Raw genomic sequence first — 448,999 nt, forward strand, 5'->3', positions numbered from 1 at the left:
AACCGAAGCGGTGTACTCACCAAAGCGCAAGACTGGTCGATGTCTATTCCACCCGGCCCTCTCGGGCCGGCGCAAGGACACCGCCGCCTACGCTTCTCTTTCCTTCTCAACAATGTCAAAGAGCAAACGTCCCACAAGAGACAAAACATAGCCCCCGCAGAACAAGTCCCGGTCCTAACCGAAGTCAGGCCCATAAGCCCAGGTTCTGTGGAAGAGCACATCGCCAGCCGCATCAGCAGCGGCGATGGGCGCTATATAGGCCGAACCCTTCCGGCCTGTCAACGGCCTTGTGAAAGTTTTTTGACACCCCGAGGCGGCGTCCGACTCGACCGAATTTTGGCCTTTCGCCTCACTGCGGACACAGTGCGGATCGAAGCAGGGCCGCGGCAGGTGCCCTCCCGCCCGCAAGGGGGCTCGGCGCCCAAGCTTATCTATGGCCTGTGCGGTTGCTGTCCCTTATGCTAGATGGCCTCTGGTGTCTGTGACAGCAACCCACCCACTCCGACACTTCCAAAGAGACCATGAGTCACCTTCCTCCTGATGACAGCCATGCGAAAGGCGCCCGTCGCGCAACGGCCCGCCTGTCATCGGGCATCGATCTCGGCCACGAGCCGCCCCTCAACACCAGCGGCAGCGCGGCTCCGGAGGTCGACAAGTGGGAGGTGAACCTGCGCTGGCTCGGCGCCAGCATCCTGACCGGCGTCACGGGCGCCGCGCTGATCGGCGCCTCCATCTACATCGCGCTCGAGGGCGCGGCCACGTCGGCCCTGCCCCCGGAGCGTGCGACGGTCGGCACCCGCACGGCCGCGTCCGGCGGGGAGGACCGGGCCGCCGCCGTGGCCCGCAAGGCCGACCGGCTCAACCGGACGGAACAGACGAGCGCCGCACGGCAGAACTTCAAGGCGCCCATGACGATCCGCAGCGGCGAGCGCGAGGCCATCAAGGTTCGCCACTTCGTGCGGGTGGCCACCAACCTTTCCCTGTCCGCCGGCACCTATGCCTCGGACATCCCGCCCTTCAATCCCCTGCGGCTCTTCGCGGAGGACACGCCGGAGCGCACCGAGCCGACGCCCGAGATCACGGATGCCGATGTTTCGGTGCTGCGGCGCGACCTCGCCGCCATCGCCATTGCGGCCAGCGCCCCCTCCCTGACCGACAGCGACGTGCTGGCCATGCTGGAGGAGGAGCGCCGGGTCTTCAACGAGGCCGGCCGGCGGACGTCCGTTCCCATTCCCGCCCAGCAGATGCTGTCGCGGACCCTGCGTCAGCCGGAGGCGCTCGGCGAGGCTTTGGGCTATGCCCGCGTGATCGATGCCCCCTTCAGCGCCATCGAGGTCCGCGTCGTTCCCGAGAACGTCACGGAACTCCGGAAGGCCGAGCAGAAGGCCATGCCTCCCCTCATCGAGGAGCGCGACGTCGTTCTCCGCAAGGGAGAGACCCTCGAGACCGCCCTGCGCAGCTATGGCGCCACGCCGGAGCAGATCGCCGCGATCTCCTCCGCCCTGGCCGCACGCATCAGGGTCGAGAGCATGACGGAGGGCCAGCGGCTGCGCATCCTCATCGCGCCGGGGCCCCGTCTCGGCGATCCCCGGCAGATCGTGCGGGTGATCGCCTTCGGGGAGCGGGGGGTGGAGGGCATCGCGGCCGCGAACGATCGCGGCGTCTTCGTCTCCGCTCCGATCCCCACGGACGACTCGAACAGCCAGGCGGCCCAGGCTCCCGAGGAGGATGAGGAGGATGAAGGCCGCGGCGGCGTGCGGCTCTACGAGAGCCTCTACGAGACCGCGCTCAAGAACGACCTGCCGCGCCAGACCGTGGACGAGCTGGTCCGGATCTTCGGCTACGACGTGGATTTCCAGCGCCGGGTCAGCCAGGGCGATTCCTTCGAGGTCCTCTTCGGCTCCGACGACGAGAACGGCACGCCGGAGATCCTCTTCGCCTCCCTCACCGTGGGCGGCGAGCAGCGGCGCGTCTATCGCTACCAGGGCGAGGACGGCGCCGTCGACTTCTTCGACGAATCCGGACGCTCGCTCAAGAAGTTCCTGATCCGCAAGCCCATCGCCGACGGCATCCTGCGCTCGGGCTTCGGGTCCCGCTTCCATCCGATCCTGGGCTATTCGCGCCCCCATACCGGCGTGGACTGGGCGCACAAGGTCGGCACCCCCATCATCGCCGCCGGCAACGGAACGGTGATCAAGGCCGAGTGGGATTCCGGCTATGGCCGCCGGGTCGAGATCCAGCACACCAACGGATACGTGACCGCCTATTCGCACATGTCGAGCTTCGCCAAGGGCATCGCGCCGGGCAGACGCGTGCAGCAGGGGCAGGTCATCGGCTATGTGGGCAATTCGGGTCTCTCGACAGGCCCGCACCTCCACTACGAGGTGATCATCAACGGCAGCTTCGTCGATCCGCTGAAGATCCGCCTGCCCCGCGGGCGGGAGCTCGAGGGTCGCGGCCTGGTGGAGTTCAAGCGCCAGCGTGAGCAGATCGACGAGCTGATGAGCCACAACGTGGCCTCTGCGAGCCTCTCCCAGCGCGCCGAGCTGCGATAGGGCCGATGCTCGACCTGCTTGCGATCGTCCTGCCGGTCTTCGGCCTGATCGGCATCGGCTACATCGCGCGCTGGGCGGGATTCGTCTCGGAGCGCGTCGGCGAGGGGCTCTCCGAATTCGTCTTCACCCTCTCCCTCCCCTGCCTGATCTTCCGCACCCTCGTCCGCGCCGAGATCCCGGCCGTCCAGCCCTGGGGCTACTGGATCTCGTACTTCGCCGGCGTGGCCGTGGTCTGGCTCTTGGCGACCGCCCTCGGCCGGCACTTCTTCGGCATCAAAGGCGTCTCCGGGGTCGTGGCCGGGTTCGCGGCCGGCCAGGCGAACACCGTCTTCGTCGGCATCCCGATGATCCTCAAGGCCTATGGCGACGCGGGCGCGGTCCCGCTCTTCCTTCTGATCGCCGTGCATCTTCCCGTCACCATGACGCTCGCGACGATCCTGGCCGAGGGACGACAGGCCTCGCCCCTTCTCATCCTGCGCCGCCTCCTGACCCATCCCATCGTGGTCGGCATCCTGGCCGGGTCCGCCTGCCGCCCGATCGCCGCCTATGTGCCGGCGCCGGCCTGGCAGGTCATGGACCTGCTCGCGAGCGCGGCGGTGCCCTGCGCCCTGATCTCCATGGGGATCGCCCTGCGCCGCTACGGGCTGCAGACCGGCTGGAAGCTGCCGACACTCATCTCGTTCCTCAAGCTCGTGGTGCACCCCCTCGTGGTGCTGCTGCTCGCCACCCAGGTCTTCCAGATGCCGCCGGTCTGGGCGGGCGTGGCGGTGCTCTTCGCCTCCTGCCCCTCCGGCATCAACGCCTATCTCTTCGCCGAGCGCTACGGCGAGGGCGTAGCGCTCGCGTCCAGTGCCGTCACGCTCTCGACCTTCCTGGCCCTGGGGAGCACCCTCGCCTGGCTCTACGTGCTGGGGGTGGGGTGAGCCTCGAACCCGAGGCGCCGGCGCACATCCTGAGGGGTGACGCCGGCCGACCGCAGCTCCGCCAGGGATTGCGACTGGCGGCTCTTGGCGAGCTTGTCGCCCTCCGGGTCGAGAACGAGCCCATGGTGATGGTAGAGAGGGCCCGGAAGCTCAAGCAGGGCCTGGAGCAGGACATGGAGATCGGTGGCGGCTTCGAGATCCCGGCCCCGGACCACATGGGTGACGCCCTGAAGGGCGTCGTCCACCACGACCGAGAGATGATAGCTCGTCGGGGTGTCCTTGCGGACGATCACCGCATCGCCCCAGCGCCAGGGATCGGCGGCCACCGCCTCCTCGCGGCCGTCGCGCTCGAACCGGCGATAGCCGTGCGGCCCCGGCAGGAGGTTCCGCAGCACCGCCATGTCGAGCCGCCAGGCATGAGCCTCCCCCGCGGCGATCCGGCGGTCGGCCTCGCGGGGCGTCAGGCTGCGGCAGGTGCCGGGATAAAGCGGAGCGCCGTCCGGGTCGCGCGGCCAGGTCCGGCCGGTCTCCGCCTCCCGGCAGGCGACCGCCGCCGCAATGTCCTTGCGGGAGCAGAAGCAGGGATAGACCAGCCCCCTGCCCTGCAGCCGTCGGAAGGCGGCTCGATAGTCGTCGAAATGCTGCGACTGGCGCCGGACGGGCTCTTCCCAGGCGAGACCGAGCCAGGAGAGATCCTCGTAGATGGCCGCCTCGAACTCGGGACGGCAGCGTGTGGTATCGATATCCTCGATGCGCAGGAGGAAGCGTCCGCCGAAACGGCGGGCGAGTTCGGCGTTGAGCAGTGCCGAATAGGCATGGCCCAGGTGAAGCCGCCCGTTGGGGCTGGGAGCGAATCGGAATACGGGCTTCGTCACGGGAGCCTGCGAGAACCAAGGAACGCGAAGGAATGGCCACCCTCCTCGAAACGGATGCGGTTCTCAAGAGGGGCCTTGCCGCGCTGGCACAGGCCGATCCCGTGATGGCGCGGCTTGCTGCCGAAGGGGTGATGCCGCAACTGCGCAAGCGCCCGCCCGGGTTCGAGGGCTTGGCGTGGATCGTGGTGGGCCAGCAGGTCTCCACCGCCAGCGCCACGGCGATCTGGGGGCGCCTGCGCGCGATCCTCGAGCCTCCGACGCCGCAGGCCTTCCTGGCCCTGTCCGACGAGAGCCTGCGGGCGGCGGGCCTCTCCGCGGGGAAGGTCCGCACCCTGCGAGCCGTCGCCACGGAGATCCTGGAAGGACGGCTGCCCCTCGACGGCCTGCACGACCTCCAGGCAGAAGAGGCCCATGCCCTGCTGACGCGAGTCAGGGGCATCGGCCCGTGGACCGCGGACGTCTACCTGCTCTTCTGCCTGGGGCACCCGGACGCCTTTCCGAGCGGGGATCTGGCCGTGCAGGAGGCCGCCCGGCTCGCCTATGGCCTCGACCGGCGGCCCGATGCGAAGGCGCTCACGATGCTCGCCGAGCGCTGGCGCCCCTGGCGGGGCGTGGCGGCCAAGGTGCTCTGGGCCTATTACCGCACGGTCAAGGCGCGGGAGGGAGCGCCCGCCTGACGGGCATTCCGGCCCCCTCCTGCTCGAAGGCCTAGGCGGCCTATGCGCGGGCCGCCGCAAGGGCAGCCTGGGCTCCGGCTCTGAGCATGCCCATGTCGCTGCCGACGGCGATCAGGTGGAAGCCCTTGGCCGAAAGCTCCGCCGCCCGGGCGCCGGAGACCGCATAGACGGCGGCGATCTTGCCGGCGGCTTTCGCGCGGGCCAGGGCATGGTCCAGCGCCTTGTCCACCTCTGCGCCGGCCGGGTCGAGCCCCTTGCCGCCCGAGAGCGCGATCGAGAGGTCGGAGGGGCCGATGAAGATCCCGTCGATGCCGGGCACCGCCAGGATGTCGTCGACGATGGCGAGCGCCTCCCGGGTCTCCACCATGGCGAAGGTGACGGTGAGATCGTTGGCCTGCTTCAGGTACTGCGCCGGCTCGAGCCCCGTGAGGGCGAGCGCCGCATGGGGTCCCCAGCTGCGCTCTCCGAGGGGCGGGAACTTGGTGAAGGCGGCGAGGCGCCGGGCGTCCTCCGCCGTGTTGATCATGGGCGCGATGATGCCCGAGGCCCCCGCGTCGAGGTAGCGCGAGGCGGAGGCGAACTCCCCCACCGGGATGCGCACCAGGGCCGGCTTTCCCGCCGCGGCGATCAGGGGAACGGCCTGAACCGCGGCGGCGAAGTCGATGGCGCCATGCTGGGTGTCCAGCACCACCGCATCGAACGCCTCGCGGGCGAGGATCCCCGCTACGGAGGGGTGCGGCAGGCCGCACCAGGCGGTCAGGAGGGGAGCACCGCCGCTGAGGCGCTCGGCGAGGGAAGGATGGGCTGGCATGGCGCCCCTTTCGAGGGTTGCAGGGGTGAGTCGCAGGTGCGGCGCGGGCCGTCAGCGGCCCTCTTTCACGTCCTTGATCGCGCGTTCGGTCAGCTCGCTCAGCTTGGCCTGGAGCTCGGAATCCCCGACCGTCTTGCCGGCGCCCTCGAGGTCCCGGCGGACCTTGCGCAGCACGTCCGCGTCGCCCGCCTCCTCGAAATCAGCCAGCACGACGCTCCTGGCATAGGCCTCGGCCTCCTCGCCGGATTTGCCCAGGCGCTCGGCGACCCAGAGACCGAAGAGCTTGTTGCGCCGCGCCGTCGCCTTGAAGCGCAGCTCCTCGTCATGGGCAAACTGCTTCTCGAAGGCGTCTCTCCGGTCGTCGAATGCGGTCATCGTGTTCGTCTCCTCAAGCTTGGGGCCTCATGCGATATAAGGGCGCACTCGCGCAGGCGCCAGACGCCCCCCATCTAAAGGATCGATGCTTTTCCCGGGCTGCCCGCCGGCGGCCCTTCCCCGCGTTGTGCTTGTCCCAGGGATCGGATAGGTTGCCCCTGAAGCGGAGCGCCGGTGTTCAGCCGCGCCACGCCAGCCGCGGATCTTATAAAAAATGACCATCCCCAGGAGCCACGGCAAATGGATTTTCTCAAACCACGGTACACGCCTATGAATCGTCGCCGTCGCATCTATGAGGGCAAGGCGAAGGTCCTCTATGAGGGCCCGGAACCCGGCACGCTCATCCAGCACTTCAAGGATGACGCGACCGCCTTCAACGCCAAGAAGCATGAGGTGATCGACGGCAAGGGCGTGCTCAACAACCGGATCTCCGAGTACATCTTCCAGCATCTCAACGACATCGGCGTTCCCACCCACTTCATCCGCCGCCTGAACATGCGCGAGCAGCTGATTCGCGAGGTGGAGATCATCCCGCTCGAAGTCGTCGTGCGGAACGTGGCGGCGGGCTCGCTGGCCACCCGCCTCGGGATCGAGGAGGGCACCCAGCTGCCCCGCTCGATCATCGAATTCTATTACAAGAACGACGCGCTCAACGACCCGCTGGTCTCCGAGGAGCACATCACCGCCTTCGGCTGGGCCTCGCCTCAGGAGATCGACGACATCATGGCGCTCGCCATCCGGGTCAACGACTTCCTCTCCGGCCTCTTCCTGGGCGTCGGCATCCGTCTCGTCGACTTCAAGATGGAGACGGGCCGGCTCTGGGAGGGCGACCTGATGCGCATCGTGGTGGCCGACGAGATCTCCCCGGATTCCTGCCGCCTGTGGGACATCAAGTCCAAGGACAAGCTCGACAAGGACCGCTTCCGCAGGGACATGGGCGGGCTGGTCGAGGCCTATTCCGAGGTCGCCCGCCGGCTCGGCATCCTGGCCGAGAACGAGAACCCGGTCACCGGCGGCCCCCGCCTGGTGCAGTGAGCTCTCTGCCCGATCGCGCAAAGCCCGGCCCTGCGCTGGCTCACCTCTCCCTGAGGGAGAGGTCGCGCCTTCAGGCGCGGGTGAGGGGTTAGTGTCCTCTCCGGAGACCGCTCTCCCCCTCGCGTTCGCTCGACCTCTCCCCGCCGGGGAGAGGTGAACCTGCGTCACGCTGGTCCAGTTCAGCGCTCACACCCCCACCCTAGCCCTCCCCGCAAGGGGATGGAAATACCGCGCTCCATCCTGCACGCGATCCCGGATCGGCTTCGCCGTCCGGGATGACGCAGGTGGTGAGTCTCTCAAAGATCCAGCGCCTTCGGGCCCGCAGCGTGAGCTGCGAGCCGTCGGGTTTGCTCGAGGGTGGCGCTTGGGGCAGCCCGGCTCGATGGGTGGTGGTGTGGATGGAAGAGCTGGACGGCCTCTTCGCGCACGGTTCTTTTCAGGCGGACCTGGAGCAGGCCAGGATCGGCCTCCCGCGACCACAGGATTGCGAGCCCTGCGGCGGGACCGTGCCTGCTCCCACACTGCGACGCCTCGCGAGCGCGCCCCTCACAGGAGCAGATCTACACAACGATATAGCCGAGCTTGCAGCACCTGTCAAGAACAAAGTAAGAACATTGCACAGGCCTCACCTGCCCGCACCCTCGCCCTCTCCCCGCTGCGGGAGAGGGTGGCCTGCGCAGCAGGCCGGGAGAGGGGCCGTGTTCACCCGGTACTCCCCCTCTCCCGGCTCGCTCCGCTCGCCACCCTCCCCCGCACAGGAGGGAGGGAAAAGTGCCACGTCCTAAACCCGATCCGGATGGGAGGGCCAGGGTGCGGGCGCCTTTCCGGCCAAGCACCGAGGAGGCTCGCAGGAATCGGGTGTCGCCGCTCCGCCGGGCCCGCTAGGATGAACGGCAATAGAGGATCGTTCCCATGCTCAACACCTTGCGCAACATCACCATCGAGCCGGCAGCGCTGACCGTGCAGGATGAGCCTCAATCGGATTACGAGCGCGTGCGCCGGATCATCGCCTTCATCTCGGAGCGCTGGCGCGAGCAGCCGTCGCTCGAGGCGATCGCCGACCATGTGGGGCTCTCCACCACCCATGTGCATCACCTGTTCCGGCGCTGGGCGGGCCTGAGCCCAAAAGCCTTCCTGCAGGCGATCACGCTCGACAACGCCAAGGCGCTGCTGGCGGATTCCGCGAGCGTGCTCGACGCCACCTACGAGGTCGGCCTGTCGGGCCCCGCCCGGCTGCACGACCTCTTCGTCACCCACGAGGCCATGACGCCGGGCGACTACAAGGCGGGCGGAGCGGGGCTCACCATGCGCTTCGGCTTTCACCCCTCCCCCTTCGGCGAGGCGCTGCTGATCGTCACCGACAGGGGACTCGCCGGCCTCGGCTTCGTGGACGACGGCGACCGGCCCGCGGCGCTCGCCGACATGACCCGGCGCTGGCCGAAGGCCGAATATGTGGAGGATCCGGCCGCCACGGCGTCGGTGGCCAAGCGCATCTTCAACCCCACCCAGTGGCAGGCCGAGCAGCCGCTCCGGGTGGTCCTCATCGGCACCGATTTCGAGGTGCGGGTCTGGCAGACCCTGCTGCGCATCCCCCGCGACCGGGCCACCACCTATTCCGACATCGCCCGCCACATCGGCAAGCCCGCCGCCTGCCGGGCGGTGGGTGCGGCGGTCGGCAAGAACCCGGTCTCCTTCGTGGTCCCCTGCCACCGGGTTCTCGGCCGCTCGGGAGCGCTCACCGGCTACCATTGGGGGCTCACCCGCAAGCAGGCGATCCTGGGGTGGGAGGCTGGGCGGAGCCTGGGCGGGAGCGAGTCTTAGAATCAGAAGCGGCAGGGGCAGTTTCACGCATTCCCGTCCTGCCGCAGGTGCAGGTAGAGCGGGTCGAAATCGCCCGCTTCTCTCAATCTCTCCCAGTCCAGGATCTGCACCTGCGTTCCCTTGCTGCGGATGAGCCCGTCGCCCCGAAGCTCCTGCAGGACCCGGTTGACGTGGACCGCGCTGGCGCCGATGGCGTCGGCGAGTTCGTTCTGGGTGAGGGGCAGATCGAAGGTCTCGTCCTCCACCAGGCCCACGGCCTTCAGGCGCAACAGCAGCTCGCACAGGAGATGGGCCATCCGGTTGTAGGCCTCGCGCCGCCCGATGCCGGTCATCCATTCCCGGAAGATCGAGCCGTCGACGAGGGTCTCGCGCCAGAAGGCGGCGGTGATCCGGGGAAATCGGTTGCAGATGTCGTGCAGGGCCTCGTGCGGGATGAAGCCGAGGGTGCACGGGCTCACCGTCGCGACGCTGTTGTCCATCACCTTCAGGTGCAGGCTCTGCAGGTCGGGGATGTCCCCCGGGACGTGGAAGGCCACGATCTGGCGCTTGCCCTCGGCGGTGATCTTGTAGACGCAGGTGAATCCCTCCAGCAGCAGGCAGGACTGGAACGGACGGTCGCCGATGCGCACGATGTCCCGGTCGGGCTTGAGGCGCGTGACGTGGATCGGGAGATCGGCGAGGGTCTGCTTCTCCTCGTCCGAAAGCGGGAAGATGCTCTCCAGCTTGCGGATCATCAGAGTATTGGGAGCTTTCCCGTTGCTTGTCATGGCGAGCTTCCCTATGGACAAGGCAGGACGAGCCGTCAGCCGCAGCAACCCTGTACGGCCTTCACGATACAGGAGAGCAGAAAGCGAGACCAGAAAGCAATCGGCCGCCCTCCAGCCCATTGGAAAACAGAGCCTTTTCGAGACGGCCCGGAAGAACCACGAACTAATTGCCGGGTTTCGGGGTTTAGCAAACGCCCTCACAAGGACATGCCAGTGCCGCGCTACTTCTTCGATACCTTCGATGGGGATCGCCTCATCGCCGATTCCGAAGGGATCGAGCTGCCGGACCTGGAACAGGTGAAGGCCGAGGCCCAGAGGGCCCTGCCCGACCTGGCACGGGATGGCCTCCCCGACGGCGACCAGAAAACCTTCATCGTCAGCGTCAGGGACGAGACCGGGCAGGTGGTCTTAAGGGCGGCGCTCAGCCTGATCGTCGAAACCGCCCCCGAAAGCCGCTCTGCCTGAACGTGCCCCAGGGCTGCGGCCCGTATTGCAGCCGTGCAACAGCCCCCGGCTCCGGCGACATCCGGCAAAACAAGACCGCAGCTTCGTCTTGCAGCCCCCAAAACCCCTTCTTATATCAGCGCCAGAACAGGGCGTGGCTCGGCTTGAGGCGGCCCTGTCCGAATTTTGTCAACAACATGAAAGCCATGGGCCGGGCTGCTTTCAGGGCTCGGCGGTCTGCTTGAAAGTGAGGGATCCCGCCATGGGTAAGGTCATCGGTATCGACCTCGGCACCACCAATTCCTGCGTCGCTGTCATGGAAGGCACGACGCCCAAAGTCATCGAGAACGCGGAAGGCGCCCGGACGACCCCGTCCATCGTGGCCTTCACGGACGAAGGCGAGCGCCTCGTCGGCCAGCCGGCCAAGCGCCAGGCGGTCACGAACCCGTCGCGCACCTTCTTCGCCATCAAGCGCCTGATCGGCCGCACCTTCGAAGACCCCATGACCAAGAAGGACATGGGCCTCGTTCCCTATCACATCATCAAGGGTCCGAACGGCGATGCCTGGGTCGAGGCCGACGGCAAGCAGTATTCGCCGTCGCAGATCTCCGCCTTCACCCTTCAGAAGATGAAGGAGACGGCCGAAGCCTATCTCGGGCAGCCGGTGACGCAGGCCGTCATCACGGTTCCGGCCTACTTCAACGACGCCCAGCGCCAAGCCACCAAGGACGCGGGCAAGATCGCCGGCCTCGAGGTCCTGCGCATCATCAACGAGCCGACCGCGGCGGCCCTGGCCTACGGCCTGGACAAGAAGCAGTCCGGCATGATCGCGGTCTACGACCTCGGCGGCGGCACCTTCGACGTGTCGGTGCTCGAGATCGGCGACGGCGTGTTCGAGGTGAAGTCCACCAACGGCGACACCTTCCTCGGCGGCGAGGACTTCGACATGCGCCTCGTCGAGTACCTGGCTTCCGAGTTCAAGAAGGAGCAGGGCATCGACCTCACGAAGGACAAGCTCGCCCTGCAGCGCCTGAAGGAAGCGGCCGAGAAGGCCAAGATCGAGCTCTCCTCCGCTTCCCAGACCGAGATCAACCTGCCCTACATCACGGCGGATGCCTCCGGTCCGAAGCACCTGGCCCTCAAGCTTTCGCGCGCCAAGTTCGAGCAGCTCGTGGACGACCTGGTGCAGAAGACCATCGAGCCCTGCCGCAAGGCCCTCAAGGATGCGGGCATCTCGCCCGGCGACATCGACGAGGTGGTCCTGGTCGGCGGCATGACCCGCATGCCGAAGATCCAGGAGGTCGTGAAGCAGTTCTTCGGCAAGGAGCCCCACAAGGGCGTCAACCCGGATGAGGTCGTGGCCATCGGCGCCGCCATCCAGGCGGGCGTGCTCCAGGGCGACGTGAAGGACGTCCTGCTCCTCGACGTGACCCCGCTCTCGCTCGGCATCGAGACGCTGGGCGGCGTGTTCACCCGCCTGATCGACCGCAACACGACGATCCCGACGAAGAAGAGCCAGGTGTTCTCCACCGCGGAGGACAACCAGAACGCGGTGACGATCCGGGTCTTCCAGGGCGAGCGCGAGATGGCGGCGGACAACAAGCTGCTCGGCCAGTTCGACCTCGTGGGCATCCCGCCGGCGCCCCGCGGCGTGCCGCAGATCGAGGTGACCTTCGACATCGACGCGAACGGCATCGTGAACGTCACGGCGAAGGACAAGGCGACCGGCAAGGAGCACCAGATCCGCATCCAGGCTTCCGGCGGCCTCTCCGAGGCCGACATCGAGAAGATGGTCAAGGACGCCGAGGCTCACGCCGAGGAGGACAAGAAGCGCCGTGCGCTCGTCGAGGCGAAGAACCAGGGCGAGAGCCTGATCCACGCCACGGAGAAGTCGCTCACCGAGTACGGCGACAAGGTGTCGGAGGCCGACAAGCAGGGCATCACCACCGCCATCGACGCGCTCAAGCAGGCGCTCGCCGGCGACGATGCCGAGGTCATCAAGGCCCGCACCACGGACCTGATGCAGGCCTCCATGAAGCTCGGCGAAGCCATGTACGCGGCGGCTCAGGCCGGCGGCGAGGGCGGCGAGCAGCCTGAAGGCGGCGACAACGCGAGCAAGGACGACGTCATCGACGCCGACTTCCAGGAAGTCGACGAAGGCGACAAGAAGAAGCGCGCCTAAAGCGATGACCGCTTCCTGAAGAATCCGGCACCCGGTTTCATGACCGGGTGCCGTTTTCGTGAAAAGGCTTTAGATCCAGAATGACCGATCGACCCACCGCTTCCCGCGATGCTCTGGCAAAGGCTTCCCGAGCCTTTTCCTGTGCAGCGCAGGCCGAATCGGGGTTGACCACGATGGAGCGTCCGACCGCTCCCAGGGGCGCCTGACATGTCCAAGCGCGATTACTACGAGGTTCTCGGCGTCTCGCGGACCGCAACCGAGGCGGAGATGAAATCCGCCTTCCGCAAGCTCGCCATGCAGTACCACCCGGACCGCAACCCGGGCGACCACGAGGCCGAGGTCAAGTTCAAGGAAATCAACGAGGCCTACCAGACCCTCTCCGATGCCCAGAAGCGCGCCGCCTACGACCGCTACGGCCATGCGGCCTTCGCCAATGGCGGACCTGGCGGCGGGCCGGGCTTCAACGGCGACTTCTCCGACTTCATGTCGGACATCTTCGAAAACTTCTTCGGCGACGCCGGCCGCGGGCGCGGCGGGCGCGGCGGCACCGCCCGCGAGCGCGGCGCCGACATGCGCTACAACCTCGAGATCACCCTCGACGAGGCCTTCCACGGCAAGACCGCCGAGATCAAGATCCCGACCGCCGTCACCTGCGAGGCCTGCTCGGGCTCGGGGGCAAAGCCCGGCTCGAAGCCCAGGGCCTGCCCCACCTGCGGCGGCGTCGGCCGGGTACGGGCGACGCAGGGCTTCTTCTCCATCGAGCGCACCTGCCCCAACTGCCACGGGCGCGGCGAGGTCATCGACGACCCTTGCGCCTCCTGCGGCGGCGCGGGCCGCGTCACCCGCGAGCGCACGCTCTCGGTCAACATTCCGGCGGGCGTCGAGGACGGCACGCGCATTCGCCTCGCGGGCGAGGGCGAGGCCGGCCTGCGCGGCGGGCCTCCGGGCGATCTCTACATCTTCCTCTCGCTGAAAGCGCATCCGTTCTTCCAGCGCGACGGCGCGGACCTGTTCTGCCGCGTGCCGATCTCCATGGTGACGGCCGCGCTCGGCGGCGAGTTCAGCGTGCCAACCTTGGGCGGCACCGAGGCGCTCGTGAAGGTGCCCGAGGGCACCCAGACCGGCAAGCAGTTCCGCCTGCGCGGCAAGGGCATGCCGGTGCTGCGCTCGCGGGACGTGGGCGACCTCTACATCCAGGTTGTTGTGGAAACCCCGCAGAAGCTCACCAAGCGCCAGCGCGAACTGCTGATGGAGTTCGACAAGGAGTGCTCCAAGGAGAATCACCCGGAGAGCTCGGGATTTTTCTCGCGATTCCGCGAGTTTCTCGACGGCCTGGGTGGATCGACTTAACTTGACGGTCGTTTTCTTTGGGCTCTAAACAGCCAACACGATCCGCCCGATCAAGGGGTCTGACTCAGTGCTTCAGTCGTTTCAACGGACAACGGCCCGGAAATTACCCCTCAAGAAGGATCGCTTCGAGGACGAGGCCCGCTTCCTGAGGTCCTGGCTCGAGCGCCCCCTCGTCATGGGAGCGGTCACCCCCTCCGGCAAGATCCTGGCGCGGACCATGGCCTCCTACGTGGATCCGCGCATCCCCGGCCCCGTGATCGAGCTCGGACCCGGCACGGGTCCGGTGACCGATGCCCTGATCCGGCGCGGCGTGGCGCAGGAGCGCCTCGTCCTCATCGAGTACAATCCCGAGTTCTGCCAGCTCCTGAAACGCCGCTTCCCGAAAGCGACGATCATCCAGGGCGACGCCTACGACCTGAAGGAAACCCTCTCGGGCCTTCTGAGCGAGCCGGCGGCCGCCACCGTCTCGAGCCTGCCGCTCTTCACCAAGCCCATGGACCAGCGCCTGGAGCTTCTGGAGACCGCCCAGGAGCTGATGCACCCGAACGCACCCTTCATCCAGTTCACCTATGCGGTGGTGCCGCCGATCCCGGCGCGCTCGCAACGCTACAAGGCCAGGGCCTCCAACCGGATCTGGCGCAACCTGCCCCCGGCCCGCGTCTGGGTCTACAACAAGGTCATGAACCCATGAGCGCCGCGATGTCTCTTCCGACGAATCCCGTTCCCGCAGGAGACATCCGCGACAGGCTCATCATCGGGCTCGACGTTCCGTCCGTGGACGAGGCACGCGCTCTGGTTCAGCGCATCGGGGACGCCGGCACCTTCTACAAGATCGGCTACCAGCTCGCCTATGCCGGCGGGTTGGAGTTTGCCCGCGAGCTGATCGATGCGGGCAAGAAGGTCTTTCTCGATCTCAAGCTGCACGACATCGGCAACACGGTGGAGGAGGGCGTGCGCTCCGTGGCGCGGCTCGGCGCCACGTTCCTGACCGTCCATGCCTATCCGCAGACCATGCGCGCCGCCATGGCCGGCAAGGCGGGATCTTCCTTGAAGATCCTCGCCGTGACCGTGCTGACCTCCTACGACGACGCCGATCTCGTCGAGGCGGGCTATGCCCCCGTTCCGGCCGCGGAACTCGTCGCCCGCCGTGCAGGACAGGCCCGCGACCTCGGCGTCGACGGCATCGTCTGCGCGGCGCCGGAAGCGGCGCGCGTGCGCTCCATCGTCGGCTCCGACCGCCTCATCGTGACACCCGGCATCCGCCCGGCCGGCGCGGATGCGGGCGACCAGAAGCGCATCGTCACGCCGGCGGAGGGCATCCGGCTCGGCGCCAATCACCTCGTGGTGGCCCGCCCCATCGTGAAAGCCGCTGATCCGCGCGCTGCGGCGGAAGCCATCGTTCGCGATATCGCCGCCGCATGAGCCCGATCTTCAAAGTCCAATTCATAAAGGCTGGACTTTGTGTTTCCCTCCCCCTTGCGGGGAGGGATGAAGGGTGGGGGTCGCAAAGTCGGAGTGCCCATCAACCTCGTTAGAGTGCAGCAGTTAATACAGCGCCATATTCGGCTGACGCTCGCCCGGTCTGACCACCCCCACCCCTACCCCTCCCCGCAAGGGGGAGGGAAACCCGCGCCATATACTGATGATCCCGATCCTCAGGAGCATTTCGATGCACGCCGTGCGACTGGCCCTTCTGTTTGGTATTCTGCTCGTCAGCGGACAGGTTCTCGCCGATACCTGCACCCTTGTCACCGAGCTCGAGACCGGCCGCATCCTGAAGCGCGAGGGCGATTGCGAGCGCCGCAACAGCCCGGCCTCCACCTTCAAGGTGCCCCTGAGCCTGATGGGCTACGATGCGGGCATCTTGAAGACCGAGGACGAGCCGGCCTGGCCCTACAAGCCTGAATACAAGGCTTGGAACGAGGCGTGGCGGAAGACCATCACGCCGCGCCCGTGGCTGCGCGACTCCGTCGTCTGGTACTCGCAGGCGCTGACCCGCGAGATGGGCATGGAGCGTTTCCGGCGCTATGTGGATGCGTTCCAATACGGCAACCGCGACGTCAGCGGCGACAAGGGCAAGGCCAACGGCCTCACCCATGCCTGGCTGAGTTCCTCGCTGCAGATCTCGCCCGTCGAGCAGATCGGTTTCCTGAGGAAGCTTCTCAAGCGCGAGCTGCCGGTCTCACGCAGAGCCCACGACATGACGCTCGCGATCATGCCGACATTCCCGCTGCCCGACGGCTGGATTGCCTATGGCAAGACCGGTTCGGGCTTCCAGCCATCGGCGAACGGCAGTCCCGACCGCGAGCGCCAGTTCGGCTGGTTCGTCGGGTGGGCGCAGAAGGGAGAGCGCAGGATCCTGTTCGCCCGCCTGATCCGCGACGAGCGCAAGGAGACCTCCGTGGCAAGCTTCCGCGCCCGCGACAGCCTGCTGGCGGAGCTGCCCGCCCTGATTGCCGACTGATCTTCTCAGAGGGTTGATTATAAGAGGTGGATGAGACATTCCCCATTCGTCATGGCCGGGCTTGTCCCGGCCATCCACGTCTTGAGCAACTGCAAACCTCATCCTGAGGAGCAGACGCAGTCTGCGTCTCGAAGGAGGATCCAGAGAGCACTGGATCCTCCTTCGAGACGGTCGCTGGCGCGACCTCCTCAGGATGAGGGTGGAGGGTTTAAAAGCGAGATCACCGGCACAAGGCCGGTGATGGCGAGAAGGATAAGGGTTGACGATCAGCCGCCTCTCGCGTTCGCTGCGTCACCCGAAATCTCAAAGGAGCGCCCGATGCCCAAAGGCTATGTGATTGCCCGCGTCACCGTCACGAATCCCGAGGCTTACGCGGAATACGCCAAGGGCGCGACGGCGGCGATCAAGCAATATGGCGGTCGTCCGCTGGTCCGCGGCGGCGCCTACGAAGCGCTTGAGGGCGAGGCGCGCCCGCGCAACGTGGTGATCGAGTTCGACTCGGTGGAGCAGGCCAGGACTTATTATCACTCGCCCGAGTACCAGGCGGCCAAGGCCAAGCGCGAGGGCGCCTGCATCGCCGAATTCGTGCTCGTCGAGGGAGCCGAGTGATGAAGGGCTACTGGATCGGCCGCGTCGACGTCTCCAACCCCGACGCCTATCAGAACTATGTGAAGGCGAATGCGGTGCCCTTCGCCAAATACGGCGCCCGCTTTCTCGTGCGCGGCGGCGCGTATCGGATCGCCGAGGGCGATGCACGCGCCCGCAACGTGGTGATCGAGTTCCCCACCTACGAGGCGGCGCTCGCCTGCTGGGATTCGCCCGAGTATCAGGCGGCCAAGGCCGAGCGCGACGGCCACGCGGTCGCCGACATCATCATCATCGAAGGCTACGAGGGGCCGCAGCCGGGTTAGCGCGGCGCTATTAGCCCTCTCCCCTGCGCGGGAGAGGGTGGCGAACGATAGTGAGCCGGGAGAGGGGACGTCAGGGCAAGCACAGCCCCTCTCCCACCCTGCTTCGCAGGGCACCCTCTCCCGCGCAGGGGAGAGGGAGGTTTGCAGCGCTTCTCAGCCGCCCCCCGAGCCGCTATATCCGGGCCCGACATCAGAGGAGAACGGCCATGAGCGAGATGCGACTTGTCGTGGTGGGGGCCGCCGGGCGCATGGGGCGCATGCTCATCAAGGCCGTGGCCGAGACGGAAGGCTGCACCCTCGTCGGCGCCATCGAGCGGAAGGGATCCCCCGCCCTCGGACAGGATGCCGGGCTTCTCGCCGGAACGGGCCCGCTCGGCGTGACCGTGACCGACGATCCCCTGCCCGTCTTCGCCCGGGCCGACGGCGTGCTCGACTTCACGGCGCCCGCCGCCACCACGGCCTTCGCGGCGCTGGCCGCCCAGGCGCGCATCGTCCACGTGATCGGCACGACGGGCTTGGCAGAAGCCGACTTCGCCAAGCTGGAGGCGGCCGCGCGGCATGCGCGCATCATCCAGTCCGGCAACATGTCGCTCGGGGTCAACCTGCTCGCGGCCCTCGTGCGCAAGGCAGCGGCAATCCTGGGTGAAGACTTCGACATCGAGATCCTCGAAATGCACCACCGCATGAAGGTGGACGCGCCATCCGGCACCGCCCTGCTGCTGGGCGAGGCGGCGGCCGAGGGACGGAAGGTGTCGCTGAAGGAGCGCTCCGTGCGCAGCCGCGACGGGCATACGGGCGCGCGCAATCCGGGCGACATCGGCTTCGCGACCCTGCGCGGCGGCACCGTGGTCGGCGAGCATTCGGTGATCTTCGCAGGCGCCGGCGAGCGCCTGGAGCTGTCGCACCGGGCCGAGGACCGCGCCCTCTTCGCCCGGGGCGCGGTGAAGGCCGCGCTCTGGGGCTTTGACAAGAAGCCGGGCTATTACACCATGGCCGATGTTCTCGGCCTCGATCGGCTCTAGCGCTTCTTCCCTCCCCACCCATCTCGGGCTTGCCCGAGATGGGTATCTTCTTGCACAAGTCGGGAACACCCGACTTGTGTCGGGGAGGGACCAAGGGTGGGGGTCGGAAAGTCAAAGCTGAAGGCTGAATTGTTTGGGCAACTAGACCAGTACAGCATCTCGTCTATCTGATCTCTCACCCGGTCGAACCACCCCCACCCCTACCCCTCCCCGCAAGGGGGAGGGGATCACATCGGAGAACTCTCAGCATGGATCGCCTTCTTGTGCTTGCCCGCCACGGCCAGAGCGAATGGAACCTCAAGAACCTGTTCACCGGCTGGAAGGATCCGGGGCTCACCGATCTCGGCATCCAGGAGGCGAGAACGGCCGGCCAGCGGCTGAGGGAGATGGGCGTCCAGTTCGACATCGCCTTCACCTCCAACCTTTCCCGGGCGCAGCGGACCTGCAAGCTGATCCTGGAAGAGATCGGCCAGCCCGACCTCAGGACCATTGCGGACCAGGCACTGAACGAGCGCGACTACGGCGACCTCTCCGGCCTCAACAAGGACGATGCCCGCGCCCGCTGGGGCGAGGAGCAGGTCCATCTCTGGCGCCGCTCCTACGACGTGCCGCCGCCCGGGGGCGAGAGCCTGAAGGACACGGTGGCCCGCGTGCTGCCCTACTACATCCGCGAGATCCTGCCCCGCGTGATGCGCGGCGAGCGCGTGCTGGTCGCCGCGCACGGCAACTCGCTGCGCGCCCTCGTGATGGTGCTCGACGGCCTGACCTCCGAGACGATCCCGGGCCTCGAGCTCGCGACCGGGATCCCGCTGGTCTACAGGCTCAACGAGGATACGACGGTGGCCGACAAGAAGGTGCTGGAGGGATAAGGCGTACGCTTCGCATCCCCTCGCATGTCATGGCCGGGCTTGTCCCGGCCATCTCTCTTCTGAGAAGGAAGCGCAGCGCTCCGAACAATCGGGATCACCGGCACAGGGCCGGTGATGACGTGCTGCGGTGAACGTGCAAAATAAATTCATGCCCTCCATCACCCTCGCTCCCGGCCTCGTCTACCATCCCGACTATCTCGACCGCCCGGCGCAGGAGCGGCTGCTCCAGGCGCTGCGCGCCATCACGAAGGCTGCGCCTCTCTTCACCCCGCGCATGCCGCGCACGGGCAAGCCGTTTTCCGTGCGCATGACCAATTGCGGGCGGCTGGGCTGGGTGTCGGACGTGCAGGGCTACCGCTACCAGCCTACCCATCCCGAGACGGGCGAGCCCTGGCCCGCCATGCCCGATCAGGTGCTGCGCGCCTGGGAGGAGCTGAGCTCCTACCCGCACCCGCCCGATGCCTGCCTGATCAATTTCTACGAACAGAGCGCCCGCATGGGGATGCACCAGGACAAGGACGAGGAGGAGTTCGAGGCGCCCGTCGTGTCCCTGTCGCTCGGCGACACGGCGCTGTTCCGCTACGGCGGCCTGGACCGGAAGGATCCGACGAAATCGGTCAAGCTCCGCTCCGGCGATGCCATCGTGTTCGGCGGCCCGGCGCGGCTGATCCATCACGGCATCGACCGGCTCCTGCCCGGAAGCTCCGACCTGCTGCCCCAGGGCGGGCGGCTCAATCTCACCTTGCGCAAGGTGGAAAAGCCGCTTTAGCTTCACCCGAGATGATGTTGCCGTCCCGGAGGGGCATTCATGAAAGCATTGGCATTCGCCGCCCTCGGCCTCCTGTTGTCCTTTCAAGCCGCCCTGGCGGCGGAGCCCGTCTTTCCGCCCGCTTCGCGGCTCGGCCTCGTGCCGCCGAAGGACATGACCGTGTCGCGCCGGTTCAGCGGCTTCGAGAACGAGGAGAAGGCGGCCGCCATCACCCTGGTGGAAATGCCGGCCGCCGCCTACGAGCAGCTGGTCGGCGGCTTCACGAAGGAGGCCCTGAAGCGTCAGGGCTTGGACGAGACCTCCCGCGAGCCCGTCAAGCTCGGCGGCATGGAAGGCATGCTCATCGGCGGCACCATGCTGGGACCCGTGCAGGGCCGCAAATGGCTGCTCGCGATCAAGGGCGCGGACATGGCCGGCCTGGTCGTGGCCCAGGTTCGCGGCGGCGAGGACGGCTACAGCGAGGCGCAGATCCGCGAGGCCCTGAAGAGCGTGGCCCTGCGCGGCCCGGTCTCCCTGGAGGAGCAGATCGCGGCCCTGCCCTTCCGGCTCGGCGACACGGCGGGCTTTCGCCCGGTGCGCGTGATGACGGGCAACTCCGCCCTGTTCACCGACGGCCCCAAGGATACGATCAAGGGTGTGGAGCAGCCGGTGCTGATCGTCGCCTCCTCCCTCGCCCCTCCGCCCCCGGCGGGCGAGCGGCGCAACCAATTCGCCCGGGCGGCGCTCAACTCCAACCAGATCCTGCAGGACATCAAGATCGAACGCTCGGAATCCTTCCGCTTCAGGGGGCAGGACTGGCACGAGATCGTCGCCAAGGCGGTGGAGGCGGAATCCGGCCAGCCGGTGATCGTGATGCAGACCATCCGCTTCGAATCGGGCCGCTACGTGCGCATGGTGGGCATGACCCGGGTCGAGCAGCGGGACCAGCACCTGCCGCGGTTCCGGGCCGTGATCGACGGCGTCGAGATGAACCCCTAGAGCTGTTTCATTGGCATGGAATCATCTCTTTTCTTGGTTTGCCGCATCTTTTGACGGCGAACCGGATCCGCTTCGCCGAAAAATGATCTAGTCCCGCGCCGGAAAGGCCGGCAGCGACCAGCCGCGCAGAATGGCGAGCGCCCGCAAGCCGAAGGCCGCGACGAAGCCGGCGGCGGCGCTGACGAACGGATCGAGCCCGACGGCCTGCAGCGCCACCATGACGGCGGCCCCGAGCGCGGCCGCCGTGACGTAGATCTCCTGACGCAGGACGAGGGGGAGCGTCCCGGCGAAGATGTCGCGAATGATGCCGCCGAAGGTGGCGGTGATGGTGCCCAGCGCCACCGCCGAAAGGGCGGGCACGCCGGCGGCGAGCGCCTTGCCGGTCCCGGAGACGGCAAAGAGGGCAAGTCCCAGGGCGTCCGCCCAGATCAGGACGCGTCCCTGCCTGCCGCCCTCGATCCAGGCCACCCGCCTGGGGCCGAGCGCGAAGACCAGCTCCGCCACGATCAGGCAGACCAGCACGTCGCTCGGGTCGCCCACCCAGAAGACGGGCCTTGCCCCGATGAGCAGATCCCGCACGGTGCCGCCGCCGACCCCCGTGAGGGTGGCCAGCAGCGCGAAGCCGAACGGGTCCATGCCCTTGCGGGCCGCCATCAAGGCGCCGGAGAGCGCGAAAACGGCAACGCCGATGGCCTCGAAGGGGAGGTTTTGGAGGAAAGACACCGAGAAGCCGACCTTGCCCGTTGGAGCCGTGAGACGCTCCCGTATTGATCATGCAGGTCCGTTTCAGGCAACTGCCGCTCGCTCACGGGCTGCGCAACCGGCCCTCTCCCCCACAAGGGGAGAGGGGACACACGCGCAATCTGGAATAGCGGCTTCGTTACGACGCCGATGAATTATCCGCCGTCTCGGCCCCGGCGCCGTTGGCGGCCGCCTTCGGGCCGCCCTTGGAAACTCCCACGAGGGCCGGGCGCAGCACGCGCTCGCCGATGACGTAGCCGGACTGGACCACCTGCAGGACCGTGCCGTTGGGAACCTCGGCGTTGGGAATCTCGAACATGGCCTGGTGCAGGTTCGGGTCGAATTTCTGGCCCTGCGGGTCGAGCCTCTTCACCCCGTGCCGCTCAAGGGTCTTGAGCATGTCGCGCTCGGTGAGGTCGATGCCCTCGATCAGGCCCTTGAAGGCGCCCTCGGCGGTCTTGCTCGCCTCCTCCGGCACGCTTTCGATGGCGCGGCGGATGTTGTCGGCCACGTTGAGCATGTCGCGGGCGAAGTTGGCCACCGCATAGGTGCGGGCATCGGCGATCTCGCGCTCGGTGCGGCGGCGCAGGTTCTCCATGTCGGCCATCAGGCGCAGGAGCTTGTCCTTCAGATCCGCCTTCTCGGCCTCAAGAACGGCGATCGGGTCGGCCTCGGGCGCGGAAGCCGCCTCGGGAGCCGCATCGTTGGCGGGCTCGGCCTGCGGGGCCGCGTTCTGGTTTTCCGTGTCGTTCGGATTCATGATCGATCAACTGAAGATGGGAAGAGAAGGGTTCGGGGCACATATCAGGTCGAAGGCGCCACAAATCAAGCGCTGCGCTTCTGGGGCGCCTCGGTTTCCTCCGTCCTGAACACATCGAGCAGGGCCCGCTGGATGGTGGCCTGACGGCCCGCATGGGTGATCTTCGTGCCGGTCAGGTCCGTCACGTAGAACACGTCCACGGCCTTCTCGCCGAAGGTCACGATATGGGCCGAGGCGATGTTGAGGTTGAGCTTGCCCAGGGCCGTGGTGAGATCGTAGAGCAGGCCCGGCCGGTCGAGGCCCGAGACCTCGATCACCGTCTGGCGGCTCGACAGGGAATTGTCGATGGTCACCTCCGGCGGCACGTGGAAGGCCCTCGAGCGCTCCTTCGCCGGCCTTCTGCCGCCCACGAGGTCGGCGATCCTCACCTCGCCCTTCAGCGCCCTCTCGATGGCCGTGGCCACCCGTCCGGCCCGGCGCAGTTCGTCCTCGTCCCGGTCGAAGGCGCGGGAGAGCACGATGGTGTCGAGCGCGATGCCGTCGGTGGTGGTGAAGATCTGCGCGTCGACGATGTTGCCGCCGGACGCCGCGCAGGCGCCGGTGATGATCGCGAGCAGGCGCGGATGGTCCGGGGAGAGGATGGTGAGCTCGGTCACGCCCCGGAACTGGTCCGTCTCGTAGGCCGTGGTGACGGTCTGTCCGTCCTTCTCCGATTCCCTCAGGAGCCGGGCCTGCTTCGCCCGCCGTGTCTCGTCGGTCTTGATCCAATAGCCCGGCGTATGGCGGGCGGCGTAGGATTCGAATTCCGCATCGGACCAGTCGGGCAGCTCGGCCCTCAGCTGCTCCTGAGCGAGGCGCACGCGCTCGGAGCGGGCGATGTCCACGGCGCCGCCGCCGAGGATCACCTCCGTCTCGTGGTAGAGGTTGCGCAGGAGCTGGCCCTTCCAGCCGGTCCATGTGCCGGGCCCGACGGCCCGGATGTCGGCGATGGTGAGCACGAGCAGGAGCTTCAGGCGCTCCATGGTCTGCACCACCTCGGCAAAGCTCTTGATGGTGGCGGGATCGGACAGGTCGCGGCTCTGCGCCGTGTTCGACATCAGCAGATGGTGCTCGACGAGCCAGGCGACCGTGTCGGTCTCCGCATCGCTGAGGCCGAAGCGCGGCCCGAGCTTGCGGGCGATGGCCGCTCCGGCCACCGAGTGATCCTCCGGCCGCCCCTTGGCGATGTCGTGCAGGAAGACCGCGGCATAGAGCGCGCGCCGGTTGCGGATGGTGGGGAAGATCCGGTCGGCGAGCGGATGCTCCTTGCCGAGATGACCCGCCTCGATCTCGCGCAGCACGCCGACCGAGCGGATAAGATGCTCGTCCACCGTATAGTGGTGATACATGTTGAACTGCATCATCGCGACGATGCGCCCGAAATCCGGCACGAAGCGGCCGAGAACGCCGGCCTCGTTCATGAGACGCAGCACCACCTCCGGTGCGTTCTTCGAGGTGATGATGTCGAGAAAAAGCTTGTTGGCCTCCGGATCGTTGCGCAAGCCCGGGCCGATGAGCTTGAGCGAGCGGGTGGCAAGGCGCGTCGCATCGGGATGGATGGCGAGATTGTGCCGGTCGGCGAGCCAGAAGAGCCGGATCAGGTTCACCGGATCGCGCCCGAACACCCCTTCGTTCTCGACGTTGAGGCGGTTGTTGTCGATGATGAAGCCGTCGCTCACCAGCGCGCCGCCGCGGCGGCGGAAGCGGCCGAAAACACGGTCGAGCATGGGACGGCGTTTGGTCTGGCGCGCCTCGAGCTCGGCGCAGACGATGGCCGTCAGATCACCCACATCCTTGGCGATCAGGAAGTAGGCTTTCATAAACCGCTCGACCGCCGACAATCCGCCCCGGGGAGCAAAGCCGATGCGCTCGGCGATGGTGCGCTGCAGGTCGAAGGTCAGGCGCTCTTCGGCGCGTCCGGTGGCGAAATGCATGTGGCAGCGCACCCGCCACAGGAACTCCTCGCAGCGGGCGAACAGGTTGAACTCGTCCCGCGTGAAGAGGCCTGCGGTCACCAGCTCCTCGGGCTCCTTCACCCGATAGACGTATTTCGCGATCCAGAAGAGCGTGTTGAGGTCGCGCAAGCCTCCCTTGCCGTCCTTCACGTTGGGCTCGACGAGGTAGCGGGAGGCGCCGGCCTTGGCGACGCGCGCATCGCGCTCCTTGAGCTTCGCATCGACGAAGGCCGGCGCGGAAGTGGCGACGATTTCCTTGTCGAACCGCCTGGCCAAGTCGTTGAAGAGGTCGTGATCGCCGAACAGGAATCGCGCCTCGAGCAGGGAGGTGCGGATCGTCATGTCGGCTTGGGCCTCGCGCAGGCACTCCTCCACGGAGCGGGTGGCGTGCCCCACCTTCAGCTTGAGGTCCCACAGCACGTAGAGCATCGCCTCGACCACGCTCTCGCTCCAGGCGGTCTGCTTGTAGGGCAGGAGGAACAGGAGATCGACGTCGGAGCCCGGCGCCAGGGTGCCGCGGCCGTAGCCGCCGGTTGCGACGACCGCAAGACGCTCGCCGGCAGACGGATTGGCGGCAGGATAGAGATGCTCGACCACAGCGTCGTGGGCGATCTCCACCAGCCGGTCCATCCGCTCGCAGAGATAACGGGCGCAGGCGAGGCCGTCCTGGCTTTCCAGCAGCCTCGCCTCCGCCTCGGTTCTGCCCTCGTCGAGGAAGGCCTTGAGGACGGGAACGAGCCTGCCGCGCAGGTCGGCGGCGTCCCGGACAGGCTGGCTGCCGAGGCTGTGCAGAAGGTTTTGAGAACTCTCGGACGACATGGAGCAACCGTATACGAGGCGCCGTTGGCCGACCACCCGAACATGACTTCGTCCAAGGACGAACTGGATCTATCCGGCAAACCGGATAAGATGTTCTTTATAAGAAATATCGTTTGACGCAACAAACGGGCTGTTCTATAAAAAGGATACGCGCCGATTTGAGCATGCAGATTGCGGGCGCGAAACAAGTGCAGCTAAAGCGCCGGGCGCCTCACGCGGCTCCCATGCGCCCAACATGGGACCACTCCGATGAGCCTGACCCGTCGCCTCCTCCTTGCCGCCTCCGTCGCCGCCGGCCTGACGGCGCTCGCCACCGGCGCCATCGCGCAGCCCAAAGAAATCCGCATCGACTTCGCCACCTACAATCCGGTCAGCCTCGTGCTCAAGGACAAGGGCTTCTTGGAGAAGGAGCTGGAGAAGGACGGCATCAAGGTGCGCTGGGTACAGTCGCTCGGCTCCAACAAGGCCCTCGAATTCCTCAACGCGGGCTCCATCGATTTCGGCTCCACCGCCGGCGCCGCCGCCCTCATCGGCAAGGTCAATGGCAACCCGATCAAGTCGATCTATGTCTATTCCCGCCCGGAATGGACGGCCCTCGTGACCCGCAAGGACACGGGCATCGCCAAGGTCGAGGACCTGAAGGGCAAGCGCGTCGCCGTGACCCGCGGCACCGATCCGCACATCTTCCTGGTGCGCGCCCTGCAGGAAGCCAAGCTCACCGAGAAGGACGTGAAGCTCGTCCTCCTTCAGCATCCCGACGGCCGCACGGCGCTCGAGCGCGGCGATGTTGATGCCTGGGCCGGCCTCGACCCTCTCATGGCTGCCGCCGAAATCGAAAGCGGCGCTCAGCTCTTCTACCGCAACGCCGGCGCCAACACCTGGGGCGTGCTCAATGTCTCGGAGGCTTTCGCCAAGGAGAACCCGGCCCTCGTGGAGCGCGTGCTCAAGGCCTATGAGGAGGCGCGCAAATACGCGCTGGCCAACAAGGACGAGCTGAAGAAGTCCCTGATCGCCTACACCAAGCTGCCCGATCCGGTGATCGAGCGCCAGCTCGAGCGCACGGAGCTGACCCATTCCTCCATCGGTCAGGCGCAGGTGGACACGATCCTCGCCGCGGGCCTCGCCCTGCAGCAGGCCGGCGTCATTACGCCTGAGACCAACGTGCGTGCCGCCGTCGATGCCCTGATCGACCGCCGCTTCGCCACCGCGTCGCGCTGATGATTTCATCACGGGAGAGCGCCGTGACAGGCCCAGCCACGAGCCAAGCCTGGTCCTCCCATGAGGGTGCCGCCGCTCTCGCGGCCCCTGCCCTTGCCGAGAAGCGACGCGCCTTCGACGGGCGCATCCTTCTCGGCTTTTTATTACCCATCGCCGTTGCGCTTCTCTGGGAGGCTGCGGTCTCCTTCGGCCTCGCCGAAGGCCGCCTCGTGCCGCCGCCGAGCCGCATTGTCGCAACGCTCTGGGCACTCGCCCAGACCGGCGAATTGTGGACCCACGCCTGGATGACGCTCTGGCGCGTCCTCGTGGGCTTCGTCATCGGCGCAGCCGCCGGCATCGTGCTCGGCGCCCTGTCCGGTTCCAGCAAGACCGTCCGGCACCTGCTCGATCCGACCCTGCAGGCCCTGCGCGCGATCCCCTCCATCGCCTGGGTGCCGCTGTTCATTCTCTGGCTCGGCATCTTCGAGGCTTCGAAGGTGGCGCTCATCGCGGTGGGCGTGTTCTTCCCGGTCTATCTCGGCATCGCGGGCGCGATCCTCTCCGTCGACCGCAAGCTCGTGGAGGTCGGCCACGTGTTCCGCCTCTCGCGCCTCCAGCTCGCCCGGCGCATCCTGCTGCCCGCCGTTCTGCCGGAAGCCGTGATCGCCCTGCGCTCGGGCCTGGGCCTCGGCTTCATGTTCGTGGTCGCGGCCGAGTTCATGGGAGCGTCGGAAGGCCTCGGCTATCTCCTCGTCGACGGGCAGCAGATGGGCAAGCCCGACCAGATCCTCGCCGCCATCATCGCCTTCGCGCTGCTGGGCAAGATCGCAGACAGCCTATTGGTTGCCGCCACGAAGCCGCTCGTGCGCTGGCAGGACACCGTGCGGGAGAGGCTGTGATGCTCAGTCTCGAACATCTCTCCAAGACCTATGCCGACGGCACGCGGGCGCTCTCCGACATCAATCTCACCGTGCACGAGGGCGAGATCGTTTCTCTGATCGGCGGCTCGGGCTGCGGCAAGACCACGCTGCTGCGCCTCATCGCCGGGCTCGATCGCGAAAGCGCCGGGCAGATCCGCCTCGACGGCGAGCGGCTCTCCGGTCCGCATCCGGCCGTCGGCATCGTGTTCCAGGAGCCGCGCCTGCTGCCTTGGCTGTCGGTCTTCGACAACATTGCCTTCGGTCTCGCCGGCGTGAGCGCCGCCGAGAAGAAGGCCCGCGTCGAGCATGCGCTGGAAAAGATCGGCCTCGCCGAGCATGCCAGGCGCTGGCCGCGCGATCTTTCGGGCGGACAGCAGCAGCGCGTGTCGATTGCGCGCGCGTTTGTCACCAACCCGAAGGTGCTGCTCCTCGACGAGCCGTTCTCGGCGCTCGACGCCTTCACCCGCGCGAGCCTGCACGAGCACCTGCTCGGCCTGTGGGAGGAGACGCGCCCGACCGTGGTGCTCGTCACACACGACGTGCAGGAGGCGGTGACGCTCGCCGACCGCGCCGTCGTGATGCAGCCCAAGCCCGGCCGGATCTTCGACGAGTTGCCGCTCACGCTCTCGCGTCCGCGCGACAGGACGGGGCTTCCCTTCGAGACCTCCGTGCGCCGCGTCTTGACGGCCCTGGACCATTCCCTCAAAGCTCCTCAAGCACAGCCCCAGCGCGAACGCGACCGACAGGCCGCGGCGCTATGGTGGTAACAGATTCAAGGACATCATCATGGATGCGACCACCCTTCGCGCCCTCCAGGCGCCGCTGAAGGATCAGTACCGCAGCGATCCGAACGCCGCCGTCATCACCTTGAAGGCGCAAGGCACCCTCGACGAGCAGCACATCGCGTGCAAGGTCGAGACCGGCCGCGCGCTCGCCGTCGCGGGCCTCCACCCGGCCACCGGCGGCTCGGGTGCGGAGCTGTGCTCCGGCGACATGCTGCTCGAGGCGCTCGTCGCCTGCGCCGGCGTGACGCTGAAGGCCGTTGCCACAGCCCTCGAGATCGATCTGCGCCACGGCGCCGTGAAGGCGGAGGGCGACCTCGACTTCCGCGGCACGCTCGGCGTCGACAAGACCGCGCCCGTGGGCTTCAAGAACATCCGCCTCTCCTTCGAGGTCGACACGGATGCGCCGCAGGAGAAGATCGATCAGCTGCTCAAGCTCACCGAGCGCTACTGCGTCGTCTTCCAGACCCTCAACAACAAGCCAGACTTAAGCGCGACGCTGACGCGCAAGTAACTTTTCCAAACTCTCTGTCCTCATTCTGAAGAGGTCGCGGAGCGACCGTCTCGAAGGAGACTCTAGAGAGCACTGAATCCTCCTTCGAGAGGCAGCCTCACGGCTGCTCCTCAGGATGAGGTTGAGTTGTTCTGGAGATGGCTTTAGTTCCCCGTCACCAACGTCCGCGGCGCACCGCTGATCGCGACGGCCGCCCCGCCCCGGATCTCCTGCACCGTCAAGGCGCGGCTGTTGGTGCCGTCGGGGTTGAAGCGGAACACGCCGTCGGCGCCGGCGAAGCCCGCAGGATTGGTGAGCGTGGCGTCGCTGAAGCCCTGCACGCCCTGCATGCGCGCCAGCGCCGCCGCGAGCGTCACCGCATCGTAGGAGAGCGTCGCGAGCCGGATCGGATCGCTGTTGAAGCGCGCCCGGTAGCGCTCGGCGAAAGCATCGAAGCCGCGATTGTCGGGCGCGGCGAACCAGCCGCCCTGAAGAGCCGGCAGCGCCAGCACCCGCGGCTCGTTCCAGATGCCGGTGCCGAGCGGCTTGACCCGCAGGCGATCGTAGCCCGCCATCGGCAGAGCCTGGGCCACGGCAGGCAGCCCATCGCCGCTGTCGGGGATGAACAGCGCGTCGGCCTGGGGCGCGGAGCCGCCGATGACCGGGGCCAGACGCTGCACGGCCGCCTGAGGCTGTCCGGGCTGATAGCGCTCGATCGCAGCGATGCGGATGCCCTGCCGGGCTGCAATCTGGTGCAGCCGCACCTCGGCCACGCGGCCATATTGCGTTTCAGGGATCAGCGCCGCGATGGAGCGGCGGCCTTGGGCCGCCGCGAAGGAGACAATGCGGTCGACCTCCTCCTGCACCAGGAAGCTCAGGAGATAGACGCCGCGGGTGGCGACGCTCGCATCGGTCGAGAACCCGATGACCGGCCTGCCCCTCTCCCGCGCCACCTGCCCGGCCGCCTGGACCGAGCCCGCGAAGAGCGGGCCGATGACGAGCTCGGCCCCCTCCGCAAGAGCCTGCTGGGCGGCGGCCTGCGCCCCCTCCGGCGTGCCGCGGTCGTCCTTGACCAGGAGGGTGATGTCCGACCCCTGGAACTCGCCCAAGGCCAGCTCGGCGGCGTTGCGCATGCTCTGCGCCACCATCGCCCCCTGACCCGGTGCGGTCATGGGCAGGATCAGGGCCACCTTGACGGGGCCGCTGCCGATGGTGGTGCTCCCTCCCGGAGAGCCGGATGGAGCCTCCGCCACCCCGGCGCCGGCGGCATAGGCCGGCTCGACGGGGACGGCGGGCCGAGGCTGGCTCGTCTTGCGCGGCGGCAACAGGCTGCCGGAGCCGATGCAGCCGGACAGGGCCAGCGAGCCGGCCAATACGATGGCCCAAGCAGCCCGGCCTGCGAGCGCCCCGGCTGCCGCAAACGATACGCGCGCCATCTCCACCCCCTTGGGAAACAGCTTTCGTCACCTCGAGGAAGCGTGACAGCAAAAAGTAAACATTGTTTCTCAAACCGAGACCGCAGGCTCACCCGCCGCTTCCGCAAGGCGGCTCCTTCATGCAAAAGTGCCGGACAATGACGCAGAGAATCGACAACCGGACCAAGCGACGCGAGATCCCTGAGCGGATCGCCACCTTCACCGCCTTCGGCCTCGCCGCCGAGGCCAAGCCCCTCTCGCCCGGCCTCTATGTGGTCGCGACCCCCATCGGCAACCTGCAGGACGTGTCCTTTCGCGCGCTCAGCGTGCTCGCGGCCGCCGATGCGATCCTGGCCGAGGATACGCGGGTGACGAAGACGCTGCTGGCTCATTACGGCATCACCACGCCGCTCGTGGCCTATCACGAGCATTCCAACGATGCCGTGCGCGAGCGCATGATCCACCGCATCCGCGAGGGGCAGGCCCTGGCCCTCGTATCCGATGCCGGCACGCCTCTGGTCTCGGACCCAGGCTACAAGCTCGTCCAGGCCGCCATCGAGGAAGGGTTGTCCGTCACGCCGATCCCGGGCCCTTCCGCGGTGCTCACCGCCCTCGTGGCTTCGGGCCTCCCCACGGATCGCTTCTTCTTCGAGGGCTTCCTGCCGCCCAAGAGCGCCGCGCGCCGGGCAAGGCTCGCCACGATCGGCTCGATCCCCGGCACGCTGATGCTCTTCGAAGGACCGCACCGCCTGCCCGAGATGCTCGCCGACGCCGCCGAGGTTCTGGGCGAGCGTCAGGCCGTGGTGGCGCGCGAGCTGACCAAGATGTTCGAGACCATCCGGCGCGGCACCTTGCCCGAACTCGCGCGGCAGTTCGCCGAGGAGGGGCCGCCGAAGGGCGAGATCGTGGTGCTGATCGGCGAGGCGACGAAGGAGATGCACGCGGCGGAAGCCGATGCGGCGCTCGACGGCAGGCTGGAGGCGGCGCTGAAGAACCACTCGATCAAGGATGCGGCGGCGCTCGTGGCGGCGGAACTCGATCTGCCCAAACGTGAGGTCTATGCCCGCGCCCTGACGCTCGCGAAGAAGGGCGAATGAGGAGCGCGCTCAAGCATTTCCCCGCAAAGCTGTATGCGGTCTTGCGCAGGGAGATGCGACAGAGCGAGAAAGCGTTGGCACGCCGCGAAGCGACCTTTCTGCGCGGCCACCGCGCCGAGTGGATCGCGCTGCTGCTGCTCCTGATGAAGGGCTACCGCCCGCTCGCGCGCCGCTATGCGGCCTCCGGCGGGGAGATCGACCTGATCGTCATGCGCGGCAGCACCATCGCCTTCGTCGAGGTGAAGGCACGCGGATCCATGGAGGATGCGCGCTTCGCCATCACCGCCAGGAAGCGCCAGCGCTTCTCCCGCGCGGCACGCGCGTGGCTCTCGCGCAATGCGTGGGCCGCGGGCAAGACCTGGCGCGCGGATGCGGTGTTCGTCGCGCCGGGTCAATGGCCGCAGCATATCGCCTCGGCCTTCGAGCTGGAGATGCCCTGAACCTGCGGGCATCAGCGCAAGTCTCAACCCTTCGCCGTCTTCGGCGCCAGCACCGTCACCGCCGCAGGCCGGATGGAGAAATGCGCGGGCGTCTGCGTGACGATCTCGCCGTCCGCATTGACGGGCTTGGGCTTGCGGGTGCGGATGTCGAACTCCTTGGCGCGCACGGCGCGCACCTCGTTCCAGGCCCCGTGCCGCCCATGCCGGAACGAGCGCGCCATCAGGGCGAGCTTCCAGGCCCGCTCCAGTTCCAAGCTGTAGAGATCGAGGTGGTGGTCGTCGATCGCCGCATCCTGCTCGACCGCATTGCCTCCCCCGTAGAAGCGTCCGTTGCCGACGGCGATCTGCAGGGTCCGCACGCGGGCAACCTCGTTCTCGCTGTAGATCGTCGCCCGGAAGGGCTTGGCGTGGAGCAGCACGTTCAGGGCCACCATGGCATAGCCCAAGCGGCCCCAGCGGCGCTTGATGTCCCGCGTCAGCTTCTGCGCCAGTTCCGCCGAGAGCCCGAGGCTCGCCACGTTGAAGAAGGGCTCGCCGTTGACGATGCCGAGATCGATCTTGCGGGTGTGTCCGTCGGCGATGACCTGGGCGGCCCCATCGAGATCGAAAGGGATCTCCAGGGTGCGCGCAAGGTCGTTGGCCGTGCCGAGCGGCAGGATGCCCAGCGGCAGCCCGGCCTCGATCACGCCGAAGGCTGCCGCATTCAGCGTGCCGTCGCCGCCGCCGACCACGGCGCAATCCACGTCCCTGGCATGCTGGACGATGAGCGGCGACAGGTCCTCGCGGCGGGCGCATTCCACGTGAACGGGCTCGATTCCGTGGTCCCGCAGGCGCTCGATGGCGATGTCGCGCTGGGCGGCGCCGCTGCGGCTCTTGGCATTGACGATGAGAAGGGCGCGGCGGGGCATGGCTATCACATGGACAAGCGGGAGAGGATCTGCAAGAGGCTTGCTGAAGCGGGGCTGTTGGATAACCCACCTCTCCCGTTTTCGTTCACAGGGCCTGCGGCCGGGAGTTGCCTTCCCGGTTTTTCAGGCCAATAACCCTCCTTCGCGAGGAGACCCGACCCATGAGCCTTACCGTTGCGTTCCAGATGGATCACATCCGCAGCATCAAGATTGCGGGCGATACCGGCTTTGCGCTCCTTCTCGAAGCCCAGCGGCGGGGGCATCGGGTTCTCCACTACACGCCCGACCGCCTCTCCCTGCGCGACGGCGCGGTGATCGCCATGGCCGAGCCCATCGAGGTGCGGGACGTGGAAGGCGATCACTTCACCCTGGGAGCGCCCGAGCGGGTCGATCTGTCGAGCGTGGACACGGTGCTCATGCGACAGGACCCGCCCTTCGACCTGGCCTACATCACCGCCACCCATTTCCTGGAGCGCATCCACCCGAAGACGCTCGTGGTCAACGATCCGACCCATGTGCGCAACGCGCCGGAAAAGATCTTCGTCACCCATTTTCCCCACCTCATGCCGCCGACGCTGATCTCCCGCGACAGGCAAGAGATCGAGGAGTTCCGCCGCGAGCATGGCGACGTGGTGATGAAGCCGCTCTACGGCCATGGCGGCGCGAGCGTGTTCAAGGTCGGGCGTGAGGATCCGAATTTCGGCTCGCTCTACGACCTGTTCTCTAACCTGTTCCGCGAGCCCTGGGTGATCCAGCGCTTCCTGCCGAAGATCACGGAAGGCGACAAGCGCATCATCCTCATCGATGGCGAGGCGGCAGGCGCCATCAACCGGGTGCCGGTGGCGAACGACATCCGCTCCAACATGGTGCGCGGCGGTGCGGCGAAGCCCACGGACCTGACGCCGCGCGAGCGCGAGATCTGCGAGACCATCGGCCCGGACCTGAAGCGCATGGGTCTGATTCTGGTGGGCATCGACGTGATCGACGGCAACCTCACGGAGATCAACGTGACCGCCCCCACAGGCCTGCGCGCCATCAAGCGCCTCGGCGGCCCGGATCTCGCCGTGAGGGTCTGGGACGTGATCGAAAGCAAGGTGAAGGGTTAGGTCAGGCCGGCCGACGCGCGAGCGCAAGAAGGGCGCCGAGGCCGCACATGACCGTCCCCGAAGCCTGACGGACGCGCCGGATGACATGAGGCCGGCGGGCGAGGCCGTCTCGGGCCCGGGATGCCATGAGGGTGACAAGAACAGCCCCAAGCGTGTTCAGGGCGATCGAGACCAGTCCAAGCATAACGAACTGAAGCGCGACGCCGCCCTGATCCAGGCGGACGAATTGCGGAATGAAGGCGAGGAAGAAGGCTGCGGTCTTGGGATTCAGAGCCTCGACCAGAACGCCGTCACGGAAGGCTCGCCATGGCCCCGAGGCCGAGACGTCCGTAAGCGCCTCGGCCTTCGCTTCCCGGATCGTCTTGAACCCGAGCCAGACCAGATAAGCGGCGCCGAAAAGCTTGAGAAGCGTGAATGCCTCGGCGCTCGCCATCACCAGGGCCGAGACCCCGAATGCCCCGGCAAGCACATGGACGAGGCCGCCGATGGCGGTGCCGCAGGAGGAAGCGATCCCTTCCCTGCGTCCGCCGGCCAGAGTTCGAGCGGTCACATAGAACAGTCCCGGGCCAGGCGTGATCGCGATGAGCAGAGCCGCGGCAAAGAAGAGGACAAAGCTTTCAGGTGATGGCATGAACCCGCTCCTGACAGCCCTTCAATGGGCTGCTCAAGACACGACGCTCGGCCTAGGCTGCGAGTTCCGCGATGACCGCATTAAGGACCGGGAACCCCTTCGGCGTCACCGCCAGGCGTGAGCCGTCGTGGCGGATCAGGCCCTCCTCCTCGAGAATGCGCAAGCCGCGCTGGTTGAGCGTCTTGCCCGTGAACGCTTCGTAGCGCCGCGGATCGACACCTTCCTTCAACCGCAGGCCCATGAGCAGGAACTCGTCGCCCTCGGCCTCGGAGGTCAGCACCTCCTCGTCGATGACGCCATGGCCTTCGCGCTCGACCAGCTCCAGCCACGTCTCCGGGTGCTTCTCCGTCGCGGTGGCAAGCCGTGCATTGCCGGTGACCAGGCGGCCATGGGCGCCGGGGCCGATGCCGGCATATTCGCCGTAGCGCCAGTAGAGCAGGTTGTGCTGCGATTCCGCGCCGGGCCTCGCATGATTCGAAATCTCGTAGGCCGGAAGGCCGTGCTTCTCGCACACCTCCTGCGTGATGTCGTAGAGCGCGCGGCCGGTCTCCTCGTCCGGCACGGTGATCTTGCCGGCGTCGTAGAGGCGCTGGAACCAGGTACCGGGCTCGATGGTGAGCTGGTAGAGCGACAGGTGCTCCACCGCATGGGAAATCGCCTCCTCCAGCTCCGCGCCCCAGGCCTGAGGTGTCTGGCCCGGACGGGCATAGATCAGGTCGAAGGAGTAGCGCTCGAAGATGGAAGCGGCGATCTTCACCGCGCCCAGGGCCTCATCGACCGAATGCATCCGGCCGAGGCGTCTCAGATCGGCATCGTTGAGCGCCTGGACACCGAGGGAGATCCGGTTGATGCCGGCATGGCGGTAGCCGCGGAAGCGCTCCGCCTCGACGCTGGTGGGATTGGCCTCCAGGGTCACCTCGGCCTTCGGATCGATGGCCCAGGCGCCGGCGATGGCATCGAGGATGGCACCCACGGTCTCAGGCTTCATGAGCGAAGGCGTGCCGCCGCCGAAGAACACGCTCGTGACCGTCCTGCCCGGAATGCGCGCCGCCGTGTGGGCGATCTCGCGCCGGAAGGCCGCAAGGAACCGCTCCTGGTCCACCGGCTGGTGGCGCACATGGCTGTTGAAGTCGCAATAAGGGCATTTGGAGGCGCAGAAGGGCCAATGGACATAGACGCCAAAGCCCACATCGCGCGTCGGATGATCGATCATGGGCCGTATATGGCAGGTCGAAGGCCGAACGTCACGGGTGCCGGTGTCGCGTTGATTTCATCGACGTTCAGTCGTCCCGGACGGAGCGTAGCGGAGATCCGGGATCGTTGGACGAGAATGGTGCCTGATTCTGCCGGCGATCCCGGCTCTCGCTTTGCTCGGCCGGGATGACGCCCTTTGACCTCTCTTGAGAGAAACTTTTCTGAACCTCTTCGCTCACAACGATGTTCACTCTATGAGCTTTTCCATCCTGGCTTCCACCGCACCGGGGGCCTAAGATGGCAGGCAGAGAGTAGGAACCCATCATGCGGCATTGGCGCGGCCCGTTCGACCGGCAGGGCTATCACCACGGCAATCTGAAGGAGGCGCTGATCGAGGCGGCGCAGCGCTTCATTGCCGAGCGCGGCATCGGCGGGTTCACCCTGGCCGACGCGGCCAAGCTCGTGGGCGTGACCCCGGCCGCGCTCTACCGCCACTTCCGGGGCCGGGATGCGCTGGTGGCCGAGGTGGCCTTCCGGGGCTACGACGAGCTGGCCAAGCGCCTCGGCCGGGCCCTGCAGGGCGAGGGCACGGCGCTGGAGCGGTTCACCCGCATGGGCGAGGCCTATCTCGCCTTCGCCGAGCAGGAGCCCGGCTTCTATACGGCCATGTTTTCGGCCAAGCCCGCCGAGGGCGAGGCCTGTGCGCCGTTCTGGGCCAAGGCTGTGGACAGCGGGGACAAACCCGCCGGCAACGCCTTCGACTTCCTGGTTCAGGCCCTCTCCAACACCTTCCCGGAGGGGTTCCAGGGTGTCGACGTGCGCTTCATCGCGATCGAGGTCTGGGCCCTGTCCCACGGAATCGCCACCCTCGATGCTGCCGGCCAGCTGCCGAAAGGCCCCGGCCTGCCGGACAAGTACGAACTCCTGCGCGCCGGCGTCCTCGCCCTCGTCCACGGGGCCCTGAAAGGCCGAGCATAGACCCCAAGTCGAATTTTTGACGTCAGTCCCTTGAAAGCGCCAAGATCGATGGGCATGTTAATGTTGTTAGCATTAACATAGGACCCCTTCGATGTCAGATTCTGCCTCCGCCGCCTGGAACGCGGGCCCGCATGTGGGGCCGTGGGAAAACCGGACCGACTGCCGCCGCGGGCGCAAGCCCGGCCGCGGTCTGGAGATCGCCGGCATCATTCTGGGCTTCATCTTCGTCTGGCCGCTCGCGCTGGCCTACCTGGTGTGGAAAATGTGTGGATATCCGAAATACGACGAGGCCAAGGCTTTCCTGAACGAGACCTTCGGTCGTGCCAAGGACGACCTCTTCCGCTCCCGCGGCCCTGCCGGCTTCGGCGGCTTCGCCAGCACCGGCAACGCGGCCTTCGACGAGTACCGCCGCAGCGAGCTTGAGCGCCTCGAGGAAGAGCGCCGCAGGCTCGACGAGGAGGCCCGCGACTTCCGCAACTTCGTCGAGGAGCTGAAGCGGGCCAAGGACCGCGAGGAGTTCGACGCCTACATGGCCAAGCGCCGGGGCAACGGTCCGACGAACGTTTGACGCCGAGACAAGAGAAGCGCCCCGAGGGGCGCTTCTTCGTTGTAGGGCACATACTACCTCATGGCCGGGTTCGTCCCGGCCATCTCGATTGGAAGCGTGCTGCGCTCATAGGATCGGGATCACCGGCACAAGGCCGGTGATGACGTGGAGGGTTCACCCCCTCTGCAAACACCCCTTGGCCAGCTTCACGAAGGCCCGGGCCCGGTGGGACAACCCTGAGGGCTCCGGCTTGGACCAGTCGATGCCGTGCTTCTCCTCCGAGGAGATCTCGCCGAAGGTCTCAGCAAAGCCGTCCGGCTGGAACATGGGATCGTACCCGAAACCCTTGGTCCCGCGCGGCGGCCAGACCACCTGGCCGAAGACGCGGCCCTCGAACAGCTCCTCGTGCCCGTCGGGCCAGGCAATGACGAGGGCGGAGACGAAATGCGCCCGATGGTCCGTCGCTTCGCGCTTGTCGAGCTCGCGCTTCACCCGCTCCATGGCGGCATAAAAATCCTTCTTCGGCCCGGCCCAGTCCGCCGTGAACAGCCCCGGCGCGCCGTCGAGGGCATGGACGCAGAGGCCGGAATCGTCCGAGAGGGCCGGCAGGCCCGTGGCCCTGGCGGCCGCATGGGCCTTGATGGCGGCGTTCTCGGCGAACATGTGGCCGGTCTCGTCGGGCACGGGCAGGCCGAGCTCGCCCGCCGACACCGCCTCGATGCCGAAGGGAGCGAGCAGCTCCTGCATCTCGCGCAGCTTGCCCGCATTGTGGGTGGCGATGACCACCTTGCCGGTCAGGGGGCGGCGCTCCTTCATGCCACGGCCTTCTTCTGCAGGTCCACGAGCTGCGCCACCCCGGCCTTGGCGAGGCGCAGCAGGTTCAGGAACTCCTCCTCCGAGAAGGGCTTGCCCTCGGCCGTGCCCTGGACCTCGACGATGCCGCCGGAGCCCGTGATCACGAAATTGGCGTCCGTCTCGGCGGTGGAATCCTCGGCGTAGTCGAGGTCGAGCACCGGGGTGCCCTTGTAGATGCCGCAGGAAATGGCGGCGACGGGCTCGCGCAGGGGGTTGATCGAGATGATCGAGCGGCTCTGCATCCAGGCGAAGCAATCGTGCAGGGCCACCCAGGCGCCGGTGATGGAGGCGGTCCGGGTGCCGCCGTCGGCCTGGATCACGTCGCAATCGACCACGATCTGCCGCTCGCCGATGGCGGGCAGGTTGACCACGGCGCGCAAGGAACGGCCGATGAGGCGCTGGATCTCCTGGGTGCGCCCGGAAGGCTTGCCGGAATTGACCTCCCGCTTGGTGCGCTCGTGCGTGGCCCGCGGCAGCATGGAATATTCCGCCGTCACCCAGCCGCGGCCCGTGCCGCGCAGCCACGGCGCCCCCTTCTCCTCCAGCGAGGCCGTGCAGATCACCCGGGTGTTGCCGAAGGAGACGAGGCAGGAGCCCTCCGCATAGCGCGCGACGCCCCGCTCCAGGGTGACGGGACGCAGTTCATCGGGGGCGCGGTTGGACGGGCGCATGGCGGGATTCTCCTCTAAACTCGCGATTCACGCCTGTTTGGAGCGCCAGGCCGCTTTGCGCAAGGGCGAAGCCTTGCCTAAAAGCTCCCGGACCCGCACATAATGCGGACCTCAAGGGTGGATTGTCAGAAGGCGTAGAACCCATCGGATGCACGCAACCGGCCCCTTTTCCCATCTGTCGGAGCCCCGCGCCATCGCGGAGCTGAACGATCGCTCGCGCGAAATTTTCCGCCAGATCGTCGAGAGCTACCTGATGACCGGCGAGCCTGTCGGCTCGCGCCACCTCTCGCGCATCCTGCCGATGACGCTCTCCCCCGCCTCGATCCGCAACGTGATGGCCGATCTGGAAGCGGCGGGTCTGATCTATGCACCCCATACGAGCGCCGGGCGCCTTCCCACGGAAACGGGCCTGCGCTTCTTCGTCGATGCCATGATGGAGATCGGCGACGTGACCTCGGAGGAGCGGGCGCGGATCGAGGCGCAGATGCGCGCCGCCGCCTCCGGCCACACCCTGGAAACGGCGCTGGCCGAGGCTTCGGCGCTGCTCTCCGGCGTCTCCCGCGGCGCGGGAGTGGTGGTGACCTCCAAGTCCAATGCGCGCCTGAAGCATATCGAGTTCGTGCGGCTCGATCCGACCCGCGCCCTGGTGGTGCTGGTCTCCGAGGACGGCTCGGTGGAGAACCGTCTCCTCGACCTGCCCGCGGGCCTGCCGGCCGGCGCCCTGGTGGAAGCCGGCAACTTCCTCAACGCCCGCATCCAGGGCAAGACGCTGGGCGACATCAAGCGTGAGATCCAGTCCCGTCGCGAGGAGATGGAGCGCGAGCTCGATGCGCTTACCGCAAAGCTCGTGGAAGCGGGGCTCGCCACCACCGTGGGACCGGCGGAATCGCGCCAGCTCATCGTGCGCGGCCAGGCGAATCTTCTCGATGACCTGAAGGCGGCCGAGGATCTGGAGCGCATCCGCCTGCTCTTCTCGGACCTGGAAACCCAGACCGACGTGATCGACCTCCTGAGCCGGGCCGAGGGCGGCGAAGGGGTCCGCATCTTCATCGGCTCGGAGAACAAGCTCTTCTCGCTCTCCGGCTCCTCCATGATCGCCGCGCCCTTCCGGGACGGCAGCCAGAAGATCGTCGGGGTTCTGGGCGTTATCGGTCCGACCCGGCTCAACTATGCCCGCATCGTCCCGATGGTGGACTACACGGCCAAGGTGATCTCGCGCATCCTGGAGAAGGGCCGCTAGGCCTCTGTGCCTCGTCAGGACGGAGCCTCCGCCAGCCCCATAGGAAATAATCTTCCCTGTCGGCGTTAAACCTCCGGTCCGTGGAAACGGCCCTGTTCCCCACAGAGGAGGTTTTGATGAAGATCCTGACGATCGTGGCCAGCACCGGCCTCGCACTGATCGGTACGCTTGGCGTGGCTCAAGCCCAAACGAGCGGCACTCCGGGCTCGCCCTTCCCGCATGCCGCCCCGCACGAGATCCAGACCATCAACGGCGTGCCATGCCGCACCGTTCTCGACCGCGCCAACAATCAGCGCATCCCGGTGCAGTGCGCCACCTCGGCCGGCATGGTCGGCATGGACCCGACGACAACCGGCAGCATCCTCGTCGGCCCGGCTTCCGGGGCGCCGACGGCCGGGGCGGCGGTCTCCGGCACGCCGAACTCGGCCTTCCCAACGGCCGCGCCGCACGAGATCCGCGTCATCAACGGCGTTCCGTGCCGCACCGTCCTGGTTCCGGGCACCGAGCAGCGCGTTCCCGTCGAGTGCGCCCGTTAAGCGGGGCCGTCCTGGACAAGCGCGGACTTCCACGTCCGCGCTTGTTCACTCATACAATCGGGCAAGCCTGTCAGTTGGCGCCCCGCGCCTTCCGCTCCAGCATCAGGCCCATGGCAGTCCGGCTGGCAAAGCCCTTCCAGTATGTGTGCTCGGGCTTGGGCTTGCCGTCCTTTTCGACCGCATAGACCGCCTCGCTCGCCCGTTCGACCGGCACGTCGAGATGACTGCCGAGTTCGGCATCGTTCTTCACGTAGCGGCCCAGGAAGGCGGTGACGAAATGCTGCGCGATGTTGTTCATGCGCACGCTGTCCCAAACCGGATCGGCATAGTGGTTGAAGGGGGATGAGGCCGCGCCCTCCCCGGCCTTCCAGCTTTCGACGGGCGCCGGGATCGGCGCCGCGGCGTTGTGGTTGGCGTTCTCGAAGGTCAGGAGGTAGCGGTCGGCGTTGACCGTGCCGGCGTAGAGGGCGCGGACGCCCTTCTCGTAGCCCGAGACGTCGTCCTTGCTGCCGGCCACGTAGAGGATGGGAGTCGTGATCGCGCTCAGGCCCTCCCCGTTCCAGAAGCCGCGCTGCATCCCCCAGGGCGCGATGGCCACGACGGCCTTGATGCGCTCGTCACGAAGCTTCCTGTGCGTCTCGGATCCGGCCAGGTGCACGGAGAGCATTCCCGCCGGCACGCCCGAATCGTAGGCTACGGCCTCCTTGGTCACGCCCGCGCCGGCCGTGATCACCGCACCGTAGCCGCCCATGGAATAGCCGATCAGCCCGGTGCGCGAGGCATCGACCAGCCCGCTGAGGAAATGGCCCGGCTGCTTCGACAGCCGGTCCATCTCGTTGAGGACGAAGAGCTGGTCGAGCGGCCGGTTGATCAGGGTCGAGCCGAACTTGCCCTGGTCGTTATAGGTCGAGTCCGCATGGTCGATGGCGGCCACGACATAGCCCTTCGTCGCCAGATTTTCGGCCAGGTGGCTGAGCAGGAAGCGGTTGCCCGGATAACCGTGACTGATGATCGCCAGCGGGTAGCCGCCGGCGGCCGGCTTGGGCGCGGCGTCCCTGGCCGCCCGGCCGTGGAGCGTCACCTGGGTCTTGCCGTCGCGCAGGAACACACCGGAATAGGCGCCCGGTTGTCCATTGCCCGCATCGGCGGGGTACCAGACCTCCAGGGTGAGCTTGCGGTCGTAGCGGGGCGGCTCCTGGCCGGCCGCGGCCTTCAGCACGTCGATCTGGTTCGGATTGGTCACTTCGATCGTGCGGACCCCGATCGCGTGCTCGCCATGCCTTGCGAGAGCCGGCGCATCGGGCCGCACGAGGTCGATCCGGTTGGCGTGATGGGTGTTCTGCGCGAGGGATGGAAAGGTCGTCGCCAACAGGATCAAGGCTCCCAATGCTGCACGTCTCACGGCGTTTCTCCTTCTTGGTCTTTCGCTGACCGTAGAACCGGACATAGCGTCCGGAGCCCACTTACGAAGTGGCCGATGACAGCTTGACGACCGTCAGGCAGGCGCGGCCGGCAGCGCAAAGGCATCGTCCTGGGCTGCAATCAGGGCCAGCAGCCCCGCCTTGGAACCATCCACACAAGACCATTCCCGCAGAGCAGCCAGGCGCGAGGCTGGACCGAGCCGCACTTCCGCAAGGCGGCATTGAAGATCGCTCAGGCTGTTGAATCCCATGTCCAGCGCCCGCTCCTCGGCGCTGCGCGGCAACCCCCGTACCGGCTCCGGTGCGGGCGGATGGGACGCAAAATCCCGCCCCAGGCTGTCCAGCACGCGAAACAGCGGGTTTTGGGTCACCGGATAGATCACGGAATCATCCCTGCAGGCTTTGTTCGCCAGCAATCCTATCGGATGCAGGAGCGGCCCTGTCCTGCCGTTAAGGAAGAATTAACAGGTAAGTGACCGGCCCGGAGCGGCTCAGGCTCGGAGTCTGCGCATGGGCCGGGGTTGCGGCGAGGAGAAAGGCCAGGCTCTGCGAAGGCGCGTCGTGTTCCTCGACTCCAGTGGGCCCGCTCAGCGTTCGCCAACCGCCTCCTGGTGCCCCTCGACAACCCGGGCGATGGCCATCTGCTGCACCGAGGGCTGGAACGTGATGGCGAACTCCGTTTCCCCGGCCATGCTGGCAGCCTCAAGATGGCCGCCGATCTGCGCTACGGTCGATCTGACCATCCGCATGCCAAAACCCTTCGTCATGGTGAGGTCATAGTTGGGGGGGAGCTCGCCACGGTTCCGCACCGCGAGCCGGCACCCCTCGCTGGAGCGTCCGAGCTTGATCGTGATGGAGGGCTCCATGCCTCCGTGCTTGATGGCGTTGGTCACCAGTTCGTTCACGACGAGGGCCAGGGGCATTGCCTGGTCGGGGCTCAGCAGGATCGGATCGGCCTCGACCACGATGGGATTGCCGGCCGAAAGCATCGATGCCTGGAGTTCCGCGCACAGCTCCCGGATGAAGGTGGCGAACTCGACGACCTCCACGCCTCTGGCGGCATGCAGGCGGCGATAGGCCAGAGCGACGGAATTGATGCGGGACGCGGCCTGGTCGAAGAGGCCGCGCGACTCCGCATCCTTCATGGCCTTGGCCTGCATGATGAACAGCGACCCGATGGTCTGCAGGCTGTTCATCACGCGATGGCTCAGCTCGCGCAGGAGCAGATCCTTGTACTGAAGCGATTTCTCCAGATCCGCCGCCATGGCGTTGAAGGCTTCCGCGAGGCGGCCGAGTTCCGAGCGAGGATTGCCGACGTCGACGCGGGCCTCAAGGTCGCCCTTGCGCAGGCGCTCCGCCGCCCCGAGCAGCTTGGAGACCGGCTGAATGACGAAGGCGCGCCCGGCAAGATGGGCGGCGAACAGCGCCAGAAAGGCCGTTAGCGTGACAAGGAGAAGATTGCGAAGCCTCGCCTCTTCCAGACCGGCGAAGATCACATCCAAGGGAATGCCGACGGAGACACCGATGCCGCGCGGCCGCTCCTCCACGGCGGTGTAGCCGAGCAGGCGGGCCACTCCGTCGGCCGTGTTCTCGGCCGTGGACCTGAGGGTTCCGCTCTGTTGGGCCGTGAGAAGCTGGGGGTAGCGCGCCAGCTTGGTGCCCTCCCGCTCGCGATTCGGGATGCGGACAAGAATGGTCCCGGCCCGGTCGATGACCGTGATCGAACTGCGGGATGGAAAGTCGCCGCTTCTCTCGGCCAGGTATTGCCCCAGCCAGTCGAGGCGCAGCGTCGTGACAATGACGCCGATCACCTGTCCTTCCCTCTTGATCCGCATGGCGAAAGGGAGCACCGGCAGCCCCGAGGTCTTGCCGACGACGTATTCGCCGACGATGAATTCATCGGATTGCAGGGCCTGTCTGAAATACGGACGATCGGTGATGTTCACCAGGTCGACGGCGCTGCACCGGCGATCCCCGTTCACGTCGTAGACGGACACGGAGGTGGTGGCGGCATTGGTGGATTCGAGGCGCCTCAGATAGCGGCCGCATTCCGGGTCCTGGAAACCCTGCACGACAGGAGCCTCGGCGACTGCGCTGAGCTGGGCTCGCACACCTTCGAAGAGGCGGTCCATCTCGCTCGAGACGAGGCGAGCATACCGGAGCGCATCGGCTTCGGCCTGGATCTCCCTGTGCTTTCGGTCGCTCCAGTCATTGTAGAACAAGAGAGCGATGGCCGGGGCGAGAGCCAAGAACACGAGAAGGTAGAGCCGCGTGCGCAGGGTCATGGAAGCCCCTTCGCGCCGGTCGGCCCGCCCGACAAATCCCGAGTTGCCGACCAGAGATCCATAGCTGCCTTATGAGAGTTGCCGGAATGCCGGCTCGAGCCGAGCTCCACAGTTGTAGACTGCCGAGCCTTCAGATCAAGGACAATCCAAGGCGGGATCCGTCCCTCCCTCGGCCGCCCGTCAGGTCTCCAGGTTCCCCATCGTCGCCTCGGAGCGCGGGGACGACCCGCGGACCTATCGGGCGGACGGCTTTGCGCTTATGAGGGGATGATCCCGACACTTGTAAAGCACGTGCGCAGATCATGCCCTCTCCGGCCCCTGCCCATCTCCCTGCCCCCGTCCTCCAGACCCTGACAATGGTGGCGGATGCATTGACGGGAGCGGAGGATCCCTGGTGGCTGATCGGCGGAGCCGCGGCTGGGTTGCAAGGGATCGCGTCACCTGCAATCCCCGATGTCGATGTGGTCATGAGCGCCCGGGACGCCCGGCAGGTGTTGCCGGGGCTGAACATTCCACCAGGAGAAGACGGCGGGACCGATCTGTTCCGGTCGGAGGTTTTCGGGCGATGGACGATCCCGCCCCTTCCCGTCGAGATCATGGGCGGCTTTCGGATTCGGACCCAGGGAGGCTGGCAACCCATGGAGCCGGCCAGCCGCGAGGCTTTCCTCATCGATGGGAGGCCTGTCTATGCCCCCTCCCGGTCTGAGCTGATCGCAATCTGCCGGTTGTTCGGACGCCCGAAGGACCTCGCCCGGGCCGAGGCTCTCTCGCGGCTGGAATAGCCCGGATTCCAGAGCCCTATGGCGAATAGCCCCTCCCCCGGGCCATCGACTTCCCTTGGCTTTGGGGGCCTGCCCTGCTATTGCGGCCCGATCCTTCTTATATTTGCAAGATTATGACCGCACGCACCTTCGACAACATCCGCAACTTCTCCATCGTGGCTCATATCGACCACGGCAAGTCGACCCTGGCCGACCGCCTGATCCAGACCACGGGGGCGCTCTCGGCCCGCGAGATGACGGAGCAGGTGCTCGACAGCATGGACATCGAGCGCGAGCGCGGCATTACCATCAAGGCGCAGACCGTGCGCCTGGAATACAAGGCGCAGGACGGCAAGACCTATATCCTGAACCTGATGGACACCCCCGGCCACGTGGACTTCGCCTACGAGGTCTCGCGCTCGCTTGCTGCCTGCGAGGGCTCCCTGCTGGTGGTGGACGCCTCCCAGGGCGTGGAGGCGCAGACGCTGGCCAACGTCTACCAGGCCATCGACGCCAACCACGAGATCGTGCCCGTCCTCAACAAGATCGACCTGCCCGCCGCCGATCCGGACCGGATCAAGGAGCAGATCGAGGAGGTGATCGGCATCGATGCCTCGGAGGCGGTGCCGATCTCCGCCAAGACCGGCATCAACATCGAGGGCGTGCTGGAGGCCATCGTCCGCAAGCTGCCGCCGCCGAAGGGCGACAAGGAAGCGCCGCTGAAGGCGATGCTGGTCGATTCCTGGTACGACGCCTATCTCGGCGTGGTCGTGCTCGTGCGCATCATCGACGGCACCCTCAGGAAGGGCCAAACCATCAAGATGATGGGCACCGGCGCCACCTACGGCGTCGACAAGGTCGGCGTGTTCCGGCCCAAGATGACGGATGTGGATGTGCTCGGCCCGGGCGAGGTCGGCTTCCTCACGGCCTCCATCAAGGAGGTGGCCGATACCCGCGTCGGCGACACCATCACCGACGAGCGCAAGCCCACGGCGGAGGCGCTTCCCGGCTTCAAGCCCGTGCAGCCGGTGGTGTTCTGCGGCCTCTTCCCCGTCGATGCGGCCGATTTCGAGAACCTGCGTGCCGCCATGGGCAAGCTGCGCCTGAACGACGCGAGCTTCACCTACGAGATGGAGACTTCCGCGGCGCTCGGCTTCGGCTTCCGCTGCGGCTTCCTCGGCCTGCTCCATCTCGAGATCATCCAGGAGCGCCTGGAGCGCGAGTTCAACCTCGACCTGATCTCCACCGCGCCCAGCGTCGTCTATAACCTGCGCATGACCGACGGCACCGTGAAGGAGTTGCACAACCCGGCCGACATGCCGGACGTGATGAAGATCGACGCCATCGAGGAACCGTGGATCCGCGCCACGATCCTCACTCCGGACGATTATCTCGGCTCCGTGCTCAAGCTCTGCCAGGACCGGCGCGGCGTGCAGATCGACCTGAACTATGTCGGCAAGCGCGCCATGGTGGTCTACGACCTGCCGCTCAACGAGGTGGTGTTCGACTTCTATGATCGCCTGAAGTCCGTCTCGAAGGGCTACGCCTCGTTCGACTACCACATCTCCGACTACCGCGAGGGTGACCTGGTGAAGATGTCGGTGCTGGTCAACGGCGAGCCGGTGGACGCGCTCTCCATGCTCGTGCACCGCACCCGTGCGGAAGGCCGGGGCCGCGCCATGTGCGAGAAGCTGAAAGAGCTGATCCCGCCCCACATGTTCCAGATCCCGGTGCAGGCGGCCATCGGCGGCAAGATCATCGCCCGCGAGACCATCCGGGCGCTGCGCAAGGACGTGACGGCCAAATGCTACGGCGGCGACGCCTCGCGCAAGCGCAAGCTGCTCGACAAGCAGAAGGAAGGCAAGAAGCGGATGCGCCAGTACGGCAAGGTCGACATCCCGCAGGAGGCCTTCATCGCGGCGCTGAAGATGGATACCTGAGGCGCATCCTGCACCGTTCTAAAGCCTGAGGGCCCAGCCACCTGTGAGCTGGGCCTTTTCTTTCGCGGCGCCCCTGGACACCGAACACCGGAACATCCCCTCCCCCGTAGAGTTCACCCAAGGCACGGGGCTCGGTGTTCCCACTGTCATTCGCCGGTGAACGGGGTCACGCGACCCCGGGCTTCGGCACGCCCATCGGTGAGGCCAAGCTCCCGCAACCGCACATCCGAGCCACAGGATCTCGCTTCACAGGAGAGCCCATGACTTCGTCTCTGCGGACCACCCTGCCGACCCTCTTTGCCCTCCTTCTCGGCTACGCTCTCATGCAGACCGGCAACACCCTGCTGGGCACGCTGCTCAGCGTGCGCGGGAGCATCGAGCAGTTCACGCCCACCGAGATCGGCGCCGTGGGCGCGGCCTTCTGGGTCGGCATCGTGCTCGGCTCCCTCTGGGCCGGTCGGGTGATCCATCAGGTGGGGCATACCCGCGCCTTCTCGGCGCTGGCGGCGGTGGCGGCGTCGACCGCGCTCCTGCATCTTCTCGTGATCAGCCCGGCGGTGTGGATCGCCGCGCGGTGCGTGACCGGTTTCTGCTTTGCAGGCCTGTTCATCGTCGTGGAGAGCTGGCTCAACGCCTCGGTGACGGCCGAGACCCGCGGGCAGATCCTGAGCCTCTACGGCATGACGGGTCTCGTCGCCGGCATCGGCGGGCAGATGCTCCTGCCATCAGGCGATCCTCATGGATTCCGGCTGTTCTGCTTCGTGGCCATTCTGATCTCGCTTGCTCTCGTGCCCACCGCCCTGTCGCGGGCGACGGCCCCGGCCCATGCGGTGAGCGACACGAAGATCAATCTGGTGCAGCTCTACCGGCAATCGCCCTTCGGCGTGGTGGCGGCGGTTCTGTGCGGCATCACCACCAGCTCGTTCTTCGCGCTCGGACCGATCTGGGCGCAGGAGCGGGGCCTGGACACGACGGAGATCGCGCTCTTCATGACCTGCGGCACCTTGGGCGGATTTCTCACCACATGGCCCCTCGGGTGGCTGTCGGACCGCATGGACCGCCGCCACGTGATCATGGGAACGGCCGCCATGGCGGCCTCGATCCTGCTCGCGCTCATCCACTTCGTGCCGGCCACCGTGCCGACGTGGCTGCTCTTCGTCTATGTCGCCATCTTCGGCGGCAGCGTGATCCCCACCTACAGCATCGTCACGGCCCATGTGAACGACATGGTGCGGCCCGGCGAGTTCGTAGCTGCGGCCGGAGGGCTCCTGATCCTGCTGGGCGCCGGCGCCGCTGTCGGACCCGTGATCGCAGGTGCGGCCATGACGGAGTTCGGGCGCCTCGGACTCGTCTATGTCTTCGTCACCGCCCAGTTGCTCATGGCGATCTGGGGCGCCTACCGCAGCATCCAGCGCGCCGCACCGCCCACGGGGTCGAAGGAGGCCTTCGTGCCGGAACCCACCGTCCCCGTGGGAACGCGGCTGGAGGCGCACTAGCGTCCCCACGCCACGTGTCTACACCAGCAGCGACTGAGCCCCGTCGATCCAGACCGGCGTTCCCGTGATGTGGCGCGCGCGGTCGGAGGCCAGGAAGTGCACGAGCTCCGCCACCTCCTCGCTCGTGCCGGGCTCCTCGCCCGTGAGCGGAATCGGTCCGGCGGGAAACTCGCTGGGGACTTCCGCCTCCTCCGTGTTGCGCTTCTGCGTGTTCTCCATGATCTCCGTGCCGATCTTGCCGGGGCAGACCACGTTCACGCGGATCTTGTGCTTGGCCAGCTCCACCGCCAGCATCTGCGCCATCGCCACCTGCGCGGCCTTGGTGGCGGAATAGGCCGTGGCTCCTGCCGTCGTGAAGGTGCGGGTGCCGTTGATCGAGGCCGTGATGATGATGGAGCCGCCCGCCGTCTTCAGGTGCGGCACCGCATAATGGATGGTGAGATAGGTGCCGCGCAGATTCGTGTTGATGGTGCGGTCCCATTCCGCCGGCTGCAGTTCGTCGATGGGGGCCCAGACGCCGTTGATGCCCGCATTGGCGAAGACGATGTCGAGCCGCCCGTGAGCCTGGACCAGATCGGCCACGGCCTTCCTCATCTGACCCTCGTCCGCCACGTCGGCCACGAGCGGCATGGCCCTGCCGCCGGCCCCCTCGATCTCCTGCGCGGTCTTTCGGATCTCGTCTTCGGTGTGGCTCAGCACCCCGACGATGGCTCCCTCCCGCGCCAGGCGCAGGGCCGCCGCCTTGCCGATGCCGGATCCTGCGCCCGTGACGAGCGCGACCTTGCCTTGAAGCTCCATTGCCTGTTCTCCGGGGACGGGGTCGTCCCATCCCTGAACCGGATCGGCCTCGGCTTGTTCCCGGGCGCCTCAGGCGAGGCCGACGCGCCGTCCCGAGGCGTCGACCACCGGCTCGCCGTCCTCCTTGACGAATTCCCCCTGCTGCGGCGGCAGGATGTCGATGACCGTTTCCGATGGGCGGCAGAGCCTGACGCCGAGCGGAGTCACCACGATGGGCCGGTTGATCAGGATCGGATGCGCCATCATGGCATCGAGAAGCTGGTCGTCGCTCAGGGAAGAATCCTCGAGCCCGAGTTCATGGTATGGCGTTCCCTTCTCGCGGACCACGTCGCGCACGGAGAGCCCCATGCGCTCGATGAGCTGGCGCAGGAGCAGGCGCGTCGGCGGGCACTTCAGGTATTCGATGATATGGGGCTCGATCCCCGCATTGCGGATCAGCCCCAGGGTATTGCGCGAGGTTCCGCATTGCGGGTTGTGGTAGATGATGACGTCCATGATCTGCTCCGACCCTCCACCGTTTCACGCCACGGGCGAGGCATGGAGGAAAAGGCGCGCAATGTCCATCGGGGCCTTACGGCTGGCACGATGCCTTGCCCTGCACCCGCAGCCGGGACAGGAGCTGCTGCGCGAGGGCATCGTAGGCCTGCCGGGTATGAAGGCCCGACAGGGACAGTTCGAGCACCCATTCGCTTGACAGCGGGACGATGAGGGCCTCCACCGTCATCGATCGGGAAGCCGTCGGCAGATTGGCGTCTGTCCAGGTTGCCGACCATCGGGCTGCACCCGTACCGGCGGAGAGGGAGACCGATTGCGCGGGACGCCCGAGCAGCTCCTCGTAGTCCCGCTGCAGCACGGCGGCGTCGCGACTCGCAAGATCGGGGTGCGGCAGGTCGCGGAGCTCCTGAGCGGAGCGAAGGCTCACCGCGAGTTCACCCTCCGAGGCAACGGCATCCAAGCCCTGCGCGGTGGTGCGCCATTCATCGGGAAGAACGAAGGAGAAGCAAAGGCCGGGTGCCGCCATTCCGGTGGCGACCGTCTGCCGCGTGACGGAATCGAAACGGGCGTGGAGGGTCTGCGTGGCCAACACGTCCCCGATCGGCCCATTGGCAGCCCGCGCCCACGGGGCGCCGGTGAGCAGCGCCAGTACGAGAGCCCCTATGGCCCATGCCCTCCGATGTTCGACGCCGTGCACCCCTGTCCTCCTGGCTTCGCCCCGGTCCTTCTGGAAACGCGCTCGATGCGCGGCGGTTGCCTGCCAAGGTCGCGGGCTTGAGTTGCCGGGGTGGGACCCTACCTCGCTCTGGAACGGAACGAATCTGGAGAGACCTCATGCAGGCTTTCATGCGCGCCTCCCTTCTTGCAGCCACCCTTCTTGCCGCAACCCAAGCGACGGCAGCGACCTGCCGCGATCCGGCAGGCTTCGAGAAATGGCTGGACGACATTGCGGAGGAGGCCGTGGCGCAGGGCATTTCGCCTCAAGCGGTTCGGCAGGGTCTGGCAGGCGTCACCCTCGACCCATCCGTCATCAAGAAGGATCGCGGCCAGGGCGTGTTCAAGCAGAGCTTCGAGCAATTCGCCGGCCGCATGGTCTCGCCCGCCCGCCTCAAGGGCGGCGCCAACATGCTGAAGCGGCACGCAGCGACCCTCGAGCGCATCGAGCAGCGCTTCGGCGTCCCGGCTCCCGTGCTCGTGGCGATCTGGGGGCTGGAGACCGATTTCGGCGCCGTGAGAGGCAACCTGCCCGTCATCCGCTCGGTCGCGACGCTGGCCTACGATTGCCGTCGCTCCGACTTCTTCAAGGCCCACCTCTTCGACGCCCTGCGCATCGTCGAGAGGGGCGACCTGACCCCGGCCGAAATGCGCGGGGCCTGGGCCGGCGAGATGGGGCAGACCCAGTTCATGCCGTCGTCCTATGTCAAGTACGCGGTCGATTTCGACGGCGACAGGCGGGCCGATCTCCTGCACAGCCCGGCGGACGTGCTGGCCTCGACGGCCAACTACCTCAAGGGCCACGGCTGGGTGAAGGGAGCCGACTGGGAGCCGGGCACGCCGAACTTCGAGGCGATCCGGGCCTGGAACAAGTCCCAAGTCTACGCGAAGACCATCGCCTATTATGCAAAGAAGCTCGCGGGCGAGGACACCTCGGCCTTCGCGAGCCAGTGACGGGCGGAAACAGGCGGGCTCCGGGCCCGCCTTTTTCATTCATGCGTGAGTGGCATGACTTAGAAGATGAGCTCGCCGGCTCCCCAGGCCAGCAGAATCAGCAGGATGAAGCCCAGCAGGAACATGACGAACAGGATCTTGGCGATCGTTCGGGCGCCGGACGCGATTCCCGTAAAGCCGAGCGCTCCCGCCACGAGGGAGACCACGAGGAAGATCAGAGCCCATCTCAGCATGCCGGCACCCCTGTCGCTCACCGTCCAACCTGGAGCATAAGCGCTCGAGCTTGATCGGGTTCCCGTTCGACGGACGCCTCGTTTCAGATCACCACCGTGACCGTCTCGGCAGCCCGCGTCAGGGCCGTGTAGAGCCAGCGGCTGCGATGCTCGCGGAAGGCATAGGACTCGTCGAACAGCACGACATCGTCCCATTGCGAGCCCTGGGCCTTGTGCACGGTGAGAGCATACCCATAGGTAAACTCATCCGATTCCTTGCGCAGCACGAACGGCACCTCCTCCTCGGTGCCCTCGAAGAACGCCTTGTGCACGGCCACCTCCACGGAACGACGGCGCGCATCGTCGTCGGGCAGCACGTCCATGCGGATGAAGTCGTTGCGGATGCCGCGCAGGGCCTGGATGCTCCAGGTGCCGCCATTGAGGAGGCCCTTGGTCTTGTCGTTGCGCAGGCAGACGAGCTTCTCGCCCGCTGCGGGCATGGGATCGCGGTATCCGTTCAGCTCGCGCAGTCGCGTGTTGTAGAGGCGCCGGGTCTTGTTGAGGCCGACCAGCACCTGATCGGCCGCCATGACGGCCGCCGCATCGATCTCGCGCCGGCGGATGATGCGGCTCTTTCCATAGGTGCCGGGCTCGAGACGGCCTCCCTCGCGCACCTTCATCGAGAGATGGATGATCGGGTTGTCCTTGGCCTGGCGGTGCACCTCGGTAAGCATTACGTCGGGCTCCCCCTCCGTGAAGAAGCCTCCGCCCTTCACGGGAGGCAGCTGCGCCGGATCGCCGAGCACGAGCACGGGCCGGCCGAAGGAGAGGAGGTCGCGTCCCAGCTCCTCGTCGACCATGGAGCACTCGTCGATGATGATGAGGTCGGCCTTGGAAGCCGGGCTCTGCCGGTTGAGGACGAATTGCGGCCCGTTCTCGTCGGATTCCCGCGAGCGGTAGATCATGGAATGGATCGTGGAGGCCTCCCGGCAGCCCTTGGTGCGCAGCACGAGCGCCGCCTTGCCGGTATAGGCTCCGAACGCCACCTCCCCGTCGACATGTTCGGCGATGTGCCTGGCCAGCGTCGTCTTGCCGGTGCCTGCATACCCGAACAGGCGGAACACGGGACGATCGCCGCGGCGCAGCCACTCGGCGACGGCTTTCAGGGCGGCATCCTGCTGCGGCGACCAGCTCATGCGGATCGCGCCTCGCGATGCAGGGAATAGAGCAGGCCGACGATGATGCAGCCGCTCCCGAGGAAGACGAAGGGGTCGAGCGCCTCGCCGTAGAACTGCCAGCCGACCAGGGCGATCAGCGGGATGCGCATGAAGTCGAGCGGCACCACCATGGTGGCGTCGCCCTGACGGTAGGCGTTGGTCAGGCAGTAATGGGCGAGAAGCCCGCCGACGGAGATGCCGACGAGAGGCAGTGCGTGGCTCGGCTGGACATGAAGCCAGAAGGCGCGGCTCACGCCCAGGAGGTTCATGGGCAGCTGCAGCAGGTTCATGAAGTACAGGATCGAGAACGTGGTCTCCGTCATGGTGAGCCGCTTGGTCATGATCGCCACGAGGGCGAAGCTCAGGGCGACGCCCAGCATGAGCAAACTGGCCGGCTGCAAGGTTTCCAGCCCCGGCCGCAGGATCACGAGGATGCCGACGAAGCCCAGGATCACGGCCACGAGACGGCCTCGCGTCATCGTCTCCTTCAGCAGCGGAATCGCAAGCAGAGCCACCCAGGCCGGCGTGGTGAATTCGAGCGCGAAGACGGTGGCGAGCGGCAGGAGCGTGAGCCCGTAAGCCCAGCCGTCAGTGCCGGCGAAGTGCAGGACGTTGCGCATCAGGTGGAGCCTGAAGCGCCGCGGCTTCAGGCCCGGCCTCAACTCGGGCTTGAGCAGCGCGAGGGCGAGCAGGATCAGGACCCCGGCGGCGTTGCGCACCGCGAGCATCTCGAAGATCGAGAAGGCCGGCGCAAGCGCGCGCACCGCAATCGCCGTTGCGGAGAAGGAGAGGAGCGCGCCGCTCATCCAGAGGACGACGGCAAGGATGCTGCGATGGGGCACGACGAACCGACGGTGGGAATCCTCCCCCCTCGATTACCCTGCTCCTTCCCCGCCGTGAAGCCTTCCCGGCCTCGCCATCCGCAGCGACCTAGGAGCGCATGAGCAAGGCTCCGCGAACAGGCGCGGGCTTCCTGCTCGCGTCGACGATTCACGATCCTGATTCTGAGACAGCCGCGCATCCTTTCACTCGATGCCGACTCTCCGGACGAAAATTCCTGCATGCGCGTCGGACGATCGCGCGACGGTGCGAGAGGCACCCTCATCCCTCTCCAAGTGGAGGGAATTTGCGATGGTATGTTGAACGCAGACGAACACATCCGAATACTCGCAGAGCGCGCAAAATCATCTTATCTGACTGCGCAAGCCTTTGATATAAAATGAATTTCCAGATCGCCGGGGATGCGCTGCCGATCTGTTTGCGACCAGCAGACAGGCTCATGCGGAGTCCCTAAGCTCCTCAGCGCACACCCGAACTTGAGTCTTTCACCTGCAAGTGCTGAGAGATGGCGCCGACAAAATATCCACAGAAAAAGTGCGCATTCTACTGTCTACACTTTCCGGTATTCGGAACCGCGTTGGTATAACGACGTTGCCTTGCAAGCGTGACGGTTGCACGCGAAGGCCCTTGAAGGAGGCGGCAATGCCGACAGATACCAAGAACCCGCTGACGATGCTGTTCACGGGTGACACCGGTGCGACCAGCACCAAGAAGACCGCGAAGAAGAGCAGCTCGCGCAGCAGCTCCTCCAGCGCCAAGAAGTCCGGCTCGAAGAGCTCGGGCGCCAAGAAGAGCTCGGGCACGAAGAAGACCGCAGCGAAGTCGACCTCGAAGTCGGCCTCGAAGTCTTCGGCGAAGTCCGGCGCGAAGAAGACCACTGCCAAGAAGACGGCCGCCAAGAAGACCTCGACCAAATCGGCCTCGAAGTCCTCGGCGAAGTCCGGCAGCAAGTCGACTGCGAAGAAGTCCGCAGCCAAGAAGACCACCGCCAAGAGGACCTCCGCGAAGTCGACCGGTTCGACCGCCCGGAAGTCCTCGTCGCGTTCGTCTTCGTCGCGCTCCGGCGCATCCCGCTCCGCGTCCAAGAGCTCTGCGTCCCGCAGCTCCAGCCGCGGCGGAGCCAAGTCCTCGGCTTCGAAGTCGCGCAGCGCGTCCAAGTCGGCTCCGAAGCGCGCGGCCGCCGCGACCAGCCGGACCTCTTCCACGAAGAAGTCCGGCACCGTTGCGAAGCGGTCCTCCGGCTCCCGCTCGTCGAGCTCCCGCAAGAGCCCCTCGAAGTCGAAGCGCTGAGCCAACCATGCCGCCCGCACCGGGACAGGCTCCGCCTGGCGCCCGGTGTGTGCGCATAAAAAATCGCCCGGTGGAAGCCGGGCGATTTTTTATTGGGGGGAGCCGGCCTAGCGGCCGGTGCTCATCGGATCGCTGGCGCCCCAATAGGGGGTGGCATTGTAGTAGCGATGGACATGCTCCTCCCACTCGCGGTCGTAGGAGGCATCATGCCCTTCCGCGCTGCGGCGGGGAGCGCCGCGGAGCTGATCCTCCGACAGGTTCAGCTCATAGGCGTCGAGCTCGGTGTTGTACTTCAGCACGCCCCAGGGAAGGGTGTAGTACTCCTCGCCCAGGCCCATGAAGCCGCCGAAGCTCATCACCGCATAGGCCACCTTGCCGGACCGCTTCTCGATCATCACGCGCTCGATGGTCCCGATCTTCTCGCCATCCGAGCGGCGCACCGGCGTACCCTCGACCTTGTCGCTGGCGATCAAGCTCTGGGTCTCGCGAACGTCGCCACTTTGTGCCGTCGTCTGCATCATGTCGCTCCTTCATCCGTGGGATCCTAAGGCAACGCTCGGGTTGAAAGCCCGGTTCCGGCTCGAAGCCCCCTCCTCCAGCGTTTCCAAGGCTTTGCCCCCCTGCAGCAAGCGCTGCCTTAGGAACCCGCCTCCCGGCCTCACGTTGATCCACGTTCGTGAAACCTTGAGGATAGGGAGGAGATTGCCATGGCGTTTCGCCAGAAGCCGGTCGAGGAGCAGGTGGTCGTCATCACCGGCGCGTCCAGCGGCATCGGACTTGCGACGGCGCACCTGTTCGCCGAGCGCGGCGCCAGGGGGCTCGTTCTCGTGGCACGCAACGAGGAGGCCCTGCGCCGGATTGCCGGCGAACTCAGCCAGGGCAACACCCGCGCCGTAGCAGTCGCGGCCGACGTGAGCCGCCGGGAGGATCTCGAGCGGGTCGCGCGCACGGCGATCGACACGTTCGGCGGGTTCGACACCTGGGTGAACGATGCGGCGGTCGCCGTCTACGGCAGCCTGACCGAAGTGCCGCTGGAGGATCAGCGGCACCTCTTCGAGGTGAACTACTGGGGCGTGGTCAACGGCTCGCTGATCGCGGCGGAGCACATGCGTCGGCGTGGCGGCACGATCATCAATGTCGGCAGCGTGCTGTCCGAGAGAACCATGATCCTGCAGGCCCAGTATTCGGCCTCCAAGCATGCCGTCAAAGCCTTCACCGACGGCTTGCGCATGGAGCTTGAGAACCAGGGCGCGCCGATTGCGATCACCCTCATCAAGCCTTCGTCCATCGACACGCCTTACGTCGAGCATGCCCGCAACTATCTCGACCGGGAGAATGCCGTTCCGCCGCCGGCCTACGATCCCCATCTCGTGGCCAAGGCCATCGTGTTCTCAGCCGAGCACCAGCGGCGCGAGATCACCGTCGGGTTCGGCGGCTGGGTCATCGGCGCGATGGGCAAGGTGGCACCCCGCCTCGTGGACAAGGCCATGGAATGGACGGGCTACGGTTCGCAGACCACGGACCAGCCGGAACGCCCCGCCATGCGCGACAACCTCTACGAAGCCCGCGAGGACGAAGACATCTACTCGTCACTTCCCGGGGAACCGCGCAAGACCAGCCTGCTGCTCGAGGCGCAGCTTCACCCCTTCGTCACGGCGGCGGTGCTGGCCGGCGTTGCGGCAGGCATTGCGGCCCTGTTCATGCGACCCGCGGCATCCTCCCGTCGAAGCCGCCCCGTCAAGCGCCCGACGCCACGCTACCAGCCCACCATGCGCCGCACCGGCAACGGGCACGACAAGCGTACGCTCGGGCCGGGCCATGTGAGCCAGCGCGGGCCCTATGAGGGCCGCCCGCAGCCCAGGCACTGAGGCATGAAGGGCCGGAGCATCCCTCCGGCCCTTCGTCCGAAGAGCGACAAGATGGCCTCGTCCGCTACGTTCCTCGCTCGCGCAATGCGGGTTAGCCTTCCCGCATGAACGCGATTCGACTCCTCGCCATGATCCTCGCCCTCGCTGCCGGCGGCACCGCCGTCGCCCAGGACAAGGGCACCCTCGATCCCAAGCCCCTGCCGCCGCTCGCCAACCCGGGTGATCCGAACCTCGCCGCCAAGGAGCTGTTCGGGCGCCGCGCCACGCCCGCCGATCTGCGCTCCCGCTCCATCGGCAGCTATGCCAAAGGCTGCGTGGCGGGCGCTGCGGCGATCCCGTTCGACGGGGAGACCTGGCAGGTCATGCGCCTCTCCCGCAACCGCAACTGGGGGCATCCGGAGCTGATCGGCTTCCTGCAGCGCTTCGCCGCGAAGGTGCCCTCGATCAACGGCTGGCCAGGACTGCTCGTCGGCGACATCTCGCAGCCCCGCGGCGGGCCCATGCTCACGGGCCACGCCTCGCACCAGATCGGTCTCGATGCGGATGTCTGGCTCACGCCGATGCCCACCCGGCGCCTGTCGCGGGCGGAGCGGGAGGAGATGTCGGCCACCAACGTGGTTCGCGAGGACTGGCTCGACGTGGACCCTGCCCGATGGACGCCGCAGCACACGGCGCTCATCCGCGCTGCGGCCCAGGAGCGGGGCGTGGCGCGCATCTTCGTGAACCCGGCGATCAAGAAGGCGCTCTGCCGGGAAGCGGGTCCAGACCGCGGCTGGCTGTCAAAGGTGCGGCCCATGTGGGGCCACAACTATCACTTCCATATCCGTCTCGCCTGCCCGGCCGGCGAGACCGGCTGCTCGGACCAGGACCCGCCCCCGGGCGGCGACGGGTGCGGTGCCGAGCTCGCCGCCTGGTTCACCCCTCAAATGCTGAACCCGAAGCCGGGCAAGCCCCGCCCGCCCCTGACGATGGCGCAGCTGCCCACCGAGTGCCGCCGGGTTCTGGAAGCGCCCTGACGCAACACGAAAGGGCCGCGCCCTCAGGACGCGGCTCCTCCTTCAAGCCTTCCCATGCTTGGGCGCAGACCTACTCGGCCGCGACGCCCACGCCGATGGGGCAGGAGACGCCGGTACCCCCCAGGCCGCAATAGCCGTTGGGGTTCTTCGCCAGGTACTGCTGGTGGTAATCCTCGGCGAAGTAGAACGGGCCTGCCTCCAGGATCTCCGTGGTGATCGGTCCATAGCCCTTGGCCGCGAGCGCCTTCGCATAGGCCGCTCGGGAGGCCTCGGCGGCCCTGCGCTGGCTCTCGTCGAACACGTAGATCCCGGAGCGGTACTGGGTGCCGACGTCGTTGCCCTGGCGCATGCCCTGGGTCGGGTCGTGGCTCTCCCAGAAGGTCTTGAGCAGGGCCTCGTATGACACCTGTCGGGGGTCGAAGACCACCAGCACCACCTCGTTATGCCCTGTGAGGCCGGAGCAGACCTCCTCGTAGGTCGGGTTCGGCGTGATGCCGGCCGCATAACCCACCGCGGTGATCCAGATTCCGTCGCCCATCTGCCAGAACTTGCGCTCGGCACCCCAGAAGCAGCCGAGGCCGAACACGGCCTTCTGCATGCCCTCCGGATAGGGCGGCTGCAGCGGGCGCCCGTTGACGAAGTGGCGGTCGGCCGTCGGAAGGGGGCTGGACCGGCCCGGCAAGGCCTCGGCGGCGGTCGGCAGGTCGGCTCGTTTGCGGAAGCTGAACATGGAAGTCCCTCGCGTGATCCCGCTTATGTAGTCACGGCGCTCCGCGAGGGGGAGTGGCGGCGCTCGTCACCTTGCCGTGAAAGGCTCTCAGCGGCCCGCCAGGTAGCCGATCGGCTCCAGCGGCTTCTGGCCCAGCCAGAGCAGCAGGGCACCGAGAAGGAAGCCGGTCACGGAGGCCGGCATCTGGAGGAGGCTGGTCGCGATCGGGTCCCACAGCCACGGATAGCCCCGCTGAGCGATGCTTCCCTCAAGCCCCGACAGGCTGTTCGGGAACAGGGTGCCGGCCACCCGCCCGAGCGGCGCGAACGATACAGCATTGTTGACGATGGAGCGTGTTCCATCGATCACCAGGCCGACGAATCCGGCGGCGATCAGCAAAAGGCCAAGGCTACGCGCGAGGAACTTCACCGGAGGATACCTCTATGAACAGAGAGGTCATTATCTAGAGCCTTTTGTCGCAATAGCAAAGGCGATTCAGGATAGCTTGCCCCAAGTTCGGTCTTGCATTCCTCCCCCATTTAGCGATACACGAGCGCTCCGCACGCAGAGCGGAAAACCTCTGCCGGCTCGAAGCCGGCACGGGAGGTTCCTGAGCCTGCCGGCTCATGCTGGAGGGGTGGCCGAGTGGTTGAAGGCGCACGCCTGGAAAGTGTGTATACGGGAAACCGTATCGCGGGTTCGAATCCCGCTCCCTCCGCCACTGTCTCGGCACCCGAAAAAGCCTCTTTCGCCTAAGATCCCCTATTCCCAAGTGCTTGGTTGCTGGTGTTAGGTTCAGGCCTGCCACTCCGACGGCGGGCTCTGGATGCCGAGGGGAGTCCTCGGGACACCGCCGCCTTTCTCATCCGTACCTTGGGGACCCGGAGGCCACGGACTTAGTAAGCCGGACCTCCGGGAACAATCCGGCCCTGCAGGGCGAGGCTGCCCGACCTCTGTCTCCGTCGGGAAGCCGATGGCACCCTAATGCGCGGTCAATGCCTTGGCTTCGTCCTGGGAAGCCGGATCGCTCGGCATCGGCATCCTCTCCTCGGTCTGCCCGGGGGTTGGACGCATGGTCAGCGTGGGCTCGAACGCTTGCGCGGAGAAGCGGGGGCGGTTGCGCAGATCCATCAGGGCGCGCAGCTCGGTGGCGGGCAGGTCCATCGGTTTCGCGTCCCGCCAGCGCCTGCGCAGCTTCCTGCGCGAGAAGAGCCCCCATGCGCTCTCCACTTCTTCCTCGACCTGCAAAATGATCCGTCCGGAAAGGGATTTCCGGAGATTGAACCGCCCCGTCAAAGCCATTGTTCTGTCCTTATGAATCGGGCCCTTCGTCCCGATACTTTATTACCAGACAGAGGTCGCCAAAGCTTTAAGACATAAGGTAAATGGAGAGCGGATGAGGGGTGATGCGATCCCCAGCCTCGACAGCGCGCGGATCTCCCCTTGGCTCGGTGCCAGGTATCGCAGGGTCATGCGGCGCTGTCCGGAGAGCCGCCATCATTCCTTGCAGGCCCGTGCCAGGAGCACCGGCACAATCTGTTGCGCGATCAGCATGGCCTGCTCGACGTGCCGCTCGTCATAGGCGCCCTCGCGGTCGAGGAGGTTGACGGTTCCGAGCACCGCCCCATTGAAGAGGACCGGCAGGTTCATGACGCTTCCCAGCCCGAGGCTCACAATCGTCTCGTGATCGGGAAAGAGCGGGGCGAACTCTGCGGGAGTCCTGGCAAGGAACGGCTTCATCTCGCCGCAGATGCGCTGAGTGTAGGCATTGGGCAGGATGGGCTTGCGACCGCCGACGGAATAGACGTCGGCATTCGTCGTGTAGATGCGCTCGACCTCCAGCCCGCCGCTCAGCATCTGCGTCACGGTGTAGAGGCGGTATCCCACGGTTTTCGCGAAGGCCTCACCGGCAGCCTCCAAGGTCGCGCCGGGCTGGTTTCCTGCAGCCCAGGCGCGCTGCACGCTCACTACTGCCTGATGAACATCGAGCATCGAGTCGTCCTGTCGTCTCTCGAGGGCGGGCTCATCCTTGCAGCCGCCCGCCCGGTGGCCAGCCATAGGAGAGCCCGTTCGTCCCGCGAATGCAAGGAGGGGCCGCTTGGCTCCCCGCCCGTGACGATGCCCTAGAGCGGCAGGCCGCGCAGGGCCGAGACGGCCTTCATCACGCCGCGCAGCTCGGCAAGGCCCCGCAGGCGCCCGATGGCCGGGTAGCCGGGATGGGTGGGCTTGCCCACATCGTCGAGAAGCTCATGTCCATGGTCCGGGCGCATCGGAATGCGCCAATGCGACTCTCCGGCGCTCTTGCGGCGCCCCTGCTCCTCCAGGAGTACGGTGATGAGGGACACCATGTCCGTATCGCCGCCGAGATGATCGGCCTCCATGAAGGAGCCGTCCGGCTCCTTCGCCACGTTGCGCAGATGGGCGAACCAGATGCGGTTCGCGAAGCGCCGCGCGATGGCCGGAACATCGTTGGCCGGATTGGCTCCCAGGGAGCCGCTGCAGAGGGTGAGGCCGTTCGCGGGCGAATCCACCGCATCGAGGATGAAGGCCAGATCGCTCTCCTTCGACACGATGCGCGGCAGACCCATGAGCGGGCGCGGCGGGTCGTCGGGATGAATGCACATCCGGATGCCCACCTCCTCCGCCGTTGGAATCACCTCCCGCAGGAAGCGGGCGAGATTTCCGCGCAGGGCATCGGCATCGATGTGGCGGTAGCGCTCGAGCATCACGCGCAGGCCCGGAATGTCGTAGCGGTCGAAGGCGCCCGGCAAGCCCGCCATGATGCTGGAGAGAAGCTTGCGCCGGTCGGACTCGGACGAGCGGTCGTGCCATTCCTTCGCGCGACGCAACACCTCCGGGGCGTAATCCGCCTCCGCGCCGGGGCGCTGCAGCATGTAGCAGTCGAAGGCAGCGAATTCATGCAGGTTGAAGCGCAGGGCCGTGCCGCCGCCCGGGAGGGGGTAGGCAAGCTCCGTGCGGGTCCAGTCCACCACGGGCATGAAGTTGTAGCAGACCGTTGTGATGCCGCACCGGGCGAGGTTGCGCAAGGACTCGCGGTAGTTCTCGAACAGGGGCGTCAGATCGCCTTCGCCGATCTTGATGCTTTCGTGAACCGGCAGACTTTCCACGACGCTCCAGCGCAGGCCGAGCGAGGGATCGGCTGCGATCTCGCCCTTGCGCTTCTCGATCTCCTCCACGCTCCACACGACACCATAGGGGATGTGATGCAGGGCGGTGACGATTCCGGTCGCCCCCGTCTGGCAGATATGGGGAAGTCGGACCGCATCCTCAGGTCCGAACCAGCGCCAGGTCTGTTCCATGATGATAACCTCGTAGCAGCCGGGCTCGCCTGCCGGCATGGGTTGGGGCCGGCTCTACCGTCCCGGCTCGATCCAGTCTGACACCGTGCGCCTGGCGCCCTGCGCGAAGAGCCGCGCCAGCGCTTCCGTGACCGTGCCGGTGAAGCGCGGGTCGCGGGGCAGATCATCCCCGAAGACCTCGCGCACCGCGAACAACTCGCCTGCAAGGCTCTCGGCCGATCCCGCGGCCCGATCCGCCAGCGCGCGTAGGCGTGCCGCCATGGGATCGCGCACGTCGATGGCAGCGCCCTTCTCGTCGATGCCCGTCACGTAGCGCATCCAGGCCGCAACGCCGAGCGCAAGCCGCCTGATCGGGGCATCGGCCTGCAGCCGATCCCGAACGGTGCCGAGAAGGCGCTGCGGCAGCTTCTGCGAGCCGTCCATGGCGATCTGCCAGGTGCGGTGCTTCAGAGCCGGGTTTCTGAACCGCGTGACGAGGGCGCTCCTGTAAGCTTCCAGGTCGGCACCCGGCGGCATGTGGAGCGTGGGCGTGACCTCCTCGTCCATGAGGCCGCGGATCAGCCGGACGAAGGCCTCGTCCGCCATGGCATCGGCGACGGTCTCGTAGCCAGAAAGATAGCCGAGATAGGCAAGCGTCGAATGGCTGCCGTTGAGAAGCCGGAGCTTCATGTGCTCATAGGGCTCTACGTCGCTCACGAACTCGACACCAGCTTTCTCCCAGCCGGGTCGTCCCTGCGGGAAGCGATCCTCGATCACCCACTGCGTGAAGGGTTCGGTGACTACAGGCCAGGCATCCGCCACGCCGAGCGATTGGGCAATCCGCTCCCGATCCTGGTCGCTCGTCGCGGGAACGATGCGATCGACCATGGTGGACGGGCAGGAGACCTCCTCCGCGACGAACCGGCCGAGCTCCGGATCTACCAGCTCGGCAAAGCGCGTGAGAACCCGCTTCACCGTGCGCCCGTTGGCGGGAAGGTTGTCGCAGGTCAGAACCGTGAAGGGCGGCACGCCGTTCATGCGGCGGCGGCGCAGGGCCTCGACGATGAAGCCAGGTGCAGACTTCGGCGTTCTCAGATAGGCCAGATCGTGCACGATGTCCGGATGCGCCTCATTCAGAGCGCCAGTGGCGGGATCGTGGCAATAGCCCTTTTCCGTCACCGTGAGGGTGACGATGCGCGTCTGCGGATCGGTCATCACCTCAAGCAGGCTCTCGATCTCCCGCGGCGCGACGATCACGCGGCGGATCGATCCGATCACCCGCAGCGCTTCCCCCTCCTGGGAGCGCACGGACAGGGTATAGAGCCCGTCCTGCGGCTGCAGCGCATCGTAGGTGTCGGGGCTGCGCAGGCTCGCGGCCACGATGCCCCAACGCGGATCCTGCGCCAGCACATCGTCCGTATAGACGGCCTGGTGCGCCCGGTGGAACGCCCCCACGCCGAGATGGACGATGCCTGTTCCGATGGCTCTGCGATCATAGGCGGGGCGGCGGACATCCGCCGGCAGATCGGGGAGCATGTCGTCGTTCAGACGGTCTGACATCGGATCCTCAATGCGCCGGCTGCTGCTTCGCGCGGGTGACGATCTGCGTCGGGTTGACGAAGCGCAGGGCGATGATGAGCCATACGAGGGTCGTGACCATATAGATCACCGCCATGGCGTCGATGGACTGCACCGCGCGCACGCCGGCCGCGAAGACGGCGTAGTAGAGTGCCACCACGAGGGTCTGGCTGGTGGGGCCTGCCACGAGAAAGGTCAGTTCGAACGTGGCGATGGTGCGCACCAGAACCAGCAGCAGCGCCGCCAGGATGCCGGGCAGGAGCAGGGGGAGCAGCACATAGATGAACAGCTTGAAGGTGTTGGCCCCGAACACACGGGCGGCCGCCTCCACTTTAGGATCGATCTGCTCGATGAACGGAATCATGACAAGGATCACGAAGGGCACCGTCGGCACGAGATTGGCCGCCACCACGCCCCAGAACGTGCCCGCAAGGCCGGTCTGGTAGAGCACGGTCGCGAGCGGGATGCCGAAGGTCATCGGCGGGATCAGGAGCGGCAGCAGGAAGAGCAGCACGAGGAGGCGCTTGCCCGGGAAGTCCCGGCGGGCGAGGGCATAGGCCGCGGTCACGCCCAGTGCCCCGGAGATGAAGACGACGGCCGCGATGACCTGGAATGTGACGACGAGCACATCCCAGAGCTGGAACTCGCTCCAGGCGGAGGTGTACCAGCGCGTGGTCCAGCCGGCCGGCAGCCAGGTGCCGAGCCAGCGGGTGGCAAAGGAGCTCGTCACCACGGTCGCAATCATCGCGATCAGGTTCAGGACGAAAAAGCCTATGGTCGCCCAGACGGCCGCGGCCCAGAGCTTGGCGCCGATGGTGGTGTCGCGGATCATCGGCTTATCCTTTCGCGCCGGAGGCAGGGCCGCGGTAGAACAGCCCGCGCGAGGCGAGCACCGCAACGACGATGGCCAGCTGGACGAAGCCCATGATCATCGCGATCGCAGAGCCCATGGAATAGTCGTATTCCTCGAACGCCGCCTGTGCGGCGGCAATCGAGATGACGCGGGTCGACCCCGCCGGCTCGCCGAGGAGCACGGCCGAGGGAAACACCGAGAAGGCCTGCACGAAGGAGAGGCAGAAGGTGATGGCGAGGCCCGGCATCAGCAGCGGCAGATAGACGTGGCGGAAGCGCTGCCACGCGCTGGCCCCGAGGGTCGCAGCCGCCTGCTCCAGCGCGGGATCGATGCCGGTCACATAGGACAGGGTCAGAAGAAAGGTGAATGGAAAGCCCGTGATCACGAGGGATGCGAAGACGCCCCAGTAGTTGTGGACGAGCTTCAGCGGCTGGGAGATCAGGCCGAAAGTCATCAGGGTCCGGTTGAACCAGCCCTGGGGCCCGAGATAGTTCAGCAGGCCCTCCGCCACCAGCACCGTGCCGAGGGTGATCGGCAGAACGAGGATCGTCGTCAGCAGGCGCTGATTGCGCATGAGGCGGACGCGGAAGGCAATCGGAATGGCCAGCAGCAGATTGACGAGGGTGACCGGAATCGCGAGCCAGAGCGTATTGGCGATCGTGTCGTAGAGAAACGCGTCCGAGAAGAAGCGCCTGTAATTGGCGAGCCAGTCGCCTCCGGCCTTCGGCTCGAAAGACAGGACGAAGCCGAACGCGAAGGGATAGACGAACAGGAGCAGGCTGAAGATGGCGGCGGGGACGACGAGCAGGGTCACCGCATCGAAACCGCGGGCCGCCAGCCGCTGGCCCAGGCTGGGGCCGTGTTCCACGGGAGATGCGTGAGCAAGGGTGTCCATCACTGCCTCCCCTGAACGGGCTCCGCGAAGACGAGGATGCGCTCGTCCTCCGTCCGCAGATGAACCCTGGCCCCCAGCTCCACCGGCACGTGGGAGCGGAACACGAAATCGAGTCCGCCGGCTGAATGCGCGGTGCCGACGAATTCGCGGCCGCGGTACTCGATGGTGTCGACGGTCGCAGCAATGGCGTTCGGCCCGGCCTCACCGACCTCGAGATCGTCGGATCGAATGGCAGCATAGGCCGTCGAGCCGACGGAAACCCGCTCACGGGCGACGCCGCTGATCCTGGCGCCCTCCACGTCGAGGATGGCCCGGTTGCCCTCGATGCCGACGACCTTCCCTTTCAGCTTGTTGCGGAAGCCCATGAAGTCGGCCACGTCGAAATGAGCGGGCGCCTCGTAGAGCTCCTTCGGCGAACCGACCTGCCGCACCACGCCGTCGCGCAGCACGACGATCCGGTCCGCCAGCGACAGGGCCTCGTCCTGGTCATGGGTCACGTAGATGGTCGTCGCCCCGAGCTCGTTGTGGATGCGGCGGATCTCCGCGCGCATCTCGAGGCGCAGCTTGGCGTCGAGGTTGGACAGCGGCTCGTCCATCAGCACCAGGGGCGGCTCGATGACGATGGCGCGGGCGATCGCCACGCGCTGCTGCTGGCCGCCCGAGAGCTGGCCCGGCAGCTTGTTCTCCTGCCCCTGCAGGCGGACGAGGCTCAGGGCCTCGTCGACCTTGCGGTCGATCTCGGCCTTTGGCCGCCCGCGCATCTTCAGACCGAAACCGATGTTCTGGCGGACGTTGAGATGGGGGAAGAGCGCATAGTTCTGGAACACCATGCCGAACCCGCGCTCCTCGGGGCGAAGCGTGTCGACCCGGTTCTTGTCGAGCCAGATCGCTCCGCCCGTCACAGGAAGAAGACCCGCGATGCAGTTCAACGTTGTCGACTTCCCGCATCCCGAGGGTCCGAGCAGGGCGATGAACTCGCCCCGCCGGATCGAGAGGGAGACATCGCGCAAGGCGTTGAGCGCCCCGAAATCGCGGCTCACACGATCGAGCCGCACTTCATCGAATTGAGAGAGGGCGATGGTCATCGCGGGTCCCTTTTGCTTACTTGCGCTTGCCGGCGGCGACCTGCTCGTCCCACATGCGGAAGGCGACCACCATCTGCTCGGGCTGGAGCGGCAGCTCGATCGGATTCTCGGCGATCCACTTCTCGTATTCGGGACGGCCGAATTCCTTGATGGCGGCCTGGCTCTCAGGCGGCGCCATGTCGAGGGTCACGCCCTTCACGGCCGGACCCGGATAGAAGTAACCCTCGTCGTAGGTATAGGCCTGCTGCTCCTTGGTGAGCAGAAAGCTCATCAGGTCGAGGAGCACCGCAACCTTCTCGTTCGCCAGCCCCTTGGGCACGCACATGTAGTGAGCGTCCGCCACCCAGTGGAAGCCCTTGAGTGCCGCCACCTTGGCTTCCTTCGGCACGACGCCGAGCACGCGCGGGTTGATGTCCCAGCCCGTGGTCGAGACGGTCATGTCGCGGGAACCTTCGCCCAGCTCCTTCATCACCGCGCCGGTGCCGGACGGGTAGTACTCGATGTTCTGCCCAAGCTCCTTCAGGTAGGCCCAGGTCTTGTCCCAGCCCTTGGCCGGATCCTGCGGGTTGCTGTCGCCGAGGATGTAGGGCAGGCCCATGATGAAGGTGCGGCCCGGACCGGAATTGGCAGGGCGCGCATAGATGAAGCGGCCCGGATTCGCCTTGGTGTAGGCGAGCAGCTCCTCGGCCGTGGTCGGCACGGTCTTGACCTTGTCGGGCATGTACTCGAGCAGCGGGCCGGAGGGATAGTAGGTCACGACGACGCCCTGTCCCTTGGCGAGCCCCTGCATCTTGGCGGCAGCCGGAAGATAGATGTCGTCGAGCTTCGGCAGCGCGTTGGCATGGGTGGGGATCAACTCGACCCAGAGCTTCTGCTCGATGCCGGCGGAGAGCGCGTCGGTGCCGGTGAGCACGAGGTCGATGTCGACCCGGCCCGCATCCTGCTGCGCTTTGATCTTGCCGGCGAGCTCGGGCGCGGTCGCCTTGGTGAAGGTGATGCGCGAGACGAGGTTCGGCTTCGCCTTGCGATAGTTCTCGATGGATTTCTGCGTCAGCGCGAGATTGCCGGCCACGTCGATGATGTTGAGGGTCACAGGGCTCGTCGGCAGATTGGCTTGAGCGAAGCTCGTACCGCCGAGAGCGGCAACGCCTGCAGCGCCGGCAACACCGCCGACGAAGGTCCGCCTGGTGATCAGGTTCGTCATTCTCTTCCTCCCGTTCTGTGCGACATGGCTCATTGCGGCCATGTCCCGTCTCACAGCTTGTAGGCCTCCTTTGCGAGGCGATAGGCAAGGTCGTAGGCCACCTCATGCGCCTCGTCCTCATCGAGGCGATGCGTCACCACGAGACCTGCGAGGTAGGCGCAGTCGACCCGGCGGGCCACATCGTGACGCGCCGGGATGGACAAATAGGCTCGCGTGTCGTCGTTGAAGCCGACCGTGTTGTAGAAGCCTGCCGTCTCCGTCGTGAGCTCGCGGAAGCGGCGCATGCCCTCCGGCGCATCGAAGAACCACCAGGCGGGACCGAGCTTGAGGGCCGGATAATGGCCGGCAAGCGGCGCCAGTTCGCGGGAATAGCTCGTCTCGTCCAGGGTGAAGACGATCACCGTCAGGTTCGGTTCGTTGCCGAATCGGCCGAGAAGCGGCTTGAGCGCGCGAACGTAATCGGTCTGCGAGGGAATGTCGGCGCCCATGTCGCGCCCGAAGCGGCGGAACAGGGCTTCGTTGTGATTGCGCAAGGAGCCGGGATGGATCTGCATGACCATCCCATCCTCGACGCTCATGGCCGCCATCTCGGTGAGCATCTGAGCCCGAAACAGCTCCGCATGCTCAGGGCCGGCATCTCCGGTCGACACGCGACGGAACAGCGCCTCGGCATCTGCCTGCGAAAGATTGGCCGTCCGTGCCGTCGGGTGCCCGTGGTCGGTCGACGTCGCACCATAGGTGCGGAAGAAGGCGCGCCGGACCCGATGCGCCTCCAGGTACCCGTTCCATGTGGAGGTGTCGCAGCCCGTGATCTCGCCGAAGCGCACCAGGTTCTGCCGGAAGCCCTCGAATTCAGGATCCACAACCGGATCGGGGCGATAGGCCGTCACCACCCTCCCCTTCCAGCCCGATTGCCGGATGGTCTCATGATGCTTCAGCGGATCGAGCGGGCTTTCCGTCGTGGCGATCGCCTCGATTCCGAAGCGCTCGAAAAGCGCGCGGGGGCGGAATTCCGGCGTGCGCAGGGCGGCGTCGATCCGGTCGTAATAGGCATCCGCATTGGCAGCCGAGAGCCGCTCGGTGAACCCGAAGAGTGTCGCGAAGGCATGATCGAGCCAAGCGCGCGTGGGTGTGCCGCGGAAGAGGTGATAATGGGCTGCAAACCGGCGCCAGATTTGGCGCGGATCGCGTTCGACCGCGCTGCCGTCCTTGGTGGGGATCCCCAAATCCTCCAGGCGGACGCCCTGGCTGTAGAGCATGCGGAAAATGTAGTGGTCCGGAATGACGAACAGTGCAGCCGGGTCCGGAAACGGCTCGTCCTCCGCATACCAGCGGGGATCCGTGTGGCCGTGCGGCGAGATGATCGGCAGGTCCCGAACCCTGTCATACAGCCTTCGCGCCACGTCGCGCACCGAGGGCTCGGCAGGAAAGAGCCGGTCCGGATGAATCAGCATAGCACCTCCCTCGACGCTTCCGCCCAGCCTGTCCCCGGCCGGTTGTCGGTATGTCTTATGGTCACCTTAGGCCGCCCCGCCCCTCATTGCAATAGTCTACTAGTATGCTAGTATGCTTCTTATGTCCTATGGAACCCTCGCCAAGCTGCAGCCCGACAGAGAGCCGATCGCACGCCAGATCACCCGGGCGCTCCGTCAGGCCATCGTGACGATGCAGCTCTCACCAGGAGAAATGATTTCCGAGCAGGACCTCGCCCGCCGCTTCGGCGTGAGCCGTTCGCCCGTTCGCGAAGCCCTGATCAAGCTCAGCGAGGCCGGACTCGTAAGGGTTCTGCCGCAGCGCGGCACGCAGGTGGTCAAGATCTCCCGCTCCAGCGTCGAGGACGCCCGCTTCATCCGAGAGGCTGTCGAGACCGCAGTGGTGCGGGAAGCTGCCTTGAAGGCGCGCCCCGCCATGAAGGCGGAACTGTCCGCCAACCTGACCCGACAGCGCCGCGCCCAGCGCTCCTCTTCCACGGAGGCGTTTCTCGAACTCGACGAGGAATTCCACCGGCTTCTTGCCGAAGCGGCGGAGCGCCCTTCCGCATGGCAGATGATCGAGGACATCAAGCCCCAGATGGACCGGGTCAGGTTTCTCGACATGACCAAGGCCGTGCCGCGCAACGCCATCATCGCACAACACGCCCTCATCGTGGATGCGATCAAGGCGGGCGACCCGGCTGCGGCGGAAACGGCAATGCGGGTCCATCTGAGCGAAATCCTGCGCTCGCTCCCCGAACTTGCGGCCGAGTACCCGGATCTGTTCGAGCCGGAAGTTCAGACGGCGGCAAGGGCCCGGAGCGCCTGATCCTCCCACCAGCCGATCTGCCATGGCTCGGGCACGAGCCACCATTCGACGCCGGATGAGGGTGAGCCTGCAGGCGCTGGACAGGCGGAACTCGCTTCGCGGATTCGTGTTCCGCCCCTGGGACCGAAGGCCGGAATGCACATGTCCAAGAAGCACGACATCCCAATTGAGGTGGAGCTGAAGCTCGAGGTCGAGCCCGGCAAACTCGACACGGTGCTCGCGCATCCGGGGCTGAAGGCCTATGCACGCAATGCGGCAAGGCAGGATCTCCACTCCACCTATTTCGACACTCCGTCGCACGACCTGAAGCAGGCCGGAATCTCCTTCAGGATTCGGCGCAACGGCACGCGTCGGGTCCAGACGATCAAAGCTGCCCGCATCTCCCACGATGTCGCCTTGGCACGCAATGAGTGGGAGCACGAGGTCGACAGCGACGATCCGGATTTCGCGTCGGCAAAGGGCACCGCCCTCGAACCGTTCCTCAACCTGCAGGACAGGATCCAGCCCGTCTTCACCGTTACGGCCGATCGGACGCTCCTCATGGTGAGGCATGGCCAGTCGATCATCGAGGTGGCTGCGGATCGCGGCCGTGCCGAAGGCGCGGATCGTGATCTGACTTTCGGCGAGCTCGAGCTCGAACTCAAGGAAGGCACAGTCGCCGATCTCTTCGCGCTGGCCATGACCCTATCCGAGGCCGCGCCCCTCCGCCTGAGCTACCGGACCAAGGCCCAGCGCGGCTATGAAGCCGCATCCGACGAGAAGCCGACGAAGGTCAAGTCTGGATTGGTAAAGCTCAAGCGTCGGATGACGAGCGCAGAGGCCTTTCAGATCATCGGCGCCTCCTGCCTCAAGCATCTGATGGCCAACGAGACGATCGTCAGGGAGCGTCTTGAGGGCGATGCCATCCACCAGATGCGCGTAGCGCTGAGGCGGCTGAGGGCTGCGATCACCCTTTTCAAATCCATCGTCGCAGACGAGGAGCGGGACGAGATCAGGTCGGAGCTCAAATGGATGGCCAATCGCTTGGGCGAGGCCAGGGACCTGGACGTCTATATTGCAAAGGTCCTCAAGCCAGCCCTCATCGGCCGGGATGAGGATGCCGGCTTGAACGCCCTTCTGCAGGAGGCGCAGGAGCGTCGTGCCCAGGCTTATGGGAAGGTACGGGAGTTTATGGCCTCATCCCGCTTCGTGAACGGGGTCCTGAAGACAGCCGCTTGGATCCAGGCGGGCGCGTGGGCGGAGGATGAAAGCAAGCCTGCCCGCAAGCGCCGGGCCCTGCGCATATCCGTCCTGGCGGAAGAGGAGCTGGACCGGCGCTGGAAACGCATCCTGAAGCGCGGCAAGCGACTGGCCGACCTGGACCCCGAAGATCGGCACCAGGTACGCATCGAGATCAAGAAGCTGCGCTACGCCGCCGAATTCTTCGAGAGCCTGTTCAAGGGTCAGGGCACAAAAGCCCGGAAGCAGGCCGCGCTCGCAACGCTTGAGGCACTTCAGGAGACGCTCGGAGACCTCAACGACATCGCCGTCGGAGCGCAACTGCATGGTTCGGCCGCAGCCGAGGCCCTGCACGAGGAGCAACTCGCCCATGTTGACGACCTGCTTGCGAAGGCCATGGCGCAATACCGGGAACTAGCCTCGCTGGAGCCCTTTTGGAAGGGCTGAACCCCTCTCATTCGCTGGCCTGGCGCCTGCCCCCGAAGAGCCGGATTGGCTCGACGCCCCCTGGCGATTGCCCTGCGCGGATGCCCCCGCGCTGCCGGCGCCCGTGATGTAGCGCTGCATCACCCGCGCCGTGCGCTGCCCGTCGCCAGGGATCTGGGTGTCACCGGCATAGGGCGGCCAGGGGTCTGCGGTATGAACCACCGCATTCCAGTTCTTCGCATCGCCTGCACCCAGCGTCACCCCATCGTGCCGCTTCAGGTAATCGATGCAACCGCCCAGGCCGAGCGCCGGGACCAGGCAAAGGAGGATGATGAGCCGGTTAGTATTTCCTGCTGATCTTCTTACCGACATTCCGCTTTTCCGGCTGCAGTTCCACAATGTGCCCATAGGGTCCGACGACCCCAGCCCCCTCGGCAAAGCGCTTCTGCATGCCGCTGTCCACCTCGAGCGAACCCATGAGGAAGAACTCGACATCGTTGCTGGGCTTGGTTCCATCCAAGGGCGTGCGGAGAGGCTGGCCGGGCTTGGCGGGCTTCACCAGACGCGGAGTGACGATGATCACGAGATCCGTTTCCTGCTCCTGAAACCCGGACGAGCGGAAGAGCGCACCGATGATCGGCAGCTGGCCGATCCACGGGATCTGCTCCTGGTTCTTGGTGTGGCTGGTCTGAAGCAGGCCGGCGATCGCAAAGCTCTGACCATCGCGGATCTCGATGGACGTGCTCGCCCGGCGGGTGATGAAGGAGGGGATGGAGATCGCCCCGAGATCCAGGCGAACCGAAGGATCAACCTGGCTGACTTCCGGTTCGAGCTTGAGATTGATGAGGCCGTTCTCCAGCACCACCGGGGTGAAGTTCAGCCGTACGCCATATTCCTTGTACTCGACGGTGATCTTGTCGTCATAAGCCACCGGGATCGGCACCTCGCCGCCGGCAAGGAAGCTCGCCTTCTCGCCGGAGAGCGCGATGAGATTGGGCTCCGCGAGGCGTCGCGCGAGCCCCTTCTCCTCGAGCGCCTGCACCAGCACGTCGGCGCTGACGCCCCCACCCAGGAAGTTGGCGATCAGGGTACCGAACGGGGAGTTGCCGCTGGGAAGCAGGGGATTGAAGCGGATCACGCCGTCTTGGTTTTCTTGATCCCCGCGCGGCAGCCACCCTCCGGTTCGCCCGTCGCGGCCCGGGGGCTGGCTCAAGCGCCGGCCGTACCAGCTGACGCCCAGCTCGCGCCCGGCATTCCGGTTGGCCTCGATGAAGCGCACCTCGAGCATGACCTGCTGGCCGCCCGTGACGCGAAGGGCGTTGATCACGCCCTCGGAGCCATACTGCTCGGCCATTTCCAGAGTTTTGCGCAGGGCGACGCCATCCGGCACGGTGCCGCTCAGGCGCAGCTTCCCGTTGATCGTCTCGACCCGAACATTGGCCTGCGGGATGACCTCGCGGATGGAATCCGCAAGGTCGGGGGTGTCGGCACCGACTTCCACATTGACGGTGCCGAGCAGTTCATCGCCGGCATCGTAGACGGCGACGTTGGTCCTGCCTTCAGCCTTTCCGAGCACGTAGAATGTCTGACTGGTCATGGGAACGGCATTCGCAACCTCCGGGTTGCCGACGACCACGCGGCCGATATTGGCCGCGGTCTTGGCCGTCATGAACTGTCCCTTGGCCACATTGATCTCGCCGACCGCGCGTCCCTTGTTGAAGCGCAGGAAACGCTCCTGAGCCAGGGTCGGCGATGCGGCGACAAGCCATCCACACACCGCCGCGACGAGCATGGCGACGCAAGCTCGAACGCCTCTTGATGCGGCATGTCCGCATGCCCTGTTGTTCTTGGTGTCCATGCTGCGAGATCCGCCTTTGCCCCTTTTCTTTTCTAGGTTGCGGCGGAAGACGGAGTCCATTCGGCCTAACGGTCTAGGCTCCTTCTGAGGAGATCTGCAGGGCGGTAAGCGGGCCGTCGCGTTCGAAAAGCATAAGCCGGATGGCCTATTCCAGGGCACCTCGTTTACCCTGTGCAACGGAAGGTGAGACATTTGACAGCACCCCGGGCCTGGAAGGCTTGCCGTCTGGGGAGATACATTGATACATCACCGCATGGCCCAGCCGAATGTGCTTTCGAGAAGAGCGGTGGGCCTCGTGGTCAAACGAACACCTGGGAAAACCAGGCAGAGGAAGACGGGGATCGATCCATGATGCGGCCATCGAAGCGCCCTTTGGCGGCCTGCCTGGTTATCGGCTCCCTGCTGCTTCTGACGGCCTGCAGTGCCGGCGCAGGGCTGTCGAGCTTCGGCGACGGCCTGAACGCCATCGAACTCCCTGCATCGGTGGAAACCTACCCCGACAGGGAGGTGCTGCAGGTGGCCAAGGCTCAATTCGCGGAAGGCAATTACGGCCATGCCGTCCGGTACTACGAGCGGGCTGTCGAGGTCGCTCCGAAGAATCCGGAGGCCTGGCTTGGCCTGGCGGCGTCCTATGACCGCGTCCGCCGCTTCGATCTTGCCGACCGCGCCTACCGCGAGGCCGGTCTCCTGATCGGCGACCGGGCCGAATACTACAACAATGTGGGCTATTCCTACCTTCTGCGCGGCGACGCCGCCAAGGCGCGAGCCAACTTCCTGAAGGCCTACGAGATCGACCCCACCAGCGTCACGGTCAACAACAACCTGGAAATGCTGCGGGACAATCTTTCGAAAAGTGGGAAGAGCTGACGGCTGCCCCTCCCATGTTCGGGAAGCCCGATCTTTAGACTGTTCAGTCGAGAATTCCGCCGGACGTCCTAGGCCGTCAAGCTGAATGGACCGGCGCCTCAAGATGCTCCTTGATGGACGCAACACAGCCACGAGCGGTTGTGGGGGCTGCATCGACGATGTGGCAGGTCTTCAGGTTTATGTCGAGGAGTGAAACCATGACGTCTCTCGTAACACGCTTCATCAAGGACGAATCCGGCGCGACTGCCATCGAATATGGCCTCATCGCCGCCGGACTGGCCATTGTCGTTCTGGCTATTTTCGGTCAGGGGGGACAGGTCAATGACTTTCTGGACGCCGTCTTCGCGCGTCTCATGCAAAGCATTCCGCAGTAGGTTCGATGTTTCCGAGCGGGGAGCGAATGCTCCCTGCTCAACTCCTCAGCATTTACGTCTCTCTTCTCTCATCCATATGGAAAAGGCAGACCCGATGATTTCTGCCGTCGCAGCCCTTTCAGCCAGCCTGTGCTTTGCCGCAGCGATCCTTTGGGCTGCGTTCATGGATCTGACCACGATGAAGATCCGGAACGAGATCATCGTCTTTCTCTTCGCAGTTTATGCGGCCTTGGCCCCGCTTGCCGGCTTCAGCGCCGTCCACATCGGCTTGAGTGCCGCTGCGGCATTCGCCGTTCTGGCAGGGATGTTCCTCTTTTTCGCTCTCGGCTGGATCGGCGGGGGCGACGCCAAGCTCGCTTCGGCAGTTGCCCTTTGGCTCGGCGCTGACCAAGCCCCTGCCTTCATCCTTTATACTGCCCTGTTCGGAGGCCTGATAACGCTTGCCCTCCTCCAGTTCAGGACCATGCCGCTTCCTGCCACATGCCAGCGGATGCCATGGGTCGTGAAGTTGCATCAATCCGGAGTGGGCGTTCCCTATGGAATTGCCATCGCATTGGCGGGTCTGCTGACCTTCACGAAGACGCCTTGGGTCCTGGTCCTGTCATAAGATGAATACCTCCAAGCACCGAGGCCCCTGCCCATGCTGCGCATCGTACTCCTGATTGTCGCTCTCGGCGCCGGAATCTTGGCCGGGTGGCTTGCCCTCTCTTTGAGGCCGAGCGCTGCCGTGGCCACCGTCGAGCCCCCGCGGCCCCAGGTCAAGATGACGGAAATTCTTGTGGCGGCGGCTGACTTGCCGTTAGGGCAACCTTTGGACGAGAAGGCCTTTCGCTGGCAGGCCTGGCCTGCCGACGCCATAGGTGCCGGCTTCATCACCCGTGCCGCCCAGCCGGACGCCGTAAAGGCCCTGAACGGCTTGTTGGTGCGCAATCCCTTCATCTCGGGCGAACCGATCCGGGAAGAGAAGCTGTCGCGCAGTTCCAACCTCCTTGCCTCGCTGCTCACCCCCGGCAAGCGGGCGGTTGCCATCCGCATCTCGGCGGAGAGCACGGCCGGCGGGTTCATTCTTCCGAACGACCGGGTGGACGTGATCCATACGGGAAGCCGAACGGCTGAAGGGCAGAAGGACAACGTCAGCCGAACCCTGTTGAGCAATATTCGCGTCCTGGCGGTGGACCAGAACATGGTCGAGGCCAAGGGCAAGGGCGTAGCCGTGGGAAAGACGGCCACTCTCGAGCTCAGCCCAGCGGAGGCCGAGGTCATCGCCACCGCGCAAGCCTCAGGCAGCCTGTCCCTCGCCCTCCGCTCCGTTGCCGACATTCGCGACGAGACCTTGCCGAAGACCCCGACAAACCCTTCCGTGCGCGTCCTTCGGGCCGGGCAGAGCGAATTCGTGAAGTTCTAGACATGGCAGCGCTGAAGCCGGTTTGCACGGTTCAAGGCGGAGGATTCTCCCAATGACGGACATGGCATTCGAGGCCGCCGGCGGCATCAACGGGGGGAAACCCGCCGAGCCGTCGAACGGCCTGCATGGATCCAAAACTATCGGATCGTTCCTGTCCTCTGATATTGGAGCCACCTCGGCGAACCGGGACGCCTCAGGCCCGAGGGAGAAGCTGAGAATCCCGCGGATCGCGATCGACGCCTTCTGCGACAGCTCAGATTTCGCCGCTTCCGTTCAGGAGATGGCCGCCGACCGCCTCATGGCGCGAACCCGCCTGACCGCTTACCAGGGCGGCATTACGGCAGCCATCCGTCACTACGAGCAGGCCCCTACTCCGAACCTCGTCATCGTGGAAAGCCGCTCCTCCGGCTCCGCCTTTCTCGCCGAGCTGGACCGGCTGGCGGAGGTCTGCGATGCCGGCACCAAGGTGATGGCAGTCGGCCATACGAATGATATCGCCCTGTACCGGGAGCTCCTGAAGCGCGGTGTCAGCGAATACATGCTTGCGCCCGCCGATCCTATGGCCTTGATCGCAGCCGTCTCCCGCATCTACGATGGGGTGAATGCCGACCGGCTGGGGCAGGTCTATGCCTTCATCGGCACCCGCGGCGGCACCGGATCCTCCACCATCGCCCACAACGTGGCCTGGACCCTGGCGCGGCGCCTCAAGTCGGACGTCGTTCTGGCGGATCTGGACCTTCCCTTCGGAACCGCGAGCCTCGATTTCAACGTCGATCCGAGCCAGGGGGTGGCGGAGGCGATCAGGGATGTGGGACGCCTGGACGAGGTTCTGTTCGATCGGTTGCTGACGAAATGCGGCGACAACCTCAGCCTGCTGTCGGCCCCTGGGGAACTCGGTGCAAGCTACGATCTGGATGGGGGGGCCATCGAGCGGCTCCTTGAGGTTGCGCAGTCGAGCGTGCCTTTCACGATCCTCGACCTGCCGCATGCCTGGACCTCTTGGAGCAGGAGCACGTTGGCGGCGGCCGACGAGATCGTCATCACGGCGACGCCGGACCTTGCCAGCCTGAGAAATGCCAAGAACCTGGTCGCCGCGCTCAGGCAGGCTCGCCCTCACGACCCCCCTCCGAAGCTGGTGCTCAACCAGGTCGGGATGCCCAAGCGCCCGGAAATCAAGCCTGCCGAATTCGTCAAGGCCGTGCAGCTGGAGCCTGTCGCTTCCATCCCCTTCGAAGCGAGCCTGTTCGGAGCCGCCGCCAACAACGGAAAGATGATCGCGGAGGTCTCCTCGAAAGGCTCGGCAGCGAAGGCCTTTGGTGTCATCGCAGACGCGATGACCGGACGTCGCGAACAGACAAAAGGACGCAATCGCTTCTTCGATCTCGGCTCCTTCTTCAGGAACGCAAAGAGCAAGCCCGGCCCCTCGTCAGGCAAGAGGTAGCGTCTATTTGCCGGTGACCGTCGGAACGAGCCTGCATGTTTCCGAGCAGGAGAAGATCTGCTGCTCGGTCCCTTGATAGACCGTCGTCACCTGGTTGCTGTTGGCAAAGACATTGACAGCCAGGTTGGCGATCTCCTGCCCAGCCTCTCCGAACACGATCATGTTCGTCGTCCCAACGGCTTTGCCGGTGAGCACGATGGTATATTCGTCGCTGAGCGTGCCATCGACGATTGCGGGATTGCCGATCACCACCGTGCGCGCTGGATGGGCGAAAGAAAGAATCCTGGCGAAGTCCAGGGTCACGCCGATGGAGCTGGAGGCTTTCCCCGCCATGAGGTCGGAGCTCAAGATCCGGCTTGCGCGAAGCTGCGGCTCGTCTGCCGCCGCTCCGCCGGCGAGGGATACAGCGCCTATGAGGCCGGCGAGGCAGATCCGGACAGGGCTCTTCATGCAATGAATCCAAACAATGCTTTCGCTACAAAGATCATTCCTTCCATATTGCAGCAATTAGGCCATATGGCTGATCGCTCTGGCACCGCTCTAGGCCAGCAAGCCGAGTGGACCCACCTCCCGGCAAGCCTTTTAAATGGAGCCTCGAAAGATGGGCTCGATCACCTCATGACCAGGTCTTCGAGCATGATGTGAAGGCGGGGCGTTAACTGACATGTTCGGCAAGAGAAGTCTCTCCGATGACCAGGTGTCCCGGTCTCCGGCACCCCTCCCCGCGGGGAAGGCCGAACCGGAGCTTCTGTCAGCCCCCTCTCCGGCGGCGAGAAGCGACGCGAAACCGCAATCGGCGCCGGCTCATGCCAAGCCCAGTCCGGAGGACGCGGCTGCCGCTCCGTCGGTGTCCATCCGCAAGTCCGATCAATATTACGAACTCAAGAACCAGATCTTCAGCGCCCTGATCGAGGCCATTGACGTGGCGCAGCTGTCCAGAATGGAAAGCGCGCGGGCAAGGGAAGAGATCGGGGAGATCGTCAACGACATCATCACGGCCAAGCGGATCGTGATGTCGATTGCCGAACAGAATGACCTTCTGCAGGACATCTGCAACGATGTCCTGGGCTATGGCCCCCTGGAGCCGCTCCTTGCCCGTGACGACATTGCCGATATCATGGTCAACGGCGCCGACTGCGTCTACATCGAGGTCGGCGGCAAGGTTCAGAAGACCGACATCCACTTTCGTGACAACGCGCAGCTTCTTCATATCTGCCAGCGGATCGTCAGCCAGGTCGGTCGTAGGGTCGACGAGTCGAGCCCGATCTGCGACGCGCGCCTTGCAGACGGGTCGCGCGTCAACGTCATCGCGCCGCCTCTTGCCATCGACGGACCGAGCCTGACGATCCGCAAGTTCAAGAAGGACAAGCTTACCCTCGATCAGCTCGTCAAGTTCGGCTCCATCACGGCGGAAGGTGCGGAGATCCTCCAGATCATCGGACGGGTGCGGTGCAACGTCCTGGTCTCGGGCGGCACCGGATCGGGCAAGACGACCCTCCTCAACTGCCTGACCCGCTACATCGAGCCTGGAGAGCGTGTGGTCACCTGCGAGGATGCGGCAGAGCTGCAGCTGCAACAACCTCATGTGGTTCGTCTTGAAACTCGCCCGCCGAACATCGAAGGCGAGGGCCAGATCACCATGAGGGATCTGGTCAAGAACTGCCTGCGCATGCGGCCCGAGCGCATCATCGTAGGCGAGGTCCGCGGCCCAGAGGCGTTCGATCTCCTGCAGGCGATGAACACCGGCCATGACGGGTCCATGGGAACCCTGCACGCCAACTCGCCGCGGGAGGCGCTCTCGCGACTTGAGTCCATGATCACCATGGGCGGATACTCCCTGCCATCGAAGACCATCCGGGAGATGATCGTCTCTTCGGTGGACGTCATCATCCAAGCGGCCCGCCTGCGGGATGGCTCCCGCCGCATCACCCACATTACGGAAGTTTTGGGCCTTGAAGGAGATGTGATCACCACCCAGGATCTCTTCGTGTATGAGATGCTCGGAGAAGATGCGAAAGGGAACATCGTCGGGCGGCATCGTTCCACGGGCATCGGACGTCCACGCTTCTGGGATCGCGCCCGGTACTATGGCGAGGAAAAACGGCTTGCTGCAGCCCTCGACGCGGCGGAGAAGTCCAATGCTTGAACACCCTGTGACGGGTACTTGACCCATGCTGCCAGAGCATCTCGCCCCGCTTGCTGTTGTCCTGCTTGCGTTCTGTTGTGCGGCAGGAGTGGTGATCGCTCTGCTGTATCCGGTGATCGCCCGACGCTCCGAGAGCCAGAAGCGACTCGCTGCCATCATCGTCCCCCACAGCGTTGGAGGGCAGCTCATCAGTTCCGAGGATATCAGACGCAAAAAGGCTGTAGAGATTACGTTGCGTGAGCAGGAGGAGCAGCAGAAAGCTAAGAAAGGCACGAAGCTTACCCTTACCGGTCGCTTGCGTCAGGCCGGATTGGGATGGAGCAAGAGCAACTACTATGCCTTGTGCGGAGTGTCCGCGGTCGTCGTCTTCCTGGTGGCTCTCGCACTCTTTGGCCTAGGCCCGGCTCCCGCTGCCGCCTTTGGGCTCACAGGAGGTCTTCTTCTCCCCCATCTGTATGTAGCGGCAGTGCTCAGCCGCCGCCTCAGGACGTTCTCCGAAGAGTTCCCGAACGCCGTCGACATCATCGTCCGCGGCGTTAGGTCAGGCCTTCCTCTTACCGACTGTCTGCGGATCATTTCGCTCGAGTCGCAAGAGCCTGTGCGCGGGGAATTCAAGGTGATCCTCGAAGATCAGACCATGGGCGTACCTATGGATCAGGCCGTCCAGCGGCTGCCGGAGCGGATCCCTTTACCCGAAGCCAATTTCTTCGCAATCGTCATTGCCATGCAGAGCCGCACCGGCGGCAGCCTATCTGAAGCGCTTGGGAATCTGTCGAAAGTGCTGCGCGAGCGCAGAAAAATGCAGGGCAAGATCAAGGCTGCAAGTTCGGAAGCAAAAGCTTCTGCCGCCATCATCGGCAGCCTGCCCATCCTTGTGACCTTCATTCTCTACATAACCAAGCCCGACTATATCTCTCTCTTGTTTACAACCTTCATCGGCAACCTCGTTCTAGGGGTATGCGCCTTCTGGATGCTTGTTGGCACTCTGGTTATGCGCAAGATGATCAACTTCGACTTTTGAGGCGGCGATGGGGCTGGATTTCATTCTCCTCAATGCCGACTTGCTCATCATGGTTTCGGCAGCAACCTCTACCTTTACGGCAACTATTGTCGTCTTATGGCCCTACCTGGTCCGAGACCATCTCGGCAAGCGTATGGCACAGGTCGCCAGCGAGCGGGAGCGGATTAGGCTGAGGGAGCGCGCACGGCTTGCCTCGCAGAACCGCCAAGCATCCTTGAGGACCGAGCCGAAAAGATTATTCAAGGCCATCGTGGATCGTTTCGACCTTGCGAAGCAGGCTGAAAACGGCAACCTCGTGCAGCTTCTCCGCATGGCAGGCTTTCGCGGCCCCGGACCAATCATAACTTACCTCGCCGCTCGTGTTCTGGCTCCGCTGGGCGCTCTTATTCTCGCTTTCGTTTACGTGTTCTTCATCTTGAATCTTGAGCACCCTCTTTTCGTCAAGCTCGGCCTTGTGATTGGCGCGGCTTGGTTTGGGAACTACGCACCGCTGCTTTATGTCAAGAATCGCATTACCAAGCGGCAACAAGCCATCCGCCGCTCGTGGCCTGATGCTCTCGATCTGCTTCTGATCTGCATCGAGTGCGGCATGGGGGTAGAGAGCGCCTTACGTAAGGTAGCCGATGAGATAGGATCCCAGTGTCCTGAGCTCGCGGAGGAGCTGAGCCTCACGAATGCCGAACTCGCCTATCTGCAAGACAGGCGCAAGGCATATGAAAATCTCGGTGAACGCACCGGGCTTGATGGAGTCAAGAGCGTGGTTACAAGCCTGATCCAGTCGGAAAGGTACGGCACTCCCCTTGCTCACTCCCTTCGCGTTCTGGCTCAGGAGAACCGCGACATGCGCATGAACGAGGCTGAGAAAAAGGCTGCGGCTCTCCCGCCCAAGCTCACAGTCCCCATGATCCTTTTCTTTCTCCCTGTTCTCTTCGCAGTCATCATCACTCCAGCCGTCATTCAGATCACCAGCATCAAGTGATTGGTAGATCCTAATTGATCACACCAGATGACATTACCATAGGTCAGCAAACCTCTCCGAGGAGCGGTCTAGGTCATTTAGCTGAATACCTCGCTATACCAGTCTCTTATATGATGACCTTCAGCTCAAATGCTCTGGCTGTATGCGTGGCGGTCCTTGGAAATGCGCCTCCGTTCTCGATCTGCATGGAACAGACTCCTCCGGAACATGGGAGAAGAGGAAGGATCCATCGCCGTTGAGTTCGCCTTCGTCGCTCCGGCCCTCATTATTCTCATAGCTGCTGTCTTTGAAGGAAGCCTGCTCTTGTACACCTGGGGCAACATGGAACATATCGGTCGCCAAGCGGCACGAGGAGCAGCAATCGGCGAATTCACTCTCGAGCAGGCTGAGGCATTCATCGTCAGTCAAATGGAAGGATCGATCGGCTCTCCAAGCGTCAATGCGGATGTGCGATTTGAGACTGGCACCGAGCCTATCGACAACCAGGTGATAGTCAACATCAGCCTTCCAGCCACTGAGCTTTCGAATCTCCAGCCATTCGGACTTTTCCGCATCATGATCCTGTCAACCACGGTTACTATGCATCGGGAGGTGAGCTCATGAAGAGCCTCCGTAAACTAGGTCGTGCATTCAAGAAGAACGAAAATGGCACGGCTGCAATCATCGTCGTTCCGGCACTCATCTCTTTGGTGGGTGTTACTGCTATCTCCGTGGATTCGATGCATGCCTTTACTGCAAAGGAGCACCTGCTAACCACCGCTCAGGCCGCGGCGTCGGCAGCGGCCAGTGCCATGCCGGACCAGAACAGGGCCGTGGAGGCGGCGCTGGCCTATGCGGAGGCGAACCTCAAGGGCGCACCTGAAGGCACGGTGGTCACGCCCCAAGACATCCAGTTCGGCCTCTGGGATCAGCAGAGCAAGACCTTCACGCCAAGAGGCTATGGCGAAACGGCCAATGCAGTCCGGGTGACGGCGAGCCGAACGGCAGCCAAGGGCAATGCCGTTCCCACCATCTTCGGCCGCGTGATCGGCGTCGACACCTTGGGCGACATGGCGATGAGTTCGACGGTCGTCCGCTACGACGGTCATGCCTGCCTCCATGCCCTGGCTGAGGACGGGACTGGCCTGCAGGTGGGCGCCAAGGCCAAAATCGACATGGAAAACTGCCCGGTCCATGTTCATTCGAGCTCCAGCGAGGCTCTGAAAACCGACTCCAGCGCGGAGATCAAAGCGAAGGAAGTCTGCATCAACGGCAGCTATGTCAGAGGCGACAGCAGCACGATCGAGCCGGATCCGGGTCTCGGATGCACCTCCGTCAGGCCGGACCCCTTTGCCACGCTCCCTCCTCCGCCCACATCAGGCGATGGCTGCCTCTTCACCAATAAGCACCCGATCATCGGCGAAGTGCTGGGCCTGATCCAGAACGCCGTCTATTGCGGCGGCCTCTACATCTCGGGTGGATCGACAGTCGTTCTTCCGCCGGGCGTCTACACCATGCGAGGCGGCAAGCTGACCGTCGAGGGAGGCTCGACCCTCAAGGGCGACGGGGTGACCATCTATCTCACCGACAATGCCGTGATCGACTTCAAGGGTGGTGCCAAGATCGACCTCACAGCCCCTACGAGCGGATCCCACGCCGGCATTCTGTTCTTCCAAGACCGGAACTTCGGCGGGCAGCATACGATCAGCGCGAATGTGAATGCTTCCCTGAATGGCGCGATCTACATGCCGAAAGGAACGCTGAGCATTGGAGGGAGCAGCGTTCTGAACGCGGATCCCTCCTGCCTCCTGATCGTCGCTAACCGGATCAACATCGATGCCGCGAGCGGCAGCGAGTCGACCAGTTCTGTGACGGCTCCGGACTCCTCCCTCTGCCCCCTGCCATCCTACACGCAGCGCTCTCGCGTGGTGATGTAGCGGCTAAGCTCAGGTGCCCGAGCAATTGTTCCATTGACGATTGTCGAGAAAGCTGCATGGGATGCCCTCCGGGGCATCCCATGCAGCTTGATTGCATCTCTTTGCTATCGGCTCGAGACGTGACGGACTGAGATCCCCTCAAAGCCCCCTGAGTTGGAACTTCTCCGTCGGCCTTTCTCATGGACCTGTTTTGGCATCCCGCAAACCACGGCATGGCCTCACAGGCGCCCGAGACTCCATCGCCCGCGGTTTCACGGGTTTGCAGGAGGGTCTTATGGGTTCACCAGAGGTATTGGTTTCCAAGCGCAAAGCTGAGAAGGATCCTATGCGGAAGCGAGCCCCCTGATAGCAGCAATTCTGTCGCAGGCGTTCTGAGCTGCCCTGCATGCCCTCTCCAGAGGAACGGCAATATCGCCTCCCTGAATGCAGGCTTGCTCCAAGGTTGTGCAGAGCTCGGCCAATTCGGAAAAGCCCAGGAGAGCGGCCTGGGAGATCACAGCATGCGCTTCCTTGCCGATCCGGTCACGCTCCATGGCGGTCGGATCGTCGCCTGCGAACGTCTGCCTGAGCTGGCGCTCGAGCCTGTCCAGCCACTGATCGGTGCGTTCCCGTCCGAACAGGGAGATGAAGCTTCCGAAATCCGTTTCGTCGAACCTCGCCGGCCCATCTGCGACCGGCTCCTGCGTCTTACTCTCCTGCATGGGCAGCCACTGCGCCAGCTTTGCAAGGAGATCCGCCCGTCGGAGCGGCTTGCCAATATGGTCATCGAACCCAGCCTCCCTGAAGCTCCTGACCTGCTGCGGCAGGACGTTGGCGGTCATGGCGACGATGAAGACATCAGCGGGTTGAGTTCCCAAGGCCCGGATGATCCGGGTCGCTGTGACTCCGTCCATACCCGGCATCTGGATGTCCATGAGGACGATGTCGTAGCTCTTGGCCTGCACTGCCTCGACAGCTTCCGCACCATTGGACACGATATCGACCTGATGGCCTGCTGCCTCGAGCAGCGTTCGGACAAGCTCCTGATTGATCTCGATGTCCTCAGCCAGGAGAATGCGTCCAGGACGGCACGCAGCCGGAATTTCGATGTCGCGCGAAGGGTCTGACGATTCATCGGCCTGAGGCATGGCCAGTTCGATCCAGAAGGTGGATCCTTTGCCCTCCTCGCTCTCCATACCGATTTGGCCGCCCATGAGTTCCATAAGGTGCTTGGAAATGGCGAGGCCCAGCCCCGTGCCGCCGAATTCTCTCCGAATGGACGGATCGACCTGTGAGAAGCGCTTGAACAGCCGGTTCCGCTTGTCGGACGGGATTCCGATCCCCGTGTCGCTGATGGAGATGCGTACAATTTCACCCCTCTCTGAGCGACCCTTGCGCTCGACGCGAGCGACGATCTGCCCCTGGTGCGTGAATTTCACGGCGTTGTTGAGCAGATTGAGCAGAATCTGTCGCAGGCGCGCCTCGTCTCCAAGGAAACGCCCAGGCAAGCCTCGATCCAGCTCGACCAGGATCGGGATTCCCTTTGCCTGCGCGCCGCTGCTGACGATCGAGACGGTGTTGTCGACGAGAGCGACAAGGGAAAAAGGCTCAGCCTGCAGCTTGATCTGGCCTGCCTCAATGCTGGAGAAGTCGAGGATGTCGTTCGCAACCGTCAGGAGAGCCGAGGCCGATACCTGGATCAGTTCGGCATAACGGTGCTGTCTCGGATGGAGAGGCTCGTCAAGCAGGCGCTCGGTGTAGCCGATGATGCCGTTGAGAGGCGTTCGGATCTCGTGGCTCATGGAGGCCAGGAAGTCGGTCTTGGCCTGATTGGCAATGTTGGCGCGACCCAGCGCCCCCTCCGCCGTTTCCTTAGCCGCTGTCAGTTCGCCCTCCCGCTCAGCGATCGCATCCGCCATTCTGTTGAGAGCTCGCGCCAGAATCCTGATTTCTCCTGCGCCCCGGCGGGGGGCACGGGTGCCGAGTTCCCCATATTCGAACGCCTCAGCCGTACGGACGAGGCTGCGCACGGGCCGGAAGATGAAGCTCTCGACCCCGAGCATCCCGAGCATAAGAGACCCACCGGCAATCAGCGTGATCATCACCAGCCGATAGCGAAGCGCCTCATCGACGGAGGCGATGGCGGCATCCCGATGCAGGCCCAGGGCGAGAACGGTTCCGGTGCCCGGCAGATCCTGGAAGATGAAGAGGCGCGGAACGCCCTGCAGATCGGGATACTCGAAAAATCCCTGCGGCGCCCGCGCTGCCGCTTGCACGACCCTATGCGCATCCGTCGCGACTCCTGCCGCTCCCCCAAGAGGCGGGTGATGGGCAGCCAGCGTTCCCTTACGGTCCACGACGAACATCGTGACATCGAGGTCGGGAGCAAGCCGAGCCGGGGAACGCTCGCCAAAGAGCTGCGGATCGATCCTGGCAGAGATGACGCCGAGCGTTTGTCCCTCCCTCACGACGGGGAGGGCCGCCGTCATGCGCAATGTACCGGCAGTCGAAGCGCTGCTGAGTTCACCAAGAGAGAAAGCGCCTTCCTGCAGAGCTTTTCGAATGGCGGTAAGGGATCCTGCATCGGCGACGTTGTCGTTCTTACCGATGCTGCAGATTTCACTTCCGCTCACGTCCGAATACTGGAGAGCGCTCACCCAGGGGTGAAGCCGCATGTGACGGTTCAGGAAAGCGCGGCAGCCCGGTTGGCCGGAACGCAGTTCTTCGGCCTCCGCAAGAAAGGCTAGGAAGGCCCTCGCCTCGTCGACCAAGTGGTTGTGACTCTGGACCGCATGGAAGGCGAGCATTTCCGCGCGCTTGCGCGTGGCTTCGATGGCCCTGGCACGCTCCTCGCCGGCCAGTTGCACAAGTGCGCCGACCAGGGGCATCAGAACCGCAATGCCGATCAGGATGAAGCGCCAGAACAGGCTGCTGTGGTGCAGCCGTCGAAGCTTCGTGACCCGGCGCTTCATGGCCCGGACGGGAGAGGTTGCGAGCGATGGGGGCCAGACAGCTGCAACATGGCTCCTTGGCTCCCGCGGCCGGTCAGAAAGCCCGGCGGCCCGGATAGGGGCGCGCGCCCGCAACGGCCGCGGCCGCCCGGTTGTTCACGCCGAAATAGCGGAAGATTGCAGCCATGTGGATCTTGACGGTGCCCTCGCCGAGGCCAAGGGCATTGGCGATCTCCTTGTTGGTCTTGCCTTGGACCAGGAGGTCGAGCACGTCCTGCTGCCGGGGGGTCAGTTGCCCCGGCATGTCGCCGTGGTCCGAGGAGGGAGACGCCTCCCTCGCCGGCTCGCCGATTTCCGCAGAGATGTCGGCCAGGGAGGGCGGCACGTAGATGCCACCGTTGAAGATCGTCTCGAGAGCGGTTGTGAGTTCCGTGATGCTCAAGCTCTTGTTCACATAGCCATGGACGCCGGCTTCAAGGGCAAGCAGCATGTCACGTCGTGAATTCGAGCCGGAAATCACCGCCACGCGCGTTTGCGGGAAACATTCCCTTACGGCACGCAAATTCATGGGCGTCCGCAAACCAGGCATGGAGAGATCGAAGAGAGCCACGTCGATGTCGGCTTCCCCGCTGAGACGCTCCAGCGCCTCGTCGAGGGATCCCGCCTCGATCACATCCGAGAAATCGAAGCGGCGCGTCAGAATAGCGCTAACCGCCATCCGAAAGTAAGCGTCGTCATCAGCAATAAGACCAATTCGCGCCGACACCTCAACCCCCACCTACTCACTAAATTAGCCCGTATTATTAAATTTTTGGGCTTAGATAACTATACTCTGCCTCGACTTAAAACCGGCTTTGTCGCTTCTATATTGCTGTAGTGCGCATGCATTGCATTTTGGACTATTGTTTGACTGTAAAGATTGCCGCACGTTTCCTCAAATACACGCTGAACTACAAAACATATCATGTAATAACATTTCGTAATATCAATCCAGAATGTTGCAAGTGCAATTTGCATTCAAGCATATTCGGACGCGAACGCGCCTCGCTGAAAGGCTCTGCTCGCAAACATCCTCGACCTATAGGATGTCGAACGAGAGTTTGCGAGCTGACCCCTCACACTGCTGTACGCTCCAGATCATAGGCTCTCAACCCGGACGAACTCTTCACCTTCTACTGGGTGCCCGGCGGGGGCAGATAGGGGATGTCATCTGGTGCCGGACCTTTGTGATCCGCCGGAGAGCCATCTTCAGGGACAGGATCGAGTTCCGGCAGTTCTGGCAGAGGGCTTGGCACCTCGCGCTCCTCGCGAGGAACTTCGGGCTTGGCTGTGCCTGACATTGCGCGCTCCATGCATGGACCTTTCCCGGGCAAGTCACAACCGGAGCCGAGGTTCCCTCTCGGGCAGGAGCCGCCTCTCCACAGCCCTGTCGACCGACGAGCGCGCACTTCCTTACCAATCGTCGTCGAATTGGTTGCTGCCGGTCAAAGAAGGGCGAGGGTTCCGCGGCTACACCGCTTCCTGCAGCGTAACGCCAAGCAGGAACCTGCGCCGTGCAATCCAGCCGAGACCTTGCCAGAATAGCGCTTCAGCTCCTCGCGGTCCTGTCGCTCGTTCTGAACGGTTTGATCCCCGGATCCGCCTCTACGGCGCTGGGAGGGCTAGGGGCGGGAACGCCAGCATCCAATGCGCAGCTCCACTGTCCGGAGCACGATCCCGTCTCGGCACCGGAGGACCATCGCCGAAGCCGGCACGATGCATGCTCCTGCTACGTGCCGTGCGGCAATCCTGGCGTTGCCGTCAACGCTGCAGCATCCTCTCCACCGCTCGCATCTCCAATCCCGTCCGTTCTGATAGCGACCTTCCACAAGGGTCGTCTTCCTGTGACCGGAAGCGGATCGACTCTGCCCGTCGGAGCCCGTGCGCCACCGCTTCTCGGCTGATCCCTCACTCCTCCTGATCAACCCGAAACAAGCGGAATTTCATCATGTCTCTCATCCATCGCCTCGGCGCGCTCGGCGCTGCCTTCTCGCTATCCCTCCTTGCCTCTGCAGCCCTCGCTCATTCGACCCTTGAGGTGCAGGAGGCACCGGTGGGCTCAACCTACAAGGGCGTGGTGCGCGTCGGCCACGGCTGTGACGGCGCCGCAACCCTGAAGGTGCGCGTGCGCATTCCAGAAGGCGTCATCGCTGCAAAGCCGATGCCGAAGCCGGACTGGACCGTCGACGTTCTCGAGGGTTCCTATGCAAAGGCGTACGTCAACCATGGCACGCCCGTGACGGCGGGCGTTCAGGAAATCGTCTGGAGCGGGAAGCTGCTCGACCGGCACTATGACGAGTTCGTCTTTCGCGCCACCCTCACCGACAGCCTTCAGCCCGGCACCACCCTCTACTTCCCGGTGGTGCAGGAATGCGAGGACGGAAAGACCGAGCGCTGGATCGAGATCCCGGCACCGGGCAGGAGCGCTCACGACTACAAGAGCCCCGCTCCCGGACTGAGGCTGCTCCAGCCGAAGGCCACACATTGACGCCTCCTTGCAGGAGCGCTCCTTGCGCTCCTGCACCTCCCTCGGAGGAGCCGCTTCGAACTGCCCCTTTGCCGGTTCAGGAACGGAGCCTGGCCAACTCCTCCCGCGTGTCGATATCCTGAACCACCGCAGGATCGGAGGTCGGCCATTCGACGACGTCCTCCCTCCCCCGGAGCACCGGGCCGGCCCCGGCATCTCCGGACAGCCGGTGGATCAGGGGCTCAAGCGCACGCGCGATCAGAACAGGGTTGCCGCGCTGCCCCTCGAAGATGGGAACGATGGCCGCTGGCTTACCCCTGTCATGCCAGGCCGACACAAGCCCGTCGATGAGCTCGGCCGTGACGGAAGGCATGTCGCCCAAGAGGACGAGCGCGGCCTCTGCCTCTGGCGGGAGAGCCGAGAAGCCGGCCTTCACGGATGTCGAAAGCCCGTCGGCATAGCGGGCATTGTGGACGATAGCGACAGGCAGCCCCTGCAGCGCAGCCGCCACGTCCTCGGAATGGTGGCCGGTCACCACGATCACCGGATCGGCCGCGGATACGGCAGCCGCTTCCGCGACGCGGCGCACGAGGGGCTTGCCGCCGATGGAAGCCAGCAGCTTCGGCTCCTCGCCGAACCGGGTGCCGCGACCCGCCGCCAGAATGATTGCCGCGACACCGTTCACTCCTCGCCTTCGCTTTCTCCGCCCTCGCGCGGCTGCGGTCGCGAGACGATCTCCATGAGAAGCCCTCCGACTCCGAGCGCCATGATGTCGGCGCGCGTGACCGGAACATCCGCCAGAAAACGGTGCAGGATCCAGTCGAACCCGTTTTCCTTCGGCGACCGGGCACATCCCGGGGCGCCGATCACCGGCTTGCTGCCGACGGAGCCGACGAGGAGGAGGTTTCCGGGATCGACAGGCATGCCGAAATGCTCGACCCTGCCGCCTGCCATCTCGATGGCAGCGGGAATGACATCCCGACGGTCCGCAATGGCCGAGGCCCCGAACACGACGATGAGCTGCGCAGCGCCTGAAGCCTGAGCCTCCAGCTCCCGCGCCAGCGCCGCCGTTTCGTGAGGCACGCGCCTGTCCTGAGCGATGCCGGCGCCGGTCGGTTCCAGCCGCTTGGCCAAAACGGCAAGCGTCTTGTCGACGATGCTCGGCTTCAGCCCTGGGAGAACGGTCGAGACCACCGACACCGCGCGACGGGTGTAGGGAGCAATGCGCAAGGCACGGGAGCCGGCCCTGGAAATGCCCTGCCGCAGGAGGGATCCGGGTATGGCATAGGGAATGATCTTGACGGTCCCTACCATCTCTCCTGCGACCACAGGCTTGTACGCCGGCAGGGTAGCGGCCGTCATGGCCTCGTCCACGGCGTTGAGGCCGTTGATCGCATCCACGTCCACCAGGAGAACGCCTGCGGTTCCGGCATGGAGGTTCGAGCGTCCGGTGAAGGGCGCCTCGACGACGATGTTTTCGCCCGCTAGCGCTCGCGCGAGCTGCCATGCCGCCTCGTCCTCGCCCATGTCGCCGGGTTCGAACCGCGCAGCGATGATCGCCTCGATGCCGGCCTGCTTGAGCCTTGCGGCGACCTCTTCGGACACCAGGCTTCCTTTCTTCACCACCGTTCCGCCAGCCCGCACGCTGTGGGCGGCCAGGGCGCCGACGGCTTCCTCGACGAGAACAAGGCCGAACTTCACGCCGCCCGCCTCCGCTCCTGGCGCAGGGTCGCGACGATCTCGGCCAGGATGGAGACCGCGATCTCCGCAGGCGAAACCGCCCCGATGTCGAGCCCGATGGGTGCATGGATGCGCCCGATGTCAGCCTCCGTGAAACCGGCGGCCGACAAGCGCTGGACCCGGCGCTCATGGGTTTTGCGCGATCCCAACGCGCCCACATAGAAGCACTCCGACCGCAGGGCTGCGGCAAGGGCGGGGTCGTCGATCTTCGGGTCGTGGGTCAGCGCCACGACGGCCGTGTAGCGGTCGATGCGGAGCTCCGGCAGCACAGCATCAGGCCATTCAGCCAGCACACGCACATCCGGGAAGCGCTCAAGGGTGGCGAAGGCCGTGCGCGGATCGACGATGGTGACGTCAAGATCGAGCCCCCTCGCCATGGGGGCCAATGCCTGGCTGATATGAACCGCGCCGACGACGACCACCCTTATCGGCGGAGCCTGCACGGTCAGGAAGAATTGGCGTCCGTCCCGTTCGACGAGGCCGCTCCTTCCCTGGCGCAGCCGTTCGCGCAGTTCCTCCGCCAGCACGTCGCCTTCAAGCTCCGGCTCCCGCACGAGGCGCTGCTCGCCCGAAACGGTGTCGGTCACGAGAACGGCCGCGCGCCGGGCGGCGCGCTCTGCGTTGAGCTGGGAGAGGAGGCTCAGCCTCATGCCGTTGTCCTAGTCCACCCGTTCCACATAGATCCGGATCCGTCCGCCGCACGAGAGGCCGACCTGCCACGCGGTCTCGTCGGCGACACCGAACTCGAGCATGCGCGGCTTGCCGTCGGCGATCACATCGAGGGCCTCGGTGATCACCGCGCCCTCCACGCAGCCGCCGGACACGGATCCGAGGAAGTTCGTATCCCCGTCGATCACGAGGTGGCTGCCGACAGGGCGTGGCGCCGAGCCCCAGGTCTCCACGACCGTTGCGATGGCAACGCCCCTGCCCTCGCGCTTCCAGGATTCAGCCGTCTTCAGAATGTCCGTATCGGTCGTGAGCATGAAACCTCCGCGAAGGAGCGGCGTGCCGCTCGATACTGCCACCACCGGCCCTCGCACGGCAACCGGCCTGGCAAGCCGCAATCCACCGTGCAGCCGGCAGGCTCTCCTGTGCAGTGCAGCAACGCTTGGTACGTGACGCGCCGCATGATTTGCCCATACTCTGACCCTGGGCTGGTTGACAGGAGGAGAACACAGCATGGCAATGACGATGCAGGGCGAGGTCACGCTTCCCGCCGACCGGGCGACGGTGTGGGCGGCCCTCAACGACCCGGAGGTTCTGAAGGCCTCCATCCCCGGCTGCCAGGACCTGGAGAAAATCAGCGATACGGAGTTCCAGGCGACAGCCAAAGTATCGGTCGGCCCCGTCAAGGCCACGTTCAAGGGAGGCGTCACCCTCACCGATCTCGATCCGCCCAACGGCTATACCATCAGCGGCGAGGGTCAGGGAGGAGTCGCCGGATGGGCGAAGGGGGGCGCGAAGGTTCGCCTCGAGGAGATCGAGGGTGGCACACGACTCGTTTATGACGTGGAGGCCAATGTCGGCGGCAAGATCGCCCAGCTCGGCGGCCGCCTCATCAACGGCGTCGCCAAGAAATACGCCGACGAATTCTTTGCGAATTTCGCCAAGATCCTCACGCCTGCGGAAACTCCCGCATAAGTGACCTGCCTGGGCCGCCCTGCAGGCCCGGCCGATACTTGACCGCTCATACGGGGCGGTCCACACTGACCTCGATGAGCCGCATCCGTGCGGTCGTCCAACAAGAATACCTGTCGGTGCCTGAGACCACCTGAAGGTTGGCCGGGCTGCCGGCCCCTGAGGAGGATATCACGCATGACCACCGTCTCCCTGACGGTGAACGGTCAATCCGTCACCGCAGACGTCGATCCCCGCACCCTGCTCGTTCAATTCCTGCGCGACAACTTGAGGCTCACCGGAACCCATGTGGGCTGCGATACCAGCCAATGCGGCGCCTGCGTGGTCCACCTGAACGGCCACGCTGTGAAGTCCTGCACGGTTCTCGCCGTCCAGGCGGATTCGAGCGTCGTCACCACCATCGAGGGCATCGCTGAAGGAGGCGAACTGCACCCGATGCAGGCGGCCTTCCGCGAGCATCACGGCCTGCAATGCGGCTATTGCACGCCGGGCATGATCATGTCCGCGATCGATATCGTGAACCGCAAGGGGCATGCTCTCGACGAGCAGACCATCCGGGCCGAGCTGGAAGGCAATCTGTGCCGCTGCACGGGCTATCACAACATCGTCAAGGCCGTCGCCGCCGGCGCTCAGGGAATGGCGCAGTCGCTCCTGCGGCAGGCGGCCGAGTAGACCGACGCGCCCTCACGCAATGGCGCAGGCTGCCGGCGCTCCGCGCAGACGTCCTTCCGGACGCTCTTGCCGAAGCCCCGCCTCCGCCTCCCGATGAGGGCAGACACAGACCAGGGAGGATAGCATGACCGCAACAGGGATCGGCGCACCCGTCCGCCGCAAAGAGGACCAGCGTTTCGTCACCGGCCAAGGACGCTACGTCGACGACTTCAACCGGCCCGGCCAAGCCTATGCCTATTTCCTCCGCTCGCCGCACGCTCATGCGATCATCCGGTCCATCGATACGGGACCGGCCATGATCATGCCGGGGGTGATCGCCGTCTTCACCGGCGACGATCTCGCCGCCGACAAGATCGGCGGCCTCATCTGCGGCTGGATGATCCATTCCAAGGATGGCTCGCCGATGAAGGCGGGCCCTCACCCGGCGCTGGCGCAGGGCAAGGTGCGCTACGTGGGCGACCATGTCGCCGTCGTCATCGCCGAGACGCTGGCGCAGGCGAAGGACGCCGCCGAAGCCATCGTCGTCGATTACGATGTCCTGCCCGCGGTGGTGGATCCTGCACAGGCCACGAAAGCCTCCGCGCAGGTGCATGACGTATCGCCCGACAACACGGTGTTCAACTGGCATCTCGGCAACAAGGACGAGGCGGAAGCCGCCTTCGCGCGGGCCAAGCACATCACGACGATCGACCTCGTCAACAACCGGCTGGTGCCGAACCCGATCGAGCCCCGCGCGGCGGTGGGCGAGTACGATCCAGGGACCGACAACTACACGCTCTACACCACGAGCCAGAACCCGCACGTGGCCCGCCTCGTGCTGTCGGCCTTCATCGGCGTCGCGCCCGAGCACAAGCTGCGCGTCATCGCACCCGACGTCGGAGGCGGCTTCGGCTCCAAGATCTTCATCTATGCCGAGGAGACGGTCTGCGTCTGGGCGGCGAAGAAGGTGAAGCGCCCGGTGAAGTGGACCTCCGATCGTACCGAAGCCTTCCTCTCCGACGCGCATGGCCGCGACCACGTCACCCATGCGGAGATGGCAACCGACGAGAACGGCAGGATCATCGGCCTGAGGGTGCACACCGTGGCCAATCTCGGTGCCTATCTCTCCACCTTCTCCTCCTCCGTGCCGACCTATCTCTACGCCCCGCTCCTGTCGGGCCAGTACGACATTCCGGCGATCTACTGCGAGGTGGACGCTGTCTATACGAACACGGCGCCGGTGGATGCCTATCGCGGCGCGGGACGGCCAGAGGCGACCTATGTGCTCGAGCGCCTCGTCGAGAAGACCGCGCGTGAACTTGGCCAGGATCCGGCGGAGTTCCGGCGGAAGAACTACATCACGCAGTTCCCGCACGCGACGCCGGTCATCATGACCTACGACACGGGCGATTATGCCGCCTCCCTCGACAAGGCGCTGGAGCTTGCCGACTACAAGAACTTCCAGCAGCGCAAGCAGGAGAGCGCCCGCCGCGGCAAGCTGCGGGGCATCGGCTTCTCGAGCTATATCGAGGCCTGCGGCATCGCTCCCTCGCAGGCGGTCGGCTCCCTCGGCGCCGGAGTAGGCCTGTGGGAATCGGCGGAAGTGCGCGTCAACCCGACCGGTTCCGTCGAGGTGCTCACCGGCTCGCACAGCCACGGCCAGGGCCACGAGACCACCTTCGCCCAGCTCGTCTCGGATCGGCTCGGCATTCCCATCGATCAGGTCAGCATCGTTCACGGCGATACGGACAAGGTGCAGTTCGGCATGGGCACCTACGGTTCGCGCTCCGGTGCGGTGGGCATGTCGGCCATCGCCAAGGCCCTCGACAAGGTGATCGCCAAGGGCAAGAAGGTGGCGGCCCATGTGCTCGAAGCGTCGGAAGGCGACATCGAGTTCAAGGACGGCCGGTTCGGCGTCGCGGGCACCGACCGTTCGATGGCCTTCGGCGAAATCGCTCTTCAGGCCTATATCGCCCACAAGTTCTCGGGCCAGGATCTGGAGCCCGGCCTGAAGGAGGGGGCGTTCTACGACCCCACCAACTTCACCTTCCCGGCCGGCGTGCATATCTGCGAGGTCGAGATCGATCCCGACACCGGCGTGACCAAGATCGAGCGCTGGACGGCGGTGGACGATTTCGGGGTGATCATCAACCCCATGATCGTCGAAGGCCAGGTTCATGGCGGCATCGCGCAGGGCGTCGGTCAGGCGCTTCTCGAAGGCGCGGTCTACGACCAGAGCGGGCAGCTCATCACGGCAAGCTTCAACGATTATTGCATGCCGCGCGCCATCGACCTGCCGTCCTTCCAGGTCGGCATGACGGTGACCCCCTGCCCGTCGAACCCGCTCGGGATCAAGGGCTGCGGCGAGGCCGGCGCCATCGCGGCTCCGCCGGCCGTCATCAATGCGATCACCGATGCCCTCGGCCATGAGGACATTGCCATGCCGGCGACACCGCAGGCGGTGTGGCGGGCGGCGCAAAAGGCACGCATGCCCATGGCGGCGGAATAAGGGAGGACGGTAATGTACGCTTTCGAATATCACCGCCCGACGAGCGTCAAGGAAGCCGCTAGCCTCGCCGGCGGAGCGGAGGACGCCAAGTTCCTCGCCGGCGGCCACACGCTCCTGCCGACCATGAAGCTGCGGCTAGCAGGTCCCGCGAACCTGATCGATCTTGGCCAGATCGCCGAGCTGCGCGGCATTGAGCGCTCCGGTAGCGCGGTCACGATCGGCGCCATGATGAAGCATGCGGAGGTGGCCACCTCGGCCGAGGTGAAGGAGGCGATTCCGGCTCTTGCCGAGATGGCCGAACTCATCGGCGATCCGCATGTGCGCAACCGCGGCACCATCGGCGGATCCATCGCCAACAACGACCCCTCCGCCGATTATCCGGCCGCCTGTCTTGCCCTGAACGCGACCATCGTCACCAACCAGCGGAAGGTCGCGGCGGATGACTTCTTCCAGGGCATCTTCACGACCGCTCTTGAGGAGGGCGAGATCATCACCCGGGTCTCGTTCCCGATCCCATCCCAGGCGGCCTATGCCAAGTTCCGCAACCCGGCCTCCCGCTACGCCCTCGTCGGCGTATTCGTGGCCAAGCATGCGGACGGCGTGCGCGTCGCCGTGACGGGCGCGGGCTCGAACGGCGTGTTTCGGGTGCCGGAGATGGAGAAGGCGCTGAGCGGAAGCTTCACTCCCGACGCCCTGAACGGCATCGCCGTGCCTCAGGACAGGATGAACAGCGACATTCATGCGGATGCCGCCTATCGGGCTCACCTCGTCGGCGTCATGGCACGGCGCGCCGTGCAGGCGGCTGCCGCGCGAGGCTGAATGGCCCCATCGGAGAGACGTTGACTCGATGCCCGGGCGAAGGTCCGGGCATCGTGCCCTTGAGGAGCAGCAAGCCCGTGGCCGAGAAACCCGGTTCCATCGACGACACTCTGGCGCTTCTGAAGGGTGCAGGCTATGTGGCCGACCGTCCGCTCGCGACGGTTCTCTTTCTCTCCCTGAGGCTCGGGCGGCCGCTCTTTCTCGAAGGGGAGGCCGGGGTCGGCAAGACGGAGATCGCGAAGGTGCTCTCGTCGGCGCTCGGGCGGCGCCTGATCCGCCTGCAATGCTACGAGGGGCTCGATATCGCCTCGGCGGTCTACGAGTGGAACTATGCCGGGCAGATGATGGCGATCCGCCTGGCCGAGGCCGGCGGAGCGGTGGACCGTGACGCCCTCGAAGGCGACCTGTTCTCGGAGCGCTATCTGGTCAAGCGCCCGCTCCTGCAGGCCCTCGAGCCCGACAAAGCCGGCGCGCCCGTTCTCCTCATCGACGAGCTCGACCGCACGGACGAAGCCTTCGAGGCCTTCCTTCTTGAGGTCCTGTCCGATTTCCAGGTCACCATACCGGAACTCGGCACGGTGAGGGCAGCGCACCCGCCCATCGTCATCATCACCTCGAACCGCACCCGCGAGATTCACGACGCGCTCAAGCGCCGCTGCCTCTATCACTGGGTCGATTATCCGGATGCGGAGCGGGAGCTCGCCATTCTCGCAAGCCGCGTTCCCGACGCGCCGGAGCGCCTGTCGCAGGAGATCGTCGCCTTCGTGCAGGCGATCCGCAGGGAGGACCTGTTCAAGGCACCCGGCGTCGCCGAAACCCTCGACTGGGCCTCGGCCCTCGTCGAGCTCGACGCGGTGGCGCTCGATCCGGCACTGGTCTCGGACACCCTCGGTGTTCTGCTGAAATACCAGGACGACATCCAGAAGATGCAGGGCAGCCGGGCCAAGGAGATGCTCGACCGGGTTCAGGATGCATTGAGGGCCTCGGGGTGATCGAGCCCCATCCTTCGCGCGGCGAAGGCCGGCTTGCAGACAACATCGCCTATTTCGCGCGCGCCCTGCGGACCGCAGGCCTGCCGGTCGGTCCCGGCGCGGTTCTCGATGCCATCGCGGCGGTCGAGGCGGCGCGGATCGGGACGCGCGGGGATTTCTATTGGACGCTCCATGCCGTCTTCGTGAAGCGGCACGAGCACAGCATCCTTTTCGATCAGGCCTTCAGAGTCTTCTGGCGGCGGCGCGCGCTGATCGAGAAGCTGATCGCCCAGATGTCGCCCATCGCCCCCGGCGGAGCCAAGGAGGAGAAGAAGCCGCAGGCCGGCGCCCTGCGCGTGGCCGAGGCCCTCGCGACGCCCCGGCAGGAGAAGCCCGAGCCGGTCGGGAAGACGGAATTCTCCGCCCGCCTCACCGTCTCGGACCGCGAGGTCCTGAAGGCCAGGGATTTTGCGCAGATGTCGGCTGCCGAGATTGCGCTGGCCAAGCGCCTCATCGCCGAGATGTCCCTGCCGGACGATGAAGTGATCACCCGCCGCTTCCTGCCGGATGCAAGGGGCCGGCGGATCGATCCGCGCCGCACCTTCCGACGTTCCCTGCGGGGCGGCGGGGCCGCCATCGACCTGGCCTATCGCTCTCCTGCCGTAAGACACGCGCCAGTGGTGGCGCTCATGGACATCTCGGGCTCCATGGCCGACTATTCCCGGCTCTTCCTGCATTTCCTGCATGCCGTCGCCGAGAAGAGGCGCCGGGTCCATTCCTTCGTCTTCGCCACGCGGCTGACCAATGTCAGCCGCGAGCTGACGAGCCGCGACCCGGACGAGGCCCTCGCCCGCGCTGCCAAGCGCGTGCAGGACTGGGAGGGCGGCACCCGCATTGCCCATGCGCTCCACGACTTCAATCGCCTCTGGTCTCGCCGGGTGCTCGGACAGGGCGCCGTCGTCCTGCTCTTCACCGACGGGCTCGAGCGCGAGGTGACGAAGGAGCTGACCTTCGAGATGGACCGCCTCAGGCGCTCCTGCCGCCGCTTGATCTGGCTGAACCCTCTTCTGCGCTTCGAGGCTTTCGAGGCCCGCGCCTCCGGCATCCGTGCCATGCTGCCGCATGTGGACGAGTTCCGGCCGATCCACAACCTTGCTTCGATGGCGGAACTCTGCCGGGCTCTCTCCGGCGCGCCAGGCGAACGCAGCAAGCCGCGCCGGTGGCTCCAGGCCTCGTGAAGCCGGAACCTGCCGTCAAACCCGATCCGGCATTGGCAGAAAGCCGGAGCCGAGGGGATGTTTCCGTAGCGGAAAGGTTGCTATGGGGAAGCTTGACCTTACGATAAGTAGATCCATGCGCCTCCTGATCGCATCAGCCCTTCCGTTGAGCCTCCTCCTGACGCCGGCTCTCGCTCAGCCCTTCTACGGTGAGGGTGCATGCCCGGCGAAGCTGCGGCCGAACGGCTCCTTCTGCGTGATGAACATCCCGAACTCCATCCGCAACCCTGGGATCTGCCCCCCGGAATACGTGAGCACCGCCGACGGCACCTATTGCGTGCTCGCACCCCGGAACCAGTGGGTTTTGACGCGGGCGAACTGCCCGAACGGAACCAAGCCCAGCAAGGGCGGGGAGTATTGCGCTGGCGCCCAGGCGGCCGAGAGCCCGGCTGCAACCCCATAGCCGTCTCAGTGCGACGGATCAGCCGGCAGGAATTGCCTGGCCTCCGCTGCGCGGCACCGGATGGCAATCCAGTTCGAACCGCTCGCTCGGCACATTGGTCTGTGCCACGCGGTAGCGGATGGACTCGATCCGCTGACGGCAGGAATCGAGACTTCCGAAACGCTCGTTCACGCTGACCGCCGCAACCCGGCTCCAGGCATCGGGGCGCGGGAGATTGCGCAGGGGCTGCCCCGCCACCGGAGCCGCGGTCATTGCGGTCAGCATGTAATAGACGAGGATGTAGTCGTACATGGGGACGGGGGCTTACGTATGGTTAAGATTCCGTAAACTCCTAGCACCGGGAGCCTTGCCCTCGCAAACCCGCATTCTCCCGCTCGGATCGTCCTGAGCGGGAGATGGCAGCATCTTCCTGGATGATGTCACAACCCTGAGAGGGCGACGTACTTGATCTCGAGGAAGCCCTCGATGCCGTACTTCGAGCCCTCCCGGCCGAGGCCCGACTGCTTCACGCCGCCGAAAGGCGCCATCTCGTTGGCGAGCGCGGGCGTGTTCACCCCCACCATCCCGCTCTGCAGCGCCTCCGCCACCCGGAACACCCGCGCCATGTCGCGCGCATAGAAGTAGGAGGCCAGCCCGTACTCCGTGTCGTTTGCCATCCCGATCACCTCCGCCTCGTCCCGGAACGCGATGATCGGCGCCAGAGGTGCGAAGGTCTCCTCCCGGGTCACCTTCATGCCCTGCCGGATCCCCGTCATGACGGTCGGCTCGAAGAAGGTGCCGCCCAAGCTCGACCTCTTGCCTCCGACCAGCACCTGAGCTCCCCCGGCAAGCGCATCGGCCACATGCTCCTCCATCTTCGCCACCGCCCGGTCGTCGATCAGCGGCCCCATGGCGACCCCGGCTTCGGTGCCCCGCCCGAGCTTCAGGCCCGCCGCCTTCTCGGCGAGCTTCGCGGCGAAGGTCTCCACGATGCCCTCCTGAACGTAGATGCGGTTGGCGCAGACGCAGGTCTGGCCGGCATTGCGGAACTTGGAGGCGAGCGCCCCTTCCACAGCCGCATCGAGATCGGCATCGTCGAACACGATGAAAGGTGCGTTGCCCCCCAGCTCCAGCGACAGGCGCTTGATGCCGCCCGCCGCCTCGCGCATGAGCCAGCGGCCCACATTGGTGGAGCCGGTGAAGGTGATCTTGGCCACCTTCGGGTTGCGGCAGAACTCTTCGCCGATGGGCTGGGCCTGCGTGGCGGTGATCACCGAGAAGGCTCCCTTCGGCACGCCCGCCCGCTCGGCCAGCACGGCCAATGCGAGCGCCGAGAGCGGGGTCTGGGCGGCAGGCTTGAGCACCATGGTGCAGCCGGCCGCCAGCGCCGGACCGACCTTGCGGGTGATCATGCCATTGGGAAAGTTCCAGGGGGTGATGGCCGCGCATACCCCGACCGGCTGCTTGAGCACCAGGATGCGCTGGGAGGGCGTCGCGCCGGGAATGACGTCGCCGTCGATGCGCTTGGCCTCTTCCGCGAACCACTCGATATAGGCGGCGTTGGAGACCACCTCGGCCTTGGCTTCGGCGAGCGGCTTGCCCTGCTCGGTGGTGAGGATCAGCGCCAGGTCGTCGGCATGCTCGATGATGAGATCGTACCAGCGGCGCAGGATGCGGCTGCGCTCCTTCGCGGTTCGCCGCGCCCATTCGGGCTGCACGGCGTGCGCCATGTCGATGGCCCGGCGGGCCTCCTCCGCCCCGAGATCGGGCACATGGCCGATGAGCGAGCCGTCAACCGGGTCGGTGACCGCAAAACGCCGGCCTTCCCGAGCCTCGATCCACTCGCCCGCCACGGGCGCGCGAAACTCCAGGAGCGAGGGATCCCGGAGACCGAGGGAATGGGTACCGGCAGAGCGCAGGGCTGTGGTCATGGAGAAACTCCCAAAAGTCGGAAAACGGCAGGCGCCGCAAGCGATACGCCTGACAGGAAGAGAAGGACGAAAACGATGCGCCGCATGGTCGGCGCCGGAACCGGAGGCGGCCAGCGGCGCGCCGCATAGGTGGCGCCCATGACCGAGGGAATGGCGAGAAGACCGGTCAAGGTCGAGGCAGGCGGAAGGTTGCCCGAAACAACAACCAGGCCGATTCGGAACACCGCATTGAGTGCAAACACCGTCACCAGGGTCTCGCGGATCTTCACCAGGGTCATGGGCTGACGGTAGAAATGATAGACGAGCGGCGGTCCTGCCGTCGAGAACATGCCGCCCATGACCCCGGCGACGGCTCCGAAGAACACGAACGATCCGTCGCCCGACGGCCTTGCCAGAGGTTCGGGTTTGCGCGCCAATTGCAGGCTCGACACCACGATGGCTACGCCGAGGAGCAGGCGCAGGAGATCGGCTTGGGTGTCGGCAAGCCATTCCAGGAGCCAGTATCCGACGAAGAGCATGGGGATGCTGGCGGCCATGACGAAGGCGAATTCACGCCAGGCCACATCCCGCCAGCCCTTGAGCAGCATCTGCGTGGCGTTCACCAGGGTGAGGACGCTCACGATCATGGCGGCGTCCGGCAGCGACAGCAGGCCGGTCAGCCCCACGCCCCCCATGGTGATGAGCCCGAAGGCGAAGCCCGTCAGGGTCTGCGCGTAGGCAGCGGCGCCCGCCAGCGCAAGAAAGCCGATGAGCGCCGCAAGCGACATGGTTCAGGCATTCCTCAGATCTGCGAACAGGCTCGCGAAGGTCGACCCGGCCCGGTAGAACACCGGCGGCTCGCCCAATGGTGCAGGCACCGTCACCTCCTGTCCACCTGCAAATGTCTGAGCCGACCACACATGGATCCAGTCGGCCCCTGCAGGCAGATAGGTGGACCATTCGGCCTTGCCGGCCTGCCAGACGGGAGCCACGAGCAGATCGGGACCGTAGAGATAGGCCTCCTGGACGGCATAGGTGCGGGCATCGTCCTCGAAATGCAGGAAGAGGGGACGCTGGACCGGAAGACCACGGCTGGAAGCTTCCGCCACCAGGGATTTCAGATAAGGCGCGAGATGCACGTAGATCCGCGTCATGCGGGCGAAGTGGGACAGCACCTCAGGATCCTGGTCGATCTGCAGGTTGTCGCGCGGGCGGTTGCCCTCATGGGTGCGCATGACCGGCGTGAAGGCTCCCATCTCGGCCCAGCGCATGATCAGCTCCGGGGTGCGCACGTTCCCGAAGAGGCTGGTGTAGCCGCCGATATCCGAGTGGTGATAGGCGTTGCCCAGGAGCCCCGACGAGAGCGCGCCGGAAATGACGGTCACGAGACCGTCGTGGCGGGTGAAGTCCACCGACTGGTCTCCCGCCCAGAGCAGGGGGCAGTGCCGCTGCACGCCGGTGAAGCCAGCGCGCATGAAGAACAGGATCTCGCCGCGCTTGCCGCGGCTCTCCACGGCGCGGGCATTCACCTCGGCCCAAAGGGTCGGCCAGGCATTGTGCATGATCCTGGCATCGATCCCGTTGGCAAGCTTCACGTCGATGGGCAGGTACTCGCCGAAATCGGCCATCCAGCCGGAGAGCCCGTAATCGATCATGTTCTGGCCGATCACGCGTTCGGCGAACCAGGAGGCGGCCTCCGGGTTCGTGAAATCGACGACGCCGCAATCGAACTCGCCGAAATCCACGAGAGCCGTCTTGCCGCTCTCGTCCTTCGCGAAATAGCCCGCAGCCTCCGCCTCCGGGAACAGGGACCCGTCGACGGCGATATAGGGATTGACATAGCCGAGGAAGCGGATGCCGCGATCTTCCAGCTCGGCGATGCGCTGGCGCAGCCCCGGATAGCGATCCTCGTTCGCCTTCCAGTCCCAGAACAGGCGCGCCCCGAAGGAGGTGTGGCGCAGGCCCACCCAATCCTCGCACCAGAGGCCCGACACCTTCGTGCCGGCCGCGACGATGCGCTCCAGCCTGTCGAAGGAACCGGCCCCGTCCTTCAGCCCGATGATCGCACCGCCATAGACCCATTCCGGCAGGGGCGGCTGACGCCCGAAGCGCTCGGCCATGGCCTCGACCAGGGCGATGAAGGTCGGCCGCGCGGTGAGCTCGATGCGCTCGGGCACGGCCCAGATCTCGATCTCATGGAAGTCGGGGCGCCGGAAGTCGAAGGCGGAATAAGCCGTGGTCTCCACATGCAGCGCGTAGCGGCGCGAGGAGAGATAGGTCGGCTGCGGGTAGTTGGTGTTCCAGTAATCGCCGCCGGCCTTGCCCATGACATCCGCCCTGAAGGTGATCTCCGTCGTCTTGTCACGGCCGACGCCGGGCTCCGATGTCCACAGGGGAAAGCGGCGCCCGCGCAGGTCGAAATAGGACATCTGCTCGCCGCCGCCCCAGACATGCTCCCCCTGCTCCGCATGCACGCGAAGCCAGATGCGGTTGATGGAGCTGTCATCCGTCCTCACGTGGAGAGCGCCGTTTCGCCCGTCGCCCGACACCTGAAGCACCAGGCGGGCTGGCTGGCCAGGGGCCGCGGAGAAGGCGATCTCGGAACCTGACACTGCCGCATGCACCAGGGGCGTGCGCTCGATGAAGTAATCCTCGATGTCGAAATTGCCGCGGTACATGTCCATCCGCGCGTCGCCCCGACCGACGAAGAGGCAGGGCGCTTCGCTCCGGTGGCGCAGGATCGGCCTGCCGTCGAGGATGAGGTCGAAGCCGGTGGAGGTGGTCTGGATCTGCATGGATCGTCTCAATTCTGCGTCAGGCCGGCATCGACGATGAAGTTGGCGCCGGTGCAGCCGCCGCTTTCGTCGGATCCGAGGAAGAGGGCCATTCTGGCGACATGGCTGGCATCGAGCCGGAACTTCAGCGCTTGGAGATCGAGGAACTGCTGGTTCAGCTCCGGCGTGAGCCAGAGCTGCTTCTGGCGCTCCGTCAGGATCGCACCCGGCACGATGCAGTTCACCCTGATACCGGCGGGCCCCAGCTCGCGGGCGAGAGTGCGGGTCATGCCGTTGATCGCCGCCTTCGCGGTGGTGTAGCCGACCATGCCCGGGCGGCCGCGCATCCACGAGATGGAGCCGAGCATGATGACCGAGCCCGCGCCGCGCGCTGCCATGCCCTTCGACACGGCCTGGGTGGCGAAGAACTGGTGGTCGAGGTTGAGCGCCAGCGCGCGGCGCCAGTAATCCGGCTCCACCTCGGCCATGTCGTGGCGGTCGTCCCTGCCTGCATTGTTGACGAGAACGTCCACACCGCCAGCATCGCCTTCGATCCGCGCCAGAACCTCGCGCAGGGCGGGAATGTCGGCGACGTCGCAGGCATGGAAGGCCGCTCCCGTCTCGCCGGCGAGCGCCGCCCCAGCTTCGCGGGCAATATCGATGAAGGAGACGCGGGCGCCCTGCGCCACGAAGGCTCTCACCATCTCCTCGCCGATCCCCGATGCTCCTCCGGTGATGACGACGGACTTGGCTTCAAGGGAGCGGTATTGAACCGTGCTGTAATCGAAGGACATCGCAAAACGGCCTTAAACGGACGGATCGAAACGGGATTCGGGCAGGCCCGGCACATCGACCGGCATGGCAAACAGGCTGCCGGAATGGGGAAAGGTCTTAAGCTCGTCCTCCGACCGGCCGGTGCGGGCGGAGGTCACATAGAGCGTTCTCAGATCGGGCCCGCCGAAGCACACCATCGTGGGACAACGGGCCGGAACGGCGTATTCCGCCAACAGGGCTCCATCGGGAGCATAGCGTTGAACGCGCCCGCCCTCGAACAGGGCAGTCCAGTAGCAGCCTTCCGCATCCACGGCCGCGCCGTCGGGGCGCCCCCGGTCGTCTTCGGTGGGCTGAAGGCGCACGAACAGGGTCTTGTCCCTCGCCTCGCCGTTTGCAGGATCGTAGGCATAGCGCCACACCGTGAAGGTCGGCGTGTCGGAGTGGTAGAGGGTGCGGCCGTCCGGCGAGAAGGCGACGCCGTTCGAGGTCAGCAATCCTCCCGCCAGCGTCGCGAGCCCGCGCTGGTCGTAGCGGTAGAGATGCGCCTTGCCGCCCTCCTTCGGCTCGTCGATGGTGCCGGCGAGGAAGCGTCCTGCCGGATCGACACGGCCATCGTTGAAGCGGCTGGTGCTCTGGTTCTCCGGATTATCGGCGAGCTTCCTCTCGCGCCGGCCTCGGGAATCGAGGAGCCACAAGCCGGAGCGGAAGCCTGCGATGAAGCCGCCGCCCTTCCTGAACCCGATGCAGCCGATCTCCTCGGGCATGGGTGTGACGTCGTGCGCTCCGCTCGCGGGTTTGTAGCGATGGAGCGCGCAACCTTTGATGTCGACGAAGTACAGCGCCTGCTCCTCGGCGGACCAAATCGGGCACTCGCCCAGTTGGGCTCGGAGGTCGAGCTCGACCGTCAGGGGCATCGCCTCGATCCTCAATAAGCCGCAGCCGGAGCGCTTGCCGGGGCAGGCTGGTCCCGCAGGGAACCGAGCCATTCGGAGGCGCGGCCCGTCATCATGGCAATGTCGGAGGCAACCGCCACGTAGCTGTAGCCGTAGCCGATGAATCGCCGCACCATGTCGGGATTGGGGCCAACGATGCCGACAGGCTTCCCGGCGTTCTGCGCCATCGCGGCAGCCCTCTCGATCAGCGCCTGGACCTCGGGATGGGCGATGTTGCCGATATGCCCCATGGATGCGGCGAGATCGCCCGGTCCGACGAACAAGGCATCGATTCCGGAAACGGACGCGATCTCCGGCAGCCGCTCGATGGCCTCCGGCGTCTCGAGCTGCACGATGACCGCCACGTGATCGTTGGCGCGCTTGAGGTAGTCCGTGGCGCGGCCAAAGCGCGAGCCGCGATGCACGGCGGCGACGCCGCGTACGCCTTCCGGCGGATATTTCGCGAAGGAGACGGCTTGGCGCGCCTCCTCGGCCGTCTGCACGAAGGGCAGCATGACCGTTCGGGCGCCCGCATCGAGCACGCGCTTGACGAGCACCTGATCGTTCCAGGCGAGCCTCACCACGGGTTCGGCCGGCGTGCAGCCGATGGCGCGCAGGATATGCGCCAGATCCGACACCTCGATCGGCACATGCTCCATATCGACCACGAGGAAGTCGAAGCCGCTATAGCCCATCGCCTCGGCGGTGGCAGGGGCCGCTGCCATGAGCCAGGTGCCGAGCGGCGGCTTCGGTCCCTCGCCCTTCAGCCAGCCCTTGAAACGGTTTTCGATGTCGGCCATGGCAATTCTTTCAGAAGATGGAGGGCTCGGCCACGAGACTGCGGGTGGCCAGGAAGTCGAAATCACAGCCTTCGTCGGCCTGGGAAACGTGGCGCTGGTAGAGAGCGGCGAAGGAGCGCTCGTAGCGCAAGGCTGCGGGCTTCCATTCAGCGCGGCGACGCTCCAGTTCCTTCTCGTCGACCCGCATGTCGAGGCGACCGGCCTCCACGTCGAGTTCCACGAGGTCTCCCGTCCTGAGAAGACCGAGGGGGCCGCCCACGGCCGCCTCCGGCGCCACGTGCAGGATGCAGGTGCCGTAATGGGTGCCGCTCATGCGCCCGTCGCAGATGCGCACCATATCGCGCACGCCTTGTTTCAAGAGCTTCTTCGGGATCGGCAGGTTGCCCCATTCCGGCATGCCGGGCGCACCGACGGGTCCCGCATTGCGCAGCACGATGACCGTATCCTCGGTAATATCGAGATCCGGATCGTCGATGGTGCGGTTCATCTCGGCGGGGCTGTCGAAGACGAGCGCCGGCCCCACATGCTTGAGGAATTTCGGGTTGGCCGCGGAGGATTTCATGACGGCGCCATTGGGAGCGAGATTGCCGCGCAGCACGGCCAGCGTCTTGCCGCGCGAGAGCGGCACGACCGGATTGTCCTCTCCGCGGATGACCTCGTCGTTCCAGCATTCGGCTCCGGCGATGTTCTCGCCCAGCGTCCTGCCGTTCACGGTCGCAGCGTCGGGCTCGAGATGCCGCTCGAGCTTCTTGAGCAGCGCCGGCAGCCCGCCTGCGAAATAGAAATCCTCCATCAGGTACTCGCCCGAGGGAAAGAGGTTGGCGCAGACCGGCACACGCCCCGCCATGTCGGACATGTCGTCCAAGGTGAGATCGATGCCGGCGCGGCGCGCCATGGCGATGAGATGGACGGCGGCATTGGTGGAGCCGCCCAGCGCCATGTAGGTCACAAGTCCGTTGCGGAAGCTTCTGGCATCGAGGAAGCGGGACGGTTTCAGGTCTTCCCAAATCATCTCCACGATGCGCTCGCCGCAGGCCGAGGCCATGCGCGGGTGGCCGCTGTCTGCCGCGGGAATGGAGGAGGCGCCCGGCAGCGTAAAGCCCATGGCGTCCACGATGGACGTCATCGTGGACGCCGTCCCCATGGTGTTGCAGGTGCCGATGGAGCGGGTCATCCGGCTCTCCAGATCGACCCAATCGGCCTGTGTGATGTTGCCGGCGCGAAGCTCGTCCCAATACTTCTTCGTATGGGTGCCGGCTCCCGTCTTCTGCCCGCGCCACTGCCCGTTCGACATGGGTCCTGCCGGACAGTAGATCACCGGGATGTCCATGCTGATCGCGCCCATGAGCAGGCCCGGCGTGGACTTGTCGCAGCCGCCGAGCAGCACGGCGCCATCGATGGGATGGGAGCGCAGGAGCTCCTCCACCTCCATGGCCAGGAAGTTGCGGTAGAGCATGGTGGTGGGCTTCACCATCACCTCTCCGACCGAAAGCGCCGGGAGTTCCACCGGATAGCCGCCGGCCTGCCAGACGCCGCGCTTCACGGCCTCCGCGCGGTCGCGCAGGTGGGAATGGCAGGGGCTGAGGTCGCTCCAGGTGTTGACGATGGCGACGACGGGCTTTCCGAGGAACTCCTCCCGCCGCATGCCCATCTGCTGCGTGCGCTGGCGGTGCGCGAAGCCGCGCATGTCGTCGGAGGCGAACCAGCGCTGACTCCGCAGCTCCCCGATCGTTCGGCGTGTCATGGCAAATGTCCTTATCCCTTGATGCCGCCGGAGGTGAGGCCGGACACGACGCGCTCCTGGAAGATCACGATCAGGACCGCGACGGGCACGATGCCGACGACGAGCGCCGCCGAGATCACCGGCCATGGGAAGGCGAACTCGCCCTGGTAGAGCGTGATGCCGACGGGCAGCGTGCGCAGCATGGGGTTGGAATTGAACGAAAGCGCGAGCAGGAACTCGTCCCAGGCATTGACGAAGGCGAGGATGCCCGCCGTGAAGACGCCCGGAGCCGAAAGCGGCACCACCACCTTGAACAGGGCGCCGATGCGGGTGCAGCCGTCGATCATGGCCGAGTTCTCGAGATCACGGGGGATCCCTTCGAAGAACGAGACCAGGATCAGGGTGCAGACCGGCAGGCTCAGCACCGTATAGGGCAGGATCAGGGCCACCCAGGTGTTGAGCAGGCCGAGCGCCCGCATGATCTCGAAGAGCGGCACCAGCAGCGTGACGAGCGGGAAGGTCGACACGGCGATGATGGCCGACAGGATGAGGTCGCGCCCGCGGATCTGGAGCCGGGCGAGCGCATAGGCGGCGAGCACGGATATGAAGAGCGTCAGCGCGGTGGAGAGGATCGCCACCATGAAGCTGTTGAACAGGAACAGCAGCAGGGGCTGGTCCGTGAAGGCGCGCAGATAGTTCGCGATCGTCGGCGCATGCGGCAGCCAGGTGATCGGCTTCACGGTCAGCTCGGCTTCGGTCTTGAGCGACGTGAACAGGATCCACAGGGCCGGGAACATGCCGTTCACGACCAGGATGAAGCCGATCAGGATGCGCAGCGGCTTGCCGGAGAGGATCGACTGGTTGGCAGGCGTATCGTGGCTCATGGCGTCACCCCTTGGCCCGGATCATGCGCAGGTAGACGGCCGTCACACCCATGGAGAGGGCGAACATGACCACGGCCAGCGCCGAGCCGTAGCCGAGATCGAGGAAGTCGACCGTGTTCTGGTGGATGTACATGGCAAGCGTCGCCGTGGATGTGCCGGGGCCGCCCCGCGTCATGGTGTAGGGAATGTCGAAGGTCTGCAACGCGGTGATGGTGCGGAAGATCAGCGCCACGACGATGGAGGGCTTCAGGAGCGGAAGCGTGATCTCGAAGAACTGCCTGAACCGCCCTGCCCCGTCCACCTCCGCCGCCTCGTAGAGCGAGCGCGGGATCGTCTGAAGCCCGGCCAGGATGATGAGCGCCATGAAGGAGGAGGTTTTCCAGATGATCGTCAGGCAGATCGCCGCGAAGGCCCAGTTGGCCGAGTTGAACCAGATCACCCCCTCGATGCCGAGACGGCGAAGCACGTCGTTCACCACGCCGTACTCGGAATGGAAGAACCAGGCGAAGATCAGGCCGGCGAAGGAGAGCGGGAGCGCCCACGGAATGAGCAGCGACAGGCGAACGGGCCACTTCACGTTGAACGGCAGGTTCGCCATGAGAGCAAGCCCCAGGCCCACGAGCAGCGCCCCGGGAACGGTGATGAGCGTGATGAGAACCGTGTTCCAGGTGGTCTCCCAGAACACCGGGTCTTCCAGCATGAGGGCGTAGTTCTCGAGCCCCGCGAAGCTCGCGGGCACGCCGGAGGTCAGGGATAGATTCTGGAAGCTCGTCCAGATCAGACGGCAGACGGGATAGACGATGATGAGCGTCAGCAGAAGCGCCGCAGGCATGAGCAACAGCACCGCAAGGGTCCGCTCGCTCGGATCGAGGAAACGCGTCCACCATTTCGTGCCGCTCTCGCTGGGCGCCCTTACCAGGGTCGTTTCGCTGGCTGTTGCCATGGTCCTCATCCTGCCGGGTCGGAGGTGGAGGACGGACGCCCGCGGGCGTCCGTCGAAGGTCTTGGGTTTTCGAGCCTCAGCGCAGCACGCGGCGCAGGCGGCCTTCCATCTGCGTGGCGCCTTCCTCAGGCGTCTGCTGGCCGGCGAGAACCGCGTTGACGGTGGTGCGAATGATCTCGCTCACCTCGTTGTAGCGCGGCGTCACCGGACGCGCCTTGGCGGTCTCGACCACCGGGCGGGCACTGGCGAACCACGGCACCGCCTTGGTCACGTCGGCATCCGTGTAGACCTCCGGGAACTGCGGCAGCAGGGCGGCATTGATCGCCATGAACTCCGAAACCTCCGGGCTCGACAGGAACTGCACGAATTTCTGGGCCTCGGTCTTGTTGTTGGAATAGGCCGACACGCCCCATTCCCAGCCGCCGAGGCAGGAGGCCGACTGCCCACCCTGCACGGCCGGCAGCTTCACCACGCCGACCTTGTCCTTCACGGCGGACTCGGCGCCCTGGAACTGCCCCCAGGCATAGGACCAGTTCACCGCAAAGACCACGTTGCCGGCCTGGAACTCCTTGCGGGTGTCGTCGGTCGCCACCTCTGCGATGTTCTTCTTGGCGACGCCCTGGTCGACAAAGTCCTTCCACAGCTTCAGCGACTTCACCGCAGTTTCCTTGTCGAAGGAAAGCTTGCCGTCGGATACGAGCTGCTTGCCCATGCTCCAGTAGGGCAGGAGGAAGGTGCAGACCGCGCCCTCGATCGCCCTGCCCTGGAAGGAGAGGCCCTGCAGGTTCGGGTCCTTCTCGGCCTCGGTGATCTTCTTGGCGGCGGCGGCGAGCTGATCCCAGGTCTGCGGCGGCTGGATGCCGTGCTTTTCCAGCAGATCCTTGCGATAGTAGAGGAACATGGCGTCGGCGAAAGCCGGCAGGGCCACGATCTTGCCATCGACGGTGTTCGCCTCCGCATAGGCCGGGAGGTAGCGCTTCATGTAGTTGGCGGCATCGTTGCCGAGCACCTCGTTGAAAGGCACGGTCCAGCCGGCAGCGGCATATTGCGCCGGGCGGATCACGTCCAGAATCATGACGTCGAGGGAGGTATCCTTCGCGGTCATGACGGTGTTGAGGTACTGCGCCTGCTGCTCCGAAGTGTTGCCGCCGGTCTCGATGGTGACCTTCACGTTCGCGTTCTTGGCCTCGTACATGTCGAAGGCCTTGCGCCACACGTCGGGGCGGTGCTGGCTGGAGACGAAGACGCGCAGGTTGGTCTGGGCCGTGGCGGCGGAGGCCGTCAGCCCGAACGCCGCGCCGGCAAGCAGCAGCGTCGTGGTTGTCTTGAAGTTCATGTGTTCCTCCATGGAAGGTGACTGCGATCGGCTCACATCGCCTTCTTCTTGTTGCTGCGATACGCTCTCCTAGGCGAGCGACCGCTCCGTTGCCGCATCGAACAGATGAATCCGGGATGGATCGACACCGATGGACAAGGTCTCGCCGGGATGCGGCCGCAGCTCCGGCGCGACGCGCGCCGTCAGGGTGGCCGATCCAAAAGCGAAATGGATGAGCGTGTCGGAGCCCAAGGGCTCGACGACCTGCACGCGACCCGAGAGGCCATGCCCCTCGCCGGCCGGAACGAAGTGTTCGGGGCGGATACCGACGACGACCTCCCGCCCCTCGAGACCCTGGGCCTTGCCTGCAGCCTTTGCGGTCAGCGGGATGTGGGAACCGCCGTCGAACGCCACCCGTCCGCCGCGGATCGTGCCCTTGGCGAAGTTCATGGCGGGCGAGCCGATGAAGCCGCCGACGAAGACGCTGGCCGGGTTGTTGTAGACCTCGTCGGGCGTGCCGACCTGCTCGATCTCTCCGCCCTTGAGGATCACGATTCGGTCGGCGAGCGTCATCGCCTCCACCTGGTCGTGCGTGACGTAGATGATGGTGGTGCCGATGGCCTGGTGAAGCCGCTTGATCTCGGTGCGCACCTGGCCGCGCAGCTTCGCGTCGAGGTTGGAGAGCGGTTCGTCGAAGAGGAAGACCTGGGGCCGGCGCACGATGGCGCGGCCCATGGCCACGCGCTGACGCTGGCCGCCGGAGAGCTGTGAGGGTTTGCGGTCGAGAAGCTGGGAGATGCCGAGCATTTCCGCCGCCTGAGCGATCCGGGGCTTGATCTCGGCCGCCGGGATGCCGCGCACCTTCAGGCTGAAAGCCATGTTCTCGTAGACCGTCTTATGGGGATAGAGCGCGTAATCCTGGAACACCATGGCGATGTCGCGCTCGCGGGGCGGCAGCTTGTTCACCACCCTCTCGCCGATCCGGATCTCGCCGCCGCTGATGCTTTCGAGGCCGGCCAGCATGCGCAGCGTCGTCGACTTGCCGCAGCCGGAGGGGCCGACCAGCACGACGAACTCGCGATCTTCGATCTCCAGGTCGATGCCCTTCACGATCCGGAGGGCACCGTAACTCTTCTCAAGCTTGCGGAAGCTGACCGACGACATGCTCCCTCCCTGTTGTTCTGCTGCGCAAAGAGCACCTTGCCTGCGCTCCTGCCCCTGCCGCCGGCATCCGGCGAAGTGGTTTATTGAGTCTATCATAGCGCTACGATCCAGGTTGCGCAAGCTGGCAGTTGAGGTCAGCAGCCGGGCGCTCTTTTACGTAAAAGAGCACAAGTTTGGTTCTATATAGCGAGTTTTGGCTTCAATACCGGGCAAAGACACCCTATAGTACAGCAGCCTCTTTCATCGGAGCGCTACGAGAGGGAAGCGGATGGACGCTCACAGCAGCAGCTTGCGAGATCGAACGCCTCGGAGACGGCGCAAGATGCAGCGCGTCACGATGATGGATGTGGCCAAGCTGGCCCAGGTCTCCCCATCCACCGTCTCGCTCTATCTTCGCAAGCCTGCGGCCGTTTCCCCTGCGGCAGGCCAGGAGATTGCCCGGGCCATCGCGGCCCTGGGCTATGTTCCCAATCTCGTGGCCGGAGGCCTGGCGGCGGCATCCTCCAAGGTCGTCAGCGTCATCGTGCCCTCGATTCGCAATGCCTTCTTCGCCGAAACCGTCTCGAGCCTTCAGTCCGCGCTCGTCGCGGAGGGGTTCCAGGTGCTCCTCGGCCACAGCGAGTATGGCGAGGAGCAGGAGGAGGCCCTGGTGCGCACGGCGTTGTCCTGGGCGCCGGCCGCCGTGGTCCTGACCGGGCTCTCCCACAGCGCCGGAACCCGAAAGCTGCTGCAGGCCAGCGGTGTTCCCGTCGTCGAAATGTGGGAACTCGGAGCGGATCCGATCGACATGGCGGTGGGGTTCTCGCATCCGCAGGTCGGAGCGACCGCTGCACGCCACCTGCTCTCCAAGGGGCGCCGCACCCTGGCCTTCCTCGGCGCCCGCATGCAGGAGGATCACCGGGCGGCGAAGCGGGCCAGCGGGTTCGTGGAGGAGGCAAGACAAGGCGAGCCGCGAACCTGCGAGATCATCAATCATCCGGGCGCCGCCACGGTGGAAGCCGGATCCCTCCTGCTGAACCGGGCCCTGCAGCAGATCCCTGACCTGGACGGCATCGCCTGCTCGAACGACCTGATCGCTCTCGGCGCTCTTTTCGAATGTCAGCGCCGGGGCATCGCCGTTCCGGAGAGCATCGCCATACTGGGCTTCGGCGACCTCGATTTCAGCGCTTCGTGCATTCCCTCCCTGACCACCATCCGCCCCTCAGGGGATCTGATCGGAAGGGAGGCGGCCCGTCTGATCCTCAGCAGCATCCACGGGGAGCCCCCTGACGGATCTGCGCGCATTGTGGACACGGGCCATGTGCTGGTCGAACGGCGAAGCACCTGACCGCATCCGGGCAGGGCCGGGAGGCAAGGCAGAGGCGTCCGGATTCAAGACGGCCAGCGGGCTGTCGTGACGGCGCACTCGGCCACATCGACGGCGGGACCCTGCTCGACGCTGGCATTGAGCTCATCCAGGAACTCTGCCTGATCGACGTTGTGCTCGCGGCATGCGTCGCTGACCGTATGGAAGCACGTGATCGGGCAACCGACGCAATGCATGCGATACTTCAGGAAAACACGGATCGTCGCAGGCCAGCGCCGCATGACGTCGTCGACGAGCTGGGTGGCTTCAACGGGCATGGAGGCCTCGCTTGAGAGGGTGAATGACAGCATGGGGTCATTGTCCCCGATTTCAGCCGCCCGTCTTTGCGCGGCATCAACAAAACCGGGCGGGTGCAAGGATCGGCAATTTCCTTGCGGTGGAGCAAAGAAGATCCGGGGCGCATCGGCGAGGGATCTGGCGTTCGAAGGAAGAGCCGCTCCCCGCGCGGCAGTCCCTCAGGAGATCGTCCGATGTGCAGCTGCAACGCGCCCCAAACCCTCATCGACGTCCGCCAGATCATGCCGCGGATGCGTCACCCTCTGGTCTTCAGCACCTTCGACCGGCTTCGCGAGGGCGAAGGGTTCGTGCTCGTGAACGATCACGACCCGAGACCCCTTCTGTACCAGTTCAACGTGAACTACCCTGGCGCCTTCGAATGGGACTATGAGGAGGCAGGGCCGGAGCTCTGGCGCGTGCGCATCAGCCGTGCGGCTGCCTGATCGTTGCCGGAACCGGTGATCACGTCGGAAGACAGCCGCTCCTGGGGCATGCTCTCGGATCTGCCGGGGCACCCCATGATGTGGGTTCTGATCCTGACGGAAATCGTGACCTTCGGCTTGCTCTTTATCACGTTTGCAGTCACGGGCGCCGTTCATCCGGAGGTCTTCGCGGCAGGCCGGGCGCAGCTCGATCCCACCCTGGGCGGCATGAACACGATCATCCTGATCACCAGCGGATGGCTCGCCGCCTTGGCCGTCGAAGCCTGCGCCGCTGAGCGCCGGCGCAGAACGCGGCTTCTCGTTGCTGGCGCGATCCTCCTGGGCTGTGCGTTCGCCGCCGTCAAGATCGCCGAATATGCCGCGAAGAGAAGGATGGGAATCGGGCTTGAGACCGACATGTTCTTCACGCTCTACTTTCTCCTCACGGGCTTCCATCTTATGCACGTCGTGCTGGGGATCGTCATCCTTGCCGCCGTGGCCCTGGACGCCAGCCTGGAGAGCCTGAAGACCGGCACCGCGTTCTGGCACATGGTCGACCTTGTGTGGGTCGTGATGTTCCCTCTGGTCTATCTGGTCGGGTGACGCCGCGATGAGAATCGTCGGCGACGCCACCCGCACCTGGGCTCTTCTCGTTCTTCTCACGCTTCTGAGCATGGTGACCGGGCATGCCGGCTTCCATGGCCTTGCCGGGAGCGGCATCGTGCTCGCTGCCTGCGTCGTCAAGGGACGATCCATGCTGATGGATTTCCTCAAGCTCCGGGACGGGCCCGCAGGCTGGCGCGCCCTGTTCGCAGGGTGGCTCGTTCTGATTGCGGCCTCGGCCTGGATTGCCCCTGCTCTCTCCGTCCTCCGCAACTGATTTCTCTTGAGGAATACGCCGAGAACATCCTGCCTCGGGCACGGCCTGAGGCAGGATGCATGCTGCTCCCTCCCTGATCTTCGCAAGATCCTGCACCCGCTCCGAAATGAGTGCGCGCGAGGGAGATCATCCGCGTTTTATTTGCGTTGCAACAAACAGGTGTTCGGGATGCGGGAGTAGAAAAGCTTCATTCCGACGACGGACCTCAGAACGATCCGCCAGGCGGTCCCACACAGGAGACACTCATGACCCTTTGCATGTTCTCGGGACGCCGGCCGCTGCTTGCGACCGCTGCCGCTCTTGCCCTTGCTACCACGGCCGGGCTCTCCCTGCCGGCCTTCGCCGGCGACAAGCTTGCCGCCGCGACTCCCCACCTGCACGGCTCCGCCTCGACCGCAAGCGCCGCCCCTGTGAGCGTGGTGCGCCTGCCCTCCGACCTGCCCGGCCCCCTCGGCAAGCGCGGACCGCAGCGCGTCAAGGTCGACCTGGAGACCGTCGAGGTCACCGGCGAGTTGGCGGACGGCACCAGCTACCACTACTGGACCTTCAACAGGAAGGTGCCTGGACCCTTCGTTAGGGTACGCGTGGGCGACACGGTCGAAGTCAAGATGAAGAACGCCGACGACAGCGTCATGATGCATAACGTCGACTTCCATGCGGTCACAGGCCCCGGCGGCGGTGCCAAGGCCACGGAGGCTGCTCCCGGCGAGACCCGCGGCTTCGAGTTCAAGGCGCTCAATCCGGGCCTGTACGTCTACCATTGCGCCACGCCCACGGTGGCCTCGCACATTGCCAACGGCATGTACGGGCTGATCCTGGTGGAGCCGGAGGAGGGCCTGCCCAAGGTGGACCACGAGTACTACGTGATGCAGGGCGAGCTCTACACCGAGCAGGCCTATGGCACCAAAGGCCTCCTGGAGGAGAGCATCGACAAGCTTCTGAGCGAGCGGCCGGAATACTTCGTCTTCAACGGCTCGACCGATGCGCTCAAGAAGAACCCGCTGAAAGCCAAGGTGGGCGAGACGGTGCGGATCTACTTCGGGGTGGGCGGCCCGAACTACACCTCGTCCTTCCACGTGATCGGGGAGATCTTCGACAAGGCCTATCCGATGGCCTCCTTGAGCTCGCCCATGAAGGACGTGCAGACGATCACCACGCCTCCGGGCGGGGCGAGCGTGGTGGACTTCAAGGTGGAGGTGCCCGGCAACTACATCCTGGTGGACCATGCCTTGAGCCGGGTGGAGCGTGGCCTGGCGGGCATTCTGCAGGTGGAGGGGCCCGACAACCCGGCCGTGTTCAAGGACTACAACCCGCAGAAATCGGCCCAGTCCACCTCTGGACACTAAACCGAACACGAACAAAACAAACAACGCCCGGGGACAACTCCCCGGGCTTTTTCGTTGTCCGAGCGGTCCGATGCGCCGTGCGCGAAAGCCGGGAGCTGACGATCCGTGCCGGACCGGGGCTTGACCTGAGGGCCTGCAGGATTCTTCTCTGGCCTGCCCGCGGCATCCTATGCCGCCTCACTGGTTAGGGATCCGCCTTGGACTGGGACAAGATCAGGCTGTTCTACGAAGTGGTCAGCGCCGGAAACTTCACCCGCGCCGGCGAAAAGCTGGGCGTCAACCAATCCTCGGTGAGCCGGCAGATCAGCGCCCTCGAACACGACCTGAAGGTTCCGCTCTTTCACCGGCACCCGCGCGGGCTCGTGCTGACGGAGCACGGAGACGTGCTGTACCGGGCCGCGCAGGACATCCGCCTTCGCCTGGAGGAGACGCGCCAGCGCCTGACGGAGACGAGCGAGCGGCCGGCCGGGGATCTGCGGGTCACGGCCACCGTGGGCATCGGCGGGATCTGGCTCGCGCGGCGCATCACGGAGTTTCTCGATCTTTACCCCGACGTGCGCATCCAGCTGATCCTCACCAACGATGAGCTCGATCTCGCCATGCGCCAGGCCGACATCGCCATCCGCCTGCGCCGCCCGGCCCAGCCCGACCTGATCCAGCGCCGCCTCTTCACCGTCCAGTATCATGCCTATGCGGCGCACGCCTATATCGAGCGCTTCGGTGAGCCTGAAACCATTACGGATCTCGACAGGCATGCGATCGTCTGCCTGGGAGGCGATCAGCCCGCCTTCATCCTGGACCTGCACAGCCTGACGCATCTTGGCCGCGATCCGAAGGATCCGCGGGCCAGCCGGCTGGTGGTCAACGACAGCCTCGCCCTCAGGCAGGCCATCGAGAACGGCGCCGGAATCGGGATGGCTCCCGACTATGCCATGAGCACCAATCCGAGGGTGAAGCAGGTGCTGCGCGATGTGGAGATGCCGTCGCTCGACAGCTACCTGGTCTATCCCGAGGAGATGCGCTCCGTCGCGCGGGTCCAGGTCTTCCGCGACTTTCTCGTCTCCAAGGCTCAGCGCTGGGATTTCTAGAGCAGCCTTGAGCTGCATCGGCGCTTTTGCGGCAGCGAGGCAAAGGCTCGAAAGGGTCGCAAGCTCGACCCTAATTTCTCCACGATTCGAAGCCTACTAAGAAGCTTTCAAACCGTGAGGATTGCTTCGATGACCCGGTCTTTCCTTGCCGTTATGGCCATTGCCCTCGGCCTGCCCTTTTTGCTTCTGCTGGCCATCGTCTCCTCGGCGTCCGGGGTAAGCGCCAGCGTCCTCACCAATGCTCTCGGGCTGGTTGTGATGTCGATCGTCCTGATGCTGGCCGTCTATGAAATCAAGCGCATCGCGGACCTGCCGCCGGACGCGCACTGAACCGATCCGATCAAGCAGGCGCGTCCGTGCGAAGGGGATCGCGCCGTGAGCGGCCGATCCCCTCATCACACCGATAAGTGAGCAGTTCAGGCTGCGGCTCTCGCCCGCTCGGGATTCTCGGCAGCCGTCGCGCGCTGCAGAGCCATGATCAGAATGCCAATATCCTCGTGAAGAAGGTTGATGGCGTTGCGAGCATATTCGCGGAACTCATCCCTGACGACTTCCGACTCGCCGTCCCACGAATAGTCTTCATGCTCAGCATCGTAAAACGCGCGAGCCACGAGTTCGACTTGATAATCCATGATGCGCCCCATGCACCCTTCAGGTGCCTTGTTGTCGTATGAGCCTGAGGCGCAATCTACGCTCTTACTTAGTCATTATCCGGCTCGCCATCAGGGTGAAATCAGGCTTACAGCCGCTCTCGACTGATCCGCAACTCGCCACATGGGCTACTCCGATAGGGGTAGACCTCCTCCATGGGCGAGCAGGGATCAGCCGGGCGGCTGTTTCAGCTTGGCGATCAAAGTTTTAGCTGGCTTCACCCTCAACGCGAGGGCTGAAACTTCTATTCGCCGGGGATCAGCGTCCTGCCTCCCTGTGCGGAATTGAGGTAGCCCGCCGCCCACATCGCGGCCTGCGTCCTGTTGGCGGCCTTCACCTTGCGCAGGATCGCCTTGATGTGAACCTTGACGGTGGCTTCTGCAACCCCCAGCTCGCGGGCGATGAGCTTGTTCGAGGCGCCTTGCGTCAGGCACCGCAGGATCTGCGCCTCGCGCTCCGACAGCTTTCCAATCAGGGCGGAGGGGTCGTCGGTCGGTGGGAACGGGGCGGAGCGCCCCAGTTCGATAGCGCGGTCCTGCCGCGCCTGATCCAGCAGGGCGAGGCCCAGGGATGCCGGAATGAACGTTTCGCCGAGCATCACCAGCTCCAGGGCCTTCACCAGGGCGTGTCGGTCCATGCTCGTGGGGCAGAACCCGTCGAGTCCCGCCCGGCACAGCTGGATGATCGTCTGCGGCTCGGCGAGGTCAGCAACCACGACGACGCGCGCCGAGGGGCACTTCGCTTTGAGATCCTCCACGATGGAGCGATACTCCTCCGGCGAGCGGCTCTCGCAGATCAGGAAGAGCATCGGCACCTTGTCGGCGAAGACCGGCAGGCCGGCCGGGTCCTCGAGCGGTTCGTCCGTCAGAATGAAGCGAGTCTCCGCCAGGATATGGCTGATGCCCGTGCGAAGGAGAGTGTTGTTGCAGACCAGAACAGTCGTGACATTCTGGAACGGATCTTGAGCGATGGGAAGGATCTGTTCTTTGTAGACGACATCGTGGCCCATTGGCTGCGCAGCCCCCTTGTGTTGTACCGCAACGTTCAAACGAGGAACATGTCCCCATCCACCCGAGCCAAAGCAGGCAAAATGCCCTAGGAGAATGAAACCATGTCCAGGAATGTGATCCAAAATTGGATCGAGCGTGGCGATAACAACTGCAGAAAGGTTTAGTTCCTCTGGGGAACGTGCCCCGGAAGGGGTAACTCTCCCTCTCCGAAGCTTCACAATACTGTCGTTAAGGCGCTTACTCCTGTTCCGATACAACAGCTACGCCTCGACAGGTGCGCCGAGTGGCACCATTGACCGTGCAGGCTTGGCTCCGGCCGTTTCCGTGATCGGCAACTGAGACAGCATCTGCGTCAGCTTCTCTGCCGAGACGGCCTTCGAGAACAGGAAACCCTGCATCTCGTTGCAGCCTGCGGTATGGAGAAAATTCTTCTGGGTATCCGTTTCCACACCCTCCGCCGTCACCGTCAGGGACATGGCCCGCCCAAGCGCCACGATCGCGTGGACGACGGCAGCGGCCTTGCTGCCCTGGCCCAGGCTCTGGGTGAACGAACGGTCGATCTTGATCTTGTCGACCTCGAACCGGTGAAGGTATCCCAGGCTCGAATATCCCGTGCCGAAGTCGTCCAGCGCGATGCGGAATCCCGCATGCCGCAATCTGCGGAGGGCCGCGATGGTTCCGCTGTTCTCATCCAGCAGCACGCTCTCCGTGACCTCGAGTTCGACCCTGCGCGGATCGCAGCCGGTCTCCTGGACGATGGCGACGACCCGGTCGACGAAGCTGGCAACCCTGAACTGCACAGGCGAGAGATTGACGGACACGTAGAGATCGGGCCAACGACGGGATGCGGAGCAAGCCTGCCGCAGCACCCACTCGCCGAACGGGACGATGAGGCCCGTCTGCTCCGCGACGGGAATGAACTGGCTCGGTGGAATATGACCATGGGTAGGGTGCTGCCAACGGGCCAGGGCCTCGACGCCGACGACGGCGCCAGCCGATCCGATCTGAGGCTGATAAACGACCTCAAGTCCCTCACCCGTTGCAAGCGCATGGCGAAGGTCCTCCTCGATCATGCGATGCACGGCGATGGTTTCGTCCATCTCCGGCGTAAAGCAGCAATAGCAGTTACGACCGCCGGCCTTGGCCCGGTAGAGTGCAATGTCGGCCTTCCGGAGCAGATCGATGCGCTCCACGCCGTCCTCGGGCGAGAGGACGAGCCCGATGCTGACGCCGACGAAGACCTGGCTGCCCAGAACATCGTAGGGTTCCTGCGCTGCGGCGATGATCCTTTCGCACAGGCGTTTCGCCTCCTCGGCTCCGGTGCGGACCTGGACGATGGCGAACTCGTCTCCGCCCAGTCGCGTGACGGTATCGTCGGCCCCGACGAGATCTGACAGGCGTGCGCCGAACTCGCGGATGAGGCTGTCGCCCGCATGATGCCCGAGCGTATCGTTGACGTGCTTGAACCGGTCGAGATCCAGCATCATCAGGGCAACCTGCTCGCCCCGCTGCACCCGCGCCAGAGCATGATTGAGCCGGTCTTCGAACAGGGTGCGGTTGGGCAGCCCGGTGAGCACATCGTGGAATGCCAGATGATGCGCCTGCGCCTCGCTTGCCTTCAGTTCGAGAACCGTTCTCTCGAGAGCGGAGGTGGAGTGCTTCAACCGCCGCACGAGCATGCCGAGCAGGGCGAGAATGGCCATGGCGGCCAGGCTCATGGCGGGGCCGACCGAACTCAGGACCCGATCGCCGGGCAGTTCGGGCTTCCAGATGAAATAACCGATGAGATCGCCGATATCAGAGCGGAACGGGACCGAGACTTCATTCGAAGCCGGGTTGTCGACGAGGGAAAAGCGAAGCCCGTCGATCAGGTTTCGCTCCGACAGCTGCTTGATGAAGCTGCCGTCCAGGTAGCGGATGCTCACCAGCAGGAACTCGCGTCCGGACTTGTAGGACACGTCGTCCGATTCCGGCACGATCTTCATGATGCTCACCGCCGCCGGGCTCCCGAGGAGCTCCAGCAGGTGCGCGTCGTGAACGGCCTTCCCGGTGGTCAGGTAGGCGGCATTGGCACGCTCCGCGACATGCTCCCGATGCGGCGAGTCGGGCATCCCGCGGATTCCAGCAATGAGATCGGCGATCTTTCCCTTGATGCGGTCGAACTCCCGAACGGATACACGTGCGGCATCGATCGTTGCATCGATGGGCTCGTCATGGCCGTTCAGGATATAGACCTCGTCCTGGCCGAACGTCTTGCTGAGCCAGATGCCGAGATTGGCGTCGAACCATTTGAGGTCGAACTGATCCTTGTTCAGCTCCTCGACCGCATCATCCCAGACGGCGACCATTTCCTGCTGCTGGGCGAGTTCCTGAACGATGGCCTGAATGCTGCGATGCGTCGTGCGCAACTGGCGCTCGGCGGAAACGTCGTTGCTCTTCTGCACAGCCCATAGGATCGAGACCGACGCCAGGCAAAGGATCGCCATCGCCACCAGCAGGACAGGCAGCACGACTCCACGGAAAAACGGCTGTCCTGGACGTCCAGCGGAAGGAAAAGACTTCAACACGTCGGCACCGCAGCACTTCCTGATGTCGGTCTCGCAAGGAGCCGAATCGACGAAAGTTCGAATGGGGAGACTTGGGGAGTTCAGACCTGCCGGATTCCCACCGGCCTGGCAGAGCGGCATCATGCCTTTGAGCTGCATAAGAAAACGGCGAGCAGCTCAACCTGCCACAGATATCGTGCTGATGGGACAGGATTGGCCAATCGCCCGCCAAAAGCAACCGATGGGCGGTGCCCCGTGCATGCTTTGGCGGTTCAGAGTTAAAAATTCCTTGAGTTCAACGCGGGAAGCGTCATGCGGGGCCGCCGGCTGCATCGGACATGCCGGCAAAAAACGCCTGGATGAATTCACGCGGCGTCCGCTTATTCGGGCTCCGCGTGCTCCTCGAGGGCCTTGATGAGCTCGAGGCACTTCTCGGCAACGGTCGCCGGCACTCTCGGGTCCCCGTGGTGATGGCGCATCGCCACGGCGCTGGCCTGCTCGAAGAGGTCGGTCAGGTTGCCCGAGATGAACGGCCGCGAGCTCGGGAACTCGAAGCCCGCCGGAGCCGGGCGTGACTTCTTGCTGGAGGCAGGCCTGGGCTCGAAAAGGGACAGCACCTCGCACCGGTCGGCAATCTTCTTGAGATCCTTGAAGGCGATGATCTCGGCCATCGGCAACTCCTACGCAACAATCGGCCCGCTTTATACCGTTCCGGGGCGGCGGTCATGGGCTATAAGATAAAAATGTGAAGCTGCCGACCAACGTTCCAGGCTCTGGCTGCAGCCGCAATCCTCACCCCCAACTCTTTCGAGGTAGAGCCGGCCCGCAGGGGCCGAAAGGACTAATTCACAGCACGCTCACGCTAAATTGAGGTCCCTTCCGGCGGATATGGGGTCCTCCGGCCTTGCCGGCCTCCCGATTCCTGTCAGCTTTGCCCTTGGTGGAAGGGAGACAGCTATGAACCGAGGGCTTCTTGGCATCGCCGCAGCATGGATGGCCCTGGGGGCATGGCTCTTCCCTCACGATGCCAGGGCAGAGACGGAGGTCGATGTCGCCCTCGTCCTGGCCGTGGACGTCTCGCGCTCCATGGATCCGGAGGAGCAGGAGCTCCAGCGCGAAGGTTTCATGGAGGCGTTCCGCTCGCCCCAGGTGCACGACGCCATTCGCAACGGCATGATCGGCCGGATCATCGTCACCTATGTGGAATGGTCCGGCGTGGAGTATCAGCAGATCATCGTTCCCTGGACCATCATCGACGGCCTCGAGAGCGCGATGAGGTTTGCAGACGGCCTGAGCAGCACCCCCATCGGCCGCGTCCGGCGCACCTCCATTTCCGGAGCCATCGATTTCGGGGTGAAGCTTCTGGAGCAGACGGGCGTTCAGGCCATGCGACGGGTTATCGATATTTCCGGCGACGGGCCCAACAGCAGCGGGCGCAGCGTCATGGCGGCCCGCGACGAGGCCGTTGCCAAGGGGATCACCATCAACGGGCTGCCGATCATGCTCAAGCGGCCGAGCGGCTTCGGCGACATGGAGCATCTCGATCTCTACTACAGGGATTGCGTCATCGGGGGCGAAGGGGCCTTCACCATTCCCGTGCGGGAGCGCCAGCATTTCGCCAACGCCATCCGCACCAAGATCATTCGCGAGATTGCGGCCCTGCCGACCGATTCGCTGATCCAGATGGCGCAGGCCACCTCGCCCGCGAGCTGCCCCGAAGGCGACAGGGGCCCCTACCGGTGGGATCGGAACTGACTCGGCCGCATCACTCCAGGGTGATCCCGGCCGTTCGGATGACCTTCTCCCACTTTGAGCCCTCCTCCCGCATGTAGGCTGCCATCTCCGCAGGAGAGCTCTGGAGCACGTCGACGCCGGCCCCCGTCAGCTTGTCGCGGATCTCCTGCTGAGCAACGACGCTCCTGTAGCTGTCGTTCAGCTTGGAGACGATCTCCGCAGGCGTTCCCGCCGGCGCGACGAAACCCTGCCAGGCCCAGGCCTCGAAGCCCGGATAGTCTGCCGCGACCGTGGGCACGCCCGGGAGACCCGAAAACTCCTTCGGCGAGGCTACCGCTATGGCGCGGATGGGGCCGGAGAGCTGGGAGCGCGCAGTGGCGAAGTCGATGAACATCATGTCCACCTGCCCGGCCACGAGGTCCTGCACGGCGGGAGCCGCGCCGCGATAGGGTACATGGGTGAGCTTGACGCCGGCTCCCTGGGAAAGCAGCTCCGTCGCCAGGTGGAACGGGCTGCCGAGGCCCGGCGTCGCATAGTTGATCTTGCCGGGGTTCCTTTTGGCCTCGGCCACGAGTTCCCGAACGGAGTTCACCGGCAGCTTGTTCGCGTTGACGAGCAGCACGAGGGCGAAGCGGCCCGTCAGCGAGACGGGGCTGAAGTCCTTGTAGGGGTCGAAGGCGAGCTTCGTGTAGAGGGTACGGTTCGTCGCGAAGGTCGCGGTGTCGCCCAGAAGAAGCGTGTACCCGTCGGGCTCCGCCCGCGCCACGGCCTCGGCGCCGATATTGGTGCCCGCGCCCGGACGATTCTCGATGACGAATTGCTGACCCAGCTGCTGCCCCATGGCGGCGAAGACGAGGCGGGCGAAGAAGTCGGTTCCTCCACCGGCCGCGTAGGGGACGATCACGCGGACCGGCCTGCTCGGGTAAGGGGACTGGGCGAGGGCCCGCCACGGCGACGAAGCCGCGGCGGACAAGACGGCCAATCCTGTGAGAAGGCTGCGACGGGTCTGTTTCATGGCGTTCTCCCGCATAGGCTCCGTTGGTTCCGGTCTCGGGTGGCACATAGAGGAGGCTCATGCGAGGGCCAGAGCGGGACCCGGCAGAACGGTCGCTCCTTCAGCGATCCGGGATTATTTATCGCCACGCCTGAACATGCGGGCAGCCCCTGCATTCCCCCTGCGAGGGCTTAGCCCTCCGAACAGGGAGACGATTCATGGGCGTGAAGAAGGAAGAGGACGATCTGGTCGATGCCGGCTCGGAATACTCCTTCCCGGCGAGCGATCCGCCATCGTACATGGGCGGTTCGGCCGTTGCGGGTCCCCCACCGCAGAAGGAGCCGGCGCGCGAGCCCGTCACCCAGGCCGTGAGCGACCCTGACGAGGTGAAGCCGGCATGCGACCCGCCCCAGGGCACCGATCCAGCGCAGTCCGGCGAATCGCCCAAGAAGCATTCCGGCGGCAACAATCCTTAAGCAGCGAGCCGGTCCCTCTTAGCGGCCGGCTCGCTCCCGCCACGCAGGCCCGTCAGGTCGAAACCTGCACCTCGATGCGATGGCTCTTCTGGACATCAGGCACTTCGGCGGGGCGGCGCTTGGCCAAATCGAAGGCATCGCCGGAACTCAGCACGTGCATGCGGATGTCGTACATGGACAAGGAGCGCTCCGGCTCGGCCTCGGCGATGTTGGAATGGGTGACGCCCGCTCCATCGACCACATAGACGCAGCCGCTGCCGATGACCTCGAAGCGCTCGTCCTCCAGAACCAGCGCGGTATCCTCGTCGATGCCGATTCCAAGCTCGCGCGGGTTGTGGGCCACAGCTCCGAACAGGCGCCCGAACCGCCCTCGCTCGGCGAAATGCTGATCGATGATCACGTTGCGCACGAGGCCAAGCCCCGGCGCCATGTGCAGATCTCCGATTTTGTAGGATTCCCCGCTCGTTCCTTTCACCAGCATCGTTTCGCTCATCACGGACGCGCCGGCAGAGGTGCCGGCGAGCAGCCCGCCCCGGTCATGGATCTCGCGCACCCGCTGCTCGATGGGGGTGTCGCCGATCTGGCTCGAGATCCGCAGTTGATCACCGCCTGAAAAGAACACGCCGGCAGCTCCCTCGAAGAGGCTTAGCTTGTCCGGATTGAGGGTCTCGGACCGGTCTTTGACGTAGATCTCGACGAGATCCGTCACGCCAAGGTCGGCGAAGGCCCTCTGATAGGCTTCGAAATAGCCCTCGGGCTCGTGGGAGGCGACGGTCGCAATGACGAGCCTGCCGCCGTTCAGATGCCTGGCGACCTCTTGCAGGATGACGCGCTCGCCCTCCTTGTCCTCGCCACCGCCGATGATGATCAGGGGACCTTTCGACTTCTTCCTCGTGCGTTCCTGCATGTCCGAACGGGTCTCCATTGCAGCAGCGACCAGCCCTGGAGGACGGAGGGGGCAGGTCACTGCAAAGCTTCACGAAACGGGTCAGGCGCTCCTGCGCCAGACACCGGGCGTCTCTTCCCGGTCGATCTCCACATCCAGGGATGTGGAAGGAGCTGCCCGGAAGTCGAGCACCTGCTGCCACATGGCTTCCACATCGGTGGGCGTGAGCACGACGAGATCGCCCGGCCGCGCCTTGCGCAAGCACAGATCGGCAGCCTCGTCCTCCTCCAGGATGCGGCAGATCCGTTCCTCTGGATAACCCGTCGCCAGCGCGCCCTCGGCCAGCAGGCCGACGATCTCGCCGGGCCTGCGCCCGCGGCGGGCGGGATCCTCCCGGAAGATGATCTCGTCGAAATAGCGCGTCGCAAGCGCCCCCATCTCCCGCATGTCCTCGTCGCGCCGGTCGCCGGGGATGTTGATCATCCCGATGACGCGGCGGTGGCGCGGGCGCATCTTCAGGATCAGATCGCCTAAGGCCTTCAAGCCCGCCGGATTGTGGGCGTAGTCGAGGATGACCCGGAAGCCATGACCGTCGAAGACGTTGAGCCTGCCTGGGCTCTGCTCGAAGGAGGTGGTGAAGGTGGACAGGGCGTTGCGGATGACGTTGGCCGGCACACCTTGCGCATAGGCCATGGCGACGGCGCCCAGGGCATTCTGCACGTTGAACTCGGCCAGACCGTCGAGGGTTGCCGGGATCTCGGCGGCCCGCATCAGGTGGATGCTGTCGCCGTCGTCGTGAATCACGATCTCGCCGCCGTCGATAGCCCCCGGCTCGCGGACCACGGCAAAGCCGCCGTCCTCGATGTGCTCGCGCAGGAAGTCAGGCATGTCGGCTCCGCCGCGAAGCGAGAAGTAGCCGAGCCTGCCGCCGGCGCGGCGGCGCATGCCGACGCACATGGGATCGTCCGCATTGAGGATGCTCGTTCCATAGCGGTGCACCGCCTCGACCACGACCGACTTGACCCAGGCGAGATCCTCGATGGTGTCGATGCCCTTCAGCCCGAGATGATCCGGCTGGATGTTGGTGACGAGACCAATGTCGCATTCCATAAACCCCAAGCCCTCCCGCAGGATGCCGCCGCGGGCGGTCTCGAGCACGGCCACATCCACAGTCGGCTCCTTGAGCACCACACGTGCGCTCCACGGACCGGAGGCATCCGCATCCACCACCCGCCGGCCATTCATGTAGATGCCCGTCGTGGAGGCCAGGCCGACGCACAGGCCCTGGGCCCGCAGGATATGGCCCACCATGCGGGAGGTGGTGGATTTGCCGTTTGTCCCAGTGATCGCAAGGATCGGGATTCGCGTCGGCGCGCCGCGCGGGAACAGCATGTCCATGACAGGCCGCGCCACGTTGCGGGCACGCCCTTCCGAAGGCTGGAGGTGCATGCGGAACCCGGGGGCGGCGTTGACCTCGATGATACCGCCACCGGTCTCGTGAACCGAGCGCGAGATGTCCGGCGCGATGAAGTCGATCCCGGCGACGTCCAGGCCGATGGCGCGGGCGGCGCGGCGGGCGATCAATGCGTTATCGGGGTGAACGTCGTCCGTGCGGTCGATCGCCGTACCGCCGGTCGAGAGGTTTGCCGTGTCGCACAGATAGACGACCTGACCGAGTGCGGGAACGCTCTCCGGGCTCAGGCCCGACTTGGCCAGCACCGCCCGGGCATGGTCCCCGATGGAGATACGGGTCATCACGCTCTCATGGCCCTCGCCGCGACGCGGATCCTTGTTCACCTCCTCGACGAGGGCTGCGATGCTGCGCTCACCGTCACCCACCACATGGGCCGGCACGCGCTCGGCCACGGCCACCACCTCTCCGTTCACCACGAGGATGCGGTGGTCACGGCCCTTGAAGTAGTTTTCGACGATGACACGCCGGCTGTGCTGGCTCGCCTCGGCAAAGGCGTGAGCGACCTCGTCGGCGTTGGAAAGATCGATGCTGACGCCGCGTCCATGATTGCCGTCGAGGGGTTTGATCACAACGGGATAGCCGATCCTCTCGGCTGCACGCACGGCGTCCTCGACGTTGCGCACGACATCGCCCCGCGGAACCGGCAGGCCCGCATCGGCAAGAAGCTTCTTCGTGAGATCCTTGTCGCTGGCTGCATCGGTGGCGATCGACGACGTCAAGCTCGTGATGCTGGCACGAATGCGCTTCTGATAGCGTCCGGTGCCCAGTTGCACGAGGCTCTGGTCGTCGAGGCGCAGGACAGGGATGCCGCGCCGCTCGGCCTCATGCACGAGCGACTGCGTCGTCGGCCCCAGCGCGGTGCGGCGGTGCACGTATCGGAGCGCCTTGAGCGCTGAATCGAGATCGAAGGGACTCCGGAACGCAGGCTCGTCCTCATCCCTGTAGATGCGATCAAGCCCTTTGATGCCCTGCAGGTCGAGCGGCAGCAGGGAATCGACGAGCTGGAGCGCCAGGCGCCCGGCGACCAGGCCGACATCCGCATCACGGTATGCATACATCACGTTGTAGACGCCGTGCTCTCCCTTTACGGATCGGGTCTTGCCGCGGGTGCCCCGGGAGCCGATCAGCGTCTGAAGTTCCAGGGCAACGTGCTCGGCCACATGGCCGAGCCAGGTGCCCTCCTCCAGGCGTCGCACGAAGCCGCCCCTCTCGTGGAAGCTGCAGCCATGCTCGTGCAGGCCCGGCAGGAGGGCCAGAAGGCGCTCGGTGAACCCCGGCAGGCGATTGGACGGCCATTCCTCCAAGGCGCCAAGATCAAGCTTGATCCTGACCATGGGGGTGAGGCTGTAGAGGTGAGGCCCGCGATAGACGCCGCGTTCGATCACGCGCATGGGGCCTGCTGCCGGTTGCGTTGCAGATCCAGTGGCAGCTGTGAGGTCGTTCTTCTGATCCGGGCTAGGGTTGAAGGCTGTTCCAAAACCTGCCTGCATTTGGCGATCGTCGCCCATTCTGGGGAACTCCTGACAGCAGCAGACAGGGCAGTTCCGTCACTCTGAGGATCGTTTCGGTCCACGCCGCTGCTGATGATCAAATTGATGAAAGAGCGTGCAGAATGCACTCAAGTGCAGACCAATTCCCGCGCAGCGATCTTTGTTCCAGTTGAAGAGACCAACCGGGCAATAAATTACATGCTTAACATATGTTAAGAACAGTCGATACTTCAGAATCACTCGAAAGCTTTTAACACGCGAAGCAAAAACGTCATGTCCTAGGACGGGATACGCTGGGCATACTGCTCATTCCGCGTCTGAAGATAGCTTACAAGGAGCGGCAGAGGAGAAACCAAGGTCCTTCATCATAGCTTCATCTCGGCAGTGGCATCTGCCTCGAACAACCCTAGAATGGTCGCGGGTCGCCTCCGCGACCCGCCCAGAGCCAATGCAAGGAAGTGATCAGCACCGATGGTGACCACCCGCATTCCGACGACCCCGTTTTCCGACCAGCGTCCCGGCACATCCGGCCTTCGCAAGAAGGTCAGCGTCTTCCAGCAGCCGCGTTATGTGGAGAACTTCATCCAGTCGATCTTCGACAATGTGAAGGGTGCTGAAGGGGCCACTTTGGTGATCGGCGGAGATGGACGCTTCTTCAACGACTCGGTGGTTCAAACCGCGATCAAGATGGCGGCGGCCAACGGCTTCGGCCGCGTTCTCGTCGGGCAGAGGGGCCTTCTTTCCACTCCGGCAGCCTCCTGCGTGATCCGCAAGCACAAGGCCATCGGCGGGCTCGTTCTCTCCGCCAGCCACAACCCGGGCGGGCCGGATGGCGACTTCGGCATCAAGTTCAACATGTCCCATGGCGGGCCGGCGCCGGAATCCTTCACCGAATCCGTGTTCAAGCGGGCAAGCGCCATCACCGAATACAAGATCGTGGAGGGGCCCGATCTCGATCTGAACCGCATCGGCCCAGCGAGGGCTGGCAACATGGTTGTCGAAGTCATCGATCCGGTGGCCGATTATGCGGAGCTGATGGAGCAGTTGATCGACTTCGAGAAGATCGCCGACCTGTTCCGTTCGGGCTTCCGCATGCGCTTCGACGCGCTCAGCGCCATCACAGGTCCCTATGCGAAGGCCATCCTCGAGGGTCGTCTCGGCGCGCCGGAAGGCACGGTGGTGAACGGCGAGCCCAAGCCCGATTTCGGCGGCCACCATCCCGATCCGAACCCGGTTCATGCCCACGACCTCATGGAGCTGATGCTCGGCCCCGACGCGCCCGATTTCGGCGCAGCCTCCGACGGCGACGGCGACCGGAACATGATCGTGGCCCGAGGGCTCTTCGTGACGCCGAGCGACAGCCTTGCCATCCTCGCGAGCCATGCGCATCTGGCCCCCGGCTATGCCAAGGGTCTGGCCGGCGTGGCACGCTCCATGCCGACGAGCCGCGCCGCAGACCGCGTGGCCCGAAAGCTCGGCATCAACTTCTTCGAAACGCCTACGGGCTGGAAGTTCTTCGCCAACCTCCTCGATGCAGGCCTCATCACCCTCTGCGGCGAGGAAAGCGCCGGCACCGGCTCGAACCATATCCGGGAGAAGGACGGCCTCTGGGCCGTGCTGCTGTGGCTCAACATCCTCGCCGTCACCAGAAAGCCGGCGGACCAGATCGTGCGCGAGCATTGGGCTGCCTTCGGTCGCGACTACTACACGCGTCACGATTACGAGGACCTCGAGACGGCCCCCGCCAACGACCTGATGAACGCCCTGCGGGAGAAGCTGCCCACCCTGCCCGGCCGGCGCTTCGGCGGCCTCACCGTGCAATCCTGCGACGACTTCGCCTATCACGATCCGGTCGATGGATCCGTTACGCCGAAGCAGGGCATCCGCATCCACTTCGCGGAGGATGCCCGCGCCGTGTTCCGCCTGTCGGGCACCGGCACCTCCGGCGCCACCTTGCGCGTCTATCTGGAACGCTTCGAGCCGAGCATCGACCGGCACGACCTGCCGACGGCGGAGGTTCTCGCACCCGTCGTGCAGGCGGCGAACGAGATCGCCGAGATCGAGGCCCGCACGGGTCGCAGCGCGCCGAGCGTGGTGACCTGATCGACGGTTTCTAATACGTCTCCCAGAGCCCGGGCGTCGCCAGTTCCAGCAGGTGGCCGTCCGGGTCTCTGAAGTAAAGGCTCGTTCCCCCGCGGGGCCGGGTGGTCCTGCCCTCGATGGCGATGCCGCTCTCCTGAAGCCGCCGCTCCCAGGCGGGCAGGTCATCGGCCGAGATGGCAAAGCCCACGTGCAGCGGCCCCTGGCCGTCATGTCCGGGAATTGCGCCTCCAGGCGTAGTCATTGCCTCGGCCGACCCGCCGCGCAGGAACAGCAGGAGCACGTTCCTGCCACCCACATCGAAGGCGCACATGCGCTAGTTGCCGAAGAGAGGCCTCAGGCCGAGGCTGCTCTCGTAGAAGGAGCGGGCGCGGAGGAGATCGTCCACATAGAGCGCGGTCTCAATCACGGCATTCAGCTTTGGCATCATGAGCCGACCTTGTCCCTGGCGGCTCCACTTTGTGCCCACCGCGCCGCGTCTGTCCAGGATATCCGAAGGCCGGCCGGGGAGCGCCGAAAAATTGGGCAACGATGCTGACCTTTTGACCTTGAAACCCGTCCCTGCCCCGCTTAATTATTGCACTGCAACACGGCGATTGGCGTCGCAGCGTTGCTGCCCTTCTTGGGCGTTTCCTCCCTAAACTTCGGGCCGTCGGCAACGACGGCCTTTTTTCTTGCCTGCACGGGAGTTTTCCATGCCATCGCGCACCGGATCAGGCTGAGAGCCAGCTCAGGAACCTCGTGCGGCGCGAACGGTTCTCCCCGCAGAGCCCGGGAGAGTTTCCATGTCCACCCGTTCAGACGATCCGAATCACGCCGACATTCCGCGCACGCACACCATCAAGCCGATGGATGAGCCGCCCATGACCAAAGGCTCGACCACGGCGCAGCTGAAAGGCGACATCAACAGCGGGCGCACCGGGGACAAGAACGAGGTGTTCGATCCGGGATTGTCCCCGCTGGGAACCGACGAGGAGGCGGGCGGATCGCCCCTGAAGCCCGAGCAGGTCGACCTGGCACGGCGCCAGGAAAGCACCGACCGCTGGCAGAACGGCAACGACAAGGACAGCTACGCCCACCAGCATTCCCGCAAGGCCCTCTACGGCTACGTCGGCTTCATCGGTCTCGTGCTGGTGCTGTTCGTCGGCGCCTTCTCGATGTTCTAGTTCGTCCGAGGCGGCGCGACGCTGGCCCGGACCACGAGCTCCGTCTCCAGCCGGATCCGTTTGGGTGTCGGGCGGCCCTGGAGCAGATCGATCAGAGCCGCCGCTGCCGCCTGCCCCAGCTCGCGCCGGGGCTGATGGATCGTTGTCAGCGCCGGCTCGGCCACGGCTGCGAACTCGATATCGTCGAACCCGGCGACGGATACATCCTCAGGCACCCTGAGTCCGGCCGAGAGAAGCGTCCGCATCAAGCCGATCGCCATCTCGTCGCTGGTGCAGAAAACGGCCGTGGGACGTACGGCACGAGCCACCAGGTTCTGCCCGGCGGCCATTCCCGACTCGATGGTGAAGTCGCCCGGGATCACGAGCTCCGGATCGAACGGCAGGCCGATCTTCTCCAGACCGTCCTTGAACCCCTGGAAGCGCTCGCGCTCCAGGATGTTGCCGGCAGGGCCGCTCACATAGGCGATGCGGCGGTGCCCCTGGGCGGCAAGGTGCTGCACCATGTGGGCCGCCGCCGCACGGTTGTCGATCTCGATCTGGGGAATGTCGGCCCCGGGAATCGCCTCGCAGAGGGCGACCAGGGGAATCCCGATCCGGGCCGCAGACCCTTCCCCGTCCCGGCTCTGCCCGATGAGGTGGCCGTTCAGCAGAATGGCTCCGTCCACGCGGCCGGCGGCGGTGAAGGCGGCGAAATGCGCCTCCTTCTCCGGCGATCCGTCGAGGTCGCTGATGATCATGCCGTAGCCGGCCTCGAACAGGGTTTCCTCGATCCCGCGCAGGATCTTCGAGAAGAAGGTGTTGGCCAGATCCGGCAGCACGACCAGAACCATGTAGGTCTTCTGCGAGCGCAGGGTGCGGGCGGCGGGATTCGGCACGTAGCCGGTCTTGGCGATGGCCTCCATGACCCGGGCTCTCGCCTCCGCCGAGACCCGCTCCGGGGTGGCGAGGACGCGGCTCACCGTGGCGGTGGAGACCTCGGCCAGCCTGGCGACATCCTGGATCCGTGCGACGCGAACCGGAGGTGTGTCCGGATCCCGTCTTTCTGCCTGTCCCGCCTCGTCCATCGGTCACCCCTGCCCTAGTTCTGTTTGACAGATGCCGTTCTTTCGGTAAAGTTGTATGTAATCGATTACATCAAGCGTCTGCGGAGGGGCTCGGCCTCTCTCGCCCGCAAAAGTCCCGCAAGAGGACGAATCGACAAGCAGGAGGAAGCCGATGCCCGCCCGCATACCATCCAGCTGATCGTTCCGGTCTTGCCTTCGTTTTCGCCGCCTTCGCCTCCGCGCAGGCGAACGCTGCCGCTCATCCGGAACAGCTCATGGATTCCGTTCTTCGCGCCGAGAACATCTCCAAGTCCTTCGGGCCGATCGAGGTCCTGAGCGGCATTTCGCTCGACCTGAGACCCGGCGAGGTTCATGCGGTGATCGGCGAGAACGGGGCGGGCAAGTCCACCCTGATGCGCATCCTCTCCGGGCATCTGCCGCCCACCAAGGGCGCGCTGCATCTCGACGGGCGGCCGATCACCTTCTCCGGTCCCGTTGACGCCGAGGCGCACGGGATCGTTCTGGTCCACCAAGAAATCCTGCTCGCGCCGGACCTCACAGTGGCGCAAAACCTCTTCCTCGGCCGCGAGATCAGGCGCTTCGGCTTCGTCGACGACAGGGCGATGCGCCGCCGGGCACGGGAGATCCTGCACGAACTCGGCACGGGGATCGATCCCGACCGACAGGTGGGCCTCCTGTCCATTGCCGACCGTCAGCTCGTGCAGATCGCGCGGGCCCTTCTCGTGCCGCACAAGATCGTCGCCTTCGACGAGCCGACGGCCGTTCTCACGCCCATCGAGGCGGAGAGCCTCTTCGCGATCATCCGCAGGCTCCGGTCGCAGGGCGTGGCCGTGCTCTACATTTCCCACCGGCTCAACGAGGTGAAGGCGGTCGCAGACCGGGTCACGGTGCTGCGCGACGGCCGTCATGTCGCCACCCGCGACATCGAGGGGCTTGAGCCGCTCGAGATGGCCCGCCTGATGGTGGGCCGCGACATGTCGAAGCTCTACCCCGCAAAACCCGCGACCGCCTCGGATCATGCGCTTCTGACGGTTCGCGACATGGTGGTTCCCGGCTATGTGGAGAATGCCTCCTTCACCCTTCGTCGCGGCGAGATCCTCGGCTTTGGCGGGCTGATTGGCGCCGGGCGCACGGAACTCTTCGAGGGGCTGGTCGGCCTTCGCCCGAGCCAGGGCACGGTCGTTCTGGACGGCAAGTCCGTTCACTTCCGCGATGCGCGGGAGGCGATGGCTGCAGGCATCGTCTATCTGTCGGAAGACCGCAAGGGCAAAGGCCTGCTCCTGCAGCAGAACCTTCGCATCAACCTGTCCCTCGCCGCCCTGGACAAGTTCAGCCGCGGCTCCTTCATCGACGCCGCCGCCGAGGAGAGGGCGCTCGATCAGGCGATCAAGGATTTCGACATCCGCACCCGGCGCCGCGACCTGCTGGCAGGGCAGCTCTCCGGCGGCAACCAGCAGAAGCTGCTGCTCGCCAAGATGATGCTGCTGGAGCCGCGCATCGTCATCATCGACGAGCCGACGCGCGGCGTCGACATCGGCACCAAGGAGCAGATCTACCGCTTCATTGCCTCTCTCGCGGATGAAGGCAAAGCGGTCGTGGTCATCTCATCCGAGATGCAGGAATTGATCGGCCTGTGCCACCGGGTCACGGTGATGCGCAACGGGCGCGTCGCGGGCGAGGTGACGCAGGCCGATCTGTCGGAAGACGCAATCGTTTATCTCGCCACAGGCGTTCATGAGGAAAGGGCGGCGGAGATCGCTGCAGGCCACGCATGACCGAAACCGTGCTTCGCACCGGCGCCGAGAAGCGCCGCTTCACTCTCGACATGCGGGCCCTGTCGCCCTTCGTTGCCTTGATCGCGCTCGTGATCGCAGGAGCGCTGATCAATCCCGACTTTCTGACGGCCTCCAACCTGCTCAACGTGGTCACGCGCTCGGCCTTCATCGCCATCATCGCGGTAGGCGCCACCTTCGTGATCGCGGGCGGCGGCCTCGATCTTTCGGTCGGCTCCATGGCCGCGCTGACGGCCGGCGTGATGATCCTGACGCTCAACAATCTCGGCGGCGGCGACATGGGCACGCTGGCGCTGGGCATGCTCGCTGCCATCGCCCTGAGTGCCGCCTGCGGCCTGGCGAACGGTCTCGTCGTCACCTTCGGGCGCATCGAGCCGTTCATCGTGACGCTCGGCACCATGGGCATCTTCCGCTCGCTCGTGATCTGGCTTGCTGCGGGCGGCACCATCACGATGCGCAATTTCGAGCTGCGCGAGCTCTACCGCCCGGTCTATTTCGGAAGCGTCTTCGGCATCCCAGTTCCGATCATCGCCTTCCTCGTCGTGGCTGCCATCGGGGCGCTGATCCTCTACCGCACCTCCTTCGGCCGGCATGTGGTGGCGCTGGGCTCCAACGAGGATGTGGCCCGCTATTCCGGCGTGCCGATCTGGCGCGTGCGCACCCTCACCTACATCATTCAAGGGATCTGCGTCGGTATCGCCGTGCTGGTCTATGTGCCGCGCCTGGGATCCGCCACCCCGACCACGGGCCTCCTGTGGGAGCTGCAGGCGATCACCGCGGTGGTGATCGGCGGCACGGCCCTGAAGGGCGGAATCGGCCGCATCTGGGGCACCGTCGTCGGTGCGGTGATCCTCGAACTCGTCGCCAACATCATGGTGCTGTCAAACTTCGTCTCCGAGTTCCTCGTGGGCGCGGTTCAGGGTGCCATCATCATTGTCGCCATGCTCTTGCAGCGGTCTGTCCACCGCGGGCGATGAAACCGGGGCAAAGCCCACCGGGCACAAGGACAAAGGGCTTGAAACCACCTCCAGGGAGGAATGAGATGAAAGCAACGGTACTGAAGATCGCGATGGCGGCAGGCCTCATGGCGGGCGTTGCCACCGGCGCAATGGCCCAGCAGAAGAACGTGACGATCGGCGTGTCGATCCCGGCTGCCACCCATGGCTGGACCGGCGGCGTCGTCTACCATGCGCAGGAAACTGCCAAGCAGCTCGAGAAGGGCTACCCGGGCCTCAAGGTCATCGTGAAGACCTCTCCCGACGGCGCCGCCCAGGCGAACGCCCTCGACGACCTCACCTCTCAGAAGATCGACGCCCTTGTGGTTCTGCCCTTCAACTCCGACGAGCTGACGAACCCCGTTCGCGAGGTCAAGAGACGGGGCACCTTCATCACCGTCGTCGACCGCGGCCTGAAGGATCCGTCGATCCAGGACATCTATGTGGCCGGCAACAACCCCGAGTTCGGCCGCGTCGCCGGCAAGTACTTCGTCGACAACCTGAAGCAGGGCAACGTCGTCGTCTTCCGCGGCATCCCGACCGTGATCGACGAGGAGCGCGTGACGAACTTCGAGAAAGCCCTCGAGGGCTCGGGCGTGAAGGTGATCGACAAGCAATATGCCAACTGGAACCGGGACGATGCCTTCAAGGTGATGCAGGACTTCCTGTCGAAGCACCCGAAGATCGACGCGGTCTGGGCCTCCGACGACGACATGGCGCTCGGCGTCATGGAGGCGATCCGCCAGGCCAAGCGCGAGGACATCAAGTTCGTTCTCGGCGGCGCCGGCATGAAGGACATGATCAAGAAGGTGATGGACGGGGACAAGATGATCCCGGCGAACGTATCCTACCCGCCGTCGATGATCTCGACCGCCATGGGCGTCACGGCTGCGCATTTCTACACCAATGCGCCGATGCGCGGCACTTACACGCTGAACGCCCAGCTGATCACCAAGGACAACGCCAAGGAACACTACTTCCCGAACTCCCCGTTCTAAGCAGCGCGCCTCTTTCCTCCCCGCTCATCTCAGGCCTGCCTGAGATGAGCTTGACAAGACGCAGATCGGGAACACCCGATTTGCGGCGGGGAGGGATTCAGGGTGCGGGTGTGAGCGCCATGTTTCCGATGTGGCGCTCACACCCCCACCTCCAACTCCTCTCCGCAGGGGGAGGAGAGCATCGGGAGTTCACCCATGAAGACCATGAAGGGCCCTGGCCTTTTCCTTGCGCAGTTCGCAGGCGACGAGGCTCCGTTCAACGCGCTCGACTCCATCTGCCGCTGGGCGGCCTCCCTTGGCTACAAGGGCATTCAGATCCCGACCTGGGACGCCCGCCTTTTCGATCTGAAGAAGGCGGCGGAGTCGGAGGCCTATTGCGACGAGGTGCTGGGCATCGTGCGTTCGCACGGCATGACGATCACGGAGCTCTCTACCCATCTGCAGGGGCAGCTGGTGGCGGTGCATCCGGCCTTCGATGAAGCCTTCGACGGCTTCGCTGCGCCCGAGGTCAGGGGCAACCCGAAGGCCCGGCAGGAATGGGCCGTCAACCAGATGCTGATGGCGGCCAAAGCTTCCAAGCGCCTGGGCCTGAATGTCAGCGTGTCGTTCTCCGGCGCTCTGGCCTGGCCCTTCGTGTATCCGTGGCCGCAGCGCCCGGCCGGCCTCGTCGAGACTGCTTTCGAGGAATTGGGACGGCGCTGGCGGCCGATTCTCGACGCCTATGAGGATGCAGGCTGCGATGTGGCCTATGAGATCCATCCGGGCGAGGACATTCACGACGGCGCCACCTTCGAGCGCTTCGTCGATGCGGTGGGCGGACACAGGCGCGCCTGCATCAACTACGATCCGAGCCACTTCCTGCTGCAGCAGCTCGACTATCTCGCCTTCATCGATCTCTACCACGAGCGCATCAAGGCCTTCCACGTCAAGGATGCGGAGTTCAACCCGTCCGGCCGCATCGGCGTCTATGGCGGCTACGAGAGCTGGATCAACCGGGCCGGGCGCTTCCGCTCGCTTGGCGACGGGCAGGTGGATTTCGGCGCGATCTTTTCCAAGCTCGCCCAGTACGACTACGATTCCTGGGCGGTGCTGGAATGGGAATGCGCCCTCAAGCATCCGGAAGACGGAGCCCGGGAAGGCGCCGAGTTCATCAAGGCGCATATCATCCGCGTCACGGAAAAAGCCTTCGACGATTTCGCCGCCGGCGGAACGGACGAGGCGGCCAACCGCCGGATGCTCGGCATCGGCGCAGCATAAGCTTGGAGGGGGCACAACATGACGATTGCAGGGTCTGCGGACCAGAAGCTCACTCGGCGGCTGCGGCTTGGCATGGTCGGCGGCGGTCGCGGCGCCTTCATCGGAGCGGTGCACCGCATTGCCGCCCGAATCGACGACCGCTGGGAACTGGTGGCGGGCGCGCTCTCCTCCGATCCGGAGCGGGCGAAGGCCTCCGGCGAGGATCTTCTTCTGAAGCCCGACCGCATCTATGGCGACTTCAACGAGATGGCGCGCCGCGAGCGGCGGCTGAAGGATGGGATCGATGCGGTTGCGATCGTCACGCCCAACCACGCCCATGCCGCCGCCGCCCGCGCCTTCCTGAAGGCCGGCATCCACGTGATCTGCGACAAGCCGCTCACCACCACGCGCCGCGAGGCCGATCAACTCGCCAAGCTCGCGCGTGACTCCGGCCTCATCTTCGCAGTCACCCATAACTATACCGGCTACCCGCTCGTGCGGCAGGCCCGCGCCATGGTGCAGGCAGGAGAACTCGGCGCAATCCGCGTCGTGCAGGTGGAATACGCGCAGGACTGGCTCGCCACCCGCGCGGAGGAGACCGGCAGCAAGCAGGCCGAATGGCGCACGGATCCGGCACGCTCAGGCCCCGCCGGCGCGGTTGGCGATATCGGCACCCATGCCTTCAACCTCGCCGAGTTCATCGTGGGCGACGAGGTGGCATCCCTCTCGGCCGAGTTGCACACCTTCGTGGAGGGCCGCCGGCTCGACGATAACGCCCATATGATGCTGCGCTTTGCGTCCGGGGCGAAGGGCATGCTCTGGTGCAGCCAGGTGGCGGCCGGCCTCGAGAACGGCCTTCGCATCCGCGTTTATGGCGAGAAGGCCGGGCTCGAATGGCACCAGGAGAACCCGAACTATCTCACCTTCTCGCCCCTCGGGGAGCCGCCCCGACTCATCCGCCGCAACGGCTATGGCGCCGACGAGGTGTCGCGCGCCGCATCCCGTATTCCGGGCGGGCATCCGGAAGGGTATCTCGAGGGCTTCGCCCAACTTTATACGGACGTTGCCGAGCAGATTGCGGCGCGGATCGAGAAGCGCGAGCCCAACCCCTTCTCGCTTCAGGTGCCGACCGTCGAGCATGGCGTTCGCGGCGTTCGCTTCATCGAGGCGGCGGTGAAATCCTCCCAACGCAAGGCAGCCTGGGTCGATCTCTGACGCGCCTGCCTTGAGGCCTCGCCCTACGCGGGCGGGGCCTGCCATGGGCTCTCTTGAAATCGCATCTGCAATCATGACGTATAGGGGACGCAGATCAGCGGATTTTACGATTTCACATGGCGCCGTCGCATCACCATCATGGCCTCGAGGACTTGAACGACACCCAGAGGCGGGTTCACCGGATTTTATGCGCGGCCCAGAATCCCCTCTCCGCCTATGAGGTCCTCGACAAGATGCGTGCCAAGGGCGCGGTAACGCCCCCGACCGTGTACAGGTGTCTGGACAAGCTGATCGAGAAGGGCTTGGCCCATAGGCTCGAGAGCCTCAACGCCTACGTTGCCTGCAAGCATCCCCATCATGAGCACGACATGGCGGCCTTCGCCATCTGCGAGAGCTGCGGCCTCGTGAGGGAGTTCACGGACCCCCATATCGGCGAGCGCCTGGCCCATTGGAGCGACGACCACGCCTTCTCAGCCAAGAAGGTCACGGTGGAAATCAGGGGCCTTTGCGGCGCCTGCACCAAGAGCGGATAACCTGCGGAACATCTCCGGATTTGAAACGTTACTTCGTGTCGTCTGGGCTCTGGCTGCTCCGATTATGCCAATTAGCCAAATTACCTAGAGGAATATGCATAGGTGCAAGCGCATTCCGCAATGATAGCACGTTGTCAGGTCCGTAATTTCCCTATATGAATATATAGGTTTCGTAATAACAGGAGTGTGGACCATGAGCACCAAGGCCCTGAAGAAGGAAGAAGAAGAGAACCTTCTGCGTCGCGCCGACGACCTCTGCCGCCAAAACAACCTGAGGCTGACCCCCATCCGTGAGCGCGTCTACCGCGAGCTGGTTCAGAGCGGCGGCCCGGTCGGAGCCTACGACCTCGTCGACCGGCTCAGCAGCGAGAAGAAGCGCCTGGCACCGGTGACCATCTACCGCGCCCTCGACTTCCTGCGGGATGCAGGTCTCGTGCACCGTCTGGCCACCCAGAACTCCTACGTCATCTCCCATGGCCAGCCGGACATGAACGCGATGAAGATCATGTTCGTCGATTCCAAGACCGGCGAGACCGTCGAGGTCCACTCGACCGAAGTCGCGGAAGCCGTCCGCAAGGCCGCCGAGCAGGCCGGCTTCAAGTCGGTTTCCCCCTTCATGGAAGTGGAAGGCGAGATCGCGCACTGATGCGACAGGGCAGAGGCGCGGCGCCCCTGCCCCAGATAAGTGCCCCGGAGGGCTCAAGGAAAAGGCCGGGTATTGCCCGGCCTTTTCCTTATTCCGCCGCCAGCGCCTGGCGGTGGGGATGCTTTTCCTCCGCCCGGCCGGCCCGCACCGTCTCGCGGGCGATGAAGGTGTAGAACATCGGCACCACGAAGAGCGTGAAGATCGTGCCGATCGACATGCCCGAGGCGATGACGAGCCCCATAGAGAAGCGTGCGGCGGCGCCGGCGCCGGAGGCATAGAGCAGCGGCGCCACACCGAGCACCATGGCAGCGGTGGTCATGAGGATCGGGCGCAGGCGGACGCGGGCCGCCTCCTCGATGGCCTGCCGCTTGCTGACCCCGTGCTTCGCCTTCTGCTCGTTGGCGAACTCTACCATCAGGATGCCGTGCTTGGTGATCAGACCCACGAGGGTGATCAGCCCCACCTGGGTGTAGATGTTGAGCGTCGCCAAGCCCACGTTCAGGAAGATCATGGCCCCGAAGATGGAGAGCGGCACGGACATCATGATGATGAACGGATCGCGGAAGCTCTCGAACTGCGCCGCCAGCACGAGATAGATCACGATGACGGCGAGCCCAAAGGCCAGCAGGATCGAGTTGCCCTCCTGGATTTCCAGGCGCGACTGACCGGCATAGTCTTCGTAAAAGCCCTGCGGCATGACCTCCCGGGCGATCGAGCGCAGGGTCGCCAGGCCTTCCGACGTGGTCACGCCAGGAAGAGGCAGGGCCGAAAGCGTTGCCGAATTGAGCTGGTTGAACTGCTCGATGACCGCCGGCGCCGCATCGGTCTTGATGCTGATGAGAGCAGACAACGGAACCATGGAGCCGTCGGACGCGCGAACGTAGTACTCGGCAAGCCGCTCCGGGTTGAGACGATCCTCCTGCCGGACCTGGCTGACGACGTCATAGCTCCGGTTATCCCGGTCGAACTTCGAAATCGGCGCACCGCCGACGAGGGCTCCGAGGGTGTTGCCGATCTCGGATACGGGCACGCCCAGAGCGGCGGCCCGATCACGATCGACCGTGATGCGCGCGCGCGGCGTCTCGTAGGAGATGGAGTTCTGGACGATGATGAACTTGCCCGATTTCATCGCCCGCTTGCGGATTTCATCCGCGGTTTCATAGGCCTGTGAGGAATCGCCGATGGTGCGCAATACGTACTGGATCGGCAGACCGTCACCGGCTCCGGGCAGGGACGGAGGCGCAAAGGCGAAGGCCTGGACGCCGGCATTCTCATTCAGAAGGTTCTGAATGTCCTGCTTGGTCTCTGCCCCCTTCTTCTCGCGCTCGCTCCATTCCTTCAGCTTGAAGCCGAAGAAGCCGCCGCCGCCGCCATCGATTCCGACGATCAGGAAGCTGTCATCGATCTCCTTGATCTTCTCCGCCGCGTTGGTGAACTGCTTGGAGAAGGCCTGGGTATATTCGGCAGTCGCATATTTCGGCGCGTTGAGAATGCCGAGATAGGCGCCCTGATCCTCTTCCGGCGCAAGCTCGGAGGAGGTCTTGGTGAACATGAAGGCCGTGGTGCCGAGCAGGACGGCCACGATGACCAAGGTCACGCCACGATAGTCGAGCGAGCCCTTCAGGCGCCGGGCGTACCAGTTCTCGAGCCGGGTGAAGACGCGATCGACGAAAGCGGCAAAGCGCCCTTGACCGCCGTGACCCTTCAGCAGCCTGGAGGACATCATGGGCGAAAGCGTCACGGCGACGATGCCCGAGATGATCACGGCTCCGGCTAGGGTGAAGGCGAATTCGCGGAAGAGCGAGCCCGTCAGGCCCTGCGTGAAGCCGATCGGGGCATAGACTGCCGCCAGGGTGATCGTCATGGAGACGATCGGCAGGAAGATCTCCTTCATGCCCACGATGGCCGCATCGACCGGCTTCAAGCCCTCCTCGATGTGGCGGTGGATGTTCTCCAGCACCACGATGGCGTCATCGACCACGAGGCCGATGGCGAGCACCATCGCCAGCAGGGTGAGCAGGTTGATCGAGTAGCCCAGCGCGTAGAGGAAGAAGCACACGCCCACGAGCGAGAGCGGGATGGTCACGATCGGGATCAGCACCGAGCGGAAGGAGCCCAGGAAGAGCAGGATCACCACCACCACGATGAGCGCCGCCTCTCCGATGGTCTTGAACACCTCCTCGATCGAGGCCGAGATGAAGTTCGACGCATCGTAGACGATCTCGACCGTCATGCCTTTGGGCAGAGTCGAGCGAATTCCCTCGATCTCCTTCGTCACCTCTGCGGCAACGGTCAGAGGGTTGGCGGAGGGCGTGGGCGTAATGCCGATAAAGGTGCCCTGACTGCCGTTGAAGCTGACGATTGTATCGGTGCTCTCGGGCCCGAGTTCCACATCCGCCACATCGCGCAGGCGCACCACCTGATCGCCGCTCGAGCGGATCGGCAAGGTGCCGAAGGTCTCGGGCGTCTGGAGGGTGGTCTGCATGTCGAGCCTGTAGGCCACGTACTCGCTCTGGGTCTTACCGGGTGCCGCGAGGAAGTTGTTGGTCCTGATCGCCGCCACCACATCGCCGGCCGTCACGCCGCGGGCGGCAAGGCGCACGGGATCGATCCAGACGCGCATGGAGAAGTCGCGCCCGCCGAGGATTTCGGCGTTGCCGACGCCCTCAAGCGTGGCAAAGCGCGGCTGGACCACGCGGGTGAGGAATTCGGAGACCTGCTCCGGGTTCATCTCCGTGCTGCCGAAGGTGATGTACATGAGGGCGAAGCTCTGGCCCGTGCCCTTCATGATCACCGGATCCTCAGCCTCGGAGGGAAGCTGCGCGCGGATCTGCTGCACCTTGGAGGTGACTTCGGTGAGCGCGGCGTTCGGATCCGTGTTGAGGCGCATGCGCACGGACACCGTGCTGACGCCGAGACGGCTTTGCGTCGTCACGTAGTCGACGCCTTCGGCGCTCGACACCGATTTGGCGATGGGGGTGCTGATGAAGCCCTGAATCAGGTCGGCGCTCGCGCCCGTATAGACCGTCGTGATCGTGATGGTGGTTTCCTCGACCTCGGGATACTGGCGCACCTGGAGGTTCATCAGACCCTGCGCACCGAGCAGCAGGATCAGGAGGCTGACCACCATCGATAGGACGGGACGGCGGATGAAAAGTTCGGTGAAACTCATGGCTTGAGCCTATTGCCCGTTCGCGAGCTTGGTCGTGTCGAGCTTGGTCACATCGATGGAGTTGTCGATCTTGACGGTCGAACCGGCCTGCAGCTTGTTCTGCCCCGAGGCGACCACCTGCTGACCGGGATTGAGGCCGGACAGGATCTCAAGAGAGCCGCCGCGGCGACGGCCGGTCTTCACGAAAACCTGCTTGACGACCTGAACCTGCTGGCCCGCCCGCTCTTCCTGCTCGATCGTGTAGACGTAATCCCCGTAGAGGCTGGTGATAACCGCCGTCTGTGGCAGCGTCACGACGTTCGGCTGCTCAGGCAGGATCACCTCGACATGCAGGAACTGGCCCGGAAGGATGCTTCCGTCCTTGTTGTCCTCAATGAGAGCCTGAACGGAAACGAGCCGGGTCTTGGGATCGACCTTGGGATCCTTGCCGATGACGCGGCCCTTGAAGGGAAGGTCCGCCTCCGTCACCCCGGCGCGAAGCTCCTGCCCGAGCCTGATGTCGCCCGCCCGCTGCTCAGGAACCGTGAAGTCCACCTTCATGGAGGAGAGGTCCTGGAAGCTCGCCACCACCGTGCCGGGCTGGACATATTGCCCGATATCGATGCGCGGAATGCCGGCGACGCCGCTGAACGGCGCTTTGAGGGCCTTCTGCTCGATGACGGCCCGAACGCGGGCCTCCTGGGCGCGAGCCGTCGCGAGGGAAGCCTCGTTCTGCTCGAAGGTCGCCTCGGCCGTGATGCCGCGCGAAGCCAGGGCGCGGGAGCGGGCGAAGTTGGCTTCGGCCAGCTTTACCTGGGCCTGAACGTTGGCAAGGTCCGCCCGGTCCACCGCGTCGTCGAGCTGGACCAGCACCTTGCCCGCGGCCACGCGGTCATTGGGCTTGAAGTTGATCTCCTTGACGACGCCGCCGACCTGGACGGCCAGCTCGACGCCGTTGGCCGCCTTGGCCGTGCCGATGGCGCCGATGCTCGGCGTCCAGGCCATCGCCTCAACCTTGGCAGCCGAGACCGTTTGCGGCGGCGGCTGCATGGTGGCGAAGAACTGCGCGATCATTTTGTCCCGGAAAAAGTTGAACCAGATCAGGCCGCCGCACAATCCGACGGCAAGCAGGAACACGAGAGCAACTACGAGGCGCCGTTTCATGGGCATCTTCCGAGATTCCGAGCCTTATCAATGGGCTCGCATAAGACTAAGGAGGTGCGGCACTAACGCAGCTTTCCCTTGACGCCAATGCCGTGCAGGCATTTATGTACCGTCTGGACGGTTTAGTTGCAAGTGCCGTAGCGCACAAAACAAGAGCGATAAATGCTGTTTCCCTGTACCAGAGGCCGTAAGAGTTCGCGGGAAAAAATTCTCGATGCGGCCGCAGAACTCGTCGGCGAGATCGGCGCCGGGCGGCTGACCCTCGAGGCGGTCGCCGAGAAGGCGGGGCTCAGCAAGGGCGGGCTTCTCTATAACTTTCCCACCAAGGAAGCTCTGCTGCAGGGCATGATCCAGCGCATGATCGACCAGGTTGCGTCGGAGCGGGAGGCTCTGCGGGAAAGGGCCGCCCCCGGCCCCAACCTTGAGGCCCGGATCTTGACCAAGGCCCTGCTCAACATGTGCTGCGGGGGCAAGATGCAGGAGGTGGCAACCGGGCTGCTGGCCGCCACGGCCGAGAATCCGCGCCTTCTCGATCCTCTCCGTCAGGTGATCGGAGCCACCCTGGAGCAACTGAAGTCGACCTCCGAGGATCTCGACGCCGCCTTGCTGGCATGGCTGGCCACGGAAGGCTTGAGCAATCTCGAGATGCACAGCCTCAGCCCGTTCTCGGAAGAAGACCGCGATCGGATCGTGAAGGCGATCGATCGCCTCGTAACCAAGGGCATCGCCGAGTAAGCCCGTTCCGCCTCAGGCCATCCAGGACGGATCGCTCAACACCTCGTCCGTATGCTCGCCCAGGCGCGGCGAAGGGCGCTCCGCTGCCATGGGCTGCCCGTTCATCACGATGGGCGAGCGCACGGAGGGGATGGCTCCGCCCTTCGCCGCCTGCGAGGGAAGGTCGATCCGCATGCCGCGGGCGACGACCTGCGGGTCGGCGAAGACGTCGGCGACCGTGTTGATGGGGCCTGCGGGAACGCCCTGCTGTTCGAGCGCCGAGAGCAGCGCCTCTCGTGTCGTCCTGAGGGTCAGCTCGGTCAGGATCGGCACGAGTTCGGCGCGACGGCCGACCCGTCCCGCATTGGTGCGGAAGCGCTCGTCCTGCGCCAGCTCGGGCCGGCCCAGCACGGAGACGAAGCGGGCGAACTGCCCGTCGTTGCCCACCGCCACGATCACGTGGCCGTCCGACACCGGAAAGACCTGATACGGCACGATGTTGGGATGGGCATTGCCCATGCGCCGGGGCGACCGGCCGGAGGCCAAGTAGTTCATGGCCTGATTGGCGAGCACGCTCGTCTGCACGTCGAGGAGCGCCATGTCGAGATGCGCCCCCTCCCCCGTAGCGTCGCGCCGGCGAAGGGCGGCCAGGATGCCGACGACTGAATAGACGCCGGTGAAGATGTCCACATAGGCCACGCCGATCTTCTGCGGCTCGCCGTTCGGATCGCCGGTCAGGTCCATGATCCCGCCCATGCCCTGGATCATGAAGTCGTAGCCGGCGCGGGCGGCATAGGGCCCGTTCTGGCCGAAGCCCGTGATCGAGCAATAGACGAGACGCGGATTGACCGCTTTCAGGCTCTCGTAGTCGAGGCCGTACTTCTTGAGTCCGCCGACCTTGAAGTTCTCGATCACCACATCGGCATGGGCGGCGAGCGTTCGTACGAGCTCCTGCCCCTCGGGCGTCTCGAAATCCGCGGCGATGGAGCGCTTGCCCCGGTTGCAGGAGTGGAAGTAGGCCGCCGAGAGATCGCCGCCGTCCGCCGCCTCCACGAAGGGCGGTCCCCAGCCGCGGGTATCGTCGCCTGCACCCGGCCGTTCCACCTTGACCACATCGGCGCCGAGATCGGCGAGCATCTGGCCGACCCAGGGACCGGCGAGAATGCGCGCGAGTTCGAGGACTTTGAGGCCTTCGAGCGGTTTCATGCGGATCAATCCATGATGGTGTCGAGCCCGCGCCGCAGGCCCGTGAAGGAGCCGACCCGGCGGGCGGCCAGCAGGGTGCCGGCGACATAGGGCGCCGCCGACGAGCCGGCATCATGGCGGATCGCGAGCCGCTCGTTGTCGGCGCCGAACACCGCCTCGCAGGAGAGCACGAAGGACGGCATGCGCAGGGAATGAACCTGCACCGGCTCCTTGGCGCCGAGCGCACCGCCGCGGGTCTCGCGAATGCCGGTCAGCTCGTCCACGGGCTTCGAGGTGGCGGGCTGGCGCGCCTCGCTCAGAAGCTCGGCCAGCTCGCGGGCGGTGCCCGAGGGCGTATCGACCTTCTTGGCGGAGGCGTAATCGATGATCTCCACATCCGGCACGTAGCGGGCCGCTTCCAGCGCAAAGCGGCGCAGAAGCGTCGCCGTGATCGAGAAATTGCCGGCGGCGAGCACCCCGCGACCCGCCTTCTGCGCCTGGACATCGATCTCAGCGTAGTCCTCGGCGCTCAACCCGGATGTGCCGACGACCACGTGCCGGCCATGAGCCAGAGCCGTGAGGGCATGAGCCTTCACGGCATTGGGCTTGGTGTAGTCGATCAGCACGTCGGAGGGCTCGCGCAGCGCCTCCTCCAGGGTTGCGCTGATCGCAATGCCCAAGTGGGGCAGCCCTGCCGCCGCACCCGCATCCTGTCCCGCCGCGCTGCGGCTGACGGCGCCTGCGAGCACGAGGTCTTCCGAGGCGGCGATCGCCGCCACGAGGGCCTTGCCGACCCAGCCGGTCGATCCCGCCAGGGTGATCCGCACGGGCATGGTCTCACCCTATCCTTAGAAGAACGCCTGCAGGCCCGTCTGGGCGCGACCGAGAATGAGGGCGTGCACGTCATGGGTGCCCTCGTAGGTGTTCACGGTCTCCAGGTTCTGCGCATGGCGCATCACGTGGTATTCCTCCTGGATGCCGTTGCCGCCATGCATGTCGCGGGCTTGCCGAGCGATCTCCAGGGCCTTGCCGCAATTGTTGCGCTTGACGAGCGAGATCATCTCCGGCGCCATGCGGCGCTCGTCGAAGAGGCGGCCGACGCGCAACGAGGCATGGAGGCCGAGGGTGATCTCGGTCAGCATGTCGGCGAGCTTCTTCTGCACGAGCTGCGTGGCCGCGAGCGGACGGCCGAACTGCTTGCGGTCGAGGGTGTACTGGCGCGCCCGGTGCCAGCAATCCTCCGCCGCGCCCATGGCACCCCAGGAGATGCCGTAGCGGGCGCGGTTGAGGCAGCCGAAGGGCCCCTTGAGGCCCGACACGTTCGGCAGCAGCGCGTCCTCGCCCACCTCGACATTGTCCATGACGATCTCGCCCGTGATCGAGGCGCGCAGGCTGAGCTTGCCGCCGATCTTCGGCGCGGAGAGGCCCTTCATGCCCTTTTCCAGCACGAAGCCGCGGATCTGGTTGTCGTGCGCCTCGGACTTCGCCCAGACCACGAACACGTCCGCGATGGGGGAGTTGGAGATCCACATCTTGGAGCCGATCAGGCGATAGCCGCCATCGGTCTTCACCGCGCGGGTCTTCATGCCGGCGGGATCCGATCCCGCATCCGGCTCGGTGAGGCCGAAGCAGCCCACATATTCGCCGGAGGCGAGCTTGGGCAGGTACTTCCGGCGCTGCTCCTCGGAGCCATAGGCATAGATCGGGTACATGACGAGGGAGGACTGCACGCTCATCATGGAGCGGTAGCCGGAATCGACCCGCTCCACCTCGCGGGCCACGAGGCCATAGGCCACGTAGGAGGCGCCCGCGCAGCCGTACTCCTGGGGGATCGTCACGCCGAGAAGGCCGAGCTCGCCCATCTCGTTGAAGATGGCGCGGTCCGTCTTCTCCTCGCGATAGGCCTCGATCACCCGCGGCAGAAGCTTCTCCTGGGCGTAGGACCGGGCCGTGTCGCGGATCATCCGTTCGTCGTCGGTGAGAAGCTCGTCGAGGAGGAGCGGATCCTCCCAGGTGAATTTCGCGAGTTCCTGTTGAGCACCGGCCATGACGGTCATCCTTCTCGTGCAAGAGTGCGGGCGCCGGCCTCGGGCCAGGCAAGCCCATTGAATTTGACCGGCAAAATCGCGCTGGACAGGCGAAATGTAAATCGACATCTTCGCAGCAGGTTATTCTCAAGTGGAATGAACGTGTGTTCCGCCGCGGCTTCCTGCCCAATGTGGGCAATCTCCTTGCCTTCGAGGCCACGGCCCGCCACGGCAGCGTTTCCCGCGCCGCGGAGGAGCTGAACCTCACGCAGAGCGCCGTCTCCCGGCAGATCCAGCAGCTCGAGGAATCGCTCGGCGTTTCGCTCTTCAGCCGGTCCCGCCAGCGGGTGGTGCTCACCGACGTGGGGCGCCTCTATGCCTCGCAGGTGCGCAGCACCCTGTCCGAACTCTCGGACGCCACCCACCAGGCCATTGCGCTCGCGGGCACGACCGGCGTGCTCAACCTCGCGACTCTTCCGACCTTCGGTACTCGCTGGCTCATCCCGCGGATTCCGGATTTCTTCGCCCGCCATCCGGGCGTGACCGTGAATTTCGGCGTGCGCCTCGTTCCCTTCGACTTCGCCGCCGAGCCCTTCGACGCAGCCATCCATTTCGGCGAGCCGCACTGGCCGGGCGCGGTGTGCGAACTGCTGCGCACGGAGGAGGTCGTGCCCGTGTGCAGCCCGGCCTACCGGGAGCGCGAGAACCTGCGTTCGCCGCAGGACCTGACCTGCGCCACCCTGCTGCAGCAGAGCACGCGGCCCACCGCCTGGGCGGAATGGTTCGCCAGCGTCGGCGTGGAGGCTAGCAACCCCTTGCGCGGCCCGCGTTTCGAGCAGTTCGCCATGGTGGCCCAGGCTGCGGCCGCGGGCCTGGGCGCGGCGCTGATCCCGCATTTTCTGATCGCGGACGAGCTGGCCTCGGGGCGTCTCGATATCCTGTTCCCGGAAAGCCTCGTCAGCGGGGGCGCCTATTATCTCGTTTACCCGGAGCACAAGGCGGAAACGCCGCTCCTGCGCTCCTTCCGCGACTGGATCCTGGACCAGACCCGTCAGGGATAGACCCGCTTCGGCCCCATCGTACGCAAGCTCAGCGTCAGGGCGACGAGAGCGCAGAAGAAGATGGCGCTTACCATGGACAGGGACGTGCCGTTGTAGAGCGCGCTGACGAGAACGATGATCGCGGCGCCCGTGCCGAGCTGAAGCGTTCCCATCAGGGCCGAAGCCGTGCCGGCAACGGAACCATGCTCCTCCAGCGCGAGCACCGCCGTCGAGGGAATGACGAAGCCGAGGCAGCCGAAGGACACGAACAGAAGGCCCCAGAGGACGAAGGCGCTGTCGACGCCGAGCACCGTGAGCAGGAAGAGCATCGTCACCAGGGCGGCAAAGCAGGAAATCGCCGTGCGCACCACCCGCTCGGCGCCGAAGCGGCGCATGAGGGTGCTGTTGAACTGGGCGCTGCCGATGAAGGCGATGGCGTTCGACGCGAAGATCATGCTGTAGGTCGAGGGCGCCATGCCGAAATGCTCGATGAAGATGACGGAAGAGCCGGCGAGATAGGCGAAGAAGCTCGCCTGGCTGAAGCCGCCGATGAAGGCGAGGCCGAGGAAGCGCCGGTCCTTGAGCAGGTGCCCATAGGTCCTGAACGCCTCGGCGACGCCTCCCCTGTTCCGGTCCGGTTTGTGGGTCTCCGGCAGGAGGAAAAGCACGACGGCAAGGCCGCCGAGGCCGATCACGGCAATGGCCCAGAAGATGGCGCGCCAGCTGAAGAAGGCGGTCAGGGCGCTCCCGGCCAGGGGCGCCAGGATCGGGGAGACGCTGAACACCAGCATGCTGGTCGCCATCAGGCGGGCCGCCTCGTGCCCGGTATGCAGGTCGCGGATGATGGCTCTTGGAATGACCATCGCGGCGCAGGAGCCCACGCCCTGCAGGAAGCGGAGCGCAATGAGGGTCTCGGCATTGGGCGCGAAGCTGCAACCCACTCCTGCCAGCACGAACAGACTCAGCCCCGCATAGAGGGGCGGCTTGCGCCCGAATCGGTCGGAGAGCGGTCCATAGATGCTCTGGCAGAGCGCCACCGCCAGGAAGAAGCTCATCAGGCTCATCTGCACGGCGCTGACATCGACCTGAAACTCCCTCGCCATCGCCGGGAAGGCGGGCAGGTACATGTCGATGGCAAAGGGCCCCACGGCGGAGAGCATGCCGAGAACGAGCGCGTTGCGCATGAAGGCGGACTTCATCGGGGACAGCTTTCTTGAGCCCGGCCACGCGCCGGCACGACGCCCGAACACCGGGATGAACAGACGGAGAATGCAGGGAACCATCGGACGATCCCGCAGGATCGCAGGCACCAAAGCGCGCCTGGGCCGTTTGTATGCCCTCTGGCGGACGGGTCAAGACAACCGGCCGCGCACGAGCGGATTATAGTCCGGGCAGCGGGCGCTGGTTACCCTTCGTTAACCATGCCTGGTCATAGATGGTTAAACATCCAGCCGAACGGGCCGATCCGCCATGGGGCGCTTTCCCACGGGCGAGGCCGTCCCTCGCCGGCCTACCTGGCCCCCAGAGCGTCACGGTCTCCATGCTTGCTTCGCTGCCACAGAACCGGATCAGCTTCGGCCGAAAGGCGACCGAAGCCTGCACCGCTTTGGGCTGGCGGCAAGGAAGCGGCCTCCGAAGAGCGCTCAATCTGGTCGCCGCAACCGTGGTTCTGATGGGCGCCTCGGCCTGCGCGGGCCCGTCGAGCCTGGACTATGCCACCCTGATGGCCGAGGTCCCGGCTACCCGGGCCATCATCGTGCCGCCTCCGGGCGGGCCGTCGGTCGTTGCCGTGCTGCAGCAGACCTACCAGAACGGGATCTCCCAGGAGATCGCCCTGTCCACGGCCTCCCTGACGACGGGGCAGAACGCCTTTTACGTGAGCCTGCTCAACAACGCCGCGAGCAACCCGGAAATCCCCGAGACCCTGTCGTTGCCCCCGCTCACCCCCGACAGGATCGAAAGGGAGATGGAGGAGCGCCTTCCCGGGGTCGAGATGCGCACCTCCCTCGTCTATGCGCAGAACAAGTTCGGCCCCTTCGGCTTTGCCACGGGACGCTCGGCGACGGGCGACCTGTGTCTCTACGCCTGGCAGCAGATCGAGCCCGGCGAACCGGCCCTGCTGGTGCCGGGCGGCGCCATCTCGGTTCGCCTGCGCCTGTGCGATGCGGATGCCACGGTCAATCAGCTGCTGCGGGTCTTCTACGGCTACACGATCGCAGCCTATTACCGCCAGGAGACCTGGAACCCCTACGGCAGGCCTCCCTCGCCGCCGCCCCAATTCGGCGAGATCGACGCGCCCATGTATCCGCTGGGCCTCGACGGCAATGGAACCGTGGTGCGCCGGCAGACCGTCATCACGCAGCCACGCAGGGCCACTCCCTCGGAGGAGGCTCCGCGCCGTCCGATCGACAAGGATACCGTTCTGCCGGGGGTTCCGGCACCTTCGGCCCCCGAGGCTGCTCCACCCAGCGGCTATCCTACGGTGCCGGCGCCACCAACCCAGTAATGGCCAAGTTTAAGCCCATTTCTGTTACTTAGTTTCATAGCATTGCATTTACTAATGTGACATTAGGCCTAAGCAACACTATCGATATATTAATAGACCTCGGCTAACCCTTGCACTAAAGCGGGCCGTATTCCGCAAAACCTTGAAGCCGAGAGCCAGGACAGATGCGAGCAGGTCTTATCGTGGCCTTTTGGGCTGTGGCGGCGATCCTGATCGTCTCGCTGGTCGCTCTGCCCATCAGCCTCCAGGCTCACCTCGTGGCAGGCCTCACCGTCGTGGCCTGCATGATCATCCTCAAGTTCTTCCGCGCCCGGGGCGTCTGGCGGCTGATCGCCCTGGCGCTCGGCACCGCCATCGTCCTGCGCTACGTCTTCTGGCGAACCACCAGCACCATCCCGCCGATCACCGAGGTCGCCAACTTCATCCCGGGCTTTCTGCTGTACCTCGCCGAGATGTACAGCGTCATGATGCTGTTCCTGAGCCTGTTCGTGGTGTCGAGCCCCCTGGGCTCGCGGAAGGCGCCCCAGGTGGACCCGCACAACCTACCGACCGTCGACGTCTTCGTGCCGAGCTACAACGAGAGCGCCGAGCTCCTGGCCACCACGCTGGCAGCCGCGAAGGCCATGACCTATCCGGCGGACAGGCTGACGGTCTGGCTTCTGGACGACGGCGGCACGGACGAGAAGTGCAACTCCCTCAACCCCATCACGGCCCAGCAGGCGCGCGAACGGCGCGCGGAGTTGCAGGCGCTGTGCGCCTCCCTCGAGGTCCGCTACCTGACCCGCGCCCGCAACCTTCACGCCAAGGCGGGCAACCTGAACAACGGCCTCGAGCATTCGACCGGCGACCTCGTCGCCGTCTTCGACGCGGATCACGCGCCGGCCCGGAACTTCCTCGCCGAGACGGTCGGGTACTTCATCACGGACAAGAACCTGTTTCTGGTCCAGACGCCTCACTTCTTCATCAACCCCGATCCCCTCGAGCGCAATCTCGGCACGTTCCACACCATGCCGTCGGAGAACGAGATGTTCTACGGCGTCATCCAGCGCGGCCTCGACAAGTGGAACGCAGCCTTCTTCTGCGGCTCGGCGGCCGTGCTCCGGCGCGAAGCCCTGCAGGAAACCAACGGCTTCAGCGGCATCAGCATCACCGAGGACTGCGAAACCGCCCTGGAGCTGCATTCGCGCGGCTGGACGAGCGTCTACGTGGACAAGCCCCTGATCGCCGGTCTGCAGCCCGACAGCTTTGCCAGCTTCATCGGCCAGCGCTCCCGCTGGGCGCAAGGAATGATGCAGATCCTGCGCTACAAGTTTCCGCCCCTGAAGCGGGGCCTGAAGCTGTCGCAGCGCCTGTGCTACATGTCCAGCACCCTGTTCTGGCTGTTCCCGTTCTCGCGGTTCTGCTTCCTCGTTTCGCCGCTGTGCTACCTGTTCTTCTCGCTGGAAATCTTCACTGCATCGGGAGGCGAGTTCCTCGCCTATACCTTCACCTACATGATGGTGAACTTCATGATGCAGAACTACCTGTTCGGCCGCTACCGCTGGCCGTGGATCTCGGATCTCTACGAGTACATCCAGACCCTCTACCTGCTGCCCGCGATCCTGTCCGTGATCGCCAACCCGAGCAAGCCGACCTTCAGGGTCACGTCGAAGAACGAGACGATGGACCAGAGCCGGGTCTCGGAACTCGGCAAGCCTTACTTCATCATCTTCGGCATCCTGGTCCTCGGCGTCATCGCCACGGGCGTGCGCGTGTGGGCGGAGCCCTACAAGGCCGATCTCACCCTGGTCACCGGCGCCTGGAACATCCTCAACCTCATCATCGCGGGCTGCGCCCTGGGCGTGGTGTCCGAGCGCGCCACGCGGCGCCAGAGCCACCGGGTCCGCGTCGAGCGCCCCTGCCAGTTCCGTGTCGGCGACGAGGTCGTCGAAGCGGTGCTCAGGGACGTGTCGGTGGGCGGCGCAAGGCTGCACGTGCCGCCCTCGGCCGAACCGGGTCTGAAGAAGGGGGCTGCGGGCACCCTTTCCTTCCAGCCTTTCGCGAACCTTCCCATCCAGCACCTGCCGGTGGAGATCCGGAAGGTGGGCATGGACGACGAGGGCCTGCTGCTCGGCTGCCGCTTCATGATCGAGAATCCCGAGCACCGGAAGATGATCGCGGATCTGGTCTTCGCCAATGCGGACCAGTGGAGCGAATTCCAGAGGAACCGCCACTACGATATCGGCGTCCTGCGCGGGACGATCTGGTTCTTCATGGTCGCCTTCTACCAGACCGGACGCGGGCTCTCCTACTTCTTCGGGCTGCAGCGGATCGGCAGTTCCCTGTCCCCGGCGCCCCCCGCCGCCGCGTCCGTCAAGTAGAGGTGCATCGTGCGTCGGGCTTCGATCCCCCTGCTGCTCGCCCTTGGCGCCCTGCATGCCCAGAGCGCCTTCGCCCAGGTCGCTCCCTTCAGCATGTCCCCGAGCGGGACGAGTGCGCCGACGACGCGAGCCTCGCCGACGACGGAGCCGCCGAAGCCGCCTTCGGCTCCGGCCGCGCCCCTCGATCTGCGTCAGCCCGGCACAGCACCTTCCCCCTCCGGCGCACCGCAATCCGCAGCACCGGGCGGCCCCTCCATGCCCTTCAGCATGGGCGCCCCGAAGCCGACTTCGGCCGCGCCCGCGGCTCCGTCGGGAGCCCCGGCATCGGCCAAGCCCTCAGGACCGGCCACGGCCGCGGCCGTGCGGAGCAATGTTCGGATCGAACGCCCGATCCTGCCTTTCGAGTCGGTCCGGCTGGAGGGCGAGACGGATGCGCGGTCCTGGACCTTCCACCTCACACAGGACGAGGCCTCGAGCGGCGCCACCCTGTCGGTCGGTTACAAGAACGCGGTGGTGGTCATGCCCGAGGGCTCGCGCCTGAGGATCGCCATCAACGGCGAATCCATCATCGACACGCCCATCTCCTCGCCCGGCGACATCAAGCGCGTGACGGCCTCTGTACGCCCCGGCCTCCTGCGTCCCGGGCAGAACATCATCCGCATGGAAGCCTTCCAGCGCCATCGGACCGACTGCACGATCAACGCCACCTACGAGCTCTGGACCGATGTGGATTCGGCCTCCACGAGGCTCACCTTCGCCGAGGGAGCGACCAAGACCCTGCGCAGCCTGGACGATCTCCCGGCGGTGGGCATCGACCATGCGGGCATGACCACGATCCGCGTGGTGGCGCCCAAGATCTACCGCCCCGAGATCCGTGACCGCCTGCTGCGCCTCGTCCAGCTCGTCGCCCTGCGCGGGCGCTACGCGCATCCGGTGATCCAGGTGATGGAGTCCGATCCCGGCCCCTCCCCCGTCGGGACGATCAAGGTGGCGATGGGGCTGACCGGAGAGTTGCGCGGCCTGGTGCCGGGCGTGCCCGATGCGGCGTCACAGCAGCCCCTGACCATGATGATGCAGGAGCCGGGCTCGACCCTGCTGGTGACCGGACCGACCTGGCAGGACCTCGACACGGCCATCGGCATCGTGGGGGCCCATGCCGTCAACTCCCTCAACGTCGAGCGCGGGCTCATCGACACCGCTTCCTGGCATTGGCCGGAGGTTCCGACCGCCTTCGGGCGCCAGTCGTTCCGTCTGGCCGACCTCGGCGTCGCAACGCAGGAGTTCTCCGGGCGCCGCCTGAAGGCCGGTTTCGCCATCAACCTCCCACCGGACTTCTATGCCACGGAATACGGCGAGGCGGTTCTTCACCTCGATGCGGCCTATACCGCCGCCGTCCGGCCGGGCAGCCATGTCAACGTCTTCGTCAACGGCATGATCAGCACGCGGATGACGATCACCGCCCAGGGCGACATCGTGCGCCGGCATACGATCAGGGTGCCGCTCAAGAACTTCAAGGCAGGGATCAACCGCATCACCCTTGAGGCTGCGCTGCTCACGGATGCGGATGAGCGCTGCGCGCCCGGCGAGACCCTCTCGGAGGCGAACCGCTTTGTGCTGTTCGACACCAGCACCCTCGAGTTCCCCGCCTACGGGCGGATCGGCCGCCTGCCGGATCTGGCCGTGCTCAGCGCCGGGCGCTTCCCCGACGACGAGATCCCGACGACCTTCGTCGTCGCGCGGCCCGACTCCCTGAACTACTCCGCCGCGGGCACGCTTCTCGCCCGCATGGCGCGCACCGCCGGCACCCCCGTGCGGGCGCAGTTCGCCAACGCGGCCTCCGCGAACGACGAGTCCGTTCTCTTCATCGGCGCGGTCGACCAGATCCCCGCGGGGATGCTCAACCGGGTGAGGGTGTCCGAGCACCTGCGCATGATCTGGCCCTCGACACCCGTCGCGGGGGACAAGGGCGCGCAGCAGGTCGCCAACGCCGCCTTCAGCCTTCCCTTGGCCCAGGCGGCTCCGGATCGGATGGCCGCCGCCTCGACCGACGAGGTGCGCAAGCGCTGGGCCGACACGTTCCAGCGGCAGGGGCTTCTGCAGCAGATCGCGGGGGCCGTGCAGGATTGGATGGAAAAAACCTTCAGCCTCTCGCTGTCATCCCTGTCGCTGGAGGAGCGTGTCGACGCGCCGTACGAGCCGCCGCAGCGCTCCTCCCTGCTCATGGCGCAGAGCCGGACGGAGACCTCCGGCGCCTGGACTCTGGTGACGGCCCGCACGGACCGGGCTCTTGCCGAAGAGATGGCCCGCCTCGCCGATCCGCTCCTGTGGTCCCAGGTGGCCGGACGCGCCATCGCGCTCGATCCGCGCGAGACGAAGCTGCAGATCGAGCCGATCAACGACTACCGCTTCGTCCAGACCCAGCCTTTCTCCCTGGGCAACTGGCGCCTGGTGGCCGCCAACTGGATGTCGGCCAACATCCTGCAATATGCCCTTGTGATGCTCGCGTGCTGCGCGTTCCTCGGCGTGGCGACCTATCTTCTCCTGAGCCGGCTGGGACGCCGGTCATGAGGGCCCGCCTGCCGCAATCCGCACGGTTCCTGCCATGGCTCGTCTCGGCCCTCCTGCTGTGGACCGGATCGATGGCGGCATCCCAAACCCTCTCGGTGCAGCCGCTCAGAGTCATCGGGAGCCTCCCCGCGACCGATTGGGAAGCCTATCGCTTCCGCTTCGTGGAGGACAACGGGCGGGTGGTCGACACGGCCAACGGCCAGATCAGCCACAGCGAGGGGCAGGGCTACGGACTGCTTCTCGCCCTCGCCGCGGCGGACCGGCGCTCCTTCGAGCAGATCTGGAACTTCACCTTCACCGAGCTTCTCATCCGCGACGATGGTCTTGCCGCATGGAAATGGGATCCGAACGGCAAGCCGCGGGTCACCGACCGCAACAACGCCACCGACGGCGACATCCTGATCGCCTATGCCCTGGCAAAGGCGGGCAGCGCCTGGCAGGAACCGCGCTACACGAAAGCCGCACAGAACCTCGCCCGGGCGATCGGGAAGAGCACCTTCGCCCGCAGCGGACGCTCCCTCGTCCTGCTGCCGGGCGCGCAGGGCTTCGGCTCCGGCGAACGCCCGGACGGCCCGGTCGTCAACCTGTCCTACTGGGTTTTCGAAGCCTTCCCCGTGCTCGCGGCTCTCGCGCCCGAGTACGAATGGGACCGGGTCTGGCGCGACGGCGTGCTGCTGCTCCAGCAGGCCACCTCGGGCCGCATCCGCCTTCCGGCCGATTGGATCTCCCTCGAGAACGGGCTGCAGCCCAAGCCAGCCGACGGCTTCCCTCCGGAGTTCGGTTACAACTCCTTAAGGATACCTCTTTACCTGTTGAGGGCAGGAATGACGGATCTGGAGTGGCTGAGAGCCCTCAAGCAGCGCTGGTCTGCCGAAAGCGAAGGGGTAGCCGTGGTCAACGTGGTCACCGGACAGGTTCGGGAGCGGCTGAACGACCGAGGCTACGGCATCCTGCCTGCGGCCCTGGCCTGTGCCCTCGAGGGAACGCCGGTTCCCGCGCCGCTGAGGGCCTTCGAGCCTGGCCACTACTATCCGTCCACGCTGCATCTCCTGGCGAAATCCTTGTTGGGTGAAAAATATCCGCAATGCGTCTAGTCGGCAGCGCCATCACGATTGCAGTCCTGATCCTGGGCTTTGCGGCGATTGCGCAGCAGACCGGCCCGGGAGGCACCCGGACGCCTGCCGAAACCCCGCCTCCGCCGACTCCCGGCTCGCCGCCGGCCGCTGGATCCCAACCTCAGGTCGATGAATCGGCCCTGCGCTATTTCGCATCCCAAGGCGACACCCGCCGCGTGAATGCCGAGATCGCGCGCCTGCGAGCGCTCTACCCGAACTGGACCCCTCCCAGCGACCTTTCCCAGCTCTCCGCCGGTGCAGCCGCGGCTCCCGACCCGATCGTCGAGCGGCTCTGGAACCTCTACCGGGAGGACCGGATCGCCGAGGTGCGGGCCGCCATCGCCGAGCGCCAGGCCTCCGACCCGAACTGGAAGCCGCCGGAGGAACTGGTGACGGCGCTTGAGACGGTCGAGGCCCGCCGCCGGCTGATCAACGCCTCCGACACCGGCCAGTGGCGGACGGTGCTCTCCGTGGCGACGGAATCCCCCAACCTCCTCACCTGCATGAACGTGGACGTGCTCTGGCGCGTCGCGGAAGCCTTCGCGCGCACGGACCAGCCGACCCGCACCCGGGACGTCTACACCTACATCCTGACGAACTGCTCCAACCCGGGCGAGCGGCTGGCGACCCTGCAGAAGGCCCTCACCCTCCTGCCGGAGCCGCAGGTGGCGGACCTGCTCCAGTTCGAGCGCAAGACCGGCGAGACGCCGGACGATTTCGGCTCGATCCGGGACGAGCTCGCCCGCCGCCGCGTCGAGCGCGCCTCCCTCGACAGCAAGACCATCGCTTCGGCCGAGGACCTCGCCGTGGTCGAGCGGCTGATCCGGAACACGAACGAGGCCGGCCCCGTCCTGATCCTCGGCTGGTACAACTTCCATCACGGGAACCCGGCCCGCGCCCTCGAGCTGTTCAAGACCGCCATCGACCGCAATGGCGGAACGAAGGCTGCGGAAGGCTACGCCATGTCCCTGCGGGCCCTGAACCGGCTCGCAGAGGCCGAGGCTTTCGCCTATGAGTGGCGCGAGCGTGCCCCCGAGAACATGAAGATCTATCTCGACGTGGCAACGGCCCTGCTGAGCCAGGATCCGCCGCCGCGCCTCGAGCCCCAGGTGGTGGCGCGAATCGTTCCGGTCGTGATGGCGCAGCGCTTCTCCGACGGGGCGCAGGCGCTCGGCTGGTACGCCTACAACACGGAGCAGATCCGCACCGCCCGGGACTGGTTCAGAACCGCCCTTACATGGAAGGCCGACGACGAGCCCTCCGCCTACGGCCTCGCCCTTTCCACGCAGCGCCTCAACGAGCGGGCCGCCTTCAACGCCGTCGTGGCCCAATGGCGCAACCGTTCGCAGCGCATTGCAGATTTGGCGGATGGGGTCGTCCCTGCCACCGCGAGGCAGCCCCTTGCGCCGCGCACCCTGGCGAGCACACCGGTCGAGACGGCCCCGACCCTGGTGCAGCCCCGCTCCACGCCCCGGCCGATGGCCGTCGAGCGCGTGGAGGTGGAGCAGCCCCTGCCCCGCACCGAACAGGCCGTGCGACGCCGGCAATCCGAGGCCCGCTCCGCTCTGGGGCGCAGCTGCGCCATGACGCAGAATCCGAACCGTCTGTCGGGTGACAGCGCCCTGACCCGCGGCTGGTGCCTCATGGAGATCAACCGTCCCTTGGAAGCCGTCGCCGCCTTCGACCAGGCGATGGCCACGGGCAGCAGCCGCGTCCGCGAGGAGGCGGCCTATGGCAAGTCCCTGGCCTATCTGCGCAAGAACCTGACGTCCCAGGCCGCCATTGCGGCGGCCGAAGCGCCGCAGACCCGTGCGCGCCAGGTGGAGCTGGGCGCCTCGATCCTGACCCAGCGGGCGCTGGCGGCCTATCGCGACAAACGCTACGTCGAGACCCTGCTCGCCTTGAGCGAACGGGCCCGCCTCGTTCCCGAGCAGAACGACCTGCTCCTGATCCGGGGCTGGTCCTACTACAATCTCGGCCAGTATGCCGACGCGGAGAAGGTCTTCCGCGCCGTTCAGCGGACGGGCTATTCCGAGGAGGCCAGCGCCGGGCTGAACGCCATCCGCGAGGCCGTCAGCCCGGTGAACTGATGGGCCGTTCGCGTCCGGCCGTTGCCGGATCGTCCCCATCTCCTATTTAAGTCCGGATGGGCGTCAGCCCCCTTCCCTCGTCCCCTCCCGCGACCGACGCCATGGCAAGCCTCGAGATCATCGTGTTCGACGTGTGCGGCATCGCCTGTGCCCTGCACCGGAGCGCCGTGCGCGAACTCCTGCCCCTGCCCCGGCTCTGGCGCCCCCCTGGCCTGCCGCGTCCCGTGGCGGGATTCCTCAATCTCGGGGGACAGGCGGTTCCGGTTCTCAGCCTCGCCGTTCTCTTCGGCCTCGAGGAGCGGCCGAGCGCAGGCGAGGCCGATCTCTACCGCCACCTGGTCGTCCTGCAGGGCCGGGCAGCGCCGGGGGTGCATGCCCTGCTGGTGGACCGGGTGCTGGACGTGACGGCGGTGGACGCCTCCCGGCTCTCCGCCGTCGCGCAGGCGGAAACCCTGAACGGCTGCGTCGAAGCCGAGGCCGCATGGGGCGGACGCCTCGTGCATCTGCTCTCGGCCGAGCGGATCCTGATGGCCGAGGAGCAGCAGGCTCTCGCCGAACTCGGGCGGCACGCCCAGAGCCGCCTCGGCGAGTGGGCGGTTCCGGCTTGATGGCCGCAGCCCCTCGGCCGGTTCCGTTGCTCGATGCAGGCTTTCCCCAGCTGAAAAGCCGCATCATCGAGCGCACGGGCCATTTCTACTACCAGGACAAGGACGACCTCCTGTGGGAGCGCGTGCGCAAGCGCCTGCGTGCCACGGGCCTGTCGGATTCCGGCGCGTATCTGAGCCGCCTGGAGGATCCGATCTCGGGCCCGGCGGAATGGAGCAGGCTGGAAGCCGAAATCACCATCGGCGAGACCTTCTTCTTCCGCTATGCCGAGCAGTTCTCGGCGCTGCGCGAGACGATCCTGCCCGAGATCATCGAAAGAAAGAGCGCGGTGCGGCGGCTGCGCATCTGGAGCGCCGGCTGCTCCACGGGCGCGGAGCCCTACTCGCTGGCCATCCTTGTAAGGGAACTGCTCGGCGAGAGCCTCGACGGCTGGCGCGTGAGCATTCTCGGCACCGACATCAACGACGGCTTTCTCAAGGCCGCCCGGCAGGCGCGCTTCGGGCCATGGGCGCTCCGGTCGATGCCGGACGCGGAGCGGCAGCGCTACTTCCTCGAGGCGGGCAAGGAGCAGTGGCAGGTGCGGCCGGAGTTTCGGGGACTGGTGCGCTTCGAGCGGCACAACCTGCTGAGCCTGCTCGATGGATCCTCGCCTCTCGAGCTCACCGAGTTCGATCTCATCCTGTGCCGCAACGTGCTGATCTACTTCCATCCCGACACGGTGGTGCAGATCGTGGGCGCCCTGCGCGACCGCCTCGTGCAGGACGGCTGGCTGCTCCTGGGCCATGCGGAGCCGAACCCGACCTTCTCGGCCATGATGCAGACGCTGAGCCTGCCCGGCACGGTGGCCTACCGCCGTGGGGACGCCGGCGCTGCCGCGGCTTCACCGGCGGCGGAGCCGCACCCTGCCGGGAGCGAGTGGAAGCCGCTGCTGCCCCCGGCCCGCCCGGAGCGGCCGGCGCGGAATCCGGCGCCACCGCGCTCCGCCAGGGCTGCACCGAAACCGCCGGCCCTTCCCGCTGCCCGGGAGCCGGGGGATTGGGTGGATGCGATCAGGCAACGGGCCAATGCGGGCGACTACGCCGCCGCTGCCGATCTCTGCCGGCGAGCATTGGCGGGCAACGCCCTGAACGCCGCCCTTCACTTCTACCACGGGCTCGTCCTGCAGGGCCTCGGGCAGATGGAGGAGGCTGAGAGGAGCTTTCTCAAGAGCATCTACCTCGATAAAAGCTTCGCCATGGCTCATTACCACCTTGGACTTCTGCTGCTCGCCGAGGGGCGATCCGGTCCCGGGCGGCGCGCGCTCACCAACGCGGCACAGATCGCCGCGGCCATGCCCGAGGAGCATGTTCTCGAGGAGGGCGACGGCGCCACGGCAGGGGACCTGCGCCGGCTCGTCCGCCTCCATCTCGAAACCGCGGCAAGATCCGGACGTGGAGGATGATCGTGACGAGGTCGACGCGCCGCAGGCTGAGGCAGATCGAGCAGATCAAGGTCCGTTCCGCCGAGGAGCGGATCCGGAGCATCCTCGACGAGCGAACGGAGCGCCTCGCGGCGCGGCAGAACGAGGCGGAACAGGCCGTCTCCCTGCCGCGGGCTCTGATCTGCGGCGCCGGCCACGAGCGCTTCGGCCTGCCGGTCGAGGCCGTCGCCGAGGTTCTGCCGGCCCAGAAATGCATGCCCGTGCCCGACGGGCCGCCGGCGCTGGTCGGCCTGTTCGGCCGCAAGGGACGACTGGTGAGCGTGATCGACCTCGCCCACGCCCTGGGCCTCGAGGCTGCGGCGGAGGACGAGAGCCAGCATTTCGTTCTGCTGCGGCGCGACCGACCGCAGGTGGCGCTGCGCGTCGAGCGCGCCCATGCCGTGGCCGACATCCTGCTCCTGACGAGCGGGGAGACGTCGGGCTTCCGATCCGATGCGGTGACTGGCTATGCCAGGACGCGGACCGGCAGCCCCGACGGGGAGCAAACCCTGTCCCTTCTCGATCTCGAGCGCCTCCTGCACCCTCTCCTGACTTCTTCCTCTGTTCCCGGAGTCTGACGTGACGATCTCGATCGCCAACCGCATTCTTCTCGGCTTCGCCCTCATGGTCGCGCTGATGGTGGCGCTGGGCGCCTATTCGATCAAGAAGCTCGACGAGGTCCGCCAGACCACGGAGCGCATCGTTTCGCGCGACATCGCCCTCATGCGCCAGCTCGAGTCGATCAACGATCAGCAGGCCGGCATGCGCAGCCTGCGCGAGGAGATCATGGCCCGCTACCTGCTGCGAAACCTGGGCCAGCAGGTCTCGTTCGACGAGCTGGTGCGGGAATGGAGCAGGCAATCCCTCGCCACCGAATCCTCCATCACCCAGACCGCAGCGATGGCCAGCGGCTTCGCGGCAAACTCGATCTCTCCGGAGCGGGCGGAGGCTTGGCGCCGGATTGCCGAACTGTTGAACCAAGCCAACGATGGCCTGCGCCAGTTGAGAGCGGCGAGCGAGCGGCAGTTCTCCGAATTGCAATCCGCCGATCTCGCGACTGCGCTCAGGACGCAGAGCGCTTTGAGCGCCAGCCGGGCCGAATGGGTGCGAACCCTGAACGAGGCGCGCAACACCTTGGCGAGCGCCAATGCCACCGGGCAGCGCCAGGCCACGGAGATTTACGAGGAGAGCCGCACCTCCATCATCGTGGCCCTTGCAGGAGCGGCCCTGCTCAGCCTCATCATCAGCTATCTCCTGCGCTCCTCCATCGTCACGCCGCTGAACGCCTTCATGGGCTTCGTCGCGCGCGTCGGGCGCGGCGAGCTGGGGAGCCAGATGACCGTCACGAGCAAGGATGAGATCGGGCAGCTCGGCACCACGCTCAACTCCATGGTGGAGGGCCTGCGGCAGCTCGCCCGGCAGAGCCGCGAGGCCACGGAGAACCTGAACGCCGCGGCGGCCGAAATCCGCGCTTCGACCCAGGAGCAGGCGGCCTCCGTGGAGGAGCAGCTCGCCGCCGTGCAGGAAACCGCCGCCACCGTCGACGAGATCACCCATTCCGGCACGCAGATCGGCAAGCGGGCCCAGGAGGTCATCGCCTCGGCCCAGGCGGCCGCCCAGACCAGCATGGCCGGCCTGCAGGCGGTCGACGACACGGCCCAGGCGATGGACGCCATCCGCGAGCAGGCCGAGGCGGTGGCCGAGAACATCGTGGCGCTCAGCGAAAAGACCCAGGCCGTGGGCGAGATCATCGCATCGGTCAACGACATCTCAGAGCGCACGCATCTGCTCGCCCTGAACGCCGCCATCGAGGCGGCGGCGGCCGGCGAGAACGGCCGCAGCTTCGCGGTGGTGGCCTCGGAGATGAAGACTCTCGCCGACCAGGCGAAGGATGCCACCATGCAGGTACGCTCGATCCTCGGCGACATCCAGCGCGGCATCAACGCCTCCGTGATGCTCACGGAGGAGGCGGTGAAGCGCGTGGCCGCCGGCAAGGAGCGCACGGACATCACCCAGCAGACGATCACCGGCATCTCGAGCCAGATCCAGGAGAGCGTGCAGACCTTCCAGCAGATCGTGGCTTCCACGAACCAGCAGCAGCTCGGCATCGAACAGGTGATGGGCGCGCTTCAGAACATCCGGCAGGCGAGCCAGCAGACCGCCGCCGGCACCCGTCAGCTCGATACGGCGGCGGCCAACCTGTCCTCCCTGGCGCAGCAGCTTCTCGGCCTCGCCGAGCGCTATCGCCTGTAAGCCGAGGACGGGACGCGCCCATCGTGACGGATATCCGCAAACAGCTGCTGGCGGCCTTCGAGGCGGAGCACCGGGAGCATCTCGATGCGATCCGGGCAGCACTGGATCATGCCGACCGGGGCGGGATCGACCTGACGGATGTCTTCCGCCGCGCCCACAGCCTCAAGGGGGCGGCGCGCGCCGTCGACCTGCCGGCGGTGGAGGAGGTTGCCCACCACCTCGAGGCGCTCTTCTCCCAGATCCTCGAGGGGAGGCAATCCCTGGACGGGCCCACGGCCGCAAGGGTGCGCCGGGACCTCGACGCCATCGAAGATCTCGTGGCCGAGGTTCTGAGACCGGCGGCAGCCCCGGCCCAGCCCTCCTCGTCCCCGGCGCAGGCGCCGCGCGAGCCGGAAGCGGAGGCTCCTCCTCCCCCACCGGCTGCCGAGACCGGCGCCTATCTGCGGGTGGCGGCCGACCAGATGGAAAATCTCTCCGCCTCCATGCACCAGCTTCTGGCGGAGCTTCAGGCCTCCGGCGGCATCGACGAGGTCCTCCGGCAGATCGAGGTGGAGATCCGCAGCCTGAGGCGGAGCTGGGACGGGCTTCATGCGCAGGTGAATGCAGGCGCCCTGGCCGTGCGGCCCGGTTCGTCATCCCGTACCGCGTCTTTCGCTTCCCGCCTACGTGCCTTCGACCAGGACCTGAAGGCGCTGTTTCGCAGGCTGTCCGCCCTATCCCGCGACCGCCGGCAGTCAAGCTGGTCCATCGAGCAGGCCGCGCGCCAGCTTCGCGACAACATCGACCGGGTTTCCCTCGTCTCCGCGGAGACCGTGTTCGGCGGCTTCGGCCACATGGTGCGCGAGATCGCCCGCAACGCAGGCCGGGACGTGCAGGTGCGCAGCATCGGCCTCGACATCCAGGTGGACCGGCAGGTGCTCCAGGCGCTCAAGGACCCCGTGATGCATCTCCTGCGCAATGCGGTGAGCCACGGCGCCGAGCCGCCCGAGGAGCGCGCCGCCCAGGGCAAGCCGGAACGGGCCGAGGTGGTTCTGGAGCTCGCCTCCCGCGGCGGGCGCCTCATCATCAGCATCCGCGACGACGGGCGCGGCCCGGATCTCGCCCGCATCGAGCAGGTCGCCGTGGAGCGCGGCCTGATTCAGCCGCGGGGCGCCGGCCATCCGGCGCCGATGATGGACCAGCTTCTCTCCCTGGTCTTCATGCCGGGCTTCTCGACGGCGGGCGAGGTCGACCGGCTGGCGGGCCGCGGCATAGGGCTGTCCGTCGTGGCGGAGGCCGTCCGCAGGCTTCAGGGCTCGGTGCTGCTGCGGCCGCGCTATCCCCACGGCACGGAGGTTCTGCTGAACGTGCCCTTCACGGCAGCCCGCCAGCCGCTGCTGCTGGTGGAGGCGGAGGGCCGCATGTTCGGACTGCCCTCGCATGCGGTGGACCGCCTCCTCCGGCTGCACACGGATTCCCTGGAAAGCGTGGAGGGCCGCCCGGCCGCGCGGATCGCAATCGGGGGTCAGGACGTTGTCGTCCCGGTCGTTCCCCTCGCCGCCCTGACAGGATCCCCGAATGCCCCCCTCCCGACCGAGGCCGGACACGTGAAGGCCGCTCTCGTCCGCCACGGTTCCCGCACCTGCGCGCTCGCCGTCGACGCGTTCCACGACGTGCGGACGATGCTCGTCAGCGACGTGCAGGCGATCGGCCTGAGCGAGCCCGTCTCCGGCACCGTCCTTCTCGAGGACGAGATGCCGGCCCTCGTGCTCAGCCCCGACAAGCTGATCGATCACTGGGTCAGGAACGAGGGCCGGCTGGCGGCCGGAGGGCTGGGCCTGGCTCAACAGGCGCCGGAGCAGGAACGGCAGGCCAGGACCATCCTCGTGGTGGACGACTCCATCACCACCCGGACCCTCGAGAAGAGCATCCTCGAGGCGCAGGGCTACCAGGTGCTGCTCAGCGTCGACGGGATCGATGCCCTCAACGTCCTGCGCGCGGGCGAGGCCATCGTCGATCTCGTGATCGCCGACGTGGAGATGCCGCGCATGGACGGCTTCGGCCTGTTGCAGGCGATCAAGAACGACCCGCGGCTCTCCGCCCTTCCCGTGATCCTGATGACCTCGCGTGCGGATCCCGAGGATGTGCGCAAGGGTCTCGATCTCGGCGCGAGCGCCTATATCACCAAGCAGAAGTTCGATCAGCGCGAGCTGCTCGCCACGATCGGACAGGTATTGTGAGCAGCGCGGGATGAGTATGGCGCCTCAGTCGCGGGTCCGTGTCATGGTCGTCGAGGATTCCCTCGTCGTCCGGCAGCTGCTCGTCCATATCATCTCCGGCGACCCCCGGCTCATGGTGGCCGCCGCCGTCGGTTCGGCCGAGGAGGCGCTCCAGGAGATCGGCCGCGTGCGGCCGGACGTGGTCTCCATGGACATCAGGCTCCCCGGGATGGACGGGCTTGAGGCGACGCGGCGGATCATGGCCGAGCATCCGACCCCGATCGTCGTCATCGCCAGCAGCATCGAGGATACCTCCCTCAACATTTCCATGAACGCCCTCAAGGCCGGCGCGCTCACCGTGGTGGAGAAGCCCGTCGGCCTCTCCAGCGACGGCTACGCGGGCATCGCCAGCACCATCTGCACCCAGCTCTACATCATGAGCCAGGTGCCGGTCGTCCGGCAGCGCTCGTTCGCCCCCTGGCGCGAGGGCCGCATGCCCGCGTCGCCCAGGCGCGAGCCGGAGCAGGGCTCCGCGCATCCGAGCATCATGGGCATCGCCGCATCGACGGGAGGGCCGCCGGCGCTGGCGAAGGTTCTGGGAGCCCTGCCCCGGGATTTTCCGCTGCCGATCCTGCTTGTGCAGCATATGGGCGCCCCCTTCATGGAGGGTTTCGCCTCCTGGCTGGACGGGCTCGTGCCCCTCGAGGTGCGCCTCGCCCAGGACCAGGAGATCCCGACCCCGGGGCGGGTCTATGTCGCCCCTGGGGACCGGCACCTGCTTCTCTCCGGTGCGGGCACCCTGAAGCTGAGCGCCGAACCGCCCCTGGGCAACCAGCGGCCCTCCGCGACCCTGCTGTTCCGGTCGATGGCCCAGGTGGCCGGCCGCAGGAGCCTCGGGGTCATCCTCACCGGCATGGGCGAGGACGGGGCGCAGGGCCTCGTCGAGCTGCGGCAAGCCGGGGGGTTCACGATGGCGGAGGACGAGAGCACGGCCGTCGTCTATGGCATGCCGGCCGCGGCCGCCCGGCTCGGGGGCGTGAATGTCAGCCTGCCCCTCGATCTCATCGCCCCGCGTCTCCTGCGGCTCGCCCGGGGAGAAGGCGCATGAGCGCCGGCTCCATGTCCCAGGGGGCGGAGATCCTCCTGGTCGAGGATTCCGAGACCCAGGCGCTGCAGCTGCGGCACATGCTGGAGACGAACGGCTTTCAGGTCTCCTGGCGCGGGACGGCCGAAGCCGCCCTCGACAGCCTCAACGCAAAGCTGCCGGACCTCGTCATCGCCGACTTTCATCTCCCCGGCATGAACGGGGACGAGCTGACGCGGCAGATGCGCCTGAACGTGCGCACCCGCGCCATCCCGGTCATCATGCTGACGGAAGCCCGGGAGCGAGCCGTCGAGCGGCAGGGACTGGAGAGCGGCGCTGATGCCTATATCTCGAAATCCGCCGAGCAGGAGCTCGTCATCCTGCGCATCAAGGCCCTGCTGCGCCGGCGCTCGTCCCCTCTGGGCAACCTGCGGGAGGAGCGGCAATCGCCCAGCTTCGGCACCTTCCGGCGGGCGTGCATCCTGATCGTGGACGACAGCCCCACCCGGCGCACCTATCTCCAGAACATGCTGGCTCACGAGGGCTACGAGGTCACCCCCTCCGCCGGCCCCGACGAGGCCCTGCGGCTGGTGCGCTCGCCGGAGGTCACCTGGGATTGCGTGCTGGTCAACCTGCTCAGTCCGAGCTTCGACGGCATCGAGCTGTGCCGGCGCCTGAATCTCTATCGCGGCCTCGCGCCTCTGCCGGGCACGGATGCCCCGAGCTTCGCCATCGTGGGCCTGAGCAACGAGGAGGGCGGGGACCTGCTCGCCCGGGCCTTCGCCGCCGGCGTGGACGACATCGTGCCCTCCACGATCGAGGCCGACGTGCTGCGGGTGCGCATCCGTGCCCTCGTCCGGCGCAAGCTCATGCAGGACGAGAACTGGCGCATTGAGGCAGAGCTGCGCGAGCGGGAGCTGGCCCTGGCCCGCGCCAGGGCGGAGGCGGCCTCCGCCGAGGCGCTTGCCAGGGCGAACCGCGAGCTGGAGGAGGCGAACGCCCTTCTCAAGGGCACCCAGGCCCAGCTCGTCCAGGCAGCCAAGATGGCCTCCCTCGGCGAGTTGGTGGCCGGCATCGCACACGAGATCAACAATCCCCTCGCCTTCATTCAGGCCCATCAGGGAACCGTCGAGCGGCTTCTCGGCGAGATCGCCGCCAAGCTGCCCCCGGAGACGGGGCTGGAGCGACAGGTTCAGAAATCCCGCGACCGCGTTGCCGCCATGAAGCTCGGGCTCGGCCGGATCCAGGAGCTCGTTCTGAACCTCCGGCGCTTCTCGCGCCTGGACGAAGGCGACTTCCAGACCGTCAACGTGCCCGAATCCATCGAAACCGTCCTGGCCCTTCTGGGGCACAAGCTCGGCACCCGCATCGACGTGCGCCGCCGCTACGACGCGGTTCCGGACCTCTACTGCTCGCCGGCGCTTCTCAACCAGGTGGTCATGAACATCGTCGGCAACGCCGCCGACGCCATCAAGGGAACAGGCGGCATAGACATTGAAACCGAGAGCGACGAGACAACCTATAGGATCAGGATCAGCGACACGGGACCCGGCATCCCACCGGAACTGCGGGAGCGCATCTTCGAGCCTTTCTTCACGACCAAGCCCGTCGGGTCCGGAACTGGACTTGGCCTGGCCATCGCTTATAGCGTCGTCCAGGCCCACAAGGGATCGATCGCGGTGGATTCGGGCAGCCTCGGAGGTGCCCGCTTCACCATCACGATCCCGAGGCAGATTGTTTCATGACCTTGACCAGCGAGATGACTTCCAACCCTGGCACGATCCTGGTCGTCGATGACGAGCCGGACATCCTGATTGCGCTCGAGGACCTGTTCGAGAACGACTACCGGGTGATCACGGCCACATCCCCGACCCAGGCCCTCGACATCCTCCAGCATGAGCCGGAGATCGCCATCATCATCTCGGACCAGCGCATGCCCGAGATGCAGGGCGACGAGTTCCTGGCGAAGGCGAGAAACGTCACGGACGCGGAGGCGATTCTCCTCACCGGCTATGCCGACCTCAAGGCCGTCATCGGAGCCGTCAACAAGGGCCGGATCATGGCCTATGTGCCCAAGCCCTGGGATCCAGCTGCCCTTACGAACATGGTGGCCGCCGCCTACCAGCGCCGCATGCTGGCCCGGGAGCTCGACACCGAACGCGCCCTCCTGCACGGCCTCATGGAGAGCACAGGCGACCTGATCTCGTTCAAGGATTTGGAAGGCCGCTTCGTGCGCCTGAACGCCGGCAAGGCGCAAAGCCTCGGATGCGCCGCCGGCGACTGCCTGGGCCATCGGGAAAGGGACTTTCTCTCCCCGGAACGCGCCGCGATGATCGAGGAGGCCGAGCGGCGGGCCATCGCGGCCCGTCAGCCGGCCGAGATCATCGAGGAGCGGACCTCTCCCAACGGAACGACCCAGTGGTTCCTCGTCAACCACATCCCGATCCTCGACGAGTCCGGAGCCGTCACGAACCTCGCCACCATCGAGCGCGACATCACGGAACGCAAGCTGATGGAGATGCGCCTGCGCCAGGCCGACAAGATGCAGGCGCTCGGCACCCTCGCCGGCGGCGTGGCCCACGACTTCAACAACCTGCTCATGGCGGTGCTCGGCAGCCTGGATCTCGCCTCCCGCCGGGCTCCCGACGACCCGCGGCTCACGCGCCTGCTGCAGAACGCCACTTACGCGGCGGAGCGGGGTGCCTCCCTGACCCAGAGGCTCCTGAGCTTCAGCCGCCAGCGGGACCTGCGGCTGCAGGCGGTGGACGTCAACGAGGTCATCCTCGGCATGAGCGACCTGCTGACGCGCACCCTCGGCGGCGTCATCCGGATCGAGCGGCAGCTCTCCGACGGCCTCTGGACCGCCATGGTCGATCCCGACCAGCTGGAGCTCGCCATCCTCAATCTGTGCATCAACGCCCGCGATGCCATGGCCGAGAGCGGAACCCTGACCCTCTCCACCCGCAACGAGGCGGTGACGGAGGGCCGGATCACGGACCTGAATGCCGGGGAATACGTGGTGATTTCCGTTGCGGATACGGGCACGGGCATCCCGCCGGAAGTGCTCTCGCGCGTGCTGGAGCCCTTCTTCACCACCAAGGAGGTGGGCAAGGGCACTGGCCTCGGCCTGCCGATGGTCTATGGCCTCGCCCAGCAGTCCGGCGGAACCGTCACGATCCACAGCACCGTCGGCGTCGGAACGAGGGTCGAGCTCTACCTCTCCCGGGCGGCAGCCGAGAAGGTGGACGGCGCCCGCGAGGAGGAGGTGGTGGCTCCCGACGCACCCAAGGTCCGCGTTCTTCTCGTGGACGACGATGCGGAAGTCAGGACGGTGACGGCCGCCTACCTGACCGAGATGGGGCACCGGGTGGTGGAGGCGGCGGATGGAGCCTCGGCCCTCGACATCCTGAAGGCCGACGATCAGCTCGACATCCTGATCGCCGACTTCGCCATGCCGGGCATGACGGGCACGGACCTGGCCGACAGGGCGCGGGAGATCCGGCCCGCGCTCGGGGTCATGCTCGTGACGGGATATGCCGACCCGAAGCGGATGCCGGACGGCTACCTGATGCTGCACAAGCCCTTCACCCGAGCCGACCTGGCGGCGAAGGTCACCGAGGCCGCTCGCCGCCCGCAGGAGTGATCCCTGCCGCCTGCCGGATCGCGCAGGTTCCTGCGGGCAGGAACACTCCTCGCGTCATCGTTGCGGGATCGGGCGGGAATCGCGGAAATTTGACCCGGAAAGGAACCGATTCAGGCTGCCGCAGGGGCAGAAAATGGTAAATTTCCTTCAAAAGTTATCCATTGTTGCATGGACAGATTGACAATATCGGGGCTTCGCACCTTAACTCCGTCACGGAACGGCCACACGTAGAGCCGTCTCAGAGGACCAAGGTAATGAAAAAATCAGCCCTTTTCGCAGCCATCTGCGTTCCGGCCTTCCTGGCCGCCGCTCCGCTGGCCGCTAAGACCCTCGTCTACTGCTCCGAGGGCAGCCCGGAGAACTTCTATCCCGGCGTGAACACCACCGGCACCTCCTTCGACGCCAGCGAGCAGATCTACAACCGCTTGGTCGAGTTCGAGCGCGGCGGCACCAAGGTCGTTCCCAGCCTGGCAGAGAAGTGGGAGGTCTCCGCTGACGGCACGGTGTACACCTTCACCCTGCGCAAGGGCGTGAAGTGGCACTCCAACAAGAATTTCAAGCCGACCCGCGACATGAACGCCGACGACATCGTGTTCATGTTCGAGCGGCAGTGGAAGGAGGACAATCCCTTCTTCAAGGTGACGAGCCCGAACCACTCCTACTTCAACGACATGGGCATGCCCAAGCTGCTGAAGTCGGTGGAGAAGGTGAACGACAGCACGGTTCGCATCACGCTCAACCAGCCCGAGGCTCCCTTCCTCGCCAACCTCGCCATGATGTGGTCGAGCGTGCAGTCGAAGGAATATGCCGATGCCATGCTGAAGGCCGGCACGCCCGAGAAGATCGACCAAGAGCCGATCGGCACCGGCCCGTTCTATCTGGTGCAGTACCAGAAGGACGCCATCATCCGCTACAAGGCCTTCCCCGAGTACTGGGCCGGCAAGGCGAAGATCGACGACCTCGTCTTCTCGATCACCCCGGACGCTTCCGTGCGCTGGGCGAAGCTCCAGAAGGGCGAATGCCACGTCATGCCGTATCCGAACCCGGCTGACCTCGAGGCCATGAAGAAGGATCCGAACGTCCAGATCCTCGAACAGGCCGGCCTGAACGTGGGCTATCTCGCCTATCAGACCACGAAGAAGCCCTTCGACGACGTGCGCGTCCGCAAGGCCTTCAACATGGCCATGAACAAGAAGGCGATCGTCGACGCCGTGTTCCTCGGCTCGGGCATTCCGGCCAAGAACCCGATCCCGCCGTCTATGTGGTCGTACAACGACTCCGTCAAGGACGACGAGTACAACCCCGAAGCGGCCAAGAAGCTGCTCGCGGAGGCTGGCTACCCGAACGGTCTCGAGACCGATCTCTGGGCCATGCCGGTGCAGCGTCCGTACAACCCGAACGCCCGCCGCATCGCCGAGCTCATGCAGGCCGACCTCGCCAAGATCGGCGTGAAGGCCGAGATCAAGAGCTTCGAGTGGGGCGAGTACCGCAAGCGGGCCCAGGCCGGCGAGCACCAGATGGCCCAGCTCGGCTGGACGGGCGACAACGGCGACCCGGACAACTTCCTGCACACCCTGCTCGGCTGCGCCTCGGCGCAGAGCGCTTCCGGCTCGAACATCGCCAAGTGGTGCCACAAGCCCTTCGACGATCTCGTGACGAAGGCGAAGGTCACCACGAACCAGGCCGAGCGCACCAAGCTCTACGAGGAAGCTCAGAAGATCTTCAAGGAGCAGGCTCCCTGGTTCACGGTGGCCCACGCCGTGCAGCTGAAGCCGGTCCGCAAGGAAGTGGTTGACTTCAAGCTCTCGCCGTTCGGTCGCCACACCTTCTACGGCGTGGACATCAACAGCAAGTAAGCTTACGTCCCTTCAACCCACGGCGGAGCGGCTTCTATGGCCGCTCCGCCTTTTTACGTTCAGCCGATGCTCCGCTTCATCCTCACCCGCGTCAGCCTGATCATCCCGACATTCCTGGGGATCACGTTGCTGGCCTTCTTCCTGATCCGCCTCGTGCCAGGCGATCCGATCGAAACACTTGCCGGCGAACGCGGGATCGACCCCGCGCGCCATGAGCAGCTCCGCAAGGAATACGGCTTCGACCAGCCGATCCTCGTCCAGTACGGGATCTATCTGTCCCGCGTCCTGCAGGGCGATCTCGGCAAGTCGATGATCACCCAGGAGCCCGTGATCACCGAGTTCGCGGCCCTGTTCCCGGCGACCATCGAGCTGGCGCTGTGCGCCATTCTCTTCGCTCTCATCCTCGGCCTTCCGGCCGGCATCATCGCCGCGATCAAGCGGAACTCGATCTTCGATCATGGCGTGATGGGCATCTCGCTTGCCGGCTATTCCATGCCGATCTTCTGGTGGGGCCTCATCCTCATCCTGCTGTTCTCGGTGCAGTTCGATCTGACGCCCGTCTCCGGCCGCATCGACGTGCTGTACTACATCGAGCCGATCACCGGCTTCCTGCTGATCGACACGCTCCTGTCCGACGAGCCGGAAGCCTTCTGGTCGGCAGTGAGACACCTGATCCTGCCCACCATCGTGCTCGGCACCGTGCCGCTGGCGGTGATCGCCCGCATGACGCGCTCGGCGATGCTGGAGGTTCTCGGCGAGGATTACATCCGCACCGCCAAGGCCAAGGGCCTCTCCCGGTTCCGGATCGTCGCCCTGCACGCCCTTCGCAACGCGCTCATTCCCGTCGTGACGGTGATCGGCCTGCAGATCGGCGTGCTGTTCACGGGCGCGATCCTGACCGAGACGATCTTCTCCTGGCCGGGCGTCGGCAAGTGGCTCATCGACGCCATCTTCCGCCGCGACTATCCCGTCCTGCAGGGCGGCGCGCTGCTGCTCGGCGTGGTGGTCATGAGCGTGAACCTTCTCGTCGACCTCGCCTACGGCCTCATCAATCCCCGCATCAGGCATACGCGATGACCACAGAAACCATGGAAGCTCCGGCTGTCGCGGCGCCGACGGCCACCCCTCCTCATCCCCTGCGCGAGTTCTGGGGCTATTTCAGCGCCAATCACGGCGCCGTCGCCGGCCTCGTGATCATCGTCGCCGTCGTGCTGGTCGCGCTGCTGGCCGACGTGATCGCTCCCCATGATCCGAACGCTACCGACACGGCGCTCGCCCTGAAGCCGCCGTTCTGGCAGGAGGGCGGCTCCATCGCCTATCCGCTCGGCACGGATCCCATCGGCCGCGATATCCTGTCCCGCCTCATCCACGGCGCGCGGCTTTCGCTGCTCATCGGCATCGCGGTCGTGGCGCTCTCCATCATCATCGGCACGGTTCTCGGCCTCGTGGCGGGTTTCTTCCGCGGCCTGACCGAGATCTTCATCATGCGCCTGATGGACATCATCCTCACGCTGCCGAGCCTCCTGCTCGCCATCGTGATTGTGGCGGTGCTGGGTCCGGGCCTCATGAACGCCATGCTGGCGGTCGCCCTCGTGATCCTGCCGCATTACGTGCGCCTCGCCCGCGCGGCGGTGATCACCGAAACCTCCAAGGACTACGTGACGGCGGCCCGCGTCAGCGGCGCCGGCACGACGCGCCTGATGTTCAGGGAGGTGCTGCCCAACTGCACCGCTCCTCTGATCGTGCAGGCCTCGCTCGGCATCTCGACCGCGATCCTGGACGCTGCGGCCCTGGGCTTCCTCGGGCTCGGCGCGCAGCCCCCCTCTCCCGAATGGGGCACCATGCTGGCCGATGCCCGCGAGTTCGTGCTCCGCGCCTGGTGGGTGGTGACCTTCCCCGGTCTTGCCATCCTCATCACGGTGCTTGCTTTCAATCTTCTGGGCGACGGATTGCGTGACGCCCTCGATCCCAAACTGAAGCGCTGACCATGGCCCTCGTTGAAATCGAAAACCTGTCGGTCGAATTCCCGACCCAAGGCGGCATCATGCGCGCCGTGGACGGCGTGAGCCTCAAGCTCGAAGAGGGCGAGGTTCTCGGCGTCGTGGGCGAATCCGGCTCCGGCAAGAGCGTGACGATGCTGGCCCTCATGGGCCTCATTCCCTTCCCCGGCCGCGTGAAGGCGGACAAGCTCACCTTCAACGGCCGCGACCTCCTGACGATCTCCGACAAGGAGCGGCGCCAGCTCACGGGCAAGGACGTCGCGATGATCTTCCAGGAGCCGATGACGAGCCTGAACCCGTCCTTCACGATCGGGTTCCAGCTCACGGAGACCCTGCGCCTGCACGAGGGCATGGACCGCAAGGCGGCGCGCCGCCGGGCCATCGAGCTTCTCGAGCAGGTGGGAATCCCCTCGCCGGAGAGCCGTCTCTCCGCCTTTCCGCACCAGCTCTCGGGCGGCATGAACCAGCGCGTGATGATCGCGATGGCCATCGCCTGCAACCCGAAGCTGCTCATCGCCGACGAGCCCACGACCGCGCTCGACGTGACGATCCAGGCGCAGATCCTGGATCTGCTCATGACTCTCCAGAAGGAGCGCAACATGGGCCTCGTCATGATCACCCACAACATGGGCGTGGTGGCCGACACCGCGCAGCGCGTGATGGTGATGTATGCGGGCCAGATCATGGAGGAGCGCGCGGCGACGGACCTGTTCGCCTCGCCGCAGCATCCCTATACGGCGGCGCTGCTGGCGGCGCTGCCCGAGCGCAGCGAAGGCGGGCGCCTCGCGACGATTCCCGGCGTGGTGCCCGGCCTCTACGACCGGCCGAAAGGCTGCCTGTTCAGCCCGCGCTGCGCCTATGCCACGGAGCATTCGCGCAATGTGCGCCCTGATCTGCGCCCCTGGGCCGGCGGCCATATCCGCTGCCACTATCCGCTTGGCGATCCGAACCGGAACGCCGAAATTCAGCACGATCATCCCGTTGGAACGGAGGCTGCGTCGTGAAGGCTCCCGTCGTTGAAGCCAAAGGCCTGAAGCAGGTCTATAAAATCAAGCGCGGCCTGTTCAAGGAACCGGCCCAGCTGCAGGCCGTCGGCGGCATCTCCTTCGCCATCGAGCCCGGCAAGACCCTTGCGGTCGTGGGCGAATCCGGCTGCGGCAAGTCCACCCTCGCCCGCATGGTGACGCTCATCGAGAAGCCCACCGAGGGGCAGCTCTCCCTCGACGGCATCGATGCGGTGAACCCGCCGGCGAACTACGCCAAGGACCTGCGCCGCATGGTGCAGCTGGTGTTCCAGAACCCCTACGGCTCACTCAACCCGCGCAAGAAGGTGGGCACGATCCTGGAGGAGCCGCTGGCCATCAACACCAAGCTGTCGGGGCCCGAGCGCACCGAGCGCGCCCGGGCGATGATGGCGAAGGTGGGACTGCGCCCCGAGCACTACGGCCGCTACCCCCACATGTTCTCCGGCGGCCAGCGCCAGCGCATCGCCATTGCCCGCGCGCTGATGCTCTCGCCGAAGCTCGTGGTGGCGGACGAGCCGGTCTCGGCCCTCGACGTGTCGATCCAGGCGCAGGTGCTCAACCTGCTCGCCGATCTGCAGGAGGAGATGGGGCTCGCCTATCTCTTCATCTCGCACGATCTCGGCGTCGTCCGGCACATCGCGCATGACGTGCTCGTCATGTATCTGGGTCATGCGGTCGAGCAGGGGCCGAAGGAGAAGATCTACGCGCGCCCGCTGCATCCCTACACGCAGGCGCTGCTCTCCTCCACGCCCGGCATCACCGGCGTGAAGCGCAAGCGCATCGTGCTGAAAGGCGAGCTCCCCTCGCCGCTCAACCCGCCGAAGGGCTGCGTGTTCTCGACCCGCTGCCCCTATGTGACCGAGCGCTGCAAGATCGAGCGGCCGGCCCTGCGGGAGCTCGACGGCCGCAAGGTCGCCTGCCACTATGCCGAGAACTTCCTGAAGGAAGCGGCCTGACGGATCATGCGGGCAGCGGCAGCCGCTTGGCCGCCGCTGCTTCCCCGGAGGCCGATGACTTGGCAGGCTCCGGCAGCGCCTCCTCTCCCGTGGCCACCTTCAGGCACTGCACCACCGCATCGCGCAGGGACGAGACGTAGTAGTCGGCGCCCAGGGTGGCGCGCATGGTCTCGCTTTTGAGCACGGCATCCTCCGCAGGCCAGAGGCCGACCAGGGCCGGCACCTTCGCCTTCTGCTTGAGGCGGCGCAGCAGATAGCGCAGATGCGCCGGCGTGCCGCTGATCTCCAGATAGCTGATGCACACCATCTGCACGCCGGTCATGTCCAGGCTCAGGATCTGCCGCCGTGAGGCGGCCTCGTGCGGCACCACGCGGGTGCCGATCCCATGCTTGTTCAGGAGCTGGGAGAGCATCTCGGAGGCGGCCTCGTCGAGCGGCCCGCGGCCCGCGATGCACAGCACCGCACCGGGCGCTCTCCAAGCTTCGGGGACGCTGCTTTCCTCCGGCATGGGAGCAGGCACCGCCGGCTCCTTGTTGGCAGGCTTCTCGCTTGCGGGCGCCGCCACCGGTTCGTCCTTGGTCTCCTGGGGCTTCGGCTCCACGTCCTCATGCACGCCCAGGTCCTGGACGAGGGCGCGGATCACCTCTTTCACCTGATCGAGCTGGCGATAGGTGAGGACGCCGCGCGTCGCATCGTTGGCGGCGAGCTGAAGCCCTTTCAGCGCCACCTCGTCATAATAGGAGGTGAGCGAGCGCTCCTTCAGAAGAAGTTCCGCCGATTCCAGCGCCTCGTCGGGATCGCCCGCGAGCATGCGCTGGTAGAGATTTTCTGCAGGCGTCAGGGCGGGCCTGTCGCCGAGGATCACATCGAGAAATTCCAGACGCTCCACATGCCGCCCGAGCACCACGAGGCAGAGGGTCAGGGGCGTTGCGATGAGCAAGCCCACCGGGCCCCAGATCCAGGTCCAGAAGATGGCGGAGATCACGACCGCGAAAGGCGAAAGCCCGGTGCTCTGCCCGTAGACGATGGGCTCGATCACATGGCCCATCATGGGCTCGCCGATGGCATAGAGCGCCAGCGTCATGAGGGCCATGGACCAGCCGGGATCGACGGCGGCGGCGAGCAGGATCGGCGGCAGCGCCGCCAGGAACGAGCCGATATAGGGCACGAAGCGCATGAGCGCCGCGAAGACGCCCCACAGGATGGGGCTCGGCACGCCGATCAGCCACAGGCCGACGGCCGCCACGACGCCGAAGGAAGCGTTGAGCGCCAGCTGGGTGAGGAAGTACCGGCTGAGGCGCCGCGCGGCGTCGTCCATGGCTGCGGTGGTGCGATGGAGGTCGCTCGACCCGAACAGGCGGATCATGCGATCGCGCAGGTCCTCGCGCTGCATCAGGATGAAGACCAGCACCACGAACACGATGCCCATGGTGGCGAGCGGCTCGAGCAGGGGGAGCAGCACGTTCCTGGCCACCTGGATCGGCGTGGGATCCGGCTCGTGCACCTCCACGGGCAGGGGATTCGGCTCCTCCGGCGCCGGAGGAGCCGCCGGGTTCGAGGAGGCGGGGGCCTGCTCCGGCGGTGGCTCGGCCACGGCCTTGTCGAACTGGCGGCCAAAATCCTTCAGGAGCTGCGGCAGCTTGCCGAGCGCCCCTTCCCGCAGGTGGCCGAGCTTGGTCTCGATGGTGCTCTGGTAGCGCGGCAGGTCGGAGGCGAGGCCCGCCACCTGGAAGCCGATGACGGTTGCCAGGGACACGATGATCCCGAGGGCGACGAGCACGGCAATGATGACGGAGGGCACCCGGCCCAGGCGCCACCGGCGCAGCCACTCGACGAAAGGGGCGAGGACGAAGGCGAGGAGGATGGCGAGAACGACGGGGAGGAACACTTCGCGCCCGACATAGAGCGCCGCCAGCACCACGACCCCCACGGCGAGGGTCAGCAGGCCCGAGAGGCCTGGGACGCCGGGAGGCTCGATTTCCGTCTCCGGAGGGGGCACGGGGGCGGGGCGCATGCGGTCGATCTCTAAGAAGCCGCGAGACGATCCCGCCGGCCTTCGAAACAACGTGCTCAAGCCTGAAACGATCCTTGAGCGTGGCCGAAAGCTTGTCCTTAAGCAAAGGATGGGACCTTTTGCCGTCTGGTGACGCGACAATCCCCACCCATCTCAAGGATATCCAATGTCCCCCAGGCCCTCATGTCGATCACCAGACGCAACCTCCTGATCGGGGCGGCCCTCGCCGCCTCCCCCACCGCCCACGCCCAGCAGAACACATCCGCCCTCATGCCCGTCACCGCACACCGCAACAGCTTCAAGAGCGGCGGCAAGTCCATTGCCGTCGAGACCTTTCACAGCCCCGGCGCCTCCCCCCGCCCCGCGATCCTCATGCTGCACGGCGCGGACGGGCTGGGCGGCAACGCCCAGTATCGCCAAGGCGCCCGCGCGGTCGCCGCGGCGGGCTTCCAGGTGCATCTCGTCCATTATCTCGACCGCACCGGTGAGAGGCGGGCTTCCTTCAGCACCCTCTTCCAGAACTTCATGCCCTGGATGAGCACGGTTCAGGATGCGCTCGCCTTCGCAGCGGCCCATCCGGGCGCCGATGGGAGCCGCATCGGCATCGTCGGCATCTCGCTCGGCGCGGCCCTGGGGCTCGCCGTCGCCAGCACGGACCCGCGGGTGAAGGCCCTGGTGAACTATTTCGGTCCTCTGCCCCAGGGGGCCGTCGCCACCACCTCGCGCCTGCCCCCTACCCTGGTGCTGCACGGATCGGCAGATCCCATCGTGCCGGTGGCGAACGCCTACGCGGTCGAGGCGCTGCTGCGCCAGCAGAACGTGCCGCACGAGGTCAAGGTCTATCCCGGCCAGGGCCACGGATTCCGGGGCGCAGCGGAAGAGGATGCGACGCGCCGGTCCCTGGCCTTCCTGCAGCGCCATCTTGCCGGCTCGCATGCCGCGACGGGCTCGGGCCCTCTTCCCGTCGACGGCTGACCTCTTTAAGACTGTCCTTCTTCCGATCAGCAGGAGCGATCATGACGGCTTCAGACGCGGCTCTCGCAGGCAATCCCCTTCTCACGCCATGGACCACCCCGTTCGGTCTGCCGCCCTTCGAGAGCATCGCGCCGGACCATTTCAGGCCCGCCTTCCACCAGGCCCTGGCCGAGCAGCAGGCGCAGATCGCCGCCATTGCGGAGAGCGCCGAGGAACCCACCTTCGCCAACACCATCGAGGCGCTGGAGAGGAGCGGCCAGGCGCTCAAGAGGGTGGGCGGCGTGTTCTTCAACCTTGCAGGCTCGCACACCAACGATGCGATCCAGGCGGTGGAGCGCGAGATGGCGCCGATCCTCGCCAAGCACCGCAACAGCATCTTCATGAACGAGGCGCTCTACCGGCGCGTGGCGGCGCTCCACGAGAGGCGCGAGAGCCTGGGCCTCACCCCCGAGCAGATGCGCGTTCTCGACCGCTACCACACCATCTTCGTGCGGGCCGGCGCGAAGCTCGGACCGGAGGAGAAGAAGCGGCTCGCCGCCATCACCGAGCGGCTCGCGAGTCTCGGCACGCAGTTCTCGCAGAACGTGCTGGCGGACGAGAAATCCTACCAGCTCGTGCTCGACGGGGAAGCGGATCTCGAAGGTCTGCCGTCCTTCCTGCGCGAAGCCGCGGCGCAGGCGGCGGAGGAGCGTGGGCTCAAGGGCAAATACGTCATCACCCTCTCCCGCTCCAGCATCGAGCCCTTCCTGCAATTCTCCAAGCGCCGCGACCTGCGCGAGCAGGCCTTCAGGGCCTGGGCCGCGCGCGGCGACAACGGCAATGCCACCGACAACAAGGCGATCATCGCCGAGACCGCAGCCCTGCGGGCCGAGCGGGCGAAGCTCTTGGGCTACGAGACCTTCGCCGACTTCAAGCTCGCCGATACGATGGCGAAGAATCCGGACAACGTGATGAAGCTCCTCAACGACGTCTGGGCGCCCGCCCGCACCCGGGCGGAGGAGGAGCGCGACGATCTGCAGGCCCAGGCGCAGGCTCTCGGCGACAACATCGTCATCGAGCCGTGGGACTGGCGCTACTATGCCGATCAGGTTCGCATGGCGCGGCACGATCTCGATGAGGCCGTCATCAAGCCTTACTTCCAGCTCGACCGCATCATCGAAGCCTCCTTCGAGACGGCGCACCGGCTCTTCGGCCTGAGCTTCCAGGAGCTGAAGGACTTTCCGCGCTATCATCCCGACATCCGGGCCTGGCAGGTCGTGGATGCGGATGGCCAGCATGTGGGCACCTTCATCGGCGACTACTTTGCGCGCCCGTCGAAGCGCAGCGGCGCGTGGATGAGCGCTTTCCGCTCGCAGGAAAAGCTCACCGGCGACGTCCGGCCGATCATCGTCAACGTGATGAACTTCGCGAAGGGCGGCGCGGGGGAGCCGTCGCTCCTGAGCTTCGACGATGCCCGCACCCTGTTCCATGAATTCGGCCATGCCCTGCACGGCCTTCTCTCGAACGTCACCTATCCTTTGCTGGCAGGCACGTCCGTGTCGACGGATTTCGTGGAGCTGCCCTCGCAGCTCTACGAGCACTGGCTCTCGCAGCCGGAGATCCTGCGCCGCTACGCAACCCATTACAGGACCGGCGAGCCGATCCCGGAGGAGCTGCTCGAACGCCTCATGGCGGCACGCAACTTCAATCAGGGCTTTGCCACGGTCGAGTACCTGGCATCGGCCTTCGTGGATCTCGAGCTCCACCGCCGCAGGGACCTGAGCGATCTCGACGTTTCGCTCTTCGAGAAGGAGACCCTGGAGAAGATCGGCATGCCGCGCGAGATCATCATGCGCCACCGCACGCCGCACTTCACCCATGTGTTTTCCGGCGACGGCTACTCCTCGGGCTATTACAGCTATCTCTGGTCGGAGGTGCTGGACGCGGATGCCTTCATGGCCTTCGAGGAGACGGGCAACGTCTTCGATCCTGAGACGGCGGAGAGGCTCAAGCGCTTCATCTACGCCGCGGGCAACCTGCGCGATCCGGCCGAGGCCTACACCGCCTTCCGCGGGCGCCTGCCGACCGCAGACGCGCTTCTGGCCAAACGGGGTCTCCTGGCTGCTTGAAGATCGTATTCTAAGGGCGGACCCGGGTCGGGCCCGTCACACGGTGCCGGCAGCGAGTTCTCGCGTCCGCCGCGGAATGTGAAAACGGATGCGGACAATTCGGGGGCACTCCTTTGGAGGTACCTCCGATGAACAGGTCTGACGCAGAACGCTCTTGAGGAAAGCCGCTCCCTTGGGATCGATCTCCAGGGCTTTCACGTCGAGCACCGGCATGGGCGCTTGTCCCTTCTGGTTCGTGTTTGTTCGGAAACGCAACGCCTGCAAGGGAGAACGGCCACGCTCGCGCAAAGTTCCTTCGGTCAGCGCGAGAACCGCAGCTCGCTGACTTGGCGAGAGACCTGCCCCGGCACCAGGATAGACGACGGGAAATGGGCTTTATTGGGGCTGTCGGGAAAGCGCTGCGGCTCCAGGCATAAGCCCCCGTGCCGGCCGTACTTCGCTCCTTCCAGGCCTTGAACCGGCATGGTGAGCAGATGCCCGTCATAGAACTGGATTCCCGGCTCCGTCGTCCAAAGCTCCATGGACACCCCGCTCTTGAGCGAGGCCAGGGTCGCCGCGTGGCGCAGCTCTCCGTAAGGTCCGTGCAGGACATAGTTGATGTCGTAGAGGATGCGCTCCTGCATGAATTCGGCCGCACCGATGGGCCGCAGCGTGGTGAAGTCGTAGCCGGTATTCGCCACGCGCCGGATCTCGCCGGTCGGGATGAGGTCGGGACGGGTGGGCGTGGTGTAGTCGGCCGCAATCATCAGGTGATGCGCGAGAATATCCGGGCTGCCGTCGAGATTGAAATAGCCGTGGGTGGTGAGGTTGACCGGCGTGGGCCGGTCGCAGGTGGCCTCGAGCACGATCCGCAGGCTGCAGGACGGCAGGAGCGTGTAGGTGCAGGTGGCCACGAGCCGGCCCGGATAGCCCATGTCGCCATCCTCCGACACGAGGCTCAAGGTGGCGCTGGAGGCGGTGTGATCGACAAGGCTCCAGAGCCGCGTGCCGAAACCCATCGAGCCGCCATGAAGCTGGTTGCGCCCCTCGTTGGCGTCGAGACGGAAGGTCTCCCCGTTCAGGGTGAAGCACGCGCCTCCGATGCGGTTGGCATGGCGCCCGACGATGGCGCCGAAATACGGGGAATGGGCGACGTAGTCCTCGATGGAGTTGAGCCCGAGCACCACACGCTGGGAACCTGCAGCGGAGGGCACGACGAGGTCGCGCACCACCGCGCCCCAGGTCAGGACCTTCATCTCCATGCCGTCGGGACCCTGCAGCGAGACCTGCAGCACATCCTGCCCGTTGAGGGAGCCGAAGCGTTCGATGGTCATGGCGCTACCCTTCGAAGATGTTGGTCTTCAGGCCACGGATGCCGCCGGTCTCGACCTTGAAGAGGTGGCCCGCCATCACGTCGATCTGCGGATCGCGGCCGATGGCGGCGGTGGTGATGTAGAGGGTGGTCAGATCGGGGCCGCCGAAGGCGCATTTCGTCACCTGTGCGGTGGGAACCGACACAGTGCGCTCCACCGTGCCGTCGGGGGCAAAGCGGGTGATCCGCGAGCCGCCCCAGTGGCAGACCCATACATGGCCCTCCGCGTCCACCGCCATGCCATCCGGATAACCCCAGCCTTCCTCGAAGCGGGCGAAGGGCCGCGGCCCGCCGATGGCGCCGCCGCCGGCATCGAGAGCGAAGATCGTCCGCCCCATGGTATCGGTCGCGTAGATCCTTTGCCCGTCATGGCTGAAGGCCGGGCCGTTGGTGACCACGATGCCGGAATGGAGCTGCGTCAGCTCCTTGCCGTCCCAGCGCCAGAAGGCGCCGGAGGGATTTGCCTCCTCGTCGTCCATGGTGCCGAAATAGATCGCCCCGTCCGGGCCCACATGGCCGTCGTTGATGCGGTTGCTCGGCCTGTCCTTGTCGGGGGAGACGATGGGCTGCACCGCCCCCGTCCTGAGGTTGAAGCGGGCAAGCCCTGACTTGAACCCGGCGATGACCTCGTCCTCATCCGGGGTCAGGGCGATGAAGCCCACCCGCTCCGGCGCATCTATCCGGAAATGCTCCTTCGTCTGCGCACGATAGCGCCACACCCCCGGATTCTTGATGTCCACCCAGAACAGGGTGTTCGAGCGGTGGTCCCACACCGGCCCCTCCCCCAGCACGCAGGCGCTGGCCACCGCCACGTGAGGCGTTTCCGGGTGAACGGCTGGATGTGTCATGGCTCCCCTCTGTAGCTGATGGTTTGCTCGTTGCTCTGCCGGTAACTCCGGGCGCGGGCGATGGGTCCGCACGATGCGCTAGGCGCTCTCCGCGATCCGGCGCGCCAGTGTCACGAGGCTCAGGTCGGATCCGGCCGGTCCCATGAGCGACAGGCCCAGCGGCGCGCCGGAGCGGGAGGCGAGCGGGATCGAGACCTGCGGCAGGCCGGACAGCACCGACAGGCAGAGCAGGTTCAAGGCGTTGTTGCGGTAGTCGTTCAGGGCCTCGTCGCTCTCCGAGAGGAGCGGCGCGATGTCGGGCATGGTGGGCAGGATCAGCACGGCGCCGTCGAGAAGGGCGCCGAAGCGCTTGCGGAACGCGGCCCGAATCACCCGCGCCTCCGCCACCTGGGCATCGGTCACCGCCTTCGAGAAGGCGAAGCGGTCGGCGACGCCGGGGCCGAGGGGCAGGCGGTAGCGCTCGATCAGCGGCCCGTCCACGGTCCAGGCCTCCCGGCTCTGGATGTAGCGCATGGCCCAGTAGAGGGTGGTGAAGCCCTCCGTCGCCACCTCGACCTCCCGGGCCTCGCCCAGCACGGCCTGGGTCCGGCGCAGGGCCGGTGCGAGCGCCTCGCGCACCTCCGCCTGCAGCAGACCGAACGCATCCCGCGCGAGCAGCACGCGAGGAGCCTGCGGCAGGGGCGTCGCGTCGTCGCCCAGGAGCACCCTGCCCACCCGCTCGAAGGTGGCGCCGTCGCGGGTGAAGTAGCCGCAGGTGTCGAAGGACGGGGCAAGGTCATGGCAGAGTTCGAGGCTGACCCGGCCGTGGGTCGGCCGGATGCCGAAGAGGCCGCAATGGTTGGCGGGCGCACGCACCGACCCGCCCGTATCGGTGCCGAGGGCGAAATCGCACAGGCCGTTCGAGACGGCGGCAGCCGAGCCCGAGGACGAGCCGCCGGGAATGCGGTCCGGCGCGCCGCCGTTCACCGGCGTGCCGAAATGGGCATTCTTGCCGCTCATGGAGAAGGCGAGTTCGTCCGTGATCGTCTTGCCCACGAGACGCGCGCCGGCATCGAGCAGCCTCTGGACGGTGGGCGCCGTCCGGGTCTTGATGCCCGACAGGGCGAGCAGGTGGGGCGATCCCGCGCTGGTCGGATAGCCCGCCACGTCGAACAGGTCCTTGGCGGCAAAGGTCAGGCCGGACAGGGGGCCTGTCGGCGCATGGGGAACCGGAACGGCCGGATAGGGCATGAAGGCATAGGCGGGGTCGTGGTCGAGAAGCATGGCTCTGCTGCGCTTGAGGGAACGGAGGGCAGGCGAATGTGTCATCCTCTCCCGGGCGGGAGCAAGGCAGGATTTCGCGAACCTTGACAGTTTGTGCCTTTCTTCTCGACCCGATTGGCCCTAAATCCTCGCACATTCTCGACTGAAGGGATGCCGCAATGGCGAAACTATCGACGCTCCGCTGGCTGGCTCTTGGAGGGGCGCTCGCCCTCGCAGCCCCGGCGGCTCAGGCGCAGCAGCCTCCGATCAAGCTCGGCGAGCTGAACTCCTATGCCCAGTGGGCGGCCTTCACCGTGCCCTACCGCAACGGCTGGCAGATGGCCCTCGAGGAGATCAATGCCAAGGGCGGGGTGCTCGGCCGGAAGATCGAGATCGTCTCCCGCGACGACGGGGCGACCACCGGCAGCGCCACCCGCGTGGCGGACGAGCTCGTGAGCCGCGAAGGCGTCTCGCTGCTCTTCGGCTCCTTCCTGTCGAATGTCGGCGTCGCCATGGCCGACTTCGCCAACCAGAAGAAGATCGTCTACATCGCCGCCGAGCCGCTCACCGACGCCGTCACCATGGCGCAGGGCAACCGCTATACCTTCCGCATCCGGCCCAACAACTTCATGCAGGTCAGCATGCTGGTGGACCAGGCCAAGGTCTCGGGCGCCAAGCGCTGGGCCATCGTGGCGCCGAACTACGAATACGGCCAGTCGGCCGCCGCCGTGTTCAAGCGCCTGATCCAGGAGCGGGTGCCGGGCGCCCAGATCGTCGCCGAGCAGTACCCGGCGCTCGGCAAGATCGAGGCGGGGCCCACCGCGTCGGCCATCGAGCAGGCCAAGCCCGACGGCATCTTCAACGTGCTCTTCGGCCCCGATCTGACCCAGTTCGTGCGCGAGGGCAACACCCGCGGCCTCTTCGAGGGCGCGACGGTTCTCTCCCTGCTGACCGGCGAGCCCGAATGGCTCCTGCCGCTCAAGGACGAGGTGCCCGAGGGCTGGACCGTGACCGGCTATCCCTGGGACGAGATCAAGGAGCCGAAGCACAAGGCCTTCATCGATGCCTACCGCGCCAAGTACAACGAGACGCCGCGCCTCGGCTCGCTTCTCGGCTACATGGTGGTCACCATGATCCGCGACGCCATCGAGCGCGCCGGCTCCACCGAGACGGAAGCCGTCATCAAGGCGCTGGAGGATGCCAAGTTCGACACGGTCATCGGCCCCGTCACCATGCGCGGCATCGACAATCAGTCCACGATGGGCGCCTGGGTCGGCAAGCTCGTGCTGAAGGGAGCAACCGGGGGCATGACGGACTGGACCTACAAGGACGGCGCCTCGTTCATGCCCACCGAGGCCGAGGTGAAGGCGGTTCGGAAGGATTGACGTGCTTTCACCCTCCCCTTGAGGGGGAGGGTCGGCGCGCAAGCGCCGGGGTGGGGTGGCACCGCAACAGAAAACCGGTCATGTCGAACATCAACCGCTTCAGACGTGAGAGAGCAGGACAGCTTCGCTCGAGCGCTACCGAGCCGGAGCAGGTTCTCTGGCGCGCCCTGAAGCGCATCCCCGTCTATGGCAGCCACTTCCGCCGCCAGGTTCCCACCGGCCCTTACATCGCGGACTTCGCCTGCCTGAAGGCCCGCCTTCTCATCGAGCTCGATGGCGGCCACCATTCCCAGCAGAACATTGCCATCAAGGACGAAGCCCGGACCCGCTGGCTCGAAAGCGAGGGCTATCGGGTCGTCCGCTTCTGGAACACCGAGCTGACCGGGAATATGCCAGGCGTCCTCGACACCATTTACGCGGCCTTGTATGGCTCGCCTCAATCGGAGGCGCTTGCGCTTCCCACCCCACCCCGGCCTGATGGCCGACCCTCCCCCTCAAGGGGAGGGTAAATCGTGGACCCCGCCTTCCTCGCCGTTCAAGCCCTCAGCGGCCTGTCCAGCGCCTCATCGCTCTTCATCACCGCCTGCGGCCTCACGATCGTTTTCGGCGTCACGCGGATCGTGAACTTCGCGCACGGTTCGCTCTACATGATCGGCGCCTACACGGCCGCGACCCTGATCCCGCGCCTGCTCGAACTCTCCTTCGGCCCCGTCACCTTCTGGGCCGGCATTCTCGCATCGGCCCTTGTGGTCGGGGTGATCGGCGTCATCATCGAGGTCCTGCTCCTGCGCCGCATCTACGGCGCGCCGGAGCTGTTCCAGCTGCTGGCCACCTTCGGCGTCGTGCTGGTGGTGCAGGACCTCGTCGTCCAGGTCTTCGGCCCCGAGGACATCTTAGGTCCCCGCGCGCCGGGCCTGCGCGCGCCAGTCGAGATCCTGGGGCGGCGCTTTCCCTCCTACGAGCTCGTGCTGATCGCCGCCGGGCCCATCGTGCTGGCCCTCGTCTGGCTTCTCCTGCGCAGGACGCGCTTCGGCGTTCTGGTGCGCGCGGCGACGCAGGACCGGGACATGGTGGCCTCGCTCGGCGTGAACCAGGCCATGCTGTTCACCGGCACGCTGTTTCTCGGCGCCTTTCTCGCAGGTCTCGGCGGCGCGCTGCAGATCCCGCGCGTCTCGGCCAATACCGGCATGGACCTGTCCATCATCGCGGAGGCCTTCGTCGTCACCGTGGTGGGCGGCATGGGCAGCGTGCCGGGAGCCTTTCTCGCGGCGCTCATCATCGGGCAGCTGCAGGCCTTCGGGATCCTGATCTTTCCCAAGAGCACCCTCGTGGTGGTGTTCCTGCTCATGGCCGTGGTGCTGGCGATCCGGCCCTATGGACTTTTCGGCCGGGCCGAGATCGTCGGCGGAACGCATGCGGTCGGCATCGCCAGCCGCGAGCCCCTGCCCGGCCGCGCCTTCATCCTGCTCGTCGTCATTGCGGCTCTGGCCTGTTTCCCGCTTGTGGCCGATGCCTATCTCCTGAAGGTGGCGACCGAGATCCTGATCTTCGCGCTCTTCGCCTTCAGCCTGCAGCTCCTCATCGGCGTCGGCGGACTCGTGAGCTTCGGCCACGCAGCCTTTTTCGGCCTCGGGGCCTATGGGGCGGCGCTCGCGGTCAAATGGTACGGGGCTTCGATGGAGGCGGCGCTGCCGCTCGGGCTTGCGCTGGCGGCGCTCGGCGCCGGACTGGTCGGCGCCTTCGTGGTGCGCCTGTCCGGAATCTACCTCGCCATGATGACGCTTGCGGCCGCTCAGATCCTCTACGCCGTCGCGTTCCAATGGGTGGAGGTGACCGGCGGCGACAACGGCATCGTCGGCGTCTGGCCCTCACCCTGGGCGAGCGGGCCCATCCCCTATTATCTCCTGACCGCAGCGCTGGTCCTGGTGACGGTGCTGCTTCTCAAACGCATCATCGATGCACCCTTCGGTTATGCGCTGCGCGCCGCCCGCGACTCCGAGGCCCGTGCGGAGGCCATCGGCCTCAAGATCCGCCAGCACCGCTGGCTCGCCTTCATGATCGCCGGCGCGGGTGCGGGCCTGGCCGGCGGGATCTATGCGTTTTCCCGCGGCTCCGTCGATCCGAGCCTGCTCGGCATCGCGGCTTCCGTGGACGCGCTCACCATGCTGCTGCTCGGCGGCATTCAGACCGTGATCGGCCCTCTCGTGGGAGCCGCGGCCCTGCATGGCCTGCGCGACTGGATCATGCCGCTCACGCCGCTGTGGCGGCTGTTCCTCGGGATCAGCATCATCGCCATGGTGCTCGTCTTCCCACGCGGCCTTGTGGGAACCGTTCGCGACGGGTGGGAGGCGCGAACATGACGCTTCTTGCGGTGACCGGCCTGCACAAATCCTTCGGCGGCGTGGTGGCGGCCCGCGACGTGGCCTTCACCGTCGAGCGCGGCGAGATGCTGGCGATCATCGGCCCCAACGGCGCCGGCAAATCCACCGTGTTCAACATGGTCGGCGGCCAGCTCACGCCCGATCGCGGCCGGGTTATGCTCGACGGACAGGACATCACCCACGCCTCGCCGCAGAAACGCTTTCGCCGCGGTGTGGGGCGCACCTTCCAGGTGGCGCAGACCTTTCTGTCCATGAGCGCGGCCGAAAACGTGCAGATGGCGCTCATCAGCTGCTTCCGGCAGAGCAACGGCCTCTGGAGAGCGGCCCGGGAACGTCACCGCGATAGGGCCGTCGAGCTGCTCTCGCAGGTCGGTATGGCGGAGGCGGCGGACACTCCCTGCTCGGCGCTCGCCTATGGCGACGTGAAGCGGGTGGAGCTTGCCATCGCGCTTGCCGGCCAGCCCAAGCTGCTCCTCATGGACGAGCCCACCGCCGGCATGGCGCCGCGCGAGCGGGCGGCGCTCATGGAGCTCACCGCCTCCATCGCCGAATCCCGGGGGATCGGCGTCCTCTTCACCGAGCACGACATGGATGTGGTCTTCGGCCATGCGCAACGGGTGCTGGTGCTGCTGCGCGGCCAGATCATCGCCTCCGGCACCCCGGACGAGATCCGCCAGGACCCGCAGGTCCGGCGCGCCTATCTCGGCGACGAGCATGCCCTGGAGCGGCCGAAACGGATGAGCCCTGCATGACCCGAGAGCCGCTCCTCGACATTCGCAACCTCAACGCCTTCTACGGTCGGGCCCAGGTGCTGTTCGGCCTGTCGCTCTACCTCTATCCGGGCGAGGTGGTGGCTCTCGTCGGGCGCAACGGCGCGGGCAAGACCACGACCCTCAAGGCCATCATGGGCTTGATTGCGGCGAGCGCCACCCATGCCACCTTCAAGGGCCATTCCCTCGGCCGCCTCCCCACCTACAGGATTGCCCGGCTGGGCCTCGGCTACGTGCCCGAGGACCGGCGCATCTTCACCGACCTCACCGTCGACGAGAATCTGGAGACCGGCCGCAGGCCCGCCGGCGCCGGGCGCTCGCCCTGGACGCCGGAGCGGCTCTTCCGCCTCTTCCCGAACCTCGCCGAGATGCGGGGGCGGCGCGGCAGCCAGATGTCCGGCGGCGAGCAGCAGATGCTCGCCATCGCCCGCACCCTCATGGGCAATCCGGATGCGATCCTGCTCGACGAGCCCTCCGAGGGCATCGCGCCGGTGATCGTGCAGATGATGGCCGAGGCGATCCGGGCCATGAAGGCGGAGGGGGTGGCGGTGCTGCTCTCCGAGCAGAACTGGGCCTTCGCCGCCGGCATCAGCGACCGCGCTCTCGTGATCGAGCGCGGCGAGATCCGCTTCCAGGGCTCCATGGACGAACTCATGGCGAACGAGGCGCTGAGAGCCGACACGCTGGGGGTGTAGCGTCCCCGGCCGGGAGCGTTGACGAAGGAGGCACCCGATCCGATATGCAGGCTATCCGCACCCTCGCGCGAGATTGGCCTTAAGGGACGTTGGCCCGTCCCGCCAAGTCATCCTGCCGCCTTGCCAAAGCCGGGGAGATCATGTTTTCCGGGTGGTCTCTCGAAGGAGCCTGTTCATGACCGACCAGATCGAAACGGATGTCGTCATCATCGGCGCCGGGCCCGTGGGCCTGTTCGCCGTGTTCGAGCTGGGTCTCCTCGACATCAAATGCCACCTGATCGACATCCTGCCGAAGGTCGGCGGCCAGTGCGCCGAGCTGTATCCTGAGAAGCCGATCTACGACATTCCGGGCTTCCCGATGGTGACCGGCCAGGGCCTCGTCGACAACCTCATGGCGCAGATCGAGCCCTTCCGCCCGACCTTCCATCTCGGCGAGATGGTGGAGAGCGTGGAGGCCCTCGGCACGGCCGAGGCGCCGCTGTTTCGGGTCAGGACCTCGGAGAACGGCACCACCTTCCTCTGCAAGGCGGTGATCATCGCGGCCGGCGGCGGCTCCTTCCAGCCCAAGAAACCCCCCATCGACAACATCGAGGCCTACGAGGGCACGGGCGTGTTCTATGCGGTGCGCAAGATGGAGATGTTCCGGGGCAAGAAGGTGCTGATCGTCGGCGGCGGCGATTCCGCCCTCGACTGGACCGTGAATCTTCAGCCCATCGCCAAGCGACTGACCCTGCTCCACCGCCGCGACGCCTTCCGCGCGGCGCCGCACACGGTGGAGAAGATGCGCTCCCTCGTGGCCGCCGGCGAGATGGATCTGCAGCTCGGCCAGGTCACCGCGCTCAAGGGCGAGGCGCCGGTGCTCGAGGGCGCAGTGATCCGCAAGGACGACGGCTCGGAGTCCCTGGTGGAATGCGACGTGATGCTGCCCTTCTTCGGGCTCACCATGAAGCTCGGGCCCATCGCCGATTGGGGCCTGAACCTGCACGAGAACCTGATTCCCGTCGATACGGAGAAGTTCGAGACCAGCGTGCCGGGCATCTTCGCCATCGGCGACATCAACACCTATCCGGGCAAGCTGAAGCTCATCCTCTCCGGCTTCCACGAGGGGGCGCTCGCCGCGCAGAAGGTGCACCGCTACGTCTACCCCGACAAGCGGCTCACGTTCCAATACACGACCTCGTCCACGAGCCTGCAGAAGAAGCTCGGCGTCGCGGCGTAGGGGGAGACGCACCCGAAGGCCGGGCTGCCCCTTGCGAAGCGGCCCGGTTCCTGAAACTCTCGGGCGCATGACGCACCACACGGATCTCACCCTCGGCCGCCGCGTGATGGCGATGATCGAGGATCTCGCCCGGCACACCGACGAGCCCGGCCGCCTCACGCGCCTCTATCTGTCCGATGCGCACCGCAGGGCCGCGGAGGACACGCTGCGCCTGATGCGCGAAGCGGGTATGAGCGCGCAGATCGACGCGCTCGGCTCCGTCGTCGGCCGCATCGAGGGCACCGACCCGGACGCGCCCGCCCTCCTCATCGGCTCCCACATCGATACGGTGGTCGATGCCGGCCGCTACGACGGCACCCTCGGCGTGGTGCTCGGCATCGCGGTGGTCGAGGCCCTGCGGCAGCAGGGCGTCGCACCCGCCTGCCCCATCGAGGTCGTCGCCTTCGGGGACGAGGAGAACGTGCGCTTCCCCACCAATCTCTCCACCTCCTCCGCCCTCGCCGGCCGCTTCGACCCCGCCTGGCTCGACGGGCGGGATCAGGACGGCATCTCCCTGCGCGACGCCCTGATCCGCTTCGGCGGCGATCCGGACGGCGCTGCGGCGCTCGCCCGCGATCCGGCGCGCTACCGTGGCTATCTCGAGGTGCATATCGAGCAGGGGCCGCTGCTCGAATCGAAGAACCTGCCCGTGGGCATCGTCTCCGCCATCAACGGCATCACCCGTGCCCGGGCTCATGTGACCGGCGAGGCGGGCCATGCGGGCACCGTGCCGATGGCGATGCGCCGGGACGCGCTCGCGGCGGTGGCGGAGATGATCGGCATCGTGGAGCGCGCAGGCGCCACCCGCACCGACACGGTGGCGACGGTGGGCGTGGCGCAGGTGCAGCCCGGCGCGATCAACGTCATTCCTGCCCGCGTCGACTTCACCCTCGACGCCAGGGCGCCCGACGATGCAGTGCGCCAGGCCATGGTGCAGGACATCGTGGCCGGCTGCGAGGCCGCCGCCCAGAGACGCGGCGTGAAATTCGCTATCGAGCCCTTCATGGACTCCCCTGCAACAGCCATGGACGGGAGCCTGATCGGGCATCTCGAGCGAGCCGTCAGGAGCGTCGGCTTCGAGCCGCTTCACCTGCCTTCGGGCGCAGGACACGATGCGACCGCGATGGCCAATCTCTGCCCCTCCGCCATGCTCTTCGTGCGCTGCAAGGACGGCATCAGCCACAACCCGGCCGAATCGATCACCGTGGAGGACGCGGACATCGCCGCACGGGTTCTTCTCGAAGCGGTGAAGCGGATCGCCGGATAGGAGCGCGGCGCGTCAGCCGCCGCGCCACTCCTCCGCGAGCACGGCCCAGCGCTCGTGATCGCGCCAATCGCCGTTGATCTTCAGGTAGCGGGGCGAGAACCCTTCCAGGCGGAAGCCGAGCCTCTTCACGAGGGCGCGGGAGGGTGCGTTGCCGGGCTGGATATTCGCCTCCAGCCGATGCAGGCCGAGCTCGCGGAAGGCATGCGTCACCACGAGGCTCACCGCCTCGCTCATCAGCCCGCGCCCGCTCATGCCGGCCATGCCGTAATAGCCCATATACGCGCTCTGGAAGAAGCCGCGCACGATCTCGTTCACGTTCACGACGCCGACGATCCGGCCGCTCTCCCGCTCCCGGGCGATGAAGCCGAACGAGCGCTCGCCGTCGCACCGCGCGAGGTAGCCGAGAAAGCTCGGATGGTCGCGGCAGGGCGACACCCAGGGCTCGTGCAGGTCGATGCTCGCCAGGTTGGCGGCTATCAGTTCGGCGGCATCGGAGGCTTGGACGGGGCGAATCGTAACGCGTGGCAACATGGAATTCATTCCGGCTTCAGGAACCATGGCATAGACCTGCCGTTGTCGTCAGCCCCTTCTCTAGCCACAAGGAATGGACCATGCGAGCCATAATTCTCCCCGCTTTCGCCCTCGCTCTCGGCACCGGCATCCTCGCGGCTCCGCAGGAGGCTCATGCGCGGTTCAGCCCTGAGCGGATTCAGGCGCCTTCGCTCGTGGAGGATGTGGCCTGCGTGACCCGCCACGTTCGCACCGTGCGACCCAACGGCCGCGTCGTCTACCGCACCGTGCGCCGTTGCGGTGTTCCCGCCTGGCAGCGTCGGGTGGAGCGCTGCCGCATCGAGCGCGTGCGCGTTGTCCGCCCGTTCGGCGGCGTGACCTATCGAACCGTTCGCCGCTGCCGCTGATCGGCGCCGCGTTCAACGCGTCAGGGCCCGGGGCTTCCGGGCCCGTTTGCTTATTCCAGCTCGCCGATGGCGCTCTCCACCGCCTCGACGACGGCACCCGACCGCACGAGCTCGAGTGCCTGGCGCATCTCGGTGGCGTACCAGCGGTCGCCCTCGAGGGCCGGCGGAATGACGGCGCGAATCGCCTCCATCGCGGCGCGCGAGCCCCTGCCCAGCGGGTAATCGCCGGCAAGCGGCTCCACGAGGGTCAGCGCCTGCGCCGCCATCAGCAGCTCGCCCGCCACGATCTGCTCCACGTTCTCGACGATCGTGCGCGCCTTGCGGCCGCACCAGGTGGAGTTGGAGATGTGATCCTCCGCGTTGGACTTGCCGGGGATCGAGTCGACGGAGCCCGGTGTCGCCAATCCGCGATTTTCCATGACCAGCGCCGATAGGGAGCACTGCACCGTGGCGAAGCCCGTGTTGAGGCCGCGCTTGCCGGCGAGCAGGTTGCGCGGCAACCCGTAGGACATGGTGGGATCGATGAGGCGCGCAAGGCGCCGCTCGGAAATCGTGCCGAGATCCGCCATGGCGATGGCGAGGAAGTCCATGGCCTGCGCCATGTACTGCCCGTGGAAGTGCCCGCCCGAAATCGACACGTAGCCGCCCTGCCCGTCATCGAAGATGAGCGGGTTGTCGGTGGCGGAGTTCATCTCGGTGCCGACGATGCGCTCCACGTATTCCACCGCCTCGATCACGGGCCCGTGGACCTGGGGCGTGCAGCGCAGGGAATAGACGTCCTGCACGCGGGGAGAGGCGGGCTGGCCCGGCTGGCGCGGCTCGTCGGGGAAGACGATGTCGCGCGCGGCTTGCGAGCAGCGCTTCGTGCCGTCCAGGATGCGCAGGAGATTGCGGGCGACCCTGGCCTGGCCGGGATGCGGACGCGCCCTGTGCACGCGCGGATCGAAGGCGGCGAGCTCGCCGCGCATCGCTTCGAGCGACAGGCACATGGCGATGTCGGCATGCTTCAGGATGCGCCGCGCATCATGGGTGGCGAGGGCGGCCAGCGCGAGGGAGGTGGTCGAGCCGTTGATGAGCGCGGAGGCATCCTTGGCGCCGAGCTCGAAATCGGGATCGAAGCCTGCCATGCGGATGGCCTCGCGGGCCGGCATGACGCGGCCCCGGTAGATCATCTCGGCCTCCTCGAAGCCGCACACGGCTCCCGCCATGTGCGCGAGCGGCGCGAGATCGCCCGAGGCGCCGACCGAGCCCTTCTGCGGGATCACCGGGTGCAGGCCGGCATTGAGGAAGGCGAGGAGCCGCTCGACGAGTTCGACCCGCGGACCGGAATAGTTCGACGCGAAGGCATTGGCGCGCAGGAGCATCATCGCCCGCGTCACGTCCTCGGCGAAAGGCTCACCGACGCCGGTGGCATGGGCATAGACGGTCTTGCGCTGGTAGGCGGCCATGTCGGCGATCAGCACGCGCTGGTCCTTGAACAGGCCGACACCGGTGTTGAAGGCATACATGAGCGGCGCGTCGTCATGCATCCAGGTGCGGTCGATATAGTCCCGCGTCGCCGCGATCCGCTCGCGCGCCTCGGGAGCGAGGGCGGCCTGCGCGAAGGCCCCTTGCGCATCCCGGCGCGCCACGCGCACCACGTCCTGAATGCCGAGTGTGGCTCCGTCGAGCTTGACCGTCATCGCTGTTCCTCACGTTGGAGAAGAAGGGATACCGGGGCTTCCTCCGCGGTGCAACCGCCGCCGAGGACGCGCCTGTCCCAGATCCAGCGCCTTCGGGCCCGCAGCGTGAGCTGCGAGCCGTCGGGTTTGCTCGAGGGTGGCGCTTGGGGCAGCCCGGCTCGATGGGTGGTGGTGTGGATGGAAGAGCCGGACGGCCTCTTCGCGCACGGTTCTTTTCAGGCGGACCTGGAACAGGCCAGGGTCGGCCTCCCGCGACCACAGGGGTGCGAGCCCTGCGGCGGGACCGTGCCTGCTCCCACACTGCGACGCCTCGCGAGCGCGCCCCTCGACAGGAGCAGATCTAAGACAACGATATAGCCGAGCTTGCAGCACCTGTCAAGAACAAAGTAAGAACATTGCACAGGCCCACGCCTCGCCCGCACCCGCCACCCTCTCCCGCACAGGGGAGGGCATACCGCCACATCCTGCACCCGATCCCGGATCGGCTGCGCCGTCCGCGGTGACACCCTCAGGTCGTGGCAGGGGCGTCATGCGCGTTGACGCGGCGGACCCTGGGCAGTACCGATTGTTCGAAAGAACGAACATTTCCGTTGAAAGCATGCAATCCGCTTCCCTGTCCTCCGAACCGCGAAGCCAGGCCGACGATCCGTCGAGCCTGGTGATGCGCTTTGGCGCGGACGAGCCCCTGATGATGGATTCCGGCGTGGCGCTGGCTCCCTGGCAGATCGCCTACCAGACCTACGGCACCCTCAATGCGGAGAAGTCGAACGCGGTGCTGATCTGCCATGCGCTCACCGGCGACCAGCACGTGGCGAACGACAACCCGGTGACGGGCAAGCCCGGCTGGTGGCTGACCATGGTCGGGCCGGGACGGCCGGTGGACACCGACCGCTTCTTCGTGATCTGCGCCAACGTGATCGGCGGCTGCATGGGCACCACGGGCCCGGCCTCCACCGATCCCGCCACGGGGCGGCCCTATGCCCTCGACTTTCCCGTGGTCACCATCCGCGACATGGTGCGGGCGCAGGCCGCCCTCGTCGACCGGCTCGGCATCGAAAAGCTCTTTTGCGTCGTGGGCGGCTCCATGGGCGGCATGCAGGTGCTGCAATGGGCAGCGAGCTATCCGGACCGGGTCTTTTCGGCGCTTCCCATCGCCACCGCAGCCCGCCACTCGGCCCAGAACATCGCCTTCCACGAGGTCGGCCGCCAAGCGGTGATGGCCGATCCCGAGTGGCGCGGCGGACGCTACCTCACGGAGGGCACGCGCCCCTCCAAGGGCCTCGCCGTCGCCCGCATGGGCGCGCACATCACCTATCTCTCGGAGGTGGCCCTGCACCGGAAGTTCGGGCGCAACTTCCAGGACCGGGCGGCTCCCACCTTCTCCTTCGACGCGGATTTCCAGATCGAGAGCTACCTGCGCTACCAGGGCATCTCCTTCGTGGAGCGCTTCGACGCCAACTCCTATCTCTACGTCACCCGGGCGATGGATTATTTCGACCTCGCGGCGGAGCATGGCGGCTCGCTGGCCAAGGCCTTCAAGGGCACGCCCACCCGCTTCTGCGTGATCTCCTTCACCTCCGACTGGCTCTTCCCCACCTCGGATTCGCGCGCCATCGTCCATGCGCTCAACGCCGCGGCGGCCTCCGTGGCCTTCGTGGAGGTGGAGAGCGACAAGGGCCACGACGCCTTCCTGCTCGACGAGCCGGAGATGTTCGCCGCCGCGCGGGGCTTCATCGACGCGGCGGCGCGGGTGCGGGGGATCGCATGAGCCTGCCGACCGCCCTGCCCCTGACCGACACGGCAAACGGCCACCGCCTCGATTTCCTCCTCGTCGCCGACATGGTGGAGCCGGGCTCCCGCGTGCTCGACGTCGGTTGCGGCGACGGATCGCTGCTCAGTCTGCTTCGCGACCGGAGGGGCGTCGACGGACGCGGAATCGAGATCTCGCGGGAGGGCGTGAACGCCTGCCTTGCCAAGGGGCTGCCGGTGATCCAGGGGGATGCGGACACGGACCTCGCCGACTATCCGGACGATGCCTTCGACTACGTGATCCTGTCCCAGACCATCCAGGCGACGCGCCAGCCGCGCGTGGTGCTGGAGCATCTGCTGCGCATCGGCCGCCGGGCCATCGTGTCCTTCCCCAATTTCGGCCATTGGCGCGTGCGCACGGACCTGGCGCTGAAGGGCCGGATGCCGGTGACGGAGAACCTGCCCTATTCCTGGTACGACACCCCCAACATCCATTTCTGCACCATCCGCGACTTCGTGGAGCTGTGCCGGGAGGTGGGCGCGCAGATGGAGAAGGCCGTGGCGCTCAACGCCGGCGGCCAGCCCATGCGGGTGACCCTGCCCTGGTGGGTGTGGAACCTGCTCGGCGAGCAGGGCGTGTTTTTGCTGAAGCGGCGGTAGGCCACCCGGTGTCATTCCCGGCCGGAGCGAAGGGGAAGGGGATGACACGGAAGCGCTACCCCTCCCCCTCCGCCAGCGGATGCAGGTCGCGCACCATGCTCTTCAGGCGCTCGTCCAGCACATGGGTGTAGATCTGCGTGGTCGAGATGTCGGAATGACCCAGCAATTCCTGCACCACCCGCAGGTCCGCCCCGTTCTGGAGCAGGTGGCTGGCGAAGGCGTGGCGCAGCACGTGGGGGCTGACCCTGTCGGCCCGGATGCCGGCCGCGCCCGCCGCGGCCTTGAGATCGCGGGCGAAGGCTTGGCGGGTGAGATGGCCGCTCTCGCTGTCGGCCGGGAAGAGCCAGGGGCCCACGGCCTTCTTCTGCTCCTCCAGCAGGGCGAGATAGGCGCGCGCCGCGTCGCGAGCCGCGTCGGTGAGGGGCACCAGCCGCTCCTTGGCACCCTTGCCGCGCACCACGAGGAACCGATCGCGGGTCCTGGCGGCGCTGCGGGGAAGGGCCACGAGCTCGGAGACGCGCAGGCCCGTGGCGTAGAGGAGCTCGAGCAGGCAGGCCATGCGGGCGGCCCGCAGGCGCTCGCCCGGCGAGGCCTCGGGGTTCTGCCCGCCCTCGTAGGCCACCTGCAGCAGGCGGTCCACCTCGGCGACGGAGAGCACCTTGGGCAGCGCCCTGGCCCGCTTCGGCGCGGAAACGGCGGCGGTCGGGTCGGCCGGCGCATAGCCTTCCACGTAGAGGAACTTGTGGAACTGGCGCACGGCCGAGAGCCGTCGGGCGGCGGAGGAGGCCTTCAGGCCCCGCTCCTCCAGGCTCGCCATGAAGCCCCGGAGCGTGGCCGAGGTGGCGCTGTCGGGCTGGGATCCCACCTCCTTCAGATAGGCGAGATAGTCCTCGAGGTCGCGGCGGTAGGCGTCGAGCGTGTTCTTGGAGGCGCCGCGCTCGGCGGCGAGCATGTCGAGGAAGAGGCTGGCGTGGCGCGCGCCGCTCATGAAGAGGAAGGCTGGCGCTGGGTGGGCACCGGCACCGTGATCTCGCGCGGATCGGGATCGACGAGGGTCGCCAGGGCGAACATGGCGGCAAAGCCAAGGCCCGCCAGAACGGCGACGACGAGGAGAAACCGGAAGAGAGTGGGCACCTGAGCCTCTTGATGCGTTGACCCGCTAGAACCATGCCACGGCCCCGAAGGCAAGTCCCTCTCACCGGTTAAGTTTTCGAGGGATTGGGGAATAACGGCCTTGTGACAGGGCGCCGCGCCCCGCCGGCGCCCGGTGCGGGGCGTGCGGCTCCGGCTCTCGCCGAGGCGGCCCAGCGGGCCCGGGGATGCGCCTTGAGGATGGGCGCCGGATGATCCCAAAAGTGCATTCCACTTTCGGGCCCGATGCTCTACGACATGGGACATGAACACAATCAGCCGCTTCAATCCGCTCGGTGAAGCAGGCGGGCAAGACCAGGCAAGCCAGCGCGGCCACCCCATCAGCCGCCAGCTCGGCACGCGATCGCTCGTGCTCGTCGGGCTCATGGGCGCCGGCAAGAGCACGGTGGGCCGCCGGCTCGCGCAGATGCTCAAGCTTCCCTTCCGCGATGCCGACCACGAGATCGAGGCTGCGGCCGGCATGTCGATCCCCGAGATCTTCGCGGTTCACGGCGAGGAGCACTTTCGCGACGGCGAGCGCCGCGTGATCGCCCGCCTGCTGCAGGAGGGCCCCATCGTGCTCGCCACCGGCGGCGGCGCCTTCATGAACGAGGAGACCCGGAGCCGCATCGCCGAGCGCGGAGTCTCGATCTGGCTCAAGGCCGACCTCGACATCCTCATGCGCCGCGTCCGCAAGCGCTCGACCCGCCCGCTGCTGCAGAACCCCGACCCGGAGGGAACCATGCGCCGCCTCATGGAGCAGCGCTACCCGGTCTACGCCACGGCGGACATCACCGTCGATTCCCACGAGGCCCCCCACGACCGGGTGGTGGCCGAGATCATCGAGACCCTCGGTCAATGGTTCGCCCGCGAAAGGCAGGGGAAAGCGGGAGCATGACGGACCGGCAGCGCCTCATCACGGTTCCGGTGCCGCTCGGCGAGCGCGCCTACGACATCCTGGTCGGACGCGGCCTGATCGGGTCCGCAGGCGCGCGCATCGCGGCCCTCGGGGCGCGGGCCGCGGCCATCGTCACCGACGAGCATGTGGGCCCGCTCTATGCCTCGGCCCTGACCGGCGCCCTCGAGGCCCAGGGGCTTCGCACCACCCTCGTCGTGCTGCCTCCCGGCGAGGCCACAAAGTCCTATGCCAGCCTGGAGCGGGTCTGCGATGCGGTGCTCGAGGCCAGGATCGAGCGCGGAGACCTGGTGGTGGCGCTGGGCGGCGGCGTGATCGGGGACCTTGCGGGCTTCGCGGCGGCCGTCGTGCGGCGGGGCGTGCGCTTCGTCCAGGTGCCCACCACCCTGCTCTCGCAGGTGGATTCCTCGGTGGGCGGCAAGACCGGCATCAACTCGCGCCACGGCAAGAACCTCGTCGGCGCCTTCCACCAGCCGAGCCTGGTGCTCGCCGACACGGCCCTTCTCGACACGCTTCCCGCCCGCGAGATGCGCGCGGGCTATGCGGAGGTGGCGAAATACGGCCTCATCGACGACGCCCGCTTCTTCGCCTGGTGCGAGGCCAACTGGCAGGGCATCTTCGCCGGCGGCCCGGAGCGCGACGAGGCCGTGGCGCAGAGCTGCCGCGCCAAGGCGGCCGTGGTGGTGCGCGACGAGCACGAGACCGGCGACCGGGCGCTCCTCAATCTCGGCCACACCTTCGGCCATGCGCTCGAAAAGATCACGGCCTACGATTCCGCGCGCCTCGTCCACGGCGAGGGGGTCGCCATCGGCCTGGCGTTGGCCTTCCGCTTCTCCGCCTTCCTGGGGCTCTGCCCGCCGGGCGATGCCGAGCGCGTCGAGGCGCACCTGACGGCCGCGGGCCTTCCCACGCGTCTGTCCCAGGTTCCGGGCGGCTGCGGCACGGTCGACGAGCTGCTCGCGGCCATGGCCCAGGACAAGAAGGTGAAGGGCGGCGCCCTCACCTTCATCCTCGCCCGCGGCATCGGGAGAAGCTTCATCGCGCCCGGCATCGAGGCCGGCAAGGTGCGCGCCTTCCTGGACAGCGAGATCGGCACGTCACGGACATGATCGAAGACTCCTCCGGCGATCTCTGGTTTGCGGCGGGCGTCGTCGTCCTGTGCCTCCTCCTCTCGGCCTTCTTCTCGGCGGGGGAGACGGCATTTACCGGCGCCTCGCGCTCCCGCATGCTGGTGCTGGAAAAGGGCGGCGACCGGCGCGCCAGGCTGGTGAACCGCCTGCTCGAGATGCGAGAGCGCTTCATCGGCACGGTGCTGATCGGCAACAACATCGTCAATATCGGGGTCTCCGCCTTCGCCACCAGCGTGCTGGTGGCGATCTTCGGCGACGAGGGCGCGATCTACGCCACGATCATCATGTCGGTGCTCGTGATCGTCTTCGCCGAGGTGCTGCCGAAGACGCTCGCGATCTCCTCGCCGGAATCCGTCACCCTCTTCCTCTCGCGGCCCATGTCCTGGGCGGTGGCGCTTCTGGGTCCGCTCGCCATCGCCATCGAGCGCATGGTGCGCCTCATGCTGCGGCCCTTCGGCATCAGGATCGGGGAGAACACGCCGATCCTCTCGGCATCGGAAGAGATCCGCGGCCAGGTGGCCCTGCTGCACAAGGAGGGCGGCGTCGCGAAGGCCGACCGCGACATGCTGGGCGGCCTGCTCGACCTCAAGGACCTGAGCGTCTCGGAGGTGATGGTCCACCGCACCAAGATGCGCACCATCAACGCGGATCTCTCCTCGGAGGAGATCGTGCGAGAGGTGCTCTCCTCCCCCTACACGCGCCTGCCGCTCTGGCGCGGCAGCCAGGAGAACATCGTCGGCGTGCTGCACGCCAAGGACCTGCTGCGGGCCCTCGACGCGGTCGGCGGCGACGCGAGCAAGCTCAAGGTCGAGGCGATCGCGCTGGAGACGTGGTTCGTGCCCGACACCACTTCCCTGCGCGACCAGCTCAAGGCCTTTCTCGCCCGCAAGACCCACTTCGCCCTCGTGGTCGACGAATACGGCGAGGTGATGGGACTCGTGACCCTGGAGGACATCCTCGAGGAGATCGTCGGCGACATCAAGGACGAGCACGACCTGTCCGTGCAGGGCGTGCGGCCCCAGCCCAACGGCTCGGTGAACGTGGACGGCTCTGTGCCGATCCGCGACCTCAACCGCGCCATGGACTGGAACCTGCCGGACCAGGAGGCCACCACCATCGCCGGCCTCGTGATCCACGAGGCGCAGACCATTCCCGACACGGGCCAGATCTTCACCTTCCACGGCTTCCGCTTCCAGGTTCTGCGCAAGTCGCGCAACCGGATCATGGCGCTCAAGATCACGCCGCTCGCGCCGGTTCGTGCGAAGGCGGGATGATCCTTTCCCTCCCCCTTGCGGGGAGGGCGGGCGCGTCAGCGCTCGGGTGGGGGTGGTCAGACCGGGTGAGCGTCAGCCGAGTATGGCGCTGTATTAACTGCTGCACTCTAACGAGGTTGATGGGCGCTCCGACTTTGCGACCCCCACCCTTCATCCCTCCCCGCAACGGGGAGGGAAACACGCTGCGCCTCTTATCTCACGTCAAGCCTTCAAAAACGCCACCAGAGCCGTGCTCACAGTCTCAGGCTCCTCGTGCTGCACCCAATGGGTGGCGTTCTCGATCCAGCGGATGCTGCCTTTCTCGCACAGGGCGAGGCTTGCCTCCGCCAGTCCCTTCTCCAGAAAACGGTCTTGGCTGCCCCAGATCACGAGGGTCGGGGGGCGGACAGTCGCGTCCTTCATGTCGGGCTTGAACGGCAGGGCGCGATACCAGTTCAGCATGGCGGTGAGCGCACCCGGCTGCGACCATGTTTTTTCGTAAGCGGCAATATCCTCGTCCGAGAACGTTCCGGGTCGGCTCGTGCGCCGGAGCGCATCCTTGAGGCTGCGATGGCCGTTTGCGGAGAGCATCGTCTCGGGCACGAACGGGAGCTGGAAGAAGCCCACATAGAGGCTTCGCAGCATCTGGCTCGGATGCGAGCGCATATAGGCGCCGGCGACCTGGGGATGAGGCGCGTTGAGGACGACGAGCCTTTCCACGCGCCCGGGGTGGCGCGACGCCGTCCACCAGGCGGCCAGCCCGCCCCAATCGTGGCCCACGAGGCTGAAGGTCCTGCGACCCAGCGCATCGGCAAGACCGACGATGTCGGCGGCGAGCGTGTCGAGGTCGTAGGCGCGCCGGCCCTCCGGCTTGGCGCTCAGGTTGTAGCCGCGCTGATCGGGCGCAACGACGCGGAAGCCCGCATCCGCGAGCGGCCCGATCTGGTAGCGCCAGCCCCACCAGTATTCCGGAAAGCCGTGCAGGAGGATCACGAGAGGCCCGCCCTCGGGGCCGGCTTCGATGCCATGAAGCGTGATGCCGTTGGTGCGGCGGCGGATGCCGGGAGTGGTTGGATCGAAGGCCTGGCTCATGCGTGCGCCGACACTTTCGCCCGCGGCCTCGGCGGCTCCTCGGCGGCCATGAACTGCGCCTTGGCGAGTTCGGCGAAGCGGCCGCCTTTCGCCACGAGCTCATCGAAGGTGCCGCTCTCGATGACGCGCCCCTGGTCGAAAACGAGGATGCGGTTGGCGTTGCGGATGGTGGCGAGGCGATGGGCGATGACGAAGGTGGTACGTCCCTTCATGACTTCCTCCAGCGCCATCTGGAGCTTGCGCTCGGTGGCGGCATCAAGCGCGCTCGTCGCCTCGTCGAGAATCAGGATCGGCGGGTTTTTCAGGAGCGCGCGGGCAATGGACAGGCGCTGGCGCTCGCCGCCGGAAAGGGAGCGCCCGCGCTCGCCGATCACCGTGTCGAGTCCCTCCGCCTGCCGGGAGATGAACTCGATGGCCTGCGCCCGCTCCAGCGCCTCGATCATCTCCGCATCCGTGGCGTCGGGCCGCCCCACCTGCAGGTTCTCGCGGATCGTGCGGGCAAAGAGCATGGGCTCCTGGAACACCACGCCGATGTTGCGGCGAAGCGACGACAGGGTCACGTCGCGGATGTCGAGCCCGTCGATGCGGATGCAGCCCGATTGCGGATCGAAGGCGCGGTGCAGGAGGCCCAGCGTGGTCGACTTGCCCGAACCGGTGGCGCCCACCAGCGCGATGGTCTCGCCGGCCTGCACGGTGAAGGAGACGTCCTGCACGGCGGAGCGCTTGCCGTCGTAGGAGAAGCTCACGTTGTCGAAGACCACGTCGCCCCTGTAGCGCTCCACGTTCCTGGCATTGGGACGGTCGTGCACGACGGGCGCCGTGTCGAGGATCTCGAAGAATTCCTGCAGCTTCGGCGCCTGCATGAAGAGCTGGTTCACGAAGCTCACCGCCTGCTCCAGCCGCCCGATCAGCATCGTCGCCATGCTCATGAAGGTGACGATCTCGCCGATGGTGGCGAGCCCGTTCAGATGCAGCCAGGTGCCGAGCAGGAAGATCGCCGTGACCGTGATCGTGGCCGCGGCGCGCGAGGCCACGGAGGCGAGCGCCCACCAGGACAGTACCGGGTTCTGCGCCTGGAGCAATTGATGAATGATGGTGCGCAGCGAGCGCGCCTCCGCTTCGATCCGGGTGAAGGACTGAATCACCGGCACGTTGCCGAGCGCGTCGGAGGCATGCTCGGCGAGGCTCGAGTGGTAGCGCTCCACCGAGCCCTGCAGGGTTTCCGTCTTGCGCAGCACGACTGCCGTGAGCACGGCGAAGATGGCGACGAGCGCGACGAGCAGGAGACCGAGGCGCCAGTTCAGGAAAACCGTGAGCGGCAGGAGCACGACGAGCGCGATCAGGGCGGACATGTGCTCGCGGAAGAAGCCGAGCCAGAGCCAGGACATGCTGCCCGAGCCCTCCAGCATCACCTTCAGCACGCGCCCGGAATGGGTGGAGGTGTGGAAGGCGAGCGGCAGTTCGAGGACATGCTCGAAGTAATTGGCCACGACGGCAAGCCGCCGCCGGTGCGCCAGCCGGTCCGCATGCAGGGCCACGAGGGCGCCGGCGCCGATGGAGAAGAGGCCGAAGGCCACCCAGGCGAGAATGAGCGGCGTCAGCACGCCGAAGGTCACGGGAGCCGTGCCCGGCACCTGGCCGCGGGTGAGCACGTCGATGATGCGGCCGAACAGGATCGGCTCGGCGAAGGCCGAGATCGCCAGGGCCACGTTGGCGAGCGCGAGCAGGGCGCCGACCCTGAGATCGGAGCCGAGTTCGCCGAGAACCCGGATGTAGAGCCTGATCAGGCGCATGCGGAACATCCTGCGAATGGATGGAGGACGTGACGGAAACTCCGTTCGCAATAGAGAGTTGCGCCTTCCGCCCCGCCTGAAAAGCCCTTTGGCCGCATGGACTCATCCCTCCTGGGGATAGGAGGGGCGCAGCTTGCGGCGGAACCGGCCGATCCACCTCGGCCCCAGCTTCGGTTTCTGGACGACTGCATGGCGGGCCGGCCGCGCAAGCAGGATCGCGCCCTCGCTCGTCTTGCGGATGTGCAGGGTGCGGGTGTGAAACTCCTCGAGGCCGGGCCGATGCCCGATGGAGAGGACGCCGGCACCCTTCAGCTCGTTCTCGAAGAGCGCCAGCATGGAGGCCTGGTTCTCCTCGTCGAGGGCCGAAGTCGCCTCGTCCATGAAGACCCATCGCGGCTTGTGCAGCAGCACGCGGGCGAAGGCCACCCGCTGCTGCTGGCCGAGGGACAGGCTGCGGTCCCAACGCTCGTCCTTGTCGAGCATGTCCACGAACTCGCCGAGCCCGCAGCGCTCCAGGGCGGCGCGAACGTCCTCGTCGCCGAAGGTGTCGGGCGCGGCGGGGTAGCTGAGGGCGGCCCTCAGGGTGCCCAGGGGCAGGTAGGGACGCTGCGGCAGGAACATCATCTCGTTGCCGGGGGGGACGCGGATGGTGCCGGAGCCCCACGGCCAGAGGCCGGAGATGGCGCGGAAGAGCGTGCTCTTGCCGGCTCCGGACTCGCCCATGATCAGCACCCGCTCGCCGGGCTTGATCTCCGCCGTCGCGTCCTCGATGAGGATGCTCCCGTCGTTGAGGGCGACGGAAAGCCCCTCGAAGCTGAGCCAGCCCTGAGGATGGGGCTCCACATCGATCTGACCGTTCTCGGCATTGGCATGATCGAGGTCGATGGCAGCCTGCCGGAAGGTGGCGACGCGCAGGACGGCCGAGCGCCAATCGGCGATCTTCGGGAAGTTGTCGACGAAGTAGCGCAGGGCCGACTGCACCTGGTTGAAGGCGCCGACCACCATCATCATCTCGCCGAAGGAGAGGCGCCCGCTGAACAGGCCGGGCGCCGCTGCCAGAATCGGCACCACGATGGCGAACCATCCGTAGCCCGATGTGATCCAGGTGAGGCGGGCCAGGGCGCCGGAGAGCCGGCGCGTGGCGCCGAGCACCGCTTCCACGAACTGGTCCAGGCTGCGCCGCTCGTCGTCCTCGCCGTTGTAGAGGGCGACGCTCTCGGCGCTCTCGTTCACGCGCACCAGCGCAAAGCGCAGGTCGGCCTCGCGGGCGTAGCGCTCCGTGTTGAGGCGGATCAGGGGGCGCCCCACGAGCCAGGTGAGTCCCGAACCCAGGCCCGCATAGCCGATGGCGACCCACACCATGTAGCCGTAGATCGTGATTTCGCGGCCGAATGCGGTGAAGGTGGTGATGCCCGAGAGCGTCCACAGCACGCCGATGAAGCTGACGAGCAGGAGCAGGGCCTGCAGCATGCCGACCCCGAGTTCGGTGGAGAGCTCCGAGAAGAGGCGGCAATCCTCCTGCATGCGCTGATCCGGCTGCCGTCCCGATTCGCCCATGAAACCGAGCTGGTAGGCCCGGTTGGGCTTGAGCCACAGGTCGAGCAGCACCTGGGTCAGGCGCTTGCGCAGGCTGATCTTGAGCCGCTCCTGCAGCCAGGTCTGTGCCACCACGAGGGCGAGGAGCACGGCGATGATGACGACGAAGACGAGAAGCTGGTGGAAGAAGGAGGCACTGTCGCGTTTTTCCACTGCATCGAAGAAGGCGCCGTTCCATTCGTTGAGCCGCACCTGGCCGAACATGTTGGCCACGAGCACGACCAGGATGGCCGCGGACAGCCGCAGCATGGGCCAGCCCATCCCGTTCCGGAACATGTCGCGGAAGAGCGCGGAGAGCTCGCGCCCGATGCTCGGTGATGTCACGGAGGGTGTCGCCTCGCCGCCCTTCTGCGGCTCCGGCTGGTGGGAGGCGGCAGCCCGTGCCTCCTTCGCCAGGGTGCTGCCCTGACCCGGCCCGGCCTCTCCGTCCCTCCCCGTCGCCGGAGGCGGGGGCACCTGCTTGCCCATTTTGGGATCGAAGTCCGGCATGTCCTGAAACGCACGATTGTCAACTTGAGGAACTCTCAAGCTAAAGTGCGTTAACATGGGTTATGTTCCGGAGCTGCCGCCCCGATCCGGGATGTTGCTGTCGGTCAGCGCCTGTCGGCCGCGACAGCCAGGGCCCAGTAGACCTTGTACTTGGAATTCGGCGCATAGGCGGTGGCGATGCCGATCCGCGTTGCCGCGGGGTTGAGCAGCACCCGGTTGTGCGGCGGGCTCTCGCGCCAGCCGGAAAAGGCCTCGGCCAGGGTGTGATAGCCGGCGGAGAGGTTTGCGGCCGGCTGTGCGAAGCCGGTCGAGGCCAGCCGCGCCTTGAAGGCCTCCGCCGAGCTTGGGCGATCGGCCCTGGCCATCGCCTCCGCCTCCGCCTGCGCGGCGGCCTGGAGATCCGGATCGAGGGTCAGCGGGCGCAGACCGTTGTTGCCGCGATAGGCGCTGATCATGTCGCGGGCCATCGCCGCATCCACCTCCGCATCGGCATCGGCCAGGGAGACGTAGAAGCTCGGGGTCTGGACCCGCGTGACGGGCTTCTCGCTCTGGCAGGCGGCAAGGGCGAGAACGGAGAGGCTGAAAAGGACGAGACGCTTCATGCGGGCGTCTTATCCTTGAGAAGGGTTAAGGTTTCGTCCTCCTTCTCCTCGGCCTTGGCCGGTTTCGGCTCCTCCTCGTGCTCCGGGGCCGGCGCCGGCGCGGGAACCCCGACGCCGGCCTTCCTCAGGCCGCGGAAGATCTCGAAATAGAGGTCGCTCGACACGCGGCCCGCCGCGTCGATGTCGTCGACGAAGCAGATGAGGTCGAAGTCGATGGTGTTCTCCGTCACCTTCTTGAACAGCACGCGCGGGGACGGCTCGCTCATCACCTCGCGGTGGGCGAGCGCGGCCTTGCGCATGATGTCCGCCACCAGGTCGGGATCGGAGGCGCGGGGCACCGGAACCGAGACGAGGACGCGGCCGACGCGGTCGTTGCGCACGCGGTTGCGCACGATGCCGGAGATCAGGTTCGAGTTCGGCACGATCAGCATCGAGCGGTCGAAGGCCTGGATCTCGGTGGAGCGCACGTTGATCCGGCGCACGTAGCCCTCGCCGTCGCCCACCACCACGAGGTCGCCCACGCGGATCGGGCGCTCCCAGAGCAGGATGAGGCCGGAGATGAAGTTGTTGACGATGGATTGCAGGCCGAAGCCGATGCCGACCGACAACGCGCCGGCCACGATGGTGAGCCGCTCCAGGCTCAGGCCCAGATAGGTGAAGGCCACCACGCCCGCGGTGATGATGCCCACATAGCCCGCCGCGGTGCGGATCGAGTTTCGCAGGCCCGCGTCGAGATCGGTGGCCGGCAGGAAGGTGTTGTCGAGCCAGCGCTGGATGATCCGGGTGATGGTGAACCCGCCCGCGAAGAGCAGCGCCGCGATGAGGATCGACGACAGGGAGATGGTGACGTCGCCGACGCTGAAGCCGAAGAACAGGGCCCGGAGCGAGCCCATCACGTCCGTCGACTCGATGCCCCAGGGCAGCAGCACGAGCAGGATGGCGATGATGATGAGCGCGAGCCGCGCGACGCCGCTCGCCAGGATGCCGATCTGCTCGAGGGAGCGCCGCCGCAGGCCCGTATTGGCCTGCAGGGTCGTCGCGATCCGGCTCGGCCCGCGCAGGGAGCCGCCGATGAACTCGTCCGCGAAGGCGATGCCCAGGATCAGCATGGCGATGATGATGGAGATCCCCACCGCCTGATCGATCAGGAAGGAGGCGAGCGCCACGTATCCGCTCACCACGCTGCCGATGACGAGGGCGACCACGAACCAGCCGAGGCTGCGCAGGGGGCCGCCGATGTCGACCTCCTGCGGCACGTAGGGGCCGAGGCAGGCCTCGTCCTGCGTCTCCCGGGCCGCGAAGCGCCGCAGGAGCTCGGCGAAGATCAGCGCCGCCGCGAGCGCGAAGACCGCACGGGTGATCACCGTGATCGGAAGCGCCGCCGCGATGGCCTTGTTGAAGGCCTCGATCACCTTGCCCACCACCATGACCGTGGCGAGCATCACGGAGAAGCTCATGATGCGGGCGGCGGACGCGTCCCGCACCGGGATCAGCCGCCAGGACGTGTGGTCCGGCGCCAGCACGGCATCGATGAGGGCGCGCACGAAGGCGATGAAGGCGAGGCCGCCGAGGATGGACTTGACCACCTGTTCCAGGCGGGTGGGCACCACGTCGACGGAGTCGAACACCACCCAGACGATCCAGCTGCCGGCCACGGCCGGCGCGGCCCCGAGGATCAGGACGCCCAGCGCGGCCAGCAGGCGGCTGCGGCGGGAAGGGTCGTTGACGGCGGGATCGCGCCGCACGAGGCGCGGGGCGATGGAGCGCCGGCCGACATAGAGCGCGATGGCGGCGCCGACGGCGATGCCCAGGAGGAGCAGGACGCCGAACGACGTGTTGCGCCGCAACTGCTCCAGGGCATCGCCCCCGACGATCCCGAGCGCCCGCAGCTCCCGCGGAACCGCCTGGACCACGTTCATCCAGAGGCCGGGGCTGAAGAGGCCGTCGCTGCGCTCGAACAGGGCGCGGGTGAAGCCGGCGCGCCTCAGGTCGCCGATCTGGGTGCTCAGCTGCTCGGCCTGCACCAGCAGGGCGCGGCCGAGGCGCTGGGTCTCGTCGAGCTCCGCCACCGCGGCCTCGCGCTCGGCGCGGTCGCGGGCGACGTCGGCGCTCTCCTCCGGCTGGCCCTTCTCCGGCTTGGGGCCGAGCTGGCTGAGGCGCTGCTTGCTGGCCTCGAGCTTCGGGGTCTGCTCGTCGATGACGGCCCTGATGTCCGCGATGATCGGCTCGATCTGCTGGCGGATGGCCTGCAGGTCCGCGTCCGACATGGTCCGGCCCTGGATGGCCGCTTCCTTCTGGTCGAGATCGGCCTTGTAGCCGTCGAGCTTGGCGCGGGCCGCCTTGGTTTCGGCGGAGATCGTGGCCGGCGCGGGGGTGGGCGCAGCCTGAGCCGGAGGATTGGGAGCGGTCTGTGCCGGCTGCGCGAGGGACGTGCCGCCGGCGGCCAGGCTCAACACGACTACCGCGGCCGACAAGAGCCGCTTGAGGCCAATACCCGTCATTCCGTCTACCCTATCGCATTCCCCCTGCACCGGTCCGGTGCCTGAGCGGGGCGGTTCTTTGCGAATCATTACGGCGAAAACTCGCCGCCGGGCAGGCCAAGCGCAACAAAAAAGCCGGGAGGGCGTCGAGCCTCTCCCGGCTGCCGTTGGGGAAGAAAGCCTACCGCTGCGGCGGCTGGTTCGCCGAGGGCTGCGCGCCGGGGGCCGGATAGGCCGGGTTCGCCGGCGTGATCCGGTTGGTGGGATTGGCGTTGGACGAGCCGCTCGTGGAGCCCGTCACGTTGGCGCGGGCCGCATCCGTGCCCGGATCGTCGGGCGAGGTCGATCCCACCCAGATCATGTAGCCGCCGACGGCGACGGCCAGGAGCAGGAGCGACCCGATCAGCACGCCCAGAACCGGCCGGCCGGAGCCTCCCTGGCGGGTGCGATCGTCGGGAATCAATTGAGCCATGGTGAGCCTCTTCGAGAAGGGTGGTGTGGCGGGCGAGCGGCAAGGCTCGGCGTTGTCAGGGCAACGCCAGATGGCAGAGGCGGTTCCTGCCCGCGTCGAATCGTGGCCGTTCGATGGCGCCCGCGCGCTTGTCGGCGGGATCCATTGAAGCACTTTCCCGTTGTTCGAGACGGGCCGGTAACGCTGTCAGGGACGAGGGGCCGATGGTTCGAACGGGCTTTGGTGACACGAGGTGTCGCAGGATGGAGAACAGCCTCCGCCTTGCGGCGCCAAGCCATGTTTTCGCCGTTTTCGAGCCCCTTGGGTAATCCCTGATTCAAGGAGAGATCATGCAGGACAATCGCATCAGTCTGGATGGGGCTTGGGAATTTTTGCATGTGGCCGACGACCGCCTGTCCGGCCCGGCGGAAATTCGCCAGATCACGGTGCCGAGTCCTTGGCAGGCCCAGTTTTCGGATCTGCGCATGCGCGCCGGCATCGGCATCTACCGCAAGACGGTGGTGATCGACGAGGCCTGGCTCCACGACAGCATCTGGATCCGCTTCGGCGCGGTCTTCCACAACACCAAGGTCTTCGTGAACGGCGAGGCCGTCGGGCACAACGAGGGCGGCTTCCTGCCCTTCTCCTTCGACGTGACCGCCTACCTGAAGCCCGGTCCGAACGAGATCAAGGTCCGCGTCGACAGCCCCACGGACAACCCGGCCGAATTCCCGGACTCGCCCTTCGCCGAGATCCCCTTCGGCAAGCAGAGCTGGTACGGCCCCCTCTCCGGCATCTGGCAGTCGGTCTACCTGGAGCGCCGCATCGCGGATCACATGACCCGGGTGCGCCTCGTGCCGAACCTGGCCACCGGCCGCGTGACCTCCGGCGTGTTCTTCGCGCGCCCGCTCACCGACGCCACGCAGATCCGCATCCAGGTGGCGGACCCGGCGGGCGAGGTCGTGCTCGAGGAGATGCACGAGACGCAGGTCGGCGTCACCTCCATGCCGTTCGAGTTCACCCTCGCCGACGTGCAGGCCTGGTCGCCCGACCGTCCCAACCTCTACCGCATCCGCCTCGCGCTCATCCGCAGCGGCGAGGTGAAGGATGAGATCGCCGACACCTTCGGCTTCCGCACCATCGAGACCCGCAACGGCAAGTTCTACCTGAACGGGGAGCCGCTCTATCTTCGCGCAGCCCTCGACCAGGACTACTACCCGGACACGATCTGCACCGTGCCGTCGGTGGAGTTCCTGGAGGATCAGTTCCGCAAGGCGAAGGAGCTCGGTCTCAACTGCCTGCGCTGCCACATCAAGGCGGCGGATCCGCGCTACTACGAGGTGGCGGACCGGATGGGCATGCTCATCTGGACGGAGCTGCCGAACGGCGGCATGGCCACCGACCGCTCGCGCGGGCGCAAGGAGAAGCTGCTGAAGGGCATCGTCGACCGCGATGCGAACCATCCCTCGATCATCATCTGGACGATCATCAACGAGAACTGGGGCGTCGACCTCGTCAACGACGCGGATCACCGCGACTGGCTCAAGCGCACCTTCGCCTGGCTCAAGGCCTACGATCCCACGCGCCTCGTGGTCGACAACTCGCCGCTGGCGCCGAGCTTCCACGTGGAATCCGACATCGCGGATTATCACTTCTACGCGGCCTATCCCGACCACCGGGATCAGTGGGACCAGTTCGTGGACGAATTGTCGAGCCGCGCCTCCTGGCTGTACTCGCCGCATGGCGATGCGGTGATCACCGGCCGCGAGCCCCTCATGTGCTCCGAGTTCGGCAACTGGGGCCTGCCCTATCCGAAGGACCTGCGCGACGAGAAGGGCGAGGAGCCCTGGTGGTTCGAGACGGGTCACGACTGGGGCGAGGGCGTGATGTACGCCCACGGGGTCGAGAACCGCTTTTCGGACTGGAGCCTGGACCGCGTGTTCGGCGACCTGCGCCGCTTCGTGATCGCGGCGCAGTGGCAGCAGTTCCGCGCCCTCAAGTACGAGATCGAGGCGATGCGGCGCAAGCCGAGCCTCGCCGGCTACGTCATCACCGAGCTGCACGACTGCCATTGGGAATCGAACGGCCTCCTCGACATGCGCCGCAACACGCGCGTGTTCCACGAGCTGTTCCACATCGTGAACTCGGACACGGTGATCGTGCCGAAATGGGAGCGCGCCTCCTACTGGTCCGGCGAGACTGTCGCTCTGGGGTTGGCGGTGGCGCATGGGGCAGGCTCTGTTCTGGAGGATTGCCGGCTGGAGGTCACCGTCGCCGGCGAGAGCCAGACCCTGACTCTCCCTCGCATCGAGGCTCCGGACGTGCTCGATCTGGGTCGCGTCGAGATCAAGCTGCCCACCATGGACGAGCCGGAACTGCGGCGGATCAACCTCGATCTGCGCGCCTCCGACGGCCGCCTGATCGCGCACAACCACCACGACATCGCGATCCATCCCAAGCGCGGCAGGCCGCTCCACGCCCGCGAGCTGGTGTGGTCGCCGGACGAGGACATCCGCGAGCGCTTCCGGGCGCTCGGCTACACCCTCGCCCGCGCCTTCGAGGAATCGACGCTCGTGGTCTCCCGCACGCACAGCAAGCCGATCGCGGACCACGTGCGCGCCGGCGCCAAGCTGCTGCTGCTGCCGGAGAGCGACATGAGTCTCTACCCGTTCTTCCCGCACTGGCAGGCGGTGAAGGTGCAGGCGCGCCACGGCACGCTCTGGTCGGGCGACTGGGCGTCCTCCTTCGGATGGCTGCGGCGCTCGGGCCATTTCGCCCGCTTCCCCTCCGGTCCGCTCCTCGACGAGACCATGGACCGGGTGCTGCCGGACTACGTGATCTCGGGCTGCAACCTGCTCGACTTCCAGGCCCGCGTCTTCGCAGGCCTCGTGGTCGGCTGGATCCACAAGCCCGTGGCGCTGGGCGTCGAACGTTCCTACGGCCGCGGCCGCCTGGTCGCCTCGACCCTGCGCCTGATGCGGGATGCGCCGCTCGCCGACCCGACGGCGACGATGCTCACCGACGCCCTGGTGGAGCTCGCGGTCGAGTCCCGGGCAGCGCGTCTCGAAGAGGCGGTCCGGGCGGCGGAAGCCGCCGCGTAGGCGAGCCTTTCCGAACCCATGCAAAAGGGCGGTGCAGAGATCATCTGCACCGCCCTTCTCTTTCGATCGAATGGAAACGATGCCTGAGGGACCGAGGCCTACTCGGCTGCGACCTTCATGGCCTCCTCGGACCAATCCACCTCGCTGTCGATGAAGAAGCGGTCGAGGGCGCTCTCGAGACGCGGCATGAGGATGCCGCGTTCCGTGGACAGGGTCGTGTCCAGCACCGGCCGGTCGCCAGCATCCGTGACGAGGCCCGGATCGAAGCCTGCACGCTCTGCCGCCATGGCGGCGAGATCGCGCCAGGAGGCCGTGCCCACATTGGCCATGTGCCAGATGCCCGTGCCGCCGTCGATCAGGAGGTCGAGGGAGGTGTTCACGAGGTCGGGCACGTAGGTCGGCGACACCACGTCGAGGCTTGCCTTCACCCCCTCTCCCCGGCTCAGGGTGTTGAGGATCGACCAGACGAAGTTGTAGCGGTCCCAGGGGCCGAAGAAGGCGCTGGTGCGCAGGATGAGCGCCTTGTCGTGCGCCTTCAGGACCCGGCGCTCGGCCTCGGCCTTGCTCTCGCCGTAGACCGTGGCGGGGCAGACCTCGTCGCTCTCCACGTAGGGGCGTCCGAGAGTGCCGTCGAACACGAGGTCGGAGGAGAAGGTGACGAGGGGAATGCCGAGATCGGCGCAGGCTTTCGCCAGCACCTCGGCTCCCGTGGCATTCTCGCGGAAGCAGGCCTGCCGATCATGCTCCGCCTCGGACACGCGCACATAGCCGGCCGTGTTGATCACCGCCCAGGGCTTGTGGCAGTCGAGCGCCCGCGCGACACTTTTGTGATCGGCGATGTCCATGTCCTGGCGCGAGAGCAGCACATGATTGAGGCCGCGGAACTCGCACAGGCGCGAGTAGGCGCGGCCCAGGGTTCCGGTGGCGCCGGTGATCAGAAGCTGGCGCGGCTCGTCGGCCAGCCAGCACGCCTTCGAGCGCCGCGCCGGCGCCTTGTAGAAGCGGATGTCGCGCCGCCACCAGCCGGCCCGGTCGAGAACCGGGTGGTCGTAGGTGCCGGTCTTGGCGAGGGACTCGGCGGCATGGGCGAGCACCGTCCTGCGGGGCTCGGGCGCGCGCACGTCGAAAGGCCCCGGCTCGTAGAAGCCGTTGCGCTGCGTGAGCAGGCTGTTCCAGTCCACGGTGCCGAACAGAGACCATACGGTGACGGCCCGGATGTCGGCACCCTCGTCGCGGAGCGCATGAACATCGTTCCATACCTGCATCAGCCAGCGCAGCTGCTCGTCGCGGGTGCTGCCGTGATGGGCTTCCGTGACGGCGATGGGCCGGCGGTAGCGCTCCCACACCTCCCGCAGCCGGGCGGCGGGGCCGAGATCGCCCACCGGCAGCGGCATGCGCACAGCCTCCGCATCGGCGTATTCGTGCCGGCCGTTGCCGCCCCAATGGTGCTCGGGATAGCGGTTCTTGCGTTCGTCGAGGTAGCGCTCGCTGGTGAGGTAATGATTGATGCCGATGATGTCGGGCGCGGCATCGGCCTCGAGCAGGAGCTCGAGATCCTCCTGAGGAACCCCGTTCTGCAGGAAGATGTCCCACCAGGGATGATTCCGGTCGACCATGCCGCACAGGAGGTCGAAGCTCAGGAAGCGGCGCTGGTTCTCGTGCTCGGCCTGATAGGCGAGGGTCGGCGTCGAGAAGGTCTTGCCCATGTCGTCCGTCTGCACGAGCTGCGCATCGGGACGAACCTTGCGGATGGCGCGCATGGCGAGCACCGTCGCCTTGCACTCGTTGACGAGGATCCTCAGGAACGCCTCGTAGCCGGTTCCATGGGGATACCAATGGCCGTAGAGGCCGGAGAAGCGGGCCGTGGTGAGCGGCTCGTTGACCGGCGTATAGAGATCCAGATGCGGATAGCGCTCGGCCACGTTCGCCGCGTGGCGCGCGAGAAGCTCGGGCCAGGCGGGATCGAGCATGTGGGTGTAGCGAGGGCCGCTGCCGTGGTGGCACAGGCCCGCGATGGCACGGATGCCGAGTTCCTGCAGGCGCTTCAGGCGCACGTCGTGCCAGGAGAAGTCCGCCTTGTCCGGGCTCTCGGGAGAGATCGTCTCCCAGAGCACCGGATGACGCAGGGTGCGGATCCCGAGCTCGGCGATGCGGTCGAGATCCTCGATACGATCCTGATGACCCGTCTCCAGGCTTTGATCGCGGTAGTCGTCACCAACTCTTGCGACAGTACATTCCAGACCGCCCCAAAGCTCCAGTGGTCGATTCATCGTACAACTCCGAGCTATTTCACTAAGCGTTCGACAACAATTCTTAGCGCGGAATGTTCGATATGATCTTTCATCAGGAAACCAGGCCAGCCGACGACATGACCTTGACCGTCGACGTGTCCGCGCCGATCGGCAGGGATTCGTTGATGCGCCGGAAGGTGGCGAGCGCCTGGCCGACGATCTGGTCCATGTTGTAGTAGCGATAGGTCGCAAGGCGGCCCACGAACCACACGTCGGGCGTCGCCAGCGCAAGGCGCTCGTATTTCTTGAAGAGCTCCTGGTTCTCCGCCTTCGGGATGGGATAGTAGGGGTCGCCTTCAGCGGAGGGGTACTCGTAGGTGAGCGCCGTCTTGGCGTGCTCCTGGCCGGTCAGGTGCTTGTACTCCGTGACGCGGGTGTAGTCGTTGGTCTGCGGGTAATTGACCACGCCCACGGGCTGGTGCCAGGCCTTGTCGAGCGTCACATGCTCGAAGCGCAGCGAGCGGTAGGGCAGCTTGCCGAACTGGAAGTTGAAGTACTCGTCGATGGGGCCGGTATAGATGACGCGGCGATGGGGGACGACGTTCTTGACGTCCTCGTAGTCGGTCTGCGTCATGACGTGGATGTTCGGATGGCTCACCATCTTCTCGAACATCCGGGTATAGCCGTGCTTCGGCATGAACTGGAACTCGTCCGTGAAGTAGCGGTCGTCCCGGTTGGTGCGGGTCGGCACGCGCGAGGTCACGGACTTGTCGAGTTCGGAGGGATCGAGCCCCCATTGCTTGCGCGTGTAGCCGCGGAAGAACTTTTCATACAGCTCCCGGCCGACCACCGAGACCACCACATCCTCCGACGTCTTGATCTCGCCGATCTTCTCGGCGCGCTCCGCGAACCAGTCCTGCAGCTGCTCGGAGGTGAGGTTGAGGCCATAAAGCTTGTTGACGGTATCGAGGTTGATCGGGATCGGCACGAGCATGCCGTCCACCTCCGCCAGCACCCGGTGCTCGTAGAAGCGCCACTCCGTGAAGCGGGAGAGATAGTCGAAGATCTGCTTCGAGTTAGTGTGGAAGATGTGAGGTCCGTACTGGTGAATGAGCAGGCCGTCCTCGTCGTAGCGGTCATAGGCGTTGCCGCCGATATGGTTGCGCCGATCGATCAGAAGGACGCGCTCGTTGCGCTCGCTCGCAAGACGCTCCGCCAGAACGCTTCCCGCGAAGCCTGCGCCGACAATCAACCAATCGTACATTCAGATCACTCCGCAGGCGTGGTGGCATAGATGGGAAGGGAGGAGGCAGGACGGTTCGCGGCGGCATCGCCGGTGACGTCCAGCATGAGCTTGTGCATGGAGGCCCAGGTCTTGTCCCAGGAACCGGCGGCGAGATGCCGGTCCACCTTGGCGAGCCAGGGCTCCTTCGGCCGGGCCAGGACGGTTTCCACCTTGGCGACCACCTCCTCCGCGGTGCGGGCGATCTCCACGAGGCCCTTCTCGCCGTAGGGGCGCACCACGTCCGTGATCGGGGTCGACACGACGGGCACGCCGGCCGCGAGGAACTCGGGCGTCTTCGTGGGGCTGATGAACTTCGTCGCCTCGTTGAGGGCGAAGTTCATGAAGCCGACGTCCCAGCCGGAGAGATAGTGCGGCAGCTCGTCATAGGACTTGCCGCCGAGCCAGTGGATGTTCGGGCGCTGCGGCAGGGTTGCCGGATCGATCTTCACCACCGGGCCGATCATGACGAAGTTCCAATCCGGGCGAAGGTCCGCGACCTGCGCCAGAAGATCGATATCCATGCGCTCGTCGACGACGCCGAAGAAGCCGAGGCGGACATGGGGAATATGCGCCTGATCCTCCGGATCCTGACGGATCGAGCGGGCCTGGGAGAAATGGTTGAAATCGATGGAGGACGGGAAGCCGTGCACGCTGCGGTGACGGCTCTTCTTGGCTTCGTACAGGCTCATACCGCCCGTGAAGACGAGATCGCAACGGGCGAAGAGCGCGCTCTCCAGATCGAGCAGCTCCTGCGAGGCGCCGCGGAAGAGCGACAGCTCATCCATGTTGTCGTAGATGCACAGGTCGCATTCGAGATCGCTGGTGAAGGCCATCGCCATCGGCGTGTAGTACCAGAACACGCGCGGACCCGAGGCCTCCCGGCCGATCAGGTCCTCGATCAGATCGTGCTGCTCGGCGATGACGTCCTCGTGCGACAGGCCTTCGGGGAGGATCGGAACGGCCACGGTGACGCCCTGCGGGCGGTCGCTCACATCCATGTGCGGCTTGGCGCCCGCCTTGAACATGGGCTCTTCGATGAACAGGACGTCGTAGTGCTTGGCGGCTCGGCTCAGAAGGTGTTGGGGGCGCTGCCAGACGAAGTTCCAGCGAAGGTGCGAGAAGCAGACGAGAAGAGGTTTCTTGGAACCGGCTTTGACAGGCGAACCAAAGGCATAGGACTGCGTCACCAAACGCTCTTGCATAGCGCCATCCCCAAATACAGATGTGTTGTCACGATCGGACAGAAGAATGCGTCCGGGGTGAATAAAGCGATGTCTTAAGTGAAGCGCACCGGCGAAGGGTCGCGGTCGCAATCGGTTATCTAACGCAGACGAAGCAGTTTGGTTCCAGCTGTGTTCATCTTTGTGAATGGCTATTCATGGGAATAGCTCACGTCACTTCTTTTCCAGCATGAGTGTTCCTTGCTTTTGGATGAAGGTCTTTGCCTTCTCTGCAACCATCGCAAGGATCCAGGGCAGCTGCACTTCCACCCGCACCTGGTCCGGCATGACCTCCAGGTGTCCCTGAACGTTCTGGCCCATGGCGCCGACGCGGAAATCCATCCGGTTCCCGGTCCAGGTCTCTTGGATGGAGGCCACCTTGTCGCCGAACTGCGACTTCACGCTCGACATGCCGCCCTGCAGCCGCCGCATGGCCTCGGCCTGACCGAGATTGTGGGGAATGGACACGATGAGGGGCTTGCTCATGACGATACTCCGCTTTGCAACGACAAGCGAAGCAGTGCCAATCGGTTCCGCGCTACAGCATTTCCACGCGAATCGCGCGCACGACGATGGTTTCCTGGTCGAAGCGGCGCTCGAGCTCCGCGCGGTAGCGCTCCCACCATCCATGGTCGATCTCGCGCGTCATGACCTCGAACACGACGATATCGTCATGGGCGGTATGGCCGCCCTCCTTCCAGACGCCTTCCGCCGGCGCGCGGGTGAAGCTCGTGATGCCGCCGAACCGCTCGGCAAGCTCGCCGCGCACGCGCCCGTAGACTGCCTTGTCGAAGCGGCGGCCCGCATTGTCGGCCACCGGCAGGAGGATTTGAACCAGATGCATCGCCATCCCCTTTGAGCGCTACGGAGAAGGCGCAGGAAAATAGTTCAGGCGGCCGAAAAGGCGAGGCCTCAGGCCTGCAGGGCGGCAAACAGCTCCCGATCCGTCTCGGGAGCATCGACCAGGCTGTAGCGGCCGGAGGGCTTCGACACATGCCACGGACGGGCTGTCGAGGCGTGGATGGCCTCGGAGGGGCGCAGCCGGCGCAACGTCCCGTCGGCCCGCAGTTCGTCGATCACCACGAAGCCGGAGATGGTGAGCCGGGCGGCCATGGCCTTGGTGGCGCGATCGCCCGCGTCGATGGGCAGGGAGCCTGCCGCGTAGACGGCATCCATGAGGCTCTTCTGGTCGCGGCGGGGATTGGCCGCCATGCGCGCGCCCGGAAAGCGGATGACGTTCGTCGGCTGAGGCGATCTCGATTCCATGTAAGCAACCCTTGGTCCCGAATCGGGGCCAGAATCGCCGCAAGGAATTAAGAAGCGCCTAATTGAGCCGGTGCAGGGACACGTAGCCGGTGCCGGAGGACGTGAGCCCGAGGGCCTGGGCCGGCCCCTTGGCGAGGTCGATGATCCGGCGGTGGGTGAAGGGACCGCGATCGTTCACCCGCACGATGACGGAGCGGCCGTTGGATTCGTTCACCACCCTGAGCCGCGTGCCGAAGGGCAGGTAACGGTGGGCTGCCGTCATGTCGTAGGAGTTGAACCGTTCGCCGCTGGCGGTCTTGCGGCCATGAAAGCCGGGCCCGTACCAGGAGGCGGTGCCCCGCTGAAGGAGCCGGCCGGATTCGATGCTGGCCTGCGAGATGGATCCTGTGGTATCGGGATCGTTGGATGCCGTTGTATTGCAGGCGGCGGCGAAAAGAAGTGGCACCAGTGCAGATGCGCGGGCGAGGATATTCTTCAAGGACAGTCTCCCCTTCCGTTTTGTTGGGAAGTGAAGCTCAACTTTAAAAAGGCAAGAATAAGGCGACTATTTTTTTTGAAGACCCAATCATACTTCAGAGGGATGCTGTGGTAGCCGAAATCTAGCCTGATCCTGGTTTTCGAAGGTATTTTATAGCCTGAATAACGTTGCCAATAAGCGCGCGGGATTTTTCACCTTTGCGTGATCTCTGGATCGCGGCTCTACCCTCATTGCCCCGTTGTTCTAGCTTAGGCTTTCTGCCGCTCCATGCTGTCGAGGGTCCCTCGCCCGATGCCGAACCCTGCCCCATCGCCGCAAGTCGCCATTGTCGGCGCAGGTCCGGGAGGACTGGCATCCGCCATGCTGCTGGCCCGGGAGGGGATTCCGGTCACGATCTTCGAGCGGGAGCCGGCGGTCGGCGGGCGAACCCGCACGATCCACGCCCCTGGGGGCTACAAGTTCGACATCGGCCCCACCTTCTTCCTGTACCCGCGGGTGCTGAAGGATATCTTCGAGGCCTGCGGCGAGCGGCTGGAAGACCATGTCGAGCTGAGGCGCCTCGATCCGCAATACCACCTCGTCTTCGAAGGCGGCGGCTCCATCCGCGCCACTTACGACTTGGATCGCCTCGAACGAGAGATCGCCCGGCTCGCTCCGGCCGATGCCCGCAACGTGCGGCGATTCCTCGACGACAACCGGGATAAGCTCGAAGCCTTCAGGCCCGTGCTCGAACAGGCTTTCTCGAGCCCGGCGGATCTGTTCTCGCCGGCGATGCTCGCGGCGCTGCCGAAGCTCAGGCCGTTCTCGAGCGTCGACGGCGACCTCAAGCGCTATTTCGCCGACCCGCGCGTGCGCCTCGCCTTCTCGTTCCAGACGAAGTATCTCGGCATGTCGCCGTTCCAGTGCCCGAGCCTGTTCACGATCCTCTCGTTCCTCGAATACGAGCACGGCGTGTTCCATCCCATGGGCGGCTGCGGCGCGGTGTCCGAGGCCATGGCGAACGTGGCGCGCAGGATGGGCGTCGACATCCGCCTGAACACGCCGGTGGACCGCATTCTCTACGAAAACGGCGAAGCGGTCGGCGTCGAGGCCGGCGGCGAGCGCTTTGCGGCGGGCTCGGTGGTGGTGAACGGCGATTTCGGACATGCCATGCGGCGCTTGGTGCCGGAGGCGATGCGTCCGCGCTGGAAAGACAAGAAGCTCGATCGCGCCAAGATCTCCTGCTCCACCTTCATGCTCTATCTCGGCATCGAAGGCGATCTCGGCGACCTTGCCCATCACACGATCCTTCTGTCGAAGGAATACGAGCGCAACATTCACGAGATCACGAACGGCATTCTCCCCGAGGAGCCGTCGATCTACGTGCACCATGCCGGCGTCACCGATCCGTCGCTGGCGCCGAAAGGACATGCGAGCCTCTATGTGCTGGTGCCGGTGCCGAATCTGCGCTGCGGCATCGACTGGGCGCGCGAGGCGCCGCGCTACCGCGCCGTCGCGCTGGAGCGCCTCAAGCTCCTCGGCCTTCGCGACATCGAAAGCCGCATCCGCTTCGAGCGCGTGGTGACGCCGCGAGGCTGGCAGGACGAGTTCGCCGTGTTCGAGGGCGCCACCTTCAACCTCGCGCACAACCTCACGCAGATGCTCTACTTCCGGCCGCACAACCGCTTCGGCCGCAACGTGTATCTCGTGGGCGGCGGCACCCATCCCGGCAGCGGCCTGCCGGTGATCTACGAGGGCGCCCGCATCACGACGCGCCTGCTGCTCGAAGACCGGGAGAGGCGCCGCGCGGGTCAGGACCGGGCGAAGCCCGCAGCCGCGCCCGTGGGCGAGGCCGCCGTATAAGGGAGCATGACATGAGCCGCATCGGATTGCTTGCCATCCTCTTCCTCGCTCCGGCGCCCAAGCCGCCGGCCCCATGGCCGAGGAAGGCCCGGTGACGGTCGCAGATCAGGCCCGGTAGAACCGCCATGCTGTGGCGCGCCTATGCCCTTCTGTCCCACGGAGGAGACCGGATCGGTCTCGGCTCCTTCGGCCTCGGCGGATGGCGCCTTCCCGCCGGCATCCCCTCCTTCCGCAGGCCCGATGACGCCTTCAGGGCGCTCGAGGAGATCGACACCGCGATCTGGTCGGCCAGCGCCCTGTCCGCCTGCGCCGAGAGCGGCCTGCTCACGCGCCTCGGGCAGCCCCGGACTCCCGCCGAACTCGGCGCGGCCCTGACCCTACCGCCGACGATCGTGAGAAGCCTTCTCGACGTGCTCGCGGGCTTCGGTTTCGTCACCTGGAGCGATGGGAGGGCGCAGGCCACCCCGGCTCTGATGCCCTTCACCTCGCCCGACGGCGCCGAGACCTTCAAGGCCGCCCTGCGCGCCCCGCTGCTGCAGGCGGAGGACTTCCGCCGCAGGCTCGAAGCGCGCACGCTCACCCTCGAGGGCTGGTCGCACACGGATGCGGCCATCATCGAAGCCCAGGGCGCCCTAACCCGCCACTGGACGACCCAGGCCGTGCCGAAGCTGAAATTCCTTCCCGGCCTCGTGCCTCGGCTCGAGCGGCCCGGGGCGGCGCTTCTCGACGTGGGGGCGGGCGCCGCCGGCCTGTCGATCGCCCTCTGCCGCCACTTCCCGCGGCTGTGCGCCGTTGCGCTCGAGCCCGCCTCTCATCCGGCCGCGCTCGGAGAGCGGCATGTGCAGGAGGAAGGTCTTGCCGATCGCATTGCGATCCGCAGGCAGCGCGTGGAGCACCTGGACGACGAGGGGGCTTTCGACCTGGCCTTCCTGCCCCAGATGTTCCTGCCGGACGAGATCGTGGAGGAAGCCGTCAGGCGCGTGTTCCGCGCCCTGCGGCCGGGCGGCTGGCTCCTGGTCGCGGCCCTCTCCCAGGAGGGCGGGAGCACCGCATCCGCCGTCAACCGGCTCAAGAACCTGCTCTGGGGCGGCAACACGCGGGGCGTGGCCCAGATCAAGCCGCTCCTGGAATCCGCCGGTTTCGATCCGGTGATCCGATCCCCCGGCCGGCAGGCGCTGCGCATGGTCTGCGCCCGCCGCCCAAACCTTCGTGATTTGCCTTGAACTGGATTATCGCATTCCTAGAACCAACACATCTGGACACGTGCCTCGGCGAGACCGGGCGCGTGCTCCGCGGGAGGACATCGTGAGCGCTCGAGGAACTTCGGTTGCAGTGATCGGCGGAGGACTGGGCGGCTTGGCGGCGGCCTGCGTCGCGGCCGCTCGGGGCCATAAGGTTACGCTCTACGACAAGAATCCCTGGATCGGCGGCAAGGCTGCCGTGCTGCACGAGGCCAGCTTCCGGTTCGACATGGGGCCGACCATCCTCACCGTGCCGCGGGTGCTGGAGCGCATCTTCGCGGAGGCCGGGCGCAACCTCTCCGACTATCTCGACCTCGTGCGGCTCGATCCGCAATGGCGCTGCTTCTTCGACGACGGCACGCGGATCGACCTGCAGGAGAACATCGATTCCATGGCGCAGGCCATGGACCGCTTTGCTCCGGGCAAGGGCGCGGGCGACGGATACAAGCGCTTTCAGGAGATCTCGGCCCATCTCCACGACATCTCCAACCGCTTCTTCTTCTGGAAGCCGGTGGAGGATCTCTTCGACACCATCAACATCCGCGCCAACATGAACCCTTCCACCCTGCGCGATGTGCTGTCGCTGCGCATGGGCTCGTCGGTGGCCGGCACGATCCGCTCCAAGGTGAAGGACGAACGCCTGGCGCAGATGCTCGACCATTTCACGCAATACGTGGGCTCCTCGCCCTATGGCTCGCCCGCCGTGCTCTGCGCCATCGCGCATATGCAGGCGGCGGACGGCGTCTGGTATCCCATGGGCGGCACCCGCGCGGTCGCGGAGGCGCTGGCGAAGCTCGCAACCGAGCTCGGCGCCGTCATCAGAACCGACAGCGACGTGGCCTCGCTCAAGATCGAGAACGGCACGGTCACGGGCCTCGTGCTCGCAGGCGGCGAGGTGGCGCATTACGACAACGTCATCTCCAACATGGATTCGATCCGCACGTACCGAGAACTCGTCGGCGGCGAGGTGGGCGAGCACTACGCGCGCAAGGATTTCGAGCCGGCCTGCTCCGGCGTGGTGCTCTATCTCGGGCTCAACAGGCGCTACGATCACATCCTCCACCACGATTTCGTGTTCTCGCGCGATCCGGAGGAGGAGTTCGACTCCATCTACCGCAAGGGCGAACCCGCGCCCGATCCCACCTGCTATCTCGCGGCTCCCGCCGCGACGGATCCGACGGTAGCGCCGGAAGGCGGCGAGGCGCTCTACGTGCTCGTCCACACGCCCTACCTTCGCCCGCACCATGACTGGTCGCAGATGTTCCCAGCCTATCGCCAGGTGATCCTCGACAAGCTCAAGCGGACGGCCGGCATGGAAGACATCGAGGAGCGCATCGTCGTCGAGCGCCACCTCACGCCGCAGGACATCCACGACCGCTACAAGGTGCTCAACGGCGCCATCTACGGATTGGCGAGCCACGGCAAGTTCATGGGCGCGTTCAAGCCGGGCAACCGCAGCCGGCAGGTGCGCGGACTCTACCTCGCCGGCGGCGCGGCCCATCCGGGACCGGGCATGCCGATGGTGATGATGTCGGGCTGGATCGCCGCCGATGCGCTCGACACGGATTGCAAGGCGGCGAATCTACGGAACGTGTCTTGAGGCAGGATGCGAGCAGCGCCGCGAGGAACGATGCACCGCGTCACGGCGCGGACCGGTCCCCCGTGGCGCTGCGCTCGCCCCTGCTCCACCGCTTCATGGTCTCCACCTTCCGCCGCTACTTCACGCGGCACATGAACGCGCTGCGGATCGCGGCATGGAGCAGTCCCGCCGGTCTGCAGCCGGGCCCGGTGATCGTCTATTCCAACCATCCGGCCTGGTGGGACGCGGCGGTCTACATCCTCGCCGCCGACCGTTTCTTCCCCTCCTTCGAGAGCTATGCTCCCATCGATGCCGCGATGCTCAAGCAATACGGCGTCTTCGGCCGCATCGGCGCCTTCGGCGTGGATCTCGACAGCCCGCGCGGCGCCGCGCATTTCCTGAAGACGAGCGCCGAGATTCTCTCGTCGCCGAACCGTGCGCTCTGGATCACCGCGCAGGGGCGATTCGGCGACGCGCGCGAACGCCCGCTCGCTCTCAAGCCCGGCGTGGCGCGCCTCGTGGAGCTTGCTCCCGGCTGCACGGTGCTGCCGCTCGCCATCGAATACGGCTTCTGGCTTGAGCGCGGAGCGGAGGCGTTCATGGCCTTCGGCCAGCCGATGCGCGGGGCCGATCTCCTCGCGCTGTCGCGCACCGAGCGCCTGCAGCATCTCGAATCAGCCCTCACGGCCACCCTCGACCGCCTGAGCGCCGACGTGCAGAGCCGCGATCCGGCGCGCTTTCGCGCCGTGCTCGAAGGGCGTGCCGGCGTGGGCGGCGTCTATGACGGCTGGCGGCGGCTGACGGCAATCCTCCGCGGGCGCCGCTTCGACCCCTCGCACCAGGGGCGCGCGCCATGACGGTGCTCGGCCTGATCCTTCTCGCGCTCGCCGCCCTGCCCTTCGCGCTCGTGCTCATGAATCTCGCGACCTTGCGCGCCACGCCCCGCCGCGCCCCGCAGGGCGACGTGCTGGTCTCGATCCTCATTCCCGCCCGCAACGAGGCGACGAACATCGGCGCCGCCCTCGCTGCGGCGCAGGGGAGCGTCGGCGTGCCTGTGGAGATCCTTGTCATGGACGACGGCTCGACCGACGGCACGGCCGAGATCGTGCGCGCCCATGCCGCCCGCGATGCGCGGGTGCGCCTGCTCACCGCCCCGCCCCTGGAGGAGGGATGGACCGGCAAGGTCCATGCCTGCCACCACCTCGCCAAGGCGGCGAAGGGCACGCATCTTCTGTTCGTCGACGCCGACGTGCGCCTGAGCCCGCACGCCGCGGCGCAGCTCGCAGGCCACGCGCAGGACGCGCAGGCGGGCCTCGTGAGCGCCGTGCCGCGCCAGGTGACGCGATCCGTCGGGGAGCTGCTCACCGTGCCGACGATCAACCTGCTGCTGCTCGGCTACCTGCCCATGGGCTTCATGCGCCTCTCGCGCGACCCGGGCCTCGGCGCGGCCTGCGGCCAGCTCATGCTCGCGGAGCGCGAGGCCTATCGCCTGAGCGGCGGCCACGCGGCGATCCGCTCGCGCATCCATGACGGCATCCAGCTCGCGCGGCTCTTCCGGCGCAGGGGCTTCATGACCGATCTCGTGCCGGGCGAGGATCTCGCCTCCTGCCGCATGTACACGCGGTTCGGCGAGGCCTGGAACGGCTTTGCCAAGAATGCGCACGAAGGCATGGCCACGCCCGTCGCGCTGCCGGTCTGGACGGTGCTGCTGCTTGGCGGTCATGTGCTGCCCTTCGTCCTTCTTCCCTTCGTGCCGACGCTGCCGGTTCTCGCCGCGGCGCTCCTGTCGCTGGCCGCCCGCACGGCGGTGACGGTGGCCACGCGGGAGAACCCCTGGTCCATCCCGCTGCATCCCTTCACCATCCTGGTGGGTCTCGCCATCCAATGGAGCGTGCTGCTGCGGATCGGCACCGCGCGCCGGGCCGGCTGGAAGGGGCGGCTCTATCCCGTGGAGGCGAAACCATGAGCGCCGCCGCAGCTCGGAACCCCAAGCGCCCCCGCGACGAGAACTTTCCCGTCGCCTCCCGCGTGCTCTCGCCCGAGCACCGGGACGCGGTGCTCGCCTTCTACGCCTTCGCGCGCATGGCCGACGACATCGCGGATGCGCCCGATCTCGGAGCGGCGGAAAAGCTCGCGCGGCTCGATGCGCTGGAGCAGGCGCTTGTGGCAGGCGATCCCGCCGTGCCGCAGGCCGCGCGGCTCCACGCGGCGGACAGGCGGCACGGGGCCGGCCTCGTGCAGGCGCGCGACCTGCTTCGCGCCTTCAGGCAGGACGCGGTCAAGGCGCGCTACAACGACTGGGCGGAGCTCATCGCCTATTGCCGCGTCTCGGCGAACCCCGTCGGGCGCTTCCTGCTGGCGCTGCACCGGGAGCCTGCCTCCGCGAAGGCGCCGGCGGATGCCTTGTGCACGGCGCTCCAGATCCTCAACCACCTCCAGGATTGCGGCGACGATCACGAGCGCCTCGGGCGCATCTACATCCCCCTGCGGTGGATGATGGGAGCAGGGTCGGAGCATGCCTTCTTCGAGCCGGGCCGCACGGCCCTGCGCCGCAGCGTGCTCGATGCCATGCTCGACCGCACCGACATGCTGATCGATCAGGCGTGCTGCCTGCCCGAACACCTGCAGAACCGGCGCCTGCGCGCCCAGAGCATCGCCACCCTCGCGCTCGCCCGCGCCCTGAGCCGGCGCCTGCGCCGGGGCGATCCGGTTCTGGAGCGCGTGCAGGTGAGCCGCACCGATATGGGCCTTGCATTCCTGCGGGGGCTTGGCGGCACCCTGCGCCCGCCGGCCGGCAGCGATGCCGCCGTGACGGCCGCAATGGTGCGCCGCTCGGGCTCCTCCTTCCGGCTCGGCATGCAGAGCCTCACCCATGAGCGCCGCCGGGCCATGCACGCGGTGTATGCCTTCTGCCGCGCTGCGGACGACATCGCCGACGGCGGCGCGCCGGCTTCCGAGAAGCGCGCCTTCCTGCAGGAATGGCGGCGCGAGCTCGACCGGCTGCACCGCGCGCCCGAGACGCCCATCGGCCGGGAGCTCGCCCGCGCCTCGATCCTGTTCAAGCTGCCGGTGGAGGAGTGCCATGCGCTTCTCGACGGCATGGAGATGGACTGCGCCGACCGGGTGCGGATTGCGAGCGACCATGAGCTCAGCCTCTACGGGCGCCGCGTGGCGGGCTCGGTCGGAGCCCTGTCGATCCGCATCTTCGGCGCGCCGGCGGCGCACGACTTCGCCCTCGGCCTCGGGCGCACCCTGCAGCTCGTGAACATCCTGCGCGACGTGGACGAGGATGCGGCCTGCGAGCGCGTCTACGTGCCTCTTGCGCGCCTCGCCCAGCTCGGCCTCCAGGACGCGCCGGCCGCAACCCTCGTGGCCGATCCCCGCTTCGCGCGCGTCTGCGAAGCCCTTGCCGAGGAGGCGCGTGCGGGCTTTAACGCGGCGGATGCCGCCCTGGCGCGGCTCGACCGCGCCGCGTTGAAGCCCGCGATCCTGATGATGGAGAACTACCGCCGCGTGCTCGACCGGCTGCAGGCGCGCGGCTGGGGCATGCGCCAGGGCCGCTTGCGCCTGAGCGCCGCCGACCGCCTCCACCTCCTCACCCGCGCCATGAGGCCTGCATGACGAGCCGGCGCACCCATATCGTCGGAGCGGGAATCGCGGGCCTGAGCGCGGCCCTTGCGGTGACGGAGGACGGCGGCGAGGCCGTTCTCTACGAGGCCGCTCCGCACGCGGGCGGGCGCTGCCGCACGCTCCAGCCCGCCGGAGGCTTCGCCCACGACAACGGCACCCATGTGCTGTTCACGGCCAACGGGCGCGCCCTCAGCCTGCTGAAGACGGTCGGCGCACGCGAGCGCTGGTTCGAGCCCGAGCCCCAGGGCCTTCCCCTCTACGATGCGCGCGCCGGACAGATGCGCCGGGTCGGCCTGTCGCCCTGGTCCTGGCTTCTGCCGTCGCGCCGGCCGCAGGGCCTCGCCCTCGCCGATCTCGCGCGCATCCTGCGCCTCGTCTTCGCGTCGAAGGAATGTCCCGTCGCCTCCATCATCGGCAAGCGCCCGATCATGGACAGCCTGATCGAGCCGCTGACGGTGGCGGTGCTCAACACGCCGCCCTCGCAGGCTTCCGCGCAGCGGCTCGCCTGCGCCCTGCGGCAGCTCATCCGTCCGGGCGCCGGGCACCTGCTGGTGGCGCGCAACGGCCTGAGCGAGGACCTGATCGAGCCGGCCGTGGCCACCCTCCGGGCCAGGGGAGCCGCCGTTCTCACCGGCCAGCGCCTGCGCATGCTCCTGGTCGCCAACGGGCGCGTCATCGGGCTCGCGCTCTCCGACCGCACCGTGATGCTGGGCCCCGACGACCGGGTGATCCTGGCGCTGCCGCCCTACGAGGTGGAGCGGCTCCTGCCGGACCTTTCCGTGCCGACGCGGTTCGAGCCCATCGTCAACGTGCATTACCGCATGCGGGGCCTGGAGCGTCCGCGCTTCGTCGGCTTCACCGGAGCGCTGGCCCAATGGGCGCTGATCAGGCGGGACCACGTGAGCGTGACCGTCTCCGCCGCGGATGCGGTGGTCGATCAGGACAGTGCCGCCGTGGCTGCCCGGATCTGGCGCGAGATCGCGCCCGCCCTGCGCGCGGTCGGGCTCGAGGCCTCCCCCGACCGGCAGCCCGAAACGCGCGTGGTGAAGGAAAAGCGCGCCACCATCCGGCAGGCCGCCGAGGCCCTGCCCCAGCCGCCCGTGCGGCCGCTCGCGAACCTGGCTCTGGCGGGCGACTGGATCGGCTCCCTTCCCGCGACCATCGAAAGCGCCGTGATGGCCGGCGAGCACGCCGCCTCTGTCCTGCACCATGCCCGGGGCACAAGGGCCACCCTCTCGAAAGACCGAGCCTTGAAGACGGAGGATGCAGCATGATCGACGAGCATCCGCCGCTGACCGTGCTCCTTGCAGCCCCGCGCGGCTTCTGCGCCGGCGTCGAGCGCGCGATCCGCGCCGTCGAGGACGCGCTCGCCCGGACGGGCAGGCCCGTCTACGTGCGCCATGAGATCGTGCACAACAACCGCGTGGTGGACAATCTCAGGCGCAAGGGCGCGGTCTTCGTCGACGACATCGCGCAGATCCCGGACGGAGCGGTGGCGATCTTCAGCGCCCACGGGGTGTCTCGGGCGGTCGAGAACGAGGCGGCAAGCCGCGGGCTCTCCGTGCTGGACGCCACCTGCCCGCTCGTGCGCCGCGTTCATCTCGAAGGGCAGCGCCATGCACGGGCCGGCCGCGAAGTGATCGTCATCGGCCATCGCGGCCATGTGGAGATCGAGGGCACGACGGGCCAGATCGACGGCACGGTGCACGTGATCGAAAGCGTCGCGGAGGCGCTCGCCCTGCCGGTCTCGAACCCGGAGCGCATCGCCTACATCACCCAGACCACGCTCTCGGTCGACGACACGCGCGAGATCATCGCGGCGCTGAAGAGCCGCTTTCCTTCAATCCAGGGGCCCGACGTCAAGACGATCTGCTATGCCACGCAGAACCGGCAGATGGCCGTGCGCGTCATCGCCCGGCGCGCGGAGCGGATCATCGTGTGCGGGGCGCGCAACTCCTCCAACACCAACCGCCTGTGCGAGGTCGCGGCGAACGAGGGGCGTCCGTCCCTGCTGATGCAGGACCTGAAGGACCTGACGCTCTCCTTCATCGACGGCGCCGCCGTGATCGGCCTCACCGCCGGAGCTTCCGCTCCGGAGGATCTGGTGCAGGAAGCCCTGGCACAGCTGGCGCGCTGGCGCCGGCTCACGGTCGAGGAGGTGCGCGTAACCCATGAGGATGCGCAGTTCGCTCCCGTGGACCTCTCGCGCCTCGTCGATCAGCTGGCGAACGCCTCCTGAACGTCCTGCGGGGTGGCCGTGACCAGCCCCAGCCGGTCGCGGCGCAGCCAGCGCCACAGCATCAGCGAGGCCACGACGGCCAGGCCGCTGGCAAGCCCGATCCAGATGCCGATGCCCCGGAGCGGCGTCCCGAAGGCGAGGACGATGCCGAGCGGCAGGCCGACGCCCCAGTAGCCCAGCGCCGCATAGATCATGGGGATGCGGGTGTCCTGCAGCCCGCGCAGCATGCCGGCGCCCACGGCCTGCGCGCCGTCCACGAGCTGGAAGATGGCGGCCACCACCAGAAACGAGCGCGCCAGGCCGATCACGAGCGCATTCTTGGGATCGCTCATGTCGAGGAAGGCGCCGAGGAGCAGATGGGGGGCGAACATCATGAGCGAGGCTGTGATCACCATGAACCCCGTGCCAAGGGCGAACGAGGTCCAGCCGGCGCGGGTGACGCCGTCCGCGTCCTGCGCGCCATAGGCGCGGCCCACGCGCACCGTCACGGCCTGCCCGATGCCGAGGGGAACGGAGAAGCAGAAGGAGGCGATCTGCAGCGCCACCGCATGGGCGGCGAGCTCGTTCTCGCCGATCCGGCCCATGAGCATCGCCGCCGCATTGAAGATCGTGACCTCGAACATCAGCGTCAGGCCGATGGGAACACCGATTCGCCATAAGGTGCGGTAGCGCGGCCAGTCGGCGCGCCAGAAGCGGCCGAAGACGTGATAGCGCCGGAGCTTCGGATCGAGGACGATCACGAGGGCGAGCCCGAGGAACATGAAGGTGCTCGAGATCACCGTGCCGAGACCCACCCCGATCAGCCCGAGGGCGGGCAGGCCGAGGGAGCCCACCATCAGCGCATAGGCCGCGCCGAAATTCACCGGAATGGCCAGCAGCCCGATGAAGAGAGCCCAGCCGGGCCGCTCCAGCGCCGACAGGAACGAGCGCAGCACCAGGAAGAACAGGAACGGCAGCAGGCTCCACTGGAGCGCGCGGATGTACTGGCCCGCATTGTGGGCGAGGCGGGGCTCCTGTCCGATGGCGAGGAGGATCGCCTCTCCGTTCCAGGCCACGATCCAGATCGGGACCGCGACCGTCACGCAGGCCCACAGGCCCTGGCGCACGGTGCGCCGCACCTCGCGCACGGAATGGCGCTTGCGGCCCAGCTCCTCGGCGATGATCGGCGAAGTGGCGTTGACGAGGCCGATGCCGAAGATGAGGAAGGCGAAATAGAGGTTCGTGCCCAGGGCCCCCGCCGCCAGAGCCTCGGACCCCATCCAGCCCATCAGGATGACGTCGGAGGTCATGAGGGCGTTCTGCGCCAGGGTCGCGAGGACAAGGGGCCAGCCGAGGGCCAGGGTCGCGCGCAGTTCCGCCAGCCAGGCGGCGCGCTCCGTCGGAAAGGGGCGATGGGTCATGATGGCGGGCTTGTACCCAAACCCCTGCCGGAAAGCCACACCGGAAGTCGATGCGGCCTTCCGGGCGGGAAGGAACCTGGGCTCAAGCGTTCCCGTTCCCCCCATCGCTCACGTTTTCGTGTTGAATCCCCGGAGTTCCCGATGGCGCAGCCGGCGCTCTCCACCACCATCGATTTCGCCTTGCCGCCGATCCTGCACAACGCGCAGGGCCAGGTCCGCACGGTCGGCGTGGAGATCGAGTTCGTGGGCCCCTCCGCCGAGAAGACCGTGCAGGCGTTGCAGGAGGCGCTCGGCGGGCGCCTGGTCGAGGAGGACCCCCACGCCTTCGCGCTGAAGGAATCGGCCATCGGCGACCTGACGGTGGAGCTCGACAGCCGCATCCTGCATCCCGGCAAGCAGGCCGGAACGCAGCGCGGGGTCCTGCCCAAGATCGCGGCCCTCTTCGGCTTTGCCGCGAGCTACCTCGTGCCCTGCGAGCTCGTGACCGCGCCCACGCCCATCGACCGGCTCCAGGATCTCGGCCGGATCCTCACCATCCTGCGGAACCTGGGCGCCAGAGGCACGCAGGACGCGCCCTTCTATGCGTTCGGCCTGCACTTCAACCCGGAGATCCCGCGCCAGGATGCGGCCACCGTCGCAGCCTTCATGAAGAGCTTTGCGCTCCTCAACCCCTGGCTCCGGCGCGAGGCCTCGCCGGATGCGACCCGCAGCTTTCTCGGCTTCGCCGACCCCTTTCCGGTCAAGTACGTCCGCAGGATCGCCGCGCCGGATTACTGGCCCGAGATCCCCGCCTTCATCGACGACTATCTCGCCTTCAACCCGACGCGAAACCGCGACCTCGACCTTCTGCCGCTCCTGCATCACTTCGATGCGGAGCGCGTGCGCGCCGTGCTGCCGAACGAGAAGATCAACGGCCGCCCGACCTTCCACTATCGGCTGCCGGACGCGCGGGTGAGCGATCCCGGCTGGAGCATCGCGCCGGACTGGAACCGCTGGGTCTGCGTGGAGCGGCTCGCCGCCGACAGGGAGAGGCTCGATGCGGTCGGCGCAGCCTTCCTGTCCTTCGAGGGCGAGGACAAGAGCTGGGCCGACGTGATGGAGCAGATCGTACGCTCATGACGAGACCCCTGATCGGCGTCACCACGTCACGACACGGCGGATGGCGCAGCTACCTCATGCATCGCCTGGCGCTGCAGCGCGCAGGCGCGCGCTCCGTCCGGCTCGTGTCGGGCGACCCGATGCCGCGGGAGCCGCTGCAGGGTCTCGTCATCGGCGGCGGCGACGACATCGGCGCGGAGATCTACGGCGGCAGGGTTCTGCCCGACGTGCGCATCGATCCCGAACGCGACGCGATGGAGCTCTCCCTCCTGAAGGCGGCGATTCCGGCGGGCCTGCCCGTGCTCGGCATCTGCCGCGGCTCGCAGATGATCAACGTGGCTCTCGGGGGCACGCTGCACACGGACATCTACGAGGTCTATGTGCAGGCGCCGAAGATGCGCACCGTGCTTCCCCGCAAGACCGTGTCCATCGAGCCCGGATCGCGGCTCGACCGGATCCTGCGCTGCAATCCCTGCCAGGTGAACGCCCTGCATCATCAGTCCGTGGACCGGCTCGGGCAGGGGCTCACCATCGCCGCCCGCGACGAGAGCGGCATCGTGCAGGCCGTCGAGAGCGTGAACGCTCCGTTCCTGCTCGGCGTGCAATGGCACCCGGAGCTGCTGGTCTGGAAGAAGCCGCATCAGCGCCTGTTCGCGGCGCTGGCCGAAGCGGCCCAGGACGCGACGGTTCCTCTCTCCGCCGCGGCCGCGCTCGCCGGCTGAGCGTCAGCGGGCGCGCCTGGAGGTGCGCGGGAAGAGCGGGATGATGTTGTCGCCCTCCGGCGGCGCGAGGTGCCGCTGGATCGCCGCATGCAGGTCGCGGCTGACGATGGGCTTCTGGAGCAGAGGGAACTCGCTGTGCTCGCCGGCCATGAGGGGGCTGCCGGTGATCAGCACCACCGGCAGGTTCGGGAAGACCTGCCGCACCTCCCGCGCCAGCATCACGCCGTTCATCGTGCCGGGCATGGTCACGTCGGCAAGAACCAGGGCAGGCCGGCGCGCGCTCAGGGACCTCACGGCCTGCGCGGCATCGGTGGCGATGCTGGTCACGTAGCCGAACTCCTCCAGGGTGGCCTGCAGGGCGAGCGCCACCTCGAGCTCGTCGTCCACCACCAGGATCTCCGTGTGGTTCGACACGCTCTCCTCGGGCGTCTCCTCGTCCGCCGCGGTGCCGGCCGGCAGCAGGGTGGCCGCATCCGCCCGGGGCAGGTAGAGGCTGATGGAGGTTCCCAGCGCGTCGGAGCGCACCTCAGAGGCGCCGCCGATTTCCTGCAGGAAGTGCAGGCTCTGGCGCAGGGAGAGCCATGAGGAGAGATCAAGGTCGCGCAGGACGAGCGTGTGCTCCAGATCGGCTTCCGGAGCCTGGCGCCCCTCCTCCGGTCCTGTGCTGCGGATGACGAGCTGCACGAAGTCGCCCTCGCGGGTCAGGTCCGGGAGCGATCCCTTCTCCACATGGACGTTCCTGGCCTCGAGCGTGATGGTGCCGCCCTGCGGCAGGGCCTCCCGCACATGGGCGCTCAGCGTCACGATCGCGGTCTGGATGTCTTCGGGATTGGCCTCGATGGACCACAGGTCCTCCGCAAGCGACAGGCGCAGCTCCACCGCGTCGCGCAGGAGAGAGCGGCTCAGCAGGTCCGCGACCGAGCCCACCTGCTCCGCAAGGTTCAGGTACTGAACCGTCGATTCCCCCTGCCGGGCGAAGGCGCTCGACTGCGCGATGAGCTTGGCGGCCTGATCGGCGGCCACGAGAGCCGAGAGAAGCTTGCGCTGCAGGATCGGCTGATCCTTCAGATGGCGGGCCGCCGAGTCGATATTGGCGCTGATCACCATCAACCGGTTGTTGAGGTCGTGGGTGATCCCGTCGCGCAGGCGCTCGACGGCCTCCGCCTTCTGCAGGCGGCGCAGGGACTCGTCCGTTTCGGGTGCTTGGGGTTCCTCGAATAGGTCGACGACGGCCGGCAAGGCTTCCACCCGCTCGGGCGTGACCTGCTCGAACACCAGAGCGTCCTCGGGCGATTCCTCCTCCTGCTCCGCAAGGGCACGCCGGATCTCGCGCCCGATCAGCAGGGGCGCTCCGGCAGCCAGGAGCAGGAAGAACCCCGCAGCGGCGGCGATCAGGGCGTGGTCCCTCGTGAAGGCGGCGCCGGCCAGCGCGGAACCCGACATGATCAGGGCGCAGGACAGAAGCAGGAGGGACAGCTTCAACGAGACAGGCAGCAAAGGCACTCCGCTTCCAAAAAATATGAATTGACCTGACGCCCCCCAGACGCCACTTGCAACGCCTATCTTGTGTAGCACGGCGCCGCGGCAAGCGGAGATGCTCTCGCGATAAGGCGTTGCGGCCCATTAAGGAGATGATTGTGCGGCTTTCTGATGTCCATGGCGGGGCGCGTCTGGCGCTGGCGCTTGTGCTGACCGCGGCCTGCCTGTCGCAGGCGCGGGCCCAGGAGACGAACGAGCAATCCATCGAACGCCGCGTCGACGCGCTGCTCCGGCAGATGACCCTGGAGGAGAAGGTCGGCCAGCTCAACCTCGTCTCCCACGGCCCGCCGCTGCGCTGGGAGGACATCTCGGAAGGCAGGGCCGGCGCCCTGCTCAACTTCAACAGCGCCCAGGACGTGGCCCGGGCCCAGGAGCTGGTGCGTCAGAGCCGCCTCAAGATCCCGCCGCTCTTCGGCCTCGACGTGCTGCACGGCTTCCGCACGCAGTTTCCGCTTCCCTTGGGCGAAGCGGCGGCCTTCAGCCCGCGGGTCTCGCGGCTCGCCTCCGAATGGGCCGCGAAGGAAGCGGCTTATGTAGGCGTGAACTGGACCTTCGCGCCCATGGCGGACCTGTCCCGCGACAGCCGCTGGGGCCGCATCGTCGAGGGATTCGGAGAGGATCCCTATCTGGGCTCGGTCCTGACCGCAGCCCGCGTGGAGGGCTTCCGCAAGGGTGGCGTCGCCGCCGCGACCAAGCATTTCGCAGGCTACGGCGCCCCGCAGGGCGGGCGCGACTACGACACCACCTACATCCCGCGCGCGGAGATGTACGACACCTACCTGCCGCCGTTCCGGGCTGCGGTGGAGGCAGGCTCGGCGAGCTTCATGGCCGCCTTCAACGCACTCAACGGCGAGCCCTCGACCGCCAATCCCTGGCTGCTCACCGACGTGCTGCGCAAGCAATGGGGCTTTACCGGCTTCGTCACCTCGGACTGGGTGGGCATCGGCGAGCTCATCAACCACGGCATCGCAGCGGACGGGGCGGAGGCCGCGCGCAAGGCGATCCTCGCCGGCGTCGACATGGACATGATGGGCCAGCTCTACATCAAGCACCTGCCCGACGAGGTGCGCGCCGGCCGGGTGCCGGAGAGCGTGATCGACGAGTCGGTGCGCCGCGTGCTGCGCACGAAGTTCCGCATGGGCCTGTTCGACCGCCCCAGCATCGATCCGACGCGGACGGATGCGGCCTTCCCGACGACGGAATCGCGCCAGGTGGCCCGCGAGGTCGCCCGCGAGACCTTCGTGCTGCTGCAGAACCGCGGCGACGTGCTGCCGCTCCCGGCGGGCATCCGCTCGATTGCGGTCGTCGGCCCGCTCGCCGACGCGCCGCACGACCAGATGGGCCCGCATGCCGCCCGCGGCCACAAGGAGGACAGCGTCACGATCCTCGAGGGCATCCGCCGCCGGGCGCAGGGTGCCGGCATCGCCGTGCGCCACGCGCCGGCCTGCGACCTGTTCTGCCGCAACACGGAAGGGCTGCCCGCCGCCCTCGACGCGGTCCGGCAGTCGGATGTGGCGATCGCCGTCTTCGGCGAGCCGCAGGAGCTTTCCGGCGAGGCAGCCTCCCGCGCCCATCTCGAACTCAACGGCCGTCAGATCGAGGTGCTGGAGGAGCTCGCGAAAACCGGCAAGCCCATCGCCCTCGTCCTGATGGGCGGCCGGCCGCAGGTGCTGGGGCCGGTGGCCGAGCGTATCCCCGCGATCCTCATGGCCTGGTATCCGGGCACCGAGGGCGGGCCTGCCGTCGCCGACGTGCTGTTCGGCGACGTGAGCCCGAGCGGCAAGCTGCCGCTCACCTGGCCGCGCGCCACGGGACAGCTGCCGCTCTACTACAACCGTCTCCCCACCGGGCGCCCGACGAAGCCGGACAACCGCTTCACCCTGCAATACATCGACGAGGCGATCACGCCGCTCTATCCCTTCGGCTGGGGCCTGAGCTACACGCAGTTCGCCTATGCCGATGCCGCGATCGCGCGAAGGCAGCTCGACCAGGGCCAGGCGCTGGAGGTGTCGGTCAGCGTGAAGAACGTCGGATCGCGGGAGGGCCAGGAGGTGGTGCAGCTCTACACCCGCGATCCCGTGGCAAGCCGCAGCCGGCCCTTGCGCGAGCTGAAGGCCTTCGAGAAGATCGCCCTCAAGCCCGGCGAGACGAAGCGCGTGACCCTGCGCGTGCCGGTGGAGTCGCTGGGCTTCCATCTCGATGACGGCACCTATCTCGTCGAGGCGGGCGCCATCCAGGTCTTCGTCGGCGGCTCCTCGCTGGCCGAACAGGTCGGCGAGGCGGAGATCGTCAGGACCTTCCGCATCCCGCCCATGGAACGCCGCGCCGCCGCCTCGACGAGCGTGGCGCAGTAGCGGAGTGCTGCTTGCCTCCTTCGTGGGCGGCGTGCCGGGTGGGCAGGCGGCGCGATTCCCGAACGCGCAGGAAACCCGGCCACGCGGAACATCGGCCGAGGCTTGGCGGTTCATCTTCCACACAACCGGAGGACGTTCCATGCCGCATATCAGCCGTCGCCCCGTGGAGACCATGGCCCGGTTCGGCTATGGCGCGCGAGGGGTGGTGTACGGCCTCGTCGGCGGCCTGGCGCTCCTGGCCGCCATCGGCTCGGGCGGCCAGACCGGCGGCAGCCGCAACGCCCTTCAGACCCTGCTGACGCAGCCCTTCGGCAAGGTGTGGCTCGTCCTCATCGCCCTCGGCCTGTTCGGCTTCTGCGCCTGGCGCATCCTGGAGGCGCTCACCGACGCCGACAACCGCGGATCCGACATGAAGGGATGGGCTATCCGCGGGGCGCATCTCGTGAGCGGATTCATCTATGCGGGCTTGGCCCTCTTCGCCCTCAACCTCGCCCTCGGACGCAGTTCCGGAGGCGGCGGCGAGGACCAGGCCGCCCGGGACTGGACGGCCTGGCTCATGAGCCAGCCCTTCGGCCAGTGGCTGGTGGGCCTGGTGGGCCTCGCCGTCGCCGGCACGGGCCTGGCCTTCATCGTGAAGGCGTGGCGCGGGCGGGTGGCCGACCGTCTCTCCCTGCCGGCCGAAAAGAGGCACTGGATCTGCACCATCGGCCGCATGGGCTTTGCCGCCCGCGGCGTCGTGTTCCTGATGATCGGCGGGTTCGTGGGGCTTGCCGCCCTGCACGCCTCCTCCTCGGAGGTTCGCGGCCTCGGCGGAGCGATGGAAGCCCTCCAGCGGCAGCCCTATGGCTGGGTGCTCCTGGCGCTCACGGCGCTGGGCCTCTTCGCCTTCGGCCTCTTCGGCCTCATCCAGGCCCGCTACCGTCGCATCGACGCGCCCGACCTCGACGATGCGAAAGCGGCCGTAGCGCAGATGGGACGGTAGGCGGATTGCTGGAAAACTGGCGATCCCGGGAAGACTCGAACTTCCGACCTTCGGTTTAGGAAACCGCTGCTCTGTCCTGCTGAGCTACGGGACCGCTGGAGAGGTGGGATTTAGCACGGTCCCCGGGGTCATTCCAGAGGGTTGCGGCACTGGGCGGCACATAAGCGAGGGGCTGAGGAGTTCTGCCGAACACCGTCAAGGAACTCCCCGTGGCTCGGCCGGTTGGTGATGGCAACCGGAGGCATATCATGGCGCTGACCCTGGGCGATTTCCTGAAACAGGTCGAGAACCTTCCGCGCGACACCCTGCTCTGCGTGGCCGAGGTGGACGAGGCGTTTGCCGCCCATGTGGAGGAGGTCGAGATCGTCGAGGATGCAAGGCTCCAGAACCGCAAGGCGGAGGGCACGGAAGCCGTCGAACTCGGCAATGGCAGCCAGCGCGTCGTGGTGATCCGCTGGTAGGGCTGGGGGCCCACGCTTTTCCTGCCGATCTTGGCCGCAACGATTTGAGCCCCGTCCGATTGACTTGCCGGAGCGGCGTTCCTGGCCAAGCGTTTTTCGCAGGCCGAGCCGGCGCTCATCCGCGGCCCGAAAAACCAGTCAGGATCTCACCATGACGAAAAACATCCCAGGCTCCCGCACCAATCCGGAAGGCATCCCGCAGGAGGGCCATGGCGGCTCGAACCAGCGCGGCACTCAAGCCAAACAGGGCAAGGACGGCAACGGCGCCCAGAAGCGGCAGCAGGAGAAGAAATCATGAGCAGCACCGGCAACCGCAGCAACCCGAACGAGACCCGCGTCTCCGGCCACCGGAAGCACGAGGAGGCTCATGGAAAGGCCGGCGGCCGGCCCGAGACCGGCAGGCAGGGCGGGGCGACCCACCAGGAGAGCCGCGACCACAACAAGCACAACAACCCAGGCCAGAGCGGGCACAAGCCGCAGCAGCACAGCCCCTCCCAGGAAAAGCATTGACCCCCGCGATCCGAGCGTAGCCGTTTCGCCTAAAGCCGGTATGATCCCGTCTCATGACGGGATCAGCCCTCCGCATCATCGGCGCCTGCGGCCTCGGACTGGCCCTGGCGCTTTCCTGGCCGCCTGCCAGGGCCGCCTGCCAGGCAGAAGCCCAGGGCGACCGGCTGCAGGGCCTCAGCCCCGAGGGCGACCTGATCCTGGCCTCGGGTCGGGCAGCCCGGCTGGCGGGCCTCCGGCTGCCGGAGGCCCCGCCTTTCCGCGATGAAGCCATGGCCTGGCTGCGGGCCCAATCCGACAAGCCTGTGCAGGTGCAGGTCATTGGCCGTCCCGACCGTTGGGACAGGCTGCCCGTCCGCATTCTTCCAGCCGACGGCGGAACGGTGCCGCCCGACTGGGCCGGCCATCTGGTCCAGGCGGGGCTCGCCATGGTCGATGCCGGCCCTGACGACGTGTTCTGCCGTCCCGACCTGCTCCCTCTGGAGGCCTTGGCCCGCGAACGACGCCTTGGTCTTTGGACCGAGGACCGCTATAAGCCCCTCGATGTGAATCAATCCGAGCGCCTGCAGGAGCGGACCGGCACCTTCGTGCTGGTCGAGGGCCGGGTCAGGAGCATCGGCGAGCGCAAGCAGCGCACCTACTTGAACTTCGGGGGGCACTGGGCAGAAGACTTCACGATCATCATCCCGAGGAAAGCCTGGAGGCAGATGCTGGACCGCGGCTGGAGCGCCGGAGCGCTCAAGGGCCGGCGGATCAGGGCCCGAGGCATTTTGCAGTCTTGGCAGGGAACAGCTTTCTCCGTTGTCATACCGGATATGATCGAGCGTCTTGAGGACGACCGTCTGCCACGATGAACGCGCATGAGCACAGCTTTTTGCAGAGGTAGCGTCAGGATCTTCGGCGGCGTCATGCTCGCAGCCTTCCTTGCGGGCTGCTCCGGCTTCGGCGGAGACCTGTCGCTGCCGGCCGACGCGCCGCGGGTGATCGGCCCCGACCGGGACCGGGATCATGTGCGCCTGGTGCGGGCCTTCGGCGGCGAGGGGCGCGCGCCCCAGCTCCAGCAGCTCCTCACCGAGGTGACGAACCGGCTCGTCATGGCCACCGACCGGCCGGACGAGGCCTTCCAGGTCACGATCCTCAACTCCCCGGTCATCAACGCCTTCGCCCTGCCGAACGGACGCCTCTATGTCACCCGCGGGCTGCTGGCGCTGGCCAACGACACCTCCGAGGTGGCCGCCGTGCTCTCGCACGAGATCGCGCACGTCACCCTGCGCCATGCCTCCCAGCGCAGCGAGCTGCAGGCGCGCTCGAACCTGATCGAGCGCGTGGCCGAGAACGTGCTCAACGATGCCGAGGAGGCGGCGATGGCCCAGAACCAGGCGCGCTCGGCCCTGGCGAGTTTCTCGCGCGCCCAGGAACTCGAGGCCGACCAGATGGGCGTCAAGGTTCTGGCCCGCGCCGGTTTCGATCCTTTCGGCGCTCCCCGCTTCCTGACTGCCCTGGGACGCTCCGGCACGAGCCCGGACACCTCCACGGCCGACCGGGATGCCTCCCACCCGCGCACCAACGACCGGGTGGCCCGGGCCCTGCAGGCGGCCCGGCGCACGGAGATCGCCGGCACGGGCGAGACCGGCCGGCTGGCCTACCTGACGGCCCTCGACGGGCTCGCCTATGGCGACGATCCTGCCGACGGTGTGGTGAAGGGGCGTCGCTTCATCCATTCCCGCCTCGGGGTCGCCTTCGAAGCGCCCGAGGGCTTCGCCCTCGAGAACACCTCCCAGGCCGTGCTGGGGTCCTCGGCGGATGGCGAACGGCGCCTGCTCTTCGATGCCGCCGACACGCCGGACGGGCAGAGCCTGGAGGACGTGCTGCGCTCCACCTGGACGGACACCATCGAGCCCGGAACCCTCGCCACCGGCACGGTGAACGGCCTTCCCGTGGTGACCGCCCTGTCCAACGGCAAGGAATGGACCTTCCGCCTCTCGGCCATCCGGATCGGCAGCACCACCTACCGACTCATCATGGCGACCCGCGGCAACAGGGGCGACCTGGAATCCATCTTCCAGCAGACCCTGAACAGCGTCCGTCAGGTCCAGCCCGAGGAGGCGCGGCGGATCAGGCCCCTGAAGCTGCAGATCGTCACCGCGCAGCGGGGCGACACGCCCCAGAGCCTGGCGGCGCGCATGCCGGTCGACCGGCCGCTGGAGCGTTTCCTGCTCCTCAACGGCCTCGACCGCAATGCAGCCCTGAAGGTCGGCGAGCGCTACAAGATCGTCGTGGAATAGGCGCGGCCCTTCCCGCCGTCAAAAGCGGATCGACGAGACGGTGGCCGCCTCGCCGATGTCGTACTTGCCTGTGGATGCGAAACCGGGACGACTTACACGAAGGCCCCGGTCGCCTGCGGATATCGCTCCACGAGAGCGCGCTTGAGCTTCTCCAGGGCGCGGTTCTCGATCTGGCGGACGCGCTCCTTGGAGATGCCGAGCCGGTCGCCGAGGAATTCGAGCGTTACCTGCTCGTCGTCGAGGCGGCGGGCCCGCAGGATGCGAAGCTCACGCTCGTTGAGAACCTCGAGGGCCTGCTGCAGCCAGCGCACCCGGCGCTCGGTGTCGATGGTGTCGGTGACGCTCTCGTCGGGCAGCGGGCTCGAATCCACCAGGAATTCCACGCGCTCGGCGGAGTTCGACGGGTCGGCGTCGAGAACCGGCGCGTTGAGGGAAGTGTCGGGTGCGGACAGGCGGGCATCCATGAGCGCCACGTCGGCCTTGGAGACGCCGATCGCCTCGGCGATCTTCTCATGCACCTCGGCCGAGATGCGGTCCTCGCCGCCGCGGGTGAGGCGGGCGCGCAGGCGCCGCAGATTGAAGAAAAGGGCCTTCTGGGCGGAACTCGTGCCACCGCGGACGATTGACCAGTTGCGAAGGATGTAGTCCTGCACGGAAGCGCGGATCCACCAGGTCGCATAGGTCGAGAACCGAACCTCGCGCTCGGGCTCGAAGCGGGCCGCGGCCTCGAGGAGGCCCACATGGCCTTCCTGAACGAGATCGGCCATCGGCAGGCCGTAATGACGGAAGCGGGCTGCCAGCGCGATGACAAGGCGCATATGGGCAGCGGTCAACTGATGAAGCGCAGCCTCGTCCCGATGCTCCTTCCAGCGCAAAGCAAGCTGGTGCTCCTCTTCTCTTTCGAGAAAAGGTGCATTCATGGCAGCTCGGACGAACCGGCGGCGAACCCCTGAGATCTCTCCCATTGTGTGCTCTCCCTTGGCAGAGACACAACGAGCGAGGCCGCAAAAAGTTCACGGGGAACAGCCAAGTTCTGCAAAATAGATTCCGGCCGGGGGAAAACAAGGCGTCGGGCAACAAAAAAGCCCGGCGCAGGGCCGGGCTCTTGTAGGGCGCGACCGAAGGGACGCGATCAGGCGGCTTCTTCCTGGAGATCGTCGCCCTCGGCGTCGCCGTCCGCGTTCTTGGCGCGGCGCGGGGACTTCGCAAGGCTCTGCTCGATCAGCTTCAGGGCCTCCGTGTCGGTGATCTTGTTCACCGCCGAGATCTCGCGCACGACCCGGTCGAGGGCGGATTCATAAAGCTGGCGCTCGCTGTAGGACTGCTCGGGCTGGGCCTCGGAGCGGTAGAGGTCGCGCACGACTTCCGCAACGGCGATCAGGTCGCCGGAATTGATCTTGGCCTCGTATTCCTGGGCGCGGCGCGACCACATGGTGCGCTTCACGCGGGCACGACCCGTCAGAACATCCAAAGCCTTCTGGACCAGAGCCGGTTCGGCGAGCTTGCGCATGCCCACGCTGGCAGCTTTCGCGGTCGGTACCCGCAGGACCATCTTGTCCTTGTCGAAGGAGACGACGTACAGCTCCAGTTTGAACCCCGCGATTTCCTGCTCCTCGATAGCCGTGATGCGGCCGACACCGTGAGCGGGATAAACGATCGCTTCACCGGACTTGAACCCAAGACGCTGGGCGGACTTCTTGGCGGTTGTCATGCGAGAGAGGCCTCCTTGCATGGTCCTCGCCTGGCGGCGAGGGAGCTGTGGTTATCCTGGGCAGGGTCCCAGGAGAACGAGGATCGATGTGAGCGCCACGGAACTTGACTATTCCGCTCGTCTCCCTGATGTAAGCCAGCAGCTGAACACGCTCATGCCCTTGACTTAAGGGGGCGAGGCTCCCTTAAGTCAAAGGACGCGAATCTTTGCTTCATTATGTGAACCGCCGATCTGCGGAGACGGTGCACGGCTTGAGCGCAAGCGACGGCATTCACGGACCCTATCACAGTCCGGCCGAAAAAGCAAAAATATTTCAAGGCAAAGCGTAAAGGGGCGGCGTACGCCACCCTCGGCTTCAGTCGCCCTCGCCGGGATTGGGCGAGAAATAGGTCTCGTACTTGCCCGCCACGCCGTCGAACTCCTTGGCGTCCGAGGGCGGCTCCTTCTTGACGGTGATGTTGGGCCAGCTCTTGGCCATGTCGGCGTTGAGCTTCAGCCACATCTCGAGCCCCGGTTCCGCATCCGGCTTGATCGCCTCGGCCGGGCATTCCGGCTCGCAGACGCCGCAATCGATGCACTCGTCCGGGTGGATCACGAGCATGTTCTCGCCCTCGTAGAAGCAGTCGACCGGGCACACCTCCACGCAGTCCATGTATTTGCACTTGATGCAATTTTCAGTGACGACGTAGGTCATGAACGGTCCTTCGAGGGTCTGTTCGGGAACGTGGACTATGCCGCCGCTCTAGCCGTTGTCGAGGTCGCTGACAAGCGGTCCGTTATCCTGGTTGAGATGGGCGTAGAGCAGCCTTGCTTCCGTTGCAGGGCCGCGGCGCTCGCCGAGCCCCTCGATCCGGACCACGAGGGTGGTCCGGGGCAGCGCCACGGTCACCACGTCGCCGACGGCCACGGACTTGGCGGCATTGTCGGTGCGCAGGCCGTTGAGCCGGACATAACCGCCGGTGACCAGCTTGGCGGCGAGCGTCCGGGTCTTCGCGAAACGCGCGAACCACAGCCACTTGTCGAGTCGCTGCCGGTCCTCGCGCATCCGCTTCAATCCCTCACTTCTTGCCGTCCTCAAGCTGAGCCTTGAGGGCCATGAGCTTGGCGAAGGGCGAGTTGGGGTCCGGCTGCTTCTCACGCCGCTCGTGGCCGCCGCCATGGCGGTTGTCGGCGCGCTTGTCGGGACGGGGCCCGCGGCGATCCTCCCCGCGGCGGCCATCCCCATGATTGGGGCCGCGCGGCGGGCGGTTCTGCGGCCGCCCTCCCTCCCCTTGCGCCTCGCGGCGCTCCGGGCGCGGACGGCGTTCGCCGGCCTGACCCTCCTGGGCTTCGCCCTGGCGGGGGCGCCGGTCGCCCCGGTTCGGCCGCTCGCCGCGCTCGTGACGGCCGCCCCGGGCCTCGCGGCCGTGGCGGGCCTGGCCGCCCTCGTGATGGCGGCGGCCCTGGCGCCAGACCTCGATGGTCTCGGGCTCGGCCGGAGCGGTCTCGGCAGAGGCTTCGGCCGGAGCCTCCGCCGGTGCCAGAGCCTGGCCCTCCGGGGAAGCCACCGCCTCGGCGGCGCTGGCCTCGATCTCCTGCGCAGGGAGGGAAGCCTCGGGAGCCTCGGCGGCAACGGCACCAGTTTCCTCGGAGCCCAAGGCGGCCTCGGCCGGCTCGGCAGCCGGGGCTTCCTCGGACGGAGCCGCCCCCTCGCCTTCCGCGGGCGCGGCTTGCGGCGCGACAGCCTGCGGGGCCTGAACGAGCGGCACGGTGATGGCCGGGCCCGGCCGGCGCTCCATGACGTAGCCAAGCGATTTCAGGATCGTGGCGAAATCCTCGCCCGCGCAGCCGACGAGGGACGTCATGGCGACGGTGGGGACGAAGCCCTCGCCATCGGCCGCGCCCGGAGGCGGCTCGCCCGGCGTGATGCCGGGGCGATAGGCGATGGCGGGACGGATCAGGTCGGCCAGACGCTCGAGGATGTCGACGCGCACGGCGCGGCCGCCCAGAACCCGGAAGCCCGCGGCGCGGTAGAGCCCGTGGGCGATCTCGGGATCGACCGGAATCGAGGTACGGCCTGATTGGGCGAGATGGGCGATCTCGTCGATGCCCTTCTGGTCGAGGCCGCCGTTCTGCAGGGCCCAGAGCTGGGTGGCGAGCACCCGGGGCGCCGGCTTCAGCAAGGCCGGCAGGTAGAGGTGATAGGCCCCGAAGCGCACGCCGGCCTTGCGCAGAGCCGCGCGGGCCTCCTGATCGAGGCTGCGGACCTCGTTGAGGACCTTGGCGCGCTCCAGCACGCCGAGCGCCTCTCCGATCTGGAAGCCGATGCCGCGGGCAAGGCCCTGCAGCTCCTGGCTGTCCTCGAGCTGCAGGAGGGGGCCGAGCAGGCGCACCACATAGGCCTTGAGCCAGGCGCGCAGGCGGTTGTCCACCTTGTCGCGGGCGGGGCCCGTCAGATGCTCGTCCGAGAGGATGCGCAGGCGCGGCTCGAACAGCTTGTCGCCCGGCTCGAGCTTCGCCACCGGGTCGCCCATCCACCGGACGGTGCCGTCGTTGGACAGCACGAGCATGGCGTCGGGGGTCTCGGCGAACCGGTCCGCCCGCGCCTCGATCTCGCCGGCCAGCGCCTTGCTGGCGGCGTTGCGCAGGGTCTTGGCCTCCGTGGTGTCGGCCTGGGGATCGGGCACGAAATGGAAGCCGTGCAGGTGACCGATATGCTGCCCCTCGACGGTGACGTCGCCGGTGGTCGTAATTTCCGCTTCGAGCATCTTGTTCTCTCTCAAGCGCCGCATGAGAACGCTCGTCCGCCGGTCGATGAACCTTTGGGCGAGGCGTTCATGGAGCGCATCCGATAGCTTGTCCTCTACCTGACGCGCAACATCCTGCCAATGCTCCGGATCCTTCAGCCAGTCGGGACGGTTGGCGACGAAGGACCAGGTGCGGACCTGGGCGATGCGGTTGGAGAGGGTGTCGATATCCCCGTCGGTCCGGTCCATGGCGGACAAGTGGCGGGCGAACCAGTCGGCGGGAATGGCCCCGTCCTTCATGAGGAAACGGTAGAGCTGGCCCACGAGATCCGCATGGGTCTGAGGCGAAACCTTGCGGTAGTCCGGCACCTGGCACATCTGCCAGAGCCGCTCCACCGCAAAGGGGGAGCGGGCCATCCCCTGGATGTCGTCCTCCCGCGCCAGAACCTCCAGGGCCGCGACGTCCTCGCCCGTGGGTGCCCGCACCAGGCCGTGCTCCCGCGGCTGGATTCCCAGCGAATCGCGCAGGCGCGCCAGGGTGGAGAAGTCGAGGTCCGGGTTGCGCCACTGCAGGATGCGCACCGGGTCGAAGACGTGGTTTTCCAGCGCCTCGACGGTTTCGGCATCGAAGGGCGGGCAGCGGCCCGTGGAGCCGAAGGTGCCGTCACGCATGTAGCGGCCGGCGCGGCCGGCGATCTGGGCGAGTTCCGGGTTGTTGAGCTTGCGGAACTGGAACCCGTCGAACTTCTTGTCGGACGCGAAGGCCACATGGTCCACGTCGAGGTTGAGGCCCATGCCGATGGCATCGGTGGCGATCAGGTAATCCACGTCGCCGTTCTGGAAGAGCTCGACCTGGGCGTTGCGGGTCCGGGGCGACAGCGCCCCGAGCACCACCGCCGCGCCGCCGCTCTGGCGGCGGATGAGCTCGGCGATGCCGTAGACCTCCTCCGCCGAGAAGGCGACGATGGCCGAGCGGCGGGGCAGGCGCGAGACCTTCTTCTCGCCGGCGAAGGAGAGCTTCGACAGGCGCGGGCGGGTGACCACATGGACGCCGGGGATGAGCGCCTCGACCAGCGGGCGCATGGTGGCCGAGCCGATCAGCAGGGTCTCCTCGCGTCCGCGCTGGTTGAGCACCCGGTCGGTGAACACATGGCCCCGGTCGAGGTCGGCGGCGAGCTGGATCTCGTCCACGGCCACGAAGGCGAGGTCGAGGTCCCGCGGCATCGCCTCGACGGTGGAGATCCAGTAGCGCGGCCGGTCCGGCTTGATCTTCTCCTCGCCGGTGATGAGGGCGACGTTGTGGGGACCTGCCTTCTCCACCACGCGGTTGTAGACCTCGCGGGCGAGCAGGCGCAGGGGCAGGCCGATCATCCCGCTGTCGTGGCCGAGCATGCGCTCGATGGCGAGGTGGGTCTTGCCGGTATTGGTGGGGCCGAGCACGGCGGTGACGCCGCGCGCACGCGCCTGCGGGGGAAGGGAACGACGGGCCATGCCTGGATGTCGGGTAATCGGTGAACGTCCCGGAAAAACGAGAGGCTTGACGGGCCGGATGCCGGAGCCGGGAGCCTTCTTGACAAGGCAGCCTGGCCCTCGCGGTCGGCTGCGGGCTATCCCCTTATATGGAGGCGAGTGCCGCTTTCGCTACCCGTAGCGGACGCTTTCGCCCAGCATTTTCAGGGCTTATCGGAGGGCGCCGGCCTTGATGGCCTCGTCCGCCCGCACAGCCCGGCGCATCGGCGCGGACGCCTTCCCGTCCCCTTCCAGCGACCAGAGCGAAGCCTGCATCTCGCCCACACCGATCATGGTGCGCACCGAAACCTTCAGGGGGAAGAGCAGCCGCGGCCCCTCGACGGGGGCGAGCCAGACGGACATGTCCCGGTTCTCCTGCATGAACTTGGTGGCCGGGCGCTCGGTCCGGTGACCCGAGATCGGCACGTAGCGGGCGTTGCAGACGAGGACCGGGCCGGAATAGCCGGGCACCTCCACGCTCTTCGTCTCCCCATAGGTGAGCACCACGTTCATCCGGGAGGCGCCGTCGAAGACCGGGATGGTGCGGTTGCAGTTAACCGGATCGGTCAGGGGCTTAGCCTCGAGCGCCGGCATGATGAGCGCGCTCATGGGATCGACCACGCCCTTCTTGTCGGCCGGCTTGACCGGAACCCGGTCGGGCTTGGGCTCGAGAGGCGGATCGATCTCCACCTCGGCCACTTGGCCGCCCTTCAGGCCCATGCGGACGCTGCGCTGGTTCTCGGATGTTTTCGACAGGACGGCGAACCTCGTCGAGCGCGGCGCCGCTCCCGCGAGGGTGCCGGATGCGCTCGCCTCGCCCCTGCCCCCGGTGAGGATCATGGCGAGGCCCGTCAGCTTCGCATGCCCCTGCATCTCGTAGCGGGAGCCCTTGAAGGACGACACGAGGTCGGCCTTCCCGAGGGGCAGGCCGGCCAGGGAGAGGTCATAGCTCACCTTGAGGGTCTGGGCCTGCGCAAGCGAGGCCGTTCCGGCAAAGGCCAAGGTGACGAGAGCTGAGGCGATGAAGCGCATAGGGCTGTCCCGATAGTCTATTCCGTTGCATCGCACGAGATTCAGAATAAATCATGACCATGGGCTTGCAAAAAAACGTGATGCGGCGGCGGGCTATTCTTGACGCACGCCCCCTTTTCGGCCTATAGGCTCGCACCTTCCAAGGACTTCTGGTGTCCGGCCGCGCGGGATCTGCGATCCGCAAACCCGCGAACTTGGGTCGCGACCCTCATTAGACGATAGGATTGAACCCATGTCGCGCCGTTGCGAACTGACCGGCAAGGCCGTGCTGAGTGGCCACCTGGTGAGCCACTCGAACCGCAAGACGAAGCGGAAGTTCCTGCCGAACCTCTGCAACGTCACGCTCCAGTCTGACACCCTGCAGCGCTCGATCCGCATGCGCATCTCCGCCAACGCCCTGCGTTCGGTCGAGCACCGCGGCGGCCTCGACGCCTTCCTGGCCAAGGCCAAGGCTGAGGAGCTCTCCACCACCGCCCTGGCGGTGAAGCGCGAGATCGAGAAGAAGCTCGCCGCTGCGAGCTGATCTCGTCTGCTTTCGAGAACCGGCTTTGCGGGCGGCCCTGGTGCCGCCCGTTTTGCGTCGTGTATGAAGCTTGAGACTTGCCCGACGAGGCTGCCCATGACCCAGATCGACCGCCGCGACTTCCTCCTTGCGCTCACAGCGATGACGCTGGTGGTGCTCTCGTCGAACATCCTGGTCCAGCATCCCTTTGCCTATTGGGGCATGGGGGACTACCTGACCTGGGGCGCCTTCAGCTATCCCGTCTCCTTCCTGATCACCGACCTGTCGAACCGCCGCTTCGGCCCCAAGGGAGCGCGCCGGGTGGTCTATGCGGGCTTCGTGCTGGCTGTGGCGCTGTCCGTCGTGCTGGCGACGCCGCGCATCGCCATCGCGTCGGGCGCGGCTTTCCTGACGGCTCAGCTTCTGGACATCGGCATCTTCTCCCGCCTGCGCAACCGGGCCTGGTGGATGCCGCCCTTCATCTCCTCGGTGATCTCGTCCGGCCTCGACACGGCGATCTTCTTCTCCTTCGCCTTCTATTGCGGCGCGGTGCCGGGCCTCGGCCTCACGATCAGCGAGATGCTGGGCCAGACCGGAATCGCGGACGAGTGCATCGCCCTGCCCTGGGTGAACCTCGCGGTGGCGGACTACCTGGTGAAGCTGGCGCTCGCCGTCATCGCCATTGCCCCCTATGGCGCCATCCTGGCGCTGATGCGCCCGAGGCTGCAGCGGGCCGCCTGATCAGGCGGCCAGCGCGAATTCGAGCAGCAGGGTTCGCTGCAGCGCGCTGAAATTGTTGTCGGAGATCAGGGAGAGAACCGTCTCGCCGCCCTCGCGGTGGACGGCGAGCCCCTCCATGTTGTCGACCTGGTGCGAGGCCTCGCTTTCGTAGAGCACCTCGCCCTCGACCCGCGCATCCGGCCTGATCGTGCCTGCCGCGATGCGGCGCAGGCGGCAGCCGAAGCCCCCGAAAAGCGAGAAACGCCGCTCCAGGATGACGGCATCCCCATCGGGCAGGAAGGCCATGTCGGTGACGTCGTAGCCGCCGGAGAGAACCACCTGGAACGCGCCCAGCCGGGATCCCGTGAGGATGAAGCCGCTGCCTCCCTCGGCTATGCCGATGAGGGCGCCGCTCAGGGGCGAACGCTGCGGCGCGACGGCGATCGCCTCCAGGCCGCCATTGCTCGGCAGATCCCTCAGCGCCTTCGGGGTGGGGATGGGAACGCCCCGGATGATGCTCCCTGCGGCACTCCGCTCGAAGCGGATCACCGCGTGGTTGCGCTCGACGCCGACGAAGGCCGCGCCGCCGGCTACGGCGAAGCTCTCGGTGTCGTAATAGCGCGAGCGCCGCATCGGAACGCCGTTGCCCAGGATCAGGGGGGAGAGCACCGGGTTGGACAAGCCCGAGAGCCGCCCGTCCGAGGTCTCGATGCGGGCTTTCAGCACCTGCGCATTGTCGGCAAGGGCGATCAACTCCTCCCCGGTGCCCGAGCGCCAGAGCCCTGAGAAGCCGCCGAAGGCCTCGATGGGGGAACGCAGGTCGATGCCGGCGCGGAAGACCAGGGCGCCGAAGCGGCTGCGGTCCGGATCGGTCGTGGAGAGCCGGGCGATCGGCCGGGCATTCACCGCAATCGGGGTCGCTCCCCGGAAGGCCTGCGGGCGCTGCGCCAGGGCGACGCCCGTGCCCACGAGAGTCGCGGCGGCTGCGCCGCCGCCGAGCAGGAACCGGCGCCGGGTGAGCCTCAAGCGACGGCCCTGCGGCGGGGGGCGCCGCGGGCGGGCGGGCCGGCATTCTCCTCGAACAGCTCCGCCAGCTTCTCCGTCATCACCCCGCCGAGCTCCTCCGCATCCACGATGGTCACGGCGCGGCGATAATAGCGCGTCACGTCGTGGCCGATGCCGATGGCGATGAGTTCCACCGGCGAGCGGGTCTCGATCTCCTCGATGACGTAGCGCAGGTGGCGCTCGAGGTAGTTGCCGGGGTTCACCGACAGGGTCGAATCGTCCACGGGCGCACCGTCGGAGATCACCATCAGGATGCGCCGCTGCTCGGGCCGGCCGAGCAGGCGCTTGTGCGCCCAGTCGAGGGCCTCGCCGTCGATGTTCTCCTTGAGCAGGCCCTCGCGCATCATCAGGCCCAGGTTCTTGCGGGCGCGTCGCCAGGGGGCGTCCGCCGACTTGTAGATGATGTGGCGCAGGTCGTTGAGGCGGCCGGGATTGGCCGGCTTGCCGGCCTGCAGCCACGTCTCGCGCGCCTGGCCGCCCTTCCAGGCGCGGGTGGTGAAGCCGAGGATCTCGACCTTCACGCCGCAGCGCTCGAGCGTTCGGGCCAGGATGTCGGCGCAGGTGGCCGCCACGGTGATCGGACGCCCGCGCATGGAGCCGGAATTGTCGAGGAGCAGCGTCACCACCGTGTCGCGGAAGTTCGTGTCCTGCTCCTGCTTGAAGGAAAGCGGCTGGAACGGATCCATGACGATGCGCGGCAGGCGCGCCGGGTCGAGGGCGCCCTCCTCCAGGTCGAACTCCCAGGCCCGGTTCTGCTGCGCCATGAGGCGGCGCTGCAGGCGGTTGGCGAGACGGCCGACCACGCCCTGGAGATGGGCGAGCTGCTTGTCGAGATAGGCGCGCAGCCGCGTGAGCTCGTCTGCATCGCAGAGATCCTCCGCATGGATGATCTCGTCGAATTTCTGGGTATAGGCCTTGTAATCGGGCCCGCGCGCCTCGTTGGACCGGGTCGGCGGACGCCAGGACTCGCCGGCATCCTCCGAATCCGCCTCCTCGGATTCCTCGGGCAGCTCGCCGGAGGGTCCGTCGGCCTCCTCGGCGGCGCCGTCCTCCATCTCGTCGCTGGAATCCTCGCTGACCTCCACCTCGGCGCGGTCGCCCTGGCTCTCCTGCTCGGATTCGCCTTCGCCCTGCTGCTCCTGCTGCTCGGACTCGTTATCCTCTTCGTTCTCCTCGTCCTCCGGGTCGAGGGCCGCGTCGTCGGCCATGTCCAGGGAGGAGAGCAGGTCGCGCACGCTGCGGGCGAAGCTGCGCTGGTTCTCGATGTTCTTGAGCAGGCCGTCGAGGTCGCGGCCGGCGCGCTCCTCGATGAAGTCGCGCCAGAGATCGACGATCTTGGCGGCGGAGGCCGGCGGCTTCTCGCCGGTCAGGCGCTCGCGCACCATGAGGGCGAGCGCATCCTCGAGGGGCGCATCGGCGCGGTCCGTGATGTCCTCGTACTTGCCGCCGCGATGGTAGCGGTCCTCCAGCATCGCGGAGATGTTGGAGGAGATGCCGGCCATGCGCCGGGAGCCGATGGATTCCACGCGCGCCTGCTCGACCGCGTCGAACACGGCGCGGGCCGCCTGGCCCTCGGGGGCGAGCTTGCGGTGGAGCGTGGTGTCGTGGCAGGCCAGCCGCAGGGCCATGGCGTCCGCATTGCCGCGCAGGATCGCCACATCCTGGGCGGTCAACCGCCGGGGCGGCTCCGGCAGGCGGGCCTTGTCCTGGCCCATGAGCACCGGGCGGTCGGAGGCATAGGCGACCTCAAGATCCGGCTTGCGGGCGATCGCCTTCATGGTGCCGGCAATGGAGCGCTTCAGCGGCTCCGCCGGCGCTTCCTTCTTGTCACCTGGCTTGCGGTTCGAGATGGACATCTCACCTCCCTGACGCTTCGTCTTGTGTCATCCCCGCGAAGGCGGGGATCCATAACCACGACAGGATGAGGATGGTTGCCGCGTATCCACCTGATCCTGAAACGTCAGCGCTTATGGATTCCGGGCTCGGCTGCGCCGCCCCGGAATGACAGGGTCGTTTTACGACAGCACCATGTTCACGGCGCTCTCCGGCAGTTCCTTGCCGAAGGAGCGCTGATAGAACTCGGCCACGAGGGCGCGCTCCAGCTCGTCGCACTTGTTGAGGAAGGTGACGCGGAAGGCGAAGCCCGTGTCGCCGAAGATCTCGGCGTTTTCGGCCCAGGTGATCACCGTGCGCGGGCTCATGACGGTCGAGAGATCGCCGTTCATGAAGGCCGAGCGGGTGAGATCCGCCACGCGCACCATCTTGTTGACGATGTCCCGGCCCGCCGGATCCTCCTGGTAGTGCTTCGCCTTGGAGAGGACGATGTCCACCTCCTTGTCGTGCGGCAGGTAGTTGAGGGTGGTGACGATGGACCAGCGGTCCATCTGGCCCTGGTTGATCTGCTGCGTGCCGTGATAGAGGCCGGACGTGTCGCCGAGGCCCACCGTGTTGGCGGTGGCGAACAGCCGGAAGGCCGGGTGAGGCCGGATCACGCGCTTCTGGTCGAGGAGCGTGAGCTTGCCCGACTGCTCCAGCACGCGCTGGATCACGAACATCACGTCGGGACGGCCGGCATCGTACTCGTCGAAGACCAGCGCAACATTGTTCTGCAGCGCCCAGGGCAGGATGCCGTCCTGGAAGGCCGTGACCTGCTTGCCCTCCTGGAGCACGATGGCATCCTTGCCGACGAGGTCGATGCGGGAGACGTGGCTGTCCAGGTTCACGCGCACGCAGGGCCAGTTGAGGCGGGCGGCCACCTGCTCGATATGGGTGGACTTGCCGGTGCCGTGATAGCCGGTGATCATCACGCGGCGGTTGCGGGCGAAGCCCGCCAGGATGGCCAGCGTCGTGTCCCGGTCGAAAAGATAGTCGGGGTCGAGGTCGGGCACGTGCTGCTCGGCCTGGGAGAAGGCCGGAACCTCCAGATCCGAGTCGATGCCGAAGACCTGTCGCACGGACACCTTCATATCGGGCAGAAGGGTCGCTGGCTCGGTATATGCGGTCATAGGGGCCTCTCGGTCAGGTTCAGGTCGGTGTCTTGAAAGCGTCATGGCTTCTTAACCCCCACGAGGGGGCGGTGCAATTTCCTAATAAGCCTATCGGCGCTGCATGAAAGGATGTGATGTCAGCAGAGCCCGGCGGTTTTGAGGGTGTCATGCGCCTTGATGATGTCGCGCAGGCGTTCCTCGAAGGAGCGGTCGCCGCCATTGGCGTCCGGATGGAAGCGCTTCACCAGGGACTTGTACTGGGCCTTGATGGCCGGAGCATCGGCGGTCTCGTCGAGCCCGAGGACATCCAGGGCGCGGCGCACGGCGCCCGTATGGCGCGGCCGCTTCGGCTCGGGGCTGGCCCGCCGGGTCCGTGCCTGCGTGAAATCCTCCCCGCGCAGGATGCCGAGGGGATCGAAATAGCCCCAGTCGCGCGGTTCGGCCTTCGCCGCCTGCCCCTCGCCGGCGCCGGAAGCGTTCACGCCCATGGCCCAGGTGGGCCGGTGGCCGATGACGGAGTCCTTCTGGAAGGCCGCGACGGCGGTATCCGACATGCCCGCGAAGTAGTTGTAGGAGGCGTTGTACTCGCGCACGTGCTGCAGGCAGAAGCGGAAGTACTGCCCCTCCCGGTCCCGGCCCTTGGGCGCGCGGTATTCGCCCGCCGCCTTGCAGGAGGGATGCTCGCAGACAGGCCCCTTGGCCTCCTGCGGCTCCTCGCAGGAAGGCTTGATCCGGATGCGGTCGAAAAGAGGCGAGTTGAGATCCATGGTTCAATGATTATGAGTGGCTTCAGGCCCCGCGCCAAGGCCTGAACGCTTTTGGCCGCAGACCCGTTCAAAAAGGCTTTAACAATCAGCATGACCCTCGCCCGCTGGATCACACAGACTTTGCAGGAGAACCTGCAGCCGACCGAACTGACCGTCACCGACGAATCAGAGAAGCATCACGGCCATGCAGGATGGCGGGAGGGCGGTGAAACTCACTTCCGTATTCATATCGTGTCGGAAGCCTTCTCCGGCAAGAGCCGGATCGAGCGTCACCGCCTCGTCAACGACACCCTGAAAGGCGCCTTCGACCGGGGGCTGCACGCCCTGGCCATCCAGGCCAAGGCGCCGGGGGAATGAGGCCGCGGGGCCTCGTCACTTAATCCGCTCGAGCACGCTCACATAATTCGCCACCGCGGCGCCGCCCATGTTGAAGATGCCGCCGAGCACCGGGTTCCTGACCTGGATGCCGCCGGCGTCCTCGCAGAGCTGCATGGCGGAGAGCGCGTGCATGGAGACGCCCGTGGCGCCGATGGGGTGACCCTTGGCCTTGAGGCCGCCGGAGGGGTTCACCGGCAGCTTGCCGTCGCGGTTGGTCCAGCCCTCCTTGATCGCGATCGCCCCCTGGCCCGGAGGGGTCAGGCCCATGGCCTCGTACTCGATGAGCTCGGCGATGGTGAAGCAGTCGTGGGTCTCGACGAAGGAGAGGTCCGAGAGCTGAATGCCCGCCTGATCGAGCGCCCGCCGCCAGGCTTCCGCGCAGCCCTCGAACTGAACGATGTCGCGCTTGGACATGGGCAGGAAATCCTGCGCATGGGCCGTGGCGCGGAAGGCCACCGCCCGCTTCATGCGAAGCGCCGTTTCCGTATCGGCGATGACGAGCGCCGCCGCACCGTCCGAGACCAGGGAACAGTCGGTGCGCTTGAGGGGGCCTGCGACGTAAGGATTCTTGTCGCTCTCGGCGCGGCAGAACTCGAAGCCCAGATCCTTGCGCATCTGGGCATAGGGGTTGTCGACTCCGTTCTTGTGGTTCTTGGCGGCGATCATCGCGAGCGCATCCGACTGGTCGCCGTAGCGCTGGAAATAGGTGCCTGCGATCTTGCCGAACACGCCCGCGAAGCCGCCCGGCGTCTCGCCGTCCTCCGGCACGTAGGAACAGCGCAGCAGGATGTTGCCGATCTCAGGGCCGGGCGTGCGGGTCATCTGCTCGACGCCCACCACGAGCACGGTCCTGGCACGCTTGGCCTCGATGGTCTTGATCGCCTGGTGCACGGCGGCGGAACCCGTGGCGCAGGCGTTCTCGACCCGGGTTGCCGGCTTGAACCGGAAGCGGTCACTGGCCTGGAACACGAGGGAAGCCGTGAAGTCCTGCGGGGAGAAGCCGCCGTTGAAATGACCGAGAACCACCTCGTCCACATCCTCGGGCCCAATGCCGGCATGCTCCAGCGCCTCGCTGGCCGCGCGGACGATCAGGCTCTCGACGGTCTCGGCGTCGAGCTTGCCGAAGGGGGTATGGGCCCAGCCGACGATGCAGGCTGTCATGGAAGTCTCCTCAAGGATCGTGTCGTTGGGGACAAGGTGGCGATCTTTGCGCCTTTCAGCAAGTCGGAGATGCGCCTGCCCGTCCTGCCTCTTGAGCATGGGCGCGTCCTGTCGTTCATCGAGGGGACGGCACGAATCACGAGGAGATCTCCATGCGCCTGTGCGTCTTCTGCGGCTCCAGTGCCGGGCAGGATCCCGTCTACCTCGACACGGCGCGGGCGCTGGGGGAGAGCCTGGCCGCCAGGGGCATCAGCCTCGTCTATGGCGGGGCCTCCGTCGGCCTCATGGGCGCGGTGGCCGACGCGGTTCTGGCCAAGGGCGGCCATGTAATCGGTGTCATGCCGCAGGCCCTGGTGGACAAGGAGATCGCGCACCGGTCCTTGAGCGACCTGCGGGTGGTGGGCTCCATGCACGAGCGCAAGGCGCTCATGGCGGAACTCGCCGACGGCTTCATCGCCCTGCCCGGCGGCCTCGGCACCTTCGAGGAGCTGTTCGAGGTCTGGACCTGGGCGCAGCTCGGCTACCACCGCAAGCCCTGCGCCCTGCTCAATGCCGGCGGCTTCTACGACAAGCTCACGGACTTCCTGGACGACGTGGTCGCGCGCGGCTTCGTCAAGCCGATCCACCGCGCCATGCTGATCGTCGAGAACGAACCCGCGGCGCTGATCGAGGCGATCCAGGCCTACGAGCCGCCGAAGGTCGACAAATGGATCAGGGCGGGCGAGCGGTGATCGAAATCGTCACCGCTCTCGTCCGCAACGAGCACGGGCAGGTCCTGCTGGTGCGCAAGCGCGGCACTCGGAGCTTCATGCAGCCCGGCGGCAAGCGCGAGCCAGGCGAGAGCGATCTCGCCTCCCTCGCCCGGGAGATCCGGGAGGAGCTCGGCTGCGGCCTCGCCGAGGCATCGACACGCAGCCTCGGCACCTTCGAGGCCCCGGCCGCCAACGAGCCGGGGCAATGGGTTCGGGCTACGGTCTATGCGGCGGAACTGTCGGGCGAGATCGGCTGTCGGGCCGAAATCGCGGAAGCCGCCTGGGTCGATCCGGGCCGGCCGGGGAACAGGCCCCTCGCCCCGCTCACGCGGGACATCATCCTGCCTCTGGCCCTTGCCCTGAACGGCGCTCAGGCCTTGTAGGCGCCCACGCCCTCCCCGAGCTTGGCGTTGTTCGCCTCGCGCACCTTCGCGGCCTCCTCGTCGTAGAGGAAGGGCAGGAAGGCGAAGCGGCGGCCTCTGGTGACCTTAGATACCGCATGGAGGAGCGGGCAGGAGAACACCACGGCCCCGCCGGGAGGCGCCTTGTAGCTGCGCGGCCCGTATTCCGGGAAGCTGACCTCCCCGCCCTCGAAATCGCTGTTGAGGTTGATCGATACCGCGAAGCGCCGATGGGCGGTGCCGCTCGTCGTGTTGTCCCGGTGCGCGCGAAAATGCCCGCCATCCTCCGCCGCATAGCAGGAGACGATGTAGCGCTCCATGCGCGAGGGCTTGAAGAAATGCACCCGCTCGATCTCGGGATTGACGCGGCGGATGATGCGGTGCTGCACCTGCCGGATCAGATTGGGATCCGTGATCGTGTAGTCCTTGCGCCGCTTGTGGCTGGGGTCGTGTGCCGCGACGGTCTTGCCGTCGACCTCGCGCATGAAGCCGGATTCCTCGCCGCCATGCTTCTCGTAGAGGCCGATGAGGTTCTGGCAGAACTCGGGCTCGAACACGTCCGGGATCACGAGCACCGGAGCCGGCAATTCGAAGCCGGCATAAAGGCTGACCGGCGGCAGGGCCCGGAGATAGGCCATCACCTTCTCCCGGTCGCTGCCATCCTCCTCGAAGGGGAAGATGGCGCGCACGCGCAAGGAGGGGTTGAGCACCATCCAGAAGCGGCGGATCGGCACCGGGCCTTGGCCCGGCTGGACATTGCGCGGCAGGGCGCCGTAGAGCCGCCCGACCGATCCGTCGAAGTCCCAGAAATGGCGGATGCCCGGCACGATCTGCCTCGCGCCCCCCTCCGACTGGTCCGAGGGGTCGAAGCTCACGCCGAACAGGGCGATCTTCTCGTCGTCGAAGAGGGAGCGGTGCTGCTCCTGGAACGAGGCCAGAGTCGCCTTTCCGACCTCGTCCGCGCCCATGCCGTAGAAGCACAGGACGATGTAGCGGCCGGCCACCGTATCGAAGCTGAATTGCGGGTTGCTGGTGGAGTTCTGCTTGAACCACGGCACGGGGTCGCCGACCTGGAGCACGCGGTAGGCAGGTTGCACGGCGTCGGCAGGAGCATCGGTCATGGAAACGGATCCGGGGTCGAACGGCTCGATTTGTAACGTTATCCGTTATCATGCAGCTGCCGCAGGGACAAGCTAGCCCTGCGCGAGGAGCAGCAGGGCAACGCCCCCGAGGATCAGCATCATGCCGGCAAGCTCCCGCCGCGAGGTCGCCTGGGCCAGGAAGCGGTGGGAGACCGCCTGCGCCATCAGAACCTCCACCAAGGCCAGGGTGCGCACATTGGCGGCGGTGGTCAGCGCGAAGCCGATGAACCAGAACTGGGAGGCGAGCGCGCCGAGGAAGCCTGCCCCGAGGGAGGGCCGCCAAGCGGCGAAGCTCGCCATCAGGGCCTTGCGGTCGAGAAGGCCGAGCCAGAGCAGGAGGATGGCCGTCTGGATCCCCAGGCTCCAGACCAGGGTCGTCGAGGCCCGGATCAGGGGCGAGCCCTGTTCGAGCGCCAGGATGGCGCCGCGAAAGCCGATGGCCGCGAGCGCAAAGAAGGCTCCGGAGGCGAGGCCGAAGACAACGGGCTTCAGGCCGGACGAGGCCAAGCCGGTGCCGGGCTTCGCCGACATCAGCACGACCCCCGCGGTTGCCACCGCGATGGCGACTGCCATGGCCGGCGTCAGGGGATCGCCGAGAAGCAGGAAGCCGAACAGGGCCACCTGCACCGGCTCCGTCTTGGTATAGGCGGTCACGACGGAGAAGGCGCGCTCCCGCATGGCGGCGAGCATCAGGGCGGTGGCGAGGATCTGGGCGACGGCTCCGGCCAGGGCATAGAGCAGGAAGGCGGGGTTCGGCGCAGGCGCGGCCTCGCCGGTGACGAGGCTCATGGCCGCCAGGGCGAGGAGCGCGAAGGGAAAGCCGTAGAGGAACCGGATCTGGGTTGCGCCCACGGTGCCGATGGTTTCGGTCAGCCGCCGCTGGGTGGCGTTGCGGCCTGTCTGCGCCGCTGCGGCGGCCAGGGTTGCCGGAATCCAGAAGAGGGATACATCCATGTCGGTCTCGAACCCTGCCGCTCTCTCGCCACTCTCTTGCCACGGACTTCGTTAAGAAGAGGGGTTTAAACCAAGCAACAAACCACCCAACCTAGCCAAGGCCAGGGTTTGGGGATAAATATGGCCCAGCTGACAGGCGGGGCCGTCGAGACCCTCTCCGACCGTCGAACGAAGCCAAGGAGTCGTTCCGTATGAACGTTAGCCGAGCCCTCCGCGTCGCAGCCTTCTCCCTTGCCGCCCTCCTGAGCGGCCAGGCCATGGCTGCCGGTGGCCCTGCCCTTGTCGTCGAGCTCGAATCCGGGCGCGTCCTCCACGCCGAGCGGGCGACGGATCCCTGGTTCCCGGCCTCCATCACCAAGCTGATGACGGCCTATGTGGCGCTCGAGAAGGTCAAGTCCGGCCAGATTGGCATGGACACGCTCCTCATCGTGTCCGACAAGGCGGCTGCCCTGCCCCCGTCCAAGATGGGCTTCAAGCCCGGCACGGAGATCCGGCTCGACAACGCCCTCAAGATCATGATGGTGAAGTCTGCCAACGATGTCGCCGCCACCATTGCGGAGAATATCGGCGGTTCGATCGAGGGCTTCTCGGAGCTGATGAATGCTCATGCCCGGCGCTTGGGCATGGTGAGCAGCCACTTCGCCAACCCCCACGGCCTGCCCGACGAGCGCAACCAGACTACGGCGCGCGACATGGCGATCCTCGCCCGCGCCCTGCTGCTGGACTTCCCCGAGTACAGGGACCTGTTCGACATCGGCGCCATCCAGTTCGGCCGCCGCATCATGCGCAACACCAACGGGCTCATCGGCCGCTATCCCGGCGCCGACGGCATGAAGACCGGCTTCATCTGCTCCTCAGGCTTCAACGTGGTGGCGAGCGCCACCCGCAACGGCCGCCATCTCATCACGGTCGTGCTCGGCGCCCCCTCCGCCAACGAGCGCACCATCAAGGCGGCCGAACTGTTCGACCGCGGCTTCAGCAGCAAGGTGAACTTCACCAACCCGGAACTCACGGCCCTGCCCGCCTCGGCCAATACCACCCCGCCGGACATGCGCCCGGTCATCTGCGACCGGCGCGGGCCCATGCCCCAGGAGGATGACGCCCCGGTCGTTGCCGAGACGGACAGCAACATCCCCAACCTCTTCTCCTCCGAGGTGATGGCGTTTGCGGGCGATACGCCCGACAAGCCGACGCGCACCGTGCTCGGACCCCGCGCGGCCGTGCAGCCGGAGCGGGTCTGGGTCGGCCTGAACCCGCCTTCCGAGGCCGAGCTCGCGGCCCAGGCCGCCGCGGAAGCTGCCGCGGAGCAGGCCCGCAGGGCCAAGACCAAGAAGGCTGCAGCACCCAAGAAGGACAAGGCGCCGGCCGCCGAGGCGGCCAAGGACGACACCGGGACAGAAGCCGCCGCGACGCCCGAGAAGAAGCCCGCCCAGGCCAATGCTCCCGGCAAGGCACAACCGCGGGTGAGCGTTACCGTCAAGCCGGTGACCGGCACGGCTCCCAAGCCCCCGGCCAAGCCCGCGGCTCCCTTCGACATGAAGGCCAAGCCGCCGCAGAAGGCGGATGCGGCGGGCAAGCCCAAGGCCGTCGCCAACTGAGGCAGGCAGCCCAACCCTTCGCAGCGCCCGGTCACCGACCGGGCGTTTTGCTTGCCGGCACTCTCCGGCCCTCTTGCAATTCGCCGGCATCCGGGCGAACGGTTCGAGCCCGCACATCGACCCCGCCATGACCAACTCCTCCCCTGCCAACGGCCTGATCTTCGCCCTCGTCTCGGCGAGCCTCTACGGCTTCAACATCGTCTATGCCCGCATGGCATCCTTCGCTGGCGCGAGCGGATCGGCCATCGTGGTCTACCGGGTGTTCCTGATGCTGGTCCTGGTGGGGATCGTCGCCGCCGTGGCGAGAAGTTCCCTGAAGGCGGCGCGGGAGGAAAGGGGCACGCTCCTCCTCCTCGGCGTCGCAACGGCCTTCGTGGGCATCTGCTATCTCTCCTCGGTGGCCTTCATCCCGGTCACCGTGGCGGCGGTGGTGTTCTACACCTTCCCGATCCTGATCGTGCTGGCGAGCCCCTTCGTGGAGGGCACGAGGCTGACGCCCGCCTTGCTGGGCGTCGTGGGCGTTGCGACCCTCGGCGTCGTCATGGTGGTGGGCCCCGCTTTCGGCGATCTCGACTGGAGAGGCCTCGCGCTGGCCTTCGGCGCGAGCATCGCCACGGCAATCCAGTTCTTCGCCGCCGCGCGCTGCCGCAGAACGGGCGTGATGGCCAAGACCTTCTGGATCCACCTGCTCGTGCTGCCGACGGCGGCGCTGATCAGCCTCGCCGCAGGACAGTTCGCGCCGCCCTCGGTGCTGGCCCTTGCGCCCTTCGCGGTTGCGATGACCATCGGCGGCTACGTGTTCGGCTTCGTGCTGCAGTTTCTCGCCCTCAACCGCATCACGGCGGTGGCGGCCGGCATCATCTACTGCACCGAGCCGGTGGTGGCCGCGATCTCCTCGGCCCTGATCCTGAACGAGGCCCTGTCCCCCCTCCAGATCGCGGGGGGTACCCTTGTGCTGGCGGCGATCGTCGCCAACGTTCTCCTGGAGCAGCGCCGCCTCAAGGATGCGCCGCTGGTGCCGATTGCGGATTGAAACCGATGACGAACAGCCCGATGACCACTCCTGCCCCCATCCCGCTCACCATTCTCACGGGCTTCCTGGGCTCGGGCAAAACCACCCTGCTCAACCGGCTCCTGAAAGATCCCGCCCTGCAGGACAGCGTGGTCATCATCAACGAGTTCGGGGAGATCGGCCTCGACCATCTGCTGGTGGAGACGGTGGACGAAGGCATGGTGCTGCTCTCCGCCGGCTGCCTCTGCTGCACGGTGCGCGGCGACCTGATCGCGACCCTGGAAGACCTGCTGCGCAAGCGCGACAACGGCCGCATCCTGCCCTTCAGGCGCGTGCTCATCGAGACCACGGGCCTCGCCGATCCGGCGCCGATCCTGCATGCGGTGCTCTATCACCCGTACCTGTCGATGCGCTATGCGGTCGAGGGCGTGGTGACGGTGGTCGACGCGGTGAACGGGGCTGCGACCCTCGATGCGCATCGCGAAGCGGTGAAGCAGGCGGCCGTTGCGGAGCGCATCGTCATCACGAAGACGGACCTGATCTCCGACGCGGCAGCACTCCGGGAGCTTCGGGAGAGGCTGCACCGGCTCAATCCCGGCGCAACCCTGCTCACGGCAGATGCCCCGACTGACGCCGTCATCGCCGGGGGCCTCTTCGATCTCGAGGGCAGGATTGCCGACGTGGCCGAGTGGCTGCGGACGGAGGCTGTGGAGGAGGCGGAGCGGGAAAGCCATGCGCATCAGCACGGCCATCACCATCATCACGGCCATGGCCATGGTCACCACCATCATGACGTGAACCGGCACGACGAGAAGATCCGCGCCTTCTGCCTCACCAGCGACCGGCCGATCCGCCAGGGCACGCTCGACATGTTCCTGGATCTCCTGCGCTCGTCCCAGGGCGCGAAGCTGCTGCGTGTGAAGGGCCTCGTGGCGCTGGCCGAGGATCCTGAGCATCCGGTGGTCATCCACGGCGTGCAGCACGTGATCCACGTTCCCGCCATCCTGCCGCGCTGGCCGAGCGAGGACCGGCGCAGCCGCATCGTCTTCATCGTGGACGACCTCGAGCGCGAGATGGTGGAAAAGCTCTGGAACGCTTTTCTCGGCAAGCCCGCCGTCGACCAGCCCGATGCGGCGGCGCTCTCCGACAATCCCCTGTCGTTGAGGCGCTAGATGCTTAAGCCTCGCATGATCGTTTCGGAAAACCGGTACCCACTTTTCCGGATCATGCTTTAGGCTGCCATCTGCGAGCGCTGCGCCCAGCCGGTCATGGAGCGCTCCGCATAGGCCGTGACCGCGTACATGATCACGCCGAGCACCGCGAGCACCACGAGAGCGGCCCAGACCAGGGGCACCTCGAAGGCCGCCGAGGCTCGGGTGAGCAGGTTGCCGATTCCGACGTTCGACGCGTTCTGCTCGCCGATGACGGAGCCCACATAGGCGAGCGTGATCGCCACCTTCAACGAGCCGAAGAAATAGGGCATCGCGCGCGGCACGCCCACCTTGAACACGATGTCGCGCTTCGAGGCGCCGAGCGCACGCAACACGTCCTCCATTTCCGGCTCAACCGTAGCGATGCCGGTGGCCACATTCACTACGATGGGAAAGAACGAGATCAGGAAGGCGGTGAGCACCGGCGGCACCCAGCCGACGCCGAACCAGAACACCAGGATCGGCACCACGGCGACCTTGGGGATCGAGTTGAAGCCCACCAGCAGCGGGTAGGTGCCCGCATTGACGAGCCGCGAGGAGCCGAGGAGCATGCCGAGCAGGAGGCCGAAGCCCACTGCAAGACCGAACCCCGCCAGGGTCATCCAGAGCGTGTGGAAAGCGTGATAGGTGAGCTGGCTGCGGTATTCCCACACGGCCCACAGGATCGTGGAGGGCGCCGGCAGGATGAAGCTCGAAATCTTCAGGACGCGGCAGAGCACCTCCCAGAGAACGAAGAAGCCGATGGTGAAGACCCACGGCGCGAAGACGAGCTGGTTCCTGGTTTTCATGGGTGTCTCAAGCCGCCTGGCGCGCCTGCGCGATGTGGCCGCGCAGCTCATGGACGAGTTCGGAGAATTCGGGCGTATAGGTGATGTCGAGATCGCGGGGCCTCGGGAACTCCACCCTCCGCTCGGCGACGATGCGCCCGGGCCGCGCGCTCATGCAGAAGATGCGGTCGGCCAGGAACGCCGCCTCGCGCAGGTCGTGGGTGACGAGGATGATCGTGACCTTCTGCGCCGCATGCAGATCGCGCATCACGCACCACAACTCCTCGCGGGTGAAGCTGTCGAGGGCGCCGAAAGGCTCGTCGAGCATGAGGAGCTTGGGCTCGTGGATGAGGGCGCGGCACAGGGAGGCGCGCTGCTGCATGCCGCCGGAGAGCTGCCAGGGGAACTTGTGCCCCTGTCCCTTCAGGCCAACCTGGGCGAGCAGGCTCTCGGCCTTCGCCACATACTCCGCCTTGTGCCGGCGCAGGCGCGAGCGGTGGGGCTCCACGATCTCGAGGGGCAGAAGGATGTTGTCGAGGGTGGTGCGCCAGGGCAGCATGGTCGGGTTCTGGAACGCCATGCCCGCGAGCTTCACCGGCGCCCCGACTTGCCTGCCGCCCACGATCACCGCTCCCTCCCGGGGGAACTGCAATCCGGTGGCGAGCTTCATCAGGGTGGACTTGCCGCAGCCCGAAGGCCCGACGATGGCGGCGAACTCGCCTTCGTTCACCTTGAGATTCAGGTTCTGGACGGCCGGCAGGCCATCCTCGGCCCGCGCATAGACATGGGTCACGTCGTGAAGTTCGACAAAGACAGACAAAGGACGCTCCGCTTTTATCCTCCCCTTGAGGGGAAGGATCGGCTCGAAGAGCCGAGGTGGGGTGGGAAGCGCGACCTTGCAGAACGTAGCGTTTCCCACCCCACCCCGCTCGCGATGCACGCGACCCTCCCCCTCAAGGGGAGGGTGACAGAGAACGATCAATTCACCTTCCGCTGGTCCGCGGCCGGGAGGAACTGATCCGTGAACACGTCCTCCACGCCGGGCTTGGCCTTGTAGGTGAAGGTCAGGCCGATCTGATCGAGGGCCTTGGCGAAGCGCGCCTTGTCGATGCCGCCAAAACCGTTCTCCTTCACCCAGGGGGTGATCATGTTCTGCTCCAGCACCATCCTGAGGCGCTCGAGCTCCACGTCCTTCTTGGCCACGTCGTTGCGCTTGATCACCGCGTCCACCGCGCTCGAGGGATCCTTCACCGTATCCTGCACGCCCTTCATGATCGCACGCAGCAGGCCCTTCACGGCCTCCGGCTTCTCCTGCGCGAACTTCTGGGAGACGATGATCGTGTTGCCGTAGAGATCCACGCCGTAATCGCTCATGGGCAGGACGACGATGTCGTCCGCCGGGACGCCGCGGGACTTCAGGTTGATGTAGGACGACATGGAGAAGCCGAACACCGCGTCGACCTCTCCCTGGGCCAGCATGGGCTCGCGCACGGGGAAGCCCACGTTCTCAAACCTCATGCTCGAGTCGTCGATCTTGTTGACCGTCTTGAAGATCGGCCATTGCGCATAGGCGCCGTCGGCGGCGGGCGCGCCGAACTTCTTGCCCTGCAGGCTCGACACCTCCTTGGTGATGCCGCGGCTCTTGCGCCCGATGATGGCGAAGGGCGGCCGGTCATAGATCACCATCACCGCCTTGATGCCGGTGCCCGGGTTCTCGTCGCGGAAGCGCACAAGGGAGTTCACGTCCCCGAAGCCCACATCGTAGGTGCCCGAGGCGACCCGGGAGATCGGTTCGCGGGAACCCGCCGCCGGATCGATGGTGACATCGAGGCCCTCGGCCTTGAAGTAGCCCTTGTCGAGCGCCACCGCGAAGGGAGCGGCCGGCCCCTCCCAGCGCCAGTCGAGGGAAAATCGCACCGGGGTCTGGGCCTGGGCAGCCGCCGTGCCGAGGAGCGCGGCAGCGCCTGCCAGCATCCCCGTGAGCCATCTTGCCTTTGTCGAACGATCCGCAGCCATCACCGTCACCTCTGTTGATTGTCGCCTGGGTCTCGTGGCGCCCTTTTCGGCTGCCTGCCCTGTTCTTGACCATGCAAGCAGAACCGGGGCGGGGGTCAAGTCTCTTGCCGCGGCATCCATGCCCTCGAGACCGGCATTTGACAAAATTTTGAGCAAAAATTCCAGGAGCCGGGTCTCTTGACGGTCCTGGAGGTCGTACCCACGTTGCATCCCATCGGTGACCGGGCCCCTCTGGCGGACGAGAAAGCGTCCGTGATGTCGGAGCCGATGCTTGAACAGAAGCAATCATAGGTCCGGTTATGCCAGAATTCCTCCTTGTGGAATGGCTGGGAAAGCCCGTCTGGATTTGGACGGCCTTCTTGAGCCTTGTCATTTTTCTCCTCGCCTTCGATCTCGGCGTCCTGAACAAGAAGGACAAGGAACTCGGCGTGAAGGAGAGTCTCCTCCTGTCTGCCTTCTATGTCGGGATTGCGGTGCTCTTCGGCGCCTATATCTGGTGGTCGTTCGAGAATGGCCTCTTGACAACCCAGGACGGCAGCCATGCGGGCATCGCCTACTTCACGGGCTTCTTCATCGAGAAGTCACTGTCCATCGACAATGTCTTCGTGATCTCGCTGATCTTCAGCTATTTCGCGATCCCCCGAAAATACCAGTACCGCGCTCTCGTGTGGGGCATCATCGGCGTCATCGTTCTGCGCGGCATCATGATCGCGCTCGGCGCCGCGCTGGTGCAGGAATATGCCTGGATGCTTTACATCTTCGGCGCGTTCCTCATCGCGACCGGCATCAAGATGCTGATCGTTCCAGAGAGCGACCCGGACATCGAGAAGAATCCGTTCGTCCGCCTCCTGCGCAAACACATGCGGGTGACGAACCGGCTTCACGATCAGCACTTCTTCGTGCGCGAACCCGATCCGAAAACGGGCAAGATCGTCACCTGGGCGACCCCGCTCTTCCTGGCCCTCGTGGTGATCAACGTCGCCGACCTGATCTTCGCGGTGGATTCGGTGCCGGCGATCTTCGCCATCACCACGGACACCTTCGTGGTCTACACCGCCAACATCATGGCCATCCTCGGCTTGAGGGCGCTCTACTTCGCCCTGGCCGCCATGGTGCACCGGTTCCATTACCTGAAATATGCCCTGGCGCTGGTGCTCGTGTTCATCGGCGGCAAGATTTTCTGGAACCAGCTCGTGGGCAAGCTCGATCCCTCCATCTCGCTGGGCGTGACTCTTGCTCTGATCGCGGGGGGCGTGGTCTTCTCCCTGTGGAAGACGAAGGACGAGCAGGAGGTTGTTTCCGGGTAAGGTAACCTTCTTCAATCGTCATCACCGGCCTTGTGCCGGTGATCCCACTTCAGCGAGAGGCTGAGCCTCTCAGTATCGGGATGGCCGGGACAAGCCCGGCCATGACGTATGCGGGTCTCTACACCGGCAGCGCCCCGTCGCTCTTGACCTCCTCCATCACCGCGTAGGTGCGCGTCTCCTTCACGCCCGGAAGCGCCAGCAGGATCTCGCCGAGGAAGCGGCGGTAGGCGGCCATGTCGGCGACGCGGGTTTTCACCAGGTAATCAAAGCCACCTGCCACCATGTGGCATTCCAGGACTTCGGGCGCGCGCTTCACGGCCTCGGCGAATTTCTCGAACACGTCCGGCGTCGTCTTGTCGAGGGAGACCTCCACGAAGACGAGAAGCTCGAGGCCAAGCCGGTGCGGATCGAGCCTCGCTCCGTAGCCGGCGATATAGCCCTCCCGCTGCAGCCGCTTGACCCGCTCGCTGGTGGAGGTGGGCGACAGCCCGACCTTCTCGGCCAAATCCACGGTGGCGATGCGGCCATCGCTCTGGAGGTGCTTGAGGATCTTGCGATCGATCCGGTCGAGTTCCGCCATTTACACGGCCTTTCTCCTCTTCTGCCGCTGTTCTTAAGGCAGAAATGCGCATTTTGCCATCGAAGCACGGACATTCCCCTCATATATTTCCGGAAAACCTGAGAGGACGCCCCGATGAATCCTGCCCCCGGCACCGCCCTGCCCTTCAACCCTCCTTTCGCGGAAGACGACAAGGCCATCGCAGCCCGGCTGCTGGCCGGCTCCCGCCTCTCCCCGGAGCGGGAGAGGCGCGTGGACGAGCAGGCCACCCGCCTGATCGAAGCGATCCGCGCCAAGGGCGGCGGGCTCGGAGGCGTCGAGGAGATGCTGCGGGAATACGCGCTCTCCACCAAGGAGGGCCTCGCCCTCATGGTGCTGGCCGAGGCCCTGCTCCGGGTGCCGGATGCCGCCACCGCCGACCGGCTCATCGAGGACAAGCTGGGGCAGGCCGATTTCGCCGGCCATGAGGCGAAATCCGACGCCTTCCTCGTCTCGGCCTCGGCCTGGGCGCTTGGCATCACGGCCCGGGTGATCCAGCCGGGCGAGACGCCGGAGGGCATTCTGCGCCAGCTCACCAAGCGCCTGGGCCTGCCCGCCGTGCGCACCGCCACCCGCCAGGCCATGCGGGTGATGGGCAACCATTTCGTGCTCGGCCAGACCATCGAGGAGGCCCTCAAGCGCGCCTCCTCCTCCAAGGGCCGGATCTACCGCTATTCCTTCGACATGCTGGGCGAAGGCGCCCGCACCGCGGAGGACGCGCACCGCTATTTCGAATCCTACGCCTCCGCCATTGATGCCATCGGGCGGTCTGCCGGCAACGAGCCCCTGCCGAACCGCCCCGGCATCTCGGTGAAGCTCTCAGCCCTGCACCCGCGCTACGAGGCTACGAGCTGCGAGCGTGTGATGCGCGAGTTGGTGCCGCTGGTGGTGGAACTCGCTCGGAAGGCGAAATCCTACGACCTCAACTTCACCGTCGATGCGGAGGAGGCCGACCGGCTCGAGCTGTCGCTCGAGGTGATCGAAGCCGTGCTCGCCGACCCGTCCCTCGCCGGCTGGAAGGGCTTTGGCCTCGCCATCCAGGCCTATCAGAAGCGCGCCGGCTCCGTGATCGATGCCATTGCCGCCATGGCCGAGCGCTACAATCGTCAGCTGATGGTTCGCCTCGTGAAAGGCGCCTACTGGGATACCGAGGTGAAGCGCGCCCAGGAGCGCGGTCTCGACGACTATCCGGTCTTCACCCGCAAGGCGATGACGGACCTCCACTACATGGCCTGCGCCGAGAAGATGCTCTCCCTTCGCCCGCGGATCTACCCGCAATTCGCCACGCACAACGCGCTGACCGTCGCCTCCATCATCGAGCGCGCCGGCGGCACGGAAGGCTACGAGTTCCAGCGCCTGCACGGCATGGGCGAGGCGCTCTATGCGCGCCTGCTGGAAGACAACCCGGGCTTGGCCTGCCGCGCCTATGCGCCGGTGGGCGGCCACCGCGATCTTCTGGCCTATCTCGTGCGCCGGCTTCTGGAGAACGGGGCGAACTCTTCCTTCGTCTCCGTGGCGGCGGACCCGAACGTGCCGGTGCATGAACTGCTCAAACGCCCCGCCGACATCATCGTCTCTGCCGACAAGGCCCGCCATCCCAAGCTGCCGCTGCCGCGCGATCTCTACGGGCCTGAGCGCACCAATTCGCGCGGCGTGGAGTTCGGCCACCGGGCCTCGCTCGAGGCGCTGCTGGCCGAGATCCGGAAGGCCGGTCAGCAGAGCTTCAAGGCCGAGCCGCTGATCGACGGCAAGGCGGCATCCGGCACCTCCCGCCCCGTGGTCAGCCCGATCGACGGCAGCACGGTCGCTGGGCAGGTGACGGAGGCCTCTGCGGAAGTGGCGGACCGCGCGATGGCAGCCGCCCATAAGGGCTTCGCGAAGTGGAGCCGCACGGAGGCCGACATCCGCGCCTTGGCGCTCCAGCGCGCCGCCGACCTCCTTGAGGAGCGCCGCGGCGCGCTGCTGCACCTGCTGCAGCTGGAAGCCGGCAAGACCCTCGACGACGCGCTCTCGGAAGTGCGCGAGGCGATCGACTTTCTGCGCTACTACGCCGTTCAGGGACGCACCCTGTTCGGCGAAGGCGACCTCATGCCGGGACCGACCGGCGAGAGCAACGTGCTGCGCCTGCGCGGCCGCGGAGTGTTCGTGGCGATCTCGCCCTGGAACTTCCCCCTCGCCATTTTCCTCGGGCAGGTCAGCGCCGCACTGATGGCCGGCAATGCGGTCGTCGCAAAACCCGCCGAGCAGACGCCGCTGGTTGCGGATCTTGCCGTGCGCATCCTGCACGAGGCCGGCGTGCCGAAGACGGCACTGCATCTGGTGCCCGGCGACGGCCGCGTCGGCGCCCGGCTCGTGGAGCACAAGGATGTCGCCGGCGTGGTCTTCACGGGCTCCACGGAGGTGGCGCGCATCATCAACCGAACGCTCGCCAACAAGGACGCGGCCATCGTGCCGCTCATCGCCGAGACCGGCGGCATCAACGCCATGATCGTGGATGCCACCGCGCTGCCCGAGCAGGTCGCGGACGACGTGGTGACCTCCGCCTTCCGCTCGGCGGGTCAGCGCTGCTCGGCCCTGCGCCTGCTCTGCGTGCAGGAGGACGTGGCCGACCGGATGATCGAGATGATCGCCGGCAATGCGCGCGAGTTGAAGATCGCCGACCCGCGGCAAATCTCGACCCATGTGGGTCCGGTGATCGACCGGGAGGCGAAGGACAAGCTCGATGCCCATATCGCGGCCATGAAGCGCCAGGCCAAGGTGCATTACGCGGGCGAGGCGCCGGCGACGGGCACCTATGTGGCGCCGCACATCTTCGAGCTCAACCGGCCACATGATCTCGCCCAGGAGGTGTTCGGCCCGGTGCTCCACGTGGTGCGCTACAGGGCGGATCGCCTGGAGGAGGTGCTGCAGGCGATCGAGGGCACCGGCTACGGCCTGACGCTGGGCGTGCATTCGCGCATCGACGCCACGGTCGAGCGTGTGGTCGAGGCCTTGTCGGTGGGCAACGTCTACGTGAACCGCAACATGATCGGCGCGGTGGTGGGCGTGCAGCCCTTCGGCGGCCATGGGCTCTCCGGCACGGGACCGAAGGCGGGCGGACCGCACTACCTCCTGCGCTTTGCCACCGAGCAGACGGTGACGATCAACACGGCGGCTGCGGGCGGCAATGCGAACCTGATCGCGATGGGCGAGTAGTGCTCCACGCCTGACTCGTTTGTTTGGCATCATCACCGGCACAGGGCCGGTGATGATGCTTGAAGAGGCGCAGCTTTTCATGTGATCGGGATGGCCGGCGCAAGGCCGGCCACAGCCTGGGTAGACTATGGCTCGAACACGATGGTCCGCACCTTCTCCCATGGCCCGCCGCGATACCACCACAGGTCTAACCCTATGCCCGTGACCTGGAACGGCGTGAATCCGTCGCTCAACTCTTCCAGAAGAGCCCTAGCCTGGATCGGATCGACCTTGTTCTGGATGGTCACATGCGGCTGGTGCTTCTGCCGGTCTTGCGGCTTGAGCCACTCTGCCCAGTGATGCGCGAGATCGTGGCGAAGCGCGGCGAGGTCGGCGGAGGCGAGCGTGTAGGCGACGCCGCGACCGAGGGAGCGCAGGCCTGTCACGTCGAGCGCGAAGGGGTGCTGGCCTGAGCAGCGGGCCGCAATGTGCTCCTCCAGAGGCGCGAGATGTTCCCCCGGCAGATGGTGGAACAGCGTCAGATGCGCCGGGATGAGGTTTCGCTCGGGGGGAAAGTAGCGCCGCCGCTGCCCGTCGAAGAAGGCGAAGGAGCGCTCGTCGAGGCGGAGCGTAAGGATGAGCGGTGCGGCGGGATCCATGGAAAGAAAAACCCGGCTCGGGGCCGGGTTGTTTCAGGATCAGAAGTTCAAGGCCGCCTTGGCCTCGCGCAGCTGCGCGACGGCGGACTCGGCCGCATGCTTGGCGGCGGGATCGTTGGTGGCGTCGTAGGCCATCTCGGCCTGCAGGATCTCGTGGTCGAGGATTTCCTGGGTGAGTTCCTCCGCCGGCAGCGCACGCTCGGCCAGAACCGTGAGGCCGTTCTGGTTCACGTCGGCAAAACCGCCGCGGACCAGGATCCGGCGGCCGTTGCCGGGATTGCTGGTGATGACGAGGAACCCGGTCTTGAGGGTGGTCATCACCGGCGAATGGCCGGCCAGAACCGTCATGTCGCCTTCCGTCGCCGGCAGCACGACCGCGTCGACGTCGCCGGAGAACAGCACGCGCTCAGGAGAGACGAGTTCGAAGTTGAAGGTAGCCATCTGAGCTCCTCGTCATCCCGTCGGCTGGGGCCGCGAGGGAATCGTTTGGGAGATACGCTTGGACAAGACTGTTCCGGAGCGTGGGGCACGCTCCAGAACAACGCATGATGCAATCTTAGGCCGCTTCGGCCGCGAGGCGCTGGGCCTTCTCGACGGCTTCCTCGATGGTGCCGACCATGTAGAAGGCCGCCTCGGGAAGGTGGTCGTACTCGCCGTTCACCAGCCCCTTGAAGCCCTTGATGGTGTCTTCAAGCGCGACGAGCTTGCCGGGCGAGCCGGTGAACACTTCGGCCACGTGGAAGGGCTGCGACAGGAAGCGCTCGATCTTGCGGGCGCGGGCCACGGTGAGCTTGTCCTCTTCCGAGAGCTCGTCCATGCCCAGGATCGCAATGATGTCTTGGAGCGCCTTGTAGCGCTGCAGCACCTGCTGCACCTGACGGGCGACATTGTAGTGCTCCTCGCCGACGATGGCGGCCGAGAGCATGCGCGAGGTCGAGTCGAGCGGGTCCACCGCCGGGTAGATGCCCTTCTCGGCGATCGAGCGCGACAGCACGGTCGTGGCGTCCAGGTGGGCGAAGGAGGTGGCCGGCGCCGGGTCGGTCAGGTCGTCGGCGGGCACGTAGATGGCCTGCACCGAGGTGATGGAGCCCTTGGTGGTGGTGGTGATGCGCTCCTGCAGGGCGCCCATGTCGGTGGCCAGCGTCGGCTGGTAGCCCACCGCCGAGGGAATGCGGCCGAGAAGCGCCGACACCTCGGAGCCCGCCTGGGTGAAGCGGAAGATGTTGTCCACGAAGAACAGCACGTCCTGGCCCTGGTCGCGGAAGTGCTCGGCGACGGTCAGACCGGTGAGCGCGACGCGGGCGCGGGCGCCCGGCGGCTCGTTCATCTGGCCGTACACGAGGGCGCACTTGGAGCCGGCGGCCGAGCCGTTGTTCTCGGCCGGGTTCACGTTCACGCGGGACTCGATCATCTCGTGGTAGAGGTCGTTGCCCTCGCGGGTGCGCTCGCCGACGCCGGCGAACACGGAGTAGCCGCCGTGCGCCTTCGCCACGTTGTTGATGAGCTCCATGATGAGAACGGTCTTGCCGACGCCGGCGCCGCCGAAGAGACCGATCTTACCGCCCTTGGCGTAGGGAGCGAGCAGGTCGACGACCTTGATGCCCGTGACGAGGATCTGGCCCTCGGTGGACTGCTCGGCATAGGACGGGGCCGGCTGGTGGATGGCGCGCTGGGCCTCGCCGACGATGGGGCCGGCCTCGTCCACCGGCTCGCCGATGACGTTCATGATGCGGCCGAGGGTGCCGGCGCCGACGGGCACCGAGATCGGCGCGCCCGTGTCGAAGACCTCCTGGCCGCGAACGAGGCCCTCGGAGGTGTCCATGGCGATGCAGCGCACGGTGTTCTCGCCGAGCTGCTGGGCCACCTCGAGCACAAGGCGGTTGCCCTGGTTGGTGGTCTCGAGGGCGTTGAGGATCTCCGGCAGGTGTCCGTCGAACTGAACGTCGACGACGGCGCCGATGACCTGCGTGATGTGACCGGTTGCTTTGCCGGGGGTAGCGGTATTAGCCATGTGAGGCTCCTCTCGGATTCGTCAGAGCGCCTCGGCGCCCGAAATGATTTCGATCAGTTCCTTGGTGATCATCGCCTGGCGCGACCGGTTGTAGGTCTGCGTCTGCTTCTTGATCATCTCGCCCGCGTTGCGGGTCGCGTTGTCCATGGCGCTCATGCGGGCGCCCTGTTCGGAAGCGGCGTTCTCCAGCAGCGCGCGGAAGATCTGCACGGTGAGGTTCCGCGGCAGCAGCGTCGCCAGGATCTCGCCTTCCTCGGGCTCGTACTCGTAGACCGCTTCGGACGAAGCGCCGCCGGATTCGATCTGTGCCGGGATGATCTGCTGCGCCGTCGGGATCTGGGCGATCACTGAACGGAAGCGCGAGTAGAACAGCGTCGCCACGTCGAACTCGCCGGCCTCGAAGAGAGCGAGGACCTTCTGGGCGATCCCGTCGGCCTGCTCGAAACCGATCTGGCGGACCGAGCGCAGGTCGACGAGGTCGATGATGTGCTGGCTGAACTGGCGACGCAGAATGTCGTAGCCCTTCTTGCCGACGCAGATGATCTTCACCGTCTTGCCTTCGGCGAGCAGCCGGTTGGCATGGTCGCGGGCGAGACGGGCGATGGAGGAGTTGAAGGCGCCGCAGAGCCCACGCTCCGCGGTGCACACGATCAGCAGGTGGACGCGGTCGGAACCGGTGCCGGCCAGAAGACGCGGCGTCTCGGGCCCGACGGTGATGCCGGACGCGAGATTGCCGAGCACCGTGGACATGCGCTCCGCATAGGGACGCGCGGCCTCCGCGGCGCTCTGCGCGCGGCGCAGCTTCGCGGCGGCCACCATCTGCATGGCCTTGGTGATCTTCTGCGTCGCCTTGACCGAGGCGATGCGGTTTCGAAGGTCTTTCAAGCTCGGCATCGAGCGGCCCTACCCTCTCCGGAGTTCCGGCTGGATCTTTAAGAGAACGGAAGTCTTACGAGAAAGACTTGGCGAAGGTCTGGACGACGTCCTTGAGCTTCGCTTCCGTATCGCTCGACAGATCCTTCGAAGCGCGGATCGACTCGAGGATGTCGGCGTGCTTGCTGCGCAGCAGCGAGAGCAGACCGTCCTCGAAGGCGCGGACGCGGTTGAGCGGCAGCGGATCGAGATAGCCGTTCACACCGGCATAGATCACGGCGACCTGCTCCTCCATCTTCAGCGGCGAGAACTGCGGCTGCTTCAGGAGCTCGGTCAGGCGCGAGCCGCGGTTGAGCAGGCGCTGCGTCGTGGCGTCGAGGTCGGAGCCGAACTGGGCGAAGGCCGCCATCTCGCGGTACTGCGCCAGCTCGCCCTTGATCTTGCCCGCGACCTTCTTCATCGCCTTCGTCTGGGCCGAGGAGCCCACGCGCGACACCGAGAGGCCGACGTTCACCGCCGGGCGGATGCCCTGGTAGAACAGGTCCGTCTCAAGGAAGATCTGGCCGTCGGTGATGGAGATCACGTTGGTCGGGATGTAGGCCGACACGTCGTTCGCCTGCGTCTCGATGACCGGCAGAGCGGTGAGCGAGCCGGCGCCGTTGGCGTCGTTGAGCTTCGCGGCGCGCTCCAGCAGACGGGAGTGCAGGTAGAACACGTCGCCCGGATAGGCCTCGCGGCCCGGCGGGCGGCGGAGCAGGAGCGACATCTGACGGTAGGCGACGGCCTGCTTGGACAGGTCGTCGTACACGATCACGGCGTGCATGCCGTTGTCCCGGAAGAACTCGCCCATGGCGCAGCCGGAGAAGGGCGCCAGGAACTGCATCGGAGCCGGATCCGAGGCGGTGGCGGCGACGACGATGGAGTATTCCAGCGCGCCGTTGTCCTCGAGAGCCTTCACGAACTGGGCGACGGTCGAGCGCTTCTGGCCGACGGCGACGTAGACGCAGTACAGCTTCTGCGACTCGTCGTTGCCCTGGTTCAGGGGCTTCTGGTTCAGGATCGTGTCGAGGGCGATCGCGGTCTTGCCGGTCTGGCGGTCGCCGATGATCAGCTCGCGCTGGCCGCGGCCGACCGGGATGAGGGCGTCGATGGCCTTGAGGCCCGTCGCCATCGGCTCGTGCACGGACTTGCGCGGAATGATGCCCGGGGCCTTCACGTCCACGCGGCGGCGCTCCGTCGACTGGATCGGACCCTTGCCGTCGATGGGGTTGCCCAGCGCGTCGACGACGCGGCCGAGCAGGCCCTTGCCGACCGGCACGTCCACGATGGCGCCCGTGCGCTTCACGGTCTGGCCCTCGGCGATCTCGCGGTCGGAGCCGAAGATCACGACGCCGACGTTGTCGGTCTCGAGATTGAGGGCCATGCCGCGCACGCCGCTCTCGAATTCGACCATCTCACCGGCCTGGACCTTGTCGAGGCCGTAGCAACGGGCAATGCCGTCGCCGACGGACAGAACCTGCCCCACTTCGGTGACTTCAGCCTCGGTACCGAAGTTCTTGATCTGCTCTTTGAGGATCGCGGAGATCTCAGCGGCTCGAATGTCCATCAGCGGACCTCTTTCATCGCTAGACGAATGGAATTGAGTTTGGTGCGCACCGAGGCATCCACCATGCGAGACCCCATCTTCACGATGAGGCCGCCGATGAGGCTCGGGTCGATTTTGACGTCGAGGGCGACGTCAGCCTTGGCGACGTCGCGCAGCGCCGCCTTGATTTCGTTGAGGACGGTGTCGGTCGGCGCCTCCGCCAGGATCACTTGCGCCCGGACGATGCCCTTTGCGTCGGACACCAGGTTCTGGAAGGCGCGGATCATGTCCGGCAGGGCGAAGAGCCGGCGCTTGGACGCCACGAGGCGGATGAAGTTGCCCGCAAGGCCCGAAATGCCAGCCTTGTCGAGAATCGCACCGATCGCCTTCGACTGCTCCTCGGCCGTGAAGATGGGGTTGAGGATGAGGCGCTGCAAGTCTGCGCTGCCGCGGATCAGAGCATCGAAGCGGGCGAGATCGCCAGCCACGGCATCCACCGCATTCGCTTCCCGCGCGAGGTCGAACAGCGCCGAAGCGTAGCGCAACGCTACGCCCGACAGGAGGGGTCCTTCTTGCGAACCGCTTTGCGCCACGTAACCGTCTCTCTCGTGTCTTAACGGGTCTCAGACCGGAGCGGCCTTCGAACGAGGCCTCGGGAAACCCGTCAGGTGTGGAAATGAGCCAGGGACGGGAGCCTTCTCCGCCCGTCAGGCGAGGGTGCACTAGCATGGGTTTTTCTGAGGCGCAAGGCGAGCTTGGCCCCCTGCGGACGGGAAAAAACCGGGTGCTGGGTTAAAGCTCCAGCACCGCGACTTCGCAGTTGCCCAGGAACCGTCCGGTGAGCCGGCTGAAGAAGGTGCCGTGCCCCACCACGGCGATCAGCCCCTCGGGCCGCCCGGCCAGCCAGGCGCGGAACCGCTCGACCCGCGCCTCGAACAGGTGGGGCGGTTCATAGACGAATCCCCGCTCGTTCGGCTCGCCCTCGTTGTGCCACCAGACCTCGTCCAGATGGCCGAAGGAGAGGTGCGGGAACTCCCGCGCGAGCTGCGAGACGGCCCGGCCCACGTCGCAGCTGCTCTCCAGGTGCTCCCGATGGAGGCATTCCACCAGGATCGAGGGCGAGGCGGGATGGTCCCCGAACAGGCCCAGGGTTGTCTGGATCGCCCGGGTCAGGGGCGAGGTCACCACCAGCTCGTAGGGGTGGTGCCGCAATTCGGGCGCCCGCTCGGCCACCTGGCGCCGGCCGAGCTCCGTGAGGGGCGCATCGACATGCCCCGGATCCTCCCCGTGCTCGGCCCAATGGGCGTTGAAGGTCGACTGGCCGTGGCGGATGCAATGGACGATCTTGGGCATGGTACCTGTCTTACGAAAATTCCTGGGCGGTCACAGAAAGCTCTGCGGATCGACATCGATGGAGACCCGGGTGTTCCCGCGGACCTTCGGGCAGCGGGCCATCCAGCCGCGCAGGTAACCCTGAAGGTCCACCTCCCGTTCGGTCTTCACCAGGAGCCTGAAGCGGTAGCGGCCGCGGATGAGGGCGAGCGGGGCCTCCGCGGGCCCGAGCACGGTCACGCCGGGCGGCGGCTCCGCCACCAGGGCCATGGCGCGGGCATGGGCCTCCGCCGCCTCGCGCTCCGCGGCCGAGACGATCAGGGAGGCGAGGCGTCCGAAGGGGGGGAGACCCGCCATCTCGCGCACCCGGGTCTCCTCCCGGTAGAACCGCTCCGCATCGCCGGAGATCAGGGCCGCGATCACCGGATGGTCGGGCTGCCAGGTCTGGACCAGGGCCCGGCCCGGCTTCTCCCCGCGCCCGGCGCGGCCCGTGACCTGCTGCAGCATCTGGAACGTGCGCTCGGCAGCGCGCGGGTCGCCCGAGGTGAGGCCGATATCGGCGTCGAGGACGCCCACGAGGGTCATGAGCGGGAAGTTGTGACCCTTGGCCACGAGCTGGGTGCCGATGACGATGTCCACCTCCCCCGCCGCGACGGCGGCGAGTTCCGCCCGCAGGCGCTCCGTGCCGCCGGGGAAGTCGCTGGAGAGCACGATGCAGCGCTTGTCCGGGAACAGGGCGGCCGCTTCTTCCGCGATCCGCTCGACCCCTGGGCCGCAGGGCACCAGCGAATCCACGCTGCCGCATTCGACGCAGGCGTGAGGCGTGCGCTCCACGTGCCCGCAATGGTGGCAGACGAGGGAGCGGCGGAAGCGGTGCTCCACCAGCCAGGAGGAGCAGTTCGGGCATTCGTAGCGGTGGGCGCAGGCCCGGCAGAGGGTGAGCGGGGCATAGCCGCGCCGGTTGAGGAAGAGCAGCGCCTGCTCGCCCCGGGCGACCGTCTGCTCGACGGCCGTGACCAGGGTCGGCGAGAGCCAGCGGCCCTTGGGGATTGCCTCCTTGCGCAGGTCCACGGCCCGGATCTGCGGCATGGAGCGGCCGCCGAACCGCTCGGGCAGCCGCACATGCCGGTAGCGCCCGCGCTCCACATTGACCCGGCTCTCGATGGATGGCGTGGCCGAGGCCAGGATCACGGGGGCGTTCTCGATCTTGCCGCGCACCACCGCCATGTCACGGGCATGGTAGTGCACCCCGTCGTCCTGCTTGTAGGCGGTCTCGTGCTCCTCATCGACCACGATCAGGCCGAGATCGGCGTAAGGAAGGAACAGGGCCGAGCGGGCGCCGGCGACCACCTTCACCTCGCCGGAGGCGATAGCTGCATAGAGCCGCTCGCGCCTGCGGCCCGTGACGCCGGAATGCCAGGTGGCGGGCTTCACCCCGAAGCGGGCGGCGAAGCGGTCGAGGAACTGGGCCGTGAGCGCAATTTCCGGCATGAGGATCAGGGCCTGCCGGCCCTTGCGCACGGCTTCGGCCACGGCCTCGAAATAGACCTCCGTCTTGCCCGATCCCGTCACGCCTTCGAGCAGGATCACGGGCGGGTGCTCCTCGCCCATGGCGGCGACGAGGTGATCCGCCGCATCCCGCTGGCCGTCGGAGAGGGCCGTGTGGCCGAAGGCGGGATCGGGCATGTGGGCCACGGGCTCGGCCAGCAGGGCCACTGTCTCCAGCGTCCCCTCGTCGATCAGCCCGTCGACGACGCCGGCGCTGACGCCGGCAGCCTGGGCCAGCTCGCTTTTGAGCCGCACGGCCCTGTCCCCGGCGATCTCGATCACCTTCTGCCGCGCGGGCGTCATCCGCTTCGGGAGGGCTCCTGCCAGCCTCACCCCGACCCGGGCGACCTCCTGCCGGTCGGCATCGGGGATCTTGAGGCCCATGGCCAGCGCGGAACCCTTGGGCGCCAGGGTATACCAGGCGATCCAGTCCAGGAACTTGCGCATTCTCGCTGAGAGGTTCGGGGCCTCGATGACGCCCGAGACCTTCTTCAGGTTGCCGCCCTGCCCCTCCCGCAGGCCCCAGACGACGCCCGCCACCTCCCGGTTGGCGAGCGGCACCTGCACCACGTCGCCCTCCTTGAGGCCGAGGCTGTCCGGCACGGCATAGGAATAGGCCGTGTCCAGCGCCAGCGGGATGAGGACATCGGCGATGCGGCTTGTCATGGGATGAGAGGTTAACCTGTGACTGTTAGGGTTCTGCCCTTGCATAAATGGGACTCATGTCAAGCAACGCCACGCAGAATGCTCTCGATCTCGCCCTTCCCGGCGCGGACGACACCCGCCGGGAGGCGATGGCGTGGCTTGCCTCTCTTGCGAAGGAGCGGCGGCTGTCGGGAAAGACCGTCGAGGCCTATGCGCGGGACCTGCGGCAGTTCCTCGCCTTCCTGACGAATCATCTCGGCGAGGCGCCGAGCGTTAAAGCCATTCTCGGCCTGAAGCCGCTGGACATCCGCGCGTTCCTGGCGGCGCGGCGCATGGATGCGGTGGGAAGCCGGTCCCTCATGCGCCAGCTCGCAGCCCTGCGCTCCTTCGCCCGTCACCTGGAGCGGGAGGGCTTTGGGACGGCCTCGGCCTTTGCGGCGATCCGCACGCCGAAGGTGGACAGGAACCTGCCGCGCCCCCTCTCCGCCTCCTCGGCGGTGGCCGTGACGGATGCGCAGACGCGGACGTCGGAGAACCGCAAGCCCTGGATCCTGGCGCGGGATGCCGCCGTGCTGTCCCTGCTCTACGGGGCGGGGCTGCGCATTTCCGAAGCCCTCGGGCTGCAGCGGCGCGATGCGCCGGTGAACGGCATCGATGCGGTCACGGTCACCGGCAAGGGCGGCAAGAGGCGCAGCGTGCCGGTGATCTCGCCGATCCAGCGGGCGGTGGAGGAATACCTGGCGCTCTGCCCCTACGCGATTCCCCCTGAGGGACCGCTCTTCGTCGGCGCCCGCGGCGGACCGCTCTCGCCGCGCATCATCCAGCTCGCGGTGGAGGAGCTGCGCGGCGCCTTGGGGCTTCCCGACAGCGCCACGCCCCATGCCCTGCGCCATTCCTTCGCCACGCATCTTCTCGCCAAAGGCGGCGACCTGCGCGGCATCCAGGAACTTTTAGGCCACGCCTCGCTCTCGACCACGCAGCTTTACACGAAGGTGGATGCGGCAAGGTTGATGGACGCGTTCAACGCGGCCCATCCGCGGGCCCGCAAGACCGGTGCGGCCTGAGGTGCTTGAGAGATTGTTTCAATAGCGCAGGGCCGCCTGCTTCTTCGCAGCTTCGGCATTTCTTATGATGAGCCGGCAGGCCCTGCGCCGAGATCTGGTCAGTCCAAGGGCCGCACCCGGCGCGGAATGCCGCGGCCAGGGCCCGGCATCGGTGTCGCCGGGGCAGGGAACTGACGGTGGTTCGGCGGAGTGGGGCCGGTCGGAGCGCCCCCGCCGCCCGGATAGCTGCATCTGCCGCCGCCGCTGATCCAATCGATCAATGGGCCTATGATCGGAATGGAGCTCTTGCCGCCGGAAACGAGGTCTAGTTCGCCGTCCGTCAAAATCCGAAGCTTCGACATGGATCCCTCATAGCAACATTGTTGTGGCGACACGCTATGTGGACTCTGGAGCATGTGACAAGAGAGATTCTGCCGACAGCAGCAATATGCAACCGTAGGTCATAGACGGGAGCGCAGCTCCCACGGAGATGAACGTCACAGTTGAGATCTGAAGGCGTCTATTCCGCCGCCGCCACCGCTTCGGCCAGAAGCTGCCGCGCGGCCGGTCCGATGTCGCCGGCCGTCCAATGGGGGCGGCAGACGGACACGTAGCGGCCCTCGCCGCCGATCTCGATCACCTCGCCGGAGCGGACGGCCTCGCCGTTGCGGTCGTATTTCAGGATCATCGTGGCCTTGCGGCCGCAATGGCAGAGCTGCTTGATCTCCTGAAAATCGTCGGCCAGCGCCATCATGGCGATGATGGCGTCGCTGAACAGCGTGCCGTAGACGTTGTTCTTGAGCCCATAGGCCATGACGGGGATTTTCAGCTCGTCGACGATCCCGGCGAGCTGGCGCACCTGCTCCGCCGTCATGAACTGGACCTCGTCGATGAGAACGGCGGTCACGCGCCTGACCGCGTGCTCCGCCTCCACGATGGCGCGGATGGAGTCGTCCTTCCTCAGGGGAATCGCATCCGCTTCGAGGCCGAGGCGGGATTTGACCTTCCCCACCCCGAAGCGGTCGTCGATCACGCTCGTGAACAGCAGCACGTGGCCGCCGTTCTCGATGTAGTTGTAGCGAACCTGCAGGAGATGGGTGGTCTTGCCTGCATTCATCACCGAGTAGAGGAAGTGGAGCTTGGCCATCGTCCGATCTTACATGTGGATCGCGCGCTTCTCCACCGCGAGGGCCGCTTCCTTCACAGCTTCCGCAAGCGTCGGGTGCGCATGGCAGGTGCGGGCCATGTCCTCGGAGGACGCGCCGAACTCCATGGCGATCGCCGCCTCGTGAATGAGGTTCCCGGCCTCCGGCCCGATGATGTGGACGCCGAGCACCTTGTCGGTGGCGGCATCGGCCAGGATCTTCACGAAGCCGTCCGTGGTGCGGTTCACCTTGGCGCGGCCATTGGCCGTGAAGGGGAATTTTCCCGCATTGTAGGCGATGCCGGCCGCTTTCAGCTCCTCCTCGGTCTTGCCGACGGAGGCGACCTCCGGGAAGGTGTAGACCACGCTCGGGATCACGTCGTAGTTCACGTGGCCCGCCTTTCCGGCGAGGATTTCCGCAACCGCCACGCCCTCGTCCTCGGCCTTGTGGGCGAGCATGGGGCCGGCGATCACGTCACCGATGGCGTAGATGCCGGTGACGTTGGTGGAGAAATGCGCGTCCGTCTGGATGCGGCCGCGGTTGTCGAGCTGGACGCCCACCTTGTCGAGGCCGAGCCCCTGCGTGTAGGGCACGCGGCCCACCGCCACGAGCACTACGTCGGCTTCAAGCGTCTCCGCATTGCCGCCCGCGGCGGGCTCGACGGTGAGCGTCGCGCCGTTGCCGGTCTTCTCCACCTTGGTGACCTTGGCGCCGAGCTTGAAGGCAAAGCCCTGCTTGGACAGGATGCGCTGGAAGTTCTTGGCGACCTCGCCGTCCATGCCGGGCAGGATGCGGTCGAGATATTCCACCACCGTCACCTCGGAGCCCAGACGGCGCCACACGGAGCCGAGCTCCAGGCCGATCACGCCGGCGCCGATCACCACGAGGCGCTTCGGCACGCTCTCAAGCTCCAGCGCGCCGGTGGAGGACACCACCACCTTCTCGTCGATCTCGATGCCCGGCAGGCGGGTGACGTCGGAGCCCGTGGCGATGACGATGTTCTTGGTCTCGAGCATCTGGTTCGAGCCGTCCTCGCCCGTCACCTCGACCTGGCCCGCCGCCGCGATGCGCGCCGTGCCGTGGAAGGCATCGATCTTGTTCTTCTTGAGCAGGAACTCCACGCCCTTGGTGTTGCCCTCGACGCCTTCCTGCTTGAAGGCGAGCATCTTCTTGAGATCGAGGGTCGGCGCGGAGACGCCGATGCCCATCTCGGCGAAGTGCTGCGCATCCTGGAACATATGCGAGGCATGGAGCAGCGCCTTGGAGGGAATGCAGCCCACGTTGAGGCAGGTGCCGCCATGGGTCTTGCGCTTCTCCACCACGGCGGTCTTCAGGCCGAGCTGGGCGGCGCGGATCGCGCACACATAGCCGCCGGGGCCGGTGCCGATGACGATGAGATCGTAGGACATTGATTGAACCCTCGTTTCGTCATCACCGGGCTCGGCCCGGCGATCCCGATCCGCGAAGCGCAGGGCCTCCCCGATCGAGATGGCCGGGACAAGCCCGGCCATGACAGACATGGTGAAAACTTACAGATCGAGCACGAGGCGCGCCGGATCCTCCAGCGCCTCCTTGACCCGAACGAGGAAGGTCACGGCCTCCTTGCCGTCGACGATGCGGTGGTCGTAGGAGAGCGCGAGATACATCATCGGGCGCACGACGACCTGGCCGTTGCGCACAACGGGGCGCTCCTCGATGCGGTGCATGCCGAGAATGCCCGATTGCGGCGCGTTGAGGATCGGCGTCGACATGAGCGAGCCGTAGATGCCGCCGTTGGTGATGGTGAAGGTGCCGCCCTGCATCTCCTCGATGGCGAGCTTGCCGTCCCGGGCGCGGCGGCCGAAATCGGCGATGGTCTTCTCGATGCCGGCGACGGAGAGCAGGTCCGCATCGCGCACCACGGGCACCACGAGACCCTTCTCGGTGCCGACCGCAATGCCGATGTGGTAGTAGTTCTTGTAGACGATGTCGGTGCCGTCGATCTCGGCATTCACCGCCGGCAGCTCCTTGAGGGCCTGGATCACCGCCTTGGTGAAGAAGCCCATGAAGCCGAGCTTGGTGCCGTGCTTCTTCTCGAACACGTCCTTGTACTGGTTGCGCAGGTTCATCACGGCGCTCATGTCCACGTCGTTGAACGTGGTGAGCATGGCGGCGGTGTTCTGCGCGTCCTTCAGGCGGCGCGCGATGGTCTGACGCAGCTTGGTCATCTTCACGCGCTCTTCGCGCTCGGCGTCGACCGGAGCGGAGGGGGCGCGCATCTGCATCGGAGCGGGGGCGGGGGCCGAGGCGCCGCCCGTGGCGATGGCGGCGAGCATGTCGCCCTTGGTCACGCGGCCGTCCTTGCCCGTGCCGCCGACAGAAGCGGGGTTCACGCCGCTCTCGGCCGCCAAGCGGGCGACGGCGGGGCCGTGATCCTTGGCAGCACCGGGAGCAGCCGCTGTCGGCACCGGAGCCGGCGTCGCCGCAGGCGCCGGAGCGGCTTTCGGAGCTTCGGCCTTCGGAGCAGCAGCGGGAGCGGCGCCCGCGCCGCCCTCGACGATGGAGCCGAGCACCGCGCCGGGGCTTACGGTCTCGCCGTCCTTGGCGACGATCTCGCCCAGCGTGCCGCTCGCGGGAGCATTGACCTCGAGGGTGACCTTGTCGGTCTCGAGCTCGAGCACGGGCTCGTCGGCTTTCACGGGATCGCCGGGCTTCTTGAACCAGCGGCCGATGGTGGCCTCTGACACGGATTCGCCAAGAGTGGGTACGCGGATTTCGGTTGCCATGAATTACGCCTTAGGGACGGCCCCTTCACAGAGGGTTCGGTTGATGTTTTGTCCGCAGGATGGCCTGCGGAATCGGATGAATTTCGTATCGAAAGCCGGCGTCGGCGGAGATCACCGGGTCTTCGTTCGTCAAGGCAGCGGCAGCATCGGCATCGTTCACATCGACGACGGCGACGCCCCAAACGCCGGCAGGATCGAGCACGGGGCCGACGACCAGGGCGATGCCCCGGTCGGCGAGGCCCTGCCAATAGACTGCATGCTTCTGCATCAGCCCTGCCTCCGCCGGCGTCATGTCAGCCGGAAAGGTCGGTCGAGGTGGCAGAAGCTTGCAGAGATGGATCGGCACGTGTCGATACTCCCGTCGTTCAGGCCGCGAAAGCCTCGTCGAGGAAGGCCTGCAATTGGGCCATGTGCTTGGACATGAGGCCGGTGGCGGTGGCGGCGGAGGCGGGGCGGCCCACATAGCGGGGGCGCTCCACCTTGGAGCCGGCCGTCTTGAGCACCCATTCGAGATAGGGCTCGACGAAGGTCCAGGAGCCCATGTTCTTGGGCTCTTCCTGGCACCACACCACGTCGGCCTTCTTGAAGCGGGCGAGCTCGGCCGCCAGCGACTTCGCCGGGAACGGATAGAGCTGCTCGACGCGCAGAAGGTAGACATCGTCGATGCCCCGTTTCTCGCGCTCCTCGAGCAGGTCGTAATAGACCTTGCCCGTGCAGATCACCACGCGCCGGATCTTGTCGTCCTTCACCAGCTTGATGCCGTCGCGCCCGGCTTGAGCGTCGTCCTGCAGGACGCGGTGGAAGGAGGTTCCCTCCGCGATGTCGGCAAGGCTCGACGTGCAGCGCTTGTGGCGCAGCAGGGACTTCGGCGTCATCAGGACCAGCGGCTTGCGGAAGTCACGCTTCAGCTGGCGGCGCAGGATATGGAAGTAATTGGCCGGCGTGGAGCAGTAGCCCACCTGCATGTTGTCCTCGGCGCACATCTGGAGGAAGCGCTCCAGACGGGCGGAGGAATGCTCCGGACCCTGGCCCTCGTAGCCGTGCGGCAGAAGGCAGACGAGGCCGGACATGCGCAGCCACTTGCGCTCGCCCGACGAGACGAACTGGTCGAAGACCACCTGCGCGCCGTTGGCGAAATCGCCGAACTGGGCTTCCCACAAGGTCAGCGCGTTGGGCTCCGACAGGGTGTAGCCGTACTCGAAGCCGAGCACCGCCTCCTCCGAGAGCATCGAGTTGATGACCTCGTAGCGGGCCTGGTCCTCGCTGATGTGGTTGAGGGGCGTATAGCGCTCCTCGTTCTCCTGGTCGGTGAGGACCGAGTGGCGCTGCGAGAAGGTGCCGCGCTCCACATCCTGGCCGGAGAGGCGCACGCGGTGGCCTTCGAGCAGGAGCGAACCGAAGGCGAGCGCCTCGGCCATGGCCCAGTCGAGCCCCTCCCCGGTCTCCAGCATCTTCTTGCGGTTGTCGAGGAAGCGCTGAATCGTGCGGTGGAGGTGGAAGCCTTCCGGGATCGTGGTGAGCGCCTTGCCGATCTGCTGCAGGGTCTCGGCCGACACGCCGGTCTGCCCGCGGCGCGGATCGTCGTGATCCTCGCGCACGGCCTTGAGGCCCGACCAGCGGCCGTCGAGCCAGTCGGCCTTGTTGGGCTTGTAGTTGGCCGCGATCTCGAACTCGGCATCGAGCTTCGAACGCCAGCTCGACTTCATCTCCTCGACCTCGGCCTCGGTGACGACGCCCTCGGACAGGAGCTTCTTGGTGTAGATCTCGGTGATGGACGGATGCGACCGGATCTTGCGGTACATGAGCGGCTGGGTGAAGGCCGGCTCGTCGCCCTCGTTGTGGCCGAAGCGGCGATAGCAGAACATGTCGATGACGACGGGCTTCTGGAAGCGCTGGCGGTACTCGGTCGCGACCTTCGCGGCAAAGACTACGGCCTCCGGATCATCGCCGTTCACGTGGAAGATCGGCGCCTCCACCATCTTCGCCACGTCCGAGGGATAGGGCGAGGAGCGCGAGAAGCGCGGATCGGTGGTGAAGCCGATCTGATTGTTGATGATGAAGGAGATCCAGCCGCCGGTGCGGTGGCCGCGAAGCCCCGAAAGCCCGAAGCATTCCGCCACGACACCCTGGCCGGCGAAGGCCGCGTCGCCGTGGATGAGGAGCGGCATGACGGCGGTGCGGTTGTCGGGCGTGCAGCCGTGCTGATCCTGCTTGGCGCGCACCTTCCCGAGCACCACCGGATCGACGATCTCGAGATGCGAGGGGTTGGCGGTCAGCGACAGGTGCACGTTGTTGCCGTCGAACGAGCGGTCGGAGGACGCGCCGAGGTGGTACTTCACGTCGCCGGAGCCTTCCACGTCGTCGGGCGCGAATGAGCCGCCCTTGAACTCGTGGAACAGCGCCCGGTGCGGCTTGCCCATGACCTGGGTGAGCACGTTGAGACGGCCGCGATGGGCCATGCCGAGCACGATCTCCTTCACGCCGAGATTGCCGCCGCGCTTGATGATCTGCTCCAGCGCCGGGATGAGCGACTCGCCGCCGTCCAGGCCGAAGCGCTTGGTGCCGGTGTAGCGCACGTCGAGGAACTTCTCGAACCCTTCCGCCTCGACCAGCTTGTTGAGGATGGCGCGCTTGCCCTCCTTGGTGAAGGAGATCTCCTTGTCGGGGCCCTCGATGCGCTCCTGGATCCAGGCCTTCTCGACCGGATCGGAGATGTGCATGAATTCGACGCCCAGGGTCTGGCAATAGGTGCGCTCGAGGATCGCGACGATCTCGCGGATCGTGCCGAACTCGAGGCCGAGCACGTTGTCGAGGAAGATTTTGCGATCCCAGTCGGCTTCCGTGAAGCCGTAATGCGAGGGGTGCAGCTCCTGGTCGTTCGGGCGCGGGTTGATACCGAGCGGATCGAGCTTGGCGTGCAGGTGGCCGCGCACGCGATAGGCGCGGATCAGCATGATGGCGCGCACGGAATCGCGGGTCGCCTGCTGCACGTCCGCCTGACTGATCTCGGCGCCCTTGGCCTGGGCCTTGGCCTTGATCTTGTCGCCGACCACCTTCTCGACCTGGGCCCAGTTGCCGTCCAGCGCCGAGACGAGCTCGCCGTTAGCATGGATCGGCCAGTTCGGCCTCTCCCAGGAGGGACCCTTGGCCGCCTTCTCGACCGCCTGCCTGTCGTCCTTCAGCGCACCGAAGAAGGCCTGCCACTGCGCGTCGACCGAGGCGGGGTCCTGCTCGTAGCGGGCGTGGAGATCCTCGATATAGGACGCGTTCGCCCCGTAGAGGAAAGCGGTGTTCAGGAAATTCTCGTTGGCGTCTTGGCGTGCCATGGCAATCCACAATCCAAAAGCTGTTCGGCCGCCCCAGGGACGGGACGGCCATCGATGCGGTTACTGACCCTTGAGAACCTCGACCAGAGTCTTGCCGAGGCGGGCCGGCGACGGGGACACGCGGATGCCCGCAGCCTCCATGGCGGCGATCTTGTCTTCCGCGCCGCCCTTGCCGCCGGAGATGATCGCGCCGGCATGGCCCATGCGGCGTCCGGGAGGCGCCGTGCGGCCGGCGATGAAGCCGACCATCGGCTTCTTGCGGCCCTTCCTGGCCTCGCGGGCGATGAACTCGGCCGCCTCTTCCTCGGCCGAGCCGCCGATCTCGCCGATCATGACGATCGACTCGGTCTTCGGGTCGGAGAGGAACATGTCGAGCATCTCGATGAACTCGGTGCCCTTCACCGGATCGCCGCCGATGCCGACCGCGGTGGTCTGGCCGAGACCCTCGTTGGTGGTCTGGAACACGGCCTCGTAGGTGAGCGTGCCGGAGCGCGACACGATGCCGACCGAGCCGGGCTTGAAGATGTTGGCCGGCATGATGCCGATCTTCGACTCGCCCGCCGTCACGATGCCGGGGCAGTTGGGGCCGATGAGGCGCGACTTGGAGCCCTCCAGCGCGCGCTTCACACGCACCATGTCGAGCACCGGGATGCCTTCGGTGATGCAGACGATGAGCGGGATCTCGGCCTGGATCGCCTCGCAGATGGCATCGGCCGCGCCCGGAGGCGGGACGTAGACCACCGAGGCGTCGGCGCCGGTCTTCTCGCGCGCCTCCATCACCGTGTCGAACACGGGGAGACCCAGATGGGTGGAGCCGCCTTTGCCCGGCGAGGTGCCGCCGACCATCTTGGTGCCGTAGGCGATGGCCTGCTCGGAGTGGAAGGTCCCGTTCTTGCCGGTGAAGCCCTGGCAGATGACCTTGGTGTCTTTGTTGATGAGGATGGACATCGGGTCGAAACCTTACTTTCCGCCGCGCACGGCGTTCACGATCTTCTGGGCGGCGTCGTCGAGGTCGTCCGCCGGGATCACGTTGAGGCCGGATTCGCGGATGATCTGCTTGCCCTCTTCCACGTTCGTGCCCTCGAGGCGCACCACCAGCGGAACCTGCAGGCCGACCGTCTTCACGGCGGCGAGAACGCCGCGGGCGATGACGTCGCACTTCATGATGCCGCCGAAGATGTTGACCAGGATGCCCTTCACGTTCGGATCGGCCGTGATGATCTTGAACGCCGCCGTCACCTTCTCTTCCGAAGCGCCGCCGCCGACATCGAGGAAGTTCGCCGGCTCCTCGCCGTAGAGCTTGATGATGTCCAGCGTCGCCATGGCGAGGCCCGCGCCGTTGACCATGCAGCCGATGGTGCCGTCCAGCGCGATATAGGCGAGGTCGTACTTGGAGGCCTCGATCTCCTTCTCGTCCTCCTCCGTGAGGTCGCGCAGCTCCATCACCTCCGGGTGACGGTAAAGGGCGTTCGAGTCGAAGGAGATCTTGGCGTCCAGGCACTTGAGATGCCCGTCCTTGGTGACGATGAGGGGGTTGATCTCCAGCATGCTCATGTCCTTGGCCACGAAGGCCTTGTAGAGCTTGGTGGTGACGTCCTCCGCCTCCTTGGCGAGCGGGCCGGTCAGGCCTAGCGCCTTGGCCACCGTGCGGCCGTGATGGGGCATGATGCCCGTGGCCGGATCGACCGAGAAGGTCAGGATCTTCTCAGGGGTGTCGTGGGCGACCTGCTCGATGTCCATGCCGCCTTCGGTGGAGACCACGAAGGCCACGCGGCCGGTCTCGCGGTCCACGAGCATGGAGAGATAAAACTCCTTCTCGATGTCGGAGCCGTCCTCGATGTACAGACGGTTGACCTGCTTGCCGGCCTCGCCGGTCTGCACGGTGACCAGGGTCTTGCCGAGCATCTGCTGGGCAAAGAGCTTCACCTCGTCGACGGACTTGGCGAGGCGCACGCCGCCCTTCTCGCCGGCCTCGGGCTCCTTGAACTTGCCCTTGCCGCGGCCGCCCGCGTGAATCTGCGACTTCACGACCCAGAGCGGGCCGCCGAGTTCCTTGGCTGCGGCCTCCGCCTCGTCGGCGGAGAAGATGGCGCGGCCGTTGGAGACCGGCAGGCCGAACTCCTTCAGGACCGCTTTGCCTTGATATTCATGGATGTTCATGTGCTCTTCTCTTTCGTCATCCCGGACGCCGCAGGCGACCCGGGATCGTTGACCGTGTTGAGCTCGTCATGCGATCCCGGCTGACGGCCGGGATGACGCCTTACGCGAGAGCCGGGTTGATCTGCTTGCAAGCGTCGACGAGGCCCTGCACGGACGCCACCGACTTCTCGAACATGGCCTTCTCCTCGGCGGAGAACTCGACCTCGACGATGCGCTCGACGCCGTTCTCGCCGATCACGATCGGAACGCCCACGAACATGTCCTTCACGCCGTACTGGCCGGTGAGATAGGCCGCGCAAGGCAGGACGCGCTTCTTGTCCTTCAGGTAGCTCTCGGCCATGGCGATGGCGGAAGCCGCCGGCGCGTAGAAGGCGGAGCCGGTCTTGAGCAGGTTGACGATCTCGCCGCCGCCCTTGCGGGTGCGCTCGACCATGGCGTCGAGCTTCTCCTGGCTCGTCCAGCCCATCTTCACGAGATCCGGCAGCGGGATGCCGGCGACGGTGGAGTAGCGCACCAGCGGCACCATGTCGTCGCCATGGCCGCCGAGCACGAAGGCGGTCACGTCCTCCACCGACACGTTGAACTCCTCGGCCAGGAAGTGGCGGAAGCGGGCGCTATCCAGCACGCCGGCCATGCCGACGATCTTCTCGGGGCGCACGCCGGAGAACTTCTGGAGCGCCCACACCATGGCGTCGAGCGGGTTGGTGATGCAGATGACGAAGGCGTTGGGGGCATATTGCTTGATGCCGCCGCCGACGGCTTCCATGACCTTCAGATTGATGCCGATGAGGTCGTCGCGGCTCATACCGGGCTTGCGCGGCACGCCGGCGGTGACGATGATCACGTCGGCGCCCTCGATGGCGGCATAGTCGTTGGCGCCCTTGTACTTGGCGTCGAACCCGTCGACCGGGGCGGATTCCGCGATGTCGAGACCTTTGCCCTGGGGAATGCCCTCCGCGATGTCGAAGAGCACGACGTCGCCGAGTTCCTTCAAGCCGACGAGATGGGCGAGGGTTCCGCCGATCTGGCCTGCACCGATGAGCGCGATCTTTTTCCGGGCCATGGTCTGTCCTTGGGTTTTGGCACGAGCCTTTTTGAGGTGGCGCTGTTTGACACGAGAAATGGGCCGCCATCAAGCGATCAAAAGGTTAACAGGCAAGGCTTTGAGCCTTGCGATAATTGCACGTAAGCTTAACGGTAAGAAAATACTGAGCTGTTACAGCAGCTTGGTAGGTTCGGGAGGCCTCTAAATTTCATGTTACAATTTTCGGAAATTGTAACTAAGCCCTATACGCTGCCATGGGCGAGCGCCCTCAGGACCACCCGGATCATGGTGGCCAAACGCTGGTCGAGGATGTCCTGCGGCACCTCGGCGTCCAGGCGCACGGTCAACGGGTTGATGAAGCGGTAGACCGCATCGCTGATGAAGGCGTGGGCCTTCTCCCGGTCGCGGGGCTCGAACTTGCCCGTGGCGATGCCCTCGTCCAGCACCCGCTCGATGAGCTGGCGCATGCGGGCCCGGTGCTTGCGGATGAGGGGGCGCGCGGTCTCGGTGGCGGTGCAATAGACGTCGAAGAGGTGCCGGTCCTGCTTCAGGAGGTCCCGGTGCATTCGCGCCCAGGCTTGGATCAGGCGCTCGAGCTTGTCGTCCGCCGGGTCGGGGGAATCCGCGATGTCGGCAATGGTCGCTTCCATCCGCCGGAGCCACTGGCCCGCCACCGCGTCGATGAGGGCGGCCTTGCTGGCAAAGTAGCGGTAGACATTGGCATGGGTCATGCCGGCCGCATCGGCGATGCCCACCACGGTGATGTGCTTGGGCCCGAATTCCCGGAGCTGGTCGGCGGCGATGGCAAGCAGACGGCTGTCGGCCGGCGCGGCCTCCGCCGCCTTAAGCGATCCGCCGGCCGGGCGCCTCATGTCTCCGCGAGCCCCGTCGTGCTGCCCGAGGCCTCCGAGGTCGCGCGCCCGTGCGGCAGGGAGAGGTACTCCTCGGAACGCATCTCGATCAGGCGTGAGACCGTGCGGTCGAACTCGAACGCCTCGCGGCCCGTATCCGCATGATAGAGTTCCGGGGCCTCGGCCTCGGCGGAGGCCAGGAGCTTCACGTGGGCATCGTAGAGGGCGTCGACCAGCATGATGAAGCGCTTGGCCTCGTTGCGCCGCTCGAAGGTCATCTTCGGGATATTCTCCAGTATGACCGTGTGGAACTCCTCGGCCACCGCAAGGTAATCGGCGGCGCCCAGGGGCTTGGAGCACAAATCCTCGAAGGAGAAGCGGGCCACGCCGCCCGCGGCCTGGGGCACCTCGACCGGGTGGCCCTTGACCGTCAGGGTCACCGGGCGGCCCTGCTCGCGCCCCGTGAGGCTCCTGAAGGCGCGGGTCAGGGCCGCGTGGGATTCCTCGTCGGCCGGCGTGTAGAAGACCGGGCTGCCGGCGAGTTTCTCCAGCCGGAAGTCGGTGCGGGCTTCGAGCTTCACCACCGCCATGCGCTCCTGCAGGAGCGCGATGAAGGGCAGGAAGAGGGAACGGTTGAGGCCGCCTTCGTAGAGCCGGTCGGGCTCCACGTTGGAGGTCGCCACCACCACCACCCCATGGGCGAAGAGCGCCGTGAACAGGCGCCCGAGGATCATGGCGTCGGCGATGTCGGTGACGGTGAACTCGTCGAAGCAGAGCACCCAGGCCTCGCTGGCGAGAGCTTCCGCCACGGGCGCGATGGGATCGTCGCCCGAGACCTCGCCCGTCTTCAGCTTCTGACGATAGGCGTGGATGCGCTCGTGCACATCCGAGAGGAAGGCGTGGAAATGGACCCGGCGCTTGCGCCGCACGGGCAGCGCCTCGAAGAACAGGTCCATCAGCATGGTCTTGCCGCGCCCGACCGAGCCCCAGACATAGAGCCCCCTCGGCGGCTCCGGGCTCTTCTTGCCGAAAAGCCAGCCGAGCGCGCTCGGCTTGCGGGCGAGGCGATAGGAGCCGAGGGCCTCGGCCAGGGCCTCGAGCCGCTTGAGCAGCGCCACCTGCGCCGGATCGCGCTCGATGGCGCCCGCCGCAACCAGGGCATTGTAGCGGGCCGTGATGGAGTAAGGCGAGGAGAAGGAGGTGTCGTTCACAGGACGATCGATACCTCTCCGGAGGCTTTAGCGCAAACGGCTTGAGGCCGCGTCGCCGGGCGATTCCGGCGATCAGCGCGAGAGCGACAGCGGGGCCCCGGACTTGGCGAGGACGCCGCTGAGCGAGGCGGAGGAGCCGCGCAGGCGGGCCGCGACCGCGCCGCCGGTCTGATAGAGATAGACCTCCCCGTCGCGGTAATCCCAGGCATTGACCTTGGACAGGTCCTGGTTCGAGCAGCCGGAGGCGGAAGCCCGGTAGAGGTCGAGGGCCGGCGCGCTCGAGAGCTGGATGCGGCAGGTGCCGCCGGAGGTCTGGGCGCTCCAGTTGCCCACCATGGCGGTGCGGCTGGCAGGCGCGGGCGCCGCCGCGGGCGCAGGGGCCGAGACCATGGGCGGAGGAGGAGCGGGCGGCAGGCCGGCCAGGTCGGTTCCACCGGCCGGGGGAGCCATGGGGTCCGAGGCGAGAGGCGCGCCGGCGACGGGCGGCAGCGGGGCGGCTTCGATGGCGCCCGAGGGAACGGCCTCGACCGGCGGAGCCTCGGCGACCGGCGCCGCGGAGGCGCTGCGGATCGGCGCTCCGCCGAGTCGCGTGGACGAGCACGCGCCGAGCGCCAGCGCCGAACAGGTCACGGCCATCACAACCCAAAGGGAGTTCTTCATCGCGGTCCTCTCATGCCCTGCCGTTTAAGGCGAACGGCCTCTCGGCGCGGCCTAAGAATACATAAGGAATATGAACCTAGGCCAACACTATTCCGCCTTCGAGATATGGAAGCGCAACCCACAAAAAAAGGCGCACGCGGCGCCTTTTCGTGAGGTGTTGCGGCGGTGCCTCAGACCGTGCGCGCGATCATCATCTTCTTGATCTCGGCGATGGCCTTCGCCGGGTTCAGTCCCTTGGGGCAGGTGTTGGCGCAGTTCATGATCGTGTGGCAGCGGTAGAGCCGGAACGGGTCGTGCAGGTTGTCGAGGCGCTCGCCGGTGGCCTCGTCGCGGGAATCGATGAGCCAGCGATAGGCCTGCAGGAGAGCCGCCGGGCCCAGGAACCGGTCGCCGTTCCACCAGTAGCTCGGGCACGAGGTGGTGCAGCAGGCGCAGAGAATGCACTCGTAGAGGCCGTCGAGCTTGGAGCGCTCCTCCGGCGTCTGGCGCCACTCGGTCTCGGGTTCCGCCGTCTCCGTCTGGAGCCAGGGCTGGATCGAGGCGTGCTGGGCGAAGAAGCTCGTGAGGTCCGGCACCAGATCCTTGATCACCGGCATGTGCGGCAGCGGGTAGATCTTGATCGTGTCGGACTCGCAATCATCGATGCCCAGCGTGCAGGCCAGCGTGTTCTTGCCCATGATGTTCATGGCGCAGGAGCCGCAGATGCCCTCGCGGCAGGAGCGGCGGAAGACCAGCGTGGAATCGACGTTGTTCTTGATCCACAGCAGCGCGTCGAGGACCATCGGGCCGCAATCGTCGCGGTCGACGTAGTAGGTGTCGATGCGCGGGTTCTGCCCGTCGTCCGGGTTCCAGCGATAGATGCGGAACGCCTGAAGGTTGGACGCGCCGGCCGGCTTCGGCCAGGTCTTGCCTTCGGTGTACTGGGAGTTCTTGGGAAGCGTGAACTGAGCCATTGTGCTTCGTCTTCCTTAGTACACGCGTGCCTTGGGCTCGATGTACTGAATGTCGTTCGACATGGTGTAGGTGTGCACCGGGCGGTAATCGATGGTCACCTTGTGGGAGGTGTCGTCGATCCAGGCCAGCGTGTGCTTCATCCAGTTCTTGTCGTCGCGCTCGGTGAAGTCCTCGCGGGCATGCGCGCCGCGGGATTCCTGGCGGTTGGCGGCCCCCTCCATGGTGACGACCGCCTGCCCGATCAGGTTGTCGAACTCCAGGGTCTCCAGGAGGTCGGTGTTCCAGATCAGCGAGCGGTCCGTGACCTTGATGTCGGCGGCCGCGTTCCACACGTCGTGGATGAGCTTCTTGCCCTCCTCCAGCACCTCGCCTGTGCGGAACACCGCGCAGTTGTTCTGCATGGTCTTCTGCATGCGAAGCCGCAGCTCCGCGGTCGAGGTCGAGCCGTTGGCATAGCGGAACTTGTCGAGGCGCGAGAGCGCGAGCTCGTCGGCGCCCTTCGGCAGGTCCGCATGGCGGGCGTTCGGCTCCAGGATCTCGGCGCAGCGAAGCCCCGCCGCGCGGCCGAACACCACGAGGTCGATGAGCGAGTTGGAGCCGAGGCGGTTCGCGCCGTGCACGGACACGCAGGCCGCTTCGCCGAGCGCCATCAGGCCCGGCACCACCGTGTCCGGGTTGCCGTTCTTCAGGGTGAGCACCTCGCCGTGATAGTTCGTCGGGATGCCGCCCATGTTATAGTGGACGGTCGGCAGGACCGGGATCGGCTCCTTCGTGACATCCACGCCCGCGAAGATCTTGGCGCTCTCGGAGATGCCGGGCAGGCGCTCGTGCAGGATCTTCGGGTCGAGGTGGTCGAGGTGGAGATAGATGTGGTCCTTGTTCTTGCCCACGCCGCGGCCGGCGCGGATCTCCATGGTCATGGCGCGCGAGACCACGTCGCGGGAGGCGAGGTCCTTGGCGGAGGGCGCGTAGCGCTCCATGAAGCGCTCGCCTTCCGAGTTGGTGAGGTAGCCGCCCTCGCCGCGCGCTCCTTCCGTGATGAGGCAGCCCGCGCCGTAGATGCCGGTCGGGTGGAACTGCACGAACTCCATGTCCTGCAGCGGCAGGCCTGCGCGCAGCACCATGGCGTTGCCGTCGCCCGTGCAGGTATGGGCCGAGGTCGCGGAGAAGTACGCGCGTCCGTAGCCGCCCGTGGCGAGGATCGTCATGTGGGCGCGGAAGCGGTGGATCTCGCCGGTCGCCTGGTTGAGCGCCACCACGCCGATGCAGCGGCCGTCCGAGTCCATCATCAGGTCGAGGGCGAAGTACTCGATGAAGAAGTTGGTCTGGTTGCGCACCGCCTGCCCGTAGAGGGTGTGCAGGATGGCGTGGCCCGTGCGGTCGGCGGCGGCGCAGGTGCGCTGGGCCGTGCCCTTGCCGTATTCCGTGGTCATGCCGCCGAAGGGGCGCTGGTAGATCTTGCCCTCGGCCGTGCGGGAGAAGGGGACGCCCCAGTGCTCCAGCTCGTAGACCGCGGCCGGCGCGTTGCGGCACAGGTACTCGATGGCGTCCTGGTCGCCGAGCCAGTCGGAGCCCTTCACGGTGTCGTACATGTGCCAGCGCCAGTCGTCCGGGCCCATGTTGCCGAGCGAGGCGGAGATGCCGCCCTGCGCCGCCACCGTGTGCGAGCGCGTGGGGAACACCTTGGTGATGCAGGCGGTGCGCAGGCCCGCCTGCGAGCAGCCGACGGTGGCGCGAAGGCCCGCGCCGCCCGCGCCCACCACCACCACGTCGAAGGTGTGGTCGACGATGTTGTAGGCCTTTCCGTTGATGGCCGGGCCGTTCGTTGCTTGAGCCATGTGAGAATTCCTTAAACCAGGATGCGGCCGAGGCTGACCTTGAGGATGGCGTAGAGGCAGGCGACCGCGATGACGACCGCGTAGAAGTTGTTGGCGATCACCGCGACGATCTTGAGCATGCGGTCGTGGACGTAGTCCTCGATGATGATCTGCATGCCCATGCGCATGTGGTTCGTCACCGACACCACCGCGAGGATCAGGACGATCGCGACGAGCGGATGCGAGATGATGGCGATCGCCTCCTGGTAGGAGGAGCCGGCGAGCGCCGCCACGATGATCACGAAGGCGATGATGAGCGGGATGTTCGACACCGCCGTCATGCGGTGGAGCCACCAATGCTCGACCCCATGCCCGGCGGCGCCGAGGCCCTTCACGCGGGCGAGCGGGGTGCGCATGGAAACGCGGGTGTCAGCCCTGTTGTCGGCCATGGGTCCGGTCTCCTTTAGAACGCGATGAAGGCCACGACCCAGATCGCCAGGGTGAGCGCGACCGAGCCGATGAGGGTGAAGCGGGCCATGTTGATGCGCTGGGCCGCCTCCATGCCGTAGCCGAAGTCCCACACCAGGTGGCGCACGCCGCCCAGCATGTGGTGCATGAGGATCCAGGTGTAGCCGAAGAGGATCAGGTACCCGAGGGGCGAGCCGAAGAACCACTGCACAGTGTCGAAGGCCGAAGGCCCGGAGGCCAGGGCCACGAGCCAGATCGCGAAGAGGGCGATGCCGCCATAGAGGGCGACGCCGGTGATGCGGTGGGCGACGGACATGGCCATCGTCCAGCTCCACCGATAGATCTGAAGATGCGGGGACAGGGGCCTCGGGGCCACTTTCGCCTCAGCCATAATGTTCTCTCCTGCTCGGCGACGGGTCGGTCGCGCGTCGTTTGGAACGGTTCGTATCGGATGCGCGGCAACAGAGCAATGCGCCCTCCCCCGATCGGAGGACTGGGGACACACTTCGTCAGCCGCGAAGAGTGATCCAAGCTCGCCTAAAGCACAATTTTTAATTATTCTTATCTGCCTTCGTATCCGACGAAGGAAGGCCATGCAATTCGACCTGACGGACTTGAGCCTCTTCCGGCATGTGGTGGAGGCGGGCAGCATCACCCACGGAGCCGGGCGGGCCCATCTGGCGCTCGCCGCCGCCAGCACCCGCATCCGCAACATGGAGAAGTCGCTCGGGGCTCCCCTCCTCCTGCGCAACCGGCAGGGAGTGGTGCCCACCCCCGCCGGCCGCACCCTGCTCCAGCACGCCCGCGCCCTGCTGGCCCAGGCCGAGCGTCTGCGGGAGGATCTGGGCGCCTATACGGGCGGCCTCACCGGGCAGATCCGGATTCTCTCCAACACCAACGCCCTCACCGAATTCCTGCCCGAGGCCCTGGGAAGCTTCCTCGCCGGCCACCCGCAGGTCTCCATCGACCTGGAGGAGCGCCTCAGCGACGAGATCGTGGGGCTGATCGCGGAGGGGGTGGGCGACATCGGCATCGTCGCGGGCACGGTGGAGACCGGGCAGCTGGAGACCTACCCCTTCCGCAGCGACCGTTTCGTGCTGGCGGTGTCCGATGCCCATCCCCTCGCCGCCCGCGCCGGGATCCCCTTCGCCGAGGTGCTGGAGCACGACTTCGTCGGCCTCGACCGGGCGAGCGCCCTCCAGCGCTTCCTGGCCGCCAAGGCCGCCCGCATCGGCAAGCCCATCCGCCTGCGGGTGCAGCTCAGGAGCTTCGATGCGGTGTGCCGGATGGTGGAGGCGGGCGTGGGCCTCGGCATCGTGCCCGAGACCACGGCGCGCCGCGCCGCCCGCACCATGGCGATCCGCACAGTCGCCCTGGAGGATCCCTGGGCCGCCCGCGATCTCACCCTGTGCATCCGCTCCCTCAAGGACTTGGCCACCTCGGCGCGGCAGCTGGTGGAGCATCTGCGCCAGGGTGCCTGAGACGGGCGGCCTGCGGGCGGGAACGCATTGCCGGGTTCCGGCCGCTCAATTCGCCGTGAGGAGGGGATGATTGTCGCCTCAGACCTGTCACTGTTGAGCGGGGGCGCTCAACCCTTCGGGAGGAAACCATGCGCGCAACGGACGGTATATCACTGGCGGCCCTTCTGGCCCTTCTGACCCTGGCCTTTTCCGGCATCGCCCAGGCCCAGACGGCCTCGGCCGACACAAGCTTCTTCGTGACCAGCGTGGGGTCCGGCAGGGGCGCCGATCTCGGCGGGCTGGAGGGCGCGGACCGGCACTGCCAGACGCTGGCCGAGACCGCCGGCATTCGCGGCAAGGTCTGGCGCGCCTATCTGTCCACCCAGGCCATGGGCGGCGCCGCGGCCGTGAATGCCCGGGATCGCATCGGCCGCGGGCCGTGGCGGAACGCCAAGGGAGACGTGATCGCGAAAGACGTGGCGGAACTGCACGGCCCCACCAACAATCTCACCAAGCAGACGGCGCTCACCGAGAAGGGCGAGATCGTGAAGGGCCGCGGCGACCAGCCGAACCAGCACGACATCCTCACCGGATCCCAAGCAGACGGCACCGCCTTTCCGGGCAGCCAGGACATGACCTGCGGCAACTGGACGAAGAGCGGCCCGGACGGAGCCGCCATGGTCGGGCATCATGACCGCATGGGCCTCAACGAGGAGCCTCCGGCCAAGTCCTGGAACACGTCGCACCCGACCCGGGGCGGCTGCAGCCAGGAGGCCTTGCGGAGCACCGGCGGCGCGGGCCTGTTCTACTGCTTCGCGGCCGACTGATCAGGCGGCGAAATCGACGGAGGGCATGCCGAGCCCGCGGCGCAGGCAGGCCGCCTCGAGCGTGTTGCGCAGGAGGCAGGCGATGGTCATGGGGCCGACGCCGCCGGGCACCGGCGTGATGGCGGAAGCGACTTCGGCCGCTTCCGCATAAGCCACGTCGCCCACCACCCTGGTCTTGCCCTCGCCGGCGGCGGGGTTCGGCACCCGGTTGATCCCCACATCGATCACGATGGCGCCAGGCTTGATCCAGTCGCCGCGCACCATCTCCGGCCGCCCGACCGCTGCGACGAGAAGGTCAGCGCTGCGGCAGACTTGCCGAAGGTCGCGGGTTTTCGAATGGGCCACCGTCACCGTGCAGCTCTGGGCAATGAGGAGCTGCGTCATGGGCTTGCCGACGATGTTCGAGCGCCCGACCACCACCGCGTTGAGCCCGGCAAGATCCCGCCGCACCGACTGCGCCAGCAGGAGGCAGCCGAGCGGCGTGCAGGAGACGAGGCCCGGCACGCCCGTCATCAGGCGCCCGGCATTGATGGGGTGGAATCCATCCACGTCCTTGGCGGGGTCGATGGCTTCGATCACCTTTTGCGCGTCGATCTGCTTCGGCAGGGGCAGCTGCACCAGGATGCCGTCCACCGCCGGGTCGGCATTGAGCCGGGCGACGAGATCGAGGAGCTCGGCCTCGCTGGTCGAGGCCGGGAGCGTGTGCTCGAAGGAGCGCATGCCGACCTCGACGGTCTGGCGGGCCTTGTTCCTCACGTAGAGCTGGCTCGCCGGATCCTCGCCGACGATCACCACGGCAAGACCCGGCGTCACGCCCTGTTCGCTCAAGGCCTTCACCGCCCCGGCGATGCGGGCGCGCAGGCCCTCCGCATAGGCTTTTCCGTCGATGATCGCAGCGCTCATGTCTCTGGTCGTCCTGTCAGGGCAGCAAGGGCGGAGGCCAGCGCCTCGCTCTCGCCCGCAATCGCAAAGGTTTTGAGCCGGGCCGCGGCGCCCGCCTCCAGGCGCACCGCCGAGGCCGGGAGCCTCAGGGCCCTGGCGAGGAGGCGCCGGGCGCCCTCGTTCGCCGCCCCGTCCTCCGGCGCGGCCCGGACCCGGACCTTCAGCACCGGCGTACCGTCCGAGAGGGCCTCGACCCCGTCGATGGCATCCCGTCCGCCCCGGGGCGTGACGCGAACCCGGACCTCGAGGCCGTCGGGGCGGAGGCGCCAGGGCACGGCATGGCGCCTTAGAAGGCGATGGGCATCAGGTAGTCGATGATCAGGTTCTGGATGAAGATGATCAGCAGGATCAGGATGATCGGCGAGATGTCGACCCCGCCGAGATTGGGCAGGATGTTCCGGATCGGCCTGAGGACCGGCTCGGTCACCGCATCGAGGAAGTTCCCGATCGAACGGACGAAATCGTTGCGGGTGTTGACCACGTTGAAGGCCACCAGCCAGCTCAGGATCGCCGAGGCGATGATGAGATAGGTGTAGAGCTGCAGGGCCAGCAGAATGACGTTGAGGAGGGCGCGCATGGGAAACCTGTCAGGGATCGGCGCTGCTCATGTAGCGTTTCAAGCGGAGCCGAACAACCCACAACCGCTTGCCGGAGCGGTCCCCTGCCCCCGCCGGCGGCTGTGGGCCTGCCGGCAGCCGATTGACAGACCAAAGCACAGGGGCCTAAAACGGGCCCCGCTTGGTCTTTTGAATCGGCCGGGGCTGTAGCTCAGATGGGAGAGCGCTGCAATCGCACTGCAGAGGTCAGGGGTTCGAATCCCCTCAGCTCCACCAAGCCCCTTCACCACCCCGACGATTCCTGACTCTCGCGGCCTGCCTCCCTGCCGTCCGGAAGTTCGAACTTACGCTCCCCGGCTCTCCAGATAGACCCTCGCCGCCTTCAGCGCGGTCGCGCATTGCGGCGTCGTGCTGCCGAGGATGTCTTCCGGAGCCGTTCGGCCGATCCAGATGTCGAAAGCGGTGCTGACGACCCATGCCGGTTCGGCCATGGCGCGATCCGCCAATTGGGGGAGCGAGGCTTCCGCGCAGGCGCGCACCTGCCCGATCACCGCCTGCGGAGCCCGGACCTGCGCCAGGCGCTCGCTCATCTCCGCCTGAAGCGGATCGACGATCAGGAAGCTGACGAGGGAAGCAAGGATGTCCTGGAGCATGAGAATTCTCTGTGCCGGCGGCCGGATCGGAACGATCCGACATCACGCAGGCGCCACCGCTTCCTGCGTCAGAGGAGCCCGGATCAGGGGTCTGAGGAAGACGTAAGCATGGTCTGCCGTGTTTCAAGACCGCTCGGGACGGCGGATATGAGGCCTTCTCGAAACGTCAGAGACAAGAACAGAAAACGTTATAAACTAGAAACCAGCGGTTTAAGCTCCGCCCTATATTCCTGTTCTGCTATCGGACAGCCGCGAAATATCTTGGTCTTTGGTCTTAAAGCCTCAAAGTTGCCTGGATTTCGGATGTACACCCAGGCTGCATCGACAGTGATTTGCAGGCCCGGATGGTCAGCCCAATGAGCAGTTCGCCTCAGTACCGAAACGATTTCGCTTTTCCCTGGGACGTCGACCATCAGCCGAAGAACAACCTCATCGAGGGGATCGAGAGATTCTACCGGCTGTGCCACCTGCGCTGGCGCATCGTTCAACGCTACGGCGGGGCGGCGCGCCCGATGCTGAAGCGGGTTGGCGGAGCGCTGGATCAGACGGTTCTCGCCACCGCCCTCATCGTGCTTCCCAAGGTTTTCGCCGGGTGGGACAAGGTCCGCCCTGCCCTCGCCTCCCAGGCGCGGGCGCTCATGCCCTTCCTGCCCTTCGACACGGCGGAGGACGAGGCCCTCAAGCGGGACCCGATCTGGGAACTCCTGGCCGACTTCAAGGCGCTCAGCCCCGACCAGCAGGACAAGGCCGCCAGGAACCTGGCCCTGCTCTGGGGGCATTTCGAGGACAGCTTCGGTGGCTTGAGCCGGTTCCTCGACCAGCCGCGGACCGAGCAGACCCACTATCTCGACAAGCTCGCCGCTGCCTCCCGGCGCATGCGGCTCGCCCGGGGATCGGAGGTGGCGTTCCACTACGTGACCGTCGAATTGATGCGGCAATATGTGGCCTGCTTCCAGGCCGGGCGCTCGGACCGGGCCGCCTTGTCCGTTGCGACCTGCGTCGCCACCCTGATCAACCGCGGGCGGATGATGACGCCGGCCATCGCACCTCCCGCCATGGCGGCCTGACGGAGAATACGCACAAAGAAGCCTGACGGATGACCGCCAGGCTTGTCAGTTGCCAGAGGGAACGAAGGATTCGCGGGGACAACGGCAAAGCCGCGCTTCGGTTCCTGCAGGCCCTCTCCGGCGCCGGCTGCCCCTCCCGCGCTCAGATCGGCCCGCGCGGCATTTCGTGCCAGTAGTCCCGCACTTCCTGCTCGCGCGCGCGGTCGGGCCACACGCGGTCGTCGCCGTAGAAAGCCGGCGCTCCGCGAACCTGCGCTTCGGTCACATCGGTGCGGTAGCCCTCCAGTTCCGTGTCGTAGGAGAGCTTGTCCCAGGGAATCGTGTGATGCTGCACGCCGATTCCGAGAAAGCCGCCGAAGGTCACGTCCACGTAGAGGACGCGGCCGCTCACCTTCTCGATCAGCAGGCGCTTGATCGTGCCGATCTGCGTTCCGCGCGGATCGTACACTGCCGTGCCCTCGACGCGGTCGCTCTCGATCACCGGATGCAGTGAAGCCGGGCGTTTGACAGGCCCCCAGAGATAAAAGCCGTTCTCCAGGATCCCCGCAGCCACCACCGCGCGGCTGACATCAGCATTCCACGCATCGCCGGGAGCAATGGTCTGCGCCAGGGTCCAGGGACCCTGCTCGGCAGGCAAGGCCTCACCCCCGGGACTTTCGGCAAAGCCCTGCAGTCCGGGTTCGGACTCGGACCGGAACACATAGTAGGTTCTCACGCGCGCCTCCTCTTCAAGCAGAATCGATCGCAGCGCATTCCTCAGCCCAAGCCTCAGCCCAAGCCGCACACGGCATCCGCAGGGGCTCAGGTCGCCATTGTAAACCCCGGCGGCGACGCCTCAAAGAAGGATCGGACACGGCAGCGATCGAGCCGGTCGGCAGCGCGCTCTTCGCGCGGGCCGCGTTGGATCGCCGGCGGATCGATGCTACCTTGATCCTGCGGGCACGAGGTTCCGTCGCATCGCAAGGGAAAACCCCCGTGGCAGATCTGGCCATCTCCCTGCTGATCGTTCTCGCCGGCGCGGTCGGCATGCTCCTGCTGCTGCTCACATGGTTCGGCAGCAGAAGCATCACGCCGGAAATCGAGGACGATTTCGATCCCATCGTCGGGAGCCGGGATCCCATCGCGATCTACGAATCGCATGGCCCGTACATTCCCATGCCCGAGCATCTGAAGACCCACGATCAGATGGTCGAGTGGATGACGAAGGAACTCCCCAGGCTCACGGCAGGAGCCGCCACTCCCCGCGGCTGAAGGAGCCTGCAGCCTCAATCGCAGCGGCGGATGCGGCGCGTGATCGTTCTGCCCCGGCGATCCTCTTCCTGGATCGTGATGTTCCGGCAGCGGGTTTCATAAACGTCGTAGCGTTCCTCGCGCATGGCATCGCGGCGGCCGGCCTCGTAGGCGCGCTGCTGACGCCAGCGCTCGCGGCGCTCTTCCGCGGGATCCCCGACCCCGATCTGCGGGCGCCCGTCGGGACCGATCCCGAACTGGATCTGCGGCTGGGCCATCGTTGGGGCGGAGGCCAGAAGGCCCGTGGCGACGGCGGCAAGAAAAAGGGTCTTAGTCATTGGCAACATCCCGTTTGGCAATGGCAGGCCAACGCCTGCACGTGGAAGCGGTTCCAAACGTGACGGGTTGCGCCGGGGCGGACGATTTCGATCGATCAGGGGAACATCAGGGAAGCGGCGAACGCGCTGACGGCGTAGGCGAGGCCTAAAAGCAGCGGCGCGAGGAGCGCCGCCGAGGCGATGAGGAAGACGGGCAGGCTGGGACTTCGCATGGCATCGCTCCTCCGGCTTTGCGCGAAGCTTCACCTGAACCTGGGCCGGAGCATGGCGCATCCTTGGCCGAATGCGGGACAGCCTGCGGCCTCTCCTGCGCGGCCGGCGCGGATGATGGCAGCCTCTGCGTCGCTAACCGTCTTGCATCCCGCTGCCCGCCTCCGCCCGCGGGCTCGGCCGGGTGGCGATGTAGATCGCGACGCTTCCCATGACGGCCGCGAGAAGGGCAGGCACGAGACGGCTTTCGGAGAGCCAGAGGATGAGCGCATAGGAAACGGCGAGCATCGCCAGCGCCAGGATCTTGGCGCGGCGCGGGATGGCTCTTTCGTCGCGCCATGTGGTGAGCAGCGCTCCGAAGCGGGGATGGCTGTAGAGCCTTTCGGCCAAAGCCGGATTGGAACGGGCGAAGCACCATGCCGCCAGCAGCACGAACGGCGTCGTCGGCAGCACCGGCAGGAAAATCCCGACGATGCCCAGAGCAAGGCTGCCATACCCGAGGCAGAGATAGAGGCGACGCACCATGAATGCCTGCAGGCTCCCGTGAGAGGGTATAATGCCTGCCACCGGCATCGGTGCCGCGCAAGTCCGGCGGAGAGTGAAACGGAACAGGCCGGCTCCACGAGACGAGGCCTGCGATATGTTCGGCAGTCAGCGCGATGCGGATGCCGATGACCTGCGCATCAGCGACGCGTATCGAGGTCGGCGGCCTGATCGGAATGATGCGTGGCACCGCGTACGGGCGGAGCCGTCATGCGGGAGCGCTGACGTCGGGCCTTCAGGACGGATCCTGCCTCCTCGATGTCCTGCCAGAAGGTGCCGAGCTGACAACGCCAGTTGCGCAGAGGAGTGGCGGGAAGCGCAGCCTCGGGCTCGACCGCTTTGGAGAAAATTTCGAAAAATCTCATCATCGGCGCTTCCTCCGCCCTGGGACCCGCGAACGCTGCGAGCGGCCCTGAGGCTTGGCCTTCAGGTCTTTCGTTCGAAATGTCGGCGGCTGGTGCCAACCGCCCCTTGCTTAATATGATAAGCATAATATGAAAGCTCATCGAAATTCAAGGGGCATTCGAGAGGATTCGAGAGGAAGCGAATACTATCCTTTCCCTTTCGTAAGCTCGCGTGAAAGACACAATCCTGGTCCCCTAAGTCGTCCGGGGAAGGATTTGGGAACGCTGGGACCGTGCCTTCGAAACCTGAAAGGGTTGGGATCGCCACCTCTGCAGGAGGCGCTGGACAATGCAACGCGAAGTGGTATTATATTGCACGGATCATTGTATTGTCGACTCTGGTTGCCCTCTTCGCCCATCGCTAACGGGAGTGAAACGCCATGCGCTATGGAAAAGGCCACAAGGATGCAACCCATAGGCGCATCGTCGAGGTTGCTTCGAAGCAGCTGCGCAAGGATGGCGTCGGCGCAAGCGGGGTGGCGGGCCTCATGGCCAGCGCGGGCCTCACCCATGGCGGCTTCTACAGCCACTTTCCGTCGAAGGACGCTCTGATCGAGGAAGCGCTGGCCGCCGCCTTGGAGCAGGTCAAAGCCTGGATCGGGAGCGTCGCGGAATCGAACGAGGACAAGTTCGAGGCGGTGATCCGCGCCTACCTGAGCCCCGAACACCGGGACAACCCTGAAACCGGATGCGTGGCGGGAGCGCTTGCCCCGGAAATCGCGCGGCACTCGCCGGCCGTGCGCGAGATGTTCACGAAGAGCATCATCGAACATGTCGATATGCTCGCCTCTCTGCTCCCTGCCAGCGCAACCCCGCAAGCCCGTCGCTCCGTGGCGATGGCGATCATTGCCGGCACCACCGGCATGATCCAGCTCGCGCGTGCGGTCGACGATGAGGAGCTCTCCGACGAGATCCTCGAGTCCGGGATTGCCGCCTGCCTGAGCCTCGCCCGCTCGATCAGCTCCTGAACCGCGGCAGCCCAGGTCAGCGGGCGATCGCGCGCCCGACGCCGGCTGCGATCTCCAGCAGCAGCCGGTCGTGGCCGTTGCGGGCCACCAGCATCAGCCCGACCGGTCGCTCGCAGCCGGGAACCGGGATCGAGATGGCGGTGAGGTCGAACTGGTTGGCGAACATGGTGTTGCGCAGGATCAGCCAATCCATCCGGTTGTAGAGCTTGTCGTCCGCCTCCAGCGGCGCCGTCAGCGGCGCGGAGACGGCCGTCGTCGGCAGCGCCAGGACGTCGACGGGAGACAGCCGCTCGTCCATCGCCGCAACGAGAGCCTGGCGGCGGCGCAGCATGCGGATATAGGCCGGCGCCGGCACCGTGCCGCTGCGGGCGATCCACCAGCGCACCCGCGGGTCGATCTCGGCCGCCTTCGTTTCCAGCCAGTCCGCATGAACCTCCGACGCCTCGATGGAGGCGATGGAGGCGGCCACCGTAGTCTCGGACATGGCCTGAAGCAGATCCTCGATGCCGTGGTCGGCGATTCGTGCGCCGGCCTGCGACAGGCGGCTCAGGGCGGCCTCGAAGGCATCGGCCACCATCGGCTCAGTTTCCGAGAACAGGCGCCCCTGAGGGACGCCGATCCGCAATCCTTCCAGCGGATGGGGATGGGGGATCCATGGCTCCTCGCCCGCCATCACCGCGTCCGCAGCGGCGCAGTCCTGGACGGAATGCGCGAGCGGCCCGATGGAATCGAGGCTGGGAGAGAGCGGAAAGGCTCCGTCCAGGGGCACGCGGCGTGCGGTGGGCTTGAAGCCGACCACGCCGTTGAGCGCCGCGGGGATGCGCACCGACCCGCCCGTGTCGCTGCCGATGGAGATCTCGCTCGTGCCCTCCGCCACCGACACGCCCGCGCCCGAGGAGGAGCCGCCCGGGATCCGCAGCGGGTCGGCGGCGTTGCCCGGCGTGCCGTAATGCGGGTTGAGGCCCAGACCCGAGAAGGCGAACTCGACCATGTTGGTCTTGCCGAGGATCACCGCCCCGGCCTGCCGCAGGCGGCGGACGACGGTGGCGTCCTTCTCGGCCGGAGGCCGGTCCCGCAAGGCGATGGAGCCGGCAAGCGTCGTCTCGTCCGCTACGTCGAAGAGATCCTTGACCGACACGATGGCGCCGTCGAGCGGTCCCAAGGAAATGCCGGCACGTCGGCGGGCATCGGCGGCATCGGCCGCGGCGCGGGCGGCATCCTCGTAGAGGCGCAGGAACACGCGCTCGTCCGCGGCGCGCGCCTTAAGGCGCGAGAGGATCGCTTCGAGCTTGTCACGGGTCGTCGTCATGAGGGCACCGGATGGAGGATCGAGGCTTGAGGTTAGCACGAGAGGGGGCTTGCCCTGTCAAGCAGGATCGCGCCCATCGCTTAAGAAGCGAAGCGCTCCCGGGCTTCGTCCGCATCGTCCTCGTCCGTCATCAGGGTCGTGATGGGGAAGGTGATCACGCAGCGAATGCCGGCCGGCGCGAAGTCGAGCTTGATCTCGCCCCCGAGTTGCTGCGCGAGGCCGCGCTGGATCAGCTTGGTGCCGAAGCCCTGGCGTTCCGGCTTCTTCACCGGCGGGCCGCCGCTCTCGACCCACTCCACGAGCAGGGCCGGCTCGTCTCCGGAGGTGACGGCCCACATCACGGTCACTCGTCCGTCCGGCACCGAGAGGCTGCCGTACTTGAGCGCGTTCGTCGCCATCTCGTGAATGGCGAGTCCGAGCGCCAGGACGGCTCCTGGCTGAAGGTTGATCTTCGGGCCCTTCAGACGAATGCGCTGGCGCATGGCATCCTGATAGGGATCGAGCTCGTTCTTCAGCACGTCCTCCAGCAGCGCGCCCTGCCATTGCGTGGCGGTGAGAAGATCGTGGGTCTTGGCCATCCCGTGCAGGCGGTCCATGAAGGCGCTCCAGGCAGCGGGATCCATGTTCTCGGCGGAGCGCCTCGTGAGCGAGGCCACCGACTGCACGGTGGCAAGCGTGTTCTTGACCCTGTGGTTGAGCTCGCGCAGCAGCAGCGCCTGGCGCTCCTCGGCTTGCTTGCGCTCCGTGATCTCCTGCGACACGCCGACCATCGACATCCGCCCGTCCGGCGCGATGCGCCTGCGCCCGCTGATCCGGATCCAGTGCTCGCTCCCATCCGGCCAGAGAGCGCGGTACTCCACATTCAGGTCCGTCCCCAGGGCAGCGGCCTGGGCAACCGCCTCCGCCTGCAGGGCGCGATCCTCGGGATGGATCGAGGCGACGAGGTCCTCGTAGGAGAAGGGCTCGTCGGGCCCGCGGCCGAAATTGGCGCGGCAGGTCGGCGAGGCGATGAAGGCGCCCGTGGACGGCGTGAACTCCCACGAGCCGAGATGTCCCGCGGTGAGCGCGAGGCGCAGGCGCGCCTCGCTGTCCGCCATCCGGGCGAGAACGGCCTCGCGCTCGCGCTCGTGCTGGCCGATCTCGGACGAGGCTTCGCCCAGCGCCTTCTTGATCGTGTCGAATTCCAGCACCCGCGTGGTGGCCCTGTCCGAGACCTCCTCCCCGCGGCCGAGGGCCTGGGCGGCGGCCACGAGTTCGTCGACCGGCCTTGCGATCGAACGGGAGAGCACCGCCGCCAGGACGAGGGCGCCCAGAACGACTCCGAGCAGGCTCACGAGCCAGAGCAGGGAGCGTCGGGCCGACTTCGCCAGCTCCGCATCCGGGATGCTGATGATGAATGACCAGCCATAGGCCGGCGACCGGCTGAAATAGGTGCGGACCGGGATTCCCTCCAGCGTGACGCTCTGCAGGATGCCCTCGGGCGCGGAGGCAAGGGCCTCCTGGACATAGGTGCTCGCCGGCTGCCCGATGAAGCGCTCCGGCGCGCGGGAGCGCGCGACGATCCGGTTGCTGCGGTCGAGCACCGCGGCATTCCAGCTCTCGGCGAGCCGCTGCTCGCGGAGAATGGCCTGGAAGATGTCGGGCGCGATGGCCAGCGACAGGATGTACGCGACGGACTCGCCCAGCACGACCGGCACGTCGACGGTGATGAGGCGCTGTCCCGTCAGCGAACCCACAAAGAGATCAGAGACATGGGGCGCGCGGGTTTCCTGGACCTTGCGGAGCACATCCGGGCGGTTGCTGTCCGGCAGGCGCACGCCGTAGGGCACGCGCGTGTTGAAGATCGTGCGACCGCCAGGCTCGAAGAGGGCGACCCAGGACGGATGGACGAGACCCGCCTCCTTCACCTGCCGATAGAAGCCCTCGAAATTGCCCTCGGCCAACACGGGCGACTGGGCGAGGATCCGCAGCGCAAGAACGGATTTGTCGATCTCGCGATCCAGCAGCAGGCTGAGCGCGCGGGCCGTGTCCTGCATGCGCAGGTCAACGGATTCCCGCTCGGCCCGGTAGCTGGAATAGAGGCCGCCGGCGGCCACGAGGATGGTCGGCAAGGCCAGCACGAACACCAGCCCCCACAGAACCTGGCGCAGCGAGATTCGGGCTTTCCCGGCGGGACCCTCGGCCGCCTCGACGCTCCTCCGGGCTCTGGATCCCCACCCGATCATGCTAGCTCCCGTCCCGGACCGGGATGACGACGCGCACGAGGGTCGCCGGATCGTCCCAGGGCCATTCCACGTGCGCGCCGAGCTGGCGCGACAGAGCCTTCAGGATGGTGCCGGAGGCGCTGTTCTGGGCTGCCTGCTTCTCCTCCGGGCTGAAGGCATCGTCGGAGAGCTGGAACAGGAGGGATCCATCCCGCATGCGCAGGGCGAGCTTCAGCTTGCCGTGGCGGTCCCGATAGGCATGAGTGAGGGCGTTGACCACGATTTCGTTGAACAGGAGCGCCATCGGCGCCGCCTTGGAGGGCTCGACCTCCACGGCGTCGATCTCGAGCTCCGCCGTGACCCTCACGCCCGGAACGGCGGCCGTGAGCTCCTCGCACAGGCTGCAGGCAAAGCGCGACGCGTCGAACCGGGCGGCGCCCTTGCCGTCATAAAGGTCGCGGTGGGCGGCGGCGAGCGCCTGCAGGCGCTCCCGCATGCGTCCGAGCACCTCGCGCACGGGACCCTCCTCGGCCTGGCGGATCTCGATGCCGATGAGGGACAGAAGAAGCTGCAGGTTGTTCTTCACCCGGTGATCGAGCTCGTGCAGCAGCGCCGTGCGCTCGTCGAGCATCCGTTGCAGGGCATCCTGGGCCTGCCGTCTCTCGCTCCGCTCGCGGGCCTCCGCCATGGCGCGCAGCACGACGGCGGGAAGGCGGTCCAACTTGTCCTTCAGAACGTAGTCCGTCGCCCCGCGCTTCAGGGCTTCCACGGCCACCTCCTCGCCGAGGGCGCCGGAGACGAAGACGAAGGGCGTTTCGCGCGCATGATCCTGCGCGATCTCAAGCGCATGCAGGCCGGTGAAGGCAGGCAGGCGGTAATCGGCCAGGATCAGATCCCAGCGCCGGTCCCGGACGGCGGCCGTGAACTCCGGCGCCGTCACCACACGGTCGATGGCTGCCGGGAGCCTGGCGGCCGCCAGGGCTTCCGTTATCAATTCGGCATCGAGCGCGCTGTCCTCCAGCAGGAGGATGCGCAGCACCCGATCCGGCGAGATGACGGAGGCCCGTTCCATCGGTGTCCTACCCGCCGTTGCGCCGCGGCGGCGGTTCGTTGAGGATGGCCCAGAACACGCCGAGGTCCTGGATCGCATCGAAGAACTCCCGGAAGCCCACCGGCTTCACCACGAAGGCGTTGACGCCGAGCTCGTAGCTGCGCACGAGGTCGCTCTCCTCCCGCGAGGAGGTGAGCATGACGACGGGCGTATGCTTGAGACGCGGATCCGACTTGACCTTCTCCAGCACCTCGAGCCCGTCGACCTTCGGCAGCTTGAGATCGAGCAGCACCACGGCGGGATCGCTGGTGTTGCGGTTCTCGTGCGCGCCGCGGCGGTAAAGAAAATCGAGGGCCTCGGCGCCGTCGCGCACCACGACGACCTCGTTGGCGAGCTGACTCTGCTCGAGAGCCGCCAGGGTCAGTTCAAGATCCTTCGGGTTGTCCTCAACCAGCAGGATCGGCTTCAATTCCGGCATTCACGCCGCTCCTTCGTTTTCGTCGGGCAGGGCGACGAAGAAGGTCGCGCCCCGCTCGGGCGCTCCTTCGGCCCAGGCCCGGCCCCCATGTCTCTCCACGATGCGCCGGACATTGGCCAGCCCGATCCCGGTTCCCTCGAAATCCTCGATCCGGTGCAGGCGCTGGAACACGCCAAACAGCTTGTCGATATACCGCATATCGAACCCGACGCCATTGTCACGCACGAAAAAGATCGTCTCGTCTTCGCCCCGGGCGGAGCCGATCTCGATGCGGGCGATGTCGCGCGGCCGGGTGTACTTGACCGCATTGTCCATGAGGTTCTCGAAGACGAGGCGGATCAGGGCAGGGTCCGCCACCACCGGCGGCAGATCGCCGATGGCCCATTCGATGCGCCGTCCGGCCGCATCCTGCGCCAGCCTGTGCCGGATCTCGTCGACGAGGGCGGCGATGTCGACCTGCCGGGGCTTCAGCGCCGTGCGGCCCATCTGCGAGAAGCGCAGGAGATTGTCGACCAGGGTTCCCGCCGTGTAGGCCGAATCGATGATCGTGTCGATGTAGCGCTTGCCCTTCTCCGAGAGCGCGGCCCATTCGTGCTTCTTCAGGAGCTCGGAATAGCCCACGATGTGCCGGAACGGCGCCCGCAGGTCGTGCGACACGGAATAGGAAAACGCCTCCAGCTCCTTGTTGCTGCGGCGCAGCTCCTCGGAGAGCGCCGCCAGTTCCTCGGCCCGGCGCAGCACGATGCCGACGATGGCATTGCGCAGCTCCTTCACGGCCTCGACCTCGCTGCGGTCCCAGGGCAGGGAGCGGCCTTGCACCGTCTCCTTCCAGATCTCGAAGGAGCGGCGCGGGTGAAGCCTCCCGGAGCCGGCCTCCTCATGCACCGGCTTTTCCGGATTGCCGCCCCATTTCACGGTCTGCACCACCTCGGGGCGGAACCAGAGCACATAGCTCGCATGGGCCTTCGAGATGGAGATGGCCAGAAGACCGCTCGCCCGATCCGCATAGGTCCTGGCAGGCGGATAAAGGTCGGGCAGGCGGTCGGTCGCGAAGACATCCTCCTGATGGTGCCTGGAGAGCCATGCTAACAGGGCCCTGACCTCGTCCTCCCCAGGCGCGTTGCCCAGGCACCAGCAATGGTCCTGCGTCAGCACCGCCGCGCCTTGCGCCCCCGCCAGGAGCATCAGGTCCTCGGGATGGTTCACGAGACCGGTGATGAAGTAGTCCTCCGCTGCCATATGGGCGAGAAGCCGCGTCTGCACGTGCCCGAGACGGACTCGGTTCTCGGCCAAAACGGTGTTCTCCCGCGCCTCGAGCTGGAGCGAGAAGATCTGGGTGAGGAAGTCGCAGGCATTGCGCACCTGGAGCGAGATCCGCTTCGGCCTCTTGCTGTGGCACGAGATCAGGCCCCAGAGCCTGCCGTCGCGCAGGATGGAGATCGACATGGAGGCAAGCGTCCCCATGTTGCGCATGTATTCGAGATGCACCGGCGAGACGCTGCGCAGCACCGAGTCGCTCAGGTCCAGCGGCGCGGGATCGCGCGACTGGATCGGAACCGGCGTGTAGTCGGCGTCGGGGATGATGCGCAGCCGGTTGCGCCGATAGAGTTCCCGCGCCTGGGCCGGAATGTCGGAAGCCGGAAAGCGCAGATCGAGGTAGGACGGCAAGGCATCGTTGCGGTCCTCGGCGACGACCGTGCCGTTCCACTGCTCGTCGAAGCGGTAGATCAGCACGCGGTCGAAGCCGGTCATGTGGCGGATGGCCTGCGCCGCAAGCGGGCAGAGGGTGTCGACGGTGGAGGCGCCCTGCAGCTGCTCCACGAAGCGGCGCAGGGTGGGATAGATCGCTTCGAGGCCCGGCACCGTCTCCGAGGGCGGCTCCTCGAGTTCGAGAACCGCGCAATCGCCCGAGCGGGAGATCGCGGCCTCGAAGGATGCGGGGCCCTGAGCCGTCGCGATCTGCAGGGTGCCGAGGGTGCGGGTGGTTCCCGCAGGCGGAAGGTCGGCCAGAGGTGCTTCGAACGCCCTGGCGAGAGCGGGCATGAGTTCGGCGAAAGAACGGCCGAGCGCCGCGGTCGGAGCAAGACCGAACACGGCCTCGATATTGGCGCTGGCATAGGCCAGCGTCCGGTCGGAGAGCCGGATCGCCAGCAGCACCCCGTGCGGCTGGATGCTGCCCGGGATGTGAATCGGCTCCCGCTCGCAGGCGGTCAAATCGATGTCTTGCGGCGCTTGCCGGTTCATGGAGCCTCGCACAGCCAGTCATGCATCACGTCGAAGGTCTTTTGCGCGGACCCGACGATGATGTCGTCGGTCCCCGGCGAAGAGGCTTCGAGGAGCATGGCGCCAAACGACTTCCACATGACAGCGATATCACGTCCGTAGCTGCGGAAATAGGCGCAGCCCGTTTCCGCGGTGATCCCGAGCCGGCGCTCCACCTCGTGCGCGATGATGGCGCCGCCGAGGGTCGAGCCCTCGACCACATACATGCTTCCCAGCACCGCTTCCGGCGCGGGCAGAGGCATGAGAGGCCGGCATTGTGGCAAACGGATGATCTCGTCCGATTTTAGTCCTAAAGCCTTGAGATCATTGACCAGGAGCTCGGTTTTGCAGCGGCGTTCGAAGAAGGCGCGGTCCGGCGCCTTGGGCGCGGCGGCGCTCTCCCAGGCCCTGTGGAACCCGTAGAATCGGATCAGCAGCTCCCGGTAGCGGTCCCGGGTGGCGATCCGGCGGTCGAGGTCCATCGCCGCCTCGATGCGGTCGTGCGCCGCCCGGGTCTCGATCTTCAGCCGTTCGAGCAGCGTCATGCGGCCTCGCCTCCATGACGTCCCGGCTTCCGGGCGGCCATGCGCTCGGCAAGGCCGAGCCCGTCATGGATCAGGACCGCCATCAGCGCAACCACGAGGCCGCCCTGCAGCACGAAGGCGAGGTTGTTCGACTGCAGGCCCGCAATGATCACCTCGCCCAGCCCCTTGGCCGCCACCGTGGAGCCGATGGTGGCGGTGCCGAGGCTGATGATCACCGACAGGCGGATGCCGGCGAGGATCACCGGAAGCGCCAGCGGCAGCTCCACCTGCAGCAGGCGCTGGCGCGCATTGAGGCCCATGCCCTTCGCCGCCTCGAGCGTCTGCGGCGACACGCCGGTGAGCCCGGTGAGCGTGTTCTCGAAGATCGGCAGAAGACCGTAGAGAAAGAGCGCGATGAAGGCCGGCTTTTCTCCGAAACCCACAAGAGGCACCGCAATCGCCAGCACCGCGACGGGCGGGAAGGTCTGACCGATATTCACGATGGCGCGCGACAGCGGCAGGAACTCCTGCCCCCAGGGCCGGGTGACCAGGATGCCGAGGGCCACCGCGAGAACGGTGCTCGCCAGAGTGGCGAGAGCCACCGTGCGCAGATGCGACAGGGTCAGGGCGAGCAGGCTGCCCTGGTTGTAGATCGCCGGCGCACGGTTCGCGGCAAGAGGCTCGAACACGAAGGCGAAGAGCTGGGGCGCCGTGACGAAGGCCACGAACAGGAGGAGCGCGAGACCGCGCAAGACGAAGGCCCTGCGGCTCATGGGAGCGCCCTCCCGTGCCGCAGGATCTGCGCAATGCTGATCCGCCCTGCCGGTGCGCCGGCGGCATCCACGACGGGCAGGGCCTCGCGCCCCAGCCACACGAGCTGCGAGAGCGCGTCGCGCAGGGTTGCGGAGAGGAGAATCGGCTCGCCCTCCGCGTGGCCGGGTTCGAGCGCTTCCCCGACCTTCGTCAGCGACAGCAGGCGGAACGGCCGCTCCGCCGTGCCGACGAGCTGCTCCACGAAGGCTTCCGCCGGACGCAGGAGCAGCTCGCCCGGGCTCGCATATTGCAGGAGCCGCCCCCGGTCCATGACGGCGATCCGGTCGCCCAGGTGGAAGGCCTCGTTCATGTCGTGCGTCACCAGCACCACGGTGGTGCGCAGGCGGCGCTGGATGGCGAGCAGATCGTCCTGCGCCCGGCTGCGGATGACGGGGTCGAGAGCGCCGAAGGGCTCGTCCATGAGCAGCAGCGCGGGCTTTGCCGCGAGCGCCCGCGCGACGCCCACGCGCTGCTGCTGGCCGCCGGAGAGCTGGTGCGGGAATTTCTGCGCGAACTCGCCCGGGTCGAGCTGGAAGAGGTCGAGCAACTCCTCGACGCGCGCCGCGATCCGCCGCTTCTCCCAACCCAGAAGACGCGGCACGGTGGCGATGTTCTCGGCGACGGTGCGGTGCGGGAAGAGGCCATAGCCCTGGATCACATAGCCGATGCGGTGGCGCAGCGCGTCCTCCGGGATCGCCATCGTGTCCTCGCCGTCAACGAGAACGCGGCCCGCGCTCGGCGCGACGAGGCGGTTGATCATGCGCAGCAGGGTCGACTTGCCCGCGCCCGAGGTGCCGACGACCACCGCAATCGCTCCCTCCTCGACGCGGAAGGACACGTCGTCGACCACCGTGGTCGCGCCGTAGCGCTTGGTGAGGCGCTCAATCTCGATCATGCGCACCCCGTTGCGTGAGGTCGATGAGGGCATCGAGAAGGATGGCTGCGGCGAAGGACAGGGCCACCGTGGGGATCGCTCCCAGCAGCACGAGGTCGATGGCCGTCTGCCCGATGCCCTGGAACACGAAGGTGCCGAAGCCCCCTCCTCCGATCAGGGCGGCGATGGTGGCCATCCCGAGGTTCTGCACGAGCGCGATGCGGATGCCCGCGAGAATGACGGGCAGCGCCAGCGGCAGCTCGACCTCGACGAGACGCTGGCGCGCGCTCATCCCCATGCCGCGCGCCGCATCGGTGACCGCCGCCGGAACCTGGCCGAGCCCCGTGATCGTGTTGGCGACCACCGGCAGCAGGGAGTAGAGGAAGAGCGCCACGAAGGCCGGCGCCGCGCCGATGCCGCGGATGCCGAGCGCCGCCGCGAGCGGCACATGGGCCGCAAGGTATCCGAGCGGCGCGATCAGGATGCCGAACAGCGCGATGCTCGGGATCGTCTGGACGATGTTGAGAACCTGAAGGAGCGCCGTTCGCAACCGCCGAATGCGGTGGCCCAGCATGCCGAGCGGCAGGCCGACGAGGCACGCGACTCCGGTGGAGCCGAGGGCGAGCCACAGGTGCTGGCGCGCCTCGCGCCAGAAGCTCTCCGCACGGCCCGCATATTCCTTCATCAGGGAGAGATCGGCCCAGGCTCCGGACAGGAGGAGAAGCGCGATGGCGGCTCCCGCTGCCGCCAAGGCCGCAAGCCGCACCCACGGCCCGAGGCGCAGGCGCATGAGCGCATCGGCGGCAAGCAGCGCGAAGGCGAGCGCAAGCAGCCAGAACCCGAGAGCGGGCGACACGCGCGCGAAGCCGTTGCCGGCGGGCGCGACGAAGCCGGCGGAGACGCCGACGGCGGGAAAGACCGCGCACAGGCCGAGGGCTGCCGCGGCGAGGCGGATCGCCGGCCGGCGGATCAGCGCCGCGCAGGCCGCAGCGGCGATCGCCGCGAGCACCACGGCTGCGACGCCGGCGGGCGGCAGCGCATCCGCGAGCATCCGCCCCTCGCCGGCCACGATGCGGTTGGCGCGGTAGGTGACGAAGGGCGCGGCGGTCAGCGCGACGCCGATGAGCACGGCGATCACGGCTCCGACCCGATCCAGGGACAGGCTCGCGCGCAAGGAGGCCATGCCGGGGGCGGTCGTTGGGGAGGAGATCGTCGTCACAAAGCGTCCGGCCTTCGTTGCGCCCGCCTGCGGAGGCGGTTCACGTCCTGCTGGAGGGCGCCCTCACTTCAGGAAGCCCTTGGACTTCAGGTAATCCGTCGCCACCGCCTTCGCCGGCTCGCCGCCCACCTGAACGCGCGCGTTCAGTGTCTGCAGGGTCGCGAGGTCGAGGGAGGCGAAGACGGGCTTGAGGATCTCGGCGATCTTCGGGTTTTCCTTCAGCGCCGCCTCGCGCACGATGGGAGCCGGGGCATAGACGGGCTGCACGCTCTTGTCGTCCTCCATCACCACGAGCCCTGACGGGGCGATGCCGCCGTCGGTGCCGTAGACCATGGCGGCATTGGCGCCGCTGGTCTGCTCGGCCGCCGCCTTGATGGTCGCCGCCGTGTCGCCGCCGGAGAGCACGATGAGCTGCTCCGGCTTCATCCTGAAGCCGTAGGCCTTCTGGAAGGCCGGGAGGGCCGCCTCCGAGTTCACGAACTCGGCGGAAGCCGCCAGCACCGCCTTGCCGCCGCCGGCGATCCAGCGGCCGAAATCCGACATGGTCTTCAGCCTGTTCGCCTCGGCGATGTCCTTGCGCAGGGCGATGGCCCAGGTGTTGTTGGCCGGCGCCGGATCGAGCCAGACGATCTTGTTGGCCTCGTAGTCGAGGCTCTTGGCCATGGCGAAGCCCTTGGCGGCATCCTTCCAGACGGGATCGTCCGCCTTGTTGAAGAAGAAGCCCGCATTGCCGGTGTATTCGGGATAGATGTCGATCTCGCCGGCCGTGATGGCCTTGCGGACCACGGGCGAGGCGCCGAGCTGGATGCGGTCCTGGGCCTTGATGCCGTTGGCATTGAGCAGGAGCAGGATGATGTTGCCGAGAACCGAGCCCTCGGTGTCGATCTTGGACGACACGACCACGTCAGCCCGGGCGGCGCCCATGGCCGCAACCCCGAGGGCGACGGCGAGGGCGAGCGGCTTGAGGACGGACTTCATGGGAACCCCCTTGTGAAACCTTGCCCGGCGGATTCTAGGTCAGCGAAGGCCTTTAGGCAGGGGGACCGCCGCGATGACGCGGCTTCAGGGGTCAAAATGTTGTGCGCAAAAGCCCGCCGGAGGGGAGCGCCTCCGGCGGGGCGACCGTGAACGCCTCCTGTGGCCTCTCAGGCGCTCAGGGTCGACGGAGGCTCCTGCGCGATGGTGAAGCGGACCTGGGCCTGCGGCCGGTGATCCTCGGAGAGGGTGCGCCAGGTGCGCTCGGCTTCCGTGCGGCTCTCGAAGGGACCGACGACGCGCTCCGTGCCCTGGACGATGGTTTCGCAGTCGCAGGAGGTGTACTCGCCGCCAACCACCCAGAAACGTGACTTATGCATGGCCGTTCTCCGCTCTTGAGATCGATGGGCCGCCGGACCCTTCGGCACAGCCAGCCTCATCCTTAAGTTTACATCCGTTGACAACCTACCCGCCCGACCCACAAACTCGGTGCGTCGACAGGGCGTCTGATGGATATAATTCCAGAAGAAGCTTTTGTTTCAACGGCTGATTTCTAAAGAAAAGTCGCCTTGTAAACCAACGACCAGGGCACCTGAGTCACTTTGTAAAAAGATTTACAGATGGATGAGAGCAGAAAACTCTTCGTCGGCCCCCGCCTGAAGCGCCTGCGGCGGGACCTCAACCTGAGCCAGGCCCGCATGGCCGAGGAGCTCGGTCTCTCGCCCAGCTACCTGAACCTCATGGAGCGCAACCAGCGCCCCATCACGGCGCAGGTGCTCATCCGCCTCGCCCATGCCTATTCCCTGGACCCGCGCGAGTTCGCCAACGACGACCACGAGCGCACGGTGGCGGAACTGGAGGAGGTGTTCGCCGACCCCCTGTTCCGCTCCACGCCCGTGGCGCGGCTCGAGCTGCGCGAGACCATCGAGAATGCGCCCTCCCTGGTGGATGCCATCAACCGCCTCTACCGCGCCTACCAGGCCATGCGCGGGGCGCGGGAGGCGGTGACGCCGAACCTGAGCGACCGCGACCGGGCCGAGGACGCGCCGCAGGTCAATCCGGTCGACCGGGTGCGGGAGCTGATCCACGAGGCCAAGAACCATTTTCCGGAGCTGGACGAGGCCGCCGAGGCCCTGGCCGCGGACCTCGTGGGAACGGGGCACGAGCCGTTCTTCGCCATCGCCGAGCGGCTGCGCGCGAAGCACGGCATTCGCGTGCGCGTGCTGCCCATCGACGTCATGTCGGACAATCTGCGGCGCTACGACCCCCACCGCCGCCAGCTCCTGATCTCCGAGCTGGTGGATTCCTCGGGAAGAACCTTCCAGGCCGCCTACCAGCTCGCCTTCGCCGAGATGCGCGAGACCATCGACGCGCTGGCCGCGCGGCTGGAGCCCGCGGACGGGCCGGCGCGGCGGCTGCTGCGCGTCTCCTTCGGCAATTACTTCGCCGGCGCCCTGATGATGCCCTATGCGAAGTTCCATGCCGCCGCCGAGGTCCTGGGCTACGACGTGGAGGTGCTCGGCGCCCGCTTCGGGGCGAGCTTCGAGCAGGTGGCGCACCGGCTCACGACGCTGGCCCGCCCGGGCGCGCGGGGCATCCCGTTCTTCCTGGTGCGGGTGGATTCGGCGGGCAACGTATCCAAGCGCTTCTCCTCCGGCCGCTTCCCCTTCTCGCAGTTCGGCGGCACCTGCCCGCTCTGGAACCTGCACTCCACCTTCCGCACCCCCGGCCACGTGGTGACGCAGATCGTGGAGCTGCCCGATTCCTCGCGCTGGTTCTCCGTGGCCCGAACGGTCAAGCGCGCCTCCACCCCCTGGGGCACGCCCGATCCGCAATTCGTGGTAGGCCTCGGCTGCGAGCTCAAATACGCCCATCGCCTGGTCTATGCGCGCGGGCTCGACCTGGCGGGGGCGGATGCCACGCCCATCGGCGTCAATTGCCGCCTGTGCGGGCGGGTCGCCTGCCCGCAGCGCGCCGCCCCGCCCCTCATGCACGCCCTGATCGTGGACGAGATGCGGCGCGGCGTCTCGCCCTTCGAGTTCGACGCGACCTAGGCGCGACCCCGTGCCTGCCGGCGCTGGGGCTCGTCTAGCCAGTGATCCAGGAACCGGTCGAGCCAGCGGGAGACGTGCGGGTCGTGCTGGAAGCGGCCTTCGAGCTGGCGGACCCGGTCCTGCGCACCGGGCATCGCGAGGCGCTCCTCGGCCACCACGGTCCAGCGGCAGAGCATGGCGTGGGTCACCTCCGGATGGAACTGCAGCCCGAAGGCCCGCTCGCCCACCCGGATCGCCTGGGTCGGGAAGTCGTCTCCGGTGGCCAGGGTCTCGGCGCCCGCGGGGCAGTCGAAGCCCTCCCGGTGCCAGTGATAGACGTGGCCCGGCCAGGGCACGCCCCACTCCCGGCTGAGCGCCTCCCCGGCCGGGGTCGGAATCAGGGGATAATAGCCGATCTCCGCCCGCCCCTCGGGATGGGACCAGACGCGGGCGCCCAGGTGCCGGGCCATCATCTGCGCGCCGAGGCAGAGGCCGAGATAGGGCCTGTTCTCCTTGAGCGGCACGCCGATCCAGTCGATCTCCTGCCTGATGAAGTCGTCCGGATCGTTGGCGCTCATGGGCCCGCCGAAGATCACGGCCCCCGCATGCTCCGCGAGGGTCTCCGGCAGCGGGTCGCCGAAGCGGGGGCGGCGGATGTCGAGCGGGTAGCCGCGCTCCGCGAGCAGGCGCCCGACCCGGCCGGGCGTGGAGTGCTCCTGGTGCAGGACGATGAGGATGGGTGGCTTGGATCGCCGCCCGGGGCGGGAGACAGGACGCGGAACCATGAACCGATTATCCAGGATCGGCCGGGTTCTCCGCAAGAGGCCGCACCACCCCTGCCGCTGCGTGACGGTTCTCCCCCGGGCTTTTGGGTGCGGGAGATCCGACCGGGGCTGCCGAATCCGGCTCCTCCGGCCCCGGCGGGACGGGGTTTGAAGCCCTGCGCCTGGGCATTATAACAATGTCACAGATCAGGAACTTCGGTCTTTTGCACGCGAGCGCAAAGATGTTAGAAGCGTCTGATTCCCGAGGCTTGACGTCCAGACCATCCAGGGCAACTGTCCTGTGCTCAGGCGAGCACTCCGCCAGCGCCCTGCGTGAAAGAAAGTATAACCGTGACCGATAGCGTAACGAGCGACGGCGAACTCAACGGCCTGCGGATCCTCGTGGTCGAGGACGAGGCCGCGATTTCCCTGCTGCTGGAGGACATGCTTCTCGATTTCGGCTGCGAGGTGATCGGCCCGGCCGCCCGGCTCTCCGTCGCCCTCGATGCGGTCGCCCGCGAGAAGGTGGATCTGGCCATCCTCGACGTGAACGTGGCAGGCGAGCCGATCTATCCGGTTGCAGAGGCCCTGGCCCAGCGCTCCATCCCCTTCGTGTTCTCCACGGGCTACGGCAGCGCCGGCATCCGCGATGCCTTCCGCGACCGTCCGGTCCTGCAGAAGCCCTTTGCCCAGCACGACCTGAAGCAGAAGCTGCTCATGGCGCGCGGCGGGGCCGCCTGATCGGCCCTGCCGCGGCATGGATCTGTGGCGGATCTGCCGCAACCGTTCACCCTGTGCTCCAAAACACAGCGGCCGCCATGTGAATCGGCTTTGATCCTGCGCCCTTCCTGCTAAGGTCGGGTAACGTTAGAGCAGGTATCTTCGATCAGCCGGTCCGTCATGCCCCTTCGATCCTTCAGGCTTCTGGCCGCCACGAGCGCCCTGGCGCTTTGCCTCGCGGACGCGCAGGCCCAAACCCCCGTGCCCCGCCCCACGCCCGCCGCCGGCGCCATCGTCGCGGTCAAGGGCGGCGAGGAAATGCGCTTCGTGCGGGAAGACCTCTGGCGCACGGCCCCCATCCAGCAGAACGTGGTCGGCGGCGATACCCTGCGCACCAACGAGATCGGCAACCTGGCGATCCTGTTCGCCGACCAGACCCAGATCCGGGTCGGCCGCAATTCGGTGCTGACGGTGAACGACGTGGCCGGGGGAGGCGCGGGCAACACCCAGCTCAGCCTCCAGGGCGGCAGCATCTGGGCCCGCGCGGCCCGCGGCGGCTCGGGCGTGGACGTGAAGACCCCGGCGGCCGTCGCCGCCATCCGCGGCACGGACTGGTCCCTCTCCGTCGAGGGCGGCCGCACCTCCCTCGTCGTGCTCGAAGGCGTGGTGGAGCTCTCCAACCCGCAGGGCTCCGTCACCGTCCGTCAGGGCGAGGGCGCCGTGGCGACCATCGGGCAGGCCCCGACGAAGTTCGTGCTCACGAACTCCGAGGATCGCGAGCAGATGCTCTTCTACATGAGCCTGCGCGACACCTTCTCCTCCATTTCCACCTCGCCGCTGGCCGGTCCCGCCCTGCGGGCGGAGCGCGCGCGGATCGCGGCGATCGCGCCCGGTGCGCGTAGCGCCGAGGACTGGCTGTCGCTCGCGGAGATCGCCCCGTCTCTCGACGGGCGCGCGGCCGCTGCCCAGGCCCTCGCCGAGGCGCGAAGCCGGGGCTTGAGCGCATCGCAACGCGCCCGTGCCGACTTGGTGGAAGCGGCCCTTCTCGGCTCCCAGCACCGCTGGCGGGAGGCGGCGGCGCTGTTCGCCAAGGTCGAGCGGGGCGTAGATCCGAAGCGGCACATCTTCGCAGCCTACGGGCGCTACGTCGCCCAGTCCCTCGCGGATCCGAAGCGGGCTTACCCGGAGCCGAGGCTTGCGCTCAACGATCCCTTCGCCGTGCTGGCCCACGCCTATGTGGTGGCCTTCCGGCAGGACCTGCAGGCCGCGGCGGACGTGCTGCGGGAGGCCCGCAAGCGCTTTCCCAATGATGCCCGCCTCGCGGTGATGGCAGCGCAGATTGCCTATGCCCTCAACCGGCGCGAGGAGATGCGCGAGGCCATCGCCCAGGCTAAGGCGATCGATCCGGACGACCCGGAGGTGATCGCAACCGATAGCAACATCCGCGGCGACATCGACGGCGAGGTGAATGCGGCCGTGGAGGCCCTGCGCCGGGCCGCCGCCATCGCGCCGGGCAATTCCAACGTGTGGAACAGCCTCGGCCTGTTCGAGTCCGACCGGGACCGGCCGCTCGCCGCCGAAGAGGCCCTGCGCCGCGGCATCGAGGCTGATCCCGGCAGCCCCGTCTCCTATGCCAACCTGGCAATCCTGCTCCTGGACCAGAACCGGGTCGAGGAGGCGGGAGCCTTGATTGACAAGGCGCTCTCCCTCGACCCTGCCTTCTCCGTCGGCTACATCGCCCGCGGCCGCTACCTGCTGCAGAAGGGCGAGGCCGCCAAGGGCCTCGAGGCCATCCTCGCCGGCTCGGCTGCAAATCCAGGCCTGTCCCAGGGCGTGCTCATGGCCGCCGTAGCCTATTACCAGAACGGCGAGGAGGAACTGGCGGACCAAGCCCTCGACAATGCGGACCGTCTCGACCCGAACGATCCGGTGGTCGCAAGCTTCCGCACCGCTATCGCCATCGACCAGTACCAGGCAGACCAGGCCGTGCTGGCCGCGCGGGAGGCCGTGCGGCGCTACCGCCAGCGGGGCGGCGATTTCGCGGGCCTGGCGATCAACAAGGAGGGCGGCTCCTATCCCGCCCAAGCCTATCGCTTCCTGAACCTGAACGAGTGGTCGCGCTTCTACGGCGACCGCGTCTTCGATCGCTTCAGCGCATCCACCTATTTCGACCAGGCCGCGGTGGAGCGGCCGGCCCTCGTCACGGGCAGACCTAGCATCTCCACCATTGAAAGCGGCGTCGGCGCGGACCTGACCGCCCTCAACCTCACCATCCAAGGCCTTTTCTTCGACCCGCTCGCCGTCTCCGGCCGCATTGGGCGCCTCGATCTGCTCCGCCGCCCCTTCCTCGACGTGGAGGTCGGCGGCTCGCTCCTGCACCAGAACGGCCGCTACGGTTGGGGGGCGGATGCAACGGTACAAGGCTTCTCGAATGAGCCGCTTCCCACCTCCTTCACCCTCACGGCGAGCCGCACCAGGCCGAACGGGCGCGATCCCATCGACCGCGAGGATGCGGACAACGGCAGCTTCTTCATCGGCTCGGCCCCGTCCGCCGCCAACCGCTTCCTGGTGTTCGGGGCCGCCTCTGGCCAAGACCCCGCGCTGGCGCGGATCAACACGCCCACCAACCTCTTCCAGGGGCGCCAGAACACCGCCTCCATGCTGGGCGGCGCCGGCTGGAGCCACAGCTTCAGCGACCACAACGTGCTTACGGCGGCAGTCTTCGGCCTGAACGGCCTGGACCGCCGCTTCACCGATGCGGCCACCACCAACATTCCCGGCTTCCTCGTGGGCGGCACCACCTGGGAGCGCAACAGAACCGAGGGTGCCTCGGCGGCCGTGTCGCACATGATCGGCTTAGGCGACCTGACCCTGCAATACGGCTTCGAGGCGCAGCGCGGGCGGAGCATCGCCCGAACCGAAGGTCGTTCCTACGTCTACAACATCGACACCGGTGCCTTCGACTTCACCGATATCGATGAGCGGACGGATGCCAGCTTCAGCGGCACGCGGCTTTATGCGGATGTCTTCTGGCGCCCCTCAGATTGGTTCGAGGCGCAGGCTGGGATCGAGCGCAGCACCGTCAAGATCGAGGGACAGCGCGAGGACGAGGCGGTGTCGCCGCGGGTGGGGCTCGGCATCTCCCCCTTCGAAGGGCAATGGCTGCGGGCAGCCTATCGCCAGGATCGGGTGCAACCCATCGCCTTCACCCTGGCGCCGGTGACCACCGTGGGCTTGGTGCCGAATGCCCTGCCCACGCAGTTGGGCGCAGAAACCGAGACCCTGGCCCTGCGCTGGGACGCGGAATGGTCACCCCACGTCTTCACCGCCGTGGAGTACCAGCGCCAGGAAGCGCAGAACGTGAGCCTCCCGATGCCTTATTCCTTCGACAGCATCGACATCGAGAGGGCGCGCATCGAGCGCCTCGCGGCAACGGCGAACCTGTGGCTCACCCATGGCATCGGCGTGTTCGGCACTATCGGCACGATCGCGTCCGAGGTGAGCTCTGGGGAGGCCCGCGGCGCAGACGTGCCCTTCATCGCCGGCAAGTTCGCCCGTGCCGGCATGACTTTCGTTCACCCGAGCCGCCTCAAGTTCACGCTTGCCGGCACGTTCGTAGGCGACATCAAGGGCAACCTCGCCGGGCGCGAAATCGACTCCTACTGGACGTCGGATGCGGCCCTCACCTGGGAGACTCCTGACCGGCGCCTCATGTTCGGCCTAAGCGTGCTCAACCTGTTCGATGAGAACTACGAGCTGGCCCCTGACATCCGTGGGCCGGGACGCACCTTCGAGGCGAGCCTTAAGGCCCGGTTCTGAGCGTGAGCGAGAGTCCCGCAACGGCAGGACATCATGGCGCCGGAGAGCCCCTCTGGCGCCATTTCGCCATGGCCGGGATCGTTGCGGCCCTTTTGGTCCCGTTCGTGTTCTTCTTCTCGCCCATGCGCCTCATCGAGGCGCGGCTCTACGATCTTCTCTCGGTGGTCTCGCCGCCGGCGCTCGAGGAGTGGGGAGCGGTCGTGGTGGCGATCGACGAGCCCTCCATCGGCGAGGTCGGCCAGCGCTGGCCCTGGCCGCGGCAGATTCATGCGAAGCTCGTCGAAAGCCTGCGCGCGGCGGGCGCGAAGACCATCGTCTTCGACATCGTCTTCGCCGATCCCTCCACCGAGGAAGCGGACGCTGCCCTCGCGAAGGCGCTCGGACCGGACGTGGTGCTGGCGGCGGACGACGTCACCACCCTCCTGAGCCAGGGCGTGCAGGTCACCCGGGTCAGCCCGCTCGACGCCTTCCTGGATGCCGGCGCGGCGGCGGGCGTGGCCTCGGTCGATCTCGACGGGGACGCCTACCTGCGGCGCATGCCCCGGATGCGCGACAGCCTCGCCGGCGAAGCCCTGCGCCTGAGCGGGGAGCCCCGGCCGGCGGCGCCCGAGGGTGCGCTGATCCAGTATCTCGGGCCGGCCTACACCTATCCCCGGGCCTCCTACTACCAGGCCCTCGACCCGGCGAATTTCCTGCCGCCGGGCTTCTTCAGGGACCGCATCGTCCTGGTGGGATTGAGCCTGAAGCAGGCGACCTCCGCCGACATCGGCACCCCCGATGCCTTTCCCACCCCCTACACCGTGACGGAGAACACCCTCACCCCCGGGGTGGAGGTGCAGGCCAATATCCTCGACAACCTGCGCCACGGCCTCTACGTGCTGCCCGTGCCGCCGCTGGCCATGGCGGTGCTCGTGGTCGCCGGCGCCTTCCTGGCCGCGGCCTTCTCCACCCACGGCGTCACCTGGCGCACGGGCCTCGCGGCGCTCTTCGTGCTCGGCTTCTTCATCGTCGGCGCCTGGGCGCTGCTCCGGTTCGAGCGGGTCTGGGCGCCGCCCGCCCTGCCGGTGGCCGCGGCGCTCGCCGTGTTCGGAACCCGCTTCGGCCTCGACTACGCCCGCGAACGGCATCTGCGCCGCACGGTGTCGGAAGCCTTCTCGCGCTATCTCTCGCCGGAGCTCGTGGCGCGCCTCGCCCGCGATCCCTCGGCGCTCAAGCTCGGCGGCGAGCGGCGCAACCTGACGATCCTGTTCTGCGACGTGCGCGGCTTCACCACCCTGTCGGAGAAGCTGAAGGACGAGCCGGAGCGGCTGACCACGCTCATCAACCGCCTGCTCGACCCGCTCTCCGAGGCCGTGCTCGCGGAAGGCGGCACCATCGACAAGTACATCGGCGACTGCGTGATGGCGTTCTGGAACGCGCCGCTGCCCAGCCCGGACCACCCCCTCCGCGCCGCCCGCGCCGCCATGCGCATGCTGGAGGCGGTCAAAACCCTCAACGCGGAGCTGCGGCAGGAACAGGGCGAGGATGCGCCGGTCTTCGCCATCGGGGTCGGCATCAACACGGGCGACTGCGTGGTCGGCAATGTGGGATCGCGCTGGCGCTACGATTATTCCGTGCTCGGCGACACGGTGAACCTCGCCTCGCGCCTGGAGAGCCTGTCGAAGGAATACGGCGTCTCCATCGTGCTGGGCCCCGCCACCGCCCAGGCCCTGCAGGAGCATTTCGTGCTCATCGAGCTCGATCGCATCGCCGTGAAGGGGCGCACCGAGAAATCGGCCATCTTCACCATCGTCGCGCCGGCCGATCAGCGCCGGGATCCCGCCCTTGCGGAACTCGCGGAGCTGCATCCCACGCTCCTCGATACCATCGGCGCGGGAAAGCGGGTGGAGGCCCTGGAGCTCGTCCGGCACTGCCAGACCCTCGCCCCCTCCCTGTCGAACTACTACAGGAAGCTGATGGTCAAGGCCGCTTCCATCCCCGAGTGACCTCTGCCGGCAGGCCCGCATCGGCGCTCGAGCCCTCTGCCGCGGACCCGGCTCGACGGCCTGAAAAACTGCGGCTTCCCCGAGTTGATCTTGCAAACGATGTGCAAGTAAAACCAAGATCTTGCGCTTGCCGGAGCAGGCTTTATAAGCTCGCCTCGTCTCCCTGCCGAGCCCTCTTTTTCGTGTCGCGCCATGGACAAGGTTCAAAGACTTGCCATCGGCAGCATATTCGTCGGAACCGCTGTTTTCGTCCTGAAATATGCCGCCTACTACATCACAGGCAGCATAGCGCTCTTCTCGGACGCGCTGGAGAGCATCATCAACATGGTCACGGCGGTCGCGGCGTTCCTGGCCGTGCGGGTCAGCGCCGCCCCGGCCGATGCCAACCATCCTTACGGTCACCACAAGGTGGAGTATTTCTCGGCGGTGCTGGAGGGCGTGCTCATCATCGTGGCGGCGCTCGCCATCCTGCGCGAGGCCTATCTCGGCCTGATGACCCCGAAGATCGTCGATGCGCCCATGGAGGGCCTCGCCCTCAACGCGATCGCCGGGGTGATCAACGCGGCATGGTCCTGGACCCTCATCCGCCGCGGGCGGCGCCTGCGCTCGCCGGCCCTCGTGGCCGACGGGCGGCATCTTCTCACCGATGTGGTCACCTCCGCAGGCGTTCTCGTCGGCCTGCTGCTCGTTCCCGTGACGGGCTGGCACTGGCTCGATCCCGCTCTGGCGGCCGTGGTGGCCGTCAACATCCTCTGGTCCGGCTGGGGCCTCATGAAGGAGAGCATCGGCGGCCTCATGGACGAGGCCCTGCCCGAGGCGACTCTCGCCCGCGTGCGCGAGATCATCGCCAAGAACGCGGAGGGTGCCATCGAAGCGCATGACCTGCGCACGCGCCATGCGGGCCGGATGACCTTCATCGACTTCCATCTCGTCGTGCCGGGCGCCATGAGCGTCACCGAGGCGCACGAGATCTGCGACCGCCTCGAGCGGGCCCTGAAGGCCGATGTGGAGGACGCGCTCATCACGATCCACGTGGAGCCCGACGACAAGGCCAAGCACGCAGGCATCGTCGTTCTGTAGCAGAGACCCTTCCGGACCAGCGTCTTGGGATGCACGAACCCTCCGACGGGGATCGCCGGCAGCGCATTGCCGAGGATTCGCGGAAGCATGTTGCTTAAGAAACAGTAAAATTTCTTTGTAATTTGATCGGGTTCGAGGCACTATATTTCAGCGTTGCTACGTAGTTCTGCGTATGACTGCCCTCGGGTGCCGATCTTATAACTACGCTGCCTGATTGAGCGCGTCGTGGGGGCGCGCGCCTCTCGCGGCGATGCGGGCAGGCCATGTAGAGCCATGCGAGCCTTGAACAACCTCAAGATTGTGACGAAGCTGGCGATCCCGGTCATCGTGATGATGGCCGTTGCGATCGGCCTCATCTTTTTTGCGAAGAACGGCCTCGATACGTTGCAGAAAGAAACCCAGGAGATCGTCGATCTGCATGCGGCCCGGCGCAGCCTTGCCTTGGAGATCAAGGCCCATGTGAACGAGGCCGCAATCCAGGAGAAGAACCTGATCATCGAGACCCGCTTCCAGGAAATGGCCATTTACGACAAGGCCTACCGGGAGGCCAAGGAAGCGGCGCTGAAGGATCTGGATGCGCTGATCGCCCTGTCGGACACGGCGGAGCGCCGCGCCAGAAACGAGCAGCTGAAGAAAACGGTCGAAGAATATTTCGCCGTCATGAGCAGGACCATCGCTCATGCGCAGCTCAACGAAACGGATGCCGCCTTCCAGCTCTCCACCGGCGAGGGACGGACGCTGCGCCAGAAGACGTCCGGTGCGCTCGACGAGCGGGCGGAGGCCAATGCCAGGGCCCTTGAAGAGGCCAAGGTCAACGCCGCCGAGATCGCGTCCTTCACCTCCACGAAGCTGATCGTCTCGTCCGCCGTGGGCCTTGGTTTGGCGATTGGCTTGCTTGGTCTGATTGTTGTGTATGGTGTGACGCGTCCTCTGGGCGCCATGACCGGAGCGATGGGCCGGCTGGCCGAGGGCGATCTCACCGTCGATGTCACCGGGGGCGAGCGCAAGGACGAGGTGGGTCAGCTCGCCAGGGCGCTGCAGGTGTTCAAGGACAACGCGCTCGAAGCCCGGCGCTTGGCGGCCGCGCAGGAGGTGGAGAACCAGGCCAAGATGCGTCGTGCGGAGATGCTGGACCAGCTCACCCGTCGTTTCGAGGCGAACGTGTCGGCTCTGACGCAGGGGCTGTCCTCGGCCGCCACCGAGATGGAGGCCACCGCCCAGACCATGACGGCCGTGGCCGGCCAGACCACGCAGCAGTCGATTGCCGTCTCCTCGGCGGCCCAGCAGACCTCGGCCAACGTGCAGACGGTAGCGGCTGCCACGGAAGAGCTCTCCATTTCCATCCGCGAGATCTCGGCCCAGGTGGCGCAGTCCTCCCAGATCGCCGACCGGGCCGTGCAGGGCGCCCAGCGCACCGATGCGGCGGTGCAGGATCTGGCGGCCACCGCCAGCCGCATCGGCGACGTGGTGCAGCTGATCAACACCATTGCCGGCCAGACCAACCTGCTCGCGCTCAACGCCACCATCGAGGCGGCACGCGCCGGCGAGGCCGGCAAGGGCTTTGCGGTGGTGGCCACCGAGGTGAAGGAGCTGGCCTCCCAGACCGCCAAGGCGACCGAGGAGATTTCGGCCCAGATCGGCTCGGTGCAGCAGGCCACCCAGCAGACGGTGGCGGCGATCCAGGAGATTGCCCGCACCATCACCGAGATGAGCCAGATCTCGACCTCGATTGCGGCTGCCATGGAGGAGCAGGGCGCGGCCACCGCCGAGATCGCCCGCAACGTGCAGGAGGCGGCGCGCGGCACGGAGGCCGTGACCGGCAGCATCGTGGACGTGCAGCAGGGCGCCGGCGAGACCACCTCGGCCGCCTCCCAGGTGCTCGGCGCCGCCCAGGAGCTCTCCCGCCACTCCAACGATCTCTCCCGCGAAGTCGCGGAGTTCCTCCACGGCGTCAAAGCGGCGTGAGACATCTGCTCGATTGACCAAACCGAAAAGCCCGGCCGGCATCGGCCGGGTTTTTCTTTGCCGCCACGCTGAAACAAGCATCCCTCGAGCGGCTTTTGTTGATGACGGTTCGCGATCCCCTTTCCCGGAAAGCGCCCGTCGCACATTCGGATCGGCGGATACTCCAGCGGGTTCCTCGAGGAGGCCGATCCTCCGCAGCACGGCGACCGGGCACCCGCCTCGGCCTGACTGGATGGAGGCTCTCATCGCGACAGCGCCTGAGCTGAAGGCTCCCTCCACGAGGCGACTCTGAGCGTGGAGGCATTCCTCGGCTCGACAATCTGGAATCGGAAGCCGGCCTTCGCGCCGGATGAACGTTGATGACGTGTGACCCCGAGTCACCGCGGGCCCGTTTCCCTCATGGAACGGGCCCGTCTGCTTGGGCCGAGCCCGAAACACGAAAGGCGCCCGAGGGCGCCTTGTTCATGTCTTCCGATCAGGAAGGAAATGGAGCGGGCGAAGGGATTCGAACCCTCGACCCCAACCTTGGCAAGGTTGTGCTCTACCCCTGAGCTACACCCGCACGCTCCCTCTCGTCGCCTTCAGCAGGATGGTGGAGCCAGGCGGAATCGAACCGCCGACCTCTTGAATGCCATTCAAGCGCTCTCCCAACTGAGCTATGACCCCCTGCCATTCCTCTCCCATCTCCGGCGCCGCCGAGGATGGGAATGGTGCCGCAAGAGGGATTCGAACCCCCGACCCCCTCATTACGAATGAGGTGCTCTACCAGCTGAGCTATTGCGGCATCGCAATCGCTGCGATCCGAGAGGCCGCCCTCTTACCCCCTCCCCCGCCGCTTGGCAAGGGCGGGAGGAGCCTGAAAACCCCTACCAGACCGAAAAAACGCTGCGGCGGGCGGCCGCTTCTTCCTTGGGCTTCGGCACGTCCGGCGGCGTGGCCGGGAAGACCACCGGACCGGGGGGCGGAAGGGGCGCTTCCTCGTTCACCGGCTCCGCGGAGTTCAAGGCCGCCTTCAGCTCGCTCTTCAGGACATCGGGCTTCGGCTCGGCGGGCGGTTCGCTCGGCGCGGCCTGTTCGGGAGCGGGTTGGGGCGCAGGCGCGGGCGGCAGGGGCTTCGGTGCGTCGTCGAGATCCGCCGTCACGTCGTCGTGCAGGGTCAGCTCCGGCGCGACGAGCACGTCCGGCGGCGCCTGCCAGACGAAGGCGTCGAGACGGCCGGTCACCGGCGAGATCGGCATCCAATGATCCGAGATCACCCCGTCGGCGATCCAGGCCGGGTCCCGCGGGGCGCGGGTGGCGCGGGCAAGCCACTCCCGGCCCCGGCCGGTGGAGCCGTGCTCCGCCTGTTCCAGATCGGACATCAGGAGGCAGACGCGCATGCTCGGCCGGTCCTGCAGCAGCGGCTCGAGCGCCTGGCGGGCGCGGTCGAACTCGCGCGCCTCGAGGGCTGCGCGGGCTACGGCGAGACGGCCCTCGGACGCGCCGCCGGAGAGCCGCATCAGGGTCTCGGCGCGCTTCAGGCGGTCGAGGCCCGAATCGCCCGGCCGCAGGTTGAGGTAGACGTCGGCCAGCTCCGGATGCGGCAGGCTGCGCCAGGCGGCCTCCACGACCTTGGCGGCGCGGCGCAGGTCGCCCTTGCGCGAGAGCATGCGGCCGGCGAGCGCCGCCGCCGGCACGAGATCGGGCGCGAGCTTGACCGCATCGAGGGCGCTCCTGAGCGCGCCCTCCGGATCGTGATCGACGCGCTCCAGGGCGTCCGCCGTGAGCAGGACGGCCCGGTGTCGCCGGGCGGTGCCCTTGTCGAGGAGGCCCAGCGACGTGCGCCGCTCGACCGCCTCGAGGGCGCCGCGCCAGTCGTGCTCGGCGCAGCGCGACTCCAGCACCGCATCGCTTGCCCAGGCCGCGGCCGGGGCCAGGCGGAGCGCCTCGGAGGCATATTGCTGCGCGGAGGCCGCATCGCCCCGGCGGCGCGCCTCGACGAAGAGACCGCGCAGGCCCAGCACCCGGGTCTCGTTCTCCTCCATCATCTGCGCGAAGGCGGCCTCGGCCGCCTCGCGGTTGCCGGAGACCTGCGCCGCCTGCGCCTTGAGGAGGAGCGTCAGAGGCTCGCGGCCGAGCAGGCGCTCGGCCTCGTTGGCGTAGCGGCGGGCGGCGATGGTGTCGCCCGCTCCCACGGCCACCATGCCGCGGGACACCGCCTGGTAGCCCCGGGCGCGCCGCCGCGCCCGCGAGGCGAAGGTCAGGCGCGAGGGCAGGCGCAGGAGGCCCGAAACCAGGGACCAGAGCAGCGCCAGGAAAAACGCGAGGCCCGCCAGCGCGACGGCGGCCACCGCCACCGACATCTGGATCTCGTAGCCCGCGAAGGTGATCAGGACTGTGCCGGGCCGGTCGGCCAGCCAGACCGCGCCGAAGGCGGCGACGCAGAGAAGACCGATGAAGACGAGAGCGCGCCACATGCTGGGCCAATCCTTTTATTGCGTCGTGCGGTTGAGGGTGGCGAGGGCGTCGGCGCTGAGGCCTTGCGCCGCCTGGTGCGCCCCGGCTACGGCCTTGACCTGGCGGCCCCATTCCTCGGAAGCCCGCCGCGCCGGCTCCGGAAGGGAGTCCCAGGCCGCCGCCGCCGCCGCCACGTCGCCGCGATCCAGGGCCTGGCGGATGCGGGCGACGAGGGCAGGAACGCCGCTGGAGCCCGCTTCGTTCACGGACCTGACCGTCACGACCTTGTCCGCCATGCGCAGGATACGGTCCGTCCAGCTCTCGGCAGGCCCCCGGCTCTCGCGCAGGATCGCCGTCTCCACGGATCCGAAGCTCTCGGCCAGCTCGGCCGCCGTGGGCGCGCCTTCCTGGGCGAAGGGTTCGAGAGGGGCCACGCGGGCAGGATCCGCGCCCGCCTTCCGGATGCCGTCGAGCACCTCCGCATAGGGCGTGCCGCTCTGAAGGGCGTCGTTCAGCCGGCCCGCCAGGACCACCCGGGTTCCGGTCTGGCTTGCTGCTGCAGCGTTGCGGGTGTTCTCGGCCGCCTGCCGGGACAAAGCGGCAAGGCGCTGGTCCTGCTCGCCGAGCCGGCGCCCGTTTTCGGTGAGCTGGCGCTCGACCTCGGAGGAGCGCCGGTCGACCTCGCCGATCCGCCGCTCCTGCTCCCCGAAGCGGCGGTCGAGGTCCGCGATCCGGCGGTCGATCTCCTGCAGGGTGCTCGCCACGCCAGTGGCATTCTGCGCATTCGTGCGAACCTGCTCCTCCAGGGCCGAGAGCCGGCTGGACAGGTCCGCGAGCGCGGCCTCGTTCTGGGGCGCCGCCTGGGCGGGGGCCGCTTCCGGCAGGGGCCGGTTCAGGGCGGATTCCGCCTGCCGGGCCGCCTGCTCGGCGGCGCTCTGGATGCCCTGGAGGCGCCGGTCGAGCTCTCCGCGGGCGTTCTCGAGCGCCTGAATGCGGCCTTCGAGGGCGGAGGCGTTCTGGGGCTGTCCTGCAGGGGCCGGCTGCTGCCTCAGGGCATTCACGCGCTGCTCCAGCTGGGCGAGCCGCTGGCCGTCCTGGGCCGGAGGCGCCTGCCAGGCCTGCAATCCATAGACGAGTCCCGCCCCGACGAGGCCGCCGAGGAGGCCGGATCCGATGAGCGCGCCGGCGGAGCTGCGCCGCTCCGGAGCCGCGGGGGGCGGAGCGCTCCCGGTGTGGGACTCGCCGGCAGGCGGCTCCTCCGGGGGCGGCGCGGAAAGGCTGTCCTGCAGGCCCGCCTCGCGGGCCGCCATGTCCTGCCCGGCAGGATCCTGCACGAAGGCTCCCGAGGGCAGCGTGTCGGTGCCCGGGCCCGAATCGAGGCTCGCTTCCGGCGAGGCGACCACCGCCTCGGCGGGGGGCTCGCCGGCGTTCGCGATGATCTCGTCCTGATGAGCCGACTGCAGGGTCTCCGCCGTGGCAGCTTCAGTGGCGCGCGCCTCCTCGCCCGCTGTGTCCCGTGCGCCGTCGGCCGGTTCGGGACCGACCTTGCCGTCGTCGATCACGGTGGCCTTCAGGTCGATGGTCGCCGGCTCACGGGAGGATTTCCTGCGGGGCGGCTTCTGGCGTGGGGGATCGGATGAATCGGTCACGGGTCACTCTTGCGTGGATCGCTTGGGCGAAAAGGTCGGGCGGACAATCTGAAAGGCAAATGAGGCAAGCTTGAGCGCAGCGTTTCGTTCCCTCGAAGGTGCGTGATCGGCCGGAATCGCCAGCGTCATCGGATCATGATCCTCTCCCTGAGCAAAGATCCCCATACGGGATCACGGATGAAGCACCGGCGGAGGTCGCGAGAGGCCTTCGAAGCCCCTCAGGAGCGCCTCCTCCGATGGATCCTCCGCCACGAGGGTCTCGGCGCCTGCCGATGCCAGGGGCGCGGCCACATCGGCCGACAGGCAGAGATGAGGAAAGGCCCGGAGCCCGGCTGCCAGACCCGCCTCCTCCGCCAGCCGAACCACGAGATCCGCGCTCCGTCGGGAATAATGGAGCGCCGCTCCGATTTGGCCAGAGCGCAGAGCCTCCGCCGCGCGCTCCGGAAGGCGCTCGACGGCGCGCGCCTCGTAGGCCTGCCATGGGAGCAGGGTGAACCCGGCGGCACGCAGGGATGCGGCGGGTTCCTCCTTGTGGTGGCGGGCGGTCACGTGCAGGAGCGTCAGGCCGGACGGCAGCCGCTCGCGAATCAGGCGCGACAGGGACACCGCGTCGCCCGCCGCCACGACAATCTCGGCAAAACCTGCCGTCCGCACCGCTTCGGCGGTGCGCTCGCCCACGGCGAAGACCGGCTTTTCCCGGTCGAGCGCGGCGAGGGCCTGCTGCGCATGGGCGCTGGTGACGATCAGCGCATCGTAAGCCGCCGCCGGAGCGGGCTCGCCGGTCGGCACGATCCGGGTGACGGGTGCCAGCACCGCCTCGTGGCCGCGGGCCTCGAGCTTTTGCGCCGTGCGCGCGGCATCCTCGGGAGAGCGGGTGACGAGAACCTGCATCAGGCGTTCAGGAACCCGGCTGGCATGCGCGCGCGCAGCTCGCTTCCGGCCTCACGCCCGAGGGCCACGGCGTCGTCCGGGGAACCGCGGCGCACGGCCTCCAGGCTCTCGGACCCGTCCGGGCGCAGCACGAGGCCGCGGATCTCGAGCTCGCCGCCGATGAGCCGCGCATGACCCGCGATCGGCGTCCGGCAGGAGCCGTCGAGAATCGTCAGGAAAGCCCGCTCGGCCGCGAGCGCCCGGCCGGTCGGCGCATCGAGAATGGGTTGAAGCGCCTCGCGCACCCGCTCGTCCCCGGCGCGGACGGCGATGGCGATGGCACCCTGCCCCACGGCCGGCAGGAAGTCGTCCGTCTCGAGAACAGCGGTCACGTGGTCGGTGAGCCCGAGACGGCGCAGGCCCGCCATGGCGAGCAGCGTGGCGTCGACCTCGCCGCGCTCGAGCTTGGCGAGACGCGTCTGCACGTTGCCGCGCAGGAGGGTGACCCGGATATCGGGCCGCAGGCGGCGGATCTGCGCTTGGCGCCGCAGCGAAGCGGAGCCGACGACCGCACCCTGCGGCAGGTCGCCGATGCTCTTGAAGCGATGGCTGATGAAGGCGTCGCGTACGTCCTCGCGCGGCAGGAAGCCTGCGATCGCGATGCCCTCCGGCAGGATGGTCGGGAGATCCTTGGCGGAGTGGACGGCGAGATCGATGGCGCCCTCGAGCAGCGCGATGTCGAGCTCCTTGGTGAAGAGCCCCTTGCCGCCCGCTTCCGAGAGGGGCCGGTCCTGGATGGCGTCGCCCGTGGTCTTGATGATCGACAGGGGCAGGTGCTCCACGGCCCAGCCATGGGCGGCGACCAGCCGGTCCTGCGTCTCGTGGGCCTGGGCCAGCGCCAGCGGGCTGCCCCGCGTCCCGATGACCAGGGTGGGTGAAGCGGCCATTCCGGTTCTGCTCTCCTGAAAAGCGATTTCGCTGTTTGATCTTGTGCGGCGGGGCGGACTATAGGGGGAGGAGGGCCGGGCCGGAAGTCCGGACAACACCTTAATTCGAGCAGCCACCGATCATGCGCATTCTAGGCATCGAGACCACCTGCGACGAGACCGCGGCCGCCGTGGTGGGCGTCGGCTTCGACGGGCGCGGCGAGATCCTGTCCAACGAGGTCCTGAGCCAGATCGCCGAGCACGCCCGCTATGGCGGCGTGGTGCCGGAGATCGCGGCGCGTGCCCATGTGGAGGTGATCGACCGCCTGATCGCCCGCGCCCTGAAGAACGCGAACTGCTCCGTGAGGGACCTCGACGGCATCGCGGTGGCTGCCGGCCCCGGCCTCATCGGCGGCGTGCTGGTGGGGCTCACCACGGCAAAGGCCATCGCGCTCGTCACGCGCAAGCCCCTGATGGCGGTGAACCATCTCGAAGCGCACGCGCTCACCGCGCGGCTCACCGACGGCATCGGCTTTCCCTACCTGCTGCTGCTCGCCTCCGGCGGCCACACCCAGCTCGTGGCGGTGCGCGGCGTGGGCGATTACGTGCGGCTCGGCACCACCATCGACGACGCCATCGGCGAGGCCTTCGACAAGGTCGCCAAGATGCTGGGGCTGCCCTATCCCGGCGGGCCGCATGTGGAGCGCGAGGCAGCCAAGGGGAATCCCGAGCGCTTCGCCTTCCCGCGTCCCATGCAGGGCAGGCCCGAGCCGAACTTCTCCCTGTCGGGCCTCAAGACCGCCGTGCGGATCGAGGCGGAGCGGATCGCTCCGCTCACCGCCAGCGACATCGCCGACCTCTGCGCCAGCTTCCAGGCCGCCATCGTCGACGTGGTGGTGGACCGCACCCGCGTCGGGCTTCGCGCCTTCCGCGAGATCGCCGGCCATCCGGCGGCCCTCGTGGTGGCGGGCGGCGTCGCCGCCAACGGGGGCATGCGCCAGGGGCTGCAGCGGCTCGCCGTCGAAGCCGGCCTCAAGCTCGTGGCGCCGCCGCTCCACCTGTGCGGCGACAACGGCGCCATGATCGCCTGGGCGGGTCTCGAGCGCATGCGCCTCGGCCTCATCGACGACATCGGAGCCCCCGCCCGCGCCCGCTGGCCCCTCGACACCAGCCGCGACGAGGCGGGAGCGAAGGCGTGACATGGTCGTTGCACAAGACTATCCCATAAAAGTTGAGGCGGGTGTTTCCCTCCCCCTTGCGGGGAGGGATGAAGGGTGGGGGTCGCAAAGTCCGAGCTCGGGCTTCATTCGGAGGGCATGCGATCGCTACAGCGCACATCTCGTCTCTCGCTCACCCGGTCGAACCACCCCCACCCCTACCCCTCCCCGCAAGGGGGAGGGGATGACCGCGGCGGCCTTTTCGAGCCAAGCCATCAGGATGAGGTCGGCGGGTGAGAGCATCGACCGACAGGCTGTGAAATGACAGCACAGGTTCAACCCATCGGCATCGCCGGAGCCGGAGCCTGGGGGACGGCGCTCGCCAACGCAGCCGCCGCAGCGGGCCGCGACGTGGTGCTCTGGATGCGCTCGCCCGAGCAGGCGGCAACCCTCGCGGCAACGCGCGCCAACGAACGCTGCCTGCCCGGCGTGAGGCTTCACGAGCGCATCCGCCCGACCGCCGAACTCGCCGCTCTGGCCTCGACCCGTGCGGTTCTTCTCGTCACGCCTGCGCAGACGACGCGGGACATGAGCACGGCCCTTGCTTCCGTTCTGCCCGTGGCAGCGCCGCTGGTGCTCTGCGCCAAGGGCATCGAGCGAGGCACCAACGCCTTTCTCTGCGACGTGGTGGAAGAGGTGCGCCCCGGTGCGCCCGTCGCCGTGCTGTCCGGCCCGAGCTTCGCCCATGACGTGGCGCGCGGGCTGCCGACAGCCGTGACCCTCGCCTCCCGCGACGCGGCTCTGGCCGAGGCGCTGGCCAACGCCCTCTCCGGCCCGACGCTGCGCGTCTACCACCGGGACGACGTGCGCGGGGTCGAGATCGGCGGGGCGGCGAAGAACGTGCTGGCCATCGCCTGCGGCGCCGTCGCCGGCAGGGGCCTCGGCGAGAGCGCCAAGGCTGCCCTGATCGCCCGCGGCTTCGCCGAGCTCCTGCGCTTCGCCCGCGCCTATGGGGCCAAGCCCGAGACCCTGATGGGGCTCTCGGGCCTCGGCGACCTGGTGCTCACCTGCTCCACGGCGCAATCGCGCAACTTCGCCTTCGGCCAGCGCCTCGGTCGGGGCCTGAGCGTCGAGGAGGCCGCCGGCGGCAAGCTGGTGGAGGGCGCCGCCACCGCAGGCGCCCTGGTGGCGCTGGCGCGCGCAAAAGGCGTCGACATGCCGATCGCGGAAGCCGTGGAGAACATCCTGAACGGCGCATGGAACCTCAAGGAGGCGGTCGATGCGCTCATGAACCGTCCCATCAAGCCCGAGCATTGAGTCGAGAGTAGAAATGGCCCGCTGGCTCTACAAGTCCGAACCCTCCGTCTGGTCCTGGGACCAGCAGGTTGCCCAAGGCGCGAAAGGCACCCATTGGAACGGCGTGCGCAACCACGTCGCCAAGCAGAACCTGATGGCGATGAAGCTGGGCGAGCAGGGCTTCTTCTATCATTCGAACGAGGGCAAGGCGGTGGTCGGCATCGTCGAGGTGATCCGGGAATACTACCCCGACCACACGGACGAGACGGGCAAGTTCGGCATGGTGGACATCAAGGCCGTGAAGGCCCTTCCGAAGCCGGTGACCCTGGACGCGATCAAGAAGCAGCCCGGCCTCGAAAAGATGATCCTCGTCAACAATTCCCGCCTCTCGGTGCAGCCGGTGACGGACGAGGAATGGGAGATCGTGTGCCGGATGGGCGGGCTCTAGGAAACCTTGTATCATGATCCCTCCTTGAGGGTCTGAAGAATGCCTGACATCGATTATCTTGCGATCATCTTGGCAGCCGTCGCCGCATGGCTCACCGGGGCGGTCTGGTACACGGCCCTAGGGAAGCCTTGGATGGCGGCCCTCGGAAAGTCCCGTGAGGAACTGATCGGCCCGACCGGCAGGCCACCGGCGGGTCCCTTCATCATCGCCTTCGCCGCCGAATTGGTGATGGCGTTCGTGCTTGCCGTTCTCCTGGTCCAGATCGGATCACCGACCCTCGGCAGCGGGATCGCCACAGGCTTTCTGGCGTGGCTCGGCTTCGTCGCCACCAGCATGGTCGTGAATCATGCCTATAGCGGAGCGCGCCCGATGCTGACCGTCATCGACAGCGGCCACTGGCTGGCTGTGCTCCTGGTCGAGGGAGCTGTCATCGGTGCATTCGGCTCTTGAGGGCCTGAGCCCCCGAAAGTAGCAAAGACCAAAGTCCGATCCCGGCCCCGCTTGCCCGAAGCCTCTCTCTTTCCGTAAATCTAGCGCTAAATTCATCCCGCAAGCGTCTGGGAGAAGCGCCATGGAAGAGAAGATCTACGACGTGCCGTCAGAGTGGACCCACCGCGCCTATCTGGACGACGCAGGCTACCGGGCGAAGTACGAGGCTTCGGTCAAGGACCCGGAGGCCTTCTGGGCCGAGGAAGCCAGGCGCATCCACTGGTTCAAGGCCCCGACCCGGATCAAGAACACCCATTTCGGCCCCGATACCGTCTCGATCCGCTGGTTCGAGGACGGCGTCACCAACGTGGCCTATAACTGCATCGACCGGCACCTCCACACCCGCGGCGACCAGGTCGCCATCATCTGGGAGGGCGACGACCCGTCGGAATCGAAGAAGATCACCTACCGCGAGCTCTATGCGGAGGTGAACCGCATGGCCAACATCATGCGCAACCGCGGCGTCGCCAAGGGCGACCGGGTCACGATCTACATGCCGATGATCCCGGAAGCCGCCTATGCGATGCTCGCCTGCGCCAGGCTCGGCGCCATCCATTCCGTGGTGTTCGGCGGCTTCTCGCCGGATTCGCTTGCCAGCCGCATCCAGGACGCCAAGTCCGCCTTCATCGTCACCGCCGACGAGGGCCTGCGCGGCGGCCGCAAGGTTCCGTTGAAGGTGAACGTGGACGCCGCCATCGAGCGGGTCGGCGCGGGCGTGGTCGACCACGTGCTGGTGGTGCGCCGCACGGGCGGCGCCGTGAACATGGTGCCGGGCCGCGACGTCTACTATCACGAGGCCGCGGCGCAGGTTTCCGACGAGTGCCCCTACGAGGAGATGAACGCGGAGGACCCGCTCTTCATTCTCTACACCTCCGGCTCGACCGGCGCGCCGAAGGGCGTGCTGCACACCACCGGCGGCTATCTCGTCTATGCCTCGATGACGCACCAATACGTCTTCGACTACCACGACGGCGACATCTACTGGTGCACCGCGGATGTGGGCTGGGTGACGGGCCATTCCTACATCCTCTACGGACCGCTGGCGAACGGCGCCACGACGCTCATGTTCGAGGGCGTGCCGACCTATCCGTCGATCTCCCGCTTCTGGGAGGTGATCGACAAGCATCAGGTCAACATCTTCTACACCGCGCCCACCGCGATCCGCTCGCTCATGCAGGCGGGCGAGGAGCCGGTGAAGAAGACCTCGCGCAAGTCGCTTCGCCTGCTCGGCTCCGTGGGCGAGCCGATCAATCCGGAAGCCTGGGAATGGTATCACCGGGTGGTGGGCGACGGCCGCTGCCCCATCGTCGACACCTGGTGGCAGACGGAGACCGGCGGCATCCTGATCACGCCGCTGCCCGGCGCCACGAAGCTCAAGCCCGGCTCTGCCACCCGTCCGTTCTTCGGCGTGGAGCCGCAGGTGGTGGATGCGGACGGAAAGGTGCTGGAGGGGGCCTGCGAGGGCAATCTGGTGATCGCCGATTCCTGGCCGGGGCAGATGCGCACGGTCTACGGCGACCATGAGCGCTTCGTGCAGACCTACTTCTCCACCTATCCCGGAAAGTACTTCACTGGCGACGGCTGCCGCCGGGACGCCGACGGCTATTACTGGATCACGGGCCGCGTGGACGACGTGATCAACGTCTCCGGCCACCGCATGGGCACGGCGGAGGTGGAATCCGCGCTGGTGGCCCATCCGAAGGTGTCGGAAGCGGCGGTCGTGGGCTACCCGCACGACATCAAGGGCCAGGGCATCTACGCCTATGTGACCCTGATGGCCGGCGAGGAGCCCTCGGAGGACCTGCGCAAGGAGCTGGTGGCCTGGGTGCGCAAGGAAATCGGCCCCATCGCCTCGCCGGACCTGATCCAGTTCGCACCAAGCCTGCCCAAGACCCGCTCGGGAAAAATCATGCGCCGAATCCTGCGCAAGATCGCCGAGGACGAGTTCGGCTCGCTCGGCGACACCTCCACGCTGGCCGATCCCACCGTGGTCGACGACCTGATCAACAACCGCCAGAACAAGCGCACGCAGGCGGCTTGAGCGATCGAAGCGGCTTCTTCCCTCCCCCTTGCGGGGAGGGCCAGGGTGGGGGTCGGGACGGTGGAGCGCGGCTCTCGATGACCCCCTCCACGTCATCACCGGCCTTGTGCCGGTGATCCCGATGCGAAAAGCGCCGCGCCTCACAGGATCGGGATGGCCGGGACAGGCCATGACGGAAAGGTCTCACCCAGTCTGACCACCCCCACCCCTACCCCTCCCCGCAAGGGGGAGGGAAGCGGCGCCTCACCCGGGATGACGTTCCCACACATACGGGAACCGTAGCCTTATCTCCCGCGTCTCACCCTCACCCGTTTCCGCAGGAGGGTTCGAGACATGAGCATCCGCGCCGCTTTCACCCTGGCCACCATCCTCGGCATCGCCGTCACCCCGACAGTATCCGCCCGCGAGGTCGTGCCGTTCGAGGGCCGCGTCTCGGCCGGAACCATCGTCATCAAGACCGGCGAACGCCGGCTCTACTACGTGCGCGGCGACGGGACGGCGCTTCGCTACCGGGTGGCGGTGGGCAAGCCGGGCAAGCAGTGGTTCGGGGAGGCGCAGATCGACGGCAAATACGTGAGGCCCGCCTGGTCGCCGCCGGCGGAGGTGAAGCGCGACAACCCGCGCCTGCCGGACGTGATCCCCGGCGGCGCGCCCAACAACCCCATGGGCGCGCGGGCGCTGACCCTCAACCTCGACGAATACGCCATCCACGGCACCAACCGCCCGAGCTCCATCGGCACCTTCGCGTCCTACGGCTGCATCCGCATGCTCAACGAGGACATCGTGGACCTCTACGACCAGGTGAGCATCGGCACGCGGGTGGTGGTGGTGCCATAAGCGCAAAATGCGCCTGCGGCAGGCCTGATGGACCGCGGGCGCGCCTGGAGGCGAGCGAACAGCCGGAGCAGGCCTTCTCCGGGTGCCCGAATGGCCGAAGGTTCCTCAGTTCGCGAGAGCTACAAGGTGCCGGAGCTTTTCGGGATTGCGGACGATGTATATCCCGACGATGCGGCCGTCCTCGATGTCGAGGGCTGTGGTCTGGACCACACCGTCCGCCTCAAGGGTGACGAAACCCGGCAATCCGTTGATCAGACCCTTGTAAAGAAGCGGCGGCAATCGGCCCTCATTCTTTCGAGCCACGCCCATGAACAGGCCTGAAACCCTGCGGAAGCCGAAGAGCGGGTTGAGAGCCGCATTCCGGATGCCTCCGCCGTCGGTATAGGAAACGACGTTCTCCGCCAGGAGGTTGCGCAGCGCAGACAGGTCGCCGCTGCGCGAAGCTGCGAAGAAGGCATCGGTCATCCGCTCGCCCTCCCTTCGATCGATGGGATAGCGGGGGCGCTCGGCACGAACGTTCTTCCTGGCGCGCGCTGCCAGCTGGCGGCAGGCGGCGGGATCCCTGTCGAGGGTCGCGGCGATCTCGTCGAAGCCGAGGCCGAAGACGTCGTGCAGGAGGAAGGCCGCGCGCTCCAGGGGCGACAGGCGTTCGAGCGCCATCATCAGCGTCAGGGAGAGATCCTCGCCTTTATCCTCCTCGTCACCGGTTTCCAGAACCGGCTCCGGCAGCCAAGGCCCGATATAGGTCTCGCGCTTCACCCTTGCCGATTTGAGGATGTCGAGGCACAGGCGCGTGACGGTCTTGGACAGGAAGGCCCCCGGTTCGCGGATCATGTTTCGATCCGTCTGGTGCCAGCGGATATAGGCCTCCTGCACCACGTCCTCGGCCTCCGCGATGGAGCCGAGCATCCGGTAGGCGAGGCGGACCAGCCCCGGCCTGAGAGGCTGGAACTGGTCCGCGGCGTTGCCCTCAGGCGGCCGCACGGCTCGCCTCGACCGGATGGACGGACCGGAAGCCGATGGCCAGGCGGTTCCAGGCGTTGATGGCGCCGATCAGCAGTGTCAGATTGACCTGCTCGACAGGGGTGAAGTGCCGGCTGAGCTCCGCATAATCCTCATCGGGAGCGTGGGTCTCGGCCACCAGGGTCAGGGCCTCGGTCCAGGCGAGAGCCGCCCGCTCACGGCCGCTGTAGAGGGGCGATTCCCGCCAGGCAGAGAGGAGATAAAGCCGCTCTTCGCTCTCGCCGTTGGCCCGCGCATCCTTGGTGTGCATATGGATGCAATAGGCGCAGCCGTTGATCTGCGAGGCGCGGGTCTTCACCAGCTCGATCAGGCTGTGCTCCAGACCGCTCTTCTTGAGGGTCTCTTCCAACTCCAGCATCGGCTTCAGGGAGCTGGGGGCGACTTCGAAGGGGATCAACCGGGCTTTCATCGTCCTAAGTCCTCATGCGTCGTGTTGCTGACGACGATAAGACGAGACGGGAGGCCCGGATGTGACATGCGGCCCCGAAATTTTTTAGAAGTCGCTCGCCAGGCCCTTCACCTCCCAGTCCTCGTAGCGCACGGGCTCGAGGCCGCCTCGGCCCTGAAGCTCCTTCTCCCTGGCGATCTCGGCCGCACGGGCATCGATCTCCTGGCGACGCTGCGCCGCCTCCTCCAGGGCCCGCTGGGCGGCCGGGGTGAGGGTCTTGCCGGGGGCCGCACCCTCGACGGGACGGGACGGGACGGGATCGGAAGTGTCGTTCGTGCTCATGGGGCGCCTTATGCCCGATCCGAGCTCCTCTTGGGAGGGAGCTGGACCGTTCCCACATAGGGGACGAAGGGTGGAGTTTCGTTGACCACGAGGTGGAGACCCCGATGAACACCGTCAAGACCGGAATGCTGCTCGCAGGCCTCATGGCCCTGTTCGGCGTCGTCGGCTATCTTCTGGGCGGCGGCACCGGCATGATGATCGCGCTGGGCCTTGGTCTTGCGACCAATCTCTTCGCCTACTGGAACTCGGACCGCTTGGCGCTCGCCGCCCACCATGCGGTCGAGGTGGACGAGCACACGGCGCCGGAGCTGGTTCATATGGTCCGTGACCTCGCCGGGCGGGCCGGCCTGCCCATGCCGCGGGTCTATCTCATCGACAATCCGCAGCCCAATGCGTTTGCCACCGGCCGCAACCCGGAAAACGCGGCGGTCGCCGCCACCACGGGCCTGCTCCACATGCTCTCCCGCGACGAGATCGCGGGCGTGATGGCGCACGAGCTCGCGCATATCAAGAACCGCGACACCCTGATCATGACGGTCAGCGCCACCATCGCCGGGGCCATCGCGACGCTGGCCCAGTTCGGCTTTCTGTTCGGCGGACGGGATGAGCGGCCGAACCCGATCGTGATGCTCGCCACCGCGCTTCTGGCACCGATTGCCGCCATGATCATCCAGATGGCGATCAGCCGCTCGCGGGAATACGATGCCGACCGGATCGGCGCGGAGATCTGCGGCCAGCCCCTGGCGCTCGCGTCCGCGCTCGCCCGCATCGCGGGCGGCGTGGCACAGATCCCGAACCCCGATGCGGAGCGCCGCCCGGCCACCGCCTCGCTCTTCATCATCAACCCGCTCTCGGGGAGGGGCGTGGACAACCTGTTCTCCACCCATCCCGCGACGGAAAACCGGATTGCGGCTTTGCATGCTTTGGCGCAGGAGATGGGTTCCGCGCCGCAAAGCGGCTTCTTCGCGCAGAGTTCAACGAGTCCCTGGGGTTCCCCTGGGGGCTCCATCAGGGGTTCGACCGGCACACGCCGCGGGCCTTGGGGATAGATTTTGAGTCGATCGGACGAACAGGCGGGCCTCGGAGCCCGCCGCCTGGCCTGGATGGCGGTGACGGAGACCCTGAAGCGGCGCGTGCCGCTCGACGACGTGATGGAGGAGCTCGCCCGTGCGGAGAGGCTCCCGCCCCGCGACGAGGCCCTGGCGCGGGCCATCGCCATCGTCACCTTCCGGCGGCTCGGAACGCTGGGACACGCCCTGCGCTCGCGGCTGAACAAGCCGCCGAAGGACGAGCGTCTCATGCACCTGCTCGCCATCGGCGCGGCGCAGATCCTGTTTCTCGACGTGCCGGACCATGCCGCCGTCGACAGCGCCGTCGCGCTGGCGCAGGAGGATCCCAAGCTCCATCACGCGGGTGGCTTCATCAACGCCGTGCTGCGCCGCGTCGCCCGCGAGCGCGAGCAGATACTCGGCGAGAGCGACCCTTTTCTCGACACGCCCACCTGGCTCGAGGAGCGCTGGATCGCGCAATACGGCGAGGAGCAGGCGACGCGGATCGCCGAGGCCCACCGTTCCATGGCCTCCGTCGACCTGACGGTGAAGAGCGACTCCGAAGCCTGGGCCGAGCGCCTGGGCGGCGTTCTCCTGCCCACCGGCAGCATCCGCCTCAAAGAACGCACGGCCATCCGCGAGCTGCCCGGCTTCGAGGAGGGGGCGTGGTGGGTGCAGGATGCGGCCGCCGCCCTGCCCGCCCGCCTGCTCGACCCGAAGCCCGGCGAGCGCATCGCGGACCTGTGCGCAGCCCCTGGCGGCAAGACCGCCCAGCTCGCCTCGGCTGGCGCCGCGGTGCTCGCCGTCGACCGCTCGGCCAGGCGCCTCCAGCGGCTGGAGGAAAACCTCGCCCGCCTGAAGCTCGCGGTCGAGACCCGCGCCATCGATGCGGAAAAGCTCGAGGCGGAGCCCTTCGACGCGATCCTGCTCGACGCGCCCTGCTCGGCCACCGGCACCATCCGCCGCCACCCGGACGTGGCCTGGACCAAGAGCGAAGAGGACATCCGCAAGCTGTCCGCCCTCCAGGGCCGCCTCCTCGACAAGGCGGCAGACCTGCTCAGGCCCGGCGGGCGGCTCGTCTACTGCACCTGTTCGCTCGAAGCCGAAGAGGGCGAGCGTCAGGCGGAGGGCTTTCTTGCCCGGCACCCGGAGTTCCAGCGCCTGCCCGTCACGCCCGGCGAGATCGGTGGCTGGTCGGAGGGCATCACGCCGGAAGGCGATCTGCGCACCCTGCCCTTCCACCTCGCGCTGCCGGAGCACGACCGCTCCGGCCTCGACGGCTTCTTTGTCGCACGGTTTGTTCACAAGCCATCGTGACGATGGTGAATGGTCTCTTACCTGTTGTTAACCGGTCAGCAGGAACTCCTCTCTTAAGCTGACCGGGATTCAGAACAGCAAGGGGAGCGCCACGGGTGGATTTCGGGCCAGATCGCTGGCGTCTGTACAGGCTTAGCCTTCGTGAGGCAGGCCGCGCCATGCGCGAAAGCTTGGTCTGGAGCCTGTCGCGGCTCTCCAGCGCGCCGGTGCCCACGCGCCTGCTCTTCGCGCCGCAGGACCTGCGCACCGCCGATCCCACCATCGCCACCGACATCTATTCCGGCTTCTTCGCCTTCTCGGGGCGCGCCATCACCACCGGCGGACGCTCGCCCTTCGCCTTTGTGCCGCCAAGCCGCGCCTGGGGCGAGGCGCTCTACGGCTTCGGCTGGCTGCGCCACCTGCGCGCTGCGGGCACGGCGCTCGCCCAGGCCAATGCCCGCTCCCTTGTGGACGAGTTCGTCACCTCCAAGCTCGGCGACAGGCGCCTCGCCTGCAGCCCCGAGGTCACCGCGCGCCGGCTCATGTCCTTCATCAGCCAGTCGCCGCTCATCCTGGAAGGGGCCGACCATGCCTTCTACCAGCGCTTCCTGAAGCTCATCGGGCAGCATGTGCGCAATCTGGAGCGCCAGGTGCGCGCCGGCGCCCTGCCCTACCAGCAGCTCATGGCCGCAATCGCGCTCTGCTATGCGGGCCTGTGCTGCGAGGGCCTCGACCGCAACTTGAGGCGTGCGTCCCGCCTGCTCGCCCGCGAGCTCGACCGGCAGATCCTGGCCGACGGGGGGCATGTCAGCCGCAATCCGCGCATCGTCGTCGAGCTGCTGTTCGATCTTCTCCCCCTGCGCCAGATGTTCGCCAGCCGCGAGATCGACACGCCCGATGCGCTCCTGCGCTCGATCGACCGGATGCTGCCGATGGTGCGCCTGTTCCGGCACGGGGACGGCACCCTCTCGCATTTCAACGGCATGGGGGTGACGGCCCCCGATCATCTCGCCACGCTGCTCACCTACGACGACATGCGCAGCCAGCCGATCCACCACGCGCCCCATTCGGGCTACGAGCGACTGGAGGCCGGGCGCACCCTGGTGGTGGCCGATGTGGGCGCGCCGCCGCCGCGGCCTCTCTCGCAGGAGGCGACCGCCGGCTGCCTCTCCTTCGAGTTCTCCAGCGCCGCGCAGCGCATCGTGGTCAATTGCGGCATGCCGCAGATTGCCGGCAGCACGATCATCCAGGCCTCGCGCTCGACGGTGGCCCACTCCACCGCCTCCATCAACGACGTTTCCTCCTGCCAGATCGTGGACAAGAAGGGGGGATGGCTGCAGCGCCGCGTGTCCGCCTGGCTCCTGCGCCGGGTCGGGCCCGTCATCCTCAGCGGCCCGGAGCGGGTGACGGCGGAGCGCAGCGAACGCGAGCACGCGCAGAGTCTCACCGCCAGCCACGACGGCTACAAGGCCCGCTTCGGCATCACCCACGAGCGGCGCTGGCAGCTCGCGCCCAAGGGCAACGTGCTGGAGGGCGAGGACAATTTCTGGAGCGAGGGCGGATACCCCGGAACGGCACAGGCCACCATCCGCTTCCATCTCGCTCCCGGCATCAAGGCGAGCCGGGCCCAGGGCGGTCGCGTGGTGATGCTGGTGCTGCCCAACCGGGAGGCCTGGCAGTTCTCGGCCATTCCCGTCGAAGCCGAGATCGAGGACAGCGTTTTTCTCGCCACCGCCGACGGCCTGCGCCGCACGGAGCAGATCGTGCTCACCGTGCGCCCCAGCGAGACCCCGACCGTGCGCTGGCGCTTCGAGCGCCTGGCGCGCACCTTCGATCCGAGCCAGCCGCAGGAGCAGGCGGAGCTGATTTGACGATAAACCTGTCAGTCAGGCCTCAGGGAACTCGGAAATTCCCTGAGGCCTCTCGATCCTCGTTCGTCTAAGGCGGCGGATTCATTCTCCACCATTCGTCAATCCGGCATTCCGGCTCGCGCCACAGGCCGATGTCACGCAACGTGCGGTCGTTGAGATGCTCCAACCTCTGCAAAGCCCGCCGGTAGGTGAAGTGACTCCATGATGCAGGGATCCTCATCACCCGGGATGCAACATCCCTGATGATGAGATTGACCCAATAGAAACGGGACTTGTGCTTTGACGTATGGAAAAGGGTGTTCATGCTTGCTCTCCACAATCGACATGAGGAGAGCAGAGAACCTTAGGACCCTACCCGCCTCGGGAGGGTCCTCGGGAATGATCACGCATGCATCAGCGCAACACCCATCCCGCGCACCCTTTGAGGTACGTGAGCTGATGGGTAAGCCAGGATGCGCGGTTGATCATGACGCGAAACTTAGCAGAGGTTATATCATCCGCCAAGCTTTTCAGGACTAACGGGGTGCTTCAGAGAGGTGCAGCCAGCGGGCCGGGCAATCAGCCGATCCGAGTTTGGGAACGGCATGGATTAAACCTAAGGCTCCCGGCCGCCCATGAATATGGTTCGATGATCCCGATGGGCCCTTTCATGGAATGCGGTTGTTCTTAGGCTCCATTGGCTCTCAGCGTGTTCCAGGGCGCCTCGCCGGATACATCGACGATCTCAATGCCGATATCGCTAACGGAAGGTCCAAGGATCGGCAGAACTTTGGCCTCATCCGAGCCCACGTTGAACGCGCCGTGTATGACTCCAGGCGGCACGAACACACTGTCCCCTGGGCTGAGGATCCGCTTCTCGCGTTCCACCCATACCTCGATGGTGCCTGAGAGCACATGGATCACCTCTTCCTGGTTGGGGTGGTAGTGAAAGTCGTGGCCTTTACCGGGCAGCACACTCACGGAAAGGATCGTCAGGTGCTTGGCGCCGGTTGTTGATGGATGGCTCAGGAAGCTGAGGCGGCCGAAGTCCATGTTATTGGGTTGAAGGTCAGCCTGGAGGATGAACTTGTGGGGCATGTTGCCCTCCATCGAAGTCTGCTGATCCAGAGAGGATGCGTTCAGGCGCGGGAAAACAAAAGCACCCAAAGGGATAATCTTCGCGCAGAAATATCGTCCGAGAACTTCCGAGAAGGCCGTTTGTGGAACTGGGTAGCGTAGCGTTCCAACGTATCTGGAAGATGATATCGTGCATGATCGGCTCAGCTCTGCAAATACTCAGCCTTGGCGGCCATCTGAAGAATCTTGGCCCGTCGATGATTGCTTCAAAATGCTTTTGGGTGAATTGCGCTGTTAGGGTTTAATGGACCACCCATGATCAGTGACAACGGATTCGCAATCCACTGCTTGACCGTGCAGCAGATGAAAATCGCCGAACCTTGATTAGGAAAGAGAGCGGTCCGAAACCCGGACCTGCCCGGTTCCCATCCCCGCCCCACCATGCTATCGCGCCCGCATCGTTTTCCTCGAAGGGAGCGGCCACCATGCCGAGCGACCTGAAGCGCGTCTCCCGCGCTCTGCTTTCCGTATCCGACAAGACGGGTCTCGTGGACTTCGCCCGGGCGCTTCATGCGCGTGGCATCGAGCTGGTCTCCACCGGCGGCACGCACAAGAGCTTGAGCGAGGCGGGCCTGCCCGTGAGGGACGTGAGCGAGCTTACCGGCTTCCCCGAGATGATGGACGGACGCGTGAAGACGCTGCATCCGGCCGTGCATGGTGGCCTGCTCGGCATCCGCGCCAACCCGGAGCATCAGGCGGCGATGCTGGCGCACGGCATCCAGCCCATCGACCTCCTGGTGGTGAACCTCTACCCGTTCGAGGCGACGGTGGCGGCGGGAAAGCCCTATGCCGACTGCATCGAGAACATCGACATCGGCGGCCCGGCGATGATCCGTGCCGCCGCCAAGAACCACGGCGATGTAGCCGTGGTGGTGGACGGGGCCGATTACGCGGCGGTTCTCGACGATCTCGCGCAGTACGACGGCTCGGTGACGCTCACCCTGCGCCGGCGCCTCGCCCAGAAGGCTTATGCGCGCACGGCGGCCTACGATGCGGCGATCTCCAATTGGCTCGCGAACGAGCTCGGCGAGGCGACACCGCCGTTCCGGGCGCTCGGCGGCTCCATCGCCGAGGTGATGCGCTACGGCGAGAACCCGCACCAGAGCGCCGCCTTCTACCGCACCCCGGAGAACCGCCCCGGTGTCGCCACCGCCCGCCAGGTGCAAGGCAAGCAGCTCTCCTACAACAACATCAACGACACGGATGCGGCCTACGAGGCCGTGGCGGAGTTCGATCCGAACCGCTCCGCCGCCGTCGTGATCGTCAAGCACGCCAACCCGTGCGGCGTGGCGGAAGGCGCCTCCCTGCGCGAGGCCTACGAGAAGGCATTGCGCTGCGATCCGGTCTCGGCCTTCGGGGGCATCGTCGCCATGAACCGGCCGCTCGATGCGGAGGCCGCCAAGGCGATCACCGAGATCTTCACCGAGGTGATCATCGCGCCCGATGCGAGCGAGGAGGCGATCGCGATCGTGGCCGCCAAGAAGAACCTGCGCCTGCTGCTGGCAGGCGCCCTGCCCGACCCGCGCGCACCGGGCCTGACGCTGCGCACGGTCGCCGGCGGCTTCCTGGCGCAGAACCGGGACAATGCGGTGGTCGATGCTATGGACCTGAACGTGGTCACGAAGCGCGCGCCCACGGAGCGCGAGTTGGCGGACCTGCGCTTCGCCTTCCGGGTCGCCAAGCACGTGAAGTCGAACGCCATCGTCTATGCCAGGGACCTCGCCACGGTGGGCATCGGCGCCGGCCAGATGAGCCGGGTCGATTCCTCCCGCATCGCCGCCTGGAAGGCGGCCGAAGCCGCAAAGGCCGCAGGGCTGCCGGAAACCCTCGCCAAGGGCTCGGTGGTCGCCTCCGACGCCTTCTTCCCCTTCGCCGACGGCCTGCTCGCTGCGGCGGAAGCCGGCGCCACCGCGGTGATCCAGCCCGGCGGCTCCATGCGCGACGACGAGGTGATCAAGGCCGCCGACGAGGCGGGACTTGCGATGGTGTTCACGGGACACCGGCATTTCAGGCATTGAGCTCGACGCTTCCCCCTCCCCCCTGCGGGGAGGGATTGAGGGTGGGGGTCGCAAAGTCAGAACGCTGTCCTCGCCTGTTGAAGCGAGAGGGGGCTACAGCCTCTCGAACGCTCACCCCGTCTCACCACCCCCACCCCTGCCCCTCCCCGCAAGGGGGAGGGAATATGCGATCCAGGATGACATTTCTCCTTCCCCTTCCCATCTGAAGCGGAGCAGAAGGAGAAGCCCATGATCGTCACCACCACACCCACCATCGAAGGCCGCCGCATCGCCTCCTATCGCGGCATCGTCTCGGGCGAAGCCATCCTCGGCGCCAACGTGTTCCGTGACTTCTTCGCCTCCATCCGCGACGTGGTGGGCGGGCGCTCGGGCTCCTACGAGCGCGTGCTGCGCGACGGGCGCGACACGGCCCTGCAGGAGATGATCGACGAGGCCCAGCGCCTCGGGGCGCACGCCATCGTCGGCGTCCACATGGATTACGGCGCCATCGGCAAGAACGAGGGCATGATGATGGTGACCGTCAGCGGCACGGCGGTGACGCTGGAGTGAGCAGCGCTCACGCGCGCTGCACGCCCTTCAGGAGCCAGAAGCCCACGAGAAGGAACAGGATCAGCACCGCCGGTCCTGCGGCTTGCGTTTGAAAGATCGCGGTCGCGACGGCGACCGCGAGCGGGGCGAGGAAGGATGTGACCTTTCCTGAGAGCGCCAGCAGGCCGAAATAGCGCCCCGCCGCCTCGGCCGGCACGAGCCGCGCGAGCAGGCTGCGGGACGAGGCCTGGAGCGGGCCCGCCACGGATCCGATGACGAGGCCGAGCAGGACGAAGACCTTTTCCGGCGCGGAGCCGTAGAGCCCGTCGTCCGGGGCGGGCGGTGCGGTCGGCACCACGAAAAGGATGTGCTCGCGCCCGAGAGACAAGACACCGAGGCAGACGAGGCCGAGGATGAGGATCGCCCCGAGAATTACGGGCTTGGCGCCGAAGCGGTCGTCGAGCCGTCCGCCGATCAGCGCCCCGGCGGTGCCCGTGATCGTGAGCATGATGCCGAAGAGCCCGAGTTCGATGGCCTGCCAGCCGAACACGCCGGCGCCGTAGATGCCCCCGAACGCGAAGAGCGCCACGAGCGCATCCTGATAGACCATGTTGGCGAGGAGAAAGCGCCCGACGCTCGGATGCAGCCGCGCATCGGCAATCGTGCTCCTCACCTGCTGCAATCCTTTTCGCGCCGCGTCCCGCAGGCTCATGGCGGAGCGCGGCACATCGGGCGTGACGAGAAAGAGCGGCAGCACGAAGACGAGAAACCACAGGGCCGAGAACGGTCCGGTGATGCGGTCGCCTTCGCGGGTGGAGGGATTCAAGCCGAAGAGCGGATCCAGACCGAGAACCGTGTTCATCGACACCGGGTCGGCGGCCAGAAACCCCAGCACGATCACGAGCGACACGAGCCCGCCGAGATACCCCATCGCCCATCCTGTGCCCGAAAGGCGGCCATAGCGTTCCGGCGGGACCAGATGGGGGATCATGGCATTGTTGAACACCGCCGCCACCTCCACGGCCACCGTTCCAAAGGCAAAGCCGATCAGCGCGACGGGAATGGCATAGGATTGGCCGGGCGCGGCATACCACAGGGCGAAGGAGGCGATGACCAGCACGAGCCCGCAGGCGGCGATCCAGGGCTTCTTCGGCCCCGTGGCGTCGGCGATGGAGCCGAGCACCGGCGAGAGGATCGCGAGCACGAGCCCCGCCGCCGCCGTGGCGTAGCCCCACAGGCTCTGCCCGCTCACCGGATCGGGCGCGAGGGCCGATGCGAAATACGGTGCGAAGACGAAGGTGGTGACCAGCGTGAAGAAGGGCTGGCACGCCCAGTCGAACAGGAGCCAGCCGAGAACGGCGGGACGCGAGGCTTTTTGCGATGGCATGAGGGAATCGACGCTTTTCACTAATTCCCCACTTTTCATGCTGTTGCCGAAGGTCGTGCTGTCCCGCTTCTCCCTCCCCCTTGTGGGGAGGGATCAAGGGTTGGGGTGTTGGCGCCTCACCTGAATAGGCTATCGCTCACCCCCACCTCCAACTCCTCCCCACAAGGGGGAGGAGGGCTCGTGGAGAATCACGTCGTGCGCGCCAGATCGCCGAGGAGGCTCGCCGCCACGGTGATCTTCGACAGCGTCAGGCCCGAGGACACGATGCCGTCGACCGCGCTCCGGATGCGGTTGACGTCCGCGCCGCGCCGCTCGCTCCAGGCGCGCACCGCCTCGATGCCGGACATGTCCCCGGAGGACACCTCGGCGGTCAGGCCGCGATGGGCATAGGCGATGCTGTCGACGGCGCGGTCCAGCGCCAGGCGATCGAAGTAGTCGCTGACGCTGATCTCCTGCGCCGCGCCGATGAGCGCCCCGAGACGGAAGGAGGCCTCCAGCGCGAAGTGGGTGCAGGCGATGTCGGCCACGGGCTTGCCCGTTTTCTGCGCAGTCTGCACGATGTCAGGCGCCGCCACGAGATCAGGCAGGGATGCGATGCGCCGCGCCAGGTCCTCGGGAACGCCCTCCCCCGTAAGCGTCCTCGTGCGTGCCTCCCAGACGGCCCTGGCTTCGGGGGAGAGCGCATTCTCAAGGCTCTGCTCGACTTCCCTGATGCCGGCCTGATAAGTGCCGACGATCTGGTCGAGGGAGTGGTTGGCGAAGTCCACGTTGCGGATGAACCAGACGATCCGGTTCATGAGCAGATCCTGCAGCTCGCCGTAGAGGCGCAGCTGCACCCGGCCCGGCACCACCCCGTCGAGGCCGTCGATGGCGACGTTCATCTCGGTCAGGCCGAAGGAATCCCGGGTCGCCGCATAGGCTGCCGCGATGGTGGGCGCATCCGCGCCGGTCTGGTCCACGAGCCGGGCCACCATGGTCGGGCCACCGCGGTTGATGATCGCGTTGGCGAGCTGCGTTGCGATGATCTCGCGCCGCAGGCGGTGGCCGGCGATGGCATCGGGGAAGCGCTCGCGCATCTCCGCGGGGAAGTAGCGCTCGAGCTCCTTGCCGAGATACGGATCGTCCGGCACCGGGCTTTCCAGCAGCGCATCGTGCAGGGAGAGCTTGGCATAGGCGAGCAGGATCGCGAGCTCGGGGCGCGTCAGCGCCTCGCCGCGGCGGGCGCGCTCGGCGAGCGTTGAATCGTCGGGCAGGTACTCCACCGCGCGGTTGAGCCGCCCCTCCGCCTCGAGCATGTGCATGAGCCGGCGCGCGAAGCCGAGATCGGCCAGGCCCCGCTGCTCGGACAGCGAGAGCGCCAGGGTCTGCAGGTAGTTGTTGCGCAGCACGAGCGCCGCAACGTCCTCCGTCATGTCGGCGAGAAGCTGGTTGCGCTGCTCCTCGTTCAGGCGCCCGTCGCGCTCCGGCGTGGTGAGCGCGATCTTGATGTTCACCTCCACGTCGGAGGTGTTCACGCCTGCCGAATTGTCGATGGCGTCCGTGTTGAGGCGCACGCCCTTCTGCGCCGCCTCGATGCGCCCTCGCTGGGTCACGCCGAGATTGGCGCCCTCGCCGATCACCTTGGCTCGAACCTCGGGGCCGGTGATGCGGATCGCATCGTTGGCGCGGTCGCCCACCTGCTCGTCCGTCTCGGAGGAGGCGCGGATATAGGTGCCGATACCGCCGAACCAGAGGAGATCCACACGGGCCTTCAGGATCGCGTTCATCACTTCGGCCGGGGTCGCCTGCGGCTTGTCGAGGTCGAGGAGCGCGCGCACCTCGTCCGACAGCGGGATCGACTTGGCGCTGCGCGGGAACACGCCGCCGCCCTTGGAGATCAGGGCCTTGTCGTAATCCTGCCAGCTCGAACGGGGCAGATTGAACAGGCGCTCGCGCTCCTTGAAGGACGCCTCCGGATCCGGGTTCGGATCGAGGAAGATGTCGCGGTGGTCGAAGGCGGCGACGAGCTTCAGGGCCCGCGACAGGAGCATGCCGTTGCCGAACACGTCGCCCGACATGTCGCCCACGCCCGCCACGGTCACCGGCACGGTCTGGATGTCGATGTCGATCTCGCGGAAGTGGCGCTTCACCGCCTCCCACGCGCCGCGGGCGGTGATGCCCATCTTCTTGTGGTCGTAGCCCTGGCTGCCGCCGGAGGCGAAGGCGTCGCCGAGCCAGTGGCCCTTCTCGATGGAGAGCGCGTTCGCCGTGTCGGAGAAGGTGGCCGTGCCCTTGTCGGCGGCGACCACGAGATAGGGATCGTCCCCGTCGTGGCGCACTGTGTCCGCCGGGGGCACCACCCGGTCGCCGACGATGTTGTCGGTGAGCTGCAGCATCGTGCGTACGAAGATGCGGTAGCTCTCCGTACCCTCCGCAAGCCAGGCCTGCCGGTCGCCGGCCGGCGGCAGCTGCTTGGGCACGAAGCCGCCCTTGGCGCCCACCGGCACGATGACGGCGTTCTTGACCTGCTGCGCCTTGACGAGGCCCAGCACCTCCGTGCGGAAGTCCTGCGGCCGGTCGGACCAGCGAAGTCCTCCGCGCGCCACCTTGCCGAAGCGCAGGTGCACGCCCTCGACGCGGGGCGAGTAGACGAAGATCTCGTAAAGCGGCCGGGGCAGCGGCAGCCCTTCCACCTTCGCGCATTCGAACTTGAACGCGATGGTCTGGCGCGGCAGGCCGTTCTCCTCGAGCTGGAAGAAGTTGGTCCGCAGCGCGGCTTCGATCAGGTTGATGAAGCGGCGCAGGATCCGGTCGTCGTCGAGGCTCGTGACCGCCTTCAGCTGCTCCTCGATCCGCTCGCGGATCGCAGCCTCGGCGGCCGCGCGGCCCTCCTCGTGGCGCGGGTCGAAGCGGGCATAGAAGAGCTTGACGAGATCGGCTGCGATCGCGCCGTGGCGGGCGAGCGTCTCGGCGATGTAGTCCTGGGCATAGGTCACCTGGATCTGGCGCAGGTAGCGGCCGAGCGCCCGCACCATGGCCACGTCGCGCCAGCCGAGGCCGGCTTCCAGCACGAGGCGGTTGAAGCCGTCGGATTCCGCAAGGCCGCGGAAGAGGGCGAGGAGCGCCGCCTCGATGGGCGCCTGGATCTCGTCGATGCGGATCGTTCCGCCCGCCGCCCGCTCGAGGGTCATGTCATGGAGCCACACCCGGTTGTCGCCCGTGAAGGCCACCCGATAGGTGCGCTCGTTGGCGACGCGGAAGCCCAGGTTTTCCAGAAGCGGAACCCGGTCCGACAGGGGCATCGACTGGTTGAGCGAAAAGACCTTCAGGTTGACGCGGGTCTCGTCGTCGCCCTCGCGCCGGTAGAGGTCGACCGCGCGGGGCCGGCCCTCGGAGAGCTGCTCCAGCAGGCTGATGTCCTTGATCGCCTGCTCGGCGCCGAAGGCCTCGCGGTAGGCGGCGCTGAACGCCTCGCCGTAGCGGCCGGCGAGCGAGCGCGCCCGCGCGCCGCCGACGGAGGCGTCGAGCTGGTCGCGCAGCGCGTCGCTCCAGGTGCGCACGATGGCGGAGATGCCCCTCTCCAGCGTTTCCCGCGCCACCTGCGGGGTCTGCCCCTCGTCGCGGCCGATGATGTAGTGGGTGCGCGCGAGCGGCCCCTCCGGGTAGTCAGGATAGGAGGCGGAGACGCGCCCGCCATAGATGCTGGCGAGGAACTGCCCGATGCGCAGGCGGGCACTCGTGTCGTAGCGGTCCTTCGGCACGAAGACGAGAACCGACACGAAGCGGTCGAACTCGTCGGCGCGCGCGAGCGCCCGCACCCGCGGGCGCTCGGACAGGTTCATGATGTCGATCGCGAAGCTGTAGAGCGTCTCCTCGTCGATCTGGAACAGCTCGTCGCGCGGGTAGTTCTCGAGCACGTTGAGAAGGGCGCGGCCCGCATAGCTCGCCGGGTCGAAGCCGGCGCGGGCGGCCACCTTCGCCACCTTGTGGCGCAGATAGGGCACCTCGCCCGTGGTGTTGGTGTAGGCGCTTGCGGTGAACAGGCCGACGATGCGCAGCTCGCCCTGCAGGTGCCCGTTGCCGTCGAACAGCTTGACCCCGATGTAGTCGAGATGCGCGCGGCGGTGCACGCGGGACTTCACGTTCGCCTTGGTGATGATGAGCGCCTTGGGGCGGGCCAGGAAGTCGCGGATCTCGGGCGTCATCGCCACGAGCTCGCGCCCGCGCCGCAGCACGCGCACGCTCGGATCGCGCAGGAGCCCGAGGCCCGAGCCCTCGACCGGATCGGCCGCCGTGTCCCCCGACGGCAAGCGGTACTCGCGAAGACCTAAGAAGGTGAAGTTGTCCCGGGCGATCCAGTCGAGGAAGGCAATGGCCTCCTTCACCTCGTCCTCCGGCAGCGGCGGGGGATTGAGGCGGTAGTTGTGCACGATCTCCGTGACGCGCGCGCGCATGCCCGGCCAGTCGTGCACGGCAAGCGCCACGTCGCCGTGCACGCGCCGCATCGCCTCGATCAGGCGGGTGCGGGCCTCGGCGTCGTCGATGCGGGGCAGGTGGATGTGGATGAAGCTCTCGCGCTTCACGCCGAGCCGCAGGGCGGCGGTGGCCTCGCCCACCAGGCGCAGGAGCGCCCCGCCCGAATCCCGCTCCACCGCGAGGATCGGATGGGCGACGAGAAGCGGCTCGTAGCCCTGGTCCACGATCTCGGCCAGGGTCGAGTCGAGGAGGAAGGGCATGTTGTCGTTGACGATTTCGAGCACCGTCACGTCCTGCCTGCGGCCCTCGCGCTCGATCTCGACGTCGTGGAGACGGATATCGGCGGATTCCGGGCTGCGGGGCGCCTTGAGGTGCTCGAAGGCTTCCGCTGCGAGAGCTGCCAGGGTCTGCGGCGAATACGAGGCCAGATCCTCGGATGGGACGCGCCCGTAGAGGTCACGCACGAAGGTGGGCGGGGTGGCCTTGTTTCCGGCTTCCAGCACGGCGACGGCCTCGGCCGTCAACTCGCTTCCGCTGGTGGGGGTGTCCAGCTTCATGCGCGCATCCTCTTATTGTCGTTGCCGCGGGAGCGTTGCCACAGAGCGGCAGGCGGCGCAAGGAAAGCGTGCCGCCCGGAGTTAAGGTAGGGTTAAGTTGTTGCGGCGCACAGACACTTTACGCTGCCTGAGCCTCCTGAGACGGCAGATTTGCGTCGCCCCATTCCTTCATGGCCATGAGCACCGGCTCCAGGCTCCGCCCGCGCGGCGACAGGGTGTACTCGACCCGAGGCGGCACCTGCGCATAGACGGTACGGATGATGAGGCCGTCGGCCTCGAGCTCGCGCAGCTGGTGGGTGAGCATGCGCTGGGTGACGGAGGGGATCAGCCGCCGCAGCTCGTTGAAGCGCAGGGTTCCGCGCAGGAGCTTGTAGAGAACGACGATCTTCCACTTGCCGTCGATGAGGCCCAGCGTCCTCTCGACGGCGCATCCCTGGACTCCCGGTACCTTCGACGACATCCGCGGCATCACGGTATCCTTTTTGACACTATGGGCTGTTTTTGTGCGTTCTTGCGGCATTCTACGCTATGCTCAACTATGTCCCTGTCAACAGGAGACAAGCCATGCGCGCCGTTGGATACCGGCAATCCCTTCCCATCGACCAGGATTCCTCCCTCATCGACGTCGAACTGCCCCGGCCCGAGCCCGGCCCGCGGGATCTTCTGGTGGAGATCAAGGCCGTGGCCTTGAATCCCGTGGACACCAAGGTGCGCATGCGCGCCCAGCCCGAGCCCGGCGGCGTGAAGGTGCTGGGCTACGACGCCGCCGGCATCGTCAGGGCCGTGGGCCGGGAGGTCAGCCTGTTCAAGGAGGGCGACGAGGTGTTCTATGCCGGGGCCATCACCCGGCCGGGCACCAATGCGGAGTTCCATGCGGTCGACGAGCGGCTGGTGGGAGCGAAGCCCCGCTCCCTCAGCTTCGAGGAGGCGGCCGCCCTGCCGCTGACGACCCTGACGGCCTGGGAGACCCTGTTCGACCGGCTGGAGGTCCAGCGTCCCGTCAAGGGCGCGGCCAACGCGGTCCTCATCGTCGGCGGGGCGGGAGGCGTGGGTTCCGTCGCGATCCAGCTCGCGCGCCGGCTCACGGATCTGACCGTCATCGCCACCGCCTCGCGGCCGGAGACGCAGGCCTGGGTCAAGGAGCTCGGCGCCCATCACGTGATCGACCACAGCCAGCCCCTCGCTGCGCAGGTCGAGGCCCTCGGGCTGGGCGCGCCGGCCTTCGCCTTCTCGATCACGCACACGGACGCGCATTTTTCGGAAATCGCCAAGGCCATCGCGCCGCAGGGCCGCTTCGCGCTCATCGACGACCCGAAGGTGCCCCTCGACATCTCGCTCCTCAAGGGCAAGAGCGTGTCGATTCACTGGGAGTCCATGTTCACCCGCTCGACCTTCCAGACCGCCGACATGGAGCGCCAGCACGAGATCCTCAGCGAGGCCTCGCGCCTCGTGGATGCGGGCACGCTCCGGACGACGCTGGCAGAGGTGATCGGGCCGATCAATGCCGCCAATCTGCGGCGGGCCCATGCCTTCATCGAAAGCGGCCGCGCCCGGGGCAAGATCGTGCTGTCGGGCTTTTGAGGATCTTCCGACCCCCTTCCGTCGTCACCGGCCTTGTGCCGGTGATCTCGATTGCGCGGAGCGCTCTTCGAATCGGGATGGCCGGCACAAGGCCGGCCATGACATGGAAGTCGTTTCGAAGAATCTGCCACGGCCTCGGGCCGACACTTCGTGCGCGACGTATGGCTTTGAAAAGAAAAAGGCTGCCCTGTGGGCAGCCCTGTGTCTCGACTGTTGTGGCCCGGCTCTCCAAACGACCCGGAGGGCTGGGGGGCTGACGTGTCCAAGCCGTTCGATGAGCCGGGCCGTCGAGGCAACTTGAGTATTTACCGAGTTCAGTGCGGCTCCATCGGGGCACGAATGCGGCAGGAATAAGATTTGCGGGAGAAGCGGTGATTCATTGTGTCTTAACGGGTTGATCCGATCATGGCCGAAGCCCATCATCTGGCTGTGCTAACAGTCATGGGAGGCGTCATGAGCGAAGGTGACATCGCCGCAGAGCCGCTGCGCGGCGGCTCAAGTCAGGGCGCGGCGCAGGTCGTTCCCTTCCCCGCCGCGCCGAAGCAGGTGTCCTTCGATCGGGCCGAGCTGCAGGCCATCCTCAATCTCTACGGCCGCAAGGTGGCTTCGGGCGAATGGCGCGACTACGCCATCGACTTCATGCCCGACAAGGCCGTCTTCTCGATTTTCCGGCGCACCTCCGAAATGCCCCTCTACCGGATCGAGAAGGATCCGAAGCTTGCCAAGAAGCAGGGGGCCTATTCCGTCATCGTCTCCACCGGCCTGATTCTCAAGCGCGGGCATGAGCTCGACCGCGTGCTGCGGGTGCTCGACAAGCCGAAGGTGGTGTCGAACTAGCCCTGATCCAAATCCCGAGGCAAGGCCAGGAGCCAGAGGCTGGAGCACACGGTACCCGCAGCGCCGATCCACAGGACGGTCCTGATCCCAATCCAGTCCGCCGCGAACCCGGCGCCCAGGGCCGCAACAAGCCCGAGCCCGCCGGTCAGGAGATGCACCGTGCCGGACTCACGCCCGCGTAAGGCATCCGGCGTCACCTTCTGGCGCAGGACCGTCGCATTGGTGGAGAACGCCACCCAGAGGCCGTCGCCGAAGAGCTGAGCGATGCACAGGGCCCCAGCCGCCATCCAGAGGGGACCCTGCGCCAGGGGGATGAAGCAGGTCACGAGCCCATAGGCGAGCAGGGCCCCGACGAGCACCCTGCGGACCGGGAAGCGCTGCCCCGCCCAGGCCGCCAAGCGCGCCCCGACTAGGCCGCTGATGCCGCCGAGGGCGACGATGAAGCCGAGTACGCCCGGCTGGATGCCGAGATCGCGAACCGCGTACAGCACGTAGAGCGGCGCGAAGACGCTGAGGAAGAAGGTAAGCGTCGCAAGGCACAGGGTCACCGGACGGAGCACCGGATGCATGAAGACGAAGCGCATGCCGTCCCGGGTCTCGCGCCAGAGATCCGGCGCCTGCTCTCCGGTGACGAGCGGCGGTTCCGGCCGCTTGATGAAGGCCAGCAGCAAGGCGGACCAGAGATAGGACAAGGCATCGAAGAGGATCGCGAAGGGTGCGGTCAGCGCCTGGATCGCGACACCTGCGAGAGCCGGACCCGCGATCTCCGCGAGCGCATCGGTGGTGGCGAGCTTCGCATTGCCTTCCAGGAGCTGGTCCTTCTCCACCACGGTCGGCAGATAGGCGTTGTCAGCCGTTTGAAAGAACATGGAGAACAGGGCCACCGCCGTGGCGACGCCGATCACCTGCCCGATGGTGATGGCGTCGAACCACGCCATGACCGGCAGGGTCATCAGCACCGCGGCGCGCATGAGATCGGCCATGATCAGCACGCGCCGCCGGCGGGTGCGGTCGATCCAAGCGCCCACGAACGGGCTGAGGATCACGCCCGGCAATTGGCTCAGCGCCACGAGAAGGCCGAGATCCGTCGCCGAAGCATCGAGAGTGAGAGCCGCGATGATCGGCAGGCCTTCGCGGGTGAAACGGGTGCCGATGGCGGACAGGGTCTGCGCCCCCCACAGGCGCATGAAATCCGGGTTCTGCCAAAGGCCGTCCTTCGGCCTGCGGATCATCGTTGCGAACATGGGCGGATCTCAGATGGCGGGCCGGGTCGGCGGCGCGTCCGTGCCGCGCCCGAGAGGACGCTGCATCAGCACGGTGGAGAGCCAGCGCCCGTGCTTGTAGCCGATGCCCTTGAGAATGCCCACCGGCTCGAAGCCGAGGCTCCTGTGCAGGGCGATGGAGCCGTGGGACTCCTCATCGCCGATGACGGCCACCATGAGCCGGAAGTCCAGGGCCTCGCATCGTTCGATCAGCGCCGCCAGAAGTGCGCGCCCGACGCCCTGCCCCTGCGCATCCGAAGCGACGTAGATCGAGTCCTCCACCGTGGAGCGATAGGCTGGCCGGGTGCGGTAGGCGCCCGCATAGGCATAGCCGAGGATCTCGCCGCCGCGCTCCGCCACGAGATAGGGATAGCCGCCCTCCAGGATCGCCTCACGGCGGCGCGCCATCTCGGCTTGCGATGGCGGCTCGAGCTCGAACGAGGCGGTTCCATGGACGACCGCGTGCGAGTAGATCGTCGCGATGGCGGGAATATCGGTCTCGAGAGAAGGGCGGATGACGAGGTTCATGCGCCAGTCGTAACGCCCTAGTCGTTTCGATTCAACGGACAGGCTAGGTGCGGTCGAAGATGTCTGGCTGCAGCTTCCCGATCTTCAGTAGATGCTGCAGGGCGTATGCCACTGAAAGCGCATCATCGAGCGCATCATGTCCCTGCAACGGGGTATGCTCGATGCCATAGTAATCTGCGAGTTTGTTGCTGGGAGTCCTCCCGATATCTTCTATCGGCATCCCAGCCCCGATGAAGAGCTTGACGGCATTGTCAAACCGGTGAGCCGGAATGGGCCATTGAATGCCCGCAATATAGCAGCTGATGGCGACCATGTTCAGCTCGTCCTTGCCCCATGACCAGAATCTTACCCCAGCCGAGAAGCGGTCGAAGTCCTCCAGGGCTTCCTGCAATGGCAGCCCATCGGTACAGATATTTTCCTCGGTGATGCCGGTCAGATGAGTGAAGAACGGATCGATAGCATAGCGATTGCCAAATCGGTCTATTGGCTGAACGTAGGCTCTAAATCTATCCAGGAGAGGGAAGCCACCCTCCAACCCAAGCTTCACAGCGCCGATCTGTGCGATAACTGGATCAGGGTCGTGAGCGGCGCACCAGAATCTGCTTTGTGAGCCCTGAATGCAAAGGAATTCGCAGTCAAATATGATGGCGGTCTTCACGTTGGCATCCTCTGCATCGGATCAGCGCTTATGGAATTGTTTTCGCGATGCTGCGGATTTGCAAGCTTGTAACCTCATAAAGAAAAGCCCCGGCTTTGGGCCGGGGCTTTCGTGAGAGCGTCTGCTCCGTTCCTTACTCGTTGCGGTTGCCCACGAGCGCGAGGAGGAACTGGAACATGTTGATGAAGTCCAGGTACAGGGTCAGGGCGCCGAACACGGAGGCCTTGCCGGCAGCCTCGGAGTCGAAGTTGCCGTACAGGTACATCTCCTTCAGCTTCTGCGTGTCGTAGGCGGTGAGGCCTGCGAAGATCAGCACGCCGATCACGGAGATGGCGAACTGCAGCATCGCCCAGCCGACGAAGATGTTCACGATCGAGGCCAGGATCAGGCCGACGAGGCCCATCATCAGGAACGAGCCCATGCCCGACAGGCTGCGGTTCGTGGTGTAGCCCCAGAGCGACAGCGAGCCGAAGGCCGCCGCCGTGATGAAGAACACCTGGACGACGCTCGCGCCGGTATAGACGAGGAGCAGCGTCGAGAGCGAGGCACCCATCACCGCCGCGAAGGCGAAGAAGGTGGTGCGGGCGGACGCCGCCGACATCCGGTCCATCCGGAAGGAGAACATGAAGATGAAGGCCAGAGGCGCCAGGGCGATCACCCACTTCAGAGGCGACGTATAGAGGAGTTGACCGAATGCGGTCAGTGCTCTCCTGCCGGTGTCGTCGGTGGTGATGGCGGCCATGTTGAGGCCGAGCGCGACCAGGGCCGAGATGGCCAGGCCCAGGACCATGTTGTTGTAGACGCCGAGCATGAAGGCGCGCAGGCCCTGGTCGACCTGAGCCGCCGTCCGGGCAAAGCCGGTGCCATAGGCGTGTTGGTTTTGCTCATACGGTTGCATCGGAGTCCTTTCTCGCGGTGTCCCGTTGATGTTCCCTCGAAAGGCTGGGAAGTCAGCCCTCGGTCGCCGCAGATGCGGGCGACATGCAAAATATGAGGGGGCTGCCTGCGTTCCGCAAGGGGGAGAGCCAAGCTTCAAACCTTCGTGACAGAGAAAAACGGGGAGCACGGTCGATGCTGCTCCCCGTTCGACTGTCCCGACCCTCCATCACCGTCGCGGGCGAGCGCGAGGTTAAAGATTTCTTAAATATTGCGCCGGTTTTTGACTGAGGATCCGCCAGGTTCCCACCAGGCCTAATCCAACGCTCACGAGCACGGCGAGGGCGGAAGCCAGGAGCGCGCCCGACAAATCTAAGGCAAAGCTTAGGTTCATGATGCGCTCGACGATGAAATAGGCGGCGAACGTGCCGGCCAGAAGCCCGAAGACGGCGGTGGCGACTCCGAGAAGCCCGTACTCGAGGGCATAGGCGGAGAGGAGTCGCGCCCTCGTGGCCCCAAGGGTCTTGAGCACCACCGCATCGTAGAGCCGGGCCCGGTGCCCGGCCGCGAGCGCGCCCGCCAGCACCAGAAGGCTGGCGATCAGCGCAATCGCGCTTGCGCCCCGAATCGCCATCACGAGCTGCGAGACCACGTCGTTGACCGCCTCCAGGGCATCCTTCACCCGCACGCTCGTGACCATCGGATAGGCCTGCGCGGCGCGACGCAGGATCCGGGCGTCGAGCGCCGCATCCGAGCCGTTCGGGAAGGTGACGGTGGCCAGATGCGTGTGCGGCGCGCCGGCGAAGGTGTTGGGCGAGAACACCATCACGAAGTTGATCCCCATGGAGCGCCACTCCACCTCGCGCAGGTTGAAGATGGTGGCGGAGATGTTGCGGCCGAGCACGTTCACCGTGATCTCGTCGCCGATCTTCAGCCCCAGGCCCTCGGCGATCTTCTGGTCGAAGGAGACCAGCGGCTTGCCGCGGTAGTCTTCAGGCCACCACTCGCCCTGAACGATCTTCGAACCCTCCGGCGGCACCCTGGAATAGGTGATGCCGCGGTCGCCCGAGAGCACCCAGGCCACGTCCTCGGCCGCCTTGATCTCGGAGACGGGACGGCCGCCGAGGGTGACGAGCCGTCCGCGCATCATCGGCACGCGCTCGATCTGGGCATCGGAGGCCTGGCCCTTGAGGAAGCCCTCGAAGGCATCCGCCTGCTGGTTCGGGATGTCGAGGAAGAAGAAGCTCGGCGCCCGCTGCGGCAGGCTCTGGGTAAGCTGCCGGGTCAGGTTGGCGTCGATGAGCGCGAGCGTCACCAGGAGCGTGATGCCAAGCCCCAGCGACAGCACCAGGGAGGGCGTGAGCGCCCCGGGCCGGTGGATGTTGGCGAGCGCGAGCCGCGGCGCCGTCCGGCGCGGGCGCGGCAGGCGGCGGGCGAGCGCCATGATGCCGAAGGCGACGAGCCGCAGCAGCGCGAAGGAGCCCGCGGCGGCACCCACGAACATCAGAGCCACCCGTCGGTCATAGGCCGCCAGCAGCGACAGCGCCACGAGCGCCACGACGGAGAGCGCCAGCGCCGTCACGTAGCGCTTGCGCGGCCAGCGGCGCTCCGGATCGATCTGGTCGCGGAAGAGGCCGGAGACCGGCACGTCATGGGCTCTTCCTAAGGGCGCGATGGCGAAGACGAGGGCGGTGAGCGCCCCGTAGAGCAGGGCGATGCCGAGCTCGCTCCAGGCGAGCGTCGGCTGGATCGGAATCGGCAGGAGATGGCCGAACAATCCGGTGATCGCGAAGGGCAGGGCCGCCCCGAAAGCGAGGCCGATAGCGATGCCGACAGCTGCGATCAACATCACCTGGGTGAGATAGAGCATCACCACCTGCCCGCCCGGCGCGCCCAAGCTCTTGAGGGTGGCGATGGAGGCGCGCTTGCGGTCGACGAAACCGCGCACCGCGTTGGCGACGCCGACGCCGCCGACGAGCAGGGCCGTCAGGCCGACGAGGGTGAGGAACTGGGTGAAGCGCTCGATGTTGCGGGCAAAGCGCGGATCGGCGTTGAGCCGCGTGCGGATGTTCCAGCCCGCCTCCGGCAGGACGCGGCCCGCCTCGGCCTCGATCCGGGTCAACCCTTCTTCCGTCGAAAGCTCCGGCGGCAGGGTGAGCCGGTAGGTCCAGCGCACGAGGCTGCCGGGCTGCACCAGGCCTGTGGCGGCAAGCGCCTCCCGGGAGAGCAGGAGCCGCGGCCCGAAGCCGATGCCGTCGGCGATCTTGTCGGGCTCGGACACGAGCCGGGCGCGCAGCTCCACCGTAGCGGCGCCCACCGTCACCCGGTCGCCCACCTTGAGGTCGAGGCGCGCGAGCAGGGCCGGATCGACCGCCGCCCCGAAGGCGCCGCCGCGCTCGGCGAAAAGATCGGCGGCGGTGAGCTGGGGATCGGTTTCGAGGGTGCCGACGGTGGGATAGCCGCCATCGACCGCCTTCATCTCCACGAGTCCCGAGCCCTTGTCGCCGGCCACGGCCATGGCCCGCATGGAGGCGATCACGTTGACCCGGCCCTTCGACTCCAGGAACGCCCGTTCAGGTGCACCCGCCTCCCGCTGGATCAGGGAGAAGGCCATGTCGCCACCGAGGATCCGCCTCCCCTCGCGGGAGATGCCCTCCGTGAGCGACCGGGACAGGGAGGCGACGCTCGCAATCGCTGCGACGCCGAGCGCGATGCAGGCGAGAAAGATGCCGAAGCCTCTCAGGCCCGCACGCAACTCGCGCAGGGCGAGGCGCAGGAGAAGCGGCAGGCGGGACGCGGATGACGGTCGCTTCTGCGGCGTGGCGGGAAGGGTTCCGTGCATGAGCCTGCTCCCTTACGCCACATCCAGGGCCGCATCGGCCTCCACCTGGCCCGAGCGCAGGCGCACCATGCGGTCGCAGAGGCGGGCGAGGTTGAGATCATGGGTGACCAGCACCAGCGTCGCGCCCCGGTCGCGCTTGAGGGCGAAGAGCAGGTCGATGATGGACCCGCCCGTCTTCTCGTCGAGATTGCCGGTGGGCTCGTCGGCCACGAGGATCGCCGGGTTGGGCACGATGGCGCGGGCGATGGCCACGCGCTGCTGCTCGCCGCCCGAGAGCTGCGCCGGGTAGTGGTGCAGCCGGTGGCCGAGCCCGACCGCCTGCAGCTCGGCCTCGGCGCGCTCGAAGGCCTCGCTATCGCCGGCGAGTTCCAGAGGCAGGGCCACGTTCTCCAGCGCCGTCATGGTGGGCACGAGGTGGAAGGACTGGAACACGATGCCGATGCGCCGCCCCCGGAAGCGGGCCAAGGCATCCTCGTCCAAGCCCGAGAGATCGGTGCCGTCGACGATGACTTTTCCCGAATCGGGCCGCTCGAGGCCGGCCATGGTCATGAGCAGGGTCGACTTGCCGGATCCCGAAGGTCCGACGAGGCCCACCGCCTCGCCCTTGGGGATGGTCAGCGAAATGCCCTTCAGGATATGCACCCGTGCGGCCCCGCGCCCGAGGCTCAAATCGACATCGTGCAGCGCGATGGCCTTGTCCTGCATGCCCGTTCACCCGATCTGTTGGAAACTTGGAAAGTCACCGGTTCTAGTCCGGTAGAGATGGGAAGCCTATCGATGAAGCGCCAATCCGGCCCATTCATGACGATCATTTTTGCGTGTGCAGCGGCCCTGGCCGCCCTGATCGCTCCCCTCGCCCCGGCCCAGGCGCAGGGCCGGCCCATCCGCCTCGTGGCTTTCGGCGACAGCCTGACGGCCGGCTACGGCCTGCCGCAGGAGGCCGCTTTTCCCGTGGTGCTGGAACGGGCGCTGAAGGCCAGGGGCCACAGCGTGGAGATCGCCAATGCGGGCGTCTCCGGCGACACCACCTCCGGCGGCCTCGACCGCCTCGACTGGTCCGTGCCCGACGGCACCGACGGGGTGATCCTGGAGCTTGGCGCCAACGACATGCTGCGGGGGCTCGACCCGGCCGGGATCCGCAGGAACCTCGAGGCCATCGTGGAGCGGTTGAAGGCCCGCAACATCCCGGTGATGCTTGCGGGCATGTACGCCACGCGTAATCTCGGCCCGGACTACATCGCGAAGTTCGATCCCATCCACCAGGAGATTGCGAAGAAGCACGACCTTGTGCTCTATCCCTTCTTCCTGGACGGGGTCGCCGGCGACCGCTCCCTCAACCTGCCCGACGGAATCCACCCGACGGCGAAGGGGATCGAGATCATCGTCGGGCGCATCCTGCCCACCGTCGAGAGCTTTCTCGCCCGCATCGCCCAGCGCTGATCTTCATCAGCGCCTCATTCTTGCCTGAACGCGGCGGATCCTTATCGCCGCGAGGAGCCTGGACCTATGGAATATCGCCGCCTCGGCCGCACGGACCTCAATGTCAGCCTCATCTGCCTCGGCACCATGACCTGGGGCGAGCAGAACACGGAGGCCGATGGCCACGCGCAGATGGACTACGCCCTCGATCAGGGCGTCAACTTCTTCGACACCGCCGAGCTCTACTCGATCCCGCCCCGTCCCGAGACGCAAGGGTCCACGGAGCGGATCATCGGCTCCTGGTTCAAGGCGCGCGGCACCCGCGACAAGGTGATTCTCGCCACCAAGGTGGTGGGCCGCTCCGACAGCACATGGTACAGGGACGACGGCTCCAAGGCCGAGCTCTCCCGGGCGCAGATCGAGGAGGCGGTGAACAAGAGCCTGAAGCGCCTCCAGACCGACTACATCGACCTCTACCAGATCCACTGGCCCGACCGCCCCATGCCCTGGGGGTCGAACCCGACGATCTTCAAGCACCAGGAGGGGGATTCCCACCCCATCGCGGAGACGGTGGAGATCATGACCGACCTGGTGAAGGCCGGGAAGATCCGCCATTTCGGCCTCTCCAACGAGAGCGCCTGGGGCACCATGACCTTTCTCAAGCACGCGGAGGCCAAGGGCCTGGCGCGGGCGCAGTCGGTGCAGAACGCCTACAACCTCCTCAACCGCACCTACGAGGTGGCGCTGGCCGAGGTGACGATGCAGGAGAACGTGAGCCTGCTCGCCTACTCGCCGCTGGCTCAAGGCTATCTCACGGGCAAGTATCTCGACGGCGCCCGCCCGCCGGGAGCGCGCACGACCCTCTTCAACCGCGGGCAGCGCTACGAGAACCCGACCGCGGAGGCCGCGATCCGCAAATACATCGCGCTCGCCCGGGAGTTCGGGCTCGATCCGGCCCAGATGGCACTCGCCTTCGTCAACTCGCGCCCCTTCGTGACGTCCAACATCATCGGCGCGACCTCGATGGAGCAGCTGAAGACGGACATCGCCTCCATCAACGTGTCGATCACCCCGGAGCTGGAAAAGCGCATCAACGCCATCCACGTCGAGCACTGCAACCCGTGCCCGTAACGATTCAGAGCGTCATTCCGGACGGCGTAAGCCGATCCGGGATCGTGTTAGCCAGTCTAGTACTGTCATTCCGGGGCCGCGCAGCGGAGCCCGGAATCCATAAACACGACCTTAGTTAATCTAGGAACTGTTAGCGGTTATAGATTCCCGCTTACGCGGGAATGACAGCGTTGAGTTTCTGGTGCGTTGTTCTGCACACGATCCCGGATCTTCGCTACGCTTCGTCCGGGATGACACCTGATAATCCGGAACAAACCCGGCCACCAATCGTCTGAGTTGGCATCAGCAAGCCTCGGGAGGTGCCGCATGCCACGCCTGTTCACCGGCATCGAGATCCCGGCCGAGATCGCCCTGGCGCTGTCGAGCTTTCGCGGGGGGCTTCCCGGCGCGCGCTGGGTCGATCCCGAGAACTACCACATCACGCTGCGCTTCATCGGCGACATCGACGAACGGATGGCGGACGACGTGTGCTCGGCCCTGGGCGACGCGCGCCGGCGCGGCCCGCTCACCCTCACCCTCGACGGGCTCGACAGCTTCGGGGGCTCGAAGCCCCGTGCGGTGTTTGCCAGGACCTCCGGCAACGGCGAGCTGAGCGAGCTGCAGGCGGAGCAGGAGCGCCTCATGCGCCAGGTGGGTCTCGCCCCCGAGACGCGCAGGTTCACGCCGCACGTGACCCTGGCGCGCCTGAAGCATGCCTCTCCGGTCGATGTGGCCGACTACATCGCCACCCGCGGCCACTTCCCCAGGCTCACCTTCACGGCCCGCCGCTTCGTGCTCTACTCGTCCCGGGCCTCGGTGGGAGGCGGACCCTATGTGATCGAGGCGGCCTATCCCCTCGGCTGAGCCTCGACCTGTCCGTGCAGGGCTGTTACAGCGGCACCCATGGCCTCGCTCGTCTTCCTCACCCACCCCGAAGTGGTCATCGACCCGGGGCAGCCCGTCACCGAATGGCCCCTGAACGCCATCGGACGCGCGCGCATGGAGCTTTTCGTGGACCGTCTCGCAGGCCGGCACGTCACGGCCGTCCACGCGAGCACGGAGCGCAAGGCCGAAGACGGGGCCGCCATCGTGGCGCGGCGCCTGGGGCTCTCCTATGAGACCCATGAGGATCTGGGCGAGAACGACCGCTCCTCCACGGGCTTCATCGCGCCGCCGGAATTCTGGGAGGTTGTGCGAGCGTTCTTCGGACGCCCGCACGAGAGCATCCGCGGCTGGGAGCGCGCCGTCGATGCGCAGGCCCGCATCGTGAAGGCCGTCGGGCGCATCCTGCGCGAGGAGGAAACCTCCGGCGACATCGTGGTGGTCTCGCACGGGGCCGTCGGCTGCCTGCTCACCGCCCATCTGCAACAGGTGGAGATCGGCCGGGAGAGCCGGCCGCGGCATCCGGGCGGCGGATGCTTCATCGTCATCGACCGGGCTTCGTTCACGCTGACGCAGGACTGGCGCGCGATCGAGGATGGGTTTGCGGATTAGGTGATGTTCTCCCCCGCCATTCCGGGCCTGGGCAGCGGGCGCGGAAGGACGATCGATGCGGTTGAGCTTGCATCCCGCCTGCTCTGCAAGTAGCCCCTCGCTGACAAGCTGCAGGACAACAAGCTTCCATGATCCGCAACCGCATCGCTGAACTGGCGTCCGGCATCGCCCTTTGCGCGGTGATCGCCCTCGCGGCCGTCATGCTTCAGTGGCTCGAGGAGCATTGGACCGGAAGGCCCTGGCTCGAAGCCCTCGTGATCGCGATCCTGATCGGCACCGCCGTGCGCACCCTCTGGACGCCCGGGCCCCGCTGGGCGCCGGGCATCGGCTTCTCCGCCAAAACCCTGCTCGAGATCGCCGTGATGCTGCTCGGTGCCTCGATCAGCTTTCAGGCGGTGCGCGATGCGGGCCTGAGCCTCGTCCTCGGCATCGCTGCGGTGGTGGCGCTCGCCATCGGCGCGAGCTACGGGCTCGGGCGGGTGCTCGGCCTGCCGAAGCGGATGGCGGTTCTGGTGGCCTGCGGCAATTCCATCTGCGGCAACTCGGCCATCGCGGCGGTTGCGCCGGTGATCGGCGCCAGACCTGAGGACGTGGCCTCTGCAATCGCGTTCACCGCCATCCTCGGCGTGGTCGTGGTGCTCGCCCTGCCGCTGCTGGTGCCGCTCCTCGACCTCTCCCCCACCCAGTACGGCGTGCTCGCGGGGCTCACCGTCTATGCGGTGCCGCAGGTGCTCGCCGCGACCGTGCCGGTGGGCCTCGTCAGCGTGCAGCTCGGCACCCTGGTGAAGCTCGTGCGCGTGCTGATGCTGGGGCCGGTGGTGCTTGCGCTCTCGGTGCTGGCCGGCCGCGCGACGGAAGGGCCGCGCTCGGGCGTGCCCCTGAACCGGCTCGTCCCCTGGTTCATCCTGGGTTTCCTGGGCCTCGCCCTCCTGCGCTCCCTCGGCGCCGTTCCGGAGGTGCTCCTGCAGGTGGCGATGCCCGCCGCCACCCTGCTCACCATCATCGCCATGGCGGCTTTGGGGCTGGGCGTGGACCTGAAGGTGCTGGGACGGGTCGGCGGGCGGGTGACGCTCGCGGTCACGCTCTCGCTCCTGGTGCTGCTGGCGATCAGCCTCGGCCTCATCCGCCTGCTCGGCATCGCCTGAGGCCTTGAAACCGGTCGGTCCTGCCTCATCACTAGAGAGCCCTTGTCCACGGTGAAGCCCGCCCATGCCCCGCCTGACCGACAGCGAACGCTCCGAGCTCCTGCCCGCCCTCGACGGCTGGGCGATGGTGGAGGGCCGCGATGCCATCACCAAGCGCTTCGTCTTCGACGATTTCAACGCGGCCTTCGGCTGGATGGCCCGCGTCGCGCTCGCGGCGGAGGCCATGAACCACCATCCCGAATGGTCGAACAGCTACAACCGGGTCGATGTCACCCTCTCCACCCACGATGCCAAGGGCCTCACGCGCCGCGACGTCGAGCTCGCGCAGCGCATGGACCAGATGGCGGCGGGGCTGGTGAGGCGGTAGCCATGGCGGAGAAGCCCATCCGGACCGGCGGCTGCGCCTGTGGGCAGCTGACCTTCGAGGCCCGCGGCGAGCCGAAGCGCGTGGGCCTGTGCCACTGCATGACCTGCCGCAAGATCAGCGGCGCGCCCTTCAACGCCTTCGCGATCTATCCCGTCGATCAGGTGACGATCTCCGGGGCGGTCAAGACCTGGTCCGCCACGCCTGAATCCGAGCGCTGCTTCTGTCCGGTCTGCGGCTCCCAGGTCTTCGACCGCGATGCAGGCGACGAGATCGAGATCAAGCTCGGCGCCTTCGACGAGCCCAACCTGTTTACGCCCACCTACGAGGCCTGGACCAAGCGCCGCGAGCATTGGCTCTGCACCCCGGATCTCAAGGGCTTTCCCGAGAACCGGGGCGAGGTGCCGTGAAGGCGCTTACTTCGGCTGCATGCGCAGGGCGCCGTCGAGGCGGATGCCTTCGCCGTTGAGCATGTCGTTCTCGATGATCGCCTTCACGAGATTCGCGTATTCCTCGGGCCGGCCCAGGCGCGAGGGGAACGGCACGTTGGCTTCCAGCGCTTTGCGGTAGTCTTCCGCGATGCCCTCGAAGAGGGGTGTGTGGAACAGGCCCGGCATGATCGTCATCACCCGGATGCCGAAGCCCGACAGGTCGCGGGCGACCGGGAGCGTCAGGCCGAGCACGCCGCCCTTGGAGGCGGCATAGGCCGCCTGCCCGATCTGGCCGTCCTGGGCCGCCACCGACGAGGTGTTGACGATGACGCCGCGCCCGCCATCCGGCGTGACGGGGTCGAGCCCGGCCATGGCGGTGGCGCATTTCGCGACCATGGCATAGGTGCCGATCAGGTTGATCTCGACCGCGCGGCGGAAGCTTGCCACGTCGTGCGGGATCAGTTCGCCCGTGTCGCGCTTCTTCGACACCGTGCGCTTGCCCGGCGCGATGCCGGCGCAGTTGACGAGGATGCGCTCGATGCCGTTCTGCGCACGCGCTTGGGCCAGTGCCGAATCGATCGAGGCCTCGTCCGTCACGTCGGCCCTGCAGAACACGGCGCCGATCTCGCGGGCAACCTGCTCGCCGCGCTCGGCGTTCATATCGAGAATGGCCACCTTCGCGCCGTGGGCTGCGAGCATCCGGGCCGTGGCCTCGCCCAGACCCGAGGCGCCTCCGGTGACGATGGCTGCCATCAATTTGTCGAGCTTCATCGGTTTTCTCCCTTGGTGCGCGGGTGTCTTACGGTATCCTCGCCGCAACGGGAACCAGACGATAGTCAGGAGTGCATCATCATGAGCGAGCCCTTCATGAAGCCTTTTACCAAGGCCGAGATGGAGGCCATGCGGCAGGCCACCCGCGACGAGGAGGGCCTGAAGCGCCGGTTCTGGGACAAGCTCAAGCGCGTGGCGGGCAAGATCCCCTTCGCGGAGGATCTCGTGGCCGCCTTCCTCTGCGCCACCGACCCCGCAACGCCGAGCCGCGTGAAGCTGATTCTCCTGGGCGCCATCGCCTATTTCGTGTTCCCGACCGATGCGGTGGCCGACCTCCTGCCCCTGATCGGCTTTGCCGACGATGCGGCCGTGCTCGCCGCGGCCATCACCCAGGTGGCCGGTTCCATTACGGACGAGCACCGGGAGAAGGCCCACACCATCTTGAGGGATCCTCTGGGCTAACCTAGCGATAGTCGTCGAGACTTTATTCAGCCCAGGGAATATCGACTTATTGCAATGTTATTTCCAGCCGCTATAAATGATCTCCGTTAGCAGCAAGTGATTTTCTCCTCCGGCCTTTTTCAAGAACGACAAGCTTTGAAGGATACTGACCGGGTCGCCTTGGCGGCCCTTTTTATTGTCGAACCTCGGCTGAAGGGGCATGTCCCGCCGCGTTTCGACGCATCGCCAATCCTCAACCGCAGCCTTAACGGAGATGGTGAAGAGTTCTTAACCATCCGCCTGTATGGTCCGCCCCATGATTACTGCATCTTTCCAGCGCGGCATCGCCGCGGGCATGTTTTCCGCGATTCTCGCGATCGGAACCGGGCCTGCAGCTCTGGCCCAGGCCCAGCGTTCGGCGCAGCCCTCGACCCGCCCGGCGCCGGCCAAGCCTGCGCCGGTCAAGCCGGCCCCTGCTGCGGCCAAGCCTGCAGCGGCCAAGCCTTCTTCAGCCAAGCCCGCAGCCGCGGCTGCCGGAGCGGCGGCAGCGGCAGCTGCCAAGCCGGCCCAGGCCGCCACCGGCCCGGGCGGCGCCTCGCTGCTCACGTCCTATGGCGACTGGGGCGTCTACACGGCCCAGACCGGCCGCTCGAAGATCTGCTACGCCCTGAGTCAGCCTCAGGACCGGCTGCCGAAGAATGTCACCCGGGACCCGGCCTATCTCTTCGTGTCCTTCCGCCCGGCGGAGAACGTGAAGAACGAGGTCGCCCTTGTGCTCGGCTTTGCTGCCAAGGAGAACGGCCCCGCGGAGGTCTCCGTCGGCAACACGTCCTATGCGCTCATCACCAAGGCCGCCAATGCCTGGCTGAAGAACCCCGCCGAGGAGGGCCAGGCCATCGCCACCATGGCGAAGAGCGGCACCATGACGGTGAAGACGCAGTCGGCCCGCGGCTCGAACCTCACCGATCGCTATTCCCTCAACGGCTTCAGCAAGGCCCTGGAGCACGCCCGCAAGGAATGCGCCTCGTAAGGCTTCCAAACGGTTGAAAATCAATCAGCCAATATGCATCTTCCGGGCCTCAGGCCCGGAATTTTGCGTTTTGAAGCTCACTTTTCCGGCGCAATCGTGCTATAGGGCACGCCGACTCCCAACAACGAGGCTCGTGATCTCCCATGGCGACGGTGCTCGACATCGCCAAGCGCAACCCCAATGCGGCCCCCGTCGCCGTGAGCGATGCCGCGCGCGCGGCCGGATTCGTTGAAAAGACGGCGGAGCTGACCGTTGCGGCAGGCGCCGCTCCCGGCGGCGCCTCCCTCGTCGGCCTCACCCGCGACCAGCTGAAGGACTCGCTGTCTGCCATCGGCGTGCCGGAGCGCGAGCTCAAGATGCGCGTGGCCCAGCTCTGGCACTGGATCTATTTCCGCGGCGCCAAGGATTTCGCCGAGATGACCAATGTGGGCAAGGAGCTGCGTGCCAAGCTGGCGGCCGCTTATACCCTTGCCCGTCCGCAGGTGGTCTCCGAGCAGGTGTCGAAGGACGGCACCCGCAAGTGGCTGATCCGCATGGCCTCCACGGGGCCCCTCGACAAGGGTGCGGAGATCGAGTGCGTCTACATTCCGGAGGTCGACCGCGGCACGCTCTGCGTGTCGAGCCAGGTCGGCTGCACGCTCACCTGCTCCTTCTGCCACACGGGCACCCAGCGCCTCGTGCGCAACCTGACCTCGGCCGAGATCGTGGCGCAGCTCATCGTCGCCCGCGATGCCATCGGCGACTGGCCCGGCGCCACGCCGCCGGAAGGGGCGTTCGTTCCCACCGACGGCGGACGCTTCGTGTCCAACATCGTGTTCATGGGCATGGGCGAGCCGCTCTACAACACCGACAACGTGATCGCCGCCATCGACGTCATGTCCGACGGCGAGGGCCTGACCCTGTCGCGCCGGCGCATCACCGTCTCCACCTCCGGCGTCGTGCCGCAGATGGAGCGCCTCGGCGCCGAGGCCAACACCATGCTGGCGATCTCGCTCCATGCCGTGCGCGACGAACTGCGCGACGAGCTGGTGCCGATCAACCGCAAATACGACATCAAGCAGCTGCTCGACGCCTGCCGCGCCTATCCGGGCCTGTCGAACGCGCGCCGCATCACCTTCGAATACGTGATGTTGAAAGGCGTGAACGACTCGGATGCGGATGCGCGCGAACTCGTGCGGCTCTTGAAGGGCATACCGGCCAAGATCAACCTGATCCCGTTCAACCCCTGGCCCGGCTCGAAATACGAGTGCTCGGACTGGGAGCGGATCGAGCGCTTCTCCGAGATCGTCTTCCGCGCCGGCTACGCCTCGCCGGTGCGCACCCCGCGCGGCCGCGACATCCTCGCCGCCTGCGGCCAGCTCAAGAGCGAGACCGAGAAGCTGCGCGCCCGCGCCCGCATGATGGCCGAACAGGGCATCGGGGCCGAGGGCGTGTATGCGCTCGGCGACAGCGAATAGGCCCGAAGAGCGCCGCGTTCGACCCTCGGCGCGGCGCCGTCATCCACAGCCTGCTGGCGCATGCCGTGAGCTTCCCTTAGCGTGTGCGCCATGATCCGCTGGCTCATCCTCATCCCCTTCGCGCTTCTCATCGCCATCGGCGCGAGCGGCACGTTCTTCCTCATCGCCTCCATCGTCGACCCCGTGATGAGGCTGCTCACCGGCGACACGCTGTTCATGGGCTTCTGGTCGCTGATCGACGCGGTGTTCGCAGCGGACGACCCCGGCCCGGTCGTGGCGGATGCCTTCCTGACCGTCGGCCGGATCATGTTCACGCTGCTGATCTTCCCGCCGCTGCTTGTCGCCATCGTCAGCGAGGTGCTGGGGATGCGCAGCCTCCTGTGGCACACGCTTGCCACCGGCATGCTCACGGCGGCGGTGCCCTGGATCCTGCGCGGTCAGGCCCGGATCGCCACAGCCGAGGAGCTGCATATCAGCTTCGTGCTCGGGCTGACCGGAGCGGTCGCCGGCCTCGTCTACTGGGCCATCATCGGCGGGCGCGAGCCGCGGCGACGGGAGCCTACCGAGCCGATGTCGTCAGGATCTTGACCGCGAAGACCGAGAACAGGCCGGCGAAGGAATAATCGATCCCCCGCATCAGCTTCGGATGGCCGCGCAGCAGCGCGATCACCTTGTCGGCGCCCAGGATCATCAGGGCGCCCATGGGGGCGGTGAGCGCAATGAAGTAGAGGCCCAGGAACAGCAGCTTGTCGGCCGCATGCGGGTCCGCGGCGCTCACGAATTGCGGCAGGAAGGTCACGAAGAACAGCACCACCTTCGGATTCGTGAGGTTGATGCCCACCCCCATGAAGAAGGTCCTCCAGAACGGGATCTCCGCCCGGCCCTCGTCCTTCAGGCTCAGGGCCGAGCCGTGGCGCACCGCATCGAAGGCCATCCACAGCAGGTAGAGCGCGCCGACGACCTTCAGCACCGTGAAGGCGGTGACGGAGGCCGCCAGCAGTGCCGAGAGACCCAGCGCCGCAAGCAGCGTGTGAACGCAGCAGCCCGCCATGGCGCCGAGCATGGAGGCCATGCCCGCCTTGCGCCCGCCCGCCATGGTCTTGGCCAGGAACAGGCTCATGTCCGGCCCCGGCGTGATGAAGAGCAGGGTGGCGGCGAGCGAGTAGGTGAGGAGGGTGCTGGCGTCGGGCAGAAAGGTCATCGGGCAAGTCCGGATGCGGAAGACGGCGGGATCATGCCTCAATCCCGTGTGCACGGCTACCGGAAAGGCGCTTGTTGAAACGCCGCCCGTGCTCCATCTGTTGATCCGGGCGGGGTAAGAAGAACCAAGAACCGCGAGAAGGACAGACATGACGGCTTTGCTCTCAACCGCTCGGATCCGCTCGGGCCTCATCGGCTTGATCCTGGCGTTCGGCCTGTCTGCCTGCGGCATCAACAACGTCCCGACCCTGGAGGAACAGGCAAGGGCTGCCTGGAGCGAGGTGCAGAACCAGTATCAGCGCCGGGCCGACCTCATCCCCAACCTCGTGGAGACCGTGAAGGGCTTTGCCCAGCAGGAGCGCGAGGTGCTGACCCAGGTGACGGAGGCCCGCGCCCGCGCCACCCAGGTGCAGGTCGATGCCTCCACCGTCACGGATCCGGACAAATTCCGGCAGTTCCAGGAGGCGCAGAACCAGCTCTCCGGCGCGCTGGGGCGTCTGCTCGCCACCGTGGAGCGCTACCCGGAGCTGAAGTCGAACGCCAACTTCCTCGCCCTGCAGTCTCAGCTCGAGGGCACGGAGAACCGGATCGCGGTGGCGCGGCGCGACTACATCGCGGCGGTGCAGGCCTACAACACGGAGCTGCGCACCATCCCCGGCCGCTGGATTGCGGGCATTCTCTATCCGGAAGCCAAGCCGATGGAGACCTTCACCGCCACATCCGGCTCCGAGCGCCCACCGCAGGTGAAGTTCTGACGGGATGACATGCGCCCAAGTTTTCCCCTCCCCCCTTGTGGGGGAGGGCCAGGGAGGGGGGTGCTGGCGCCAGACCTTCATAGGCCATCGCTCACACCCCCCTCTCCAACTCTCCCCCACAAGGGGGGAGAGGGTGCTGGTGCTCCTCATCGCTGCCTTCCTCATCCTCCTCCCCCTCCCCGCCCTCGCCCAGGCCTTCCCGCCCCTCACCGGCCGCGTGGTCGATGCTGCCAATCTCCTCAAGCCAGAGGAGCGCGCGACCCTTGAAGCGAAGCTCAAGGCGCATGAGGACAGGACCACGGACCAGGTGGTGGTCGCGACGGTTCGCTCTCTCGAAGGCACCACGATCGAGGACTACGCCAACCGCCTCTTCCGTCATTGGCGGCTCGGCCAGAGGGACAAGGACAACGGCGCCCTTCTGCTGGTCGCGCCGCAGGAGAGGAAGGTGCGCATCGAGGTAGGCTACGGGCTGGAGGGGGCGCTCACGGATGCCCTCTCGAAGGTCATCATCGCCACCGCCATCGCGCCCCAGTTCCAGAAAGGCAACTTTTCGGGCGGCATCGATGCGGGCGTCGACGCCATGCTCTCGATCCTCACCGGCGACGCGGAGGAGTGGCAGCGCCGGGCGCAGGTGCGCGAGGAGAGCACCGCCTCCATCGATCCCGTCGTCGCCTTCATCATCCTCCTGATCCTGTTCTTCCTCGTCTCGCGCCTGATGGGCGCGGGCCGCTCGCGCGGCATCCGGCGAAGCCGCCACGGGCCGTGGATCGTCACCACCGGCGGCTGGTCCGGCGGCGGAGGGTGGTCCGGGGGAGGAGGCTTCTCCGGCGGCGGGGGATCGTCCGGCGGCGGCGGCGCCTCGGGGAGCTGGTAGATGATTTCAGCCGAGGAACAGGCCCGCCTGGCTCAGGCGATCGGCGACGTGGAGGACGAGACCTCCGGCGAGATCGTGCTCGTCGTCGCGCAGCAGGCCGACCGTTACCGCGCCGTTCCGGTGCTCTGGGGGCTCCTGGCTTCCCTCGCCACGCCCTGGCCGCTGATCTGGCTGACGGACATCAGCGCCGCGCGGATCTTCCTGATCCAGCTCGCCACGGCCCTGGCCTTGAGCCTCGTCCTCTCCTGGCCGCGGCTGCGCTTTGCCCTGGTGCCGCGCTCGCTCAAGCGCGCCCAGGCCCACGAGGCCGCCGCGCGCGAGTTCCTGCGCCGCGGGCTCACCCGCACGCGGGAGAAGACAGGGGTTCTGATCTACCTGGCCCTCGCCGAGCGCCACGCGGAGATCCTGGCGGATACGGGCATCGCGGACCGGGTCGATCCCGAGGTCTGGGCCGGCATCGTGGCGGACCTGACGGCGGCGATCGGGTCCGGGCGCATGACGGAGGGGCTGATCGAGGCCATCCGGCGCACGGGCGCGATCCTGGCCGAGCACGCGCCGCCCCGCCTGGACGACGTGGACGAGCTGCCCAACAAAATCATCGTGCTCGATTAGAGGCCCGGCCCCTTCGCGGCGCCCAGGATCACGCCGGGACGGGCCGCATCGGTGCTCTGGAGCAGCACCACATAGCCGTCCCCGCCCTTGAGGGCGGTTTCGAGGGGCACCTCGAAGCGGGCGGAGCCGCCGCGCCATTCGCCCACCCGGTTCAGGCCGCGCACCACATTGGCATAGGTGATGGTCTTGCCCCGATTCTCGCCACGCTCGATGGGCACCGTCTGCGACCTCAGCACGGGCAGCACCCAGATCTCGCCCTCACGCTGGGCAGTATCGGGGGTCTCCTCGACCGCAATCGTCACGGTGCCGTTCGTCTCGCTGAGCTTCACCTGAACCGGCAGGGCCTTCCGGCCCTTCGTGGTGGCCTGGATCGCCTGCTCGATCTGGTCGCGGTCGGAGCCGATGGAGGACTTCTTGCCGTTGACGATCATCTGCGGCGTGAAGACCTGCCGGTCCTTGCGGGAATGGGCATAGGCCTTCTGCCGCTCGGTGAAGGCCACATGGGCGAGGGTGTCCTTCCAGCCGAGATAATCCCAGTAGTTCACCGGCAGGGACAGGGCCACGATGTCGGGCTGGCGGGAATATTCGACGAGGAGCGCGTCCGCCGGCGGGCAGGACGAACAGCCCTGGCTCGTGAACAGCTCCACGACCGCACGCGGCTGCTCCGCGCGTGCCGGCTGCAGGAGAGCGGCCAAGGCGAGCGCCGCCGGGAAGAATCTCAAACGCGATGCCATGATCCCGCCATGGAACATGAATTGGGCCTCAAGGTGAACTCACGTTACCTTGAGCGGTTGCAGGCACCCGCCAGCGGCGGTGCATCCACAGCCACTGCTCGGGATGTTCCCGCACCCATTCCTCCACCACGGAGGTCATGGCCTGCATGGCGCCCTGCACGTTGATCTGGCCGTCGGGATCGCGCGGCAGGTCGAGGGGCGGGGTGAGCTGCAGGCGGAACCGGTGGCCCGGCAGCCGGATCACCCGCACCCCGTGGACCGGGCAGTCGAACCGGCGGGCGAATTTTCCCAGGATCGGGTTCACCAGGGCCGGGCGGCCCATGAAGTTCACGATCACCCCGCGGGTGAAGTGCTGGTCGATGAGCATGCCGAGATGCCCGCCCTTCTCCAGCGCTCCCTGCATGGCGAAGGCCGCGCCCTGGCGCGCGGCCTCGAGATTGCCCATGGTCTCGCTGCGGATCTCGTGCAGGACGCGGGCGATGGCCGGATCGTTGGGCGCCCGGAACACCGCCGTGGTGTCGAGCCCGAACCGCGCGGCGCAGATCGCCGGCAGCTCCCAATTGGCCAGATGGGCGGAGAAGACGATGCCGGGCCTTCCATCATCCCTCAGGCTCAGGAAGTGCTCGATGCCGTCGACCTCCGTGCGGCCCGGCACCTCGCTGTCCGGATCGAAGTCGAACAGGCGCCCGAGATGGGGATATTCGCCGCCCGTGCGGCCGAGATTGTCCCAGGCGGCCAGGGCCAGGGCCTTCACCTCCGCCTCGGATTTCTCCGGATAGGCGGCTCGGATGTTGTTCACGGCTGTTTTGTGAGCCCGCAGGAGCGGCCCGATGGTGCGCGTGAGCGCCGCCCCCACCGCGCCGGAGCGCTCGGGGCCGAGGGCCCGGGACAGGGCGAAGACCCCGCGCACGACGCCGACCATCACCGTCTCGGTGAGACGCGAGAGAAGGCTGCGGGGGCGGTGGCTGGGCTGCACGGCGTCGGGTCCTGTGAGAAGCCGGATGGGCCCGGCTCGAAAAGAAAAGGCCCCGCGTCTTTTTCGCGGGGCGCCGGTTTCGTCAAGACCCGGGGTCGCGGCGAATGGTTCCGGTGGGGCAGGCTCGGCTCAGAACGTCACGAGCACCTTGCCGAAGACCTTGCGGCCCTCGAGCCGCTCCAGGCCCTTCTGAAATTCGTCCAGGGGGAAGACCGAGTCGATCACCGGGGTCATGCCGCCAGCCATCTTGTCCAGCGACTGGGCGATGTTCTCGATCCGGCAGCCGAAGGAGCCGAAGATGCGGTATTGCTGCTGGAAGAGCTGCATCAGGTTCATGGTGGTGGACACGCCCGAGGTGGAGCCGCAGGTGACGAGGCGTCCGCCGCGCTTGAGGCAGAGCAGCGAGCCGTTCCAGGTCTCGGCGCCCACATGCTCGAACACCACGTCGACGCCCTTGCGCTTGGTGAGGCGGCGCACCTCGCCCTCGAAGCGCTCGGTGCGGTAGTTGATCACGTGATCGGCCCCGAGCGCCCTCGCCTTCTCCGCCTTCTCGTCGTCGCCCACGGTCGTATAGACCGTGCAGCCGATGGCCTTGGCCATCTTGATCGCCGCCGTGCCGATCCCGGAGCCGCCCGCATGGACGAGGATGGACTCGCCGGGCTCCAGCTTGGCGTTGTCGAACAGCATGTGCTGCACCGTGCCGAAGCCGATGGGCGCGCACGCCGCCTGCTCGAAGGAGACGCCGTTCGGCACCGGGATGACGAGCCGCTCCGGCCGGTTGATCAGCTCGCGGGCGAAGCCGTCGATATGGAAGCCCATGATGCCGGCGACGTTCTCGCAGAGATTGTCCCAACCCTTCTGGCAGGCCTTGCAATGGCCGCAGGTCTCGGCCCCGTACATGGTCACCGGATCGCCCGCCTTGAACCGCGTGACGCCCTCGCCCACCGCCGCGATCTCGCCCGAGGCCTCCACGCCCACGGCCTGGGGCATCTTGCGCTTGGCGAAGGCCATTCCGCGAAAGCCCCAGACGTCGAGGAAGTTCAGCGCCAGCGCCTTCACCCGCACCTGGACCTCGCCGGGAGCGGGCGGCGGCGGAGCGTCGATCTCGGTGATGCGGAGGTCACGGTCGCCGAACAACTGGAGGGAGCGCATGAGGGACAATCCTGGTCGGCGTCACCGCCGGCAGGTTCAGGAGCGGCGATGACGGAGAAATCTGTTTCGGGCGGCTTAAAGGGCGACGGAGCTGATGACAAGGTTTGTGTCATTCCCGGCCGGAGCGCAGCGGAGGGAAAGGGAATCCATCAATTCGAGTGTGCGGGAGGATCCTTTTCCGGTCCTGCGGTGCGACCTCCCCGCTCGGGAGAGGTGAGGCTGCGCCTCAATCCCGAATGGCTCTCAAGTAACGCTCGACGGACCGGACCAGAGCCGCCTTTCCGTCCTGCAGGATGTTCCGGTGTGCGGAGGCTCCGAAGATCCGCTGGAACGGATAAGGCGCCAAGGCCGCACCGATCCGCTCGACAGCGGAGCGGTTGAGCGGAATGAAGTTCGGGTAGCTGCGCATGAAGCTGACGTGGCGGCGGTCTTGAAGGACCGAGAGAGTATCCCCCACGAACAGGTCGCCCCCGCCATCCGCGCCGGCGGCATGATGCAGCACCGCGCTGCCCTCGAAATGCCCGCCGGTGCGGATCAGCGTGAAACCCGGCGCGATCTCCAGGGTTTCGCCCGACCAGAACCGGATCGCCCCGTGCGGATTCATGACCCATGACCGGTCGTCTTCGTGGAGATAGACCGGCGCTCCGCCGAATGCTTCGCTCCATTCGGCCATCGCGGAGTAGAAATGCGGATGCGAGATCGCGATGGCCTTGAGGCCGCCCATGCGCCGGATGCGCTCGACCGCTTCCTCCTTCACCAGGGAGACGCAGTCCCACAGGATGGCGCCATCGCCCGTAGGAATCGCGAGCGCCCGCTGCCCGATGGCGAAGTCCGGCTCGATCCCGATGCCGATGGGGCCGCCTTCCTCGGTGAAGACGTTGCGGTGCTTGGTGCGCAATTCCTCGACGGTGGTCCATTCCTGTCCGGACCAGCGAACGTACTGGCGCTCGTCCTCGCAGATCGGACATGAGGGCGGCGGTGCAGGCGTCTCGGCGAATTGAGTGCCGCATTGAACGCAGATGAAGCGGGTCATGAAGGCTCCTGGCTAGGCGAAAAGCTCTTTGTCATGGCTGCCCAAGGGGCAGACTTCCTGTCCGAACGCTGTATGATGATATATCTTTCGGGCTGAGGATACGCACGTGCAATCTGTCCTGTCGGTCATCAGCGGCACCCCTCTATGGGTTTGGGGCATTCTCGTGCTGATCGTCTATCTCGGCATGACGGCCATGCGCCCCGGCCGCAGAAGCCCTGCCCGCCTCAGCCTTGTTCCTGGAATCTTCCTGGCCGTGGCGCTCGGCACGCTTCTCAATTCGGCGCCTCTTGCCGATAGTCTCCCGCTCTGGCTGGCGGGTTGTCTCCTGGGGCTTGGGGTCGGGGCAACTTGGGCGATGGTTCTGCGGATCGGCATCGACCGGACGCAAGGGCTCATCCACATGCCCGGCACCGCGTTCTGGCTCGTGACCGGCCTCATCCTGTTCGGGATGCGTTATGCCATCGAAGTTTCGATGGCCGTCAACCGTGACTTGGTCGAGGAGAGCCTTCGGTCCACCCTGCCCTATGCCGTCGCCGGTCTCGGAACGGGCATGAGCGTCGGCTGGTGGGCTGCCCTCATGATGCGCTACTTTCGCGCTACCGATGCACGCCCAGCATCGACGTGAGGCCGCCGTCGATGGGAAGCACCGCGCCGGTGATGTAGGCGGCGGGCTCGCTCAGGAGGAAGGCGGCGAGCCCCGCGATCTCCTCCGGCTTGGCGAAGCGCCCGGCCGGAATCTGCTTTTCCATGTTGTCGCGGTAGGCCGCGTAGGGCGCCATCATGTCGGTGTCGATGAAGCCCGGCGCGATCACGTTCACGGTGACACCCCGCTTGGCGGTCTCGACGGACAAGGTGCGGCAATAGGAGATGAGCGCGCCCTTGGAGGCCGCATAGGCCGCGTTTCCGGGATTGCCCTGCAGCGCCGCCACCGAACCGATGGCGACGATGCGCCCGGCCTTCGCGCGGATCATCCCGCGCATGAGCGCCTTGGCGATGCGGGTCAGCGACCAGAAGTTCACCTGCATGGCGGCCTCGGCCTTGTCCTGCTGCATCATGGCGGCGAGCGCATCGTAGGGCTGGCCGGCATTGTGGATGAGCCCGAAGAAGCTCTCGCCCTCGATGCTCTCGCAGAAGGCCTCGAGCGCCGCCTTGTCGGCGAGGTCGAGCGAATGCGCCGTGACGGTGCGGCCCGGGTTGGCTGCCACTAATTCATCGGCGAGCGCCTTCGCAGCCTCACCCGACGAGCGGTAGGTGAAATCCACATCATGGCCTGCGGCGACAAGCGCCCGCACGATGGCGGCGCCGACGCCCTTAGCCCCGCCCGTCACCAGAACCCGGGTCATGATCTCAAGCCCCTTTCGGATCGGCCCCGAAGACGAGGCAGGTGTTCTGGCCGCCGAAGCCGAAGGAGTTGGAGAGCACGTAGGACACCCGCGCGTCGCGGGCGACGTTCGGCACCACGTCGAGGGGGATCGCGGGATCGGGCACCTGGTAGTTGATCGTCGGCGGGATGCGACCGGTGCCGATGGTCATGAGCGACATCACCGCCTCGACCGCGCCGGCGGCGGTGAGCGTGTGGCCGATCATCGACTTGTTGGAGGAGATCGGAAGGCTCGCCATGCGCTCGCCGAACACGGCGGTGCAGCTCATGGCCTCCATCTTGTCGTTCTCCGGCGTCGAGGTGCCGTGGGCGTTGATATAGTCGATGTCCTCCGGCGAGAGGCCCGCATCCTCGAGCGCCTGGCGGATCGCCATGATGGCCGGCATGCCGTCGGGCGAGGAGCGGGTGCGGTGGAAGCCGTCGCCCTTCTCGCCGCAGCCGAGCACATAGCCGAGGATCCTGGCGCCGCGCGCCCTGGCCTTCTCCGCGTCCTCCAGCACGAGCGCCGCGCCGCCCTCGCCCATGACGAAGCCGTCGCGGTTCTTGGAGAAGGGCTTTGAGGCGCCCTCCGGGTTCTCGTTCTGCGTCGAGAGCGCCGAGAGCAGGGAGAAGCGGATGAGGGATTCCGGATTGACCGAGCCGTCGGTGCCGATGCACAGGGCGGCATCCGTCTCGCCCCGGCGGATCGCCTCGACGCCGAGCTGGATCGCGGTGGCGCCGGACGAGCAGGCGGTGGAGAGCGAGATCGGCGAGCCCCGGGTGCCGAAGCGGTCGGCCACCCGGTCGGCCACGGTGCCGAAGATGAACAGGTCGTGCCACGCCTTGAAGCGACCGGTGCCGGCGGCCTTCAGGAGATCCTTGTAGGTGATCTCGCCGGTCTGGCCCGAGGCCTCGGCCAGCGCCTCTCGCTGGGGCCATTCCATCTCCACCGGCGGCACCGCGATGAAGAGCGCTCCCGGAAAGCTCTCGTGGCTCAGGCCCGACTGGGCCACCGCCTCCTCGGCCGCCAGCATGGCGAGCCGCTCGGAGAGCATGGGCGCGCAGAAGGGCTCCACGTCCACCGAGTCGATGGTGCCGGCGATCGTGGTGCGCAGGCCCTCCGTGGGAAAGCGCTCGATGCGGTGGATGCCGGATTTTCCTGCCGTGAGGGCTGCCCAAGTGTCGTCCCTGCCCTGGCCGAGGGACGTGACCGTGCCCATGCCGGTGACGGCGACGAGCGGGCGGCCTTTCGTGTCGCGAAGCGCCATAGCCTTCTCCCTCAAGCTCTGGTGATCCGGATGGCGCCCTCGCCGCGCCAGTGCCCGATGGAGGTGACGAGGGCCTCGTTCGCTCCGCCCTGCGCGACAAGACCCGCCGCCAGCGCGACGCCGGTGTGAGCCTGGGCTTCCATGGTGTGGCCGACGAGATCGCCGGTTGCGTGAATCGTCGCGCCAGGCGCGATGTCCTTCAGGGCCGCCTGCTCCTCCTCCGTGATGCCCTTGACGCCCGTGGCGCCCGACAGCACCAGGTCGGGCTTGGCCCCGAGCTGCCGCGACAGGCCGTGAAGCGCGCCCTCGACGCTGCCGGCCTTGCGGCGGCTGCGGTCGGAGGCGACGCCGGCGATGGCGGCCAGAGGCTTCGCCCCGCGCGAGGCGGCGTGCTCGCGGGATTCCAGCACCAGGAAGCAGGCTCCGCTGCCCAGGATCATGCCGCCGCCCTCGGGCCCGCGTTTCCAGACGGGACGGTAGGGCTGCTTCCAAAGGAAGCCGCCCATCTCGTAGATCAGGAGCACGTCGGGCCGCTCGGCGTTGTAGGCGCCGCCCACCAGGAAGATGTCGTCCTGCCCCGAGGCGATGCGTTCGCGGGCGATGCGGATCGCGTCCACGCCGCTCGATTCCTCGCCCATGAAGGTGCGCGAGGCGCCCGTGACCCCGTGGACGATGGAGATGTTGCCGGCGAGCAGGTTCGAAAGCTGCGCGAGAAAGAGGGTCGGTCGCAGGTCGCTCATCAGGCGCTCGTTGAGGAAGACGCCCGGGTTGTCGGCCTTGCGGAGCCCGGTGAGGATCCCCCCGTCGACGGCATAGTCGCGCTCGCCGCCGCCGGCGGAGACGATGAGCTGCATGCGGCCCTTCAAGGCCGCATCATCCTTGGCGCCGGCCGCGTCGAGGGCAAGGCCCGCCGCATAGCAGCCCAGCTTCTGCCAGGGCTCCATCTGCCGCTGGTCGGATTTCTTGGGGATCTGCCGGTCCCATTCCAGCGGGGTTGCCGGATGGACCGGGAAAGGCTCGAAGGCGGCCGTGTCGGTCCTGGGCGCCGCCCCGCCGGCGAGCGCCGCCAGATGCGTCTCCAGGCCCTCTCCGGCGCAGGAGACGATCCCGATCCCCGTGATGACGACGTCCCGCATCAAACGCTCTCCTCCAGGAGGCCGATGCGCCGGGCTTGCGCGCGCATCAGGCCGTCCATGCCTTCGGGAAAGGGCATGATCCGGAAGCGCAGCTCCGCATCGCAGATCGGCTTGCCCTCGGCCGTGATCCTGGCCTTGGTCACCGCATAGCCCGAGCCCTCGTGCTCCAGCTGCGCCGTGACGGCGAGCACCGTACCCGGTCCCACGAAGGTGCGAAAGCGCGCCTTATCGACGCCCATCAGGAACGGCATGTGGGTGAAGCCCATGAGGCCGAGCACCAGATAGCCGGAGGCCTGGGCCATGGTTTCGGTGAGAAGGACGCCGGGCACCAGGGGATGGCCGGGGAAATGCCCTTCGAAGACGGGGCTTTCCTGCGGGACGACGGAGGAGACCTCGATCCGCTTGGTCTCGCGGTCGAGGCTCGTCACCCGGTCGATCATTTCAAAATATTCGAGGCGCATCCGGATTCCGTACCCTATCGCTCCCGGCGGGTTCAATGGGAAGAGAATCCATGAGGCGGGGCGCTTGATGGATCGCCTCTTCGAGCCGGCCCGTTCGGCCGGCCCGCCGGGACATATCGTTCGATCAGGCCTGCTTGGCGGCCACCAGCGCGTCGATGCGCGCCACGAGGTTCTTCAGGACGAAGTATTCCTCGGCCGGGGCCTTGCCCTCGTTCACCTCCTGGGTCCACTGCTCCAGGGGCAGCTTGATCCCGAAGGCCTTGTCGATGGCGAACGCGATGTCGAGGAAGGCGAGCGAGTCGATGCCCAGATCCTCGATGGCGTGGCTCTCGGGCGTGATCTGCTCGCGCGGGATGTCGGCCGTCTCTGAAATGATGCCGGCGACGGTCTCGAAGGTGGACGACATGACGCCGTTCTCCTGAATATGCTGGGTCTCAACGATACAGCGCCGGCAAGCGTTAAAGCCCGGTGTCCAGCCGCTCTTTTCGTCAAGGAGGGTTGTGTCGAACGGCACCCCTTACACGACAGGCGGCAGACCGGCAACCGATTGGTTTCGTCCTCTCCCCCGGCCGGGGGCAACCGCCGGAGGCGCAAACGATTGATTAATCGGCCGCCATCGCCGATAAGGGCCGCCTTCGGAGCGCATCCGAATGATCTTACATTGAGACAGATTGCTGGATCGACGTGTTCAACAGGTTCCTCAAGCCTGAAATCCGCTATGCCCGGCGCATGGCGCGGATCGCCCGCTGGGACCGGCCCGTCGAGGGCGTGGCCGGGCGCCTGCGCGCCTGGGCCCACATGCTCGTCGCCGATCACGGGCTGTTCCGCCTCTTCTACCTCAACAAGCACCAGGTCACCGACCGGCTCTGGCGTTCGGCCCAGCCGGCCCCTCACCAGATCGCCGCCCTGAAGGCGGAGGGGATCCGCACCATCATCAACCTGCGCGGCGGCCGGGAGCACGGCTCCTGGCAGCTCCAGAAGGAAACCTGCGAGCGGCTCGGCATCCACCTGGTGGAGTTCGTCGTCCGCTCCCGCGGCGCGCCGGACCGGGAGACCCTGCTCTCGGCCAAGGACTTCTTCGACACCATCGAGTATCCGGCGGTCCTGCACTGCAAGTCGGGCGCGGACCGGGCCGGCTTCGTCGCCGCCCTCTATCTCATCGTCTACGAGGGGAAGTCCATCGACGAGGCCCAGCGGCAATTGTCGATGCGCTACGGCCATTTCCGCTTCTCGAAGACCGGCATCCTCGACGCCTTCTTCGACCTCTACCGCCGGGAGGGCGAGGCCCGGGGCATCCCGTTCCTCACCTGGATCGAGACGCAGTACGACGCCGAGGCCCTGGAGCGGAGCTTCCGCCCCGGCTTCTGGTCCCATCTCCTCGTCGACAGGATCATGCGGCGGGAATAGCCGCCGTGCCTCAGGAAGCGGCCAGGCTCGGCTCGCTGTCGTCGGAGAGCTGGAGCCGGTGCAGGCGGGCATAGGCGCCCGCCCGGGCGATCAGGGTTTCGTGGGAGCCCGTCTCCGCGATGCGCCCGCCCTCCATCACCACGATCTTCTCCGCATTGCGCACGGTGGAGAGCCGATGGGCGATGACGAGGGTGGTGCGCCCCTTCATGAGCCGCCGGATGGCGTCCTGGACCAGGCGCTCGGACTCGGAATCGAGGGCGCTCGTGGCCTCGTCCAGGAGCAGGATCGGCGCGTCCTTCAGGAAGGCGCGGGCGAGCGAGATGCGCTGGCGCTCGCCGCCGGACAGGCGCCCGCCGCCGGGGCCGACCACGGTGTCGTAGCCCTCCGGGAGCCGCATGATGAAGTCGTGGGCGGCGGCTGCCTTGGCCGCCTCCAGGATCTCCTCCTCGGTCGCCTGCGGCCGGCCGAAGGCGATGTTCGCCCGCACCGTGTCGTCGAAGAGGATCACGTCCTGGCTCACCACCGCGATGGACCCGCGCAGGCTCGCCAGGGACACGTCCCGGACATCCTGGCCGTCGATCAGCACGGCTCCCCCGGTGACATCGTAAAGACGCGGCACGAGGGAGAGCAGGGTGGACTTGCCCGAGCCCGAACGGCCCACGAGGGCGGTCGTCTGGCCCGCCTCCGCAACGAGGTCCACATGGCTGAGGGCCGCGGCGTCCCCGGTATAGGAGAAGGACAGGTTCGAGAAGCGGATCTCCCCGCCCGCCAGCTGGAGCGGCCGGGCGCCGGGCCGGTCCTGGATCCGGGGGGCCTCGTCCATCACGTCGAAGGTGCGCTGCAGGGCGGCTGCGGCCTCCTGCACGATGGCATTGAGGTTTCCAAGCGCCCGGATGGGCTGCGCCGCCATGACGAGGGCGCTGACGAAGCCCGTGAAGTCGCCGACCGTGCTGCTGCCGGAGAGAATCCGCTGGCCGATCAGCATCAGCACGATGGCCACCGCGACGCCGCCGCCGGTCTCGAGCAGGGGATCCATTCGCCCGCGGGCGTTCGCGGCCTTCATCTTCAGGTCGCGCACATCGTCGAAGGTCTTGGCCGCCCGGCCCTTGAGGTAGCTCTCGAGCCGGTAGGTCTTGGCGATGCGGGTGCCGGCGAGGCTCTCGGTGATGAGGCTCGCCATCAGCCCCGTCTGCTCCTGGGTGGAGGCCGCCACCCGGCGCAGCTTGCGGCCGATCTTTTCCACAGGATAGGCGAAGAAGGGCGCGACGACGGCCGCCACCAGGGTCAGGACCGGGTCGATCCAGAGCATCGCGGCAACCAGGGCGATGATGGTGGTGATCTCGCGCAGGAACACGGTCGAGAGGCGGGTGAGGGCCTCCCGGATGAAGGCGAAGTCCGTGGTGAAGCGCTGGGTGAGCGCCGCCGGGCTCTCACGCCCGATCTGGGCGAGGTCGGCCTCGATCATGTGCCCGTAGAGGGCCGTCTGCATGTCGGCTTCGATGCGCGTCACCACCTTGTTGGTGAGGATCGTGAGCGCGAGCAGGGAAAAGCCCTTCACCGAGGTGACGGCGATCACGAAGAGCGGCGCCAGCATGATCGCATGGGCGTCCTTGGCGTCGAAGGCGTCGAAGGCCGCCTTGATCAGCACCGGATAGAGGCCCGTCGCCCCCGAGACCAGGGCCACCAGCAGCAGCACGAGGCCGAGCGTCTTCCTGTGCGGGCGCATCCAGTCGCGCCACAGGCGGCCGATCAGGGGAAGGGTGTCGCCTCGCAGGAGGCTCTTGCGCGCCATGGGCTCTATGAAACTCTTGTCCGAAGGCTTGCGGTTAGCATGTGAACCGTCGCTCCGCAAACCCCGAGCCGGGCCTCCCGCGCGAAGCGACGAGGAATCGCACCCTTCAGACGGCCCGCAGGTGCCGGATCGGCCGGCCCGGCGCGATCATCTCGGCGGCGGCGATGATGCCCTGGGCGTCGATGCCGAAATGCCGGTAGAGGTCGCGGATCGTCCCTGTCTGGCCGAAATGCTCCACGCCCAGCGAGCGGGTGCGGTGGCCCATCACGGAGCCCATCCAGGCGAGCGTCGCCGGATGGCCGTCGATCACCGTCACGAGCCCGCAATGGGCCGGCACCTCGGCGAGAAGCCGCTCCACATGGGAACGGGCGTGGACGAGGCCGCGCTCGCGGGCGCGCTGGGCCGCCGTCCAGCCCGCATTGAGCCGGTCGGCCGACGTGATGGCCAAGAGCCCGACATCGCGCCGGTCCTCGGCCATCAGCCCCACCGCCTCGATCGCCTCGGGCGCCACCGCACCGGTATAGGCAACGACGACCTGGGCGTTCGGCCCGGGCTTCCGCAGCCAGTAGGCGCCGGCCATGATGTCGTCGGCCAGCTCTGCTGTCATTTCGCGCTGCGGCTGCTCGAGGGTGCGGGTGGAGAGGCGAAGATAGACCGAGCCGCCGGTCTCGTCGCGCAGCCAGGTCCTCTCGTTCGGCTCCCCCTCCCCGCTCTTCTGCATGTAATCGAAGGCCCAGCGCATGATGACGGCGAGTTCGTCCACGAAGGCCGGTTCGAAGGAGGCGAGCCCGTCCTGCGCCATGCCCACCAGGGGCGTGCCGATGGATTGATGCGCGCCGCCCTCCGGCGCCAGCGTCACGCCCGAGGGCGTGGCGACGATCATGAAGCGGGCGTCCTGGTAGCAGGCATAGTTGAGCGCATCGGCGCCGCGATAGATGAACGGATCGTAGAGGGTGCCGATGGGCAGGATCCGCTCGCCGAAGAGGGAGTGCGACAACCCTAAGGCCGAGAGCACGATGAACAGGTTCATCTCGGCGATGCCGAGCTCGATATGCTGGCCGGACGGGGAGAATTCCCAGTTGTAGGTGGAGGGAATCCGCTCCTTCTTGAAGGTGTCGACCAGGCTCTCTCGGGCATAGAGCCCGCGCCGGTTCACCCAGGCGCCGAGATTGGTGGAGACGGTCACGTCCGGCGCCGTGGTGACGACGCGGGAGGCGAGCGGGTGATCGGAACGGGCGAGCTCGTTGAGGATGAGCCCGAAACCCTGCTGGGTCGACATGGCCGGATTGGCCGGGAAGGCAAGCTTTTCCGGCACCGGCACGGGCGGCGCGGAATAGCGGCGGGTGCCCTTCTGGACGAACGGCACCGCGGCCAGGAAACGCTCGATCTCGGCCTGCGGAACCTTAAGGCCTTCGAACTTGTCCCATTCGTGCCCCGGCCGCACCCCTTGAGTCCTCTGCCAGGCCTCCATCTGGGAGGGCGTCAGCATGCCGGAATGGTTGTCCTTGTGGCCGGCGAGCGGCAGCCCGAAGCCCTTGATGGTGTAGGCCAGGAAGCAGACCGGCCGGTCGTGCTCCCGCGCCTTTTCGAAGGCATCGAGCAGGCTCGGCAGGTCGTGGCCGCCGAGATTGGTCATGAGCGCGGCCAGTTCCTCATCCGAGCGCTTCTCGATGAGGCGGGTCACCGGTCCCTGGTCGCCGAGATCGTCGAGGAGGCGCTTTCTCCAAGCCGCTCCTCCCTGGTAGGTCAGGGCGGAATAGAGCTGGTTGGGGCAGGAATCGATCCAGTCGCGAAGCTTCTCGCCGCCGGGCTCGGCAAAGGCTTGCTTCATGAGCGAGCCGTGCTTGAGCACCACCACGTCCCAGCCGAAATTGCGGAAGAGCGCCTCGAAGCGCTCCCACAGGCCTTCCCGGATGACGGCATCGAGGCTCTGGCGGTTGTAGTCGATGATCCACCAGGTATTGCGGATGCCGTGCTTCCAGCCCTCGAGCAGGGCCTCGAAGATGTTGCCCTCGTCCATCTCCGCATCGCCCACGAGGGAGATCATGCGGCCCTCGGGCTTGTCCTTGGCCCAGCCATGCGCCTTGACGTAGTCCTGCACGAGGCTGGCGAACAGCGTCTGGGCGACGCCGAGGCCCACCGAGCCGGTGGAGAAGTCCACGTCGTCGATGTCCTTGGTGCGGGAGGGATAGGACTGCGCGCCCTTGTAGCCGCGGAAGTTCTCGAGCTTGTCCCGCGTCTGCCGGCCGAAGAGGTACTGGATCGCATGGTAGATCGGGCTGGCATGGGGCTTCACCGCCACCCGGTCCTCCGGCCGCAGCACCGAGAAGTAGAGGGCCGTCAGGATCGTGGAGAGGGAGGCGGAGGAGGCCTGGTGTCCGCCGATCTTGAGCCCGTCCCCGTTGGGGCGCAGGTGGTTGGCGTTGTGGATCGTCCAGGTGGAGAGCCAGAGCACCTTGCGCTCGAGTTCCTTCAAGATGCTCAGGTGCCGTTGATCCGCCATAAGGTTCCTCCCGGTTTTGCCGAGATATATGCTGGAAGCTTTTCCGATGCGAGGTCTAAGGCTTGGGAGCGGCCGCAGGAGGTGGAAAAACGAAAAGCCCGCCATCCGGCGGGCCTTCGTAAGCACTCTCAGATCCTGAGAGATTGGAGCGGGCGAAGGGATTCGAACCCTCGACCCCAACCTTGGCAAGGTTGTGCTCTACCCCTGAGCTACACCCGCGCTCCGCGATGCCGCAGCATCGTTGCGAGGCCGTTGATGTGCCCCAAAACGGCGCGCTTTGCAAGAGGGTCCGGGCGATCTTTTCAGCCGGACCCTTGAGCCTGCTTCATCCGGTCGCTAGAAGCCGGGCAGGATTTTCGAAGGTTTCCGTTGGAGTTCTGCCTTGGCCCCTCTCTCCCCGCAGGAGCTTTTGGACCGTCTGTCGTCGCTCGGCATCCAGGCCGAGACGGTGGAGCACGAGCCCGTCTTCACGGTGGCCGAATCGAAAGCCATCAAGGAGCTGATCCCGGGAGCCCACACCAAGAACCTGTTCGTGAAGGACAGGAAGGGCCGCTTCTTCCTGATCTCCGCCAAGCACGACACCGCCATCGACCTCAAGCGCGCCCACGAGGCGCTCGGCGCCTCGGGCCGACTCTCCTTCGGCTCCGCCGACCAGCTGCGGGCGCTGCTCGGGGTCGAGCCGGGTTCCGTCACCGCCTTTGCGGTGGTGAACGACACGGACGGCAAGGTGACCATGGTGCTCGATGCCAACCTGATGGAACATGAGCGGGTGAACTTCCACCCGCTGGTCAATTCCATGACCACGGGCGTCTCCCGGGAGGATCTGTTGAAGTTCTTGCAGGCCACCGGGCACGAACCCACGATCCTGCGCCTGCCGGAACCCCCGGCGGAATTGCCAGACAGCGCCCAAGCTCCCATCTAAGGCATCGGACGCAATCGGCGGATTCCGCTTTCGGGATCCATTTTCCGCACGATGCGCTAAGACGTTCTTCCCACGAATCGAGGATCGCATGCTCTCCGACAAACCCGCCCCCTCCGACGATCTCGTGAAGGACACCACCACCGCAGCCTTCCGCCAGGACGTGCTGGCCGAATCCATGCAGCAGCCGGTGCTGGTGGATTTCTGGGCACCCTGGTGCGGCCCGTGCAAGCAGCTCACGCCGGCCTTGGAGAAGGCCGTGCGCGCGGCCGGCGGCAAGGTGAAGCTGGTGAAGATGAACATCGACGAGCATCCGCAGATCGCAGGCCAGCTCGGGGTGCAGTCGATCCCCGCCGTCTTCGCCTTCGTGCGCGGCCAGCCGGTGGACGGCTTCATGGGCGCCCTGCCGGAAAGCCAGATCAAGGGCTTCATCGAGCGCCTCGTCGGCCCGCTCGGCCCCAGCGCGGCGGAGGAGGTCCTCGCCGAGGCGGACCGCCTGGCCGCTGCCGGGGACATGGGCGGAGCCGCCGAACTCTATGCCGCCGTGCTGTCGCAGGACCCGGAGAACGTCACGGCGCTCGCCGCCCTGGTGAAGCTGCACGTGGAGGTGGGCGACCTGGAAGGCGCCAAGCGCTTCCTCGCCATGGCGCCCCAGGCGAAAGCCAATGACCCGGCCCTGGCCGGGGCCCGGGCCGCCATCGAGCTTGCCGAGCAGGCGGGCTCTCTCGGCGACCTCGCCGAGCTCCAGCGCCGGGTGGAGGCCGATCCTGCAGACCACCAGGCCCGCTTCGATCTCGCCATCGGGCTCAACGCCCGCGGGCGGCGTGGAGAAGCGGTCGACCACCTCCTTGAAATCGTCCGCCGCGACCGCAATTGGAACGATGACGGCGCGCGCAAGCAGCTCGTCCAGTTCTTCGAGGCCTGGGGCCCGATGGACGAGATGACCCTGGCAGGACGGCGCAGGCTCTCCTCGCTCCTGTTCGCTTGAGGCCGCCCTGAAACGTTTGGGGAGATCGGAATGGGAATGAACGCGGTATACCGAGGGCCGGAGGATTGCCCGTCGGTCATTCCCGTCTTTCCCCTTCCCGGCGCGCTGCTTCTTCCCCGCGGGCAGATGCCCCTCAACATCTTCGAGCCGCGCTATCTGGCCATGGTGGACGAGGCGCTGAAAGGCAGCCGCATCATCGGCATGGTGCAGCCCGATGCGGACAATGACGCGCATGCGACCGTGCCGAGGCTCTACAAGGTCGGCTGCGCCGGGCGCATCACGCAGCTCGCCGAGACCGGCGACGGGCGCTATCTCATCACGCTCATCGGCATTGCGCGCTTCCGCATCGAGGAGGAGCTGCCGCCGATCAACCTCTTCCGGCAGTGCCGCGTCACCTTCGAGCCCTTCGCGGCCGATTTCACGGCCCGCGCCGGGGAGAACGAGGTCGACCGGGCCGGCGTGGTGAAGGCCTTGCGCGATTTCGTCGAGGCGGTGCACGTGAAGGTGGACTGGCGCGGCATCGAGGAGGCGCCCAACGAGGCCCTGGTGAACGCGCTGTGCATGATGAGCCCCTTCGGCATCCGCGAGAAGCAGGCGCTGCTCGAGGCGCCGGATCTCAAGACGCGGGCGGAGGTGCTGATCGCGCTTACCGAGATCGAGCTCGCCCGCGGCGGCGCCGGCTCCGACTCGACCCTGCAATAGGAATTCCCAACGATGGTGCCAGACACGACCCAGAGCGAGACCCCCCAGCCCGTGGAAGCGACGCGGATCGACCCCAAGCTCCTGGAGCTGCTCGTCTGCCCGCTCACCAAGGAAACGCTGGAATACGACGCGGCACGCCAGGAGCTGATCAGCCGCCGCGCCAAGCTCGCCTACCCCATCCGCGACGGCATCCCGATCATGCTGCCGGAAGAGGCGCGGCCGCTGGAGGATTGAGGCGAGGTCTCTTCAACCATGAAGGTGCGCAGCATCGATCACTTCGTCCTGGTCGTCCGCGACGCGGAGCAGACCTGCTCCTTCTACAGCCGTGTCCTGGGAATGGTGCCCCGGCAAATGCCGTCAGGCCGCTGGGCCCTTCATTTCGGCGATCAGAAGATCAACCTGCAGCAGGTGGGATTGAGCGTGGATCCGCTCGCCCGCAGGCCGACGCCTGGAGCGGCCGATTTCTGCCTCCTCACGGATGTTCCCATTGCGGATGTCGTCCGCCACCTTGAAGGATGTGGCGTCGAGATCTTCGATGGGCCCGTTGAGCGCATGGGAGCAGCAGGACCTATTCTGTCCGTCTATTTCTACGATCCAGATGACAACATGGTCGAAATCTCGAATCGGCTCCTCTCGCCTGGCTGATGCAGATCGAATCGACATCAGGCCTTTGCGGCAATCGCCTCCGCCAGCGCCAGCACGCGCATTGCCATCTCCGCATGGAGCCGCTCGACCATGCGGCCGCCCAGATTGATCGCCCCTTTGCCCTGATTCTCCGGCTGCTCGAAGGCCGCCACGATGGCGCGGGCGCTCGCGACCTCCTCCGCTGACGGCGCGAAGATCGCGTTCGCGGCGGCGATCTGGTCCGGATGGATGAGCGTCTTGCCGTCGAAGCCGCAATCCCGGCCCTGCTCGCACTCGATGCGAAACCCCTCCGCATCGGAGAGAGCGTTGTAGACCCCGTCGAGGATGTCGATCCCATGCGCCCGCGCGGCGGCGAGGGCCGTCATGAGCCAGGGGAGCATCGCGGCGCGCCCCGGCAGCAGGCGCGCGCGGGTGTCCTTGGCAAGGTCGTTCGTGCCCATGACGAGGCAGGCAAGGCGTGTCTCGGGATCCCGTGCGGCTCTGGCGATCGGCTCCGCCTGGAGGATCGCAAGGGGCGTCTCGACCATCGCCCAGACGCGGGTGCGCTCCGGAGCGCCAAGGTGGCGCAGCCGCCGGCCCACCGCCACGAGCGCCTCCGCAGACGACACCTTCGGCACGAGGATCGCATCGGGCGCCGCCGCAGCGGCCGCAGCGAGATCCGCCTCGCCCCAGGGCGTGTCGAGGGCGTTGACGCGAATCACCAGCTCACGCCTGCCATAGCCGCCGGTCTGCACCGCCGCGCAGACCCGCTCGCGCGCCTCCCCCTTCGCCTCCGGCGCCACCGCATCCTCGAGGTCGAAGATCACCACGTCGGCGGCCAGCGTCTTCGCTTTCTCGATGGCCCTGGCATTGGAGCCCGGCATGTAGAGCGCGCTGCGGCGCGGGCGGATGGCGGTCATGGCGTCCTCATTTTCCCTCCCCCTTGCGGGGAGGGGTTAGGGGTGGGGGTGGTCCGACCGGGTGAGGGTTGAAACCAGTCCAATGCTGTATTGATGTTGAGCTCCAGGCATTAGCAAGTAGCAGTCTGACTTTTCGACCCCCACCCTTTGTCCCTCCCCGCAAGGGGGAGGGAAGATGTGACGGCAAGACGGAAGGAAAATCGATGTGGGTGGCAGGAGTCGACGGTTGCCGGGCCGGGTGGATCGCGGTGCTCATGCGGGTGGACGATCCGCAGGCGCACCGCATCGTCACCGCCTCGACGCTCGCCGCCATCGCCGATGCAACCGAAAAGCCCGAGGTGATCGCCGTCGATATGCCCATCGGCCTGCCCGAGCGCACGGAAGGCTCGGGCCGGCTGCCGGAGCAGCTGATCCGTCCCCTGCTCGGCCAGCGGCAATCCTCCGTCTTCGCGATCCCCTCGCGCCGCGCCGTGAAGGCCGAGGATTACGGGCAGGCCTGCTCCATCGCTGCCGCCACGTCCGAGCCGCCTCGGAAGGTGTCGCGGCAGGGCTTTGCGATCTTCCCCAAGATCCGCGAGATCGATGCGCTCCTGCGCGCCCGGCCCGATCTCATGCCCCGGGTCTACGAGGTCCATCCCGAGCTCGCCTTCTGGGCACTCAATGGCCGCCAAGCCCTTCCTGAGCCGAAGAAGGTGAAGGGCGTGCCCTACGGGCCCGGCATGGCCCTGCGGCGCGCGCTTCTCGGCCGATCCGGCCTCCTGCCGGAACCCCTTATCCATGCGTCCCCGCCCCGCGGCGCGGCCCAGGACGACCTGCTCGATGCGCTCGCGGGGTTGACCGTGGCGCTGGATATCGCAAGAGGTGGGGGACAACCCTTTCCCGACCCGCCCGGCCGCGACGCCCACGGCCTGCCGGTCGCCATATGGACGCTGCGCAGCCCCAAGGTTCACCCATGACCATCACCCGCGCCGAGATCGAACAAGCCCATGCCCGCATCGCGCCGCACGTGCGGCGCACGCCGCTCCTGCATGTGGGCCAGGCCTTCGGCCATGACGGGCCGGTGAGCCTGAAGCTGGAATTTTTGCAGCATGCGGGCTCGTTCAAGACCCGCGGCGCCTTCAACACCCTGCTGTCGATGCCCGTTCCCGCAGCCGGCGTGGCGGCGGCCTCGGGCGGCAACCACGGGGCGGCGGTGGCCTATGCGGCGCGCCGGCTGGGGGTGAAGGCGCGCATCTTCGTGCCGGAGATTTCGAGCCCTGCGAAGATCGCGGTGATCCGCTCGCACGGGGCCGAGGTGGTGATCGGCGGCGCGCGCTATGCGGATGCGCAGGAGGCCTGCGACGCCTACGTGGCGGAGTCGGGCGCCCTGCGCATCCATCCCTTCGCGGCGGAAAGCACCATGATCGGCCAGGGCACCGCCGCCCTCGAATGGGAGCAGGACGGCCCTGCCCTCGATACGGTGCTCGTGGCGGTGGGCGGCGGCGGCCTCATCGGCGGCGTCGCGAGCTGGTGGGCCGGCCGTGTGAAGGTGGTGGGCGTGGAGCCGGAAGGCTCGCGGGCGCTCCATGCGGCGCTGGAGGCCGGAGGGCCGGTGGACGTGGAGATCGATTCGGTGGCGGCCGATTCGCTCGGCGCCAAGAACACCGGCGATCTGGTCTATGACATCTGCCGCAAGAGCGTCGATCACGTGGCGCTGGTCACCGATGCGGCGATCCGCGACGCGCAGAGGGCGCTCTGGCGCGACTACCGCATCGCGTCCGAACCCGGCGGCGCGGCGGCTCTGGCGGCCTTGATCTCGGGGGCCTATAAACCCCGTTCGGGCGAGCGGATCGGCGTGCTCCTGTGCGGGGCCAATGTCGAGCTCGCCCGCCTCGCCGAAATCGCTTCCTGAAATGCGGCAATTTCTGCCGCAATCCTCTCCCATCCGCAGGTCTGTTGCCGTGAACCTTGTCGACCTTGCCGCCCAGAACTTGCTGTCGCCCACGGTGCTGTTCTTCGCACTGGGCCTGGCAGCGGCGCTTGCCCGTTCCGACCTGACGGTCCCGGAAGCCGTGGCCAAGACGCTCGCGCTCTACCTGATGCTCTCCATCGGCTTCAAGGGCGGGGTGGAGGTGGCGGCCAACGGCATCACCCTGCGCATGATCGGCGTGATGGGTGCGGGTATCGTCCTGTCCTTCGCTCTTCCCATCATCGGCTTCCTGATCCTGCGTGCGGTCTCCAGCCTGTCCACGGTGGATGCGGCCGCGGTGGCTGCCCACTACGGCTCGATCTCCATCGTCACCTTCATCGCCGCGACCGAGATCGTGCGCGGGCAGAACCTGCCCTTCGAGGGCTATATCGTCGCCGTGGCAGCGGTCATGGAAACCCCCGCCATCCTCTCAGCCCTGCTGCTGGCCCGCAGCGGGCAGCCGACCAGGAGCGGGAGCGAGGGGCTCGGCCCCCTGCTGCACGAGGTGGGCCTCAACGGTTCGGTGGTGATGCTGGTGGGTTCGTTCCTCATCGGCTGGGCCACCGGCCCCAAGGGCCTGCAGATGATTGCGCCGTTCATCGTCGATCCGTTCCGCGGCGTGCTGTGCCTTTTCCTGCTGGACATGGGTCTCGTGGCGGGGCGCGGGATGCGCGAGGGCGTGCGCCATCTCTCGGCGCCGGTCCTGGGCTTCGGCATCGTCATGCCGCTCATCAGCGCAGCGCTCGCCACCCTCGCCGTCTGGCCGCTGGGCCTGTCCCCGGGAGGTGCGGCCCTGTTCGTCACGCTTGCGGCTTCCGCCTCCTACATCGCCGTGCCCGCCGCCATGCGCCTTGCCCTGCCGGAGGCGAAACCCGCCATCTATCTCACCCTGTCGCTCGGGGTGACCTTTCCCTTCAACCTGTCCATCGGGATCCCTCTCTATCTGGCCCTGGCCGGATTTGTGGCAGGATAGACACCTTCCGGAGGAAGAGAGCGCCCATGCAGACCCATCTGAAGAAGCGCATCGAGATCGTCGTCGAGTATCCGGCACTGCGGCGGCTCCTGGAGCGCCTCGACCGCTCCCAGGTGACGGGCTACACGGTGGTGCCAGCCCTCGCAGGCCGCGGACACGACGGCCTCTGGAGCAGCGAGGGGCTCGCAGGCGATGCAGGTCGCATGATGATGGTGATCTGCATCACCGATCCGGCCCGGCTCGATCCCGTTCTGGAGGAGGTCTATTCGGTCGTAGCCCGCCACATCGGCATCGTCACCGTCTCCGACGTGCAGGTGATCCGCTCGGACCATTTCTGATGATGCCAGCCCTGTTGAGGCTTCTGGCCCAGGGGCATATAAGCCCCCGACCCATAGGAGCGACCACATGTTCCCGACCCGCCTGACCGAAGGATATCGCGCCTTTCTTGACGGGCGCTTCCCGCGCGAGAAGAGCCGCTTCGAGGCCCTTGCCGAAAAGGGCCAGTCCCCGGAGGTGATGGTGATCGGCTGCTGCGACAGCCGCGTCTCGCCGGAGGTGATCTTCGACGCGAGCCCGGGCGAATTGTTCGTGGTGCGCAACGTGGCCAATCTCGTGCCGCCCTTCGAGACGGGCGGCGACTACCACGGCACATCGGCGGCCCTCGAGTTCGCCGTGCAGGCGCTGAAGGTCAAGCACATCGTGGTGCTGGGCCATGCCCGCTGCGGCGGCGTGCGCGCCTTTGCCGACGAGACGGCGCCGCTCTCGCCGGGCGACTTCATCGGCCGCTGGATGAGCCTGATCAAGCCGGCCGGAGAGCGTCTCGGACCTCATAACGGCAATCTCGACGAGTACCTGCCGCGGCTCGAACTCGCCGCCATCGAGAACAGCCTCAAGAACCTGATGACGTTTCCCTGCGTGCGCGTCCTGGTGGAGCGCGGCAAGCTGCATCTCCACGGCGCCTATTTCGGCGTTGCGACCGGAGTGCTGCTGGTGCGCGACCCCGAGACGGGCGAGTTCAAGCCGGTGGTGGAGAACGTGCCGGAGCGCGTCTCGATGTTTTCCGCGCGCGAGGTCAAGGGCTAGGATCCCGGAGCCGCTCTCGGAGCGGCCCACCTCCCTGCTCTCCTACCGGAAACACCCATGGCCACGATTCGCAATCCGATCCTGCCGGGCTTCAATCCCGATCCGGCCTTCTGCAGGGTCGGCGACGACTACTACATCGCGACCTCGACCTTCGAATGGTATCCGGGGGTGCAGATCCACCATTCCCGCGATCTGGTGAACTGGCGGCTGGCCTGCCGCCCGCTCAACCGCAAGTCCCAACTCGACATGCGGGGAAATCCCGACAGCTGCGGCGTCTGGGCGCCGGCGCTCACCTATGCGGACGGCCTGTTCTGGCTGATCTACACCGACGTGAAGCGGCGCCTCGGCAACTTCAAGGACACGCACAACTACCTCGTGACGGCGCCGTCCATCGAAGGCCCCTGGTCCGACCCCGTCTACATGAACTCCTCGGGTTTCGATCCGTCGCTGTTCCATGACGACGATGGCCGCAAGTGGTTCGTCAACATGGTATGGGATCACCGGCGCCGCCGCAGCTCCTTCGACGGCATCCTGCTGCAGGAGTATTCGCCCGCGGAGCAGCGGCTCGTCGGCCCCATCAAGAACATCTTTAAGGGCAGCCCGCTCGGCCTCGTCGAGGGGCCGCATCTGTGGAAGCGCAACGGCTGGTACTACCTGACCGTTGCCGAGGGCGGCACCGCGTACAATCATGCGGTCACGATGGCGCGTTCAAAAACCATCGACGGACCCTACGAGCTTCATCCCGACACCCATCTCATCACCAGCAAGGACGCCCCGGACGCGCCGCTCCAGCGCGCGGGCCACGGCTTCTACGTGGAAACCTCCACCGGGGAGGTGTTTCACACCCATCTGTGCAGCCGCCCCCTGCCGGGAACCCGGCGCTCGCCCCTGGGGCGCGAAACGGCAATCCAGCGGGTGGTCTGGAAGGAGGACGGCTGGCTCTACCTGGCCCAGGGCGGGCAGGTGCCGGCCCTCGAGGTCGAGGGGCCGGATCTTCCCCCGCATCCTTTCCCGCCCGAGCCCGAGCGCCACGACTTCGACGGGGGCGAGCTTCCCTCCCCGTTCCAGTGGCTGAGGACGCCGGAGCCGGAGCGGATCTTCTCGCTCTCGGCCCGTCCCGGCCATTTGCGGCTCTTTGGGCGCGAGTCGATCGGAAGCTGGTTCGAGCAGGCCCTGGTGGCCCGCCGCCAGACCTCCTGGACCTACTCGGCCGAAACCGTGGTGGAGGTCCAGCCCGAGACCTACCAGCAGCTGGCAGGCCTGATCTGCTACTACGACCGCGCCCGCTTCCACTATCTCGCCGTCTCCGCCGATGACGAGGGACGGCGCGTCCTTCAGGTCATCTCCTGCCTGGGCGATCACCCCGATGCCCTGATGACCTATGCGCTCGAGAGCGATCTGCCCCTGCCGCAGAAGGGGCCTGTTCACCTCGGCGTCGATGTCCGTCTGGCGGAGCTGCAGTTCCGGTGGTCCGAGGACGGCGTGACCTGGATTCCGGTCGGCCCCGTTCTCGACGCGAGCATCCTGTCCGACGAGGCGGGTCCCGGCGCCCACGGCTCGTTCACGGGAGCCTTCGTCGGCATGGCCGCCCACGACATGACGGGCCGGGCCCTGCCGGCGGATTTCGACTTCTTCGTCTATCGCGAGGACGCGTCCGAGACGGCTTGACCTCCTCACACGTCTTGAAACGAAAAGGCCGCCCGGAGGCGGCCTTTTCATTTGGTTTTCGATCGATCACGCCGCCTGCTTCTTCGGCTTCAGCAGGCCGCGGTTGGCCATGGCCTCGGCGATCTGCACGGCGTTCAGCGCCGCGCCCTTGCGCAGGTTGTCGGAGACGCACCAGAAGGACAGGCCGTTCTCCACCGTGATGTCCTCGCGGATGCGGGAGATGTAGGTGGCGTCCTCGCCGGCGGCCTCGTGCGGGGTGATGTAGCCGCCGGGCTCGCGCTTATCGACCACCATGATGCCGGGCGCCGCGCGCAGGATCTCGCGGGCCTCGTCCGCGGTGATCGGCTTCTCGAACTCCACGTTCACGGCCTCCGAGTGGCCGATGAAGACGGGCACGCGCACGCAGGTGGCGGTGAGCTTGATCTTCGGGTCGAGAATCTTCTTGGTCTCGGCCGTCATCTTCCACTCCTCCTTCGTGTACCCGTCCTCCATGAACACGTCGATATGGGGGATCAGGTTGAAGGCGATGCGCTTGGGAAACTTCTTCTCCTGCACGTCCTGGAGCGAGTAGAGCGCCTTGGTCTGGCGGTCGAGCTCGTCCATGCCGTCCTTGCCGGCGCCGGAGACCGACTGGTAGGTGGCCACCACGACACGCTTGATGGTGGCGGCATCATGGAGCGGCTTCAGGGCCACCACGAGCTGGGCCGTGGAGCAGTTCGGGTTGGCGACGATGCCCTTCTTGATCTCGCGCAGGGCCTCGGCATTCACCTCCGGCACCACCAGCGGCACCTCCGCGTCGTAGCGCCAGGCGGAGGAGTTGTCGATCACGACCGCTCCTTGAGCGGCGATCCTCGGCGACCACTCCTTCGAGACCTCGCCGCCGGCGGACATGAGGCAGATATCGACATCGGAGAAGTCGTAGGTGTCCAGGGTCTTGGTCTTGAGCGTCCGGTCGCCGTAGGAGACTTCCGTTCCCTGGCTGCGGCGGGAGGCCAGCGCCACCACCTCGTCGGCCGGGAAGGCCCGCTCGGCGAGGATGCTCAGCATCTCGCGGCCCACATTGCCGGTCGCACCGACCACGGCGATCTTGAAACCCATCGATCTTCTCCTGTTGTCGCTCTCCCCGGAAAACTCAAAAAACCCTGTTCGGGTGCTGCCTCTCGCCCCGACGGGAGAGAGGACCGGGGACGACGAGGCTTAAGCGGCCGTGGTTTTCACGGTCGTTGCGGCGGTTTTCGTTTTGCTCGTCGTGAGGGTGAGCAGCGCCATTGCCATCGTCCATCCGGAAGCCTGAAGCAGGCTTCGGTGAACTCACCAACACACCAAAGGTTCTCTCCCGTCAAGCATTCTCTTTGCAGCCCTTGGTCTAAGGCGGCCCGACGGTCTTAAGCTTCGGTTTACCTTGCTTAGCAAAAGCTTTCGAAGCGCTCGGCCTGTCACGGTAGAACATGAGGAGGAAGCAATCACCGGGCTGGATGGGTTGAGCGATGCCGCGGGCAGTCACCCCAGAATGGGACGAGGACGACATCGCCGACTGGGTCGACGAGCGCCCGGCCCGTCGCCTGAGGCGCAAGCGCCCCTCCTGGCTGCGGGTGATCGTGATGTCCTCCTGCAGCATCGCGGGCCTCGCCTATCTGGCTCTGCAGCAGGAACCGGCGCGTCGCCCCGCCGAGCGCGCGAAGGAGGTGCCCTCCTCCGTCCTGGTCGCCCCCGCGCCGGCCTGGAGGCCGCTTCCGCCCTCCCCCGCTCCCTATGCCCTTTCCGGCACCGCCGGCCCGGTGGCGGCGGAGGCGCGCCAGCATGGCAGCGGCGCCCGGGAGGACACCCTGACCCTCGGGCGCTTCGGCGACTTCCGCTATGCCCAGGTGAGCCTCGTGCAGGGCACGGCCGAGCCGCCGGGCAGCTTCTACATCGAGATCGTCCGCAGGGCCGCCCGGGCAGGTCTCGCCGTGGCGCACCAGGGGCAGAGCCGGACGGTGGCGACGAAGTTCGGTCCCCTGGAGGCCGCTCCCCTGACCCTGGCGGCCAAGGCCGAGCAGGCCTGCCAAGCCTTCCGCTTCACGGATATGGATGCCCATTTCGGCCTCCAGGGCTGGCTGTGCGGGTCCTCCGCCCCCGACGACGCGCAGCTCGCCTGCTTCATCGACGGGATCGTGCCGACAGGCAGCGCCAGCCCTTCCCTCAAGGCGGCCTTCGCCCAAGCCGAGCGCAGCCGTACCGACGCCTGCGGCCCCTCCGCCCGCACCGCGGCGGTGAGCGTCAGGCCTCCGGCTCGGCCCTGACGCGGGCGGGACGGCACGGCGCGAGGGAACCAAGCGCAGGGGCCTCGCCTTGTTCTGACAGTCTTGGCTTGTGACGACGGCGCGCAGCACAGGAGCTGGCGCCGCTCCCGGAGGTTTATCCATGCGCCGCTTCGCCCTTCTGGGTCTGGCCTCAATGGCTGCGCTCACGACCGCCCCGATGGTGGCGGATGCGCAGGCTCAGGACCGGCCCCTCGTTCTCCGCGTGCAGCCCCGCAGCTTCCTCGATCCCGGCCGCGTTGCCACGCCCGGCTCGCTCAACCGCTATGCCACGCAGCCGATGCTGTCCTACATGACGAATCCGCCCTGGAACCACCAGCGCGACCGCTTCGGCGAGGGCTCCCTGCCCGACCCGATCGGCGGGCCCTTCGTGGGCGCGCGCAACCCGTTCTCGGATATCGAGACGACCGGATCGATCCGCTGACCCCTTCACGAAAAAGCCCCGGAGAAATCCGGGGCTTTTCTTCTGTCAGGACTGTGCCTCCAGCTCCTTGACGATGGCATCGCCGATATCCGCCGTGCCGACCGCGTTCATGCCGGGGCCGGCGATGTCCTTGGTGCGGGTGCCGGAGGCCAGCACGCTGGCGATGGCCTTGTCCAGGCGGTCGGCCTCGTCGAGAAGGCCGAAGGAGTAGCGCAGGGCCATGCCGAAGGAGCCGATCATGGCAATCGGGTTGGCAAGCCCCCTGCCGGCGATGTCCGGCGCCGAGCCGTGGACCGGCTCGTAGAGCGCCTTGCGCTTTCCGGTGGCCGGATCCTCCGCGCCAAGGGATGCGGACGGGAGCATGCCGAGCGAGCCGGTGAGCATCGCCGCAATGTCGGAAAGGATGTCGCCGAACAGGTTGTCGGTGACGATCACGTCGAACTGCTTCGGATAGCGCACGAGCTGCATGGCGCAGTTGTCGGCGAGCACGTGCTCGAGCTGCACGTCCGAGAACTCGTTCTTGTGGATGCGCGTGACCACCTGGCGCCAGAACACGCCGGTCTTCATCACGTTGAACTTTTCGGCCGAGGAGACCTTGTTGCGGCGCTTCTTGGCGAGGTCGAAGGCGACGCGGGCAATGCGCTCGACCTCGTGCGTGTGATAGACCTGCGTGTCGACCGCGCGCTGGGAGCCGTCCTCCAGGGTCACGATCTCCTTCGGCTCGCCGAAATAGACGCCGCCGGTGAGCTCGCGCACGATCATGATGTCGAGGCCCTCCACCACCTCGCGCTTGAGGGAGGAGGCATCCGCCAGCGCCGGATAGCAGATCGCCGGGCGAAGATTGGCGAAGAGGCCGAGATCCTTGCGCAGGCGCAAAAGGCCCGCCTCGGGGCGCACGGCGTAAGGCACGCCGTCCCATTTCGGGCCGCCGACCGCGCCGAAGAGCACCGCGTCCGCCGCTTGAGCCCGGTCCATGGCCGCTTCGGAAATGGCCGCGCCGTGGGCGTCGTAGGCCGAGCCGCCGACGAGGTCCGTCTCGGTCTCGAAGCCGACGCCGCGCTTGCGGAACCAGCCCACGATCTTCTCCACCTCGCGCATGACCTCCGGCCCGATGCCGTCGCCGGGGAGAAGGAGAAGCTTGTGCGTTGCCATGGGAGGACCCCTGTTCTGCTGTGATCGGATGCAGGGCTCTTAAAAGGCCGAACAGCCCGCTTGGCAAGCTTTTGTCGCGTCGGACGCCAGGAGAAATCCAGTCACCCGCTACCCGCGCGGCGGTCCTTCGGAGTCCTCACCACGGTCACCGAGCACGGGGCCTCCGCCACCACCTGGGACGAGACGCTTCCCAGGTAGCGCCTGAGCGCCGAGGAGGCCCGGGCGCCGATCACGATGTGGTCCACGTTGTTGTGCCGGGCATAATCGACGAGGGCCCCCGCCGGATCGGGGGCTTCGAGCACGCTGTAGGAGATCCGCTCCTTCGGGATGTCGAGGGACGAGCCCCAGTGCTTGAGCTGCACGAGGCGCTGGACGTGGAGGCTGTTGCCCTCCGCGTCCTCCAGAATGTCCACCGCGATGCGCGAGGTCTTCAGGACGTTGACGCAGGCGATGCGGGCCTCGCCCTCGATGGAGAGGATGCGCTGCACCATCAGGTGCAGGGCCTCGGCCAGATCCTCGCTGCCCGGGGAGAGATCGACCGCCGCGAGCACGATGGGGGCGCGGGAGAGCTGGCCCGCGATGTTGGGCGTTTCCAGGGCCTTCGCCTTGCGGGCCTTGAGCCAGCGCCGGAAGGTCTTGAGCCCGCTGTCCCGCTCCAGGCGCTCCGCCCGCTCGGTAAGCGTCACCTGGCCGGGATTCTCGAGATCGAGGGCGAGCTGGGCGGCCGTGGCGTAGCGGTCCTGCGGGTCGACCTCTAGGCAGCGCAGGATCACCTCCTGCAGCCAGGGCGGGCACCCGGGCGCCAGGCGCCGCGGCGGCACCGGATCGCGCCACAGGCGGCGGCGGATCTGCCCGCCGCGCGGGGTGCCGAAGGGGCGCTCCCCGGTGACGAAGAAATACAGCATGACGCCGAGCGCGAAGAGATCGCTGCGCGGGTCGGCCCGGTCCTGCAGCACCTGCTCGGGCGCCATGTAGGGCGTGGTGCCGAAGGGCTCGCGGAACTCCTCGGCGAGAAGGTCGGGCAGTTGCTCGTGGCGGGCAAAGCCGTAATCGATGAGCACCGCCTCGCCGGTCTCGCGGATCATCACGTTGCTCGGCTTGATGTCGAGGTGGATGACCTTCTGCAGATGCAGGTCGTGCAGCGCGCGCGCCACCTTCGCGCCGATGGCGACCGCCTCGGGCCAGGGCAGCGGCACCTCGTCGAGGCGGCCCTTGAGCGACTCGCCCGGGATCCGCTCCATCACGAGATAGGGCATGGGGTCGAGGGGGCCTGCCGCCACGAAGCGCGGCACGTGCGGACCGACAAGGCGCGGCATGATCATCTGCTCGGTCTCGAAGCAGACGATGGGAATCGGGTCGTCGCTGTCGAGGAGCAGCGGGATCTTCATGACGAGCGGGGTCGGATCGTCCGGCCTTGCGACGGACCAGAGAAGCGCCATGCCGCCGGTGCTCAAATGCTCCTTGAGCTCGAAGCCGTCGATCACCAATCCCGGGCTCAGCCGCCAGCGCATGGATCAGCGCCCCTGCTCGAGGCGCAGCGCCAGCTTCTCGGGCAGGCCCGCCTCGCGCACCTTGCGGGCGGCCTCGGCCGTGTCGTAGGGCACCCGCAGGTAGCGCAGGGTCTGGCGGGCCGTGTCGAAGACGGCGTAGTTCGCCGCCGCGACCCCGTCCCGCGGCTGCCCGACGGCGCCGATCACGGCAAGCCAGGTGCGGGTCGGCAGCAAGGGAATGTCGTTGTTCGCCACCGGCGAGAAGGCGCCGACCTTGGCGGTGGTGCTCATGTGGTAGAGCATGGGCACATGCACATGGCCGCAGAAGGTGATGTGGGCCTCGACCCGGGAGAAATGCCGGATGGCCTCCATGGGCCCGTCCATGTAGTCCCAATTGCGCGGGGCATAGCCGTTGGCATGCACGTAGAGGACGTTCCCGTCCTCGTGGACGAGAGGCAGATCGGCGAGGAAGCGGCGCTGCTCCGGCCCGAGCTGCCCGCGGGTCCAGCGGATCGCCTCCCGGGCGGTGCCGTTCATGTCCTCGTCGGAGCCGTCGATGGCTGCGTCGTGGTTGCCGAGAAGCGCCACGGCACCCTCGTCCACCATGGCCCTGACCGTGTCGACCACCCAGGCCGGATCGGCGCCGTAGCCGACATAATCGCCCAGGAAGACGAAGCGGTCGACTTTCAACAGGCGAGCATGGGCGAGGCAGGCGGAGAGGGCCTCGCGGTTGCCGTGGATGTCGGTCAGGATGGCGATGAGCATGGGGCAGTACAACCCCAAACAGGCATGCGCTGCAACCTAGCCGATGGAAGACCGAACGGCTTCGGAAACGGTCAGGCGGGACGGCGGGTGAACAGGAGTGCGACGCCGAAGCCGATCATGGTCGCGCCGGAGATGCGGTTGAGCCATCCGACAACAGGCTTGTTGCGGCTCAAGGCGCTCAAGCGCTGGCCGAGCACGGCGTAGAAGAGCACGGCCACAACCTCCAGCAGGAGAAAGACCAGGCCGTTCAGCGCAAAGCTCGTCCAGTACGCTTCGGGTTCGATGAATTGCGGCAGGAAGGCCGTGAAGATCAGGATCGCCTTGGGGTTGCCGATGGCGGTCCAGAATTCCTGCAGACTCAAGGACCGCAGGGAGCGTCGGGGCGCAGGCTCGAACGAGGCCGTTACCGATCCGGAGGTCCGCAGGATCTTGAAGCCGAGCCAGACGAGATAGGCGGCGCCGGCCCACTTGAGGATCGTGAACGCCGTTTCAGACGCGGCAAGCACCGCACCGACCCCCAGGGCCGTCAGCCCGATCATCAGCGCGAAGGCGATGAGCCGTCCGCCCGAGGCGAGGACGGCCGTGCGCACGCCCTGCTGCAGGCCATAAGTCAGGGACAGCAGGTTGTTGGGGCCGAAGGCTAGATTGAGAGCAAAGCACGCGGGCACGAACAGAAGAAGCGTACTCACGTTCATGGCGCTCCTAGCCCCGCAGCGCCTGCAGCACCTTGCCGCCGGGCCGGCCGCGCGGCTCGAGGCCGATGCGGCGCTCCACGTCCTTGATGGCTTCGCGTGTCTTGGCGCCGATCTTGCCGTCCGGCTCGCCCACGTCGTAGCCGCGGGCGGTCAGCAACTGCTGCAGCTCGCGGCGCTGGGCGCGGGAGAGCGGCGGATCGTCGGTGGGCCAGGCGGTCTGGATGCCGGGCAGGCCTTTCAGCCGGTCGCCGAGGAGCGCGATAGCGAGCCCGTAGGACTCGGCGGCGTTGTAGGAATAGACCGCGTCGAAGTTCTTGGTGACGATGAAGGCTGGGCCGTTCACGCCGGCCGGGATGATGATGCCGGCGGCGTAGTTGCCTTCGAGCGGACGCCCGTCGATCCGGCGCACGCCCATGGCGGCCCACGTGCTCAGCGGCTTCTTGTTCTTGCGCCCGGCCAGGCCCGGGTTGAAGTTTTCCGGCAGGCGCACCTCGTAGCCCCAGGGCAGGCCGTTCACCCAGCCGGCCTTCTTGAGGAAGTTGGCGGTGGAATGCACCGCGTCCGGCACGGAGTTCATGATGTCGCGGCGTCCGTCGCCGTCGCCGTCCACGGCGAGGCGCTGGAAGGTGGAGGGCATGAACTGGGTGTGCCCGAAGGCGCCGGCCCAGGAGCCGCGCAGGGCCGTCGGGTTGATGTCCCCGTCCTGCACGATCTTGAGCGTCGCCATCAGCTCGCCCTTGAAATACTCGTTGCGGCGCGGCGCATAGCAGACGAGGGTCGCCAGCGACTGAACCAGGGGCCGCCCGCCGATGTCCTTGCCGAAGTTGGACTCCACGCCCCAGACGCCGGCAATCGCATGGCGGTCGACGCCGAAACGCGCCTCGGCCGCGGCAAGCGCCTGGCCCCATTGCCGCATGGCCATGCGACCGTCCTGCACCCGCTCGTCGTCCACAAGCGCCGCGAGATAGTCCCAGATCGGCGTCTTGAACTCCGGCTGGTTGTTCATGAGGTCGAGGATCGTGAGATCCGGCGCGATGCCGCGGGTGGCGGCGTCGAAGGCCTGGGCCGAAATGCCCTTGGCGGCGGCCTGGGATCTCAGGCCGGCGAGGCAGGATCCGAAATCGGCCTGGGCCGTGGCCGGCGTGGCGGCGAGGCCTGCGAGAACGAAAAGAGCGGGGGCAAGAATGTTTTTCATGCCGCGCAGATTGCAGGGAATTTGGTTAATCTTGTGAAAACGGGGCTGGAACGCCCTCTGCGATCCGGTGCGTCGCGTTCACATGATCGGCACGGCCGCACCTGTTGCGGCCATCCAGATCTTCAAACCGCGTAAGCGCGAAAGCCCGGGACGAGCCCAGGCTTGACGCGGGACTTCGCGAAAAGGTTAAGCCCAGGCTCGCTCGGACAGCTTCTTCTCGAAGCTGTCGATGGCGGAGGCCTTCTCCATGGTCAGGCCGATGCCGTCGAGGCCGTTGAGCAGGCAGTGCTTCTTGAACGGGTCGATGTCGAAATGGATCTTGCCGCCGTCGGGGCCGCGGATCTCCTGGCTTTCGAGATCGACCGTCAGCGTGGCGTTGGCGCCGCGGCCCGCGTCGTCGAAGAGCTTTTCCAGGTCTTCCGGAGAGACCTTGATCGGCAGGATGCCGTTCTGGAAGCAGTTGTTGTAGAAGATGTCGGCGAAGCTCGTGGAGATCACGCAGCGGATGCCGAAGTCGAGCAGCGCCCAGGGGGCATGCTCGCGGGACGAGCCGCAGCCGAAATTGTCGCCGGTGATCAGGATCTTGGCGTTGCGGTAGGCCGGCTGGTTGAGCACGAAGTCCGGGTTCTCCGAGCCGTCCTCGCGGTAGCGCATCTCGGAGAAGAGGCCCTTGCCCAGCCCCGTGCGCTTGATCGTCTTCAGGTACTGCTTGGGGATGATCATATCGGTGTCGATATTGATGATCCGCAGCGGCGCCGCGACGCTTTCGAGCACGGTGAACTTGTCCATGGTCCTGTCATCCTTCGGGCGGCCCTCCGGCCGCTGTCCGGTGCCTCATATCAAAGGGTTTCGGGCGCGGCTAGGGCAACGATAGCCGCATGGTGGATTACCGGCTTACAAAACGGCCGGCCAAGTTGTCCTTTAATTGCGCATAGTCTGCTTCAATGTGTTCAGGAATGTCCACATGCATGATGAAGCCCGTGCCCCTGGGACCATAGCCATGAGGATCGTCGCGCAACCGGGGGATTTCTCCCATGACGAGAGACAGGAATCGGTCCATTGACCACAATCCGGCAACCCCGCTCAGATCAAACCGAAGCTCCTCCCCCGCCAAGCACACGCGAGGAGTGAATGTCGGCCAGTTCAGGATCGACACATCGGTCTGGTCGCTCCAGACCTTGCGGAATGTGGCATCGGCCCGCCTCTGCATCGTCGGATCCTGCACGAGCAGGATCGTTCTCATGGGTAGGCCGGCATCCTCAAGGATTCTGCGCGAGAACCGGGCGTTCTCGCCACTATTGGCGGAGCCCGGCTCGATGAGAATGCTTGATCGATCGATGCCCCAGAATCGCTCGGCGATGTCCGCGAGCATGTGAGCCTCGGTTCGCGCCTCGGTGGCGACGGACCGGTAGACCGGGTGTGTGGCGATCTTCCGGCACAGAAACTCCGTGGCATGACCGATGCCGCCCGTAATCAGGAGTCTTGGACTAACTCCGCTCTTTAAGGCACGAAAGGCGCCCTCAGCTGTCTCAAGAACGCAATTGCCGGCTAGGATGACGCAATCGACGGGCTGGGCCGCCATGTCCTTTGGTAAGCCATTAGGCCCTTTAGGCCCGAAATCGTCCATAGCCAGGAAAGCGGCCAGGTTGTTGAGAGCCGCTACACTCTGCGGCGTGAACCGGGGGGTATTCTGATCCATGCGCGGGCTTCACCGATAAGGAAATGTCATAAGGGCTTATCCAGCCGCCGCCTCGATGGCTGCCATGTCCTCGTCGGACAATCCGAAATGGTGGCCGATCTCGTGGACCAGCACATGGGTGACGAGGTGGCCCAAGCTCTCCTCGTGCTCGGCCCAATAGTCGAGGATCGGGCGGCGGTAGAGCCAGACCATGTTGGGAAACTGGCCCGTCTGCATCATGGCGCCGCCCTGGGCGAGGCCGATTCCGCGGAAGAGGCCTAAAAGATCGAAGGGCGTCTCGCAGCCCATCTCCCGCATCGTCTCGTCATCGGGAAAATCCTCGACCCGGATCACGACGCCCTCGCACAGGGCCCGGAACTCCTCCGGCAGGCGGGCATAGGCATCGTGCGCAAGGGCTTCGAGGTCCGCAAGGGAGGGTGCCTGGAGATTGGCCCAGTCGGTCATGGTCTAGAGAATGCCAAGCTGGACCAGGAGCCACAAGCCGAGGACGACCACGCCCACGAGAGACAGCGCCCGCCCGATGCGCCGGCCCCAGAGTTCGACCGGATCGGTGCCGCCGTCCTGGCCCGAGCCGACCGCATCCTTCCCACCGAAGTGATCACCGGCGCGCCGGCCCATGCGGGCGAGGGCTGACGAGCCCAGGGTCTCCGCATCCCGCTGCACCCGCTCCAGCGCCTCGCGGGCCTCCCGCTCCCGGTCGTTCATCGGCTTCCTCCCGCCTTAACGGCTGCTTCACCATGCCGCCCGGACGGCAGCTTCGCAACGGAACGCCTCCGGCGTCCAGCCGTTAACAGCCCCGGATAACCCATTCTCGGAGAGGCAACAATGCGTACGATTCTTGGTGTCCTGGCTGTGGCCGGGTTGACTGTTCTCGGCGCCGGTACGGCGTCGGCTCAGGGTGTTGATGTGCGGATCGGCCCGTCGGGCGTTCGTCTGGTGCAGGATCGTCCGGTCTATCGCGAGCGCATCATCGAGCGCCGCGTGGTGCGTCCTGCCCGCACCCGCACGGTGTGCCGCACGGTGATCCGCGAGCGCGTCCGCCCGAGCGGCGTGATCGTCCGTCGTCCCGTCGAAGAGTGCCGTCAGGTGATCGCCGGCCGCCGGGTCTACGTGGACTAAGCTCGACGGGCTTTCCGCATGAAAGAGGCCGTGACTCGCCCGAGTCACGGCCTTTTCGTTTCGTGTGGGGCTGTGAATCAGCCGAAGGTGCGGATGTCCACGAAGCGGCCCGCGATGGCCGCCGCAGCCGCCATGGCGGGCGAGACCAGGTGGGTGCGGCCCTTGAAGCCCTGGCGGCCCTCGAAGTTGCGGTTCGACGTGGAGGCGCAGCGCTCGCCAGGCGCCAGCCGGTCCGCGTTCATGGCCAGGCACATGGAGCAGCCGGGCTCGCGCCAGTCGAAGCCGGCCGCCTTGAAGATCTTGTCCAGGCCCTCGGCCTCGGCCTGCATCTTCACGATGCCGGAGCCGGGCACGATCATGGCATTGACGCTCTCCGCCACGCGCTTGCCCTCGACCACCTTGGCCACCGCCCGCAGGTCCTCGATGCGGCCGTTGGTGCAGGAGCCGATGAACACGCGGTCCAGCGTGATGTCGGTGATCTTCGTTCCCGGCGTCAGGCCCATGTACTCCAGCGCGCGCCACTTGGAGCGGCGCTTGTTCTCATCCTGGATGTCGTCTGGGTTCGGCACCACGCCGGTGACCGAGACCACATCCTCGGGAGAGGTGCCCCAGGTGACGATCGGCGGCAGGTTCGCGGCATCCAGCCGGATCTCGGTGTCGAAGAAGGCACCCTCGTCCGTGCGGAGGCTGTCCCAGTAGCGCACGGCGGCGTCCCAGGCCTCGCCCTTCGGCGCTTTGGGCTTGTCCTTGAGATAGGCATAGGTCTTCTCGTCGGGGGCCACCATGCCGGCCCGGGCGCCGCCCTCGATGGACATGTTGCAGATCGTCATGCGGCCTTCCATCGACAGCGAACGGATCGCCTCACCCGCATATTCGATCACGTGGCCGGTGCCGCCGGCGGTGCCGATCTCGCCGATGATCGCGAGGATGATGTCCTTGGCAGTGACGCCGGCGGGCAACTGCCCGTCCACGGTCACGCGCATGTTCTTGGCCTTCTTCTGGATCAGCGTCTGGGTGGCGAGCACGTGCTCGACCTCCGAGGTGCCGATGCCGTGGGCCAGCGCCCCGAAGGCGCCGTGGGTCGAGGTGTGGCTGTCGCCGCAGACGATGGTCATGCCGGGAAGCGTGAAGCCCTGCTCCGGCCCGACCACGTGGACGATGCCCTGCCGCCGGTCGAGCTCGTTGTAGTACTCGATGCCGAAGTCGCGGGCATTCTGGGCGAGCGTCTCCACCTGGGTGGCGGATTCAGGGTCCTCGATCCCATGCGAGCGGTCGGTGGTGGGCACGTTGTGATCGACCACGGCGAGCGTCTTGTGCGGCTGGCGCACCTGGCGCCCGGCCACGCGCAGGCCCTCGAAGGCCTGGGGGCTCGTCACCTCGTGCACGAGATGACGGTCGATATAGAGAAGGCATGTCCCGTCATCCTGCTGATCGACGACGTGATCGTCCCAGATCTTGTCATAGAGGGTGCGGGCTTGAGCCATGGTTCTCTTCCAACAATCCAAATCGAGTGTCTGATGTGTCTAGCGGCTCCCGGCGTCGAGGAGAAGATGCTCTGAGCGCAGGCCGCCTTGAAACGATCGCATAGCAGACAGGACATACGGCGCAATAATATTTTTGTCGCGCCGCCACATCCGCAAAGCTTGTGCCCTTAGCAAAAAAGCGCGGCTTGGAGCCGCGCTTTTCAAATTCTGCCTGTGAGCCGGAGAAGGCTTACTCGGCCGCGGCCGGGGTCTCGCCCTTGTCCTGGCGCTCGGCGCGCTCCGCGATGCGGGCCGACTTGCCGCGGCGGTCGCGCAGGTAATAGAGCTTGGCGCGACGGACGGCACCGCGGCGCACGACCTTGATCGAGTCGACCAGCGGCGAGTAGAGCGGGAACACGCGCTCGACGCCCTCGCCGTAGGAGATCTTGCGGACCGTGAAGCTCTCGTGGAGGCCGCCGCCGGAACGGGCGATGCAGACGCCCTCATAGGCCTGGATGCGGGTGCGCTCGCCTTCCTTCACCTTCACGTTGACGATGACGGTGTCGCCGGGCTGGAAATCGGGAATGGTCTTGCCGAGCTTGGCGATCTGCTCCTGCTCGAGCTGCTGGATGAGGTTCATCGGTCTGTACTCCTGCCGTTGCGAGGTCTCAGGGCAGCCCCAAGCCTGCGGGATTTCGGCGTCCTGTTTTGAGTTGAGGCCGCGCCTATACAGGAGTTTGGGCGGGTTGTCGAGCCTCCGCCCCCTTGTCATTCCCGGACGGAGCGCAGCGGAGATCCGGGATCGTAGGACGAGAGTGGCACTGGTTCGCCTCTTCTTGGGGGAGAGGCAGTTCAGTGCCCTATTCCGTTGGCGATCCCGGATCGGCTGCGCCGTCTGGGATGACCAGTCTTTACTCCTTCGCAGCAGGCCTGACTTCAGCGAACAGGTACCGCTCGAACCAGCCCGGAAACGCCTTGGCCAGCGCTCGCGGCCCTTCTACCGTCAGCCCCATCCGCTGCGCCTCGGCAAAGCTCACGTCGCCGCGCCACCAGGCGACCAGGGCGGATAGGGAAGTCCGGATGCACAGCGGCTCCGGGAACCCAGGATTCTGCGTGCAGAGCGAGATCTCGCCCTCCTTGAGCAGCAGGAAACGCGGCTGGCGCTGCCCCTCGATGGCAAAACGGACGACCAGGGGGTCCTGCGGCAGGGCCTTCGCCCGCACCCGCCGCTGCATGTCGACAAGGACAGGCTCGAGCTCGAGATCCTCGGCTGACGCCTGCCGCGGCAACCAGCGCTGGCCCCAGGTGCCGAGCGCGCCCACGATCTCCATCAGCTCGCGGCCGGCGTCCGTGAGCACGTATTCCGGCCCATGCTCGCCCTCGATGCGCGACACGGCGCCGACCTGCACCAATGCCTGCAGGCGTTCGGACAGCATCGTGCGGGAGATGCGGGGGATGCCGCGGCGGATGTCGTTGAAGCGCCGGCTGCCGCAGAGAAGCTCGCGCACGACGAGAAGCGTCCAGCGCCCGCCGATGGCCTCATGGGCGCGGGCCACGGAACAGAACTGACCGTAATCTGCCATGGGCCAAGCGCTACCATGGCAGGTTACGGTCGAGAAGTCCGGATTCCGGACCTGACGGGAGGCCGGTCTCGGATTAACGAGGTGGCACGTTCCCCGGACAGCACCCATGACCGCACAGCCCCGCACGATCCTCGACCGCATCGGCAGCACGCCGCTGATCGCCCTGCGCCGCATCGCACCCGCCAACGGCGCCCGCATCCTGCTGAAATGTGAGAACGAGAACCCCACCGGCAGCATGAAGGACCGGATGGCGCTCGCCATGATCGAAGCGGCGGAGGCCAGCGGACGGCTCGGGCCCGGCGGCTCGGTGGTGGAATATACCGGGGGCAGCACCGGCGTATCCCTCGCGCTCGTCTGCGCGGTGAAGGGCTATCCGCTCGACGTCGTGACCTCGGATGCCTTTTCCCGCGAAAAACTCGACCACATGCGGCTGCTCGGCGCGAGGCTGCACATCGTGGAAAGCGACGGCGGGCGCATGACGGAAAAGCTCACCAGGGACATGATCGAGCAGGCGCGTGTCCTCGCCGAGGCGAAGGGTTCCTTCTGGACCGACCAGATGAGGAACCGGGACCAGCTCGCCGCCTATCACCGGATGGCGGACGAGATCTGGAGGCAGACGGAGGGCCGCATCGACGGCTTCGTGCAGAGCGTGGGCACGGCGGCTTCCCTGCGCGGCATCGCCGAGCGCCTGCGACACCATCGAAGCGGGATTCGCATCGTCGCCGTGGAGCCCGCCGAGTCGTCCGTGCTCTCCGGCGGCCCCTCCGGCGCTCACAGGATCGACGGGATCGGCGCGGGCTACGTGGTGCCGCTCTGGCAGGGGTCGAGCGTCGACGGGATCGAGCAGGCCTCGACCGAGGAGGCCATGGCGATGGCCTTCCGCCTCGCCCGCGAGGAAGGCCTCTTCGCCGGCACCTCCACCGGCGCCAACGTGATCGCGGCCTTGCGGCTCGCCGAACGGCTGGGGCCGGATGCCACCGTCGTCACGGTGATGTGCGACACGGGCATGAAATACCTGAAGACCTTTGGGGCGAGGCTCGATGCAGGCGCCCAGACCTGACGCCGAAGCCGCATTCAGGGGATGGGCGGCAGCCTGCGCTTGACCGGGGAGGCCTTGACGATGGAGGTGCTGGTCTGGGCCCGCTGGGCGATCCTCTCAAGGATCGGGTCGAGCTCGTCGATGGAGCGCAGGAGATAGCGTGCCACGAAACAATCGTCCCCGGTCACCTTATCGCATTCGATGACCTCGGGCGTCTCGATCAGCAGCTTCTCCACGTGATGCAGTTGTCCCGGCAGGGGCCGGATGCGCACGATGGCGGTGAGGGTGTAGCCCAAGGCTTTCGGGTCGAGTTCGACCGTATAGGCCTTGACCACGCCCTCCTCCTCCAGCCGCCGCAGCCGCTCGGCGACGCTCGGGGGCGACAGGCCCACGCTCCTGGCGAGTTCCGCATGGGAGAGCCTGGCATTGTCGCTCAGGAGCCCGATCAGCGCCTGATCGATCTCGTCCAGAACCGAATTTTTGCTTTTAAAGTTTCTTGCCGAAATCGCCATTGCTTCGAAGGCCAAACCTTGGAACCGCTTTCGATCCTGAAAGTACGCCGGTCTCGGCAAAAGATAAAGTTCTGCCCTCGTCACAGGAGGTGCAGCCATGAAATCACCGTTGGGATTGTCGGGACGACTGGAAATGATCGCCGCGATGGGGCTTTCGGGCACCATCGGGTACTTCGTCGTCGAATCCGGCCAGAGCGTCTGGAACGTGGTCTTCTTCCGCTGCCTGTTCGGGTCTTTAAGCCTGTTCGCCTATTGCTGGGCCAAAGGGCTTCTCACGCCTTGGCCGTTCGCAGCCAAGACGCTGATGCTCGCAACCTTGAGCGGCACGGCCATCGTGCTCAACTGGGTGCTGCTGTTCTCGTCCTACGGCCATGCCTCGATTTCGATCGCGACGGCGGTCTACAACACCCAGCCTTTCTTCCTGATCCTGCTCGGGATGATCCTGTTCGGCGAACGACCGACGGGCGATGCGCTGGGCTTCATCGCCCTCGCCTTCGTGGGCCTCCTGATGGTCACCCAGGTCCAGGCCGGCAGCCTCTCCTGGAGCGGCGGCTATGTGATCGGGCTTCTGCAGGCCTTAGGCGCGGCCTTCCTCTACGCGGTGACCTCCGTCATCGTGAAACAGCTTAAAGGAATCCCGCCGCATGTGATCGCGCTCGTGCAAGCCATGCTCGGCACCGCGATGCTCCTGCCCTTGGCCGACTTCGCCAGCCTGCCGACGAGCTCCCTGCAATGGGGATACCTCGCGGTGCTGGGCATCGTGCACACCGGCATCATGTACATCCTGCTGTACGCGGCGCTCCAGAAGCTGCCGACGCCGGTGGTCGCCGTGCTCTCGTTCACCTATCCGGCGGTCGCCATTCTCATCGATTACCTCGCCTATGGCCGGGATCTGTCGCTCGGCCAGTGGAGCGGAATCCTGCTCATCCTGCTCGGCAGCGCCGGGGTGAATCTCAAATGGCGGTTCGGGTTCGGCCGCCCGAGGATCAGCCTCGCTCGGACGTGAGCAGATCCGGCCTTCTCTCCCGCGTGATCCGCTCCGATTCCTCGCGCCGCCAGCGCTCGATGGCGGCGTGGTTGCCCGACAGCAGCACGTCGGGGATGGAGCGTCCCTCCCATTCGCGGGGCCTGGTATAGTGCGGGTATTCGAGGCGGTTCGTCTCGAAGCTCTCTTCCGTGCCGGAGGCCTCCTTGCCCATGACGCCGGGCAGAAGCCGCACGCAGGCATCGAGCACGATCATGGCGGCCATCTCGCCGCCGGAAAGCACGTAGTCGCCGATGGAGACTTCCTGCAGCCCACGAGCCTCGATGACGCGCTCGTCCACGCCCTCGAAGCGGCCGCAGACGATGACGACGCCGGGACCCGCCGCAAGCTCGCGCGCATAGGCTTGCGTGAGCGGCCGGCCGCGCGGGCTCATGAGCAGCCTCGGGCGCGGATCGTTCTGCGCCACCGCCGCGTCGATCGCCGCGCCCAGCACGTCGCAGCGGATCACCATGCCGGGCCCGCCGCCGGCGGGGGTGTCGTCCACGGCGCGGTGGCGGCCGAGGCCGTGATCGCGGATGTTCCTGGCCTCAAGCGACCACAGCCCGCGCGCCAGCGCGTCGCCGGAGAGCGAGACCCCGAGCGGACCGGGAAACATCTCGGGGTAGAGGGTGAGGATGGTGGCGGAAAAGCTCACGCCTCGTCCTCGGGCTCAGGCCTTGCCGGCTCGAACAGGTCGTCGGGGGGAGCCGCCACGATGCGCCTTCCCGCGATGTCGACCACCGGCACGAAGGCTCTGGTGAAGGGCAGGAGCGCCGTCGGGCCGCTCGGGACGGGTGCGATCTCGAGAAGGTCCCCGCCGCCGTAATTGGGCACGGCCACCACGGTGCCGATGATCTCGCCGGCTTCGGTCTGAACGGTGAGGCCGATCAGGTCGGCGAGCAGGAACTCGTCTTCCTCCTCAGGCGGAGGAAGCTTGTCGCGCTCGACGAAAAGCTGCACGCGGTTGAGCGCCTCGGAGGCTTCGCGCGTGGTCACGCCGTCGACGACGGCGATGAGAAGATCGGGCGCGCCGCCGGGGGCGGGACGCACGGATTTCAGGGAATAGGTTTTGCCGTTGCTTGCGATCAGCGGCCGGTAACGGGCGATCGCCTGCGGATCGCCCGTATGGGATTTCAGCCGCACCTCGCCCTTGAGGCCGTGAGCGCGGCCGAACTCGCCCACAAGGACGAGATCGTTTCGGAGAGGCGCCGCCCCACCCCCTCCCCCCTGTGCGGGAGAGGGGGCGTTCTTCGCGTGAGCACGGCCCCTCTCCCGCCCCTCGCTGACGCGAGAGGCACCCTCTCCCGCTGCGGGGAGAGGGTTGGAGCCACGCATTGTCGAACGCCCCCGCTTCATATCGAAGCTTACGCAGCCTCGCCTTCGCCGGCGGCAGCGGCCTTGGCGGCGGCGCGCTCCTGGGCCTTCTTGCCCGGAACGGCCTTCTGCGGGTTGTTGCGGGCCGGGCGCTTCAGGAGGCCTGCGGCATCGAGGAAGCGCAGGACGCGGTCGGTCGGCTGGGCGCCCTTGGCGAGCCAAGCCTGGATCTTCTCGATCTCGAGAACGACGCGGCCGGCATCGTCCTTCGGCTTCATCGGATCGTAGGTGCCGACCTTCTCGATGAAGCGGCCATCGCGCGGAGCGCGCGAATCGGCCACGACGATGCGGTAATAGGGACGCTTCTTCGCACCACCACGGGTGAGACGGATCTTCAGGGACATTCTATTCTCCTAGTGCTTCAGTTTTTAGCCCGCCAGCCGTGCCGATAGCCTCGTGATGGCGGATGACTTCCTTGACGATGAAGGCCAAGAACTTTTCAGCGAAGTCGGGATCGAGCTTCGCGGATTCAGCAAGGGAGCGCAGTCGCTTGATCTGAGCTTCCTCACGGATCGGATCAGCGGGAGGCAGGCCATAGCGGGCCTTGTACTCCCCCACTTTCTGTGTGCACTTGAAACGCTCAGCCAGCGTGTGAACGAGCACTGCATCGAGATTGTCGATGGAGTCGCGCAGGCGCTGCAACTCAGCGCCTACCTCACTTGTCTGGTGCGTCACTGCCGACATGCCGCTTACTTCTTCTTCCCGAACGGGAAGCCGCCGATGCCCGGCAGGCCGGGGATCTTGGCTCCGCCCAGGCCGGGCAGGCCCGGCACGCCCTTCGGCATCGGCGGAAGGCCGCCGGCGCCACCGGGGAAGTCGGGCAGCTTGCCGCCCATCTGCTTCTGCAGCGCCTCGATCTGCTCCGGGGTCGGCTGGGGCATGCCGCCGCCGATCCCGAACATCTTGCCGAGCGCGCCGGCCATGCCCTTGCCCTTGCCGCCGCCCATCATCTTCATGACGTCGGCCATCTGGCGGTGCATCTTCAGAAGCTTGTTGACGTCCTCGACCTTCACGCCGGAGCCCGAGGCGATGCGCTTCTTGCGCGAGGCCTTGAGGATGTCCGGGTTGCGGCGCTCGGCCGGAGTCATCGAATCGATGATGGCGCGCTGGCGCTTGATGATCCTGTCGTCGAGATTGGCGCTCTCGAGCTGCGCCTTCATCTTGGCCACGCCCGGCAGCATGCCCATGAGGCCGCCGAGCCCGCCGAGCTTCTCCATCTGGGCGAGCTGATCGCGCAGGTCGTCCAGGTCGAACTTGCCCTTGCGCATCTTGTCGGCCATGCGCTGGGCTTTTTCGGCATCGAAGTTCTCGGCCGCCCTCTCGACCAGCGAGACGATGTCGCCCATGCCGAGGATGCGGTTGGCCACGCGGGAGGGATGGAACTCCTCCAGGGCGTCGACCTTCTCGCCCGTGCCGATGAGCTTGATCGGCTTACCCGTAACGGCGCGCATGGACAGGGCAGCGCCGCCGCGGGCATCGCCGTCCATGCGGGTCAGCACGATGCCGGTGACGCCGAGGCGCTGGTCGAAGGCGCGGGCGGTGTTGACCGCGTCCTGGCCGGTGAGCGCGTCCGCCACGAGCAGGACCTCGTGCGGGTTGGTGGCGGCGCGCACCTCCGCGGCCTCCACCATCAGGGCCTCGTCCACGGTGACGCGGCCGGCGGTGTCGAGCATCACCACGTCGTAGCCGCCAAGCCGCGCGGCCTCCATGGCCCGCCGCGCGATCTGCACCGCGCTCTGGCCGGCGACGATGGGCAGCGTGTCGACGCCCACCTGCTTGCCCAGAACCGCGAGCTGCTCCTGGGCGGCGGGGCGGCGGGTGTCGAGGGAGGCCATGAGCACCTTGCGGTTCTCGCGATCCTTCAGGCGCCGGGCGATCTTGGCGGTCGTCGTCGTCTTGCCGGAGCCCTGGAGGCCGACCATGAGGATGCCCACCGGCGGAACCGCGTTGAGGCTGATCACCTCCGCATCGGAGCCCAGCATCTCCACGAGCTGGTCGTGGACGATCTTGACCACCTGCTGGCCGGGGGAGACCGACTTGACCACCTCGGCGCCGACCGCGCGGGCGCGCACCTTGTCCGTGAAGGAGCGCACCACCTCCAGCGCCACGTCGGCCTCCAGCAGGGCGCGGCGGACCTCGCGCAGGGCCGCGTTGACATCCTCCTCGGTGAGTGCCCCGCGGCGCGTCAGCGAGCTGAGGATGTTGGAGAGCTTATCGGACAGGCCTTCGAACATGATCACTCAATTCCTCTTGCGATGAGAGGTACATCGCGATCCTCAAGGGCTTTTTCAAAGTGGCTGATGGCCGCCTCGAACTTGTCGCGGCAGCCCGGATTGCAGAAGCCGACCACTTCGCCGCGATAGAGGGTGAGCGAATCCGCCGCGATCGGCTTCCCCGACCACGGGCAGGTCTCGTTGATCGCGTCCTCGATGCGCAGGGCTTTGTCCGACATCCGCTACCATCCTGTTTCGTCATGGCTGCACTTGATGCGGCCATCCACGTCTTTCAAGCACCAGGGCGGAAGGCGTGGATGACCGGCTCGAGCCTGGTCATGACGGTCGAGTAAACCCAAATGAAAGCGCGCCCGAGGGCGCATCGCGCTGTCGGACGTTGACCTCCAGCCTCTCGGGCTGGGCGGCGGCTCAAAAGGGCTCGCTCTGCAGATTTGCGGTCAGGCGATAGAGGAAAGCGGCCGGCGAGTCAAGAAATTGGCCCAAACAAGCCTCATCCCGCCTCCACAGCAACAGGTTCCTAGCCCCCATCGGCGGCGATCGCTTCGATTTCGATCACGTATTCCGGTCGGGCCAGGGCTGAGACGACGAGAGCGGTGACGGAGGGTGCTTCACTCATGCTCCAACGTCTGCGCCGGATCTCTCCGAGCATCGGCGCATCGTTAGAGCAAGTCAGGAAGTAGGTGACCTTCACCAGATTGGTCGTGTTCATCCCGGCTGCGGCCAGCAAAGCTTCAACGTTGTCCATCGCCTGCTCGCACTGGTGTTCGAACTGAGGCGACAGCGCTCCATCGGGCGCGACCCCGAACTGTCCAGAGATAAACAGAAGGCGCTTCCCGGCAGGAACCTCGAAGGCATGGGAATAGATGGGACGAAAGGGATCCGGCACCTGCCAGACAGAGGCGGGGTTATGGCTCTTCACCGATGTCTCCAGCATGCTCGGGGATCGGCAACACCAAATCGACCATTCGACAAGGGTTCTTATGTTATTTCATTCTGTTGCCTCTATCTTGAGGAGTCAATCTCGAGCGCAGCTCATCAATTAGGGGATTGGGCCATCAAGTCGTTCAGCCCAACCTCTTGCGAAGACAGGTATGGCGCACCACGCTTAAGCCTCTTGCACAGGTTTCCCATGAAACGTCGTACATTCCTTAAAGTTGTGAGCTTGCCCGCTCTCACCGCGACTGGGCTGATCGGTTGGGCAACGGCTGCCCGGTCACGCAACCGCTACTATGAAGGCCCCGTGAGCGACCATTTCGACGGGGTGCGGTTCTTCACGCCCGGCCAGCCGCAGGACAAGGGTCTCTTCGAGCTCGCCCGCTGGCGGCTCGGCGGTGGGCGCAGGGATTGGCCGGAGAGCTTCCCGAGCCCGTTCCGGGACAAGCCCCCGGCCGAGGTGCAGGGCCTGCGCAGCGCGCTGATCGGCCACGCCTCGTTCCTGATCCAGGTGGCCGGCCTCAACATCCTCACCGATCCGGTCTTCTCCGAGCGGGCGAGCCCCGTCTCCTTCGCCGGCCCCCAGCGGGTCAACCCGCCCGGCATCGCCTTTGAGGATCTCCCGCCCATCCACGTGGTGCTGATCACGCACAACCACTACGACCATCTCGACACCGAGACCCTAGGGATGCTCTGGCAGCGGCACCGGCCCAAGATCGTGGCGCCGCTCGGCAACGACGCGGTGATCCGGGCCGAGCATCCAGAGATCCCGGTCGAGACGCGGGACTGGGGCGGCGCCGTCGACCTCGGCAGCGGCGTCACGGCCCATCTCGAGCCCGCCTATCATTGGTCGGCGCGGGGCATCAACGACCGGCGCATGGCGCTCTGGTGCGCCTATGTGCTCACCACGCCGGCCGGCACGATCTACCACGTCGGCGACACGGGCTTCGGCGACGGAAAAATCTTCCACGCCGTGCGTGAGCGCTTCGGCAGGCCGCGCCTGGCGCATCTGCCCATCGGCGCCTACGAGCCGCGCTGGTTCATGCAGCCGCAGCACATGAACCCGGAGGATGCCGTGAAGGTGCTGCGCATCGTCGAGGCCGAGCAGGCGCTGGGCCACCATTGGGGCACGTTCCGGCTCACCGACGAGGGCATCGAGGAGCCGCCGCAGGATCTCGCCGCCGCGCTCCAGGCCGCCGAGATCCCGGCAGACCGCTTCAGGGCGCTGCGGCCGGGCGAGGCATGGTCGCCGCCCGTGTGAGGATCGACTCCGCGAGGTCCTGCGGAGCATCCACGAGGCAGGCGACGCCGGCGTCGAGCAGTTCCTGGCGTGAGCCGTAGCCCCAGGTCACGCCGATGCTTGCCAGCCCATTGGCCTTTGCCCCGATGGCATCGTGCTCCCGGTCGCCGATCATGACGGCGCGTGCCGGGTCGAAGCGCTCCTGCTCGAGGATATGCCGGATGAGATCGCGCTTGTCGGCATTTCGGTTGTCCAGCTCCGAGCCGTAGATCCCGGCAAAGAAGCGCGACAGCTCGAAATGGTCGAGGATCCGCCGCGCATAGACATGAGGCTTCGACGTCGCGACGAAGAGTCGGACGCCCTGGTCCCGCAGATCCTGGAGCAGGGCCGGGATACCCTCATAGACCTCGTTCTCGAACAGGCCGCTCGCCCCGAACCGCTCCCGGTAGAGGCGCAGGGCCTCCTGTGCATCCTCGGGGCTGCCGAGCAGCTTCGTGAAGCTCGCGATCAGGGGCGGACCGATCATCCAGGTGAGTTCGTCCGCGTCCGGAACGGGGCGCCCCAGCCTATCCAAGGCATACTGGATCGAGCGGGTGATACCGGTTTTGGGGTCCGTCAGGGTGCCGTCGAGGTCGAAGAGCGCGATCATTCCTTCGGCTGAACGTAGATGTTCACCTCGAAATTGGTGTCCTGCGAATCCGTGAAGTCGCTCACGTATTCCTCGATGAAGGCGTCCTTGGCCACGATCTCCTTGATGTCGAGATAGGCCGTGATCGTCTCGTAGGTGCCGTCGATCTCGTCATAGGCATCCTTGTGGACGAAGCGGAAGGACTTGCCCTCCGGCGTCTTGCCGAACTTGATCTCGGGGGTCAGCTCGGTCTTGCCCCCGGGCACCGCCTCGATCGGCACCATCGCCTCGTATTTGAAGCCGTCGTCGTCCGTGTCGACGAAGATCGCGAGAGGCCGACCCGCGGGGTTCACCCCCGCCTTCTTCATCTCGGCGTCGAGCCTGGCGAAGGCGCTCTTCAGGCTGTCGTAGGCCTCGTCCCAGGTGCTGGTGCCGGAGAGCATCACCGCGGGCTTGGAGACGAGCACGCCCTCCTCCACCCCGGTCGGATCGCTCGGGTTCGGAAAGAGCGTGGCGCGGCCCGGCGGCTGCGCCGGCGCGGGGCTCGCGGGAGCGGCCGGGGCCGGAGTGGAAGGGGCGGCGGGAGCCGGGGGCTGAGCCGGAGCTTCGGCCGGGGCCGGAGCGGCCGGTGTCGGGGCGGCCGCGGGAGGGGTTTGCGCCAGGGCGACGCCGGAGCAGAGGGCCAGGACAAGAGCCAGATGAGAAGAGCGCAGCCGCATGGGAAGAACGCCTAACCCGCGAATCATGGAAGGATACCTTGCTGCACCATAGGGGGGTTTCAGGGCAGCGGCGAGAGCATCGTTGCCCTCGGTTGGGGGACAGATCGCAGCAGGCCGCGCCGACCCCTCTCGCGATTTCCGGCATTTTCAGCCATATACGGCCCCATGAGTGCCCTTTCGAACAGCCGCTTCCTGAAGATGAACGGTCTCGGCAACGAGATCACCGTGCTCGACCTGCGCGGCTCCCCCCATCGGGTGAGCCCGGCGGAGGCGCGCGCCATCGCGGCCGATCCGCGCTCGCGCTTCGACCAGCTCATGGTGCTGCACGACCCGGTGACGCCGGGCACCGACGCCTACATGCGCATCTACAACACGGACGGCTCGGAATCCGGCGCCTGCGGCAACGGCACCCGCTGCGTCGCCTGGGCGATGACGTCGGATCCGGTCATGAGCCGCCCTGTGGACCGCGACCTCGTGCTCGAGACCAAGGCCGGGCTCCTGCCCGTGGAGCGCGTCTCCGACCGGGTCTTCACCGTCGACATGGGCCCGCCGCGGCTTGCCTGGAACGAGATCCCCCTGCGCGATCCCTATCCGGACACCCGCGTCGTTGCCCTCGACACCAGGCTGCCCGAAGCACCCGAGCTGCAGGGCCCCTCCGCGGTGAGCATGGGCAATCCGCATGTGATCTTCTGGGTCGGGGATGCGGCGGCCTACGATCTCGCCGCCATCGGGCCGGCCTTCGAGCGCGATCCGGCCCTGCCGGAGCGCGCCAACATCTCGTTTGCCCAGGTCGCCGGCCCCGAGCACATCGTGCTGCGCGTCTGGGAGCGCGGCGCGGGCGCCACCCGGGCCTGCGGCTCGGCCGCCTGCGCCACCCTCGTGGCGGCGGCCCGCAAGGGGCTCACCGGCCGCCGGGCCGTGGTGAGCCTGCCCGGCGGCGACCTCGTCATCGAATGGCGCGAAGGCGACGACCACGTGCTCATGACCGGCCCGACCGAGCTGGAGCACGAGGGCACCCTCTCCCCTGCCCTCTTCGCGGAGGTGGCCTGATGGAACGGGATCCCCTTCCCTCGCTGCGCTCGCCGGGGATGACCACCTCGACGCAGAATCGCGTCCAAGTGGTCACCTTCGGCTGCCGGCTCAACACCTACGAGTCGGAGGCCATGCAGCGCCATGCGGAAGAGGCGGGACTCGGCGAGGTGGTGATCGTCAACACCTGCGCGGTCACGGGCGAGGCGACGCGCCAGGCGCGCCAGTCGATCCGCAGGATCGCCCGCGAGAGGCCCGGTGCGCGCATCATCGTGACGGGCTGCGCGGCTCAAGTCGAGCCCGAGACCTTCGCGGCCATGCCTGAGGTGTCTCAGGTCGTCGGCAACCACGAGAAGATGAAGGCCGAGACCTGGGCCGGCCTGCGCGATTTCGGCGTGGGCCTCACGGAGAAGGTTCTGGTCAACGACATCATGGCGGTGAAGGAAACCGCCGTGCACCTCATCGACGGCATGCGCGGACGCACCCGCGCCTTCGTGCAGGTGCAGAACGGCTGCGACCACCGCTGCACCTTCTGCATCATTCCCTACGGCCGCGGCAATTCCCGCTCCGTGCCCATGGGCGCGGTGGTGGAGCAGGTGCGGACCCTCGTGGAGCACGGCTCCCGGGAGGTGGTGCTCACCGGCGTCGACATCACGAGCTACGGCAAGGACCTGCCCGGCGAGCCGAAGCTCGGCACCCTGGTGAAGGGCCTGCTGCGCCACGTGCCCGAGCTGGAGCGGCTTCGGATCTCCTCCATCGACTCGGTAGAGGCGGACGACGATCTTCTCGACGTGATCGCGACCGAGCCTCGCCTGATGCCGCACCTGCATCTCTCGCTGCAGGCCGGCGACGACATGATCCTGAAGCGCATGAAGCGCCGCCATCTGCGCAAGGACGCGATTGCCTTCTGCGAGCAGGTGAAAGCCTTACGCCCCGACATGGTCTTCGGCGCCGACATCATCGCGGGCTTCCCGACCGAGACCGAGGAGATGTTCGCCCGCTCCCTGGACATCGTCGAGGAATGCGGGCTGACGCATCTGCACGTCTTCCCCTTCTCGCCCCGCCCCGGCACGCCGGCCGCGCGTATGCCGCAGGTGGCGCGCGACGTGGTGAAGGAGCGCGCAAGGCGCCTGCGCGAGAAGGGCGAGGCCGCTTTGCTGAAGCACCTGTCGGAGGAGGTCGGCGCGCGGCGCAACGTGCTCGTCGAGACGAACCGGCTCGGCCGCACGGAAGGGTTCACGCTGGTGCGGTTCGCGGGCGAGGTGACGCCGGGCGAGATCGTGCCGGTGACCATCGCCGGACACGACGGCAAGGACCTGCTGGCGGCGTGATGTCGGATTTTCTGAAAACAACGATCTATGTCGAGCTTCTCAATGAAGGGACGCAAGTCTGGCGACCTGTCGAGGCCATTGAGCTACGCTCGAACACCTTCGTCCTCTTGTCGTCGGATGATGCTGCCACCGAAGAGTGGCCATTCAAACCCGGTGAAATTGTCTCTTGTGAGAGCCGCGTTTTTGCGGATGGATCATCAGGGCTCGTTGCTACGGTCAAAATTGCTCAATGAGCTGATAAGAGCCCGCCGTATCCAGGCTTACTGACGCAACACTCCCGTGTCATGGCCGGGCTTGTCCCGGCCATCCCGAGTGGAAAAGCGTCGCGCTTTCCAGAAGCGAGATCACCGGCACAAGGCCGGTGATGACGAAGAGGGTGTCAGGTCGGACCGTCCACACCGTCTACCATGACGCCGCACGTCGACACCTGCTCCCGCATATGCGCCGGCACCGGCGCCTCCACGAGGATCGGCGGCTTCCTCGGATAAAGCGGTACGGTCACGCTGCGGGCATGCAGGTGCAGGCCCGGTCCGCCGAAGCGCGGCGCCGTGCCGTAGATCGGATCGCCCAGGATCGGAAAGCCCGAGGCTTGGCAATGGACCCGCAGCTGATGGGTGCGGCCGGTGATCGGCCGCAACTCGAGCAGGGTGAGGGGCTTTTCACCCTCCCCTGGAGGGGGAGGGGCAGAGCGCGTCAGCGATCCGGGGTGGGGTGGCAGCACCGACGATGGTCGTGCTTCCACCCCCTCCCGCGCCTCCGGCGCGACCTCCCCCCTCGAGGGGGAGGTGTGGCTCCGCCCCAGCACCCGCCACCGCGTCAGCGAAGGCTGGCCCTTCGGGTCCACCTTCATCCACCAGCCGCGGTCCGGCGATTTCGGGGCGAGGGGGAGGTCGATCTCGCCTTCCTCCTCCTTGGGTCCGCCCTCGACCACGGCCCAGTAGACCTTGTCGACCTCGTTCGTCCGGAACAGCTCGTTGAGGCGGGCGATGGCCTTGGGATGGCGGCCCAGCACCAGGCACCCGGAGGTATCCTTGTCGAGCCGGTGCGCGGCCTCCGGGCGGCGCGGCAGGCCGAAGCGCAAGGAATCGAGGTGATGGAACAGGGTTTCGCCGCCCTTGGGTCCCGGGTGGACGGGCAAACCGGCCGGCTTGTCGATCACGAGCATCAGGGCATCGCGATACAGCAATCGGCTCACTATCTCTTCCGCATTCATGGTGCCTCGGCTAGAGCATCGGACCCGAAAGTGGAACCCGCTTTCGCGATTCATCCGATCCGACGCTTCGTGAGAGCGCATGGTTCGATGCGCGATCGGGGCATCTGCGTTAATTCAGGCACAGCGTACAAGGCAAAGCGAGACCCATGGCCGAATCGAAGCCCGACAAGCCCGGATTCCTCTCCCGCCTGTTCGGGCGCAAGGCTGAGCCGGCTCCGCCCCCCGAGCCCGTGCCGGGCACCCCGCAGGCGGGGGGCGAGCCGGAGGCGATGCCCTCCCCGCCGGCGACCGGCGCGGACGATCTCGCGGCCGCTCCCTCCACCGTGACCGCCGCCTCCCCGGACACCCCGGAGGAAAGCAAGGTCCCGGCCGAACTCGCGGGCGCGGACCTCCAGCCGGTCGAGGGCCTCGATCCGGAGGGCACCAACCCGCAGGAGCCGCTGCCCCGCGTCGCGACCGAGAGCGGCCCCGCCCTGCGCCCGGACATCACCGCCGCGGACATGGCGGTGCCCGGACCCGCCCCCGCCGAGGCAGCGCCTGCGCCCGAGGCCGCGCCCGCCCCGGCCCGCGGCTGGTGGCAGCGCCTGACGGAGGGCATGCGCCGCACCTCCTCGTCGCTCTCCGAGAGCGTCACCGGCCTCTTCACCAAGCGCCGGCTCGACGCCGCGACCCTGGAAGAGCTGGAGGATGCCCTGATCCAGGCCGATCTCGGCGTGCCCACGGCGATGCGCATCACCGAGGCGATCTCGGCCGGGCGCTACAACAAGGAGATCTCGCCGCAGGAGGTGAAGGCGATCCTGGCGAGCGAGGTGGAGAAGGTGCTCCAGCCCGTGGCGCAGCCGCTCGCCGTCGACCGCAATCAAAAACCCTTCGTCATCCTGATGGTCGGGGTGAACGGGGCCGGCAAGACCACCACCATCGGCAAGCTCTCCCAGAAATTCCGCAGCCAAGGCCTGAAGGTGATGCTCGCCGCCGGCGACACCTTCCGCGCCGCCGCCATCGAGCAGCTGAAGGTCTGGGGCGAGCGGGTCGGCGCGCCGGTGCTCGCCCGCGAGCAGGGTGCCGACGCGGCGGGCTTGGCCTATGATGCGCTCCAGGAGGCGAAGGCCAGCGGCAGCGACGTGCTGCTCATCGACACGGCCGGCCGCCTGCAGAACAAGGCCGGGCTCATGGCCGAGCTCGAAAAGATCGTGCGCGTGGTCAAGAAGTTCGATCCGAGCGCGCCGCACGCCACCCTTCTCGTGCTCGATGCCACGGTGGGCCAGAACGCGGTGAGCCAGGTGGAGCTGTTCCGGAAGGCGGCGGGCGTGACCGGCCTCGTGATGACCAAGCTCGACGGCACGGCGCGGGGCGGCATCCTGGTGGCGCTCGCCGAAAAATTCCGCCTGCCGGTGCACTTCATCGGCGTCGGCGAGGGAGTGGAGGATCTGGAGCCATTCACCGCACGGGATTTCGCGAAAGCCATTGCCGGACTGGAAGCAACCTCATGACCGACGAAAAGCGCCTGCCTCCCCTCCTCAAGCTCGCCCTCGAGCTCGGACCGCTCGTCCTGTTCTTCCTCGGCAATGCCTACGGGGACCGGTTCGGCTTCGCGGAAAACCAGCGCATCTTCGCCGCCACGGGAATCTTCATCGTGGCGACGGTGATCGCCCTCGGCGTGAGCTACGTGCTCACCCGCAAGCTGCCGATCATGCCGGTGGTGTCGGGCATCGTGGTGGTGGTGTTCGGCGGGCTCACCCTGTTCCTGCAGGACGAGATCTTCATCAAGCTCAAGCCCACCATCGTGAACGCCCTGTTCGGGCTGGTGCTGCTGGGCGGCCTCTATTTCCGCAAGCCCCTGCTCCAGATCGTGCTCGACAGCGTGTTCGAGCTCGACGCGGAGGGCTGGCGCAAGCTCACCTTCCGCTGGGCCCTGTTCTTCTTCGCGCTCGCCGCCCTCAACGAGATCGTCTGGCGCACGCAGACCACGGATTTCTGGGTGAGCTTCAAGGTCTTCGGCATCATGCCCCTCACCATCGCCTTCGCCCTCGCCCAGACGCCTCTGCTGCTGAAGCACGAGGTCAAGAAGGCGGAAGAGGTTTAGACGCCCGACTTCCTCGCCATGGCCGGGCTTGTCCCGGGGGATCCACGTCTTTTTACCCTCAGACCTCATCCTGAGGAGCAGCCGTCAGGCTGCGTCTCGAAGGAGGGTTCAGTGCCCTCCGGATCCTCCTTCGAGACGGTCGCTCCGCGACCTCCTCAGGATGAGGTTGAGTATATGATGACCGGGCTTGAAGGCGTGGATGGCCGGGACAAGCCCGGCCATGACGGTGAAGTATGCGAGAGTCGTCACCCCACCGGCTTCATCAGCACCATCCTGCGCGTGACCCCCGGCAGGGGATCGCACTCCACCTCCGTCCAGAGGTCCTCCTCGCCGGCCGCCACCACGGTTTCCCGCGAGGCGAGGAGTTCGCAGCCCGTGGTCTTCGTCGCCTGCTCGATGCGCGAGGCGATGTTGACGGTCTCGCCGACCACGGTGAATTCGAGGCGGCTCTCGTCGCCCACCACGCCGCAGAACACGTCGCCCGTATGGATGCCGATGCCGAGCCGCACCGGCGGGTCGAAGCCGCGCTTGGCGTTCCAGCGCGCGATCAGGGCGAGCAGGGTGCGGGCGCAGGCGAGCGCGCGGCGCGCATCGCCCTCCTGCGCGCCCGGCACGCCGAAGAGGATGAGCGCCCCGTCGCCGGTGAACTTGTCGATGACGCCGCCGTGCCGGGCCGCGGCGCGCAGCACGCGCCGGCGGAACGAGGTGATGAACACGGCGAGCTGCGCCGGCTCCATGGTCTCGCCGAAGGTGGTGGAGGCGCGGATGTCCACGAACATCACCGTCACCGGGATGCGCCGCCCCTGGCGCAAGGAAGCGAAGGCCTGGTCCGTGAGGATCGGCGCGAGCTCGCGCGGCAGGTAGCGGGTGAGGTTGGCCCGCAGGGTGGTCTCGCGCACCGCCCGCTCCAGCATCAGCCGCCCCTGGCGCGCCACCAGGATCAGGATCAGGGCGGCGGCAAAGACCATGACGATGCGGACCATGTTGGCCTGCATCGAGAACAGCCCCACGATCTCGGCGAGGTCCTGCTGGCGCTCCGCCGGACTGACCAACCCGCCGCCGAAGGCGAGAAGGGACAGCCCGACGACATAGACGGCCGCCACGAAGGCCTGGAGCCGCGGCTGGTAATGGATCGCGGCGGCCCCCATGGCGATGGGCACCACCCAGACCACGGGAAAGGCGGCAAAGAGGCTGCCGGGAATCCCTAAGCCCCAATGGCTGTAGCCGAGATTGCCGAGAATGAGGACCGCATCGAGAATGGCCGTGATATAGGGCAGCCTGGCGATGGCGATCCGCTTCGAGGCAAGCCAGGCTCCCACCCAGCCGAGGGCGCCGAACAGGACGAGGGTGAGCTGCGCCGCATGGATCTGCTTGCGGGCCATCGGGCTGTCGAGCTCGACGCCCGCCGTGGCGAGGATGACGGCGAGCAGCAGCAGCCCGGCCGTGACCATGCGGGCGAGCCCCGCCCGCTGCAGGGCGCCGGTGTCCGCCTCGCGGATCAGCCGGTGCGTGGCGTCGCTGAGGACCGGCGTCGTGCGCAGGGTGTTGAGCAGGCCCAGGGCGGCGCGGGTGCGGGATCGGGGGGTCACGGGCTTCCTTTTGCTCCCCAAGGAGTTGTTGCGTTATGTCACTGGACTGCCCCAGCGCGCATGACGGATCCGTTACGCCACCATGAACTGCCGTTTAACCTCGGCGGCAACTCCGCACCTCACAGGAATATATGGTCCATGAGCGAGAGCTTCCAGCCGATCACGATTTATGTGGATGCGGATGCCTGCCCGGTGAAGCCCGAAATCTACCGGGTGGCCGAACGGCACGGGGTGAAGGTCTTCGTGGTGTCGAATGCCTTCATGCAGGTGCCGCAGAGCCCGCTGATCGAGCGCGTGGTGGTGAGCGCAGGCTTCGACGCGGCGGACGACTGGATCGCCGAGCGCGCCGGGCGCGGCGCCGTCGTGGTCACCGCCGACATCCCGCTGGCGAGCCGCTGCGTGAAGGCGGGGGCCGAGGTGATCGGGCCGACGGGCAAGCCGTTCACGGAAGCCTCCGTCGGCATGGCGCTCGCCACCCGCAACCTGATGGAGGACCTGCGCGCCATGGGGGAGGTCTCCGGCGGGCCGAAGCCGTTTTCGGCGAAAGACCGTTCGGTTTTTCTCTCGGCGCTGGACGTGGCGATCAACCGCCTCAAGCGCGCGGGATTCGGCAACTAACAGCTTTGAGCCAGATCGGTGAGATCTTCATCCTTCACGAGATCTGGACGGTACTGGCGGACGACACGGAGAATGTTCTCTGACTTTTCCGGGAAAGGTCCCTGACAATAATTGATCTCTATCTTCTTCGGAGGAAGCGTATCGAAGAAGCGCCTCGGCCCTGTTTCGGGACCATAAAGCGTAATTCTCTTCTTCGGAGAACCGACATCGAAGCCCCAGAACTTTGTCTGATGAAGTGTTACACGGAGCTCTGTGATTGCAGACCAAGGCACGTGGTGAAAACCGCGACCGCTCCAGCCACTGACACCTTCAGGTGAGATTACGAAATCGGGTTTCTTATCAAATGCTCGGATGCCTAAAACGGCAAAGAACCGCAGGAATTTGTAGCTCGACCAAACAAGGAAGGGGATCCTGATCCAAAACGGCAGCTTCATGAAGAGCACGAAGAGAGCCCACCCGATCAGAGCATAGATGAAGCCCCTTCTCCGCATCGAGGAATTCGAGAAATCTGGCTTCTCTGGCATCCAGTCCGGATCCAAGCTGAACCATGCCAGGACCAGAAGCGGGACGACAGTGAGCGTGATGCTCACGGTCAGAGCAAAGGCCGAATGGGGCCGCGAAAGATAGTAGGTCTGCGTTTCAGCAGAGGTGTAAGGAATCGGACTGGAGTCGATGGCTGGCATAAATCACTAGAGAAGCGATGAGGCATCGCAACTCTATTACCTATTCGCGACCGTCCGCAACTTTTCCTTGAATGCCCCAAAATTCTCCGGCGTCAGGGGTCCGATATGCTTGTGGCGGATGGTGCCGTCGGGGCCGACGATGAAGGTTTCCGGCACGCCGTAGACGCCCCAGTCGATGGAGGCGCGGCCGTTGGGGTCCACGCCGACGGCGGCATAGGGGTTGCCGAGCGCCCCGAGGAAGCGGCGGGCGTTCTCCGGCTTGTCCTTCTGGTTGATGCCCACCACCCGGACGGACGGGTCCTTGGCGAGATCCACCAGCAGGGGGTGCTCCTGGCGGCAGGGCGCGCACCAGGAGGCCCAGACATTCACCACCGTGACGCGGCCCTTGAGATCCTCGTTGGAAAAGCCCGGCACGGGCTTGCCGCCCGCGGTGAGCCCTTCGAGGGGCGCGAGGCTGAAGACGGGCACGGGCTTGTTGATGAGCACGGAGGGCAGCTCGGCGGGGTTCCTGCCCGAGGTCAGCTGCACGGCGAACAGCACGGTGAGCCCGATGAAGACGAGGGCCGGCAGCACGAAGATCAGCCGGGAGCGGGAGGGAGCGGCCGCCTCAGCCACGGCGCGACCTCCGGCCGACGCCGCGCGCCTCGAGCTCGGCGAGCGCGCGCACCTGCATGCGGTGGTCGATCACCGCGCGCAGGATCAGGCCCGCCACCACGAGCGCGGTCACGATGTAGGAGAAGGCGATGAAGAAGCCGTGCGACATGGGTGTCAGGCCGCCTGTGCGTCGAGGCGCTCGGCCTCGAGGATGGTGAGCGTGCGCACCCGGCGCCGCAGGATCTCCGTGCGCATGCCGGCAAGGTGCAGGGCGACGCCCGTGAGGGTGAAGCCCACGGCCACGATGAGCAGCGGCACGAGCATGGAGGTGTGGATCGTCGGCCCGTCGATGCGGAACACGGAGGCCGGCTGGTGCAGGGTGTTCCACCAGTCGACGGAAAACTTCACGATGGGCACGTTCACCGCACCCACGAGGGTAAGGATCGAAACCGCCCGGGCGGCCCGGTTCGGCTCCTCGATGGCCCGCCACAGCGCGAGAATGCCGAGATAGATCAGCAGCATCACCAGCATGGAGGTGAGGCGCGCGTCCCACTGCCAGTAGGTGCCCCACATGGGCTTGCCCCAGAGCGAGCCGGTGACGAGGCAGATCAGCGTGAACGCCGCGCCGATGGGAGCGGCGGCCTTCTGCGACACGTCCGCCAGCGGATGGCGCCACACGAGGGTGCCCAGCGCGGACGAGGCCATGACCATGTAGAAGAACAGGGACAGCCAGGCCGCCGGCACGTGCAGGTACATGATCTTGACCGTCTCGCCCTGCTGGTAGTCGGCGGGGGCGACGAACCAGACCATGTAGAGGCCTGCGGCCACGAGAAGCGCGGCGAGGCCCCCCACCCATGGCAGGAGCGTGCCGCTGAGGCTCATGAAGCGGGTCGGATTGGCAAGCTCTCGGATCATGGGCTCGATGTAGCGGTCTCGGGGGAGGCCTGCAACGTGGAGATCATCGCAGGGCCAATAACGTTTTCGCCAGGATTTGGGCTTTTAGCGGGTTTGCGCGGGTTTGAGCATTCCGGAAATGTCCGTAGGGCATGGCGCCGTGCCCTTCCCCTCGCGGGCAGGAAAGAAACGGCCCGCCTTTCATTCGCCATCCGGACGGGCCTATAGTCTCGCATCTCTGTTGCGGAGCGACCATGCTTCCTGGATTGCCCGGCCTCGTCGGCCTCGGCCTGCTCGCGCTTCCGGCCGCGGCGCAGGACATCACGCTGCGCCTGCCGGTCGCCTGCGAGATCGGGCGTAGCTGCTTCATCCAGAAGCACATGGACCACGACCCGTCGCCGGCCATGCGCGACTATCAGTGCGGCGCGCAGGGGGAGGACGGCCACGATGGAACCGACTTCCGCCTGCCGAACATGCTGGCGCAGCAGGCCGGCGTCGATGTGGTGGCTGCGGCGGACGGCAAGGTTGCCAGCACCCGCGAAGGCGTCCCCGACGCGGTCGCGACGCAGGAGACCCGCGACAAGATCAGCCAGATCGGCTGCGGCAACGCCGTGGTGATCGATCACGGCCAGGGCTGGCGCACCGCCTATTGCCACATGGCGAAGGGCAGCCTCACGGTGCGCTCCGGCCGGGAGGTGAAGGCGGGCGAGAAGATCGGCCGCGTCGGCCTTTCCGGCCTGACCGAGTTTCCCCACCTCCACTTCACGCTCCTCAAGGACGGCAAGCCGGTCGATCCCTTTGCCTACGGCGCGCCGGAACAATCCTGCGGCGGCGGCAAGTCCCTGTGGGAGGCCTCGCTCCAGCGGCAGCTCGCCTACCAGGCCGGTGCCGTGCTCAACAGAGGCTTTGCCCCCGGACCGGTGACCATGGAGGCCATCGAAGCGGGCACGGCCGAGCAGGAGACGCCCACCACGCGCTCCCCTGCCCTCGTCGCCTTCGCCCGCGCCATCAACCTGAAGGGCGGCGATGTGCAGATCCTCACCCTCTTCGGCCCGGACGGCAAGCCGGTGGCCCAGAACAGGGCTCAGCCGCTCGACCGCGACAAGGCGCAGTCGATGATCTTCGCCGGAACGAGGCCGCCGCCCGGCGGCTTCCCGCCCGGCCTCTACCGGGCGATCTACCGGGTGGAGCGGGACGGCAAGCCCGCCATCGAGCAGGCTTTCGGGATCAGCCTGAGGCCGTAGCCTGCCGCAGCGAAACTTCCGCTGAGCAAGGGAAAATACCTCGAAAGAACAGTTCTTCCAGGTTGCTGCGGCGTCTATTGTGCCTTCCCATAATGTTGGGGCGGCGTTTTTTACAGTATTTGGCAAGTCTATTCCTCGCGTAGTCCACCGGCGAGCCAGGGCGAAGAATACTCCCCGTAAACATAGCCCCCTTTCGGCCAAGCGAGCGATGAAACGAGAGGATCGTTATGGTCAAAGCCGTCGCGAATTCGATTCCCATTACGATCCGTGCCGCTCCCGGCACCGTCATCAATATGGAAACCTATCTTGCAAGGTTTTTCGCGGACGGCGGATATTCCGGCTACTGGTTCGAGAGCCGGGACACCGTCAACGGAACCAGGGGATTCTGGGGCAACGTCGGAGCCAGCGCCCATTTCACCTTCAAAGGCGCCAAGCAGGACAAGGGCTCGTTCTTCGTCCCCGCAAACGAGCTGTCCGGGCTGACGCTCACGGCCGGCGCCGAGATCTGCCCGGAGCTCAGCTTCGGCGTGCAGACGGGATCCAGCACCTTCACATGGTTCAAGATTTCGCTCGTCCCTTCCATCTATCAGGACCCCACGCCCTACAGGGCCACGGCCTCGGAGATCGTCAAGGTGGCGTCCTTGTACGGGAATGCCTACAGGGGGACCTATTCCCCGGACGGCTGCCATGACATCGCCAGCGACATCGCAGCCGCCGCCGGAGCGCCGCTGCCCTGGGAATCCGGCGCGATCAGGAACCTGCGCGAGAACCGGGATGGCGGTCAGTGGACGGTGGTGCACCGGGGAGATTCGAACCCCGACCCCAACTGGCAGGCCCGCTTGAAGCCGGGCGACATCATCCGTTTCGACTACGTCAATCCGTCCCAGGCGCAGCATACCCTCCTCGTGCTGTCTGTTTCGGGCAGGACCATCGAGACGGTCGACAATGCAACGGGAAGCAGGGGGACGATCGAGCGCCATGCCTGGGCGCCGGATGCCAACCCGGCGACCGTGACCATCTACCGGATCACGAACGCGCTTCAGCTCTGGGAGGGCAGCGGCGGCAGGGATACCCTCCTCGGCAGCGCCGCAAACGACGAGCTGCGTGGTCTGGGCGGCGTCGACAGCCTTTCGGGTGGGGCAGGATCCGACCTTCTGATCGGCGGCGGGAGCTCCGACCACATCCTCGGCGGAACCGGGAACGACCGCCTCGCCGGCGGCACGGGCAGGGACGTCATGACGGGCGGAACGGGCGCCGACAGCTTCATCTTCGACAGCAGGCTGTCGCGCGCCAACGCCGATACGATCAAGGACTACTCCGTCGTGTCCGACACGATCAGGCTTGAGAACAGCGTCTTCACGAAGCTGAAGGTCGGCAAGCTGGCTCCGTCGGCGTTCTGGACCGGATCGAAGGCTCACGATCCCAGCGACCGCATCGTCTACGACAGCTCCAAGGGCGAGTTGTACTACGATGCGGATGGGACCGGTTCATTCAAGCAGGTGCTCATCGCCAGCTTGGCGGCCAATCTCGCGATGAGCTCCAAGGAGTTCCTCGTCATCTGAGGCGGCGTGCGCCGCGCGGCTGTCCGCGGGAGCCTCGTCGCGCTCGTCGAGGCCGTAGTCGCGGATCACTGCCGCGACCCGCAGGCGGTAATCGCGAAAGACTCCCGCGCGGCCCGCCCCTTGCGTGGCGCGGTGGGAGGGCAGGTTGCGCCAGGCCCGCACCGCCTCCTCGTCGCGCCAGAACGACAGGGACAAAAGCTTGCCCGGTTCGCTGAGGCTCTGGAAGCGCTCGACGGAAATGAAACCGTCCATGGCTTTCAGGTCGGCGAGCAGGGCTGCGGCGAGGCCGAGATAATGCCGCATCCCGTCCTCCCCGTCCGGCCAGACTTCGAAGATCACCGCGATCATGGCTTGATCAACTCCCCATGGGGCGCCGAGGCGAGGCGCAGGAAGATGCGGTCCTCCCGGCGGATGAACTGCTCGCGCTTGGCGAATTCGTAATTGGCGCGGCCGGCGGGATCGTTCCTCAGGCGCTCGCGATAGGCCTCGTAATCCGCGAGGCTCCTGATGTTGTATACGCCATAGGCGGTCGTGGCCGAGCCTTCATGGGGCGCATAATAGCCGATGAGGTCCGCGCCGCAGCGGGGAATCGCCTGGCCCCAGGCGCGGGCATATTCGGCGAAGGCCTCCGCCTTGAAGGGATCGATCTCGTAGCGGATGAAGCAGGTGATCATGGAATAGCATCCTGTTGACTGGGACAGTTCGGTCTTAGCCGATTGATCGGCGTTGATGCTTCGGCTATGGTCGAAGGATGAAGGAAGGTCCCGTCATCGCCTCCGTGGCCGCGCTCCTGGGGGATCCGGCCCGCGCCAACATCCTCACCGCCCTCATGGACGGGCGGGCGCTCACCGTGAGCGAGCTCGCCGAGGCCGCGGGCGTCACGCTCCAGACCGCGAGTGGTCATCTCGCCAAGCTCGACGCCGCCAATCTGCTCACCGCGGAAAAGCAGGGGCGGCACCGCTACTTCCGGCTCTCGGGACCGGATGTGGCGCAGGTGCTCGAGGCGCTGATGGGCCTCGCCCAGCGCACCGGCGCCACCCGGGTGCGGACCGGCCCGAGGGATGCGGCGCTGCGATCCGCCCGGATCTGCTACGATCATCTTGCCGGCGAGCGGGGCGTCGCCCTGCTGACGGCAGCCCGGCGGCAGGGTCTCATCGATGGCGACAAGGATGTGACCCTCACCGCCAAGGGCCGCGCCTTCTTCACCGAATTCGGCATCGATCTCGCGGCGCTGGAGAGGGGCCGCCGCCCCCTCTGCCGCGCCTGCCTCGACTGGAGCGAGCGCCACAATCATCTCGGCGGCGCTTTGGGTGCCGCCCTTCTGTCCCGCATGATCGAGAGGGGCTGGGTGCGGCGCGGAACCGGGCGGGTGCTCACCTTCACCTGCGAAGGCAAGGAGGGGTTCGAGGCGGCTTTCATCCCCTCTTAGGAATCCGGATCACAGCTGCTTTTCGAACCAATGATGGGCATACGGCTCGCGGTTGAAGGGAGCGACCTCCCGATAGCCTTCCTGCCGGTAGAGCGCCTGGGCCTCCGTCAGGCTGCGGTTGGTCTCCAGGCGCAGCCTCGCGAGACCGGATTCCCGTGCCTTTTCCTCAAGCGCCCGGAGCACTTTTCGGGCGATGCCCAAACCGCGTGCGGTGGGCGACGTCCACATCCGCTTGATCTCGCCCGTGGCGCCGTCTCCTCTTTTAAGCGCCCCACACCCCACGGGCTGTCCGTCGAGCCAGGCGACGATGAAGAACCCTGCCGGCGGCGTCATGTCCTCGTCGCCGGCCGGATTGCTCCGGGCAGGGTTGAAACCGCTCTCGAAGCGTTCGGCAAGTTCCTGGAAATATTGGTTCAGGCACGCGCGTGCCGCAGCGCTGTCGGGCCGTTCGAGGCGCAGCTCCACCCCGCCTGCCCGGAGCAGACGTTCCACCTCGGCCATGGCGTTCACCAGGCGCTCGCGTTGAGCGGGTTCAAGCGGCACGAGAAACGACGCTGCCAGCTCGTCGGAGAGCGCGTCGTAGGTTTCACGCTCGGCGCGCCCCTTCGCCGTGAGGACGACATGCCGGACGCGGCCATCGCCCGTCCGACTGAGGGTTGTCACGAGACCTTGGGCTTGGAGCGAGCGTAACAGCCGGCTGACATAGCCCGAATCGAGCTTGAGCCTCTCACGCAGAGCCCGCACCTCGACCCCGTCGGGCCCGAACTCATGAAGGAGCCGCGCCTGGCCCAAGGGACGGCCGCGTTGGAGATAGCTCTCCTCCAGCGCGCCGACATGCTGCGTGACGATGCGGTTGAAGCGGCGTACCTGCTGGATCTGGCGCTCGTTCATTCTCTGACTTTAGTCAGAGAACGGGGGCAGCACAATGAGCGATTTCGAGCGCTAATCCAATCGCTAATCCAATCGATAGGCTTCGACCTCCTCGAAACCCAGCGAGCGGTAGAGCCGCAGCGCCCCGGACGGATTGTCCGCATCCACCTTCAGCGCGATTTCGCCGGCGCCGCGCTCGCGGAAGACCCGGAAGGCGTGGTGCAGCAGCGCCGAGCCGAGGCCCTGCCGGCGCATCGATGGAGCGACGGCGAGATCCTTCACGAAAGCGCTCGTCCAGCACTGCGCCACGCCCAAAACCTCTCCCGCCCCGTCGGCCGCGATGAAGACCAGCGCCGGATCGTATTCCGAGTCGCCCCTCAGGCTCGGCCACCAGATCGCGAAGGGCTCTACGGTGCCGCCGCCGCGTGAATAGGCCTCCACCAGAAGCGCATGGACCTGCCCCGCATGCCTCTCCGGCTCGAACGGAATCGGCCGGATGCCGGCCGGCCAGACGGGCTCCGGCCCGGGCCCGGCGAGCGACCGGCGCAGGCGGATCACGCGGCGCCCGGCCATGCCCTACTCCCCCGACCGGAGCGCCGCCGCGGCGCCCACCGTGCCGACCACCGCCGCAAACAAGGTCAGGGCGACGAGCACGATGAAGGGGGTGGCGAAGGGAATCGTCCCGCCCAAAGCCGCGTTGGCCGCCGAGACGCCGAAGATCAGGGTCGGGATCATGAAGGGCAGCACGAGGATCGCCAGGATCAGACCGCCGCGCCGCAGCGAGGCGGTGAGCGCCGCCCCCACCGCCCCGATGAAGGTGAGCGCAGGAGTCCCGACGAGAAGCGTCGCCACCATGGCGAGCATCCCCTCCGGCGAGAGCGCCACAAGGAAGCCGAGGAAGGGCGCGGCCAGGGCGAGCGGCAGGCCGGTCACGAGCCAGTAGGCCGCCACCTTCGCCAGCACCACCACCTCCATCGGCGCATGGGAGAGCCGCAGCAGGTCGAGGGAGCCGTCCTCCTGGTCGGCCTGGAACAGCCGGTCGAGGCCGATGAGGGTGGCGAGCAGGGCCGCGATCCAGAGGATCGCCGGGCCGATGCGCGAGAGCAGGTTGAGATCGGGCCCGAGGCCGAAGGGAATGAGGGTCACGATCATCAGGAAGAAGATGAGCCCCATGACCCCCGAGCCGCCCACGCGGGCGGCGAGCTTCAGGTCGCGGATCAGGAGGGCGTTGAAGGATCTCAGCATCATCCCTCTCCCACCTTCCCCCCTCCCCCATCCGGATCGGGTGTTCCCGATCCGGATGGGGGAGGGGTTCGGGTGCGCTCGATCCTGATCTCCTTGGCGTCCCTCAGGAACAGCGGCGAATGGGTGGTGGCCGCGATCATGCCGCCCTTCTCCCGGTGTTCTTCGAGAATCAGGCGCAGGGTTTCCTGGGAGGCGGTGTCGAGGGCCGAGGTCGGCTCGTCGAGGAGCCAGAGGGGCCGGTGCGCCACCAGCAGCCGGGCGAGCGCGACCCGGCGGCGCTGGCCGGCGGAGAGATAGGCCACCGGCAGGCGGGCCGCATGGGCCAGCCCCACGGCCTCGAGGGCCTCGCGGGTTTTCAGGGCCGGGGTCCCGAGGAAGCTGCGGGCGAAGCTGAGGTTTTCCTCGGCCGTGAGCGCCCCTTTCAGGGCATCGCGGTGGCCGACATAGTGCAGGCATTCGGGCAAGGTCCGCTCGCCGGCGCCATCCAGATGAATTGCCCCGGCCGCTGGCCGCAGGCGACCCGCCAGGATGTCGAGGAGGGAGGATTTGCCGGCGCCGTTGCGGCCGGTGATCACCAGGGCCTCGCCGGCCGAGAGCGTGAAGGACACGCCCTCGAAGATGCGCCGCTCCCCCCGCTCGCAGGCCAAATTGTTAACGCTCAGACGCAAACCCTCGAACCCCTGCCCTGATTGCACCCCAGAACCGTTCTAAACCGTGTAGCGGGATGGTTGGAAATGATCTATAGCACCCCTGGCTGCGCCGCGCGCCAAGGCGTCCAATCCGCCTCGCGCGCTTACACCCTGTCCGGGCGCCCCCGGAGCGGCGCGCGCTTATCGCGCTTTCGGCCGAACAACCTGTTCGTAACCCAAATGCACGCGAGGATTCGCCGTGACGCTCAACAACAGCTTCAATGCCCGCCAGACCCTGACAGTGGGTGACAAGACCTACACCTATTACTCCCTCGTCGAGGCCGAGAAGAACGGCCTCAAGGGCGCCTCGAAGCTGCCCTTCTCCATGAAGGTGCTGCTCGAGAACCTGCTGCGCTACGAGGACGGCCGCACGGTCACCAAGGCCGATATCGAGGCCGTGGCCGCCTGGCTCGACAACAAGGGCAAGGACGAGAAGGAAATCGCCTACCGCCCCGCCCGCGTCCTGATGCAGGACTTCACCGGCGTTCCGGCCGTGGTGGATCTCGCCGCCATGCGCGACGCCATGAAGAACCTCGGCGGCGACCCGCGCAAGATCAACCCGCTCGTGCCCGTCGATCTCGTGATCGACCACTCGGTGATCGTGGACGAGTTCGGCACGCCCCGCGCCTTCGACCGCAACGTGGAGCTGGAATACCAGCGCAACGGCGAGCGCTACCGCTTCCTCAAATGGGGCCAGACCGCCTTCGAGAACTTCTCCGTGGTGCCCCCGGGCACCGGCATCTGCCACCAGGTGAACCTGGAATTCCTGTCCCAGGCCGTGTGGACCCGCAAGGACACCGCCACGGGTGAGGAGATCGCCTATCCGGACACCCTGGTGGGCACCGATTCGCACACCACCATGGTCAACGGCCTCGCCGTCCTCGGCTGGGGCGTGGGCGGCATCGAGGCGGAAGCCGCCATGCTCGGCCAGCCGGTCTCCATGCTGATTCCGGAAGTCATCGGCTTCAAGCTGACGGGCAAGCTCCGCGAGGGCGTGACCGCCACCGACCTGGTGCTCACCGTCACCCAGATGCTGCGCAGGAAGGGCGTGGTCGGCAAGTTCGTGGAATTCTACGGCCCCGGCCTCAACGACATGTCGGTGGCGGACCGGGCCACCATCGGCAACATGGCGCCCGAATACGGCGCCACCTGCGGCTTCTTCCCCATCGACCAGAAGACCATCGATTATCTTCGCACCACCAGCCGCACGGACGAGCGCGTGGCCCTCGTCGAGGCCTATGCCAAGGCCCAGGGCATGTGGCGCACCGCCGAGACGCCGGACCCGGTCTTCACCGACACCCTCGAGCTCGATCTCGCCGACGTGGTTCCCTCCCTCGCCGGCCCCAAGCGCCCGCAGGACCGGGTGACGCTCGACACCTCCAAGACCGAGTTCCTCGGCGCCATGGAGAAGGAGTTCCGCAAGGCGCAGGAGATCGGCAAGCGCGTGAAGGTGGAGAACGCCAACTACGATCTCGGCCACGGCGACGTGGTGATCGCGGCGATCACGTCGTGCACCAACACCTCGAACCCGAGCGTGATGATCGGCGCCGGTCTTCTCGCCCGCAACGCGGTGAAGAAGGGCCTGAAGTCCAAGCCGTGGGTGAAGACCTCGCTCGCGCCCGGATCGCAGATCGTCGAGGAGTACTTCAAGAAGGCCGACCTTCAGAAGGATCTCGACGCGCTCGGCTTCAACCTCGTCGGCTTCGGCTGCACCACCTGCATCGGCAATTCCGGCCCGCTGCCGGAGAACATCTCCAAGGCGATCAACGACAACGACCTCGTGGCCGTGTCGGTGCTCTCAGGGAATCGCAACTTCGAGGGCCGCGTGAACCCGGACGTGCGCGCCAACTACCTCGCCTCGCCGCCGCTGGTGGTGGCCTATGCGCTCGCCGGCTCCATGCTGGTGGACCTGACCAAGGATCCGCTGGGCACGGGCTCGGACGGCCAGCCGGTGTACCTGAAGGACATCTGGCCCTCCTCGGCCGAGGTGCAGGAGTTCATCGACCGCACGATCACGAGCGAGCTGTTCAAGACCCGCTACGCCGACGTGTTCTCCGGCGACGAGAACTGGCGGAAGGTCACCTTCGAGCCGGGCCTCACCTATGAGTGGGACATGGGGTCCACCTATGTGCAGAACCCGCCCTATTTCGAGGGCATGACCAAGGAGCCCAAGCCCGTCACGGACATCGTGAACGCGCGGATCCTGGGCCTCTTCCAGGACTCGATCACCACCGACCACATCTCGCCCGCCGGCAACATCCGCGCGGCCTCGCCCGCCGGCAAGTACCTGCAGGAGCGCCAGGTCGCGGTCGCCGACTTCAACCAGTACGGCACGCGGCGCGGCAACCACGAGGTCATGATGCGCGGCACCTTCGCCAATATCCGCATCAAGAACCAGATGGTGAAGGACGAGAACGGCCACGTGGTCGAGGGCGGCTACACCATCCACCAGCCCTCCGGCGAGCGGATGTTCATCTACGACGCCGCCATGCGCTACAAGGAGGAGGGCGTTCCGCTCGTGGTTCTCGCCGGCAAGGAATACGGCACCGGCTCGTCCCGCGACTGGGCGGCCAAGGGCACGAACCTGCTCGGCGTGCGCGCCGTGATCGCCGAGAGCTTCGAGCGCATCCACCGCTCGAACCTGGTCGGCATGGGCGTCGCCCCCTTCGTGTTCGAGCAGGGCACGTCCTGGGAAACCCTGGGGCTGAAGGGCGACGAGACCATCACCATCAGGGGCCTGGCCGGCGAGCTGAAGCCGCGCCAGCGCATGGAGATGGAGGTCACCTCCGCCGACGGCTCGGTGAAGCGCGTGCCCGTGCATTGCCGCATCGATACGCTGGAGGAGGTCGAGTACTTCCGCAACGGCGGCATCCTGCACTACGTCCTGCGCCAGCTCGCGGCGTAAGGCACCTGTCAAAACGCCCGCTCTTCGCACGAGGAGCGGGCGTTTAAGAGAAAGCGGGGCGCTCCAGCGATGGAGCGCCCTTTTCGTTCGTGTCAGATCACGAAGAAGTCCTTGTGGGTGACGGCGAGGTTCTTGGCGAGGGTGGCGATCCCCACCGCCTTGCCCTTGCCCGAACCGTCGGCGTCGTAGAGCAGCACGCCCTTCTTGGCATCGTAGATGACGTAATCGTCCTTGTCCTTCGCCTTCGAGCCCTTGACGAAGAAATCCTTGCCGAGCAGCGCCGGCTTCTTTTCGGAGCCCTT

The 448,999-nt window shown here is 66.7% G+C and carries 426 protein-coding genes, 7 tRNA genes and 1 pseudogene (1 of these 434 cut by a window edge); 207 read left to right on the forward strand and 227 right to left on the reverse strand.

The features are described from left to right. Window positions 1-521 precede the first annotated feature (521 nt). Both GR303_RS08870 and GR303_RS08875 read left to right on the forward strand, forming a co-directional pair. Window positions 522-2,555 (forward strand): M23 family metallopeptidase, encoded by a 2,034-nt coding sequence (locus GR303_RS08870; RefSeq protein WP_161722282.1) that lies wholly within the window; start codon window positions 522-524, stop codon window positions 2,553-2,555. 5 nt (window positions 2,556-2,560) lie between these two features. Next, window positions 2,561-3,478: an AEC family transporter gene (locus tag GR303_RS08875; RefSeq protein ID WP_161722281.1), complete on the forward strand. Its 918-nt coding sequence runs from the start codon at window positions 2,561-2,563 to the stop codon at window positions 3,476-3,478. Here GR303_RS08875 and gluQRS read toward each other — a convergent pair. After that, the gene (gene gluQRS / locus GR303_RS08880) at window positions 3,457-4,353 is read right to left on the reverse strand and encodes a tRNA glutamyl-Q(34) synthetase GluQRS (protein ID WP_161722280.1); all 897 of its coding nucleotides are present in this window, start codon (window positions 4,351-4,353) and stop codon (window positions 3,457-3,459) included. The genes GR303_RS08875 and gluQRS overlap by 22 nt on opposite strands. A 32-nt stretch (window positions 4,354-4,385) precedes the next feature. On the opposite strand from gluQRS, the gene GR303_RS08885 reads away from it, so the two are divergent. Further along, entirely contained in the window at window positions 4,386-5,030 is a 645-nt protein-coding gene (locus tag GR303_RS08885) for a DNA-3-methyladenine glycosylase family protein (protein WP_161722279.1), read from the forward strand. A 40-nt stretch (window positions 5,031-5,070) separates the two neighbouring features. On the opposite strand, the gene GR303_RS08890 is transcribed toward GR303_RS08885, so the two are convergent. Then, window positions 5,071-5,841: an HpcH/HpaI aldolase family protein gene (locus GR303_RS08890; RefSeq protein ID WP_161722278.1), complete on the reverse strand. Its 771-nt coding sequence runs from the start codon at window positions 5,839-5,841 to the stop codon at window positions 5,071-5,073. 51 nt (window positions 5,842-5,892) lie between these two features. Continuing rightward, entirely contained in the window at window positions 5,893-6,216 is a 324-nt protein-coding gene (locus GR303_RS08895) for a DUF1476 domain-containing protein (RefSeq protein ID WP_161722277.1), read from the reverse strand. Window positions 6,217-6,456: 240 nt separating this feature from the next. Between GR303_RS08895 and purC the strand changes: the two genes are divergently transcribed. Beyond that, complete coding sequence (gene purC / locus GR303_RS08900) at window positions 6,457-7,251, forward strand: phosphoribosylaminoimidazolesuccinocarboxamide synthase (RefSeq protein ID WP_161722276.1); 795 nt, start codon at window positions 6,457-6,459, stop codon at window positions 7,249-7,251. Window positions 7,252-8,163: 912 nt separating this feature from the next. Beyond that, window positions 8,164-9,072 (forward strand): methylated-DNA--[protein]-cysteine S-methyltransferase, encoded by a 909-nt coding sequence (locus GR303_RS08905; protein ID WP_161722275.1) that lies wholly within the window; start codon window positions 8,164-8,166, stop codon window positions 9,070-9,072. Window positions 9,073-9,095: 23 nt separating this feature from the next. Here the strand turns inward: GR303_RS08905 and GR303_RS08910 are convergent, their stop codons facing one another. Then, window positions 9,096-9,839 (reverse strand): Crp/Fnr family transcriptional regulator, encoded by a 744-nt coding sequence (locus GR303_RS08910; RefSeq protein ID WP_161722274.1) that lies wholly within the window; start codon window positions 9,837-9,839, stop codon window positions 9,096-9,098. A 213-nt stretch (window positions 9,840-10,052) separates the two neighbouring features. Between GR303_RS08910 and GR303_RS08915 the strand changes: the two genes are divergently transcribed. The 12 genes from GR303_RS08915 to GR303_RS08970 all read left to right on the forward strand — a co-directional run bounded on the left by GR303_RS08915 (window position 10,053) and on the right by GR303_RS08970 (window position 20,828). Continuing rightward, a complete protein-coding gene (locus GR303_RS08915) occupies window positions 10,053-10,304 on the forward strand; it encodes a DUF6894 family protein (RefSeq protein WP_161722273.1) in 252 nt (83 codons plus the stop codon). 241 nt (window positions 10,305-10,545) lie between these two features. Then, window positions 10,546-12,465, forward strand: a complete 1,920-nt coding sequence (dnaK, locus tag GR303_RS08920) for a molecular chaperone DnaK (protein ID WP_161722272.1) — start codon at window positions 10,546-10,548, stop codon at window positions 12,463-12,465. A gap of 207 nt (window positions 12,466-12,672) precedes the next feature. Next, window positions 12,673-13,815, forward strand: a complete 1,143-nt coding sequence (gene dnaJ / locus GR303_RS08925) for a molecular chaperone DnaJ (RefSeq protein WP_161722271.1) — start codon at window positions 12,673-12,675, stop codon at window positions 13,813-13,815. Window positions 13,816-13,882: 67 nt separating this feature from the next. Then, window positions 13,883-14,506 (forward strand): rRNA adenine N-6-methyltransferase family protein, encoded by a 624-nt coding sequence (locus GR303_RS08930; protein ID WP_161722270.1) that lies wholly within the window; start codon window positions 13,883-13,885, stop codon window positions 14,504-14,506. 8 nt (window positions 14,507-14,514) lie between these two features. Further along, complete coding sequence (pyrF, locus tag GR303_RS08935; protein WP_246205388.1) at window positions 14,515-15,237, forward strand: orotidine-5'-phosphate decarboxylase; 723 nt, start codon at window positions 14,515-14,517, stop codon at window positions 15,235-15,237. Window positions 15,238-15,484: 247 nt separating this feature from the next. After that, on the forward strand, window positions 15,485-16,279 hold the full coding sequence (gene blaOXA / locus GR303_RS08940; protein WP_161722268.1) for a class D beta-lactamase: 795 nt from the start codon (window positions 15,485-15,487) through the stop codon (window positions 16,277-16,279). 318 nt (window positions 16,280-16,597) lie between these two features. Further along, window positions 16,598-16,888 carry a DUF1330 domain-containing protein gene (locus tag GR303_RS08945; protein ID WP_161722267.1) on the forward strand — a complete coding sequence of 97 codons (291 nt, stop codon included), beginning with the start codon at window positions 16,598-16,600 and terminating at the stop codon, window positions 16,886-16,888. Continuing rightward, the gene (locus tag GR303_RS08950) at window positions 16,885-17,190 is read left to right on the forward strand and encodes a DUF1330 domain-containing protein (protein ID WP_161722266.1); all 306 of its coding nucleotides are present in this window, start codon (window positions 16,885-16,887) and stop codon (window positions 17,188-17,190) included. Before GR303_RS08945 ends, GR303_RS08950 begins: the two co-directional genes overlap by 4 nt. 215 nt (window positions 17,191-17,405) lie before the next feature. Then, the gene (gene dapB, locus GR303_RS08955) at window positions 17,406-18,212 is read left to right on the forward strand and encodes a 4-hydroxy-tetrahydrodipicolinate reductase (RefSeq protein ID WP_161722314.1); all 807 of its coding nucleotides are present in this window, start codon (window positions 17,406-17,408) and stop codon (window positions 18,210-18,212) included. 248 nt (window positions 18,213-18,460) lie between these two features. Beyond that, entirely contained in the window at window positions 18,461-19,081 is a 621-nt protein-coding gene (locus GR303_RS08960; RefSeq protein ID WP_161722265.1) for a 2,3-bisphosphoglycerate-dependent phosphoglycerate mutase, read from the forward strand. Between the two features lie 148 nt (window positions 19,082-19,229). After that, the gene (locus GR303_RS08965; RefSeq protein WP_161722264.1) at window positions 19,230-19,850 is read left to right on the forward strand and encodes an alpha-ketoglutarate-dependent dioxygenase AlkB family protein; all 621 of its coding nucleotides are present in this window, start codon (window positions 19,230-19,232) and stop codon (window positions 19,848-19,850) included. 39 nt (window positions 19,851-19,889) lie between these two features. After that, window positions 19,890-20,828: a hypothetical protein gene (locus tag GR303_RS08970; protein WP_161722263.1), complete on the forward strand. Its 939-nt coding sequence runs from the start codon at window positions 19,890-19,892 to the stop codon at window positions 20,826-20,828. A gap of 87 nt (window positions 20,829-20,915) precedes the next feature. Here GR303_RS08970 and GR303_RS08975 read toward each other — a convergent pair whose 3' ends face one another. The 3 genes from GR303_RS08975 to GR303_RS08985 form a co-directional block, all read right to left on the reverse strand. After that, entirely contained in the window at window positions 20,916-21,551 is a 636-nt protein-coding gene (locus tag GR303_RS08975; RefSeq protein ID WP_343038407.1) for a trimeric intracellular cation channel family protein, read from the reverse strand. A gap of 157 nt (window positions 21,552-21,708) precedes the next feature. Next, complete coding sequence (grpE, locus tag GR303_RS08980; RefSeq protein WP_161722262.1) at window positions 21,709-22,329, reverse strand: nucleotide exchange factor GrpE; 621 nt, start codon at window positions 22,327-22,329, stop codon at window positions 21,709-21,711. A gap of 65 nt (window positions 22,330-22,394) precedes the next feature. After that, entirely contained in the window at window positions 22,395-25,142 is a 2,748-nt protein-coding gene (locus GR303_RS08985) for a [protein-PII] uridylyltransferase (RefSeq protein ID WP_161722261.1), read from the reverse strand. 249 nt (window positions 25,143-25,391) lie between these two features. Here GR303_RS08985 and GR303_RS08990 point away from each other — a divergent pair, with 249 nt between their 5' ends. From GR303_RS08990 to GR303_RS09005, 4 genes are read left to right on the forward strand one after another with little or no spacing between them, the layout of a single operon-like run. Further along, complete coding sequence (locus GR303_RS08990) at window positions 25,392-26,360, forward strand: aliphatic sulfonate ABC transporter substrate-binding protein (RefSeq protein ID WP_161722260.1); 969 nt, start codon at window positions 25,392-25,394, stop codon at window positions 26,358-26,360. Window positions 26,361-26,383: 23 nt separating this feature from the next. Further along, window positions 26,384-27,238 carry an ABC transporter permease subunit gene (locus GR303_RS08995; RefSeq protein ID WP_161722259.1) on the forward strand — a complete coding sequence of 285 codons (855 nt, stop codon included), beginning with the start codon at window positions 26,384-26,386 and terminating at the stop codon, window positions 27,236-27,238. Then, window positions 27,238-28,026, forward strand: coding sequence for an ABC transporter ATP-binding protein (locus tag GR303_RS09000; RefSeq protein ID WP_161722258.1), 789 nt, complete (start codon window positions 27,238-27,240; stop codon window positions 28,024-28,026). The genes GR303_RS08995 and GR303_RS09000 overlap by 1 nt, the downstream gene beginning before the upstream one ends. 19 nt (window positions 28,027-28,045) lie before the next feature. Continuing rightward, window positions 28,046-28,555, forward strand: a complete 510-nt coding sequence (locus tag GR303_RS09005) for an OsmC family protein (RefSeq protein ID WP_161722257.1) — start codon at window positions 28,046-28,048, stop codon at window positions 28,553-28,555. Window positions 28,556-28,698: 143 nt separating this feature from the next. Here GR303_RS09005 and GR303_RS09010 read toward each other — a convergent pair whose 3' ends face one another. Continuing rightward, window positions 28,699-29,970, reverse strand: a complete 1,272-nt coding sequence (locus GR303_RS09010; RefSeq protein ID WP_161722256.1) for a penicillin-binding protein activator — start codon at window positions 29,968-29,970, stop codon at window positions 28,699-28,701. Between the two features lie 137 nt (window positions 29,971-30,107). Between GR303_RS09010 and rsmI the strand changes: the two genes are divergently transcribed. Continuing rightward, entirely contained in the window at window positions 30,108-31,046 is a 939-nt protein-coding gene (gene rsmI / locus GR303_RS09015; protein WP_161722255.1) for a 16S rRNA (cytidine(1402)-2'-O)-methyltransferase, read from the forward strand. Window positions 31,047-31,099: 53 nt separating this feature from the next. Next, complete coding sequence (locus tag GR303_RS09020; RefSeq protein WP_161722312.1) at window positions 31,100-31,486, forward strand: YraN family protein; 387 nt, start codon at window positions 31,100-31,102, stop codon at window positions 31,484-31,486. Between the two features lie 23 nt (window positions 31,487-31,509). Here the strand turns inward: GR303_RS09020 and GR303_RS09025 are convergent, their stop codons facing one another. Then, complete coding sequence (locus GR303_RS09025; protein WP_161722254.1) at window positions 31,510-32,394, reverse strand: lipid kinase; 885 nt, start codon at window positions 32,392-32,394, stop codon at window positions 31,510-31,512. A gap of 161 nt (window positions 32,395-32,555) precedes the next feature. Between GR303_RS09025 and gshB the strand changes: the two genes are divergently transcribed. Then, a complete protein-coding gene (gene gshB / locus GR303_RS09030) occupies window positions 32,556-33,500 on the forward strand; it encodes a glutathione synthase (protein ID WP_161722253.1) in 945 nt (314 codons plus the stop codon). A 1-nt stretch (window position 33,501) separates the two neighbouring features. On the opposite strand, the gene GR303_RS09035 is transcribed toward gshB, so the two are convergent. Beyond that, window positions 33,502-34,131, reverse strand: a complete 630-nt coding sequence (locus GR303_RS09035; protein ID WP_161722252.1) for a LysE family translocator — start codon at window positions 34,129-34,131, stop codon at window positions 33,502-33,504. Window positions 34,132-34,183: 52 nt separating this feature from the next. Then, window positions 34,184-35,344 carry a radical SAM family heme chaperone HemW gene (gene hemW, locus GR303_RS09040; RefSeq protein ID WP_161722251.1) on the reverse strand — a complete coding sequence of 387 codons (1,161 nt, stop codon included), beginning with the start codon at window positions 35,342-35,344 and terminating at the stop codon, window positions 34,184-34,186. A gap of 305 nt (window positions 35,345-35,649) precedes the next feature. Here hemW and GR303_RS09045 point away from each other — a divergent pair, with 305 nt between their 5' ends. Further along, entirely contained in the window at window positions 35,650-36,303 is a 654-nt protein-coding gene (locus tag GR303_RS09045; RefSeq protein WP_161722250.1) for a TetR/AcrR family transcriptional regulator, read from the forward strand. Between the two features lie 91 nt (window positions 36,304-36,394). Then, complete coding sequence (locus GR303_RS09050; protein WP_161722249.1) at window positions 36,395-36,871, forward strand: DUF2852 domain-containing protein; 477 nt, start codon at window positions 36,395-36,397, stop codon at window positions 36,869-36,871. 153 nt (window positions 36,872-37,024) lie between these two features. On the opposite strand, the gene GR303_RS09055 is transcribed toward GR303_RS09050, so the two are convergent. Beyond that, window positions 37,025-37,666, reverse strand: a complete 642-nt coding sequence (locus tag GR303_RS09055) for a non-canonical purine NTP pyrophosphatase (RefSeq protein WP_161722248.1) — start codon at window positions 37,664-37,666, stop codon at window positions 37,025-37,027. Next, entirely contained in the window at window positions 37,663-38,376 is a 714-nt protein-coding gene (rph, locus tag GR303_RS09060; RefSeq protein WP_161722247.1) for a ribonuclease PH, read from the reverse strand. Before rph ends, GR303_RS09055 begins: the two co-directional genes overlap by 4 nt. Window positions 38,377-38,524: 148 nt before the next feature. Between rph and hrcA the strand changes: the two genes are divergently transcribed. Next, window positions 38,525-39,616 (forward strand): heat-inducible transcriptional repressor HrcA, encoded by a 1,092-nt coding sequence (hrcA, locus tag GR303_RS09065; protein WP_161722246.1) that lies wholly within the window; start codon window positions 38,525-38,527, stop codon window positions 39,614-39,616. A 116-nt stretch (window positions 39,617-39,732) separates the two neighbouring features. Continuing rightward, complete coding sequence (locus tag GR303_RS09070) at window positions 39,733-40,152, forward strand: hypothetical protein (RefSeq protein ID WP_161722245.1); 420 nt, start codon at window positions 39,733-39,735, stop codon at window positions 40,150-40,152. A 70-nt stretch (window positions 40,153-40,222) separates the two neighbouring features. Here the strand turns inward: GR303_RS09070 and GR303_RS09075 are convergent, their stop codons facing one another. The 3 genes from GR303_RS09075 to GR303_RS09085 all read right to left on the reverse strand — a co-directional run bounded on the left by GR303_RS09075 (window position 40,223) and on the right by GR303_RS09085 (window position 43,858). Beyond that, window positions 40,223-41,554, reverse strand: a complete 1,332-nt coding sequence (locus tag GR303_RS09075; RefSeq protein WP_201751981.1) for an alpha/beta hydrolase family protein — start codon at window positions 41,552-41,554, stop codon at window positions 40,223-40,225. A 93-nt stretch (window positions 41,555-41,647) separates the two neighbouring features. Further along, entirely contained in the window at window positions 41,648-41,956 is a 309-nt protein-coding gene (locus GR303_RS09080) for a hypothetical protein (protein WP_161722243.1), read from the reverse strand. A 204-nt stretch (window positions 41,957-42,160) separates the two neighbouring features. Next, window positions 42,161-43,858: a sensor histidine kinase gene (locus GR303_RS09085; protein ID WP_161722242.1), complete on the reverse strand. Its 1,698-nt coding sequence runs from the start codon at window positions 43,856-43,858 to the stop codon at window positions 42,161-42,163. A 302-nt stretch (window positions 43,859-44,160) separates the two neighbouring features. Here GR303_RS09085 and GR303_RS09090 point away from each other — a divergent pair, with 302 nt between their 5' ends. The 3 genes from GR303_RS09090 (at window position 44,161) to GR303_RS09100 (ending at window position 48,055) form a co-directional block, all read left to right on the forward strand. Continuing rightward, window positions 44,161-44,640 (forward strand): hypothetical protein, encoded by a 480-nt coding sequence (locus tag GR303_RS09090; RefSeq protein WP_161722241.1) that lies wholly within the window; start codon window positions 44,161-44,163, stop codon window positions 44,638-44,640. Window positions 44,641-44,753: 113 nt separating this feature from the next. Next, window positions 44,754-46,559 (forward strand): translation elongation factor 4, encoded by a 1,806-nt coding sequence (lepA, locus tag GR303_RS09095; protein ID WP_161722240.1) that lies wholly within the window; start codon window positions 44,754-44,756, stop codon window positions 46,557-46,559. Window positions 46,560-46,819: 260 nt separating this feature from the next. After that, window positions 46,820-48,055 (forward strand): MFS transporter, encoded by a 1,236-nt coding sequence (locus tag GR303_RS09100; RefSeq protein WP_161722239.1) that lies wholly within the window; start codon window positions 46,820-46,822, stop codon window positions 48,053-48,055. An 18-nt stretch (window positions 48,056-48,073) separates the two neighbouring features. On the opposite strand, the gene GR303_RS09105 is transcribed toward GR303_RS09100, so the two are convergent. The 3 genes from GR303_RS09105 to GR303_RS09115 form a co-directional block, all read right to left on the reverse strand. Then, window positions 48,074-48,853, reverse strand: coding sequence for an SDR family oxidoreductase (locus GR303_RS09105; protein WP_161722238.1), 780 nt, complete (start codon window positions 48,851-48,853; stop codon window positions 48,074-48,076). Window positions 48,854-48,922: 69 nt separating this feature from the next. Beyond that, a complete protein-coding gene (gene arsC, locus GR303_RS09110; RefSeq protein WP_161722237.1) occupies window positions 48,923-49,348 on the reverse strand; it encodes an arsenate reductase (glutaredoxin) in 426 nt (141 codons plus the stop codon). 76 nt (window positions 49,349-49,424) lie between these two features. Further along, on the reverse strand, window positions 49,425-50,045 hold the full coding sequence (locus GR303_RS09115) for a hypothetical protein (protein ID WP_161722236.1): 621 nt from the start codon (window positions 50,043-50,045) through the stop codon (window positions 49,425-49,427). 137 nt (window positions 50,046-50,182) lie between these two features. Here GR303_RS09115 and GR303_RS09120 point away from each other — a divergent pair, with 137 nt between their 5' ends. Beyond that, the gene (locus GR303_RS09120; RefSeq protein WP_161722235.1) at window positions 50,183-51,016 is read left to right on the forward strand and encodes a lytic murein transglycosylase; all 834 of its coding nucleotides are present in this window, start codon (window positions 50,183-50,185) and stop codon (window positions 51,014-51,016) included. A gap of 59 nt (window positions 51,017-51,075) precedes the next feature. Here the strand turns inward: GR303_RS09120 and GR303_RS09125 are convergent, their stop codons facing one another. From GR303_RS09125 to GR303_RS09145, 5 genes are all read right to left on the reverse strand, one after another. Then, on the reverse strand, window positions 51,076-51,249 hold the full coding sequence (locus GR303_RS09125) for a DUF1328 domain-containing protein (protein WP_161722234.1): 174 nt from the start codon (window positions 51,247-51,249) through the stop codon (window positions 51,076-51,078). Window positions 51,250-51,332: 83 nt separating this feature from the next. Continuing rightward, a complete protein-coding gene (locus GR303_RS09130; protein ID WP_161722233.1) occupies window positions 51,333-52,424 on the reverse strand; it encodes an ATP-dependent DNA helicase in 1,092 nt (363 codons plus the stop codon). Continuing rightward, window positions 52,421-53,287, reverse strand: a complete 867-nt coding sequence (locus GR303_RS09135; RefSeq protein WP_161722232.1) for an EamA family transporter — start codon at window positions 53,285-53,287, stop codon at window positions 52,421-52,423. Before GR303_RS09135 ends, GR303_RS09130 begins: the two co-directional genes overlap by 4 nt. A gap of 483 nt (window positions 53,288-53,770) precedes the next feature. Then, on the reverse strand, window positions 53,771-54,580 hold the full coding sequence (locus tag GR303_RS09140; protein ID WP_161722231.1) for a hypothetical protein: 810 nt from the start codon (window positions 54,578-54,580) through the stop codon (window positions 53,771-53,773). 102 nt (window positions 54,581-54,682) lie between these two features. After that, window positions 54,683-55,093, reverse strand: a complete 411-nt coding sequence (locus tag GR303_RS09145; protein ID WP_161722311.1) for a PRC-barrel domain-containing protein — start codon at window positions 55,091-55,093, stop codon at window positions 54,683-54,685. Between the two features lie 189 nt (window positions 55,094-55,282). Here GR303_RS09145 and GR303_RS09150 point away from each other — a divergent pair, with 189 nt between their 5' ends. After that, on the forward strand, window positions 55,283-56,443 hold the full coding sequence (locus GR303_RS09150) for an SDR family oxidoreductase (protein WP_161722230.1): 1,161 nt from the start codon (window positions 55,283-55,285) through the stop codon (window positions 56,441-56,443). Between the two features lie 104 nt (window positions 56,444-56,547). Next, window positions 56,548-57,459 carry a penicillin-insensitive murein endopeptidase gene (mepA, locus tag GR303_RS09155; protein ID WP_161722229.1) on the forward strand — a complete coding sequence of 304 codons (912 nt, stop codon included), beginning with the start codon at window positions 56,548-56,550 and terminating at the stop codon, window positions 57,457-57,459. Between the two features lie 70 nt (window positions 57,460-57,529). On the opposite strand, the gene msrA is transcribed toward mepA, so the two are convergent. Both msrA and GR303_RS09165 read right to left on the reverse strand, forming a co-directional pair. Then, entirely contained in the window at window positions 57,530-58,189 is a 660-nt protein-coding gene (gene msrA, locus GR303_RS09160; RefSeq protein WP_161722228.1) for a peptide-methionine (S)-S-oxide reductase MsrA, read from the reverse strand. An 87-nt stretch (window positions 58,190-58,276) separates the two neighbouring features. Continuing rightward, entirely contained in the window at window positions 58,277-58,597 is a 321-nt protein-coding gene (locus GR303_RS09165) for a PetM family of cytochrome b6f complex subunit 7 (protein ID WP_161722227.1), read from the reverse strand. Window positions 58,598-58,799: 202 nt separating this feature from the next. On the opposite strand from GR303_RS09165, the gene GR303_RS09170 reads away from it, so the two are divergent. Beyond that, window positions 58,800-58,889 (forward strand) — tRNA-Ser (locus GR303_RS09170). A 260-nt stretch (window positions 58,890-59,149) separates the two neighbouring features. On the opposite strand, the gene GR303_RS09175 is transcribed toward GR303_RS09170, so the two are convergent. From GR303_RS09175 to uxaC, 9 genes are all read right to left on the reverse strand, one after another. Then, the gene (locus GR303_RS09175; RefSeq protein ID WP_161722226.1) at window positions 59,150-59,470 is read right to left on the reverse strand and encodes a hypothetical protein; all 321 of its coding nucleotides are present in this window, start codon (window positions 59,468-59,470) and stop codon (window positions 59,150-59,152) included. Between the two features lie 195 nt (window positions 59,471-59,665). Further along, the gene (locus tag GR303_RS09180) at window positions 59,666-60,160 is read right to left on the reverse strand and encodes a GAF domain-containing protein (protein WP_161722225.1); all 495 of its coding nucleotides are present in this window, start codon (window positions 60,158-60,160) and stop codon (window positions 59,666-59,668) included. Window positions 60,161-60,291: 131 nt separating this feature from the next. Continuing rightward, on the reverse strand, window positions 60,292-61,488 hold the full coding sequence (gene uxuA / locus GR303_RS09185) for a mannonate dehydratase (RefSeq protein ID WP_161722224.1): 1,197 nt from the start codon (window positions 61,486-61,488) through the stop codon (window positions 60,292-60,294). 54 nt (window positions 61,489-61,542) lie between these two features. After that, window positions 61,543-63,027, reverse strand: a complete 1,485-nt coding sequence (locus GR303_RS09190) for a mannitol dehydrogenase family protein (RefSeq protein ID WP_161722223.1) — start codon at window positions 63,025-63,027, stop codon at window positions 61,543-61,545. Between the two features lie 7 nt (window positions 63,028-63,034). After that, a complete protein-coding gene (locus GR303_RS09195) occupies window positions 63,035-63,877 on the reverse strand; it encodes an ABC transporter permease (protein ID WP_161722222.1) in 843 nt (280 codons plus the stop codon). A 4-nt stretch (window positions 63,878-63,881) separates the two neighbouring features. Further along, complete coding sequence (locus GR303_RS09200; RefSeq protein ID WP_201751982.1) at window positions 63,882-64,793, reverse strand: ABC transporter permease; 912 nt, start codon at window positions 64,791-64,793, stop codon at window positions 63,882-63,884. Then, complete coding sequence (locus GR303_RS09205; RefSeq protein WP_161722221.1) at window positions 64,793-65,878, reverse strand: ABC transporter ATP-binding protein; 1,086 nt, start codon at window positions 65,876-65,878, stop codon at window positions 64,793-64,795. Before GR303_RS09205 ends, GR303_RS09200 begins: the two co-directional genes overlap by 1 nt. Before the next feature lie 16 nt (window positions 65,879-65,894). Next, window positions 65,895-67,082 carry an ABC transporter substrate-binding protein gene (locus tag GR303_RS09210; RefSeq protein WP_161722220.1) on the reverse strand — a complete coding sequence of 396 codons (1,188 nt, stop codon included), beginning with the start codon at window positions 67,080-67,082 and terminating at the stop codon, window positions 65,895-65,897. A 50-nt stretch (window positions 67,083-67,132) separates the two neighbouring features. Beyond that, window positions 67,133-68,536: a glucuronate isomerase gene (gene uxaC / locus GR303_RS09215; RefSeq protein ID WP_161722219.1), complete on the reverse strand. Its 1,404-nt coding sequence runs from the start codon at window positions 68,534-68,536 to the stop codon at window positions 67,133-67,135. Window positions 68,537-68,657: 121 nt separating this feature from the next. Between uxaC and GR303_RS09220 the strand changes: the two genes are divergently transcribed. The 3 genes from GR303_RS09220 to GR303_RS09230 all read left to right on the forward strand — a co-directional run bounded on the left by GR303_RS09220 (window position 68,658) and on the right by GR303_RS09230 (window position 71,384). Next, entirely contained in the window at window positions 68,658-69,383 is a 726-nt protein-coding gene (locus tag GR303_RS09220; protein WP_161722218.1) for a GntR family transcriptional regulator, read from the forward strand. 141 nt (window positions 69,384-69,524) lie between these two features. Beyond that, window positions 69,525-71,048 carry a CYTH and CHAD domain-containing protein gene (locus tag GR303_RS09225; protein ID WP_161722217.1) on the forward strand — a complete coding sequence of 508 codons (1,524 nt, stop codon included), beginning with the start codon at window positions 69,525-69,527 and terminating at the stop codon, window positions 71,046-71,048. Window positions 71,049-71,093: 45 nt separating this feature from the next. After that, the gene (locus GR303_RS09230) at window positions 71,094-71,384 is read left to right on the forward strand and encodes a hypothetical protein (protein WP_161722216.1); all 291 of its coding nucleotides are present in this window, start codon (window positions 71,094-71,096) and stop codon (window positions 71,382-71,384) included. On the opposite strand, the gene GR303_RS09235 is transcribed toward GR303_RS09230, so the two are convergent. Further along, window positions 71,368-72,819 (reverse strand): type II and III secretion system protein family protein, encoded by a 1,452-nt coding sequence (locus tag GR303_RS09235; RefSeq protein WP_161722215.1) that lies wholly within the window; start codon window positions 72,817-72,819, stop codon window positions 71,368-71,370. The genes GR303_RS09230 and GR303_RS09235 overlap by 17 nt on opposite strands. Before the next feature lie 414 nt (window positions 72,820-73,233). Here GR303_RS09235 and GR303_RS09240 point away from each other — a divergent pair, with 414 nt between their 5' ends. The 5 genes from GR303_RS09240 (at window position 73,234) to GR303_RS09260 (ending at window position 76,972) form a co-directional block, all read left to right on the forward strand. Beyond that, the gene (locus GR303_RS09240) at window positions 73,234-73,752 is read left to right on the forward strand and encodes a tetratricopeptide repeat protein (protein WP_161722214.1); all 519 of its coding nucleotides are present in this window, start codon (window positions 73,234-73,236) and stop codon (window positions 73,750-73,752) included. Window positions 73,753-73,949: 197 nt separating this feature from the next. Then, window positions 73,950-74,126: a Flp family type IVb pilin gene (locus GR303_RS09245; RefSeq protein ID WP_161722213.1), complete on the forward strand. Its 177-nt coding sequence runs from the start codon at window positions 73,950-73,952 to the stop codon at window positions 74,124-74,126. A gap of 76 nt (window positions 74,127-74,202) precedes the next feature. Continuing rightward, on the forward strand, window positions 74,203-74,733 hold the full coding sequence (locus tag GR303_RS09250) for an A24 family peptidase (protein WP_246205387.1): 531 nt from the start codon (window positions 74,203-74,205) through the stop codon (window positions 74,731-74,733). 33 nt (window positions 74,734-74,766) lie between these two features. Beyond that, the gene (gene cpaB / locus GR303_RS09255) at window positions 74,767-75,531 is read left to right on the forward strand and encodes a Flp pilus assembly protein CpaB (RefSeq protein WP_161722212.1); all 765 of its coding nucleotides are present in this window, start codon (window positions 74,767-74,769) and stop codon (window positions 75,529-75,531) included. A gap of 52 nt (window positions 75,532-75,583) precedes the next feature. Continuing rightward, a complete protein-coding gene (locus GR303_RS09260) occupies window positions 75,584-76,972 on the forward strand; it encodes an AAA family ATPase (RefSeq protein ID WP_246205384.1) in 1,389 nt (462 codons plus the stop codon). Between the two features lie 3 nt (window positions 76,973-76,975). On the opposite strand, the gene GR303_RS09265 is transcribed toward GR303_RS09260, so the two are convergent. Continuing rightward, window positions 76,976-77,305: a pilus assembly protein N-terminal domain-containing protein gene (locus GR303_RS09265; RefSeq protein ID WP_161722211.1), complete on the reverse strand. Its 330-nt coding sequence runs from the start codon at window positions 77,303-77,305 to the stop codon at window positions 76,976-76,978. Window positions 77,306-77,636: 331 nt separating this feature from the next. Here GR303_RS09265 and GR303_RS09270 point away from each other — a divergent pair, with 331 nt between their 5' ends. The 5 genes from GR303_RS09270 to GR303_RS09290 all read left to right on the forward strand — a co-directional run bounded on the left by GR303_RS09270 (window position 77,637) and on the right by GR303_RS09290 (window position 83,034). Further along, a complete protein-coding gene (locus tag GR303_RS09270; protein WP_161722210.1) occupies window positions 77,637-79,118 on the forward strand; it encodes an ATPase, T2SS/T4P/T4SS family in 1,482 nt (493 codons plus the stop codon). A gap of 25 nt (window positions 79,119-79,143) precedes the next feature. Then, on the forward strand, window positions 79,144-80,139 hold the full coding sequence (locus tag GR303_RS09275) for a type II secretion system F family protein (protein ID WP_161722209.1): 996 nt from the start codon (window positions 79,144-79,146) through the stop codon (window positions 80,137-80,139). A gap of 7 nt (window positions 80,140-80,146) precedes the next feature. Continuing rightward, complete coding sequence (locus GR303_RS09280) at window positions 80,147-81,118, forward strand: type II secretion system F family protein (RefSeq protein ID WP_161722208.1); 972 nt, start codon at window positions 80,147-80,149, stop codon at window positions 81,116-81,118. Window positions 81,119-81,325: 207 nt separating this feature from the next. After that, complete coding sequence (locus GR303_RS09285; RefSeq protein WP_161722207.1) at window positions 81,326-81,721, forward strand: TadE/TadG family type IV pilus assembly protein; 396 nt, start codon at window positions 81,326-81,328, stop codon at window positions 81,719-81,721. Between the two features lie 188 nt (window positions 81,722-81,909). After that, the gene (locus GR303_RS09290; RefSeq protein ID WP_161722206.1) at window positions 81,910-83,034 is read left to right on the forward strand and encodes a TadG family pilus assembly protein; all 1,125 of its coding nucleotides are present in this window, start codon (window positions 81,910-81,912) and stop codon (window positions 83,032-83,034) included. Window positions 83,035-83,357: 323 nt separating this feature from the next. Here GR303_RS09290 and GR303_RS09295 read toward each other — a convergent pair whose 3' ends face one another. Continuing rightward, the gene (locus GR303_RS09295) at window positions 83,358-85,985 is read right to left on the reverse strand and encodes a hybrid sensor histidine kinase/response regulator (protein ID WP_161722205.1); all 2,628 of its coding nucleotides are present in this window, start codon (window positions 85,983-85,985) and stop codon (window positions 83,358-83,360) included. Window positions 85,986-86,058: 73 nt separating this feature from the next. Then, window positions 86,059-86,730, reverse strand: coding sequence for a LuxR C-terminal-related transcriptional regulator (locus GR303_RS09300; protein WP_161722204.1), 672 nt, complete (start codon window positions 86,728-86,730; stop codon window positions 86,059-86,061). Between the two features lie 1,221 nt (window positions 86,731-87,951). Here GR303_RS09300 and GR303_RS09305 point away from each other — a divergent pair. After that, window positions 87,952-88,491 (forward strand): YcnI family copper-binding membrane protein, encoded by a 540-nt coding sequence (locus GR303_RS09305; RefSeq protein WP_161722203.1) that lies wholly within the window; start codon window positions 87,952-87,954, stop codon window positions 88,489-88,491. Between the two features lie 76 nt (window positions 88,492-88,567). Here GR303_RS09305 and GR303_RS09310 read toward each other — a convergent pair whose 3' ends face one another. The 4 genes from GR303_RS09310 to GR303_RS09325 are packed head-to-tail and all read right to left on the reverse strand — an operon-like array spanning window position 88,568 to window position 91,193. Beyond that, window positions 88,568-89,155, reverse strand: a complete 588-nt coding sequence (locus GR303_RS09310; protein WP_161722202.1) for an NTP transferase domain-containing protein — start codon at window positions 89,153-89,155, stop codon at window positions 88,568-88,570. After that, entirely contained in the window at window positions 89,152-90,171 is a 1,020-nt protein-coding gene (locus GR303_RS09315; protein ID WP_161722201.1) for a molybdopterin-binding protein, read from the reverse strand. Before GR303_RS09315 ends, GR303_RS09310 begins: the two co-directional genes overlap by 4 nt. Further along, the gene (locus GR303_RS09320; protein ID WP_161722200.1) at window positions 90,168-90,860 is read right to left on the reverse strand and encodes an XdhC family protein; all 693 of its coding nucleotides are present in this window, start codon (window positions 90,858-90,860) and stop codon (window positions 90,168-90,170) included. The genes GR303_RS09315 and GR303_RS09320 overlap by 4 nt, the downstream gene beginning before the upstream one ends. 9 nt (window positions 90,861-90,869) lie before the next feature. Next, complete coding sequence (locus tag GR303_RS09325; protein ID WP_161722199.1) at window positions 90,870-91,193, reverse strand: XdhC family protein; 324 nt, start codon at window positions 91,191-91,193, stop codon at window positions 90,870-90,872. A 196-nt stretch (window positions 91,194-91,389) separates the two neighbouring features. Here GR303_RS09325 and GR303_RS09330 point away from each other — a divergent pair, with 196 nt between their 5' ends. The 7 genes from GR303_RS09330 (at window position 91,390) to GR303_RS09360 (ending at window position 98,478) form a co-directional block, all read left to right on the forward strand. Beyond that, window positions 91,390-91,851 carry a CoxG family protein gene (locus GR303_RS09330; RefSeq protein WP_161722198.1) on the forward strand — a complete coding sequence of 154 codons (462 nt, stop codon included), beginning with the start codon at window positions 91,390-91,392 and terminating at the stop codon, window positions 91,849-91,851. 174 nt (window positions 91,852-92,025) lie between these two features. Beyond that, window positions 92,026-92,520 (forward strand): (2Fe-2S)-binding protein, encoded by a 495-nt coding sequence (locus GR303_RS09335; RefSeq protein WP_161722197.1) that lies wholly within the window; start codon window positions 92,026-92,028, stop codon window positions 92,518-92,520. 124 nt (window positions 92,521-92,644) lie between these two features. Beyond that, window positions 92,645-95,008: a xanthine dehydrogenase family protein molybdopterin-binding subunit gene (locus GR303_RS09340; RefSeq protein ID WP_161722196.1), complete on the forward strand. Its 2,364-nt coding sequence runs from the start codon at window positions 92,645-92,647 to the stop codon at window positions 95,006-95,008. Window positions 95,009-95,020: 12 nt separating this feature from the next. Beyond that, window positions 95,021-95,827, forward strand: a complete 807-nt coding sequence (locus GR303_RS09345) for an FAD binding domain-containing protein (protein WP_161722195.1) — start codon at window positions 95,021-95,023, stop codon at window positions 95,825-95,827. Between the two features lie 77 nt (window positions 95,828-95,904). Continuing rightward, window positions 95,905-96,819, forward strand: coding sequence for an AAA family ATPase (locus tag GR303_RS09350; protein WP_161722194.1), 915 nt, complete (start codon window positions 95,905-95,907; stop codon window positions 96,817-96,819). Continuing rightward, window positions 96,816-98,036, forward strand: a complete 1,221-nt coding sequence (locus tag GR303_RS09355; protein WP_343038406.1) for a vWA domain-containing protein — start codon at window positions 96,816-96,818, stop codon at window positions 98,034-98,036. Before GR303_RS09350 ends, GR303_RS09355 begins: the two co-directional genes overlap by 4 nt. 115 nt (window positions 98,037-98,151) lie before the next feature. Further along, window positions 98,152-98,478, forward strand: coding sequence for a hypothetical protein (locus tag GR303_RS09360; protein WP_161722193.1), 327 nt, complete (start codon window positions 98,152-98,154; stop codon window positions 98,476-98,478). 18 nt (window positions 98,479-98,496) lie between these two features. Here GR303_RS09360 and GR303_RS09365 read toward each other — a convergent pair whose 3' ends face one another. The 12 genes from GR303_RS09365 to GR303_RS09420 form a co-directional block, all read right to left on the reverse strand. After that, window positions 98,497-98,769 carry a hypothetical protein gene (locus GR303_RS09365; protein ID WP_161722192.1) on the reverse strand — a complete coding sequence of 91 codons (273 nt, stop codon included), beginning with the start codon at window positions 98,767-98,769 and terminating at the stop codon, window positions 98,497-98,499. A 128-nt stretch (window positions 98,770-98,897) separates the two neighbouring features. Further along, on the reverse strand, window positions 98,898-100,388 hold the full coding sequence (locus GR303_RS09370) for an NAD-dependent succinate-semialdehyde dehydrogenase (RefSeq protein ID WP_161722191.1): 1,491 nt from the start codon (window positions 100,386-100,388) through the stop codon (window positions 98,898-98,900). Further along, window positions 100,385-101,155 carry a sulfite exporter TauE/SafE family protein gene (locus GR303_RS09375; RefSeq protein ID WP_161722190.1) on the reverse strand — a complete coding sequence of 257 codons (771 nt, stop codon included), beginning with the start codon at window positions 101,153-101,155 and terminating at the stop codon, window positions 100,385-100,387. The genes GR303_RS09370 and GR303_RS09375 overlap by 4 nt, the downstream gene beginning before the upstream one ends. 3 nt (window positions 101,156-101,158) lie before the next feature. Further along, window positions 101,159-103,162 carry an alpha-glucosidase gene (locus GR303_RS09380; RefSeq protein WP_161722189.1) on the reverse strand — a complete coding sequence of 668 codons (2,004 nt, stop codon included), beginning with the start codon at window positions 103,160-103,162 and terminating at the stop codon, window positions 101,159-101,161. 8 nt (window positions 103,163-103,170) lie between these two features. Then, entirely contained in the window at window positions 103,171-103,935 is a 765-nt protein-coding gene (locus GR303_RS09385) for an SDR family NAD(P)-dependent oxidoreductase (protein ID WP_161722188.1), read from the reverse strand. A gap of 12 nt (window positions 103,936-103,947) precedes the next feature. Next, window positions 103,948-104,829 carry an SMP-30/gluconolactonase/LRE family protein gene (locus tag GR303_RS09390; RefSeq protein WP_161722187.1) on the reverse strand — a complete coding sequence of 294 codons (882 nt, stop codon included), beginning with the start codon at window positions 104,827-104,829 and terminating at the stop codon, window positions 103,948-103,950. Window positions 104,830-104,840: 11 nt separating this feature from the next. Further along, entirely contained in the window at window positions 104,841-105,647 is an 807-nt protein-coding gene (locus GR303_RS09395) for an HpcH/HpaI aldolase family protein (RefSeq protein WP_161722186.1), read from the reverse strand. A gap of 10 nt (window positions 105,648-105,657) precedes the next feature. Continuing rightward, window positions 105,658-107,391 carry an L-arabinonate dehydratase gene (gene araD, locus GR303_RS09400; protein WP_161722185.1) on the reverse strand — a complete coding sequence of 578 codons (1,734 nt, stop codon included), beginning with the start codon at window positions 107,389-107,391 and terminating at the stop codon, window positions 105,658-105,660. Between the two features lie 11 nt (window positions 107,392-107,402). After that, window positions 107,403-108,254 (reverse strand): carbohydrate ABC transporter permease, encoded by an 852-nt coding sequence (locus GR303_RS09405; RefSeq protein WP_161722184.1) that lies wholly within the window; start codon window positions 108,252-108,254, stop codon window positions 107,403-107,405. A 4-nt stretch (window positions 108,255-108,258) separates the two neighbouring features. Continuing rightward, window positions 108,259-109,197, reverse strand: a complete 939-nt coding sequence (locus tag GR303_RS09410; RefSeq protein ID WP_161722183.1) for a carbohydrate ABC transporter permease — start codon at window positions 109,195-109,197, stop codon at window positions 108,259-108,261. Between the two features lie 76 nt (window positions 109,198-109,273). Beyond that, window positions 109,274-110,533 (reverse strand): ABC transporter substrate-binding protein, encoded by a 1,260-nt coding sequence (locus GR303_RS09415; RefSeq protein WP_161722182.1) that lies wholly within the window; start codon window positions 110,531-110,533, stop codon window positions 109,274-109,276. Window positions 110,534-110,602: 69 nt separating this feature from the next. Next, window positions 110,603-111,676: an ABC transporter ATP-binding protein gene (locus tag GR303_RS09420; protein WP_161722181.1), complete on the reverse strand. Its 1,074-nt coding sequence runs from the start codon at window positions 111,674-111,676 to the stop codon at window positions 110,603-110,605. A 322-nt stretch (window positions 111,677-111,998) separates the two neighbouring features. Between GR303_RS09420 and GR303_RS09425 the strand changes: the two genes are divergently transcribed. Next, window positions 111,999-113,003 carry a LacI family DNA-binding transcriptional regulator gene (locus tag GR303_RS09425; protein ID WP_246205382.1) on the forward strand — a complete coding sequence of 335 codons (1,005 nt, stop codon included), beginning with the start codon at window positions 111,999-112,001 and terminating at the stop codon, window positions 113,001-113,003. Between the two features lie 44 nt (window positions 113,004-113,047). On the opposite strand, the gene GR303_RS09430 is transcribed toward GR303_RS09425, so the two are convergent. Continuing rightward, window positions 113,048-113,398, reverse strand: a complete 351-nt coding sequence (locus GR303_RS09430; RefSeq protein ID WP_425487096.1) for a DUF1858 domain-containing protein — start codon at window positions 113,396-113,398, stop codon at window positions 113,048-113,050. A gap of 114 nt (window positions 113,399-113,512) precedes the next feature. On the opposite strand from GR303_RS09430, the gene GR303_RS09435 reads away from it, so the two are divergent. From GR303_RS09435 to GR303_RS09460, 6 genes are all read left to right on the forward strand, one after another. Then, window positions 113,513-113,761 carry a DUF2249 domain-containing protein gene (locus GR303_RS09435; protein ID WP_161722180.1) on the forward strand — a complete coding sequence of 83 codons (249 nt, stop codon included), beginning with the start codon at window positions 113,513-113,515 and terminating at the stop codon, window positions 113,759-113,761. 48 nt (window positions 113,762-113,809) lie between these two features. Next, window positions 113,810-114,343 (forward strand): cytochrome c oxidase subunit 3, encoded by a 534-nt coding sequence (locus GR303_RS09440; protein ID WP_161722304.1) that lies wholly within the window; start codon window positions 113,810-113,812, stop codon window positions 114,341-114,343. Between the two features lie 7 nt (window positions 114,344-114,350). Further along, window positions 114,351-114,620: a cytochrome C oxidase subunit IV family protein gene (locus GR303_RS09445; protein WP_161722179.1), complete on the forward strand. Its 270-nt coding sequence runs from the start codon at window positions 114,351-114,353 to the stop codon at window positions 114,618-114,620. A gap of 245 nt (window positions 114,621-114,865) precedes the next feature. After that, the gene (nirK, locus tag GR303_RS09450; RefSeq protein WP_246205381.1) at window positions 114,866-115,966 is read left to right on the forward strand and encodes a copper-containing nitrite reductase; all 1,101 of its coding nucleotides are present in this window, start codon (window positions 114,866-114,868) and stop codon (window positions 115,964-115,966) included. A gap of 197 nt (window positions 115,967-116,163) precedes the next feature. Continuing rightward, complete coding sequence (locus GR303_RS09455; RefSeq protein ID WP_161722178.1) at window positions 116,164-117,054, forward strand: LysR family transcriptional regulator; 891 nt, start codon at window positions 116,164-116,166, stop codon at window positions 117,052-117,054. 129 nt (window positions 117,055-117,183) lie between these two features. Next, window positions 117,184-117,384: a hypothetical protein gene (locus tag GR303_RS09460; RefSeq protein WP_161722177.1), complete on the forward strand. Its 201-nt coding sequence runs from the start codon at window positions 117,184-117,186 to the stop codon at window positions 117,382-117,384. An 86-nt stretch (window positions 117,385-117,470) separates the two neighbouring features. On the opposite strand, the gene GR303_RS09465 is transcribed toward GR303_RS09460, so the two are convergent. The 4 genes from GR303_RS09465 to GR303_RS09480 all read right to left on the reverse strand — a co-directional run bounded on the left by GR303_RS09465 (window position 117,471) and on the right by GR303_RS09480 (window position 121,932). Then, on the reverse strand, window positions 117,471-117,698 hold the full coding sequence (locus GR303_RS09465) for a hypothetical protein (protein ID WP_246205378.1): 228 nt from the start codon (window positions 117,696-117,698) through the stop codon (window positions 117,471-117,473). A 251-nt stretch (window positions 117,699-117,949) separates the two neighbouring features. Further along, the gene (locus GR303_RS09470; protein ID WP_161722176.1) at window positions 117,950-118,714 is read right to left on the reverse strand and encodes a LuxR C-terminal-related transcriptional regulator; all 765 of its coding nucleotides are present in this window, start codon (window positions 118,712-118,714) and stop codon (window positions 117,950-117,952) included. 261 nt (window positions 118,715-118,975) lie between these two features. Continuing rightward, window positions 118,976-121,225, reverse strand: a complete 2,250-nt coding sequence (locus GR303_RS09475) for an EAL domain-containing protein (protein WP_161722175.1) — start codon at window positions 121,223-121,225, stop codon at window positions 118,976-118,978. A 416-nt stretch (window positions 121,226-121,641) separates the two neighbouring features. Further along, the gene (locus tag GR303_RS09480; RefSeq protein WP_161722174.1) at window positions 121,642-121,932 is read right to left on the reverse strand and encodes a hypothetical protein; all 291 of its coding nucleotides are present in this window, start codon (window positions 121,930-121,932) and stop codon (window positions 121,642-121,644) included. 286 nt (window positions 121,933-122,218) lie between these two features. Between GR303_RS09480 and GR303_RS09485 the strand changes: the two genes are divergently transcribed. Next, on the forward strand, window positions 122,219-123,016 hold the full coding sequence (locus GR303_RS09485) for a DUF1194 domain-containing protein (protein ID WP_161722173.1): 798 nt from the start codon (window positions 122,219-122,221) through the stop codon (window positions 123,014-123,016). A gap of 10 nt (window positions 123,017-123,026) precedes the next feature. On the opposite strand, the gene GR303_RS09490 is transcribed toward GR303_RS09485, so the two are convergent. Continuing rightward, on the reverse strand, window positions 123,027-124,010 hold the full coding sequence (locus GR303_RS09490; protein ID WP_246205375.1) for a Bug family tripartite tricarboxylate transporter substrate binding protein: 984 nt from the start codon (window positions 124,008-124,010) through the stop codon (window positions 123,027-123,029). Between the two features lie 197 nt (window positions 124,011-124,207). Between GR303_RS09490 and GR303_RS09495 the strand changes: the two genes are divergently transcribed. Further along, window positions 124,208-124,465, forward strand: a complete 258-nt coding sequence (locus GR303_RS09495; RefSeq protein WP_161722171.1) for a hypothetical protein — start codon at window positions 124,208-124,210, stop codon at window positions 124,463-124,465. 52 nt (window positions 124,466-124,517) lie between these two features. Here GR303_RS09495 and GR303_RS09500 read toward each other — a convergent pair whose 3' ends face one another. Both GR303_RS09500 and cphA read right to left on the reverse strand, forming a co-directional pair. After that, the gene (locus GR303_RS09500; protein WP_161722170.1) at window positions 124,518-125,372 is read right to left on the reverse strand and encodes a cyanophycinase; all 855 of its coding nucleotides are present in this window, start codon (window positions 125,370-125,372) and stop codon (window positions 124,518-124,520) included. Window positions 125,373-125,453: 81 nt separating this feature from the next. Continuing rightward, window positions 125,454-128,216, reverse strand: a complete 2,763-nt coding sequence (gene cphA / locus GR303_RS09505; protein ID WP_161722169.1) for a cyanophycin synthetase — start codon at window positions 128,214-128,216, stop codon at window positions 125,454-125,456. Window positions 128,217-128,786: 570 nt separating this feature from the next. Here cphA and GR303_RS09510 point away from each other — a divergent pair. Continuing rightward, window positions 128,787-130,418 (forward strand): alpha-D-glucose phosphate-specific phosphoglucomutase, encoded by a 1,632-nt coding sequence (locus tag GR303_RS09510; protein ID WP_161722168.1) that lies wholly within the window; start codon window positions 128,787-128,789, stop codon window positions 130,416-130,418. A gap of 10 nt (window positions 130,419-130,428) precedes the next feature. Here GR303_RS09510 and GR303_RS09515 read toward each other — a convergent pair. Continuing rightward, window positions 130,429-130,842: pseudogene (locus GR303_RS09515) on the reverse strand (VOC family protein). A 358-nt stretch (window positions 130,843-131,200) separates the two neighbouring features. On the opposite strand from GR303_RS09515, the gene GR303_RS09520 reads away from it, so the two are divergent. Further along, window positions 131,201-131,581 carry a hypothetical protein gene (locus GR303_RS09520; RefSeq protein WP_161722167.1) on the forward strand — a complete coding sequence of 127 codons (381 nt, stop codon included), beginning with the start codon at window positions 131,201-131,203 and terminating at the stop codon, window positions 131,579-131,581. Here the strand turns inward: GR303_RS09520 and GR303_RS09525 are convergent. Further along, on the reverse strand, window positions 131,578-132,645 hold the full coding sequence (locus GR303_RS09525) for a LacI family DNA-binding transcriptional regulator (protein ID WP_161722166.1): 1,068 nt from the start codon (window positions 132,643-132,645) through the stop codon (window positions 131,578-131,580). The genes GR303_RS09520 and GR303_RS09525 overlap by 4 nt on opposite strands. A 254-nt stretch (window positions 132,646-132,899) precedes the next feature. On the opposite strand from GR303_RS09525, the gene GR303_RS09530 reads away from it, so the two are divergent. The 7 genes from GR303_RS09530 (at window position 132,900) to GR303_RS09560 (ending at window position 140,061) form a co-directional block, all read left to right on the forward strand. Beyond that, window positions 132,900-134,420, forward strand: a complete 1,521-nt coding sequence (locus GR303_RS09530; protein ID WP_161722165.1) for a sugar ABC transporter ATP-binding protein — start codon at window positions 132,900-132,902, stop codon at window positions 134,418-134,420. Next, on the forward strand, window positions 134,417-135,415 hold the full coding sequence (locus GR303_RS09535; RefSeq protein ID WP_161722164.1) for an ABC transporter permease: 999 nt from the start codon (window positions 134,417-134,419) through the stop codon (window positions 135,413-135,415). Before GR303_RS09530 ends, GR303_RS09535 begins: the two co-directional genes overlap by 4 nt. Window positions 135,416-135,480: 65 nt before the next feature. After that, complete coding sequence (locus GR303_RS09540) at window positions 135,481-136,431, forward strand: substrate-binding domain-containing protein (RefSeq protein ID WP_161722163.1); 951 nt, start codon at window positions 135,481-135,483, stop codon at window positions 136,429-136,431. Between the two features lie 195 nt (window positions 136,432-136,626). After that, complete coding sequence (locus tag GR303_RS09545; protein WP_161722162.1) at window positions 136,627-137,688, forward strand: sugar phosphate isomerase/epimerase family protein; 1,062 nt, start codon at window positions 136,627-136,629, stop codon at window positions 137,686-137,688. Between the two features lie 18 nt (window positions 137,689-137,706). Then, entirely contained in the window at window positions 137,707-138,882 is a 1,176-nt protein-coding gene (locus tag GR303_RS09550) for a Gfo/Idh/MocA family protein (RefSeq protein WP_161722161.1), read from the forward strand. 116 nt (window positions 138,883-138,998) lie between these two features. Next, a complete protein-coding gene (locus tag GR303_RS09555; RefSeq protein WP_161722160.1) occupies window positions 138,999-139,415 on the forward strand; it encodes a Fur family transcriptional regulator in 417 nt (138 codons plus the stop codon). Between the two features lie 193 nt (window positions 139,416-139,608). After that, window positions 139,609-140,061 (forward strand): Fur family transcriptional regulator, encoded by a 453-nt coding sequence (locus tag GR303_RS09560; RefSeq protein WP_161722159.1) that lies wholly within the window; start codon window positions 139,609-139,611, stop codon window positions 140,059-140,061. A gap of 88 nt (window positions 140,062-140,149) precedes the next feature. On the opposite strand, the gene GR303_RS09565 is transcribed toward GR303_RS09560, so the two are convergent. Both GR303_RS09565 and GR303_RS09570 read right to left on the reverse strand, forming a co-directional pair. Beyond that, window positions 140,150-143,233, reverse strand: coding sequence for an efflux RND transporter permease subunit (locus tag GR303_RS09565; RefSeq protein WP_161722158.1), 3,084 nt, complete (start codon window positions 143,231-143,233; stop codon window positions 140,150-140,152). A gap of 9 nt (window positions 143,234-143,242) precedes the next feature. Then, window positions 143,243-144,376 carry an efflux RND transporter periplasmic adaptor subunit gene (locus GR303_RS09570; RefSeq protein ID WP_161722157.1) on the reverse strand — a complete coding sequence of 378 codons (1,134 nt, stop codon included), beginning with the start codon at window positions 144,374-144,376 and terminating at the stop codon, window positions 143,243-143,245. A 162-nt stretch (window positions 144,377-144,538) separates the two neighbouring features. Between GR303_RS09570 and GR303_RS09575 the strand changes: the two genes are divergently transcribed. Next, window positions 144,539-145,111 carry a TetR/AcrR family transcriptional regulator gene (locus GR303_RS09575; protein ID WP_161722156.1) on the forward strand — a complete coding sequence of 191 codons (573 nt, stop codon included), beginning with the start codon at window positions 144,539-144,541 and terminating at the stop codon, window positions 145,109-145,111. Window positions 145,112-145,123: 12 nt separating this feature from the next. On the opposite strand, the gene GR303_RS09580 is transcribed toward GR303_RS09575, so the two are convergent. From GR303_RS09580 to GR303_RS09590, 3 genes are read right to left on the reverse strand one after another with little or no spacing between them, the layout of a single operon-like run. Beyond that, the gene (locus GR303_RS09580; protein ID WP_161722155.1) at window positions 145,124-146,296 is read right to left on the reverse strand and encodes a CaiB/BaiF CoA transferase family protein; all 1,173 of its coding nucleotides are present in this window, start codon (window positions 146,294-146,296) and stop codon (window positions 145,124-145,126) included. Window positions 146,297-146,301: 5 nt separating this feature from the next. Beyond that, a complete protein-coding gene (gene dapB / locus GR303_RS09585) occupies window positions 146,302-147,108 on the reverse strand; it encodes a 4-hydroxy-tetrahydrodipicolinate reductase (protein ID WP_161722154.1) in 807 nt (268 codons plus the stop codon). 15 nt (window positions 147,109-147,123) lie between these two features. Further along, window positions 147,124-148,323, reverse strand: coding sequence for an acyl-CoA dehydrogenase (locus tag GR303_RS09590; protein ID WP_161722153.1), 1,200 nt, complete (start codon window positions 148,321-148,323; stop codon window positions 147,124-147,126). A 143-nt stretch (window positions 148,324-148,466) separates the two neighbouring features. On the opposite strand from GR303_RS09590, the gene GR303_RS09595 reads away from it, so the two are divergent. Beyond that, the gene (locus GR303_RS09595; RefSeq protein ID WP_161722152.1) at window positions 148,467-149,363 is read left to right on the forward strand and encodes a transcriptional regulator GcvA; all 897 of its coding nucleotides are present in this window, start codon (window positions 148,467-148,469) and stop codon (window positions 149,361-149,363) included. Here the strand turns inward: GR303_RS09595 and GR303_RS09600 are convergent. Next, on the reverse strand, window positions 149,354-150,541 hold the full coding sequence (locus GR303_RS09600) for a multidrug effflux MFS transporter (protein ID WP_161722151.1): 1,188 nt from the start codon (window positions 150,539-150,541) through the stop codon (window positions 149,354-149,356). The genes GR303_RS09595 and GR303_RS09600 overlap by 10 nt on opposite strands. A gap of 341 nt (window positions 150,542-150,882) precedes the next feature. On the opposite strand from GR303_RS09600, the gene bcsN reads away from it, so the two are divergent. The 18 genes from bcsN to GR303_RS09690 all read left to right on the forward strand — a co-directional run bounded on the left by bcsN (window position 150,883) and on the right by GR303_RS09690 (window position 177,061). Beyond that, complete coding sequence (gene bcsN, locus GR303_RS09605; RefSeq protein WP_161722150.1) at window positions 150,883-151,848, forward strand: cellulose biosynthesis protein BcsN; 966 nt, start codon at window positions 150,883-150,885, stop codon at window positions 151,846-151,848. 164 nt (window positions 151,849-152,012) lie between these two features. Continuing rightward, window positions 152,013-154,208 (forward strand): UDP-forming cellulose synthase catalytic subunit, encoded by a 2,196-nt coding sequence (gene bcsA, locus GR303_RS09610; protein WP_161722149.1) that lies wholly within the window; start codon window positions 152,013-152,015, stop codon window positions 154,206-154,208. Between the two features lie 9 nt (window positions 154,209-154,217). Next, a complete protein-coding gene (locus tag GR303_RS09615; protein ID WP_161722148.1) occupies window positions 154,218-156,776 on the forward strand; it encodes a cellulose biosynthesis cyclic di-GMP-binding regulatory protein BcsB in 2,559 nt (852 codons plus the stop codon). Beyond that, window positions 156,773-157,870 (forward strand): glycosyl hydrolase family 8, encoded by a 1,098-nt coding sequence (locus tag GR303_RS09620; RefSeq protein ID WP_161722147.1) that lies wholly within the window; start codon window positions 156,773-156,775, stop codon window positions 157,868-157,870. Before GR303_RS09615 ends, GR303_RS09620 begins: the two co-directional genes overlap by 4 nt. Further along, on the forward strand, window positions 157,861-159,981 hold the full coding sequence (locus GR303_RS09625; RefSeq protein ID WP_201751984.1) for a tetratricopeptide repeat protein: 2,121 nt from the start codon (window positions 157,861-157,863) through the stop codon (window positions 159,979-159,981). Before GR303_RS09620 ends, GR303_RS09625 begins: the two co-directional genes overlap by 10 nt. A 101-nt stretch (window positions 159,982-160,082) precedes the next feature. Further along, the gene (locus tag GR303_RS09630; protein WP_161722146.1) at window positions 160,083-160,589 is read left to right on the forward strand and encodes a chemotaxis protein CheW; all 507 of its coding nucleotides are present in this window, start codon (window positions 160,083-160,085) and stop codon (window positions 160,587-160,589) included. Further along, window positions 160,589-162,028 carry a CheR family methyltransferase gene (locus GR303_RS09635; RefSeq protein WP_161722145.1) on the forward strand — a complete coding sequence of 480 codons (1,440 nt, stop codon included), beginning with the start codon at window positions 160,589-160,591 and terminating at the stop codon, window positions 162,026-162,028. Before GR303_RS09630 ends, GR303_RS09635 begins: the two co-directional genes overlap by 1 nt. Before the next feature lie 2 nt (window positions 162,029-162,030). Next, on the forward strand, window positions 162,031-162,624 hold the full coding sequence (locus GR303_RS09640; protein WP_161722144.1) for a chemotaxis protein CheW: 594 nt from the start codon (window positions 162,031-162,033) through the stop codon (window positions 162,622-162,624). Window position 162,625: 1 nt separating this feature from the next. Continuing rightward, on the forward strand, window positions 162,626-164,299 hold the full coding sequence (locus tag GR303_RS09645; protein WP_343038405.1) for a methyl-accepting chemotaxis protein: 1,674 nt from the start codon (window positions 162,626-162,628) through the stop codon (window positions 164,297-164,299). 23 nt (window positions 164,300-164,322) lie between these two features. Next, complete coding sequence (locus GR303_RS09650; RefSeq protein WP_161722143.1) at window positions 164,323-166,518, forward strand: response regulator; 2,196 nt, start codon at window positions 164,323-164,325, stop codon at window positions 166,516-166,518. A 10-nt stretch (window positions 166,519-166,528) separates the two neighbouring features. Beyond that, complete coding sequence (cheB, locus tag GR303_RS09655) at window positions 166,529-167,605, forward strand: chemotaxis-specific protein-glutamate methyltransferase CheB (RefSeq protein WP_161722142.1); 1,077 nt, start codon at window positions 166,529-166,531, stop codon at window positions 167,603-167,605. After that, on the forward strand, window positions 167,602-169,326 hold the full coding sequence (locus tag GR303_RS09660; protein ID WP_161722141.1) for a response regulator: 1,725 nt from the start codon (window positions 167,602-167,604) through the stop codon (window positions 169,324-169,326). Before cheB ends, GR303_RS09660 begins: the two co-directional genes overlap by 4 nt. Further along, window positions 169,323-171,224, forward strand: a complete 1,902-nt coding sequence (locus GR303_RS09665; RefSeq protein ID WP_161722140.1) for a response regulator — start codon at window positions 169,323-169,325, stop codon at window positions 171,222-171,224. Before GR303_RS09660 ends, GR303_RS09665 begins: the two co-directional genes overlap by 4 nt. Window positions 171,225-171,478: 254 nt before the next feature. After that, on the forward strand, window positions 171,479-173,080 hold the full coding sequence (locus tag GR303_RS09670; RefSeq protein WP_161722139.1) for an ABC transporter substrate-binding protein: 1,602 nt from the start codon (window positions 171,479-171,481) through the stop codon (window positions 173,078-173,080). 66 nt (window positions 173,081-173,146) lie between these two features. Continuing rightward, window positions 173,147-174,157, forward strand: coding sequence for an ABC transporter permease subunit (locus tag GR303_RS09675; RefSeq protein WP_161722138.1), 1,011 nt, complete (start codon window positions 173,147-173,149; stop codon window positions 174,155-174,157). Then, window positions 174,154-175,065 carry an ABC transporter permease subunit gene (locus tag GR303_RS09680; protein WP_161722137.1) on the forward strand — a complete coding sequence of 304 codons (912 nt, stop codon included), beginning with the start codon at window positions 174,154-174,156 and terminating at the stop codon, window positions 175,063-175,065. The genes GR303_RS09675 and GR303_RS09680 overlap by 4 nt, the downstream gene beginning before the upstream one ends. A 2-nt stretch (window positions 175,066-175,067) precedes the next feature. Next, entirely contained in the window at window positions 175,068-176,084 is a 1,017-nt protein-coding gene (locus GR303_RS09685; RefSeq protein WP_161722136.1) for an ABC transporter ATP-binding protein, read from the forward strand. After that, a complete protein-coding gene (locus tag GR303_RS09690; RefSeq protein ID WP_161722135.1) occupies window positions 176,081-177,061 on the forward strand; it encodes a dipeptide ABC transporter ATP-binding protein in 981 nt (326 codons plus the stop codon). The genes GR303_RS09685 and GR303_RS09690 overlap by 4 nt, the downstream gene beginning before the upstream one ends. A gap of 4 nt (window positions 177,062-177,065) precedes the next feature. Here the strand turns inward: GR303_RS09690 and GR303_RS09695 are convergent, their stop codons facing one another. Beyond that, complete coding sequence (locus GR303_RS09695) at window positions 177,066-179,075, reverse strand: AI-2E family transporter (RefSeq protein ID WP_161722134.1); 2,010 nt, start codon at window positions 179,073-179,075, stop codon at window positions 177,066-177,068. Between the two features lie 183 nt (window positions 179,076-179,258). Between GR303_RS09695 and GR303_RS09700 the strand changes: the two genes are divergently transcribed. Next, window positions 179,259-180,050: a dienelactone hydrolase family protein gene (locus GR303_RS09700; protein WP_246205370.1), complete on the forward strand. Its 792-nt coding sequence runs from the start codon at window positions 179,259-179,261 to the stop codon at window positions 180,048-180,050. A 41-nt stretch (window positions 180,051-180,091) separates the two neighbouring features. Beyond that, window positions 180,092-182,158 carry a M3 family metallopeptidase gene (locus GR303_RS09705; RefSeq protein WP_161722133.1) on the forward strand — a complete coding sequence of 689 codons (2,067 nt, stop codon included), beginning with the start codon at window positions 180,092-180,094 and terminating at the stop codon, window positions 182,156-182,158. A 299-nt stretch (window positions 182,159-182,457) separates the two neighbouring features. Here GR303_RS09705 and GR303_RS09710 read toward each other — a convergent pair whose 3' ends face one another. The 3 genes from GR303_RS09710 to GR303_RS09720 all read right to left on the reverse strand — a co-directional run bounded on the left by GR303_RS09710 (window position 182,458) and on the right by GR303_RS09720 (window position 185,665). Then, a complete protein-coding gene (locus tag GR303_RS09710) occupies window positions 182,458-183,471 on the reverse strand; it encodes an aldose epimerase family protein (protein ID WP_161722132.1) in 1,014 nt (337 codons plus the stop codon). Between the two features lie 4 nt (window positions 183,472-183,475). Further along, window positions 183,476-184,357, reverse strand: coding sequence for an SMP-30/gluconolactonase/LRE family protein (locus GR303_RS09715; RefSeq protein WP_161722131.1), 882 nt, complete (start codon window positions 184,355-184,357; stop codon window positions 183,476-183,478). A gap of 78 nt (window positions 184,358-184,435) precedes the next feature. Continuing rightward, window positions 184,436-185,665: an amidase gene (locus tag GR303_RS09720; RefSeq protein WP_343038403.1), complete on the reverse strand. Its 1,230-nt coding sequence runs from the start codon at window positions 185,663-185,665 to the stop codon at window positions 184,436-184,438. A 113-nt stretch (window positions 185,666-185,778) separates the two neighbouring features. On the opposite strand from GR303_RS09720, the gene GR303_RS09725 reads away from it, so the two are divergent. The 7 genes from GR303_RS09725 (at window position 185,779) to GR303_RS09755 (ending at window position 193,355) form a co-directional block, all read left to right on the forward strand. After that, window positions 185,779-186,984: an ABC transporter substrate-binding protein gene (locus tag GR303_RS09725; RefSeq protein ID WP_161722130.1), complete on the forward strand. Its 1,206-nt coding sequence runs from the start codon at window positions 185,779-185,781 to the stop codon at window positions 186,982-186,984. An 80-nt stretch (window positions 186,985-187,064) separates the two neighbouring features. Beyond that, a complete protein-coding gene (locus tag GR303_RS09730) occupies window positions 187,065-187,493 on the forward strand; it encodes an endonuclease domain-containing protein (protein ID WP_201751985.1) in 429 nt (142 codons plus the stop codon). A 3-nt stretch (window positions 187,494-187,496) separates the two neighbouring features. Beyond that, window positions 187,497-189,344 carry an ABC transporter permease gene (locus GR303_RS09735; RefSeq protein ID WP_343038402.1) on the forward strand — a complete coding sequence of 616 codons (1,848 nt, stop codon included), beginning with the start codon at window positions 187,497-187,499 and terminating at the stop codon, window positions 189,342-189,344. Beyond that, the gene (locus tag GR303_RS09740) at window positions 189,341-190,117 is read left to right on the forward strand and encodes an ABC transporter ATP-binding protein (RefSeq protein WP_161722129.1); all 777 of its coding nucleotides are present in this window, start codon (window positions 189,341-189,343) and stop codon (window positions 190,115-190,117) included. Before GR303_RS09735 ends, GR303_RS09740 begins: the two co-directional genes overlap by 4 nt. Next, a complete protein-coding gene (locus GR303_RS09745; protein WP_161722128.1) occupies window positions 190,114-190,830 on the forward strand; it encodes an ABC transporter ATP-binding protein in 717 nt (238 codons plus the stop codon). Before GR303_RS09740 ends, GR303_RS09745 begins: the two co-directional genes overlap by 4 nt. Before the next feature lie 175 nt (window positions 190,831-191,005). After that, window positions 191,006-192,049 carry an NAD(P)/FAD-dependent oxidoreductase gene (locus tag GR303_RS09750; protein WP_161722127.1) on the forward strand — a complete coding sequence of 348 codons (1,044 nt, stop codon included), beginning with the start codon at window positions 191,006-191,008 and terminating at the stop codon, window positions 192,047-192,049. A 67-nt stretch (window positions 192,050-192,116) separates the two neighbouring features. Next, on the forward strand, window positions 192,117-193,355 hold the full coding sequence (locus tag GR303_RS09755) for an allantoate amidohydrolase (RefSeq protein ID WP_161722126.1): 1,239 nt from the start codon (window positions 192,117-192,119) through the stop codon (window positions 193,353-193,355). Window positions 193,356-193,367: 12 nt separating this feature from the next. On the opposite strand, the gene GR303_RS09760 is transcribed toward GR303_RS09755, so the two are convergent. Continuing rightward, a complete protein-coding gene (locus tag GR303_RS09760; protein ID WP_161722125.1) occupies window positions 193,368-193,886 on the reverse strand; it encodes a GNAT family N-acetyltransferase in 519 nt (172 codons plus the stop codon). Between the two features lie 80 nt (window positions 193,887-193,966). Here GR303_RS09760 and GR303_RS09765 point away from each other — a divergent pair, with 80 nt between their 5' ends. Next, window positions 193,967-194,272, forward strand: a complete 306-nt coding sequence (locus GR303_RS09765; RefSeq protein ID WP_161722124.1) for a hypothetical protein — start codon at window positions 193,967-193,969, stop codon at window positions 194,270-194,272. 50 nt (window positions 194,273-194,322) lie between these two features. Here the strand turns inward: GR303_RS09765 and GR303_RS09770 are convergent, their stop codons facing one another. Beyond that, on the reverse strand, window positions 194,323-195,954 hold the full coding sequence (locus GR303_RS09770; RefSeq protein ID WP_161722123.1) for an HAL/PAL/TAL family ammonia-lyase: 1,632 nt from the start codon (window positions 195,952-195,954) through the stop codon (window positions 194,323-194,325). 598 nt (window positions 195,955-196,552) lie between these two features. Between GR303_RS09770 and metX the strand changes: the two genes are divergently transcribed. Together metX and metW are read left to right on the forward strand one after the other, a co-directional pair. Continuing rightward, the gene (gene metX / locus GR303_RS09775; RefSeq protein ID WP_161722122.1) at window positions 196,553-197,722 is read left to right on the forward strand and encodes a homoserine O-acetyltransferase MetX; all 1,170 of its coding nucleotides are present in this window, start codon (window positions 196,553-196,555) and stop codon (window positions 197,720-197,722) included. Next, window positions 197,719-198,363: a methionine biosynthesis protein MetW gene (metW, locus tag GR303_RS09780; protein WP_161722121.1), complete on the forward strand. Its 645-nt coding sequence runs from the start codon at window positions 197,719-197,721 to the stop codon at window positions 198,361-198,363. The genes metX and metW overlap by 4 nt, the downstream gene beginning before the upstream one ends. Before the next feature lie 55 nt (window positions 198,364-198,418). On the opposite strand, the gene xerD is transcribed toward metW, so the two are convergent. Further along, complete coding sequence (gene xerD / locus GR303_RS09785) at window positions 198,419-199,351, reverse strand: site-specific tyrosine recombinase XerD (protein WP_161722120.1); 933 nt, start codon at window positions 199,349-199,351, stop codon at window positions 198,419-198,421. Beyond that, window positions 199,348-199,497 (reverse strand): histidine kinase, encoded by a 150-nt coding sequence (locus GR303_RS24675; protein ID WP_161722119.1) that lies wholly within the window; start codon window positions 199,495-199,497, stop codon window positions 199,348-199,350. Before GR303_RS24675 ends, xerD begins: the two co-directional genes overlap by 4 nt. A 262-nt stretch (window positions 199,498-199,759) precedes the next feature. On the opposite strand from GR303_RS24675, the gene GR303_RS09795 reads away from it, so the two are divergent. From GR303_RS09795 to GR303_RS09805, 3 genes are read left to right on the forward strand one after another with little or no spacing between them, the layout of a single operon-like run. Then, window positions 199,760-200,392, forward strand: a complete 633-nt coding sequence (locus GR303_RS09795) for a shikimate kinase (RefSeq protein WP_161722118.1) — start codon at window positions 199,760-199,762, stop codon at window positions 200,390-200,392. Beyond that, a complete protein-coding gene (gene aroB, locus GR303_RS09800; protein ID WP_161722117.1) occupies window positions 200,389-201,519 on the forward strand; it encodes a 3-dehydroquinate synthase in 1,131 nt (376 codons plus the stop codon). The genes GR303_RS09795 and aroB overlap by 4 nt, the downstream gene beginning before the upstream one ends. Then, entirely contained in the window at window positions 201,516-202,814 is a 1,299-nt protein-coding gene (locus GR303_RS09805) for an HlyC/CorC family transporter (RefSeq protein WP_161722116.1), read from the forward strand. Before aroB ends, GR303_RS09805 begins: the two co-directional genes overlap by 4 nt. Before the next feature lie 201 nt (window positions 202,815-203,015). Here GR303_RS09805 and GR303_RS09810 read toward each other — a convergent pair whose 3' ends face one another. From GR303_RS09810 to GR303_RS09835, 6 genes are all read right to left on the reverse strand, one after another. Then, the gene (locus GR303_RS09810) at window positions 203,016-203,885 is read right to left on the reverse strand and encodes an alpha/beta fold hydrolase (protein WP_161722115.1); all 870 of its coding nucleotides are present in this window, start codon (window positions 203,883-203,885) and stop codon (window positions 203,016-203,018) included. Next, entirely contained in the window at window positions 203,882-205,678 is a 1,797-nt protein-coding gene (locus GR303_RS09815) for a glucan ABC transporter ATP-binding protein/ permease (RefSeq protein ID WP_161722114.1), read from the reverse strand. Before GR303_RS09815 ends, GR303_RS09810 begins: the two co-directional genes overlap by 4 nt. Window positions 205,679-205,780: 102 nt before the next feature. Next, a complete protein-coding gene (locus tag GR303_RS09820) occupies window positions 205,781-207,763 on the reverse strand; it encodes an ABC transporter ATP-binding protein/permease (RefSeq protein WP_210254026.1) in 1,983 nt (660 codons plus the stop codon). Window positions 207,764-207,867: 104 nt separating this feature from the next. Then, window positions 207,868-208,365, reverse strand: coding sequence for a CAP domain-containing protein (locus GR303_RS09825; protein WP_161722112.1), 498 nt, complete (start codon window positions 208,363-208,365; stop codon window positions 207,868-207,870). Continuing rightward, window positions 208,362-210,866, reverse strand: a complete 2,505-nt coding sequence (locus tag GR303_RS09830) for a DUF3772 domain-containing protein (RefSeq protein ID WP_161722111.1) — start codon at window positions 210,864-210,866, stop codon at window positions 208,362-208,364. The genes GR303_RS09825 and GR303_RS09830 overlap by 4 nt, the downstream gene beginning before the upstream one ends. A gap of 160 nt (window positions 210,867-211,026) precedes the next feature. After that, complete coding sequence (locus GR303_RS09835) at window positions 211,027-211,317, reverse strand: hypothetical protein (RefSeq protein WP_161722110.1); 291 nt, start codon at window positions 211,315-211,317, stop codon at window positions 211,027-211,029. Here GR303_RS09835 and GR303_RS09840 point away from each other — a divergent pair. Together GR303_RS09840 and GR303_RS09845 are read left to right on the forward strand one after the other, a co-directional pair. Then, entirely contained in the window at window positions 211,316-211,465 is a 150-nt protein-coding gene (locus GR303_RS09840) for a hypothetical protein (protein ID WP_161722109.1), read from the forward strand. The two genes, GR303_RS09835 and GR303_RS09840, sit on opposite strands and share 2 nt — an antisense overlap. Window positions 211,466-211,646: 181 nt before the next feature. Further along, window positions 211,647-214,397, forward strand: a complete 2,751-nt coding sequence (locus tag GR303_RS09845) for a glycoside hydrolase family 2 protein (protein WP_161722108.1) — start codon at window positions 211,647-211,649, stop codon at window positions 214,395-214,397. Between the two features lie 98 nt (window positions 214,398-214,495). On the opposite strand, the gene GR303_RS09850 is transcribed toward GR303_RS09845, so the two are convergent. From GR303_RS09850 to GR303_RS09880, 7 genes are all read right to left on the reverse strand, one after another. Next, a complete protein-coding gene (locus GR303_RS09850; protein ID WP_161722107.1) occupies window positions 214,496-216,667 on the reverse strand; it encodes a family 1 glycosylhydrolase in 2,172 nt (723 codons plus the stop codon). 73 nt (window positions 216,668-216,740) lie between these two features. Further along, window positions 216,741-217,892: a UDP-galactopyranose mutase gene (gene glf, locus GR303_RS09855; RefSeq protein WP_161722106.1), complete on the reverse strand. Its 1,152-nt coding sequence runs from the start codon at window positions 217,890-217,892 to the stop codon at window positions 216,741-216,743. 5 nt (window positions 217,893-217,897) lie between these two features. Continuing rightward, window positions 217,898-219,115 carry a glycosyltransferase family protein gene (locus GR303_RS09860; RefSeq protein WP_161722105.1) on the reverse strand — a complete coding sequence of 406 codons (1,218 nt, stop codon included), beginning with the start codon at window positions 219,113-219,115 and terminating at the stop codon, window positions 217,898-217,900. 192 nt (window positions 219,116-219,307) lie between these two features. Then, window positions 219,308-219,619, reverse strand: coding sequence for a polyhydroxyalkanoic acid system family protein (locus GR303_RS09865; RefSeq protein ID WP_161722104.1), 312 nt, complete (start codon window positions 219,617-219,619; stop codon window positions 219,308-219,310). Between the two features lie 52 nt (window positions 219,620-219,671). After that, window positions 219,672-219,977 (reverse strand): hypothetical protein, encoded by a 306-nt coding sequence (locus GR303_RS09870; protein ID WP_161722103.1) that lies wholly within the window; start codon window positions 219,975-219,977, stop codon window positions 219,672-219,674. Between the two features lie 68 nt (window positions 219,978-220,045). Further along, the gene (locus tag GR303_RS09875) at window positions 220,046-220,399 is read right to left on the reverse strand and encodes a hypothetical protein (protein WP_161722102.1); all 354 of its coding nucleotides are present in this window, start codon (window positions 220,397-220,399) and stop codon (window positions 220,046-220,048) included. A gap of 58 nt (window positions 220,400-220,457) precedes the next feature. Next, window positions 220,458-220,877 carry a septal ring lytic transglycosylase RlpA family protein gene (locus GR303_RS09880; protein WP_161722101.1) on the reverse strand — a complete coding sequence of 140 codons (420 nt, stop codon included), beginning with the start codon at window positions 220,875-220,877 and terminating at the stop codon, window positions 220,458-220,460. Window positions 220,878-221,168: 291 nt separating this feature from the next. Between GR303_RS09880 and crtI the strand changes: the two genes are divergently transcribed. The 8 genes from crtI (at window position 221,169) to ispH (ending at window position 231,408) form a co-directional block, all read left to right on the forward strand. Beyond that, a complete protein-coding gene (gene crtI / locus GR303_RS09885) occupies window positions 221,169-222,719 on the forward strand; it encodes a phytoene desaturase family protein (protein ID WP_161722100.1) in 1,551 nt (516 codons plus the stop codon). 125 nt (window positions 222,720-222,844) lie between these two features. Further along, on the forward strand, window positions 222,845-223,942 hold the full coding sequence (locus tag GR303_RS09890; protein WP_161722099.1) for a class I SAM-dependent methyltransferase: 1,098 nt from the start codon (window positions 222,845-222,847) through the stop codon (window positions 223,940-223,942). A gap of 82 nt (window positions 223,943-224,024) precedes the next feature. Further along, window positions 224,025-225,560, forward strand: a complete 1,536-nt coding sequence (locus GR303_RS09895) for a phytoene desaturase family protein (protein WP_161722098.1) — start codon at window positions 224,025-224,027, stop codon at window positions 225,558-225,560. Window positions 225,561-225,655: 95 nt separating this feature from the next. Next, the gene (locus tag GR303_RS09900; protein ID WP_161722297.1) at window positions 225,656-226,396 is read left to right on the forward strand and encodes a lysophospholipid acyltransferase family protein; all 741 of its coding nucleotides are present in this window, start codon (window positions 225,656-225,658) and stop codon (window positions 226,394-226,396) included. Further along, window positions 226,393-227,505: a glycosyltransferase family 2 protein gene (locus GR303_RS09905; protein ID WP_161722097.1), complete on the forward strand. Its 1,113-nt coding sequence runs from the start codon at window positions 226,393-226,395 to the stop codon at window positions 227,503-227,505. Before GR303_RS09900 ends, GR303_RS09905 begins: the two co-directional genes overlap by 4 nt. Continuing rightward, complete coding sequence (locus GR303_RS09910) at window positions 227,502-229,160, forward strand: squalene/phytoene synthase family protein (RefSeq protein ID WP_161722096.1); 1,659 nt, start codon at window positions 227,502-227,504, stop codon at window positions 229,158-229,160. Before GR303_RS09905 ends, GR303_RS09910 begins: the two co-directional genes overlap by 4 nt. Continuing rightward, window positions 229,157-230,443 carry a hydroxysqualene dehydroxylase gene (locus GR303_RS09915; RefSeq protein WP_161722095.1) on the forward strand — a complete coding sequence of 429 codons (1,287 nt, stop codon included), beginning with the start codon at window positions 229,157-229,159 and terminating at the stop codon, window positions 230,441-230,443. Before GR303_RS09910 ends, GR303_RS09915 begins: the two co-directional genes overlap by 4 nt. Then, a complete protein-coding gene (gene ispH / locus GR303_RS09920; protein ID WP_161722094.1) occupies window positions 230,440-231,408 on the forward strand; it encodes a 4-hydroxy-3-methylbut-2-enyl diphosphate reductase in 969 nt (322 codons plus the stop codon). The genes GR303_RS09915 and ispH overlap by 4 nt, the downstream gene beginning before the upstream one ends. On the opposite strand, the gene GR303_RS09925 is transcribed toward ispH, so the two are convergent. Next, window positions 231,387-232,808 (reverse strand): MATE family efflux transporter, encoded by a 1,422-nt coding sequence (locus GR303_RS09925; RefSeq protein WP_161722093.1) that lies wholly within the window; start codon window positions 232,806-232,808, stop codon window positions 231,387-231,389. The two genes, ispH and GR303_RS09925, sit on opposite strands and share 22 nt — an antisense overlap. 141 nt (window positions 232,809-232,949) lie before the next feature. Between GR303_RS09925 and GR303_RS09930 the strand changes: the two genes are divergently transcribed. Then, window positions 232,950-233,927 (forward strand): amidoligase family protein, encoded by a 978-nt coding sequence (locus GR303_RS09930; protein WP_161722092.1) that lies wholly within the window; start codon window positions 232,950-232,952, stop codon window positions 233,925-233,927. After that, the gene (locus GR303_RS09935) at window positions 233,924-234,628 is read left to right on the forward strand and encodes a gamma-glutamyl-gamma-aminobutyrate hydrolase family protein (RefSeq protein WP_161722091.1); all 705 of its coding nucleotides are present in this window, start codon (window positions 233,924-233,926) and stop codon (window positions 234,626-234,628) included. The genes GR303_RS09930 and GR303_RS09935 overlap by 4 nt, the downstream gene beginning before the upstream one ends. 3 nt (window positions 234,629-234,631) lie before the next feature. Here the strand turns inward: GR303_RS09935 and GR303_RS09940 are convergent, their stop codons facing one another. Further along, window positions 234,632-236,131 carry a response regulator gene (locus GR303_RS09940; RefSeq protein WP_161722090.1) on the reverse strand — a complete coding sequence of 500 codons (1,500 nt, stop codon included), beginning with the start codon at window positions 236,129-236,131 and terminating at the stop codon, window positions 234,632-234,634. A gap of 128 nt (window positions 236,132-236,259) precedes the next feature. Between GR303_RS09940 and GR303_RS09945 the strand changes: the two genes are divergently transcribed. Both GR303_RS09945 and GR303_RS09950 read left to right on the forward strand, forming a co-directional pair. Then, on the forward strand, window positions 236,260-238,521 hold the full coding sequence (locus GR303_RS09945; protein ID WP_201752008.1) for a glycoside hydrolase family 3 N-terminal domain-containing protein: 2,262 nt from the start codon (window positions 236,260-236,262) through the stop codon (window positions 238,519-238,521). A 139-nt stretch (window positions 238,522-238,660) separates the two neighbouring features. Next, window positions 238,661-239,503 (forward strand): DUF1206 domain-containing protein, encoded by an 843-nt coding sequence (locus tag GR303_RS09950; RefSeq protein ID WP_161722088.1) that lies wholly within the window; start codon window positions 238,661-238,663, stop codon window positions 239,501-239,503. Window positions 239,504-239,520: 17 nt separating this feature from the next. On the opposite strand, the gene GR303_RS09955 is transcribed toward GR303_RS09950, so the two are convergent. After that, window positions 239,521-239,597, reverse strand: a tRNA-Arg gene (locus GR303_RS09955). A 154-nt stretch (window positions 239,598-239,751) separates the two neighbouring features. Between GR303_RS09955 and GR303_RS09960 the strand changes: the two genes are divergently transcribed. The 5 genes from GR303_RS09960 (at window position 239,752) to GR303_RS09980 (ending at window position 242,756) form a co-directional block, all read left to right on the forward strand. After that, window positions 239,752-239,964, forward strand: coding sequence for a sugar phosphorylase (locus GR303_RS09960; protein ID WP_161722087.1), 213 nt, complete (start codon window positions 239,752-239,754; stop codon window positions 239,962-239,964). Window positions 239,965-240,115: 151 nt separating this feature from the next. Continuing rightward, the gene (locus GR303_RS09965) at window positions 240,116-240,262 is read left to right on the forward strand and encodes a hypothetical protein (RefSeq protein ID WP_161722086.1); all 147 of its coding nucleotides are present in this window, start codon (window positions 240,116-240,118) and stop codon (window positions 240,260-240,262) included. Further along, entirely contained in the window at window positions 240,259-240,474 is a 216-nt protein-coding gene (locus GR303_RS09970) for a hypothetical protein (protein ID WP_161722085.1), read from the forward strand. The genes GR303_RS09965 and GR303_RS09970 overlap by 4 nt, the downstream gene beginning before the upstream one ends. A 53-nt stretch (window positions 240,475-240,527) precedes the next feature. Next, window positions 240,528-241,325, forward strand: a complete 798-nt coding sequence (locus tag GR303_RS09975) for a thermonuclease family protein (RefSeq protein WP_161722084.1) — start codon at window positions 240,528-240,530, stop codon at window positions 241,323-241,325. A gap of 54 nt (window positions 241,326-241,379) precedes the next feature. Next, window positions 241,380-242,756, forward strand: a complete 1,377-nt coding sequence (locus tag GR303_RS09980; RefSeq protein WP_246726432.1) for a M48 family metalloprotease — start codon at window positions 241,380-241,382, stop codon at window positions 242,754-242,756. Window positions 242,757-242,848: 92 nt separating this feature from the next. Here the strand turns inward: GR303_RS09980 and GR303_RS09985 are convergent, their stop codons facing one another. From GR303_RS09985 to GR303_RS10010, 6 genes are all read right to left on the reverse strand, one after another. Further along, window positions 242,849-243,721 (reverse strand): RNA polymerase factor sigma-32, encoded by an 873-nt coding sequence (locus tag GR303_RS09985; protein ID WP_161722082.1) that lies wholly within the window; start codon window positions 243,719-243,721, stop codon window positions 242,849-242,851. 167 nt (window positions 243,722-243,888) lie between these two features. Beyond that, window positions 243,889-244,467: a CarD family transcriptional regulator gene (locus GR303_RS09990; protein WP_161722081.1), complete on the reverse strand. Its 579-nt coding sequence runs from the start codon at window positions 244,465-244,467 to the stop codon at window positions 243,889-243,891. A gap of 355 nt (window positions 244,468-244,822) precedes the next feature. Continuing rightward, a complete protein-coding gene (fdxA, locus tag GR303_RS09995) occupies window positions 244,823-245,161 on the reverse strand; it encodes a ferredoxin FdxA (RefSeq protein WP_161722080.1) in 339 nt (112 codons plus the stop codon). Window positions 245,162-245,209: 48 nt separating this feature from the next. After that, window positions 245,210-245,512: an RNA-binding S4 domain-containing protein gene (locus tag GR303_RS10000; RefSeq protein ID WP_161722296.1), complete on the reverse strand. Its 303-nt coding sequence runs from the start codon at window positions 245,510-245,512 to the stop codon at window positions 245,210-245,212. 13 nt (window positions 245,513-245,525) lie between these two features. After that, a complete protein-coding gene (locus GR303_RS10005) occupies window positions 245,526-248,684 on the reverse strand; it encodes a helicase-related protein (RefSeq protein ID WP_161722079.1) in 3,159 nt (1,052 codons plus the stop codon). Between the two features lie 189 nt (window positions 248,685-248,873). After that, window positions 248,874-249,734: a DUF3108 domain-containing protein gene (locus tag GR303_RS10010; RefSeq protein WP_161722078.1), complete on the reverse strand. Its 861-nt coding sequence runs from the start codon at window positions 249,732-249,734 to the stop codon at window positions 248,874-248,876. 232 nt (window positions 249,735-249,966) lie between these two features. Between GR303_RS10010 and rpmB the strand changes: the two genes are divergently transcribed. Then, entirely contained in the window at window positions 249,967-250,257 is a 291-nt protein-coding gene (gene rpmB, locus GR303_RS10015; protein WP_161722077.1) for a 50S ribosomal protein L28, read from the forward strand. Window positions 250,258-250,353: 96 nt separating this feature from the next. After that, the gene (locus GR303_RS10020) at window positions 250,354-250,977 is read left to right on the forward strand and encodes a queuosine precursor transporter (RefSeq protein WP_161722076.1); all 624 of its coding nucleotides are present in this window, start codon (window positions 250,354-250,356) and stop codon (window positions 250,975-250,977) included. Here the strand turns inward: GR303_RS10020 and GR303_RS10025 are convergent, their stop codons facing one another. The 4 genes from GR303_RS10025 to GR303_RS10040 form a co-directional block, all read right to left on the reverse strand. Continuing rightward, window positions 250,978-251,982: an esterase-like activity of phytase family protein gene (locus GR303_RS10025; protein WP_161722075.1), complete on the reverse strand. Its 1,005-nt coding sequence runs from the start codon at window positions 251,980-251,982 to the stop codon at window positions 250,978-250,980. Next, window positions 251,979-253,877 carry a cobaltochelatase subunit CobT gene (gene cobT / locus GR303_RS10030; RefSeq protein WP_161722074.1) on the reverse strand — a complete coding sequence of 633 codons (1,899 nt, stop codon included), beginning with the start codon at window positions 253,875-253,877 and terminating at the stop codon, window positions 251,979-251,981. Before cobT ends, GR303_RS10025 begins: the two co-directional genes overlap by 4 nt. A 159-nt stretch (window positions 253,878-254,036) precedes the next feature. Continuing rightward, window positions 254,037-255,026: a cobaltochelatase subunit CobS gene (gene cobS / locus GR303_RS10035; RefSeq protein ID WP_161722073.1), complete on the reverse strand. Its 990-nt coding sequence runs from the start codon at window positions 255,024-255,026 to the stop codon at window positions 254,037-254,039. 119 nt (window positions 255,027-255,145) lie between these two features. Beyond that, window positions 255,146-255,775, reverse strand: a complete 630-nt coding sequence (locus tag GR303_RS10040) for a J domain-containing protein (RefSeq protein WP_161722072.1) — start codon at window positions 255,773-255,775, stop codon at window positions 255,146-255,148. Between the two features lie 90 nt (window positions 255,776-255,865). On the opposite strand from GR303_RS10040, the gene GR303_RS10045 reads away from it, so the two are divergent. Then, window positions 255,866-256,132 (forward strand): BolA family protein, encoded by a 267-nt coding sequence (locus GR303_RS10045; protein WP_161722071.1) that lies wholly within the window; start codon window positions 255,866-255,868, stop codon window positions 256,130-256,132. A gap of 15 nt (window positions 256,133-256,147) precedes the next feature. On the opposite strand, the gene GR303_RS10050 is transcribed toward GR303_RS10045, so the two are convergent. Then, window positions 256,148-257,314: an acetyl-CoA acetyltransferase gene (locus GR303_RS10050; RefSeq protein WP_161722070.1), complete on the reverse strand. Its 1,167-nt coding sequence runs from the start codon at window positions 257,312-257,314 to the stop codon at window positions 256,148-256,150. 152 nt (window positions 257,315-257,466) lie between these two features. Here GR303_RS10050 and GR303_RS10055 point away from each other — a divergent pair, with 152 nt between their 5' ends. Together GR303_RS10055 and GR303_RS10060 are read left to right on the forward strand one after the other, a co-directional pair. Beyond that, complete coding sequence (locus tag GR303_RS10055) at window positions 257,467-258,045, forward strand: LOG family protein (protein ID WP_161722069.1); 579 nt, start codon at window positions 257,467-257,469, stop codon at window positions 258,043-258,045. Further along, window positions 258,042-258,449, forward strand: coding sequence for an NUDIX hydrolase (locus GR303_RS10060; protein ID WP_343038401.1), 408 nt, complete (start codon window positions 258,042-258,044; stop codon window positions 258,447-258,449). Before GR303_RS10055 ends, GR303_RS10060 begins: the two co-directional genes overlap by 4 nt. Here GR303_RS10060 and GR303_RS10065 read toward each other — a convergent pair. Both GR303_RS10065 and GR303_RS10070 read right to left on the reverse strand, forming a co-directional pair. Further along, window positions 258,437-259,588 (reverse strand): 2OG-Fe(II) oxygenase, encoded by a 1,152-nt coding sequence (locus GR303_RS10065; RefSeq protein WP_161722067.1) that lies wholly within the window; start codon window positions 259,586-259,588, stop codon window positions 258,437-258,439. The two genes, GR303_RS10060 and GR303_RS10065, sit on opposite strands and share 13 nt — an antisense overlap. A gap of 72 nt (window positions 259,589-259,660) precedes the next feature. Continuing rightward, a complete protein-coding gene (locus GR303_RS10070; RefSeq protein ID WP_161722066.1) occupies window positions 259,661-260,563 on the reverse strand; it encodes an EamA family transporter in 903 nt (300 codons plus the stop codon). 191 nt (window positions 260,564-260,754) lie between these two features. On the opposite strand from GR303_RS10070, the gene GR303_RS10075 reads away from it, so the two are divergent. From GR303_RS10075 to GR303_RS10085, 3 genes are all read left to right on the forward strand, one after another. Continuing rightward, a complete protein-coding gene (locus GR303_RS10075) occupies window positions 260,755-262,161 on the forward strand; it encodes a D-alanyl-D-alanine carboxypeptidase family protein (RefSeq protein ID WP_161722065.1) in 1,407 nt (468 codons plus the stop codon). Between the two features lie 127 nt (window positions 262,162-262,288). Next, window positions 262,289-263,194 carry a DMT family transporter gene (locus tag GR303_RS10080; protein ID WP_161722064.1) on the forward strand — a complete coding sequence of 302 codons (906 nt, stop codon included), beginning with the start codon at window positions 262,289-262,291 and terminating at the stop codon, window positions 263,192-263,194. Between the two features lie 5 nt (window positions 263,195-263,199). Next, window positions 263,200-264,345, forward strand: a complete 1,146-nt coding sequence (locus GR303_RS10085; RefSeq protein ID WP_161722063.1) for a CobW family GTP-binding protein — start codon at window positions 263,200-263,202, stop codon at window positions 264,343-264,345. Window positions 264,346-264,404: 59 nt separating this feature from the next. Here the strand turns inward: GR303_RS10085 and GR303_RS10090 are convergent, their stop codons facing one another. The 3 genes from GR303_RS10090 to GR303_RS10100 form a co-directional block, all read right to left on the reverse strand. Beyond that, window positions 264,405-265,172: an ABC transporter permease gene (locus GR303_RS10090; RefSeq protein ID WP_161722062.1), complete on the reverse strand. Its 768-nt coding sequence runs from the start codon at window positions 265,170-265,172 to the stop codon at window positions 264,405-264,407. A gap of 7 nt (window positions 265,173-265,179) precedes the next feature. After that, window positions 265,180-265,971, reverse strand: a complete 792-nt coding sequence (locus tag GR303_RS10095) for an ABC transporter ATP-binding protein (RefSeq protein ID WP_201751987.1) — start codon at window positions 265,969-265,971, stop codon at window positions 265,180-265,182. A gap of 158 nt (window positions 265,972-266,129) precedes the next feature. Continuing rightward, window positions 266,130-267,167, reverse strand: a complete 1,038-nt coding sequence (locus GR303_RS10100; RefSeq protein ID WP_161722061.1) for an ABC transporter substrate-binding protein — start codon at window positions 267,165-267,167, stop codon at window positions 266,130-266,132. Window positions 267,168-267,466: 299 nt separating this feature from the next. On the opposite strand from GR303_RS10100, the gene GR303_RS10105 reads away from it, so the two are divergent. Next, window positions 267,467-268,474, forward strand: a complete 1,008-nt coding sequence (locus GR303_RS10105; RefSeq protein ID WP_161722060.1) for a TerC family protein — start codon at window positions 267,467-267,469, stop codon at window positions 268,472-268,474. Window positions 268,475-268,592: 118 nt separating this feature from the next. On the opposite strand, the gene GR303_RS10110 is transcribed toward GR303_RS10105, so the two are convergent. Next, window positions 268,593-269,054, reverse strand: a complete 462-nt coding sequence (locus tag GR303_RS10110; RefSeq protein ID WP_161722059.1) for an Lrp/AsnC ligand binding domain-containing protein — start codon at window positions 269,052-269,054, stop codon at window positions 268,593-268,595. Window positions 269,055-269,168: 114 nt separating this feature from the next. Between GR303_RS10110 and putA the strand changes: the two genes are divergently transcribed. Further along, the gene (gene putA, locus GR303_RS10115; RefSeq protein ID WP_161722058.1) at window positions 269,169-272,267 is read left to right on the forward strand and encodes a bifunctional proline dehydrogenase/L-glutamate gamma-semialdehyde dehydrogenase PutA; all 3,099 of its coding nucleotides are present in this window, start codon (window positions 269,169-269,171) and stop codon (window positions 272,265-272,267) included. Window positions 272,268-272,392: 125 nt separating this feature from the next. On the opposite strand, the gene GR303_RS10120 is transcribed toward putA, so the two are convergent. The 8 genes from GR303_RS10120 to GR303_RS10155 all read right to left on the reverse strand — a co-directional run bounded on the left by GR303_RS10120 (window position 272,393) and on the right by GR303_RS10155 (window position 280,920). Then, a complete protein-coding gene (locus GR303_RS10120) occupies window positions 272,393-272,905 on the reverse strand; it encodes a 2'-5' RNA ligase family protein (protein ID WP_161722057.1) in 513 nt (170 codons plus the stop codon). A gap of 39 nt (window positions 272,906-272,944) precedes the next feature. After that, a complete protein-coding gene (locus GR303_RS10125; RefSeq protein ID WP_161722056.1) occupies window positions 272,945-273,346 on the reverse strand; it encodes a F0F1 ATP synthase subunit epsilon in 402 nt (133 codons plus the stop codon). 115 nt (window positions 273,347-273,461) lie between these two features. Continuing rightward, on the reverse strand, window positions 273,462-274,916 hold the full coding sequence (atpD, locus tag GR303_RS10130) for a F0F1 ATP synthase subunit beta (protein WP_161722055.1): 1,455 nt from the start codon (window positions 274,914-274,916) through the stop codon (window positions 273,462-273,464). A 21-nt stretch (window positions 274,917-274,937) separates the two neighbouring features. Beyond that, a complete protein-coding gene (locus GR303_RS10135) occupies window positions 274,938-275,810 on the reverse strand; it encodes a F0F1 ATP synthase subunit gamma (RefSeq protein ID WP_161722054.1) in 873 nt (290 codons plus the stop codon). 55 nt (window positions 275,811-275,865) lie between these two features. Then, window positions 275,866-277,395 carry a F0F1 ATP synthase subunit alpha gene (gene atpA / locus GR303_RS10140; RefSeq protein ID WP_161722053.1) on the reverse strand — a complete coding sequence of 510 codons (1,530 nt, stop codon included), beginning with the start codon at window positions 277,393-277,395 and terminating at the stop codon, window positions 275,866-275,868. Continuing rightward, window positions 277,395-277,967: a F0F1 ATP synthase subunit delta gene (locus GR303_RS10145; RefSeq protein WP_161722052.1), complete on the reverse strand. Its 573-nt coding sequence runs from the start codon at window positions 277,965-277,967 to the stop codon at window positions 277,395-277,397. Before GR303_RS10145 ends, atpA begins: the two co-directional genes overlap by 1 nt. 199 nt (window positions 277,968-278,166) lie before the next feature. After that, the gene (locus tag GR303_RS10150) at window positions 278,167-278,727 is read right to left on the reverse strand and encodes a histidine phosphatase family protein (protein ID WP_161722051.1); all 561 of its coding nucleotides are present in this window, start codon (window positions 278,725-278,727) and stop codon (window positions 278,167-278,169) included. Window positions 278,728-278,757: 30 nt separating this feature from the next. Beyond that, window positions 278,758-280,920 (reverse strand): primosomal protein N', encoded by a 2,163-nt coding sequence (locus tag GR303_RS10155; RefSeq protein ID WP_161722050.1) that lies wholly within the window; start codon window positions 280,918-280,920, stop codon window positions 278,758-278,760. A 56-nt stretch (window positions 280,921-280,976) separates the two neighbouring features. On the opposite strand from GR303_RS10155, the gene GR303_RS10160 reads away from it, so the two are divergent. Then, window positions 280,977-281,963 (forward strand): tyrosine recombinase XerC, encoded by a 987-nt coding sequence (locus tag GR303_RS10160; protein ID WP_246205367.1) that lies wholly within the window; start codon window positions 280,977-280,979, stop codon window positions 281,961-281,963. A 499-nt stretch (window positions 281,964-282,462) separates the two neighbouring features. On the opposite strand, the gene GR303_RS10165 is transcribed toward GR303_RS10160, so the two are convergent. The 15 genes from GR303_RS10165 to sdhC all read right to left on the reverse strand — a co-directional run bounded on the left by GR303_RS10165 (window position 282,463) and on the right by sdhC (window position 298,735). Continuing rightward, window positions 282,463-283,089, reverse strand: a complete 627-nt coding sequence (locus GR303_RS10165; protein ID WP_161722048.1) for a thymidine kinase — start codon at window positions 283,087-283,089, stop codon at window positions 282,463-282,465. Window positions 283,090-283,098: 9 nt separating this feature from the next. Beyond that, entirely contained in the window at window positions 283,099-284,496 is a 1,398-nt protein-coding gene (lpdA, locus tag GR303_RS10170; protein ID WP_161722294.1) for a dihydrolipoyl dehydrogenase, read from the reverse strand. Between the two features lie 120 nt (window positions 284,497-284,616). Next, the gene (gene odhB / locus GR303_RS10175) at window positions 284,617-285,852 is read right to left on the reverse strand and encodes a 2-oxoglutarate dehydrogenase complex dihydrolipoyllysine-residue succinyltransferase (RefSeq protein ID WP_161722047.1); all 1,236 of its coding nucleotides are present in this window, start codon (window positions 285,850-285,852) and stop codon (window positions 284,617-284,619) included. A gap of 25 nt (window positions 285,853-285,877) precedes the next feature. Further along, window positions 285,878-286,198 carry a YciI family protein gene (locus tag GR303_RS24680; RefSeq protein ID WP_161722046.1) on the reverse strand — a complete coding sequence of 107 codons (321 nt, stop codon included), beginning with the start codon at window positions 286,196-286,198 and terminating at the stop codon, window positions 285,878-285,880. A gap of 19 nt (window positions 286,199-286,217) precedes the next feature. Next, window positions 286,218-289,178 carry a 2-oxoglutarate dehydrogenase E1 component gene (locus GR303_RS10185; RefSeq protein ID WP_161722045.1) on the reverse strand — a complete coding sequence of 987 codons (2,961 nt, stop codon included), beginning with the start codon at window positions 289,176-289,178 and terminating at the stop codon, window positions 286,218-286,220. Between the two features lie 60 nt (window positions 289,179-289,238). Beyond that, the gene (gene sucD, locus GR303_RS10190) at window positions 289,239-290,126 is read right to left on the reverse strand and encodes a succinate--CoA ligase subunit alpha (protein WP_161722044.1); all 888 of its coding nucleotides are present in this window, start codon (window positions 290,124-290,126) and stop codon (window positions 289,239-289,241) included. 12 nt (window positions 290,127-290,138) lie between these two features. Continuing rightward, window positions 290,139-291,338, reverse strand: coding sequence for an ADP-forming succinate--CoA ligase subunit beta (sucC, locus tag GR303_RS10195; RefSeq protein ID WP_161722043.1), 1,200 nt, complete (start codon window positions 291,336-291,338; stop codon window positions 290,139-290,141). A gap of 100 nt (window positions 291,339-291,438) precedes the next feature. Then, window positions 291,439-292,401: a malate dehydrogenase gene (mdh, locus tag GR303_RS10200; RefSeq protein ID WP_161722042.1), complete on the reverse strand. Its 963-nt coding sequence runs from the start codon at window positions 292,399-292,401 to the stop codon at window positions 291,439-291,441. Window positions 292,402-292,625: 224 nt separating this feature from the next. After that, window positions 292,626-293,255 (reverse strand): TetR/AcrR family transcriptional regulator, encoded by a 630-nt coding sequence (locus tag GR303_RS10205; RefSeq protein ID WP_161722041.1) that lies wholly within the window; start codon window positions 293,253-293,255, stop codon window positions 292,626-292,628. Continuing rightward, window positions 293,252-294,445, reverse strand: a complete 1,194-nt coding sequence (zapE, locus tag GR303_RS10210) for a cell division protein ZapE (protein ID WP_343038400.1) — start codon at window positions 294,443-294,445, stop codon at window positions 293,252-293,254. Before zapE ends, GR303_RS10205 begins: the two co-directional genes overlap by 4 nt. Window positions 294,446-294,517: 72 nt before the next feature. After that, window positions 294,518-295,105 carry an AprI/Inh family metalloprotease inhibitor gene (locus GR303_RS10215; RefSeq protein ID WP_161722040.1) on the reverse strand — a complete coding sequence of 196 codons (588 nt, stop codon included), beginning with the start codon at window positions 295,103-295,105 and terminating at the stop codon, window positions 294,518-294,520. A gap of 170 nt (window positions 295,106-295,275) precedes the next feature. Then, window positions 295,276-296,058, reverse strand: coding sequence for a succinate dehydrogenase iron-sulfur subunit (locus GR303_RS10220; protein ID WP_161722039.1), 783 nt, complete (start codon window positions 296,056-296,058; stop codon window positions 295,276-295,278). Window positions 296,059-296,073: 15 nt separating this feature from the next. After that, window positions 296,074-297,897: a succinate dehydrogenase flavoprotein subunit gene (gene sdhA / locus GR303_RS10225; RefSeq protein WP_161722038.1), complete on the reverse strand. Its 1,824-nt coding sequence runs from the start codon at window positions 297,895-297,897 to the stop codon at window positions 296,074-296,076. 11 nt (window positions 297,898-297,908) lie between these two features. Then, on the reverse strand, window positions 297,909-298,325 hold the full coding sequence (gene sdhD / locus GR303_RS10230; RefSeq protein WP_161722037.1) for a succinate dehydrogenase, hydrophobic membrane anchor protein: 417 nt from the start codon (window positions 298,323-298,325) through the stop codon (window positions 297,909-297,911). A gap of 14 nt (window positions 298,326-298,339) precedes the next feature. Beyond that, complete coding sequence (gene sdhC / locus GR303_RS10235; protein ID WP_161722036.1) at window positions 298,340-298,735, reverse strand: succinate dehydrogenase, cytochrome b556 subunit; 396 nt, start codon at window positions 298,733-298,735, stop codon at window positions 298,340-298,342. Window positions 298,736-298,937: 202 nt separating this feature from the next. Here sdhC and GR303_RS10240 point away from each other — a divergent pair, with 202 nt between their 5' ends. Then, entirely contained in the window at window positions 298,938-299,825 is an 888-nt protein-coding gene (locus GR303_RS10240) for a LysR family transcriptional regulator (RefSeq protein WP_161722035.1), read from the forward strand. Window positions 299,826-299,953: 128 nt separating this feature from the next. Beyond that, entirely contained in the window at window positions 299,954-300,631 is a 678-nt protein-coding gene (locus GR303_RS10245; protein ID WP_161722034.1) for a hypothetical protein, read from the forward strand. On the opposite strand, the gene folD is transcribed toward GR303_RS10245, so the two are convergent. Genes folD through GR303_RS10260 form a run of 3 tightly spaced genes read right to left on the reverse strand, consistent with a single transcriptional unit; the run spans window position 300,632 to window position 302,150 of the window. Beyond that, on the reverse strand, window positions 300,632-301,534 hold the full coding sequence (gene folD / locus GR303_RS10250) for a bifunctional methylenetetrahydrofolate dehydrogenase/methenyltetrahydrofolate cyclohydrolase FolD (RefSeq protein WP_161722033.1): 903 nt from the start codon (window positions 301,532-301,534) through the stop codon (window positions 300,632-300,634). Next, complete coding sequence (locus GR303_RS10255; RefSeq protein ID WP_161722032.1) at window positions 301,531-301,848, reverse strand: DUF167 family protein; 318 nt, start codon at window positions 301,846-301,848, stop codon at window positions 301,531-301,533. Before GR303_RS10255 ends, folD begins: the two co-directional genes overlap by 4 nt. A gap of 11 nt (window positions 301,849-301,859) precedes the next feature. Beyond that, window positions 301,860-302,150: a YggT family protein gene (locus GR303_RS10260; protein WP_161722031.1), complete on the reverse strand. Its 291-nt coding sequence runs from the start codon at window positions 302,148-302,150 to the stop codon at window positions 301,860-301,862. 180 nt (window positions 302,151-302,330) lie between these two features. Between GR303_RS10260 and GR303_RS10265 the strand changes: the two genes are divergently transcribed. Continuing rightward, a tRNA-Ala gene (locus GR303_RS10265) sits at window positions 302,331-302,406 on the forward strand. Window positions 302,407-302,474: 68 nt separating this feature from the next. Here the strand turns inward: GR303_RS10265 and GR303_RS10270 are convergent. Next, a complete protein-coding gene (locus tag GR303_RS10270; RefSeq protein ID WP_161722030.1) occupies window positions 302,475-302,783 on the reverse strand; it encodes a hypothetical protein in 309 nt (102 codons plus the stop codon). Window positions 302,784-303,139: 356 nt separating this feature from the next. On the opposite strand from GR303_RS10270, the gene GR303_RS10275 reads away from it, so the two are divergent. Then, the gene (locus GR303_RS10275) at window positions 303,140-303,850 is read left to right on the forward strand and encodes a hypothetical protein (RefSeq protein ID WP_161722029.1); all 711 of its coding nucleotides are present in this window, start codon (window positions 303,140-303,142) and stop codon (window positions 303,848-303,850) included. Window positions 303,851-303,992: 142 nt separating this feature from the next. Here the strand turns inward: GR303_RS10275 and GR303_RS10280 are convergent, their stop codons facing one another. Beyond that, window positions 303,993-304,565 (reverse strand): PRC-barrel domain-containing protein, encoded by a 573-nt coding sequence (locus GR303_RS10280; RefSeq protein WP_161722028.1) that lies wholly within the window; start codon window positions 304,563-304,565, stop codon window positions 303,993-303,995. Window positions 304,566-304,825: 260 nt separating this feature from the next. Here GR303_RS10280 and GR303_RS10285 point away from each other — a divergent pair, with 260 nt between their 5' ends. Beyond that, complete coding sequence (locus tag GR303_RS10285; RefSeq protein ID WP_161722027.1) at window positions 304,826-305,101, forward strand: hypothetical protein; 276 nt, start codon at window positions 304,826-304,828, stop codon at window positions 305,099-305,101. 14 nt (window positions 305,102-305,115) lie between these two features. Here the strand turns inward: GR303_RS10285 and GR303_RS10290 are convergent, their stop codons facing one another. The 3 genes from GR303_RS10290 to GR303_RS10300 all read right to left on the reverse strand — a co-directional run bounded on the left by GR303_RS10290 (window position 305,116) and on the right by GR303_RS10300 (window position 306,539). Then, entirely contained in the window at window positions 305,116-305,418 is a 303-nt protein-coding gene (locus tag GR303_RS10290) for a hypothetical protein (RefSeq protein ID WP_161722026.1), read from the reverse strand. Between the two features lie 345 nt (window positions 305,419-305,763). Beyond that, window positions 305,764-306,150: a DUF454 family protein gene (locus GR303_RS10295; RefSeq protein ID WP_161722292.1), complete on the reverse strand. Its 387-nt coding sequence runs from the start codon at window positions 306,148-306,150 to the stop codon at window positions 305,764-305,766. Window positions 306,151-306,311: 161 nt separating this feature from the next. Continuing rightward, entirely contained in the window at window positions 306,312-306,539 is a 228-nt protein-coding gene (locus GR303_RS10300; RefSeq protein WP_161722025.1) for a hypothetical protein, read from the reverse strand. Between the two features lie 416 nt (window positions 306,540-306,955). On the opposite strand from GR303_RS10300, the gene GR303_RS10305 reads away from it, so the two are divergent. Further along, the gene (locus GR303_RS10305) at window positions 306,956-307,543 is read left to right on the forward strand and encodes a TetR/AcrR family transcriptional regulator (RefSeq protein ID WP_161722024.1); all 588 of its coding nucleotides are present in this window, start codon (window positions 306,956-306,958) and stop codon (window positions 307,541-307,543) included. Window positions 307,544-307,559: 16 nt separating this feature from the next. Here the strand turns inward: GR303_RS10305 and GR303_RS10310 are convergent, their stop codons facing one another. The 11 genes from GR303_RS10310 to GR303_RS10360 form a co-directional block, all read right to left on the reverse strand. Next, complete coding sequence (locus tag GR303_RS10310) at window positions 307,560-308,852, reverse strand: amidase (RefSeq protein WP_161722023.1); 1,293 nt, start codon at window positions 308,850-308,852, stop codon at window positions 307,560-307,562. 80 nt (window positions 308,853-308,932) lie between these two features. After that, window positions 308,933-311,077, reverse strand: a complete 2,145-nt coding sequence (locus GR303_RS10315) for a sensor histidine kinase (protein WP_161722022.1) — start codon at window positions 311,075-311,077, stop codon at window positions 308,933-308,935. Between the two features lies 1 nt (window position 311,078). Continuing rightward, window positions 311,079-312,128: a sensor histidine kinase gene (locus tag GR303_RS10320; protein WP_161722021.1), complete on the reverse strand. Its 1,050-nt coding sequence runs from the start codon at window positions 312,126-312,128 to the stop codon at window positions 311,079-311,081. A 7-nt stretch (window positions 312,129-312,135) separates the two neighbouring features. After that, complete coding sequence (locus tag GR303_RS10325) at window positions 312,136-312,585, reverse strand: response regulator (protein WP_161722020.1); 450 nt, start codon at window positions 312,583-312,585, stop codon at window positions 312,136-312,138. Continuing rightward, complete coding sequence (locus GR303_RS10330) at window positions 312,586-314,829, reverse strand: ATP-binding protein (RefSeq protein ID WP_161722019.1); 2,244 nt, start codon at window positions 314,827-314,829, stop codon at window positions 312,586-312,588. Continuing rightward, window positions 314,826-315,392: a biliverdin-producing heme oxygenase gene (locus GR303_RS10335; RefSeq protein WP_161722018.1), complete on the reverse strand. Its 567-nt coding sequence runs from the start codon at window positions 315,390-315,392 to the stop codon at window positions 314,826-314,828. Before GR303_RS10335 ends, GR303_RS10330 begins: the two co-directional genes overlap by 4 nt. Continuing rightward, complete coding sequence (locus GR303_RS10340) at window positions 315,389-316,144, reverse strand: ABC transporter permease (RefSeq protein WP_161722017.1); 756 nt, start codon at window positions 316,142-316,144, stop codon at window positions 315,389-315,391. Before GR303_RS10340 ends, GR303_RS10335 begins: the two co-directional genes overlap by 4 nt. Then, complete coding sequence (locus GR303_RS10345) at window positions 316,141-317,079, reverse strand: ABC transporter ATP-binding protein (RefSeq protein ID WP_161722016.1); 939 nt, start codon at window positions 317,077-317,079, stop codon at window positions 316,141-316,143. Before GR303_RS10345 ends, GR303_RS10340 begins: the two co-directional genes overlap by 4 nt. Beyond that, a complete protein-coding gene (locus GR303_RS10350; RefSeq protein WP_161722015.1) occupies window positions 317,066-318,241 on the reverse strand; it encodes an ABC transporter permease in 1,176 nt (391 codons plus the stop codon). The genes GR303_RS10345 and GR303_RS10350 overlap by 14 nt, the downstream gene beginning before the upstream one ends. Window positions 318,242-318,340: 99 nt before the next feature. Next, the gene (osmF, locus tag GR303_RS10355; RefSeq protein ID WP_161722014.1) at window positions 318,341-319,255 is read right to left on the reverse strand and encodes a glycine betaine ABC transporter substrate-binding protein OsmF; all 915 of its coding nucleotides are present in this window, start codon (window positions 319,253-319,255) and stop codon (window positions 318,341-318,343) included. Window positions 319,256-319,422: 167 nt separating this feature from the next. Then, window positions 319,423-319,632, reverse strand: a complete 210-nt coding sequence (locus tag GR303_RS10360) for a DUF4170 domain-containing protein (protein ID WP_161722013.1) — start codon at window positions 319,630-319,632, stop codon at window positions 319,423-319,425. 240 nt (window positions 319,633-319,872) lie between these two features. On the opposite strand from GR303_RS10360, the gene GR303_RS10365 reads away from it, so the two are divergent. Beyond that, window positions 319,873-321,306, forward strand: a complete 1,434-nt coding sequence (locus GR303_RS10365) for a helix-turn-helix domain-containing protein (RefSeq protein WP_161722012.1) — start codon at window positions 319,873-319,875, stop codon at window positions 321,304-321,306. On the opposite strand, the gene GR303_RS10370 is transcribed toward GR303_RS10365, so the two are convergent. Then, window positions 321,303-322,070 (reverse strand): glutamine amidotransferase, encoded by a 768-nt coding sequence (locus tag GR303_RS10370; protein ID WP_161722011.1) that lies wholly within the window; start codon window positions 322,068-322,070, stop codon window positions 321,303-321,305. The two genes, GR303_RS10365 and GR303_RS10370, sit on opposite strands and share 4 nt — an antisense overlap. Before the next feature lie 330 nt (window positions 322,071-322,400). Here GR303_RS10370 and GR303_RS10375 point away from each other — a divergent pair, with 330 nt between their 5' ends. From GR303_RS10375 to GR303_RS10395, 5 genes are all read left to right on the forward strand, one after another. Beyond that, a complete protein-coding gene (locus tag GR303_RS10375) occupies window positions 322,401-322,790 on the forward strand; it encodes a response regulator (RefSeq protein WP_161722010.1) in 390 nt (129 codons plus the stop codon). Between the two features lie 159 nt (window positions 322,791-322,949). Then, on the forward strand, window positions 322,950-326,588 hold the full coding sequence (locus GR303_RS10380) for a FecR domain-containing protein (protein ID WP_161722009.1): 3,639 nt from the start codon (window positions 322,950-322,952) through the stop codon (window positions 326,586-326,588). A gap of 2 nt (window positions 326,589-326,590) precedes the next feature. Continuing rightward, entirely contained in the window at window positions 326,591-328,573 is a 1,983-nt protein-coding gene (locus GR303_RS10385) for an adenylate/guanylate cyclase domain-containing protein (RefSeq protein ID WP_343038399.1), read from the forward strand. A gap of 192 nt (window positions 328,574-328,765) precedes the next feature. Further along, a complete protein-coding gene (locus GR303_RS10390) occupies window positions 328,766-329,653 on the forward strand; it encodes a cation diffusion facilitator family transporter (protein WP_161722008.1) in 888 nt (295 codons plus the stop codon). Between the two features lie 273 nt (window positions 329,654-329,926). After that, window positions 329,927-331,618: a methyl-accepting chemotaxis protein gene (locus tag GR303_RS10395; RefSeq protein ID WP_161722007.1), complete on the forward strand. Its 1,692-nt coding sequence runs from the start codon at window positions 329,927-329,929 to the stop codon at window positions 331,616-331,618. A gap of 487 nt (window positions 331,619-332,105) precedes the next feature. On the opposite strand, the gene GR303_RS10400 is transcribed toward GR303_RS10395, so the two are convergent. The 7 genes from GR303_RS10400 to hemC all read right to left on the reverse strand — a co-directional run bounded on the left by GR303_RS10400 (window position 332,106) and on the right by hemC (window position 337,520). Continuing rightward, window positions 332,106-332,180, reverse strand: a tRNA-Gly gene (locus GR303_RS10400). A 28-nt stretch (window positions 332,181-332,208) separates the two neighbouring features. Next, window positions 332,209-332,284 (reverse strand) — tRNA-Ala (locus GR303_RS10405). A gap of 42 nt (window positions 332,285-332,326) precedes the next feature. Next, a tRNA-Thr gene (locus GR303_RS10410) sits at window positions 332,327-332,402 on the reverse strand. Between the two features lie 82 nt (window positions 332,403-332,484). Further along, window positions 332,485-334,074: a heme biosynthesis protein HemY gene (locus tag GR303_RS10415; RefSeq protein WP_161722006.1), complete on the reverse strand. Its 1,590-nt coding sequence runs from the start codon at window positions 334,072-334,074 to the stop codon at window positions 332,485-332,487. Window positions 334,075-334,089: 15 nt separating this feature from the next. Continuing rightward, window positions 334,090-335,703, reverse strand: a complete 1,614-nt coding sequence (locus tag GR303_RS10420) for a COG4223 family protein (protein WP_161722005.1) — start codon at window positions 335,701-335,703, stop codon at window positions 334,090-334,092. Between the two features lie 171 nt (window positions 335,704-335,874). Next, window positions 335,875-336,594 (reverse strand): uroporphyrinogen-III synthase, encoded by a 720-nt coding sequence (locus GR303_RS10425; protein WP_161722004.1) that lies wholly within the window; start codon window positions 336,592-336,594, stop codon window positions 335,875-335,877. Next, complete coding sequence (hemC, locus tag GR303_RS10430; RefSeq protein ID WP_161722003.1) at window positions 336,594-337,520, reverse strand: hydroxymethylbilane synthase; 927 nt, start codon at window positions 337,518-337,520, stop codon at window positions 336,594-336,596. The genes GR303_RS10425 and hemC overlap by 1 nt, the downstream gene beginning before the upstream one ends. A 122-nt stretch (window positions 337,521-337,642) precedes the next feature. Between hemC and tsaD the strand changes: the two genes are divergently transcribed. From tsaD to GR303_RS10460, 6 genes are all read left to right on the forward strand, one after another. Beyond that, entirely contained in the window at window positions 337,643-338,698 is a 1,056-nt protein-coding gene (gene tsaD, locus GR303_RS10435; protein ID WP_161722002.1) for a tRNA (adenosine(37)-N6)-threonylcarbamoyltransferase complex transferase subunit TsaD, read from the forward strand. Between the two features lie 279 nt (window positions 338,699-338,977). Continuing rightward, window positions 338,978-339,973 carry an NAD(P)H-dependent glycerol-3-phosphate dehydrogenase gene (locus tag GR303_RS10440; RefSeq protein ID WP_161722001.1) on the forward strand — a complete coding sequence of 332 codons (996 nt, stop codon included), beginning with the start codon at window positions 338,978-338,980 and terminating at the stop codon, window positions 339,971-339,973. A gap of 13 nt (window positions 339,974-339,986) precedes the next feature. Continuing rightward, entirely contained in the window at window positions 339,987-340,400 is a 414-nt protein-coding gene (locus GR303_RS10445) for an EVE domain-containing protein (protein ID WP_161722000.1), read from the forward strand. 39 nt (window positions 340,401-340,439) lie between these two features. Beyond that, window positions 340,440-340,850 (forward strand): DUF1761 domain-containing protein, encoded by a 411-nt coding sequence (locus tag GR303_RS10450; protein ID WP_161721999.1) that lies wholly within the window; start codon window positions 340,440-340,442, stop codon window positions 340,848-340,850. Window positions 340,851-340,971: 121 nt separating this feature from the next. After that, a complete protein-coding gene (gene acs, locus GR303_RS10455) occupies window positions 340,972-342,930 on the forward strand; it encodes an acetate--CoA ligase (protein WP_161721998.1) in 1,959 nt (652 codons plus the stop codon). 333 nt (window positions 342,931-343,263) lie between these two features. After that, entirely contained in the window at window positions 343,264-343,767 is a 504-nt protein-coding gene (locus GR303_RS10460; RefSeq protein WP_161721997.1) for a L,D-transpeptidase, read from the forward strand. Between the two features lie 105 nt (window positions 343,768-343,872). Here GR303_RS10460 and GR303_RS10465 read toward each other — a convergent pair whose 3' ends face one another. The 3 genes from GR303_RS10465 to GR303_RS10475 all read right to left on the reverse strand — a co-directional run bounded on the left by GR303_RS10465 (window position 343,873) and on the right by GR303_RS10475 (window position 345,520). Beyond that, window positions 343,873-344,751, reverse strand: a complete 879-nt coding sequence (locus GR303_RS10465) for an RNA polymerase sigma factor SigJ (protein WP_161721996.1) — start codon at window positions 344,749-344,751, stop codon at window positions 343,873-343,875. After that, window positions 344,738-345,199, reverse strand: coding sequence for a carboxymuconolactone decarboxylase family protein (locus tag GR303_RS10470; RefSeq protein WP_161721995.1), 462 nt, complete (start codon window positions 345,197-345,199; stop codon window positions 344,738-344,740). Before GR303_RS10470 ends, GR303_RS10465 begins: the two co-directional genes overlap by 14 nt. An 84-nt stretch (window positions 345,200-345,283) precedes the next feature. Continuing rightward, on the reverse strand, window positions 345,284-345,520 hold the full coding sequence (locus tag GR303_RS10475; protein ID WP_161721994.1) for a DUF1674 domain-containing protein: 237 nt from the start codon (window positions 345,518-345,520) through the stop codon (window positions 345,284-345,286). Between the two features lie 104 nt (window positions 345,521-345,624). On the opposite strand from GR303_RS10475, the gene htpX reads away from it, so the two are divergent. The 3 genes from htpX (at window position 345,625) to GR303_RS10490 (ending at window position 349,736) form a co-directional block, all read left to right on the forward strand. Next, window positions 345,625-346,569, forward strand: a complete 945-nt coding sequence (gene htpX / locus GR303_RS10480) for a zinc metalloprotease HtpX (protein ID WP_161721993.1) — start codon at window positions 345,625-345,627, stop codon at window positions 346,567-346,569. Between the two features lie 3 nt (window positions 346,570-346,572). Next, the gene (rsmB, locus tag GR303_RS10485) at window positions 346,573-347,886 is read left to right on the forward strand and encodes a 16S rRNA (cytosine(967)-C(5))-methyltransferase RsmB (RefSeq protein WP_281351447.1); all 1,314 of its coding nucleotides are present in this window, start codon (window positions 346,573-346,575) and stop codon (window positions 347,884-347,886) included. A 95-nt stretch (window positions 347,887-347,981) separates the two neighbouring features. After that, window positions 347,982-349,736, forward strand: a complete 1,755-nt coding sequence (locus GR303_RS10490) for a heparinase II/III domain-containing protein (RefSeq protein WP_161721992.1) — start codon at window positions 347,982-347,984, stop codon at window positions 349,734-349,736. A gap of 67 nt (window positions 349,737-349,803) precedes the next feature. Here GR303_RS10490 and GR303_RS10495 read toward each other — a convergent pair whose 3' ends face one another. Both GR303_RS10495 and GR303_RS10500 read right to left on the reverse strand, forming a co-directional pair. Then, the gene (locus tag GR303_RS10495; protein ID WP_161721991.1) at window positions 349,804-350,040 is read right to left on the reverse strand and encodes a DUF1127 domain-containing protein; all 237 of its coding nucleotides are present in this window, start codon (window positions 350,038-350,040) and stop codon (window positions 349,804-349,806) included. Between the two features lie 362 nt (window positions 350,041-350,402). Next, complete coding sequence (locus tag GR303_RS10500; RefSeq protein WP_161721990.1) at window positions 350,403-350,813, reverse strand: cupin domain-containing protein; 411 nt, start codon at window positions 350,811-350,813, stop codon at window positions 350,403-350,405. Between the two features lie 464 nt (window positions 350,814-351,277). Between GR303_RS10500 and purH the strand changes: the two genes are divergently transcribed. Continuing rightward, the gene (gene purH, locus GR303_RS10505) at window positions 351,278-352,870 is read left to right on the forward strand and encodes a bifunctional phosphoribosylaminoimidazolecarboxamide formyltransferase/IMP cyclohydrolase (RefSeq protein WP_161721989.1); all 1,593 of its coding nucleotides are present in this window, start codon (window positions 351,278-351,280) and stop codon (window positions 352,868-352,870) included. Window positions 352,871-353,098: 228 nt separating this feature from the next. Then, window positions 353,099-353,419 carry a heavy metal-binding domain-containing protein gene (locus GR303_RS10510; RefSeq protein ID WP_161721988.1) on the forward strand — a complete coding sequence of 107 codons (321 nt, stop codon included), beginning with the start codon at window positions 353,099-353,101 and terminating at the stop codon, window positions 353,417-353,419. Window positions 353,420-353,426: 7 nt separating this feature from the next. Here GR303_RS10510 and GR303_RS10515 read toward each other — a convergent pair whose 3' ends face one another. The 3 genes from GR303_RS10515 to GR303_RS10525 form a co-directional block, all read right to left on the reverse strand. Next, window positions 353,427-354,785 (reverse strand): MFS transporter, encoded by a 1,359-nt coding sequence (locus tag GR303_RS10515; RefSeq protein WP_246205363.1) that lies wholly within the window; start codon window positions 354,783-354,785, stop codon window positions 353,427-353,429. Window positions 354,786-354,973: 188 nt separating this feature from the next. Then, window positions 354,974-359,797 (reverse strand): NAD-glutamate dehydrogenase, encoded by a 4,824-nt coding sequence (locus tag GR303_RS10520; protein WP_161721986.1) that lies wholly within the window; start codon window positions 359,795-359,797, stop codon window positions 354,974-354,976. A gap of 118 nt (window positions 359,798-359,915) precedes the next feature. Next, window positions 359,916-360,266, reverse strand: coding sequence for a winged helix-turn-helix transcriptional regulator (locus GR303_RS10525; RefSeq protein ID WP_281351444.1), 351 nt, complete (start codon window positions 360,264-360,266; stop codon window positions 359,916-359,918). A gap of 95 nt (window positions 360,267-360,361) precedes the next feature. On the opposite strand from GR303_RS10525, the gene GR303_RS10530 reads away from it, so the two are divergent. Together GR303_RS10530 and GR303_RS10535 are read left to right on the forward strand one after the other, a co-directional pair. Continuing rightward, a complete protein-coding gene (locus tag GR303_RS10530) occupies window positions 360,362-361,378 on the forward strand; it encodes a zinc-binding alcohol dehydrogenase family protein (RefSeq protein ID WP_161721984.1) in 1,017 nt (338 codons plus the stop codon). Window positions 361,379-361,831: 453 nt separating this feature from the next. Next, window positions 361,832-362,215 (forward strand): DUF2794 domain-containing protein, encoded by a 384-nt coding sequence (locus GR303_RS10535; RefSeq protein WP_161721983.1) that lies wholly within the window; start codon window positions 361,832-361,834, stop codon window positions 362,213-362,215. Here the strand turns inward: GR303_RS10535 and GR303_RS10540 are convergent. The 6 genes from GR303_RS10540 to GR303_RS10565 form a co-directional block, all read right to left on the reverse strand. Beyond that, the gene (locus tag GR303_RS10540) at window positions 362,212-363,459 is read right to left on the reverse strand and encodes an MFS transporter (RefSeq protein ID WP_161721982.1); all 1,248 of its coding nucleotides are present in this window, start codon (window positions 363,457-363,459) and stop codon (window positions 362,212-362,214) included. The two genes, GR303_RS10535 and GR303_RS10540, sit on opposite strands and share 4 nt — an antisense overlap. Before the next feature lie 9 nt (window positions 363,460-363,468). Then, a complete protein-coding gene (locus tag GR303_RS10545) occupies window positions 363,469-364,005 on the reverse strand; it encodes a GNAT family N-acetyltransferase (protein ID WP_161721981.1) in 537 nt (178 codons plus the stop codon). A 43-nt stretch (window positions 364,006-364,048) separates the two neighbouring features. After that, window positions 364,049-364,663 (reverse strand): 3'-5' exonuclease family protein, encoded by a 615-nt coding sequence (locus GR303_RS10550; protein ID WP_161721980.1) that lies wholly within the window; start codon window positions 364,661-364,663, stop codon window positions 364,049-364,051. Window positions 364,664-364,796: 133 nt separating this feature from the next. Further along, on the reverse strand, window positions 364,797-365,561 hold the full coding sequence (locus tag GR303_RS10555) for a Bax inhibitor-1/YccA family protein (RefSeq protein ID WP_161721979.1): 765 nt from the start codon (window positions 365,559-365,561) through the stop codon (window positions 364,797-364,799). Window positions 365,562-365,792: 231 nt separating this feature from the next. Then, window positions 365,793-368,381 (reverse strand): ABC transporter permease, encoded by a 2,589-nt coding sequence (locus GR303_RS10560; RefSeq protein WP_161721978.1) that lies wholly within the window; start codon window positions 368,379-368,381, stop codon window positions 365,793-365,795. A gap of 12 nt (window positions 368,382-368,393) precedes the next feature. Beyond that, on the reverse strand, window positions 368,394-369,086 hold the full coding sequence (locus GR303_RS10565; protein ID WP_161721977.1) for an ABC transporter ATP-binding protein: 693 nt from the start codon (window positions 369,084-369,086) through the stop codon (window positions 368,394-368,396). A gap of 72 nt (window positions 369,087-369,158) precedes the next feature. Here GR303_RS10565 and GR303_RS10570 point away from each other — a divergent pair, with 72 nt between their 5' ends. The 7 genes from GR303_RS10570 to GR303_RS10600 all read left to right on the forward strand — a co-directional run bounded on the left by GR303_RS10570 (window position 369,159) and on the right by GR303_RS10600 (window position 374,323). Continuing rightward, entirely contained in the window at window positions 369,159-369,821 is a 663-nt protein-coding gene (locus GR303_RS10570) for an arylesterase (protein ID WP_161721976.1), read from the forward strand. Window positions 369,822-369,887: 66 nt separating this feature from the next. Next, window positions 369,888-370,931, forward strand: coding sequence for an aldo/keto reductase (locus GR303_RS10575; RefSeq protein ID WP_161721975.1), 1,044 nt, complete (start codon window positions 369,888-369,890; stop codon window positions 370,929-370,931). Window positions 370,932-371,237: 306 nt separating this feature from the next. Next, window positions 371,238-371,774 carry an RNA 2',3'-cyclic phosphodiesterase gene (thpR, locus tag GR303_RS10580; RefSeq protein WP_161721974.1) on the forward strand — a complete coding sequence of 179 codons (537 nt, stop codon included), beginning with the start codon at window positions 371,238-371,240 and terminating at the stop codon, window positions 371,772-371,774. A gap of 39 nt (window positions 371,775-371,813) precedes the next feature. Continuing rightward, complete coding sequence (locus tag GR303_RS10585; RefSeq protein WP_161721973.1) at window positions 371,814-372,404, forward strand: histidine phosphatase family protein; 591 nt, start codon at window positions 371,814-371,816, stop codon at window positions 372,402-372,404. 128 nt (window positions 372,405-372,532) lie between these two features. Beyond that, the gene (locus GR303_RS10590; RefSeq protein WP_161721972.1) at window positions 372,533-373,549 is read left to right on the forward strand and encodes a YeiH family protein; all 1,017 of its coding nucleotides are present in this window, start codon (window positions 372,533-372,535) and stop codon (window positions 373,547-373,549) included. Between the two features lie 64 nt (window positions 373,550-373,613). After that, window positions 373,614-373,916: a 4a-hydroxytetrahydrobiopterin dehydratase gene (locus tag GR303_RS10595; RefSeq protein WP_161721971.1), complete on the forward strand. Its 303-nt coding sequence runs from the start codon at window positions 373,614-373,616 to the stop codon at window positions 373,914-373,916. Window positions 373,917-373,918: 2 nt separating this feature from the next. Further along, complete coding sequence (locus tag GR303_RS10600) at window positions 373,919-374,323, forward strand: GFA family protein (protein WP_161721970.1); 405 nt, start codon at window positions 373,919-373,921, stop codon at window positions 374,321-374,323. 6 nt (window positions 374,324-374,329) lie between these two features. Here the strand turns inward: GR303_RS10600 and GR303_RS10605 are convergent, their stop codons facing one another. Beyond that, on the reverse strand, window positions 374,330-375,115 hold the full coding sequence (locus GR303_RS10605) for an SDR family NAD(P)-dependent oxidoreductase (protein ID WP_161721969.1): 786 nt from the start codon (window positions 375,113-375,115) through the stop codon (window positions 374,330-374,332). An 81-nt stretch (window positions 375,116-375,196) separates the two neighbouring features. Here GR303_RS10605 and GR303_RS10610 point away from each other — a divergent pair, with 81 nt between their 5' ends. From GR303_RS10610 to GR303_RS10625, 4 genes are all read left to right on the forward strand, one after another. After that, a complete protein-coding gene (locus GR303_RS10610) occupies window positions 375,197-375,577 on the forward strand; it encodes a YkvA family protein (protein ID WP_161721968.1) in 381 nt (126 codons plus the stop codon). Window positions 375,578-375,872: 295 nt separating this feature from the next. After that, window positions 375,873-376,586 (forward strand): invasion associated locus B family protein, encoded by a 714-nt coding sequence (locus GR303_RS10615; protein WP_201751990.1) that lies wholly within the window; start codon window positions 375,873-375,875, stop codon window positions 376,584-376,586. A gap of 143 nt (window positions 376,587-376,729) precedes the next feature. After that, window positions 376,730-378,043, forward strand: coding sequence for a dual-specificity RNA methyltransferase RlmN (gene rlmN, locus GR303_RS10620; RefSeq protein ID WP_201751991.1), 1,314 nt, complete (start codon window positions 376,730-376,732; stop codon window positions 378,041-378,043). A 90-nt stretch (window positions 378,044-378,133) separates the two neighbouring features. Then, the gene (locus GR303_RS10625) at window positions 378,134-378,631 is read left to right on the forward strand and encodes a hypothetical protein (protein ID WP_161721967.1); all 498 of its coding nucleotides are present in this window, start codon (window positions 378,134-378,136) and stop codon (window positions 378,629-378,631) included. Here GR303_RS10625 and GR303_RS10630 read toward each other — a convergent pair. Next, window positions 378,603-379,244, reverse strand: coding sequence for a LysE family translocator (locus GR303_RS10630; RefSeq protein ID WP_161721966.1), 642 nt, complete (start codon window positions 379,242-379,244; stop codon window positions 378,603-378,605). The two genes, GR303_RS10625 and GR303_RS10630, sit on opposite strands and share 29 nt — an antisense overlap. Before the next feature lie 148 nt (window positions 379,245-379,392). On the opposite strand from GR303_RS10630, the gene GR303_RS10635 reads away from it, so the two are divergent. The 3 genes from GR303_RS10635 (at window position 379,393) to GR303_RS10645 (ending at window position 381,484) form a co-directional block, all read left to right on the forward strand. After that, entirely contained in the window at window positions 379,393-379,998 is a 606-nt protein-coding gene (locus GR303_RS10635; RefSeq protein ID WP_161721965.1) for a LemA family protein, read from the forward strand. A gap of 133 nt (window positions 379,999-380,131) precedes the next feature. Next, window positions 380,132-380,872, forward strand: coding sequence for a TPM domain-containing protein (locus tag GR303_RS10640; RefSeq protein WP_425487095.1), 741 nt, complete (start codon window positions 380,132-380,134; stop codon window positions 380,870-380,872). Next, window positions 380,873-381,484 (forward strand): TPM domain-containing protein, encoded by a 612-nt coding sequence (locus tag GR303_RS10645; RefSeq protein ID WP_161721963.1) that lies wholly within the window; start codon window positions 380,873-380,875, stop codon window positions 381,482-381,484. Here the strand turns inward: GR303_RS10645 and GR303_RS10650 are convergent. The 4 genes from GR303_RS10650 to GR303_RS10665 all read right to left on the reverse strand — a co-directional run bounded on the left by GR303_RS10650 (window position 381,481) and on the right by GR303_RS10665 (window position 385,379). Then, window positions 381,481-382,218 carry a DUF1223 domain-containing protein gene (locus GR303_RS10650; protein WP_246205361.1) on the reverse strand — a complete coding sequence of 246 codons (738 nt, stop codon included), beginning with the start codon at window positions 382,216-382,218 and terminating at the stop codon, window positions 381,481-381,483. The two genes, GR303_RS10645 and GR303_RS10650, sit on opposite strands and share 4 nt — an antisense overlap. Window positions 382,219-382,246: 28 nt before the next feature. Next, on the reverse strand, window positions 382,247-383,194 hold the full coding sequence (locus tag GR303_RS10655; protein WP_343038397.1) for a lipid A biosynthesis lauroyl acyltransferase: 948 nt from the start codon (window positions 383,192-383,194) through the stop codon (window positions 382,247-382,249). Between the two features lie 129 nt (window positions 383,195-383,323). After that, window positions 383,324-384,346, reverse strand: a complete 1,023-nt coding sequence (locus tag GR303_RS10660) for a zinc-binding dehydrogenase (RefSeq protein ID WP_161721961.1) — start codon at window positions 384,344-384,346, stop codon at window positions 383,324-383,326. Between the two features lie 226 nt (window positions 384,347-384,572). Next, on the reverse strand, window positions 384,573-385,379 hold the full coding sequence (locus tag GR303_RS10665; RefSeq protein WP_161721960.1) for an MBL fold metallo-hydrolase: 807 nt from the start codon (window positions 385,377-385,379) through the stop codon (window positions 384,573-384,575). Window positions 385,380-385,485: 106 nt separating this feature from the next. On the opposite strand from GR303_RS10665, the gene GR303_RS10670 reads away from it, so the two are divergent. Next, on the forward strand, window positions 385,486-386,004 hold the full coding sequence (locus tag GR303_RS10670) for a hypothetical protein (protein WP_161721959.1): 519 nt from the start codon (window positions 385,486-385,488) through the stop codon (window positions 386,002-386,004). Here the strand turns inward: GR303_RS10670 and GR303_RS10675 are convergent. The 5 genes from GR303_RS10675 to GR303_RS10695 all read right to left on the reverse strand — a co-directional run bounded on the left by GR303_RS10675 (window position 385,976) and on the right by GR303_RS10695 (window position 390,010). After that, the gene (locus GR303_RS10675; protein WP_161721958.1) at window positions 385,976-386,722 is read right to left on the reverse strand and encodes an SDR family NAD(P)-dependent oxidoreductase; all 747 of its coding nucleotides are present in this window, start codon (window positions 386,720-386,722) and stop codon (window positions 385,976-385,978) included. The two genes, GR303_RS10670 and GR303_RS10675, sit on opposite strands and share 29 nt — an antisense overlap. Window positions 386,723-386,726: 4 nt before the next feature. Next, entirely contained in the window at window positions 386,727-388,007 is a 1,281-nt protein-coding gene (locus GR303_RS10680) for a beta-ketoacyl-ACP synthase (protein ID WP_161721957.1), read from the reverse strand. 11 nt (window positions 388,008-388,018) lie between these two features. Next, a complete protein-coding gene (locus GR303_RS10685; protein ID WP_161721956.1) occupies window positions 388,019-389,143 on the reverse strand; it encodes a beta-ketoacyl-ACP synthase in 1,125 nt (374 codons plus the stop codon). Continuing rightward, window positions 389,143-389,604, reverse strand: a complete 462-nt coding sequence (locus tag GR303_RS10690) for a 3-hydroxyacyl-ACP dehydratase FabZ family protein (protein ID WP_161721955.1) — start codon at window positions 389,602-389,604, stop codon at window positions 389,143-389,145. The genes GR303_RS10685 and GR303_RS10690 overlap by 1 nt, the downstream gene beginning before the upstream one ends. 124 nt (window positions 389,605-389,728) lie before the next feature. Further along, window positions 389,729-390,010, reverse strand: a complete 282-nt coding sequence (locus tag GR303_RS10695) for an acyl carrier protein (protein WP_009490841.1) — start codon at window positions 390,008-390,010, stop codon at window positions 389,729-389,731. A gap of 278 nt (window positions 390,011-390,288) precedes the next feature. Here GR303_RS10695 and GR303_RS10700 point away from each other — a divergent pair, with 278 nt between their 5' ends. Further along, window positions 390,289-391,011, forward strand: a complete 723-nt coding sequence (locus GR303_RS10700; protein ID WP_161721954.1) for a fused DSP-PTPase phosphatase/NAD kinase-like protein — start codon at window positions 390,289-390,291, stop codon at window positions 391,009-391,011. A 10-nt stretch (window positions 391,012-391,021) separates the two neighbouring features. Here GR303_RS10700 and GR303_RS10705 read toward each other — a convergent pair whose 3' ends face one another. From GR303_RS10705 to GR303_RS10715, 3 genes are all read right to left on the reverse strand, one after another. Beyond that, window positions 391,022-392,803, reverse strand: a complete 1,782-nt coding sequence (locus tag GR303_RS10705) for an ABC transporter ATP-binding protein (protein WP_161721953.1) — start codon at window positions 392,801-392,803, stop codon at window positions 391,022-391,024. A gap of 106 nt (window positions 392,804-392,909) precedes the next feature. Then, the gene (locus GR303_RS10710; protein ID WP_161721952.1) at window positions 392,910-395,306 is read right to left on the reverse strand and encodes a transketolase-like TK C-terminal-containing protein; all 2,397 of its coding nucleotides are present in this window, start codon (window positions 395,304-395,306) and stop codon (window positions 392,910-392,912) included. Between the two features lie 144 nt (window positions 395,307-395,450). Beyond that, window positions 395,451-395,525: transfer RNA gene (locus tag GR303_RS10715), tRNA-Gly, on the reverse strand. 163 nt (window positions 395,526-395,688) lie between these two features. Here GR303_RS10715 and GR303_RS10720 point away from each other — a divergent pair. The 5 genes from GR303_RS10720 (at window position 395,689) to GR303_RS10740 (ending at window position 398,560) form a co-directional block, all read left to right on the forward strand. Next, a complete protein-coding gene (locus GR303_RS10720; RefSeq protein WP_161721951.1) occupies window positions 395,689-396,228 on the forward strand; it encodes a prolyl-tRNA synthetase associated domain-containing protein in 540 nt (179 codons plus the stop codon). 88 nt (window positions 396,229-396,316) lie between these two features. Then, complete coding sequence (gene trxA, locus GR303_RS10725; protein WP_161721950.1) at window positions 396,317-397,213, forward strand: thioredoxin; 897 nt, start codon at window positions 396,317-396,319, stop codon at window positions 397,211-397,213. A gap of 30 nt (window positions 397,214-397,243) precedes the next feature. Continuing rightward, window positions 397,244-397,915 (forward strand): LON peptidase substrate-binding domain-containing protein, encoded by a 672-nt coding sequence (locus tag GR303_RS10730; RefSeq protein ID WP_161721949.1) that lies wholly within the window; start codon window positions 397,244-397,246, stop codon window positions 397,913-397,915. 12 nt (window positions 397,916-397,927) lie between these two features. Next, window positions 397,928-398,149 carry a Trm112 family protein gene (locus tag GR303_RS10735; protein ID WP_161721948.1) on the forward strand — a complete coding sequence of 74 codons (222 nt, stop codon included), beginning with the start codon at window positions 397,928-397,930 and terminating at the stop codon, window positions 398,147-398,149. A gap of 18 nt (window positions 398,150-398,167) precedes the next feature. Continuing rightward, window positions 398,168-398,560: a VOC family protein gene (locus GR303_RS10740; RefSeq protein WP_161721947.1), complete on the forward strand. Its 393-nt coding sequence runs from the start codon at window positions 398,168-398,170 to the stop codon at window positions 398,558-398,560. Window positions 398,561-398,577: 17 nt separating this feature from the next. Here GR303_RS10740 and GR303_RS10745 read toward each other — a convergent pair whose 3' ends face one another. Further along, the gene (locus GR303_RS10745; protein ID WP_161721946.1) at window positions 398,578-399,459 is read right to left on the reverse strand and encodes an HpcH/HpaI aldolase/citrate lyase family protein; all 882 of its coding nucleotides are present in this window, start codon (window positions 399,457-399,459) and stop codon (window positions 398,578-398,580) included. Between the two features lie 203 nt (window positions 399,460-399,662). Between GR303_RS10745 and GR303_RS10750 the strand changes: the two genes are divergently transcribed. From GR303_RS10750 to GR303_RS10775, 6 genes are all read left to right on the forward strand, one after another. Then, entirely contained in the window at window positions 399,663-400,415 is a 753-nt protein-coding gene (locus GR303_RS10750; RefSeq protein WP_161721945.1) for a DUF429 domain-containing protein, read from the forward strand. After that, window positions 400,412-401,350 carry a threonine/serine dehydratase gene (locus GR303_RS10755; protein WP_161721944.1) on the forward strand — a complete coding sequence of 313 codons (939 nt, stop codon included), beginning with the start codon at window positions 400,412-400,414 and terminating at the stop codon, window positions 401,348-401,350. The genes GR303_RS10750 and GR303_RS10755 overlap by 4 nt, the downstream gene beginning before the upstream one ends. Window positions 401,351-401,399: 49 nt before the next feature. Further along, window positions 401,400-402,380: a sodium-dependent bicarbonate transport family permease gene (locus GR303_RS10760; protein WP_343038396.1), complete on the forward strand. Its 981-nt coding sequence runs from the start codon at window positions 401,400-401,402 to the stop codon at window positions 402,378-402,380. A gap of 26 nt (window positions 402,381-402,406) precedes the next feature. Beyond that, a complete protein-coding gene (locus tag GR303_RS10765; RefSeq protein ID WP_161721942.1) occupies window positions 402,407-402,718 on the forward strand; it encodes a DUF190 domain-containing protein in 312 nt (103 codons plus the stop codon). 67 nt (window positions 402,719-402,785) lie between these two features. Then, entirely contained in the window at window positions 402,786-403,463 is a 678-nt protein-coding gene (locus tag GR303_RS10770) for a carbonic anhydrase (RefSeq protein WP_161721941.1), read from the forward strand. Window positions 403,464-403,520: 57 nt separating this feature from the next. Next, window positions 403,521-405,131, forward strand: a complete 1,611-nt coding sequence (locus GR303_RS10775; RefSeq protein WP_161721940.1) for a glycoside hydrolase family 43 protein — start codon at window positions 403,521-403,523, stop codon at window positions 405,129-405,131. A gap of 66 nt (window positions 405,132-405,197) precedes the next feature. On the opposite strand, the gene GR303_RS10780 is transcribed toward GR303_RS10775, so the two are convergent. Further along, complete coding sequence (locus GR303_RS10780) at window positions 405,198-406,229, reverse strand: aspartate-semialdehyde dehydrogenase (protein ID WP_161721939.1); 1,032 nt, start codon at window positions 406,227-406,229, stop codon at window positions 405,198-405,200. A 389-nt stretch (window positions 406,230-406,618) separates the two neighbouring features. Between GR303_RS10780 and GR303_RS10785 the strand changes: the two genes are divergently transcribed. Together GR303_RS10785 and GR303_RS10790 are read left to right on the forward strand one after the other, a co-directional pair. Continuing rightward, window positions 406,619-407,413, forward strand: a complete 795-nt coding sequence (locus GR303_RS10785) for a hypothetical protein (protein WP_161721938.1) — start codon at window positions 406,619-406,621, stop codon at window positions 407,411-407,413. Between the two features lie 121 nt (window positions 407,414-407,534). Further along, window positions 407,535-407,855: a hypothetical protein gene (locus GR303_RS10790; protein ID WP_161721937.1), complete on the forward strand. Its 321-nt coding sequence runs from the start codon at window positions 407,535-407,537 to the stop codon at window positions 407,853-407,855. A gap of 45 nt (window positions 407,856-407,900) precedes the next feature. Here GR303_RS10790 and leuB read toward each other — a convergent pair whose 3' ends face one another. The 9 genes from leuB to GR303_RS10835 form a co-directional block, all read right to left on the reverse strand. Then, on the reverse strand, window positions 407,901-409,007 hold the full coding sequence (gene leuB, locus GR303_RS10795; protein WP_161721936.1) for a 3-isopropylmalate dehydrogenase: 1,107 nt from the start codon (window positions 409,005-409,007) through the stop codon (window positions 407,901-407,903). 101 nt (window positions 409,008-409,108) lie between these two features. Continuing rightward, on the reverse strand, window positions 409,109-410,518 hold the full coding sequence (locus tag GR303_RS10800) for a serine/threonine protein kinase (RefSeq protein ID WP_161721935.1): 1,410 nt from the start codon (window positions 410,516-410,518) through the stop codon (window positions 409,109-409,111). Window positions 410,519-410,521: 3 nt separating this feature from the next. Beyond that, on the reverse strand, window positions 410,522-411,262 hold the full coding sequence (locus GR303_RS10805) for a metallophosphoesterase family protein (protein ID WP_161721934.1): 741 nt from the start codon (window positions 411,260-411,262) through the stop codon (window positions 410,522-410,524). A 71-nt stretch (window positions 411,263-411,333) separates the two neighbouring features. Next, window positions 411,334-411,957: a LysE family translocator gene (locus tag GR303_RS10810; protein WP_161721933.1), complete on the reverse strand. Its 624-nt coding sequence runs from the start codon at window positions 411,955-411,957 to the stop codon at window positions 411,334-411,336. Between the two features lie 7 nt (window positions 411,958-411,964). After that, window positions 411,965-413,152, reverse strand: coding sequence for a lytic murein transglycosylase (locus GR303_RS10815; RefSeq protein ID WP_161721932.1), 1,188 nt, complete (start codon window positions 413,150-413,152; stop codon window positions 411,965-411,967). Between the two features lie 186 nt (window positions 413,153-413,338). Then, entirely contained in the window at window positions 413,339-413,941 is a 603-nt protein-coding gene (gene leuD / locus GR303_RS10820; RefSeq protein ID WP_161721931.1) for a 3-isopropylmalate dehydratase small subunit, read from the reverse strand. 97 nt (window positions 413,942-414,038) lie between these two features. Next, the gene (locus GR303_RS10825) at window positions 414,039-414,851 is read right to left on the reverse strand and encodes a YdcF family protein (protein WP_161721930.1); all 813 of its coding nucleotides are present in this window, start codon (window positions 414,849-414,851) and stop codon (window positions 414,039-414,041) included. A gap of 36 nt (window positions 414,852-414,887) precedes the next feature. Next, a complete protein-coding gene (locus GR303_RS10830; RefSeq protein WP_161721929.1) occupies window positions 414,888-415,295 on the reverse strand; it encodes a metallopeptidase family protein in 408 nt (135 codons plus the stop codon). 3 nt (window positions 415,296-415,298) lie between these two features. Next, complete coding sequence (locus tag GR303_RS10835) at window positions 415,299-415,556, reverse strand: hypothetical protein (RefSeq protein WP_161721928.1); 258 nt, start codon at window positions 415,554-415,556, stop codon at window positions 415,299-415,301. A 120-nt stretch (window positions 415,557-415,676) separates the two neighbouring features. Between GR303_RS10835 and GR303_RS10840 the strand changes: the two genes are divergently transcribed. Then, on the forward strand, window positions 415,677-415,970 hold the full coding sequence (locus GR303_RS10840; RefSeq protein WP_161721927.1) for a hypothetical protein: 294 nt from the start codon (window positions 415,677-415,679) through the stop codon (window positions 415,968-415,970). 77 nt (window positions 415,971-416,047) lie between these two features. Here GR303_RS10840 and leuC read toward each other — a convergent pair whose 3' ends face one another. From leuC to GR303_RS10855, 3 genes are all read right to left on the reverse strand, one after another. Further along, complete coding sequence (gene leuC, locus GR303_RS10845; RefSeq protein ID WP_161721926.1) at window positions 416,048-417,454, reverse strand: 3-isopropylmalate dehydratase large subunit; 1,407 nt, start codon at window positions 417,452-417,454, stop codon at window positions 416,048-416,050. Window positions 417,455-417,683: 229 nt separating this feature from the next. After that, window positions 417,684-418,073 (reverse strand): 50S ribosomal protein L19, encoded by a 390-nt coding sequence (rplS, locus tag GR303_RS10850; protein ID WP_161721925.1) that lies wholly within the window; start codon window positions 418,071-418,073, stop codon window positions 417,684-417,686. A gap of 271 nt (window positions 418,074-418,344) precedes the next feature. Then, a complete protein-coding gene (locus GR303_RS10855) occupies window positions 418,345-419,016 on the reverse strand; it encodes a winged helix-turn-helix transcriptional regulator (protein WP_161721924.1) in 672 nt (223 codons plus the stop codon). Between the two features lie 106 nt (window positions 419,017-419,122). Here GR303_RS10855 and GR303_RS10860 point away from each other — a divergent pair, with 106 nt between their 5' ends. After that, window positions 419,123-420,076 carry a PLP-dependent cysteine synthase family protein gene (locus GR303_RS10860; RefSeq protein ID WP_161721923.1) on the forward strand — a complete coding sequence of 318 codons (954 nt, stop codon included), beginning with the start codon at window positions 419,123-419,125 and terminating at the stop codon, window positions 420,074-420,076. Window positions 420,077-420,090: 14 nt separating this feature from the next. Here the strand turns inward: GR303_RS10860 and GR303_RS10865 are convergent, their stop codons facing one another. Further along, a complete protein-coding gene (locus tag GR303_RS10865) occupies window positions 420,091-420,567 on the reverse strand; it encodes an Lrp/AsnC family transcriptional regulator (RefSeq protein ID WP_161722287.1) in 477 nt (158 codons plus the stop codon). 97 nt (window positions 420,568-420,664) lie between these two features. Between GR303_RS10865 and GR303_RS10870 the strand changes: the two genes are divergently transcribed. Continuing rightward, window positions 420,665-421,573, forward strand: a complete 909-nt coding sequence (locus tag GR303_RS10870) for a DMT family transporter (RefSeq protein ID WP_201751992.1) — start codon at window positions 420,665-420,667, stop codon at window positions 421,571-421,573. Here GR303_RS10870 and trmD read toward each other — a convergent pair. The 7 genes from trmD to GR303_RS10905 form a co-directional block, all read right to left on the reverse strand. Beyond that, a complete protein-coding gene (gene trmD, locus GR303_RS10875; RefSeq protein ID WP_161721922.1) occupies window positions 421,554-422,246 on the reverse strand; it encodes a tRNA (guanosine(37)-N1)-methyltransferase TrmD in 693 nt (230 codons plus the stop codon). The two genes, GR303_RS10870 and trmD, sit on opposite strands and share 20 nt — an antisense overlap. Then, window positions 422,243-422,947, reverse strand: a complete 705-nt coding sequence (gene rimM / locus GR303_RS10880) for a ribosome maturation factor RimM (protein WP_425487094.1) — start codon at window positions 422,945-422,947, stop codon at window positions 422,243-422,245. The genes trmD and rimM overlap by 4 nt, the downstream gene beginning before the upstream one ends. 8 nt (window positions 422,948-422,955) lie before the next feature. Next, on the reverse strand, window positions 422,956-423,309 hold the full coding sequence (rpsP, locus tag GR303_RS10885) for a 30S ribosomal protein S16 (RefSeq protein ID WP_161721920.1): 354 nt from the start codon (window positions 423,307-423,309) through the stop codon (window positions 422,956-422,958). 1 nt (window position 423,310) lies between these two features. Then, a complete protein-coding gene (locus GR303_RS10890; RefSeq protein WP_161721919.1) occupies window positions 423,311-423,649 on the reverse strand; it encodes a chorismate mutase in 339 nt (112 codons plus the stop codon). Window positions 423,650-423,654: 5 nt separating this feature from the next. After that, window positions 423,655-425,199, reverse strand: a complete 1,545-nt coding sequence (ffh, locus tag GR303_RS10895) for a signal recognition particle protein (RefSeq protein ID WP_161722285.1) — start codon at window positions 425,197-425,199, stop codon at window positions 423,655-423,657. Window positions 425,200-425,201: 2 nt separating this feature from the next. Next, window positions 425,202-425,417: an eL24 family ribosomal protein gene (locus tag GR303_RS10900; protein ID WP_161721918.1), complete on the reverse strand. Its 216-nt coding sequence runs from the start codon at window positions 425,415-425,417 to the stop codon at window positions 425,202-425,204. 299 nt (window positions 425,418-425,716) lie between these two features. Then, the gene (locus GR303_RS10905) at window positions 425,717-426,133 is read right to left on the reverse strand and encodes a RidA family protein (protein ID WP_161721917.1); all 417 of its coding nucleotides are present in this window, start codon (window positions 426,131-426,133) and stop codon (window positions 425,717-425,719) included. Between the two features lie 195 nt (window positions 426,134-426,328). Between GR303_RS10905 and GR303_RS10910 the strand changes: the two genes are divergently transcribed. Next, window positions 426,329-427,393, forward strand: a complete 1,065-nt coding sequence (locus tag GR303_RS10910) for an MBL fold metallo-hydrolase (RefSeq protein WP_161721916.1) — start codon at window positions 426,329-426,331, stop codon at window positions 427,391-427,393. Here GR303_RS10910 and GR303_RS10915 read toward each other — a convergent pair. Then, window positions 427,350-428,021: an HAD family hydrolase gene (locus GR303_RS10915; RefSeq protein ID WP_161721915.1), complete on the reverse strand. Its 672-nt coding sequence runs from the start codon at window positions 428,019-428,021 to the stop codon at window positions 427,350-427,352. The two genes, GR303_RS10910 and GR303_RS10915, sit on opposite strands and share 44 nt — an antisense overlap. After that, a complete protein-coding gene (locus tag GR303_RS10920; protein ID WP_246726434.1) occupies window positions 428,018-428,746 on the reverse strand; it encodes a GyrI-like domain-containing protein in 729 nt (242 codons plus the stop codon). Before GR303_RS10920 ends, GR303_RS10915 begins: the two co-directional genes overlap by 4 nt. Window positions 428,747-428,884: 138 nt before the next feature. Here GR303_RS10920 and dapF point away from each other — a divergent pair, with 138 nt between their 5' ends. Genes dapF through GR303_RS10935 form a run of 3 tightly spaced genes read left to right on the forward strand, consistent with a single transcriptional unit; the run spans window position 428,885 to window position 431,312 of the window. Then, the gene (gene dapF, locus GR303_RS10925) at window positions 428,885-429,769 is read left to right on the forward strand and encodes a diaminopimelate epimerase (protein WP_161721913.1); all 885 of its coding nucleotides are present in this window, start codon (window positions 428,885-428,887) and stop codon (window positions 429,767-429,769) included. Further along, window positions 429,769-431,079, forward strand: coding sequence for a tRNA (N(6)-L-threonylcarbamoyladenosine(37)-C(2))-methylthiotransferase MtaB (mtaB, locus tag GR303_RS10930; RefSeq protein WP_425487093.1), 1,311 nt, complete (start codon window positions 429,769-429,771; stop codon window positions 431,077-431,079). The genes dapF and mtaB overlap by 1 nt, the downstream gene beginning before the upstream one ends. Continuing rightward, window positions 431,079-431,312 (forward strand): hypothetical protein, encoded by a 234-nt coding sequence (locus GR303_RS10935; protein WP_161721912.1) that lies wholly within the window; start codon window positions 431,079-431,081, stop codon window positions 431,310-431,312. Before mtaB ends, GR303_RS10935 begins: the two co-directional genes overlap by 1 nt. 146 nt (window positions 431,313-431,458) lie before the next feature. Here GR303_RS10935 and GR303_RS10940 read toward each other — a convergent pair whose 3' ends face one another. Next, the gene (locus tag GR303_RS10940) at window positions 431,459-432,292 is read right to left on the reverse strand and encodes an RluA family pseudouridine synthase (protein WP_161721911.1); all 834 of its coding nucleotides are present in this window, start codon (window positions 432,290-432,292) and stop codon (window positions 431,459-431,461) included. A 146-nt stretch (window positions 432,293-432,438) separates the two neighbouring features. Here GR303_RS10940 and ftsY point away from each other — a divergent pair, with 146 nt between their 5' ends. Both ftsY and GR303_RS10950 read left to right on the forward strand, forming a co-directional pair. After that, window positions 432,439-433,782 (forward strand): signal recognition particle-docking protein FtsY, encoded by a 1,344-nt coding sequence (gene ftsY / locus GR303_RS10945; protein WP_161721910.1) that lies wholly within the window; start codon window positions 432,439-432,441, stop codon window positions 433,780-433,782. Then, the gene (locus GR303_RS10950) at window positions 433,779-434,375 is read left to right on the forward strand and encodes a septation protein A (protein ID WP_161721909.1); all 597 of its coding nucleotides are present in this window, start codon (window positions 433,779-433,781) and stop codon (window positions 434,373-434,375) included. The genes ftsY and GR303_RS10950 overlap by 4 nt, the downstream gene beginning before the upstream one ends. A 245-nt stretch (window positions 434,376-434,620) precedes the next feature. On the opposite strand, the gene GR303_RS25310 is transcribed toward GR303_RS10950, so the two are convergent. Continuing rightward, window positions 434,621-435,964 (reverse strand): adenylate/guanylate cyclase domain-containing protein, encoded by a 1,344-nt coding sequence (locus GR303_RS25310; RefSeq protein WP_161721908.1) that lies wholly within the window; start codon window positions 435,962-435,964, stop codon window positions 434,621-434,623. Between the two features lie 138 nt (window positions 435,965-436,102). On the opposite strand from GR303_RS25310, the gene GR303_RS10960 reads away from it, so the two are divergent. Beyond that, window positions 436,103-436,582, forward strand: coding sequence for a YaiI/YqxD family protein (locus GR303_RS10960; protein ID WP_161721907.1), 480 nt, complete (start codon window positions 436,103-436,105; stop codon window positions 436,580-436,582). Here the strand turns inward: GR303_RS10960 and GR303_RS10965 are convergent. From GR303_RS10965 to GR303_RS10980, 4 genes are read right to left on the reverse strand one after another with little or no spacing between them, the layout of a single operon-like run. Continuing rightward, the gene (locus tag GR303_RS10965; RefSeq protein WP_161721906.1) at window positions 436,579-437,265 is read right to left on the reverse strand and encodes a hypothetical protein; all 687 of its coding nucleotides are present in this window, start codon (window positions 437,263-437,265) and stop codon (window positions 436,579-436,581) included. The genes GR303_RS10960 and GR303_RS10965 overlap by 4 nt on opposite strands. Window positions 437,266-437,301: 36 nt before the next feature. Further along, a complete protein-coding gene (locus tag GR303_RS10970; protein WP_161721905.1) occupies window positions 437,302-437,880 on the reverse strand; it encodes a DsbE family thiol:disulfide interchange protein in 579 nt (192 codons plus the stop codon). Continuing rightward, on the reverse strand, window positions 437,873-438,028 hold the full coding sequence (gene ccmD, locus GR303_RS10975) for a heme exporter protein CcmD (RefSeq protein ID WP_161721904.1): 156 nt from the start codon (window positions 438,026-438,028) through the stop codon (window positions 437,873-437,875). The genes GR303_RS10970 and ccmD overlap by 8 nt, the downstream gene beginning before the upstream one ends. Before the next feature lie 5 nt (window positions 438,029-438,033). Further along, window positions 438,034-438,774 (reverse strand): heme ABC transporter permease, encoded by a 741-nt coding sequence (locus GR303_RS10980; RefSeq protein WP_161721903.1) that lies wholly within the window; start codon window positions 438,772-438,774, stop codon window positions 438,034-438,036. Between the two features lie 233 nt (window positions 438,775-439,007). On the opposite strand from GR303_RS10980, the gene GR303_RS10985 reads away from it, so the two are divergent. Further along, a complete protein-coding gene (locus tag GR303_RS10985; RefSeq protein WP_161721902.1) occupies window positions 439,008-439,997 on the forward strand; it encodes a M23 family metallopeptidase in 990 nt (329 codons plus the stop codon). Between the two features lie 227 nt (window positions 439,998-440,224). Beyond that, window positions 440,225-441,559: a calcium-binding protein gene (locus tag GR303_RS10990; RefSeq protein WP_161721901.1), complete on the forward strand. Its 1,335-nt coding sequence runs from the start codon at window positions 440,225-440,227 to the stop codon at window positions 441,557-441,559. On the opposite strand, the gene GR303_RS10995 is transcribed toward GR303_RS10990, so the two are convergent. After that, complete coding sequence (locus GR303_RS10995) at window positions 441,485-441,907, reverse strand: antibiotic biosynthesis monooxygenase family protein (RefSeq protein WP_161721900.1); 423 nt, start codon at window positions 441,905-441,907, stop codon at window positions 441,485-441,487. The genes GR303_RS10990 and GR303_RS10995 overlap by 75 nt on opposite strands. Further along, a complete protein-coding gene (locus GR303_RS11000; RefSeq protein ID WP_161721899.1) occupies window positions 441,904-442,233 on the reverse strand; it encodes an NIPSNAP family protein in 330 nt (109 codons plus the stop codon). The genes GR303_RS10995 and GR303_RS11000 overlap by 4 nt, the downstream gene beginning before the upstream one ends. 77 nt (window positions 442,234-442,310) lie before the next feature. Between GR303_RS11000 and GR303_RS11005 the strand changes: the two genes are divergently transcribed. Continuing rightward, entirely contained in the window at window positions 442,311-442,988 is a 678-nt protein-coding gene (locus tag GR303_RS11005) for an ArsR/SmtB family transcription factor (protein ID WP_161721898.1), read from the forward strand. Window positions 442,989-442,997: 9 nt separating this feature from the next. On the opposite strand, the gene GR303_RS11010 is transcribed toward GR303_RS11005, so the two are convergent. The 4 genes from GR303_RS11010 to ccmA all read right to left on the reverse strand — a co-directional run bounded on the left by GR303_RS11010 (window position 442,998) and on the right by ccmA (window position 445,771). Beyond that, complete coding sequence (locus GR303_RS11010; RefSeq protein ID WP_161721897.1) at window positions 442,998-443,879, reverse strand: bifunctional helix-turn-helix transcriptional regulator/GNAT family N-acetyltransferase; 882 nt, start codon at window positions 443,877-443,879, stop codon at window positions 442,998-443,000. A 63-nt stretch (window positions 443,880-443,942) separates the two neighbouring features. Beyond that, on the reverse strand, window positions 443,943-444,431 hold the full coding sequence (locus GR303_RS11015; protein ID WP_161721896.1) for a GNAT family N-acetyltransferase: 489 nt from the start codon (window positions 444,429-444,431) through the stop codon (window positions 443,943-443,945). A gap of 3 nt (window positions 444,432-444,434) precedes the next feature. Continuing rightward, window positions 444,435-445,103 (reverse strand): heme exporter protein CcmB, encoded by a 669-nt coding sequence (gene ccmB / locus GR303_RS11020; protein WP_161722283.1) that lies wholly within the window; start codon window positions 445,101-445,103, stop codon window positions 444,435-444,437. Next, on the reverse strand, window positions 445,103-445,771 hold the full coding sequence (gene ccmA, locus GR303_RS11025) for a heme ABC exporter ATP-binding protein CcmA (protein ID WP_161721895.1): 669 nt from the start codon (window positions 445,769-445,771) through the stop codon (window positions 445,103-445,105). Before ccmA ends, ccmB begins: the two co-directional genes overlap by 1 nt. Window positions 445,772-445,991: 220 nt before the next feature. On the opposite strand from ccmA, the gene acnA reads away from it, so the two are divergent. Further along, window positions 445,992-448,697, forward strand: a complete 2,706-nt coding sequence (gene acnA, locus GR303_RS11030) for an aconitate hydratase AcnA (RefSeq protein WP_161721894.1) — start codon at window positions 445,992-445,994, stop codon at window positions 448,695-448,697. A gap of 92 nt (window positions 448,698-448,789) precedes the next feature. Here the strand turns inward: acnA and GR303_RS25140 are convergent, their stop codons facing one another. Continuing rightward, window positions 448,790-448,999, reverse strand: the 3' portion of a protein-coding gene (locus GR303_RS25140) for a calcium-binding protein (RefSeq protein ID WP_161721893.1). The gene runs 2,169 nt beyond the window's last position; 210 of the gene's 2,379 nt are visible here — the last part of the coding sequence; its start codon lies beyond the right edge, outside the window; it ends in the stop codon at window positions 448,790-448,792.

This window comes from Microvirga arsenatis (assembly GCF_009910705.1).
Classification (GTDB): Bacteria; Pseudomonadota; Alphaproteobacteria; order Rhizobiales; family Beijerinckiaceae; genus Microvirga; species Microvirga arsenatis.

What these genes read in the sequence shown, in the direction of transcription:
- GR303_RS08870 (WP_161722282.1), top strand. Translation starts at nt 522, where the DNA reads ATGAGTCACCTTCCTCCTGATGACAGCCATGCGAAAGGCGCCCGTCGC.
- GR303_RS08875 (WP_161722281.1), top strand. Translation starts at nt 2,561, where the DNA reads ATGCTCGACCTGCTTGCGATCGTCCTGCCGGTCTTCGGCCTGATCGGC.
- GR303_RS08885 (WP_161722279.1), top strand. Translation starts at nt 4,386, where the DNA reads ATGGCCACCCTCCTCGAAACGGATGCGGTTCTCAAGAGGGGCCTTGCC.
- GR303_RS08890 (WP_161722278.1), bottom strand. Translation starts at nt 5,841, where the DNA reads ATGCCAGCCCATCCTTCCCTCGCCGAGCGCCTCAGCGGCGGTGCTCCC.
- GR303_RS08895 (WP_161722277.1), bottom strand. Translation starts at nt 6,216, where the DNA reads ATGACCGCATTCGACGACCGGAGAGACGCCTTCGAGAAGCAGTTTGCC.
- purC (WP_161722276.1), top strand. Translation starts at nt 6,457, where the DNA reads ATGGATTTTCTCAAACCACGGTACACGCCTATGAATCGTCGCCGTCGC.
- GR303_RS08905 (WP_161722275.1), top strand. Translation starts at nt 8,164, where the DNA reads ATGCTCAACACCTTGCGCAACATCACCATCGAGCCGGCAGCGCTGACC.
- GR303_RS08910 (WP_161722274.1), bottom strand. Translation starts at nt 9,839, where the DNA reads ATGACAAGCAACGGGAAAGCTCCCAATACTCTGATGATCCGCAAGCTG.
- dnaK (WP_161722272.1), top strand. Translation starts at nt 10,546, where the DNA reads ATGGGTAAGGTCATCGGTATCGACCTCGGCACCACCAATTCCTGCGTC.
- dnaJ (WP_161722271.1), top strand. Translation starts at nt 12,673, where the DNA reads ATGTCCAAGCGCGATTACTACGAGGTTCTCGGCGTCTCGCGGACCGCA.
- pyrF (WP_246205388.1), top strand. Translation starts at nt 14,515, where the DNA reads ATGTCTCTTCCGACGAATCCCGTTCCCGCAGGAGACATCCGCGACAGG.
- blaOXA (WP_161722268.1), top strand. Translation starts at nt 15,485, where the DNA reads ATGCACGCCGTGCGACTGGCCCTTCTGTTTGGTATTCTGCTCGTCAGC.
- GR303_RS08945 (WP_161722267.1), top strand. Translation starts at nt 16,598, where the DNA reads ATGCCCAAAGGCTATGTGATTGCCCGCGTCACCGTCACGAATCCCGAG.
- dapB (WP_161722314.1), top strand. Translation starts at nt 17,406, where the DNA reads ATGCGACTTGTCGTGGTGGGGGCCGCCGGGCGCATGGGGCGCATGCTC.
- GR303_RS08960 (WP_161722265.1), top strand. Translation starts at nt 18,461, where the DNA reads ATGGATCGCCTTCTTGTGCTTGCCCGCCACGGCCAGAGCGAATGGAAC.
- GR303_RS08965 (WP_161722264.1), top strand. Translation starts at nt 19,230, where the DNA reads ATGCCCTCCATCACCCTCGCTCCCGGCCTCGTCTACCATCCCGACTAT.
- GR303_RS08970 (WP_161722263.1), top strand. Translation starts at nt 19,890, where the DNA reads ATGAAAGCATTGGCATTCGCCGCCCTCGGCCTCCTGTTGTCCTTTCAA.
- grpE (WP_161722262.1), bottom strand. Translation starts at nt 22,329, where the DNA reads ATGAATCCGAACGACACGGAAAACCAGAACGCGGCCCCGCAGGCCGAG.
- GR303_RS08985 (WP_161722261.1), bottom strand. Translation starts at nt 25,142, where the DNA reads ATGTCGTCCGAGAGTTCTCAAAACCTTCTGCACAGCCTCGGCAGCCAG.
- GR303_RS08990 (WP_161722260.1), top strand. Translation starts at nt 25,392, where the DNA reads ATGAGCCTGACCCGTCGCCTCCTCCTTGCCGCCTCCGTCGCCGCCGGC.
- GR303_RS09000 (WP_161722258.1), top strand. Translation starts at nt 27,238, where the DNA reads ATGCTCAGTCTCGAACATCTCTCCAAGACCTATGCCGACGGCACGCGG.
- GR303_RS09005 (WP_161722257.1), top strand. Translation starts at nt 28,046, where the DNA reads ATGGATGCGACCACCCTTCGCGCCCTCCAGGCGCCGCTGAAGGATCAG.
- GR303_RS09010 (WP_161722256.1), bottom strand. Translation starts at nt 29,970, where the DNA reads ATGGCGCGCGTATCGTTTGCGGCAGCCGGGGCGCTCGCAGGCCGGGCT.
- rsmI (WP_161722255.1), top strand. Translation starts at nt 30,108, where the DNA reads ATGACGCAGAGAATCGACAACCGGACCAAGCGACGCGAGATCCCTGAG.
- GR303_RS09020 (WP_161722312.1), top strand. Translation starts at nt 31,100, where the DNA reads ATGCGACAGAGCGAGAAAGCGTTGGCACGCCGCGAAGCGACCTTTCTG.
- GR303_RS09025 (WP_161722254.1), bottom strand. Translation starts at nt 32,394, where the DNA reads ATGCCCCGCCGCGCCCTTCTCATCGTCAATGCCAAGAGCCGCAGCGGC.
- gshB (WP_161722253.1), top strand. Translation starts at nt 32,556, where the DNA reads ATGAGCCTTACCGTTGCGTTCCAGATGGATCACATCCGCAGCATCAAG.
- GR303_RS09035 (WP_161722252.1), bottom strand. Translation starts at nt 34,131, where the DNA reads ATGCCATCACCTGAAAGCTTTGTCCTCTTCTTTGCCGCGGCTCTGCTC.
- hemW (WP_161722251.1), bottom strand. Translation starts at nt 35,344, where the DNA reads ATGATCGATCATCCGACGCGCGATGTGGGCTTTGGCGTCTATGTCCAT.
- GR303_RS09045 (WP_161722250.1), top strand. Translation starts at nt 35,650, where the DNA reads ATGCGGCATTGGCGCGGCCCGTTCGACCGGCAGGGCTATCACCACGGC.
- GR303_RS09050 (WP_161722249.1), top strand. Translation starts at nt 36,395, where the DNA reads ATGTCAGATTCTGCCTCCGCCGCCTGGAACGCGGGCCCGCATGTGGGG.
- GR303_RS09055 (WP_161722248.1), bottom strand. Translation starts at nt 37,666, where the DNA reads ATGAAGGAGCGCCGCCCCCTGACCGGCAAGGTGGTCATCGCCACCCAC.
- rph (WP_161722247.1), bottom strand. Translation starts at nt 38,376, where the DNA reads ATGCGCCCGTCCAACCGCGCCCCCGATGAACTGCGTCCCGTCACCCTG.
- hrcA (WP_161722246.1), top strand. Translation starts at nt 38,525, where the DNA reads ATGCACGCAACCGGCCCCTTTTCCCATCTGTCGGAGCCCCGCGCCATC.
- GR303_RS09070 (WP_161722245.1), top strand. Translation starts at nt 39,733, where the DNA reads ATGAAGATCCTGACGATCGTGGCCAGCACCGGCCTCGCACTGATCGGT.
- GR303_RS09085 (WP_161722242.1), bottom strand. Translation starts at nt 43,858, where the DNA reads ATGACCCTGCGCACGCGGCTCTACCTTCTCGTGTTCTTGGCTCTCGCC.
- GR303_RS09090 (WP_161722241.1), top strand. Translation starts at nt 44,161, where the DNA reads ATGCCCTCTCCGGCCCCTGCCCATCTCCCTGCCCCCGTCCTCCAGACC.
- lepA (WP_161722240.1), top strand. Translation starts at nt 44,754, where the DNA reads ATGACCGCACGCACCTTCGACAACATCCGCAACTTCTCCATCGTGGCT.
- GR303_RS09100 (WP_161722239.1), top strand. Translation starts at nt 46,820, where the DNA reads ATGACTTCGTCTCTGCGGACCACCCTGCCGACCCTCTTTGCCCTCCTT.
- GR303_RS09105 (WP_161722238.1), bottom strand. Translation starts at nt 48,853, where the DNA reads ATGGAGCTTCAAGGCAAGGTCGCGCTCGTCACGGGCGCAGGATCCGGC.
- arsC (WP_161722237.1), bottom strand. Translation starts at nt 49,348, where the DNA reads ATGGACGTCATCATCTACCACAACCCGCAATGCGGAACCTCGCGCAAT.
- GR303_RS09120 (WP_161722235.1), top strand. Translation starts at nt 50,183, where the DNA reads ATGCAGGCTTTCATGCGCGCCTCCCTTCTTGCAGCCACCCTTCTTGCC.
- GR303_RS09125 (WP_161722234.1), bottom strand. Translation starts at nt 51,249, where the DNA reads ATGCTGAGATGGGCTCTGATCTTCCTCGTGGTCTCCCTCGTGGCGGGA.
- GR303_RS09130 (WP_161722233.1), bottom strand. Translation starts at nt 52,424, where the DNA reads ATGAGCTGGTCGCCGCAGCAGGATGCCGCCCTGAAAGCCGTCGCCGAG.
- GR303_RS09145 (WP_161722311.1), bottom strand. Translation starts at nt 55,093, where the DNA reads ATGCAGACGACGGCACAAAGTGGCGACGTTCGCGAGACCCAGAGCTTG.
- GR303_RS09150 (WP_161722230.1), top strand. Translation starts at nt 55,283, where the DNA reads ATGGCGTTTCGCCAGAAGCCGGTCGAGGAGCAGGTGGTCGTCATCACC.
- mepA (WP_161722229.1), top strand. Translation starts at nt 56,548, where the DNA reads ATGAACGCGATTCGACTCCTCGCCATGATCCTCGCCCTCGCTGCCGGC.
- msrA (WP_161722228.1), bottom strand. Translation starts at nt 58,189, where the DNA reads ATGTTCAGCTTCCGCAAACGAGCCGACCTGCCGACCGCCGCCGAGGCC.
- GR303_RS09175 (WP_161722226.1), bottom strand. Translation starts at nt 59,470, where the DNA reads ATGGCTTTGACGGGGCGGTTCAATCTCCGGAAATCCCTTTCCGGACGG.
- GR303_RS09180 (WP_161722225.1), bottom strand. Translation starts at nt 60,160, where the DNA reads ATGCTCGATGTTCATCAGGCAGTAGTGAGCGTGCAGCGCGCCTGGGCT.
- uxuA (WP_161722224.1), bottom strand. Translation starts at nt 61,488, where the DNA reads ATGGAACAGACCTGGCGCTGGTTCGGACCTGAGGATGCGGTCCGACTT.
- GR303_RS09190 (WP_161722223.1), bottom strand. Translation starts at nt 63,027, where the DNA reads ATGTCAGACCGTCTGAACGACGACATGCTCCCCGATCTGCCGGCGGAT.
- GR303_RS09195 (WP_161722222.1), bottom strand. Translation starts at nt 63,877, where the DNA reads ATGATCCGCGACACCACCATCGGCGCCAAGCTCTGGGCCGCGGCCGTC.
- GR303_RS09200 (WP_201751982.1), bottom strand. Translation starts at nt 64,793, where the DNA reads ATGGACACCCTTGCTCACGCATCTCCCGTGGAACACGGCCCCAGCCTG.
- GR303_RS09205 (WP_161722221.1), bottom strand. Translation starts at nt 65,878, where the DNA reads ATGACCATCGCCCTCTCTCAATTCGATGAAGTGCGGCTCGATCGTGTG.
- GR303_RS09210 (WP_161722220.1), bottom strand. Translation starts at nt 67,082, where the DNA reads ATGACGAACCTGATCACCAGGCGGACCTTCGTCGGCGGTGTTGCCGGC.
- uxaC (WP_161722219.1), bottom strand. Translation starts at nt 68,536, where the DNA reads ATGCTGATTCATCCGGACCGGCTCTTTCCTGCCGAGCCCTCGGTGCGC.
- GR303_RS09220 (WP_161722218.1), top strand. Translation starts at nt 68,658, where the DNA reads ATGTCCTATGGAACCCTCGCCAAGCTGCAGCCCGACAGAGAGCCGATC.
- GR303_RS09225 (WP_161722217.1), top strand. Translation starts at nt 69,525, where the DNA reads ATGTCCAAGAAGCACGACATCCCAATTGAGGTGGAGCTGAAGCTCGAG.
- GR303_RS09235 (WP_161722215.1), bottom strand. Translation starts at nt 72,819, where the DNA reads ATGCTCGTCGCGGCGGTGTGTGGATGGCTTGTCGCCGCATCGCCGACC.
- GR303_RS09240 (WP_161722214.1), top strand. Translation starts at nt 73,234, where the DNA reads ATGATGCGGCCATCGAAGCGCCCTTTGGCGGCCTGCCTGGTTATCGGC.
- GR303_RS09245 (WP_161722213.1), top strand. Translation starts at nt 73,950, where the DNA reads ATGACGTCTCTCGTAACACGCTTCATCAAGGACGAATCCGGCGCGACT.
- GR303_RS09250 (WP_246205387.1), top strand. Translation starts at nt 74,203, where the DNA reads ATGGAAAAGGCAGACCCGATGATTTCTGCCGTCGCAGCCCTTTCAGCC.
- cpaB (WP_161722212.1), top strand. Translation starts at nt 74,767, where the DNA reads ATGCTGCGCATCGTACTCCTGATTGTCGCTCTCGGCGCCGGAATCTTG.
- GR303_RS09260 (WP_246205384.1), top strand. Translation starts at nt 75,584, where the DNA reads ATGACGGACATGGCATTCGAGGCCGCCGGCGGCATCAACGGGGGGAAA.
- GR303_RS09265 (WP_161722211.1), bottom strand. Translation starts at nt 77,305, where the DNA reads ATGGCGGGGAAAGCCTCCAGCTCCATCGGCGTGACCCTGGACTTCGCC.
- GR303_RS09270 (WP_161722210.1), top strand. Translation starts at nt 77,637, where the DNA reads ATGTTCGGCAAGAGAAGTCTCTCCGATGACCAGGTGTCCCGGTCTCCG.
- GR303_RS09275 (WP_161722209.1), top strand. Translation starts at nt 79,144, where the DNA reads ATGCTGCCAGAGCATCTCGCCCCGCTTGCTGTTGTCCTGCTTGCGTTC.
- GR303_RS09280 (WP_161722208.1), top strand. Translation starts at nt 80,147, where the DNA reads ATGGGGCTGGATTTCATTCTCCTCAATGCCGACTTGCTCATCATGGTT.
- GR303_RS09285 (WP_161722207.1), top strand. Translation starts at nt 81,326, where the DNA reads ATGGGAGAAGAGGAAGGATCCATCGCCGTTGAGTTCGCCTTCGTCGCT.
- GR303_RS09290 (WP_161722206.1), top strand. Translation starts at nt 81,910, where the DNA reads ATGCCGGACCAGAACAGGGCCGTGGAGGCGGCGCTGGCCTATGCGGAG.
- GR303_RS09295 (WP_161722205.1), bottom strand. Translation starts at nt 85,985, where the DNA reads ATGAAGCGCCGGGTCACGAAGCTTCGACGGCTGCACCACAGCAGCCTG.
- GR303_RS09305 (WP_161722203.1), top strand. Translation starts at nt 87,952, where the DNA reads ATGTCTCTCATCCATCGCCTCGGCGCGCTCGGCGCTGCCTTCTCGCTA.
- GR303_RS09320 (WP_161722200.1), bottom strand. Translation starts at nt 90,860, where the DNA reads ATGAGGCTGAGCCTCCTCTCCCAGCTCAACGCAGAGCGCGCCGCCCGG.
- GR303_RS09325 (WP_161722199.1), bottom strand. Translation starts at nt 91,193, where the DNA reads ATGCTCACGACCGATACGGACATTCTGAAGACGGCTGAATCCTGGAAG.
- GR303_RS09330 (WP_161722198.1), top strand. Translation starts at nt 91,390, where the DNA reads ATGGCAATGACGATGCAGGGCGAGGTCACGCTTCCCGCCGACCGGGCG.
- GR303_RS09335 (WP_161722197.1), top strand. Translation starts at nt 92,026, where the DNA reads ATGACCACCGTCTCCCTGACGGTGAACGGTCAATCCGTCACCGCAGAC.
- GR303_RS09340 (WP_161722196.1), top strand. Translation starts at nt 92,645, where the DNA reads ATGACCGCAACAGGGATCGGCGCACCCGTCCGCCGCAAAGAGGACCAG.
- GR303_RS09345 (WP_161722195.1), top strand. Translation starts at nt 95,021, where the DNA reads ATGTACGCTTTCGAATATCACCGCCCGACGAGCGTCAAGGAAGCCGCT.
- GR303_RS09360 (WP_161722193.1), top strand. Translation starts at nt 98,152, where the DNA reads ATGCGCCTCCTGATCGCATCAGCCCTTCCGTTGAGCCTCCTCCTGACG.
- GR303_RS09365 (WP_161722192.1), bottom strand. Translation starts at nt 98,769, where the DNA reads ATGTACGACTACATCCTCGTCTATTACATGCTGACCGCAATGACCGCG.
- GR303_RS09370 (WP_161722191.1), bottom strand. Translation starts at nt 100,388, where the DNA reads ATGACCACAGCCCTGCGCTCTGCCGGTACCCATTCCCTCGGTCTCCGG.
- GR303_RS09375 (WP_161722190.1), bottom strand. Translation starts at nt 101,155, where the DNA reads ATGTCGCTTGCGGCGCTCATCGGCTTTCTTGCGCTGGCGGGCGCCGCT.
- GR303_RS09380 (WP_161722189.1), bottom strand. Translation starts at nt 103,162, where the DNA reads ATGCAGATCCAGACCACCTCCACCGGCTTCGACCTCATCCTCGACGGC.
- GR303_RS09385 (WP_161722188.1), bottom strand. Translation starts at nt 103,935, where the DNA reads ATGTCCTTCGATTACAGCACGGTTCAATACCGCTCCCTTGAAGCCAAG.
- GR303_RS09390 (WP_161722187.1), bottom strand. Translation starts at nt 104,829, where the DNA reads ATGCCCCTGACGGTCGAGCTCGACCTCCGAGCCCAACTGGGCGAGTGC.
- GR303_RS09395 (WP_161722186.1), bottom strand. Translation starts at nt 105,647, where the DNA reads ATGGCCGACATCGAAAACCGTTTCAAGGGCTGGCTGAAGGGCGAGGGA.
- araD (WP_161722185.1), bottom strand. Translation starts at nt 107,391, where the DNA reads ATGACACGCCGAACGATCGGGGAGCTGCGGAGTCAGCGCTGGTTCGCC.
- GR303_RS09405 (WP_161722184.1), bottom strand. Translation starts at nt 108,254, where the DNA reads ATGAGCCACGATACGCCTGCCAACCAGTCGATCCTCTCCGGCAAGCCG.
- GR303_RS09410 (WP_161722183.1), bottom strand. Translation starts at nt 109,197, where the DNA reads ATGGCAACAGCCAGCGAAACGACCCTGGTAAGGGCGCCCAGCGAGAGC.
- GR303_RS09415 (WP_161722182.1), bottom strand. Translation starts at nt 110,533, where the DNA reads ATGAACTTCAAGACAACCACGACGCTGCTGCTTGCCGGCGCGGCGTTC.
- GR303_RS09420 (WP_161722181.1), bottom strand. Translation starts at nt 111,676, where the DNA reads ATGTCGTCGGTCAGCTTCCGCAAGCTTGAGAAGAGTTACGGTGCCCTC.
- GR303_RS09425 (WP_246205382.1), top strand. Translation starts at nt 111,999, where the DNA reads ATGCAGCGCGTCACGATGATGGATGTGGCCAAGCTGGCCCAGGTCTCC.
- GR303_RS09435 (WP_161722180.1), top strand. Translation starts at nt 113,513, where the DNA reads ATGTGCAGCTGCAACGCGCCCCAAACCCTCATCGACGTCCGCCAGATC.
- GR303_RS09440 (WP_161722304.1), top strand. Translation starts at nt 113,810, where the DNA reads ATGCTCTCGGATCTGCCGGGGCACCCCATGATGTGGGTTCTGATCCTG.
- GR303_RS09445 (WP_161722179.1), top strand. Translation starts at nt 114,351, where the DNA reads ATGAGAATCGTCGGCGACGCCACCCGCACCTGGGCTCTTCTCGTTCTT.
- nirK (WP_246205381.1), top strand. Translation starts at nt 114,866, where the DNA reads ATGACCCTTTGCATGTTCTCGGGACGCCGGCCGCTGCTTGCGACCGCT.
- GR303_RS09460 (WP_161722177.1), top strand. Translation starts at nt 117,184, where the DNA reads ATGACCCGGTCTTTCCTTGCCGTTATGGCCATTGCCCTCGGCCTGCCC.
- GR303_RS09465 (WP_246205378.1), bottom strand. Translation starts at nt 117,698, where the DNA reads ATGGGGCGCATCATGGATTATCAAGTCGAACTCGTGGCTCGCGCGTTT.
- GR303_RS09470 (WP_161722176.1), bottom strand. Translation starts at nt 118,714, where the DNA reads ATGGGCCACGATGTCGTCTACAAAGAACAGATCCTTCCCATCGCTCAA.
- GR303_RS09480 (WP_161722174.1), bottom strand. Translation starts at nt 121,932, where the DNA reads ATGGCCGAGATCATCGCCTTCAAGGATCTCAAGAAGATTGCCGACCGG.
- GR303_RS09485 (WP_161722173.1), top strand. Translation starts at nt 122,219, where the DNA reads ATGAACCGAGGGCTTCTTGGCATCGCCGCAGCATGGATGGCCCTGGGG.
- GR303_RS09490 (WP_246205375.1), bottom strand. Translation starts at nt 124,010, where the DNA reads ATGAAACAGACCCGTCGCAGCCTTCTCACAGGATTGGCCGTCTTGTCC.
- GR303_RS09495 (WP_161722171.1), top strand. Translation starts at nt 124,208, where the DNA reads ATGGGCGTGAAGAAGGAAGAGGACGATCTGGTCGATGCCGGCTCGGAA.
- GR303_RS09500 (WP_161722170.1), bottom strand. Translation starts at nt 125,372, where the DNA reads ATGCAGGAACGCACGAGGAAGAAGTCGAAAGGTCCCCTGATCATCATC.
- cphA (WP_161722169.1), bottom strand. Translation starts at nt 128,216, where the DNA reads ATGCGCGTGATCGAACGCGGCGTCTATCGCGGGCCTCACCTCTACAGC.
- GR303_RS09510 (WP_161722168.1), top strand. Translation starts at nt 128,787, where the DNA reads ATGGTGACCACCCGCATTCCGACGACCCCGTTTTCCGACCAGCGTCCC.
- GR303_RS09520 (WP_161722167.1), top strand. Translation starts at nt 131,201, where the DNA reads ATGTCCACCCGTTCAGACGATCCGAATCACGCCGACATTCCGCGCACG.
- GR303_RS09525 (WP_161722166.1), bottom strand. Translation starts at nt 132,645, where the DNA reads ATGGACGAGGCGGGACAGGCAGAAAGACGGGATCCGGACACACCTCCG.
- GR303_RS09530 (WP_161722165.1), top strand. Translation starts at nt 132,900, where the DNA reads ATGGATTCCGTTCTTCGCGCCGAGAACATCTCCAAGTCCTTCGGGCCG.
- GR303_RS09535 (WP_161722164.1), top strand. Translation starts at nt 134,417, where the DNA reads ATGACCGAAACCGTGCTTCGCACCGGCGCCGAGAAGCGCCGCTTCACT.
- GR303_RS09540 (WP_161722163.1), top strand. Translation starts at nt 135,481, where the DNA reads ATGAAAGCAACGGTACTGAAGATCGCGATGGCGGCAGGCCTCATGGCG.
- GR303_RS09545 (WP_161722162.1), top strand. Translation starts at nt 136,627, where the DNA reads ATGAAGACCATGAAGGGCCCTGGCCTTTTCCTTGCGCAGTTCGCAGGC.
- GR303_RS09550 (WP_161722161.1), top strand. Translation starts at nt 137,707, where the DNA reads ATGACGATTGCAGGGTCTGCGGACCAGAAGCTCACTCGGCGGCTGCGG.
- GR303_RS09555 (WP_161722160.1), top strand. Translation starts at nt 138,999, where the DNA reads ATGGCGCCGTCGCATCACCATCATGGCCTCGAGGACTTGAACGACACC.
- GR303_RS09560 (WP_161722159.1), top strand. Translation starts at nt 139,609, where the DNA reads ATGAGCACCAAGGCCCTGAAGAAGGAAGAAGAAGAGAACCTTCTGCGT.
- GR303_RS09565 (WP_161722158.1), bottom strand. Translation starts at nt 143,233, where the DNA reads ATGAGTTTCACCGAACTTTTCATCCGCCGTCCCGTCCTATCGATGGTG.
- GR303_RS09570 (WP_161722157.1), bottom strand. Translation starts at nt 144,376, where the DNA reads ATGAAACGGCGCCTCGTAGTTGCTCTCGTGTTCCTGCTTGCCGTCGGA.
- GR303_RS09575 (WP_161722156.1), top strand. Translation starts at nt 144,539, where the DNA reads ATGCTGTTTCCCTGTACCAGAGGCCGTAAGAGTTCGCGGGAAAAAATT.
- GR303_RS09580 (WP_161722155.1), bottom strand. Translation starts at nt 146,296, where the DNA reads ATGAAACCGCTCGAAGGCCTCAAAGTCCTCGAACTCGCGCGCATTCTC.
- dapB (WP_161722154.1), bottom strand. Translation starts at nt 147,108, where the DNA reads ATGCCCGTGCGGATCACCCTGGCGGGATCGACCGGCTGGGTCGGCAAG.
- GR303_RS09590 (WP_161722153.1), bottom strand. Translation starts at nt 148,323, where the DNA reads ATGGCCGGTGCTCAACAGGAACTCGCGAAATTCACCTGGGAGGATCCG.
- GR303_RS09600 (WP_161722151.1), bottom strand. Translation starts at nt 150,541, where the DNA reads ATGAAGTCCGCCTTCATGCGCAACGCGCTCGTTCTCGGCATGCTCTCC.
- bcsN (WP_161722150.1), top strand. Translation starts at nt 150,883, where the DNA reads ATGCTTGCTTCGCTGCCACAGAACCGGATCAGCTTCGGCCGAAAGGCG.
- bcsA (WP_161722149.1), top strand. Translation starts at nt 152,013, where the DNA reads ATGCGAGCAGGTCTTATCGTGGCCTTTTGGGCTGTGGCGGCGATCCTG.
- GR303_RS09620 (WP_161722147.1), top strand. Translation starts at nt 156,773, where the DNA reads ATGAGGGCCCGCCTGCCGCAATCCGCACGGTTCCTGCCATGGCTCGTC.
- GR303_RS09625 (WP_201751984.1), top strand. Translation starts at nt 157,861, where the DNA reads ATGCGTCTAGTCGGCAGCGCCATCACGATTGCAGTCCTGATCCTGGGC.
- GR303_RS09630 (WP_161722146.1), top strand. Translation starts at nt 160,083, where the DNA reads ATGGCAAGCCTCGAGATCATCGTGTTCGACGTGTGCGGCATCGCCTGT.
- GR303_RS09635 (WP_161722145.1), top strand. Translation starts at nt 160,589, where the DNA reads ATGGCCGCAGCCCCTCGGCCGGTTCCGTTGCTCGATGCAGGCTTTCCC.
- cheB (WP_161722142.1), top strand. Translation starts at nt 166,529, where the DNA reads ATGAGTATGGCGCCTCAGTCGCGGGTCCGTGTCATGGTCGTCGAGGAT.
- GR303_RS09660 (WP_161722141.1), top strand. Translation starts at nt 167,602, where the DNA reads ATGAGCGCCGGCTCCATGTCCCAGGGGGCGGAGATCCTCCTGGTCGAG.
- GR303_RS09665 (WP_161722140.1), top strand. Translation starts at nt 169,323, where the DNA reads ATGACCTTGACCAGCGAGATGACTTCCAACCCTGGCACGATCCTGGTC.
- GR303_RS09670 (WP_161722139.1), top strand. Translation starts at nt 171,479, where the DNA reads ATGAAAAAATCAGCCCTTTTCGCAGCCATCTGCGTTCCGGCCTTCCTG.
- GR303_RS09675 (WP_161722138.1), top strand. Translation starts at nt 173,147, where the DNA reads ATGCTCCGCTTCATCCTCACCCGCGTCAGCCTGATCATCCCGACATTC.
- GR303_RS09680 (WP_161722137.1), top strand. Translation starts at nt 174,154, where the DNA reads ATGACCACAGAAACCATGGAAGCTCCGGCTGTCGCGGCGCCGACGGCC.
- GR303_RS09685 (WP_161722136.1), top strand. Translation starts at nt 175,068, where the DNA reads ATGGCCCTCGTTGAAATCGAAAACCTGTCGGTCGAATTCCCGACCCAA.
- GR303_RS09695 (WP_161722134.1), bottom strand. Translation starts at nt 179,075, where the DNA reads ATGCGCCCCGCCCCCGTGCCCCCTCCGGAGACGGAAATCGAGCCTCCC.
- GR303_RS09700 (WP_246205370.1), top strand. Translation starts at nt 179,259, where the DNA reads ATGTCGATCACCAGACGCAACCTCCTGATCGGGGCGGCCCTCGCCGCC.
- GR303_RS09705 (WP_161722133.1), top strand. Translation starts at nt 180,092, where the DNA reads ATGACGGCTTCAGACGCGGCTCTCGCAGGCAATCCCCTTCTCACGCCA.
- GR303_RS09710 (WP_161722132.1), bottom strand. Translation starts at nt 183,471, where the DNA reads ATGACCATCGAACGCTTCGGCTCCCTCAACGGGCAGGATGTGCTGCAG.
- GR303_RS09715 (WP_161722131.1), bottom strand. Translation starts at nt 184,357, where the DNA reads ATGACACATCCAGCCGTTCACCCGGAAACGCCTCACGTGGCGGTGGCC.
- GR303_RS09720 (WP_343038403.1), bottom strand. Translation starts at nt 185,665, where the DNA reads ATGACACATTCGCCTGCCCTCCGTTCCCTCAAGCGCAGCAGAGCCATG.
- GR303_RS09725 (WP_161722130.1), top strand. Translation starts at nt 185,779, where the DNA reads ATGGCGAAACTATCGACGCTCCGCTGGCTGGCTCTTGGAGGGGCGCTC.
- GR303_RS09730 (WP_201751985.1), top strand. Translation starts at nt 187,065, where the DNA reads ATGTCGAACATCAACCGCTTCAGACGTGAGAGAGCAGGACAGCTTCGC.
- GR303_RS09740 (WP_161722129.1), top strand. Translation starts at nt 189,341, where the DNA reads ATGACGCTTCTTGCGGTGACCGGCCTGCACAAATCCTTCGGCGGCGTG.
- GR303_RS09745 (WP_161722128.1), top strand. Translation starts at nt 190,114, where the DNA reads ATGACCCGAGAGCCGCTCCTCGACATTCGCAACCTCAACGCCTTCTAC.
- GR303_RS09750 (WP_161722127.1), top strand. Translation starts at nt 191,006, where the DNA reads ATGACCGACCAGATCGAAACGGATGTCGTCATCATCGGCGCCGGGCCC.
- GR303_RS09755 (WP_161722126.1), top strand. Translation starts at nt 192,117, where the DNA reads ATGACGCACCACACGGATCTCACCCTCGGCCGCCGCGTGATGGCGATG.
- GR303_RS09760 (WP_161722125.1), bottom strand. Translation starts at nt 193,886, where the DNA reads ATGTTGCCACGCGTTACGATTCGCCCCGTCCAAGCCTCCGATGCCGCC.
- GR303_RS09765 (WP_161722124.1), top strand. Translation starts at nt 193,967, where the DNA reads ATGCGAGCCATAATTCTCCCCGCTTTCGCCCTCGCTCTCGGCACCGGC.
- GR303_RS09770 (WP_161722123.1), bottom strand. Translation starts at nt 195,954, where the DNA reads ATGACGGTCAAGCTCGACGGAGCCACACTCGGCATTCAGGACGTGGTG.
- metX (WP_161722122.1), top strand. Translation starts at nt 196,553, where the DNA reads ATGCAATCCGCTTCCCTGTCCTCCGAACCGCGAAGCCAGGCCGACGAT.
- metW (WP_161722121.1), top strand. Translation starts at nt 197,719, where the DNA reads ATGAGCCTGCCGACCGCCCTGCCCCTGACCGACACGGCAAACGGCCAC.
- xerD (WP_161722120.1), bottom strand. Translation starts at nt 199,351, where the DNA reads ATGAGCGGCGCGCGCCACGCCAGCCTCTTCCTCGACATGCTCGCCGCC.
- GR303_RS09795 (WP_161722118.1), top strand. Translation starts at nt 199,760, where the DNA reads ATGAACACAATCAGCCGCTTCAATCCGCTCGGTGAAGCAGGCGGGCAA.
- aroB (WP_161722117.1), top strand. Translation starts at nt 200,389, where the DNA reads ATGACGGACCGGCAGCGCCTCATCACGGTTCCGGTGCCGCTCGGCGAG.
- GR303_RS09805 (WP_161722116.1), top strand. Translation starts at nt 201,516, where the DNA reads ATGATCGAAGACTCCTCCGGCGATCTCTGGTTTGCGGCGGGCGTCGTC.
- GR303_RS09810 (WP_161722115.1), bottom strand. Translation starts at nt 203,885, where the DNA reads ATGAGCCAGGCCTTCGATCCAACCACTCCCGGCATCCGCCGCCGCACC.
- GR303_RS09815 (WP_161722114.1), bottom strand. Translation starts at nt 205,678, where the DNA reads ATGCGCCTGATCAGGCTCTACATCCGGGTTCTCGGCGAACTCGGCTCC.
- GR303_RS09820 (WP_210254026.1), bottom strand. Translation starts at nt 207,763, where the DNA reads ATGCCGGACTTCGATCCCAAAATGGGCAAGCAGGTGCCCCCGCCTCCG.
- GR303_RS09825 (WP_161722112.1), bottom strand. Translation starts at nt 208,365, where the DNA reads ATGAAGCGTCTCGTCCTTTTCAGCCTCTCCGTTCTCGCCCTTGCCGCC.
- GR303_RS09830 (WP_161722111.1), bottom strand. Translation starts at nt 210,866, where the DNA reads ATGACGGGTATTGGCCTCAAGCGGCTCTTGTCGGCCGCGGTAGTCGTG.
- GR303_RS09840 (WP_161722109.1), top strand. Translation starts at nt 211,316, where the DNA reads ATGGTGAGCCTCTTCGAGAAGGGTGGTGTGGCGGGCGAGCGGCAAGGC.
- GR303_RS09835 (WP_161722110.1), bottom strand. Translation starts at nt 211,317, where the DNA reads ATGGCTCAATTGATTCCCGACGATCGCACCCGCCAGGGAGGCTCCGGC.
- GR303_RS09845 (WP_161722108.1), top strand. Translation starts at nt 211,647, where the DNA reads ATGCAGGACAATCGCATCAGTCTGGATGGGGCTTGGGAATTTTTGCAT.
- GR303_RS09850 (WP_161722107.1), bottom strand. Translation starts at nt 216,667, where the DNA reads ATGAATCGACCACTGGAGCTTTGGGGCGGTCTGGAATGTACTGTCGCA.
- glf (WP_161722106.1), bottom strand. Translation starts at nt 217,892, where the DNA reads ATGTACGATTGGTTGATTGTCGGCGCAGGCTTCGCGGGAAGCGTTCTG.
- GR303_RS09860 (WP_161722105.1), bottom strand. Translation starts at nt 219,115, where the DNA reads ATGCAAGAGCGTTTGGTGACGCAGTCCTATGCCTTTGGTTCGCCTGTC.
- GR303_RS09865 (WP_161722104.1), bottom strand. Translation starts at nt 219,619, where the DNA reads ATGAGCAAGCCCCTCATCGTGTCCATTCCCCACAATCTCGGTCAGGCC.
- GR303_RS09870 (WP_161722103.1), bottom strand. Translation starts at nt 219,977, where the DNA reads ATGCATCTGGTTCAAATCCTCCTGCCGGTGGCCGACAATGCGGGCCGC.
- GR303_RS09875 (WP_161722102.1), bottom strand. Translation starts at nt 220,399, where the DNA reads ATGGAATCGAGATCGCCTCAGCCGACGAACGTCATCCGCTTTCCGGGC.
- crtI (WP_161722100.1), top strand. Translation starts at nt 221,169, where the DNA reads ATGCCGAACCCTGCCCCATCGCCGCAAGTCGCCATTGTCGGCGCAGGT.
- GR303_RS09890 (WP_161722099.1), top strand. Translation starts at nt 222,845, where the DNA reads ATGCTGTGGCGCGCCTATGCCCTTCTGTCCCACGGAGGAGACCGGATC.
- GR303_RS09900 (WP_161722297.1), top strand. Translation starts at nt 225,656, where the DNA reads ATGGTCTCCACCTTCCGCCGCTACTTCACGCGGCACATGAACGCGCTG.
- GR303_RS09905 (WP_161722097.1), top strand. Translation starts at nt 226,393, where the DNA reads ATGACGGTGCTCGGCCTGATCCTTCTCGCGCTCGCCGCCCTGCCCTTC.
- GR303_RS09910 (WP_161722096.1), top strand. Translation starts at nt 227,502, where the DNA reads ATGAGCGCCGCCGCAGCTCGGAACCCCAAGCGCCCCCGCGACGAGAAC.
- GR303_RS09915 (WP_161722095.1), top strand. Translation starts at nt 229,157, where the DNA reads ATGACGAGCCGGCGCACCCATATCGTCGGAGCGGGAATCGCGGGCCTG.
- ispH (WP_161722094.1), top strand. Translation starts at nt 230,440, where the DNA reads ATGATCGACGAGCATCCGCCGCTGACCGTGCTCCTTGCAGCCCCGCGC.
- GR303_RS09925 (WP_161722093.1), bottom strand. Translation starts at nt 232,808, where the DNA reads ATGACCCATCGCCCCTTTCCGACGGAGCGCGCCGCCTGGCTGGCGGAA.
- GR303_RS09930 (WP_161722092.1), top strand. Translation starts at nt 232,950, where the DNA reads ATGGCGCAGCCGGCGCTCTCCACCACCATCGATTTCGCCTTGCCGCCG.
- GR303_RS09935 (WP_161722091.1), top strand. Translation starts at nt 233,924, where the DNA reads ATGACGAGACCCCTGATCGGCGTCACCACGTCACGACACGGCGGATGG.
- GR303_RS09945 (WP_201752008.1), top strand. Translation starts at nt 236,260, where the DNA reads ATGATTGTGCGGCTTTCTGATGTCCATGGCGGGGCGCGTCTGGCGCTG.
- GR303_RS09950 (WP_161722088.1), top strand. Translation starts at nt 238,661, where the DNA reads ATGCCGCATATCAGCCGTCGCCCCGTGGAGACCATGGCCCGGTTCGGC.
- GR303_RS09960 (WP_161722087.1), top strand. Translation starts at nt 239,752, where the DNA reads ATGGCGCTGACCCTGGGCGATTTCCTGAAACAGGTCGAGAACCTTCCG.
- GR303_RS09965 (WP_161722086.1), top strand. Translation starts at nt 240,116, where the DNA reads ATGACGAAAAACATCCCAGGCTCCCGCACCAATCCGGAAGGCATCCCG.
- GR303_RS09970 (WP_161722085.1), top strand. Translation starts at nt 240,259, where the DNA reads ATGAGCAGCACCGGCAACCGCAGCAACCCGAACGAGACCCGCGTCTCC.
- GR303_RS09975 (WP_161722084.1), top strand. Translation starts at nt 240,528, where the DNA reads ATGACGGGATCAGCCCTCCGCATCATCGGCGCCTGCGGCCTCGGACTG.
- GR303_RS09980 (WP_246726432.1), top strand. Translation starts at nt 241,380, where the DNA reads ATGCTCGCAGCCTTCCTTGCGGGCTGCTCCGGCTTCGGCGGAGACCTG.
- GR303_RS09985 (WP_161722082.1), bottom strand. Translation starts at nt 243,721, where the DNA reads ATGGGAGAGATCTCAGGGGTTCGCCGCCGGTTCGTCCGAGCTGCCATG.
- GR303_RS09990 (WP_161722081.1), bottom strand. Translation starts at nt 244,467, where the DNA reads ATGACAACCGCCAAGAAGTCCGCCCAGCGTCTTGGGTTCAAGTCCGGT.
- fdxA (WP_161722080.1), bottom strand. Translation starts at nt 245,161, where the DNA reads ATGACCTACGTCGTCACTGAAAATTGCATCAAGTGCAAATACATGGAC.
- GR303_RS10000 (WP_161722296.1), bottom strand. Translation starts at nt 245,512, where the DNA reads ATGCGCGAGGACCGGCAGCGACTCGACAAGTGGCTGTGGTTCGCGCGT.
- GR303_RS10005 (WP_161722079.1), bottom strand. Translation starts at nt 248,684, where the DNA reads ATGGCCCGTCGTTCCCTTCCCCCGCAGGCGCGTGCGCGCGGCGTCACC.
- GR303_RS10010 (WP_161722078.1), bottom strand. Translation starts at nt 249,734, where the DNA reads ATGCGCTTCATCGCCTCAGCTCTCGTCACCTTGGCCTTTGCCGGAACG.
- rpmB (WP_161722077.1), top strand. Translation starts at nt 249,967, where the DNA reads ATGTCGCGCCGTTGCGAACTGACCGGCAAGGCCGTGCTGAGTGGCCAC.
- GR303_RS10020 (WP_161722076.1), top strand. Translation starts at nt 250,354, where the DNA reads ATGACCCAGATCGACCGCCGCGACTTCCTCCTTGCGCTCACAGCGATG.
- cobT (WP_161722074.1), bottom strand. Translation starts at nt 253,877, where the DNA reads ATGTCCATCTCGAACCGCAAGCCAGGTGACAAGAAGGAAGCGCCGGCG.
- cobS (WP_161722073.1), bottom strand. Translation starts at nt 255,026, where the DNA reads ATGACCGCATATACCGAGCCAGCGACCCTTCTGCCCGATATGAAGGTG.
- GR303_RS10040 (WP_161722072.1), bottom strand. Translation starts at nt 255,775, where the DNA reads ATGGATCTCAACTCGCCTCTTTTCGACCGCATCCGGATCAAGCCTTCC.
- GR303_RS10045 (WP_161722071.1), top strand. Translation starts at nt 255,866, where the DNA reads ATGACCCTCGCCCGCTGGATCACACAGACTTTGCAGGAGAACCTGCAG.
- GR303_RS10050 (WP_161722070.1), bottom strand. Translation starts at nt 257,314, where the DNA reads ATGACAGCCTGCATCGTCGGCTGGGCCCATACCCCCTTCGGCAAGCTC.
- GR303_RS10055 (WP_161722069.1), top strand. Translation starts at nt 257,467, where the DNA reads ATGCGCCTGTGCGTCTTCTGCGGCTCCAGTGCCGGGCAGGATCCCGTC.
- GR303_RS10065 (WP_161722067.1), bottom strand. Translation starts at nt 259,588, where the DNA reads ATGACCGATGCTCCTGCCGACGCCGTGCAACCTGCCTACCGCGTGCTC.
- GR303_RS10070 (WP_161722066.1), bottom strand. Translation starts at nt 260,563, where the DNA reads ATGGATGTATCCCTCTTCTGGATTCCGGCAACCCTGGCCGCCGCAGCG.
- GR303_RS10075 (WP_161722065.1), top strand. Translation starts at nt 260,755, where the DNA reads ATGAACGTTAGCCGAGCCCTCCGCGTCGCAGCCTTCTCCCTTGCCGCC.
- GR303_RS10080 (WP_161722064.1), top strand. Translation starts at nt 262,289, where the DNA reads ATGACCAACTCCTCCCCTGCCAACGGCCTGATCTTCGCCCTCGTCTCG.
- GR303_RS10085 (WP_161722063.1), top strand. Translation starts at nt 263,200, where the DNA reads ATGACGAACAGCCCGATGACCACTCCTGCCCCCATCCCGCTCACCATT.
- GR303_RS10090 (WP_161722062.1), bottom strand. Translation starts at nt 265,172, where the DNA reads ATGAAAACCAGGAACCAGCTCGTCTTCGCGCCGTGGGTCTTCACCATC.
- GR303_RS10100 (WP_161722061.1), bottom strand. Translation starts at nt 267,167, where the DNA reads ATGGCTGCGGATCGTTCGACAAAGGCAAGATGGCTCACGGGGATGCTG.
- GR303_RS10105 (WP_161722060.1), top strand. Translation starts at nt 267,467, where the DNA reads ATGCCAGAATTCCTCCTTGTGGAATGGCTGGGAAAGCCCGTCTGGATT.
- GR303_RS10110 (WP_161722059.1), bottom strand. Translation starts at nt 269,054, where the DNA reads ATGGCGGAACTCGACCGGATCGATCGCAAGATCCTCAAGCACCTCCAG.
- putA (WP_161722058.1), top strand. Translation starts at nt 269,169, where the DNA reads ATGAATCCTGCCCCCGGCACCGCCCTGCCCTTCAACCCTCCTTTCGCG.
- GR303_RS10120 (WP_161722057.1), bottom strand. Translation starts at nt 272,905, where the DNA reads ATGGATCCCGCCGCACCGCTCATCCTTACGCTCCGCCTCGACGAGCGC.
- GR303_RS10125 (WP_161722056.1), bottom strand. Translation starts at nt 273,346, where the DNA reads ATGGCTACCTTCAACTTCGAACTCGTCTCTCCTGAGCGCGTGCTGTTC.
- atpD (WP_161722055.1), bottom strand. Translation starts at nt 274,916, where the DNA reads ATGGCTAATACCGCTACCCCCGGCAAAGCAACCGGTCACATCACGCAG.
- GR303_RS10135 (WP_161722054.1), bottom strand. Translation starts at nt 275,810, where the DNA reads ATGCCGAGCTTGAAAGACCTTCGAAACCGCATCGCCTCGGTCAAGGCG.
- atpA (WP_161722053.1), bottom strand. Translation starts at nt 277,395, where the DNA reads ATGGACATTCGAGCCGCTGAGATCTCCGCGATCCTCAAAGAGCAGATC.
- GR303_RS10150 (WP_161722051.1), bottom strand. Translation starts at nt 278,727, where the DNA reads ATGCCCAAGATCGTCCATTGCATCCGCCACGGCCAGTCGACCTTCAAC.
- GR303_RS10155 (WP_161722050.1), bottom strand. Translation starts at nt 280,920, where the DNA reads ATGACAAGCCGCATCGCCGATGTCCTCATCCCGCTGGCGCTGGACACG.
- GR303_RS10160 (WP_246205367.1), top strand. Translation starts at nt 280,977, where the DNA reads ATGTCAAGCAACGCCACGCAGAATGCTCTCGATCTCGCCCTTCCCGGC.
- GR303_RS10165 (WP_161722048.1), bottom strand. Translation starts at nt 283,089, where the DNA reads ATGGCCAAGCTCCACTTCCTCTACTCGGTGATGAATGCAGGCAAGACC.
- lpdA (WP_161722294.1), bottom strand. Translation starts at nt 284,496, where the DNA reads ATGTCCTACGATCTCATCGTCATCGGCACCGGCCCCGGCGGCTATGTG.
- odhB (WP_161722047.1), bottom strand. Translation starts at nt 285,852, where the DNA reads ATGGCAACCGAAATCCGCGTACCCACTCTTGGCGAATCCGTGTCAGAG.
- GR303_RS10185 (WP_161722045.1), bottom strand. Translation starts at nt 289,178, where the DNA reads ATGGCACGCCAAGACGCCAACGAGAATTTCCTGAACACCGCTTTCCTC.
- sucD (WP_161722044.1), bottom strand. Translation starts at nt 290,126, where the DNA reads ATGTCCATCCTCATCAACAAAGACACCAAGGTCATCTGCCAGGGCTTC.
- sucC (WP_161722043.1), bottom strand. Translation starts at nt 291,338, where the DNA reads ATGAACATCCATGAATATCAAGGCAAAGCGGTCCTGAAGGAGTTCGGC.
- mdh (WP_161722042.1), bottom strand. Translation starts at nt 292,401, where the DNA reads ATGGCCCGGAAAAAGATCGCGCTCATCGGTGCAGGCCAGATCGGCGGA.
- GR303_RS10205 (WP_161722041.1), bottom strand. Translation starts at nt 293,255, where the DNA reads ATGAGGCGCCCGGCCGGCGGATCGCTTAAGGCGGCGGAGGCCGCGCCG.
- GR303_RS10215 (WP_161722040.1), bottom strand. Translation starts at nt 295,105, where the DNA reads ATGAAGAACTCCCTTTGGGTTGTGATGGCCGTGACCTGTTCGGCGCTG.
- GR303_RS10220 (WP_161722039.1), bottom strand. Translation starts at nt 296,058, where the DNA reads ATGGCTCAGTTCACGCTTCCCAAGAACTCCCAGTACACCGAAGGCAAG.
- sdhA (WP_161722038.1), bottom strand. Translation starts at nt 297,897, where the DNA reads ATGGCTCAAGCAACGAACGGCCCGGCCATCAACGGAAAGGCCTACAAC.
- sdhD (WP_161722037.1), bottom strand. Translation starts at nt 298,325, where the DNA reads ATGGCCGACAACAGGGCTGACACCCGCGTTTCCATGCGCACCCCGCTC.
- sdhC (WP_161722036.1), bottom strand. Translation starts at nt 298,735, where the DNA reads ATGGCTGAGGCGAAAGTGGCCCCGAGGCCCCTGTCCCCGCATCTTCAG.
- GR303_RS10240 (WP_161722035.1), top strand. Translation starts at nt 298,938, where the DNA reads ATGCAATTCGACCTGACGGACTTGAGCCTCTTCCGGCATGTGGTGGAG.
- GR303_RS10245 (WP_161722034.1), top strand. Translation starts at nt 299,954, where the DNA reads ATGCGCGCAACGGACGGTATATCACTGGCGGCCCTTCTGGCCCTTCTG.
- folD (WP_161722033.1), bottom strand. Translation starts at nt 301,534, where the DNA reads ATGAGCGCTGCGATCATCGACGGAAAAGCCTATGCGGAGGGCCTGCGC.
- GR303_RS10260 (WP_161722031.1), bottom strand. Translation starts at nt 302,150, where the DNA reads ATGCGCGCCCTCCTCAACGTCATTCTGCTGGCCCTGCAGCTCTACACC.
- GR303_RS10270 (WP_161722030.1), bottom strand. Translation starts at nt 302,783, where the DNA reads ATGCTCCAGGACATCCTTGCTTCCCTCGTCAGCTTCCTGATCGTCGAT.
- GR303_RS10275 (WP_161722029.1), top strand. Translation starts at nt 303,140, where the DNA reads ATGAGCAGTTCGCCTCAGTACCGAAACGATTTCGCTTTTCCCTGGGAC.
- GR303_RS10290 (WP_161722026.1), bottom strand. Translation starts at nt 305,418, where the DNA reads ATGACTAAGACCCTTTTTCTTGCCGCCGTCGCCACGGGCCTTCTGGCC.
- GR303_RS10300 (WP_161722025.1), bottom strand. Translation starts at nt 306,539, where the DNA reads ATGATGAGATTTTTCGAAATTTTCTCCAAAGCGGTCGAGCCCGAGGCT.
- GR303_RS10305 (WP_161722024.1), top strand. Translation starts at nt 306,956, where the DNA reads ATGCGCTATGGAAAAGGCCACAAGGATGCAACCCATAGGCGCATCGTC.
- GR303_RS10310 (WP_161722023.1), bottom strand. Translation starts at nt 308,852, where the DNA reads ATGACGACGACCCGTGACAAGCTCGAAGCGATCCTCTCGCGCCTTAAG.
- GR303_RS10315 (WP_161722022.1), bottom strand. Translation starts at nt 311,077, where the DNA reads ATGATCGGGTGGGGATCCAGAGCCCGGAGGAGCGTCGAGGCGGCCGAG.
- GR303_RS10320 (WP_161722021.1), bottom strand. Translation starts at nt 312,128, where the DNA reads ATGGAACGGGCCTCCGTCATCTCGCCGGATCGGGTGCTGCGCATCCTC.
- GR303_RS10325 (WP_161722020.1), bottom strand. Translation starts at nt 312,585, where the DNA reads ATGCCGGAATTGAAGCCGATCCTGCTGGTTGAGGACAACCCGAAGGAT.
- GR303_RS10330 (WP_161722019.1), bottom strand. Translation starts at nt 314,829, where the DNA reads ATGAACCGGCAAGCGCCGCAAGACATCGATTTGACCGCCTGCGAGCGG.
- GR303_RS10335 (WP_161722018.1), bottom strand. Translation starts at nt 315,392, where the DNA reads ATGACGCTGCTCGAACGGCTGAAGATCGAGACCCGGGCGGCGCACGAC.
- GR303_RS10340 (WP_161722017.1), bottom strand. Translation starts at nt 316,144, where the DNA reads ATGAGCCGCAGGGCCTTCGTCTTGCGCGGTCTCGCGCTCCTCCTGTTC.
- GR303_RS10345 (WP_161722016.1), bottom strand. Translation starts at nt 317,079, where the DNA reads ATGATCGAGATTGAGCGCCTCACCAAGCGCTACGGCGCGACCACGGTG.
- GR303_RS10350 (WP_161722015.1), bottom strand. Translation starts at nt 318,241, where the DNA reads ATGGCCTCCTTGCGCGCGAGCCTGTCCCTGGATCGGGTCGGAGCCGTG.
- osmF (WP_161722014.1), bottom strand. Translation starts at nt 319,255, where the DNA reads ATGAAGTCCGTCCTCAAGCCGCTCGCCCTCGCCGTCGCCCTCGGGGTT.
- GR303_RS10360 (WP_161722013.1), bottom strand. Translation starts at nt 319,632, where the DNA reads ATGCATAAGTCACGTTTCTGGGTGGTTGGCGGCGAGTACACCTCCTGC.
- GR303_RS10365 (WP_161722012.1), top strand. Translation starts at nt 319,873, where the DNA reads ATGGATGAGAGCAGAAAACTCTTCGTCGGCCCCCGCCTGAAGCGCCTG.
- GR303_RS10370 (WP_161722011.1), bottom strand. Translation starts at nt 322,070, where the DNA reads ATGGTTCCGCGTCCTGTCTCCCGCCCCGGGCGGCGATCCAAGCCACCC.
- GR303_RS10380 (WP_161722009.1), top strand. Translation starts at nt 322,950, where the DNA reads ATGCCCCTTCGATCCTTCAGGCTTCTGGCCGCCACGAGCGCCCTGGCG.
- GR303_RS10390 (WP_161722008.1), top strand. Translation starts at nt 328,766, where the DNA reads ATGGACAAGGTTCAAAGACTTGCCATCGGCAGCATATTCGTCGGAACC.
- GR303_RS10395 (WP_161722007.1), top strand. Translation starts at nt 329,927, where the DNA reads ATGCGAGCCTTGAACAACCTCAAGATTGTGACGAAGCTGGCGATCCCG.
- GR303_RS10415 (WP_161722006.1), bottom strand. Translation starts at nt 334,074, where the DNA reads ATGTGGCGCGCTCTCGTCTTCATCGGTCTTCTCTGCGTCGCCGCCTTC.
- GR303_RS10425 (WP_161722004.1), bottom strand. Translation starts at nt 336,594, where the DNA reads ATGCAGGTTCTCGTCACCCGCTCTCCCGAGGATGCCGCGCGCACGGCG.
- hemC (WP_161722003.1), bottom strand. Translation starts at nt 337,520, where the DNA reads ATGGCCGCTTCACCCACCCTGGTCATCGGGACGCGGGGCAGCCCGCTG.
- tsaD (WP_161722002.1), top strand. Translation starts at nt 337,643, where the DNA reads ATGCGCATTCTAGGCATCGAGACCACCTGCGACGAGACCGCGGCCGCC.
- GR303_RS10440 (WP_161722001.1), top strand. Translation starts at nt 338,978, where the DNA reads ATGACAGCACAGGTTCAACCCATCGGCATCGCCGGAGCCGGAGCCTGG.
- GR303_RS10445 (WP_161722000.1), top strand. Translation starts at nt 339,987, where the DNA reads ATGGCCCGCTGGCTCTACAAGTCCGAACCCTCCGTCTGGTCCTGGGAC.
- GR303_RS10450 (WP_161721999.1), top strand. Translation starts at nt 340,440, where the DNA reads ATGCCTGACATCGATTATCTTGCGATCATCTTGGCAGCCGTCGCCGCA.
- acs (WP_161721998.1), top strand. Translation starts at nt 340,972, where the DNA reads ATGGAAGAGAAGATCTACGACGTGCCGTCAGAGTGGACCCACCGCGCC.
- GR303_RS10460 (WP_161721997.1), top strand. Translation starts at nt 343,264, where the DNA reads ATGAGCATCCGCGCCGCTTTCACCCTGGCCACCATCCTCGGCATCGCC.
- GR303_RS10470 (WP_161721995.1), bottom strand. Translation starts at nt 345,199, where the DNA reads ATGAAAGCCCGGTTGATCCCCTTCGAAGTCGCCCCCAGCTCCCTGAAG.
- GR303_RS10475 (WP_161721994.1), bottom strand. Translation starts at nt 345,520, where the DNA reads ATGAGCACGAACGACACTTCCGATCCCGTCCCGTCCCGTCCCGTCGAG.
- htpX (WP_161721993.1), top strand. Translation starts at nt 345,625, where the DNA reads ATGAACACCGTCAAGACCGGAATGCTGCTCGCAGGCCTCATGGCCCTG.
- GR303_RS10495 (WP_161721991.1), bottom strand. Translation starts at nt 350,040, where the DNA reads ATGAACACCCTTTTCCATACGTCAAAGCACAAGTCCCGTTTCTATTGG.
- GR303_RS10500 (WP_161721990.1), bottom strand. Translation starts at nt 350,813, where the DNA reads ATGCCCCACAAGTTCATCCTCCAGGCTGACCTTCAACCCAATAACATG.
- purH (WP_161721989.1), top strand. Translation starts at nt 351,278, where the DNA reads ATGCCGAGCGACCTGAAGCGCGTCTCCCGCGCTCTGCTTTCCGTATCC.
- GR303_RS10510 (WP_161721988.1), top strand. Translation starts at nt 353,099, where the DNA reads ATGATCGTCACCACCACACCCACCATCGAAGGCCGCCGCATCGCCTCC.
- GR303_RS10515 (WP_246205363.1), bottom strand. Translation starts at nt 354,785, where the DNA reads ATGCCATCGCAAAAAGCCTCGCGTCCCGCCGTTCTCGGCTGGCTCCTG.
- GR303_RS10520 (WP_161721986.1), bottom strand. Translation starts at nt 359,797, where the DNA reads ATGAAGCTGGACACCCCCACCAGCGGAAGCGAGTTGACGGCCGAGGCC.
- GR303_RS10525 (WP_281351444.1), bottom strand. Translation starts at nt 360,266, where the DNA reads ATGCCGCGGATGTCGTCGAAGGTACCGGGAGTCCAGGGATGCGCCGTC.
- GR303_RS10530 (WP_161721984.1), top strand. Translation starts at nt 360,362, where the DNA reads ATGCGCGCCGTTGGATACCGGCAATCCCTTCCCATCGACCAGGATTCC.
- GR303_RS10535 (WP_161721983.1), top strand. Translation starts at nt 361,832, where the DNA reads ATGAGCGAAGGTGACATCGCCGCAGAGCCGCTGCGCGGCGGCTCAAGT.
- GR303_RS10540 (WP_161721982.1), bottom strand. Translation starts at nt 363,459, where the DNA reads ATGTTCGCAACGATGATCCGCAGGCCGAAGGACGGCCTTTGGCAGAAC.
- GR303_RS10545 (WP_161721981.1), bottom strand. Translation starts at nt 364,005, where the DNA reads ATGAACCTCGTCATCCGCCCTTCTCTCGAGACCGATATTCCCGCCATC.
- GR303_RS10555 (WP_161721979.1), bottom strand. Translation starts at nt 365,561, where the DNA reads ATGCAACCGTATGAGCAAAACCAACACGCCTATGGCACCGGCTTTGCC.
- GR303_RS10560 (WP_161721978.1), bottom strand. Translation starts at nt 368,381, where the DNA reads ATGCACGGAACCCTTCCCGCCACGCCGCAGAAGCGACCGTCATCCGCG.
- GR303_RS10565 (WP_161721977.1), bottom strand. Translation starts at nt 369,086, where the DNA reads ATGCAGGACAAGGCCATCGCGCTGCACGATGTCGATTTGAGCCTCGGG.
- GR303_RS10570 (WP_161721976.1), top strand. Translation starts at nt 369,159, where the DNA reads ATGAAGCGCCAATCCGGCCCATTCATGACGATCATTTTTGCGTGTGCA.
- GR303_RS10575 (WP_161721975.1), top strand. Translation starts at nt 369,888, where the DNA reads ATGGAATATCGCCGCCTCGGCCGCACGGACCTCAATGTCAGCCTCATC.
- thpR (WP_161721974.1), top strand. Translation starts at nt 371,238, where the DNA reads ATGCCACGCCTGTTCACCGGCATCGAGATCCCGGCCGAGATCGCCCTG.
- GR303_RS10585 (WP_161721973.1), top strand. Translation starts at nt 371,814, where the DNA reads ATGGCCTCGCTCGTCTTCCTCACCCACCCCGAAGTGGTCATCGACCCG.
- GR303_RS10590 (WP_161721972.1), top strand. Translation starts at nt 372,533, where the DNA reads ATGATCCGCAACCGCATCGCTGAACTGGCGTCCGGCATCGCCCTTTGC.
- GR303_RS10595 (WP_161721971.1), top strand. Translation starts at nt 373,614, where the DNA reads ATGCCCCGCCTGACCGACAGCGAACGCTCCGAGCTCCTGCCCGCCCTC.
- GR303_RS10600 (WP_161721970.1), top strand. Translation starts at nt 373,919, where the DNA reads ATGGCGGAGAAGCCCATCCGGACCGGCGGCTGCGCCTGTGGGCAGCTG.
- GR303_RS10605 (WP_161721969.1), bottom strand. Translation starts at nt 375,115, where the DNA reads ATGAAGCTCGACAAATTGATGGCAGCCATCGTCACCGGAGGCGCCTCG.
- GR303_RS10610 (WP_161721968.1), top strand. Translation starts at nt 375,197, where the DNA reads ATGAGCGAGCCCTTCATGAAGCCTTTTACCAAGGCCGAGATGGAGGCC.
- GR303_RS10615 (WP_201751990.1), top strand. Translation starts at nt 375,873, where the DNA reads ATGATTACTGCATCTTTCCAGCGCGGCATCGCCGCGGGCATGTTTTCC.
- rlmN (WP_201751991.1), top strand. Translation starts at nt 376,730, where the DNA reads ATGGCGACGGTGCTCGACATCGCCAAGCGCAACCCCAATGCGGCCCCC.
- GR303_RS10625 (WP_161721967.1), top strand. Translation starts at nt 378,134, where the DNA reads ATGATCCGCTGGCTCATCCTCATCCCCTTCGCGCTTCTCATCGCCATC.
- GR303_RS10630 (WP_161721966.1), bottom strand. Translation starts at nt 379,244, where the DNA reads ATGACCTTTCTGCCCGACGCCAGCACCCTCCTCACCTACTCGCTCGCC.
- GR303_RS10635 (WP_161721965.1), top strand. Translation starts at nt 379,393, where the DNA reads ATGACGGCTTTGCTCTCAACCGCTCGGATCCGCTCGGGCCTCATCGGC.
- GR303_RS10645 (WP_161721963.1), top strand. Translation starts at nt 380,873, where the DNA reads ATGATTTCAGCCGAGGAACAGGCCCGCCTGGCTCAGGCGATCGGCGAC.
- GR303_RS10650 (WP_246205361.1), bottom strand. Translation starts at nt 382,218, where the DNA reads ATGGCATCGCGTTTGAGATTCTTCCCGGCGGCGCTCGCCTTGGCCGCT.
- GR303_RS10660 (WP_161721961.1), bottom strand. Translation starts at nt 384,346, where the DNA reads ATGCGCTCCCTCCAGTTGTTCGGCGACCGTGACCTCCGCATCACCGAG.
- GR303_RS10665 (WP_161721960.1), bottom strand. Translation starts at nt 385,379, where the DNA reads ATGACCCGCTTCATCTGCGTTCAATGCGGCACTCAATTCGCCGAGACG.
- GR303_RS10675 (WP_161721958.1), bottom strand. Translation starts at nt 386,722, where the DNA reads ATGACCCGGGTTCTGGTGACGGGCGGGGCTAAGGGCGTCGGCGCCGCC.
- GR303_RS10680 (WP_161721957.1), bottom strand. Translation starts at nt 388,007, where the DNA reads ATGGCGCTTCGCGACACGAAAGGCCGCCCGCTCGTCGCCGTCACCGGC.
- GR303_RS10685 (WP_161721956.1), bottom strand. Translation starts at nt 389,143, where the DNA reads ATGCGGGACGTCGTCATCACGGGGATCGGGATCGTCTCCTGCGCCGGA.
- GR303_RS10690 (WP_161721955.1), bottom strand. Translation starts at nt 389,604, where the DNA reads ATGCGCCTCGAATATTTTGAAATGATCGACCGGGTGACGAGCCTCGAC.
- GR303_RS10695 (WP_009490841.1), bottom strand. Translation starts at nt 390,010, where the DNA reads ATGTCGTCCACCTTCGAGACCGTCGCCGGCATCATTTCAGAGACGGCC.
- GR303_RS10705 (WP_161721953.1), bottom strand. Translation starts at nt 392,803, where the DNA reads ATGGCGCGCAAGAGCCTCCTGCGAGGCGACACCCTTCCCCTGATCGGC.
- GR303_RS10710 (WP_161721952.1), bottom strand. Translation starts at nt 395,306, where the DNA reads ATGGCGGATCAACGGCACCTGAGCATCTTGAAGGAACTCGAGCGCAAG.
- trxA (WP_161721950.1), top strand. Translation starts at nt 396,317, where the DNA reads ATGCTCTCCGACAAACCCGCCCCCTCCGACGATCTCGTGAAGGACACC.
- GR303_RS10730 (WP_161721949.1), top strand. Translation starts at nt 397,244, where the DNA reads ATGGGAATGAACGCGGTATACCGAGGGCCGGAGGATTGCCCGTCGGTC.
- GR303_RS10735 (WP_161721948.1), top strand. Translation starts at nt 397,928, where the DNA reads ATGGTGCCAGACACGACCCAGAGCGAGACCCCCCAGCCCGTGGAAGCG.
- GR303_RS10740 (WP_161721947.1), top strand. Translation starts at nt 398,168, where the DNA reads ATGAAGGTGCGCAGCATCGATCACTTCGTCCTGGTCGTCCGCGACGCG.
- GR303_RS10745 (WP_161721946.1), bottom strand. Translation starts at nt 399,459, where the DNA reads ATGACCGCCATCCGCCCGCGCCGCAGCGCGCTCTACATGCCGGGCTCC.
- GR303_RS10750 (WP_161721945.1), top strand. Translation starts at nt 399,663, where the DNA reads ATGTGGGTGGCAGGAGTCGACGGTTGCCGGGCCGGGTGGATCGCGGTG.
- GR303_RS10755 (WP_161721944.1), top strand. Translation starts at nt 400,412, where the DNA reads ATGACCATCACCCGCGCCGAGATCGAACAAGCCCATGCCCGCATCGCG.
- GR303_RS10765 (WP_161721942.1), top strand. Translation starts at nt 402,407, where the DNA reads ATGCAGACCCATCTGAAGAAGCGCATCGAGATCGTCGTCGAGTATCCG.
- GR303_RS10770 (WP_161721941.1), top strand. Translation starts at nt 402,786, where the DNA reads ATGTTCCCGACCCGCCTGACCGAAGGATATCGCGCCTTTCTTGACGGG.
- GR303_RS10775 (WP_161721940.1), top strand. Translation starts at nt 403,521, where the DNA reads ATGGCCACGATTCGCAATCCGATCCTGCCGGGCTTCAATCCCGATCCG.
- GR303_RS10780 (WP_161721939.1), bottom strand. Translation starts at nt 406,229, where the DNA reads ATGGGTTTCAAGATCGCCGTGGTCGGTGCGACCGGCAATGTGGGCCGC.
- GR303_RS10785 (WP_161721938.1), top strand. Translation starts at nt 406,619, where the DNA reads ATGCCGCGGGCAGTCACCCCAGAATGGGACGAGGACGACATCGCCGAC.
- GR303_RS10790 (WP_161721937.1), top strand. Translation starts at nt 407,535, where the DNA reads ATGCGCCGCTTCGCCCTTCTGGGTCTGGCCTCAATGGCTGCGCTCACG.
- leuB (WP_161721936.1), bottom strand. Translation starts at nt 409,007, where the DNA reads ATGGCAACGCACAAGCTTCTCCTTCTCCCCGGCGACGGCATCGGGCCG.
- GR303_RS10800 (WP_161721935.1), bottom strand. Translation starts at nt 410,518, where the DNA reads ATGCGCTGGCGGCTGAGCCCGGGATTGGTGATCGACGGCTTCGAGCTC.
- GR303_RS10805 (WP_161721934.1), bottom strand. Translation starts at nt 411,262, where the DNA reads ATGCTCATCGCCATCCTGACCGACATCCACGGCAACCGCGAGGCCCTC.
- GR303_RS10810 (WP_161721933.1), bottom strand. Translation starts at nt 411,957, where the DNA reads ATGAACGTGAGTACGCTTCTTCTGTTCGTGCCCGCGTGCTTTGCTCTC.
- GR303_RS10815 (WP_161721932.1), bottom strand. Translation starts at nt 413,152, where the DNA reads ATGAAAAACATTCTTGCCCCCGCTCTTTTCGTTCTCGCAGGCCTCGCC.
- leuD (WP_161721931.1), bottom strand. Translation starts at nt 413,941, where the DNA reads ATGGACAAGTTCACCGTGCTCGAAAGCGTCGCGGCGCCGCTGCGGATC.
- GR303_RS10825 (WP_161721930.1), bottom strand. Translation starts at nt 414,851, where the DNA reads ATGGATCAGAATACCCCCCGGTTCACGCCGCAGAGTGTAGCGGCTCTC.
- GR303_RS10830 (WP_161721929.1), bottom strand. Translation starts at nt 415,295, where the DNA reads ATGACCGACTGGGCCAATCTCCAGGCACCCTCCCTTGCGGACCTCGAA.
- GR303_RS10835 (WP_161721928.1), bottom strand. Translation starts at nt 415,556, where the DNA reads ATGAACGACCGGGAGCGGGAGGCCCGCGAGGCGCTGGAGCGGGTGCAG.
- GR303_RS10840 (WP_161721927.1), top strand. Translation starts at nt 415,677, where the DNA reads ATGCGTACGATTCTTGGTGTCCTGGCTGTGGCCGGGTTGACTGTTCTC.
- leuC (WP_161721926.1), bottom strand. Translation starts at nt 417,454, where the DNA reads ATGGCTCAAGCCCGCACCCTCTATGACAAGATCTGGGACGATCACGTC.
- rplS (WP_161721925.1), bottom strand. Translation starts at nt 418,073, where the DNA reads ATGAACCTCATCCAGCAGCTCGAGCAGGAGCAGATCGCCAAGCTCGGC.
- GR303_RS10855 (WP_161721924.1), bottom strand. Translation starts at nt 419,016, where the DNA reads ATGGCAGATTACGGTCAGTTCTGTTCCGTGGCCCGCGCCCATGAGGCC.
- GR303_RS10860 (WP_161721923.1), top strand. Translation starts at nt 419,123, where the DNA reads ATGACCGCACAGCCCCGCACGATCCTCGACCGCATCGGCAGCACGCCG.
- GR303_RS10865 (WP_161722287.1), bottom strand. Translation starts at nt 420,567, where the DNA reads ATGGCGATTTCGGCAAGAAACTTTAAAAGCAAAAATTCGGTTCTGGAC.
- GR303_RS10870 (WP_201751992.1), top strand. Translation starts at nt 420,665, where the DNA reads ATGAAATCACCGTTGGGATTGTCGGGACGACTGGAAATGATCGCCGCG.
- rimM (WP_425487094.1), bottom strand. Translation starts at nt 422,947, where the DNA reads ATGAAGCGGGGGCGTTCGACAATGCGTGGCTCCAACCCTCTCCCCGCA.
- rpsP (WP_161721920.1), bottom strand. Translation starts at nt 423,309, where the DNA reads ATGTCCCTGAAGATCCGTCTCACCCGTGGTGGTGCGAAGAAGCGTCCC.
- GR303_RS10890 (WP_161721919.1), bottom strand. Translation starts at nt 423,649, where the DNA reads ATGTCGGCAGTGACGCACCAGACAAGTGAGGTAGGCGCTGAGTTGCAG.
- ffh (WP_161722285.1), bottom strand. Translation starts at nt 425,199, where the DNA reads ATGTTCGAAGGCCTGTCCGATAAGCTCTCCAACATCCTCAGCTCGCTG.
- GR303_RS10900 (WP_161721918.1), bottom strand. Translation starts at nt 425,417, where the DNA reads ATGTCGGACAAAGCCCTGCGCATCGAGGACGCGATCAACGAGACCTGC.
- GR303_RS10905 (WP_161721917.1), bottom strand. Translation starts at nt 426,133, where the DNA reads ATGCTGGAGACATCGGTGAAGAGCCATAACCCCGCCTCTGTCTGGCAG.
- GR303_RS10910 (WP_161721916.1), top strand. Translation starts at nt 426,329, where the DNA reads ATGAAACGTCGTACATTCCTTAAAGTTGTGAGCTTGCCCGCTCTCACC.
- GR303_RS10915 (WP_161721915.1), bottom strand. Translation starts at nt 428,021, where the DNA reads ATGATCGCGCTCTTCGACCTCGACGGCACCCTGACGGACCCCAAAACC.
- GR303_RS10920 (WP_246726434.1), bottom strand. Translation starts at nt 428,746, where the DNA reads ATGATTCGCGGGTTAGGCGTTCTTCCCATGCGGCTGCGCTCTTCTCAT.
- dapF (WP_161721913.1), top strand. Translation starts at nt 428,885, where the DNA reads ATGAGTGCCCTTTCGAACAGCCGCTTCCTGAAGATGAACGGTCTCGGC.
- mtaB (WP_425487093.1), top strand. Translation starts at nt 429,769, where the DNA reads ATGGAACGGGATCCCCTTCCCTCGCTGCGCTCGCCGGGGATGACCACC.
- GR303_RS10935 (WP_161721912.1), top strand. Translation starts at nt 431,079, where the DNA reads ATGTCGGATTTTCTGAAAACAACGATCTATGTCGAGCTTCTCAATGAA.
- GR303_RS10940 (WP_161721911.1), bottom strand. Translation starts at nt 432,292, where the DNA reads ATGAATGCGGAAGAGATAGTGAGCCGATTGCTGTATCGCGATGCCCTG.
- ftsY (WP_161721910.1), top strand. Translation starts at nt 432,439, where the DNA reads ATGGCCGAATCGAAGCCCGACAAGCCCGGATTCCTCTCCCGCCTGTTC.
- GR303_RS10950 (WP_161721909.1), top strand. Translation starts at nt 433,779, where the DNA reads ATGACCGACGAAAAGCGCCTGCCTCCCCTCCTCAAGCTCGCCCTCGAG.
- GR303_RS10960 (WP_161721907.1), top strand. Translation starts at nt 436,103, where the DNA reads ATGAGCGAGAGCTTCCAGCCGATCACGATTTATGTGGATGCGGATGCC.
- GR303_RS10965 (WP_161721906.1), bottom strand. Translation starts at nt 437,265, where the DNA reads ATGCCAGCCATCGACTCCAGTCCGATTCCTTACACCTCTGCTGAAACG.
- ccmD (WP_161721904.1), bottom strand. Translation starts at nt 438,028, where the DNA reads ATGTCGCACGGCTTCTTCATCGCCTTCTCCTACATCGTGACCGCGCTC.
- GR303_RS10980 (WP_161721903.1), bottom strand. Translation starts at nt 438,774, where the DNA reads ATGATCCGAGAGCTTGCCAATCCGACCCGCTTCATGAGCCTCAGCGGC.
- GR303_RS10985 (WP_161721902.1), top strand. Translation starts at nt 439,008, where the DNA reads ATGCTTCCTGGATTGCCCGGCCTCGTCGGCCTCGGCCTGCTCGCGCTT.
- GR303_RS10990 (WP_161721901.1), top strand. Translation starts at nt 440,225, where the DNA reads ATGGTCAAAGCCGTCGCGAATTCGATTCCCATTACGATCCGTGCCGCT.
- GR303_RS10995 (WP_161721900.1), bottom strand. Translation starts at nt 441,907, where the DNA reads ATGATCGCGGTGATCTTCGAAGTCTGGCCGGACGGGGAGGACGGGATG.
- GR303_RS11000 (WP_161721899.1), bottom strand. Translation starts at nt 442,233, where the DNA reads ATGATCACCTGCTTCATCCGCTACGAGATCGATCCCTTCAAGGCGGAG.
- GR303_RS11005 (WP_161721898.1), top strand. Translation starts at nt 442,311, where the DNA reads ATGAAGGAAGGTCCCGTCATCGCCTCCGTGGCCGCGCTCCTGGGGGAT.
- GR303_RS11010 (WP_161721897.1), bottom strand. Translation starts at nt 443,879, where the DNA reads ATGAACGAGCGCCAGATCCAGCAGGTACGCCGCTTCAACCGCATCGTC.
- GR303_RS11015 (WP_161721896.1), bottom strand. Translation starts at nt 444,431, where the DNA reads ATGGCCGGGCGCCGCGTGATCCGCCTGCGCCGGTCGCTCGCCGGGCCC.
- ccmB (WP_161722283.1), bottom strand. Translation starts at nt 445,103, where the DNA reads ATGCTGAGATCCTTCAACGCCCTCCTGATCCGCGACCTGAAGCTCGCC.